Source organism: Pseudovibrio sp. Tun.PSC04-5.I4, assembly GCF_900104145.1.
Taxonomy (GTDB): domain Bacteria; phylum Pseudomonadota; class Alphaproteobacteria; order Rhizobiales; family Stappiaceae; genus Pseudovibrio.
The window spans coordinates 115,343-576,715 of sequence record NZ_FNLB01000001.1; the positions used below are offsets into that span (position 1 = coordinate 115,343).

Annotated in this window: 386 protein-coding genes and 38 pseudogenes (2 of these 424 only partly in view); 212 read left to right on the top strand and 212 right to left on the bottom strand. The window is 50.1% G+C overall.

Annotated elements, in window-relative coordinates; translation table 11 throughout:
• The 3 genes from BLS62_RS00545 to BLS62_RS00555 form a co-directional block, all read right to left on the bottom strand.
• A protein-coding gene (locus tag BLS62_RS00545) for an HlyD family type I secretion periplasmic adaptor subunit (protein ID WP_093175114.1) crosses the window boundary here: on the bottom strand, positions 1-201 show its 5' portion. The gene continues 1,116 nt to the left of window position 1, outside the view; 201 of the gene's 1,317 nt are visible here — the first part of the coding sequence; its start codon is at positions 199-201; the stop codon falls past the left edge of the window.
• Positions 194-1,939, bottom strand: coding sequence for a type I secretion system permease/ATPase (locus tag BLS62_RS00550; protein ID WP_093175119.1), 1,746 nt, complete (start codon positions 1,937-1,939; stop codon positions 194-196). The genes BLS62_RS00545 and BLS62_RS00550 overlap by 8 nt, the downstream gene beginning before the upstream one ends.
• Positions 1,940-2,206: 267 nt before the next feature.
• Positions 2,207-3,799, bottom strand: a complete 1,593-nt coding sequence (locus BLS62_RS00555) for a M10 family metallopeptidase C-terminal domain-containing protein (protein ID WP_093175124.1) — start codon at positions 3,797-3,799, stop codon at positions 2,207-2,209.
• Positions 3,800-4,688: 889 nt separating this feature from the next.
• Between BLS62_RS00555 and BLS62_RS00560 the strand changes: the two genes are divergently transcribed.
• From BLS62_RS00560 to BLS62_RS00570, 3 genes are all read left to right on the top strand, one after another.
• On the top strand, positions 4,689-5,072 hold the full coding sequence (locus BLS62_RS00560; RefSeq protein WP_093175129.1) for a hypothetical protein: 384 nt from the start codon (positions 4,689-4,691) through the stop codon (positions 5,070-5,072).
• Positions 5,050-8,391, top strand: a complete 3,342-nt coding sequence (locus BLS62_RS00565) for a M10 family metallopeptidase C-terminal domain-containing protein (RefSeq protein WP_093175134.1) — start codon at positions 5,050-5,052, stop codon at positions 8,389-8,391. The genes BLS62_RS00560 and BLS62_RS00565 overlap by 23 nt, the downstream gene beginning before the upstream one ends.
• A 100-nt stretch (positions 8,392-8,491) precedes the next feature.
• A complete protein-coding gene (locus BLS62_RS00570) occupies positions 8,492-8,899 on the top strand; it encodes a hypothetical protein (RefSeq protein WP_093175139.1) in 408 nt (135 codons plus the stop codon).
• A 248-nt stretch (positions 8,900-9,147) separates the two neighbouring features.
• On the opposite strand, the pseudogene BLS62_RS00575 reads toward BLS62_RS00570, so the two are convergent.
• Positions 9,148-9,471: pseudogene (locus BLS62_RS00575) on the bottom strand (IS6 family transposase); the annotation flags it as partial.
• A gap of 197 nt (positions 9,472-9,668) precedes the next feature.
• Here BLS62_RS00575 and vapB point away from each other — a divergent pair.
• The 3 genes and pseudogenes from vapB to BLS62_RS31935 form a co-directional block, all read left to right on the top strand.
• Complete coding sequence (gene vapB / locus BLS62_RS00580) at positions 9,669-9,899, top strand: type II toxin-antitoxin system VapB family antitoxin (protein ID WP_093175144.1); 231 nt, start codon at positions 9,669-9,671, stop codon at positions 9,897-9,899.
• A complete protein-coding gene (gene vapC, locus BLS62_RS00585; RefSeq protein WP_093175148.1) occupies positions 9,899-10,306 on the top strand; it encodes a type II toxin-antitoxin system tRNA(fMet)-specific endonuclease VapC in 408 nt (135 codons plus the stop codon). Before vapB ends, vapC begins: the two co-directional genes overlap by 1 nt.
• Before the next feature lie 211 nt (positions 10,307-10,517).
• A pseudogene (locus tag BLS62_RS31935) lies at positions 10,518-11,523 on the top strand (IS3 family transposase); the annotation flags it as partial.
• Between the two features lie 233 nt (positions 11,524-11,756).
• Here the strand turns inward: BLS62_RS31935 and BLS62_RS00605 are convergent.
• Positions 11,757-11,969, bottom strand: coding sequence for a hypothetical protein (locus BLS62_RS00605; protein ID WP_093175167.1), 213 nt, complete (start codon positions 11,967-11,969; stop codon positions 11,757-11,759).
• A 136-nt stretch (positions 11,970-12,105) separates the two neighbouring features.
• Here BLS62_RS00605 and BLS62_RS00610 point away from each other — a divergent pair, with 136 nt between their 5' ends.
• On the top strand, positions 12,106-12,519 hold the full coding sequence (locus BLS62_RS00610) for an IS66 family transposase (RefSeq protein ID WP_208990623.1): 414 nt from the start codon (positions 12,106-12,108) through the stop codon (positions 12,517-12,519).
• Positions 12,520-12,570: 51 nt separating this feature from the next.
• Positions 12,571-13,089, top strand: a pseudogene (locus BLS62_RS00615) (integrase core domain-containing protein); the annotation flags it as partial.
• Positions 13,090-13,645: 556 nt separating this feature from the next.
• Here the strand turns inward: BLS62_RS00615 and BLS62_RS00625 are convergent.
• From BLS62_RS00625 to BLS62_RS00645, 4 genes are all read right to left on the bottom strand, one after another.
• Complete coding sequence (locus BLS62_RS00625; RefSeq protein WP_093175182.1) at positions 13,646-14,338, bottom strand: hypothetical protein; 693 nt, start codon at positions 14,336-14,338, stop codon at positions 13,646-13,648.
• A 362-nt stretch (positions 14,339-14,700) separates the two neighbouring features.
• Complete coding sequence (locus BLS62_RS00630; RefSeq protein ID WP_208990624.1) at positions 14,701-15,147, bottom strand: type II toxin-antitoxin system VapC family toxin; 447 nt, start codon at positions 15,145-15,147, stop codon at positions 14,701-14,703.
• Positions 15,144-15,398, bottom strand: coding sequence for a type II toxin-antitoxin system prevent-host-death family antitoxin (locus BLS62_RS00635; RefSeq protein WP_093176866.1), 255 nt, complete (start codon positions 15,396-15,398; stop codon positions 15,144-15,146). The genes BLS62_RS00630 and BLS62_RS00635 overlap by 4 nt, the downstream gene beginning before the upstream one ends.
• A gap of 373 nt (positions 15,399-15,771) precedes the next feature.
• Positions 15,772-16,413 (bottom strand): flavoprotein, encoded by a 642-nt coding sequence (locus tag BLS62_RS00645; protein WP_208990625.1) that lies wholly within the window; start codon positions 16,411-16,413, stop codon positions 15,772-15,774.
• A 238-nt stretch (positions 16,414-16,651) separates the two neighbouring features.
• On the opposite strand from BLS62_RS00645, the gene BLS62_RS00650 reads away from it, so the two are divergent.
• Complete coding sequence (locus BLS62_RS00650; protein WP_208990626.1) at positions 16,652-17,665, top strand: NAD-dependent epimerase/dehydratase family protein; 1,014 nt, start codon at positions 16,652-16,654, stop codon at positions 17,663-17,665.
• A gap of 415 nt (positions 17,666-18,080) precedes the next feature.
• On the opposite strand, the gene BLS62_RS00655 is transcribed toward BLS62_RS00650, so the two are convergent.
• The 5 genes from BLS62_RS00655 to BLS62_RS00675 all read right to left on the bottom strand — a co-directional run bounded on the left by BLS62_RS00655 (position 18,081) and on the right by BLS62_RS00675 (position 22,991).
• Complete coding sequence (locus tag BLS62_RS00655) at positions 18,081-19,361, bottom strand: L-cysteine desulfidase family protein (RefSeq protein ID WP_093175200.1); 1,281 nt, start codon at positions 19,359-19,361, stop codon at positions 18,081-18,083.
• A 15-nt stretch (positions 19,362-19,376) separates the two neighbouring features.
• Entirely contained in the window at positions 19,377-19,502 is a 126-nt protein-coding gene (locus BLS62_RS00660; RefSeq protein ID WP_093175204.1) for a Rid family hydrolase, read from the bottom strand.
• Between the two features lie 47 nt (positions 19,503-19,549).
• A complete protein-coding gene (locus tag BLS62_RS00665) occupies positions 19,550-20,326 on the bottom strand; it encodes a D-cysteine desulfhydrase family protein (RefSeq protein WP_159436443.1) in 777 nt (258 codons plus the stop codon).
• A gap of 71 nt (positions 20,327-20,397) precedes the next feature.
• A complete protein-coding gene (locus tag BLS62_RS00670; protein WP_093175215.1) occupies positions 20,398-21,831 on the bottom strand; it encodes a Na+/H+ antiporter NhaC family protein in 1,434 nt (477 codons plus the stop codon).
• Between the two features lie 11 nt (positions 21,832-21,842).
• Positions 21,843-22,991 (bottom strand): trans-sulfuration enzyme family protein, encoded by a 1,149-nt coding sequence (locus tag BLS62_RS00675; RefSeq protein ID WP_093175219.1) that lies wholly within the window; start codon positions 22,989-22,991, stop codon positions 21,843-21,845.
• 316 nt (positions 22,992-23,307) lie between these two features.
• Here BLS62_RS00675 and BLS62_RS00680 point away from each other — a divergent pair, with 316 nt between their 5' ends.
• Positions 23,308-23,688 carry a MarR family transcriptional regulator gene (locus BLS62_RS00680; RefSeq protein WP_159436444.1) on the top strand — a complete coding sequence of 127 codons (381 nt, stop codon included), beginning with the start codon at positions 23,308-23,310 and terminating at the stop codon, positions 23,686-23,688.
• A gap of 419 nt (positions 23,689-24,107) precedes the next feature.
• Here the strand turns inward: BLS62_RS00680 and BLS62_RS00685 are convergent, their stop codons facing one another.
• Positions 24,108-25,004, bottom strand: coding sequence for a LysR family transcriptional regulator (locus BLS62_RS00685; RefSeq protein ID WP_200798423.1), 897 nt, complete (start codon positions 25,002-25,004; stop codon positions 24,108-24,110).
• A gap of 126 nt (positions 25,005-25,130) precedes the next feature.
• Between BLS62_RS00685 and BLS62_RS00690 the strand changes: the two genes are divergently transcribed.
• Positions 25,131-25,691 carry an NADP-dependent oxidoreductase gene (locus BLS62_RS00690; RefSeq protein WP_093175228.1) on the top strand — a complete coding sequence of 187 codons (561 nt, stop codon included), beginning with the start codon at positions 25,131-25,133 and terminating at the stop codon, positions 25,689-25,691.
• 664 nt (positions 25,692-26,355) lie between these two features.
• On the opposite strand, the pseudogene BLS62_RS31940 reads toward BLS62_RS00690, so the two are convergent.
• Both BLS62_RS31940 and BLS62_RS00705 read right to left on the bottom strand, forming a co-directional pair.
• Positions 26,356-26,499: pseudogene (locus tag BLS62_RS31940) on the bottom strand (IS6 family transposase); the annotation flags it as partial.
• A 5-nt stretch (positions 26,500-26,504) separates the two neighbouring features.
• The gene (locus BLS62_RS00705) at positions 26,505-27,545 is read right to left on the bottom strand and encodes a LacI family DNA-binding transcriptional regulator (RefSeq protein ID WP_159436445.1); all 1,041 of its coding nucleotides are present in this window, start codon (positions 27,543-27,545) and stop codon (positions 26,505-26,507) included.
• A gap of 161 nt (positions 27,546-27,706) precedes the next feature.
• Between BLS62_RS00705 and BLS62_RS00710 the strand changes: the two genes are divergently transcribed.
• From BLS62_RS00710 to BLS62_RS31185, 6 genes and pseudogenes are all read left to right on the top strand, one after another.
• Positions 27,707-28,702, top strand: a complete 996-nt coding sequence (locus BLS62_RS00710) for a TRAP transporter substrate-binding protein (protein WP_159436446.1) — start codon at positions 27,707-27,709, stop codon at positions 28,700-28,702.
• 126 nt (positions 28,703-28,828) lie between these two features.
• Positions 28,829-29,335, top strand: a complete 507-nt coding sequence (locus BLS62_RS00715; protein WP_159436447.1) for a TRAP transporter small permease — start codon at positions 28,829-28,831, stop codon at positions 29,333-29,335.
• 127 nt (positions 29,336-29,462) lie between these two features.
• Positions 29,463-30,740 carry a TRAP transporter large permease gene (locus BLS62_RS00720; protein WP_093175255.1) on the top strand — a complete coding sequence of 426 codons (1,278 nt, stop codon included), beginning with the start codon at positions 29,463-29,465 and terminating at the stop codon, positions 30,738-30,740.
• Positions 30,741-30,907: 167 nt separating this feature from the next.
• Positions 30,908-31,798 (top strand): NAD(P)-dependent oxidoreductase, encoded by an 891-nt coding sequence (locus tag BLS62_RS00725; RefSeq protein ID WP_093175260.1) that lies wholly within the window; start codon positions 30,908-30,910, stop codon positions 31,796-31,798.
• Between the two features lie 19 nt (positions 31,799-31,817).
• Positions 31,818-32,681, top strand: coding sequence for a sugar phosphate isomerase/epimerase family protein (locus tag BLS62_RS00730; protein ID WP_093175264.1), 864 nt, complete (start codon positions 31,818-31,820; stop codon positions 32,679-32,681).
• Between the two features lie 472 nt (positions 32,682-33,153).
• Positions 33,154-33,411: pseudogene (locus tag BLS62_RS31185) on the top strand (IS6 family transposase); the annotation flags it as partial.
• A gap of 516 nt (positions 33,412-33,927) precedes the next feature.
• Here BLS62_RS31185 and BLS62_RS00740 read toward each other — a convergent pair.
• Together BLS62_RS00740 and BLS62_RS00745 are read right to left on the bottom strand one after the other, a co-directional pair.
• Positions 33,928-34,140 (bottom strand): annotated as a pseudogene (locus tag BLS62_RS00740) (type II toxin-antitoxin system RelE/ParE family toxin); the annotation flags it as partial.
• Positions 34,141-34,179: 39 nt separating this feature from the next.
• Positions 34,180-35,439 carry an IS256 family transposase gene (locus BLS62_RS00745; RefSeq protein ID WP_093175281.1) on the bottom strand — a complete coding sequence of 420 codons (1,260 nt, stop codon included), beginning with the start codon at positions 35,437-35,439 and terminating at the stop codon, positions 34,180-34,182.
• Positions 35,440-35,703: 264 nt separating this feature from the next.
• Between BLS62_RS00745 and BLS62_RS00750 the strand changes: the two genes are divergently transcribed.
• Positions 35,704-37,803: a nuclease-related domain-containing protein gene (locus BLS62_RS00750; RefSeq protein ID WP_208990627.1), complete on the top strand. Its 2,100-nt coding sequence runs from the start codon at positions 35,704-35,706 to the stop codon at positions 37,801-37,803.
• A gap of 8 nt (positions 37,804-37,811) precedes the next feature.
• Here BLS62_RS00750 and BLS62_RS31945 read toward each other — a convergent pair.
• The 10 genes and pseudogenes from BLS62_RS31945 to BLS62_RS32495 all read right to left on the bottom strand — a co-directional run.
• A pseudogene (locus BLS62_RS31945) lies at positions 37,812-38,196 on the bottom strand (transposase); the annotation flags it as partial.
• A gap of 20 nt (positions 38,197-38,216) precedes the next feature.
• Positions 38,217-39,857, bottom strand: coding sequence for an IS66 family transposase (locus tag BLS62_RS00760; RefSeq protein ID WP_093175285.1), 1,641 nt, complete (start codon positions 39,855-39,857; stop codon positions 38,217-38,219).
• Positions 39,858-39,920: 63 nt separating this feature from the next.
• Positions 39,921-40,268: an IS66 family insertion sequence element accessory protein TnpB gene (gene tnpB / locus BLS62_RS00765; RefSeq protein WP_093175290.1), complete on the bottom strand. Its 348-nt coding sequence runs from the start codon at positions 40,266-40,268 to the stop codon at positions 39,921-39,923.
• Positions 40,265-40,609 (bottom strand): transposase, encoded by a 345-nt coding sequence (locus BLS62_RS00770; RefSeq protein ID WP_159436448.1) that lies wholly within the window; start codon positions 40,607-40,609, stop codon positions 40,265-40,267. Before BLS62_RS00770 ends, tnpB (BLS62_RS00765) begins: the two co-directional genes overlap by 4 nt.
• 421 nt (positions 40,610-41,030) lie before the next feature.
• Positions 41,031-41,441 (bottom strand): hypothetical protein, encoded by a 411-nt coding sequence (locus BLS62_RS00775; RefSeq protein WP_093175298.1) that lies wholly within the window; start codon positions 41,439-41,441, stop codon positions 41,031-41,033.
• 104 nt (positions 41,442-41,545) lie between these two features.
• Complete coding sequence (locus tag BLS62_RS00780) at positions 41,546-42,118, bottom strand: recombinase family protein (RefSeq protein WP_280141817.1); 573 nt, start codon at positions 42,116-42,118, stop codon at positions 41,546-41,548.
• A 251-nt stretch (positions 42,119-42,369) separates the two neighbouring features.
• Positions 42,370-48,324 (bottom strand): calcium-binding protein, encoded by a 5,955-nt coding sequence (locus BLS62_RS00785; protein ID WP_093175309.1) that lies wholly within the window; start codon positions 48,322-48,324, stop codon positions 42,370-42,372.
• Positions 48,325-48,370: 46 nt separating this feature from the next.
• Positions 48,371-49,060, bottom strand: a complete 690-nt coding sequence (locus BLS62_RS00790; RefSeq protein WP_093175313.1) for a hypothetical protein — start codon at positions 49,058-49,060, stop codon at positions 48,371-48,373.
• A gap of 8 nt (positions 49,061-49,068) precedes the next feature.
• Positions 49,069-49,440, bottom strand: a complete 372-nt coding sequence (locus BLS62_RS00795) for a toxin-activating lysine-acyltransferase (RefSeq protein ID WP_093175318.1) — start codon at positions 49,438-49,440, stop codon at positions 49,069-49,071.
• A gap of 285 nt (positions 49,441-49,725) precedes the next feature.
• Entirely contained in the window at positions 49,726-49,860 is a 135-nt protein-coding gene (locus BLS62_RS32495; RefSeq protein ID WP_143521466.1) for a helix-turn-helix domain-containing protein, read from the bottom strand.
• A gap of 71 nt (positions 49,861-49,931) precedes the next feature.
• Between BLS62_RS32495 and BLS62_RS31540 the strand changes: the two are divergent.
• The 3 genes and pseudogenes from BLS62_RS31540 to BLS62_RS00810 all read left to right on the top strand — a co-directional run.
• A pseudogene (locus BLS62_RS31540) lies at positions 49,932-50,091 on the top strand (transposase); the annotation flags it as partial.
• A gap of 52 nt (positions 50,092-50,143) precedes the next feature.
• On the top strand, positions 50,144-51,136 hold the full coding sequence (locus tag BLS62_RS00805) for an IS5 family transposase (protein WP_244283438.1): 993 nt from the start codon (positions 50,144-50,146) through the stop codon (positions 51,134-51,136).
• Positions 51,137-51,241: 105 nt separating this feature from the next.
• Entirely contained in the window at positions 51,242-52,216 is a 975-nt protein-coding gene (locus BLS62_RS00810) for an IS5 family transposase (RefSeq protein ID WP_093175328.1), read from the top strand.
• Between the two features lie 273 nt (positions 52,217-52,489).
• On the opposite strand, the gene BLS62_RS00815 is transcribed toward BLS62_RS00810, so the two are convergent.
• From BLS62_RS00815 to BLS62_RS00835, 3 genes are all read right to left on the bottom strand, one after another.
• Positions 52,490-53,206 (bottom strand): hypothetical protein, encoded by a 717-nt coding sequence (locus BLS62_RS00815; RefSeq protein WP_143521467.1) that lies wholly within the window; start codon positions 53,204-53,206, stop codon positions 52,490-52,492.
• Between the two features lie 101 nt (positions 53,207-53,307).
• Positions 53,308-54,300, bottom strand: a complete 993-nt coding sequence (locus BLS62_RS00820) for an IS5 family transposase (protein WP_244283440.1) — start codon at positions 54,298-54,300, stop codon at positions 53,308-53,310.
• A gap of 1,096 nt (positions 54,301-55,396) precedes the next feature.
• Positions 55,397-55,810 carry a hypothetical protein gene (locus tag BLS62_RS00835; RefSeq protein WP_093175351.1) on the bottom strand — a complete coding sequence of 138 codons (414 nt, stop codon included), beginning with the start codon at positions 55,808-55,810 and terminating at the stop codon, positions 55,397-55,399.
• A gap of 29 nt (positions 55,811-55,839) precedes the next feature.
• Here BLS62_RS00835 and BLS62_RS32500 point away from each other — a divergent pair, with 29 nt between their 5' ends.
• On the top strand, positions 55,840-55,968 hold the full coding sequence (locus BLS62_RS32500; RefSeq protein ID WP_280141812.1) for a hypothetical protein: 129 nt from the start codon (positions 55,840-55,842) through the stop codon (positions 55,966-55,968).
• Here BLS62_RS32500 and BLS62_RS00840 read toward each other — a convergent pair.
• Positions 55,959-56,774, bottom strand: coding sequence for an IS5 family transposase (locus BLS62_RS00840; protein WP_244283442.1), 816 nt, complete (start codon positions 56,772-56,774; stop codon positions 55,959-55,961). The genes BLS62_RS32500 and BLS62_RS00840 overlap by 10 nt on opposite strands.
• Positions 56,775-56,968: 194 nt before the next feature.
• On the opposite strand from BLS62_RS00840, the gene BLS62_RS00845 reads away from it, so the two are divergent.
• The 5 genes from BLS62_RS00845 (at position 56,969) to BLS62_RS00865 (ending at position 62,128) form a co-directional block, all read left to right on the top strand.
• Positions 56,969-57,307, top strand: coding sequence for a transposase (locus BLS62_RS00845; RefSeq protein ID WP_093175355.1), 339 nt, complete (start codon positions 56,969-56,971; stop codon positions 57,305-57,307).
• Positions 57,304-57,567, top strand: a complete 264-nt coding sequence (gene tnpB / locus BLS62_RS00850) for an IS66 family insertion sequence element accessory protein TnpB (RefSeq protein WP_093175362.1) — start codon at positions 57,304-57,306, stop codon at positions 57,565-57,567. Before BLS62_RS00845 ends, tnpB (BLS62_RS00850) begins: the two co-directional genes overlap by 4 nt.
• Positions 57,568-58,181: 614 nt before the next feature.
• Positions 58,182-59,699 carry a group II intron reverse transcriptase/maturase gene (gene ltrA, locus BLS62_RS00855; protein WP_348271852.1) on the top strand — a complete coding sequence of 506 codons (1,518 nt, stop codon included), beginning with the start codon at positions 58,182-58,184 and terminating at the stop codon, positions 59,697-59,699.
• A gap of 314 nt (positions 59,700-60,013) precedes the next feature.
• On the top strand, positions 60,014-61,633 hold the full coding sequence (locus BLS62_RS00860; protein ID WP_093175372.1) for an IS66 family transposase: 1,620 nt from the start codon (positions 60,014-60,016) through the stop codon (positions 61,631-61,633).
• Between the two features lie 126 nt (positions 61,634-61,759).
• Complete coding sequence (locus BLS62_RS00865) at positions 61,760-62,128, top strand: hypothetical protein (RefSeq protein WP_093175376.1); 369 nt, start codon at positions 61,760-61,762, stop codon at positions 62,126-62,128.
• Between the two features lie 58 nt (positions 62,129-62,186).
• On the opposite strand, the pseudogene BLS62_RS00870 reads toward BLS62_RS00865, so the two are convergent.
• Positions 62,187-62,327: pseudogene (locus BLS62_RS00870) on the bottom strand (IS6 family transposase); the annotation flags it as partial.
• A 277-nt stretch (positions 62,328-62,604) separates the two neighbouring features.
• On the opposite strand from BLS62_RS00870, the gene BLS62_RS00875 reads away from it, so the two are divergent.
• On the top strand, positions 62,605-63,522 hold the full coding sequence (locus BLS62_RS00875) for a formylglycine-generating enzyme family protein (RefSeq protein WP_159436449.1): 918 nt from the start codon (positions 62,605-62,607) through the stop codon (positions 63,520-63,522).
• A 21-nt stretch (positions 63,523-63,543) separates the two neighbouring features.
• Positions 63,544-64,512, top strand: a complete 969-nt coding sequence (locus BLS62_RS00880) for a Hint domain-containing protein (protein WP_093175384.1) — start codon at positions 63,544-63,546, stop codon at positions 64,510-64,512.
• A 10-nt stretch (positions 64,513-64,522) separates the two neighbouring features.
• Here the strand turns inward: BLS62_RS00880 and BLS62_RS00885 are convergent, their stop codons facing one another.
• Positions 64,523-66,091 (bottom strand): transposase, encoded by a 1,569-nt coding sequence (locus BLS62_RS00885; RefSeq protein WP_143521468.1) that lies wholly within the window; start codon positions 66,089-66,091, stop codon positions 64,523-64,525.
• Positions 66,088-66,735 (bottom strand): IS5 family transposase, encoded by a 648-nt coding sequence (locus BLS62_RS00890; protein ID WP_093175393.1) that lies wholly within the window; start codon positions 66,733-66,735, stop codon positions 66,088-66,090. Before BLS62_RS00890 ends, BLS62_RS00885 begins: the two co-directional genes overlap by 4 nt.
• A 582-nt stretch (positions 66,736-67,317) precedes the next feature.
• Here BLS62_RS00890 and BLS62_RS31950 point away from each other — a divergent pair.
• The 8 genes and pseudogenes from BLS62_RS31950 to BLS62_RS00930 form a co-directional block, all read left to right on the top strand.
• Positions 67,318-67,422 (top strand): annotated as a pseudogene (locus tag BLS62_RS31950) (IS6 family transposase); the annotation flags it as partial.
• Positions 67,423-67,498: 76 nt separating this feature from the next.
• A pseudogene (locus BLS62_RS00900) lies at positions 67,499-67,729 on the top strand (IS6 family transposase); the annotation flags it as partial.
• Between the two features lie 195 nt (positions 67,730-67,924).
• Positions 67,925-68,410 (top strand): transposase, encoded by a 486-nt coding sequence (locus BLS62_RS00905; protein WP_093175402.1) that lies wholly within the window; start codon positions 67,925-67,927, stop codon positions 68,408-68,410.
• Positions 68,411-68,521: 111 nt separating this feature from the next.
• Complete coding sequence (gene istA, locus BLS62_RS00910) at positions 68,522-69,775, top strand: IS21 family transposase (RefSeq protein WP_093176876.1); 1,254 nt, start codon at positions 68,522-68,524, stop codon at positions 69,773-69,775.
• Positions 69,772-70,599 carry an IS21-like element helper ATPase IstB gene (gene istB / locus BLS62_RS00915; protein ID WP_093175407.1) on the top strand — a complete coding sequence of 276 codons (828 nt, stop codon included), beginning with the start codon at positions 69,772-69,774 and terminating at the stop codon, positions 70,597-70,599. Before istA (BLS62_RS00910) ends, istB (BLS62_RS00915) begins: the two co-directional genes overlap by 4 nt.
• Before the next feature lie 135 nt (positions 70,600-70,734).
• Positions 70,735-71,781 carry an IS3 family transposase gene (locus BLS62_RS00920; RefSeq protein WP_093175412.1) on the top strand — a complete coding sequence of 349 codons (1,047 nt, stop codon included), beginning with the start codon at positions 70,735-70,737 and terminating at the stop codon, positions 71,779-71,781.
• A gap of 772 nt (positions 71,782-72,553) precedes the next feature.
• Complete coding sequence (locus BLS62_RS00925) at positions 72,554-75,514, top strand: class I SAM-dependent DNA methyltransferase (RefSeq protein WP_143521469.1); 2,961 nt, start codon at positions 72,554-72,556, stop codon at positions 75,512-75,514.
• Positions 75,504-76,544 (top strand): restriction endonuclease, encoded by a 1,041-nt coding sequence (locus BLS62_RS00930; protein ID WP_093175416.1) that lies wholly within the window; start codon positions 75,504-75,506, stop codon positions 76,542-76,544. Before BLS62_RS00925 ends, BLS62_RS00930 begins: the two co-directional genes overlap by 11 nt.
• Positions 76,545-77,080: 536 nt before the next feature.
• Here the strand turns inward: BLS62_RS00930 and BLS62_RS00935 are convergent.
• From BLS62_RS00935 to BLS62_RS00945, 3 genes are all read right to left on the bottom strand, one after another.
• Entirely contained in the window at positions 77,081-77,554 is a 474-nt protein-coding gene (locus BLS62_RS00935; protein ID WP_093175420.1) for a hypothetical protein, read from the bottom strand.
• A gap of 31 nt (positions 77,555-77,585) precedes the next feature.
• Positions 77,586-78,020, bottom strand: coding sequence for a toll/interleukin-1 receptor domain-containing protein (locus BLS62_RS32725; RefSeq protein ID WP_348271853.1), 435 nt, complete (start codon positions 78,018-78,020; stop codon positions 77,586-77,588).
• Between the two features lie 722 nt (positions 78,021-78,742).
• Positions 78,743-79,192 (bottom strand): hypothetical protein, encoded by a 450-nt coding sequence (locus BLS62_RS00945; RefSeq protein WP_093175431.1) that lies wholly within the window; start codon positions 79,190-79,192, stop codon positions 78,743-78,745.
• A 742-nt stretch (positions 79,193-79,934) separates the two neighbouring features.
• On the opposite strand from BLS62_RS00945, the gene BLS62_RS30925 reads away from it, so the two are divergent.
• Together BLS62_RS30925 and BLS62_RS00955 are read left to right on the top strand one after the other, a co-directional pair.
• Positions 79,935-80,417 carry a hypothetical protein gene (locus BLS62_RS30925; RefSeq protein WP_159436450.1) on the top strand — a complete coding sequence of 161 codons (483 nt, stop codon included), beginning with the start codon at positions 79,935-79,937 and terminating at the stop codon, positions 80,415-80,417.
• Positions 80,418-80,588: 171 nt separating this feature from the next.
• Positions 80,589-81,293: pseudogene (locus BLS62_RS00955) on the top strand (IS6 family transposase).
• Here the strand turns inward: BLS62_RS00955 and BLS62_RS31215 are convergent.
• From BLS62_RS31215 to BLS62_RS00975, 4 genes and pseudogenes are all read right to left on the bottom strand, one after another.
• The gene (locus tag BLS62_RS31215) at positions 81,177-81,431 is read right to left on the bottom strand and encodes a hypothetical protein (protein WP_200798449.1); all 255 of its coding nucleotides are present in this window, start codon (positions 81,429-81,431) and stop codon (positions 81,177-81,179) included. The pseudogene BLS62_RS00955 and the gene BLS62_RS31215 sit on opposite strands and share 117 nt — an antisense overlap.
• A 419-nt stretch (positions 81,432-81,850) precedes the next feature.
• Positions 81,851-82,869, bottom strand: a pseudogene (locus tag BLS62_RS00965) (IS110 family transposase).
• A gap of 197 nt (positions 82,870-83,066) precedes the next feature.
• Positions 83,067-83,477, bottom strand: a complete 411-nt coding sequence (locus BLS62_RS00970) for a hypothetical protein (protein WP_208990628.1) — start codon at positions 83,475-83,477, stop codon at positions 83,067-83,069.
• Positions 83,478-83,581: 104 nt separating this feature from the next.
• Complete coding sequence (locus BLS62_RS00975) at positions 83,582-84,175, bottom strand: recombinase family protein (protein WP_200798426.1); 594 nt, start codon at positions 84,173-84,175, stop codon at positions 83,582-83,584.
• On the opposite strand from BLS62_RS00975, the gene BLS62_RS00980 reads away from it, so the two are divergent.
• Both BLS62_RS00980 and BLS62_RS00985 read left to right on the top strand, forming a co-directional pair.
• Positions 84,153-84,914 (top strand): IS6 family transposase, encoded by a 762-nt coding sequence (locus tag BLS62_RS00980; RefSeq protein WP_102063721.1) that lies wholly within the window; start codon positions 84,153-84,155, stop codon positions 84,912-84,914. The genes BLS62_RS00975 and BLS62_RS00980 overlap by 23 nt on opposite strands.
• A 52-nt stretch (positions 84,915-84,966) precedes the next feature.
• Positions 84,967-85,491 (top strand): annotated as a pseudogene (locus BLS62_RS00985) (DDE-type integrase/transposase/recombinase); the annotation flags it as partial.
• A 153-nt stretch (positions 85,492-85,644) separates the two neighbouring features.
• Here BLS62_RS00985 and BLS62_RS00990 read toward each other — a convergent pair.
• Positions 85,645-85,899, bottom strand: a pseudogene (locus BLS62_RS00990) (DUF4158 domain-containing protein); the annotation flags it as partial.
• A gap of 176 nt (positions 85,900-86,075) precedes the next feature.
• Between BLS62_RS00990 and BLS62_RS00995 the strand changes: the two are divergent.
• Positions 86,076-86,453: pseudogene (locus BLS62_RS00995) on the top strand (DDE-type integrase/transposase/recombinase); the annotation flags it as partial.
• A gap of 197 nt (positions 86,454-86,650) precedes the next feature.
• Here BLS62_RS00995 and BLS62_RS01000 read toward each other — a convergent pair.
• Both BLS62_RS01000 and BLS62_RS31550 read right to left on the bottom strand, forming a co-directional pair.
• Positions 86,651-87,619 (bottom strand): glycosyltransferase family 2 protein, encoded by a 969-nt coding sequence (locus BLS62_RS01000; RefSeq protein WP_093175458.1) that lies wholly within the window; start codon positions 87,617-87,619, stop codon positions 86,651-86,653.
• 291 nt (positions 87,620-87,910) lie between these two features.
• The gene (locus tag BLS62_RS31550) at positions 87,911-88,408 is read right to left on the bottom strand and encodes a glycosyltransferase family 2 protein (protein ID WP_208990629.1); all 498 of its coding nucleotides are present in this window, start codon (positions 88,406-88,408) and stop codon (positions 87,911-87,913) included.
• A gap of 77 nt (positions 88,409-88,485) precedes the next feature.
• Between BLS62_RS31550 and BLS62_RS01010 the strand changes: the two genes are divergently transcribed.
• From BLS62_RS01010 to BLS62_RS01030, 5 genes are all read left to right on the top strand, one after another.
• Positions 88,486-89,247, top strand: coding sequence for a hypothetical protein (locus BLS62_RS01010; protein ID WP_208990630.1), 762 nt, complete (start codon positions 88,486-88,488; stop codon positions 89,245-89,247).
• Positions 89,248-89,349: 102 nt separating this feature from the next.
• Positions 89,350-89,943 (top strand): TetR/AcrR family transcriptional regulator, encoded by a 594-nt coding sequence (locus BLS62_RS01015; RefSeq protein WP_093175467.1) that lies wholly within the window; start codon positions 89,350-89,352, stop codon positions 89,941-89,943.
• A gap of 67 nt (positions 89,944-90,010) precedes the next feature.
• Entirely contained in the window at positions 90,011-90,424 is a 414-nt protein-coding gene (locus tag BLS62_RS01020) for an Ohr family peroxiredoxin (RefSeq protein ID WP_093175472.1), read from the top strand.
• Between the two features lie 38 nt (positions 90,425-90,462).
• A complete protein-coding gene (locus BLS62_RS01025; RefSeq protein WP_093175476.1) occupies positions 90,463-91,494 on the top strand; it encodes an NADP-dependent oxidoreductase in 1,032 nt (343 codons plus the stop codon).
• 90 nt (positions 91,495-91,584) lie between these two features.
• Positions 91,585-92,262, top strand: a complete 678-nt coding sequence (locus BLS62_RS01030) for a type 1 glutamine amidotransferase domain-containing protein (RefSeq protein ID WP_093175481.1) — start codon at positions 91,585-91,587, stop codon at positions 92,260-92,262.
• Between the two features lie 870 nt (positions 92,263-93,132).
• Here BLS62_RS01030 and BLS62_RS01040 read toward each other — a convergent pair.
• The 9 genes and pseudogenes from BLS62_RS01040 to BLS62_RS01080 form a co-directional block, all read right to left on the bottom strand.
• Positions 93,133-94,111, bottom strand: a pseudogene (locus BLS62_RS01040) (IS5 family transposase).
• A gap of 124 nt (positions 94,112-94,235) precedes the next feature.
• Complete coding sequence (uxaC, locus tag BLS62_RS01045; protein ID WP_093175490.1) at positions 94,236-95,648, bottom strand: glucuronate isomerase; 1,413 nt, start codon at positions 95,646-95,648, stop codon at positions 94,236-94,238.
• Between the two features lie 41 nt (positions 95,649-95,689).
• Positions 95,690-97,159 carry a tagaturonate reductase gene (locus BLS62_RS01050; protein ID WP_093175496.1) on the bottom strand — a complete coding sequence of 490 codons (1,470 nt, stop codon included), beginning with the start codon at positions 97,157-97,159 and terminating at the stop codon, positions 95,690-95,692.
• A 35-nt stretch (positions 97,160-97,194) separates the two neighbouring features.
• The gene (locus BLS62_RS01055) at positions 97,195-98,661 is read right to left on the bottom strand and encodes a UxaA family hydrolase (RefSeq protein ID WP_093175501.1); all 1,467 of its coding nucleotides are present in this window, start codon (positions 98,659-98,661) and stop codon (positions 97,195-97,197) included.
• Positions 98,662-98,770: 109 nt separating this feature from the next.
• Entirely contained in the window at positions 98,771-100,072 is a 1,302-nt protein-coding gene (locus BLS62_RS01060; RefSeq protein WP_093175506.1) for a TRAP transporter large permease, read from the bottom strand.
• On the bottom strand, positions 100,072-100,617 hold the full coding sequence (locus tag BLS62_RS01065) for a TRAP transporter small permease (protein WP_093175511.1): 546 nt from the start codon (positions 100,615-100,617) through the stop codon (positions 100,072-100,074). The genes BLS62_RS01060 and BLS62_RS01065 overlap by 1 nt, the downstream gene beginning before the upstream one ends.
• A 97-nt stretch (positions 100,618-100,714) precedes the next feature.
• Positions 100,715-101,707, bottom strand: a complete 993-nt coding sequence (locus BLS62_RS01070) for a TRAP transporter substrate-binding protein (RefSeq protein WP_093175516.1) — start codon at positions 101,705-101,707, stop codon at positions 100,715-100,717.
• Positions 101,708-102,227: 520 nt separating this feature from the next.
• Positions 102,228-102,956, bottom strand: coding sequence for an FCD domain-containing protein (locus tag BLS62_RS01075; RefSeq protein WP_093175521.1), 729 nt, complete (start codon positions 102,954-102,956; stop codon positions 102,228-102,230).
• Between the two features lie 605 nt (positions 102,957-103,561).
• The gene (locus BLS62_RS01080; RefSeq protein WP_093176880.1) at positions 103,562-104,284 is read right to left on the bottom strand and encodes a MurR/RpiR family transcriptional regulator; all 723 of its coding nucleotides are present in this window, start codon (positions 104,282-104,284) and stop codon (positions 103,562-103,564) included.
• 224 nt (positions 104,285-104,508) lie between these two features.
• On the opposite strand from BLS62_RS01080, the gene BLS62_RS01085 reads away from it, so the two are divergent.
• The 6 genes from BLS62_RS01085 (at position 104,509) to BLS62_RS01110 (ending at position 111,369) form a co-directional block, all read left to right on the top strand.
• Positions 104,509-105,999, top strand: coding sequence for an FAD-binding oxidoreductase (locus tag BLS62_RS01085; RefSeq protein ID WP_093175524.1), 1,491 nt, complete (start codon positions 104,509-104,511; stop codon positions 105,997-105,999).
• Between the two features lie 93 nt (positions 106,000-106,092).
• The gene (locus BLS62_RS01090) at positions 106,093-107,391 is read left to right on the top strand and encodes an MFS transporter (RefSeq protein WP_093175529.1); all 1,299 of its coding nucleotides are present in this window, start codon (positions 106,093-106,095) and stop codon (positions 107,389-107,391) included.
• The gene (locus BLS62_RS01095; protein WP_093175533.1) at positions 107,391-108,185 is read left to right on the top strand and encodes an electron transfer flavoprotein subunit beta/FixA family protein; all 795 of its coding nucleotides are present in this window, start codon (positions 107,391-107,393) and stop codon (positions 108,183-108,185) included. The genes BLS62_RS01090 and BLS62_RS01095 overlap by 1 nt, the downstream gene beginning before the upstream one ends.
• A 1-nt stretch (position 108,186) precedes the next feature.
• Positions 108,187-109,143 (top strand): electron transfer flavoprotein subunit alpha/FixB family protein, encoded by a 957-nt coding sequence (locus tag BLS62_RS01100; protein WP_093175538.1) that lies wholly within the window; start codon positions 108,187-108,189, stop codon positions 109,141-109,143.
• Positions 109,130-109,909 carry an SDR family NAD(P)-dependent oxidoreductase gene (locus tag BLS62_RS01105; RefSeq protein ID WP_093175543.1) on the top strand — a complete coding sequence of 260 codons (780 nt, stop codon included), beginning with the start codon at positions 109,130-109,132 and terminating at the stop codon, positions 109,907-109,909. The genes BLS62_RS01100 and BLS62_RS01105 overlap by 14 nt, the downstream gene beginning before the upstream one ends.
• Positions 109,910-109,929: 20 nt before the next feature.
• Positions 109,930-111,369 carry an FGGY-family carbohydrate kinase gene (locus BLS62_RS01110; protein WP_093175547.1) on the top strand — a complete coding sequence of 480 codons (1,440 nt, stop codon included), beginning with the start codon at positions 109,930-109,932 and terminating at the stop codon, positions 111,367-111,369.
• 287 nt (positions 111,370-111,656) lie between these two features.
• Here the strand turns inward: BLS62_RS01110 and BLS62_RS01115 are convergent, their stop codons facing one another.
• Together BLS62_RS01115 and BLS62_RS30640 are read right to left on the bottom strand one after the other, a co-directional pair.
• The gene (locus tag BLS62_RS01115; RefSeq protein WP_143521470.1) at positions 111,657-111,881 is read right to left on the bottom strand and encodes a transposase; all 225 of its coding nucleotides are present in this window, start codon (positions 111,879-111,881) and stop codon (positions 111,657-111,659) included.
• A 24-nt stretch (positions 111,882-111,905) separates the two neighbouring features.
• Positions 111,906-112,160 (bottom strand): hypothetical protein, encoded by a 255-nt coding sequence (locus tag BLS62_RS30640; RefSeq protein WP_143521471.1) that lies wholly within the window; start codon positions 112,158-112,160, stop codon positions 111,906-111,908.
• 352 nt (positions 112,161-112,512) lie between these two features.
• Here BLS62_RS30640 and BLS62_RS01125 point away from each other — a divergent pair, with 352 nt between their 5' ends.
• The 3 genes from BLS62_RS01125 (at position 112,513) to BLS62_RS01135 (ending at position 117,142) form a co-directional block, all read left to right on the top strand.
• Positions 112,513-113,838, top strand: a complete 1,326-nt coding sequence (locus BLS62_RS01125; RefSeq protein ID WP_093175557.1) for an MFS transporter — start codon at positions 112,513-112,515, stop codon at positions 113,836-113,838.
• An 11-nt stretch (positions 113,839-113,849) separates the two neighbouring features.
• A complete protein-coding gene (locus BLS62_RS01130) occupies positions 113,850-116,054 on the top strand; it encodes a TonB-dependent receptor (RefSeq protein WP_208990631.1) in 2,205 nt (734 codons plus the stop codon).
• Positions 116,055-116,122: 68 nt separating this feature from the next.
• The gene (locus BLS62_RS01135; RefSeq protein ID WP_159436452.1) at positions 116,123-117,142 is read left to right on the top strand and encodes a siderophore-interacting protein; all 1,020 of its coding nucleotides are present in this window, start codon (positions 116,123-116,125) and stop codon (positions 117,140-117,142) included.
• A gap of 274 nt (positions 117,143-117,416) precedes the next feature.
• Here BLS62_RS01135 and BLS62_RS31955 read toward each other — a convergent pair.
• A pseudogene (locus BLS62_RS31955) lies at positions 117,417-117,575 on the bottom strand (IS6 family transposase); the annotation flags it as partial.
• A gap of 555 nt (positions 117,576-118,130) precedes the next feature.
• On the opposite strand from BLS62_RS31955, the gene BLS62_RS01145 reads away from it, so the two are divergent.
• The 3 genes from BLS62_RS01145 (at position 118,131) to BLS62_RS01155 (ending at position 128,742) form a co-directional block, all read left to right on the top strand.
• Positions 118,131-119,666, top strand: a complete 1,536-nt coding sequence (locus tag BLS62_RS01145; RefSeq protein ID WP_093175563.1) for a Fic family protein — start codon at positions 118,131-118,133, stop codon at positions 119,664-119,666.
• Between the two features lie 155 nt (positions 119,667-119,821).
• A complete protein-coding gene (locus BLS62_RS01150; RefSeq protein WP_093175566.1) occupies positions 119,822-127,372 on the top strand; it encodes a type I polyketide synthase in 7,551 nt (2,516 codons plus the stop codon).
• Positions 127,372-128,742: an aminotransferase class I/II-fold pyridoxal phosphate-dependent enzyme gene (locus tag BLS62_RS01155; protein ID WP_093175569.1), complete on the top strand. Its 1,371-nt coding sequence runs from the start codon at positions 127,372-127,374 to the stop codon at positions 128,740-128,742. The genes BLS62_RS01150 and BLS62_RS01155 overlap by 1 nt, the downstream gene beginning before the upstream one ends.
• 104 nt (positions 128,743-128,846) lie before the next feature.
• On the opposite strand, the gene BLS62_RS01160 is transcribed toward BLS62_RS01155, so the two are convergent.
• From BLS62_RS01160 to BLS62_RS01175, 4 genes and pseudogenes are all read right to left on the bottom strand, one after another.
• Entirely contained in the window at positions 128,847-129,665 is an 819-nt protein-coding gene (locus BLS62_RS01160; RefSeq protein ID WP_093175573.1) for an IclR family transcriptional regulator, read from the bottom strand.
• 114 nt (positions 129,666-129,779) lie between these two features.
• Positions 129,780-130,747: pseudogene (locus BLS62_RS31555) on the bottom strand (substrate-binding domain-containing protein).
• An 85-nt stretch (positions 130,748-130,832) separates the two neighbouring features.
• Entirely contained in the window at positions 130,833-132,119 is a 1,287-nt protein-coding gene (locus BLS62_RS01170) for an ABC transporter permease (RefSeq protein WP_093175577.1), read from the bottom strand.
• A gap of 26 nt (positions 132,120-132,145) precedes the next feature.
• Complete coding sequence (locus BLS62_RS01175; RefSeq protein WP_200798429.1) at positions 132,146-133,699, bottom strand: sugar ABC transporter ATP-binding protein; 1,554 nt, start codon at positions 133,697-133,699, stop codon at positions 132,146-132,148.
• A 576-nt stretch (positions 133,700-134,275) separates the two neighbouring features.
• On the opposite strand from BLS62_RS01175, the gene BLS62_RS01180 reads away from it, so the two are divergent.
• The gene (locus BLS62_RS01180) at positions 134,276-135,154 is read left to right on the top strand and encodes an FkbM family methyltransferase (protein WP_093175587.1); all 879 of its coding nucleotides are present in this window, start codon (positions 134,276-134,278) and stop codon (positions 135,152-135,154) included.
• 65 nt (positions 135,155-135,219) lie between these two features.
• Here the strand turns inward: BLS62_RS01180 and BLS62_RS01185 are convergent, their stop codons facing one another.
• From BLS62_RS01185 to BLS62_RS01220, 8 genes are all read right to left on the bottom strand, one after another.
• On the bottom strand, positions 135,220-135,993 hold the full coding sequence (locus BLS62_RS01185) for a ThuA domain-containing protein (protein WP_093175591.1): 774 nt from the start codon (positions 135,991-135,993) through the stop codon (positions 135,220-135,222).
• A gap of 2 nt (positions 135,994-135,995) precedes the next feature.
• Positions 135,996-137,015, bottom strand: a complete 1,020-nt coding sequence (locus BLS62_RS01190) for a Gfo/Idh/MocA family protein (protein WP_093175596.1) — start codon at positions 137,013-137,015, stop codon at positions 135,996-135,998.
• Between the two features lie 25 nt (positions 137,016-137,040).
• Positions 137,041-138,270: an HAD family hydrolase gene (locus BLS62_RS01195; protein WP_093175601.1), complete on the bottom strand. Its 1,230-nt coding sequence runs from the start codon at positions 138,268-138,270 to the stop codon at positions 137,041-137,043.
• Between the two features lie 42 nt (positions 138,271-138,312).
• The gene (locus tag BLS62_RS01200) at positions 138,313-139,374 is read right to left on the bottom strand and encodes a LacI family DNA-binding transcriptional regulator (protein WP_093175606.1); all 1,062 of its coding nucleotides are present in this window, start codon (positions 139,372-139,374) and stop codon (positions 138,313-138,315) included.
• Positions 139,375-139,378: 4 nt separating this feature from the next.
• Positions 139,379-141,481, bottom strand: coding sequence for an ABC transporter ATP-binding protein (locus BLS62_RS01205; protein ID WP_093175611.1), 2,103 nt, complete (start codon positions 141,479-141,481; stop codon positions 139,379-139,381).
• Between the two features lie 11 nt (positions 141,482-141,492).
• On the bottom strand, positions 141,493-142,617 hold the full coding sequence (locus BLS62_RS01210) for an ABC transporter permease (RefSeq protein WP_093175616.1): 1,125 nt from the start codon (positions 142,615-142,617) through the stop codon (positions 141,493-141,495).
• Entirely contained in the window at positions 142,617-143,621 is a 1,005-nt protein-coding gene (locus BLS62_RS01215) for an ABC transporter permease (RefSeq protein WP_208990633.1), read from the bottom strand. The genes BLS62_RS01210 and BLS62_RS01215 overlap by 1 nt, the downstream gene beginning before the upstream one ends.
• A 73-nt stretch (positions 143,622-143,694) precedes the next feature.
• Entirely contained in the window at positions 143,695-145,650 is a 1,956-nt protein-coding gene (locus BLS62_RS01220; protein WP_093175620.1) for an ABC transporter substrate-binding protein, read from the bottom strand.
• A 394-nt stretch (positions 145,651-146,044) separates the two neighbouring features.
• Between BLS62_RS01220 and BLS62_RS01225 the strand changes: the two genes are divergently transcribed.
• From BLS62_RS01225 to BLS62_RS01245, 5 genes are all read left to right on the top strand, one after another.
• Complete coding sequence (locus BLS62_RS01225) at positions 146,045-147,073, top strand: LacI family DNA-binding transcriptional regulator (protein ID WP_093175624.1); 1,029 nt, start codon at positions 146,045-146,047, stop codon at positions 147,071-147,073.
• 9 nt (positions 147,074-147,082) lie between these two features.
• Positions 147,083-149,593, top strand: a complete 2,511-nt coding sequence (locus BLS62_RS01230; RefSeq protein WP_093175628.1) for a glycoside hydrolase family 95 protein — start codon at positions 147,083-147,085, stop codon at positions 149,591-149,593.
• Between the two features lie 323 nt (positions 149,594-149,916).
• Entirely contained in the window at positions 149,917-150,699 is a 783-nt protein-coding gene (locus BLS62_RS01235; protein WP_093175631.1) for a ThuA domain-containing protein, read from the top strand.
• Positions 150,699-151,769: a Gfo/Idh/MocA family protein gene (locus tag BLS62_RS01240; protein ID WP_093175634.1), complete on the top strand. Its 1,071-nt coding sequence runs from the start codon at positions 150,699-150,701 to the stop codon at positions 151,767-151,769. The genes BLS62_RS01235 and BLS62_RS01240 overlap by 1 nt, the downstream gene beginning before the upstream one ends.
• A gap of 433 nt (positions 151,770-152,202) precedes the next feature.
• Complete coding sequence (locus BLS62_RS01245) at positions 152,203-153,891, top strand: putative bifunctional diguanylate cyclase/phosphodiesterase (protein WP_093175638.1); 1,689 nt, start codon at positions 152,203-152,205, stop codon at positions 153,889-153,891.
• Here the strand turns inward: BLS62_RS01245 and BLS62_RS01250 are convergent.
• Positions 153,888-154,622, bottom strand: coding sequence for an MBL fold metallo-hydrolase (locus tag BLS62_RS01250; RefSeq protein ID WP_093175642.1), 735 nt, complete (start codon positions 154,620-154,622; stop codon positions 153,888-153,890). The genes BLS62_RS01245 and BLS62_RS01250 overlap by 4 nt on opposite strands.
• Before the next feature lie 265 nt (positions 154,623-154,887).
• Between BLS62_RS01250 and BLS62_RS01255 the strand changes: the two genes are divergently transcribed.
• Both BLS62_RS01255 and BLS62_RS01260 read left to right on the top strand, forming a co-directional pair.
• Positions 154,888-155,226, top strand: a complete 339-nt coding sequence (locus BLS62_RS01255; protein WP_093175647.1) for an ArsR/SmtB family transcription factor — start codon at positions 154,888-154,890, stop codon at positions 155,224-155,226.
• Complete coding sequence (locus BLS62_RS01260; protein ID WP_208990635.1) at positions 155,223-155,684, top strand: SRPBCC family protein; 462 nt, start codon at positions 155,223-155,225, stop codon at positions 155,682-155,684. The genes BLS62_RS01255 and BLS62_RS01260 overlap by 4 nt, the downstream gene beginning before the upstream one ends.
• A 66-nt stretch (positions 155,685-155,750) precedes the next feature.
• Here the strand turns inward: BLS62_RS01260 and BLS62_RS01265 are convergent, their stop codons facing one another.
• Positions 155,751-156,650, bottom strand: coding sequence for an alpha/beta hydrolase family protein (locus tag BLS62_RS01265; RefSeq protein WP_093175652.1), 900 nt, complete (start codon positions 156,648-156,650; stop codon positions 155,751-155,753).
• A 186-nt stretch (positions 156,651-156,836) separates the two neighbouring features.
• On the opposite strand from BLS62_RS01265, the gene BLS62_RS01270 reads away from it, so the two are divergent.
• The 4 genes from BLS62_RS01270 (at position 156,837) to BLS62_RS01285 (ending at position 163,089) form a co-directional block, all read left to right on the top strand.
• Positions 156,837-158,456: an alkaline phosphatase family protein gene (locus BLS62_RS01270; protein WP_093175657.1), complete on the top strand. Its 1,620-nt coding sequence runs from the start codon at positions 156,837-156,839 to the stop codon at positions 158,454-158,456.
• A 1,148-nt stretch (positions 158,457-159,604) separates the two neighbouring features.
• Positions 159,605-159,958, top strand: a complete 354-nt coding sequence (locus BLS62_RS01275; RefSeq protein WP_093175662.1) for a hypothetical protein — start codon at positions 159,605-159,607, stop codon at positions 159,956-159,958.
• 94 nt (positions 159,959-160,052) lie between these two features.
• Positions 160,053-161,771: a type I secretion system permease/ATPase gene (locus BLS62_RS01280; RefSeq protein ID WP_348271854.1), complete on the top strand. Its 1,719-nt coding sequence runs from the start codon at positions 160,053-160,055 to the stop codon at positions 161,769-161,771.
• Between the two features lies 1 nt (position 161,772).
• Positions 161,773-163,089: an HlyD family type I secretion periplasmic adaptor subunit gene (locus BLS62_RS01285; RefSeq protein WP_093175670.1), complete on the top strand. Its 1,317-nt coding sequence runs from the start codon at positions 161,773-161,775 to the stop codon at positions 163,087-163,089.
• A gap of 727 nt (positions 163,090-163,816) precedes the next feature.
• Here BLS62_RS01285 and ppk2 read toward each other — a convergent pair.
• The 3 genes from ppk2 to BLS62_RS01295 all read right to left on the bottom strand — a co-directional run bounded on the left by ppk2 (position 163,817) and on the right by BLS62_RS01295 (position 165,605).
• Positions 163,817-164,827, bottom strand: coding sequence for a polyphosphate kinase 2 (gene ppk2, locus BLS62_RS01290; protein ID WP_093175673.1), 1,011 nt, complete (start codon positions 164,825-164,827; stop codon positions 163,817-163,819).
• A gap of 229 nt (positions 164,828-165,056) precedes the next feature.
• Positions 165,057-165,308, bottom strand: a complete 252-nt coding sequence (locus BLS62_RS30645; protein ID WP_143521472.1) for a hypothetical protein — start codon at positions 165,306-165,308, stop codon at positions 165,057-165,059.
• 30 nt (positions 165,309-165,338) lie between these two features.
• Positions 165,339-165,605 (bottom strand): glycoside hydrolase, encoded by a 267-nt coding sequence (locus BLS62_RS01295; RefSeq protein ID WP_093175677.1) that lies wholly within the window; start codon positions 165,603-165,605, stop codon positions 165,339-165,341.
• On the opposite strand from BLS62_RS01295, the pseudogene BLS62_RS30380 reads away from it, so the two are divergent.
• Positions 165,605-165,757, top strand: a pseudogene (locus BLS62_RS30380) (HlyD family type I secretion periplasmic adaptor subunit); the annotation flags it as partial. The gene BLS62_RS01295 and the pseudogene BLS62_RS30380 overlap by 1 nt on opposite strands.
• 505 nt (positions 165,758-166,262) lie before the next feature.
• On the opposite strand, the gene BLS62_RS01300 reads toward BLS62_RS30380, so the two are convergent.
• Positions 166,263-167,618, bottom strand: a complete 1,356-nt coding sequence (locus BLS62_RS01300; RefSeq protein ID WP_093175680.1) for a CoA transferase — start codon at positions 167,616-167,618, stop codon at positions 166,263-166,265.
• 429 nt (positions 167,619-168,047) lie between these two features.
• On the opposite strand from BLS62_RS01300, the gene BLS62_RS01305 reads away from it, so the two are divergent.
• Positions 168,048-168,245, top strand: coding sequence for a hypothetical protein (locus BLS62_RS01305; protein ID WP_093175684.1), 198 nt, complete (start codon positions 168,048-168,050; stop codon positions 168,243-168,245).
• Positions 168,246-168,761: 516 nt separating this feature from the next.
• Here BLS62_RS01305 and BLS62_RS01310 read toward each other — a convergent pair.
• Both BLS62_RS01310 and BLS62_RS01315 read right to left on the bottom strand, forming a co-directional pair.
• Entirely contained in the window at positions 168,762-169,391 is a 630-nt protein-coding gene (locus tag BLS62_RS01310) for a TetR/AcrR family transcriptional regulator (RefSeq protein ID WP_093175687.1), read from the bottom strand.
• A 278-nt stretch (positions 169,392-169,669) separates the two neighbouring features.
• Positions 169,670-171,976: a glycoside hydrolase gene (locus BLS62_RS01315; protein ID WP_093175695.1), complete on the bottom strand. Its 2,307-nt coding sequence runs from the start codon at positions 171,974-171,976 to the stop codon at positions 169,670-169,672.
• A gap of 352 nt (positions 171,977-172,328) precedes the next feature.
• On the opposite strand from BLS62_RS01315, the gene BLS62_RS01320 reads away from it, so the two are divergent.
• Positions 172,329-173,522: a pyridoxal phosphate-dependent aminotransferase gene (locus tag BLS62_RS01320; RefSeq protein WP_093176891.1), complete on the top strand. Its 1,194-nt coding sequence runs from the start codon at positions 172,329-172,331 to the stop codon at positions 173,520-173,522.
• A gap of 6 nt (positions 173,523-173,528) precedes the next feature.
• On the opposite strand, the gene BLS62_RS01325 is transcribed toward BLS62_RS01320, so the two are convergent.
• From BLS62_RS01325 to BLS62_RS01350, 6 genes are all read right to left on the bottom strand, one after another.
• Positions 173,529-174,581 carry a serine hydrolase domain-containing protein gene (locus tag BLS62_RS01325; RefSeq protein ID WP_208990638.1) on the bottom strand — a complete coding sequence of 351 codons (1,053 nt, stop codon included), beginning with the start codon at positions 174,579-174,581 and terminating at the stop codon, positions 173,529-173,531.
• A gap of 126 nt (positions 174,582-174,707) precedes the next feature.
• Positions 174,708-176,261 carry an MFS transporter gene (locus BLS62_RS01330; protein ID WP_093175698.1) on the bottom strand — a complete coding sequence of 518 codons (1,554 nt, stop codon included), beginning with the start codon at positions 176,259-176,261 and terminating at the stop codon, positions 174,708-174,710.
• Between the two features lie 23 nt (positions 176,262-176,284).
• Entirely contained in the window at positions 176,285-177,184 is a 900-nt protein-coding gene (locus BLS62_RS01335) for an alpha/beta fold hydrolase (protein ID WP_093175701.1), read from the bottom strand.
• The gene (locus BLS62_RS01340; protein WP_093175704.1) at positions 177,181-178,275 is read right to left on the bottom strand and encodes a patatin-like phospholipase family protein; all 1,095 of its coding nucleotides are present in this window, start codon (positions 178,273-178,275) and stop codon (positions 177,181-177,183) included. Before BLS62_RS01340 ends, BLS62_RS01335 begins: the two co-directional genes overlap by 4 nt.
• A 183-nt stretch (positions 178,276-178,458) precedes the next feature.
• Positions 178,459-180,180 (bottom strand): amidohydrolase, encoded by a 1,722-nt coding sequence (locus tag BLS62_RS01345; RefSeq protein WP_093175707.1) that lies wholly within the window; start codon positions 180,178-180,180, stop codon positions 178,459-178,461.
• Positions 180,181-180,254: 74 nt separating this feature from the next.
• Positions 180,255-181,655: a cytochrome P450 gene (locus BLS62_RS01350; protein WP_093175710.1), complete on the bottom strand. Its 1,401-nt coding sequence runs from the start codon at positions 181,653-181,655 to the stop codon at positions 180,255-180,257.
• A gap of 371 nt (positions 181,656-182,026) precedes the next feature.
• On the opposite strand from BLS62_RS01350, the gene BLS62_RS01355 reads away from it, so the two are divergent.
• The 5 genes from BLS62_RS01355 (at position 182,027) to BLS62_RS01375 (ending at position 186,451) form a co-directional block, all read left to right on the top strand.
• Positions 182,027-182,446, top strand: a complete 420-nt coding sequence (locus tag BLS62_RS01355) for a hypothetical protein (protein WP_093175713.1) — start codon at positions 182,027-182,029, stop codon at positions 182,444-182,446.
• Between the two features lie 173 nt (positions 182,447-182,619).
• Positions 182,620-183,546 (top strand): ubiquinol oxidase subunit II, encoded by a 927-nt coding sequence (gene cyoA / locus BLS62_RS01360; protein WP_093175717.1) that lies wholly within the window; start codon positions 182,620-182,622, stop codon positions 183,544-183,546.
• Positions 183,540-185,537, top strand: coding sequence for a cytochrome o ubiquinol oxidase subunit I (cyoB, locus tag BLS62_RS01365; RefSeq protein WP_093175720.1), 1,998 nt, complete (start codon positions 183,540-183,542; stop codon positions 185,535-185,537). The genes cyoA and cyoB overlap by 7 nt, the downstream gene beginning before the upstream one ends.
• The gene (gene cyoC / locus BLS62_RS01370; RefSeq protein WP_093175723.1) at positions 185,534-186,142 is read left to right on the top strand and encodes a cytochrome o ubiquinol oxidase subunit III; all 609 of its coding nucleotides are present in this window, start codon (positions 185,534-185,536) and stop codon (positions 186,140-186,142) included. Before cyoB ends, cyoC begins: the two co-directional genes overlap by 4 nt.
• Before the next feature lie 9 nt (positions 186,143-186,151).
• The gene (locus tag BLS62_RS01375) at positions 186,152-186,451 is read left to right on the top strand and encodes a cytochrome o ubiquinol oxidase subunit IV (RefSeq protein ID WP_093175727.1); all 300 of its coding nucleotides are present in this window, start codon (positions 186,152-186,154) and stop codon (positions 186,449-186,451) included.
• A gap of 184 nt (positions 186,452-186,635) precedes the next feature.
• Here BLS62_RS01375 and BLS62_RS01380 read toward each other — a convergent pair whose 3' ends face one another.
• On the bottom strand, positions 186,636-187,856 hold the full coding sequence (locus tag BLS62_RS01380) for an autotransporter domain-containing protein (protein WP_159436453.1): 1,221 nt from the start codon (positions 187,854-187,856) through the stop codon (positions 186,636-186,638).
• Positions 187,857-188,315: 459 nt separating this feature from the next.
• Positions 188,316-188,483 (bottom strand): hypothetical protein, encoded by a 168-nt coding sequence (locus BLS62_RS32730; RefSeq protein WP_348271855.1) that lies wholly within the window; start codon positions 188,481-188,483, stop codon positions 188,316-188,318.
• Here BLS62_RS32730 and BLS62_RS32735 point away from each other — a divergent pair.
• Positions 188,406-188,696: a hypothetical protein gene (locus tag BLS62_RS32735; protein WP_093175735.1), complete on the top strand. Its 291-nt coding sequence runs from the start codon at positions 188,406-188,408 to the stop codon at positions 188,694-188,696. The genes BLS62_RS32730 and BLS62_RS32735 overlap by 78 nt on opposite strands.
• A gap of 696 nt (positions 188,697-189,392) precedes the next feature.
• On the opposite strand, the gene BLS62_RS01390 is transcribed toward BLS62_RS32735, so the two are convergent.
• Together BLS62_RS01390 and BLS62_RS01395 are read right to left on the bottom strand one after the other, a co-directional pair.
• On the bottom strand, positions 189,393-190,991 hold the full coding sequence (locus BLS62_RS01390) for a methyl-accepting chemotaxis protein (RefSeq protein ID WP_159436454.1): 1,599 nt from the start codon (positions 190,989-190,991) through the stop codon (positions 189,393-189,395).
• 346 nt (positions 190,992-191,337) lie between these two features.
• The gene (locus BLS62_RS01395; protein WP_093175743.1) at positions 191,338-192,585 is read right to left on the bottom strand and encodes an SAM-dependent methyltransferase; all 1,248 of its coding nucleotides are present in this window, start codon (positions 192,583-192,585) and stop codon (positions 191,338-191,340) included.
• 425 nt (positions 192,586-193,010) lie between these two features.
• On the opposite strand from BLS62_RS01395, the gene BLS62_RS01400 reads away from it, so the two are divergent.
• Positions 193,011-194,267, top strand: coding sequence for an Hsp70 family protein (locus BLS62_RS01400; RefSeq protein WP_093175748.1), 1,257 nt, complete (start codon positions 193,011-193,013; stop codon positions 194,265-194,267).
• Positions 194,268-194,652: 385 nt separating this feature from the next.
• Positions 194,653-195,087, top strand: a pseudogene (locus BLS62_RS01410) (transposase); the annotation flags it as partial.
• 473 nt (positions 195,088-195,560) lie between these two features.
• On the opposite strand, the gene BLS62_RS01415 reads toward BLS62_RS01410, so the two are convergent.
• Complete coding sequence (locus BLS62_RS01415) at positions 195,561-196,250, bottom strand: hypothetical protein (RefSeq protein ID WP_093175758.1); 690 nt, start codon at positions 196,248-196,250, stop codon at positions 195,561-195,563.
• 707 nt (positions 196,251-196,957) lie between these two features.
• Between BLS62_RS01415 and BLS62_RS31965 the strand changes: the two are divergent.
• A pseudogene (locus BLS62_RS31965) lies at positions 196,958-197,459 on the top strand (transposase); the annotation flags it as partial.
• Between the two features lie 13 nt (positions 197,460-197,472).
• Positions 197,473-198,683 (top strand): annotated as a pseudogene (locus BLS62_RS01425) (IS1182 family transposase); the annotation flags it as partial.
• Between the two features lie 422 nt (positions 198,684-199,105).
• Here BLS62_RS01425 and BLS62_RS01435 read toward each other — a convergent pair.
• The 4 genes and pseudogenes from BLS62_RS01435 to BLS62_RS31975 form a co-directional block, all read right to left on the bottom strand.
• Positions 199,106-201,985, bottom strand: coding sequence for an autotransporter family protein (locus tag BLS62_RS01435; protein WP_159436455.1), 2,880 nt, complete (start codon positions 201,983-201,985; stop codon positions 199,106-199,108).
• A 1,416-nt stretch (positions 201,986-203,401) separates the two neighbouring features.
• Positions 203,402-203,962: a flavin reductase family protein gene (locus tag BLS62_RS01445; protein WP_093175772.1), complete on the bottom strand. Its 561-nt coding sequence runs from the start codon at positions 203,960-203,962 to the stop codon at positions 203,402-203,404.
• Positions 203,963-204,428: 466 nt separating this feature from the next.
• Positions 204,429-204,524 (bottom strand): annotated as a pseudogene (locus BLS62_RS31970) (helix-turn-helix domain-containing protein); the annotation flags it as partial.
• A 603-nt stretch (positions 204,525-205,127) separates the two neighbouring features.
• Positions 205,128-205,391: pseudogene (locus BLS62_RS31975) on the bottom strand (integrase core domain-containing protein); the annotation flags it as partial.
• A gap of 967 nt (positions 205,392-206,358) precedes the next feature.
• Here BLS62_RS31975 and BLS62_RS01460 point away from each other — a divergent pair.
• The 10 genes and pseudogenes from BLS62_RS01460 to BLS62_RS01510 all read left to right on the top strand — a co-directional run.
• The gene (locus tag BLS62_RS01460; RefSeq protein ID WP_093175780.1) at positions 206,359-207,336 is read left to right on the top strand and encodes a TRAP transporter substrate-binding protein; all 978 of its coding nucleotides are present in this window, start codon (positions 206,359-206,361) and stop codon (positions 207,334-207,336) included.
• Between the two features lie 68 nt (positions 207,337-207,404).
• A complete protein-coding gene (locus tag BLS62_RS01465; protein ID WP_093175784.1) occupies positions 207,405-207,914 on the top strand; it encodes a TRAP transporter small permease in 510 nt (169 codons plus the stop codon).
• Complete coding sequence (locus tag BLS62_RS01470) at positions 207,914-209,197, top strand: TRAP transporter large permease (RefSeq protein ID WP_093175788.1); 1,284 nt, start codon at positions 207,914-207,916, stop codon at positions 209,195-209,197. The genes BLS62_RS01465 and BLS62_RS01470 overlap by 1 nt, the downstream gene beginning before the upstream one ends.
• 187 nt (positions 209,198-209,384) lie before the next feature.
• The gene (locus tag BLS62_RS01480) at positions 209,385-210,425 is read left to right on the top strand and encodes a Gfo/Idh/MocA family protein (protein ID WP_093175796.1); all 1,041 of its coding nucleotides are present in this window, start codon (positions 209,385-209,387) and stop codon (positions 210,423-210,425) included.
• Entirely contained in the window at positions 210,422-211,447 is a 1,026-nt protein-coding gene (locus BLS62_RS01485) for a Gfo/Idh/MocA family protein (RefSeq protein WP_093175800.1), read from the top strand. The genes BLS62_RS01480 and BLS62_RS01485 overlap by 4 nt, the downstream gene beginning before the upstream one ends.
• A gap of 58 nt (positions 211,448-211,505) precedes the next feature.
• Positions 211,506-212,507, top strand: coding sequence for a Bug family tripartite tricarboxylate transporter substrate binding protein (locus BLS62_RS01490; RefSeq protein WP_093175804.1), 1,002 nt, complete (start codon positions 211,506-211,508; stop codon positions 212,505-212,507).
• A 23-nt stretch (positions 212,508-212,530) separates the two neighbouring features.
• Positions 212,531-213,049, top strand: a complete 519-nt coding sequence (locus tag BLS62_RS01495; RefSeq protein ID WP_093175809.1) for a tripartite tricarboxylate transporter TctB family protein — start codon at positions 212,531-212,533, stop codon at positions 213,047-213,049.
• A gap of 9 nt (positions 213,050-213,058) precedes the next feature.
• Positions 213,059-214,564 (top strand): tripartite tricarboxylate transporter permease, encoded by a 1,506-nt coding sequence (locus BLS62_RS01500; RefSeq protein ID WP_093175813.1) that lies wholly within the window; start codon positions 213,059-213,061, stop codon positions 214,562-214,564.
• Between the two features lie 81 nt (positions 214,565-214,645).
• Positions 214,646-215,338 carry a GntR family transcriptional regulator gene (locus tag BLS62_RS01505; protein WP_093175817.1) on the top strand — a complete coding sequence of 231 codons (693 nt, stop codon included), beginning with the start codon at positions 214,646-214,648 and terminating at the stop codon, positions 215,336-215,338.
• Positions 215,339-215,485: 147 nt separating this feature from the next.
• Positions 215,486-215,768, top strand: a pseudogene (locus BLS62_RS01510) (IS3 family transposase); the annotation flags it as partial.
• A gap of 176 nt (positions 215,769-215,944) precedes the next feature.
• Here the strand turns inward: BLS62_RS01510 and BLS62_RS01515 are convergent.
• The 6 genes from BLS62_RS01515 to BLS62_RS01545 all read right to left on the bottom strand — a co-directional run bounded on the left by BLS62_RS01515 (position 215,945) and on the right by BLS62_RS01545 (position 221,161).
• Positions 215,945-216,733, bottom strand: a complete 789-nt coding sequence (locus BLS62_RS01515; protein ID WP_093175824.1) for a DNA adenine methylase — start codon at positions 216,731-216,733, stop codon at positions 215,945-215,947.
• Positions 216,734-217,071: 338 nt separating this feature from the next.
• Positions 217,072-217,578, bottom strand: coding sequence for a hypothetical protein (locus BLS62_RS01525; protein ID WP_093175834.1), 507 nt, complete (start codon positions 217,576-217,578; stop codon positions 217,072-217,074).
• A 32-nt stretch (positions 217,579-217,610) separates the two neighbouring features.
• Positions 217,611-218,894, bottom strand: a complete 1,284-nt coding sequence (locus tag BLS62_RS01530) for a phage tail protein (protein ID WP_159436457.1) — start codon at positions 218,892-218,894, stop codon at positions 217,611-217,613.
• Positions 218,891-219,643: a phage tail protein I gene (locus BLS62_RS01535; protein ID WP_093175843.1), complete on the bottom strand. Its 753-nt coding sequence runs from the start codon at positions 219,641-219,643 to the stop codon at positions 218,891-218,893. Before BLS62_RS01535 ends, BLS62_RS01530 begins: the two co-directional genes overlap by 4 nt.
• A complete protein-coding gene (locus BLS62_RS01540) occupies positions 219,636-220,781 on the bottom strand; it encodes a baseplate J/gp47 family protein (RefSeq protein WP_093175846.1) in 1,146 nt (381 codons plus the stop codon). The genes BLS62_RS01535 and BLS62_RS01540 overlap by 8 nt, the downstream gene beginning before the upstream one ends.
• The gene (locus BLS62_RS01545) at positions 220,778-221,161 is read right to left on the bottom strand and encodes a baseplate (protein WP_208990641.1); all 384 of its coding nucleotides are present in this window, start codon (positions 221,159-221,161) and stop codon (positions 220,778-220,780) included. The genes BLS62_RS01540 and BLS62_RS01545 overlap by 4 nt, the downstream gene beginning before the upstream one ends.
• Positions 221,162-221,292: 131 nt before the next feature.
• On the opposite strand from BLS62_RS01545, the gene BLS62_RS01550 reads away from it, so the two are divergent.
• Both BLS62_RS01550 and BLS62_RS01555 read left to right on the top strand, forming a co-directional pair.
• Positions 221,293-221,706 (top strand): DUF2513 domain-containing protein, encoded by a 414-nt coding sequence (locus tag BLS62_RS01550; RefSeq protein WP_093175849.1) that lies wholly within the window; start codon positions 221,293-221,295, stop codon positions 221,704-221,706.
• Between the two features lie 37 nt (positions 221,707-221,743).
• Positions 221,744-222,610: a hypothetical protein gene (locus tag BLS62_RS01555; protein WP_093175851.1), complete on the top strand. Its 867-nt coding sequence runs from the start codon at positions 221,744-221,746 to the stop codon at positions 222,608-222,610.
• Here the strand turns inward: BLS62_RS01555 and BLS62_RS01560 are convergent.
• The 15 genes from BLS62_RS01560 to BLS62_RS01630 form a co-directional block, all read right to left on the bottom strand.
• The gene (locus BLS62_RS01560) at positions 222,607-223,116 is read right to left on the bottom strand and encodes a hypothetical protein (protein ID WP_093175854.1); all 510 of its coding nucleotides are present in this window, start codon (positions 223,114-223,116) and stop codon (positions 222,607-222,609) included. The genes BLS62_RS01555 and BLS62_RS01560 overlap by 4 nt on opposite strands.
• A 12-nt stretch (positions 223,117-223,128) precedes the next feature.
• Complete coding sequence (locus tag BLS62_RS01565) at positions 223,129-224,247, bottom strand: phage late control D family protein (RefSeq protein WP_093175857.1); 1,119 nt, start codon at positions 224,245-224,247, stop codon at positions 223,129-223,131.
• A 3-nt stretch (positions 224,248-224,250) separates the two neighbouring features.
• A complete protein-coding gene (locus BLS62_RS01570) occupies positions 224,251-224,511 on the bottom strand; it encodes a tail protein X (protein ID WP_093175860.1) in 261 nt (86 codons plus the stop codon).
• Positions 224,511-224,978 (bottom strand): phage tail protein, encoded by a 468-nt coding sequence (locus BLS62_RS01575; protein ID WP_093175863.1) that lies wholly within the window; start codon positions 224,976-224,978, stop codon positions 224,511-224,513. Before BLS62_RS01575 ends, BLS62_RS01570 begins: the two co-directional genes overlap by 1 nt.
• Positions 224,979-227,948, bottom strand: a complete 2,970-nt coding sequence (locus BLS62_RS01580) for a tape measure protein (protein ID WP_093175870.1) — start codon at positions 227,946-227,948, stop codon at positions 224,979-224,981. It lies immediately after the preceding gene.
• 187 nt (positions 227,949-228,135) lie between these two features.
• Positions 228,136-228,531, bottom strand: coding sequence for a hypothetical protein (locus tag BLS62_RS01585; RefSeq protein ID WP_093175875.1), 396 nt, complete (start codon positions 228,529-228,531; stop codon positions 228,136-228,138).
• Positions 228,532-228,644: 113 nt separating this feature from the next.
• Positions 228,645-229,163, bottom strand: a complete 519-nt coding sequence (locus BLS62_RS01590) for a phage major tail tube protein (RefSeq protein WP_093175880.1) — start codon at positions 229,161-229,163, stop codon at positions 228,645-228,647.
• 22 nt (positions 229,164-229,185) lie between these two features.
• A complete protein-coding gene (locus BLS62_RS01595; protein WP_093175883.1) occupies positions 229,186-230,493 on the bottom strand; it encodes a phage tail sheath protein in 1,308 nt (435 codons plus the stop codon).
• Entirely contained in the window at positions 230,486-230,710 is a 225-nt protein-coding gene (locus BLS62_RS01600; protein WP_093175888.1) for a hypothetical protein, read from the bottom strand. The genes BLS62_RS01595 and BLS62_RS01600 overlap by 8 nt, the downstream gene beginning before the upstream one ends.
• A gap of 4 nt (positions 230,711-230,714) precedes the next feature.
• Positions 230,715-231,191, bottom strand: coding sequence for a Gp37 family protein (locus BLS62_RS01605; protein ID WP_093175893.1), 477 nt, complete (start codon positions 231,189-231,191; stop codon positions 230,715-230,717).
• Entirely contained in the window at positions 231,188-231,658 is a 471-nt protein-coding gene (locus BLS62_RS01610) for a DUF1320 domain-containing protein (RefSeq protein WP_093175898.1), read from the bottom strand. Before BLS62_RS01610 ends, BLS62_RS01605 begins: the two co-directional genes overlap by 4 nt.
• A 17-nt stretch (positions 231,659-231,675) precedes the next feature.
• Positions 231,676-232,041, bottom strand: coding sequence for a DUF7210 family protein (locus tag BLS62_RS01615; protein WP_093175901.1), 366 nt, complete (start codon positions 232,039-232,041; stop codon positions 231,676-231,678).
• A 73-nt stretch (positions 232,042-232,114) separates the two neighbouring features.
• Entirely contained in the window at positions 232,115-233,044 is a 930-nt protein-coding gene (locus BLS62_RS01620; RefSeq protein ID WP_093175906.1) for a capsid protein, read from the bottom strand.
• A gap of 51 nt (positions 233,045-233,095) precedes the next feature.
• Positions 233,096-233,470 carry a hypothetical protein gene (locus tag BLS62_RS01625; RefSeq protein ID WP_093175911.1) on the bottom strand — a complete coding sequence of 125 codons (375 nt, stop codon included), beginning with the start codon at positions 233,468-233,470 and terminating at the stop codon, positions 233,096-233,098.
• A gap of 45 nt (positions 233,471-233,515) precedes the next feature.
• Positions 233,516-234,640 (bottom strand): hypothetical protein, encoded by a 1,125-nt coding sequence (locus BLS62_RS01630; RefSeq protein ID WP_093175915.1) that lies wholly within the window; start codon positions 234,638-234,640, stop codon positions 233,516-233,518.
• Between the two features lie 325 nt (positions 234,641-234,965).
• Here BLS62_RS01630 and BLS62_RS01635 point away from each other — a divergent pair, with 325 nt between their 5' ends.
• Complete coding sequence (locus BLS62_RS01635) at positions 234,966-235,232, top strand: hypothetical protein (RefSeq protein ID WP_093175918.1); 267 nt, start codon at positions 234,966-234,968, stop codon at positions 235,230-235,232.
• 538 nt (positions 235,233-235,770) lie between these two features.
• Here the strand turns inward: BLS62_RS01635 and BLS62_RS01645 are convergent.
• A complete protein-coding gene (locus BLS62_RS01645) occupies positions 235,771-236,049 on the bottom strand; it encodes a DUF1488 family protein (protein WP_093175926.1) in 279 nt (92 codons plus the stop codon).
• Positions 236,050-236,493: 444 nt separating this feature from the next.
• Between BLS62_RS01645 and BLS62_RS01650 the strand changes: the two genes are divergently transcribed.
• Entirely contained in the window at positions 236,494-236,766 is a 273-nt protein-coding gene (locus tag BLS62_RS01650) for a hypothetical protein (protein ID WP_143521475.1), read from the top strand.
• Between the two features lie 20 nt (positions 236,767-236,786).
• Here BLS62_RS01650 and BLS62_RS01655 read toward each other — a convergent pair whose 3' ends face one another.
• The 10 genes from BLS62_RS01655 to BLS62_RS01700 all read right to left on the bottom strand — a co-directional run bounded on the left by BLS62_RS01655 (position 236,787) and on the right by BLS62_RS01700 (position 245,124).
• Complete coding sequence (locus BLS62_RS01655; protein ID WP_093175932.1) at positions 236,787-237,275, bottom strand: phage virion morphogenesis protein; 489 nt, start codon at positions 237,273-237,275, stop codon at positions 236,787-236,789.
• A 132-nt stretch (positions 237,276-237,407) separates the two neighbouring features.
• A complete protein-coding gene (locus BLS62_RS01660) occupies positions 237,408-238,670 on the bottom strand; it encodes a PBECR2 nuclease fold domain-containing protein (RefSeq protein ID WP_093175936.1) in 1,263 nt (420 codons plus the stop codon).
• Between the two features lie 104 nt (positions 238,671-238,774).
• Positions 238,775-240,385 (bottom strand): DUF935 domain-containing protein, encoded by a 1,611-nt coding sequence (locus BLS62_RS01665; RefSeq protein WP_093175940.1) that lies wholly within the window; start codon positions 240,383-240,385, stop codon positions 238,775-238,777.
• Positions 240,382-242,022: a phage terminase large subunit gene (gene terL / locus BLS62_RS01670; protein WP_093175945.1), complete on the bottom strand. Its 1,641-nt coding sequence runs from the start codon at positions 242,020-242,022 to the stop codon at positions 240,382-240,384. The genes BLS62_RS01665 and terL overlap by 4 nt, the downstream gene beginning before the upstream one ends.
• Positions 242,019-242,528, bottom strand: coding sequence for a DUF1804 family protein (locus tag BLS62_RS01675; protein WP_093175949.1), 510 nt, complete (start codon positions 242,526-242,528; stop codon positions 242,019-242,021). Before BLS62_RS01675 ends, terL begins: the two co-directional genes overlap by 4 nt.
• Positions 242,529-242,735 (bottom strand): hypothetical protein, encoded by a 207-nt coding sequence (locus BLS62_RS01680; RefSeq protein WP_093175953.1) that lies wholly within the window; start codon positions 242,733-242,735, stop codon positions 242,529-242,531.
• A complete protein-coding gene (locus BLS62_RS01685) occupies positions 242,735-243,154 on the bottom strand; it encodes a 3TM-type holin (RefSeq protein WP_093175958.1) in 420 nt (139 codons plus the stop codon). The genes BLS62_RS01680 and BLS62_RS01685 overlap by 1 nt, the downstream gene beginning before the upstream one ends.
• A complete protein-coding gene (locus BLS62_RS01690; RefSeq protein WP_093175963.1) occupies positions 243,151-244,383 on the bottom strand; it encodes an N-acetylmuramidase domain-containing protein in 1,233 nt (410 codons plus the stop codon). Before BLS62_RS01690 ends, BLS62_RS01685 begins: the two co-directional genes overlap by 4 nt.
• An 86-nt stretch (positions 244,384-244,469) precedes the next feature.
• The gene (locus BLS62_RS01695; RefSeq protein WP_093175967.1) at positions 244,470-244,892 is read right to left on the bottom strand and encodes a helix-turn-helix domain-containing protein; all 423 of its coding nucleotides are present in this window, start codon (positions 244,890-244,892) and stop codon (positions 244,470-244,472) included.
• Entirely contained in the window at positions 244,885-245,124 is a 240-nt protein-coding gene (locus tag BLS62_RS01700) for a hypothetical protein (protein ID WP_093175972.1), read from the bottom strand. The genes BLS62_RS01695 and BLS62_RS01700 overlap by 8 nt, the downstream gene beginning before the upstream one ends.
• Positions 245,125-245,209: 85 nt before the next feature.
• Here BLS62_RS01700 and BLS62_RS01705 point away from each other — a divergent pair, with 85 nt between their 5' ends.
• Positions 245,210-245,533, top strand: a complete 324-nt coding sequence (locus BLS62_RS01705; RefSeq protein WP_093175976.1) for a hypothetical protein — start codon at positions 245,210-245,212, stop codon at positions 245,531-245,533.
• Positions 245,534-245,535: 2 nt separating this feature from the next.
• On the opposite strand, the gene BLS62_RS01710 is transcribed toward BLS62_RS01705, so the two are convergent.
• The 13 genes from BLS62_RS01710 to BLS62_RS01765 are packed head-to-tail and all read right to left on the bottom strand — an operon-like array spanning position 245,536 to position 252,251.
• Positions 245,536-245,940, bottom strand: coding sequence for a gp16 family protein (locus BLS62_RS01710; protein ID WP_093175980.1), 405 nt, complete (start codon positions 245,938-245,940; stop codon positions 245,536-245,538).
• Positions 245,941-245,951: 11 nt separating this feature from the next.
• On the bottom strand, positions 245,952-246,209 hold the full coding sequence (locus BLS62_RS01715; protein WP_093175985.1) for a DUF2312 domain-containing protein: 258 nt from the start codon (positions 246,207-246,209) through the stop codon (positions 245,952-245,954).
• On the bottom strand, positions 246,206-246,418 hold the full coding sequence (locus BLS62_RS30655) for a hypothetical protein (RefSeq protein WP_143521476.1): 213 nt from the start codon (positions 246,416-246,418) through the stop codon (positions 246,206-246,208). Before BLS62_RS30655 ends, BLS62_RS01715 begins: the two co-directional genes overlap by 4 nt.
• 9 nt (positions 246,419-246,427) lie before the next feature.
• Positions 246,428-247,057, bottom strand: a complete 630-nt coding sequence (locus BLS62_RS01720; protein WP_093176901.1) for a DUF3164 family protein — start codon at positions 247,055-247,057, stop codon at positions 246,428-246,430.
• Positions 247,047-247,307 carry a hypothetical protein gene (locus BLS62_RS01725; RefSeq protein ID WP_093175989.1) on the bottom strand — a complete coding sequence of 87 codons (261 nt, stop codon included), beginning with the start codon at positions 247,305-247,307 and terminating at the stop codon, positions 247,047-247,049. Before BLS62_RS01725 ends, BLS62_RS01720 begins: the two co-directional genes overlap by 11 nt.
• On the bottom strand, positions 247,301-247,636 hold the full coding sequence (locus BLS62_RS01730) for a hypothetical protein (protein WP_200798430.1): 336 nt from the start codon (positions 247,634-247,636) through the stop codon (positions 247,301-247,303). Before BLS62_RS01730 ends, BLS62_RS01725 begins: the two co-directional genes overlap by 7 nt.
• 2 nt (positions 247,637-247,638) lie before the next feature.
• Positions 247,639-248,235: a hypothetical protein gene (locus BLS62_RS01735; protein WP_093175994.1), complete on the bottom strand. Its 597-nt coding sequence runs from the start codon at positions 248,233-248,235 to the stop codon at positions 247,639-247,641.
• The gene (locus BLS62_RS01740; RefSeq protein ID WP_093175999.1) at positions 248,235-249,002 is read right to left on the bottom strand and encodes an AAA family ATPase; all 768 of its coding nucleotides are present in this window, start codon (positions 249,000-249,002) and stop codon (positions 248,235-248,237) included. Before BLS62_RS01740 ends, BLS62_RS01735 begins: the two co-directional genes overlap by 1 nt.
• A 31-nt stretch (positions 249,003-249,033) precedes the next feature.
• Entirely contained in the window at positions 249,034-251,301 is a 2,268-nt protein-coding gene (locus tag BLS62_RS01745; protein WP_093176004.1) for a Mu transposase C-terminal domain-containing protein, read from the bottom strand.
• On the bottom strand, positions 251,298-251,480 hold the full coding sequence (locus BLS62_RS01750; protein ID WP_093176009.1) for a hypothetical protein: 183 nt from the start codon (positions 251,478-251,480) through the stop codon (positions 251,298-251,300). Before BLS62_RS01750 ends, BLS62_RS01745 begins: the two co-directional genes overlap by 4 nt.
• Positions 251,480-251,740 (bottom strand): hypothetical protein, encoded by a 261-nt coding sequence (locus tag BLS62_RS01755; RefSeq protein WP_093176014.1) that lies wholly within the window; start codon positions 251,738-251,740, stop codon positions 251,480-251,482. The genes BLS62_RS01750 and BLS62_RS01755 overlap by 1 nt, the downstream gene beginning before the upstream one ends.
• Positions 251,737-251,931, bottom strand: a complete 195-nt coding sequence (locus BLS62_RS01760; RefSeq protein WP_093176019.1) for a hypothetical protein — start codon at positions 251,929-251,931, stop codon at positions 251,737-251,739. Before BLS62_RS01760 ends, BLS62_RS01755 begins: the two co-directional genes overlap by 4 nt.
• Complete coding sequence (locus BLS62_RS01765) at positions 251,928-252,251, bottom strand: helix-turn-helix domain-containing protein (protein ID WP_093176023.1); 324 nt, start codon at positions 252,249-252,251, stop codon at positions 251,928-251,930. The genes BLS62_RS01760 and BLS62_RS01765 overlap by 4 nt, the downstream gene beginning before the upstream one ends.
• 460 nt (positions 252,252-252,711) lie before the next feature.
• Here BLS62_RS01765 and BLS62_RS01770 point away from each other — a divergent pair, with 460 nt between their 5' ends.
• The 3 genes and pseudogenes from BLS62_RS01770 to BLS62_RS31980 form a co-directional block, all read left to right on the top strand.
• Positions 252,712-253,170, top strand: coding sequence for a S24 family peptidase (locus tag BLS62_RS01770; RefSeq protein WP_244283449.1), 459 nt, complete (start codon positions 252,712-252,714; stop codon positions 253,168-253,170).
• Between the two features lie 219 nt (positions 253,171-253,389).
• Positions 253,390-253,503, top strand: a pseudogene (locus tag BLS62_RS31235) (IS3 family transposase); the annotation flags it as partial.
• A 70-nt stretch (positions 253,504-253,573) separates the two neighbouring features.
• A pseudogene (locus BLS62_RS31980) lies at positions 253,574-253,693 on the top strand (IS5/IS1182 family transposase); the annotation flags it as partial.
• A gap of 113 nt (positions 253,694-253,806) precedes the next feature.
• On the opposite strand, the pseudogene BLS62_RS31985 reads toward BLS62_RS31980, so the two are convergent.
• Together BLS62_RS31985 and BLS62_RS32740 are read right to left on the bottom strand one after the other, a co-directional pair.
• A pseudogene (locus BLS62_RS31985) lies at positions 253,807-254,199 on the bottom strand (DDE-type integrase/transposase/recombinase); the annotation flags it as partial.
• 43 nt (positions 254,200-254,242) lie between these two features.
• Positions 254,243-254,781: pseudogene (locus tag BLS62_RS32740) on the bottom strand (cysteine peptidase family C39 domain-containing protein).
• 1,314 nt (positions 254,782-256,095) lie between these two features.
• On the opposite strand from BLS62_RS32740, the gene BLS62_RS01800 reads away from it, so the two are divergent.
• Entirely contained in the window at positions 256,096-257,010 is a 915-nt protein-coding gene (locus BLS62_RS01800) for an alpha/beta hydrolase (protein WP_093176049.1), read from the top strand.
• Between the two features lie 64 nt (positions 257,011-257,074).
• Complete coding sequence (locus BLS62_RS01805; protein ID WP_093176053.1) at positions 257,075-258,088, top strand: glutathione S-transferase family protein; 1,014 nt, start codon at positions 257,075-257,077, stop codon at positions 258,086-258,088.
• A gap of 601 nt (positions 258,089-258,689) precedes the next feature.
• Here the strand turns inward: BLS62_RS01805 and BLS62_RS01815 are convergent.
• Positions 258,690-259,451, bottom strand: coding sequence for an isocitrate lyase/PEP mutase family protein (locus BLS62_RS01815; RefSeq protein ID WP_093176906.1), 762 nt, complete (start codon positions 259,449-259,451; stop codon positions 258,690-258,692).
• Positions 259,451-260,518: a bifunctional transcriptional activator/DNA repair enzyme AdaA gene (locus tag BLS62_RS01820; protein ID WP_093176057.1), complete on the bottom strand. Its 1,068-nt coding sequence runs from the start codon at positions 260,516-260,518 to the stop codon at positions 259,451-259,453. Before BLS62_RS01820 ends, BLS62_RS01815 begins: the two co-directional genes overlap by 1 nt.
• A gap of 281 nt (positions 260,519-260,799) precedes the next feature.
• Here BLS62_RS01820 and BLS62_RS01825 point away from each other — a divergent pair, with 281 nt between their 5' ends.
• Positions 260,800-261,168 (top strand): hypothetical protein, encoded by a 369-nt coding sequence (locus tag BLS62_RS01825; RefSeq protein WP_200798431.1) that lies wholly within the window; start codon positions 260,800-260,802, stop codon positions 261,166-261,168.
• A 53-nt stretch (positions 261,169-261,221) separates the two neighbouring features.
• On the opposite strand, the gene BLS62_RS01830 is transcribed toward BLS62_RS01825, so the two are convergent.
• From BLS62_RS01830 to BLS62_RS31990, 5 genes and pseudogenes are all read right to left on the bottom strand, one after another.
• The gene (locus BLS62_RS01830) at positions 261,222-261,746 is read right to left on the bottom strand and encodes a GNAT family N-acetyltransferase (RefSeq protein ID WP_208990642.1); all 525 of its coding nucleotides are present in this window, start codon (positions 261,744-261,746) and stop codon (positions 261,222-261,224) included.
• Between the two features lie 15 nt (positions 261,747-261,761).
• Complete coding sequence (repC, locus tag BLS62_RS01835) at positions 261,762-263,129, bottom strand: plasmid replication protein RepC (RefSeq protein WP_093176908.1); 1,368 nt, start codon at positions 263,127-263,129, stop codon at positions 261,762-261,764.
• Positions 263,130-263,407: 278 nt separating this feature from the next.
• Positions 263,408-264,454, bottom strand: a complete 1,047-nt coding sequence (repB, locus tag BLS62_RS01840) for a plasmid partitioning protein RepB (RefSeq protein ID WP_093176069.1) — start codon at positions 264,452-264,454, stop codon at positions 263,408-263,410.
• A complete protein-coding gene (gene repA, locus BLS62_RS01845) occupies positions 264,451-265,659 on the bottom strand; it encodes a plasmid partitioning protein RepA (RefSeq protein WP_093176074.1) in 1,209 nt (402 codons plus the stop codon). The genes repB and repA overlap by 4 nt, the downstream gene beginning before the upstream one ends.
• A 462-nt stretch (positions 265,660-266,121) precedes the next feature.
• Positions 266,122-266,316: pseudogene (locus tag BLS62_RS31990) on the bottom strand (hypothetical protein); the annotation flags it as partial.
• A 257-nt stretch (positions 266,317-266,573) separates the two neighbouring features.
• Here BLS62_RS31990 and BLS62_RS01855 point away from each other — a divergent pair.
• From BLS62_RS01855 to ugpC, 6 genes are all read left to right on the top strand, one after another.
• Positions 266,574-267,368, top strand: coding sequence for a FadR/GntR family transcriptional regulator (locus BLS62_RS01855; RefSeq protein WP_093176083.1), 795 nt, complete (start codon positions 266,574-266,576; stop codon positions 267,366-267,368).
• Positions 267,355-268,527 (top strand): aminotransferase class I/II-fold pyridoxal phosphate-dependent enzyme, encoded by a 1,173-nt coding sequence (locus BLS62_RS01860; RefSeq protein WP_093176086.1) that lies wholly within the window; start codon positions 267,355-267,357, stop codon positions 268,525-268,527. Before BLS62_RS01855 ends, BLS62_RS01860 begins: the two co-directional genes overlap by 14 nt.
• A gap of 46 nt (positions 268,528-268,573) precedes the next feature.
• Positions 268,574-269,836 (top strand): ABC transporter substrate-binding protein, encoded by a 1,263-nt coding sequence (locus BLS62_RS01865; RefSeq protein ID WP_093176090.1) that lies wholly within the window; start codon positions 268,574-268,576, stop codon positions 269,834-269,836.
• Between the two features lie 76 nt (positions 269,837-269,912).
• Complete coding sequence (locus BLS62_RS01870; protein ID WP_093176910.1) at positions 269,913-270,863, top strand: carbohydrate ABC transporter permease; 951 nt, start codon at positions 269,913-269,915, stop codon at positions 270,861-270,863.
• Position 270,864: 1 nt separating this feature from the next.
• Complete coding sequence (locus BLS62_RS01875; protein ID WP_093176093.1) at positions 270,865-271,707, top strand: carbohydrate ABC transporter permease; 843 nt, start codon at positions 270,865-270,867, stop codon at positions 271,705-271,707.
• Between the two features lie 9 nt (positions 271,708-271,716).
• Complete coding sequence (gene ugpC, locus BLS62_RS01880; RefSeq protein ID WP_093176098.1) at positions 271,717-272,775, top strand: ABC transporter ATP-binding protein; 1,059 nt, start codon at positions 271,717-271,719, stop codon at positions 272,773-272,775.
• 16 nt (positions 272,776-272,791) lie between these two features.
• Here ugpC and BLS62_RS30935 read toward each other — a convergent pair whose 3' ends face one another.
• Complete coding sequence (locus BLS62_RS30935) at positions 272,792-272,962, bottom strand: hypothetical protein (protein WP_159436460.1); 171 nt, start codon at positions 272,960-272,962, stop codon at positions 272,792-272,794.
• A 452-nt stretch (positions 272,963-273,414) separates the two neighbouring features.
• Here BLS62_RS30935 and BLS62_RS01885 point away from each other — a divergent pair, with 452 nt between their 5' ends.
• The 6 genes from BLS62_RS01885 (at position 273,415) to BLS62_RS01910 (ending at position 278,895) form a co-directional block, all read left to right on the top strand.
• Positions 273,415-274,230 (top strand): hypothetical protein, encoded by an 816-nt coding sequence (locus BLS62_RS01885; RefSeq protein WP_093176102.1) that lies wholly within the window; start codon positions 273,415-273,417, stop codon positions 274,228-274,230.
• 84 nt (positions 274,231-274,314) lie between these two features.
• On the top strand, positions 274,315-275,058 hold the full coding sequence (locus BLS62_RS01890; protein WP_093176106.1) for an amino acid ABC transporter ATP-binding protein: 744 nt from the start codon (positions 274,315-274,317) through the stop codon (positions 275,056-275,058).
• 110 nt (positions 275,059-275,168) lie between these two features.
• Positions 275,169-275,963 (top strand): amino acid ABC transporter permease, encoded by a 795-nt coding sequence (locus tag BLS62_RS01895; RefSeq protein ID WP_093176110.1) that lies wholly within the window; start codon positions 275,169-275,171, stop codon positions 275,961-275,963.
• Between the two features lie 49 nt (positions 275,964-276,012).
• A complete protein-coding gene (locus BLS62_RS01900; protein ID WP_093176114.1) occupies positions 276,013-276,846 on the top strand; it encodes a transporter substrate-binding domain-containing protein in 834 nt (277 codons plus the stop codon).
• A gap of 114 nt (positions 276,847-276,960) precedes the next feature.
• Entirely contained in the window at positions 276,961-277,842 is an 882-nt protein-coding gene (locus tag BLS62_RS01905) for an amino acid ABC transporter permease (protein ID WP_093176119.1), read from the top strand.
• A 135-nt stretch (positions 277,843-277,977) separates the two neighbouring features.
• Entirely contained in the window at positions 277,978-278,895 is a 918-nt protein-coding gene (locus BLS62_RS01910) for a LysR family transcriptional regulator (protein ID WP_280141813.1), read from the top strand.
• Positions 278,896-279,104: 209 nt separating this feature from the next.
• Here the strand turns inward: BLS62_RS01910 and BLS62_RS01915 are convergent.
• A pseudogene (locus BLS62_RS01915) lies at positions 279,105-280,084 on the bottom strand (IS5 family transposase).
• Between the two features lie 163 nt (positions 280,085-280,247).
• Between BLS62_RS01915 and BLS62_RS01920 the strand changes: the two are divergent.
• Positions 280,248-281,699 carry an NAD-dependent succinate-semialdehyde dehydrogenase gene (locus BLS62_RS01920; RefSeq protein WP_093176127.1) on the top strand — a complete coding sequence of 484 codons (1,452 nt, stop codon included), beginning with the start codon at positions 280,248-280,250 and terminating at the stop codon, positions 281,697-281,699.
• Between the two features lie 75 nt (positions 281,700-281,774).
• On the opposite strand, the gene BLS62_RS01925 is transcribed toward BLS62_RS01920, so the two are convergent.
• Positions 281,775-282,425, bottom strand: coding sequence for an L-fuculose-phosphate aldolase (locus tag BLS62_RS01925; protein WP_093176132.1), 651 nt, complete (start codon positions 282,423-282,425; stop codon positions 281,775-281,777).
• Positions 282,426-282,780: 355 nt separating this feature from the next.
• On the opposite strand from BLS62_RS01925, the gene BLS62_RS01930 reads away from it, so the two are divergent.
• The 12 genes from BLS62_RS01930 (at position 282,781) to BLS62_RS01985 (ending at position 297,388) form a co-directional block, all read left to right on the top strand.
• On the top strand, positions 282,781-283,524 hold the full coding sequence (locus BLS62_RS01930) for a DeoR/GlpR family DNA-binding transcription regulator (RefSeq protein WP_093176138.1): 744 nt from the start codon (positions 282,781-282,783) through the stop codon (positions 283,522-283,524).
• Between the two features lie 148 nt (positions 283,525-283,672).
• Positions 283,673-285,439 carry an L-fucose isomerase gene (locus tag BLS62_RS01935; protein WP_093176143.1) on the top strand — a complete coding sequence of 589 codons (1,767 nt, stop codon included), beginning with the start codon at positions 283,673-283,675 and terminating at the stop codon, positions 285,437-285,439.
• A gap of 10 nt (positions 285,440-285,449) precedes the next feature.
• Positions 285,450-286,922, top strand: coding sequence for an L-fuculokinase (gene fucK / locus BLS62_RS01940; RefSeq protein WP_200798432.1), 1,473 nt, complete (start codon positions 285,450-285,452; stop codon positions 286,920-286,922).
• A 134-nt stretch (positions 286,923-287,056) separates the two neighbouring features.
• A complete protein-coding gene (fucO, locus tag BLS62_RS01945) occupies positions 287,057-288,205 on the top strand; it encodes a lactaldehyde reductase (protein ID WP_093176148.1) in 1,149 nt (382 codons plus the stop codon).
• Positions 288,206-288,736: 531 nt separating this feature from the next.
• On the top strand, positions 288,737-289,144 hold the full coding sequence (gene fucU / locus BLS62_RS01950; RefSeq protein WP_280141818.1) for an L-fucose mutarotase: 408 nt from the start codon (positions 288,737-288,739) through the stop codon (positions 289,142-289,144).
• Between the two features lie 182 nt (positions 289,145-289,326).
• Positions 289,327-290,853 (top strand): sugar ABC transporter ATP-binding protein, encoded by a 1,527-nt coding sequence (locus BLS62_RS01955; protein WP_093176154.1) that lies wholly within the window; start codon positions 289,327-289,329, stop codon positions 290,851-290,853.
• On the top strand, positions 290,850-291,854 hold the full coding sequence (locus BLS62_RS01960) for an ABC transporter permease (RefSeq protein ID WP_093176160.1): 1,005 nt from the start codon (positions 290,850-290,852) through the stop codon (positions 291,852-291,854). Before BLS62_RS01955 ends, BLS62_RS01960 begins: the two co-directional genes overlap by 4 nt.
• A gap of 62 nt (positions 291,855-291,916) precedes the next feature.
• Positions 291,917-292,861 carry an ABC transporter substrate-binding protein gene (locus tag BLS62_RS01965; protein ID WP_093176167.1) on the top strand — a complete coding sequence of 315 codons (945 nt, stop codon included), beginning with the start codon at positions 291,917-291,919 and terminating at the stop codon, positions 292,859-292,861.
• A 257-nt stretch (positions 292,862-293,118) separates the two neighbouring features.
• Positions 293,119-294,591 (top strand): type III effector, encoded by a 1,473-nt coding sequence (locus BLS62_RS01970; RefSeq protein ID WP_093176172.1) that lies wholly within the window; start codon positions 293,119-293,121, stop codon positions 294,589-294,591.
• A gap of 115 nt (positions 294,592-294,706) precedes the next feature.
• Complete coding sequence (locus BLS62_RS01975; RefSeq protein WP_093176176.1) at positions 294,707-295,543, top strand: helix-turn-helix domain-containing protein; 837 nt, start codon at positions 294,707-294,709, stop codon at positions 295,541-295,543.
• Between the two features lie 112 nt (positions 295,544-295,655).
• Positions 295,656-296,096: a GNAT family N-acetyltransferase gene (locus BLS62_RS01980; protein ID WP_093176180.1), complete on the top strand. Its 441-nt coding sequence runs from the start codon at positions 295,656-295,658 to the stop codon at positions 296,094-296,096.
• A gap of 524 nt (positions 296,097-296,620) precedes the next feature.
• The gene (locus BLS62_RS01985) at positions 296,621-297,388 is read left to right on the top strand and encodes an SDR family NAD(P)-dependent oxidoreductase (protein ID WP_093176185.1); all 768 of its coding nucleotides are present in this window, start codon (positions 296,621-296,623) and stop codon (positions 297,386-297,388) included.
• A 229-nt stretch (positions 297,389-297,617) separates the two neighbouring features.
• On the opposite strand, the gene BLS62_RS01990 is transcribed toward BLS62_RS01985, so the two are convergent.
• From BLS62_RS01990 to BLS62_RS02010, 5 genes are all read right to left on the bottom strand, one after another.
• On the bottom strand, positions 297,618-298,124 hold the full coding sequence (locus BLS62_RS01990) for an SRPBCC family protein (protein ID WP_093176915.1): 507 nt from the start codon (positions 298,122-298,124) through the stop codon (positions 297,618-297,620).
• A gap of 13 nt (positions 298,125-298,137) precedes the next feature.
• Positions 298,138-298,491, bottom strand: a complete 354-nt coding sequence (locus BLS62_RS01995; RefSeq protein WP_093176189.1) for an ArsR/SmtB family transcription factor — start codon at positions 298,489-298,491, stop codon at positions 298,138-298,140.
• Positions 298,492-298,626: 135 nt separating this feature from the next.
• Positions 298,627-299,457, bottom strand: coding sequence for a pyrroline-5-carboxylate reductase (gene proC, locus BLS62_RS02000; RefSeq protein ID WP_093176193.1), 831 nt, complete (start codon positions 299,455-299,457; stop codon positions 298,627-298,629).
• Complete coding sequence (locus BLS62_RS02005; RefSeq protein WP_093176196.1) at positions 299,457-300,221, bottom strand: aspartate/glutamate racemase family protein; 765 nt, start codon at positions 300,219-300,221, stop codon at positions 299,457-299,459. Before BLS62_RS02005 ends, proC begins: the two co-directional genes overlap by 1 nt.
• A 29-nt stretch (positions 300,222-300,250) precedes the next feature.
• Entirely contained in the window at positions 300,251-300,949 is a 699-nt protein-coding gene (locus BLS62_RS02010) for a GntR family transcriptional regulator (RefSeq protein WP_093176202.1), read from the bottom strand.
• 205 nt (positions 300,950-301,154) lie between these two features.
• Here BLS62_RS02010 and BLS62_RS02015 point away from each other — a divergent pair, with 205 nt between their 5' ends.
• The 6 genes from BLS62_RS02015 to BLS62_RS02040 all read left to right on the top strand — a co-directional run bounded on the left by BLS62_RS02015 (position 301,155) and on the right by BLS62_RS02040 (position 308,158).
• Positions 301,155-302,846 (top strand): thiamine pyrophosphate-binding protein, encoded by a 1,692-nt coding sequence (locus BLS62_RS02015; protein WP_093176206.1) that lies wholly within the window; start codon positions 301,155-301,157, stop codon positions 302,844-302,846.
• A 4-nt stretch (positions 302,847-302,850) separates the two neighbouring features.
• Positions 302,851-303,990 (top strand): enolase C-terminal domain-like protein, encoded by a 1,140-nt coding sequence (locus tag BLS62_RS02020; RefSeq protein ID WP_093176209.1) that lies wholly within the window; start codon positions 302,851-302,853, stop codon positions 303,988-303,990.
• Positions 303,987-305,228, top strand: a complete 1,242-nt coding sequence (locus BLS62_RS02025; protein WP_093176213.1) for an NAD(P)/FAD-dependent oxidoreductase — start codon at positions 303,987-303,989, stop codon at positions 305,226-305,228. Before BLS62_RS02020 ends, BLS62_RS02025 begins: the two co-directional genes overlap by 4 nt.
• Positions 305,229-305,262: 34 nt before the next feature.
• Positions 305,263-306,243: a TRAP transporter substrate-binding protein gene (locus BLS62_RS02030; RefSeq protein WP_200798434.1), complete on the top strand. Its 981-nt coding sequence runs from the start codon at positions 305,263-305,265 to the stop codon at positions 306,241-306,243.
• Positions 306,244-306,305: 62 nt separating this feature from the next.
• Positions 306,306-306,839: a TRAP transporter small permease gene (locus BLS62_RS02035; RefSeq protein ID WP_093176217.1), complete on the top strand. Its 534-nt coding sequence runs from the start codon at positions 306,306-306,308 to the stop codon at positions 306,837-306,839.
• A 5-nt stretch (positions 306,840-306,844) separates the two neighbouring features.
• The gene (locus tag BLS62_RS02040; protein WP_093176221.1) at positions 306,845-308,158 is read left to right on the top strand and encodes a TRAP transporter large permease; all 1,314 of its coding nucleotides are present in this window, start codon (positions 306,845-306,847) and stop codon (positions 308,156-308,158) included.
• A 73-nt stretch (positions 308,159-308,231) separates the two neighbouring features.
• Here BLS62_RS02040 and BLS62_RS02045 read toward each other — a convergent pair whose 3' ends face one another.
• The 4 genes from BLS62_RS02045 to BLS62_RS02060 form a co-directional block, all read right to left on the bottom strand.
• Positions 308,232-308,522, bottom strand: a complete 291-nt coding sequence (locus BLS62_RS02045; RefSeq protein WP_093176226.1) for an SCP2 sterol-binding domain-containing protein — start codon at positions 308,520-308,522, stop codon at positions 308,232-308,234.
• Positions 308,523-308,641: 119 nt separating this feature from the next.
• A complete protein-coding gene (gene fghA, locus BLS62_RS02050; RefSeq protein WP_093176231.1) occupies positions 308,642-309,478 on the bottom strand; it encodes an S-formylglutathione hydrolase in 837 nt (278 codons plus the stop codon).
• Positions 309,479-309,558: 80 nt separating this feature from the next.
• The gene (locus BLS62_RS02055) at positions 309,559-310,668 is read right to left on the bottom strand and encodes an S-(hydroxymethyl)glutathione dehydrogenase/class III alcohol dehydrogenase (RefSeq protein WP_093176236.1); all 1,110 of its coding nucleotides are present in this window, start codon (positions 310,666-310,668) and stop codon (positions 309,559-309,561) included.
• 303 nt (positions 310,669-310,971) lie between these two features.
• Positions 310,972-312,036, bottom strand: a complete 1,065-nt coding sequence (locus tag BLS62_RS02060) for a YeiH family protein (protein ID WP_093176240.1) — start codon at positions 312,034-312,036, stop codon at positions 310,972-310,974.
• Between the two features lie 585 nt (positions 312,037-312,621).
• Here BLS62_RS02060 and BLS62_RS02065 point away from each other — a divergent pair.
• Complete coding sequence (locus BLS62_RS02065; protein ID WP_093176244.1) at positions 312,622-313,986, top strand: Nramp family divalent metal transporter; 1,365 nt, start codon at positions 312,622-312,624, stop codon at positions 313,984-313,986.
• A 63-nt stretch (positions 313,987-314,049) separates the two neighbouring features.
• On the opposite strand, the gene BLS62_RS02070 is transcribed toward BLS62_RS02065, so the two are convergent.
• Positions 314,050-314,841: a cyclase family protein gene (locus BLS62_RS02070; RefSeq protein WP_093176249.1), complete on the bottom strand. Its 792-nt coding sequence runs from the start codon at positions 314,839-314,841 to the stop codon at positions 314,050-314,052.
• A gap of 233 nt (positions 314,842-315,074) precedes the next feature.
• Positions 315,075-315,635 (bottom strand): TetR/AcrR family transcriptional regulator, encoded by a 561-nt coding sequence (locus BLS62_RS02075; RefSeq protein ID WP_093176253.1) that lies wholly within the window; start codon positions 315,633-315,635, stop codon positions 315,075-315,077.
• Between the two features lie 211 nt (positions 315,636-315,846).
• On the opposite strand from BLS62_RS02075, the gene BLS62_RS02080 reads away from it, so the two are divergent.
• A complete protein-coding gene (locus BLS62_RS02080; protein WP_093176256.1) occupies positions 315,847-316,311 on the top strand; it encodes a DUF1348 family protein in 465 nt (154 codons plus the stop codon).
• A gap of 23 nt (positions 316,312-316,334) precedes the next feature.
• On the top strand, positions 316,335-316,964 hold the full coding sequence (locus BLS62_RS02085) for a pyridoxamine 5'-phosphate oxidase family protein (RefSeq protein ID WP_093176260.1): 630 nt from the start codon (positions 316,335-316,337) through the stop codon (positions 316,962-316,964).
• Between the two features lie 565 nt (positions 316,965-317,529).
• Here BLS62_RS02085 and BLS62_RS02095 read toward each other — a convergent pair.
• From BLS62_RS02095 to BLS62_RS02105, 3 genes are all read right to left on the bottom strand, one after another.
• Positions 317,530-318,222 (bottom strand): RraA family protein, encoded by a 693-nt coding sequence (locus BLS62_RS02095; protein WP_093176268.1) that lies wholly within the window; start codon positions 318,220-318,222, stop codon positions 317,530-317,532.
• Between the two features lie 37 nt (positions 318,223-318,259).
• Complete coding sequence (locus BLS62_RS02100) at positions 318,260-319,471, bottom strand: mandelate racemase/muconate lactonizing enzyme family protein (RefSeq protein WP_093176272.1); 1,212 nt, start codon at positions 319,469-319,471, stop codon at positions 318,260-318,262.
• Positions 319,472-319,578: 107 nt separating this feature from the next.
• Positions 319,579-320,379, bottom strand: a complete 801-nt coding sequence (locus BLS62_RS02105) for a FadR/GntR family transcriptional regulator (RefSeq protein ID WP_093176276.1) — start codon at positions 320,377-320,379, stop codon at positions 319,579-319,581.
• A gap of 535 nt (positions 320,380-320,914) precedes the next feature.
• Between BLS62_RS02105 and BLS62_RS02110 the strand changes: the two genes are divergently transcribed.
• From BLS62_RS02110 to BLS62_RS02160, 11 genes are all read left to right on the top strand, one after another.
• On the top strand, positions 320,915-321,976 hold the full coding sequence (locus BLS62_RS02110) for an NAD(P)/FAD-dependent oxidoreductase (protein ID WP_093176280.1): 1,062 nt from the start codon (positions 320,915-320,917) through the stop codon (positions 321,974-321,976).
• Positions 321,977-322,177: 201 nt separating this feature from the next.
• Positions 322,178-322,942, top strand: coding sequence for an enoyl-ACP reductase FabI (gene fabI, locus BLS62_RS02115; RefSeq protein ID WP_093176285.1), 765 nt, complete (start codon positions 322,178-322,180; stop codon positions 322,940-322,942).
• Between the two features lie 19 nt (positions 322,943-322,961).
• Positions 322,962-325,241, top strand: a complete 2,280-nt coding sequence (locus BLS62_RS02120) for a DUF3141 domain-containing protein (protein WP_093176288.1) — start codon at positions 322,962-322,964, stop codon at positions 325,239-325,241.
• Positions 325,242-325,252: 11 nt separating this feature from the next.
• Positions 325,253-326,638, top strand: coding sequence for a bifunctional enoyl-CoA hydratase/phosphate acetyltransferase (locus BLS62_RS02125; protein WP_093176292.1), 1,386 nt, complete (start codon positions 325,253-325,255; stop codon positions 326,636-326,638).
• Positions 326,635-327,795 (top strand): acetate/propionate family kinase, encoded by a 1,161-nt coding sequence (locus BLS62_RS02130; RefSeq protein ID WP_093176296.1) that lies wholly within the window; start codon positions 326,635-326,637, stop codon positions 327,793-327,795. Before BLS62_RS02125 ends, BLS62_RS02130 begins: the two co-directional genes overlap by 4 nt.
• A 69-nt stretch (positions 327,796-327,864) precedes the next feature.
• Positions 327,865-328,362, top strand: a complete 498-nt coding sequence (locus BLS62_RS02135; RefSeq protein ID WP_093176301.1) for a GNAT family N-acetyltransferase — start codon at positions 327,865-327,867, stop codon at positions 328,360-328,362.
• A gap of 381 nt (positions 328,363-328,743) precedes the next feature.
• On the top strand, positions 328,744-331,215 hold the full coding sequence (locus tag BLS62_RS02140; protein WP_093176305.1) for a beta strand repeat-containing protein: 2,472 nt from the start codon (positions 328,744-328,746) through the stop codon (positions 331,213-331,215).
• A gap of 11 nt (positions 331,216-331,226) precedes the next feature.
• Positions 331,227-331,739, top strand: a complete 513-nt coding sequence (locus BLS62_RS02145; RefSeq protein WP_093176309.1) for an invasion associated locus B family protein — start codon at positions 331,227-331,229, stop codon at positions 331,737-331,739.
• Between the two features lie 281 nt (positions 331,740-332,020).
• A complete protein-coding gene (locus tag BLS62_RS02150; RefSeq protein ID WP_093176920.1) occupies positions 332,021-332,974 on the top strand; it encodes a N(4)-(beta-N-acetylglucosaminyl)-L-asparaginase in 954 nt (317 codons plus the stop codon).
• Entirely contained in the window at positions 332,971-333,705 is a 735-nt protein-coding gene (locus tag BLS62_RS02155) for a copper homeostasis protein CutC (RefSeq protein ID WP_093176313.1), read from the top strand. Before BLS62_RS02150 ends, BLS62_RS02155 begins: the two co-directional genes overlap by 4 nt.
• 295 nt (positions 333,706-334,000) lie before the next feature.
• Complete coding sequence (locus BLS62_RS02160) at positions 334,001-334,447, top strand: Lrp/AsnC family transcriptional regulator (protein ID WP_093176922.1); 447 nt, start codon at positions 334,001-334,003, stop codon at positions 334,445-334,447.
• 48 nt (positions 334,448-334,495) lie between these two features.
• Here BLS62_RS02160 and BLS62_RS02165 read toward each other — a convergent pair whose 3' ends face one another.
• Together BLS62_RS02165 and BLS62_RS02170 are read right to left on the bottom strand one after the other, a co-directional pair.
• Positions 334,496-335,758, bottom strand: a complete 1,263-nt coding sequence (locus BLS62_RS02165) for an APC family permease (RefSeq protein ID WP_093176318.1) — start codon at positions 335,756-335,758, stop codon at positions 334,496-334,498.
• Positions 335,755-336,099: a cupin domain-containing protein gene (locus BLS62_RS02170; protein WP_200798435.1), complete on the bottom strand. Its 345-nt coding sequence runs from the start codon at positions 336,097-336,099 to the stop codon at positions 335,755-335,757. Before BLS62_RS02170 ends, BLS62_RS02165 begins: the two co-directional genes overlap by 4 nt.
• Positions 336,100-336,907: 808 nt before the next feature.
• On the opposite strand from BLS62_RS02170, the gene BLS62_RS02180 reads away from it, so the two are divergent.
• Complete coding sequence (locus BLS62_RS02180; protein WP_093176326.1) at positions 336,908-337,594, top strand: protein kinase family protein; 687 nt, start codon at positions 336,908-336,910, stop codon at positions 337,592-337,594.
• 9 nt (positions 337,595-337,603) lie between these two features.
• Here BLS62_RS02180 and BLS62_RS02185 read toward each other — a convergent pair whose 3' ends face one another.
• On the bottom strand, positions 337,604-338,002 hold the full coding sequence (locus BLS62_RS02185) for a DUF2306 domain-containing protein (protein ID WP_093176330.1): 399 nt from the start codon (positions 338,000-338,002) through the stop codon (positions 337,604-337,606).
• Between the two features lie 135 nt (positions 338,003-338,137).
• Between BLS62_RS02185 and BLS62_RS02190 the strand changes: the two genes are divergently transcribed.
• The gene (locus tag BLS62_RS02190; protein ID WP_093176333.1) at positions 338,138-339,427 is read left to right on the top strand and encodes an MFS transporter; all 1,290 of its coding nucleotides are present in this window, start codon (positions 338,138-338,140) and stop codon (positions 339,425-339,427) included.
• A 23-nt stretch (positions 339,428-339,450) separates the two neighbouring features.
• On the opposite strand, the gene BLS62_RS02195 is transcribed toward BLS62_RS02190, so the two are convergent.
• On the bottom strand, positions 339,451-339,879 hold the full coding sequence (locus tag BLS62_RS02195) for a VOC family protein (protein ID WP_159436461.1): 429 nt from the start codon (positions 339,877-339,879) through the stop codon (positions 339,451-339,453).
• A gap of 98 nt (positions 339,880-339,977) precedes the next feature.
• Here BLS62_RS02195 and BLS62_RS02200 point away from each other — a divergent pair, with 98 nt between their 5' ends.
• From BLS62_RS02200 to BLS62_RS02250, 10 genes are all read left to right on the top strand, one after another.
• Complete coding sequence (locus tag BLS62_RS02200; protein ID WP_093176342.1) at positions 339,978-340,889, top strand: LysR family transcriptional regulator; 912 nt, start codon at positions 339,978-339,980, stop codon at positions 340,887-340,889.
• Between the two features lie 102 nt (positions 340,890-340,991).
• Positions 340,992-342,149 carry an iron-containing alcohol dehydrogenase gene (locus BLS62_RS02205; protein WP_093176346.1) on the top strand — a complete coding sequence of 386 codons (1,158 nt, stop codon included), beginning with the start codon at positions 340,992-340,994 and terminating at the stop codon, positions 342,147-342,149.
• Positions 342,150-342,174: 25 nt separating this feature from the next.
• Positions 342,175-342,648 carry an acyl-CoA thioesterase gene (locus BLS62_RS02210; protein WP_093176351.1) on the top strand — a complete coding sequence of 158 codons (474 nt, stop codon included), beginning with the start codon at positions 342,175-342,177 and terminating at the stop codon, positions 342,646-342,648.
• Between the two features lie 173 nt (positions 342,649-342,821).
• Positions 342,822-345,260 carry a methyl-accepting chemotaxis protein gene (locus tag BLS62_RS02215; RefSeq protein ID WP_208990643.1) on the top strand — a complete coding sequence of 813 codons (2,439 nt, stop codon included), beginning with the start codon at positions 342,822-342,824 and terminating at the stop codon, positions 345,258-345,260.
• Between the two features lie 361 nt (positions 345,261-345,621).
• Positions 345,622-346,146, top strand: coding sequence for a PAS domain-containing protein (locus BLS62_RS02220; protein ID WP_093176355.1), 525 nt, complete (start codon positions 345,622-345,624; stop codon positions 346,144-346,146).
• Between the two features lie 135 nt (positions 346,147-346,281).
• On the top strand, positions 346,282-347,457 hold the full coding sequence (locus tag BLS62_RS02225) for a methyl-accepting chemotaxis protein (RefSeq protein ID WP_093176358.1): 1,176 nt from the start codon (positions 346,282-346,284) through the stop codon (positions 347,455-347,457).
• 1,033 nt (positions 347,458-348,490) lie between these two features.
• Positions 348,491-355,969, top strand: a complete 7,479-nt coding sequence (locus BLS62_RS02230) for a DUF7507 domain-containing protein (RefSeq protein WP_093176361.1) — start codon at positions 348,491-348,493, stop codon at positions 355,967-355,969.
• Between the two features lie 11 nt (positions 355,970-355,980).
• Entirely contained in the window at positions 355,981-359,364 is a 3,384-nt protein-coding gene (locus BLS62_RS02235; RefSeq protein WP_143521477.1) for a hypothetical protein, read from the top strand.
• A 276-nt stretch (positions 359,365-359,640) separates the two neighbouring features.
• Positions 359,641-360,684 (top strand): helix-turn-helix domain-containing protein, encoded by a 1,044-nt coding sequence (locus tag BLS62_RS02240; RefSeq protein WP_143521478.1) that lies wholly within the window; start codon positions 359,641-359,643, stop codon positions 360,682-360,684.
• Positions 360,685-361,220: 536 nt separating this feature from the next.
• On the top strand, positions 361,221-363,158 hold the full coding sequence (locus BLS62_RS02250; RefSeq protein ID WP_093176378.1) for a methyl-accepting chemotaxis protein: 1,938 nt from the start codon (positions 361,221-361,223) through the stop codon (positions 363,156-363,158).
• Positions 363,159-363,794: 636 nt separating this feature from the next.
• On the opposite strand, the pseudogene BLS62_RS31995 reads toward BLS62_RS02250, so the two are convergent.
• Positions 363,795-364,054 (bottom strand): annotated as a pseudogene (locus BLS62_RS31995) (transposase); the annotation flags it as partial.
• A gap of 215 nt (positions 364,055-364,269) precedes the next feature.
• Between BLS62_RS31995 and BLS62_RS02260 the strand changes: the two are divergent.
• Genes BLS62_RS02260 through BLS62_RS31565 form a run of 3 tightly spaced genes read left to right on the top strand, consistent with a single transcriptional unit; the run spans position 364,270 to position 368,422 of the window.
• Positions 364,270-364,992 carry a glycosyltransferase gene (locus tag BLS62_RS02260; RefSeq protein ID WP_143521479.1) on the top strand — a complete coding sequence of 241 codons (723 nt, stop codon included), beginning with the start codon at positions 364,270-364,272 and terminating at the stop codon, positions 364,990-364,992.
• A complete protein-coding gene (locus tag BLS62_RS02265; protein WP_200798436.1) occupies positions 364,979-365,791 on the top strand; it encodes a hypothetical protein in 813 nt (270 codons plus the stop codon). Before BLS62_RS02260 ends, BLS62_RS02265 begins: the two co-directional genes overlap by 14 nt.
• Before the next feature lie 48 nt (positions 365,792-365,839).
• A complete protein-coding gene (locus BLS62_RS31565; RefSeq protein WP_093176391.1) occupies positions 365,840-368,422 on the top strand; it encodes a glycosyltransferase family 29 protein in 2,583 nt (860 codons plus the stop codon).
• On the opposite strand, the gene BLS62_RS02275 is transcribed toward BLS62_RS31565, so the two are convergent.
• Positions 368,394-368,576, bottom strand: a complete 183-nt coding sequence (locus tag BLS62_RS02275; protein WP_093176396.1) for a hypothetical protein — start codon at positions 368,574-368,576, stop codon at positions 368,394-368,396. The two genes, BLS62_RS31565 and BLS62_RS02275, sit on opposite strands and share 29 nt — an antisense overlap.
• 291 nt (positions 368,577-368,867) lie before the next feature.
• Between BLS62_RS02275 and BLS62_RS02280 the strand changes: the two genes are divergently transcribed.
• From BLS62_RS02280 to BLS62_RS30945, 9 genes and pseudogenes are all read left to right on the top strand, one after another.
• A complete protein-coding gene (locus BLS62_RS02280; protein ID WP_093176400.1) occupies positions 368,868-369,206 on the top strand; it encodes a transposase in 339 nt (112 codons plus the stop codon).
• Positions 369,203-369,466 carry an IS66 family insertion sequence element accessory protein TnpB gene (gene tnpB / locus BLS62_RS02285; protein WP_093176403.1) on the top strand — a complete coding sequence of 88 codons (264 nt, stop codon included), beginning with the start codon at positions 369,203-369,205 and terminating at the stop codon, positions 369,464-369,466. The genes BLS62_RS02280 and tnpB (BLS62_RS02285) overlap by 4 nt, the downstream gene beginning before the upstream one ends.
• 629 nt (positions 369,467-370,095) lie before the next feature.
• Positions 370,096-370,305 (top strand): hypothetical protein, encoded by a 210-nt coding sequence (locus BLS62_RS30390; RefSeq protein ID WP_200798437.1) that lies wholly within the window; start codon positions 370,096-370,098, stop codon positions 370,303-370,305.
• Positions 370,306-370,416: 111 nt separating this feature from the next.
• On the top strand, positions 370,417-371,670 hold the full coding sequence (gene istA, locus BLS62_RS02290; RefSeq protein WP_093176930.1) for an IS21 family transposase: 1,254 nt from the start codon (positions 370,417-370,419) through the stop codon (positions 371,668-371,670).
• The gene (gene istB / locus BLS62_RS02295) at positions 371,667-372,494 is read left to right on the top strand and encodes an IS21-like element helper ATPase IstB (protein ID WP_093175407.1); all 828 of its coding nucleotides are present in this window, start codon (positions 371,667-371,669) and stop codon (positions 372,492-372,494) included. The genes istA (BLS62_RS02290) and istB (BLS62_RS02295) overlap by 4 nt, the downstream gene beginning before the upstream one ends.
• Positions 372,495-372,595: 101 nt before the next feature.
• Positions 372,596-373,915: pseudogene (ltrA, locus tag BLS62_RS02300) on the top strand (group II intron reverse transcriptase/maturase); the annotation flags it as partial.
• Between the two features lie 67 nt (positions 373,916-373,982).
• Positions 373,983-374,141, top strand: coding sequence for an IS66 family insertion sequence element accessory protein TnpB (gene tnpB, locus BLS62_RS32745; RefSeq protein WP_143521488.1), 159 nt, complete (start codon positions 373,983-373,985; stop codon positions 374,139-374,141).
• Between the two features lie 63 nt (positions 374,142-374,204).
• Positions 374,205-375,845, top strand: coding sequence for an IS66 family transposase (locus tag BLS62_RS02310; RefSeq protein ID WP_093176409.1), 1,641 nt, complete (start codon positions 374,205-374,207; stop codon positions 375,843-375,845).
• 116 nt (positions 375,846-375,961) lie between these two features.
• Positions 375,962-376,228: an integrase core domain-containing protein gene (locus BLS62_RS30945; RefSeq protein WP_159436462.1), complete on the top strand. Its 267-nt coding sequence runs from the start codon at positions 375,962-375,964 to the stop codon at positions 376,226-376,228.
• 30 nt (positions 376,229-376,258) lie between these two features.
• Here BLS62_RS30945 and BLS62_RS02320 read toward each other — a convergent pair whose 3' ends face one another.
• From BLS62_RS02320 to BLS62_RS02360, 9 genes and pseudogenes are all read right to left on the bottom strand, one after another.
• The gene (locus BLS62_RS02320) at positions 376,259-377,899 is read right to left on the bottom strand and encodes an IS66 family transposase (RefSeq protein ID WP_093176417.1); all 1,641 of its coding nucleotides are present in this window, start codon (positions 377,897-377,899) and stop codon (positions 376,259-376,261) included.
• 63 nt (positions 377,900-377,962) lie between these two features.
• The gene (gene tnpB / locus BLS62_RS02325; protein ID WP_143521489.1) at positions 377,963-378,121 is read right to left on the bottom strand and encodes an IS66 family insertion sequence element accessory protein TnpB; all 159 of its coding nucleotides are present in this window, start codon (positions 378,119-378,121) and stop codon (positions 377,963-377,965) included.
• Positions 378,122-378,188: 67 nt separating this feature from the next.
• Entirely contained in the window at positions 378,189-379,706 is a 1,518-nt protein-coding gene (gene ltrA / locus BLS62_RS02330) for a group II intron reverse transcriptase/maturase (RefSeq protein WP_348271852.1), read from the bottom strand.
• A 614-nt stretch (positions 379,707-380,320) separates the two neighbouring features.
• Positions 380,321-380,584, bottom strand: coding sequence for an IS66 family insertion sequence element accessory protein TnpB (gene tnpB / locus BLS62_RS02335; RefSeq protein ID WP_093176422.1), 264 nt, complete (start codon positions 380,582-380,584; stop codon positions 380,321-380,323).
• Positions 380,581-380,919, bottom strand: a complete 339-nt coding sequence (locus BLS62_RS02340; protein WP_093176425.1) for a transposase — start codon at positions 380,917-380,919, stop codon at positions 380,581-380,583. Before BLS62_RS02340 ends, tnpB (BLS62_RS02335) begins: the two co-directional genes overlap by 4 nt.
• Positions 380,920-380,961: 42 nt before the next feature.
• Positions 380,962-381,168 carry a transposase domain-containing protein gene (locus BLS62_RS32750; RefSeq protein ID WP_348271858.1) on the bottom strand — a complete coding sequence of 69 codons (207 nt, stop codon included), beginning with the start codon at positions 381,166-381,168 and terminating at the stop codon, positions 380,962-380,964.
• Positions 381,157-381,621 (bottom strand): annotated as a pseudogene (locus BLS62_RS32505) (transposase); the annotation flags it as partial. The pseudogene BLS62_RS32505 and the gene BLS62_RS32750, both read right to left, overlap by 12 nt.
• Positions 381,622-381,727: 106 nt before the next feature.
• Positions 381,728-381,907: a hypothetical protein gene (locus tag BLS62_RS02355; protein ID WP_093176435.1), complete on the bottom strand. Its 180-nt coding sequence runs from the start codon at positions 381,905-381,907 to the stop codon at positions 381,728-381,730.
• A 268-nt stretch (positions 381,908-382,175) separates the two neighbouring features.
• Positions 382,176-383,336, bottom strand: a complete 1,161-nt coding sequence (locus BLS62_RS02360) for an IS30 family transposase (protein WP_093176439.1) — start codon at positions 383,334-383,336, stop codon at positions 382,176-382,178.
• Positions 383,337-383,708: 372 nt separating this feature from the next.
• On the opposite strand from BLS62_RS02360, the gene BLS62_RS02365 reads away from it, so the two are divergent.
• From BLS62_RS02365 to BLS62_RS02425, 13 genes and pseudogenes are all read left to right on the top strand, one after another.
• Positions 383,709-384,074 carry a hypothetical protein gene (locus BLS62_RS02365; RefSeq protein ID WP_093176443.1) on the top strand — a complete coding sequence of 122 codons (366 nt, stop codon included), beginning with the start codon at positions 383,709-383,711 and terminating at the stop codon, positions 384,072-384,074.
• Positions 384,075-385,249: 1,175 nt separating this feature from the next.
• A complete protein-coding gene (locus BLS62_RS02370; RefSeq protein ID WP_093176448.1) occupies positions 385,250-386,332 on the top strand; it encodes an ABC transporter ATP-binding protein in 1,083 nt (360 codons plus the stop codon).
• 10 nt (positions 386,333-386,342) lie between these two features.
• Entirely contained in the window at positions 386,343-387,422 is a 1,080-nt protein-coding gene (locus BLS62_RS02375) for an ABC transporter ATP-binding protein (protein WP_093176453.1), read from the top strand.
• A gap of 3 nt (positions 387,423-387,425) precedes the next feature.
• A complete protein-coding gene (locus BLS62_RS02380) occupies positions 387,426-388,313 on the top strand; it encodes a carbohydrate ABC transporter permease (protein WP_093176456.1) in 888 nt (295 codons plus the stop codon).
• Positions 388,314-388,318: 5 nt separating this feature from the next.
• Positions 388,319-389,215 carry a carbohydrate ABC transporter permease gene (locus BLS62_RS02385; RefSeq protein ID WP_208990644.1) on the top strand — a complete coding sequence of 299 codons (897 nt, stop codon included), beginning with the start codon at positions 388,319-388,321 and terminating at the stop codon, positions 389,213-389,215.
• A gap of 24 nt (positions 389,216-389,239) precedes the next feature.
• Positions 389,240-389,521 carry a DUF2160 domain-containing protein gene (locus BLS62_RS02390; protein ID WP_208990645.1) on the top strand — a complete coding sequence of 94 codons (282 nt, stop codon included), beginning with the start codon at positions 389,240-389,242 and terminating at the stop codon, positions 389,519-389,521.
• Positions 389,522-389,594: 73 nt separating this feature from the next.
• Positions 389,595-391,313, top strand: coding sequence for an ABC transporter substrate-binding protein (locus BLS62_RS02395; protein ID WP_093176460.1), 1,719 nt, complete (start codon positions 389,595-389,597; stop codon positions 391,311-391,313).
• Between the two features lie 135 nt (positions 391,314-391,448).
• Positions 391,449-391,622: a hypothetical protein gene (locus BLS62_RS30950; protein ID WP_159436463.1), complete on the top strand. Its 174-nt coding sequence runs from the start codon at positions 391,449-391,451 to the stop codon at positions 391,620-391,622.
• 64 nt (positions 391,623-391,686) lie between these two features.
• A complete protein-coding gene (locus BLS62_RS02405) occupies positions 391,687-392,250 on the top strand; it encodes an amidase family protein (RefSeq protein ID WP_208990646.1) in 564 nt (187 codons plus the stop codon).
• Between the two features lie 46 nt (positions 392,251-392,296).
• A complete protein-coding gene (locus BLS62_RS02410) occupies positions 392,297-393,556 on the top strand; it encodes an IS256 family transposase (protein WP_093176470.1) in 1,260 nt (419 codons plus the stop codon).
• Positions 393,557-393,597: 41 nt separating this feature from the next.
• Positions 393,598-394,350 (top strand): annotated as a pseudogene (locus BLS62_RS02415) (amidase family protein); the annotation flags it as partial.
• Positions 394,351-394,574: 224 nt separating this feature from the next.
• Complete coding sequence (locus tag BLS62_RS02420; protein WP_093176476.1) at positions 394,575-395,528, top strand: TAXI family TRAP transporter solute-binding subunit; 954 nt, start codon at positions 394,575-394,577, stop codon at positions 395,526-395,528.
• 71 nt (positions 395,529-395,599) lie between these two features.
• On the top strand, positions 395,600-397,357 hold the full coding sequence (locus tag BLS62_RS02425) for a TRAP transporter permease (protein ID WP_093176478.1): 1,758 nt from the start codon (positions 395,600-395,602) through the stop codon (positions 397,355-397,357).
• A gap of 78 nt (positions 397,358-397,435) precedes the next feature.
• Here BLS62_RS02425 and BLS62_RS02430 read toward each other — a convergent pair whose 3' ends face one another.
• The 4 genes from BLS62_RS02430 to BLS62_RS02445 are packed head-to-tail and all read right to left on the bottom strand — an operon-like array spanning position 397,436 to position 402,609.
• Positions 397,436-398,266, bottom strand: a complete 831-nt coding sequence (locus BLS62_RS02430) for an inositol monophosphatase family protein (protein WP_093176480.1) — start codon at positions 398,264-398,266, stop codon at positions 397,436-397,438.
• Positions 398,263-399,324, bottom strand: a complete 1,062-nt coding sequence (locus BLS62_RS02435; RefSeq protein ID WP_093176482.1) for an ABC transporter ATP-binding protein — start codon at positions 399,322-399,324, stop codon at positions 398,263-398,265. Before BLS62_RS02435 ends, BLS62_RS02430 begins: the two co-directional genes overlap by 4 nt.
• Complete coding sequence (locus BLS62_RS02440; protein WP_200798438.1) at positions 399,321-401,531, bottom strand: ABC transporter permease; 2,211 nt, start codon at positions 401,529-401,531, stop codon at positions 399,321-399,323. Before BLS62_RS02440 ends, BLS62_RS02435 begins: the two co-directional genes overlap by 4 nt.
• A 58-nt stretch (positions 401,532-401,589) precedes the next feature.
• Entirely contained in the window at positions 401,590-402,609 is a 1,020-nt protein-coding gene (locus BLS62_RS02445; RefSeq protein WP_093176485.1) for an ABC transporter substrate-binding protein, read from the bottom strand.
• 155 nt (positions 402,610-402,764) lie between these two features.
• Between BLS62_RS02445 and BLS62_RS02450 the strand changes: the two genes are divergently transcribed.
• Both BLS62_RS02450 and BLS62_RS02455 read left to right on the top strand, forming a co-directional pair.
• Positions 402,765-403,793: a LacI family DNA-binding transcriptional regulator gene (locus BLS62_RS02450; RefSeq protein ID WP_093176488.1), complete on the top strand. Its 1,029-nt coding sequence runs from the start codon at positions 402,765-402,767 to the stop codon at positions 403,791-403,793.
• A 363-nt stretch (positions 403,794-404,156) separates the two neighbouring features.
• The gene (locus BLS62_RS02455; protein WP_093176491.1) at positions 404,157-405,053 is read left to right on the top strand and encodes an alpha/beta fold hydrolase; all 897 of its coding nucleotides are present in this window, start codon (positions 404,157-404,159) and stop codon (positions 405,051-405,053) included.
• Between the two features lie 69 nt (positions 405,054-405,122).
• Here the strand turns inward: BLS62_RS02455 and BLS62_RS02460 are convergent, their stop codons facing one another.
• Genes BLS62_RS02460 through BLS62_RS02470 form a run of 3 tightly spaced genes read right to left on the bottom strand, consistent with a single transcriptional unit; the run spans position 405,123 to position 408,176 of the window.
• Positions 405,123-406,331: an aminotransferase class V-fold PLP-dependent enzyme gene (locus tag BLS62_RS02460; RefSeq protein WP_093176494.1), complete on the bottom strand. Its 1,209-nt coding sequence runs from the start codon at positions 406,329-406,331 to the stop codon at positions 405,123-405,125.
• A 48-nt stretch (positions 406,332-406,379) separates the two neighbouring features.
• Positions 406,380-407,504: a cupin domain-containing protein gene (locus tag BLS62_RS02465; RefSeq protein ID WP_093176497.1), complete on the bottom strand. Its 1,125-nt coding sequence runs from the start codon at positions 407,502-407,504 to the stop codon at positions 406,380-406,382.
• A gap of 54 nt (positions 407,505-407,558) precedes the next feature.
• Positions 407,559-408,176, bottom strand: a complete 618-nt coding sequence (locus BLS62_RS02470) for a helix-turn-helix domain-containing protein (protein ID WP_093176500.1) — start codon at positions 408,174-408,176, stop codon at positions 407,559-407,561.
• 400 nt (positions 408,177-408,576) lie between these two features.
• Between BLS62_RS02470 and BLS62_RS02475 the strand changes: the two genes are divergently transcribed.
• From BLS62_RS02475 to BLS62_RS02495, 5 genes are read left to right on the top strand one after another with little or no spacing between them, the layout of a single operon-like run.
• Positions 408,577-409,782 carry an ABC transporter substrate-binding protein gene (locus tag BLS62_RS02475; RefSeq protein ID WP_200798439.1) on the top strand — a complete coding sequence of 402 codons (1,206 nt, stop codon included), beginning with the start codon at positions 408,577-408,579 and terminating at the stop codon, positions 409,780-409,782.
• A gap of 37 nt (positions 409,783-409,819) precedes the next feature.
• Positions 409,820-410,677, top strand: coding sequence for an ABC transporter ATP-binding protein (locus BLS62_RS02480; RefSeq protein ID WP_348271856.1), 858 nt, complete (start codon positions 409,820-409,822; stop codon positions 410,675-410,677).
• Positions 410,670-411,395 (top strand): ABC transporter ATP-binding protein, encoded by a 726-nt coding sequence (locus BLS62_RS02485; RefSeq protein ID WP_093176506.1) that lies wholly within the window; start codon positions 410,670-410,672, stop codon positions 411,393-411,395. Before BLS62_RS02480 ends, BLS62_RS02485 begins: the two co-directional genes overlap by 8 nt.
• On the top strand, positions 411,392-412,279 hold the full coding sequence (locus BLS62_RS02490; protein ID WP_093176509.1) for a branched-chain amino acid ABC transporter permease: 888 nt from the start codon (positions 411,392-411,394) through the stop codon (positions 412,277-412,279). Before BLS62_RS02485 ends, BLS62_RS02490 begins: the two co-directional genes overlap by 4 nt.
• Positions 412,279-413,223, top strand: coding sequence for a branched-chain amino acid ABC transporter permease (locus BLS62_RS02495; protein WP_200798440.1), 945 nt, complete (start codon positions 412,279-412,281; stop codon positions 413,221-413,223). The genes BLS62_RS02490 and BLS62_RS02495 overlap by 1 nt, the downstream gene beginning before the upstream one ends.
• A 49-nt stretch (positions 413,224-413,272) precedes the next feature.
• Here the strand turns inward: BLS62_RS02495 and pobA are convergent, their stop codons facing one another.
• Positions 413,273-414,490 carry a 4-hydroxybenzoate 3-monooxygenase gene (gene pobA / locus BLS62_RS02500; protein ID WP_093176512.1) on the bottom strand — a complete coding sequence of 406 codons (1,218 nt, stop codon included), beginning with the start codon at positions 414,488-414,490 and terminating at the stop codon, positions 413,273-413,275.
• A gap of 246 nt (positions 414,491-414,736) precedes the next feature.
• The gene (locus BLS62_RS32510; RefSeq protein WP_280141815.1) at positions 414,737-414,862 is read right to left on the bottom strand and encodes a hypothetical protein; all 126 of its coding nucleotides are present in this window, start codon (positions 414,860-414,862) and stop codon (positions 414,737-414,739) included.
• Positions 414,863-415,236: 374 nt separating this feature from the next.
• Between BLS62_RS32510 and BLS62_RS02505 the strand changes: the two genes are divergently transcribed.
• Together BLS62_RS02505 and BLS62_RS02510 are read left to right on the top strand one after the other, a co-directional pair.
• The gene (locus BLS62_RS02505; RefSeq protein WP_093176515.1) at positions 415,237-415,665 is read left to right on the top strand and encodes a Gfo/Idh/MocA family oxidoreductase; all 429 of its coding nucleotides are present in this window, start codon (positions 415,237-415,239) and stop codon (positions 415,663-415,665) included.
• Positions 415,666-415,683: 18 nt separating this feature from the next.
• Positions 415,684-416,376, top strand: a complete 693-nt coding sequence (locus BLS62_RS02510; RefSeq protein ID WP_093176517.1) for a GntR family transcriptional regulator — start codon at positions 415,684-415,686, stop codon at positions 416,374-416,376.
• Positions 416,377-416,463: 87 nt separating this feature from the next.
• Here the strand turns inward: BLS62_RS02510 and BLS62_RS32000 are convergent.
• Positions 416,464-416,622: pseudogene (locus BLS62_RS32000) on the bottom strand (ABC transporter permease); the annotation flags it as partial.
• A gap of 108 nt (positions 416,623-416,730) precedes the next feature.
• A complete protein-coding gene (locus BLS62_RS02515) occupies positions 416,731-417,444 on the bottom strand; it encodes a GntR family transcriptional regulator (protein ID WP_093176520.1) in 714 nt (237 codons plus the stop codon).
• Between the two features lie 108 nt (positions 417,445-417,552).
• Here BLS62_RS02515 and uxuA point away from each other — a divergent pair, with 108 nt between their 5' ends.
• The 6 genes and pseudogenes from uxuA (at position 417,553) to BLS62_RS02545 (ending at position 423,543) form a co-directional block, all read left to right on the top strand.
• Positions 417,553-418,782, top strand: a complete 1,230-nt coding sequence (gene uxuA, locus BLS62_RS02520; RefSeq protein ID WP_093176523.1) for a mannonate dehydratase — start codon at positions 417,553-417,555, stop codon at positions 418,780-418,782.
• Positions 418,783-419,215: 433 nt separating this feature from the next.
• Entirely contained in the window at positions 419,216-420,196 is a 981-nt protein-coding gene (locus BLS62_RS02525) for a TRAP transporter substrate-binding protein (RefSeq protein WP_244283452.1), read from the top strand.
• Between the two features lie 99 nt (positions 420,197-420,295).
• The gene (locus BLS62_RS02530; protein WP_093176526.1) at positions 420,296-420,790 is read left to right on the top strand and encodes a TRAP transporter small permease; all 495 of its coding nucleotides are present in this window, start codon (positions 420,296-420,298) and stop codon (positions 420,788-420,790) included.
• A pseudogene (locus BLS62_RS02535) lies at positions 420,790-422,066 on the top strand (TRAP transporter large permease). The gene BLS62_RS02530 and the pseudogene BLS62_RS02535 overlap by 1 nt, the downstream one beginning before the upstream one ends.
• Positions 422,067-422,131: 65 nt before the next feature.
• Positions 422,132-423,184, top strand: coding sequence for an L-idonate 5-dehydrogenase (locus tag BLS62_RS02540; protein WP_093176529.1), 1,053 nt, complete (start codon positions 422,132-422,134; stop codon positions 423,182-423,184).
• Positions 423,185-423,258: 74 nt separating this feature from the next.
• Positions 423,259-423,543 carry a hypothetical protein gene (locus BLS62_RS02545; RefSeq protein WP_143521481.1) on the top strand — a complete coding sequence of 95 codons (285 nt, stop codon included), beginning with the start codon at positions 423,259-423,261 and terminating at the stop codon, positions 423,541-423,543.
• A 36-nt stretch (positions 423,544-423,579) separates the two neighbouring features.
• Here the strand turns inward: BLS62_RS02545 and BLS62_RS02550 are convergent, their stop codons facing one another.
• The 10 genes from BLS62_RS02550 to BLS62_RS02595 form a co-directional block, all read right to left on the bottom strand.
• Positions 423,580-424,746, bottom strand: a complete 1,167-nt coding sequence (locus tag BLS62_RS02550) for a polysaccharide biosynthesis/export family protein (RefSeq protein ID WP_093176534.1) — start codon at positions 424,744-424,746, stop codon at positions 423,580-423,582.
• Between the two features lie 204 nt (positions 424,747-424,950).
• Positions 424,951-425,334: a RidA family protein gene (locus BLS62_RS02555; RefSeq protein WP_093176537.1), complete on the bottom strand. Its 384-nt coding sequence runs from the start codon at positions 425,332-425,334 to the stop codon at positions 424,951-424,953.
• Positions 425,335-425,344: 10 nt separating this feature from the next.
• Positions 425,345-426,199 (bottom strand): pyridoxal kinase PdxY, encoded by an 855-nt coding sequence (pdxY, locus tag BLS62_RS02560; RefSeq protein ID WP_093176540.1) that lies wholly within the window; start codon positions 426,197-426,199, stop codon positions 425,345-425,347.
• 74 nt (positions 426,200-426,273) lie between these two features.
• The gene (mtr, locus tag BLS62_RS02565; protein ID WP_093176543.1) at positions 426,274-427,551 is read right to left on the bottom strand and encodes a tryptophan permease; all 1,278 of its coding nucleotides are present in this window, start codon (positions 427,549-427,551) and stop codon (positions 426,274-426,276) included.
• A gap of 80 nt (positions 427,552-427,631) precedes the next feature.
• Positions 427,632-429,032, bottom strand: a complete 1,401-nt coding sequence (locus BLS62_RS02570; RefSeq protein WP_093176545.1) for a tryptophanase — start codon at positions 429,030-429,032, stop codon at positions 427,632-427,634.
• Positions 429,033-430,122: 1,090 nt separating this feature from the next.
• On the bottom strand, positions 430,123-432,270 hold the full coding sequence (locus tag BLS62_RS02575) for a 3-hydroxyacyl-CoA dehydrogenase NAD-binding domain-containing protein (protein ID WP_093176548.1): 2,148 nt from the start codon (positions 432,268-432,270) through the stop codon (positions 430,123-430,125).
• Between the two features lie 11 nt (positions 432,271-432,281).
• Positions 432,282-433,490: an acetyl-CoA C-acetyltransferase gene (locus tag BLS62_RS02580; RefSeq protein ID WP_093176550.1), complete on the bottom strand. Its 1,209-nt coding sequence runs from the start codon at positions 433,488-433,490 to the stop codon at positions 432,282-432,284.
• A gap of 68 nt (positions 433,491-433,558) precedes the next feature.
• Complete coding sequence (locus BLS62_RS02585) at positions 433,559-435,142, bottom strand: class I adenylate-forming enzyme family protein (protein WP_093176553.1); 1,584 nt, start codon at positions 435,140-435,142, stop codon at positions 433,559-433,561.
• A 105-nt stretch (positions 435,143-435,247) separates the two neighbouring features.
• Positions 435,248-435,859 carry a TetR/AcrR family transcriptional regulator gene (locus BLS62_RS02590; RefSeq protein WP_208990647.1) on the bottom strand — a complete coding sequence of 204 codons (612 nt, stop codon included), beginning with the start codon at positions 435,857-435,859 and terminating at the stop codon, positions 435,248-435,250.
• Positions 435,860-436,182: 323 nt separating this feature from the next.
• Positions 436,183-436,848 carry a GntR family transcriptional regulator gene (locus BLS62_RS02595; protein WP_093176555.1) on the bottom strand — a complete coding sequence of 222 codons (666 nt, stop codon included), beginning with the start codon at positions 436,846-436,848 and terminating at the stop codon, positions 436,183-436,185.
• A gap of 127 nt (positions 436,849-436,975) precedes the next feature.
• On the opposite strand from BLS62_RS02595, the gene dctP reads away from it, so the two are divergent.
• From dctP to BLS62_RS02620, 5 genes are read left to right on the top strand one after another with little or no spacing between them, the layout of a single operon-like run.
• Positions 436,976-437,962 carry a TRAP transporter substrate-binding protein DctP gene (gene dctP / locus BLS62_RS02600; RefSeq protein ID WP_093176558.1) on the top strand — a complete coding sequence of 329 codons (987 nt, stop codon included), beginning with the start codon at positions 436,976-436,978 and terminating at the stop codon, positions 437,960-437,962.
• 59 nt (positions 437,963-438,021) lie between these two features.
• Entirely contained in the window at positions 438,022-438,570 is a 549-nt protein-coding gene (locus tag BLS62_RS02605; RefSeq protein ID WP_093176561.1) for a TRAP transporter small permease, read from the top strand.
• Complete coding sequence (locus tag BLS62_RS02610) at positions 438,570-439,886, top strand: TRAP transporter large permease (RefSeq protein ID WP_093176564.1); 1,317 nt, start codon at positions 438,570-438,572, stop codon at positions 439,884-439,886. The genes BLS62_RS02605 and BLS62_RS02610 overlap by 1 nt, the downstream gene beginning before the upstream one ends.
• The gene (locus BLS62_RS02615) at positions 439,883-441,151 is read left to right on the top strand and encodes a malonyl-CoA decarboxylase domain-containing protein (RefSeq protein ID WP_093176566.1); all 1,269 of its coding nucleotides are present in this window, start codon (positions 439,883-439,885) and stop codon (positions 441,149-441,151) included. The genes BLS62_RS02610 and BLS62_RS02615 overlap by 4 nt, the downstream gene beginning before the upstream one ends.
• A complete protein-coding gene (locus BLS62_RS02620; protein WP_093176569.1) occupies positions 441,151-442,659 on the top strand; it encodes a malonate--CoA ligase in 1,509 nt (502 codons plus the stop codon). Before BLS62_RS02615 ends, BLS62_RS02620 begins: the two co-directional genes overlap by 1 nt.
• A gap of 69 nt (positions 442,660-442,728) precedes the next feature.
• Here the strand turns inward: BLS62_RS02620 and BLS62_RS02625 are convergent, their stop codons facing one another.
• Both BLS62_RS02625 and BLS62_RS02630 read right to left on the bottom strand, forming a co-directional pair.
• Complete coding sequence (locus BLS62_RS02625; RefSeq protein ID WP_093176572.1) at positions 442,729-443,115, bottom strand: hypothetical protein; 387 nt, start codon at positions 443,113-443,115, stop codon at positions 442,729-442,731.
• Between the two features lie 11 nt (positions 443,116-443,126).
• Complete coding sequence (locus BLS62_RS02630) at positions 443,127-444,719, bottom strand: FAD-dependent oxidoreductase (protein WP_093176574.1); 1,593 nt, start codon at positions 444,717-444,719, stop codon at positions 443,127-443,129.
• 372 nt (positions 444,720-445,091) lie between these two features.
• On the opposite strand from BLS62_RS02630, the gene BLS62_RS32005 reads away from it, so the two are divergent.
• The gene (locus tag BLS62_RS32005) at positions 445,092-445,247 is read left to right on the top strand and encodes a hypothetical protein (protein ID WP_244283454.1); all 156 of its coding nucleotides are present in this window, start codon (positions 445,092-445,094) and stop codon (positions 445,245-445,247) included.
• Positions 445,248-445,539: 292 nt separating this feature from the next.
• Here the strand turns inward: BLS62_RS32005 and BLS62_RS02640 are convergent, their stop codons facing one another.
• The 3 genes from BLS62_RS02640 to BLS62_RS02650 form a co-directional block, all read right to left on the bottom strand.
• Entirely contained in the window at positions 445,540-446,922 is a 1,383-nt protein-coding gene (locus BLS62_RS02640) for a flavin monoamine oxidase family protein (RefSeq protein ID WP_093176953.1), read from the bottom strand.
• Positions 446,923-447,045: 123 nt separating this feature from the next.
• On the bottom strand, positions 447,046-448,005 hold the full coding sequence (locus BLS62_RS02645) for an ADP-ribosylglycohydrolase family protein (protein WP_093176580.1): 960 nt from the start codon (positions 448,003-448,005) through the stop codon (positions 447,046-447,048).
• A 236-nt stretch (positions 448,006-448,241) separates the two neighbouring features.
• The gene (locus tag BLS62_RS02650) at positions 448,242-449,615 is read right to left on the bottom strand and encodes a cytochrome P450 (protein ID WP_093176582.1); all 1,374 of its coding nucleotides are present in this window, start codon (positions 449,613-449,615) and stop codon (positions 448,242-448,244) included.
• Positions 449,616-449,881: 266 nt separating this feature from the next.
• Between BLS62_RS02650 and BLS62_RS02655 the strand changes: the two genes are divergently transcribed.
• Positions 449,882-450,157: a DUF2798 domain-containing protein gene (locus BLS62_RS02655; protein WP_093176584.1), complete on the top strand. Its 276-nt coding sequence runs from the start codon at positions 449,882-449,884 to the stop codon at positions 450,155-450,157.
• Between the two features lie 213 nt (positions 450,158-450,370).
• Complete coding sequence (locus BLS62_RS02660) at positions 450,371-451,309, top strand: DMT family transporter (protein ID WP_093176587.1); 939 nt, start codon at positions 450,371-450,373, stop codon at positions 451,307-451,309.
• Positions 451,310-451,368: 59 nt separating this feature from the next.
• Here BLS62_RS02660 and BLS62_RS02665 read toward each other — a convergent pair whose 3' ends face one another.
• The 7 genes from BLS62_RS02665 to BLS62_RS02695 all read right to left on the bottom strand — a co-directional run bounded on the left by BLS62_RS02665 (position 451,369) and on the right by BLS62_RS02695 (position 459,525).
• Positions 451,369-452,115 carry a formyltransferase family protein gene (locus BLS62_RS02665; RefSeq protein WP_093176956.1) on the bottom strand — a complete coding sequence of 249 codons (747 nt, stop codon included), beginning with the start codon at positions 452,113-452,115 and terminating at the stop codon, positions 451,369-451,371.
• Between the two features lie 14 nt (positions 452,116-452,129).
• On the bottom strand, positions 452,130-453,428 hold the full coding sequence (locus tag BLS62_RS02670) for a capsular biosynthesis protein (protein ID WP_093176590.1): 1,299 nt from the start codon (positions 453,426-453,428) through the stop codon (positions 452,130-452,132).
• Positions 453,425-454,672, bottom strand: a complete 1,248-nt coding sequence (locus BLS62_RS02675) for a capsule biosynthesis protein (RefSeq protein WP_093176959.1) — start codon at positions 454,670-454,672, stop codon at positions 453,425-453,427. The genes BLS62_RS02670 and BLS62_RS02675 overlap by 4 nt, the downstream gene beginning before the upstream one ends.
• Before the next feature lie 75 nt (positions 454,673-454,747).
• Positions 454,748-455,404, bottom strand: coding sequence for an ABC transporter ATP-binding protein (locus BLS62_RS02680; RefSeq protein WP_093176593.1), 657 nt, complete (start codon positions 455,402-455,404; stop codon positions 454,748-454,750).
• The gene (locus BLS62_RS02685; RefSeq protein ID WP_093176596.1) at positions 455,404-456,171 is read right to left on the bottom strand and encodes an ABC transporter permease; all 768 of its coding nucleotides are present in this window, start codon (positions 456,169-456,171) and stop codon (positions 455,404-455,406) included. Before BLS62_RS02685 ends, BLS62_RS02680 begins: the two co-directional genes overlap by 1 nt.
• 10 nt (positions 456,172-456,181) lie before the next feature.
• Positions 456,182-457,564: a KpsE/RkpR family capsule polysaccharide export protein gene (locus BLS62_RS02690; protein ID WP_093176599.1), complete on the bottom strand. Its 1,383-nt coding sequence runs from the start codon at positions 457,562-457,564 to the stop codon at positions 456,182-456,184.
• Between the two features lie 938 nt (positions 457,565-458,502).
• Entirely contained in the window at positions 458,503-459,525 is a 1,023-nt protein-coding gene (locus tag BLS62_RS02695) for a LacI family transcriptional regulator (protein WP_093176602.1), read from the bottom strand.
• 283 nt (positions 459,526-459,808) lie between these two features.
• Between BLS62_RS02695 and BLS62_RS02700 the strand changes: the two genes are divergently transcribed.
• Both BLS62_RS02700 and BLS62_RS02705 read left to right on the top strand, forming a co-directional pair.
• On the top strand, positions 459,809-461,023 hold the full coding sequence (locus BLS62_RS02700; protein ID WP_244283475.1) for an ABC transporter substrate-binding protein: 1,215 nt from the start codon (positions 459,809-459,811) through the stop codon (positions 461,021-461,023).
• Positions 461,024-461,115: 92 nt separating this feature from the next.
• Positions 461,116-461,373: the 5' portion of a carbohydrate ABC transporter permease gene (locus BLS62_RS02705; protein WP_093176605.1), read on the top strand. The gene runs 669 nt beyond the window's last position; the window shows 258 of its 927 coding nt (coding positions 1-258); it begins with the start codon at positions 461,116-461,118; the stop codon falls past the right edge of the window.

A 461,373-nucleotide genomic window follows, 5' to 3' on the forward strand; every position in this document is an offset into this window, starting at 1 on the left:
GATGCCGCCTTCCTGATGCTGAACCTTTTTGGCCTGCCCTTCGACTACGATGGAGCCGGAGGTGATAATCGCGCTGTTAATTTGCGCAACAGAGGCCCAGCCTCCAAGGCCAATCACCAGAATACCGACAAGGGCAAGGCCCCAGCCCATATGTTTACGGCGTGACTTTTGAATGCTGGAAAGTGTTGTTTGCTCAGACATGTGGCACCACGCTTAACGGTCCGGATTTGGCAGTAGCGGCAGCTGGCGCACTGATCTTGGGAAGGACTTCCTCTTTCGGGCCAAAGGCTGCTTGTTGACCATCTTTGACCACAAGCAACAGATCCACCGCAGATATGGCACTTGGACGGTGGGCGACCACAATCACGATACTACCGGTTTCGCGCATCAGTTTGATAGCACTGGTGAGCGCTGCTTCCCCTTCTGAATCCAGATTGGAGTTTGGTTCATCCAGCACGATCAGGAACGGGCTGTTGTAAAGTGCACGGGCCAGTCCAATACGTTGGCGTTGCCCGGCAGAAAGGAGCGTACCGCCTTCACCCACCTGCGTGTCATAGCCATTTGGCAGGCTGGTCACCAGTTGGTGTACATCGGCAAGTTGCGCGGCTTCCAATACCTTGTCGTTACTGCGCTCCGGTGCAAAACGGGAGATGTTTTCCGCAATGGTGCCGTCAAACAGTTCAACATCCTGTGGCAGATAGCCAACAGCAGTGCCGAGGCGATCCTCGGACCACTGGTTAGGCTCTGCGCCATCCAGACGCATAGATCCGCGTAGGATTGGCCAGACGCCAACAAGGGCACGGACCAGACTGGTTTTACCGGATCCGGACGGGCCGATGATACCCAGACCATCCCCAGCGTTGAGCGCAAAGTTTACGCCTGTCAAGGTTACCGCGCGGGCTCCCGGAGGGGCTGTTGCGATCTGTTGCACATTGAGGCTTTTGGTTGGCAGCGGCAGTTCCGTTTCAGGTGCTGTCTCGTTCAGACCTTCGAGTGCTTTTTCAAGACGGGCACGAGATTGGCGAGCTGCGATAAAGATACGCCACTGACCGACAGCCTGCTCCACCGGAGACAGCGCACGCGAGGTGATGATGGACGCTGCAATCATAACGCCCGGAGAGACTTCCTGACGGATCGCCAGCCATGCACCCACAGCCAAAACCGCAGAGCCAAGTATGAAACGGAAGGCTTTGATGGCCGTTGCAAACAAAGAAGCGCGATCGCCAGCCTTGGTTTGCGCGTCATAGAACTTGGCGTTGGTCTCATCCCACTTGGCGGTCATCGTGGAGCTCATGCCAAGGGCGCGCACAACTTCTGCATTACGGCGGGCGCCTGAACGGGTGTTGCTGCGCTGCGCATTTTGCATCGACAGCTCGCGTGCCGGCGCGCGGCTCATAAACTCATTGGCCAGCACAAGAGCGAGGATAATCACAGCCCCGCCCAAAGCCAGCATGCCGAGCCAAAAGTGAAGCACAAACACCAGACCTAGATAGATCGGCATCCACGGAATATCAAAGAGCGCAGCCGGACCTTGGCCACCCCAAAATTGGCGCATGGTCTCCAAATCGCGGATTGGGTCCACGTTCTTACCGGCATTGCCCATGCGCAGCGGCACGCGCATGTTGGCTAAAAATGCGGTGCGTGACAGCCGTGCGTCAATCTCCTGCGAGATACGCGAAAGCCCACGGGCGCGGATGCCTTCAAGCAAAGCAAAGAACAGGTACAGGATACCGGCAAAACTGGCGATGATCACCAGCGTCGGCACACTGTGGCTCGCCAACACCCGATCATAGATCTGCAGCATGAACATTGGCCCAGTCAGCATCAACAGGTTGATGACTAGACTCAAAACCCCGACCCCCGCATACCCGGACCGGGACGCAGCAAAGGCCTCAGCCACCAATGGGCGGTTTGGTTGCCCACTCTTCGATGTACTCATAGATACTCCCGAACCCACTTTGCTTTGGTCTCTAGCGAGCAACCCTTCCTCCCGGAAAATTGGTTGGACCCCAAACGTGTTACAAAATTTGTTATAATGCCCCAACAAAAACTTAGTCCGTATAGTATGTATTTCGCACACTATTGGGAAGAGTAAAGGCGCTGAATATTGCTCTTGCAAATAAATGAGAATACTTGCCGCAAGCTGATGTTTTGATTGCAGAAAAATACAACCTGCCATTAAGGCAGGTTGTATCCATTTCAGCTATCAGGCAAACATGAAGTCATCTGCACCAATAAGGTTAGAATTAACACCTGCTAGAGTGATGACCCCGCCGTCATAAGAAATGACGGTATCCGCTCCCTGATCTACAATTGTGAGGTCCGAGAAGCTATCTGCACCGCTCTCGAACTTCATGAAATCCAGACCATTCGAGAAATCGATGACCTCATCTGCACCGCAGTTGATGTTGAACACGAAGATGTCACTGCCTGAGCCGCCAGAAAGCGTATCGTCGCCCAGTCCACCTTCAAGAACGTCATTACCTGCGTTGGCGTAAAGGCCATTATCAGCATCGTTGCCGATAAGCTGATCGTTTCCGGAGCCGGAATAGGCGTTCTCAATGACGGTACCACGCATGATCGCCATATTGCCAACCAGTCCGTCCACGTCAGAGTAGGTCTCTTCAATAAGAGAGATCTTCTGATCGGCGTTGACAGAGCTGTAGTTGATGCTGTCGTTGCCGCCGTTATCGACAATGGTGAAAGCAGCAGGACTCAAGTTTGCGATGTCGTCATAATACCCGCCTGCTGTGGAGTTCTCGCCGTACACAGTGGAGCCGGTACGCAGGTCTGTTGCAGTACCATAAAGATCCTGCATCGCGAGGATATCTGCGATCATTGGGGTGACGACATAGGCTCTGCTGGCATCGACGCTCGTGTTTTCCACCTGATCGAAGTAGGACATCACAGTGCCCTGCCAGGAATCGTTAGAATAGTGATTGTCTGTGCCGTAATCCGCGCTGCCGTTGTAATTGCCGGCATGACCCAGACCCAACGCATGACCGATCTCGTGAACGTAGGTCTGGAATGAGTACCCATCCAGATTCGTACCGTAATTTGCAATCCAGTTTGTGCCCACGTTAACTGTCGAGGATTGGATTGTGGAGCCGGATACGGATGAGTTTGCATAAGCGCCACTATCATTGTCGTCGAAGGTGAGTTGCGCGCTGGAGTTGACGAACTGGAAATTAATGCCAGTTGTTTTGGTCCATGCTTCTAAGGCCTTGATTGCCAGACTTTGGCCCGCTGCATTCAATCCATTGATGTTCACGCTAATGGATTCGCCTGGGCTCACGTCGAATGCACGACGACCACGGCCTGTGCTGCCCCAATAGCCGTCTGTCAGCTGTGCTGCAATCTGGTCATTGGTGAAAGCGTTTGGATCGACAGGTGGGTCTACCGGACCTCCATCTGAGTCAACGGAGAGCTTATAGTTTCCGGTGAAGCGGTCCTGATAGGACGCAGCGCCAATATAGTAGGTGCCGCTGGATGTCGCTGTGAAGGTGATTTCGGAGTTGCGTCCGCTGCCACCGTCATCATCTGTTGCGATTTCGTTGGTGTTGGAATCGTAGAGATAAAGATAGGTGTCGGATACTCCTCCGCTTCCGACGCCTTCCATAGAAATGGTGTAAGTAACTCCAGCTTCTACCTGTAGTGAAATTGCGTCTTTATCGCCGGAGAAGCTTAAGCTCCCTTCAAAAGTGTCTCCCGCTGAAATGGTATAGGGCGTTGATGTGCTGTAAGGCGCATCTCCCCCTTCAATGATACTAGCCTTATCTGTGTCATTCAACATAAACATAGTGTCTCCCCTAGAGTAATGTTAGTATATTGCATTACAAAGGTATGAATGACGCATATATTAGCAATACAAATATTTCTGTCATTCACAGTATAAAGTATCATTAACACAACTATTGATTGAATTATTGACTCAAAGAAAACATGCAAATAGAATATGAAATATGTTATTTTAAGTATAAACAATTTTTTCGCTGCAAGTTATTAGACTAAATAATTGATATAATTAGATAAATTTAACTCATTGGCGTATGAGAAAATAGAACTCTCCACATAATTTGGTGTTTTCGTCTCAAATTACATCTAACCATATTTAAGTTTATATATATTTATTACTTATTTTTATTTAGTGATTCTAAGCTGTATTTGAGCCAATACTCACTGCTAAGTCGTTTTTCTACACCACCCCTTTTGATTTTATCGCAACTTTTGCCCTTACCGTATAACTCCAGCCTGTATCTGCATAAACTGGCGGCAGGTTGGAGCAATCCTTTACAGATCAATTCACCAACCCCCAACCCAATAATACAGAGTGAGCAAGTTGTATGTGAAAACCTGAGGGTGAAATTCCTTCAGGCTACTCGAACGATTGCTATCTGAAATCAGTAGTGCGCCACTGAAAGTGGTAACTCGAAATAACAAAGGTAATATATAAAAATTGACTCAAGTAATTTTATGTATTTTTGAATTAAAATTTCTAATTTACTCTCAGTAAGTTAAAAATAATCATCATTAAATGCGTTGACTTCAAACCATATTTGAAAAATAATTACACGACTGCATGTGTAATACTTGGAATAAATCCATACAAATCAATGAAGTCCGAAATTGTTCTAAATGTAAGTTCTCCTAAATCCGAATGTGTTTAGCGTGAACTTGGAGCCATCGAAATGCTTGATGACTATGCGGAATCTATTGCTGTATGTACCGATAAGCACTCACTCACTTCGCCCATTGCAATTATTGGGTTGGGTTCCCGGTTTCACAGACAATCCTATAGTGCAGACCGCTTCTGGCAACTTGATGAAGCCAGTAGCTTGCCCAAAGATAGGTGGAACAGCGACCTTCAGTTCTGTCCAAATTTCGTGAGCAAGCCTGACATCACCGGATCGTTTCGGGACGGATTTGTCGGTGGTATTACGACATCAAATACCATCGGGGACGGCCACATATGCACTGCCAGTTTTAACTGGCACGTCAAATCCATGCAGCATCAACCATCCAAGCTTTGTCACAAAGGGAGATCCAAAGATGCCAAATCCAACGCAACCTAGCGACCAATGGTGGGTTAACGATCAGACACCGGACAATCCGTTTGGCAAAAGCGAAGATTACGAAGCTTACCTCGATTACCTTGGCGCATTGCCCCGCAGCCTGACACCTGAGATCGCGGCGGGACCGCTGGTGATCAATGTTACAGGGCTCAATGACCATCCCGAGTATAAAGCAGCTGCTATCGGCGCCTTACGGATGTGGTCCTCCGTCACCCCTTTGGAGTTTGAGATTGTCGACGACGTACCATACGACGCCGAAACGCAGTGGATGGAGATCGTAAGTCCTGAACTGGGCGAGCAGAGCGATGGCAGCGCCTTTTCAAGCGACCGTTTTGTCAGCATAGGTCAACGCTTCCACGACACAGAGCCCAATAAAACCGATATCGGCGGCTATGTGTTTGATAGCTTTATTCATGAATTTGGCCATGAATTCGGCCTAAACCATCCAGGTCTATACAACTACAGCGGTCCGGGCGGTGTTCAGATCAACTATCTGAACAATGCGACGTGGACCTATGACCGTCAGCAATACAGCGTCATGTCCTATTTCGATGGGATCGATGTCGGCGAAACGACCAGTTGGTCAGCGTCAACACCACTGATGGCGGATATCGAAGCTACCATACGCCGCTTTTTCTCAGAGGTCGACGAGAGTGGCCAGCGGACATATGAGAAAATTGACCTCAACACAGGCGACAACACCTACGGCTTTAACAGTACAGAATACGGATACGAGCTCACCTCCTCGGGCATGCAGCACGATATCGGTTTCGTGGTCCATGACACCGGTGGGGTCGACACGGTCGACTTTTCTGGATCGACAGCAGGTGCGATTCTTGATCTGCGCGCAGGGCAGTTCTCCAGCGTCAACGGTCATAGCAACAATGTGTCGATTTTTGCCGGACACAACGAAGATCAGTCCGAGTACTACATCGAGAACGGCATCGGCAGCGAGTATGATGACATCCTGATCGGCAACGACGGGGATAACATTCTGGATGGTCGTGGCGGCGGAGATCGAATGGCAGGTGGCGGTGGTGACGATATCTATTTCGTCGATTCCGCTGACGATATCGTCCGTGAAGAAGCCGATGGCGGTAACGATACCATCATCGTGCTGAACAGCGATCTGGATCTGGGTGACGTCGAAAATGTCGAGAACATCATCTATGTGGGTGGAACTCCTGTTGAATCAGGAAATGAGGGTGACGGCGATGCCTCAAGCGATGGCGGAGCCTCTCTGACCAACCTCATCTTTGGTGATGACGGCAACAACACACTCGACGGCGGCGCAGGTGACGATACAATCTTCGGTCTGGATGGCGATGATCTCATCATCGGCGGCCGAGACTCTTTGGCCAGCCGCGACATCAACAACACCATTGCAGTCGAGGATCTTGAAGACCAGACTGAGAGCGATGACGGCAATGATGTGCTCTATGGCGGTGGCGGGAACGATACTATCTTCGGCGGTGCTGGCGATGACATCTTGGATGGCGGCGATGGCAACGATACGCTGATGGGTCAGGCCGGCGTCGATATCTTCAGAGGCGGTGATGGCGTTGACACAGTTGACTATAGCCATGAAAGCCCCTTCCAGCTCCTTGTCAATCTTGAAACGAATGTGGCCAGTGGTGGTACTGCCTCGGGTGATACCTTCTACAGCATCGAGAACTTGATCGGGTCCGATGATCGTATTGACCGTTTCATTGGCACCTCCGCAGATAACCATTTCTGGGGCCGAGGTGGCGGCGACGTTTTCAATGGCGGCGGCGGCGATGACATATTGGACGGCGGCAACGATGGCGACCTCCTGTATGGTGACGAAGGCGATGACATACTCATCGGTGGTTCCGGTCAAGATTATCTGGATGGTGGCGACGGTATCGACACGGTTGTTTACTCTGGAAGTTCAGAGGGCGTAACGGTTGACCTTGCCAACGGAACGGCCAGCGGTGGCGACGCCGACGGGCCAGTGCAGATCGTGGGACGCGGCACAACTATAAAGCACGACATCATTGTTGATGTTGAGAACGTTGTAGGCTCATTCTTCGATGACCATCTCATTGGCAATGACCAGACAAACGAACTCTCCGGTGGCTCTGGCAACGATACGCTGACAGGCGGCGGCGGTGCCGACCTCTTGAATGGTGGTCGGGGCAGTGATACCGCAGATTATGCCGACGCCACCAGCGGGGTCAGGCTCAATCTGGCTCGCGGTAATTCTGAGGGCGACACCTATATCTCGATTGAAAATCTTGCCGGGTCAGGCTTCAACGATCGAATTAAAGGCGATAGCGCTGCCAATACGCTGACTGGTCAGGGCGGCAACGATACGCTCCGCGGCGGTGGCGGCGATGACATCTTGTTCGGCGATTTCGCTGATCAAGCTGAGGCTATCCCACGCCCTGGTATGGGCACGGGCTACGCCACACTCGGACCGGATGCGACGAACAATTCAATCGCAGCCGCATTCGATATTTCCAGTAATTTTTCTCTGACCGAAGACCCTGACATCTTCGATTCAACAACTGTCCTTCACACAACCGTCAACGCCACCGGAAATGGTCAGGGCGGGTACTATGCCATCGAATTGGCAGCTGGGACGATCCTCACGATCGACATCGACGGTATTGCGGATCCAAGCATCCATGACAGTTGGGTCAGGCTGGTCGACAGCAATGGTAATATCGTTACCCAAAACGATGATGGCGGAGGCGATCCTGGCTCAACAAGCAACCGGGATTCAAGCACAGTTTTCGTCGTCGAGGAAACAGGAACCTATTACATTCTGGAAGGCGCATGGTCGCCGGACGTTCCGGGCGATGGTTGGTCGGAAGCCGTGCCAGAGGGTTCGACCTATAAGCTCAATGTATCGGTTGAATTCCCACCTGAACCGATACAGCCCGGCGAAGCGGGTAATGATAAGCTCTACGGTGGCCGTGGCAGCGACTTACTGGACGGCGGACTTGGTGCAGACGTATTGGTCGGCGGTGCGGGAGAGGATTCTTTCCGCTTCTCAACAGAGCTTGGAAACGACAATGTCGACCGGATCAAAGACTTCAACGTCGGCGAGGATCTGATCCTTCTGGACAACGGCATTTTTGCGGAACTCGGTGGCGCTGGAGCTCTTGATCTTACTGCATTCCACACGAGTGCAGCTGGTGTCAGTCAAGATGCTGCAGACCGCATCATCTACAACCGCGATACTGGCGCTTTGTCTTACGACGCGGATGGCTCTGGAGACATTGCCGCGATTCAATTCGCTCAATTGAATACAGGTCTGTCTCTTTCAGCTGACGACTTCGCCATCATCTGATACGGTCCAGGAGGGGGCTTGCAGGCTCCCCTCCTGTTCCAACGTTGGTCACCCTGTGCATCCGAGCAACGAGGAGCAACGCAACAAAAAGGGGAGCATGATGAAACACTTGACCAATCGCCGTACAGTGCTATTGGCCGCCGGGTTATTGGTCACCGGCACAGCAACGGGTGCAGAGGCAATCGCTGTGCAATCGACAGACATTAGCGGCACAGTCCAGTTCGAGGACAACGCAGTTATTCCAAAAGGTCACATCAAGATTTATCTCAAGGACCCTGCCATTCAAGCTAATGCGCGGGAACTTGCAACCAAAACTCAGATTAAAAGCGCTGGTAAGTCAAAGACGATCGCCTTTTCCTTCTCGCTGCCCGCCAGCGCCATCGCTTCGCCCACGCTGCAGGTAGTTGCGCGCATGGAGCGAGAAGACGGTTGGCTACTTGCGCGAGGCAGCGCAAAAATTGAGGTCGACGCGCCTGTCGAAATTACACTCTACACGGCTATGTATTAAGAGTGCCGTTACGTTAACTATGGCACCAGTCTGGGTTCTGTCGCAAATTTTCGACTTAGCCCGAAAGGTGAGAAATTTATTCCAACGCGATGGCTGTTCACGGTGTTTGTGAGTTCCACACTATCCATTTCGCTTACAAAAGTTTGGCTGAATCGCCAATTGACGGACACCCAACCAACAAGCGTAGAATTGAATTCTATGCTTAAAAACTTTGCGACAGAGCCCCCAAGCTTGTCGGTGATTATTCACTTTGGAGCTCCACCTTGTTTTTTCAAAAGGCAGGTTAGCAAACGCTTGGCGGCCTTGATATTGCGCCGCTTCTGTACAATTTCATCCAGATGCCAGATATCGTTTTTGTTGGGTGTTTTGCGACGCAGTTTTCGTACATAGGCCGGGCCGAACTTGAGGCCTCATCGACGGATAGTTTCATATGAGACCACAATGCCGCGTTCCAACAACATTTCTTCAACATCTCGTAGACACAGGGAGAAACGGTGATAGAGCCAAACGTCGTGAGTAATGATTTGAGGCGGAAACCGGTAGCGCTTATAGCCGATCGGAGTTGAAGTCATGCTACAGAAGTAAACGCGTAGACTGGTGCCAAAGTTAACGTGACAGCACCCTTTTTCAACAGTAACGACTCATGCCTTCCCCTTTTTGTAAAAGGCCAGATAGCTCATGTGAGGCTTCAACCAATTGGATATACACTTGACATATCCATATGCGGACCTATATTGTATATACTTCATGTATATCCTAAGGAGCGCTTATGTTTAAAGGTGCAATATTTACATCCAATAGGAACCAAGCTGTCCGCCTTCCTAAAGCTGCTTCACTGCCAGATAACATCAAACGTGTTGAGATCGTAGCCATCGGGAACACTCGTATCATTTCTCCGGAAGGCGAAAGCTGGTCCAGCTGGTTCGACGGGCCAACTGTAACAGATGACTTTATGAGTGACCGCGAGCAACCAAAAATGCAGGAGCGGGATAGCTTCTGATGCTCAAATACATGCTCGACACAAATATTTGCATCTTCACAATCAAAAACCGACCAGAAGAAGTAAGAAAGCAATTCGAGACTTATTCCAACCAGATGGCAGTTTCCACTGTAACCACTATGGAGTTGATTTACGGGGCGGAAAAATCAGCTAAACCCGCTGAAAACCTCTCTGTTATTGAAGGCTTTCTGGCACGATTGAATGTTCTGAACTATGATCATGACGCAGCCGGGCAAACCGGGCAGCTCCGCGCAGAGCTTGCCAAAAAGGGACAGCCAATTGGTCCGTATGACATGATGATTGCAGGACATGCACGAGCCTTGGGATTGATTCTTGTTACCAATAACACCCGCGAGTTTAACCGGGCCCCCGGATTACGAGTGGAAGATTGGGTTAATCACCACTAGATACCACTAGGACATGGTTTTGTTGCGAACAAATCTTAGATCACAGTGCGAGAATGACGGCCTTTGACCGCACTTATGAAATAGAGCTGGCTCGGGAAATTTAGATAGGTTGTATAAGTGGATTTTGCTCCTAATACTGGCATGATACCAAGAACAGGCTCTTGCAGCCATGCCAGATGTGTTTGGAGCTGATAAACAAGCCAAGCAGGAACCTGAAGTCGACATCAAACGGCTGCACGCCAAAATTGGGGAGCTTGCTTTGGAGAACAATTTTTCGGACTTCGAAGGGACCGTGGCCCCAGTGGGGCCGCGTAAGCTCGTAAGAAGACGCTCACCAAAGCGGGACTACTGAGCGCCAAAAGATGATCGACCGTAACCATGAACTCTCAATCAGTCGTTAGACCAAAGCCCTGAACATATCCAGAAGCGGTGTATGCTATCGGCCCCGCCCGGTCTCGCCGGAAACGCTTGCCCTCATGCGCCGGCTGGATGAGTTGCATCTGGAGTATCCATTCGCGGGCAGCCGCATGCTGCAGCAGCTATTGAAGGCAGAAGGCTATGATATAGGCCGGCGCAGGGTGCGATCTTTGATGAAGAGGATGGGCATTGATGCAATCTATCGCCGACCAAACACTTTCAAACCCGCACGGGGTCACAAGATTTACCCGTATCTGCTGCGTGATGTAGAGGTTTTAAGACCCAATCAGGTCTGGGCCATCGATATTTCCTATATTCCCATGGCGAAGGGCTTTACCTATCTGGTTGCCATCATTGACTGGTACTCGCGTAAAGTTCTGAGCTGGCGATTGTCGATTACCATGGAGGCAACTTTCTGCATCGAAGCTCTGGAAGAGGCGCTCTCAAAACACGGCAAGCCAGAGATTTTCAACTCCGATCAGGGCTCCCAGTTTACCAGCATAGATTTCACCGATGTGCGCAAGCGCGAAGAGATCAAGATTTCCATGGACGGCAAAGGAGCCTAGCGTGACAATGTTTTTATCGAACGGTTCTGGCGCACCATCAAATATGAGGAGGTCTACCTCAAGGCCTACGTCAGTGTGCCAGAGGCCAGAAAATCCATTAGGCAGTACATCACCTTTTATAACCAGAAACGCCCACATTCATCGCTTGACTGGAATACCCCGGATCAGGCCTACTGCAACCACCCGCTGCACATAACTCAAGCTGCTGCGTATTCGGAGCGGGTCCACTTATAAACGACGCTCAACTGTCCAACCAAACGGGACCACCTCTCTGATTGTAAAGAGTAAGGACTATTTGCAAGCTAACTTCGAATTACGCAACAAGGCCCCTCCTACCATAAGAAGTCAAGCTCAGATGAATCTGCCATCAAAATTGCTTCATCATAACTCTCCCCACGCAAATAAGATCTTGCGCACTAGTTCGATTCCGTACTCCAAAAAATTATTCTCTACGTAGTCATCGATGTTCACTGAGTTAATAAACACTCATATCCAGTCTTATCAATAAAATCACTTAGGGACACATTCGTGCCATATGACAGCAATTTCTTCAAAAAGTAGCAATCTCCAATTTTCTCAAACCCAGAATTGGCAATATCGCAAATTTCCGCATTTTTCTTGACGCTATCAGAGGCTTTTTTCTCATATAACGCTAACATTTTTTGGTTTGCTAATAACATTTGCTACTCTCCAAAGTATTTTTTCAGGCCTTTATCGACGGCCTTTCTAAAACCCTCATTTTTCAAAAGCTTATTAACACTTGCTGGTGCGCCAGGGAATGAATTTGCCTTCGAATCATAAAGGTATTCGGAGCGAGTGAACCTCCGGCAGACATGCGCCAAACCTGTCTTCGACGATATGGAGAACTGGCTGCATACTCAGCTTTCCAGAATATCCGGCAAGTCCCCACTGGCAGGAGCAATCCGTTATGCACTCACCCGCCTGCCAAAAGCACGGTCCTATCTTGATAATGGCCATCTGGAGCTGGACAACAACGCAGCCGAGCGCGCGATGAAGCCGATAGCATTGGGAAGAAAAAATTATCTCTTCATGGGATCACAAGGCGGGGGAAAGGCTGCTGCAATCGCCAACACACTCATACAAACTGCCAAGCTCAATAACGTCGACCCACAAGCATGGCTCACCTGGGTGCTGGCTCAAATTGCCGACCACAAGATCAACCGCATCAACGACCTCATGCCTTGGTGTTACGTTGGTAAACCAGCATAACTGAAGCGGCTCAAGTTAAATAGGTCGGGTTCGCCGGACGCTTACGATCTATTGAAACGGCAAAAGCCAGACAAGCTGGCTGTGCCGGCAACGGTCAATCAAGTTTGGTCAATGGATTTTATGTCTGAACAGCTTGAAGATGGAAGACGATTCAGAACACTCAATATTCTTGATGACTTTAACCGGGAGGGGTTGGCTATTGAAGTTGATTTTTCACTTCCGGCACTGCGGGTCGTACGAACTTTGGAACAGGTGATAGAATGGCGCGTAGTGCCTGAGGTTATTCGGGTTGATGACGGACCCGAGAATATCAAGGAAGTGTTGCTGACCTGGGCAAAAAGTCAGGGCATCAGGATATTGCATATTCAGCCCGGCAAACCAGCGCAGAATGCATATATTGAGCGTTACAATCGGACGGTCCGGCAGGAATGGTTGGATCAAAATTGCTTTGAAAGCATCGATCAAGTCCAGACTGAAGCAACCAATTGGCTCTGGACTTACAACAATGAACGGCCCAACATGGCCGTCGGCGGCATCGCGCCTGCCACAAAACTAAAACTGGCGGCATAGCTCTACTGCTAAACTCCTCCATTAATGGGGGGATTACCGTACCTTTATATCTTGCAAGCCCAAGCCATCTACGTCGCATTGACAATATCCGATGCCCTATGGTCCCAGAAACTCGAGGGCACCTTTTCGTTTCGCCAATGTCTCCGCATCAGTAAGGAAATCACGCCCCTTAATCTCAATCACAATTGCGATTTGCTCAGCGGTTTGTATTAATAAATCGGGAAAATAGAATTTTTGATAGTGCTTGAATTGATATGGTATTTTCAGGGGTTGCTCGCAAAATCCTGTAACAAAGGTACATGCATCAAGCTGACAGATCAAAGTGCGTTCGCCCTTACTTTCATATGCAACTTTCCGCTTTAGCATTTTGGAATAGGGACTCTGAAGCCCGTTTACACCTCGCAGGGGCCTGACCGCAGTTAGGTCACTAACTGCCTGAGAAATACTGAAAGGCCAGTCACTTCTTCGCAGAAGCTCCTTGATGTAATCGTCTGCGTCCGATCGTTTTAGTTCTGACCTATCTACACGCTTCTTTCTTTTGCGTAAGCGAGGTAATTTATGCGCTTCCTGAACTCCTTTGGAAACAGCATCCCTTGCGTCCTTCACGCTTGGATACCCCCTCTAGAACACAAGTGGCAGCGCGCACTATAATCTTGAGGTCGATATTCATCGGATAGGCCAACAGCAACCGTTGCATAGCCATGAATGGACATGAATGTTCCGCAATCGGCATCAGTTTAATCTGATGCCTTAGTTCAAACATAAAGAAGCTCGTCTTCTTGCCGAACAGGCGGAGTAGTCGGGCAAGAACCTTTTCCTTCACCTGACGTACACGTTCTCTTGTGACAGTGAAACGCTTACTAATTTGCTCAAGTGAGACAAATTTCGCCTTTCCCCTATTCAGCCCCATAATCCGCTTATCAGGAGAAAAGAGGTGCAAAATTGCATAGTGCTGCATTTCCGCTGAACGCTTATCCATTGTAACTTCAGTGATCTGCCAAAGGTCTGCAACAAACGCCTCCCACAACCTAATGAACCATTCTTCATGCCCTTCAGAAAGATGTTCTTTTGCCTGAGCAAGGGAGCATTGGTTTTGTTCGACCTTTTCAGGATTCAACTGCTCATCATTCGCCATGATGAAAGAAGAGGGAGCATTGAAAAATCTGGGCTCGTAGTCCTGAGCGTCTATGGCTGGCATTCTCACAAGACCCTTTGAAGCTGATTTTGCGCTTGCCACATCTACTTGCATAGCCGTTTCTATCTTCAATCGAAGACCAAGATGAACTTGCCTAAATGCAATACTCCTCACAGATCGGTCCAGAAGGACAGCGATCTGGGTCTCAGTTTTCCCCGCTGCTGTTGCTTCACTGACAACTTGATCCTGCCGTTCATCCCATTTGCTACCATGTCGAGAGGAAAAAATGAGGACTTCCGAGAAAATACACCTATGAGTTCATTAAAAGTATTTCACAACTTATATTATATATATGGAAAAAGGGAACAGAACTTGAAACCAACCCGATAGAGTTAACAATTTCCAAGCTTGCCAAACAACAGGTGGTTGACGATTGCGACAAATTACCCTGGCGGGAGTTCAATTAAAGAACGTTATTACTCTCCAGCGCCCGTACTTGCTGTGATCCTCCACGGATTAACAAGCATCACACCGGTTTGAGCAAAATCAAGGACATTGCGGGTCACAAGCTGCATTCCATGAACCAGAGCCGTTGCTGCAATCAAAGCATCACGCTCGCTTTTGGGATCAGGGACATGGAGCTGAGCACAGCACTGAGCAACCCGAACATCAATGGGCAGAACCCTGTCACAAAATTCCGGCAAAACCTTTTGGCCGAACCAGGAACGCAGGATCTCTCCTTGTACTGTGTCTTTGCGTTCCAGCCGCAAGATCCCCATTTCAAGCTCCATCACCGTGATGGCGGAAATATACAGATCATCTGCCGCGACGGTTTTACACCAAGCCACCAGATTTGCATCCGCTTTGCCAGCCTCAACCTTACGCAATTCACTGACAACATTGGTATCAAGCAACAACATCAAATCAGATCCACAGGCTTACTGGTGATTTCAGATTTTGGTAGATCTAGCTCAATATCAGCGGCTTTCGGCATCGCCAGTGCGGCCGCTATATTTCTGCGTTTATTGGTCAGGCGTTTGTAATCATCAAAAGACAAAAGCACCTGAGAAGGTTTGCCTCTGTCGGTGATTATGACAGGCCCTTTCTGGCTCGCTCTTTTGGCTTTGCTAATTTCTTGATTAAATTCCCGGCTGGATATGTTTGTAATCGGCATCAACTCCTCCATGGATTATGTAGCTACATTACTACATTTCTTCCAAAGGTACAAACGGCAAGCCACTTGATGGTTGCTGGCAAAGGTTTGCCTCTCATCTTTTTTGCTTCTCCTTTGCCGTTCAAATCTGCCTCCCCAAAGTCTGCGCATGAAATCATGAGGAGACACTAGCTCATAAAGAGCTGGCAGCAACTCGCCGGAGGCGAACCAATTTGTCGGAACGACAAACAGGATGAGCAAAGCGTTGAGCACCGCAGGTGCGAATAAGTCTGCTTGAAACGTGGTCTGGACCATTTTCACCATCCTGCCACTCTTCACATTCATGCCAACTCATGCCATCTCGTGCCAGAAAATCACAGTGGCTCGTGCCATCTCAAGCCAATTCACTTTGTGGCATGTGCCGAAATCCCATCATTTCATAGATATTTCCCTTAATTTCCACCCTCCGTTCGCACATAGACAATGCAAAAGACGGCAGAGAGGAGAAAAGTTCTGGAGGATAACTCAGGGCCAAAACAGCTGGGGTGATCCGCTGAACTGCTTTGCTCAAAGGAAATTTTGCTGCGAGAACAACGGTTGTGAGACGGTTAAGAGATGAGCCGTTTGCAACCGCTGACAAAGTATTTGCAGTTGCCGGCATGATGGCAAGAATATCGTGTTCCGCCGCAATCCGCCCGGGTTTATCGGTAGCCCAATCTTTGGGGTCATCGCCGCAAATCAACCGATCCACGAAAAGGGCGATGCTGTCCATATTCACAAACTTTGTCGCGTTTGGTGTGAACATAGCCGTCAGTGAGCAGTCAATGGAATTCTTGATTTCACGAAGATACGTAGGCAACAGTGTGGCATCCAACGAGCCCGTTGCTCCAACTAGAATTCGTGCCTTGACCGAAGGTGCATTGGTGATCATCAAAACCGTCCTTTCTATAACTTCTTTGGAAATTAATTTCGCTTGATGGAGGTACGGCTGTGACAGGAAAAGGCTGTGATTTCCATTGTGCTGCCACTTGGCCATGGCTCACCCCAGTTGCAGTCTGGAATTTTGTTCTAATGGCAAGATGACGCTGAATCGGGCAGGACGTTCCAATCGTTTCTTTGAAAGACCCTCCTCAGAATTACTGAGGTTTATGATCTCAGTAATTCCGAAGTCACTCTTCAGTATTTCCGATGTGTAATTCAGGTGTGCAGCTGGCATTGTCATAACAAAGAACATTGCAAACCTTTGGTTTGCACGAGGCAACCGGGGATGCTCATTGATTAATCCAGAACCCAAAACAATCTGCATTGCCGGTGCCAGTGGGCTGGCGGGCGCGTACATTGTGAAAGCAGCTCTCAATCGGGGTTTCAGAGTTCACGGCACTCTGCGTGATGCCAGTCACAATGAAAAAGCAGGCGTATTACGGAGCTTCGCAAGTGCGTCAGATCGGCTTCGTCTTTTTTCTGCAGATGCGGCTGACAGCGGGTCTTTTGATGAGCCACTTACTGGTGCTGATGCAGTGTTTATCACCTGTTTTCCAGCCGTAAATCACGGTATTGATGGTACTCCTGCAGCACAACTTGACCCTGATCGCGGTTGGAATGAAATCATTCACCCAGCTGAACAGGGCTGCTTAAACATCATGAAAGCTGCCCTCCGGCAGAACGTTAAGACTGTTCTTCTGTGCTCCAGTACAGCTTCAGCAGAACCGGCAGCTCCCTCTGCCATTAAGCACGAGCTAAGGGATATCTCCGTAGCTGAACAGCAAATTGGGCAGAAGAAATACTCCCAAGCCCAAAAAACGGTAATGGAAGCAGCAGCCGAAAAGTTTGCTTCCAAAAATGGGATAAGGCTTTGCACCCTATTGCCAAGTATGATGGTTGGCGAACCTCTGCTCCCCAGCCATTTGACAGGCCATGTCCTTGGTTTTTTGGCAAACCTGCATCAAGGAAAAACCGGGTGGCACAAAACAGTTCCCGCCGGCTCAATGTCTCTTACCTCTCCGGAGGATCTAGCCGCAATGTTTCTTGCCGCTTGGTCCAATCAAGAAGCCTCGGGACGTTACTTTGCTGTAAGTGGAAGCTGGAGCTGGCATGAAATCTATCAAGAGATTTCTGAGTATGTCCCCTTGGAGGCTCTACCAACACCATTAGGACGAGAGCCGGAATCACCCACGCAATTCGATTTTACGCGGCGCGATAGCCTTGGCACAACCTTCAAAGACATGCATGAGATGCTTGCCGCGTTTTACCATAAGTATGAGCAGGTTAGATTGTTGCCGCAACTCTAGTGCAAATCCTAAGACACAATTGTTTCGGATCATCCTTCAGTTGAGGTAAGTGAATTTTAAGGCATTGCCAAATTGCTTGAAGAACGTTTATCGCGAGGTCAAACGAAGAGACTGCACAGGCGGGAGAAGACAGCCACAAACCTTTGCAGCTGTCCCGATGATTTGAATCTCTGCATGGGGTGGGTTGATCCTAGCGTAAAGAGGCAGGCACTGATTAGGAGTGCTTTATAAGACCTAGGAATTTATCGCGCTAACGATCATCTTATGGAGGTTGCCAATGGTTCCACCGTTCTCACAATCCCTTATGAGAACGGCAAAGCTTCTCTGCAGGCAATCTATAAAAACTCAGGTATAGAATGCTATCTTAGGCGGGGAGAGCCGATTCAACACAGTAAATGCGTGGAGTTTACTGTGTTTAGCGATCTGCCATGATGGAAAAAATCGTGTCATCTATTGGGGCCATGCCTGTGGTGACAATGTTTCCCAAGTTACGTATTGTGGTTTCCACTTCATCTGCAACAACGCCCATGTTGATAGAGGTGTTGCTCTTCATTGCGATGTTTGCTGCCTTGTGGGCCGAGGTGGCCGCACTTGCCACCTTTAATGCACACGACGCTTTTGCTCCATCGCATAGCATACCGGAAAGGTCGGCGAGGACCAAATTGATTGCGTAACAAGACTGTTCGAAACTACCACCCATCAAGTACACTAGGGCACTGGCTCCCGCTGCACAGGTGGCCGAGTTTCCGCAGTATGCGGAAAGGAGTGGGTAATGGGATTTGATGTAACCAGCGCCGATGTGGCTTATGCAGAGTGCGCGCGCTAATTGCTCTTCAGTTGCTTGCAGATGTTCTGCCAAGGCAACAACCGGCATGGTGGCTGCAATGCCCTGATTTCCGCTGCCGTAATTGCTCATGGCTGGCAAGGAACTGCCGCCCATTCGAGCGTCAGAGGCAGCAGCGGAACGCATCGGGATTTTGGTGCATAAGGGAAGTGCAGTGATTTCTGAAACACTATGCTCCAGCATGGATTTACCAACTTGCAAGCCGTAATCTGTTCGCAGGCCTTCTTCTGAGAGAGCTTTGTTCAGGTCACGGGCTTCCAGAATGAAGCTCAGTTGGTCGAATTCGCAGGTGGTGCAAAACTCATAGATGCTGGCGATCGAAAATTCGCTTGGGTCAATTTTCTCGCCAGAGGTTGTAACGCTGTCGTCGCTAGGTTTCTCCCAAGTCTCGACGCCATCAAGCTTTTTAGAGGTGACTTGGGTGTACCCGCCTTCAAGCAGAACCTCTGCCACTTGTGTTTCACTGCGCAGTGTTGCGTGACAATAAATCGGCCCGCAGTCCTCTTTGGTTTTAATCGTCACGCGGCCCTGTTTGATGAAATCATGAGCGGCATCAACTTCGCCTTTTCGAATGCCTTGGAGGCATTGCAGTTTGAGCTTTTCCTTGCCGAAAAGCGCACCACAGGCTGCAGCAATGGGCATTCCAACAGCATTCGTGCCAGGGACGAAAACATCAAGTGCATTCTTGAAGAGGTTCTTGGAAGCAATAATCTCCACTTTGGTGGGTTTGTCGTTCAACATAGCCGCTGCTTCGGCAGCAGCATAGGCAGCGCAGATGGGGTCGGTGCAGCCAAGAGCTGGTTTGGCGATAGCCCTCAGGAACCGAAGGTATTTTGAGGTGTCTTGGGTCATCAATTTTGCCTCGGCCTATGCGGTGGTTTCTGGGTCAAGAGCGAATTGGCCGCTGGTAAACACAAGGTCTTTGAAGCTGACGGCCTGAGAATATGGGCCAATAGCTGCTGGCGCCTGATCAGTGTGTACGATAGTTTTCATAGTGTTCTCCACATTTCTTGTTTTTTGGCAAAGTTCGTCCACGCCGCCTATAGTGCGGATAGGCGGTGTGGATTTTCAGGTGTTCCGATTTCTTCGCTGCAGCGTTCTAGAAGTTCCATGACCAGACCCGCCTGCTCATCGCCATCGCGGGAGACGCAATAGCCGTAGACCGGAGTATTAACGCCTGCAATTTCAAGACCGGCAACCAGACCGGCCTGAGTGCCGCAACTGCCCGTGGCGATCACAATTGCGTCAAATGAAATGCCAGCCTGTTGGCTTTGCTCCAGAATTTCCTGGGCGCACCGGATGTAACCCAGTGAGCCGATCGGGTTGGAGCCGCCTATGGGCACTATGTAAACGTTGTCTGCGCCGAGCTCCTGAGCGCGTTCTTCCATGCGCACGTCTACCTGCTTTTCGTCTTCGCAGATCCTGATTTTCGCACCGAAGAGCTCATCCAGCAGCACATTACCGTTGTCCTTGTAATTGCGCTCCGGGGTGCCTGCTACAGGGGTCAGAAACAGTTCGCAGTCCAGATTGCATTTTGCCGCCATCGCTGCGGTTTGACGCGCATGATTGGACTGAATACCGCCGGTGGTGAAAATCGTTGTGTAGCCGCGTTTCATTGCATCAGCAATCAGGTATTCCAGCTTGCGGGTTTTGTTGCCGCCTAGCCCCAGACCGGTGCAATCATCGCGCTTGATGTAAACGTTAGGGCCGCTGGATGCCGGAAATGTTCCGCTCAGCTTCTCGATAGGTGTTGGAAAGTGACCCACCGTAGCGCGCTCGAACTTTTGAAGAAATGCTTCGATCTTTTCCGGGAACATGGTCATTTCCTTGTATCAATTTGTTCAAAATCAGAATGGAAAGGGAGGAGAGGTCTCCTCCCTTTTGTGCGTTAACCGATGGACATGAAGCCCGCGATTGAGAACATAATTGTTACAATAATGCCTGTTGCAATCGCATATGGGAACTGGGTCCGAATATGATCGATGTGATCGTTCTTAGTCGCCATGGAAGCCACAATACCGGTGTCACTGATTGGTGAGGTCATGTCACCAAAGATCGCACCGGAAAGAGCAGCACCGATCATCAGTTGTGGGTCCATGCCAAGGGCAACACCAATTTGTACACCAATCGGGATCATGATTGCGAAGGTACCCCAGGAGGTGCCCGTTGCTAGTGACATGATGCAAGCAATGATGAAGACGAACGCTGCAGAGAACCCGGAAGGCAACGAACCTGCAATTGCATCAGAGATGTATGCGCCGGTGTTCAGGTCACCAGAGATGTTGCCCATCAGGAATGCAAGGGTCATGATCGCGCCAAGCGGGATCATGGTTGCATAGCCCGCAAAGAGTTCGTTGAAGAACTGCTGAACTGTCAGCAAACCGCGGCCAACGAACCAGACAAAGGCAACGGCAGTGCCGAGCATGACGCCCCAGAATACAGAGGTTGAACCAGACCCATTTGCGATATTGCCTTCGCCGGTGATGTAAAGACCAATCGGCACCATTAGGATTGTACAGGCAAGAGGCAGAACAAAGTTCCATACACTACCAGCTGATGGATGATCGATAACCTCTACTTCTTCTTCTGTTGCAATCGGGGATGCACCATCACGCAGTTCTATGCCAGCCTGCACCCGATCTTCTGCTTTCTTCATTGGACCCCAGTGACGGTCAAAGAGGACGGAGAGTAGAATAGCTGCAATGGTGACCCATGCCATGAAGTTGTAAACAATGGAGCCAGCCAGAATGGAGAACGGATCTCCGGTCAGGTAACCGAGGGTGATCTGGGTACCGATAACGCCCATAAGCGCCGCACCCCAACCATTGATCATGACGCTTGAGCAAACAGAAACGCATGTTCCCTGAATGACATAGGCCATCTGTTCACGAGACACTTTAAAGCGTTTCGCCAGTTCATTGGTTGCTGTTCCCGAGGACATCTCGGAGATGGAGGTTTCAATGAAGATGATTGCGGTGATGAACATGGCCAGCAGCTGAACTGCCTTACGGTTCCGGATTAAGTTTGCTTTAATGGTCAGCCAACGCACCAGCCCCTGTGTGCCACCTGTCACCTGAATGAGGCGCAGAATACCGCCAACCATGAAGCAGAACAGAATGGTTCTTGTGCTACCTGCAGATCCGAAAACCCCAATCACGCCGTCCAAAGTGCCCTTAATGCCCAGCAGCGGATTGAAGCCTGCAATAACGGTGGTTCCCACAACCGCACCAGCCAGCAGGGACAGGATCACCTGTCGTGTAAAAATCGCCAGACCAATAGTGACCAATGGTGTAATGACCGTCCAAATGCCATAGTCTTCCATTTTATTATTCCTTAATTCAGAGCATTTTTGAGATCTTCTATAAGATCTTCAACGGCTTCAATCCCAACAGACAGGCGCAAAGTGGTATCGTGGATACCGACGCTTTCCCGTTCTTCTTTCGGCATGGATGAGTGAGACATGGTAGCGGAGTGGTTCAACATACTTTCTACGCCGCCAAGCGACTCTGCGAGTACGAAATACTTGCACTTACTCACGAAAGCTTTCACGGTATCCAAATCACCCTTCAGGCGAAGCGAGACCACCGGCCCGCCACTGCGCATTTGCTTCTTGCACAGCTCGTGTTGCGGGTGGGACTTTAGGCCCGGATAGTAGACCTCAAGCACCTTGGGGTGGGTTTCCAAATATTCCGCAATAATCTGTGCATTTTCACAGTGTCTTTGCATTCGCACATCCAGTGTCTTCATGCCCCGCAGTGCCAGATACGCATCGAATGGAGATGCGATTGCCCCAACTGTGGTTTTGATGAAGTTGATGCACTTTGCCAACTCTGGATCACCGGTAATCAGCGCTCCGCCGATCACGTCGGAATGTCCACCGATATACTTGCTTGTGGAGAGCATGACCATGTCCGCTCCCAACTCAATTGGTCGCTGGTTCCATGCAGACGCAAAGGTGTTGTCCACGCATGTACGGATGCCATACTTTTTCGCTAGCTCACACACCGCTGCAATATCCACCAGCTCCAACAATGGGTTGGTTGGGGTTTCAATCCAGATCAGCGCTGTGTTTTCTTTAACCGCAGCCTCCACGGCCTCCAGTTTGTTGAGGTTCAGATACTCGACCTCGGTGCCAGATGTTCTTTTGCTCAATTGCTCGAACAGCCGGAAGGTTCCCCCATACGCGCCAGTCATAACGATGACGTGTGAATTCTGATCCAGCAGCTCCACTGCCAGTGAAGTCGCTGCCATGCCTGATGCAGTAGCCGTTGCGAAAACGCCCCCTTCCAGCTCCGCCAATGCCGTTTCATAGGCATATCGTGTCGGATTGCTTACTCGGGAATACCTGTGTTCGCCGTACTCTCCTATATTCTCCTGTATAAAAGAGCTTGCTGTCGTGATTGGCGGGATAATTGCTCTGTGTCCTTTATCCACTTGATCTCCGCCATGCACCGCAATCGTTGCAATGCGTTTCTCTCCCATGTTTTTATTCCTTAAACGCGGTTGGCTTTTTCTTCAGCCATAGAGTCGATATGAGATTCTCCCGAGAATTTCGCAATTTTTGCGTCGGGTTCTTGAAATACCTCAGGTGATATTGCATATTGGTATAGCAGCTACACCATATGAAAATTGATGCAAATCAAATAGGAGCTATACAATATGTGGATTTCGAAGAATCCTATATAACCTGTTGAAATATCAATGAATATATAGAATAAGTAACATTACTGACAGGTCGAATATGCGGAACAAAAACTTTATAGAGCTTATGGAAAACATCTACGCAGCGGGCGAAAAAATGAATTCTTATGGTTCAACGCCGCGCAGATATGGCACGGACGATTTGCTTTACATGACCGAAGTTCACCTGCTCGACCGGATTGGAAAAACGATCGGGTCAAGTGTCACGGAACTGGCTAACGCAACCGGAAAAACAAAAGGTGCAATTGCCCAGACAGTCGATAAACTGGTAGCAAAAGGTCTTCTGCGAAAAACGCCTGACCCAGCCGATGTGCGTCGAAAATTTTTGCTACTTACAGAGAGCGGCAAAATCGTCTTCGAAACACACCGCGAAAAAGACCACAAAGCTTTTGGTCGCTATAGAGAGCGCTTGCCGGAATACAGCGAGGACGACTTCGCAAAATGCGCAGATATCATTGGCAATATCTTCAAGCTTTAGTTAAGTGGACTTCAACCAACCGCATATCCTGCAGTTCATACTTTCAACGTTCAACAAAATGCTGGGCTTGGCTATCCAATTAAACATCCTTGAGAATATCCAGTTAGATTATTCATGCGGTAGAAAATGCGTTTTGCTCTCGATCCTGCTGGGGGATTGCCAAGGGTAAGAATGAGCTCAACAAACCTGCAGTGGGAACAGCTCACTAATGGCTTGAGCCTGAGAGGAGCAGTTAATAAAAACTATCGAAGCAAGATTTCCAGGTTATCGCCAGCCTTGCAGAATAGCTGTGTCCAGAGATAAGCCTGTCCTAGCCATCGGAAAGCTTTGCGACACAACCCGTTCGAAAGGAGTTTATGACGCATGAATATTCGGGTTTGGGCAAGTTGCAATCTAAATTCGAGTTATGCAACACGGCCCTATCTGAACAGCCGGGCCGACAAAAGGAAGTCGATTAAGCAGCGTGTCCTTTTGGGAACTTGCTTTTTGGATGGATACATCAAGGTGACGGACAGTTGTTCGCCCGACACCTCTGGCAGAATTGGAACAAGCAAACCGTTAGTGACTTCTTTACGGACCGAACTCCGGAGTAAGAGGCCTATTCCAAGACCATTCAGCAACATCCTATGAATTGTCATCGGAGAGTTGCAAGTATCATAGCTTTGCGGGACTAAGGTCGTTGCCTTTCCATCGAAGTATAGCTTTTGTGAACCATTTGGGCTTGCCTGATAAAGTGATACCCATCGATGCCGCTCTAGTTCTAAGATCGTGTTGGGTGTTCCAGTTCGATCTAGATATTGAGGGCTGGCAAATATTCCCAGGCTCTCCTCGTGTAAGAGCCTAGAGATCATAGAGCTATCTTTGGGAATGCCAGTACGAATAGCCAGATCGATTTCTTCTGAAATTAAATCCGAAGTTTGATCTGTGACTTTCATGTCCAAATAAACATTCGGATATGCTTCCTGAAAGCGATCCAAGATTGGCAAAATGTGTGAATGCGCGATGTTATGGGCTAAAGATAGACAGACCCTGCCCATAGGCTCGTCTTTTGAGATTAAGTCGTTCACACTCTCCAATACAGTTGGAAGTACCTTGACCTCTGCATAGATGCGCTTTCCTTCACCCGTAAGGGAAATTTGGCGGGTGGTTCTATGAAACAGGCTTACGCCGATCTCGGCTTCAAGCTGTGCCACCTGTTCGCTCACCCGGGAGCGGCTGGTATTCAGCTTCCTCGCTGCCGCTGCGAAGCTGCTGCACTCGACAACTTTGGCGAAAATTGCAAGATGCCGTAGTTTTGAAATATCAACTGTACTCAAATCCAGAACTCTTCATTCGAAAAATGACCTCTACAGACGAATAGCGCCTTGCACTAACTTCGACACTAACAGGACAAACCACTGTCTTCAATGATGTTGACCTACACAAAAGTCTGGAGAATTTAGATGAAAGCGGCGCGAATTTACAAGTACGGCAGCATGGAAGAGATTAGAATTGAAACCGTTGAAATGCCCCGGATAACGGCTGATGAGGTTTTGGTCAAAGTAGTAGCGACAGCAGTAAATCCGTTGGATTGGATTTTTCGGTCTGGGCGGTTGCAGTATATTATTCCGGCGAAGCTTCCAATAACCCTCGGCTGGGATTTCTCGGGGATTATTACTGAAGTTGGCGGTGAGATCTCTGATTTCGCTGTAGGCGACGCTGTTTGCTCCCGTCCAGAGGTCTTCAGAGATGGTTCTCATGCGGAATACATCGCTGTTCCTGCCAAGGATATCGCTCTCAAACCGAGAACCTTAACTTTCTCCATGGCGGCCTCCTTGCCTATTGCATCTATTACAGCTTGGCAATCCCTTCTCGACATCGGCGAGCTAAAGGAAGGACAAACAGTGCTCATTCATGGGGGAGCTGGAAGCCTCGGTTGTATCGCTGTGCAGATAGCCAAAAGCGTCGGTGCACGGGTAATTGTCACCGCGGCGGCCAGAGATCATGACTTTGTAAAATCATAGGGAGCTGATGAAATCATTGTCTTCCAAACTCAACACTTTCCCGAAGTTATAGAAGATGTCGACCTTGTCCTCGATACGGTCGGAGGCCAAGTACAACGAGATTCATACAGGGTTCTCAAACCAAACGGCATCTTGGTGACTGTAAACACTTATCCAGATCAGGAAGAAGCAGAACTATATGACGTCCGCGCACAATTCCTCTCCATTAGACCGAATGGACACCACTTGAGAAAGATTGCAGATCTCGTGGACACAGGCAAACTCCGCGCTATCGTTAGGCATGAATTCCCATTTTCCCAAATCAAAGACGCAATGGCACTAAGCGAATGCGGATGTGCACGAGGGAAAATAGTTCTCCAGGTCGGAACCCCGTAACGGACCGTGTTGCACAACTCGAATTTAGATTGCAACTTGTCAAACCCGTAAATTCAAGCGTGATCATGGCGTTGTTGCGGTGTTGTCACGTTAAGTTGGATTTGGTCGCAAAACCCAAACTGGGCACACTTCATGCGTCCATCATGGCAGCCATTTTCCATTGAGCAAATGCGTTCATGCGATGAAGGTGAGTATCGATTGAAGAACGTTGATCGCGAGGTTGATCGAAGAGATTGCGCAGCTTCTGTACAATTTCATCCAGAACATAACCGTCCTGATCAACAGCTCACCACAGATAATACCGCTGTCCTTGGATAGAAATCACCACTTCATCCAGATGCCAGATATCGTTTTTGCTGTGTGTTTTGCGGCGCAGTTTTCGTACATTAGTCGGGCTGAACTTGAGGCCCCATCGCCGGATAGTTTCATAGGAGCCTGTTAACCGAACGTTGCACCCCAGATATTTTCTTTGGTGATGATTTCAACTGGCAGTATGTCTGGCTGGATTGGTTTGTTGTTCAGTGAGGCGATTAATGCATCAACGGATTTTTGAGCAGCCCGGCTCATGTTTTGGTGAATGACAGCATCCATGGACCCATCAAGAAGGTAGCTTTGTGTCTTCGGGGTTAGATTATGTCCGATTAGCATGATGTCGCTTACATGGCCGCTTTCGTTGAGAGCTCGGACAACACCTTCGTTCCCTCCACCTACATTGTAAATGCCGACTATTTCGGGATGGCGTGACAACAGAGCAAGAGTTTCCTCGTAGTTACCGTCAATATCATCGTTGCCACTATAAGTCGCCAAAACATCATTGTGGGGGAACTCTCGCCGTAATATGGCACGGCACCCCATTTCGCGCTCTTCGTGGCTTCTATAGAGCTGCCCTCCCGAGAGGATAGCGATAGGACCAGGGCCACTTGCCATGCGGCCCATAAGGTAGCCTGCTGTTCTACCGGCAGCCCTGTTGTCTATACCGACATACCCAACGACTGATTTGCTCTCAATGCCAGATAAGAGTGCGAGCGTGTGAATCTGATAGTTTTCCAACTCCACAACCGCATCATGAACACGTGGATCATCCAAAGCCTGAAAAGCAACCGCTTCGATACCTTGCCCGATGCAATTGCGTAACTTGCGAGCCAAAACTGCAGGCTCCATCTTGCGGGTAAAGACGCATTCAATTGTTGCATTCCCCATTGCTCCAACTTCTTGAAAACACGAAGCTAGATAAGCTGTTGAAGGCCCTGCGTCCTCCGGCAGGAAAACTTTCATGCGCCAGGGTTTGGAACGAGGTACTGGCGTTTCTCCATTCTCAATAGCTGCTTTGGCTTGCAAAACGCGCTGCCGAGTTGATGCACTTACATTTTTTCTATCATTCAATACACGATCAACAGTTGCAGTGCTCACGCTTGCGAGCTCTGCAATCTCGGGAATTTTTGCAATACGTTTAATGGGTATGTTGAAATAATCTTGCATAATCACATCAAGTAGCATCAACGAGACGTCCTAACAACATCCCAAAGGCATCAAAAGGCATCAATTTGGTTTAGTTGAGGTGTTTGTATTCCCAACTGGTGAAAGGTTGGTTTATGAGAGTTTATACGGATGAGCGAGGGGGTTCATCCTGGGAGGAAACGATGTCACTTAAAAAAAATCTTTTAGCGGGCCTTGCCTGCATAATTGTATCTTCGACTGGCGCAAATGCTGCTGATTTTACTTTCAAATATGCCAATGACCAACCAGAAAGCGCTATTCGATCCAAGTCTATGACCTTCTTTAAAACGGAGTTGGAACAACGTACGAACGGGCGTATTGAAGTCCAAAACTACTTTTCGGGTATGCTAGGAACTGAACGTGAAATGATGGACCAGCTCACAACTGGTTTGCTGCAAGGTACACGTGGTGGAATGTTTGCTGAGGCAAGTGCACACTACAACATCTTCCTTTTGCCATTCCTCGTTGAAAACTGGGACCAGATGGAATGTTTGGTCCGGAGTGACTTCACCAAGAAGGTGCAGGGAGCTGCTGCCGCCAATGGCTACCACATTCCCGCAACCGGCATTTCTCAGGGGTTCCGTGCCCACACAAATAACGTGCGGGCACTTACAAAAGTTGACGACATCAAGGGTTTGAAGATGCGCGTCCCCCAGCAAGAAGTATATATCGAGACCGCAAAAGCTCTGGGTGCAAGCCCGCAGGCAATGCCTTTTTCTGAAGCTTATCAGGCGTTTAAAATGGGCGTAATTGACGGCCAAGATAATCCACCTGCAAACATTTGGGACTTTAAGGTCCAAGAAGTCCAGAAATTTATGTCCATCACCAATTACTCTACAGGCCCAGATCCGTTGATTGTAAACAAGGCTTGGTATGATGGACTGCCGGCAGATTTGCAAAAGACGTTTGATGAAGTTGCGACTGATGCACTCGCACTTTCTGACAAGATGTATCGTCAGTCAGAGGCAGAACTCATTGAGAAAATGACTGAATATCTGGAAGTGAACTACGTTGAAGGCGAAGCGTTGAAGGGGTTTCAGGACGCCGTCCAGCCAGTCTACGACATCTTCGTGGGTAAAGGTGCCTTCACAATAGATGATGTGAAGGCGGCAAAAGCAGCAGCTCGTTCCTGCTCATAATTTGGCAGATATGAACGGATGAATAGAGCGGATCGAACCGATGGTTTTCAGATTGGTTCGGTCCAGACTTCTGCTTCTGTGAGAAGTCTGCGCACTGCTCGTTCTATCTGTTTCCTGGGAGGGAAAATGGGCTTTTTAAAAAAAATAGATAATGGGTTGGCGACCATATTGGAATGGATTCTCGTCGGTTTGTTTATGGTGTTCTTTGCGCTCGTTTGTATTCTAGTTGTGCTCAGATATGGCTTTAACGATACGATTTATGGCGGCAACGAGTTCGTGACCATCGCCTTTTTGTTCACCTCGGCCTTAGGTGCTGCGGTGGGGGTGGCTCGGCGAGAACATATCGCGATTACTGTTTTTGCAGACATGTTGTCTGAGTGGCCAAAACGTCTTGCGTTCAGTTTGCAATTGGCTCTGGTCGCAATCATCAATGGCTACATGGTCTACTACTCATGGAACTGGATTAAGTTGACAGGACACACTCCTTGGCAACCGTTTGACTGGCCACAAGGCATTGTTCAGGCCGCTATTCCTGTTGGATGCGGGTTAGCTGTTTTATTCTGCGTCATCAAAATAATTCTCACTCTTTCCAGACGAGAAAGCGTGGATTTGCTTTGGGTTCCAGACGAATAAGAAACTCCCGGATTAAAGACCCAACCGGCGAAAAACATATTTGCCGAAATCAAAAAGAGCACTGGCGCCGCACCAATAACAGGTTGCTGGCAGCCTTACTGTCATGACGGAATAAAAGGGTTTCCTGATGCTTTTGCTTCTCATCAGCTTGTTTTTATTGCTGACCTTGGGTGTCCCTATTGCGTATGCGCTTGGGTTATCCGCTCTCAGTTACTTTCTTATTGAGCAACCTATGCTCATCGGCATTTTGCCACAGCGGCTCTTTGCTGGCGTCAACAACTATGCTCTGATCTCTTTGCCACTATTCATCCTTATGGGCTTTGTGATGAACACGGGTGGCATCACTGATCGTCTGCTCAACTTGTCCCTGTTCTTCGTAGGACGGTTTAAAGGCGGACTGGGGCTGGTGAACGTGGTTGCCTCAATGATCTTTGGCGGCATTTCCGGTTCATCGGCATCTGACACAGCCTCAATTGGCTCGGTTCTCATTCCGGAGATGAAAAAACGCGGCTACCCGGCAAGCTTTGCAGCTGGCATTACGGTTGCCTCCTCCACGATGGGCATGGTGATCCCTCCAAGTGTGCCGATGGTTATCTATGCCATTGTGGCGCAAGAATCCGTTGGTCAGTTATTCCTTGGCGGCTTGGTTCCCGGGTTATTGATCGGCGTGTTTCAGCTTGCCATTGTTTACGTCATCTCTAAGCGCAAAGATTACCCAACACAGCCGATTGCCTGGACGCTTGAAAATGCAGTAGCTCAAGTAAAAGGCGCAGGACTTGTTATCATCATGCCAATCTTAATCGTGGGATCTGTTGTGTTCGGTATTGCTACACCGACAGAATCTGCGGGTCTTGGTGTGCTTTATGGTCTGATCCTGGGTTTCTTTCTAACTGGTGTTGGTAGCTTGAAGCGGCTTCCTGCTTCCATGCGAGTTGCCATTATCACCTCCGCTAAGATTATGATGATCATTGCTTTTTCTCAGCTCTATATCTGGGTGCTGGCTTTGGAACGCGTGCCCGACATGCTGGCTGCTTATGTTGTGAGTATGGATTTAGGCCCAACAGCTCTCATGCTTGTTATTGCTCTGGTGATCCTGATTGCAGGCACCTTCATTGATGTTAGCCCGGCAATTTTGCTTCTCACTCCCGTTTTATTGCCAGCTGCAACTGCAACGGGCGTGTCAGGAGTTCAGTTTGGGGTGGTGCTGGTGTCTGGCCTTGCTGTTGGCGCTTGCACTCCGCCTGTCGGGAACTGTTTGAACGTGTGTGCGGCAATCGCACGTATGGGCATTGGTTCCATCTTTATGGGTGCAGCTCCTTTCCTGCTTGGAAACGTAGCTGTTCTCATCCTTATTTGTCTGTTCCCACAATTGGTGCTTTGGGTGCCAAGCCTCGCCTTCCCTTAAGGCGAAAAGAACAGAACAAAACAAGGGGCAGTGAGGTGTCTTCCGGACCCGCCCGGCACATAAGTGCTTGAAATCCTCACGCAATTGGCATGCTCTACCTCACTTGCGAATAGGGAGCATGCCTGAATACAACTAGCCGGTGTGGCCGGAAGATTTAGGAAAGTACCATGAAGCGTACAGGTGTTATCGGATTAGGGGACATGGGCAGCGGTCTTGCCAAGAACCTGATCAAAAACGGATTTGAGACAACAGGTCTGGATTTATCTGAAGCCCGTATGGCTGCCTTTGTTGAAATGGGCGGCAAACCAGTAGGCAGTCTGGCAGATGTGGCAAAAGCGGCAGATGCTGTCTATGTCATGGTGATGAACGGGGATCAGGCGAAAGCGGTGATCCTTGGTCCAAATGGCCTTGCTGAAAATATGGCTGAAGGTGGCGCTGTTATTCTCACCGCAACCATCAAGCCAAGCGAAGCACGCGAAATCGGCGAGGCGATGGCAGGCTGTGGTGTACACCTGATCGACAGCCCGGTTTCAGGCGGTTTTCCGGGGGCACAGGGCGGTGCCCTGACCATGATGGCAGCAAGTGCTGATGCTGTTCTGGATGAATATGCGCCGGTTATGGAAGCCGTTTCCAAGACCATTCATCGCGTAGGAACCAGCGCAGGTGAGGGGCAAACTGTAAAGTCCTGCCTGCAATCGCTTATTGGATCCATTTTCTCAGCCACATTCGAAGCCTCTGCTCTTGCTGCAAAAGCGGGTGTTTCCGGTGATGTGCTCTTTAAGGTGTTCTCCACGTCCGGTGCAGGGTGCGGTGTCTCCAACACAGCGCTTGAGAACATCATTGATCGCAAGTTTGAGGGGACTGGCTCCCACATTGCGACAATGCATAAGGACCTGACGATTTGTCTGGATATGGCGAAAGATCTCGGCGTGCCGATGCATACGGCCTCAACGGCCATGCAGATCTTCCATGCTGGCAAATCCAAATATCCTGATGGCGATAACTGGGTTTGTACCCGTGTCATCGAAGAAATCATCGGCGCCGAACTGCATCGCTAAGAACCCAGGAATAACGAAAATGAAATTAGGCGTAATTTGCGACGGCGTTAGCCGCAATCTAAGCCATACCGTAGACGTAATGGACGAGTTTGGCCTTGAATATGCAGAGCTGCAGTTTGTTGGTGACACCGAAGTGGGTGATCACACAGCAGAAGAAATTATTGCAATCGATACGTTGCTGCGTGACCGGGGCAAGCCTGTTTCCTGCCTGTCCCGGCACATTTTTGCGGGCATGACTGGAGCGAATAAACCGGGCGATGACCTGCACACAAAGCATATGGATGCATTGAAGCGCGTTATCGATATGGCGCATGTTGTTGGCAGCCCGCTGGTGCGTATCATGTCTCCCAAAAAAGAGCAAATTCTTTGGGGCCATAATGGCGCTGAGAGATGGAATGTTGCCAACGGGGCGTGGGACGCAATGTTGCCCCTGATCGCTCCTGCAATCGATGTTGCTAAGGATGCCGGTGTTAAACTGGTGGTTGAAACTGGTAACGGCACCATGATCAACTCCAATTACACCGGTCGTAAGCTCATCGACGACCTGGATGCGAAAGGTACACTGCAAATTCTCTGGGATCCGGCAAACAACTGCTGGTGCCATGAGCGCGCATTCCCGGAAGGATATGCTGAGGCAAAAGATGGGTATCTTGGCCATATCCATATCAAGGACGTCCTTGTCGATACTCCGCGTGCGACACTGACCGTGAAGAAAATGGGTGAGGGTCAGCTTGCAGACCAGTTCAAGCCAATGGCGGATGCTCTGCGCGCGGACAATTATGACGGTGTGATCTCCTTTGAGAGCGTTTACCACCCGGGCAATAACAATTTTGAAGATGGCTTCCGCCAGTGCATCGGGTTGTTTAAAGAACTGTTTGCCTAGAAGTTATTAAACTCACAGAAAACCAGAGTAGCCTTCTCTACATCAGAAGGGTTGAGCTAGGTACTTCCTTCGTCATTTAGGTAAATTACCTAACTTAACTCTCTCAATCTAAGTTCATTAAAAAGTGTTTGCCCTCAGCAAAGGTTGCACAGTCCCACATTATTGCAATTCTTTTTGAAGGCAACCACCTCCCAAGAGGCGTCTTAAAAGGATATTCTTTATCACCCGATGCCCTCGTCCGTTGCATCGGGTGATTTTGTTTTGGAACTCACAAACACCGCGAACAGCCAGCGCGTTGGAATGAATTTCTCGCCTTTCGGGCTAAGTGTGATTTCTGAAGAGGTTGTTCATCACGATTAGATGCTTGATGTTGGTTTCACCACAAATCCAATTCAAGGACCTGTGCAATGAACGGCCCTGTTGCAAATAATCTTCGCATGCCTGAATTTTGTGCAAAGCGAGAGGTATTCCAATGAGCGGTGACTTCAAATGGCGGCATTATCGTGGTGAAGTCATCCTGTGGGCTGTTCGGTGGTATTGTCGCTACGGGATTAGCTATCGTGATTTGGAAGCAATGCTTGAGGAGCGCGGTATGGATGTCGCCCACACCACGATCTACCGCTGGGTTCAGCACTATGCGCCCGAGATGGAAAAGCGGCTTCGTTGGCATTGGCGGCGGCCATCTTGGAACGACAGTTGGCAAGTTGATGAAACGTACATCAAGGTTAAGGCTGCTGGTATCAACTTCCTCCTTGATGGAATGCAGATGCAAGCCGCGTGTTTGAAGATCTTCCATCAATGAAATGAGGTCTTGCAAGGATCGTGAAAGACGATCCAAGCGCCAAACGACAATGGTATCTCCCTTTCTGGCTTTATCCAGAAGGCGAGCAAGTTGGGGCTTAACAACAGCATTGCCCCTCACCCCTTTGTCGGCTAGAATCTCTTCGCAGCCAGCATCGACCAAAGCTTGCTCTTAGAATCTGCTCTTCGGTAGAGACACGAACATAGCCAAAAATCATTTTTGCAGCCTGTTTGTCCAAAAACATTATAAACTATAAAATGCGACAATAGAAACTGAAAACTAACCCACTGTATTTGCTAAATATATTGTGGTTTCAGCATGTACAAAAATAGATGTACAAAAATAAAATAAATGAATTATTTTGTACATCCGGAAAAATAAAACCCAAAAACCCAATAGTTTCGAGATACCTTCGCCCGTTATGGACATGTACAAAAACGGTGGTTAATGTTCAGCATCTGCGGGATGCTCAATCCAGTCTTCACGACTATGACGCACTCGAATAATCAAAATACCTCGATCATCCTGAATACGATAGATAATGATATGAGCCTGGAAAGGATGCACTCTCACTGCAGGCACAATTTCAGCTCTCTCTTGAGCAAGCTCAGGATACTGAGAAAGTAGCTCGAAGGTCTGCTCAAGTTTGATGTGATATCGCTCTGCAGAGCTAACCGCAAAAGTTGGTGATGGGTTTCACGCGGCGTGATTTTGGTTTGCATCACTCTCGATGCCATTCGTGAAGATGACACCCTGTATTATCTTAGGCAATTGATTTTTGCCTCTCAATTTCTGCCAGCGCTTCTCCGCTGCCTTGATCAGCATGAAGACCATTGGCATTGCAGTATCCCGGGAGAGGCAATTCTTGGTTTGCCTTGTTCTATGGCGCACAGTTGCAAAGGTTGATTCAATTGGATTGGTGGTTCTGATATGCCCCCAATGCTCAGCAGGAAAGTCATAAAAAGCCAACAGTTCGATCCTATCCTTGGCAAGGCATTGCGTGGCTTTGGGGTATTTAACCTCAAATTTCTCTATGAAAAGATCAAAAGCCGTCTCTGCATCTGCACGATTTTCCGCCATCCAGATATCCTGTAGATCCTTTTTCGCTTTGGCCTGCAAGGATTTAGGCATTTTGCTTAGGACGTTCATTGTCTTGTGGACCCAGCAGCGTTGAGCTTTTGTTGTGCCAAAGACTTCCCGCAATGCCGCCCAGAAACCCAGAGCACCATCTCCCACTGCTAATTTCGGTTCGATCTGCAGGCCACGAGCTTTGAGAGCAAGCAATAGTTCCCGCCAGCTCTGAGTATCTTCCCGGTAGCCATCATCAAAGCCAATCAGCTCTTTCTTGCCTTCCGGTGTTGCCCCGATCAACACCAGAATACAGCGACTTTCCCGTTCTCCCCGGGCTTTCAGATAGATGCCATCTGCCCACATATAAACGTAGTTGCGCGCTGACAGGTCTCGAGTTTTCCACTCTTCCCATAAAGATCGCCAGCTTTTGACAAGGCCGCGGATGACATCCGGCGAAAGGTTGGGAGCATCAACACCCAACAAAGCACTTAAAGCTTGCTGAACATCATTGGTGGAAACCCCACGCAAATAGAGCGCTGGGATCAATTCATCAAGACTGGTTGAACGGCGCAGATAATTAGGTAACAGATTGGAATGGTAATGAATTTTCTCTTCTGCATTCTCATCTCGATCCCGGATCCGAGGTTTGCTGACCGTGACAGGCCCAACCCCAGTTTGGACCTGGCGCTCTGGCAAATGCCCATGCCGGACCACCCGCTGACGGCCATCTGGTAATTTTAAGTCCGAGTAAAGCGAAAGCACGCTCATGACTTCACTCTCAATGGCCGCTCGCAAAAGTTGCTGTGCACCCGAACGCAAAACTTCCGTGAGCGCATCTTGAAATTCCCCTGGCTGCACAAGCGGGATAACACTATCATCTGTCATAGGCGTATCAGCTCCTCTGGAGTCAAAAGCAAGCCTCAATCACTTGCTATGATAAGCCGCAATTCACTCCGTCACCAAGATTCACCGTTAGCTCGCGACCATGTCAGACCTTGCAACTGTTCACGTTGCTTTAAACACAATAGAATCTAGCGCTACAAACGCAAGTTGGTCGAGTGCGGCGCAGTAAGTATGCATGTAAAGAAACTCACTACTTGTCTAGAGCCGATCATATTGTCGGAGTAACCTATGGAGTAATCTGCTTCCATGGTGCACTCTGCAGTTGACCTCCCGAAAAGAGAAATTGGCTGGACGGTAATGATTGATACGAAGAGTTCGATACAACCCAAACCTAGATCAGTTGAAGAGATCTTTGAGGATTTGCGCAGTTTGGCTCATTCAAATAGCGCTCTCCATGAAATATCCAACATAATCTATAGGGATTGGGTAACTACAATAGACGTTAAAGAGGAACGTGTCGCAGATAGTCCAGAGCAGCGGTGGTCAACAGCAAAGCTCAACAATAATGAGCTTCTCTTCCTTATTGGGTTGATGGTTCAATCACCGTCTAAGCAAACTTATTTGGATCAAACGCCTAACGAGAAGTTTGCAGCTTGCGCAGATAAGCTATTTCGAGAATTTCATGACCGGATGCTTACTGACTGCAGTTCTGTTATGGATCCAGCATCTAATGCAGATTTAGGTAATCCAGAAAGCATTGGTCTGCTTGCGCGTGAAGCTATCTATTACGGAGCAGAGGGTTTTTATCTGCACCAATTTCCGAGATTTACCAGGCAACGATATCGGAATGATATGGACTGGCTTCTGTCGCATGTCGGAATATCGATCCGCCCTATGATTGAAATTGCAGAATTCCTCGCAAGCAAAATAAATGAACAGATGACGTTAATAGGACATCGTCGCAAGGAAGGACATCAATTTTCAAATGGAGATCTTACGAACAGCTTACTCATAGCGAAATCGGAAGTCCGAGAGAAATTTGGAAACAAAGCAGACGCATTCTTTGAAAAGTTTGTAACACCGATCACTTCTTCAAATTTGGGATTTACAACCCCTTTTGCAGTAAATGACATTTCTATAGCACCAATTATCGAACTTGAAGACCATCTATATATCACGAGTCAGTACAGACTATTTCAAAGCCTCTATGAAAGCCCATTTTTTTGGATGATGGCCGACAAAACGTACAGAAACACTCACTCGAAGCATAGAGGTGAGTTTCTAGAGGAAACGACAACAGAACTCTTACGAGCCGTTTTCGGGCCAGATAATGTCTTCGAAAATGTCACGATCGAGAGGGACAGCAGAGGCTTTGGTGGCGAAATCGATGTGCTCGTGAACTATGGAGAGTTTGTGCTCGTTATTCAGGCTAAGTCTAAGCGAGTGACGCAGAAAGCCCGATCTGGTGATGCTGAAGCTCTTCGAACTGATTTTAACGGTGCAATCCAAGCACCATACCGACAAGCACTTGAGTGTATTAAGCTAATCAAATCCGGAGCAAAGTGTGTTGCAAAAGACGGTAGGCAGCCAGAAATTCATAACCTCCCCCGTTTTTTCCCGATGGTAGTTTTGAGCGATACATTTCCAGCTTCAACGTTACTTTCCCGATCAATGCTACAGGAGACTGAGGAGAACTGTGTGCCGGTCATCTGGGACATAGGCATGTTAGATTGCATAGTACGGTTATTGCCTAACCCAGTTGAACTTATTTTCTATTTGAAGAGCAGATCAGATGTGTTTTCGAGCGTGTTATCGGATAGCGAGCATAACTACCTCGGATATCACATTGGGTCAAAACTTGCTCTACCACCTGATTATGATCTCATGGTTTTGGAACGCGATTATGCAATGATTGTAGATGATTTTATGATGAGTGCTGACGTAGGCGTCAAAGCTGAACGTCCTATTGGTATTCTTGAGCGATTAAAAATTCCAGTAATTACTGAGCTGCTAAATGAGCTAAAGCATACCGAGCCGGAAGTCTCTTCTCTCGCTATCGATCTTTATGATTTTTCGAGCTCAGCGTTAGAAGAAGTATCCCAAAATATCTTAGATTTACGAGAAGAGATTGCGAAGACAGGGAAAGCTATCAAAGCATTTTCGATATTGACTGGCAGTGGTGGCTTTTCATACGCAGTAGTGCAGACCTTCGATGAAAGATCAGTGATGGCGGCACGCTCAATTGGCCTGAAAAATAAATATGAGACTGAGAGTGACCGGTGGTACGTTTTGGTCGACAGTGTGACAAATAAAAATCCAATCGATGGGCTTCTAGCATTGACTTGGCCATGGAAGGAAAACTTGGAGGATGCGGTGCATTCGGCCAAGGCCGCCGAGATATTGTAAACGTCCGCTCAGGGCGCCAAGATTTTCTCTTGACGTTTCGATTTTGAGAGCGACGTCCAGTTCCAGGGGAGGAGCTCGTGCAAGCGATTGATCTTGTGATCGTTGATGCGCTCGAGGATGTCTGTGAGGTACTCTTGCGGGTTGAGGCCATTGAACTTGGCGGTCTCAATCAGTGTCATGGCATCGGCGAGCGTTTCACCACCTGCCATGGATCCAGCGAACATCCAGTTTTTCCTGCCCATCACCCACTGGCTTGATGGCGCGCTCAGCGGCATTGTTGTCAATGGCGACCCGACCGTCCTCGAGAAACAGGGTGAAGGCGTGCCAGCGTGACAATCCATATCGGATCGCTTTGGCCAGGTTTGATTTTCCGGAGATCCGGGCAAGCTGCGTTTTGCACCGTAAGCGTCCGCTCAGGGCGCCAAGATTTTCTCTTGACGTTTCGATTTTGAGAGCGACGTCCAGTTCCAGGGGAGGAGCTCGTGCAAGCGATTGATCTTGTGATCGTTGATGCGCTCGAGGATGTCTGTGAGGTACTCTTGCGGGTTGAGGCCATTGAACTTGGCGGTCTCAATCAGCGTCATGGCATCGGCGAGCGTTTCACCACCTGCCATGGATCCAGCGAACATCCAGTTTTTCCTGCCCATCACCACTGGCTTGATGGCGCGCTCAGCGGCATTGTTGTCAATGGCGACCCGACCGTCCTCGAGAAACAGGGTGAAGGCGTGCCAGCGTGACAATCCATATCGGATCGCTTTGGCCAGGTTTGATTTTCCGGAGATCCGGGCAAGCTGCGTTTTGCACCAGGCTTTGAAGTGTTCTGCTATGGGCTTACTATATTTCTGCCTTACCTCTCGGCGCAGATCCGGCGGTTTACCATTAATCTGGCGTTCAACGTCGTAAAGCTTGCCAATTTCATGGAGGGCATGCTGTGCCAGTTCCGACTTGGTGGAAGTGAAAATGTCATAGAAGTCGCGCCGCCAATGTGCCCAACATGCCGCTTCTTTTATTCTGCCTGTCTCGAAAAGTTGTTTGTAGCCAGCATAGGCATCGGCCTGCAGTATGCCGGAAAACTCTTTCAGGTGTTCTGCCGGGTTTACGGCCTTGCGATCCGCTGAGAACCAGTAAGCGGCAATGGGTGGGATTTTACCGCCAAAGGAGCGATCATCGCGGACATAGGTCCAGATCCGCCCCTGCTTTTTCGCTTTTCCCGATCTGGAGCTTGCCTTGAAGTGCTGGCCCAGCACATCGACCGGCGTGTCATCGGTGTGCAGTCGATCTGACGTCATGATCTGCCTTTTGATGAGCTCGCATAAAGGATTGAGCGTTTTCATGGAGAGCCCACACCAGTCGGAAAGCGTGGAGCGTGGCACTTCAATACCATGCCTCTCCAGGATCTCGCTCTGCCGGTAGAGCGGAAGCTGATCATCGAATTTGGAGACCAGAATGTGAGAAAGCAGGCTGGCTCCGGCACTGGAACGGGCAATAGGCCGTGTGGGGGCTGGCACTTGCACGATTTTTTCACAAGAGCGGCAGGATTTCTTAGGCCTTGCGGTTTCAATCACCTTCAGTCTGGCAGTGATGAACTCAACAAGTTCAGACACATCTTCCCCAATGAGCCGCAGTTCACCACCACAGTCTGGGCAGTTTCCTTGAGGTTCCAGAGTAGCGCGTTCGCGTTCCACATCGCCGCGCACCCGAGGCTTGCCACGGGTTGGCTTGACGGACGCTTCAGGTGTGTCTGAAACCAAATCAGGAACAGGTAGCTGGTCTTCTTCTGGGCTCTGTGAAGGGTGAGCCATCTGGGCATGTTCCAGCGCCAGTTCCAGTTGCTCGATCTGGCGGTCAATCTTTTCCGAAGACGAGCCAAAGCGCTGTTTTCGAAGTTTAGTAAGTGTCAGGCGCAGGTGGGAAATCAGATCCAGAAAAGCGGTCTCGTTGGCTTCAAGGCTGCTCACTTTGCCGCTCAGAACCTGGTTCTCTCCCTGCAAACTCAGCACTATGGCTTTGAGCAGTTCAGGATCATTAGGAAGGGAGTTAAGCGGCTTTTGCATATACGTATTTTACCGTTATGACACCAGCAACACCACAAATATCCTATTGAAACCAATAGATATTCACCCCATTCTTGCCGGCGGAGATCCCCAACTCGGCCGTCTCCAGTCCATCCCTTCCCACAGCATCGCAAGTTGGGCTGACGTCAGTCTGGCCGTGCCGTCTGCGGGCGATGGCCAGGGAAAACAGCCGGTTTCCAACACCTTGTAATAAAGGCAAAAGCCCTGACCATCCCAATAAAGCAGTTTGACCCGATCTCCGCGCCGACCTCGGAATGCAAACACCGCTCCATTTGCCGGGCGCTGACGCAATTCTGTTTCCGCCAGTGCGGCTAAGCCAGAAATCCCCTTGCGCATGTCGGTCACTCCGCAGGCCAGATACACTCGCACGCCTGTTCCCGGCCCAATCATGCCGTTTCCACCAAGACAATGAAGCGCTGGATCTGTGTATCGCTCAGATCGCTGGAAAGCCTCAAGCTGCGTCCTGTGCTCAAACCAACTTCAATACAAACAGGATGTACTGGAGCAGGATCCGGGGCAGCAACCACAACTGGCACAAAGACTGACTGGCGCTCAATATCGGCACTTTCAGCACTGCTAAAATGCTTGAGCCAACGCTTCAGTAGATAACGATCAATGTTGTGTTGGCGGGAAATATCAAGAACAGAGGCACCATCAACCCCAATCTCAGAGATAATCGACAGCTTCTCTTCACGCGTCCACGTGCGCCGCACCTGCTTAACTTTAGACAAGGCCATCCTCCATAAAACTCAGGAGGTAAATACCCTATCAGAAACAAACCCGTAAGGCGGTCCTGAGCGGACGCTTACGAGATATTTAAGTCAACACGAATAAAAAAGAGGGTTTAAGGACGCTTTCTGACAGATCATTACTTTGGGTCAGGGCCTGAGCGTTCGAAACTCAGAAAATGCTAGAAGTAGGCGACAATTACGCTCATGGCAGTAATTGCGCGAATGGCAAAAACCCAAAGTTGAAACTTCATTCAGTTTGGAGTTGCCTCGGGTTAGGCCGAATGCCCGCAAATGGTCAGTTGAGTAATTCCATATCGCCCATAAGAGCTGCTGTAGAAGCCTCTGGGTGAGCGTGTGTCAACCCTTGATGGAACCACCTGAGTGGCAGCTGTTGGCCCTGTTTGACTTCGTTATCAGAGCCTCACATTTGATGCCGACTGCGCATTAGCGTCAGAGTGATCACGATCCAAACACCTATCCGTAAGGCCAAGGCCCCAACAGTTCGCATCCCATATGCCACACCTTGAGAAACCTGAAATCCGAACCCCAAAGCAACCAGGCCCGTTGCCACTGCGATAAACGCAGACAGACCAAGCGCCCAGTTGCGCTGTAGCCAGATCCCAATGGCAGCACCGATGTAGAGAAAACCTGCAAGAAAGTTGAACCAGAGCACAACTGGCATGTAGTCGCCCGCAGCCACTTGAGCCTCCACCGGCCCAAATAAGACGCTCCCGCCGGAAATCAGAGTCATCGCCCCAAAAATCACAGCGAAGAGCGCGAAGGACCTCCGCCAAAACGTGGAGCCGTACGGTCGGGATTCTGCTGAAGTCATTGTTTAGGAACCTCTGTGAGAACGCCTTGTGCGCCAAATGAAGGATATAGGATTGGTTATAGAAATATAACTCTATAATGTGCCCTTCCCTATTGGAACATGGCTCAGACCTGCTGGGTCTTTGAGGTTCTTGCTAAGGTTCTGTAAATTGTTGGCCGAGAGACGGTAAACATTTCCGCTAGATCGGAAATGGAGTACTCGCCAGTATCGTACATCCGGCGAAGCTCTTTATGTTGCAGCTCGGAGAGTTTGGGTTTCTTGCCGCGCAGTTTACCTAGCGCTCTTGCCCGCTTCATGCCTTCGCGGGTTCGTAGTCTAATAAGGTCGGCTTCAAACTCGGCAAAAGTGGCAAGAATGTTGAAGAACATCTTCCCCATCGGATCAGCCGGATCATAAACGCTGGCGCCCAGCTGCAGCTTCACGCCGCGCTCTGTGAGCTGTTCGGCAATCCATCTGGCGTCCGGTACAGATCTGGCAAGCCGATCCAGTTTAGCAACAACCAAAGTGTCCCCCTCGCGCACAGCGGCCAACGCTTGGTCGAGCCCCGGTCGGGTCCGATTGGTGCCGGTTAATCCGTGATCGCTATAAATTCGGCTGGCATCGACACCAAGATCCACAAGCGATGATTTCTGGATTTCAAGGTCCTGCTTGTCGGTCGAGCAGCGGGCATAGCCAATCCTTAATTCTCTTTCAACGTACGAGCGATTTAATCTCGTAGGGACTTCATGAAGTAAGAGAGGGCGATTCGGTGTCCTGTTTGGATGGCCCTCGCCTAGCATACAAGTGACAAGGGTCTGGCCGACAGTCTTGGGCAATCCGCTTTGTAACAGCTAGAACAATAGCTTTCTAAATTGTACGTTATGGGCAAACCAAAGAAAGCCCTCAGCAGAGATTTGTTGAGGGCTTTCAAGATTTTAATTACGAATAATCAGACAAACTGGAAGTCATCTATATGAAGTTCCGACTTTAGAATACCTGTCAATGTGATTGAATTATCATCATCAATCTTAATAACAGTATCACTACCATTATCGCTTGCTGCAGCAATGATCGTATCAAAATCCATTAAAACCTCTAGATCAAAGCGAATTATGTCATCTGATCCTATACCGGCAGCAAAATCCTTGATCACATCTTTGCCAAAATTACGATTGAAGGCAAAAGTATCTGAGCCATCTCCACCATAGAGCTGATCCTCACCAGCACCGCCAACTAAAGTGTCATCACCACCCTCACCCCAAATCCTGTTGTTTCCAGCATCGCCTGTAAGATGATCGCCATAGACATCACTGCCAACGATGTTTTCAATGGAGATATAAGTGTCTCCTGCAGCGTCTCCAGCGTTCTTTGTCTGGTCGATAAGATTTACTGTAACCGCAGATTGGGACCAGCGATAGCGAACGGCGTCAACACCAGCTCCACCATCGAGATAATCTGCACCATTCCCATATGCATTGAGAGTGTCGTTGCCCCCTCGCCCTTCCAAATGGTCTGTGCCATTTAATGCATAAAGAGCATTATTGCCATCATCCCCAATAATGGTGTCATCAAACTGCGAACCAACAACGTTTTCAACATTTACGAGCTTGTCGCCTTCGGCTGCACCACCCACAAGCACATTTGTGCCCATGTTGATTGAGACTGCCGATGATGAATGAGCATAGTTTGCTGTATCACTGCCTGCACTTCCATCAATATGGTCGGCTCCAGCTCCACCATAGAACTCTTCACCATGAGCTCCACCTTTGATGATATCATCACCATCAGTACCATAGTATTTGATGCGACCATGGCTGAAAAAGTCGATTTTGCTCAACACCGTCCCATCGGCAAACTCAAACCGTTCGATATGCTCGCCAAGATTGGCAACACGGAAGTTCCCTGACTGTCCATCAGAGAACCAGGCAAAATTCAAGGCCTTCCCATTAAGATTATCAGAACCATAATCATGAATGGAAATTGTAAAATCTGAGAGGTTCAAATCTGTAAACCTGACCGTATCACTCCCATCATTCTCACCATCATGATAATTCAGTAAGGTATTGCCACCACCTTTGCCATAAAGGTAAGTATCATCACCTCCATAACCATATAGATGTTGCCAGGAAGGACCGCCTTCTCCTTTGCCAGCACTTAAGATGTCGTTCCCAGAGCTGCCATATACGAAGTCATCCAAAGACGAGCCATAAATTACATTGGGCTGACCATTTGTTAGCCCTTTAAGTTGTAGCCGGCCATCTTCTCGGATTTCAACTTCTCTTAAAACAGTCCCATCAGCAAACTCAAAACGCTCAACATGTGGGTTATCGGCACTCCAATTTTTGATGGTCAGAACGTCTGCGATATCATCCAAGGGCTGATCTGGATTTGCAGGATCGATGAGATAGAACTTTAGATCACCGCTAGCTTCCACAATCTTCAGGTCAGAAAGCGTTATGCCATCTGCAAAGCGAATAGTGTCGGTACCGGACGTCTCAGTGATGTCATCTCGGCCGAAATTACGCTCAAACACGTAGATATCGTCGCCTGAGCCCCCCAATAGTTGATCGTTGCCTTCACCGCCAACAAGGGTGTCGTTTCCTGAGCCTCCCTTAAGCGTGTCATTGCCACCGAAGCCTGTGATCAAGTCCTCTGATGACGTTCCGGTAAAGCTATCATTGCCATCAGTCAGAAGGCTAAGACGGCCTTTTATCGTACCATCAGTAAACTCAAAGCGTTCGATTGAAGATTGCCAGTTTTTAACGCGTATGACGTTGTTCAGTTCCTCAAGAGCTTTACCAGGATCATGAGGGTCAAGTTTGTAGACCAGCAGGTCATTGCCGTCTTTGACAAACTTCAGATCAGAGAGAGTTATTCCCCATTCAAAACGGATGGTATCCAGGCTGCCTGAACTATCGATAATTACATCCTTGCCGAAACTGCCGGCAAAGACATAGGTGTCATTATCAGCGCCGCCTTCAAGCTGGTCATCGCCCGAGCCACCAACGAGTGTATCATCGCCAGTGCCGCCCTTGAGGACATCATCCCCACCATAGGTTTTGATAAGGTCGTCACCGGACTTGCCGTCAATAACATCATCCCCGTCGGCGGTGTAGAACACGTTATCGATCGCATCACCATCAAGAATATAAGGTTCATCCAGACCCAAATCTTTGGCTGCAATGAAGGTTGCCATCCAGCCAGCTGCAAATGCGCTTTCCGGTTCAGCTGCGATCAGCGCATTGATGGTTGCACGGTTTTCTAGATACTTGTGATAATCGTCTGCAATCTGCATCCGGCTCAGAACCATTTGTGTCAGGTCGGGATCTGTTAGCAGTTCCTCTGGTAAATCGTGAATAATTGCGAACTCAGCATAAGTTTCAATAGAATTTCCATCTGTAATTCCTTCGATTTTAAGATATAAGTCCGCGAGATGTTCTCCAACTCTCGGGTCGCCATATCCACTAAAATGATAACCTATGTAACCATGTAACTGCTGTAGTAATACGCCAATGTTTTCTTGAAAATTTTTATTGTTGTTATAGGTAACTCCAAATAATTCTCCATTCATATACTCAAGTATTTGAGTAAATCCTAACTCTGTTTTAAGTTTTACGTATCCAACTACTTTCGCACTTTCTAATGCTCTTACAGCCATGCGTTGACCATCATAAATTTCCGCAGCAGCCAAATCACGCACAAATGCATCCAAATAAGTAGACTGGAAATCATTGAACGTCAGCCCTGATTTGCCTGCATTTTTTAGGGCTTCCTCATAGTGCCCGAAAGACCACTTCCCCAATTCTTCGAAATTGTGGGACTCCGCCTTCACAAGATCAACAAAGCCATTCATGCTGTCCACGTAAGCCTGTGCCAGATCTTTGGAAATCTCCTTGTTGCCACCATCCTTGGACCAAGTATCAAGAATGACATACTGTCCAGTCTCGTCATCAAAACCCACATGGGTGAATGCCTGAGGGTGTTTTTCAAACAGAGTATCAAAAATGGAACCAACAATAAAACCGAGGATTGCACCGATGGGGCCGGTAAATGCAGTTAGGGTCTGAGTAAGTATGGAAAATGCAGTAAAGGCGATAGAAGTCACAGTGGACGCAATCTGCCCCTCTAACGTCTCTAAATCTGGCAAGACCGCATTGATCACCGCCGTCATCACCATGCTGACAGGGTTTATGTCACCAATACCCTGAATCGTCTTAATGGAGTCTGCCGAGAGGCCTACGTCTTGAAACAGGGTCGTAAAGACATCCGTCTCAAAAAGATAACCGGCCCCCTCAGTCAGCAGGATATCGAGGCCAGTCCCAACAACAGCCTCGAAAACTTCTCCGCCAACACCATCACCTGCAACATCTGAAAAGATCTCTGCCATGATCAGCTGATTGATAACAGAGATGGCAGCGTTGGCACCAGCGACAACAAAATCGCCGCCCAGATCCTCAAAAGCATCACCGGCAATCGTCTCAATGTTGTCCATCAAGGCAAGTTCGCCAAGATCCAGCACACCACGGTGAATGGTACCGCCAAGGAATTCACCAAGATTGCCCAGCAGCGTGTTGAGCACGGTGTCAGTGGCCACTCGCTCAAAAAGACTGGCATCATCACCCAGGATGGCATTTGCAAGAAACGGCGTCAGCGACTTGCCAATGCTCTCACCTGCCTGGGCACCTGTCAGTTGTTTGATTTCTTCTTTGACGACCTGGTTGTCTTCATCCAGCTCTCTACGAATATAGATGAGATTGCCATCCTTGTCGGTGGTGGTGATTTCCTCAACCACTCTCCCCGCAACGAGATACTTTTCCTTTTCCAGTGTCGAGCCTGGATATTTAATAACAACAAAGTCTGGAAAATCATCACCGTCAAGATCTTTGTAGCCAGTCACATAAGGACGTTCATGCGGTTTGAGGTAGGCAAAAATAGAGTCGTTGTGAACCCGAATTTTCTCAGCAACATAATTATGGTGGGTGGACACTTCGAAATTGTAAGTCTGCCAGCCACTGGCTGCATGGTTCACAGAAGAACCGGCAGCAACTTGCTGCTCCACTTGCTCAAACAGATGGGCAGTTTCAGAACTGTAAAGAATATTTTTCGTCTGAGCAGTGACGACTGCACCTTGTTCATTGACAATCCGAACCGTTCCGCCTCCCAAGCGGGACATCTGGCCAATTTCAAGATAATCGCCAGTTTCGCTCAGGAAGCGGTGGCCTGGAGTTACATGCAGCGGTGCACGTCCATCTTCAAAACTCAGCTGCAACCATTCCTGAGTTGTATTCCGGAACAGGGTTGTGACTTCGCCCGGCTGTCTGTTGCCATCTTCGTCAAATGCTAGCACTTGGTCCGAGACTGTCATCTCTTCAATTGCCTTCTGCGAGCCATCCCACATGGCAATAAGCGTTCCCTTGGGAAAACACCGATCTGGGAACAGATTGACTTTTTCAAGAACACTCAGATCATCGCTGTTGAACATTGCCGTCTGCAGCTCAGACTGAAGTGATCCACTTCCATTTTCGTCAATAAACTTTTGCAGATGAAACAAAGCCCCTTCGACATCATTGTCTGAAAAAAGCGTCCAGGAACTGTCACCTTTTGCGCGCAGATGTTCTTTAACCGCAAAGCCGATGGTAGCGAGTGTTTGCGGGAAGTCTTTAAACGCAACCGAAATAAGGCCAGCTAGCTCTGCATACTCAGGAACAAAACCAGAATCAGAATGGCCGTCTTGGCCAAACCATTTTTCAATTTCCTTCACGGTCTCATTGAGGTAATCAATCGTTTCATTGTCAGAATGTTGACCGGCAAACTCCAGAGCCCCTTTGAGGCCGTCAAGGCTCTCATAGATTTCGTAGCCCTTCCACAGCAGCCCAACGCCAAGAACAGTTGCAATACCGGTGATAGCGGCTTCTTTTCCAATCTCAACAGCCAAATCATCAAGTAAACCAAGAGCTTTAGGTAGAATATTTGAGTTTGCCAGGGCGCGAGCCATGGAAGCTAGGCTGGTTGAAGAAGAGAAGACCCCCATCTCCACAAGACCGTGGGCAAACAGCCCAAGCGAAACTGCATCAACAACTGCCGACCCATCCCCAAGGTTAAGCAATTTGGCGCTTAAGCCTGCTGCAAACGAAGAGCTGAACAGGATAGACGCTTTTCCATCGGGTCCTACATAGTTAGTAAAATCCCTGTCACCACGTAGGGTTTCCAGTGCATCATCCAGAGAAAGCCCTTTCCCAGCAGCAATACCATCAAGAGCATCCTTGGCAGATTTTCTGGACGTTTCGCTCAAGTCAGGGTCGGCCAGCTCATCTTTCAGTTCATTGTAGATGGCATCATATGCTTTTTTGAGGTCTTTGAGACGTTGTTCTTGGTCCGCAACGTTCACCTTATCAAACTGCCAGGCGTTCAAAGCAGACTGGCCGTGAACGTACTTCCAATCCCCGTTGGCGCCTACAGCAAGTGCACCATCAACAAGTTCCCCAAATTTGAAGAAAGATGTCTCTTTGTATTTGTCAAACGGCAGCCCATTTTCAAGTTCTGTAAGAACTTCACCTTTTGGCCTGCTGTTAAGTTGCTCAAGAAAGCCGGGGGTTGCAAACTTGACTTTGAGAACATTGGTCAAACCAACGACCATGCCTTTTTTTTGCTCGAGTGATGCACCAGAGTCATCAATAATGTCAAGTTGAGCTCTGACCCAAACTGTATACTCGTCATGAGGGCCTTGATGGCGTGTAAAGCTATCATTAAGTTCATTTGGCAGTCCCATTATATTGTATTTTTTGCCGTCTTTTGGAAAAAAGTCGCCAAGATCTTCAAGTAATGGGTGGCCTTTATCAAAAATATCTTGCGGTATAATATGATGGTCTTGGAGAGGGGATAATGCTTTTTTATCGTCAGACATAGACACATTCTCAATATTAAAATCAATAGTATTGGGTGATATTTAGTTAAATCATATCGTCGAAAACTTCGATTTCTCGGGTATCCCATTCGGGCACGCCAATTGCCTCTAATGCATCAAGGACTGGTTGAGTGCACATTACATCCCGGGTATATGCATCACGCCATATCAAACCGTCCCGGACCACACTTGCCTTGACGACTCGCCTTGCCCCACAAGACCGATAAGAGCCCTTGCAGGTTTCCTTAACTCCCGTCGCGACACGGAGATCCGATTTTGCCAAATCATAGCTGGGTCGAGTGGAGAGCACAGTCACAAGAAAAACAGGCCCGTCCCATGGAGGACAGCCGCGTTCACCATCAATGACGTTCTTATGCAGCGTGAACTCAAAAAGAGATGGATCTAATGCGTTCATTGCTGAAACAAACGCCTCATCTACTGCAGTATCGACGCGAGGGGATGTACTTAGATCGCCTATAACATGGCTGTGTTCAAGTGAGGCACGAGCTCCGGCGGCAATGACATATAGTTTTGCAAGCTCGATTTTGCTCTCTTTTGTCAAAATGCCAGCTGCTGCCCATGTATTTGCTCCAGTCTCATAGGAGACATCGTTATATGGGTCCCAACTTACATTGCTGCGACGTGTTACGACAGTTTCCCGATCCGGACCAGTAGCCCAAACCAAACCAGTATGCGTTTTGTAACTGAATTTGGGAGTAAGGATAAAACACTTCATCACAACACCTACTTCTTAATTTCATTAAGGAATTTTTGCTCAAAAACAGACGCGGGATTAAATGGAGAAACGCATTCTAAAATGACGATGTTATTGCCTGAGCGCCAATCTTTGATGTCCAGCTTCTTGTCGCCCGCTTCAATGCGCGCCTTGACCTCATCGTTCACCGAGGCCCAAACCAGAAATGCGACAGGCTGGTTTCCTTTGGAATAAAGCTTGAATTGGTGCAGCAAAAGCGCAGGTGCAATACGCTCTTCAACAACGCGAATTGGTAAGTCTTTATGTGCTTCGGACATGGTCATCAACCACACGGCTTGTCCCATGGTTGACGCAAAGGTCTGCGCGTCAAATTTACTTAAATCAGGTTTTTCAGTAGACATATGACTACCCTAAGTTGCTGCTGGTTTCTTAACGCCCTGCATATTTGAATATTCGCTCATGTTCAATTAGCTTTGGTTTGATAGATAAGTCTGTTTGACTTGCACGAACCTTGTTTTGGCTTGTCACATAGATAGAATTTTGCCTAAATGTATCCGCTTTAGTCAATGAAGAGTTGGATAGAAGGAGCTTTGTCTGACGAGAGGGGTATTCTTCAGTTCTGATTTTCTTACCGTAAAATACCTACTTTCTTGGGGCCTATCTTATCCCATTGCAGTAAACTTTGCTTAGTTCTCACTGCCACGACTATCTCTGAGGCGCATGATTGTCTGCCTGCTGACATGGTATTTTCTGGCAGTCGCAGAGATGCTTACACCGTTGTCCAGATCCACCAAGGCCTCTTGTTTTTGCTGTAATGTCAAACGTTGCGGTCGGCCAAGCGTTTTACCTTCAGACTTGTCAAAGCAATCTCCAAATCCGGAAAAGCTTCAAGACAAGGGCGGATCTGGACATATGTCAGTGATGACCGCCCCTTTGGCGGTAAGGCCCCACCCGTTGCCGCTTACTGGTTCTCAGCAGACCGTAAGGCTGAAAACCCGGTAGGCCATCTCAAAGAGTTTTCCGGCATTTTGCAGGCTGATGCCTATGCCGGGCGCTGTTGCATAAATACACTTCAGGCGTCTATTCCGGCTGATATTTCCTTCAATGAAGATTCACTTCATGCCGTTTAAAGCCAATGCTGATCGCCGACATAAGTTTGCCAAAGCCAAATATAAAGTGACGAACTGGTCGAAGTATAATGAAAGCTTGCGTCGTCGCGGCGATGTCACGGTTTGGATTGAAGAGAGCGCTGCCAAGGCTTGGTTTGCACCCGAGAACCAACGACGTGGACGGCCCGCCAAGTTTTCAGAGCTTGCCATTGAAACCTGTTTGCAGATCCGGGTCGTATTCGGTCTTGCTTTGAGGCAGACTCAAGGGTTTGTGAGGTCTGTGTTCCATTTGATGGAGTTGGTTTTACCGGTTCCTGACTTTTCAACCCTGTCGCGCCGCGCAGATGGCTTGAAACTTTCAAAACCCAAACCGCGAACGAACTCTGAGCCAGTAGCGCTGGTAATCGATAGTACAGGCGTTAAGATCTTTGGTGCCGGAGAATGGCAGGAAACCAAGCATGGAACCAGGATAAAGCGCAGAACTTGGCGCAAAATTCACCTTGGCCTTGATCTAAATACCGGCGAAATCGTATGTTCTGAACTGACTGAGGATACGGTTGCCGATCCAACCGTTGTGCCGGATCTGTTGGATCAGGTTGAGGGTCCGGTGGCAACGTTTTTAGGGGATGGCGCTTATGATGGCTTCACGACACGACAGGAAATAGCAAAGCGCTATGACGGTGTTGAGATCATCATTCCACCTCCCAAAACAGCTATCCCCGGCCCACAGGCTGCCACCGCCCCCACTGCTCGCGACCGGGATATTCTTGCCATTCAAAAGAACGGCAGGATGTCTTGGCAAAAGCAAACCGGATATGGTCGAAGGTCTCGAGGCGAAACCTTGATGGGCCGCTTTAAGCAGGTGATCGGGACCACGCTCAGGTCACGAAAGCTGAACAATCAGAGGACAGAGGCAAAACTTGGCGTCGCCGTCCTCAACACAATGACCGCCCTCGGACGCGCTGCGTTCGAGAAGGTTTCTGCATGATCAGATGCATGGGATTGGGCAAGCTGCAAGCTAATTTCGAATTGTGCAACAGCGCCGCTCAGTGTCTGTAATTAGAAGGCTTGTTCGTCTTCATAAAGCTATCCGATGCCCCACAAGTTCCACGCCAGCCGTCGTCACAAATTTGACAAGAAGAAATATCGTGTCACAAACTGGCGTGACTATAACGAAAGTCTTCGTAATCGTGGTGATTTGACGATCTGGGTCAGCCGTGAGATCGGGAAGGAGTGGTCAGCGCAGCGCCGGACCACTCGTGGAGGGCAACGCAAGTATTCTGATTTAGCCATTGAGGTATGCCTAACACTGCGTAGCGTATACGCTTTGGCGTTACGACAGTCGCAAGGATTTATGCGCTCTGTGGTTCGATTGATGCAAGTTGATTTGTCAGTTCCAGATTTTTCAACGTTGTCCCGGCGAGCCGGTGGCTTGCAGATTACCAAGCCAGCAAAGGCCAGAACAGAGCCGGTGCATCTTGTGGTCGACAGTACTGGTGTCAAGATCTATGGCGAAGGCGAATGGCTTCAAAACAAACACAAAACCAAGGCAATGCGGCAATCCTGGCGCAAGCTCCATCTTGGTATGGACTTGAACACTGGCGAGATTGTATGCTCCGATCTCACCTATGAAAATGTAGGTGACCCGACCGTCCTGCCTGACCTTCTGGATCAGGTTGACGGTCCTGTAAACAAGTTTTTAGGCGATGGAGCCTATGACGGTGAGCCAACACGAAGGGTCCTTGAGACACGGTATGGAGATGACGTTGAGATTATCATTCCCCCACCCAAAACAGCTGTTTTAAGTCCTAAGGCTGACCGGAATCCGTCATCGCGAGATAAACATATTCTTGCGATCAAAGACAAAGGGCGCCTCGGTTGGCAAAAACAAACAGGTTACAATCAGCGCTCGCGAATTGAAACGCAGATGGGACGCTGGAAGCAAGTCATCGGCAACAAACTGAAGGCACGCACCTTTAACAATCAGAGGACCGAAACAAAGATTGGCGTTAGCATTCTCAACACAATAACCAAACTCGGCAGGCCCGCGTTCGAAGCAATCCCATGACCTGAATTTACGGGTTTGGGCGTGCTTTAAGCTATTCACGACCCCTGCAACAAGGCCGTATGAAACATAAACTCTACCCGTATTTATATTTCTGAAGGCATAGGCTCGAAACCCAGTATTCACATCACCATATGAATCCAACAGCTCATAGGAATGCCCGGTGTGCTCAATCTGCCAATTACTTGAGTTTAAATGTTTATACGCTAGATTCGAAAATTGGTAAGCTTCCCACGCTAGCACATCAGAAATTTGACTCATAATTACCCCAGTAAGTTAGTTATTTTGTTTTTGCCAACGCAGTAGCTGATACCAAGTAGTCCCACCCTCAAATGAGTAGTACAAACTCCCGATATACTCGCAACAATAAATAGTTTCACCACGAAGGAGAGCGGACCAGTAAGTAATGTAAAAATTAAAGGAAGTTTCTACGTATTTATAAAAATTCAAACTAAGAAAATTCCCATCAATATAGCATAGCTGGGCAGTATATACGTTATTTTTAAGTGTAAATGTTCTACAGGAAATATAATTGTAATCTTTTATATCTTTGTGTTTGTATTTTTGTTCGAGTAACTTTTGAAGCCTGTCTGATCTTGGCTCAAGATCTTGTATTTCTCTTGCGTAGTATTCGCTTATGGAATGTTTTGTTTCATTTAGGTTTTGTTGATGGTCAAGAAAAGTATCTACATATCCTTGCTGCTGCAGATCTTTACAGACACCATCACATTCGCTCACGCTATTAGATATCAAAGGAATATCCTCTGCACCAACAAGCGGAGATTTCCTAATGCTTGGAAGAAATAGGACACCTATATTCTTCTTTAATTTCAGATCGGCCTCCTTTATATACTTAATTGCAATTATATTTACTTGACTCTGCGTAAAATCATGCTGTTCTTCACCTTCAGGCGCGATCCCCAGTACAGGCAGAAGCAATAATATCACAATCAATAGAGCTAAGGCTTGCAAGGTTCTCTTTAATAACATCACTGAGCCCTCCTAGTTCGCTCATTTTATACGGTGGGGTCTTTAGGTGGCGCTGTTGTACAATTCGAAATTAGCTTGCAGCTTGCCCAATCCCATGCATCTGATCATGCAGAAACCGTCTCGAACGTGGCGCGTCCGAGGGCCGTCATTGTGTTGAGAACGGCGACGCCAAGTTTTGCCTCTGTCCTCTGATTGTTCAACTTTCGTGACCTGAGCGTGGTCCCGATCACCTGCTTAAAGCGGCCCATCAAGGTTTCGCCTCGAGACCTTCGACCATATCCGGTTTGCTTTTGCCAAGACATCCTGCCGTTCTTTTGAATGGCAAGAATATCCCGGTCGCGAGCAGTGGGAGCGGTCGCAGCCTGTGGGCCGGGGATAGCTGTTTTGGGAGGTGGAATGACGACCTCGATACCTTCAAAACGGCCTGCTAATTCTTGTCTCACAGGCGTCCCATCATAAGCGCCATCACCGAGAAATGTAGCAACTATATCTTCGATCTGATCCAACAGATCCGACACAGCGGTTGGATCGGCAACCGTATCCTCAGTCAGTTCAGAACATACGATTTCGCCGGCATTCAGATCAAGGCCAAGGTGAAGTTTGCGCCAAGTTCTGCGCTTTATCCTGGTTCCATGCTTGGTTTCCTGCCATTCTCCGGCACCAAAGATCTTAACGCCTGTACTATCGATTACCAGCTCTACTGGCTCTGAGTTCGTTCGCGGTTTGGGATTTGAAAGTTTCAAGCCATCTGCGCGGCGCGACAGGGTTGAAAAGTCAGGAACCGGTAAAACCAACTCCATCAAATGGAACACAGACCTCACAAACCCTTGAGTCTGCCTCAAAGCAAGACCGAATACGACCCGGATCTGCAAACAGGTTTCAATGGCAAACTCTGAAAACTTGGCGGGCGGTCCACGTCGTTGGTTCTCGGGTGCAAACCAAGCCTTGGCAGCGCTCTCTTCAATCCAAACCGTGACATCGCCGCGACGACGCAAGCTTTCATTATACTTCGACCAGTTCGTCACTTTGTATTTGGCTTTGGCAAACTTATGTTGGCGATCAGCATTGGCTTTAAACGGCATAAAGTGAATCTTCATTGAAGGAAATATCAGCCGGAATAGACGCCTGAAGCGTATTTATGCAACAGCGCCATCAAAATATGACTAGTTCAACTGAACAATGCACCATGCCCCCTTATCGGCTTGAAGAGTACTCGGCTCTCCTGAGAGCTGCCCCTTGAGTATATTTTGCAACAGATCAAATGCCGCAACTGAAACTTTCTGATGCACGCTGATTGTGTGCATATGGTGGTTAATGACTTAGAGACCTGAAATGGCTTTCTTGCAGTTTTATGACATGTAATCCGATTGGTGTCAGAACCCTGAAGGAGCTCACCCTAATGGATTCTTGCGAGCTAGGAAACTTACAGTGAACAGTCAACTCAAATTTGGCCATGAAACAGAGCTTAAATGTCGCACAACAGGATGACGGCAATACGATGAAAATGATATTTACAATTTCTCTTGTGTTAGCGATTATCGTCAGTGCTTATTATTATCTTAATAAAAGCACCGAATTTGTTAATAAGATAACCAATTCGATAGAATACGGAGATTTAAATTACATAGATAATATAGATATCACGGATGATATATTATCATTATATTCAAATGATCAAAAAAAAATATTTGAATATACTATGAGGGAAACGCAATCAGTAATTGCTGATTATAATAATGATTGCGCCTGTTGGGTCGTTATAGCAGACGTCAAGTTGCGCGAGCACTCTATCTTAGGATTCACATATGCTAGTGAAACCGCACGGTTCGTATTTGAGTTTCGATTGGCCTCTATCGTTCTAAATTCAGCCTCAATAAGTAAACTAACACTCTAGGTTATCATGGAAAAAATTGAAGTCGGCTATCACCCTATTGCGGTCAGTGGAAACTACGCATATCACAAGTTTATCTTATACACTCAATCAGATGGAACTACATTTCAAATACATGGTGGGGGCACCAAAGGGGCTGGACTTAGCCCTTTGGACGAGCTTGTCAGTAGCGGAATACCTACTTTTGAGGGGTTTGGGTCTCTTGGTGTCAAGATATTCAAAACAACTAATAAAACACAATATCGCTTGGATTCTATCTTCAGATTTTGAAAGGTATTCTGTCATTCTCTATCTTTCCCTGCTTACCAGCATCTAAAATCAAAACCAGCCGAGTATGGGCCATCTTCAATGGTAATTATCACCCTTAATGGCGTTATTAAAACATAGGAATCGACGTCAGTTTTCATGTTGCTGTTATTCACATGTTGAAATTTTATGTCTCTAATTTTCTTCTCCAAGCCATTAGTATTTTTAGTGAAGTACCTATAGACTCTTGTTGCTCTGTATGTGCATGCTTCGTCATTACCTCCCACATATATTTGGCTTCCTTCTGCAATAACTTCTGCGGGTTTACCTAGTATTCTATCAATTGCATCAAGTTGATTGGAGAAGCTAACTAACTTAATTTCGTTTTTCATAATCGATATTAAAAACGGCGAACATATTGCCAGCGCAATGAAGCTAATTATAGCTATGCATCTAAGTTTATTTGTCATCGAAGACCTTTATTCATGGGTATTGAGGCGTGATCGTGCTGGTAGGTTGGGCTCCATTCCTGGAAGTGACGGTTCAGATGGCGGAGGTGACCGGCGCTGTTGCACAATTCGAAATTAGCTTGCAGCTTGCGCAATCCCATGCATCTGGTCATGCATAAATCTTCTCGAACGTGGCGCGTCCGAGGGTCGTCATTGTGTTGAGAACGGCGACGCCAAGTTTTGCCTCTGTCCTCTGATTGTTCAACTTTCGTGACCTGTGCGTGGTCCCGATCACCTGCTTAAAGCGGCCCATCAAGGTTTCGCCTCGAGACCTTCGGCCATATCCGGTTTGCTTTTGCCAAGACATCCTGCCGTTCTTTTGAATGGCAAGAATATCCCGGTCGCGAGCAGTGGGAGCGGTCGCAGCCTGTGGGCCGGGGATAGCTGTTTTGGGAGGTGGAATGATGACCTCGATACCTTCAAAACGGTCTGCTAATTCTTGTCTCACAGGTGTCCCATCATAAGCGCCATCACCGAGAAATGTGGCAACTGTATCTCCGATCTGATCCAACAGATCCGGCACAACGGTTGGATCGGCAGCCGTATCCTCAGTCAGTCCAGAACATACGATTTCACCGGTATTCAGATCAAGGCCAAGGTGAAGTTTGCGCCAAGTTCTGCGCTTTATCCTGGTTCCATGCTTGGTTTCCTGCCATTCTCCGGTACCAAAGATCTTAACGCCTGTACTATCGATTACCAGCGCTATTCGCTCAGAGTTCGTTCGCAGTTTGGGATTTGAAAGTTTCAAGCCATCTGCGCGGCGCGACAGGGTTGAAAAGTCAGGAACCGGTAAAACCAACTCCATCAAATGGAACACAGACCTCACAAACCCTTGAGTCTGCCTCAAAGCAAGACCGAACACGACCCGGATCTGCAAACAGGTTTCAATGGCAAGCTCTGAAAACTTGGCGGCCGTCCACGCCATTGGTTCTCAGGTGTAAACCAAGCCTTGGCAACGCTCTCTTCAATCCAAACCGTGACATCGCCGCGACGACGCAAGCTTTCATTATACTTCGACCAGTTCGTCACTTTGTATGTAACCGTCCGCTCAGTACCGCCTTACTTGGTTGCGTTTGATTGAGTATTTTCTTCTTCAGTTTTAGTTGAGGAGGCAAGTCATTGTTGGATGAATCGAGGCCACGGCGGTCGTGGACACGGGTAGAAAAGGCGGCAATCACTGCGCAAGTTGGGGTTGATGGAGCAACGCTGTTTGATGTTGCGCAGAGCCATGGTGTCGGCCGGTACTTGCTGAAGCGATGGATGGCTCAGTACTGCGAGAGCAACACAAGTGAAAACACGTTGGCTCCCATTTTTGTGCCTGTTGTTGTTACTGATCCTGAGCCTTCAGGACCCGCCGTTATTGAGGTTGGGCTCGGGAACGGTCGCAGCCTGAGGGTTTCCAGTGACTTAAGTGATGCGCAGGTTCGCCGGTTTATTGGGCTGGTGGAAGCGACATGATCGGGCCGGGAACAGGTGTGCGGGTTTATCTTGCGTGCGGTGTGACGGATATGCGCAAGGGCATTGCGGGTCTGGCCGCTTTGGCGGAGACGGAATTACGCCAGCGCCCTGCAAATGGCGCCGTGTTTGCGTTTCGCGGTCGGCGCGGCGACCGGATCAAGTTGCTTTACTGGGATGGTCAGGGATTTTGCCTTTACTACAAGGTGCTGGGTGCGCCTCGAACCTGGTTTCGACCGGGGCGCTTATGTTTGGAATTCTAGTGAAAGGAGGGGTTTCCTTTAACAGACCGTCCTTTACTGCGAAAGGGCGAGAGCCGAAGCGGCGGTGATTTGTCGTGAACTGGCAAGGTGACGTAGCCCGTGGGATAAAGAGATGTGCGACGAAGCCATTAAGTCAAGACCCATCTTCAGGCTGAGTATTGGAAGGTTGAGGAACACGAACCGGCTAAACCGTATCTGAGGGGCTGAATTGTAGCCTCCGCCTACATGGCTTAACAGGCGGAACATCGGTCGCGCCATGGATTTCATGACCGGAAGCGCGCAAACCGACAGCGTACTCCAGAAACGCTTTCGAGGGTGTCGTCAACTTATGCAGTTTGTTGGCGATGGCCGATGCCGACTTGCGGGACGCAAGGGAAAAGACTACGGCCGGCAGCCTAACCAATACGCTTTAAGTCCAACATAGGAACGAGGGAAGGCGTGTGCCGAATGAGGTTGGTATATTTAATACTCGCAAGGGAGTTCACCCCGATGACGGCCACGCTGGCGGAGTTCCCGTAGTAGTCCGAGATAGGGAAAGCCTGTCACATGGCGAAGGGGAACAGTTCAAGCTGCTTAGGGCTGCACATTAACTGACCACAACGAGGTGAAGACCTTTGATAATCAGCGACATGCAACACAAGCTTGCGAAATGGGCGCAGGACGAGCGAACCAGAAGATTTGATCGCCTCTTACGCTTAATTGCCGATCGGACTTGGCTGACTGAGGCTGCCCGGGTTGCCTTGGCGTCGAGCGGCGCAAAGACCCCGGGCGTAGATGGCGTGGACCGAGATCGTTTCCGACAAAATGAGGAGGAACTCCTTGCGACGTTGGGGCGATCTCTGCTGGATGGGACCTATGCGCCCGCTCCAACACGACGCGTCTACATCCCGAAAGGGAACGGAAAGCTGAGACCGTTGGGAATACCGACACTGACGGATCGCATAGTACAGCGCGCCATGCTGATGGTGATGGAGCCGATTTGGGAAAGCGACTTCAGTCCTTACTCATATGGTTTCAGGCCACAGCGTAGCGTGCACCACGCGATCCGGGCCGTTTTGATGCAGACAACGGATGGCAGGAACACAAAGGGTCGCTGGGTGATCGAAGGTGATCTAGCAAGCTACTTTGATACTGTCCATCACCGCAAGCTGCTCTCGTGTGTGCGCAAGCGCATCCGGGACAAACGGTTTATCGCACTGCTCTGGAGGCTTTTGAAGGCAGGTCACATCGATAAAGGCCTCTTCTGCGCCGCCAGCAAGGGCGTTCCTCAAGGCGGGGTTCTTTCTCCGCTTCTGTCCAACATTATGCTCAATGAGTTTGATCGTTGGATGGATGAGAAATTCCTTGGAAAAGCAGCGCGCAACAAACGTCGTGGTTGGAATGAGAGCGTCAGAAAAGCCAGCCCTGTGGCGGTTCGTGAGAACCGCTGTCGCAGACCGGCAGTGTCCTATTGCCGTTATGCCGATGACTTTGTTGTCATCGTCAAAGGCACGAAGGCACAGGCGCTCGCGGTACGCGAGGAATGCCGAGCATTCCTGGAAGGCGATCTGGCATTGACGTTAAACATGGAGAAAACCCATGTCACTCATGTTAATGATGGGTTTGTCTTTCTCGGTCACCGGATCATTCGCAAACGCGGTCCCCGTGGCGTGATGCGGCCAGTAACGACCATTCCCCGAGAGAAAACCAGCGGTTTCAAACATCGACTGGTTAAGGCTCTTAGCGGCGACCACAATACGCCCCATACCGACATGATTAAGCGGCTAAACCGCCAACTCATGGGTTGGGCAAACTTCTATCAGTTCACCGATTACACATCCAAGGTCTTCCAGCACGTCGATACCGTCGTGTTCTGGAAAATGGCACATTGGCTGGGGCGCAAGTATCGCTCGCGCATCTCTCGTCTGATGCGAAAGTGGTTCGCGCGGCCGTATGGCTTAAAAGCCAAGACATGGATGGTGCACTCGATGACGAAAGAAGGAGTACGCGTTTCAAGCATCTTGTACCGGCTAACCAATCATCAGCGCGGGCAATTCCGCTGGAAGACACCACGTTCAAATCCTTATCTTCGGGAAAAGAACGAGGCTCCTTTCTACGAAACGCACTATCGTGGTCTCGTGCTGGCTTTCTAGCCAAGCTTGAATGGAGAGCCGTATGCGGTGAAAGCCGCACGTACGGTTCGGAGGGGAGAAACGTCAGCTGTGGCTGACGTCTCTTACCCTACAAAAGGGCCGGTTCCCGTGGCCTTCACCAGTCGATGGCTCAGCCCGACTTACCTCAGCACAAAGGACACTTCTTTGAAGTGTCTTTGCTGGCCATGCTGTGGGAAGGGATGGACTGGAGACGCCCCAGTTGGGGAGCTCCGCCCGCTCGAATGGGGTGAATATCTTGGGTTTTGAATGGGGTATTACTTTGATATTGGAGATATATGAGGTAAAATACCCATATGAACCAGTCTCTTAACTCCCTTCCTGATGATCCAGTTTTACTCAAGGCCATGGTGCTGGCGTTGCAGGGAAAGGTTGAGAGTTTACAAGCCAATGAGCAGGCCCATCTGGTTCTGATCACATGGTTCAAACAAGCTTTGGCCAAGTTGCGCAGGCAACGCTTTGGCGCATCTTCAGAAAAGATCGACCGCGAGATTGCCCAGCTTGAACTGGCGCTGGAAAACCTGGAGACTGCCCACCCATGCCAGGAGCCGGAAGATGAGCAGTTGCCCGTGCCGGAACTGGCCACCTCCACACTTGAAGAGCCCCCCAAACCGACCCGCGGCAAACCTCGGGTGCGTAGCGATGTGGAACGCGAGCGGGTCACTCTGCAGTCACCCAAAGCGTGCCCCGAGTGTGGCGGCGAGCTGCGGCTCATCGGGGAGGATGTGTCTGAGCTGGTGGAGTTCATCACCGCAAAGCTAAAGGTGATTGAAACGGCGCGGCCCAAGACGTCCTGCCGGGTGTGCGAGAAAATCGTGCAAGCTCCAGCACCAACCCGGCCCATTGAAAAATCCAGTGCCGGAGCCAGCTTACTGGCGCATATTCTGATCTCCAAGTTCGATGATCATTTGCCGCTATACCGTCAGAACGAAATCCTTGCCCGGCATGGCATTGATATTCCCCGCTCTACTCTGTCGGACTGGTGCGGGCTTGCCATGAAAACGCTGGCTCCGCTGAGCGAACTGCTTAAAGCTGAGGTGATGCTCTCAGATCGCTTGCATACCGATGACACACCCATTGATGTCCTGGGTCGCCAGTTCAAGGCGGCGAGCGGTTCCGGCAAAGCTTCGAGGCAGGGCCGGATCTGGACCTATGTGCGCGATGATCGCCCCTTCGCAGGAGAGGCCCCGCCTATTGCTGCCTATTGGTTCTCCGCAAATCGCAAGGCTGACAACCCGCGATGCCACCTCAAAGAGTTTTCCGGCATTCTGCAGGCCGATGCCTATGCCGGCTACAAGCAGCTTTATGACAGCGGGGACATTAAAGAAGCCGCCTGTTGGGCGCATTGGCGCCGCGACTTCCATGATATCTTCACCGCCACCAAATCAGAACTGGCCAGATACGCACTGGAGCAGATCGGTAAGCTTTATGACATTGAACGTCAGATCAGCGGAAAACCACCAGACCTGCGGCATGAAGTGAGGCAGAAGCACAGTAAACCCATCGCTCAGGCCTTCAAGGCCTGGTGCGAGGCTCAGCTTACCCGCATCTCAGGCAAATCACCGCTGGCCAAAGCCATCCGTTATGGCCTCTCCCGTTGGCACGCCTTCACCTTATTCCTCGACGAGGGCCGCGTCGCGATCGACAACAATGCGGTTGAGCGCGCAGTCAGACCTATCGCACTGGGCCGTAAGAACTTCTTATTTGCCGGATCAATGGCCGGCGGAGAAACTCTGGCAGACGCCATGACGTTGATTGAAACCGCCAAACTCAATGGTCTCAACCCGCAGGAATATCTCACAGATGTCCTTGCCCGCATCAACGATCACATGATCAACCGCCTCCACGAGCTCCTGCCATGGAACTGGAAGCCGGACGCAAAATCACAGCGTCAAGCCCAAATCATGGCGCCTTGAGCGGACGGTTACCTTTGTATTTGGCTTTGGCAAACTTATGTCGGCGATCAGCATTGGCTTTAAACGGCATGAAGTGAATCTTCATTGAAGGAAATATCAGCCGGAATATACGCCTGAAGCGTATTTATGCAACAGCGCCCCTATGACGGTGAGCCAACACGAAGGGTCCTTGAGACACGGTATGGAGATGACGTTGAGATTATCATTCCCCCACCCAAAACAGCTGTTTTAAGTCCTGAGGCTGACCGGAATCCGTCATCGCGAGATAAACATATTCTTTCGATCAAAGACAAAGGGCGCCTCGGTTGGCAAAAACAAACAGGCTACAATCAGCGCTCGCGAATTGAAACGCAGATGGGACGCTGGAAGCAAGTCATCGGCAACAAACTGAAGGCACGCACCTTTAACAATCAGAGGACCGAAACAAAGATTGGCGTTAGCATTTTCAACACAATAACCAAACTCGGCAGGCCCGCGTTCGAAGCAATCCCATGACCTGAATTTACGGGTTTGGGCGTGCTTTAAGCTATTCACGACCCCTGCAACAAGGCCGTGTTGCATGATCAATATCCACGCTACGTTCTGCCATGATCTCTTCAAGATCCCGATAGGATACAGGATACCGTAGATAAAAGGTCACTGCATAAAGCACTACTGATTTGGGATAGTGACAGCCCTTGAAATCGATCGTCATTGAGAAGTCATGCTCCTGCGTTCCGAACCAGTATATGGCAGAATATCAGTCGAGAGAAAAACTTTGCGACACAACCCAATGCCTTTGCACGTTCGGCATTGAATTGATGACCAGCGCTTCCCTCCGATTGAACTTGCTATCCATTTTAGTTGTTTACTCAACTCCTGCATGGTTGCAGACAACTAGATTGACGATAAGTTGCTCACAGCAAACATCTTTTGTACACCTGATTGGGAAGTACCCATACCGGCAATAAGAACCGCTAGGGATGAGAAAAATGAGAAGAATAATCCCCAAACCGGCGGCCTCGTATTTGAGAACGCTCAACACAGTTTCGAGGATCACCAAGCTTTTAGTTGTATCCAGCCCTTTCATATTTCCAACATCCACACTAGCTGACAAGATAGAAGCTATAAAGGATTGTGCAACTTGTCCTGAACTCCGTCTTATCAATGGCGGGGAGTACACGATCGGACTGACAAAGTACGAAAAGTATCACCGTCGCGATGCAAATAAAAAGATACGCGTCCAAAACTACTACATAGGCACATACGAAGTCACACTCGATGAATATTTTGTGTGCGTTGAGGAGGGTATATGTGACGCTCCAGACGTAAAATTTAACTTAAAAAAGCAAGGTAAGCAGCCCGTTATGGCTGTTAGCTGGAAAGATGCCGTCACTTATGCTGCGTTTCTAACCCAAAGAACTGGAAGGAAGTACCGTCTCCCCTCTGAAGTAGAGTGGGAGTTTGCAGCAAGCGCAAGAACAGAAACGCGTTATTGGTGGGGCAATGAAGCTTCACACGATTTTATGAATTATGGCCAGGAGCCATCTGGTGGCCTGCTTAAACCTCCACATACAGACTGGAAAGAGCCTGCGAATGTAGGCTCGTACCCCCCAAACCCGTATGAGCTATATGACATGAACGGAAATGCTGCAGAGTGGGTATCTGACTGTGATGATCGAAAAGAACTAGCAACAACGGGGAAAGCGGCAATCGCTCTTTATCCAGATGACGCATCACCAATACTTCCAATGGTCGGCCAGATTTGCGGAATGCGTGTTGTAAAGGGCGGTTCTTACTTAAATGCGGATTACTATGCACGAAATAGATTTGGCTTCGCGTTTTTTGACGGTGGCGCTGAACTATCAGCAGTGGGCCTTGGATTTCGAGTAGCCTCCGATAAACGTTAAATAATGAGGAATAATTCTCCAGTGTCTGTGTATAATATCGCCGCCGAAATGCGGCTTGATCTAATTGCCAATTTAGAAAAATACAAAGGTGAGTTTGATCAGAAGATCGCTGAGCTTCCAGCAGGCCTAAGTGGCGCGCTAACCTCTACAGACGAAGCAAGAGTTATCGGTGTATACATTGGAGTTTCCCCTGGTGTTCCAAGTCCAATACCTGGGCTTTCATTTGTTGGCGGCGAAGGACAAATTCTTGTCGGCTACGATACTTTAACAAGAGAAACTAAGGTCTTTGCATATGGCGGAGTAACTGTCGGAGGATCTGCGGGTCTCCCTGGTCTCAAGGACCTAGGAAATGTCGCTAGCGGATACTTTATGTTTGATGGGCCTTTGAGTGAAATTCCCGGTCCTTCGTATGGCCTTCAAGCTGCGACAGGAATATCCGTAGGTTATTCGCGATCACCTTCAGGCTTTAGTATGGTTCAAATTGGTGCAGAATGGGGAGCAGCCGCAGAATTAACTTTAGGCTATACGTTTGGCGCTTCAGGAGAACTTACAGTTGACTGGATAGCAACTGAAAAAAATCTCAGGATACTATATTCAGATATACCTAATTTTCTAGAAGAGATGCTCGTTGAGTTGGCGTTAGCAAAAAGTCTGGGTGGAGAGTATCGCGCCGAATTTATTGAAAAATATGACCTATTGATAGCTGGAGGTTGCTTCCTCGCAGGCACCCCAATTTTGCTGTCAGATGGACATAAAAAGCCGATTGAAGAGATCGTGATTGGTGACGTGGTGCAGTCCTATAATGCAGTAGGTAAGCTGGTTTCTAGCCGGGTTACCAAGATCTATCGTAAACAGTCCCAGTTGTCAGTGCTGGATGTATTCTCCCCAAAAGCGCTGGTTGAAAATTCGGCATGGTTCAAAACAGCGGTTTTTAGTGAACACAAGGCACGGGTTTCCCTGCCAAGAAAAGGCATAGAACTCGCAGCGTAAATTAGCTTGATCAGGCGGCCCGTTTGAAACGCTTAAACCCCATCATCTCTAGCCAATTTGGATGTGGTGTTCCGGTCAGCACCTCTGCCGGTGTCTTGCCTTGCATATAGCTGTGTTCACTGCGAAGGAACACTTGGTGGTTCAGATAAAACCGGACCAGCTCCAGACGTTTGGAAGTGATTTGTTTACGGGGATCCAGGTAAGGGCGGAGCCTGCTGTTGAAGTTCTCCACGATCGAGCTGCACCGAGGTGTTGCAGCAATCGCGCTCAGCACTTCCTCTTCGATTTCTTCAAACCGTGACCCCAACTGTGATGCCAGCGCATCTACCTTGTTGTGGTACTTGGGTGTTTGGTTGTCGTATCGGGTCACGTAGCATACATCCCAGACATCTTGAGCCGTGACACGGTAACGGGCCGCAATCTGCTGGAACTCCTGGTTCAGGACATGACTGGCAGCAAGGAGGTTTTCCTTTTGATGTTTCAGGGACGCTACAAAGGCCGCGATGCGAGGCAGGCTATCAGCAACCGTGGACAATTCTTCCATGACGAAGTCGAAAAGCATCTCTCTATCAATAGGATTGTGGCCTGGCAGTTGCAAAATGTCATATTGGAGCCAGGAACTGAGTGTGGAGACATGACGGTAGAGATCCTCAGCCCTTGCCGTTGCCTTACTGGCATGAGCAAGCTTAACTGAGAGGGTATGTCCCTTACGTTTTTGCTTTGCTCGCTCCATTCCTTGAAGTAACTTGTTTTGATGGGTGAGTGCTGATTTCTTCCTATTTTTCAAATACCTGACCAATTCTTTGCAGACTTTAATCAGGTGGAAGTGGTCAAAGCGATGTTCGGTGTCAGGCAGTACTTCTTTGAACGCGCATACCATCCCGGAACCATAATCGCTGATATTCACATCTGGATCAAAGCCTTGCTCGATCAGATCAAGGAGATGTATGGACCAGGTTTCCGCATCGCGACCATCTTCGCGGGCAAGGCTCGCACAGTAACGACTTGTCACATCGACGACCGCCAGATGGGGCTTGTTGCGGTGATAGATTTCATCAGAAGCGCTCTGCTTGACTGAAGCAAGGCAATATGAAGCCTTGTATTTAGCCGCTTTATGGCAAGCGGCGTCATTGATGTTGAAAATTGTTCCGAGGCTCATCTGCGTGTCAAACACGTCGTTAAGCAACGTTTGTATATTCCGGTAGCTCGCCTTGCAAATCAGCGACATTCCCAGGACGACTTGGCGAAGAAACGGTTTAGTGACTGGCAGGTGGAACAAAATCTGTTCTTCAGGGTTGGGTTCCAGAAAGGCATTGTTAACCGCGGCTTGGACTCGAAGCTTTTGAGTATAGACAGTGTTTCTGCAGACCTGATTTTGTTGAGATACTTTGGCTATATTGCCTGCGGTGATGACCTGGAGGCCAATAAATTTCTTACATTCCGGCGATAAACGTGTCTGCATGTACGGGCTCTTTGATTGATAAGCAATGAATAGTCGGCTCTGAGGGGCCAGGATAATGCAATCAACCTGCGCGAAGTGTGTCTTGTTTGGAAATGGCAGCGACACAAAAGTGTTCACTCGATTTGAACCATGCCTAAAAACGTTGCCACCTGACCCTCAACCTGATCCAACAGATCCGGCACAACGGTTGGATCGGCAACCGTATCCTCAGTCAGTTCAGAACATACGATTTCGCCGGTATTTAGATCAAGGCCAAGGTGAATTTTGCGCCAGGTTCTGCGCTTTATCCTGGTTCCATGCTTGGTTTCCTGCCATTCTCCGGCACCAAAGATCTTAACGCCTGTACTATCGATTACCAGCGCTACTGGCTCAGAGTTCGTTCGCGGTTTGGGATTTGAAAGTTTCAAGCCATCTGCGCGGCGCGACAGGGTTGAAAAGTCAGGAACCGGTAAAACCAACTCCATCAAATGGAACACAGACCTCACAAACCCTTGAGTCTGCCTCAAAGCAAGACCGAATACGACCCGGATCTGCAAACAGGTTTCAATGGCAAGCTCTGAACACTTGGCGGGCCGTCCACGTCGTTGGTTCTCGGGTGCAAACCAAGCCTTGGCAGCGCTCTCTTCAATCCAAACCGTGACATCGCCGCGACGACGCAAGCTTTCATTATACTTCGACCAGTTCGTCACTTTGTATTTGGCTTTGGCAAACTTATGTCGGCGATCAGCATTGGCTTTAAACGGCATGAAGTGAATCTTCATTGAAGGAAATATCAGCCGGAATATACGCCTGAAGAGTATTTATGCAACAGCGCCGGTTTTATCAGCCATTTTTACCTCGACCTATTGGTCAGCTCCCTTTTTTTCCCTTCACAGCAGTAATAACTATCCTTGCAGCTGTAAAAGGAGGTATAAATATAATTAGAAACCAGATTATTGATGTATACTTTGAAGGCTCGGCTTCTTTCATGAAAAGGTAATAAAAAATTACTGCAAACATCCAAACTAGAAACTCTTGCCGGTGATACTTCCAAGCACCATTCCAATTGCATTTACTTATGTTTATCATTGAGTCACTCTGCATTCTTTGAGGTATGTGGCGATTATTGCGGCGCCTCGGCAGCTCGCGCGTTTTCTTGCTTGCAGCTCATTCCGTATGCATTCGTTGCGGAGGTTTGTAATACGACTGCGACATTGTCTGTAGCCCACGACGCATTTTATTCCCCCAGTCTTTAGTTGCAATGCGGGATGCGGTGATGCGGTCTGCATACTGGCATGTCCAACCGTTTTTTAGGGTGCTATCAAGTTAACTCTAGGACCAGTCCTGGCTAGTAAGTGTTGAGTATGACTTCTGCACCGATCAGTTACAAACGCCAGTGTTTTCCGCCACAGATTATCTCCCATGTTGTTTGGCTCTATCACCGCGTTTCCCTCAGTCTGCGGAACGTGTCAACGACTTTGAGACAGTGGCTTTTGGAGGCATTGCCAAGTTGTTTGAGGTCGGATTTTGAGTTAGTAAATCCCAATGAAAATACCGAGCTCCTTTGCCCGCCTGAAGGGGTACCGTTTTCCTCGTGAGGTCATTGCATATGCCGTTTGGGCATACCATCGTTTTGCAATGAGCACCGCTGATGTTGAGGACCTCCTGGCAGAGCGCGGTGTTATAGTCAGCCGGGAAACTGTTCGGCTTTGGATTAACCGCTTTGGTCGCCATTTCGCCGATTGCATCCGCAAAGATCGGCCAAAGCCAAATAATTGTTATGACCTGCAATCATAATCGACTCGGCTTGCAATCATCGCGTTTTTCGGCTCGAATTATTTGCATCTATCCGAGGGGGCAAACCCACATTATTTGCGAATGAACTCAGATTGTTTGCAACCCCCTGTGTCAGGGATGTTGTCCGCTATTCTATTTTTCTCTATTTTAAGGTGGGCGGGATAGGAAGATGACGTGGGATATTCACCGGAACGAAAAGCGGCAGTGCTTAAGCGGATGCTGCCACCGGGCAACATAGCCATTCGGCAGTTGTCGCGCGAGGAAGGGATTTGCGAGGCGACGCTCCATAAATGGCGGGCTGAGGCGCGCGGCAAAGGCCAGCTTTTGCCCTGCGCTGACACGAGCCCTGAGGGATGGTCCTCGCGTGATAAGTTTGCCGCTGTGTTGGAAACGGCGGCGTTGAATGAGGCTGATTTGGGCGAATACTGCCGCAAGCGCGGGCTCTATCCGGCGCAGATCGCTGCATGGCGGGTCGCTTGTGAGCAGGCAAATGACTGGGACCGCGCCAGCACTGCGCGTCTTGGTCAAGCGACGAAAGAAGAGAAAAAGAAGGTTAAGGATCTGGAACGGGAACTGGCCCGAAAGGAGAAAGCTCTGGCTGAGGCTGCTGCGTTGCTTATTGTCAGTGCTGGATGTATTCTCCCCAAAAGCGCTGGTTGAAAATTCCCCACTTTTTCAGCTTTGACTTTTGTTTGAAGGGGCATGCCCCTTCAAACAAAAGTTGGCCAAACTCTCCTCTACGTTCCTGTTGGAAAGAAGGGGTGTGGAGGAGTGGTCAATCTAGGGAAGATCGTAATGATCCATAATTTGAAGCAGCAGGGACTGTCTGTAAGTGCCATAGCGCGCAAAGCCGGGCTGGATAGAAAGACGGTCAGCAAATACTTACACCAAGGCCTTGAAGCTCCTGTCTACGGCCCCCGCCAGCGTGACGGGCGTGTACTGGAGGAATACAAAGGCTATTTACTTGAGCGACTGGAGCGGTTTCCCGGTCTATCTGCCCGGCGCTTGCTTCGTGAGCTGAAGACACTGGGGTTTAAGGGCGGTTACTCCACTGTAACGGAATATCTTCGCCTGATCCGTCCAGCTCCTCCGCATGCATTTGAACGGCGCTTTGAGACAGCACCAGGCCAGCAGGCACAGGTAGATTTTGCTGAGTTTCAGGTGGAGTTCACCAGTGAACCAGATGTGGTGCGAAAAGTCTTTTTGTTTTCAATGGTGCTGAGTAATTCACGGTTTTTGTGGGGGCGCTATTGTGCCAATCAAAAACTAGAGACAGTCCTGCGTTGTCATATCGCGGCCTTTGAGGTCTTCGGCGGAGCGACACTGGAAGTCCTGTATGATCGCATGAAGACAGCCGTTCTGGGAGAGGAGCCAGATGGCACTGTTCTTTTTAATCCTGCTCTTGTCGCTCTTCTGGACCATTATGGCGCTCAGCCGGATGCCTGCCAGCCCTACCGGGCCAAAACCAAGGGCAAGGTGGAGCGGCCATTTCGTTACATCCGGCAGGATTTTTTCCTTGGTCGTACGTTCCGCGATCTGGACGATCTTAATGCCCAGTTCACACGCTGGTGCAAGGAAATTGCCAATGTCCGTGTTCATGCCACCACCAACCGTGTGGTGGGCGAGGTCTTTGGAGAGGAACAGCCCGCTCTGATCCCTTTGCCAGCGCACCCTTATGATGCTGTTTTACTGGTGGAGCGGCGGGTCACGCGTGATGGCATGGTCTCCGTTGGAGGTAATCTTTATTCAGTGCCGGACACCGTTAAGAAACGGATGGTCGAAGTCCAGCATCACCCGCAAGAGGTGCGCATCTATGAAAACGGTCAGCTCATCGCCACCCATCCGGTCATGGAGGGAAAGAACCAGCGCCGGGTTGATCCATGCCATCGCAAGGCTCCTCCACGGGCAACACAGCGCCGTCGTCTGGCTGCGGAGCCAACCAAACACAGCGGTGTAAACCAACGCCCACTGGAGTTCTATGAAGCGGTAGGCCAACGACTTGCCAGTACTGGAGGTAAGCCATGAGTTCGCTCAGTAAACGCATTCAGTCTTCACTGGTAGGCTTAAAAATGCCGCGGGCTTTAGAGGTGCTCGACCACACGCTGAGCCAATTGGAACAAGGGGAACTCACGGCACTGGAGGCCCTGGATTCTCTGCTCAATGAAGAATATTCAACACGCGAGGGCCGCCGTATCGGCGTCGCCCTGACGACAGCGCGGCTTACTCCGATAAAAACACTGGAAAGCTTCGACTTTACCTTCCAGCCCTCGCTGGACAGGGATCGCATCATGGCTCTAGCCGAACTGGAGTTCATCACTCGCAATGAAGTGGTACACTTTCTCGGTCCACCTGGTACAGGAAAGAGCCATCTGGCAACTGCTCTTGGGGTTGCAGCCGTTAAAGCGGGTAAACGGGTGTATCGCATTGCTTTAGCTCACCTCATCGAAGCCTTGGCAAAAGCTGAAAAAGAAGGGCGGTTGACTGAGAAACTACGCTTCTTTGCACGAACTTCACTGCTAATCGTCGATGAAATCGGTTATCTGCCAATTACCAATGGGGGAGCAAACTTGTTCTTCCAGCTCGTCAATGCCAAATATGAAAAGGGATCCATGATCCTCACCTCAAACCGTGGCTTTGCGGAATGGGGTGAGATCTTTGGTGATCGCGTTATTGCCACAGCCCTTCTCGATCGGCTTTTGCATCATGCCGTCGTCATCCAGATCGAAGGTGCTAGTTATCGGTTGCGCAGCCATGCGGACCTCATGCCAGAGCACGTACGGGCTAACGCTTCAATAGCTCCACCTCCACCACCAAAACGACGCGGCAGGCCACCCAAAAAGGAGAGTTAGACCCACAGACAAGGCTGGTCACCAAATACTCAAACTGAGGACTTTCCGTCCAGCACATGTGGGGAAATTTGACTCAGCATTGACACTTATTCTCAGAAAAAAGGTCTCAGCGATCTGGGGGGGCGCAGAGGACGCATGATCAGCACCCCAGATCGCACAACCGCAGTCGCTCTGATCAACGAGGCTGTCACCGCTGGCGCACGACGCCTCATGGCCTGCGCAGAGCTGGAGATCAGTGAGCGGACATTCAGGAGATGGACGAAAGACGGCCAAATTCAGCCCGATCAGCGGCCTATTGTGCCGCGCCTGGAGCCAGCTAATAAGCTCAGCGAGTATGAGCGTGCCGCAGTGCTGGAGGTCTGTAATTCAGAGGAATTCGCCAGCTTGCCACCCAGCCAGATTGTACCAAAACTGGCCGATCAAGGCCGATATCTGGCGTCTGAATCCAGCTTTTACCGCATCCTGCGCACAGATGGTCAGCAGCATCACCGTGGCCGTGCCAAGCCTCCTGTACGGCGCAAACCACCCACCAGTTATCAGGCCAGAGGGCCCTGCCAGGTGTGGACATGGGACATAACCTGGATGCCCGGACCGATTGCGGGCATGTTCTTCTACCTTTATCTGATCGTGGACATTTTCAGCCGGAAAATCGTCGGCTGGGAAGTGCATGAGCGAGAGAGCGCAGAACGAGCTGCTAAGCTCATCGAAAAGGCGGTGCTGGCCCAGGGCTGTGTTCTGAAACCTCTGGTCCTCCACGCAGATAACGGCAGCCCAATGAAGGGGGCTACCATGAAAACAACGATGGAAAGGCTGGGCATTACAGCGTCCTACAGCCGACCACGTGTCAGCAACGACAATCCCTTTTCAGAAGCGTTATTCCGAACCTGCAAATACCGCCCTGACTGGCCCTCCAGGGGATTTGCCACAAAGGCCGATGCGCAGGCGTGGGTAAAATCCTTCGTCATCTGGTATAACAGCGAGCACTTGCACAGCGCGATCCGCTTCGTTACGCCAGACGCGCGCCATGCAGGGCAGGACCGAGCAACGCTCGACAAACGTGCCAGGATTTATGCAAATGCACGTGCGCAAAAGCCAGAACGCTGGTCAGGAAAAACACGCAACTGGCTACCTGAAGGACCCGTCTGGCTAAACCCGGAACGCGAAATCAGAGACGCTGCATGAAATTGGCGGACAACTTGTTTGACAAACACCGAGGGCAAAGGAATTTATTGCCCCAAGCACCAAAACAATCCAAGTCGATAACACCTCACTTATTCTAGCAACAGATGGCTTTTGGGCCGAACTGAGTGAAAAAGAGCAAAACGCTTTTGTAGCTGGTCACGAAATCGGGATCACATCTGCTTGTGACGACAAAAGCATCTTATGTATTGAGGCGTCTGGTAAGGTGAGCAAGGAATGTTTGTTGCCTCGAGAAAACTTTTATTTGAGAAAAACATTCTAACGGTGGTTGAAATGAGCGACCAATCGCTTGTGGCACTGATTACAGGCATGTTGCTCTGTGACCATACCTGCCGTTCGACCTGAGACCGGACAGGCCCAGCCAGAGCGAAACCTAAACCTAGGATTGACCTCAATCAGCTTGTAATCAGGGCCATGAGCTGCCATTCGAGCGGTTCTATCAATGGTTGAACTAGGTTTCTGGAAAGGATTTTGCCATTAACGCTAAAAGCGCTCTGTGATCACTTGAGTTGCCCAAAACGGATATAGCCTTGTGACAAGAGGGACGGAGAACCGTCATTAACTGTCGATTGCAGCAGATGTCTGATCGTTAAGCAATAAGGACTATGGAATCTGCCTACTAAGTTATTCCACGAGCATTTGGGTGACAGAGCTTCATGTTTTTCAAACTCATCCCGGCACATTCGCCTAGAAAACATGACTAATCACAGCTAGTGTCTTACAAAATTGATTGTGTAATGCTTATTGGATATCTATGACGCCTGCTGAGTTCATCAAAAAGTGGAACAATGTCGAGCTTAAAGAGCGGACAGCGTCCCAATCCCATTTCAACGACCTTTGTAAACTGCTGGAAATTGAGGACCCAATCACAGCGGACCCTAGAGGGGAGTGGTTTACCTTTGAAAAAGGCGCCTCCAAGACGAGTGGTGGCGAAGGCTGGGCCGACGTTTGGCGCAAAAATAGCTTCGCTTGGGAGTACAAGGGCAAGCGCGCCAATCTGGACAAAGCTTTTGATCAGTTGCTGCAATATGCCATCGCACTGGAAAACCCGCCGCTGTTGATCGTCTCTGATATGGACGTTATCCGGTTGCACACAAACTGGACAAACACTGTTCAGAATGTCCACACGATCCAGCTTGAAGATTTGACCGATGCAGCCAACCGCGACCTGTTGCGAAATGCCTTCTTCGATCCTGACAAACTGAAGCCAACCAAGACCCGGAAGTTAGTCACAGAAGAGGCGGCCCAAAGATTTGCTAATATGGCCCAACGCCTGCGTAGTCGTGGCCATGCGCCGCAAGAGGTGGCGCATTTCATCAACCGGCTGGTGTTCTGCATGTTCGCAGAGGATGTGGATCTGCTTCCAAACAAGATATTTGAGCGGATGATAAAAGCCGCCCTGCCCAAGCCAAAAACTTTCGGTATCCATGCTAAATCCTTGTTTGGGGCAATGAAAACCGGCGGGCTTGTTGGTTTTGAAACTGTTGACTGGTTTAACGGCGGGCTATTTGACAGCGATGACGTCTTGCCTTTGGAACACGATGATCTGGATGATCTGGTTTTGGCGGCCAAGCTGGATTGGTCTGATATTGACCCTTCTATTCTTGGTACTCTGTTTGAGCGCGGGTTGGACCCGGAGAAACGTAGCCAACTTGGGGCGCACTACACCGACCGTGATAAGATTATGCAGATCGTGACGCCGGTGATCGTGGAACCGCTTTTGTCTGAATGGGCAGGAGCAAAAGCCCAGATTGAGAGCTTGATAGAAAAAGCACCAAAAGCAACCAAGGAAAAGTTACTACGTGGTAAGGAGCTCGCAGCCCGTACTCGTGCACTGTCTAAGGCCGAGAAATTGCACGTGCATTTTATTGAGCGCCTCAAAGCGTTTCGCGCGCTCGATCCGGCCTGCGGTTCGGGGAACTTTCTGTACATATCGCTACTGGAGCTGAAGAATATCGAACACCGAGTGAACCTAGAGGCTGAGGCACTTGGCCTGCCACGTGGTTTCCCCCAGCTTGGGCCAGAATGTGTGCTAGGGATTGAGCTGTCCAGTTACGCTGCAGAACTAGCGCGTGTGTCGGTGTGGATCGGAGAGATTCAATGGATGCGTCGCAACGGCTTTGAGGCGGCAAAAAATCCAATTTTGCGGACTCTGAATACGATTGAGAATCGTGATGCGGTGCTGAACGCAGACGGCACGCAGGCTAAGTGGCCCAAGGCAGATGTTGTGATCGGTAATCCGCCGTTCTTGGGTGATAGGAGGATGATTGCTGAGCTCGGCGAAGACTATACCTTTAAATTGCGCAGTGCATTTTCCACAATGGTTCCTGGCGGTAGCGATTTGGTCTGCTACTGGTTTGCAAAGGCTTGGGGGCAAATAGAAAATAGTCTGCTCACCCGTGCAGGGCTGGTAGCAACTAATTCGATACGAGGAGGCGCAAATCGAACAATTATCCAGAAAATTGTCAAGAACGGGTGCGTCACTGCCGCGTGGTCAGATGAAGCTTGGACCGTAGAAGGAGCTGCTGTCAGGGTTTCTCTTGTTTGCTTTAGAAAAGAAGCTGCAAAGAAAGTGGTGTTAAACGGTGAGGTCGTAAAGGTTATCTACTCTGATTTAACAACTAATGCGCTTGACTTCGATTTAACGGATGCAACACGGCTGCGAATTAATGAGGGTGTCTGTTTCATAGGTACGCAAAAAAATGGGCCATTCGATATTTCTGGCGAAATTGCTCGAGTTTATCTTAAGAGCCCACTGAACCCAAATGGCAGGCCCAATTCTGATGTGATTTTTCCTTGGAGTAACGGTTCTGCCATAACGCAAAGAGATCCCGATAAATGGATCATCGACTTTGGACCTGCGATGAAACAGGAAGATGCATCACTATACGAAGATCCCTTCGAAAAGGTGGTTTGCGACGTAAAACCGACACGCGAACACTTAAGGCGTGATTGGCATCGCCTGAAATGGTGGTTGCACGGTGATCCACGGCCAGCTCAAAAAAAGGCCGTTTCAAAGCTGCATAGAATGATCGTTTCCCCGCGTGTTTCAAAATATCGCCTATTTGCTTGGCGAAACGCCAAGTTAGTTCCAGACTCTGCTATTGTTGCCATCGCTCGCTATGACAACACCACATTCGGCATTTTGCATTGTAGCTTTCACGAACTTTGGGCGTTGCGGTTGGGCACCTCACTTGAGGATCGGCCGCGCTACACCCCCTCCACCACGTTTGAGACTTATCCCTTCCCTGAGGGCCTCACCCCCAACATACCAGCCGACGATTACGTTGCCGATCCGCGCGCGGTTAAAATCGCCGCCGCCGCTGCTCGGCTGAATGAGTTACGGGAAAACTGGCTCAACCCTGCCGATCTGGTGGATCGCGTGGCAGAGGTAGTACCGGGTTATCCAGATCGCATCGCGCCCAAAGACGGTGCCGCTGCCAAGGAGCTCAAGAAACGCACCCTTACCAATCTCTATAACGCCCGCCCTGCATGGCTTGATCATGCGCATAAGGTGCTGGATGAGGCAGTGGCAGAGGCTTACGGCTGGGGCGATGATTGGCGTGCTGGACTGTTGACCGAGGATGAGATCTTGGCCCGTCTGTTCGACCTGAACCAAACACGCGCCAAGGCTGAGGCTAAAGTTGAAAAATCTGCGAAGACAAAGGCGGCAAAGGTCAAAGCAAAATCAAAGGGTAAGAAAAATGGTAAGTAACCCAACAGTCTGGGGCGTTCACATGGGTGTGCATGTCTCTGACCGGCCTATTGAGGGCGGCTATGTAGGCATCGGTTGGCTCGCTATGGGCGATTTAACAAAAATAGGCGCTAGCCGTGAAGCCTTCAAAACCGCGTTGGTCGCGGCTTATCCAGACAAGAAAACCGGGGCCATTCCAGTCGATGCAGGTTCAATGTTTAAGTTCCTGCATAAAATCAAAGCGGATGACATTGTAGTATACCCGTCCAAATTTGATCGCATGGTGAATATTGGGCGCTTTACAGGCAAAGCAATTTACGTGCCGGATGATCATGACGAATACCCGACACACCAAAAGGTAGAATGGTTAGGCCATTTTCCACGTGACGAGTTCAGCCAGACTGCCTTGAACGAAATCGGTTCATTCCTGACTATGTTTAGGGTGCGTCGCCACGCCAACGAGTTCCTACGCAAAGTAAACCTCATGGGTGATGGAACCACGCCAGACGCGGCAGCGGCTCAGGCGGATGCACAAGATGATATTGCTGATGACGACACCGCTACTGTTTCCGCTACAATACAGGCCGAGACCAGCACGAGTGATTTTGTAATAAAGCGGCTAATGAAAGAGCTTAGTGGCCATCAGTTCGAAGAGTTAATTGCGCATCTTTTGGAATGCATGGGGTATACTGCCCGCGTAACACCAAAATCAGGTGACGGCGGGGTCGATGTTATTGCTCATATGGACCCGTTGGGCTTTCAGCCACCTATTGTAAAGGTACAATGTAAGCGCACAACCAGCCAGACCTCAAGGCCGGATGTTGACCAACTATTAGGGACGCTTGGGGATGGGGAATATGGCCTGTTCATAAACCTAGGCTCTTTTGCTCGTGGTGCGGTCGAACTTGAGCGCAATCGAGCAAAACTGCGGCTGATCAATGGTGAACAGCTCGTAATGATCCTGTTTGAAAACTACGCAAATCTAGCACCTCGATACCGGGTTCTAGTTCCCCTCAAGCAAATTTTTGTACCTGATCTTACGCAGGAATGACTTCTCAAGAAATCAATAGCGGTTCTGTGTTTTGTGCCGCCAAGAAACATACTGCGCTTCGGCACCAAATTTCGATCTAAACAAAATTGAATGAGGTTTACTTGAGATTGAAATATCGATTTAACTCAAGGTGCCTTTAGTCTTTGACAAATGTCAACTTAGGTCACTCAGCAACAAGCTGCCCAAAATCGACCTATGGTTGAAGTCACTTCCTAGCCGGATGTGCCTAGATTTAGGTCGATGGCAGCTATTGGTCAGTTGAGTAATTCCATATCGCCCACAACAGCTACTGTAGAAGCCTCCGGGTGAGCGTGTCTCAACCCATGATGGAACCACCTGAGTGGCAGCTGTTGGCCCTGACTACAAGCTGATTAAGGTCAATCCAAAGTTGAGTCTCGCTCTGGATGGGGTTGTTCGGTAACTAGGTGAATGGTAGCAATGGTCACGCCGCTAACTAGCGGGAACGGCTGTGAGATCCGGCCAACAGCGGACCATTGAACTTGTGAATTGTTGGCTGAACCCTCAATGGCAACGAATTATGCATTCTCATCGTCATGTAGTTCCAGTTTGGTCCGTGCCGCCTGCAAGACTTCTTTGTCAAATTGATTTGGAAAACGAAGGACAACAGCTTCGGCACTCAAATCCAACATGCCCCTATCACGCAGAAGATTATACCCTTCCGACGGTGTAGTTTTAAGCGTCAAATCGGTGAGTGTTTTGTGAACCCCCACGCGGGATATCTTTTGACGAGTTCGACTAAGGCGAATAGTTTTGTTTCGCTCTCCGGACAATACGAACTCGAGTGCAATTATGCTTTTCCAGAAATCCAAGACCACCGGATCACTTGAACTACTATCGTTAGTTGCAGCTACTATCTTAATCAATCGCCGCCGTGCAGCGTCCGCTACGTCTTCTGCCCCTTCGCGCTCAGCATTGGTAATCCAATTTTCGAGCTTATCAGCGTCAGAACAATGGTTAATGATATTGATTAGTTCACTGTGTTTTGTCATCTTACAATTTCCGGCTTCAACCCTATCGCAACTAAGTGGCAACTAGTTCTGCGATTTTGGTCGCGACTTCGGCCATCGTCTCTTCAGTTGTGCTCAGACCTGCTCGAGAAGCTAGCAAGAGGCTGACCTGCTCAAGCTCTTCGTAGGTCGTTTCATGAATAACAGGAATGAGACGCTCACGTCGAAGGAGCGCTGAAAGCTCCTTATCTGCAACACCTTCAGCTGGGAGGCGCCGCAACATGGCTGGAGAAACCAAAACGATACCGATGCGTGAGTTCACCAAGCCCTTGTCGATTGCACGCATCATCGGCACCCCTAGGCCAAGGTCCTTTTCGCTGAACCAAACGCGGACACCACGCGCTTCAAGCAGATCATGCAGTTCCTTCGCTGAACCTTGCCTGTCGTCCCATGCATGGCAGAGAAACACGTCACGAAGGTCAGGCTGCGAGACAGCTAGGTTCTCCACGCTTTCTCTAACCGGTGTCAGCGCCTGCACTTGTTCAGGCGTGTACGAAGCAGTCGAACTCGCTCCAGACCAGCTCGGCTTTTTGGTACGGTTCCCCGAACCGCCCCCGTTCCGACTGCTACTGCTCCCTGAGGGGAGGTATGAAGGGTACGAGTTTGAACTGTAGCTGCTGTGACCACCGTAACCGCCGAAGCGACCGCGACTTCCACATGCAGGGCAGTTTGCAGCGGCGGCCGCTGATTTATGCCCCCTTACTGGTGCGGTGCATCTAGCCATGTCATTTTCTCTCCGTCACCACTACGCTACTTCGTGGAGTAATTGATGCACTTTGTGCCCCATTCAAGTTCAAGAAAAACTTATTGTACACGTCAAAAATACGCAAGCTTAAGTTGTGTCTTCGCTGTGGCTAAGGATGTTCAGAGACATAGCGAATGGCAGCTAATGGTCAGTCGAGTAATTCCATATCGCCAATAAGAGCTACTGTAGAAGCCTCCAGGTGAGCGTGGCTCAACCCATGATGGAACCACCTGAGTGGCTGCTTGTGGCCCTGATTACAGGCATGTTGCGGAGTGACCATTGCTGCCCTTCGCACTAGTGCGGGGCCGAGATAGCCAAAACATTCTAGCTATCTCTGATTGCTGTCATGTCAAACAGGCCTTGAGGTGAGAAAGACAACCCACTTGGGCCTAAGCAAAACACCACAGTGCGGACGAAGCTGTCCTTCAGTTGGCAGCCTTCAACTTGATGACAATCGATTGTTTATCACGGCGAAGATCAATGATTGCGGCTTCTGCCAGAAGGCATCTTGGCCCATCCTGAACGTCAAGCATGATGTCACTAGGCCAAACTGACACTGTCGAAAGGTCTTGAAGATCGAGGTTCTCATCGACGGAAAAAATCAAACCACGCCCTTCGCTAACCGGCATCAGATACGCGTCTGCGAGTTCTTGCTCAACGGCCCCATAGCCCGCAGGAAGGCTGTTTGCATATGAGCCAGCCACGCATATGGAATAGCTTTCAGGAAACAGTGCTCGGCCTTGTATTCTTACATAGTCCCGGCCCGCCAGATGGTGTTCAATATCGGTTTTGTTCATCCACGGCAACTCGCCCGCGCTCGCTGCCCCGCTTACAAAAAGAACTGCAATCAGTGACCCATAAATTAGCCGTCTCATCGGGAAGCCTATCTGCAAATTCGAGCGATATTTGATAGTACTCAATTGGGGAAAATAAGGCCAGCCTTGGGCTCAATGAAACGGTTTCAGAGCCAGCTCCAATGACCGCAAGGGTCAGAAAGGAGTAATCAAAGAGATCTCTCAAATGCGCCCGCAGTACCTTCCAAGCGTGCTGTCTCAACCCATGATGGAGCTGGCCGAGTGACTGCTTGTGGCCCGCCACATCTCGAAGTAGCCATGCCCATTTCCAATTTTATTCGTCGCAGCGAACGTCAACAACGTCAGCATCTTACCAGTTCAAAATCACCAAACGTGGGTGAATGCGATTCAATGTTCCCTTGTTCTTCGTAACGCCCAAATATGCACACTCAGTCCAGTTGGGCCTAAGAGCTGGGCTAAAACGGGACACTCGCGTGGTTCGCGAAGGATCTTGAGCGGCCCTTTGGGCGGTTGTCATGAAGCTAGCGTCAGTTCAGGGAGAGCTTTGTGCCATCACCACACCGAGCTTTCATCTTAAAATCGGTCCTCAATATGAGACAACAATATCTCTACTTTTAAACTCGATCAATTGCAGGGGGATTACCGGAGGAGTAAAGGGCTTCAGAGAGGACTGCTGGGGCAAATCCGTCAGGGTTACAGCTTAAACCTCCAACACCCCCGCAATTCTAAAGGATTGTATTAGAAGCTCCATAATAATCAACTTCCACCTCTAAAGTTAAATCCAACCTTTATGTGACTTTGCTTGACTATAGAACTTAGAAAGCTGTTTCCCGGAGCCATACCTCTCTTTTGGGGAATGACGTTTCGTGCGTTGATCGCCTGTCTATTTGCTATATTGATCAGCGGATGCACCTCTGATCCAAAAAAGCATGCAGAATCATGTGATTATGAAAATTTATTCGAAAATGCCGTCAACCAATCAGGCTATAGTATTTCCAACCCAAATAAAGATCATCTCAAAGTGATAGTCGATCTGTTTTTCCATGAACTAGAAATAAATAGGTGCAATAAAAGAAGTAGTTTTAATTATTTTGACGACGATAATTTAGACTATTGGCAGAAGTTTTATGGAATGAAAATTATATATTACTTTCGCCTGAAGTTACTTTCAAACAACGACATTTGCTTGTCAGGTTTCAGGTTAAACAACCAAGGAGCTCCTTCATATCCAGTTTACTGCAAATACAAAGGATGGATTTTGTCTAATCGGAAGAGCGCTAAATGAACACGCAGAAACACCGTATTATTCTAAATGAACATATCATCCCATATACTGATATCGTACCCATTGTACCAACTTCATCACACTTGTTCATTGCTGGGGTTAACGAGTTCGGAAAAATTATGGTGTTATCAACTTAATTTTGGCTCCAGTTTCGCTTGGTAATTGCAGAGCATGACTTCAGCTCTGATCAGCTACAAGCGCCACCGTTTTTCGCCTCAAATCATTGCCCACGTGGTTTGGCTCTACCATCGCTTCTCGCTGAGTTTGCGCGAGGTGGAAGAAATGCTGCTGGAGCGCGGGATTGAAGTCTCCTATGAACCCATCCGCCGCTGGAGCATCAAGTTTGGTTCGGCTTATGTTCGCCAGCTACGGCGAAAGAAGGCCAGTGCGACTGATGTCTGGCAGTTGGACGAGGTTGTGATCAAGATCCAAGGCAAACGCTATTATCTCTGGCGTGCCGTCAATTAAGACGACTACATACTCGATGAAATCCTTCAAAAACGACGTAATACCAAGGCTGCCAAGCGATTGCTGACCAGTCTTCTGAAGAAGCAATGCGTGTCTCCCAAACGGATCGTCACCGACAAACTCAGTTCTTATGGTACCGCAAAACGCAAGGTCATGCCGAAAGTTGAATAATGGTCCCATAAGGGCCTCAACAACCGGGCCGAAAAGTCGCATTTGCCCCAGTGAAAACGGGAAAGAACCATGCAAAGGTTCAAGTCGCCGGGCCAGCTGCAACGATTCTTGACCGCATTTTCAGGCCTGCGCGATCTCTTTGTCACACCCCACCATCAACGCTGCGCAAGCAACATCCGCGCGCAGCGTCTTAACGCATTTGCCCAGTGGAAGGAGGCCGCCATGATCGACGCCTGAAATGTGCCTGAAGGCCGCTTTTGCGAGAAATTCCAAGTTAAGTTGATAACACCCACGAGCTGAAGCGAACGCACGTTCCCAAGCAAACTTTGCAGCCATTTTCAGATTTGTTGCGTGCGTGATGTCGCCGATGGCCATGTTGGGTTAACCGTCGTCAAAGTTGAGCTGCGGAACAGCCCCCGCTTTGGGGTCTTCGTTCGGTGTGCAGACTATTAGTGGTGTGAGAAAAGATTGCGCCGCAGTATGCCACGATATTATCGTTCTGATGTTACCTCAACCCTTAATTGATCCGCCCGAACGGCATGTGTGGATGGCTCCTGCTTTGCAAGACATTTTTGAGATGATCGGCACCTTTGTCAGAAACAGTCATGTGTCCGGCCTGTTTGCGCGGTTTTGACCGCTGGCCTTGAAGGGTTCCGCAAACCAAGTCCCTATCAGCTAAGCGGGCTATAATGCCCGAGCCATTCGGCGGGGTGTCTTGGTTTTAGCGGCTGACTTTTGCACCATCATTTCGCAGGTCTTGCAATCTCGTGTTCCTAAATCCGCTTCAAATCCTTTTAGGCTGATCTGGGCATGTAAGGTTCGTTCTTTGTTAAAACCGCCCAGACGATCCGGGCTGTCTTGTTGGCCATAGCAACACTCGCCAACCGAGCAGGCTTGCGCTCCAAAAGAGTGGTGAGCCAATTATTTGCGCGATCTGGGTGATGTTTTGTCAGCCTGATGAGCGATGTCATCCCCACGACAAGCAGTTGGCGCAGGTATTGGTCCCCCATTTTAGTGATCCTGCCTAACCGTTCCTTGCCTCCGCTAGATCGATTAGTCGGCGTCAACCCCAACCATGCAGCAAATTCACGACCACTCTTGAACTGGTGTCCATTGCCGATACTCGCAACTAGCGCAGAGGCGGTCACAGGACCAATGCCGGGGATGGTTTGCAACAATTTAACCCTGGGGTCACGTTTGGCTTCAAATCTCAAACGCGTTTCATACCAACGCACCTTTTCCTGCAGTATGTCCAACTGCCCGCACAAATTATGAACGACGTCCTGCACGATTTCGGGCAGTTCCAACTTATTGCCAGCCAACACGCCTTGAGAAAAACCGATAGCGCTTGCTGGGCCTTTAGCGATATACACACCAAACTCTGCCAACATGCTGCGCAAGGCGTTAATCAGTTGGGTACGCTGACGAACCATGAGGTTGCGCGCCCGGTGGAGAGAAAGAAGCGCTTGCTGTTCAATAGATTTGCTCTCCACAAACCGCATTGTAGGACGCGTGACTGCTTCACAAATTGCTTCAGCATCAATGGCATCAGACTTGCCACGTTTCACATAAGGCTTGACGTACATAGGATGGATCAATCGGACTTCATGGCCCAATTTGGTCAACTCACGCGCCCAGTAATGGCTTGTGGCACAGGCTTCCATACCAATAAGGCAAGGATCTATCCGTGTGAAAAACGGAAGTACCTGAGCGCGCCGCAAAGGCCGATTGAAAGCAACTTCTTCACTTTCGTGATACCATGAACCTGAAATATATTCTTGGCTAGGTCGATGCCGATAGTTGTAACTTGCATGGGGTGGCTCCATTCGTTTGCTGTCCATGACAACTGCAGTATGACGCATCACGGCGTTGGTGGGAGCAGGAACCATCCACCCCATCAGCTTAGGTCCCGTTTGACTTGGTTATCGGCCCTAAAACATCTGAACTGCTCTCCTCATTGCTTGGTCTGGTTCGCACGCACGTCAAATCCCTGAGCTAGTTACCAGAGCCTCACATTTGATGCCGACTGCGCATTAACGACAGAGTGATCACTGTCCAAACACCTATCCGTAAGGCCAAGGCCCCAACAGTTCGCATCTCATATGCCACACCTTGAAAAACCTGAAATCCGAACCCCAAAGCAACCAGGCCCGTTGCCACTATGATAAACGCAGACAGACCAAGCCCCCAGTTGCGCTGCAGCCAAATCCCAATTGCAGCACCGATGTAGAGAAAACCAGCTAGAAAGTTGCACCAGAGCACAACTGGCATGTAGTCGCCCGCAGCCGCTTGAGCCTCCACGGGCCCAAATAGGACGCTCCCGCCGGAAATCAGTGTCATCGCCCCAAAAATCATAGCGAAGAGCGCAAAGGACCTCCGCCAAAACGTAGAGCCGTACGATCGGGATTCTGCTGAAGTCATTGTTTGGGAACCTCTGTGAGAGCGGCTTGTGCGTCAAATGAAGGATATAGGATTGGTTATAGAAATATAACTCTATAATGTACCCTTCCTTATTGGAACATGGCTCAGACCTGCTGGGTCTTTGAGGTTCTTGCTAAGGTTCTATAAATTGTTGGCCGGGAGACGTTAAACATCTCCGCCAAATCACTCACGGAGTAATCGCCTGTATCGTACATCCGGCGAAGCTCTTTATGTTGCAGCTCCGAGAGTTTGGGCTTTTTGCCCCTTAGCTTACCTTGCGCTCTGGCCCGCTTCATGCCTTCGCGGGTTCGCAGTCTAATAAGGTCAGCTTCAAACTCGGCAAAAGTGGCAAGGATGTTGAAGAACATCTTCCCCATCGGATCAATCGGATCATAAACGCTGGCGCCCAGCTGCAGCTTCACGCCGCGCTCTGTGAGCTGTTCGGCAATCCATCTGGCGTCCGGTACTGATCTTGCTAGCCGGTCCAGTTTAGCAACAACCAAAGTGTCCCCCTCGCGCACGGCAGCCAATGCTTGATCGAGCCCCGGTCGGGTCCGATTGGTGCCGGTTAATCCGTGATCGCTATAAATTCGGCTGGCATCGACACCAAGATCCCCGAGCGATGATTTTTGGATTTCAAGGTCCTGCTTGTCGGTCGAGCAGCGGGCATAGCCAATCAAGAGGTGTTGTAACGTCAACTTTGGCACCAGTCTACGCGGTTACTTCTGTAGCATGACTTCAGCTCCGATCAGTTATAAGCGCCACCGGTTTCCGCCGCAGATCATTGCCCATATCGTTTGGCTCTACCATCGCTTCTCGCTGAGCCTGCGCGAAGTTGAAGAAATGCTGCTAGAGCGTGGCATTGCTCTCTCCTATGAAACCATACGCCGGTGGGGGATCAAATATGGGCCAGCTTACGTTCGCCGGCTGCCCCGCAAAGCGCCTGGCAATGACGATATCTGGCATTTGGACGAAGTCGTAGTCACCATTCAAGGAAAAAGACATTATCTTTGGCGAGCCGTTGATCAGAATGGATATATCCTCGATGAAATCCTTCAGAAACGGCGCAATACCAAAGCCGCCAAGCGTTTGCTAACCCGCCTTTTGAAAAAGCAAGGTGGAGCTCCAAAGCGGATGATCACCGCCAAGCTTAGGTCCTATGGTGCCGCCAAACGCAAGGTCATGCCTGATGTTGAGCACCGCTCTCACAAAGGCTTGAACAACCGTGCCGAGAACTCGCATTTGCCCTTGCGAAAACGAGAGCGAGCCATGCAGAGGTTTAAATCGCTGGGACAGCTGCAAAGGTTTGTGGCTGTCTTCTCCGGCCTGCGCAATCTCTTCGTTCGACCCCGCGATAAACGTTCTTCAATCGACACTCACCTTCATCGACTTAACGCTTTGGCTCAATGGAAAATGGCTGCCATGATTGATGCATGAAGTGCGCTCAGTTTGGTTTATGCAACCAAACCCAACTTAACGTGACAACACCGGTTGGTACTATCTCAGCACAATCCTGGACGACTACAGCCGCTATATCATTGCGTGGAAGCTCTGCACCAACATGAGGGTTGAAGATGTGACCGACACATTGGATCTGACGTTGCAGGCATCAGGTTGCGACCAGGTTCACGTTGCCCACAAACACCGGTTACTAAGCGATAATGGCTCCAGCTACGTCTCTGGTGATCTGGCAGAATGGTTACAAGGTAAAGGTATGAAGCACACGCGCGGCACACCCTATCACCCCCAAACCCAGGGAAAGATTGAAAGGTGGCATCAAGCTCTGAAGAACCGGATTCTGCTGGAAACCTACTTCCTGCCGGGTGACCTTGAAGCGCAAATTGAAGCCTTCGCCGATCATTACAACCATCGGCGATACCACGAGAGCATCAACAATGTTACACCCGCCGACGTCTACTTCGAGCACGACAAATCTATTCTAGAACAAAGGGAACAGATCAAACGAAAGACACTCGAAATGCGCCGCTTGCATCACAGGCAACACGCCGCATAATCAAACCAACCAGATGAGCCAAACTCTCACTTAGTGTTCGCAGCTCCTGGACCCAAAAACTCTGCAGACGCACAGCCGTTCAGAGCGAACAATGCGCTCAAACTCGCTCGGTGCAAGCCTGATGATTTTACGATCACGGCACCATAGAAATATTTACTCAACCATTGCCGCCACTGATTTGCCTGCGGGGCAAAGGTCTGTCTTCACCCAGTAAACCAAAGCGGCGCGATCAGAAGTATTCAAACGCTGAAAACCAAGATATTCCAGAAATTCTGCACGATGACGGCGTTTTGATCGGCCACCAAAGCTCAATTCTGTTAAGTCAGGATGTTTCGTACCTAATTGTTTCGCCAAATACGAAATAGCTTCAGAAGGAATATCACTTGCACCATAGGCGAAACATCCGTGAGCGGCGAAGTATTGTGTCGTGCAGTCGGCACATAGAGGCTGACCTTGGGTTTTGTACTTAGAAAATCTAGATCAGCGAAATTCAAACTCCAATCACGCGCAAACTCTTCTGTAGATAATTCTGAATGCACTGTACGACTCTTTCTAAAAGAAAGAATGAGCAGCAATTCTATGCCATGAGTGTCAATCTCTACTTTGTTCCTAGATGTTCCTTAAGTCGGCCGGAAACACACGTTCGGGCCGGTTACCCCTGGAGCCTTGATTTTGTCAGTGATAGCTTTACCGACGGCAGACGATTTAGAGTTCTAGCAATTATTGATGATTTTAGCCGTGGATGCCTAGCCCTTGTCCAGGATATATCTTTGTCTGGAGCTAGATTAGTGAGAGAGTTTGAAGCAGTAATCAAGCATCGCGGGCAAGTAGCTACAATCGTTTCAGACAACGGCACAGAAATGACCAACTCTGCAGTTCTCAAATTCTGTCAGGATACGACGTTGAACTGGCATTACATCGCACCCAGCAAACCGATGCAAAACGCATTCGTTGAAAGTTTCACGCACTCATCCTTGGGAAACATAACACCGGCGGCATTCTTAGCAAACAATGGGTTGGAAAAACTGACCGCATAAGGCCCAAATCCTATCGACGGATCTTCTTTACCGCTGGAAGGAAGTTGGGTCCTAGGTCAGGAGTAGGTCACTATGGTTGAAAGTTTAAAGGCATGAGCTGCCATAATTTGGGAGAACAACGCTCAACTTCCATCGATCTGCTTATAAATATTACCCAATTTCTGATTAAACCCCGCCACTATACCAAAGGCACAAGCAATTTTCTTTGAGGACTTCAAAAGCCATTTTCGGGCAGTAATCTCTAAAAACGGAAATGTAATACTTGCCAAGATGAGGCCAAAAATGCCGGCGAAAAACCGACCTAGCCCTTTAAAGAGGATTTTCCGAGCATAACTCCGCGTTCCTAATCGTTTGCGCGTGATGTATGTCTGGGCCGCTGCGACGGAGTAGGATCTTCTGATTTGATATTGAAATGTCAATCTAGCCAGAGGAATTTTCTCCCTGGCAATTGCTTCTGGTACCCAAATAATTGAGTGACCCAAGTCAGTTACCCTATAGAAAAAATCCAAATCTGAACCGCCACTGAAGCGCATATTTTCATCAAATCGAAGCCCATTACCTGCAGGCATTGTTTGTACCAAAGAAGAACAAAATACGACGTTATCGGTACCAGCACTCCTCATCTTAGTTCCTGCCGCTCTCTTGTTACGCGCAACCTGGAATGCCCAGGGTGCTTCCAGGTCTTCTGGTGTAGACTGGGTCCAGCCATGATAAACGGTGGCAGGCCATTTTTTCATAGCTTCAGCGATTAAAACTAACCAATCATCATCAATGCGTTCGTCATCATCAATGAATGCGATCCAATCAGGACATAAGGTCAAGGCTTTTTCAATCGCAGCATTTCGAGCGAAAGGAATTCCTGCACGGGCTTCGTGCGTATAATGAAAGGTATGTGTTATTGCACTTTTCAGTATCGCCTTATCTGCGGTGTCCATCTCTAACGTGTTATTATCACAGACTAAAACTTCAACCTGCAACGCTTCCGTTGGCAGAATGCGAGATATAGAGCTGATGCAATCTAGCAACATATTAGAACGCCCGCGCGTACAGACTGATATAATCAAACGTGAAGGGTGTTCCTGACGTTGCATTTGAACCAAACCGAAGATGTCAGTGCATACGATGCTCAAGCATCTTTAGTATACGCGTGAACCGAGAAAATGACTGAGTTGCAGCAAATGCAAAGCCCTTCCATCCTGCAAAAACGAACCGGCGGACGAAAAGGTATTTAAACATTTCAACAGGTAGCTCAGTTACCAAACGAACACGTAACAACCATAAAGGCTTTTTCTTTTGCGTTTCTGCAGCCAAATCAGAAGTATAATTCATTTTGGATAGGGTATGACCCCAGCTCCGGAATGAAAAATGAAACTGTCGCGACTTCAACAGGCCATTTCATAGCCACTATCCATGTCCATTCGATCATAGGATGGATCTAACTTAATTCGAGCATGTTTTAGATTATACAGTCGCGGCACTTTACGGAAATCGGCAAATAAGCGTGGCTGATTGTCTCCTGGAAGAACCATAGTATTTCGAACCAGAAAACAAGCTTGTTTTGGTTTACCAGCAGAGAACAAATCCAATATTTCGTCTTTAAGCTCTGGAGTAACAACTTCATCCGCGTCGATATAAAAAACCCAGTCACAGCGGCACTGCTGTTCACCAAAACTGCGTTGAGGGCCAAATCCAGCCCATTTGTTGTACATCACGCGTGCACCATGAGACTCCGCAATCTCAACAGTGTTATCTGTTGAACCAGAGTCAATCACCACTATTTCTTGACCTAATCCTTGTAGACTTTCGAGGGTACGACCAATTCGATCGCCTTCATTGAAAGCGCGAATGAGGATAGAAATCGGTGGTAGAGTTCCAGTCATACCCGTTTCCTTTTTTTGTTATTTCGGGAGAACAGTGATAACCAAGGATTCAAATAGGTAGTAATAAGGTCAGAATAGTGGCGAACTCACGTAGCAGTATTCAAGAAAATGTGACGGTGTGTATCACAAGTTGTGGCCGTTTAGATTTACTCTCTAAAACTATCGATAGTTTTATGCCTGACCATCACTCACACATTTCCAATCTTATAGTTATTGATGATGCGAATACTACAGAAATCAAATTCTGGATGGCGGATCATTATCCGGAAGCCTGTGTTCTGTTAAATGAACATCAGCTTGGTCAAATGAAATCCATCGATAAGATGTATAGCTATGTAGACACTCCGCTTATATTCCATGGTGAAGATGATTGGCTTTTTGAAAAAGGCAGTACAATCACGGCCTGTAAAAAAGTTATGGCAGCAGAGCCTGAAGCTAGTGTTGTTTGCGTACGGAAGATCTCTGATTTGCAGCAGAAGTTTCAGGACAATTGTATTCGTAAAGAGATCGACGGCGTAAAATACGCGATGATGCCATTGGACATTCACCCAGAGTGGCTAAGTTTTTCGTTCAACCCCAGCCTGGTAAAAAAGGGCTTATGGGAGCAATACGGCCCCTATGAACAATATGGAACAGAAGAACGCATCTCAATGGTCATGAAGAAAGATGGTTGGATGGTTGCCTTCCTCGACCCGGGTGCTTGCCATCATATCGGCGGAGAGGCGCATGTTGATGATCCTTTCCAACCCAAACGCGCCAATACAATTCTTTCACGATTGAAGCGTTCAGTTCGCAAACGGTGGTACCGGCTTCTTAGAAAGTTCGGCGTGGACGTTTAAATTCCTAATCAGATATCGATAAGTATCCTGTGTTTTTAAGGTGTTATCGATTATTTGAGAATTTTATAGACGACCGGTCTATTTTGACTTAAAACACCCCACATGAAGATGAAAAAGAGCGAAGCAACACGACTGCACATATTGGAGACCGGCCGCAAGCTCATAGCTGCGCAGGGCTTCTCCAGTATGGGCCTGAGTGAATTGCTAAATACCGCTGGGGTGCCGAAGGGGTCGTTCTACCATTACTTTGGTTCCAAAGAGCACTTTGGTTGCGTATTGGTTCAACAGTACCTAGATGAATACATGGCAGCCATGGATACCCTGTTCGTTCCGGATAATGGAAACATGAGGGAGAGGCTGTTTCAGTATTGGAATCTTTGGGAGAACTACCAACATTCTGAGGACGCTTCCAAACACTGCCTGATTGTAAAGCTGAGCGCGGAAATCGCAGATTTCTCAGATGACATGAGAGAGTTGCTGGCGGAAATGACGGCGAAGGTTGAACGGCGTCTTGGTGATGCCATTGAAGCGGGGATTCACGATGGGTCGATAGCCCGCACAGTGGATGCCCGGCTGACGGCACAGATACTCTACCAGATGTGGCTCGGAGCGAGCCTTATCGGAAAACTTACACGGACAAAGGAGTCTCTTCTAAAGGCTCTTAGCGTAACGGAAATGATGTTACCTGCTGCATAGAAAATCCATCAAACCCCTACAAATACAAAACAAATAGACGACCAGTCTAATAATTTAAGGTGAAGATATGAAAATCTTCTATGAAGCAAAACAAGATGCAGACAACGGACGCTCCGGCATTCCACCATTGAGCGACGAAGCTGCAAAAATCCGAGTAACGCCTCCTGGTGTAGAAGGTCCTGGCATTACGCCTGAAGAATTGTTCGCGGTTGGGTATGCATCCTGCTTTGAACATTCTTTGAAGATGGTTTCCGGCCACAAGGAATTTCCGCTTGATGCTTTAGAAGTTCGAGCTGAAGGCAACGTGATTGAAAAATCTGAAGGTGGTTACGTTTTAGACATCGACCTGCATCTGGAATTTTCTGGTTTGACGCGTGAGCAAGCCGACGACGTCATAAATACGGCTCATAATCTTTGCCCCTATTCAAACGCCATTTGCGGCAACGTTGATGTGCGCGTCTACACCAAACTAAACTCATAGAAAATCAATTATTTATCTCTGACATTAGGAAATTTTACATGCCTCAGAATTCCGAAGTAAATCGCCAAGTTGTTCTAGCAGAACGCCCTGTTGGTGCGCCGACCCAAGCCAATTTCCGTGTGAATGAAGCGGCGATTCCAACGCCTGGTGAAGGCGAGATGCTTTTGCGCACCGTTTACCTGTCTCTGGATCCATACATGCGCGGACGCATGAGCGATGCTAAGTCATACGCTGATCCGGTTGAGATTGGTGACCCGATGGTTGGCGGTACAGTTTCCGTTGTAGTGTCATCAAATCTCAAAGGTTTTTCCGAGGGCGACTGGGTTGTTAGCCAAGGCGGTTGGCAGGATTACTCGATCTCCGATGGCCAAATGGTATTCAACCTTGGCAAAGAGCCTGCGATGCCGTCTTGGGCGCTTGGTATTATGGGTATGCCCGGCTTTACAGCATATGCTGGTCTTCTGGAGATTGGCGAGCCTAAACCGGGTGAAACAATCGCCGTTGCAGCTGCGTCCGGACCTGTTGGCGCAACCGTTGGACAGATCGGCAAGATCAAGGGGTGCCGCGTTGTTGGTATCGCTGGCGGCGAGGAAAAGTGCAAACACGCTGTCGAGCATCTCGGCTTTGATGTCTGCCTTGACCGTAACTCACCAACCTTTGCACAGGACCTGAAAGACGCGTGTCCAGCCGGAATTGACGTTTATTTTGAAAACGTTGGCGGTGCTGTGTTTGATGCAGTTCTACCACTGCTCAATGCCAATGCGCGGGTTCCGCTGTGTGGATTGATTTCCCAGTACAACGCAACATCTTTGCCAGACGGCCCTGACCGTATCGGCCTGCTGATGGGCAATTTGCTGGTTAAGAAAATCCGCATGCAGGGCTTTATCATCTTTGATAGTTTCCCAACTCTTTACCCAAAATTTGCAGCAGATATGCAGCAGTGGATTGCAGAGGGTAAAGTAAAGTATCGCGAACAAATGGTTGAAGGTCTGGAAAATGCTCCAGAAGCATTCATAGGTCTTCTTGAAGGCAAGAACTTCGGCAAACTCGTTGTAAAAATCAGCGACTAACCTCCACGCTAATAACAAGAACATCGCGAACACCAGTGCCCGCCGGCGCTGGTGAATGCTCCCCTTTGCCCTGCTGAAAGGTAGATCACTATGAACGTGCTTATGGTCCTTACATCCCACGACAAGCTGGGTGATACAGGCGAGAAAACCGGCTTCTGGCTGGAAGAATTTGCGGCCCCTTACTACACTTTCAAAGATGCTGGCGCGACAATAACACTGGCCTCTCCTGCTGGTGGCCAGCCTCCGCTGGATCCAAAAAGCGACCTACCGGATTTTCAGACAGCAGCAACTGACCGCTTTAAAGCAGATAGCCCAGCCAATGAGGCACTTGCAAACACTGTGAAGCTGGAGAGTGTTTCCGCTGATGAGTTTGACGCGGTCTTCTACCCTGGCGGCCACGGCCCGCTTTGGGATCTGGTTGATGACACTGCCTCTATCGCTTTGATTGAGAAGCTGTATTCAGCAGGCAAGCCGGTTGGCGTTGTCTGTCATGCATCTGCTGCGCTGGTCAACGCGAAAGCGGCTGATGGCTCTGCTCTGGTAAAAGGTAAAAAGGTCACCGGCTTCTCCAACACGGAAGAAGACGCTGTTCAATTGACCAATATTGTACCTTTGCTGGTGGAAGATGCGCTGCAGGAACAAGGTGCAATCTATGAGAAAGGCCCTGATTGGGGATCCTTCACTCTGGTAGACGGCAATCTGATTTCCGGCCAGAACCCGGCATCTTCAGAAGCTACCGCCAAAGCTATTCTGACATTTTTGGGTTAGGTCTAACTCTATCAAATTATAAAGGAGCCGGTGTGGGGTTATGCCCTGCATCGGTTTTTTTGTGCCCCATCCAACATAAAATTCTGAATAGCCACGGGTAGGACAGCCTCATACACGGTACGCGCATAAAACAGATTGCGTTGCTATGTGCGTTGGTTTGCGTGGAACCTGTCAAAACGTACGTTGAGATGCGTTGATCCGCTCTCAGATATACAAAATCGTGACATATGGCGCTAAACTTATCATATTATGCCATATGCCACAGAGCATCCACGTCAGATTCTGCAGGAGATGTCACGCCGTTCTTCGCAACATTGAGCAGACCAACGCACCAAACGGCCCAAGTTTATAGAGACGAGGTGCAGATCATGCAGCGAGCGGTGCTAAGCTTGTTTGACCGGTGGCAACTGACAGATAAGCAGGCCCAGCAAATTGCTGGGCGACATTGCAAAGCGCACCTACCAACGTTGGAAGACGCAGCACAATAGACCTTGCAGCACGCTTCTCCAATCTGCTTGGCATACACAACGCGCTGCGGCGGCATTGCCAATGGTCATCATGCTGATCAAAGCAGCGGAGAACCGCTAAAAAATTGAGAGGCAAAAATCAGCTGCCCAAATTAATACAGGGTGTCATTTTTACAAATGGCATCGAGAGTGATGCAAACCGAAATCACGCTGCGTGAAACCCACGACCAACTTTTGCAGTTAGCTCTGACCGCCGTGGCTTCGATCCTTCCAACAATGACTTGCTTCCTCTGCTAAAACTGAAGACGAAAATACTCAATCAAATACAACCAAGTAACGCGGTACTGAGCAGCCTTGTTGCAGAAAGAAAGTTCAGCTCACAGCTCGGCCTTACCCGTTTAACTCAGCTCGCAATGACGCGTTCGAACGTCGGCCGTTCAAGGTCTGTCATCCGATTGAGGACAGAGACATTGATTTTGGCCTCCGTCTTCTGGTTCGCAAACTTACGGGACTTCAAACTTGTCCCGATGATTTGTTTATAGCGCCCCATCAAGGTCTCGCCTCTTGAACGCCGCCCATACTCCGTCTGCTTCTGCCACCCTATTCTGCCATGTTTCTCAATGAGAAGAATTTCTCGGTCACGGGCCGTAGGAGCGGTCGCAGCCTCTGGGCTGGGGACTGCTGTTTTGGGCGGCGGTATGATGACCTCAACGCCGTCAAAACGGTCAGCTATTTCCTGGCGTGTCGGAGTGCCATCATAAGCTCCATCACCGAGAACCGTGCCAACCGATCCCTCTATCTGGTCCAGCAAATCCGGCACAACAGTTGGATCGCCAACGGTATCTTCTGTCAGTTCAGAACAGATAATTTTGCCGGTGTCCAGGTCCAAACCAAGGTGAAGTTTGTGCTGTTTTCTGCGTTTCTTCTTGGTTCCGTGTTTGTTTTCCTGCCACTCACCAGCCCCAAACATCTCTATACCCGTGCTATCGATCACAAGAGTTGCCGCGCCAGTATCCTTTTCAGATTTGACTTTGGAAGGGTACAACCCACCAGCTCTACGTGACAGGGTGCTATAGTCAGGAACAGCCAAATCAAGCCCCATCAAAGCGAACACTGACTGAACAATCCTTGTGTCTGCCGCAAAGCTAAACCAAACACGGATTTGACACTCAAACAGGTTTTAATGGCAAGATCTAAATACTTGGCGGTCTCCCGCGGCGGTTGCTCGTTGGTGCGAGCCAGGCACCGACAACGCTGTCTTCAACCCAGACTGTGATGTCTCCACGCCGACGCAGGCTTTCATTACACTCCGACCAGTTCGTCACCTTATATTCGATTTTCGCAACCTTGTGACGACGGTCGGCATTGTGTTCAAACGGCATAAAGGAAGTCTTCAAAAAAGAGATTTTCAGAGAAAATACACTTCATCAGGGGAATATTGCAACAACGCCCTTTTTATCAGCCCATACTTCTCAATTGTAGAAAATCTATCAATTCGGTGTTTGATTACAGATCAAAACCGAAATAGCGGTTCGCGTTGTTGAAGCTGACGTCCTGAACCAACTGGCCTAGCAGTTTTATATCATTAGGAGCTTCACCCTCGACGACCCATGTTCCTATCATATTGCAGAGGATGCGACGGAAGTATTCGTGGCGAGTGTAGGAAAGGAACGAGCGGCTATCTGTCAACATTCCGATAAAACGGGAAAGCAAGCCCAGCTGAGAGAGTTGCTCCATCTGACGCAGCATGCCGTCCTTTTGGTCATTGAACCACCAGCCAGATCCGAACTGAATTTTGCCCACAACGTCGCCACCTTGGAAGTTACCACACATGGCGCTGATAACCTCATTGTCACGGGGGTTCAGACAATACAGAATGGTTCGCGGAAGGGCATCGTCCTCATCGAGCGCATTCAGTAGTTTGCTCAAAGGGTCTGCAATCAAACCATCATTGATACTATCGAACCCAGTATCTGGTCCCAGCAATCCAAACATCCGAGAGCTGTTATTCCGCATAGCGCCAATGTGATACTGCATGGCCCAACCACGGCGCGCGTATTCCTTACCGAGGAAAATCAGTACGGCTGTTTTAATCGCATCAGCCTCTTTCTGACCCACCAGTTTACCAGAAAGGCGGGTTGCCAGAGCTGTGTTCAACTCAACTTTTGTTGCGACTTCGTAAACGACTGTATCCAGAGCATGATCTGAGATCGTGCAACCATGTGCTGCAAAGTAATCCAACCGATTGGAAAGGGCAGAACAAAGATCTTCAAAACTGGAAATCTCGACGCCAGAAACCTCAGCAAGCTTTGACAGGTACTCGACATAGGATGGCGCATTGATGAGGAAGGATTTATCTGGCCGCCAAGATGGGTTCATCTTAATTTTAAAGCTGGCGTCCTCTGCTGCTGCTTTGTGGTAAGCGAGGTCGTCGATAGGGTCGTCGGTGGTGCCCACCATCCGAACATTCATCTTTTCCATTATGGAACGAGCAGAAAACTCGGGGGCCGCCAACATTTCGTTGGTGCGGTTCCAAACGCCCTCAGCTGTGTCTCCATTCAACACGCAGTCATCAATACCAAAAGGACGGCGCAGCTCAAGGTGTGTCCAGTGGTACAGTGGATTGCCTATGGTTGCCGGAACAGTTTCTGCCCATTTCTGGAATTTCTCTCGGTCGGAAACATCAGAACCAGTGCAGTACTTTTCCTCCACCGCATTGGTGCGCATTGCACGCCATTTGTAATGATCACCCTTTAGCCAGATCTCGGTAAGGTTCGCGAACTGATGATCGGTTGCAACCAGCTCCGGTTGCAAATGGCAATGATAATCTATGATGGGCATATCCCTGGCGAAATCATGGTAGAATTCGCGGGCCACATCAGAATGAAGGAGGAAATCTTCCGTCAAAAACTTAGTCATGGTGATGGTCTCTTTTTGAAAAACTATGCAATTGAAATGACTTATACGAGTGTCAAAACCGACCATTGGTCTAGACGTTCAAGGCTAAATGGCTCGGCCTGCAAGAAGGTGAGCGCCTCCCTCACCAACGACACCAATCCATCGCTTTCCAATGATTTACCCCAGAACGCTTCTTCCCCCAGATAGGCACGGATCATTGCGTCTTGTCCTGCGGATTGCTCCAGAGACTTGAGTGCCTCAAACCGAGCAATCGTGTCATCTGAATCGCGTGGCTGCAGATCAGCGGCCTGTGAGAATTTGCCGGCGTAGAACGCTAGCCATGCAGCCAATGACAGAGCCATACGGCGTGGTGGCTTGCCGTTTGCAGCGAGGTATTTTTCAAAACGAGGCAAATTGCGGGTCTGGAATTTGCTGATTCCGTTGAGCGAAATATCGTGCCAGCGATGCTTGATATAGGGGTTCGCAAATCGACGTAGAACTTCAGAACTGAATTCAACAATCTCCGCTTCGGGCAGAGAAAGAAATGGCATAATTTCGTCATCCAGCATGCCCTTTAGAAAGGCACTGCCGGAAGAGTTTTCAATTGCGGTTTGCACGATTTCGGTGCCGGACAACAAGGCCAGCGGGCAGAAGCCAGTATGAGCACCATTCAAAATGGCCACCTTGCGCTCTTTATATCCGTCAGCATTGGCCGTTATCAGTGTACCCTCGTCATGTTCGCCCAATGGCAACAAAAGATCTGGTTGACCCTCACGTTTCTCAATCACTAGAAAGTGGAAGAGTTCTGCTGTCACCATCAATGGGTCGTCATAACCAAGTTCAGCTTTCAACGCTTCAGCTTCTTCCCGCGGATATCCAGGAACAATACGATCAACCAATGTGTTGTAAAACGCAGAGTTTTCGCCAATCCAATTGATGAAGGAAGTCGGCAAACCCCAATCGTGAGCATGCAGCAAAACAGTTTTTTCGAGATTGTCACCGTTCTTGTCGATCAACTCACAGGGAAGAAACTGGAAACCCGGCGCCAGCTCTTCTCCGCAACTTTTAAACCGCTCCAGCAGGAGGCGCGTCACCTTTGCAGGAAAGGAAACTGGCGGCTCGTCCTGCAATTGACATTCTGCAATATACGTGATGCCGGCTTCTGTCGTATTGGAGATGACCGTTGTGAAGTTAGTATTGTGCGCAAGCTCTAGTGTTGCTTGCCAATCAGTCGCTGCAGAGATTTCACGGCGAACACAGGCGATTTGCCTTACATCAGAAGCAGGATGCCCCTTTGCATCCACACCGCGGGTGATCGCGGTGTATACGCCATCGGAGTCATTGAGGGAGAAGGGAATGCCACCATCAATAGGGCGAACAACCACAACCCCGAAATCAGTTCCCGCCATTTCGTTCATGTGGTCAATTTTCCAGTCCATAAAGGCCCGAAGAAAATTGCCTTCACCAAACTGAATCACGCGTTCTGTTGGACGGGGCCGCCCGCCCAGAATCTCAGCTGAAATGCGCTTCATGGTTTTCTCCCTATATTTTATCGTAGCCAGTTTGGTTAAAGCGTAACGCCGGTTTTGAAAATTACGATCTCTTGCATGCGATTGATCTCATTCAATGTTTTTCGGCCACTGGCCACATCCATCAAGTAACTGGCAAAATTATTTGAAACCAAATCCTTGTCCGTATCTTCCTGCACCAACGCACCAGCAGAAAAATCGATCCAATGTTTTTTTCTATCAGCCAACTCGGAGTTAGAAGCCACTTTCACTGTTGGGATGACCGTCCCGAGAGGATTGCCGCGACCTGTTGTAAACAGCACCAAATGACAACCCGTAGCTGCGAGAGAGGTGATTGCTGTTCCGTCATTGCCAGGAGCTTCAAGCAAATTCAGGCCGGACTTGGTCAGACGGCCCTGATAGCGCAGAACGTCCGTCACGATAGCCGTTCCAGCTTTTTGCGTGCAGCCGAGTGACTTCTCTTCCAATGTCGTAATGCCGCCATCCTTGTTCCCAGGAGACGGATTTTCGTAGATTGGTTGATTGTGGTCGATGAAGTACTGCTTGAAATCATTGATCAGAGAAACAATGTCCGCAAACACCGATTGGTTCTCTGCCCGCGCCATGAGGATGCGCTCAGCACCAAACATCTCTGGCACCTCCGTTAATACGGTGGTGCCTCCCCTGCTACAGAGCCAATCTGAGAATGCCCCCAGCAAGGGGTTGGCGGTGATACCTGAAAACCCATCGGAGCCACCACATTTCAAACCCACACGCAGGCGATTGACGCCAACTGGTACACGCTTGTCAGACTTCAGGTTCTTGGCGAGGTCTTGCAGATGACGATAGGCAGTCTCAAACTCATTATCAGTATCCTGCGCTATCATGCAACGCAGCCGGGATGGATCAGGCATATCGAGCCCATCCAAAAACTCTTTGAGTGTGTTGTTCTCACACCCCAACCCCATCACAAGCACACCACCAGCATTTGGGTGCATCACCAGATTTTGCAGGATAGTGCGGGTGTTGATGTGGTCATCTCCCAACTGGGAGCAACCAAAAGGATGAGCCAGCACAGTGACCTGTGTGCCCTCAGGAAGGGTTTCCGTTCCTTCAAACTGACGAGCAACGGAATGAGCTATCCCATTTACGCACCCTACAAGGGGAACGATCCAGAGATCATTGCGGATACCGATATCACCATTGGCCCGCTCATAGGCTTGTATTTGGGGGATTTCCTGCTCAGTTTTAAGGCGCTCTGGTGTGCCGGAATAAGTGTAAATCTCATCGGTGCCCAAACCGGTTTTCAAGTTGTGAGAGTGAATATGCTCCCCGCACCTTATTGCGGTGCGAGCCTTACCAATAGAGGCTCCGTACTTTATTACGTGGTCACCCTGGGCAATGTTATTGAGCGCAATTTTATGACCCGCGGGGATATCCTGAAGCAGTCGAACTCCCTCAACAACCTCATTCTTCTTGAATGGTTTTAGCGCGATAAGAACAGTGTCATCGCGATGAATTTGCATGTGTGATCTCACGGCGACTCCAGACCTTGGCTCTGCGTGCTTTGTGCACGGGCGTTATTGTTTAACTTCTAGGGGGAGACGAAGGGTGTTTGCACACCCCTCGTGCTGGTTAGTGCATACCAAACAAATTTGGTAGGAAGAGCGAGAGCTCAGGGATGTAGATGATCGCCATAAGTGCAACCAACAAGGCGCCAAAGAAAGGTAGCATTGGCCGGATCATCTCGTGCAGTTTGACACCTGAGACAGAGCACCCGACGAAAAGAGCAGCCCCAACAGGTGGAGTGCAGAGGCCAATACAGAGGTTGGCAACCAGCATGATACCGAAGTGGACCGGATCCATGCCGAGACTCTTAGCGATTGGCAAGAAGATTGGCGTGAAGATCAGAACCGCTGGCGTCATATCCATGAACACACCTACAATGAGCAGGATCACGTTGATAATCAGCAGAATAACAAATGGGTTTTCCGAAACTGCGAGCAGCGCGTCAGTGATCATGTAAGGGATGTCTGCGCGGGTCATAACCCAGGACATGCCAATTGAGATCGCAATCAGAACCAAGACAATTGACGTGGTAACAACAGCGTCAAGCAACAGCTTGGGAAGCTGACGTGGTTTGATCTCACGGTACACAATCACAGAAAGGAAAAACGCATAAACAACCGCGATTGCAGACGCTTCAGTTGCTGTAAATACACCACCCAGAATACCGCCCATAACGATGATTACCAGCAGCAAGCTTGGAATCGCATCCCATGTCACCTTCAACGCCTGTTTAAAGGTCGGACTTTCGGCAACCGGATATCCTCTACGCTTGGCAATGATGCTGCCCACCGTCATGAGGCTCAGGCCCATCAATATGCCTGGGAGATAACCAGCCATAAACAACGTAGCAACAGAGACCCCACCGGCGGTCAATGCATAAATGATCAACACGTTAGACGGTGGAATAAGCAGGCCCGTGATGCAAGAGGTCACATTCACAGCGGCTGAGTACGCAGGATGATAGCCAGCTTCTTTCTGCAAGGGCGCCATAGTGCCGCCGACAGCCGCCGCCGCCGCTGTTGCAGAACCAGAGATGGAGCCAAACAGCATGTTCGCCATAATGTTGACGTGCGCCAGAGAACCCGGCATGCGGCCAACAAGGATCTGCGAAAACCTGATCAGGCGGATGGCAATTCCGCCGCTGTTCATCAATACGCCCGCCAAAATGAAGAACGGAATCGCCAATAGAGCGAAACTATCCAATCCGGCAACCATACGCTGACTGATGACAGCAAGAATAACTTCAATAGGCATCATCATTGCACCAGCAACGATGGCGGAAACACCAAGTGAGAATGCGATAGGTACGCCAGTAAACACGAGGAAGAAAAAGGACCCAAAGAGAGCGAATGCTACATACCACTCCATCACGCAGCTCCATCCTGTTTGAGATCATGGGAGAGTTCAGGTGCGCCTGCTTTTTGCGCTGAACTGAATAAGGTGCGAAGAGCTTCTACAGTAAAGTGAAGAGAATAAATCACAATCACCGTCCCACTGAGCGGCAGCACCATATAGATGTATTCCATTGGTAAAAGCATAGCTGGAGAGAGTTGACCAGTGGCTTGAACTTTCAAGAGAAGACGCATTCCACCGAAGATCATCGTCGCTGCCGCAAATCCACCAACGACCAAATTGGTGTAGGCGACACACAGCAGTTTTTTGCGACCTGTCAGCTGACCAGTGAAGAGATCAATCGCCAAATGACGTTGTGCACCTACACAATATGCACCACCCAAGAGGCCGACCCAGATCATAGCAAATCGGGCGATTTCATCAGTAGAGGTGCTTGGCTGTCCAAGGACATAACGGCTTACGACTTGCCAGGTAACGCAAACCACCAGCAACGCCATAACCGACACGCTGAAAGCAGCAATGACTAGGTCTATGAATTTTTTGAGTTTATTTGGAAGCATGACGCCTCTCCAAAACGAAGGCAAACATGAGGCAACTCAAGTGTCGCTGCCAGAAAAAGGAGGGACGCAATGCCTCCCCCCCCATATTTTCGCGAGACTATTTGCCTACAGCTTCGATGCGCTCGATCCATGAGTATTTTTTTGGATCTTTTTTGGCGTCATCGTAAATTGGCTGCAATGCTTCACGGAACGCAGTTTTATCAACTTTGTAGAAGGTTGCGCCAGACTCAGCTGCTTTCTTGCGAGAGTTCGCAACTTCCTTTTCCCAAAGCACCTGCTCGAATTTTTCTGACATCTCAGCGGTTTTCATGAGGATTTCACGCTGTTCTTCAGAAAGAGCTTCCCATGTCTGGGTTGCAATCACGAGGTAATCCGGCACAGAGGTGTGACGATCCTCGGAGTAATGTTTTGCAACTTCAACATGGCGGGTCTGGTAGTAGGATGGCTCATTGTTTTCAGCACCATCAATAACGCCCTGTTGCAGAGCGGTGTAGACTTCACCAAAAGAGATCGGCGCAGGAGAACCGCCAAGAAGCTCAATCATCTTATTGGTTGTTGGCGTGGAAACAACGCGGATTTTCATGCCCTTCATATCGGCAGGAGACTGAATTGGTTTACCAGCGTAGAAACTACGCTCACCAGCAACGTATCCAGCGATCGGAAGGAAGCCCTTTTCCTTAGGCAACTGCATTAATTCGCGACCAATTTCTCCAAAGAGAACCTGATTGAAATGCTCTTGGGAACGGAACAAGTAAGGCATGCTGAAAACCGAGAATGCGCTCTCAAAAGCTTCCATTTCACTGGCAGAACCTTTGGTCATGTCCAGCGCACCCTGCTGAAGCATTTCCAGCGTTTCGCGGGGGCCACCCATCTGTCCACCTGGGTAGATGCGCAGCTTCATTTTGCCGCCGGACAATTCCTTCATGTCAGCAGCCATTTTATCAAGTGTCTGTGCAACAACATGGCTAGGGTCAAGGTTGTGTGCGAGACGCAGTGTGACTGCTTCCAGCGCAAAAGCAGAAACTGATGACAGTGCAGCAGGTAGTGCAACAATCAGGCCGAGAGCGAGCATTGAATATTTTTTGGTCATGTGATCCCAATCTTCAGCAGACCCACTTTCAACCCGAAAAATGCAGTGTCGTATTGATTTGAAGCAGCCCAACACAGTGCATATTCATGATGAAAATTTGTTCTACCAAAACCTCCGATACGAATTAGACAGTTTAGATTTCCCGATGCACTAGTTCCGTCCAAAGAACTTGGCACTAAAAGTTGTTATACCAATTATTTTGAATTAGCAAATCAGAGTTGTATGGATTGAGCGCAGATGAATTGGATAGCGTTAAGTAAGAACTCCTACTAACTTAGTAAAAATTCTACAAAATCAATAAGATAACACGATTAACGCACAATATTGTCGCAGGCACAGCTCAGCGGCGTTGCGTTGTTGTGGAACCGCGTGCAGTCACAATTTTCAGTTATGGAAGTTTTTGTTATACCAATTCTTGAATCATTGAACCGGGTACAATGCTGCAAACGGCAAAGTAGATGACCTTTACGATCCACCCACCCATGTCATTCAACGGCTTAAAGCTTGGAGAGGATTAATTTCATTCATCCAATGCAGACGAAGCATTATAAAGTGCATTTTTCGTGCTCTCAATATGATTCCACATTGCGTTATAAGCCCGCTTGGGGTTACGAGCGCCAATTGCCTCAACGATTTCCTGGTGTTCCTTATACCAGCTGTTCAGATCTTTGACTTCGATGTGCTTGTGCAAATTCATCCAAAGCGGGTTCTTCTTTCGGCCATGCCAGAGAAACTCAACCAATAACGTAAGCACTGGGTTCCCTGATGAACGAGCCAACTGAATATGAAACTCTTTATCCCATTCAGAATCGCGGGCTTGGTCTTCTGAAGCCGCTGATTTCTGGATATCTTTGAGCGCTTCAAGATCCTCAGGCGTTGCATAAACCGCAGCAAGTTCGACAATCAAGCACTCCACCTGCTGACGAGCTTCCAACATTTCGAAAGGTCCAGTTTCCTGAAGGCCCTCGATGAGATGACGAAGAGCCTTCTCCGCCTCACCTGTTACTGGCTTAGCTGAACTGGAGTGATCAGCGATGATATGAATTCCAGAGCCCTTGCGAACGGAAACGATGCCTTCAATTTCCAGCATTATGATGGCTTCACGCACCACAGTACGGCTAATGCCCAACTCCTGCCCAATCACTCGTTCTGGCGGCAACTTCCCGCCAACGGGATATTCTCCACTCGCAATTCTGCTTTTCAACGTTTCGCCAATGGATTGGTAGAGTCTGTTTGAAGGAATGTTCATAAATTGCCGCTGCACTAGGTAGTATGAAATCAATTAGATAACATAGTTAGCTCTGATATTCTTGTCTTCTGAAAGACTACGTGCAAACACAAATTTGCGACACAACCCAGCAAGGATAGGCTTTCTCAACGAAGGCGACAACCTTGTCCGAAAATTGGAGGTGCCTCAAGGTGCTATAACGCTAACTTTGGCACCAATCTGGGCCGTTGCTTCTGTAGCATGACTTCAGCTCCGACTAAATCCAACTTAACGTGGCAACACCCATAATCTGCCCCATGGCGTATGTAATGCGATCCTGCTGCCTCTGGTTGGTGAGTTCAACGCAGAGCAAGTGCCTCAACGATCTAAAGATGTTGCTGTTGCCCTTGGCGGTGATATGACCGACCTTTCAGCGGAGTAAGGCGCAGCGATGTGCTAAACGCTTTTCGTCACCCTAGAGATTTTTTCTTCAAAAAACAGTTCGCAACCGGCTTCGTCCGACCTGGACAACTGACTTTCCAGCGTCTGACCCTTTGTTGAGACGCCCGCGGAACCAATCTTCACGCAACACCCCAATTACGGCTATGTAATGAAGGGGCCAAGGTGGAATTGTGCAACAGCGCCCTTCAAGGCAATGTCTTAGTGGTTCGTTGTCTCATCAGCTCCCGAATAACTTCTTCCATAAAAATGAAAAAGAGGGTCCTGGTCTTTTCATAAGGTCGTAAATCACTTGGTTGGGTGTCATTGGTCAAACAAAAGATCTTATCAAATTGCTTTACGATCGATGGATTGTACTCTTCAACAATGATTGCCACATCTCCGCCCTTCTCTTTTGTGTTCTGGTAGATTTCCTCGAAGGACTTGAAAGTACCGGTCACTGTAAAGATGAGCAGTAGAGTTTTTTCATCGGTCATGGAAAATGCAGATAGCTCGTCCGGGACCGCTATCGTAACTTTGTTAGTGCAGACCTTAAGCTTGTATTCAAAATACTGTGCACACAGATACGACGGCCCATACCCCAGGAGCACAAGCTTGTCGCTTGCATTTATCAGTTCGGCGATCTCGCTTACTTTTGTGCTGTCAAAGCCCTCTATGAAATGCTGAAGCCGGGTCAATTCGGAAGAATGGTTCGTCTCAGGTAATTTTTTCCCATACAGAAAATCAAGATACTGCTTGTAGTTGCTGAAGCCGAGTTTCTTGGCAAACTTGGATATCTTGGAGACTGAACAGTCGCACAAATTTGCAGCTTCAGCGATGCGAATGGTGTCGACTGTCTTGCTGTGCTCTGAGAGAGACGAATGAATCCTCAGTTCCAGCGGGTTCAAAGCATCGAAGTCAATTTTGATCATGAAAAATTCCAAATTGCAATTGGCGATGAGATTAGCAGGAAACCGATCAATAGCACAGAGGAGGTGGAAAATTTTCCAATTCAATAATGGAAAATTTTCCATTAAACAATATTTATGTGCAATAAATAGGAAAATCTTCCATTAATTCTTGATTGAATCGCAATCCTTCAGTACCGTTCTTCACACATTGAAGAAATTTTCCAATTCGTGCGGGAGTAAGAGACTTGGATTCTAAGACTGTTTTGGACCATTTAGCGAAAATCATAGCCCCAGATCAGATCAATACGAATGAGGAGGATCTGTATGAGGCTTCTGCGGACAGGTATAAGAAATATGCCAAGGCAAGGAAGGTCTTGGACGTTCCAGCACCGATAGCTATCGTCTACCCAAAGAGTGCTGAGGAAGTCAGTGAGCTATTAAAGTTCTGCAATGACAACAGCATCAATGTGATCCCCCGCGCTGGCATGACCGCGACAGAGGGCGGACTTGAGAACTGGAAAGAAACCACCCTCGTTGTTGATACGCTGCACCTGGACAAAATCATAAAAATCGATCCATACAACAGCCAGGTTACAGTGCAGGCTGGTGTTCTCTTGCAGGAGCTTGAAGACGAGTTACGCAAGATTGGTTACACCACAGGTCATTCACCTCAGTCCAAGCCTGTTGCCAAATACGGCGGTCTGGTCGCGACCCGGAGCATTGGTCAGTTTTCAACTCTCTACGGTGGGATTGAAGACATGGTTGTTGGTCTGGAATGTGTGTTCCCAGACGGTCATATCTCCCGAATTAAAAATGTTTCACGTCGCGCTGGTGGCCCAGACATCCGGCACATTGTCATTGGTAACGAAGGCGCACTTTGTTACATCACCGAGGTCACCGTCAAGATCTTCAAGTACTATGGCGAAAACAACAAGTTCTACGGTTACCTGACCAAAGACATCGAAACCGGTATCAAGATCCTTCGTGAAGTTATGGTCAATGGATTCCGCCCATCCGTTGCCCGCGCCTATTCCGAGGAAGATGCAGCTCAACATTTCTACCATTTCCATGAGGGCAAGTGCATTGTGCTGTTCATGGCAGAAGGTCCAGAGGGCATCGTTAAGGCCACCGGAGAAGCCATCGAAGAGGCCGTCAAAAAGTTCGAGGACGGTATCGAGAAGCAGGTGGACAGCTCACTGATTGAAGGTTGGTTTAACAACCTGAATTGGTCGCAGCAGGACATCGATGATGAATTTGAGGAAATGCGTCAGGGCAATTCCCACGCAGGGTACACAACTGAGATCTCTGCGGATTGGAAAACCATCCCGATCATCTACAAGAATGTCATAGAACGGGTGCGTTCCGAATTTGAACGGGCTGAGGACATCACTATGTTGGGCGGTCACTCCTCCCATAGTTACCTCAACGGCACCAATATGTACTTCGTGTACAACTACAAGATCCACTGCGAGCCGGAAGATGAGTTGATCACCTACCACCATCCTATCCAGAAGATCATTGTGGAAGAGACCCTTAAGCATGGCGGTTCCATGTGTCACCACCACGGCATCGGCAAATTCCGGAGTGAGTGGACTGGTGCAGAGCACGGTTCCGCTTACTACATGCTCGAAAAACTCAAAGAAGCCTTCGATCCGAAAGGCATCATGAATTACGGAACAATCTACCCGCAGGATGAGATGAAAAAATACATCTACCAGCAGGAGACAGATTCCTAGGAATGAGCACATCACTAAGGGCACTGGCAGGAAACTTGGGAGCGCAGAGCTTCCTGCCAGTCTACTTCAAATCCAATATCTGGGAGGATATCTATGCACAAGGATAACTTGAAACGTTATTTTCAGTTCTTTCTGATCGTGATTGCCGCGGGGGCCATTTACCCGGTCATCTATCTCAGAACGAATTATCAGGAAACTATTCTCGAAGTGTTCAATCTGGCACTTCCTGATTTAAATAATTTCTATTCTGTTTTGGGCCTGGCTTTTGTCTTTGGTTACATTCCCAGCGGCCTGCTTAGCGATAAGTTTTCTGCCAAATGGCTCATCTCCATCTCACTGATAGGTACGGCAATCTGTGGTTTCTGGTTCGGTACGGTGCCTGACCAATCGCAGGTCCGGATAATTTTCTTGCTTTGGGGTTTCTTCGCAGTCTTCACATTCTGGAGCTCTCATATGAAGATTGTGAAGATGCTTGCCAGAACCTCTGAAGAGGGGCGTTTCTTTGGTATTCTCGACGGTGGTCGCGGTGTTGTTGAAGCTCTCATGGGCACGATCGGTCTTGCTGTTTTTGCTGCTGTTCTTGGCTCAAGCGAACTCCTTGTCGATAAGTCTTCTGCGCTTGTTTCTGTTATCAATCTTTATTCCGCTATCGTGCTTGCAGCTGCCGTTCTCATCATCATCTTTGTTGAAAGCGAAGAAAATCTGGCGCGTCACGCTGAAGGTAGCGGTGACCGTTCTGAAGCAGAAAAATTCCAGCTTCGCGATGTCGCCAAACTCCTGAAGAACAAAAACGTGTTCCTCATGGGTAGCATTATCTTCATGGGCTATGCGGTTTTCTGGACTGTTTACTACCTTGGTGGGTTCATGCAGACAAACGCTGGTGTTGACGCTGTTACGGTCGGCATTGTCATGACTGTTGTCTTGTGGATGCGTCCTGTAGGTGGTTTCATTGGTGGTTATCTTGCCGACCGTATTGGGCGCGCAAAAACGATCTGCGGTGCCGTACTCGGGTCTTCCACCTTGCTGGTGATCGTCGCAATCATGCCGCTCGACTCAAAACCGTTGTTGTTCGTTATCATCGTTGCACTTGGTGCTTTCCTTTATGCAATCCGGGGCACTTACTGGTCTTTGCTGGGCAGATGTCAGATTGATGCGGTGATGATGGGTACAGCCATCGGGGTGATCTCCTTCATGGGTTACCTTCCGGATATCATCCTGCCACAGCTGAATTCCTACTTGTGGAACGTCTTTGGTGCGACTGGTGGATACAATGCCTACTTCATCGTGAGTGCCGGGTTTGGTGTGCTCGGTGGCATACTGGCTCTGGTCCATCTCAAGTTGAACAGTGAAGTTGAAGCTGAAGCTGAGCTGAAACCGGTACTAGAAAGCTGATGAAACTAATCTGTGTCGTAAAATTTGTTCCGGATGTGGATGGCTTTGAATATGACCATGAGAAGCATGTCCTCATCCGGGAGAGTAGCCGGTTAAAAATTAACCCGGACGATGAGTGCGCCATTGGGTTTGCGCTTAAGATGAAGAAGAAACATCCTGATATGTTCATCGAAGTGCTCACTATGGGGCCTAAATCGATCACTCCATTGCTCGAAGATATCCTTCGTGTTGGTGTCGACCGAGGAACCATCATCTCCGACAAATTATACGCCGGTAGCGATACCTGGGTTACGAGCAGGATTTTAGGGAGGTACCTCGCCTCAGCCGACTACGATTGTATCTTAACGGGCAGTCATGCCGCTGATGGCGACACATCCCATGTACCACCACAGATCGCGGAGCTTTTGGGGCACAGTCAGCTTTCCTGCATCACCAGAGTTGATGAGGACGCGTTTGGGACGTCCAGCGCACTGGTTGAAGTTGAAGATGATAAATCCCTGACATCCTATGAGCTGGATATGCCAGCTGTCCTGAGCTTTACGCGAAAGAGCGGCTATCGACTTCCTTTTGCCCGTTACAAGAACCGGGATAATGACGTCTCACAGAAACTGATTTGCCTGAGCAATGAAGATTTGGGGTTCAGCAAGACCGAAGTCGGCCTCAAAGGGTCGCAAACCAAAGTCGCCCGAGCCTACACAAGAAAGTTTGAGAGTGGGCCACGGCTTGAGCTCCTCAACGATAAAAACGGCATTGATACGGTCTTTAACTTCCTGAAAGAAAAGCGGTTTATCTGATATGCATCGCGCGCTTATATATGTAGAGCAAGGGCACAAAAAGGATGCTGATGACCTGCTGGAAGTGGCAAGGCAGATCCATGGAGATGCGCCCTGTGAAACTTATGCGCTGGTGATCAACGGTGACGTTGAAGCTCTGATCGGCAAGTTCGACACGATCCTTTTGGTGCAAGATGAGAATATCAGGAATTACGACCAGTTGGCGGTTGCCGATGTCGTTGCAGCCTTACATCAGGAGCACGACTTCAGCAGCATCATAGTTGCAGGCACACAATGGGGACGGATGCTTGCCCCAAGAGTAGCCATGCAGCTTGGAACTGGTTTGGTCGCGGATGTGACGGAAATCGTCCACCACGACGAAAAGTTGCAGCTCGTTCGTCCAGCTTACAGCGGCAGGATGATGGCATGTATTGAGATTACGGGAAATGGACCTGTGATGCTGACGGTGAGACCGGGAGTCTTTCGTTATGCTGGTGGTCCACTCAAAACGACAAAAATCCTTCAGGCCGAAGGGATCACATACAGGACCGGAGGAATCCGGCAGATCCAGTCGCAGAGCAAGAAGGTTGAGTACGATATTTGTGACAGCGATGTCCTGATTTCCGGTGGAGGTGGGGTCGCTAAAGATTTCGAGGCGCTGAAGCCTTTGGCGCGGGCACTAAGAGGAAAAGTTTCCGCAAGCAGGGCGATTGTCGATAGGGGCCTCGTTTCCAGAAATGTACAAGTTGGTCAGTCCGGTAAAACGGTCAGCCCCAGACTGTACATGGCCTTGGGCATCCATGGTGCGATACAGCATGTCGTAGCCCTTCAGGATGTCGACTACATCATCTCCGTCAACACCAATGTGAATGCACCAATCTGCAGTCTTTCAGACATTGTTGTCGAAGGCGATGCCATAACTTTTGTTGAAAATTTGCTAAAAAAAATAAGGGAGGAGCAGGGTAATGGAACTCACTGATTTCAACATGGATTTCTTTTCTCTGAAGGGGAAAAACGCAATTGTAACCGGCGGCAACGGCGGGTTGGGGCAAGCATTTTGTATGGCCCTTGCAAAGGCAGGCGCAAACATTTTGGTGCCAAGCCTTCAAGATGATGACGGGACAACCCAAAAGCTGATCGAAAGCTGCGGCGTTGAATACAAGTTCATGCAAGCTGACATCACTGCGGAGGGTGAATGTAAGCGTGTGGTGGACGAGTGCGTGACGACATGGGGCAGCGTTGATATTCTGGTAAACTGCGCTGGTATCAGCATCAACGAGCAGGATGTAACCAAGTATGGTCGCACACAGTGGGACAAGATGGTTGCCGTGAACCTGACCGCAGCCTTTGAGATGATCCACGAATCCTGCAAATACATGATCAAGCAGGAAAGCGGCAAGATCATCAACATCGCCTCCCTGTTTTCCTTCCTCGGTGGTCAGTGGTCTCCTGCCTACGCAGCCACCAAACACGGCATTGTGGGCCTGACAAAATCCATGTGCGACGAGCTTGCTCAATGGAACATTCAGGTTAACGCTATTGCTCCGGGCTACTACGCTACCCCGCTGACTGCGGAGACCCGTAAGGATGAGAAGCGCAACGCTGAGATCCTGGCTCACATTCCGGCCAACAGATGGGGTTGGACTGCTGACCTTATGGGCGCGACAGTCTTCCTGTCCAGCTCAGCCTCTGACTATGTGAACGGGACTGTTCTTACAGTCGATGGCGGATATTTGATGCGCTGATCCAGCGGTGGAGATCGACTATGAGTAAACAATACATTCTTGCCATTGATGGTGGCACCCAAAGCACCAAAGTCGCGCTGTTTGATACGGTTGGTCGGGAAATTTGCTCGCACACCGTCAAGCTGAGACCCATGGTTCTTTACGGTGACAACCGTGCCGAACACCCGGATGATGACCTCTGGGATAGCCTGAAACTTGCCTGTCACAAGGTGTTTGAGAAATTTGAAGGCGACAAAGCCCACATCATTGGTGTGGGCATGGGGTCTATCCGGTGTTGCCGCGCCTTGCTTAAGGAAGATGGCAGTCTTGTTTCGCCGGTGCAAAGCTGGATGGATCTTCGTCTTTCCAGACCCTATGAGCATGATGATGACACTGTTAAATATGTTACCACCACCACAGGATATCTGACCCACAGATTGACTGGTGAGACCAAAGATACCCGGTCAAACTATGTGGGGCCGTGGCCCATCGATCCGGTAACTTTGGAATGGATTGAGGATCAGGAGCTCTTCGATTCCTTCACCACACCGAGGGAGATGCTCTTTGGTCTGGTAGACCCGGCAAGTGTATTGGGAACCATCAATGAGTTTGCCTTCAATGCGACCGGAATTCCGCAAGGGACGCCCGTTGTCTCGACAGCCAATGACAAAGCCGTTGAGGGTCTGGGAGCTGGACTTGTTAATGACGGCACAGTTCTTGTTTCTCTGGGCACCTACATCACCTCCATGATGATTGGCGATGAAAACAAGACGGGGACTTCAGCGTTCTGGAGCAACCCGGGTGCAGCACCCGGCGAGTTCCTTTATGAAAGCAGTGGTATCCGGCGCGGTATGGCAACTGTCACCTGGATCAAAGAACTCCTTGGCGGCGATATTGTTAAGGTTGCCGAAGAACGGGGAATAACGCCGGAGGCTTATCTCAATAAGCTTGCAGCCGATGATGCTTCTCCGGGCTGTGATGGACTTTACACGGTGCTTCATTGGTTGGCTCGTCCCACGCATCTGCATGAGCGTGGCATGATGATTGGCTTTAATGGAAGCCATAAGGGTCACCACATGTTCCGGTCAGTTCTTGAGGGCATCGCGATGACCATGAAGAACAACGCGCAGGCAATGTGTGATGAACGCGGTGTTGGACCAACCAAGCTGATCGTGAGTGGCGGCGGATCCAATGGCGACCTCTTTATGCAAATCTTCGCCGATGTGTTTGGTGTGCCAGCGCTTCGCAATGAAGTGAACGGTTCTGCCAGCACCGGGGCTGCAATTTGTGTTGCCATGGCATTGGGGATCTATAAGGACCGGCAGGAATCCATAGACAAAATGGTTCGGCAACGGGATTTATTTACTCCGATCCCTGAGAACGTAGCTCTCTACAAAGAAATAAACGAGAGGGTCTACAAGCATTTGGCAACGGAGACTGACGCTATCTTGAAGAAATCACACCAAATCTTTAACAGTTAAATTTCCTGAATTCGGAAATGGACGGAGAAGGCAGACCTTCTCCGTCAGAGCTGGCTCAAGTTTTTAAACTGGCGGTCTAAGTGGATTTAGCTTCCGAAATTGGCATGATGCCAAGAACAGGAAGCCACATAAGTAGACGGGTTCTGTCGCAACTACGCCTTCAATCTAATCCAGCAATCCAAGCAATGCGGTTGAATCTCCAACATTCTCTTCCGCCAACTCGGAGCACAGGATCTCACCGGTATTGAGGTCCAGACCAGGGTGAAGTTTGCGCTAAGTTCTGAGTTTTATGCTGCTTCCATGCTTGGTTTGCTGCCATTCTCCAGCCCCCCCAAGATCTTAATGCCTGTACTATCGATTACCAGGGTTGTTGGCTCGGGTTTGGCTTGCGGTTTGGGACTTGAAAGTTTCAAGCCGCCTGAGTCGCGCGACAGGGTTGAAAAGTCGGGAACCGGTAAAGCCAACTCCATCACATGGAACACAGATCGCACAAATCCCTGTGGTTGCCGCACGCAGCCCTGACCTGTAAACAGATTTCAATGGCAAGCTCCGAAAACTTGACGGGCCGTCCACGACGTTTGTTCTCGGGGCAAACCAAGCCTTGCCACATTCTTTTCAATCCAAACCATTACATCGCTGCGACGGCGCAAGCTTTCGTTATACTCCGGCCAGTTCATCACTTTGTATTTGGCTTTGGTAAACTTATGTTGGCCAGCAGCATTGGCTTTAAACAGTATAAAGAGCATCTTCACTGATGAAAATATCAGCCAAAATCTACGAAAGAAGCGCATTTATGCAACAGCGCCATCAGCCGTGTTCATCGCAAAACGGTGGTATGCCCATACTGCTTAGGCGATGGTATCAGGGAAAAACGCCCCCCTTAAAGCGGGCAAATGAGCTCGGTATCTTTATCGGCATTTAATAACCATAAATCCAACTTCAAACAACTTGGCAATGCCTGACATCACTCCGGGGACGTTCGTCTGTCCCCCAAGTTTGGGCAGTTCGCTTTCTGGTATATTCAACAGTGCCATAAATGCCCCTTGTAAACTTGAGTATTATATTCTAGTTATTGCTTGATTTTACAAGGTCAGCCCGAACCGAGAGTTCCAGCCAGCCAGATCTTACCAATCGGATCGTATTATGGCTGGATTACAGAATAGCGCTTTAGGCGTTGGCGGGAAAAACACATCTGTACCCTTTACGAGCACTTCCAGAACACGTGTCATTACCGTGCTTGCCGGGTTGTATATTGCACAGGCCATTCCGGTTTATTTAGTAGCTGCAGCCATGCCTGCAATCTTGCGTCAACAAGGGATTAGTCTGGTTAGCATCGGCTCCATGGCACTCCTGATGCTGCCATGGGTCATTAAGTTTTTGTGGGCTCCCGTTGTCGACCGCTACTATCTGGAACGGTTCGGCAAGCGTAAGAGCTGGATTGTGCCGATGCAGCTCATTTCTGTTGCTATTATCTTCTACCTCTCCACAATCAACGTCGAAGAGCAACTGCACATCCTATTCCCATTGCTGATGGTTTTGGCACTGTCCTCCTCAACACAGGACATTGCGACAGACGGTTATGCAGTAGAGCACTTACCACCAGAAGATCAGGCATTCGGTAACGCTGTACAGGGCGGCAGCGTGGCTGCGGGGGTCCTGATCGGCGGGTCACTTTCGCTCTTCCTGTATGATTTATGGGGCTGGAGCGTTGCGTTGAAAGTCGCTGGTGGGCTAGCGTTTCTCACCCTGTTGCCACTTCTATTGCAACGAGAGAGTGAGAACCTGCGCGAAGATCAGATTGCGGACAAAGGGCATTTCAAGAAACCTTCAATCTTTCAGTTTTTCAAACGCCATAATGCCCTGATGATCCTTTGTTTTGCGCTCCTATTCCGGCTACCGGAAGGGCTTATCAAGGGCGTTGAACAAGCCTTTCTCGTGGACTTTGGCTTTAGCCTTTCCCAGATCGGCTTGGTAAGCGGTGCATCTGCTGCCTGTGTGGGTCTGGGCGGCTCTGCCATTGCCGTCCTCATCATCAAGCGACTCGGCCTCAAACCGTTTCTTTGGATCATTGGCATTTCCCGAACACTTTGCTTTGCAGGCTATGCTGTCGTTGCGCTCCTGGACCACAAAAGCATAGTGGTTCTTGTGGTTCTCTCAGCAGCCAATACCTTCATTCGTTACATGGAAATTGTTGGCCTTTATAGCGCCTTCATGCGTGTTAGCTCACTCAAACAGGCAGGCACTGACTTTACTATTCTAAGCTGCGCCAACCTTCTCGTTTACATGCTGGGAAGTGTTGCAGCTGGCGCAATTGCGCAGAACCTTGGCTACGGACCTTTGTTCTCGCTGGCCACCTGCCTTTCGCTCATCGGTATTGCGTTGAGCATGGGCTTTTTCACAAAAGCTTCGATTTCCAATGGGCCACTGGATCTCGATCACTCTCAAACAACTAAATCAGTTTCTCAATAAGGAAAAATATCGTGACGACTGTAGCGCGGGGGAGCGCTCGTTCCCTGGCACGTGTGCTGCTCTGCACCACTGCCATTTTCACCCTGTTTCAAACAACACTTAATGCTTCTGCTCAGGATCAGGCAGTTGAATCTGACGATGACCTGCGGGTTGTTGTGACCGCAAGCCGTACGGAAAAGGCCATTTCCTCCATTCCTGGCACAGTTCAGGTCATTGGCGCGGACGAACTAAAGAGCGCGATTGCAGGATCTGGTGATATCAGTACGGCGTTGGCGCGTTTGGTTCCGGGTTTTTCGCTGGATAATCAGACCCTTTCGGGTGGGGGACAAACCTTCCGTGGCCGCTCTGTGCAAATCCTCGTCAACGGCTCGCCACGAACAACGGCACTCCGTAAGCTTTCCAGAGCACTGAGCCTGATTGACCCAGACAGCATTGAGCGCATTGAGATCGTAAACGGCGCGAGCGCTATCTATGGCGATGGCGGCACCGGCGGAATCATCAACATCATCACCAAAACGGCTGAGAATGAGGGATGGTCCGGAGACCTCTCCACGACGATCTCTGCTTCTGAGCGCGATTTTGGCAATAGCCTAAGCGTAACAACAAGTCTTGGCGCTGGTTACCGTCAAGATGGCAACAGCATTCAGCTGAATGGCCAGTTCAAAAATACTGGCGATATGTTTGCGGGTAACGGTGATCGCATCCCAGAAGATCCTATCACCGGACAGGGCGGCGGCTCTGGTATTGAACAGTACAATGTATCCGGTCAAGTTGGGTTTGAAGGCGAAGCTGTTGACCTCACCATCTACGCCAATCTGGTAAAGATGGAACAGGACATTAAGTATCAGACTGATTACACCACTGATCCTGTTTCCATCGACACGAGCAATAGATACCTAGGCCTTCCGCCTATGGAAGACAGCAAGAACATCAACGCAAAGCTCAACTTCTATGAGTTGGGTGCCCTGGGTGATGCGCAAATTGAGTTGTATTACAATGATGCCGAAAAGCGGGCGGCCTATGTGCCTTACAGCATTGCCAATCCCATTGACTACGACACTGTTGCAAACCGATCTCAAACAGTACTGTTCGCAAAACAAGCTGGTATACGCACAACCATTGATACGGACCTAAGCACGATTTACGAAGGCTTGGAGCTCTCATGGGGAGCGGATTACAGCTATAACGACATCTATCAGACCCTGCCGGATGGTCAGAACATTATTTCTCCAATGACTCAGCATGGCTACGCAGGCTTTGCGCAATTAAAAGCCCCGATTGGAGATATGTTTGAAGTACGCGGCGGCATTCGTCACGAACGTTTTAATTTAAGCTTAGATAGTTTTGTGCGGCCTTCTGGACAATTCAAACATCCTACAGCGGGGGTAGATGTCGCATTAGGTGAACACACTTTCACAGCAACTGACAAGACGTACAGCGCAACTGTTTTCAATTTAGGTGGTGTAGCCCATCTTAATGATGACATAGATTTATTCGCAGGCTTTTCACAGGGGTTTTCAGTTCCAGATGTTGGTTCGTTTACTCGTCGTGTTTTACCAACAAACCCTAGAGTTGACGGTGTGTTAGACGTTTCCAAGGTCGCACCCGAAGCTGTCATCGTAAACAATTTCGAGATCGGTACACGTTACAACACTGGTCGCTTTTCCGTCGCAGCATCTGCATTCTACTCCACCTCTGACAAGGGGGTGAACTTTGATGATAAAACACAGACGGTCTCTCAAGCTGAAGAGCGGATCTGGGGTGCAGAGCTTAACTTACGCGGGAAGCTTTCCAAAGCTTGGGGCGCTGGTGCGGTACTCGCCTATAAAGAAGGTGTTTGGGATCAGAACAACGACGGTAAACTCAAAGAAGATTTGCCAAACAACCGCATCCAGTCTCCGTTCAAGGCAACTGTATTTACGGACTACAACTTCGGCAATGGATTTAGCCTGCAAGGTGAAGCTGTGGTCGGCTCTGGTCGATATGGCAAACAAGGCATCAAGTCCTCTGGTGCTGTCGTAAATTTGAGGAAACTCAAGCCAACCTTCACTTTAAATGCAAGTGGTGCTTACGCCTCTGACTACGGCGATATCCAGTTCGGCGTGACCAACATCTTCGACAGTAAGCAGGAGAACGTGACTGCAACGGCACTTCGGGACCGTGTTGTCATAGCTGAAGGCCGCCGACTCTTCGTGAAGTACAGCAAGACTTTCTAATTTTCAGATGATCACACCCGGGAGAGCTCAGTTCTCCCGGTTCTTTCCTCTTCTTTTTCGAGATGAACATGATCAAAACCGGAAATGTTAAACTCTCCGCGCCTCATCAAACCTTCAAAGAATTACAGGCTTTGTGTGAGGGAAATGATGTTGCTGTTGACGTCATACCATCAGGTTTGATCGCCACAACAGCCTTCGGTATCGCCCGTTTTGAAGAGAAAGGTACATCACTCTTTTTCACCATCAATAGCGAGAATGCAAATCAGTGTGCGCAGCTCGTTCCCGCTGTGGTTTCTGCATTGGAGCACTGCTCCGGTGTTGATATCAGCAGTCTGGTCTGGGAGGACACGCAAACTGACCGCAGACCATTACATAATTTTCGCGAATTGATTGTGACAGAAACTGAAATGCTGTCTCCACGCATGAAACGTATCTGGTTTACAGCCCCGAATTTGGCCGTTTATGCAGATGAACTTCATCTACGACTGTTGTTTCCAGAACGGCAACGCGAAAAAATTCAATGGCCTTATTATGACGCAACCGGTGGCATCAAAGATCCTGAGACCGACAACCCCATCAGCAGACGTGCCTATACAGTCAGGTACCTTGAACCTGGTCAGGATCGCATGGCAATTGATTTCTATCTGCACGATTGTGATGGACCGGGCTCACAATTTGCGAAAACGGCCAAGTCAGGTGATGTTGCTGGAGTATCTGGGCCCGGCGGTGGTGCTATCCCAACTGCCAGTAAACTCTTTCTAGCTGGCGATGAGACTGCATTTCCCGCAATCTTCCGCATTATGGAAAACCGTAGATCCTCCCCTCCCCTGAAAGTGCTTCTCTTGCTGGAAAATAAATTCGATGAAATCCTCATCCCCGAGGAATTCAAGGAGCAAGTGACTTGCCTGTACCGATCAGAAGGGCAATCCGATGACTGGGAACGCTTGGCATTGGAACATGCCCGTCAAAACTCAGGAGGTTATTCATGGATAGCGGGAGAAAAGCCACCAGCACGGCGCATCCGCAAAGCGATGCACGAGTATGACGACAATCGTGACAACTACAGAGTATCCGGATATTGGCGCTAGTTGCCCCTCCTCGGTTTTGTTGCAAAGTTTATAAGGTTTTTGGCTACAAACGGTTTGCTCTGAATTGTTGGTTTGATCGGCCCTGTTGCGTAGTTGATTTCAGGGTCTATTTGCGGTGTTGTCACGTTAAGTTGGATTTGGTCGCAAAACCCAGACTGAGCACACTTCATGCGTCCATCATGGCAGCCATTTTCCATTGAGCCAAAGCGTTAATTCGATGAAGGTGAGTGTCGATTGAAGAGCGTTTATGGCGAGGTTAAACGGAAGCTGGCTTATATTTGACCGCCCACCGGCGTATGGTTTCATAGGAGACAGCAATGCCACGCGCTAGCAGCATTTCTTCAACTTCGCGCAGACTCAGCAAGAAGTGATGGTAAAGCCAATCGGCATGGGCAATGATCTGCGACGGAAACCGGTGGCGTTTATAACTGATCGGAGCTGAAGTCTTGCTACAAAAATGACGGCGCCGACTGGTGCCAAAATTAACGTGGCATCACCCAGTAAGCTAATTCGAATTACACCATAAAGCCCGTCAAACATAGCAGCCTGCGTCCACTGAGCAGGAGTGTTAAGGCGACACTTGCGGATGTGGCAGCCAACCAGATCAGAAACAGCGCTCACTTTGAGGGCGTTTATATGATTGTTCCACCAAAACAGCTGTCCTCAACCCTTAGGTTGAGACCAATTCAGCACAGCGTGTTCGGGATATTCTCGCAATTCAAACAAACAGCAGATGGCTTGGCAGAACCCTGAAGGGTCGCTAGAAGCCGGTGATGAGCCCATTCCCAGGTCACGCAGTTATGAATAACAGAGGCCGGAGTAAATTGGCGCTGCTGCTTTCCACAAAATGACTGGCATCAGGCGTCCGGCCTTCGAGTACGCTTCATGAACCCAATTTATGGTTTGCGCAAACTGCAAGAAAAATTCAATTTGCGCAATAACGCTCTACTCATGTATGTTGTGTTATAGTTTTTCACGGAGTATGCGTATGCATAAGCCTTTTTCACAGGCACTAACAATTTTTCATGAAAGTTGGCTACCCGTACCAGCGACTCCGGCTGGGTACTCGGCATTGATTGATGCGTATGATCTCCGCGTCCCAATTCCGCGCAGTTTATGCGCGATTGGCGATCGCCACAAGATGATTGAGAAAGACGGTTGGCGCATATTTACACCGCGCCATGCCCCGGAGCCAACACTACTCGGCCACTTGACCTTTGCGTTGAAAAACGAAGGGTTGGATCTGGCCTTACTTAAACGCCTGTTTCTCGCGTGCGAGCCGGAGACCATTGCGGAAATGGTGCGATCCCGCCCAACAGGCCGTTACACCCGCCGCGTTTGGTTCCTCTATGAGTGGTTGTTAGGTAAAAAGCTTAATCTTCCCGATGTTGAATCCGGTGCTTATGTCGATGCACTGGACACAGCTCGCCAGTTTGGAGGCAGTTCAACTCCCTCGCCGCGTCACCGGGTACGCGATAACCTGCCTGGGACACCGTTGTTTTGCCCCCTGATCTTCCGCAATCCAGACCTTGAGGAATTCCAGCAAGCACAGCTGCAAGACAAAGCCATGCACGCAGCCGCAGCCGTGCCCAAAGATTTACTGGCTCGTACTGCTGCCTTTCTTCTGCTGAAAGACAGTAAATCCAGTTTTGCGATTGAAGGTGAACGACCTGCTCATGACCGCATACAACGCTGGGGCAAGGCGATCGCAGAGGCCGGTAAATCCCCTCTCAACATTGATGAATTTCTCCGTCTTCAGCGTATCGTGATCGGCGATGACCGGTTTGTTCAACTGGGGTTACGTGAAGAAGGCGGCTTCGTTGGCATGCATGATCGGGAAACTCGTATGCCGATCCCGGACCACATCAGCGCGAAGCCTGAAGACCTTGATAGTTTGATGGCCGGCATGATCACCTTTGCTCAGGACCATGCCAAGCATATTGATCCGGTGTTGGCTGCAGCAATACTAGCTTTTGGCTTTGTATATGTTCATCCGTTTGAAGATGGCAACGGCAGGCTGCATCGCTATTTGATCCACCATGTTCTGGCTCAGCGTGGGTTCAACCCTCCAGGTGTCGTGTTCCCAGTTTCCGCCGTTATACTGGAACGCATCGACACCTACCGTCAGGTGTTGGAGGACTATTCAGCAAGGCTGCTAGATAAAATCGATTGGCAACCAACGGATAACGGCAACCTTACAGCGACCAATGAGACAGCTGACTTCTATCGCTTCTTTGATGCAACAGCGCATGCCGAGTTCTTATATTCCTGCGTTAAACGCACGGTTGAACATGATCTGCCAGAGGAAGCATGGTTCTTGCTGAACCATGACCATTTCCAACGGGAGCTAAGCCACGTTGTCGACATGCCCGCCCGCCTGACAGACTTGCTTTTCCGATTTTTAAATCAGAATAACGGAAAACTCTCGCACCGCGCAAAATCAAAAGAATTTGCAGCACTAACGGATGTTGAAATGCTACAAATTGAGAAGATCTATGAGCAATATTTCCCGAGTATTCCATAGGAACGCGAAACAATAAAAGCGCTTATAATTCAACCCCTTATATTTCATATCTATGAAATATGAATTAGTGTCAGGTTGCATTTGAATTTATACTCATTTGGAGGGACGGAATACCGAAGTCAGGTGTTCACGCCAATTCAAATGGATCGAAATGCGTGTTGGAAATTGTAGGTCTATCAGTTCGAGTACCGGGGGCTTCAAACAAAGATGAACTGTGGCACCTCTTAAGATCCGGGCAAAGTAGTGTTACCGAGATCCCGGCAGATCGCTGGTCACATTTTCGCTATATCCACCCACGCATTTCCGAACCGGGAAAGACATACACTTTCAAAGCAGGTGTGCTGGAAAATCTATGGGATTTCGACCCAGCAGTCTTTGGAATATCACCACGCGAAGCTGAGCAGATGGACCCGCAACAACGCATCCTCTTGCAGCTCACATGGGAAGCCATTGAAGACGCTGGCATTTCACCAGATGAAATTGCTGGAGAGAACGTTGGTGTCTATGTGGGGGCATCGGCACTCGATTACGCCAATGAAAGCCTATTCGATCCGAACGTAGCCACTGGTCATTTTATGACTGGCAACACGCTCTCTATTATTTCCAACCGAATTTCCTACATCTACGATTTGAAGGGGCCAAGCTTTACGGTCGATACTGCTTGCTCCTCCTCACTCGTTGCTCTGCACGAAGCTTACCACGCTTTAAGCTCGGGACGAATTGATACGGCAATTGTGGCCGGTGTGAACGTTTTAGCCAGCCCGTTTCCTTTTATCGGGTTTGCACAAGCAACCATGCTCTCACCAGAGGGTCAATGTAAGGCATTCGACGCCTCCGGAAATGGTTACGTGCGATCTGAGGGTGGTGTGGTGATGATCATTCGCAGGAAAAACGCCCCCCGCTGGAAGGGCCAGCGCTCACATGCTGATATTGTAGCTGTTGATGTGAATTCAGATGGCCGTACGGTTGGCATGTCCTTGCCCTCCGATATCGAGCAGGCCACCCTTCTTGAGCGCATCTACCAAGAACATAACATTGATCCTAACCAGCTGGCTTTCATAGAAGCCCACGGTACAGGGACGCGGGTAGGTGACCCGGCAGAGGCCAACTCAATTGGTCGTACACTGGGACAAAAACGCCGTAACCCACTGCCGATTGGCTCCGTTAAAACCAACGTCGGTCATCTGGAACCTGCATCCGGTCTGGTAGGAGTGGTGAAATCTGTTTTGGCCCTGCAAAATGATTATTTCCCGGCCAGCTTACATTTCAATAACCCAAATCCGGACATCGACTTTGAAGCACTAAATATTCAGGTCACGGCTGAAGGTGTTCACCTCCCGCGAGAAAAGACTCCACGGTATGCAGGGGTCAATTCCTTCGGATTTGGCGGAACAAACGCGCATGTCATTCTCAGCGATCCTACTCCGCCGACACCAGAACCAACGGAACAGCCAGAGCGTAAATCAACGAACTATAACCTGCTGCTCTCAGCGCCAAGTATGGAAGCATTAGTGGAGTTAGCTGAAGCATATTCCAATGATCTTCTTCTCTCTGATCACCGTATCCACGATATTTGCGCAGCTAGTTATCATCGGAAACGAAGTTTCGCAGAAAAAGCAATCTTCCAAGGGATAGATGCGTCTTCTTTGAAAGACGCGCTTTCTGATTTCAGCGCGGGTCAAAAAAACGCCAATGTAAGCTATTCCAGTAAAGCGACTGGTTCTGGCAAGTGTGCCTTTGTGTTTTCTGGAAATGGCTCTCAATGGGCAGGAATGGGACAAGACGCATATACGTTCAACTCCACGTTCCGTAAAACTTTTGAGACAGTTGATGGTCTCTTCGAGGCACTTTCTGGATGGTCTATCAAAACAGAACTCTTTAGCGAGACGTTGCAGGAGGACCTTCAAAAAACCAGCATAGCGCAACCAGTGTTGTTTGCTATGCAGGTTTCACTCTGTCAGGCGCTCAAAGATTATTCACTCAAGCCGGACATCGTTCTTGGTCATAGTATTGGGGAAGTTGCAGCCGCCCATATTTCCGGCGCGCTATCGTTAGAGGCTGCCGTAAAACTCGTCTATCATCAATCCGCAGAGCAGGAAATTGTAGCAGGCCATGGCACCATGGCCGCGCTGGTTTTACCAATGGAAGAAGCTCAGCAGGCCATTATAGAAAGTGGCTTTACTTCCATTGAGATTGCAGCAGAAAACAGCCCGAAATCTGTAAGTCTCTCTGGCACTCAAGAGGATTTAGATGGCTTTGCCAAATTTGCACGCACCAACCATATTGCCTTCAGAAAAATAGCGTTAAACTACCCCTTCCACAGCAAATTGATTGAGCCCGTTGAACATCCATTCCGAAATGTTGTTGGAACGGTCACCGCGACGGCAGCGAACGTACCGTTCGTATCAACGGTTACGGGCTCTCTTTGTGAAGGGCAGGAACTCGATGCTGATTACTGGTGGCGAAACCTACGCGAACCCGTGCTATTTTCCAAAGCTGTCACCACAGCTGCGGAGCTTGGTGCTGAAACCATCATTGAGATAGGACCTAAGCCTATTCTGCTGAGCTATCTGCGCCAAGCACTTGCGGAAAAAGGCACTAAGGGTTCTGTACTGCAAAGCCTGTCTGCAGACAATTTTGTTGACACAGATCCGATCCCCAACTTAGTTGCTCGTGCTTTTCTGGCTGGCATCGAGATTGATAGCACTAAATTGTTTGGCAAAAACCCTGATAGGCCGGTAAACCTTCCGGGTCTTCCCTGGCAAAAGAAAAGCTATCGTTTTGAAAATAGCCCAGAAGCGAACATGGGCATATTTCGCGGTGGCGAGCACCCTTTGCTCGGCTGGCGCCCAAATTCAAATTACAATCTTTGGACAACACACCTCGACAGGTTCACGGTTCCATTTTTGGAAGATCACGTCATTAACGGCCAGATGATCTTTCCAGGTGCTGGTTTTGTAGAAATGGCACTTGCTGCCGGTCGTATACTTTTTGAGACTGAGGCCGTAGAGCTGCGATCAATAAACATTATACAGCCGCTTGTTTTGAATGACGAATTCCTAATCGAAGTGCAGACTGAAATCTCTAAGGAAACCGGGACAGTTAAAATTTCCAGTCGTATGCGCCTCAGCAATGATGACTGGACGCTTCATGCAACCGGCGATGTTGGCAAACTGTCAAAACCTGCACCCAATATCCAAATCAATTTTGAAGCCGCGCAACTCATAAATTCGGAGTATAATATTTACGATAGAGCTCAGGAATACGGATTGGAATTTGGACCAAGTTTCCAACGAGCACAGAATATTTCACAAATTGATGAAACCAGTTTCCTTGTCAATCTTACCACGCCTGAAACCAAGACCACAACTTTTCCATTTGGCATCCACCCAGCTGAACTCGATGGATGTTTTCATGGGTTACTTGGCCTATTCCACAAAACAAAAGCACAAAATAGCGGCCCTAAAGCTTACGTCCCAATTTTTTTCGAAAAAGTACGTCAATATCTTACCGGGGTTTCCCCAGCATACGTCCGCATTCAGTTAAGACGCGTTTCAACTCTATCTATTCTAGCTGATTTTCAGATTTTTGACGAAGGAGACAATGTAATCGCCACGATTTCCGGTGGTCGGTTTAAAGCAACCGAACTTGGGCGAAAAGATAGACCTTCTGATTTGATCTACAGAATAGAACCAGAATTGGTCCGGAATCCTGTTGCTCAGAGCAATACGATAAACCATATTTTCCCTTTGATTGAAGACTTTCAAACACTCTCGCATAAACCCGAAAGAGAAGCTTACCTATTGCTCAACGCCGCAGCTCAACGGACAGCATATGACATCCTCTCCCGGTTTATTGATAGTGAACAGACGATTACTGTTGAAAATTTGCCAGTCAGCCAACGCAGTTACTTTGTGAATTTATTGTCAATTTTGGAAGACGCGAGTGCTGTAACCGAATGTGACGATGGTTGCTATGGCCTCAATAGCGACTTTGAAATTCCAGAATTCGACATGCTTATTGAAACCATCTTAGAAGAAAGCCCACAAGATATTGCCGCAGCCACAATGCTTTCCTTCACTCGCAAGCGAGTGTTGGACAGATTGGACCACTGCACACTGGGCGACGAAAATATTGAACATTCCAGCGCCATGCTTGAGCAGTATTGGTATTCATCTCCTGAATCGAAAGCGCGCGGCAAATATCTGTCATTATGGCTGAAAACCACACTCTCAAATTGGGACTCAGAAACACCTTTGCGTGTGCTGGATCTGGGTGGGTCGGGGCTGGATCTGGCACGAGACATACAACAAATCGTTTTCTCCAATCTGGTGCAAATTTGTATTGCTGACAGCAATCACAAAAGCGCGGCACGTCTGACGGCGAGCGCATTCGACGAAGCCAATATCACAGTATTCGATACAAGTAATCTTGATAACAGCCAGTCATGGGAGGCTGTATTAAGAGAAGGGCCATATGATATCATCCTATCTTCCGGCCTACTTCATGCTGCCTATCAAACAGATGAAGACCTCTTTGAGAAGCTTGGAAATGCACTGGTGGACCAAGGCCATTTCGTTGCAGTAGAACCTCCATCAGATGTTTTTCATGATGTTACGTTTGGCCTTACTCAAAACTGGTTTTCTGGGTCAGTTTCGGACCAATATCCAGTAGGTCCACTCAAGTCCTGCAATCAGTGGATGGACAAACTCACCGGTAAATCTCTACAAACACCTATTGCCAAGGAAGCCCTGAATGACGGTGCATCCTTTGTTCTACTTCAGGCAACTGCAAAGTCGCCTTCATTCGACTTACCAGAGGTGTCGGAAGCAGGACTGACCAATAACAGATCCTTTGCTATCGTGGTAGGACACGCAAATCTTGAACAAGATATTGCAAAAGCTCTCCAACAAGACAGCCGCCTCTCAAACTGTGACGTAACAATCGTCGATGCAGACAGCGACAAGTTCGATCTAAACAAGGCTAACGGCTGGAAAACTGCACTTTCAGGTTCTTCCTTTTTGGAAGCTGAAGTGAGAACCATTGTGCATCTTTACGGATTGGCGGAGGCGGGAGACAATCCTGTCGATCAAATCATGAAACGCTGTGCAACATGTGTTGGCTTGATCAAAGCATATCCCAGTCTAACCGGCCAGCTCGCATTCATCGCTCCGGGCGGAAGCGTTTATAATCCCCACGTGGGGTCCCCCGCACAGAGCGCCACCAGGGCCTTTGCACGCGTGCTTACTAATGAAGCGCCCAACTTGAACCCCGTCTCCATTGACCTAGGGGTAGATCAAAATGCCGCTGCAATTTCTTCCGACATTCTTGAGGCATTGCTTCACCAAAACGAAGAAAACGAATTCCAAAGCACCTCAAAAAACAGAGTGGTTTCCCGTGTCAAATCTGGGTTTGGGCAATCCTCCTGGCAACCAACAGAAAACGTGAAGCTGGGTTTTACTGAATCAGGTTCACTAAATTACCTTATCTGGGAAGATCAACAGCGGACTAAGCCCTCCGAAGAAGACGTTGAAATCCAAGTAGCTGCAACCGGCCTCAACTTCCGGGATGTCATGTGGACCTTGGGAATGTTACCGGAGGAGGCTTTGGAAGATGGCTATGGAGGCCCTACCCTTGGCTTAGAAATTTCAGGAACCGTGACGCGCATAGGCTCGGATGTTTCCGGGCTTTCCGTTGGCGATAAGGTTGTCGCTTTCACATCTGGTGGCTATTCCTCCTATGTTACATGTCCACAGTTCGCCGTTGCTAAACTCAACCAAACTCAAGATTTAATCTCTGCCGCGACTTACCCGGTCGCCTTCTTGACAGCCCATTACTCCCTTGTTCATTTAGGAGAGGTCAAGAAAGATCAATGGATTTTGATCCATGGAGGCGCTGGCGGGGTTGGGCTTGCTGCTCTTCAAGTTGCCAAGCATGCCGGGGCGCGGGTCATTGCCACAGCAGGGTCAGAGGAGAAGCGAGAAATGCTGCGCCTGCTCGGCGCTGACCACAGTCTGGACTCACGTAGTCTTAATTTTCCTGATGAAGTTGTGAAACTTACTGAAGGTAAAGGTGTTCATGTTGTACTCAACTCGTTGGCCGGTGAGCCCATGGAGGCCAGCCTTAATATTATTCGGCCATTTGGCCGGTTTCTCGAATTGGGCAAGCGCGATTACTATGCCAACACCAAAATTGGCTTACGCCCATTTCGCCGGAATTTGTCTTACTTCGGTATCGATCTGGATCAGATCCTCCTGCATGATAGTGAGTTGGCGCGCAAGCTGATTGAAGACGTCTTTGCCCTGATCATAGATGGTACATTCACACCATTGCCGCATCGCATATTTGAAGGTCGCAGTGTTCAGGACGCTTTTCGCCTAATGCAACGTTCTGGTCATATCGGCAAGATTTTGGTTACGCCCCCAGAGCCGGCAGAAATTGTAGTTCCTCAGCGACATGAGGCGCTTAACTTTTCATCAGACGGACATCACATCGTTGTTGGAGGTCTGGGTGGTTTTGGGTTAGAGATTTGCCGTTGGTTAGCAGACAACGGTGCACGCCATATTACTCTGACAAGCCGGTCTGCAACTGTATCAGAGCAGCATCAAAAACTCATAGAAACACTGGCGGCAAAAGGCGTTTCAGTAACCACTGTGAGCTGTGATGTAACCGATAGAGCTGCCCTACACAAACTATTAGAGGAGCATCGTAAATCAGCTCCAATCAAAAGCATTATTCATGCTGCGATGGTTCTTGATGACGGTATCATTCAGCAGCTTGATGAAAGGCGTTTCCGCAAGGTTCTTGAACCAAAGGTTCAAGGGGCGGACTTGTTGGACAAGTTGACTGCACACGACGAGTTAGACCAGTTTATCCTATTTTCTTCTGCAACTACTTTAATCGGCAATCCGGGCCAGTCTCACTACGTTGCAGCCAATGGGTACCTAGAGGGACTTGCTAGAGCACGTCGACAAGCCGAAAAACCCGCTATTGCTGTTGGATGGGGCGCGATTGAGGATGTTGGTTTCCTTGCCAGAAATACGGATATTTTCGATAAATTTGCCAGGCATCTGGGTGAGGCAACAATCAAAGCACGTGAAGGCCTGGATACACTCAAATTCTTCATGGAACAGGATGACGGAACTCCTACCAACGCTCTAGTATATATTGGCCGTTTTACTTGGCCAGCTGCGCATCAAACATTACCTCTGCTCAGCAAACCGCTATTCCGTGAAATTGTAGGCCGTGGTGAATCTAACAATGATGGTGACGGGACAACCGACATAACATTACTTATTGAGGGTAAGTCGGAGGAGGAAGCGAAAGAAGTCGTGGCCCACTTACTTGCGAGCGAGATTGCCCACATTCTTCGTTTGCCAGTTGAGGATATTGCCTATCAACGTCCGCTCGCTGAATTTGGTATGGACTCACTAATGGGATTGGAATTACGTTTGGCAATCCAAAAACGCTTCGGTTTAGAAATTCCGTTGGTTTCCATCTCAGGAGGCACAAGCTTAGAGGATTTCGCCGCACAGATTCTACAAAAATTTCGTAAACGTGGAGTCGAGGAATACGTCATAGAGGATGGCACCCATACGGTATTGGCAAGTCAACACCTATCCGATGATCTAAATGAAGAGCAACGATCCGCAGTGAGCCATATCCTTGATACTCAACACAACAAGACTGCAAGGATCTTGAATTAATGGCAAAATCAAATAAAAACAAATTGAGCAAGAACGAACGATTAAACGCATTAAGTTGCGCGCGTCGGGCTAAAAGCTCGGCTCCAAATTCAAAAACCGCAGATAATTCAAAGTCATCTTCCGGCCCCCCCAAATTCGCGGATCTTCCAGGATTTAGAGAAATTCGCCTGCAAAAAGCTGCAGCAGATCTACTGCAGATCACCAACCCATTTTTTAGGGCGCATGATGCACGCGCTGGCGCAACAACTCAGATTAATGGAGAAACATACCTTAACTTCTCTTCCTATGATTATCTGGGTTTAAACGGCCATCCTAGAGTACAGAACGCAGCTAAGACTGCAGTTGACCGCTATGGTATTTCCGCCAGCGCAAGTCGCGTTGTCGCTGGTGAACGGGTTATCCATACCGAGCTGGAGATACTTATCGCTGAGATGCATGGCGTTGACAATTCAGTTGCGTTTGTCAGCGGACACGCAACAAATGTCTCTTGTATCGGTCAAATTATGCAAACGGATGATCTGATCATTCATGACTCTTACATTCACAGCAGTATAATTACCGGAGCTAAGCTATCTGGAGCAGTACGGCAGTCATTTCCACACAATGATTTGGATGCATTGGAGAATATCCTTAAGTTGAGAGCGCATAAGCATCCACGCACTTTGATTGTGGTTGAAGGCGTTTATTCAATGGATGGGGACTATCCCGACCTTCCACGCCTAATTTCTATCAAGAAAAAATATGATGCCTGGCTCATGATCGACGAGGCTCATTCCATTGGGATCCTGGGAAAAACCGGTCGTGGCATCGCAGAACACTTTCAGATTAACCCCAAAGACGTTGATATCTGGATGGGGACTTTTTCCAAAACCCTTGCCGGGTGTGGCGGTTATATTGCTGGGTGTAACAACCTCGTCGACTATCTTAAATTGACCGCATCCGGTTTTGTCTTCAGCGTTGGCATTTCACCTCCAATTGCAGCAGCTGTTTGTGAGGCTATACGCTTGATGAAAAAAGAGCCACACCGAGCTCAAGCTGCACAATCGAACGGACTGTACTTTCTGGAGAAAGCCAAAGCATCCGGCCTAGATACCGGCGGAAGTCAAGGCTGTGCCATAATACCGATTATGATTGGAGATCCCCTGAAGGCGACAGTTCTTTCTGCCCGCTTGCTTGACCGTGGGCTTAATGTTCTGCCAATTATCTATCCAGCAGTTCCAGAGAAATCTGCGCGGCTTCGTTTTTTTATTACATCGGAACATAAGCAGGAACAACTTGATTTTGCAATTAAACTGCTTACCGAGGAAATGATTAAATACGACAGTAATCCGATTTCAATTCAACATCTTATACCAATCAACATTGACTAATACCTACGGTGACCGTCCGCTCATATCGCAAAGATTTGGTCTTGTCGCTCTGACTAGATTGCCGGCTTCCAGTTCCACGGCAGGAGTTTGCAATAGCGCCATGTTTAATCATTTTGCGCATAACGAAAGTTGTTCATCCGGATAGCTGGAATGGTGAGTGCAATTTTTTCTTGCAACTTCCCGACCTCCTCCAGAAGATGCGCAGCTACTTTACTGATGCTATTTGCATTCTCGTCCGTCGAAAAATAGGGAATGGTTACCGCTGCAATAGTAGAGCCTGTCTGAACATGCCTAATTGGAGCCGACATTTCGCGAATGGACATTGCTTCCGGATTAGGAAGCACTGCGTATCCATCCTGTTGGACATTTTTGACGTGCTGGTCATAATCTGAGAATGCGGCAATGCTTAAGGTTGGTTGGTTGCGTGATAGTAAAGCGATGCGGTCCTGAGACCTTTGAAACTCTGAGAGGAAGCAAAGACCAGCAGATGTTCCAAAAAAATCGAACCGATACCCGACTTGAACTGAGAGGCCATAGTTTTGAGAAACAGGTGTACTTGCTATAACAAGAAACTGGTTATCTTCCAAAACAGACATATGGTTGGACATTCCCGTTTCATCAGCGAGGCGCGATAAAAAAGGGCCAGCGATCTCCACCATTTTACTGTTGTTTGATCGCTTAGCAGCAACGGCACTGAGTTTATCTGTGAGTGCAAAATATTCGCCCTCTTCACGCCGAATATATCCACGCTCTTCGAGAACAATAACCATTCGGAAAATTTCGTTTTTTGAACGCCCTATACCTGTTGCCAACTGAGACAAGGTTGGACGAGTATCCGTGAGAGAAAGAAATTCAAGTATGTCCAGCCCCTTCTCCAGAGCGGGCGCTGCGTATTTTTGTAATTTATTCTGTCGTTCTGTCACAAAATGCTCTTTGCATAATTTATCGAAGTGCGAGAGACGTCAGGACATACTCTCGCACTTCTCATATATATATTCAGTCACTTATCAAAAGAAGTGGCGTGGCAGAATATTCTCTTACCTCAAACCATTTTGCTTCAAAATATCCTCAGCTGTTTCTGAAGTAACGGCTTTTGTGCCTAGGATAATTTTCTTTTCAACTTTCTCCCCAGCGAGGTATTTTAGTGCCTGACGAAGACCTTCCGCTCCAGGTGTTGGGTAAAGGAAAGTCGCCGCTAACTCGCCATTAGCTACCCACATGAAACCTTCACCTGGAAGAGCATCTACCCCCACGAAAAGAATATCTTTTTCACGGCCTGCATCCTTCGCAGCAAGATAAGCACCATATGCCATTGGATCATTGTGACCATACACCATGTCTATATCTTCGAAGTTACGCAACGCAGTCGCCATAATGTCATAAGCTTGATCCTGCTTCCAATCACCAGATTGACGGTCCAGAAGGAATTTTACGCCTTCCTCCCCTTCAAGGGCTTTATGGAAAGGCTCAGAGCGATCAAAAGTTGCTTGCACTCCCAAGCCACCATAAATCTCAACAATATTACCCTTAGCTTTGCCTTTCCCCCCAGGATGGCAAGAGCATAATCCCCGGCGGCTGCGCCAATCACGACATTATCGCCGCCAACCCACTGCACATATTTATCTGTGTCAACGTTACGTTCGAGCACAAATACTGGGATCCCTGCATCCGTAGCTTTTTCAACAACACCAGTCAGTCCAGCAGATTCCTTTGGAGAAATAAGAATAGCGTCTACTTCCTGACGAATAAAATTCTCAACATCCGCAACCTGTTTCTCTGTTCTGTCATTTGCATCAGAGATCAACAGTTTTACATTTTCATGCAACTCAGCTTCAACACGTAAATCTCTATTGAATTGAACACGCCATGGCTCAGCCGTTGTTACCTGTGAGAAGCCAATGACATAATTGTCCGCAGCCTGCGCTGCTGGTCTTTGAACCCCAAAACTTGCCAGTGTTATCGCGGCGGTTGCAATTAATAGCTTGCCAAAATTTCTTCTATTCATATTATTACCCTCGTTCATCACATGGTGCATTTACATGCACCATTGTAGAATTCCTCTGCCCCCGGCTCTTTGCACGGATTTGGGGTCAGAGCTCCCTTTTCGGCATTGCACGATGTTTCAACGCTGAAAAGAATTCTCCCATACGCCCTTCCTGTATGAGCACGGCCACCACAATGATCATGCCCTTAAGAATAAGTTGCGTGTTACTGTCGATATTGTTCAGCTGTAAAATGTTACTTAGAAATCCAAAGATGAGCACACCAACAAAAGTTCCCATCAGAGACCCACGCCCTCCCATGAGACTGGTTCCGCCGATCGACACTGCGGCAATTGCATCAAGTTCCAGCCCCACTCCCGCGTCTGGTTTGCCTTGGCGGAACTGTGCCACGTACAAGACACCTGCAAGTGCTGAAAGTCCTCCAGAAATGGCGTAGGTAACTATCTTGTTTCTTGTGACGTTAATTCCTGCAAGCCGCGCGGCTTCTTCGTTGCCCCCAATCGCCAGTAGGTAACTCCCGAAAATCGTAAATCGAGTAACGATAACAAAGATTAAAAGTATACCAACAAAGAATACTCCAGGCACAGGTATGACATCCCATAGCAAAGTTCGGAGTATTTCAAAATCAACTGTAGCATTAGTGCCCGTATAAACCGGATATACAGCAGTATCTTGCCCCGCAACGACACGCGCTAGGCCTAATGCTCCGATCATCATTGCGAGTGTGACGATGAATGGTTGTAAGCGGCCATAAACAATAAGAGAACCACTGATCGAACCAAGTACAGCCCCTATACAAGGCACAACCACCAACACGGCCAAAACGCCAAACTTCTGATCAACCTGGCCTGATAGCCAGAACATTGTTGCGAGCGCAATCACTAAACCTGAAAGCAGGCTTAGCCAGTTAGAACGTGTGCTCTTTTGTTTCTGCTCAGTATGGCCCTTAAAAACATTATTTATCAGGAAAATTAGTGAGGCCGAGATTACAAGCCAGATCATCGCTCCGGTTGCAGGAACTCCAAAAAGGCTCGCCGCAGTCCACCCTTCCTGCGTCAGCAACATGGCACAAATAACTGTACCAATCGCCATAATGGATCCCACAGATAGGTCAATCCCAGCGATAAAGATCACCATTGTCATGCCAATAGCTATAATGCCGGTAACCGATACCTGCCGCAAAACATCAGTCAGATTTCCAAGGGACAGAAAAATATTATTGCCCTTGGAAGAAAGAGGCGATGCAAGCGCTCCAAACAACACCAATCCAAACAACCCCCAATAAAGCTTGGTTCTACCAAGGAGCAGCTGAGATAATGAAATAAATTTTGACCGCGATTGGGTGGCAGCAGATTGCGGCGCCGTAGTTGTCATGTCTCTATTCATTGGTACACCCAACCTTATATAAACTGCATTGCGAGATGTTTTATTGCATCAACTGTCATCTCTTCCTTTGACAGCATTCCTGTTATGCGCCCCTCACACAGCACGATCGTCCGATCACACACAGCGAGAAATTCATTGATTTCCGAGCTTGCAAACAAAACTGCCATCCCGTCATCAGCCAGAGCCCCGATCAATTTATAGATTTCATCTTTTGCGCTAATATCGATACCGCGCGTCGGGTCATCCAGCAAAAGAACACTCGGCTCAGTTGCAAGCCACTTTCCAAGAACAACTTTTTGTTGGTTTCCGCCGCTGAGTTTGCCCACCACATGCTCTGGCCCTTGGGCAGCTATGCGCATGCGGGTAATCGCAGTTTTTGCTTCTCGTTCCCTGCGTTCTTCGGAAAAAATACCGAACCGAGACTGCAGAGGAAACAAAGGCAATGCGATATTTTCAGAGATCGTATCGTCCAGGATTAGACCATTTCCTTTGCGGTCTTCCGTGATTAATGCACACCCATTGCGTACAGCATCAGCTGGAGTACCAGGTTTGTATGGCTGTCCTTTTAAAGTAATTACACCTGAATAATTGCGACCTCGTGCCCCAAATAATGTCTCAAGAAGCTCTGTTCTGCCTGCACCCAAAAGGCCTGCGACCCCCAACACTTCCCCTTTTCGGAGAGAAAAGCTGATGTCTTTCAATAGGTAGCGGTTCTTTTCAACCACTGTTAATTTTTCGACAGAGAGCATTTTCTCATTGGTTGGAGGCTGCTTGCGCTCAACTGACTTCACATCAAGTTCACGTCCAACCATCATTTGAATGAGCTCTTGAGAAGAGGTCAAAGACACCAGTTTTGTGCTAATGTGATTACCATCGCGCAGAACGGTGACACGATCAGAGATCTCAAAGACTTCATCCATCCGGTGGGAGATGTAGATTACAGCAACCCCTTCAAGTGACAGATCTCTGATGACTTCCATCAGAATGTCGGCTTCTGTCTGACTTAGAGCAGATGTGGGTTCATCCATTATGAGAAGGCGGGCATCTTTTAGTAGAGCGCGTGCAATCTCAACAAGTTGCTGCTCGCCCACACGCAAGTTCTTTACCGGGGTATCTATGTCTAGTGTAAATCCGAAGCGGGCAAGCGTTTGCCTAGCTTTTTCGCGTAGGGCTTTCCTATCAATGAATAGCCCGGCTCGCATTGGTTCATGGCCCAGCAGAACATTCTCAGCCACAGTCATTTTCGGGATCAGGCTGAGCTCCTGATGCATGATAGCGATGCCATAACTCTCAGCATCACGCGGACTAGAAAACTCTACAGATTGCCCATCAATTAGCAGTTTTCCTGTTGTGGGTTTCTGTACGCCGCTGATAATCTTCACCAGCGTGCTCTTTCCAGCCCCATTTTCACCCATAAGGGTGTGGACTTCACCGCCAATAAATTCGACGTTTGTATTGCGTAAAACAGAAATGCCGGAAAACGACATTCCGAGATCACTTAGACTGAGTGATATCTTACTTTGCCTAGTTATTTCAGCTCGTGAAACTGAAGCGATTTGAGATGTCATAAGCCCCTCCCGAAAGCTACGATTCTCCCTTGCATTCTTCATTTCATATACAAAACAGTCATTGATTTCAAATGAAATATATCTTGTATACTGACCTTACAATTGAAATAAATCATCTATCTTACTGAAGTTAAACACTATTAGTGGGATAGAAAAATGCCTCAAATATAAAACTAGTATGCGCCATCTGATGTTTTTTGAGAATTTATCTGGCCCCACGAAGGCATTTAATTGCCTTTGATGTTAAACACGAAACGGGCATTTCAAGACGTTTGAAATTGGTTTGTTGGCAATAGGCGCCGATGAAGAGACCGTGCGCATATTGCCATCTGTAGAGTAAATATTAGCTTTGGCGCGAGATTGACTGGGATGATGATGTGCTTGGTTTCTTGTCACTTACCTGTCACATCGGCACGGCAGCACAGGCTCTCCTTTACTGACGTCGAGTAAGTGAGAACTGTTCCCTACTAGGGGTTAGATCATCCAAATTATGAGAGGCTACTTTTCAAGGGAAGATCTGGAGAGTAGATCTGATAAATTCACTATCAGATCTCAGCTTGAAAGTGACCTCCCCTCATGGTGCAGCTTCTTAAGAACTATCTGAAACCAAAAGAGAAACCCGAGAGTAGCGTCTCCTTTGAACAGCTGGACTCCATGGAAAAGCGGGTTCAATCTCTGGAAGCAAAGGCGCGGCTCTTCAAGCCAAATTCCATGAGTAAAGCTGCTCAGGAGATGGTTACAACAATCTTCCGCCTCATCTCACCAATGGATCCAAAAGGACTTGCATTTGAACGAGTTGGCAGAGATTTTGATGGCGGATATGTACAAGTCAAACTTCCGCGGCAAGGGAGTATCGCCTATTCGGTTGGGATTAAACGAGATGTTTCCTGGGATCTCGATATGGCCAATCGTGGATATCAAATCTTTCAGTACGATCATACAATCTCAGTTCTTCCGCAAGATCATCCAAATTTCAACTGGGTCAAATTGGGTATTACCGGCCAGTCTGAGATGACCAAAGAGCTCTCCAGCCTTCCGAAAGAGTTACATAAAAACAATCATTTAGATATTGATGACATTGTTCTGAAAATGGATATTGAAGGGCACGAATGGAGTGTATTCGGAGATATTGAACCGGAAGACTTATGTTGTTTCTCTCAAATTATGTTGGAGATTCACAGCCTTCACCAATTGCATACACTGGCTCAATACCGGCGCGCAAGAAAAGCGCTCAGTAAACTCCACAAAACCCATCAGGTCGTTCATGTGCACGGTAACAACAACACCAGCCTAACAATTATCGGCGGCACTCCCGTACCACCCGTTATGGAGCTGACATTGGTGCGGCGGGATCTTTGCGAATTTGAGACATGCAGCCGAACCTTCCCAACAGAGCTGGACCAGCCCAACAACCCCAATTACGCAGAGCATATACTCGGATCATTCCGCTATTGAGGAAAATGGGGTGTGGGTGCACCACTGGGAGGCGAGTACACCCACAACTCTTGCAGGGGGGATAGTTACGAGACCCTGCGCCCAGCCCAAAATTCTTGACGCGGAGCGCCTTCTTCTAGTGGCACTGGCCGATGAAGGTTTTGCAGGTCATGGCCGTCCTTGTGTGGCTCAGCAACCCAACGGATGCCATTACCAATTACATGCGTGATCTCAGGGTTATGGTAGATCGGGAATGTCTCATGACCTGGGCTAAAGAAGAACACACGACCTCGGCCACGACGCCATGTACACCCACCACGGAACACCTCACCGCCCTCATACCAGTTGATGAAGACAACATCATCCGGCTTTGGAACGTTGAACGGCTCGCCGTACATCTCATCAGCTGGAATATCGATGTGCAGCGGTACGCCCTTTGCGATTGGGTGAGACGGATCGGCACACCACACGCGGACGCGTTCTCCGGTTTCTGCTTCGCGCCATGCCAGATTGCAATTAGTGCCCATCAAGCGACCGAACACACGGCTGTGGTGTGCAGAATGCAGCGCAACAAAGCCCATGCCAGCGTTCACACGCTTGTTGATCAGCTCGACCACACGGTCTTCAACCAAGTGGTGCAGCAAGTGCGCCCACCAGACGAGAACATCAACGCCTTCAAGAGATTCTTCGGTTATCCCTTGATTGGGCATGTCCATGGTAGCAGTGGAGATGTCGAGATCATCCGCATTCAGCGCTTTTGCAAGTGTGCCATGAATTCCGAGCGGATAGATCTTGGCGACTTCCTCATGGATCTTTTCGTGTTCGTTTTCGTTCCAGATCAGAACTTTAAGTTTCGCCATGGTTACGCTCCCACCACTTCTTTCACGTGCACGATTGCTCCCTTTTGAGAAGCCGACGCACGAGTTGCAGCCCAAAGGCGTGCAAATTCCACATTACGTTCCACCGGTGACGGGTTTTCCATTTCGCCGTTACACACCGATATAAACAGATCAATCAGCTGTTTTTCTTCCCCGAATTCAATGATTTGTTCCGGCTCTTCCGCACTGGTTCGCACCATTGCAGGGCGTTTGCCCCATGGGTCGATGCGCACAACAGCTTTTTCGCAGAACAAAGTCAGCTCACCGAGACAAGGCGGCGCTGTATCCCCGCAGGCCGTCAACGAAACCAAAGCCCCGTTCTGCATACGTCCACTCAGAACTGCCGAGATTTCACAACCCTCGTGTTTTTCGCTGAACTGGGCGGAAACGCTCTCAATGCCGCAACCAGCCACATCAATGATCGCGTTCAGCGCATGAGAGCCTGTGTCCAGTAGAAAACCACCACCGGAAATCTCCGGTTTTTGCTTCCAGTGCCCCTCATAGAGCCCAGACCAGTTCTCAGAAACGAGACCCGCAATGGTATGGATCTTGCCAAAATCACCACGTGCCAATGCAGCTGAAGCCGCCCGCATTTTCGGCGAGAGCGACCCGTTGAACGAGACAACCAGCGTCTTGCCGCTCGCTTCAACAGCCGCTTGAATGGCTTCTGCTTCCTCTGCCGTAAACGCCATTGGCTTTTCCAGCAAAACATTCAATCCGAACGTCAACGCGGCTTTTGCCGGCGCTGCATGGAATGCATGAGGTGTTGCAATATAAACAGCATCTAACTCGCTGCCATATGTCTGCAACATCGCTTCGATATTCTTGGCGAATTTCGGATCAGAGTTGGTGAGAGATTGCGAAAACCGCTGAAACTGCTCTTCGTTCGGTTCCACACCACAGACAACTTTTACCTTGCCTGTTTGCTCCCATTGGGCGACCTGCTCGGTAGCAATATGGCCGCAACCAACCACGCCCAGACGAATTACTTCGGCCTGCACCATGTATTTCTCCAATATTTTTAATTAGTTACGCCTTGGCGTCGATATCAGCTAAAACATCCAGCAACTGGTGAGGAAGACCGATTGTGTAGTCCGGCACTTCATCTGCGTTGGCAGGGTTTTTCGGGTAACGCGGGGTCCAGTTGATCCAAACGGATGTCATGCCCAGTCGCTTTGCTCCGGCAATATCACGCTCTAGATTGTTACCAACCATTACGCATCCGCTATGGTCTTCCGGATCCAGACCCAGCAACTCAACAGCCTCCAGGAACATACGCGGATCGGGCTTTTGCACACCGACAGCTTCTGAAACAGAGCGGGCGTCAAACTTGTGCCAGAAATCCATCGCTTTATGGACGTTCTCGAAGCTCTCAACCAAACCATCAGCCACCAGAGCAACCATGTAGCCGCGCTCCTTCAACCAATCTACAAGCTTATCACCACCCGGAATTGGCACTGCGGAAAGAACGAGTTCACCTTCCACAAAGATCTGGGAACTTTCATCAATCAGCGTATCACCACTATCAAGGAAGACCGCCTTCACACCCTTCGCATCCTTGCGCAACTGCGCCAGAACGGAGCGCAGACGAGCCGGAACAGAAGCCTTCAACTCATCCCATGGCATAAGGTCAACGGTGCGCAGGTCAAATGCCTGATCGAAGCAGAAAGCTGGCTTGAATGCTTTGCTTTCCATGTACTTGCGCGCTACGTGATGATCGTAAGACTTCAGATCACCCAGTTCTGCTGCAAACATATCGGGAACCAGAATGGTCCCTTTGCCCGCGTTTTTACCGCAGCACAGAGTTGTTACAGCAAAGTTGGCCCGCAGAGTTTCAGAGGAAGCTGCAAAGGCGTGTTTTCCCGGCTCGGAACAAAGCGTTACACGTCCATCTTCAAGTGGTGTTTTGCGGTCCCATGTGTGCAGCTCACCGGCACAGCCATGTGCACTGCCTTCAACGCGCAACACATCACCAGCTTCACTTAAGTAAACCCAGATGTGCTCCAGCTCATAAAGGTGTTGAATGTCCCAATCCCACCAGATGGCATACTCAATCGCGACAGCCGCACCCTTCAACTTGATCTTGTGTGCGCTGGAAACAGACACACCATCCTGCTGATACAGCGTGTAACCTGCAGCAGTGGGTAGAAACGGCTCGTTGTCATCAAACCGGATGACCGGCGCATTATCGTGGACCAGTTTCGCGATATCTGCCGGTGTTGCCTCGGCAACAGACAAAGGGATTGCGGAAATATTCAATTTAAACTCCTTGTTCTTCTTATCTGGAAGAATGAATTGGCCTCAAGCGGCGGACGTAGATAGGGGCAAAGGCCCTTTGCGGGGATGAGCAACCGAACGCCGCTGTATCAGTTCAACAGGCTTCGTCTCGTGCAGACGTTTGCTCAGTGGGTCTCGGATTTTGTCTATGATGTGCCGTGCTGCCGTGGCTCCCATGTCAGCAATCGGTTGCTGAATGGTCGACAGTTGAGGCGTCATCACACTGCTGATGGGAATGCCGTCGTAGCCAAGAATGGAAATGTCCTCGGGAATGCGCAGACCGCGGTCAAAACAGGCGTGCATAGCACCAATCGCAGCAGTGTCCGTTATGGCAAACAGAGCCGTAATTTCTGGATGTGCATCCAGCAATTGTTTGGCGAGGGCATACCCGAGATCGTAACGGCGCAACTCCGATGGCTCTGGCAAATGCACGTTTCGGTCTATCTGATATTCCCGCGCAACCTCCAACAACCCACGCATACGCAAATTACCAACGCTATCCCGGCGCGGGTCATGGTCAAACTTGGTCGCGATAATCCCAATGTGTTTATGACCTAGTGCAACAAGGTAGCGCATACCGATGCGGCCCCCTTCAGTGTTGTCACAAACAACGAAGGATTCAGAGCGCCGTGCTGGCAGGATATCAACATAGACTGTAGGAATATCGTTTGATTGCAGCCGCTTAACATTCTTAAGCGTTTCAGCAGCAGAGTTTGAGGGCCGCACAATAGCGCCAGCCACTTGCATCTCAATCATGGTTTGGGTGTATTTGCGTTCCCGCTCGGCCTCACCACGCGTACAGCAAGAAAGAACCTTGAACCCCTCCGCCTGCAACGTTTTTTCAATGGACGCGTACAGCATGGTTGTGAATGGAGATCTCTGATTTTCCAGAAACAGGGCGACAAGGTTGGAATCCTGACGACGCAAAGACGTTGCCAGACGGTTGGGGCGATACCCCAACTCATCAATGACAGACTGAACTTTCTCGCGCGTTTCTTCCTTCACCCGCGTGTCGTCGTTCACCACACGAGAGACGGTTGCAGTTGAAACCCCGGCCTTTTCTGCGACGTCACGAATACTTGCCATGCCCTTAACCCGCCATCATCTCAATATTTTCCGTTGCGGTAATTTGAACCACATCCGGATGATGACAAGCAAGCATGTGATCTGTCCCAATCTCACCAAGAGCAGGGTCAGAACTCTCGCAAATGCTTGTGGCATAACGACATCTTGGCGCAAATGAGCACCCTTTTGGCAAGTTGGACGGATCAGGAACGTTGCCCTCCAAACGAATCCGCGTGTCTAGCGCGCCCTCAACTGGAATTGGTTCTAGAATCGCGCTCATCAACGCTTCGGTATAGGGATGCTTTGCCGCTTTGAAGATTGTTTCCGTATCCGCCAGCTCAACAATGCGGCCCGCGTACATAACCGCCACACGGTCACTAATATGGGCAACCACACTCAAGTCATGGCTGATGAAGAGGTACGTCAGGCCAAGCTCTTCCTGCAGATCCTTCAGCAGGTTGAGAATCTGCGCTTGAACAGATACGTCCAAGGCTGAAACTGCTTCATCTGCAATGATTACTTTAGGATACGGCGCAAGAGCACGGGCGATGCCAATACGCTGGCGCTGTCCACCACTGAAGGCATGCGGATAGCGTTTGAGGAATTCCTTGTCGAAGCCAATCTTCTCCATGACATCGAGTACGCGCTTTTCGATGTCTTTCTTGGTCTTCAGTTCCTGCCCGACCCGCAAGACTTCCGCGATAATATCATAGACCGCCATACGTGGGTTAAGGGAGGAATTCGGATCCTGAAACACCATGCGAATGTTGGTCCAGTACGGACGCAGCTGGCTGTCGGTTTTCTGCGTTAGCTCAACCGTTTCATTCTCTGGTCGGAACAAAACTTTGCCCGTGGTTGCTTTGTGAAGGCCGATGATGGTCTGCCCGAGAGTGGACTTGCCACACCCAGATTCACCAACAAGGCCAAGCGTTTCACCGCGCCAGATCTTCAATGACACGTCATTGAGAGACCGAACTGTGCCGCTATGCCGGTTGAAGAAGCCAGACCGGATTGGGAAATGTTTACTAACGCCCTGAAGCTCTAAAATTGGGTCTTCGGAGCGATCAATCTGGTTGGGAACGTGAAGCGCGTCTTCTTCCTGCGTGACTGGTGCTAGCAAGGGAACCAACTCCGCTTTTGCGCCGAAGGCATGACAGCGAACACTTTGCACATCGCTAACGGCAGTCAGCTCTGGCAGGCTCTCATTACACACGCCTGCAACAAAGTGGTCGCAGCGATCTTGAAACTGGCAGCCCTTGGGTCTGTTGTGCAAGCTTGGCACCACACCGGGAATAGCATTCAAGCGCGCGCGCCGTTTCCCATCCGTGTGCGGCAATGATGCCAGAAGGCCTTGGGTATACGGGTGCTGCGGATTGGTGAGGATCTGTTCAACAGGTCCCTGCTCCACCACGTTGCCCAGATACATGATGACGACTTCATCGGCGATATCAGCGACCACACCCAAATCATGGGTGATGAACAACATGGACATGTTGCGGGTCTGTTGCAGCTCGCGCATCAGGTCCAGAATAATCGCCTGCGTGGTTACATCCAGCGCGGTGGTTGGTTCGTCGGCAACCAGCAAACGCGGGTTACAAATGAGCGCCATGGCAATCATAGCCCGTTGGCGCATGCCGCCGGAAAGCTCGAAGGTATAACTGTCAAACCTATCTGCGGCAGAAGGTATACCCACCAGTCGCAGCATCTCGATGGCCTGAAACTTAGCTTCCGCCTTGGTCAGATTCGTATGCCAACTCAGCACTTCAACAATCTGGTTGCCTATCGTGTAGAGCGGCGACAGCGATGTCATCGGCTCCTGATAGATCATCGAAATCTCGTTGCCCTGAATAGCGCGAATGTGCTTGGCATTGGCGGGCCCTTCAGCCAGGTCCAATATCTCGCTAGACATCTGGGTGTACTCAATCTTACCGCTCTCGATCGCAGCGTGATTATCCAAAATACGCAGTAGCGCCTTTGCGGTTACGGATTTACCGCAGCCGGATTCCCCAACAAGACAGACCGTTTTTCCTTCGGGAATGGAAAAACTGATGTTGTCGAGGGCGGTGACCTTGCCATCGTCTCCAGTGAAGGAAACGCTGAGATCCGTAACGTTAATCATCGATTTCATAATGTCCTCCCTCACTTTGAGTAGGGATCGGCAGCATCGCGCAAACCGTCACCAAAGAAGTTAAGTGCAAGCACAGCAATCACCACCATCACACCTGGCCAGAACAGCCATGGAGCGTTGGCGATGGAGTGAATGTTTTGCGCTTCTTGAAGAAGAACACCCCAGCTGACCACGGGTTGGTGCAAACCAATGCCAAGGAAAGACAGAGACGTCTCCGCTACAATCATTCCCGGAATGGCAAGCGTCACAACCGCAATGATATGGCTGATGAAACTTGGCACCATGTGGCGCACCAGAACACGAGGGACTGAACAACCGTCTAAGCGGGCCGCCTTTACAAAGTCCTCCGATTTGAGCGAGATAAATTTGCCGCGCACCACACGAGCCAGACCTGTCCATCCGATGATGGAAAGAATAACTGTGATCAGAAGGTATGTTTGCAGTGGTGGTGTATCTGGCGGAATAGCGGCTGCCAGACCGATCCAGAGCGGAATGCTTGGCAAGGACTGTAAAAACTCCACGACACGTTGTGTCATGGTATCAACCCAACCGCCGAAGTAACCTGAGGCTCCGCCGATCAACACGCCGAGCACAAGGCTGAGTGTCACACCGACAAGACCAATGGTCATAGAAACGCGGGTGCCGTGAATGGTCCGGCTCAACACATCGCGGCCAAGGCGATCAGCTCCCAGCAGAAACATGCGGTCCCGTTTTTTGACAGGTCCGAAGAGGCGACGTTCTCCTGGAATAAAGCCAAACATCTTGTAGGGTTTGCCTTTGACGAAGAAGCCAAGTTTCACCACACGGCGCGGATCTTCAACAAACGTGCGACGACCAGAGTTGTAGTCAATCTTTGAGCGATACCCCAGCACATGCGGTTGGAACACAGTGCCTTCTTTGGTCTCCAACAACCAATGGATGCTCTGTGGCGGCGCATAGGTGTTGCGCACACTAAAATCATTGGGGTCATGAGGGGCGAGGAATTCTACAAACACCGCAATCAGGTAAATCAGCAAGGTGATTATACCACCAAGCATGCCCAGTTTGTGCTTGCGGAACCGGCGCCACATCAAACGCCACTGGCCTTCATAGGCTTTGGAACTGACCGGAGTTCCGGTAATCTCAACAGCGCTCATCATAGGCCTCCACTGTTAAACTGGCGGCGAATGCGTGGGTCAAGCCAAGCCAAAAGAATGTCAGAGAACAAGGTTCCCAGCACCGTAAGGAAGCTGAGGAACATGATAAGTGCAGCAGCTAGATACATATCTTCCTGACGCAAAGCATCCAGCAACAACGGGCCAGTTGTTTGCAGGCCGAGTACGATGGAAACGATGGTGGAGCCAGATACGATCTGTACAAACAGCTCATTCAGGCTCGACACGAACGGGTTCAAGGAGTGACGCACGGGGTACTTGGTCAACACCCAATACTCTGGCATGCCTTTGGCACGGGCGGTCACAACATACGGGCGATGCAACTCATCCAGCAGGTTGGCGCGGATGGTGCGGATCACGCTGGCTGTTCCCGCTGTGCCAAGCACAACCATCGGGATCCAGATATGGCTCATCAGATCGCCAAACCGGGCGAAAGACCATGGAGCATTAACGTAATCTGGTGAGAACAGGCCACCAACGCTCTGCCCAAAGTAGCGGAAAGACATGTACATCAAGACAAGTGCGAGAAGGAAGTTCGGTACGGCGAGGCCGATAAAACCGAAGAAGGTGGCAACATAGTCACCAAGGGAATATTTGCGAACGGCAGAGAAAATGCCAACCGGGATGGCAACAGTCCAGATGAACGCCATGGAAAAGACAGAGAGCAAAGTCGTCATGCCCAGGCGGCCCCAGATAAGCTCCTCCACGGGCAATTCATAGCTGAACGAGCGCCCTAAATCTCCATGGACAACAATCTTCCAGATCCAGTCAAAGTATTGAGCCATAACGGACTTGTCCAAGCCGTATAGCTTCCGCAGACCATCAGCCTCGACAGCTGTGATGTAGTCTCCATCAAGTGAAGCCTCAAGCACCATTCGGTCAATAAAGTCTCCGGGCGGCAGCGTGATCACCAAAAACGCGACGAGAGAAATCGCGAGTAGGGTCGGGATCATCAGCAGGACCCGTTTGACAACAAACATTCCCATTTACAGCAGATATCCTAGTTGAAAGGCTCTGCCCCTTCGCAAGTAGAAGGGGCAGATTGGGTCTGGCTATCGATTACTTCTTGGAAGGATCGATGTAGAAGCTGGAGAAGTTCACCGGAGCAGGCCCCGGGTACAACCAACCTTCCAGCAACGTATCTGGAACGTTACGCAGTTTGTTGCTGATGGAGCGGAAGCCACCACCCGGCAATGCGATGCCCATGCTCAGGAAGTTATCTGCAGAAAGCTGCATAAATTCTTCCATCAACGCAGTCTGTTCATCACCCACCTTGGTTGGCACCAGATCAGTAATCTCAAACATACGCTTGACGCCTGCAGGCGGCTCGGTTGGGACAACGCCTTCGCGAACGACTGCGTCGGCATTTATCTTCAGATCATGCCAAGCATCCCAGCCTTCCCAGTTGCCATGCTCTTTGAAGTTGGTGAGACGCTCAAGGTTCACCAGTGGGAACTGACCACAGCCGTTCTCACCTACCCAGATTGTGATCTCCTTTTCCTGGCTCATCAATGACGCCATGTGGATCTCATCACTGGCCACGCTTACCACCACTTCAAGACCCAGCTCCTGCCAGTCTTTCGCGATGATCTGCATCATATCCACCCAATCAGGACGGAAGCCTTGGTTCACATGAACAATGAATTTGAACGGCTTACCATCTGGACCAAGGCGTTTTCCGTCGGGACCCATAGGCAGGATCTTGTCGAGATGTTCCGCTGCCAGCTCAGGGTCATACTGGGTGTACTGACGCGCCAGCTGTTCATTGTAGTACGGAGATTCCGGACGTGGGCTAACCTGAAACGGCTCGCCTTGCCCCAGATACACAGCATCAATGATCAAGTCACGATCCATGGCGAGAGACAAGCCAATGCGGAAGTCCTTGCTCTGGAACACCTCAGCTTTTGTAGGATTAGGATGGTTCATGGCAAACATGAACTGAGCGCTGTTGTAGTTACAGCTGTTTGCAGTAACCAGACGGTATCCGCCACGTTTTTTGTTATCAAAGAAAACGGAACGGTTTGGCGGTGTCGAAATGTTGCGTGGAGAAATGTCCACTTCGCCCTGAATGGTCTTCAGCAGTGCAACTTCCGGATCTTTCGCCAGTACCCATGTGCGTTTGTCGATGTATGGCAACTGGTTACAAGCGCTATCGACTTTCCAGTAATACGGGTTGCGCTCAAATGTGAAGCGCTCTTTACCCAGAAACGATTCCTTTGGCATCCATGCCAGCATGGTTGGACGGCTCGGGTCGTTATGCTCTGCGTTTTTGCCGTATGTGCCGATGCGGCCAAGCCACCACTTGCCGAAGTTTGCTTCACCCGCATCTGCCATCATTTTGGCAACGCCATCCGGGTTCAGATCCTTCATGAAATCTTTGACGTAATGTTCAGCAAACTGCACGATGCGCTGGCCATATGGGGATGCCATGTCCAACATGAACACGCCGTTTGGCTTGCTCCAGGAGAAGCGGATGGTCGTGTCATCCAGAGCTTCAACTTTGGCTTCTTCCCCGCCAACGATGAACATCTTGCGAGGACCCTTTGGGTTAATCTCGCGGTTGGTTTCGATGTAATCCCACCAGAACTTAATGTCATTGGCAGTAAATGGTTTGCCGTCAGACCACTTCAAACCATCACGTAGTTTGAAGGTGTAAGATTTTGCATCGGCGGAAATATCCCAGCTTTCCGCAATGTTTGGCAATACTTCAGATCCATCCGGGCTCCAACGCACCAAAGGATCGTAACCATACCGGCGGTAATCACCAACTCGAGAACCGGCATAAATGTCGGTCATCTCGCCGCCGTACATGCCGATGCCCTCAATCCCCTCAACAACGAGTGGATTAGCCGGCAAACGGTCGGCAACAGCTGGCAGACCAGACATCTGATCCAGAGCAGGTGCTTGGTTGTAGGCTGTACATTGGTTGGCAGAAGCTGCGCTAGATGCAGCCACAACTGCCAGCGCGCTCACTGTTCCGGTAAAAATGACCTGCCGGCTACGTTTCAAATTCATTGCAAAATCCCTCCGCAAGCTTTGTGTAAAGAGTACGAATGACGGCGCGTCACTGTAATCCTTTTCACTTTTTTGCTCAAATATGTGACACGGCTATGACAAATACCCGTCTCATATTATTGCTTGCCAGCAGGTCTCCTCCCATGCCGACATCCTCATGAAACCTACATAAATCCCAGAATTGCAACAGTTATGACTTCCAATTCTTCTTGTTACACCCCGAAAATTAGTATAAACACATATTTGTTAGCCTAAGAATGCAAAGGTGTAACGTTTACATATTTTTGGCTTCGTTTTTTCATGACCGTTTTATGAAGAATTGATTCATAGAGACCCACATTACCTAATATATGAGCGTTACATAATAAATTGGGCAGGCGAGGATTTTTTTGAGATGACTGATATTCGTCGTGTAGCAGCGGTCGCTGGCGTATCTACGGCCACAGTTTCGCGCGTCGTAAACAACACTGGCCCTGTCAATGCCAAGACGCGCGAAAAGGTCCAGCAGGCCATTTTGGAGTTGGATTACCGCCCTAATAAAATGGCAAGTAGTCTGCGCCAGAAAGAGTCTCGCATCGTCGGTATTTTACAGACCGATCACACAACCCATTTCAGTTCCCTGTTTGCAGATGCAGCGGAAGACACTCTGTTCAACCACGGCTTCACCACCATCATGAGCAACACGTATGGTGAGCGCGCTATAGAAAAAGAGCAGATCGAATTTCTGTTGGATATGCGCGTTGGCGGCGTATTATTGCGCCCCTTTAAAGACACCACACATATTCCCTCTGTTTTTGACCGGCTTGGGAAAGCGAATGTGGCGTGTGTGCTGGTAGAGAGCTATCCGGTTGATCCGCTGCAGTTTCATACCAACCTCAACAATGCGCAGGGCGGACATCTGGCGATCACTCATCTGCTGGAATTGGGGCACCGCTCTATCGGCGTTCTGCTCCCCTTTGAGCCATGGCACACAGAAGGTCCGCATGATCAGCGTCTCACCGCAGTTCATCGCGCCGTTGCCAAATGCCCCACACCCGTTGATTTGCACATCAAACGCCACAACACCAAAGATCAAGTTGCCTTCGGGTATGAGGCTGCTCGTTCACTTTTACAAAACAACCCTCAAATCACAGCTCTCTTTGGAACAACAGATCTTCTTGCTGCAGGGGCACTCCATGCCGCCCAAGAGATGAACCTGTCTGTTCCCTCAGACCTCTCGATCATTGGGTATGACGACAGTTATGTCGCCTCCTCCATGCATCCTCGTCTGACCACGGTTTCTCAACCCATTGACGCGCTGGGAGAAGCCACAGGGAAACTGCTCGTATCCATCATAGAACAACCCACAATCCCACCACGGTCAGTTTCCATTTCCAACATTTTGAAGGTTCGGGACAGCACTGGACCTGCTCGCACGATTTAGGACATCTACATGCCGATTACTGATTTATTTCCTGAAACAGACCCCGCCCTCACTTTGTGGTACGACACGCCTGCCGCCCATTGGAACGAGGCGCTTCCGCTTGGAAATGGCCGCCTTGGCGCGATGGTCTATGGCGAACCGCTTAACACCCGCATTCATTTGAACGAAGACACGCTGTATTCCGGCGAACCAACCCGCATTTACCCTGTTCCCGAGATTGCAGGCCAGATCGGTCACGTGGAGAAGCTACTCAAAGATGGCAAGCTCTTTGAAGCGCAAGAGTTTGTGCGCCAGAACTGGACCGGCAGACAAGGGCAAGCCTATCAGCCCGTTGGCAATCTCTTCCTCACCATGGCAGATCAAAGCCCCGTCAAGACCTATCGCCGTGCGCTGGATATTCGCCGCAGCTTGCACCTTGAGTCTTTTGAGCAAAACGGTACAACCTTTGAACGGACAAGCTTTGCCAGCTTCCCGGACAATGTGATTGTCATTCGCCTCACAGCAAGCCAAGCTGGCGCTTTGTCCTTCAGCCTTCGTTATGACAGCCCGCACCCGACCTGCCGCACAACACAGGAAGCAGAGAACACCCGCTTGCATCTGCGCGGTCAGGCTCCTGCGTTCACCAGCAGCCGCGTGATTGAGCGGATCCAGCACGACGACGAACAAGACCGAAACCCTGAAATCTTCGGCACAGATGGCAAATTGCGCCCGTTCGCTGAAAATGAACAGGACGGGCATCGCGGCGGCATCGTTTACAGCGAAGATGGTCTTGGCGAAGGCACCTATTTTGAGGCTGGCCTTTCCGTCGAACTAGAAGGCGGCACACTGCGCACTGAACTCGGTGAATTGCACATTGAAGGTGCAACCGCAGTCACAATTCGCCTTGCCATGGCAACAAGCTTCAATGGCCCGGACAAAAGCCCAAGCCGAGACGGGAAAGACCCGGCCCCAATCGTCAGAAACGCATTGGAAGCAGCGGGCGCAATTTCCTACGCCGAGATATTCCAAAGGCACACGGACGATGTACTGCAATTGTTTGACCGCGTATCACTCAAGCTAGGCAATGCCCAAGTGCCAGATCTGCCAACCAGCACACGATTGGAGCAGTTTCAGACCAAGGGCGATCCTGCTCTTGCATCGCTGCAATTCCAATATGGCAGATACCTTCTGATTGCGTCTTCCCGTGCTGGCTGCCAACCGCCAAACCTGCAAGGCATCTGGAACAATCTGCGCCGTCCTCAATGGTCCTCCAACTACACCATGAACATCAATCTGGAGATGAACTACTGGCCCGCAGAGACCACCGCACTGTCTGAACTGCATGAGCCTTTGTTCATGCTTATTGAAGAGCTTGCTGTTTCAGGGGCTCGCACTGCAAAGAAGATGTTCAATGCTCCGGGTTGGTGTGCATTCCACAACACCACGATCTGGCGCGACAGCGTACCCTCCCCGTCCGATCCTGCCTCGGCTTTCTGGCCGATGGCTGCGGGTTGGCTGCTCTCTCACATGTGGGAGCATTTCTTACATACGGGCGACAAGGTCTTCCTGAAAGAGCGGGCTTATCCGCTTATGAAATCCGCCGCTGAGTTTTACGAATGGTGGCTCTGCGAAAACAAGGATGGGTATCTGGTGCCAAAAGTCAGCACCAGTCCGGAAAACCGGTATCTGGATGAGGACGGTCACGTCATCACCGTGGATCAGGGCAGTACCATGGATTGCGCCATCATCCGCGAGACCTTCACCAACACAGCAGTTGCTGCGAAATTGCTGGGCCTAGACGACAAGCTGGCAGACAATCTGGAAGCCAAAGCCGCAAAGCTACTGCCTTATCAGATTAGCGCGCAGGGAGGGGTGCAGGAATGGTCTCAGGACTTCAAAGAATTCATGCCAACTCATCGCCACCTCTCTCATCTCTATGGTCTGTTCCCCTGTGATCAGATTGGCAAAGATACCCCTGACCTGCTCAATGCCTCAAAACGTACGTTGGAAACGCGCGGCGATATTGCAACCGGCTGGAGCATGGGTTGGAAAATCTGTTTGTGGGCCCGCGTTGGGGATGGCGACCATGCCTATAAGATCATCCATAACATGTTCAATCGCGTGGAGAACGAAGCGCCGAAGAGCGAAAACGGTGGCCTTTACGGCAACCTTATGATCGCACATCCGCCGTTCCAGATTGACGGTAACTTTGGCTATACGCGCGGCGTTGCCGAAATGCTGATGCACTCGACCAAAACCGGCATTGAACTTTTACCGGCCTTGCCATCCAAATGGGCTGACGGAGAGGTTAAAGGTCTGCGTGCGCGTGGTGGGTTTGAAGTGGACATGAGCTGGCAAGATGGCAAGCCGACGGCTGCGACTATTCTCAGCCATCACGGTGGAGACCTGAAGGTGATCAGCAAACACGCATTTGCAGGCTCAAACTTCGATCAGGATCTGCAGATCCATGTGGCAACGCAAAAAACGGAGGTTGGCGAGACGTTGACGCTTCGTTTTGAAAGTGTTTCTGCTCATGCATAGCCTATAAAACACCCAGGAAAATGGCTTGGCTCGTTAAGAAACTGCAACAAATACCTTGTAGTTACTTGGAGCCATTCCAGGGTTCTTAAGGAATTGGGTGCACCGCAACATATGTTTCGGTGAATTTCTTGATATTTCATTGGCATTTCATACCAAGGTTGAAGCACAGTCAGAGGCAACCGCGTTCTGCGGTCCCAAAACGCGATCACATCGCACCAAAAAACCTTACATTTCCGTAGCCTTCCTCGCAGGGGAGGACTTTTCCTTATGACAGTTTTGTCTGGTCACGGGCAAAACCTTCCAGCTTTTACTGAGAGACGCCAATGATCAAGACCATTGTGTGGGGCGAAAACGTCCACGAGCAAAAAAATAAAATTGTTGCTGATATTTACCCCGGTGGGATGCACAGCCACATTGCAGCTGCCTTGAACAAGGACCCGCAAATTTCGGCGGAAACAGCGGTTCTTCAAGACCCGGAACATGGCCTGAGCGAAGAACGCCTTGCCGACACTGATGTTTTGATCTGGTGGGGACATGCAGCGCATGGTGATGTCTCCGACGAGGTCGTAGAACGTGTATGCAATCGCGTTTGGGGCGGCATGGGCATGATCTTCCTGCATTCTGCCCACTTTGCAAAACCATTCAAGCGTCTGATGGGCGCTCCGTGTAACCTGACTTGGCGCGAAGCTGGCGAGCGTGAGCGTCTTTGGGTCACATCCCGCAATCACCCGATCACAGCAGGTATTCCTGACAGCTTTGAGCTGGAAAACGAAGAGATGTACGGCGAACCGTTTGGTGTGCCGGAACCATTGGAAACAGTCTTCATCAGCTGGTTCCAGGGCGGTGAAGTGTTCCGCTCCGGCCTGACTTATAAACGCGGTGCCGGCAACATCTTCTATTTCCGTCCCGGCCACGAGACCTACCCAACCTATCACAATGAGCTGGTTCAGCGGGTGATCTCCAACGGCGTGAAATGGGCCCACAACCCGTTGCCGAAAATTGCAAATCCAAATGCAGCGCCTAACGTACCGACCGAGCAGGCACCGGAGAAGATTGAAGAGCGCGGTCCGCGTTTGCATCAGGCAGGTGAAGAGGGCTTCCGCTAATGCGTCTTGTAATTGTTGGCACAGGCGGCATGGCAAACAGCCATGCCCGTAAATTTGGCGAACTTGACGGCGTGGACATCGTGGGCGGTGTAGACCGGTCCGAAGACCGCCTCAGCGCCTTTTGCGACGAGCACAACATCCCTAATCGTTTCACCTCTTTGGAAGAAGCCATTGCATGGGGTGAGTTTGATGCCGTCGCAAACGTAACACCGGATGCCGTGCACCATCCAACCACAATGCCGCTTCTGACAGCGGGCAAACACGTGTTTTGCGAAAAACCGCTGGCGAGCAACTATGCGGACGCAAATGAAATGGCCACTGCAGCGGAACAGGGCGGGCTGATCAACATGGTCAATCTGTCTTACCGCGACGTATCTGCTTTACAAAAAGCACATGAGTTGATTGCTGCAGGTGAAATTGGTGAGGTTCGCCACTTCGAAGCCTCCTATCTGCAAAGCTGGCTCACCCAACCGGCCTGGGGTCATTGGGACAAGGAAGACAGGTGGCTCTGGCGCCTTTCAGAAGAGCATGGCTCTCTTGGTGTTCTGGGAGATGTGGGTATTCACATTCTGGACTTTGCCGGCTTTGCCATTGGCGCGTCCTACCAGTCCATCTCCTGTAACCTGAAGACCTTCGACAAAGCTCCCGGCAATCAGATTGGCGACTATAAGCTCGATGCCAATGACAGCTTTACCATGATGGCGGAAACGTCCTCTGGCGCTATTGGTGTGGTTCACGCAAGCCGGTTTGCGTCCGGACATATGAATGATCTTCATCTTCAAGTCCACGGCACCAAGGGCGGCATCAAGGTCACCAACACAGGCGATCTGGGTGAGTTGTTCGTTTGCTCTGGAACAAATCTTGAAAAAGCAGAGTGGCAGCAGGTCGAACTGGCACCAACGCCAAACAACTATCGTAAGTTTGCTGAGGCTGTGATGTCTGCTGTGAATGGGCATCCGACTTTCCGCCATGCGGCGAATCTTCAGCAAGTTCTGGACCTTGCTGTTGAGAGCAACAAGGATAAGGGACGCAGGGATATCCCCAAATCTACGCAGTTGCAGGACGCTTAATCAACAGGGGGAGCCCATGCTTCCCCTTTTTTTTATCCGCAGCGCACGCGTGTAGTGCACTGATAAATCATGGATAAAAACAGAATTTATGGTCTACTTATATAATTTGACGTATATATTATTTTTCATTTAATAGAAAAATTTTCACCCTCTTCACTAAGGCAAGTTCATATAACAATTCAAATATAAGTAAAACTTACGCATCCTACCTGCATCAACCTGTATTACTAATACGCAACCTATATATTCAGTATAATATCTATTAAATACACAAGTTTACATTTATTTACCCATCAAATTACTCATAGATGAAATATTAACGCTAATTATAGCTAAATTTTCATACTTGATATCTGTGGTGAACCATTGCACTTACATTACGCATTAATTATTGAGTGCATGAAAAATTATTTCTAGCCATCCCGAGGGTATTGTGTTCGTTTCCCCTGATCTTCTGTCAGTTGCAGTAGAGCAATGTGCTGAAACCATCATGGTTGCAGACCATGAGGGCACTATTGTTTATGTGAATTCACAGTTTGTGAAAACCACTGGATACACGGCTGATTACGCGCTCGGGCGTCATCTGGGCTTTCTGCGTTCCGGCAAAACACCTCGTAAAATCTTTGTTGAACTTTGGGCCGCTCTGGAAAAAGGGGAAGCCTGGGAAGGCGAATTCATCAGTCGCCGCAAAGACGGTTCAGAATACGTCGAACATTCCAGAATTTCACCTATTGAGTGGGAAGGTGGCGACCCAAGCACCAGTTACTATCTGGCGATCAAAAAAGACATTACCGCAAAAAAGCAAAGCGAAGAGGATCTGTCCAAACTCGCTTACACCGACTCATTAACCGGCCTGCCAAACCGTATTTTGTTCCAACAGGAACTTAATGAGGCCGTTTCTGCAGCCCAAGCTGACAGGAGCCAGTGCGCACTTCTTTATATGGATCTCAATCGCTTTAAAGAGATAAACGACACCCTTGGACATGATGCCGGTGATCAGATTCTTTGTGAGGCTGGCAAACGCTTCCAAAGTGCCCTGGATGGCCGCGGACTGCTGTCACGCCTGAGCGGTGACGAATTCGTCATCCTGCTGCGCGATACGACGAGCACCCAGGCAGAGGCCATGGCTCAACGCCTGCAAGAATCCCTGGAAGCACCCGTTGAACTGGGTGATCAGAAGCCTGCTCTTTCTGTCAGCATCGGCATCGCGCTTTCGCATTTGTCTGGGTCCACCAGCAATACCATGTTCAAACATGCCGATATCGCAATGTACCATGCTAAGTACAACAGCCTTGGCTACAGCTTCTACACCTGCCAGATGGAAGAAGCTGTTGTCCGTAAAGTTTTGATCTCTGATAAGTTGACGACAGCACTTGAAGAGGGCAACCTGCACCTTCATTATCAGCCCATTATTGAGCTGAAATCGGAGAAGCTTTCCGGCGTGGAAGCTCTGCTGCGCTGGTATGATCCTGATCTGGGCCCAATCTCACCGGCTGAGTTTATTCCCATTGCTGAATGCCGGAACATGATTGAAGACATTTCTGATTGGTTGCTGAGAGAGACAGCAGGTCAATATCGCAAATGGCTCTCGGAAGGCTTCGAGTTTACCGGACGTATTTCCATCAACCTGTCAGAGCGGGAACTGGCGAAGGCTAATCGTGTTGATGACATTCTGTCTCTTTTGGCGCAACTGGGCGTACCGCCGGAGATCTACGAGATCGAGTTGACCGAATCCGCCTTCATCAACGACAAGGGCTTCACCCAGCAAAATCTGGATGCTCTGGCTTGTGCGGGCATGATTATCGCTATCGATGATTTTGGAACCGGGCACTCTGCCCTCTGGCAATTGCGCACCCAGAAGGTCGACAAGCTCAAGATTGATCACAGCTTCATCCACAAGATGGAAGCGGATAAAGCAACACGGGATATCGTTGAAGCGATCACCGCCATGGCGAGCTTGCTGGACCTGAAAGTCATCGCTGAAGGCGTCGAAAACCAGCACCAGGTCGAGCTGCTGAAAGATATCAAGTGTTACTATGCGCAGGGCTATCACTTTGCCAAACCACTCTGCGCGCAGATGTTTGCAGAAGGCTGGCTTAGCAAAGCACGGGCCGTGGCTTAAACTTCTGTCAATGTGAGATCAAACGCACGCCCGTCCTCACCCAATGAGAAGTCCGGATAGGGCATGATCGCCTCAGCAACGGCAGTCCGCGATGCAGCGTCGATGTGGTACAAAACCCACCTGCTGCCCGCCTTTCGTTCCAGCGGCTTTATATCGGCCCATGACCCATGACCATTGGCGGCAACCATGTACTCACATTCCAGAAATGCCAGATCAGCCTGAGCTGCAAACTGCTCCCCTTCTGCGGAAAGCAATCCGTCTCCGGAATAGAAAATCTGGCTGCGATCACTCGTGATGAACAGGCTGCGATTGGAGACAGAATGAGTGCTTGGTGTTGTTACAGCTTTCCAAGGCCCAATCTGCGTCAGCTCCTCCGCATCTTGCCAATGCAACTCATAGCCCAGATCTTTCTCTGGCCAGTAAGCAAACTCCATTAGCTGAAACAAGGCCTTGTGCTGCGCGGCTTGGCGGATAATCACCAGTGGTTTCTCGCGCTTCCTGGATTTCATGAAGTTCAGCAGAGTAGTCAAACCAAGGCAATGGTCCGGATGGCAGTGCGAAATGTAGATCGTTGAGATGTCGTCAGGTTTCATGCCATGCGCAAACAAGGCCTGAGGCACAGTTGGACCGCAATCAATCAGCAGCGTAAAATCATCTTCCGTAATGAGCAACGATGAATTGATTTTGACCGGGTCATACGCATCTCCGCAACCCAACATCTTCACGCGCATCACTTAGCCCCCAATATCTCTCTGTGTGATGTATCTTTCATAGTGTAGAGAGCTAAAACAATCAAAGATTAATCAGGCAAATAATTGCGTTTCAATGCTGCGATATACGCCGATAATTATAGGCAGCCCCAATTTTTTTCTCCGCGCCTCATGGAGAATACAGATCAATCCCGTTTGTAATAGGAAGCTCCATTTTGCGGAGATCAGCATGTTGACAGTCTTGCAAAATACATTTAACTATTTTGTTAATTAAACAAACGATGAAATGATTATGCAAACAAACTTACCTGATGTGTTTGGAGCTTTGGCAGACCCAACTCGCTTTGCCATTATCGAGCGCCTCCTTAAGGAGGGAGACTTGCCAGTTGGTGACTTGGCAGAGCCGTTCGCCATGTCCGCTCCGGCCATATCCCGCCACATTAAACTGCTGGAAAACGCAGGTCTCATCGAGCGACGCGTTGAAAAGCAATGGAGGGTTTGTGCTTTGAAGAAAGAACGCTTTGCAGACCTGCATGACTGGATTGAACGCTACCGGGCTTTTTGGAACACCAGCTTTGATCGCCTGGAAGTATTGCTCGACAAACAGCAAGGGGACAACAAATGACGGCAGCCGATACGATAGCAACCGAAGCCACCACACTGCGCATGACCCGCGATTTCAAGGCATCACCCCAAAAGGTATATGACGCCTGGACTGACCCTAAAATGCTCGTGCAATGGTGGGGGCCGGAAAGTGTAACGGTCACAGAATGCAATATGCAGGTGAAAGTCGGTGGTGATTGGGCCACAACAATGACCTCTCAGGAAACCGGAAATACATTCACCCATTCCGGCATCTACAAGGTACTAGATCGTCCCAACCACCTCTGTTTTTCTTGGGGTTGGATCAATGAGGGTGTACGCGGTCATGAAACCGATGTTGACGTAACCTTTGAGGCGATTGAAGACGGCACCCGCATGACCATGGTGCAAAAAACCTTTGCCGATGCAGAACAAACCCAAAACCACAATCAAGGTTGGAGCTCCAGCTTCAACGACCTTCAGCGCTTTTTGGAAGCTTAACGCAACTCAACGCCGCCAAGTCATCCAGCCGCACAGGTCAATGCGGCTGGTACTATATGCTGGCTGTTAAAGTCGTTCTTCAAACCAGCCCAGGATAGCTGGCATCACCTGTTCATCAATCATGGCGGGGCCATCGAACGCACCCCAGGCATGACCCGTTTCTAATGTCACCAGTTTTTCTTCGCCCTGATGGTATTTCAGCCAGGCTTCACCAACAGCTGGTTGCGGTGTGATCAAAGCGTCCTTTAGTCCCATGATCACCAACAGCGGTCCATCATAATTAGCTGCTGCGGCAAGTGGACTGGTGAGCGGCATCTCCTGATAGAACCGCGCCTTCAAAGTGGTATCAACACCCCATGGAAGAGTTCCTGTGATCAGCTCTTCAGGATCAGCTGCCAGAGCTTTCTCCATCAAAGGTGCACCAAAGATCTGGCCATATGTCGAAAGAGGAATTGTAGCCGGCGCCATGAGCACAACAGCATCCAGATCCGGGCGCTCAGCTGCTGCATGACTTGCAACCAACCCGCCCTGACTCCATCCAATCACACCGACTTTGGACCCTGCAAATTCCTCTTGAGATTTCACCCAGTCAATTGCGGTGACCGCATCAGAGATCTGACCAGAGAACGTCGTATCCTCCCATTTACCGTCACTTTCCCCCGAACCACGAAAATCTATACGGAGCGACGCAAAGCCGGCTTCAGCCAATTGACGCGCTATACGCGAAAAAACGCCTTCGTCTGTGCCACTTACGGAAAGTTCGTCTCTATACCCGGTAAAGCCGTGCAACATAACAACGATAGGCGGATTAGCTTTTTCTGGCGTTTCCAAGGTCGCAACGATATTCTGGTTTCCCGCAGGAATGGTAAGAGTGCGCTCCTCAGCAGATGCACCTTGAGTAAGTACAGCCCCCATAAAACAAGAGCCAATTATACCCAATTCAATAGCTTTTTTAAGCAACGTCATTATAATCACAATCTCCCAAAGTCATCAAATTTCTAAACAGAATCAACAGGCGCAGTATAACCAGCAAATTTTACTCAGCAATAATTGAAAGACCCAATGCTATTAGGGCAAAAACATCTGGAGGCCTCTTGCTATATCTATGCCAACTAGGGGATTATACCTCGGCTATTCAGAGAGGTTCGGGAGATGGGCGACAAGCGCAATGTGCTATGGATCATGTGTGATCAGCTACGGTTTGATTATCTGAGCTGCTACGGACATCCGCACTTACAAACGCCAAACATCGACAAGCTGGCAGAACGCGGAGTGCGTTTTAACCGCGCTTATGTTCAATCTCCCATATGTGGCCCCTCCCGTATGAGCTTTTATACGGGTCGGTATGTCCGGTCACACGGCAGCACATGGAATGGTATTCCCCTCCGTGTCGGCGAACCAACGCTTGGTGATCATCTGCACGAAATTGGTGTTCGTACTGTTCTTGTCGGCAAGACACATATGCGCGCCGATACCGAAGGCATGGCCCGCCTTGGAATTGCGGCAGAAAGCTTCATCGGCGCCCGCGTTGCTGAATGCGGATTTGAGGTATTTGAACGCGATGACGGCTTGCATCCCGACGGCCCCTACGGTGCGAACCCAGCATACGATAGCTATTTGAAGGCTGAGGGATATGACGGGCCAAACCAATGGGAAAACTGGGCAAATTCCGCTGAAGGGGAAGATGGTGAAGTCTTATCCGGTTGGTTATTGGGGCACGCAGATAAGCCAGCCCGCGTAAATGCAGAGCACGCAGAAACACCTTATATGATCAAGCGCTTCAAAGACTTCGTTGAAGTCGCAGGCGATCAACCCTGGTGTGTTCATCTTTCGCTCATCAAACCACATTGGCCTTATATCGTCCCTGCGCCTTACCACGATATGTACGGTGCGGATGATGTTATTCCCGCCATACGCTCACAGGCCGAACGGGAGAATCCGCACCCTGTGTTTGGTGCCTTTATGGGCGAGCGCGTTTCCAAAGCTTTCTCCAATGACAAGACCCGCGCCAAAGTCATTCCCGCCTATATGGGCCTGATCAAGCAGATCGACGACGAGATCGGTAAGCTGATGGAGTACCTTGAGGAAAAAGGCCTGCTGGAAAATACCATGGTGGTCTTCACCTCCGATCATGGGGATTATCTGGGAGATCACTGGATGGGTGAGAAGGAACTCTTCCATGAGCCATCCGTCAAGATCCCATTGATTGTGGTCGATCCGCGCGCTGAAGCCGATTGCACACGCGGAACCGTCAATGAAGACCTTGTTGAAGCTATTGATCTCGCTCCAACTTTCGTTGAATTCTGCGGTGGCACACCAAAGTCGAACGTTCTTGAAGGGCGCTCACTGCTCCCTCTTCTGGAAAGCCTAGAGCCAGTCGAGTGGCGCGAATTTGCAATCAGTGAATACGATTATTCAATGCGCAATGCTCGTATGGAGCTTGGTTTGCCAGTCGCGGACTGCCGCCTTGCCATGATCACAGATAAACACTGGAAATTTATTCATGCAGAAGGCATGAGGCCCATGCTGTTTGACCTTCAGCAAGATCCCACTGAACTTCAAGACTTAGGTGCAAACCCAAATTACGCAGCAGAACGCGAACGCATGAGCGAAGCCTTGTTTGCATGGTACCGAAAACACCACACCCGCATCACCATAACCGACAAACAGATTGCTGCAAACGCAGGTAAAGAACTGCAAGCTGGCATTCTAATCGGCTATACGGATGAGGAAGAAGTGGAAGAAACCAAGCACCAACAAGGCCTTAGTTGAACTGTTGAAATGAGGAGGGTTCAAATCGGCCGGCAAACAAAGGCTGATGCATTCCCCTATGAACAGACTACACAGCCGCGATGACGGTCTGAAACTTGCGTGAACAGGGCCTTTGCAACTCACCTCAAATAACTTGGCAACACCTTCTTAACTCAGACGCCCAACCCTGAACCAGGGGTTGAATTCGGCCACGTACCATCCTCTGAGGTAACGAAGAACGCCACAATTGCGGTCGTGATTGTGGCGTTCTTCACATCAAATTCTTTCCATACCCGTGAATTTTGGGGTCTATTCACGACTTCAATTACCCTTGATTTGAGGTCCGCATGCCATGATCTCATCACTTTTAGGGTAGAGATATGACCAATACGGCACCTACAGGAATATTTTTCACCTAAAATGAACAAAATTTTCAATTTATTTTGATTGACACAACAATGTGTGCGGTATGCAAAATAAGCATTCAGGTAAGTTACTCAAACGTAAGGCGAATTTGCTAGCTAAATTTTTAGATAAGATAAATGAAATATGCACATAGTATTTATATAACGACAATTTGCTTATACCTAGAGTTGAAAAACAACTAAACATTGGGATAACATTTATTCTATAACTAAGAGCATGAAATACTACGCCACATTTACACCACAATTAAGGCCAAATATTGAACACAGATCAGATCACCTCCCAAGGAGGGCTTATGTAACTGGTAGTTTTATCAAATCTGAAATATATATTCGGAGTAGAATGATGAAACCAATGCAAGTTATGCATAAGGGATTTGTTCGAAACTCTAGGTCACTGGAGTTCGTTGGGTGGCACTGATACGTTACTCTAAACGTTGATCGCTATGAGGCATGCTCTTAGGAGCATTTAGCGAAGCTGGGAGGCTAGGCTATGACTTATTATCGTAGTGTAGACATGCATACGGAATGCGGCATTAGCAGCGTTCGTGTGTGCCCAAGTATACTTCCATAACGACCAAACCGACTTGGGCTAAGGCCTTTACTAACTACACATCAAGTGTAGCTTGTTAAGTCCCCTTACCCACCAGCGGTATCACACCAACAATTCAACTTTCATTGCCCTGGGCTTTTCCGGGAGCGGTGGAGCACGTTTAACCATATGTGTCTGAAAGGGATATTGACATGGGCTGGTGGAATCCATTCAAAGCAATCGCAAACATTGTAACTAAAGCTGTGAGCACAATTATTGAGGCTGTCTCCGACGCGTTTGGCGAGCATGAGCTGGGCCAGAAGATCGCAGGTGTATTTGAAGCTGTGGTCGACACAATCGTTGATGTTGTTGTTGATATAGCCATGGGGGTTGCCACGTCGACCCCCGTTCAAGCTGTGATTAGCGTCATTACCGACATCGCTGAAGGGGCAAAGGACGTTTACGACGCTCTGAACCCAGCTGAAAGCGCTGTTGAAGTTGCCGCAACCGATGCTGGCGTGCTGGAAAGCACTGCTGACTACGGTTCAGACGACATGCTGATGTAATCAGACCGGTCCGGGCGCTATCAATTAGGTGATAGTGCCCGGACCAACCAGCACCAGAACAAAAGTTTCCAAAAACAATATGCTGGAGGGTAACTTGGCTAAGCGGTCACAAGAGCACACACCATACATCTCCAACGCCTTTCGCAGGCTCTATTCTGCGTTTTGGGGGATCGGTGGCATCAGCATGTTGATCAACCTGCTGATGTTGACGGGTCCCCTGTTCATGTTGCAGGTGTATGATCGCGTTCTGTCCAGCAGTTCTGTGCCGACCCTTGTTGTTTTGAGTGTTTTTGTAGCTGTTCTTTACGTTTTTCTTGGTTTGCTGGAAGGCTTGCGGAACCGCGTTCTGCTACGCATCGGCCAAAGAGTTGACGAGCAACTTTCCGGTTTGGCCTTTGAAGCTTCCACCCGCATTCCGGTAACGCTAGGCGCGGAAGGCGAGCGGACCCGGCCTGTCACCGATTTGGATACCATTCGTCAGTTTCTGTCCGGTTCGGGACCATCTGCCATCTTCGACATGCCATGGATGCCGCTGTATCTCGCCATCATATTCATGTTCCACCCTCTGCTCGGCTTCACTGCCATGGGCGGCGCGTTGGCGATTTGTATTCTGATGGCGCTGAACGAGCTGTCTTCCAGACGCCCTGCGCTGGAGACTGCTATCGAGTCTGGTCGCAGAACCTCGCTTGTTGAGATATGTCGGAGAAACTCTGAAAGCATCGAGGCCATGGGTATGATTGATACCTTGCGCGAGCGGTGGGAAGACGGAAACGACACCTACTTGGGCAAGCAACGGAAAGCCTCTGACCGGTCCAACATCTTCACAACCATGATCAAAACCCTGCGGTTCATGTTGCAGTCCGGCATCTTAGGTTTGGGTGCATGGTTGGTGATCCAGCAGGAAGCCTCTGCTGGCGTGATGATCGCCTCCTCCATTATGACCGCACGTGCCTTGGCTCCGGTTGAGCAAGCCATCGCCAACTGGCGCGGGTTTGCCGCGGCACGGATCGGCATGGCCCGTCTCAACGAAGTGTTTAAAACTCATGCGCCTGCTGAGGAGCGGGTTGAGTTGCCTTTTCCAGAAAAATCCCTCGTGGTTGAGCGTTTGTTTTGCGGACCAATAGCCTCCTCTGATCCCTTCGTGAAGGACATCTCACTGGAGTTGAAGGCGGGCGATGGCCTTGGCATTGTTGGGCATTCAGGCTCTGGCAAATCCACCCTCACACGGGCGATGGTTGGCATCACTCCTTCCCTGAAAGGGTCTGTCCGGTTTGATGGGGCTGAGTTGGACCAGTGGAGCATGGCAGACCGTGGTGACTTCATCGGCTACTTGCCACAGGACATCCAGTTGTTTGACGGCACCATTGCCGAGAACATTCAGCGGTTCAAAGACGAAAAAGAGACTGACAAACTGATTGCTGCGGCACGCATGGCAAACGTCCACGACCTGATTGTGAGTTTGCCGGACGGCTACAACACCGTTATCGGCGCGTCTGGCAACGGCCTTTCCGGTGGCCAGCGCCAGCGGATTGCTCTGGCGCGGGCGCTTTACGGTAACCCGTTCCTGATTGTGCTGGATGAGCCGAACTCCAATCTGGATGCTGAAGGGGAAGCCGCGCTCACCAACGCCATTCACCAAATGCGTGAGGCTGGGTCCATCGTCATTGTCGTGGCGCACAGACCAGCGGCAACGTCCGCCGTGGATCAGATCCTTCACATGCGTGAGGGGCAGCTACGGGATTTTGGCCCAAAAGACAGAATTATGAAGCAGGTGATCGCACCACTTCACAAAAAGCCGCAGGAGGTCGCTTGATATGACGCAGAAAAAAAATGCACAATATGATATCGGCGCGAGCATCTCCCACCACCTGAAATGGGGCGGCATCTTCGCTGCTGTCCTGATTTTCGGGGCTGGCACTTGGACTGTGATGACAGAGATTTCCGGTGCAGTTGTCGCGCCTGCCACCATTGTTGTGGAAACCAGCACCAAGAACGTACAGCATCGCGATGGCGGCATTATCAACGAAATCCTCGTGAAAAACGGAGATACGGTGAAAGCTGGCGATCTTGTTTTACGGCTGGATGATACAGTCACAAGCTCCAATCTCGCTGTGCTAACCAATCAGCTGGACGAACTTTACGCCCAGGAGGCACGGCTGACTGCCGAACTACAAGGCAGTAAGACAATCTCTTTCAAAAAACGAGCCAAGAGCCCCCTTCACCGGGCACATCTCCTGATCATTGAGGAAACCCAGCGCAAGATGCTGGACGCACGGGCTAAAAACCATCAGGGCAAAAAAGAACAGCTTCAAGCCCAGATCGGCCAGTTCCAAAAGCAAATTGGTGGGCTGATCCTGCAACGTGATGCCAAGCAGGACGAGATCGGGTTTGTGAATGAAGAACTGACTGGTCTGATATCCCTGCACAAAAAGAAGCTGGTTACAAAATCCAGAATCTACGCCTTCCAGCGCGAACGCAGTTCTCTGGAAGGAGAGCTTGGCTCTATTATTGCTCAAATTGCTCGCTCCGAAGAGGCAATCAGCGAGCGTAAAGTCATGATTTACCAGTCCGACGAGGAATTGCGATCCAACAATTTAGAGCAATTGCAGCAAACACGGGCGCAAGTCTCCGAGCTGGAAGAACGCCGGATCGCGGCACAAGATGAACTGCGCCGGACGGAAATCCGTGCACCCCAAAACGGCCAAGTTTTTGATCTGGCAGTTCACACTATCGGTGGTGTTATTGCTGGCGGCGAAGTCGTTATGAAGATCGTGCCAGAAGAAGATGAGCTGGTTGTGGAAGCCAAGGTTCAGCCAGTGGACGTTGATCAGATCAGCCCCAATCAGGAAGCCACAATTCGCCTGCCGGCATTTGACAAGCGCACAACACCAGAGTTGAAAGCCAGACTGCGGATGATTTCACCGGATCTGATACAAGACCCGCGAACCGGCAACACCTACTATCTGGCGGAGCTGACAATTCCTGATGAGGAACTGGCGAAGCTGGAAGGCAAAACACTTATTCCCGGAATGCCAGTGGAAGCCTTCATCAAAACAGAAGACCGCTCCGTCCTGTCGTATCTGCTCAAACCAATGATGGACCAGATCGCCCACGCCATGAGAGAAACCTAACCCACGCATGTCCTGAGGCGAAAGATAAGGTGTTAAAGCAACAGCTACCCTGCTGCTTTAACCTCCCCTCCCAAGCGCTCAGGCATCAAGGCCAGAGCAAAAATCCCAAGTAATTCCAGTTCGATCGTGTGGGTTTTGTGGGAGGGAATAGAGGTGCGTGATGGTGTGTGATTTGGTTGGAAACGTGGCAAGGAGATGCAGGAAGCGCTCGCCCAGCACTTTGTAGGTAATGGCGGGTCGAGGCCGTTTAGGGCTTACCGATTACAATCGAGACAACACTCACGGCCTGCAATTCCCATTGGCCTCCTCGACTTGAATATGAGACTCTGTGACCAAAACTGACATTCGCACTGGCTCTGAGCAGCCTCAGTAAAAGCTTGTTCTCAACTTCAAGTCGACCTCATCTAACTTGCTGTTGAAGACAGCAAACACCTTATCGTGGAGATTACAAAACACGTGTTACGGACAAACCGGTCGTTCGCCGCAACATCAACGAACCGCTACCTCGTGCCAAAGCTTGCCGTTGAATGACTTCAACTCCAACTAACATCGCAGTTCCTAGATCGGTGCCACTGCTTCTCGCTAAGCGCTTATGAAACGTGCCCAAACTGTCTAACCAAGCGTGACGATCTTTGCATCAGGTTCATTGTCTGGAAACAAAAGTGATTTCCTACACACCAAGTGCGTATTTGCACAACAGAACCCCAAAGCGCCAGCTCCCTGCAAACTAGTCGACCTTGAGTTGCCTACTGGCGTCAAAGTCCTGTAGCGTTTGGTAAAATGTATCCGCTGGTCCAACAATCTTCGGGTCTGCATTGAGATTAAGTTGCGGGCTGGCAGCCGGATATGACATCGAACGAATGAAGTACCGCATGCAATTCAACCGCGCCCGCTTCTTGTCGTCGGAGCGAACGACAATCCATGGTGCATCGGCGGTATGAGTATAGAAGAACATGTTCTCCTTTGCCTCAGAGTAATCGTCCCACATGTCCAGAGATTGAACATCGACCGGGCTTAATTTCCAATGCTTCAGCGGATCGTTATCACGCGCTTGAAACCTTCGCAGCTGCTCGTCGCGGCTTACCGAAAACCAGAACTTAAACAGGCGAACTCCGCTTCTAACAAGCATACGTTCAAACTCCGGGACTTGACGCATGAACTCCATGTACTCAGCCGGAGAGCAGAAACCCATGACTTTTTCGACACCCGCACGGTTATACCAGGATCGGTCAAATAAGACGATCTCGCCTTTGGTGGGCAGGTGCCTCACATAACGTTGGAAGTACCACTGCCCCTTTTCCTCTTCGGTTGGCTTTTCAAGGGCGACGACGCGCGCGCCACGCGGGTTCAGGTGCTCCATAAACCGCTTGATCGTGCCGCCTTTACCCGCAGCATCACGTCCCTCAAAAATTACTACGATGCGTTGGCCGCTGTCCTTGGCCCAGTTTTGCACCTTTAGGAGTTCAATTTGAAGCTCTTGTTTGAGGGCTTCATATTGCGCTCGGTTCATGCGTCGCTTGTAAGGATAATTCTTGGGCAACTGGCCACTTTTACCCGCAGCAACCGGATGCTTTTGCAACAACAACGAATGGGCCTTATCGGTTATCGGATTTTGAATAGATTGGTCGGCTGCCGTCTTGTGCGTATTCTTCTTGGAGGTTTTGGGAAGAGAGATCTTGGTGCTAGAGGTGGACGTTTCCTGTCCGGATGTAGAGGCCAACTTCACTTTCTGTTCCATAGATATACTCTCCAAAATAAACCAGATTTCTTTGGGAATGCATCCATTCATCCGGAAACATTCATACGCGTAATTGCACGTACGTATATTTTAATACTAAACGCGATTGTTGTGCATTGACTTCAAGCAAATTGAGCCCTCCTTTGTATGCGGTCTGTGCCATCAAATGGCAGCTCTGAGTCGACTGCGATTTGCTGCATCCGTTAAGAACAGGCCTCTGCGAACCAACCTAACGTCCGACCTGATTGATCGCATAGATCCATGCCAGGTTACTTACCATAGTCCGCAGAAAATCCGCTGTGTAGACAGGACAACCTTTGGCTGCAAAGCTCAGATGAACCCACCGCCCACAGTTACCTGTGCGCACCACACCGAAGACCAGCCTCCAAAAAAAACCAACTAAAACGCTATCTCCGGAGAACTTCTCAAAACTCCACGCACAAATCGCCAACTCTCCGGTGACAGTTGGAACATGTCGCAACCACCACCCTCGCCTGTACCTTCCTACGCCCTACGTCCCGCCCATGTCCGGCAAGCTGAAGACCTCTGTTCCTTCACCAATTTTAACCTGATAGCTGCCTGCTGGTAGAGAAGTTTCGCCCTCTCCAACCTTGCGGACAATGCTGCCGAAGTTCGCTGTGATTACGGTGCCATTGCCGAAGGTGGTTTGCTGTAGCATCCGGTCTTTGCTGAGGAAGCGGAAGGCGGTCATGGGTTGGTTGAACAGCTGTTTGTGGAGCGGTGCCCAGAGTTTGTTGTAGGCTTTGATGATTGACAATTCCTGATGAGGAACTGGCGAAATTGGACGGCAAAACACTTATTCCCGGCATGCCAATAGAAGCCTTCATTAAAACAGAAGACCGCTCCGTCCTGTCTTATCTGCTCAAACCAATGATGGACCAAATAGCCCACACCATGAGAGAAACCTAACCCGCGCATGTCCTGAGGCGACACCAAGATAAGAGGCTAAAGCAACAACAACCCCTGCTGCTTTAACACCAACTCCCAAGAGCTTAAGCACCAAGGCCAGAGCAACAAACCCAAGCCCCCCTGTTCGATCGGGGGGCTTGGGAGGGAATAGAGGTGCGCGTTGGTGTGTGATTTGGCTGTAAACGCGGCAAGGAGATGCGGGACGCGCTCGCCCAGCATTTTGTAGGTAATGGCGGGTTGAGGCCGTTTAGGGCTTACCGATTACAATCGAGACAACACTCACGGCCCGCAGTTCCCATTGGCCTCCTCGACTTGAATATGAGACTCTGTGACCATGCCTGCCATTTGCTCCGTTATCAGGTGCCGCCAGCTAAAACGGGTTTGCTACTGCTGATTGTTTTGTCTCACGCGGGCATTGCCATGTTGTTTGAAATTGGGAATGCCTGAAGCTCCCATCCGCTGACGGCAACATTTTTGAGGTCTGTAATCGCGCCTCTGCTACATTCTAGTCCCATGTTGCGGGATGGCGCCGCAGCTCACCAGAGGGGGTATCCCAGATCATCGGTGCATCTCGAACGGTCAAAGGTGGCCGCACCCGTTTCAGGTTACCCCAGTCGCTCGTTTCAATCGATGACGCAAAATCGCCTTTGACCTTGGGGGGAATAGGGTCGTCATCACCATCGGTTTGATCAGCCCTGCGTAGCATCCATGCAATCCGCGCAAGCGATGTTTGAGCTGATATAATTCGACCAGATTTTGCGACGCGGAGCGCTTCGAAAACGCAAGCGGCTAATACATACCCTGCTGCATGGTCCAGAGCTTGTACGGGCAGTTTTCCCGGTACGCCATGGCCATCACTGCACAAATCCGCAATCCCTGTACTGAATTGAACAAGACTGTCAAAGCCACGACGTTCTGACCACGGACCCTGGCGGCCATACGCACTGAGGCTAATGCAGATGTGCGTCGGGTTAATCTGATCGAGACTGGCGACATCAAAGCCAAGCCCTTCCAAAGCGCCGGGACGGTAGCCGTGCACAAGTACGTCTGCCTGACGCAGCAAGTCCACAAAGCGTGCCCGATCCGAAGAACTCGTCAGATCCAACTCTGCACAGCGTTTGCCGATGGTTGTGTCATGCAAAAGGCCCGGATCATCCCAGTCGGCAGGATCAATACGAAGAACTTGTGCACCATACCCAGCCAATGTGCGTGTGGCCACAGGGCCGGCTAGGACCCGTGTCAGATCAAGGACCTTCAGTCCAGACAATGGCCGCTCCGAATTGTAATCCGCCTCTTGCAATTTCCTAGGCGCTCGCGCTGGTTTAGCTTGAGACCATTCCACCAAAGGGCTTTGCGAGATGACGCGCCCCTGTGGGTGTGCTTGCCAGTCATTCCATGTGATCATGCGCGCTGCGGCTCCACCCGCTGCGATAAAATCAGATTCAAGCTTCGCAACTGATCGATTGGCAATCTCCGCCGCTGCGTCCTCTTGCGTGACAGTATTGCCAAGGAGACTCGTGGCAACTGCTTTGTGGTGGGGCGCGTTGGTATGGAGGCGAATCCAGCCATCTCTGCCTTTAAAGATCGAAGATAGCGGGTCCCAAGGTTCTTGCGGGGTCCAATCGATTGGTTCGCAGGATGTCAGCCCCCAGAACGCGGTGAGGCGACCATCCACAAAGACATCCTCCGATGATTGCCCGCGCAAGCGCGCTAAAGCAACACCGGCGAGTCCGACGCTTTCGGCCAGCAACTCCGTAACCGGCAAAGGGCCAGGCAACCGTCCGGTATATTGGATCACAGGAGGGGCCGTATTTGCACCAAACACTGCCAGACTTAACTCATTCCAAAAGATTTCGGTCACACTAGATAGCTCCTTTCAGGATAGTATTGGTCGCCTTCCGAATGGAGTGCATTCTGTTTGGGAGATGTTGTCATCTGTTTACGCCGTGACGCAAGAACGCTTTTCTCAAAGCATCAAAAGTAAAAACGACAACCTGCCTTACAGAGGAAGTCAAAATCTGGTCTAAAAACCGACGATCCATCCGAAAACCTAAACCCTTTTTCAACGGTCTCGGCGGGTTAAGCTCACACAGAGCACTTGTAAGAGCGACAGCAAAAGGCTCCAAACGAACGAGTACAGCCCTTGATGGAACTGAGTGAAGGTTCGGTTATGGCCCTAGACGGTCAAGCAAACGCTGCGGCTTAAGACAGAGTGGCCCTGGAAAATAAGTTTGGCCTACTTCTGGGTTCTAGATATAATTAACTGAGATTGAGCTATGTGGAGGAAGCTATGACAGCAAACCAGATTACGTTGATATTGGTTCCGGTGGCAATTTTGGGGTTCGCAGTTGCAATCTACCTAAAGGCTCAGCGAAAAAAGAAAACAGCACAGCCCAAAGTCCATGGACCGCATACTCCCGGCACGGGTAACGATCCGAAGGAAATGATAGCTAGTAAAGCGCATACGGGCTTCGATGGAGGGTGTTGAAAGCCAAATAAGGAAATGATAGCTCGATCGAGACAACACTCACGGCCCGCAGTTCCCATTGGCCTCCTCGGCTTGAATATGGGACTCTGTGACCATACCCGCCGTTCACACTTGCTCAGCAGCATTCTAGCTGGAATATCGTTGCTACTTCTGATTGAAGTCATGTCAAACTGTGCCTGAGATTGGGAAAGGTATTTCACTTAAGCGCAGGTTGAATACCACACGCAAACAAAGTTTCGTTTAAACAGGACAAGTACTTTCTGCCAGATGTTTCATTGTCGATCTGTCACACGTCCAACCGTGGGATGATGCATGACCAATTAGATATAAACTCCAAGGTGCTTGGATAGCGATGAACTTGATCTTACCAGCTGCCATAAGGGATTTGTAAACAGTGCACCTCTTCCTCAAGCTGCTGCAGGCATTTGAACACATTGCCGTTGACCGTTCATGTGAATAGCAGTCACTTTTGCACGCTCGGCCCCTTGGCCAGCCTGAAGGTAGGATCCCTTCGGGCTACTCCACCACTTCTGGAGGGTATTTCATGCGGGAACGCAATACCTCTAAAGACAGATCAATCATTTTATAGATACTCTTTTCAGAGGTGTTCAGCTTGATCAGCTCATAAAGGCCCACAAAAGTCATCTGGAAATAATCGCTCAGAACTTCGATATCTTCCGGGTTCTTCAGCTCTAGTTGACACTGCAAAAGCTTTTCATGTACCACCTCTTCCCAGACGTGATTATACCTTAAAAATTCTTCCCACAACGTCTCATCCAAATAACACAAGTCAACAACGGTTGGACGAAATAAACCTAACCCCTCACGGCTCCGATCAAAACAAAGCTGCGCAAACTCAATCAGCGTGGTTCGGATGGCCGCGTAGATATCGGAATGCATAGCCATATCAGAGCACATCTGCTGGCCAAACTTAATGTAGTACCAATGCACAATAGCGCGAAGAATTTGCTGTTTTTTGGGAAAGGCCTCTTGCAAAAGTGTAAGATTAACACCGCTTTCAGCGGCAATGTCTTCAACGCTGACAACCTTCAACCCCTTTTGCAGGATCAAGCGAATAGACTTGTCAAATAAATTTTCGAGGACTTTTGCAGGGAACAACTCCTCATATTTTTGAACTTGTCGCATGGTTAATGTTCATCATTTATCGGTTGCTCGGTACGGTTTTAGGGTAGCACAGAAAACACAAAAGAAAATTAACCGAACTACCACAATTGACGACGCCGGAGGTCCGGTAATGGCCCACAGTTACCTGTTTGCGCCACACCGAAGACCAGCCCCCCCCCAAAAAAAACTAAAACGTCATCTCCGGAGAATTTCTCAAAACTCCACGCACAAATCGCCAACTCTCCGGTGACAGTTGGAACATGTCGCAACCACCACCCTCGCCTGTACCTTCCTACACCCTAATTCCCGCCCATGTCCGGCAAGCTGAAGACCTCTGTTCCATCACCAATTTTCACCTGATAGCTACCTGCAGGCAGGGGAATTCCGTCCTCGCCGACCTTTCGAACAATGCTGCCGAAGTTCGCTGTGATTACGGTGCCATTGCCAAAGGTCGTTTGCTGTAGCATCCGGTCTTCGCTGAGGAAACGGAAGGCAGTCATGGGTTGGTTGAACAGCTGTTTGTGGAGCGGTGCCCAGAGTTTGTTGTAGGCTTTGATGATCGGCAGATCTTTTTTCGCGTTGCCTGCGCTGAGATGGTAGAGCGGCGGAATTTGGTAGAGGATTTGTTGCAAAGCTATGATCTGGCGCTCATTGGCTGGCTTCAATGAGCCAAATTCCCAGTGATGCGTGGTGACGATGCTATCATGCAGCGCTACCTGATACAGCGGCAGCTTGTATTGCGGCGCATACATCAGTGTGCTCAACTCAGCTGGAATTGGTGTTGCTTTGAAGAAGATTGGTGGTTGTTCTGGCGGCCAGTAACCCCCACGGAAAAACTTGGAGGATTTGTCTTTGCCAATGCGCTTGTCCATCCATGCATAAGGCGGCGTTGTCATGCCATGAGAAAAGGCGATGTTCTTGGCAAAATACCATGTACCACCTTCTGAACCGGTGACGACCTTAAGCTCCTCACTCACGTAAGCCAGACGGTCATTAAAGGCTTTCAGCACCTTCGCTTTGGATGCTTTTCGACCCTCAGAATAATCGTTGTAGACCAGCCCTGTTGCGTCCACATCCATAAACAAGCTGTTGAGCGCAGCGCCGTCTACCACCGCTTTGCTACGACGTTTGGCATAGCCTTGCAGCGCCAACGGATTGACATAACGGCCCCTGCCCGCAAAACCGGTGACCTTGGAACCATCGTGATTGGTGTATCCGGCACCCTCATAAATCTCGTTGCCCATCTGAGCCGTTTGCCACGTGTTCACCAGTTCTTCAGGATGTGCGCTGGCGTAACTGTCATAAGCACCGAGAAGATAGCCCGATTCCTTGGCAAGAACTGTGGCTTCCGGGCTCCAGCTTGCATCACGCCAGTCGGCCATGCCCAGCCATGCACGATCGATGCCTGCTGATTTCAGTTTGGTCACCAAGCCCTTTGAGAAGCTGTAGCCCCAAGTTTCAGGCGCTTTGAAGTGGCCTTTGAACTCACTTTGCAGCTCTTTCCGTGCCAGCATAATCCATGGTGTTTGCGCTTGTGGGTCATGTCCGCCGTCAAGCGGGGCCACGGCTGCAACATCCACGGCATTTGGCAGCGCTTCATTGATAGCCCGGATAGCCACTTTACGGGTATACTTTGAGACGAAACCGCCCTTACCCTTTGCCTCTTTAAAGGCCGTGGTCATCTCGCCCTTGTCGGCTTTGCTCAGGGCCTGCCATAAACGTGCGGAGAGCGAGCCTTCCTGCTTGCGTTTCTGGTCCAGCTTACGCACAAACCCGCGCCAGCCTTTGATATCCTCGGGCTTGAGCGGCCCACTGCCGTGGAAATAGATATGCGGTGCACCAGCTAACTTGGACACATCCGCATTTGCTGTGATCTTGTCATCCAAACTGCGGAACTGCCCCGTGTTCTGCATAAAGGCGCGAAACTGCTTGGCGCCGATGATCGGGTCAGGTTGATCAAGCGTCAGCCGTATGCGGTAGGGTTGGCGCAGGTTAAGCTCGGTGAAGTCTTGAGTAAACCCGACCTCAAGCTTGTCCTCCACCAGTTTCAGGGTCATGGCCGCGTCTGCTGGCTGCGGTGTCATCCAAGTGGAGGAGAAGCTGCCTCTGAGCTGGGTGATGAACGGCAGGGACGCCTCGGAAAGATCCTTGCGGTCCATCTTGTCGCTGAGTAATTTAGCGAAGGCTATGTCGGAGGCTGGGATATACCGGCCCTCCCCGAAAATCGGCAGTGCATAAGCTTCAATGGTGGTGTTGGCTTTTCCGTTCGGCCATGCAAATTCGCCCGGTTGGTATGCCGTCACAGCAATCTTGAGGGACGCATTTTTGAGCACCATCGCAACCTCATAAACACTGCCGTTTATGTTGAGCTTCCAATGCGCTGCTGCGGTGCTGTATTGCAAATCCGCCAGGACTGCGGGGGTGGAAAGTACTGCGGCAAGTTCCACCTGCGGCGCGCTGGCCAGAGCACCTTTGATCTGCAGTGTTGCCGGATCAATATCGAATGCGGAAAAGTCGTTTTTTAAAACAAACGCCTGCGCAAGGGATGGGCTGACAGACGCACAGATTAAAACACATAGAAAAAAAGCATTGGAGCGGTAACGCAAAGAAGGAACTCCGAATTAAATTGGGCCATGGATTGATGGCCGAGTATTATTGGGGGAAAGGACAGCAGTGAACATGCTTTCCGAATAAGATTCAATTACCTGCAAACTAAGGCAAAATTGTAGGAATATTGGGCCACCACCTGCACGTTTGGCGATACCCCCCGATATATTAGCGCACCCTATCAACCCGCCAGCTCATATGTTTCGCGCAGCCGTGAGATCCATTGATAAAAACTCTATCAAAAGACCTCGTAAAAACTGATATATGATAGCTTGCAGTTTGAGCGGTTCGGTCGTTGAGCTTTGCACAAAACAGCACATTTATGGCAGTTGGCGGACGGGCAACATATTGATGACACTTGCAAATACGAGTTTGGCAAAAAACGGGCTAGACAGCCGCGCTGTTCAGGTCCCTCCATCCATCACACGAGAACTGGCCAACGCTGCCATGAGCGTGGAAGGATTGATCCCTTTGTGGTTTGGTGAGCCGAACCAGCCAACACCCAAGTTCATTTGTGATGAAGCAGCGCGCTCTTTGAGTGCAGGTGAAACGTTTTATGCAGAAGAGTTGGGCCGACCTTACTTGCGTGAGGCGATCTCCAAATACATGTCCAATCTCTACAGCGTTGAGATTGATGTTAACCGTATCGCCGTTACCGTTTCTGGTGGCAACGCCCTCAATCTAGCATTCCAAAGTGTGCTCGAAGAAGGTGATACAGTCGTCACACTCACCCCGGCTTTTCCGAACCTTTTGTCCATCCCCATGCTTCAGGGCGCACAAACTCTCACTCACCCGCTGACCGTTAAAGACGGCAAGTGGTCGCTGGATGTGGAAGCTTTTTTGGAGACAGCCAAGGGCGCAAAGGTTGTTCTGCTCAATTCCCCCTCCAACCCGACGGGCTTCATGCTGACACGCGAGGAGATCGCACGGATCATGGAGGTTCTTAGGGAGCGCGGCACATGGTTGATCTCCGATGAGGTTTACGCCCGCACCGTATATGATGGCAGCGCAGCCCCCTCGTTCCTTGAGGTATCCGAGCCGGAAGATCGCCTAATCGTGGTCAACTCCTTCTCCAAGACATGGGCTATGACGGGTTGGCGTCTGGGGTGGTTGACTTTGCCGCCAAGCCTTACGCCGATCATCGAGAAGATTGCGGAATTCTCCATAGCCAGCGCACCTCCGTTTTCACAACGGGCCGGTGTTGTTGCGCTGGAACAGGGCGAAGGTTTCGTGCGGCAGATGGCTGAGGGTTACCGACATGCGCGAGATCTGATCTGTGGCGGATTGCTGGCGCATAAAGGCATCACCTGCCCCATCCCGGAAAGCGCGTTTTATGCCTTCTTCAAGGTGGAGGGGGTGACGGATTCCATCGGATTTGCCCGCATGTTGATTGAGCAAGCCGGCGTTGGTCTTGCTCCCGGTGACGCGTTCCGCGTTGGTGAGCCGGGCTGGTTCCGTCTGTGCTTTGCGCAAACCGATGAGCAGCTCAATGCAGCGCTGGATCGCCTATCTCCCTTCTTGGAAAAAGCGCATAAATACGCCTGACCAATTCTAAAACCAGTGATAGGAGGGCAATGCCCCTCCTATTGTTTTCAGGATGAGCGGCTCGATATTCGTAAACAACGTCTCGTTGTTGGAAAGCACGACGATGCCGATATCCTCCTGCGGATAACCCACCACATAGGCGCGGTATCCCGGATTGCTGCCCCAATGCCAGATTGACCTGTTCGGTTTGGTGGATTGAATTCCCCAGCCCAAAGACCAGGATATATCCTCGGAGATCTTTTTATCCGCCTGCAACATCCTTTGTTTCAGCGCGCCCTCATTGTCTGTATCCATCATAAACGCTAGGAATCTGGCATAGTCGCTGGCCGTTGTATGTAAGCTCCACGCTGCATTGCCAGTCGAAGGCCTCCGCTTTTCCGCGATTTGTTGTCCGTCCTGATTAAACCCGTCGCGGATGCGGTAGTTATAAGCGCGCTGCCAGATGAAGCTGGAGGAGGACATTCCGAGAGGCTCAAACACATGAATGTGGGCCAGAGTCTCCAGTGGCAAGCCGGTCTTCCGTTCCAGAACCTGCTGAAGCAGAGAATATCCTAATCCCGAATAAGCAAAGCTGGTGCCCGGATCAAACGAGAGTTTCAGCTCTTGATCCTCCTCAAAATTGGAGAGACCCGACGTGTGTGAGAGAACCATACGGGCGGTAATGCTGTTCAGGCGAAGATCTGCCCCGCTAACCAAGTCCGGTTCGTAATGAGCCAATGGACGGTCCAAGCTAAGGATGTCCAGTTCCACCATTTTCATCACCAGATAAGCAAACACAGGTTTGCCAAGAGAGGCCACTTCAAAAATCGGCTCCTGCGCACCAACAACGTTTTGGCCTTTGGCGCCGCGGTCATAAAGCCGGACAAACTCCACCTGCCCCTTTCTCACGACAGCCACAGCCAGAGAGGCGTTCGGAACATTTTCCAGAATTAGGATTGCCTGCTCATCAAGTGCGGAAATGATGTCATTCTGGCTTACCGCTGTTTGAAGCGGTGATGACTGATCACACCCGCTCACGGCAAGCATCAGCAGCAAAACTCCAAGAGCGCGTAAACCCATAAAAAGACCGTTCCCAAAATCACTTAGCCCAAGGTGCTAGTTTAAGAAAACGACGTCAATAGGTTTGGTTGTGTTTGTATTCCACGCACAGCTCCCCTTGTCACCCATTTGGTAGGAGCAGACTCTCTAGTCCTCGGCACTCTTCAAAGGTTCCGGACCAGAAGGTTTAACCGCTTTCCGCTCAGATGTAACTCCGTTGAAAGCCCAAATGGATATAGCAGCTGCGGCGACCAGAACCAACGCTCCGAAATAGTAACCATCTGCCAGAGCTCGGCTGCTGATCGTCTTCAAGACGTAAAGAGATTCCGGCCAGCGTTCATGCAGTTGGGCCGCAGCAGCTGGTTGTTCCTCCATGGATTTATAGAGCAACAACTGCAACAATTCTCTCTTATCCGGATTTGGCTCCAGCAACTCTGAGGCCTGAGAAATCATTGTCTTTTCCCGCCAGTTTATGAGCGATCCGATACAGGCAATCCCAAACACACCGCCCACCTGACGAAACGTTTGCAGCAAAGCTGAGGCGCGCGCACGACTGGCTGGCGCAACATGGGCAAGTGCCTCCGCTGTAACGGTGCTCACCAGCAAACCCAGCCCTGCACCCATCAAAACCATGCCCGGCATGAGCATCCACAACTCGTTCTGTTCCATAACAAAGGCCTGTCCTGCAAAGCCCAAAGCCATCGCCAAGCTGCCGGTGAGCGCCAGCTTGCGGAAGTTGACTTTGCCCACCAATCGCCCGCCAACTTGAGACATAACGATGATGGTCAGGACAACAGGCAACATGGCAAGCCCGGCCTTAACAGGAGAAAGGCCCAGAATATTCTGCACAAAGACAGAGCCAAAGATCACCTGCCCCAGCAAGGCAAACGGAATGCAGAACAGCAATACACAGCAGCCCAGATAGATCTTACTTTCAAACAGAGAGAACTGGATAATAGGGTGGGCAACTCGCTCGCGCCGCGCATAAAGCAGGTAACAGCACAACACCACAAATCCAAAGGAAACACCGCCTTCTGCCAAGGAAAGGCGGTAATCGCCAAACCGTTGCACAGCCACCGTGAACACCAGCAGACCCAGAATGAAGATAAAGGCGCCGAGGAAATCAAAGTTGCCGGCTCCTGCTGAGCTTTTGCTTTTGCCAATCACAAACGCCATGAGGAAAACAACAGTGCCAATGGGCACGTTGATAAGAAACACCATACGCCACGACAAATACTGAACCAGTGCTCCACCAACCAATGGCCCCAGCGCAAGGAACAGAAGGCCCGCCCCCACATAAAGGGCAAGTGCCTTGCCTCTGTCTTCAGATGGAAACGCCGAAAACACGAGCGCTGTCGCTGCTGGCTGCATCAAAGCTGCCCCCGCACCTTGAAAAACGCGGGCGGCAATGAAAACGTCTCCGTTTGGTGCAAACGCACACACCAGTGAAGCAGTGGTGAACAGACCAACTCCAATCCTGAAGGAGGTGAAGAAGCCGAACCGATCTCCCATCCAGCCGCCACACATCAACGTGGACGCCAGCGCCAGCAGATAGGCGTTGACAGCCCATTGCAGATGAACCGGACCAAAACCATAGGCGCGCTGCAGCGAAGGCAGAACAATACCAAGGACCGTCTGGTCAATCATGATCATGGCAATTGCCCCAATCATATTGAGCAGGATCAGATATTTACGGGTCATTCCAACCTCGTCTCCAGTGCCCCCTAAGTGTGATGGGCAAACTGCTCCATAAAGCGGCAAATCGCATCAAGGCTTCTGGGCTCATCTAAAATAGGGCAATGACCACGCTTGGGAACCTCCACAGACTGCATGTTCGGAGCCATCTCTTTCATAGCCTGAATCGTTACAGGTGATGTCACATCCGACAGTTCACCCCGTATAGAAAGGACAGGAAGGTTCAAATCAGCAGCGCATTTATGAGCGATCCATAAATCCCGCGGCGCCTCCACGTTTTCTGCAAGTGCTTTCCCTAGATTGTCATCGTAACGGTGATGCCACTTGCCATTTTTGCGGCCATACATGGACAGCGCCATGCGCTCCCACTTCTCCTCGGGCAAATCTACAAATTGATTGCAAACGTGAGACTTAACGGTTTTGACCACATCGCTGAGCTCCTCTTCATCGGAAAGATGTCCCGCATAGCCAAAGATACGTGACATGCCGGCCATCTCAATCGTCGCGCCCAGATCATTCAATACAGTCCCTGCCAGCATGTCCGGGTGGTCCTCCACCATCAACATTGCAAGCAGTGCCCCTAAGGATGACCCGAGCAGAACCACAGGTTTTTCGCCTGTGTGCTTCCAGAACTCGTAGATATCGCGAATGTAAACCAACGTGTTGTAGTTGCTGTAATTGGGGTCGTAGCCCGAGAGGTCACGTCCCCGCAGATTGATGGCGTAGATCCTGTGCGTTAACCCGAGTAAAGACGCCATGGCGTCAATATCACGGGCACACCGGGTGAGGCCCGGCACCGCAATAATAGCAGGGCTGTCTGCTTTTCCTTTGCCATAAACGCGGTAGTTGAGTTTGATGCCGTCGGAGGTTTCGAACCACTGGTTCTCATAGTTACCGCTGTCGTATTTACTCTCATCAACTTCACTCATGAGGCTTTCCGTCTTTCTTCCGGGTGTGGTCTGTGTTTTGAGTGAATAGCCTCGGTCAAATGACCGGGATTAGGATCTTCAATGATGGTGGAGATCCGTTCCTCGAAAGTGCTAAGCGACGTTTCCGCAGCAATATATCCAGCTTCCATACGGGCTTTGATGCTTGCAGGATCAAAGTCAACAACACCACTAAGCGCATTATGCTGAGCAGAAATGGTCACCACATGAGAGATGGCCCGCATCCTCATAAGCGATTGATAATGTATGCAATCTCTGAGTTCTGCGTTATCTGGGACCATGTGATCCAGATCCCACAACATTTTGGAAAAATGCTGTGCGTTTTCATGACCGTCCATCATTTGCCAGAATTTATCCTCATAGACCAGCTCGGTCATACGGTCGACCGCCTCGTCAACAGTGGTTGGAATAATCCCTTCTTCGCAGAACAGTTCAATCACAAAGATCGGCATATGGGCAATCTGATGTTCGTCCAATGTCCGTAACAACGAGCGAATTGGAGTGTTGTCATAAAGACCCCCATCCCAATAGTATTTACCATCCACTTCCATTGGAGGAAAGCCCGGTGGCAGGCTTCCGCTTGCCATAATATGTTTAGCTGTCAGGACATCATCGCGATTTGAAAATCGTTCGATCTGCCCCGTCGCCACGTTGGTCGCGGTGATGATAACACGCGTTGTATCGGGCTGGTTGAGACGGTCGAAGTCGATGAACTTCTCCATTGTCTCCAACGCAGGTGTAATGTCATAGATGCTGGCGTTTTTCTGACCACTGAATGATGGGGGGTGGAGCTTAAAAAAGCGGGGATGCCCAAGGCTGGCATGGAGGAGTTTATGGCTGGAATGCCACATAAACCCGGGGGAATGACCAAGGTGATCCCAGAGGGCATGAAGCGTTTCTATTGGGTCACCCAGCTTTGGCGCGGCCAGCACTGCGGCGTTCAACGCGCCAATGGACGTGCCGGTAATAACTTCCGGCTCGTAACCCAACTCGTAGATCCGTGTCAGGGCACCTGCTTCATAAGCACCCAAAGCTCCACCACCTTGCATAACAAGGCCAATTTTTTTCGTCATCTTCCGTCCTTCCGAAAGTGGAATCCTAATAAAATCCTCCCCCCCGGAATTCCCAGGACTGTTGCCAGACCGTGAGAAAATGACGCGCAGGTGGCCAGCCCGATATTGGCCATCTGCACTATGAAAACCTAAAGTGCCAACCTCTAAGAAACGCATAAGGTTGACGTGTAAATCGGTGCCTTTCTAACCAGTAGTTTGCGGTGCCTCACTACCAGTGATCAATTTCCAGATGGATTTCAGCGCCAGTTCAATCTTAAACCAACTAACAAAGCGGGTATCAATCGGCTGACCATTGCGGATGGTCAGGGTCGGGTGGATGAGGCGTAACCCCTCTGGTCTCATGACTAGTGGGTTGCCGCTGAGGAGCGTGAAATCCGCGCGTTTGCCAACCGCTACACTGCCCAGAATATCGTCCTGCCCAAGTTGCACAGCCGCGTTGATGGTCATCGCCTTAAGCGCTTCGTTCAAGGTGACAGCATGATCAGCACCCACCACCGTTTTGCCGCTTCTGGAGGTGCGGGACATCGCGGTTTCCAGCGTACCAAGCGGGTCCAGCGGGGTTGCGGGGTGATCTCCGTGGAAGGTTACAACAGCACCAGCATCTTGCGCATGGCGAACGGGCAAATACCGCTCCAATCGCTCTACGCCAAACAGGTTTACCAGTTGGTCTCCATAATGACTGATATGATCCACAAAGAAGCCAAGAGACACACCAAGATCGACCGCTTTGTTGATCTGTTGCTTGGTAATGAGTGCATTGTGTTCCAAGCGGTGTTGAATATCGTCACGCGGATCTTCAGCTTGTACGACTTCAATCGCTGTCAAAGCTTGTTCAATGGCCCGCTCTCCTTGCGCATGGAACGCAACTTGTCCGCTGTTTTTATGAACCATACGCAGTTTCACCAGCAAATCTTCATTGCTCATGTTGAGTGAACCGGTGTGTCCAACAGCAAGACCGAGGCGTTCCTGCACCAATTCGGAGGCCTCATAGGGGTCATTGGTTGCTGCACCTCCAGTAAACGGAGAGCCATCCAACCAGAATTTCGCTCCAAGAATGGAAAATCGGTCATCCCCACCAAACCGCCAATTGGGTAACTGATCCTCCAATAAGTACACATAGGTGCGAATTGGTGGGTTGTCCTCCAGCCCAATCCTTTGCAACAGACCAACCGGATTTGGGTGGCGACCCACAGCCCCCGTCACACCAATGGTGGTGTAGCCTGCTTTGGCGTAATCCGCATATTGCTTGCGTACCAGCAGCTCAACGGCCTCATCAGACGGCGCTGGAATAGCAGAGACAACGCGATTAACCTCCTCCAACTCCCGCAACATTGGCCCTCGGTTTGGATCAATACCGGCCTCTTTCAAAGCAGCCGTGTTGGCGTACCCCTCATGAAGCATCTGGGTGAGGATGAGCAAAGGTTTATCCGGAGAAATTGCGTCCAGCTCTGCCAATGTAGGTGGAGACAGGTCCGGGATTGCGATCGGATCCCAGCCATAAGCCAGCACCCACGGTGTGAGGCTGAAGCTGTTGGCCGAATCTTGTAAAGCCTCCATCACCTGCATACGGTTGTCGTATTTGAAGCTGCTGATATCGATAGCTGCCCCAAGCAGGGCAGAGGCAATGGGGTGGGTGTGCGGTTCAATCAAGCCAGGTATCAACGTGCCTTTGAGTTGCACCACCTCAACATTGGCGAGACTTTCCAGCGAGCGAAGGTCTCCCACAGCCATGATTTCATTGCCATCTACCAGAACCGCCTGCACTTTCGGGTGCTCGGGATCCATGGTCAGCACTCTGTCTGCGGTTAGGATATATTTTTCCGGATAGGTTTGCGGCAGAGCGTACCAATAGTAGCCTGCAGCAACACCTATAACGACGACAACCAACCCAGCAATCCAGCGCATACGACCCCTCCACTTACCTTTAGGGAATGATGCACATTCTCGCGGGAGATACCACCCGAGACTTCCTATGCCGATTATTGGGCTTGGTATTCCGAAACATGGCCACGCTTGATCAGCTTACATTTAATCTCAGATGCAGATCTGAGAGAAATTCCGGTTTCCGGATAAACCTCCTCCGAATTGATGGTTTTAAAGCTGTAATAACGGGTCAGCCGTGCCAACAACAACGTGGCTTCAACGGTCGCAAAACTGGCACCGGCACACACCCGCGGCCCAATGCCAAACGGCATAAAGGCTCTGGTCATAGGGTCATCATTGCGTTCAAACCTGTCTGGGTCAAAATAATCAGGATTATTCCAATAGGTGCGATGCCGATGCGCAACCCACGGAGAGATAATAATAAGGCTCCCCTGCGCCACCTTATGGTCTCCTACTTGCGTTTCCTCTGACGCCATACGGGTGAGAAACGCGATAGGTGGATAAAGCCGCGTGGTTTCGCGGAAAACATTTCGCGTGAACTTCAGCCTTGGCAGGTGCTTGTATTCGATCACCTCACCGCTGGTCACGTTGTCCGTTTCCCGGCGAATGCGTTCCGTATAATCAGGCCGTTCGGAGAGGATAAAGAACGCCCAGTTCAAAACCGCTGAGGTGGTTTCATGTCCCGCGAGAAAAAACGTAGCAATATGGTCAACCAGCTGCTCCTTGCTAAAAGGCATACCGGTTTGCGGATGGCGTGCATCCATCAATCTTTGGCACATATCGTCATGCTGGCCATGGCGATCTGCCGTGTGTTCATCCACCAACTCCCTCAGGGACAGACGGATCTGATCTCGCAAAGCAATGGCTTGCTTCGGCATGGCCCGTTTCGTTTCACCCGGTGCACCGCGCAGGATCATTTTCCGCGCCCATGTGGTGGTGATGGACTGATAATGCATGGCCAGCGAAAACACTTTACGGGCCCTGATGCTATCAATGGGATGAGTAAAAATTGTCCGAAAAAGAATATCGGCCGTTAATCGGCTCATTTCCTCCTGCAGAGAAAACACTTTGTCAAACTTGGCGACCTGATCCAGATGCGCCAGAAACTCCGTACAGGCATCCTGAATATGTTTGTATGAACTTCGCACGCCAATGTGAGAAAACACCGGCGCAATCATCTCGCGCTGTTCCTCCCATTTCGGCCCACTGGCGATAATCGTACTGTCCCCAATCACCGGCCTGAGCGTATCCACCATCACATCTGATTTTGGAAAAAACAGGCGCTTTTCGACCAGCACCTCATTCACCAGTTTCGGACAGTTAACAAGGTAACAAGGTCGCCGCGTAAAGCAGATCCGCTCCATAGGACTGTTAAAGAAATCCTCGGGGATCAGATCAAGAACGTTCCGAGACCAGAAAAGACGGAGCAAGCGCAAGCCTCGCAGCGGCTTGCAAGGCGTTGGTGCAGGCGGTTTATAGAGAGCCGAAACAGGCATGGGCTGCTGCCTCTTTGCTGTTTGTTTTACTTGCATGGCTCGCGCTGATTTTGTGTTTTATGCGCTGACTTTTGAAACGCAAAAGAACTTACGAAAACGCAAAAAAACCGAAAACCTTTCAAAATCCACGCAAACACAATTTTTCCTATTATTTTTCTACCACTTAGCCCTCTAACATCGACATAATGAAACCCCATAAAACCGTTGACCCGCGTTCATCAATCCGCAAGCACCTTGCCAGTTAGTCCCCCAAAATATTTTGCGACCATCGCTTAGTTGACCATTACGTCAATATGAGTTTGACTGGTTAGTGCCCTACAATTTCCGGTTGTCGAGCGGGAATAAAGGGTGAGATGAGGGAGGACAAATATATGAGCACTGAGTATTCGGCTGGCTTGCAACAGTGGCTGGCACTAATGGAAAGCGGCAAAGACCTGCAAAAACTAACGGGCCTGATTGCTAAGGACTGCGTGTTTTACAGCCCTGTGGTGCACACTCCGCAGCGTGGACAACAGATCACCGTCATGTACCTTTACGGCGCTGCGCAGGTGCTTGGCGTCAACAACTCCTTTAAATACACCCGTATTTTAGATTGCGGCGAAAACGCGGTGCTGGAATTTGAGACAGAAGTGGACGGCATTCTCATCAACGGGGTCGATATGATCCATTGGAACGACGAGGGTCTGATTGACGACTTCAAGGTCATGTTGCGGCCCTTGAAAGCGGTGAACATGGTGCACCAAAAAATGGGTGAAATGCTGGAAGCTCTTAAAGCACCAGCAAAAACATAGGACCAGTTTGAGGGGATTGCGGGAACAGATTTAACTGTATCGCGATATCTCCGGGGCTCCCTTCTCCCGAAATATAGGGGGTCTCAGCTCGTCTGAGCCTAGGTTTAAAGCTTCTGTAATCCCCGCGCTCTTGAATGATCCCCGTAAGGTCACCAATCCTGCGCAGGACACCGATGAAACGTTCATTTCTAAACATTTTCAAATGGGGAATAACTCCGCTGATCGTTCTGCTTCTCCTGGCAGGTTGCGGATTGCAGACTTCCCCTGTGGCGGACCCCAAGGGTCCTATCGCACTGATTGAACGCGATCTCCTCTACACTGCATTTTTCATAATGCTGATCGTTGTTATTCCCGTGTACCTGATGGTTTTCTGGTTCATCTGGCGGTATCGCGCCAAAGGGGGAACCGGCGAATACAAGCCAGACTGGAACAAATCCGTCATTATTGAGGTGTTCGTCTGGTCTATTCCAGCTTTGATCATCATCACGCTGGGATACCTGGTCTGGACTTATTCCTACAAACTAGACCCGTATAAGAAGATCGCCACGCCGGAAAACACCATAAATGTGCAGGTCGTTGCGCAGGACTGGAAATGGCTTTTCATCTACCCAGAACTCGGCATTGCCTCCGTTAATGAACTGGCCTTCCCCGTTGATAAGGCCGTCAGCATGAGGCTAACTTCGGATACGGTCATGAACTCGTTCCTCGTGCCCGCACTGGGGGGACAAATCTATGCCATGGCGGGAATGACCAGTCAGCTCAATCTGATGGCAAGTGAGACAGGCTCCTTCCGTGGGCGCAACACCCAGTACAGCGGAGACGGCTTTGCGATGCAATTTTTCCAAGCCGTGGCCATGACGCCAGAAGAATTTGCGGCGTGGGTTGCGAAAGCCAAAATGCATCAAAAGCCGCTCACGACTGCTGCCTATGAACAGTTGGCCAAGCCAACTATTGGGCATGCCGTCGAATACTTCTCGTGGGTCAAACAAGATCTCTTTGACGATATTTTACGCAAATACGCCAAGCGCACGCCTCCCCCGCTTCGGAGGCACACACCCGCGCCTGCTCTACCATCATGCGAGGGGGATAAACCATGCTAGGAAGACTAGGGTTTGACTCCCTGCCGTTTTACAGCGCCATCGCCGCGGGCGGTGCCGCCGTTACCGTTCTGGGCGGACTGGCCATCTTCCTCCTTGTCACCTATTTCGGTAAGTGGCGGTATTTCTGGGAGGAATGGCTGACAAGCCTGGACCATAAGCGCATTGGCATCATGTACATTGCACTGGCACTCGTCATGCTTGTACGCGGGTTTGTGGACGCATTGATGATGCGCTCACAGCAGGCCATCGCCCTTAACAATGATGGATATCTTGCGCCCGAACATTTCGATCAGGTGTTCACCTCCCACGGCACCATCATGATTTTCTTCATGGCCATGCCGTTCCTGACCGGACTCATCAACATCATCGTACCGCAGCAAATTGGCGCGCGGGATGTGGCCTTTCCGTTCATGAACTCCATCAGCCTATGGCTGACAGCTGCAGGCGCTGCACTGGTGATGGCATCCCTCGTGGTTGGCAAATTCTCGACAGCGGGCTGGACAGGGTATCCGCCCTATTCCGGTGCAGAATACAGCCCCGGTGTTGGCGTCGATTATTGGATCTGGGCGCTGCTGGTGAGTGGTGTGGGCAGCACCATGACGGGGGTTAATTTCATCGTTACGATCATAAAGTGCCGTGCCCCTACCATGCGCCTGATGCAGATGCCATTGTTCACCTGGACCACGTTATGCACCAGCATCCTGATGGCATTTGCTTTTCCCGCCCTAACAGTTGTTGCCGCCATGCTTGGTTTGGACCGCGTTCTCGGGTTTCATTTTTTCACCAATGGTTCTGGTGGAAATATGATGAATTACGCCAACCTGATCTGGATCTGGGGTCATCCTGAGGTTTATATCCTCGTGTTGCCCGCTTTTGGCATCTACTCTGAAGTGACTGCAACCTTCTGTCAGAAAAAGCTTTTTGGTTACACCTCACTGGTTTACGCAACTGCAGTTATTACCATTTTGTCCTTCTCGGTCTGGCTGCACCACTTCTTCACCATGGGCTCCAGCGCCAATGTGAATGCGATTTTCGGCATTGCCACCATGATTATCGCCGTCCCAACGGGTGTAAAGATTTTTGACTGGGTGTTCACCATGTACAAGGGGCGGATCATTTTTCACCCCTCCATGTTATTCACCATTGGCTTCATCATTACCTTTGTGATTGGCGGTGTTTCCGGGGTGCTCTTGGCAATCCCTCCCGCAGATTATCTGATGCATAACTCCACCTTCCTTGTGGCACACTTCCACAACGTCATTATTCCCGGAGCCGTGTTTGGGTACTTCGCGGGCTTCCAGTATTGGTTCCCCAAAGCAACCGGTTTTATGCTCAATGAGAAATGGGGTGTGCGCACATTCTGGTTCTGGCTCATCGGCTTTTACCTCGCCTTCATGCCGCTCTATGCCCTTGGTTTCATGGGCATGTCCCGCCGTATGGAACGTTACGACATGCCAGAATGGCAGCCCTACCTCATCGTCGCAGGCATTGGCGCACTCTTCGTTCTGGCCGGGATTTTTTGTCAGGGTATGCAGCTCTATGTGAGTATTCGTGACAGGGCGCAGAACATGGATGTCACTGGCGATCCCTACAACGCACGCACGCTGGAATGGGCAACATCCTCTCCGCCTGCCGAGTATAACTTTGCTAAAGTGCCGGAGGTTCAGGACCTTGACGCCTTCTGGGATATGAAACAGCGCGGCATCGCTTATGCCCCTGCGCGGGACTACGAGGACATTCACCTGCCCCGCAACAGTGGCATCGGCGTGTTCCTTGGCGGGTTCGGTTTCCTCATCGGCTTTGCGGTCACCTGGTACATCTGGTGGCTGGTCGCCCTTTCCTTCGTTGGTGTGCTGGCGTGTTTGATAGTGCGCGCCTCGCAAGATCATACATATTTCCTTATCCCCGCTGCCGAGGTCGCCGCCATAGAAAATACCCGCCTTACAGCACTTAAAGGCCACAAGCCATCAGAGGGGGATTTCTGGTCATGACCACCTACAGTCCCAAGACCACACGATCCCCCGGACCAACGGAAGACACGTTAGATATCAGAGACTTCGGCTTCTGGCTCTATCTGATGACGGATGCGATCATCTTCTCGCTTCTGTTTGCAACTTATGTTGTGATGTTCCAGAACACCGCCGCAGGGCCAGTACCCATCGACATATTCGACATCAAACATGTCTTTGCAGAAACCATGCTTCTCCTCCTTTCAAGCGTCACGTTTGGTTTTGCGTCCCTCGCCTCTATCACCGAGCATAAAGGCCGGGTGATTTTCTGGCTGATCGTGACACTTGTGTTCGGCTCTGGCTTTATCGCGCTGGAACTGGCTGAATTCATTGGCATGATCAACTCCGGTGCGAGCCCGCAGACCAGTGGCTTCCTGACCTCGTTCTTCACGCTGGTGGGGACACATGGGGCTCACGTGAGCCTTGGTATGATCGGCATCATGGCCATGATCGGCCAGATTATCCTCAAAGGGCTTACTTCACCGGTAAAATCCCGGCTCCACCGCCTCGGCCTGTTCTGGCACTTTCTGGATATCGTCTGGATCGGCATCTTCTCAATCGTCTACATGCCCGGCTGGCTTATTTAGGAGAAAAAGATGCACCCCCAAACTCACAGTGCAAAGAGGCTCATCACCGGGTTTATCCTCGCTTTACTGCTGACGTTTATAGCGTTTGCAGCCGTGTGGACCATGGCCCTTCCGGTAGAACTGACCTTCGGCATCATCGCAGCCACAGCGCTTATTCAGGTCGGCGTTCACCTGCATTACTTTCTGGGCATCGACAGCAGAACACCCATCGAGAACATTCTCGCCATGAGTTTTGCAGGTGTTCTGATTTTCCTGATGGTCGGCGGAACACTCTGGATTATGTTCGATCTTTACGAGCGGATGATGTGAGTAAGTCGCGTTGCTCAGTTTCTTAGGGCGTGGAGATCATTATACCGTCGCCCAAACAGTTGCCCCCAGCCCGCAGCCTGAGACCAATCCAACACGGACTGATAGGGATACTCTTTCCATTCAAACAAACTGGTCGCCTAGCTTAGCAGCAGCGAACAGGGCATAGCTACAGATCCCGAGGGGATTAAAACAACATGGACAGCTTTGCGCTTAGGATTCCTGCCAGGTTTTGGCCGTAGGTTGCCCGTGACACTGTGCCTCCAACACGTACCACCGGCCCTGCCTTAAACTGATAGGTGAGCTCTGCACCAGCAGATGGGCGAAACGCATTGCGCTTTGCAAATGCAGCTGTAACATTAGCCGATGACCCGCCGGAATACAAGATCTCAGAGGCATCCGCGTAAAGGTCAGCCTCCGCTGAAACGGTACCGGAAACACTCAGCTTACTTGTAACCGCGAAAGCGCTGCTTAAACCAAACTCAGCTACAAATTCTTTTTGTGTAACACCTGCAAATGCTGCAGGTGCATCCAGTGCGGCACTCTCAACATAGCTGCCGCGTTCGCTGCGGATGAAGTAACCACCTGCAAACGGAGAGACTGTCAGGTCTGAACCCAGCTGATAATCATAACGCGCCTGGACGCCTGCACTGATAGAGCTTACATCTGCATCGCCCTGATCCTGTTGCACATTATCCAGTCCGTTACCACGAATGAGCGTATAAGTTGCCCTGGTAAAAGCTGCATCTGCCCGCAAGCTGAGGCCATTCATCCGGCCTTCAGCAAAGCTGTATTGAGCAAACACACCAGTGCCGCCACCAACACCAAATTTGCTGGCCTGCTTTACAGTATCGATACGTTGCACACTCGCGTTGCCACCAAACTGGAGGTTATCGCTCAGGCGCAGTGCGCCGCTGGCCAGAAGTGCATAGCCGTTGCCGCTCTGGGCATCTGGACCTTGCAAACTGGCAAGCCCCTGCACACCAAGGCTGTAGGTTTTGCCAGCAGCAACAGGGGTATACTGTGCGCGCAAAGCTTTTGTCTGTGTGCCAGATTGCTGAACGAGACTAGCAAGATCAACGGCTATTTGCTGTTTGGAGACCTGCACATTTAGCAGATCCTGCATCTGAGTAGCGTATATGAAGGGACGGTCTGTTCCGGCATTATTTGAGGCAGTACCAATGATGACAGAGCTATCGCCGCTCACAGCATTTGCATAGGGTTTTCCAGCATTATTCGTAGCTAGGGTTCCAAGGTCAATCATACCAGCGGCATCGGTGTATTTGAATGCCTGAGAATTGCCTGTCTCCGCTTCTGCCTCACCGGCAATAATCACCCCATCCGGGCTAATAGCACGCGCACAGGAACGACCGGAATTATCTGCTTTATATGTCCCAATGTTTACCAACCCGTGGCAACGGAGTAAAAATATACACGTTTCACATAACAATCGAATGCAGCGGCTCCCCGGCACTCAGCGCTGCGGAGGCGAAGATCAGAGAAGCGAGAGACACACTGGCGGATAATCTAAGCGACAGGTATCTTGAAGTGGCGTAATATTAAATGTTCAAATAGAATATGAAGTTAAGTAATATTATAAGAAATCCGCGGCGCAATAGAAACGACTGTAAATAGTTACTATTTATAGAGTAAACACAATCAATTGAACTTAGGGATGCCATGAATTTTTGGCTAATAATAATTCAGGCAGTACCGCTCTTCGTGATGATCCTAATAGTGTTCATCGTAATTTCGGAGCGAAAACCGTTTAACAGACACGATCTCGCGTCAATACTTCCGCTTGGTCGAGAGCACCATGTACTCAACCCCGCTCGATTAAAACTGGTCAGAAACCTTTGCTATTGGCCTATAGATTTGAACCTTTACAGCCTTCGCTCCCGTTTTTGTAAGGCAAATGCGAGTTCGCGGCCCGGTTGTTTAAACCTTTGTGTGACCAGTGTTCAACATCTGGCATGACCGCGCATTTCGCAGCACCGTAAGATCTCAGTTTGTCAGTGACCATCCGTTTGGGCACGGCGCCTTGCTTCCTCAAAAGATCGATAAGCAAACGCTTCGCGGCCTTGGTATTGCGTTATTTTTGAAAAATTTCACCGAGCACATGGCCGTCCTGATCAATGGTGCGCCCCAAATTATAGTCCTCGCTTTGGATCATGATCACCATTTCATCCAAAAGCCAGACATCGGTAGCGCTGGCTTTCTTTCGCCGCAGCTACCGGATATAAGCTAACACAAGCTTGATGCACCAGCGGCGAATGGCTTCATAAAAGACTTCAATACCGCGTTCAAGAAGCATTTCCCCCACTTCTCGCCGGCTGATGTGAAACGATGGAAAAGGCAAACAACGTGGGCGATAATTTGAGAGGGAAACGGTGACGCTTATAGCTAGTCGGAGCTGAGGTCGCGTGCTAAGCTTAACGATCATTGCTAATGTGAAAGTTAAGTTAAATCACCGTGCCTAGACCTCAGGCTGAAACCATTCCCACCGAGTGTGGCCTGGATAGACTTACTATTCAAGAAGGTGGCAGAATGGCTTGGCAACAGCAGACCGAATACAGTCCGCGGGTGCGGGGTGAAACCATAGTGAGGCGCTTTAAACAAGTGGCCGACCTACCCTCAGTTCCCGAAAAATTGGCATTCAGAGGATAGATGCGAAAGTTGGTGTCTTCGTTCTTAATAGGATGACAGTCATGAGACGTCCGGCATTCGAGCGCATTTATATGTCTTAATTTTACGGTTAAAGGCTACCTGTAAGCTAATTTCGAATTACACAACAACATCAAGGCCAAATACCCGTCAAAGACGAATTGGGCAACACGGCCTGGCAGCACCCATCTCTGGCATCGCATATCATTAAAATAAGTTGGCACAACACCTGCTGCATTATGCCAACTCCAAGTTTACCATATCAAGCAGTTAGTTGATGCTATGTGTTTCGGACACCTTCCAGAAGAGTATCAACAATTTGCACTTGCTCCTGTGCATTCTTGTTTAACTGATTACAGGCGTGGTGTACGTGTTGAGCCGAATTGTTGGTTTCATCAGCCGTTGCGTTGATTTTACTCATATTCTCTGCAACTCCTTGTGTGCCGCAGGCCGCTTGCTGAACATTGCCGCTGATTTCATTTGTGGCAGCGCCTTGCTGCTCCATCGCCGCCGCAATTGACTGAGAAAACTCGTTGATCTCGTTAATTGTACCCGTGATTTCTGCAATGGCCTGAACAGCGTCCTTGGAAGAACCCTGGATACTCAAGATCTGCTGAGAAATTTCCTCTGTCGCCTTTGACGTCTGACTTGCGAGCTCTTTCACTTCTGAGGCCACAACAGCAAAGCCTTTACCGGATTCACCAGCTCTGGCAGCCTCAATCGTGGCATTCAATGCAAGCAGATTTGTCTGCTCAGCGATGTCCTTGATGAGAGTAACAACGTTTCCAATTTTTTGTGCGGCGACATCCAGACTAGCCACCTTATCGTTTGTCGCGATAGCAGCTTCAGAGGCATTGGAGATCGCCTGTGTTGTTTTGCTAACTTGTCGGGTTATCTCTTCGATGGAAGCGGAAAGCTCTTCAGAAGCTGATGCAACAGTTTGAACATTCGTTGAGGCTTCTTCAGCCGCTGCTGCTGCTGACGTTGTTTGAGCTGACGAATGCTCTGCTATTTCTGTCAGGCCATCAGCTGTTGAAATCAGTATTTCAAAATTCTTCCCAATATCGACGTTAAGCGCGGCCATACTTTCAGAGAAAGCGGCGATTAATTGGACTGTCTTTTGTTCGCGCCCTGCACGTTCTTCTGCGGTGACGTTGGCTTGTTCCTGAAGCTGCTCACGCTCGATAGAAAACTGTTTGAACTGGTTCAGGGAGCGGCTCAACTCGCCAAGCTCATCCTTTCGCTCAAGGCCAGTGATTTCTGCACTGAGATCACCCTGCGCCAAAGCTTTGGTTTGAGAATTAAGCGCCAGGAGCGGTTTGACAACCGAACGGATTACGACGACTGCAAGGGCGATTGCAAACAGAGCGAGTATGCTGGAGCTGGTCAAAGCTTTCCAAGCTGCGGAATAGAAAGCAGCATCAATATCTTCCAACAGAACACCAGAGCTAATCACCCAGCCCCAAGACGCAAACATTTGGGAATACGCGAGTTTTGGCTTAATCTCCCCATTGTTGGTTGCGATTGTATAGCTGGTGAAGCCACCGCCATTCGTGCCCTTAATTATCAAGTCACGTACGTAGTAGTCGCCGTTTGTGTCCTGAGTGTTATAGGAACTTTGACCCTCTTTTTCCGGGTTAAGCATCGACAAAACTCTGTTGTGGTTTTTGTCGGTTATGAAGAAGTAATTATTCCCCTGATATCGAACTTTCCGCAGTTGCTCGATGGAAAGCTTCTTTGCCTCCTCCACGGAAATAAGACCTGCTTTAGCATCTTTATATTTTTGGTTTATTTGCGCAATAGCAATTTCAACGACGCTGTTTAACTCCACGCGTTTTGTTACTTCAAGATTATCTTGAAGGTTTATTAGAGAAAGCAATACAATCCCAAATAAACTAAGTGTAAACACGGTAATAACTGCAGATAGTTTCTTAGATATTGACATATACTTAATGTTCATTTCATTTTTATATTGCTTGTTAGATGTATTTATTCTCGCGCTCAGTACTACTTATTGTTAATTTGCGCTAGCGACAAATATTCCAAAAATAATAACAACTTTTTATTGCAGTATGAGCAGCAGAATCTTTCGGAAAAAATGAAATAATTTTAACGTAAAAATACGCATTAAATGGGTCGTGTGGCATAAAATGGCCGCGCTTGTCCGTCCCGTGTTCGAGTGCGTAATCACGACATGAGTTTAATGAGTAAGGGCGAGCTGTAAGTTAATTTTGAATTGTGGAACACTGTCCCTCTGCTACACCATTCATGGTCCGTTCGTTGTCGACGATAAAGTCACGAAGGATCGACACTGCATCGCGTTCCTTCGACAACAGCAGCTGAAATACCATGTTGGAACCGTGAAGGAAGCCCAGTTCCACCGCGCAAAGATAAAACTCCCACATCCGGCAAAATGCCTCTTCGTATAGGTCCTTAGCTTCCTCACGGCGTGCTTCGAACCGCGCTCGCCAATCGCGGATGGTGTAATAATAATGCAACCGTAAAATCTCGGTGTCACACACCCAAAGGCCAAGCCGTTCCGTTGAGGCAAAGACCTCTGACAAGGCCGGAACATATCCACCCGGGAAAATATACTTGCGAATAAAGGGCCCTGTGGTGCCAGGAGGGGTCATCCGCCCAACCGAATGGATCACCGCAAACCCCTCATCGGTCAAACACTCACGAATCTTGCCAAAGTATGCATCCAGATGACCAATCCCGACGTGCTCCATCATACCAACGGAAATCACCCGGTCGAATCTGCCTTCAAATTCGCGGTAATCCTTCAGCACGAACTCAACACTGTCTTCAACACCAGCCTCGGCAACCCTCTGCTTGGCGATCGTCACCTGCTCCGGTGAGACATTAAGCGAGGTTACTTTGGCACCGGCCTGCGCCATGCGAATCGCGAGTGAACCCCAGCCGCCCCCAATCTCGAGAACTCTCATACCCGCCTTCAAGTCGAGTTTCGCCACCAGATGCGTGAGTTTGGCATCCTGAGCCTGTTCCAGACTGTCATCAGGCATGCGATAGTATCCGCAGCTGTAATTCAGCCCATCATCCAGAAACATCCGGTAGAGGTCCGTAGACAGGTCATAGTGATGGCGCGCCTGTGCTTTGGCGCGTTCCACGTTGTTCTTCTGTTGATGACGCCGGATTGCCTTCCACCCCTTGCGCAGCAGGCTTTGGACCGGGTGCGCGCCAAGCGGTGCGCGGTTGATCGAGAACAGGAACATGAAATCATAGCAGGATGATCCCTCTTCCATGGTCAGTGTGCCGTCCATATACGCCTCACCGGCGGCAAGTTCAGGATTCAGGAACAAGGATCGATACAACTTCTTGTCGTGCAACCGGATTGTCACCGTAGGACCGTCGTCACCTGATCCAAACGTATGCAACATCCCGGCTACATCAAATACACGCATCTGACCACGTTTGACAAAAGATCGCAGCAAACTCGACAACAAACGCATCAATCATGCCCCCCAGCACAAACAGCTATTTCCAAAACAGAAAATCAAAAATAGTTCGTTGGCATTCCCGGAATATTCCAGCAGATTCTAGCCAATACATGGAAATAGTGGCTCTGAAATTAATGAACAACAGAACAAGAACCTAGTGTCCTATTGGTTCTTGTCGCAATCCTCAGAATTTCCCCATTATATTTAATGGTCACTCTCCACTAGTTTGCTTTTAAGCCAGTTTTCTCCCACCACCCACAGGGATATCCAAATCCTCAAAATTTTCACTGGTAATCCCATAGAACAGCGTGTATCTAGCTCGGCCCTCCTTAAAAACTTGGAGGTGTACCCCTGATATTTACCTATCCGTATAGTCAGAAATTCTGATTTACAGCGGGTTCGTTTTGCTTGCCGGATGACACTTGGAGAGACCGAGAATGAGCATTGCATATGCTGGTATTGATTTTGGAACCTCCAACTCAACTGTGGGCGTCTTCTCTGGGGCCCTGCCAGAACTGATAAATTTAGATCAGGGTAACCCCGAAATGCCATCCGCTATTTTCTTCAATTTCGAAGATGAACAGATCGTGTATGGTCGACAAGCGAAGCAAGAATACATCAGAGGCGACGAGGGGCGCCTTATGCAAGCGCTGAAGAGCATACTGGGTACTTCGCTCATTCAAGAGAAGACGGCTGTTATGGGCGGTCGTATGGCATTTAGAGACATCATTGCCTTGTATCTGCGCCAGTTGAAGCACAAGCTTGACGCTCACTTGAACGAAGACGTGACAAAGGTCGTTCTAGGCCGCCCGGTTCACTTTATTGACGGCAATGAAACCGCTGATAAAGCAGCGCAGGATACGCTAGAAAGCATTGCCCGCCAGGAAGGCTTCAAAGATATTGCCTTCCAATATGAGCCAATTGCTGCGGCACTTGCATATGAACAAACGGTCGCTCAAGAGGAACTTATTCTCGTGCTTGATATCGGCGGCGGTACTGCCGATTTCTCCATTATCCGCGTATCACCAGATCGGAGAAACGCACCTGACCGTAGCAATGATATCCTAGCCAATACCGGCGTACATATTGGCGGTACAGATTTCGACAGGCTTTTGTCGATGGCACAGGTTATGCCTCAGCTTGGTTATAAGACTCTGACTAAATGCGGGAAGCGCGCCCTGCCATCGAAGTACTATTTTGATCTGGCAACCTGGCAATTTATCAACCAGCTCTACGCTCCTAACATCCTGCGGGAATTGAGTGAAGTTCGCCGGGAAGCCGCGCAGCCCCATCTGGTGGAGCGCCTTCGTGAGGTTATTCGCGCCAAAGACGGCCATGCTCTCGCAACACGGGTAGAGCAAGCCAAAATTGACCTATCCTCCGCTGACATCGCCACAGTAAAAATTGAGCTGGAAGAGGAAGATGTACTGCTGGAAATGTCAACCACTGAGTTCCGTGCAGCAATAGATGCATCAATTTGCAAGATCGAGCAAACCATCAACGAAGCATTGAGCAACGCAGGTGTAACGGGCGACCAGATCAACAGCATGTTCCTAACCGGTGGAACAACACGCATCCCCTTATTGCGTCGCCATTTTCAAGAATTATTGCCAAATGCAACCATCGTAGAAGGTGACGTTTTTGGTGCCGTCGGCCTAGGCTTAGCTGCGGACGCCCGGCGTAAATTTGCCTAGGAATGGACGGAATATAACGAAAGCCTGCGCCGGCACGGTGACATAGAAATCTGGATCGATGTCAGCGTCACAACGAGCTGGTTTGCTTCGCCTGCCAAACATCGTGGTCGCCCTCAGAAGTTCTCAGATATTGCCATCGAAACCTGCTTGCAGTTGAGGGTCGTGTTTAGCCTTGCGCTGCGGCAGACACAAGGATCCGTGCGCTCCTAGCTTGGATTGATGGGACTTAATCTGCCGGCCAGACTTTTCAATCCTTTCCTGTCGCGCCAGTGGCTTTAAGCTTTCGAGCCGCTAGCAAAAAGCCCAACCAGGGCCAAGCCAACTGGCGGTCGACAGCACGCGGGCGGAGGTTTTCGGGGCCGGAGAATGACAGAAAACTAAGCGCCGAACCTGGCGAAAATTGCATCTTGGCCTGTATCTGGAAAGTCGCGAGATCCAGTGTGCGGAGCTGACTGACGAGCACATTGGCGATCTGACAGCCCTACCGGATTTACTGGATCAGGTTGAGGATCCGGTTGCCCAGTTTCTTGGTGATGGGGCCTATGATGGCGAACAATGCCGAATATCCCTAGCAAGCCGCTTTGAGGACGTGGAAATCATTATTCCGCCGCCCAAAGCAGCTACCCCCAGCACGCAGACTGAGACCAATCCGACACGAACTGACAAGAATATTCTTTCCATTCAAGCAAATGATCGCATGGCTTGGCAGCAGCGAACAGGCTATGACCACCGGTCCCGAGAGGAAACCTTGATAGGTTGCGGCAAGAAGGTGATCGGGCCACAATCAAATCTCGAAAGTTTAACAAACGGTTTTACATAAATTGGTGGCATCAACCGCACCTAGTATCCCAGCTTAGTAATTTCACGGCCCCAATAATGCGATGTAGCACACCTCTCCATCGCAACCAGACAAGTTGGGTGCTTGTTTAATGTGGAAAGAATTTTGGACCGAGAAATTTTTCACGAAAATATAACGGTTCCATCGCTACTTGCGCCATAAATTTGAAAACCGTTCCTCGCCAAATCAACTTTAACTATTGCTAGTTTAGTCGTAGATGCTCTCCTGAGATTCAAATTAACGCCTACCAGTATGGCAGGTATTTGAAGCACCGGCGTGGGGCATCCATTCCATCAGGACAGCTTCAAGAGGTATGCACGATAAAACAGATTAGAGTGCGCGTATGATCCTGATAAAAGGCGGCGCACTCTAACCCTCGTCATGCTGCAAAAACTGCCGATTGGTACCCGTCATGCACTTAGGATTCTATTCCCTAAGAGTAATAAAGGCTTCTCTTAGGCAGACGCCTTCTCCGATAGCCTCTCCGGGGCAGCCCATGTCCCATTATCTTTCATGGTGATGTTGATGACATCATATCCACCAGTAAAGTCACAGAGGGCGGCATTTTCTCCTTTTTCAGTGAAGTCCATCACCGTTCCCGGTGTGTAGTCGCCTGTTGCTACGTAGAATTGCAATATTGGTTCACAATCTACCGCAACACTCGCTTCTGCTGGGATAAAATTGGAGAGCACATTAGAGCCATCTCCAGTCTCAACCGCAGACCCAACATTATAATGTTTGTTCGGAGCAAAAGGAGGAACGTAAATCCGGAATGCTCCTTTTTGAACATCCTTATCAAAAACGGCATTGGATAGCCCTAATGGATCTAAGGTTGCTTTTGTACTATCGGCGGCGGTCCCCTTTATTGGGGCAATATCAATCTTTACAGAGGATGTTTCATACCCAGAAGATTCGCCAACAACAGGGGTACTATGTGCTTGCTGAAGACCAGCGTGAAATTGCATATTAACCTGAAATGTTAATAGCTTTTCATTATCAGGGGTGCTGGGCGCTAATTCCTGAGAGTACGCACTGTTCGTATATACTTTTTGTCCCCCGACATAAATCGCAGGTTTTTGAAAAATAAAGAATTTTCGGGGAGTTGGTGTTAGATTTTTGACATGTATAGTCAGTAATGTTGGCATAGAACTTCCTCCGACTATTTTAATTGCTAGATAAATTTTGCTTCTAGCTATTGAGATAATAGGGTTTATTAATATACGATATTTACTGGATAGGTTTTAGGATATATTAGTATTTTAGCTAAATTTATTGTGACTACTTTTAAGAAAAAATCTATTTATTGTGAGTTTACATATCATTATTTTGTATTTTACTTAACTAACCGCAGTCGGCCGATGAGATCACATCCGTACCCTTATTAACTACAATGACGGAGGCCCTGCGGATTAGACAATCTAGCAACCGGGCAACAAAGCAGGAAAGACTGGCTTCACAATCCGTCATCCGGTCTCATGAGACCTGATATCAGGCCATTTCCTCAGCTATGCTGAACGCCACAACACCCTCTGGTTTGGTTCCAAGAACGGTGACGCGTTCCCCGAAACGGGAATAAGAGCAGCAGTCCCAAACTGCTCTGTACTACGTGCAACAGTTATCCCAAAAAACAAGGGTTCCGGGTTCCCAGCGGATACGGCAATTAAGCGCCTGTTCACGTTCTACAAACCTAAACAACATATTCAGTATTGCGTTACTTTCATCATCAGAAAGCGATGGAATATGTGTGGTAAAACCAGAATTGACAAAGATAGCTGGCTCAGGGATTTTCGACAGGTTGTATAAGTGGATTTTGCTCCTGAAACTGGCGTGACGCCTAAAGCAGGAGACCTGTATAAGCAGAGGTCCCCACTGGTCCCATAGCCCGGCTTTTAAAGCGAAAGTGGCGCTTACTGCTATTCGCGGAGAGAAGACCTTAAGTGAACTAGCTCAGGACTTTGACGTGCACGCAACCAGATCAAACAGTGGAAAGAGCAGGCCCTTGCGGCGATGCCAGATGTGTTTGGGGCTGATAAACAGGCTATGCAGAAACCTGAAGTCGACATCAAACGGCTGCACGCCAAAATTGGGGAGCTGGCTTTGGAAACCGATTTTTTCGGACTTCGAAGGGACCATGGCCCCAATGGGGCCGCGTAAGTTCGTAAGAAGGCGCTCACAAAAGCAAGCTTGCTGAGCACCAAAAGATGATCGACCATAAGCACAAACTCTCGGTTTGCCGTCAGGCCAAAGCCCTAAGCCTATCCAGAAGCGGTGTTTACTACCGGCCCCGTCCGGCCTCACTGGAAACGCTTGCCTTCATGCGCCGGCTGGATGAACTTCATCTGGAATATCGGTTTCAGCGCCGCAACTGCGACAGGAAGGCCCGGTTATCATCCGGCGGTTTTACGGAAGATTTATGTTTACGGTTATCTCAATCGCATTCATTCGAGCCGTCGGTTAGAACTGGAGGCAGGTCGCAACGTTGAGATGATGTGGCTGTCCGGTCGCCTTGCACCAGATTTCAAAACAATTGCGGATTTCCGGCGCGATAATAGCAAAACGATCCGCAAGGTATGCAGCCAGTTTGTGAGGCTCTGCCGTCAGGTCGGTCTTTTGAACGGTGACACTGTTGCGATTGATGGCAGCAAGTTCAAAGCGGTGAACAACCGGGATAAGAACTTCACGTATGCCAAGGTGAAGCGACGAGTGGCAGACGTTGAAACCAGCATTGAGCGCTATCTTTCTAAACTGGATGCGGCTGACCGCAATGAGCCTGCTTTGCCTGCAGCCAAAGTTGTTCGTTTGCAGGACCGTATCATTAAACTCAAAGAACAGATGGAGGAATTGAAAGTCATCAATGCCCAAGTGCAAAAAGCACCGGATGCCCAAATATCGTTGAGCCACCCTGACGCACGCTCTATGAGGCATCCAGGTGGCGGCATTGTCGGTTATAACGTACAGACAGCCGTTGATGTTGAGCATCACTTGATTGTGGCGCACGAAGTGACCTCATCGGGCAGTGATCGAGGGCAATTGGTGGCGAAGAGATCACGGTTGTCGCAGATCGAGGATACTATAGCGGCGAACAACTGCTTGAGTGCGCCAACAATGGCATTACCACCCATGTGCCTAAGCCGCTTACATCAAGCGGTATCAAACGCGGGTTTTTCATCAAGCAAGATTTTATCAACGACACCAGGAACGATGTTTATATCTGCCCGGCAGGTCAGAGCCTGACCAAGGGTGCCCATCGGTCAGATCGTCAAGGCTACATCAACTTCTACCGGCATCTGCCAGCCTGTTCAAACTGCCACCTTAAGCCACGCTGCACGAGCGAGAAATTGCGCCGCATCCCACGTTGGGATCAAGAAGGTGTGCTGGATGAAATCGAGCGCAGGTTGGAAGGAAAACCTGACGCCATGCGGATCCGCAGAACAACGGTTGAACATCCCTTTGGAACATTGAAAGCTTGGATGGGATACACCCACTTCCTGACCCGAACACGAGAAAAGGTCGCCGCTGAGATGAGCCTCCATGTCCTGGCCTATAACTTCAGATGGGTCCTCAACATCATCGGGATCGCCCTTTTTGATGGTCGCGTTGAAGGCATAATTGGACCGGATAACGTTATTCATCACCTGGAACCCGCTATCAAAGCTCCTGCTCGATCAAACAGAGGCCAGATGACACAAATTACGCTCTTGGAATAGAAAAACGCCAAAGTAGAGCCTCTAAGCACTCAGACAAATGCGTTTCCACACAGCCTCGGCTCTTCACGTTAGAAGCGACTAGTTACGCAAATTGATTTTCACATCACAGTGAAGGGCTGATTCTTCCGCACCTTGTAAATGGTCCACGCTGAAGAGAATTTCCGTTTCCCATCCCGGTGTCAGTTTAACACGAGAACAATCAGCAATTGAAAAAAACTTCGGCTGAGGTGCTCTTATTCCAGAGTAAATGGTAGCGTTGATCATAGAGAGCATTTTGGCGGAAAATATCGAAATTAGAACCCCCAAGTTAAGCTGGCCTGACCTGCGGAGACATGAGTATTCTGGGCAAGCTCTCCGAAATAGGAGAGGCCCACCGTCACGTTGGGGCTGATTTCCAAGTTGGTGCCCACATCAATCAGGGCTGCATTTCTGGCAAGCGGCGCCCCTGAGGCGGTAAATTCTGCACCTGTTGTCCCGGCAAAGGCCAGCGCTGCTTCTGGTCTGAGATCGCCAAAAGCATATTGCCAAGCGAGCGAAACATGCAGTTTCAATGTCTTGTTAGTCATAACCTTACGGCTGGTTGCTATCCTGAAACCAAGCGACGAATATCCCACGTCCGAATTGCTTGACGACCCCATGAGCGCTGCGTCCCCGCCGCTTTCGTTGAAATCCTGTGTGTTGAGATGGACCCAAGCGAGACCTGCGAAAGGCTCCAGAGCAACGCCTTGGTACGCTGCGCCGTATGCAACCTCACCAAATAGCTGACCAGTACCAGCCCGGTAGTCAGCTTCGACAGTATCAACGTAGCCGGGAAAGCTTGCCGAACGGTCGGTATCGACATAATTCAAGCTATAAAGACCACCTGCACGCAATATTACGGCTCCAATGTCCTTGCTGGCATAACCGCCAATCAGTCCTGTTTGGACCTGTGCCGAACTTGATAGGCCGTTACTGTCGGTGTCGGAGTAGGTATACCCGAAGGCCAAGCCAAAATTCCAGTCCTCTGCGGTCGCAATGTCAGTGCCAACGATAAGTCCGCCCAAGCCTCCACTCACATCTGACGAATTGCCATTGCCATCAATACTGCCCCAAGAGGCAATCCCTTTTGCCCAGATAGTTAGTCCCGGCGCAGATGACGCGGAGGCGACCACCGGCGCATCACCGTAGTTGAGCGTGAGGTCTACATCAGAAACGTTGAAACTGGAGTAGGATATCTGTCGTAAGCGCTCAAGCAGTGCCTCGCGTCCTAGCAAGGCCTCCTTGATCAGAACTGATTGCTCGCTTGCGTAAAGTTCACCCGAAAGCGCGTTTAAAGACGCCGGAAGTTGATTTTCTGACAATGCAAACAGCGCGGCGTTGAGGCTGTCTGGAATACCACCGCCGGTATTGAACGCCATGTCGAGTGCATTGCCAACCGCACCTTGATCGCCAGTAAGGCCAGAAACACTGCCCATATCTGCCTCAAGCTCAAGTGCAGCACTGGTATCGGTGTAGGCGAGTGATGCTGTAACATAACTCGGCATGTCGATGGGGGCGAGTGTGAACGTGCCCGTCAGTTCGGTGGCGGTCAACAGCGTATAGGTTCTGGCCAAGCTGCCCTGTTGGAAAATTGGGCTGAGCGTTCCAGCGAGCCGCGCAGCATCGCCGATGTGTAATTCATCGTTGCCGCCGCCAATGCGCAAAGCCAGTGTTCCAATCGCAGTTTGGGCGAATAACCCGCTGATCTCATGGTCGGTCTTCGCCCCGCTGCCAGTGACGCCAAACCAACCACTGTTCTCGAAACGAGCTTCTGCATCATTCAAGACCACAACACGCCCGTCGATACGACCGGTATTAACAACGGTGGTGCCACTTGTCCCATCCGCAAGAATGGCAAAAGCGCTGGACGCTGCGTTCAGTACGCCATCATTGAGAAGTGTCCCTACGGTTCCGAGCGTGCCGTATGTTCCAACACGAGAACTCCCAACAAACTTCACGGCAGCACTGCCGTCACCGTTGGCTGAGACCATCCCCTCGTTGGTAATCACGCTAGAGATGTTCGCGCTGATGGCGATGCTGTTTTCGCCGCTCACAACAATGCTGCCGTCGGCGGTGTTTAATACATCGTCGCCCTGCATGGCCTCTATCGCCACGCCAGAGTCCGTGCCAATTACAAGAGATGTAACGTTGGTATAGAACGGCGTGTAGATTGCCGGGATCTCGAAGCTATAGCCATGTGTTCCATCTGCATCCGTGTAGACGCCAATGATCTGACCTTGGTAAGCGGAGTTGGAAGATGTCACGTCAGAGCCGGGGATATCAAAATCATACCAAGTCAAATCGCCATTCGCAGCAATATGTAGGACGGTTGAGTGGGGTGTTCCATCCGCTTCAAACCAGTCCGCAACAAGGTTGTATTCGCCTGCTTTTCCGGCACCGGTGATACCCTCAAAATGCGTAAATGCTGCGCTTGGGTGATTGTAGGTTTCATAGGTGCCGATGCTCATATCGTAGATATAACCGTGTTCGAAACCAGAATCTTCACCTGGCCCCAGGTCAACATCGGCGTACCCGCCAGCGATTTTATCGCCATAAACGCCATAGGCAGTCGTGCTTATTGGCGAAGCATTGCCGCTGCCGTTGATATTCAGCGTATCGTAATTACCGGTACTCATGTTGTATATGAAAGCGCTGCCCGTGGAGAGGTGCTCATCATAGTTCCCAACGGCGTAGCTGCCGAAATTGCTGTGAGCGATAGTGAACTTTGTATCATCGGTCGGATCGCTCAGCGTGGTCAGTTCCTCGCCCGGTGTTGCTGCTCCGTCATAAAGATACCCAAGATCAACGGGCGATGACGCCGTAGTTTTATAGCTGCCAACCACGCGCAAAATGCCTAATTGAGAGCCAAAACTGGGACCGTACGGCGAGGAACTGAGAGCGCCCGGATAATTGCCCTCGGAGGACGCATCAATTGGAAATTGCGTCCACACCATCGTGTCCTGACTGTACAAAAGCCCCGCTGTACCACCTGAGATGACGTAATTGCCAACAATATTATCTCCGCGAATACCAGTGAGAAACGTACCTGTGGTCCCAAAGTCCAACGTAGTCCAAGGGTTGGAATTCAAGTCCCAGTTCACAACGTCTTCAGCTGCCTGAGATGCAACCGACCAAACACCAAGTGTGCCAGCCAATAAAGTGCTCACGAAACATGTGCGCACATGCATGAAGCGATGGTGAAATGTTGGTTGCCACACATGCATTTCCTCCGCAGTCGCTGTATTACCAACCCTTTCAGAAATTAGTTCAAGCCTGCATTAAACCCCTTGTAATTATTGATTAGGGCTAGAAGTCAGATGCTTATCCTTTAATACCGGCAACCTGAATGAGATCGCCCTGAAGTTAAAACTTCGCTCTGGTTAGGCTTGTTCTGAGCCAAGACAAACGGTAGATATGATCACCAAACGACATATGAATATGCATTTTGGTGAAAACGGTCCCTCAAAAAGTTCAGCGTAGGGTTTCGGCCGCTACCGAAATCGACCCCATCTCCCTTATTCCCATAGCTAAGGGATTTATCCATATGGCTGTGATCATCGACTAGCATTCGCGAAAAGTGTTGCGGCGGAAACTGTCCAATTCCACGGAGGTGGCTTTTTGTATCAACTTTGCGACACAATCAAGTAACATTGCCAACTTGATGGAACCATTAAAGCATCAAACAACTTGAAGTGGCAGGTGTGGAGATCTAGGCAAATTGCACATAAAATTATCACCAGTGGAGACAACTCCGGCTGACAGTATGACTGACATCGCACCTGCTTTGCGGATCATTTTGTCACCTTCCCAATCAATACATTCTTTTGTCAGTCCGTCTTGATACCAGTCAATTGAATGCATGGGTTTCTCACGCAGGTGATCTCAATTGGGGGCCCGTTTGGGAAGCTTATCTGAGTTCCTCGAGGCAAGGCCAGTAGGTCGACACCACGTGGTGTGATGTTTTCTCCTAAGATTCCTGGACTTACATCGGACCCTCAAGAGTGCAGCAGTTCATGAAACTCTGAGTGTATCAGATGCACCTGTTTGAGATTGGGCTGTTTTGCATCCTGGCGTGCAAGAAACCGGTGTTTCACTCGCTTACCAGCATAAGCATCACCGGTAACACCAAGCCCCTTTACGAGATTGATGGTTTCCACAATCAGCTTTGTGAAGGTGTGTTTTGCACTTCTGCAAACGGATAATATCTATCCAGTTAGAATTTCAGTTATTTTTTTGTGCCCCCGCTATTTAACAGGCTGTTTCATCAGAATTGAAAAGCCCTCTAGATATTTATAAGAATGAGCAAAGTTGGAGTTCTTTTGCATTTCGCCGTCCACGTTTGACAATGCCGTTTTTCCAACAAGATCCATCAAAAAGACCGAATTTGTATATGCAGTATTGCTCGCATGAACTGGACTATTACAATGAACGCATTTAGTTTAAGGCTTTTTGTAATCAGCAATCTGAAAATTCGGAGATGGTAAATTTCACTACAAGAAGTGAACTGTATACTGTTGGTGCGCGCAACTAATCTGTATTCCCGTAAATTTTCTCTTACCCTAATCGATTTCTTAGAGATCCAGGACAATTCTTCCTTTGCTGCGAGCGACGCATGCCATTAGACACTTTTCTCTTTGATCTAAATTAAGGACGTAATCTCTGTGATCAACATCGCCGGCGATATAACCGGTCCGACATGTGCCGCATATGCCGGATTCTGATGAAATTTGAATATCAGCATCCTGAAGCGCCTGCAATATGGTCTTATTCGCAGCAATTGGAATAACTTTTCCAGATGAGTTAAGCTGAACCTCAAAAGCAGTTTCGTTGCTGTCCTTAGTGCTCCCAAAGCATTCAAAATGAAGCACCTCAGAAGGTAATTCTGCACCTGTACCCCTTACTGCCCGCATCATTGGAGTGGGGCCGCAGGTGTAAATATGAGCGTCATGTTCCAACTGAGACATGAAGCACGGAATATTTAACCTTCTGTTTTCCTCTCCGTTTGCAAAGTAGGCACAAACATTATTCGGGTGAGATGCAAGAAGCTGCGCTACAAAAGGAGCATCTTTGTTAGTCATGAAGCAAGTATGGAGATGCCATCCATCTCCGCGTTCTTCAGCCTCTTCAATCATGGATAGAAAAGGCGCAATTCCGATCCATCCTGCAATAGAAATTGTGGTTCTTCGCTTCCCTAGCAAGACCAAAGTAATTGCGAGGTGGAGAAATTTTTACAGTATCATCCACTTTGACTATCTCGTGGATCCAGGCAGACCCACCTTTACTTTGTGGCGATAGCTTAAATGCAATTTTTGCTCTCAGTCTATTCGTTGAGGGGATAAGTGAATAGTGCCGGATGCCAGTGTCTCCTGCTGATATCTGGATGTGAGATCCGCCAGAGAATTCCGGAAAACAGAGGTGGTTCGGTTTGTTTGGACAGGTTAGCGTCGTTTATAAGTGAAACCGCTCCGATTAGGCCGCAGCTTGAGTTATGTGCTGGAAATGGTTGCAGCACAGCTTCACTGATACTGCGTGGCTTAAATGAGGATGGCAAGCCAGTTTGCATATCTTGGGCCGCAGAGCGCGATCCCATGCGACCTAATCAGATGCCGACGCTCGATAAGCAATACGTCCCCCATTTCGTCGGACCTCGCGACTGATTGTGGAGGGAGCACGGCCCAATTGGCGTGCAATGGATGTAAAGATGTGTTGATGCTGAGGCCCCGCGATATCTCCTCGCGTTCTTTCAAGTTCCGCACTTGCTTGCCACGGCGTCGATCCGAAGGACGGATGCCTCCAGTGGGAGAAATGACGGAAAGCACAGATGAGGACTGGAGGTCAAACACCCGGCCAATCGTACTCATGAACTCTCCCAGCTGCCATCAACCCCAAATTTCGGCTCGTTGCTTTGCGGAATAATAGATACGACGGCGGTACTTCATGTTGAACACTCCATCTTTATTCAAAGATTAAAGTGTTGCTCTCACCTGTTGAACCCACCTCACAGAATACCCTCACAGGATGGTAGTCCAAAAGCTAAACGATCGGCTTCTTGTGATTGATGTGCCATCGAAGGTTTCATCCAAACCGGCGAATGCACAATGCTCTCCTATTTCATCAAGCTCATCCAAGACCAGATCACGTGTGCGCTGGAAGCGAAGTAATCCCCAAAGCTGCATCACAATCAATGATATCAATGAAAACCATATAAATTCAATCAGTTACTCCTTAAGTTAGCGCCTATGGGGTCATGCCGCCGATGGCCATGTTGGGTCGCTCATTATTGTATGTCCAGAGTCATTTTGTAACCTCAGCCTGGACTCGGATGATTGTCTCAAAGTTATTCTGAACCAGCCACTCCTGCCGAACGGTCCTGTGTAACGCTCAATATATGCATTCTGCGCTGGCTTTCCGAGCCAGCTCTACACGTATCATCTCTGGTTTCCCGCGCAATTCTATGACCTGTTTTAAGGTGCATACCACCCGTAAAGCTGGGAGTGAAAAATCCACTTCAATAGCCAACCCTTCCCGGTTGAAGTCATCCAGAACATTAAGCATTCGAAACGGTTCTGACGGAACCAGACGTCCAGTCCTCCGGTTTCAGCTTCAGCGGAAGCATACCGGCGCGATTCTGTTCCTTTATCTTCAGATTCACGCCCTCAACACCATTCTCTCAGATCGCAATGACGCGTATCGCCAAGCTGCTGATCTTCCCGCTAGGCTCTATGATCAAGTTCTGGAGACCAGACAAAGTGCAATTGCGGTGTCGCGGAACATCCGGCAAGTCTTCTTGGGCCGCGCGGTTTCAATGGCTCAGTCACAAATTTTTACTTGAGCTCAAAACTTAGAAAACCATTTCAGATCGTCAATAATTACACGGCTCAGTAACTCCAAATCGTTCACATCTAGGCGGCATCTGGCTCATTAAGGCCTCAATTTACGACCTTTGTGTAATGAAATCTGGAACCCAATTAACGTAGAATGTCTTTACCATAGGACCCTCTGAAATCTTCGCGACAGAACCATGCTCGTCGAGCGATATCAATTAGCTCGCTTTAAACAACCATCCTCACTAACCTGTATACCAGTATACAAATATATTTACAAAGGTGGCTTTCAACGATAACCTCACGATTCTAGATAGTAAATAATTTCTCTGATTACCTCTTGTGAATCGGAAGGTAATTTTGAAACCTTAACTACAAAATGATTATAAACTTACAATTTTGTATTCTGGCTGGTTGTGTGAATATTTTCATTAATAACCATAATACTATCAATGATTATTACTATGATAACACGTTCAATATGAGGATATTGAGTCGATTAAAGCACACTACTTGAGGAATATCCATAATTTTACTTGAAATATACTGTAGATATACCTTTGGGCGGAGCGCAAGAATGCATACTCACAAGTAGATATCGATCAAAACCACTGTTCAATTTTCAGATTTATACCGAGACACATCTACTAGGAATTTAAATACGGGAGTGCTGGAGACACCAGCATACATGGGAGGACGTCAATATGTTAAATAATTCATCACTAAAATCTGTTGTTCTGGGCTTGGCCCTTACAGGTGTCGCAACCGTCGCGGTTGCCGAAAATTACCGTGGCTGGAACACACATTCACCAGAATATCCTGTCTCCGTTGCAATGGATCATTTTGGCGACTTAGTCGCAGAACGCACCAATGACCGCATCATACTAAAAACCTATCATTCGGCTCAATTAGGTGAAGGTGAGTTCGCAACGGAACAGTTGCAATTTGGTGCTTTAGATTTTGGGATTTTCAGCCTGGCGCCGATGAACAATACGGTTAAAGAAACTGCGGTAACCTCCCTGCCCTATGCTTTCAAATCAGTAGAGCACAGCTTCCGTGTTCTCGAAGGTGAGATCGGTGCAGAAATCGGCAAAGCCATGGAAGAGTTTAACATGGTTCCGCTTTCCTGGTTCTCAGGTGGTTCCCGTTCCTTTTATGCAAATACCCCTCTCAACTCTCTTGAAGATGTTAAGGGCTTGAAATTCCGCGTCCAGAACTCGGAAATCAACGTTGCGATGGTTGAAGCACTCGGTGCAAATGCGACGCCGCTTCCATTTGGTGAAGTATATACTGCATTGCAGTCAGGTGTCGTGGACGGGGCTGAAAACAACTGGCCTTCTTATGAGTCAACAAACCATTTTGAGGTTGCCAAATACTACATCCTTGATCAGCATACCATCGTTCCAGAGGGCATTATCTTCTCAAAATCCACATGGGATGCTTTCTCCGCAGAAGACCAGGCGATCATCAAAACAGCTGCCCAAGAAGCCGCAATTTACCAGCGTGAACTGTGGGCCGTTCGTGAGAAAAAATCAGAACAGATCGTACGTGATGCAGGCAGCATAATCGTCGAACTTGACGATAAAACTCCATTCATCAAGGCCATGGCTCCAGTCTACGAAAAATTTGCGTCTGATCCTGTGATCAAGGATCTTCTGATGCGCATTCAAGCGGTCGACTAACAGCACATCTCACTTTTCCTGTCGCACCTTTTGGTGCGGCAGAACTCTCTGAAAAATAAGGTCGAGCAATGCGCTGGAAGCTCTTTGATTACCTCTCTCAAGCAGTTGTGTTTCTAGGTTCAATTGCATTGATTTTGCTTGTCGTCTTCACCGGATGGCAGGTTTACGGGCGTTATATCCTTAACGACACGCCAACATGGACCGAGAAAATGGCTCTCCTGCTCATTCTCATTGTGTCCCTGCCAATGGCCGCCGTTGGGCTGCGTGAAAATTTCCACCTAGGGATAACCTTCATCTCGGAATTACTTCCCATGCGCTACCAGCGCTGGGTTGAAATAATCAATGCATTCATTCTAGCTCTGTTTGGCGGCAGCATGATTGTCTTTTCCTGGACGCTGGTTAAAGGAACCTGGGGCCGCAATATTCCTCTCCTGGGCATTCCGCAGGGCATTCAATATTTACCGCTGATAATATGCGGTGGTCTCATCATCGCATTCATGGTTGAGCGCCTCTATTTTCTAATAGTAGTGCCGCAAACCGAACTCTTAGAAGCTGCCTCTGAAACGGAGACCGTATAATGGGCGTCGCTATTCTGGTTCTCGCCTTTTTCCTATTCACGGCTATGGGTATTCCAATTGCTTTTGCACTCGGCATATCTGCGCTTCTGACTGCTGTGTATGAAGGCATCCCGGCACTTATTGTTTTCCAACGGATGGTCGCTGGGATTAACGTATTCTCCCTCCTGGCCATTCCATTTTTCATTTTTGCTGGCGAGTTGATGATGCACGGCGGCATTGCTGTCCGGCTGGTCCGCTTCGCTGAATCAATGGTTGGTCAGGTTCGCGGTGGACTGGGTGTGGTTAACGTCCTTACCTCTATGCTCTTTGGAGGGATCTCCGGTTCTGCTGTCGCCGACACATCTGCCTTGGGTTCAGTCATGATCCCGATGATGCGTGAACGAGGCTATGACGATGACTATACCGTTAACGTAACTGTTACCTCATCCATTGCCGGGGTAATGATCCCCCCAAGCCACAATATGATCCTGTACGCCCTTGCAGCAGGTGGTGGCATATCAATCACTTCGCTGTTCATGGCAGGCGTTATACCCGGTGTCATTATGTGCTTGTGCCTGTCCGTTGCAGCTTACGCCATTGCAGTCCAGCGCGATTATCCGGTGGGCAGGTTTCCAGGCTGGTATGCCGTAGCCGTTGCTGCCGCCGCAGCACTACCCGGATTTCTGACAGCTGTTGTGATTATCGGTGGTGTTCTGACTGGCATATTCACCGTCACAGAGTCCGCGGCGATTGGTGCGATCTATGCGCTAGTAGTTACAATTCTGTATTACAGAACTCTGACTTTCGAGCTGTTCTGGATTAGTGTAACCCAAGCCATCCGCACGACTGCTATGGTCATGATTCTTGTTGGAACCGCACAAGCGTTCTCCTACTTCATCGCTCTTTATGAAGTCCCAGCCAGGATCCTAGAGCTAATGCAGGGAGTGTCTGACAGTAAGATTGTTATCCTGCTTCTGATCAATTTGTCGTTGCTCGTGCTCGGAATGTTCATGGATATGGGTGCATTGATACTAATTGCAACGCCGATATTCCTGCCCATGGCTCTGTCGCTTGGCATGAGCCCTATCCAATTCGGCATGATTTTGATGATGAATCTTGGGCTGGGTTTAACGACACCTCCAGTCGGTGGTTGTCTTTTCGTGGGTTGCTCCATTGCAAAGGTTCGAATCGAGCACGTCGTCAAAACAATATGGCCGTTTTACCTAGCTATCCTCGTTGCTTTACTACTGACAACTTATATACCGGCGATTTCGTTGTTTTTGCCCAATTTGATGGGGCTTTAGTGGCGTTTAAATTAGTCGACTTTGCCCTGTCTGGTGGCAAAGTCGACGTCGTAACTGATCAAACTAAGCGATGTTTTGGCCTCATCGGTGTTGCCAAGTTGTTTGCGAGCCACCGCTATCTACGAGTTCTCACTAGTTGCTTTTATTTTGGTATACCAGTATCCATGGATCTCAATGAGGACAAATTATGAATACTGTTCGAATCGCTGTCGTTGGGCTTGGAATGGCGGCAAAGCCGCATCTGGAAGCTCTGTCTCAACTACAGGAAGTTGTGAAGGTTGCGGGTGTATTCAACCGGAGCCGTGAAAAGGCTGAGCAGGTTCACGAACTTTATGGTTGGCCCATTTATGAGAATGCGCAGGACATCGCGGCAGATCCCAACGTGGATGGCGTCATCCTGATTACGCCTGCTGATCAACGCAAACAGTTCGTGAAACTGTTCAGCACAGCTGGAAAGCACATTCTCAGCGAAAAACCCATTGAGCGGAATACGGAAGCGGCAACTGAACTGGTGGAGATCTGCGAAGCGGCTAAAGTTAAATTTGGTGTGGTGTTTCAGCATCGTTTCCGCGCAGGCGCCCGGCGTCTGCGGGAACTAGTGGAGGCAAGTGAACTTGGAGACCTCTCACTGGTACGGGCTGAAGTCCCTTGGTGGAGAGAGCAATCATACTACGACGCACCGGGTCGTGGAACATATGCCCGTGACGGCGGCGGCGTGCTAATCAGTCAGGCAATCCATGTCTTGGATTTGATGCTCAGTCTGACTGAGCCGGTTGAAACTGTTCAGGCCTTTTGCGCAGCAACAAAAGCGCATGAGCTTGAAGCTGAAGATTTTGCAGCCGCAGGGCTCCGGTTCGCATCAGGAACGGTAGGGTCTGTGGTTGCGACAACAGCGACTTTCCCAGGTACCGCTGAGAGCCTCGTGATTGATGGAACTCTTGGAACGGCCTCTCTCATCGCCGGACAATTAAACGTTTTCTGGCGCGATGGGCGCACTGAAGAAGTTGGTGAGCTTTCCGCGACAGGCGGCGGCGCAGATCCCATGGCTTTCCCGTGTGATTGGCACCGTGATTTGATCGCGGATTTTGCCGCTTCAATCAGTGAAGACCGGCAGCCTCGTGTTTCGGGACGAGAAGGATTGAAGGTCCACCGGTTGATTGATGCTCTGGTGCGCTCTTCCCGCGAAGGTGCGACCGTATCCCTTGAACAAGAAGGTGCAGAGCTATGACAGGTTCCCTCTCCTTTGCCGTGATCGGAGTAGACCACCGCCATATCTACGGAATGGCTGAAGGCATGATTGCGCAAGGCTGCACGTTCAAATCCTTCTGGACCGAAGGCGATCCGCAGCCCATGGAAGGCTTTACCAAGCGCTTTCCTGATGTGCCGCGCGTACAAGACCACCAGGAAATTCTGGAGGATGATAGTGTTGCTCTCATTCTCATCGCAGCCCCGCCAGACCAACGTGCCGCTCTTGCGATTGAAGCCATGCAACACGGCAAGGACGTTATGCTGGATAAGCCCGGCTGCGTCACTCTTGAAGAATTTAGCCAGATCCGCGCTGCGGTTGAGCAAACGGGCCGGATCTGGTCCATTGATTTTTCGGAGCGCTTTGAAGTGCGCGCCGTCACCAAAGCAGCAGAGCTGGTTCATTCTGGCCGGATTGGTGAGGTGTTGCAAACAGTGGGCATGGGACCGCACCGGCTTAACAAACAGATGCGCCCGGACTGGTTCTTTGAGGAAAAGCGCTACGGCGGCATTCTGAGCGATATTGCGACGCATCAGATTGACCAGTTCCTCTATCTGACAGGTGCTGAGAGTGCCCGTGTCGTTCATTCCGCTGTCGGCAACTTTGGCAACCCGGATCATCCTGAGTTCCAAGATTTTGGCGAGTTGAACCTAGTGAGTGGCAGAACGCAGGCTTACATCCGGTTGGATTGGTTCACACCAGATGGATTGCCAAACTGGGGCGACGGACGTCTCTTTATTCTGGGCACCGAGGGTTACATCGAGCTGCGCAAATACGTCGATGTTTGCGGCAGGCCCGGTCAGGACCACCTGTTCCTCGTCAATGGTCAGACCTGTGAGTATATCGAGTGCAGCGATGCGGAGCTGCCGTATTTCAAAAACCTTGCAGAGGACGTGCGCAATCGAACTTACACTGCATGCCCCCAACAACACACTTTCACGGTTACAGAACTTGCGCTCACTGCCCAGCTAATAGCGGAACGGCGCGGATACTTGGAGAAATAACCCTTAGTTTGGCTTTCTGGGAGGAGAGCCAACATGCATTCACCTCGGGAGAATACAAATGTCTATCGTAAAAAAAGCAATCGTCTTTTCGCTGGCAGCCCTTGCAACCACAAGTATGGCAGGTGCAGCTGAGTGGAAACCTGAAAAACCAATCAACCTGATTGTGCCATGGGGTGCAGGTGGTGCGACAGATCTGGTTACGCGTATTGTTGCAGGCGCTCTTGAAGGACCTTTAGGTCAGAAAGTTGTTGTCATCAATCAGCCGGGTGCGTCCGGCGCGATTGGGTCTAAGGCAGCAATGGATGCTGAGCCGGATGGATATACATGGACCGCTGGTGCTGCGAAGGACCTTGGCACCTATGCTATTACGGGCCGTCTTGATACCAAAATTCAGGATTGGAACCTGTTCCTGAGCGTTGCAAATGTGAACATGATCAGCGTGAACCCTAATTCCGGATTTGAGGATATGGGCCAGTTTCTGGAAGCATTGAAGGGCGAAAAACGTATTGCTGTTGGAACATCCGGCGTGAATTCAGCCGGCCATTCTGCAATGGAAGGCATCATTGGAGCAGCTGGTGGTGCGTATAAACATGTGAGCTATGAAGGCGGCGCAAAAGCAGTGCTCTCCACAGTCTCCGGTGAAACGCAGGTCAGCAGTCAGCTCATTTCCGAGCAGCTTGAAATGGTTCGCGGTAAGCGCCTTGTGCCACTTGCAGCTCTGACAACCGAACCTGTTGAGCTTCCCGGTGTTGGCGTGGTTCCGCCAATCACCAACTGGTTGCCAAATTTCAAACCGTCTCCAATTCACTTCGGTATCTTCGTTCCAAAAGGCGTGCCTGCGGACGTGATTGAAACCCTTGAGAAAATTTGGGCGAGCGACATTGCAAACTCAGAAGCCCTGAAATCCTACGCGGACTCAAAGGGTGCTGCACTCACAGTCATGTCCGGTGAAGAAGCACAGGCAGCTGTTGCACCGTCCATCCAGATCAATGCTTGGCAGCTTTTCGACAGCGGTCAAGGCAACGTAAGCCCTGAAACCATTGGTATTACGCGTCCGTAACGGCTTGAGACAGGTGTAACGAAATGAAAAAAACGGCATCACTGAATACCAAGGCCGATCGAATTTCTGGCTATGTATTTGTTGCATTGGGATTATTGGTGGTCATTGGCAGTGCAGCGATGCCGGACTTTTCAAATCTGGGGGCCTCGTGGTACGAGGCCCCCGGCCTAACGCCCGGAATTTTGGGCTTGGCGTTGACTGTTTCTGGCATTTTGCTGGCAACACGAACGCAGAGCCCTCAGCCTGAGAACGGTGCGAACGACGATATGCTGGACCTGATAAAGGATCCCATTTCAAGGCGTCGTATTTTTGCCACCGCAGGTTTATGCGTCTTTTATGCGAGCATATTAATTGGGTTAATCCCATTCTGGCTTGCGACCGCCCTGTTTATTTTTGTGTTCACCTTCAGCTTTGAATACTTCGCTGACCCGGACCGCAGCCGCGTTCTTCGGAAACTGGTGATTGCGTTGCTTCTGGGCCTCACCGCCTCCGCAGCAGTAACGCTTCTGTTTCAAGAATTGTTTTTAGTCAGATTGCCGTGAGGAATTGAGATGGATGGTTTGAACAGCCTCATGGAGGCATTGGTTGCTGGTTTTACACTGACCCAGATATTCCATGTTTCCTGGGCAACCTTGCTGGGAATCTTTGTTGGAATGTTGCCCGGCCTCACCGCCACAATGGGCGTCGCGCTGCTCACAACGCTAACCTTCCATATGGATGCGCAAACCGCGATTGTGGTGCTGTTGAGCATGTATGTTGGAACGATTTTTGGTGGCAGTCGCAGCGCCATTCTTCTCAACATGCCCGGCACACCCGCTAGTGCAGCCTCCACGCTGGATGGCTTCCCTCTCGCCAAAGCTGGTCAGGCACGGGAAGCACTGGGGATGGCGACGGTCGGCTCCTTCCTTGGAACCTTGATTAGCGTCATAATCCTTGCAGTCCTTGCCCCAATCCTTGCAGATTATGCGTTGCAATTCGGCGCTTTTGAGTTCTTCTGGTTAGCCGTTTTTGGGATTGTTATTTCCGGACGTCTGACTGCGTTTGACGATCCGTTGAAGGGGTGGATCGCAGGTATTTTGGGACTGTTGTTCGCCATGGTTGGGCAAGAAACACTCCACGCCTATCCGCGTTTCTCGTTTGGAAGCACTGAGTTAAGTGGCGGGATCAACCTCATTCCGGCCATGGTCGGGACATTTGGATTTGCTGAAATTCTCACGGTTATGGCCTCGCGGAACAAAGAGAAAGTAAGCTCAGTTTCGGGCAAAATGCTGCCACCGCTTTCCACCTTCAAAAAATACTGGGCCACAATCCCAAGATCAGGACTCGCCGGAACCCTCGTAGGGATCGTTCCCGGAGTGGGTGAAGACATCGGCGCATGGGTTTCTTATGCATTGGCGAAGCGTTCAAGTAAGGAAAAAGAGAAATACGGCAAAGGCTCCCAAGAGGGACTTTTGTCAGCGGAAACTGGAAATTCCGCCGCAGTTCCTGGCGCAATTATCCCGGTTCTCACCCTCGGTGTGCCCGGTTCAGCTCCAGCAGCGGTGCTGATGGCGGCTATGATCATCCACGGTATCCGCCCCGGACCGATGATCATGATCGAAAGCCCTATGGTGATCTATGAAGTTGGTGTTGCCCTGCTATTTGCAGCTATTGCCATTCTGGTATTCGGCCTCCTCCTGACAAAGCCGATGCTTAAAGTGTTACAAGTGCCTGCAACCCGGCTGCATCCGGTTATTTTCGTGCTGTGTACGGTTGGCTCCTTTGCGCTGGCAAGTCGTCCTTTTGATATTCTGATCATGGTTGTGTTTGGCTTGCTGGGATTTGTGCTTCGGCAGATGAAGTATCCCATGGCACCAATCGTTCTGGGTCTGGTGTTGGGAAGCTTGTTGGATCAGAATATGCGTCGTGGGCTGGTTCTTTCTGATGGGTCTTTAGAGCCGTTTATGACCCGCCCAATCAGTGCTGTGCTCATGGTGATCACACTCCTGACGGTTCTCATGGGAATTCCGGCGGTGTGTCGTCTATTCGCACTTGCGTGGCGGCCCAAGACCAACTAGGAAAACTGAAGGCAAACTGGTGGAAAACCCTAAGCAAAACAAATGTTTGCTTCTCAAGAATTAGAATAAAGGGATCTTTGAATGCCCCGAACGAGAAGTGAAGAAGTAAGCAAAGTGCTTCTGGATACGTTTGATGAGACTATGATCGACAGGTCTATTCCCATTGGACCACAAATCTATGAATTGCTGCGGCTGAAAATTGTACTTATGGAGTTGCCACCGGAATCGCAAATCAACGAGCATGAACTTGCCCGAGTTCTTGGAGTAAGCCGCACGCCTCTTCGTCAGGCCTATCAAAAACTTGCAGGAGAAGGGCTGATTATCAGTCGCCCACAAGTGGGGTCTATCGTTGCGCCCATTGACCAGGCCTTAATCAAAGAAGGTATTGTTATTCGCCGTGCATTGGAGAGGGAGGTGGTTCAGGTTTTATGCAGCAATAAAACTGACCTGAGTATGCTTGAGCCTATTCTCGCGATGCAAGAAATTGCTGTGCGCAAGCGCGATTACATCAGCTATTTTAAGTTCGATGAAGAGTTTCACAAAACGCTGGCCTATGCCTCGGGAATTCCAGCCGCCTGGAGACTGGCCCTTTCAGTAAAGGGGCATGCGGACCGTGCCCGTTTGTCCTTGATGAGCAAGAACAAAAGCAGGTTGGAGCGCGCGTACAATGAACATATTGCGCTAATCGCTGCAATTGATTCCGGCGCCAATAAAAAAGCAGAAACAATCATGAACCAGCACGTGAATGCGGTTCTGGAAGCTATTGAAAAATAAAAACTTATGATCGTCGTCGGATCAGCCATATTGGCGTCATTGCAATATTCAAGGTTCTGTCGCAAAGATTTTTGGCGTAGAATATAGAGCTGGCTCAAGTTTCTTGGACAGGTGGTCTAAGTGGATTTAGTTCCTGAAACTGGCATGATGCCAAGAACAGGAGACCAGCATGAGCAGACGTCCCCATTGGTCCCATAGTCCGGCCTCTAAAGCGAAAGTGGCGCTTGCTGCTATTCGCGAAGAGAAAACCTTGAATGAATTAGCTCAGGACTTTGATGTGCACGCGAACCAGATCAAGCAATGGAAAGAGCAGGCCTTTGCGGCGATACCAGATGTGTTTGGTGCTGATAAACAGGCTAAGCAGGAACCTGAAGTCGACATCAAACGGCTGCACGCCAAAATTGGGGAGCTAGCTTTGGAAAATAATTTTTCCGGACTTCGAAGGGACTGCGGCCCCAGTGGGGCCGCGTAAGTGTGGCGCGGCTCGATTTTCTGCATAGGTGGGCGTTTTGATGTGCAGCCCGCTCTTTTGCATTCCTTACCGAATTCCAAGCGTTAGAAGAGCTTCAAACCACGCCTTTCTAACGCCCATATTGGGTTCTTATTTTAGTTGCTAATCACCAACTCCTGAGCTTTCTTCTGGCTCTTGGTGTTTACGGTATAATTGAGGCTCACCTCTTCCAGATCAAAGTCCGCGAAGATCTCTCTAATCTGCGGGGTGTCATTGATGGACAGAAGGAAGCGCCCCTTTAGGCTTTTGAGTTGGTCTGCCAGCTTCTGAAAATCATCAGCTGTGAAAACGCCCTTCCCATAATAATCCTCGCAAGCCCAATATGGCGGGTCCAGATAGAAGAGTGTCTCAGTGCGGTCATATCGTTGGATGCAATCAGCGTATGATAGACGCTCTATGATAACGCCTGATAACCGCTCGTGAACATCCTCCAACAAAGGCACGATCTTACTCAGATCAAATCGTGCCCCGCGTAAGGAGACGCCAAAGGTGCGGCCGTCAACCTTGCCTCCAAAGGCTGTGCGCTGCAGGTAGATAAAGCGGGCAGCCCGCTCCAGATCAGTCAGCGTGTCAGGATCTACTTTTGCCAAACGCTCAAACTCAGAGCGGCTTGTCAGCTGGAACTTGAGCACCTCAAGGAACTGCGGGTAGTGACGTTGCAGGATGCGAAATAAGGTCACCACGTCCCCGGAGATGTCATTGATGACTTCACACCTGGGTTGATCAGCTCGGCGGAAAAAGATCCCGCCCATGCCGACAAATGGCTCCACATAGGTTTGGTGAGTGACCGCGCTAATTCGGGCGGAGACGTGCTTGGCAAGTTGCATTTTCCCTCCGATATATGCGGCTACAGGTTTCACAGGCTTAATGGGAGTAAGTTTCATTTCTTATTGTTGTTTTCTAAGGGCTCATCTGGCCTCAGATCATTATATGTGCCACAGCGACGGCACTTGATTTCTACACGCCCCTGAAGGGCATTCTGTTCTTTTTTGAGGAGGAGAGCTGCACATTTGCAGCACTTGATAGACTCCACTTTATATCTCGCATAAGACAGTCCCGCAGCTCATTATTTGGTGAGTTAATGCAGCGGGAGCAGTGATATGTTTAGTCTCACTGGCTGGGCTTCTGGGTGGTACTTGATGCCCGGTGCCCGGAGATTTCTCCGGGCCTTCCGCTTCATATTATGTCAGGAGGCTCGAACCTTCGCCGGATGTGTTCCGGCTTATGGCGCTGGTTTTTCCCAAAGGTCACCATCTGTTGGATCTGGGATCGGTTCCATGTTCTGGATCTGAGCAGAGCGTTCCAAAATCCAGTCACGGTGATCATCTGCAGCATCAAGAACGGCCTGGACGTGTTCTTGCGTGGTGAACGTCAAATCCACCCCAGCGGAGGTTTTGTAGGCTTTGCCTTCAGGCCCAATTATGCCGCGCTCAAACCCACGCAACAAACCTTCCAGACGGCTGATACTGTCCGTATCGCACTTAAACTGGATGCCGTTGATCTTCGTACCTAAAACGATGCGTTGCTCCGCTTCCTCAGAAACTTGAGCCGGAAGATGTTTTTTTCCTTCAAGCACCCAATCAGTACCGTCCCAGGAACAATCACTGATTGGTTTGACAGGCACTTCAACAGTGCCATCAGGGTAAGAATTTAAAATATCCTCACCCGGTTCCCCAGTGGTTTGCCAGTACCCTTCGTCAGGATGGAAATAACCCTTTTCAGAACTCATTGCGTATGACCCTTAATCTATATTGAACGTTGTTAGCGGAATTCAGAGCAGTGCCTATACCCCTCCGTATTTCTGTAAAAATGCCCATGCGCTACAACCACTACTACACAGACGTAATGGCCACTTGGGGGTCTTGATACAGTCACCCAAGTGATCCCATCCTTGGACCATTGAACCGAACAGTTGGACGTTAATATTTGTACAAGCATCAGCCTCCCTGAGGTGTTTTGGTATTTTACATTTCGGGATCGCGAAGAAGAAACGTCGTACCAGGCTTGTCCTTCGCCCAACCCTTGACCAACCCCAGCAGCTGCAGATAGCGCCGCTATGTTACCCGCATGGGCAAAGTAGTCGGTTGATTTGGTAGCTGCAGACCCCAGCCCCAGCTTTTCACGCCAAGCACTTGACGTGGTCAGAGCCAACACCGTTAGCGAAAACGCGCTGATCTTGGACGCATCCAGCTTGCTACCAACCGCATTGAGGATCTCAGTCGCAAAGTTGGGATTGTCACCCAGAGCTGAAGCCAGCTCATCCAGTGTATTAAGTGCGCCCGGAGCAGATGCCACAAGGTTGGCAATGCGCTGATCTACCTCCACCTTGGTGTAAGCATCCACAAGACCCAACTCGGCCATGGTCGTAGGCTTATCTTCCAGCTCGCCATAAGCGTGAGTATGCTCACCGCCAGACTTGGTAGCCAGTGCTGTTGTCAGCCCATTCACATCCTCAATCTGATGATTGTGCACCTTGGGAGCCGCTACTTCTGCAAGCGTTTCATGCAGGCGTTTCGGGTCAATGACCTTCTTTTCAACACTGGCGTCTTTCGCCTCCACTCCACTGGCCCACGGATAGGCAGAGACCACCCAGCCTTGTGTTGCGTATCCGTCCAGTGGATTGACGACCAGCTGAATGGCATCAGAGTTGGTGATCTGTAAAACGATCTGAATGGTCAGCGTAGAGGCTGTTCCATCGGAAAGCTGCGCTTTGTAAGTCTCGGGATATTTGGCGATAGCAAACATATTGCCATCTTCATCAAACACCCCGGCCTCGCGGATCCACCACCCACCCACGTCTGGCGGGACTATCGCTTCAATGACCAACCAGGCCGGGTTCTGTACGTCCTGTGTTATCGACGTAATGGCAATGCGGTGCATCTCATTTCGCAAGGCATTCTCAGAACCGTCTGGATCATAAGCAGCCCCATTGGCATCTCCAAGTGCAAGCTCACTTATTTTGATTCCGCCTCCACCAGTAATAGCATCATTGAGAGCAGCAGAGCCTTGGTCTGTTAGGCGTGTATAATAGGTTGGATTGGTCATGCAGGCCTCGGATAGATTGTAGTGGAAACGTAACGGGGCCGCAGATGAGCTACCGCTCCTGCTAAGCCTTGACTTTGGATGGCTTCCGGCCGCCATGGGCGTATCCGCATCACTTCGCCGGTGGATGCAGCCGCACCAAATCCCAGAGCCATGGTGTTGTTCAACTCGGTGATAATCGGCGGGAAGATGCGGTTCTTGTGCAGATCAGAAACAAACCCACGGAAACGAACTGGAGCGCGGACAACTGAAAGCCAGCGGGTTGAGGTGTCTTGCGAATAGCGTTTGGTAGCCGCAATAGCCTTCAACGCGGTTTTTTGCACTTCAAGGCTCAAGGGCTCGTCTGGCGGGTCATCTAGATCACCAAGGCGCAGTGTAATCTGGTAGGTATCATGCGGGCCTTCAGGCTCTTGTTGCCACCAGTGTTCAATATCGGCGGCAATGCCGAGCAGGCTCTGGGCCAGTTTCACACCTTCATCGCGGCCTTTCTTCTCGTGAAGATCCCACGCCTGATCTATCAGCTTGCGCACAAGCGTATCCGGCAGGCCATCTTCTCCGATGAACTCATCCAGCGACCGGTCATGTACCGCTAACGGTAAAGCCGCTGTTGAGGTTTCCTCGGCATAGCGCTGCATTAGCGTGGCGAAATCAAACTCAGCTGCCATGGCCTCAAAAGCATCCAGCAAAGCCCGTGTGCGTGGCTCGTTGATACTGGGCGGAATAAGCGTATAGGGAAAGCGCCGGTCAGCCATTGCCAGCCACCGCTTCCAGAACCACAGTGCCAATCACGGCAAACTGGGTCTTCTCGAGCTGGCGGGAGGCAAGACCGGACACATCCAGCTCTACATCCACCACACCTTCCACGCGGTGCACCGCAGGCGTTAAGGCGGACAGAGCCAGATACTCACCCAGACGCCGCGACCAGATGGTTCCGGCCTCCCTAATTGCTTGCTCTGCAGCCGTACGTGCCGCCTCAAAATCACCGGTGGCTTTCAATTTACCGGTGATCTCCAGCACCAGACGCTCACCGGGATGAACGCTCAAATCATCGCCTTGCGGGCGCTTGCTGTCTGGGTCCAGATAGGTTTTCAGATCCTCGCAGAACTGAGCGCTTGGCACACCGGAGTTCAGCAGCACATAAAGTGCAATGCGGCCCGGTTCAGGCCGGATCACTTCCACATCGGCAATATCAGGAGAAAAGGCACGGGCTTGCTGGCGGTAGCTTTCTTTTGGTCCGGCTTTGGAGATGCGATCATGAGCTTTAGCGGCACGGTAGAGCAGCGAGCTATCATCTTCCGCAGTTGTTCCGCCTTCACTGGCCGTGATGTTGGTGACATTCACATCGGGGTAGCCCGCAGGCATTTGCGTGAGTTGACCGGCCAACAATCCATTGGCACCCAGCCCTGATTTTGTGGAGGTAGCGCGAGCAGTCAATGACAGCTCGCCTGCCTTCAAAATCTGCTGTTCATCGAGTGCAAATGAAACCGCCCCGGCGCTGACCTCAAGGCCGCGTGGCAAAACAAGATCGGTGCTGCGTGCGTCATCCAACGTGAAGGTCAGCTGTACAATAGCGGCCTTGGCCTTAAGCCGGAACGTGCCGTTGTTGGCGGCTGCAACATCCAAAGAAGGCCCTTTGGCAAACAGCAGCCAGCGCTTGTCGGCAGCGTCCTGACCTTCCTTGCCAAGCAATGACAAACAATAGGCCAGCAGGTTGATAAATAACATCTCATAGTGCGCCGGGTAGAGCTTGCGCTGTGGTCCGTCCGGGTGGGCTTCCCACCACGCCACCAACTTTTCTTTCCATGCCTTTGAGGAGGTCGTAAAGTGTTGCGGCGGGCCACGACGGATCAATTCATCCACGCTCAGGGCTTTGATCAGGTTCACCATCATTCAACCCTCATCAAATCAACATCGGTGCGCTGAATATCGGAAAGCACATCAGAGCGTGGTCGCCAATGAATAGCGGCGGTGAAGTATGCAAAGCCTGCTTGCTCCACATCAACGCGGTCAAGCAGAATGCGCGGCTCCCAACGCTCTAACCCCTCCCAGATCTCCTTGGAGATACCGGGAATGGCCTCAACGGGTACGCGGTCGATATAGGAAAGCGCATCGCAAAACTGCTCAGGTTCAGTGGGAACAGACAGCTTGGGCGTCAGGCAGATAATGCGGATGGATTGGGCCAGATCATCAAGACCAATGACCGCCTCATTCCAAGGCGCATCGCTCTCGTGTGCCAGCTTAATCTGCCAATGGAGGGGGTCTAAAACCATCGCCTGCAAACGTCCTTGCTAAAACTACCAGTTGTAGGCAAGGTATCGCGCGGGCGGGCAATCAGGTTACGGAAGTGTTCCGGTAAGGTGAGCTTTAATTCCCCTCAGGCACTCAACAGGAAAGATATTTCATGCAGAAATTAGCTAACAAGCGCGACATGGATTTGGTACGTGATCTGCTTCTAAAAATTGAGAGCGGTGAAAAAGTTTTTGAAATAACTTCAGACGAAGAGAGCGCAATTCTTGGGTGTGATCCCATCGGTATGAGTCAGGAAGAGGCTCATAAGTTGGAATACCATCTGAGGCTTCTTGATGATGCGGGCCTAATAGTTGGTCTAAGCATAGCTGGTGGCGGACATGTATACATAGAACGTATTTCGTGGGCTGGTCATGATTTTCTTGATAGCGTTAGAGATGAAGAAATATGGAAGAAGACAAAGGAAGGTGCAACGAAAATCGGTGGGTTTACGGTTGAAATGCTCACTGGTATCGCGAAAGCCTTCTTGAAGATAAAAGCTAAAGAATTACTTGGGGTGGAGCTTTGATTGGCGGGCATCAAAACATCATAAAGGGATTTCAGTAATGACGAAGGAAATTAAAATCGGCCTAAAAAACATTAAGCTGCTCTGCAATATGTCATATGATGATCGTATAAAGTTCATTGCGGAAGGGCTGCCAATTATGTTGAAGAGCGCCCAATCGTTGTGGCACGCATCTCAACGTTTAAACGATGCCCCCAGAGAGGCTGATATCCTCATCGGCCTCGCCAAAGAAGAAGCAGCCAAAATTCTGATATTGATGGATGTCGTACGCTGCCCAAAGAAGCTAGTTGCGACAAAAACCAAAGATTTATCTGGTTGGTTCCTCTCGCACCAGAAAAGATTGCTATATGTAGAGGCCGTTGCAGGTCGAAATGTATCTGCAATTGAACGACAGGAAAATCTGAATTTTTATCGGCAAGATTATTATGTCGAAGGAAACTTTGGCGAGTATATCATGCCGAATGCGGCTCTCTACCAAAGAGAACGCATTTTATATGCTGATGTAGTTGATTACGATGAGGGAAAACCATTTTGGAATGACCCCACCGATCACGAAAATCTCTTTATTAGCTCTAAACCTCGAATATTAATTCTTATAGATGCCTTGTCGAAGCTCGGCATTTTCTCTCACTCAGGCCTAAAACGGGTAGCCGAAGTATGGAGTAAGGTAGAGTTTTCGAGCAAAGATACTGATAACAAATCTGAATTACTCGCGAGGGAGTTGTTCCAGCATTTGCAAACAGATAATCTAATTTCAGAAGATGCTGAACAAGATGACGCGAACACTATGTGTTGGGATTGGCCTCAACCGCTTTATGGATTTGATCTAAAACCTATCAAGCGGGCTATGGCAGATCTGCAAGAAGAGCAGGATCGTATGCTTTACTCAGAAATAGGTGATTATTAAACCACCACACCTGTCTGTGCAGGCCCCGGTGTAACATCCTTATGCGCATGTGTTTCACCCACTTCTTTACCGTTGTGGGTGACGCTATCACCCTCCATCTTTATCTTGCCTTTCAGCTCAATCACGTCCGCCTCAAAGGTGATCTTGGGTGCGCCTTTGACCTTCATCTCCCCCGTGGTTTTGTTATAGAAAATCTCCAGCGGCCCGAACACTTCATGGACGATATTGGGATCATTGGAAGGCGGCGCGTCCTCATCTGACCAGACCGCCCCGCCGATTACCCCATCCTCACCATAAGCATCCAGCAGGCACCACACTTGTGTACCCACTGCGGGCATATCGTAGCTTTTCTGGCCTTTGGTGTTGCGTTGGCTGACAGAGAGCCACGCAGAGGCGTTGCCGTCCTCATCCAAAAACTCAACCTGTGCCCGTCCGCCATTGCTGTGCTTGGTTATAGTACCGCGTTTGAATGGACTGGAGCTTTCACCATCTGTAATTCGGCTCATGTATGTGTCTCCCTAAAACGTCTCGCCCCTGGGCTTGGAAAGATCCTGCACCGGCCCATCAAACAGGCCGTCCGTTCCACCCGCTTTGCTGGTCGCCTTGCTGCCTTTGGCTGATGCTTTGCGAACCTTTCCGTCCTGGCGGATCGCCTTCAGTTCCAGTTGTGTGGTGTAGGTACCGCGTGCGATTTTGTGCAGGGCTTTGTGTACCAGATAGCTTGTTGAATATTTGCCAAATGTCGCGCCCAGAGCCACCACCTGTCCGGCAATCAACAACGGGTCACCCACCAATGTCAGAGAGGCGGTCAGTCCGTCTTCATTGGCTTTGGCAAGGCGGGATTTGGCGATGGTTTTGGCTTCCGCCTCATCTTCAACCCGCTCATCAATGGTCAGCGTATCGCCGGATTTTATGGAAAGGTCTTGTACTTCGCCGGTGATCAGCTTCTTTGATTGACCGTGGGCATAGGCAACCTTGGCTTTGCCATAGGTCTGGTGAGTTTTGTCTGTGGCCTTCCAATTGAGAATGGTCGTGCCATCCACCAGATCGAAGGTGAGTGTGGGATCGCGTTTATCCAGATCCTCACGTTTATAAAACACCAGTTGCTTGTCTTTGATGGCAAAGAAATAGCCATAGTCTTCAGCAAGGCGTTTGAGGAACTGGAGGTCCCGTTCCCGGCGCTGGCGTTTGAACTTAAACGGTATCTCTTCAATCTTGCCGGAGACGGTATACCCCAGAGCCTTGGCAACCTCATCAATCACCTTTTTCAGATTTGTCTCTTCAAACGACTTGGATTTCTTTGTCCGTTGCTCGGTAGAGTTGGCCGCAGAAACCGCCTTGAAGCTGAGCCGGTCGTTCAGCCGTGAGCCTTGCGCTTCAGGAATATCCACCTCGAACTCACCGCATGGCATAGGCGCAAAGCCGCGATAGCCAATGCTGGCTATAACCTTATCGCCTTTTTCCGGTCGCCATGGGCCGCGCCACAACCCGCTATCATCGCGAAGGGTAACGGAAACCTCATCGGCTGTGCCATGCAGATTATCCGTCCAGGCAAAATCAATCAGATGCGGGGCAAGGCTGTCTGCCACTTCCTTGCCGTTGATCTTGAGGGAAAGGAATGGCTCGCGCAGGTCCATGGACTAACCCTCCACCGTGCCGCGTTTCCATGGCGGCAGCAGGTTCGTGTCCAGCGGATCCTGCTCAACAACCGGGATGCGAAGAAGAAGGCGCGGCGGGAGAAGAGCGGGTATACGGGCAATCTCTTGCGGGAACAGATGCCGGTTCTCTTCAATGAGCAGATCCATCATCTGAGCATCACGGTAATAGGCCCATGCAATGGTGTCCCAGCGTTCACCGGGCTGGCTCTCATGTTCCAGATAATCACCGGTCTTAACGCCCATCACTTAAGCCTTTTCAGGAGCGGATTGAGGAGAGCAACAGCGGCCCCGGCAATGCCAAGTCCACCAACACTCAAAGCACTGCCCGGCACTTCCACCAGCTCTATGCTGACGGAAATACGCACGATGCGCCCACCTTCAGTGGTTTTGTGGGTGGTGCCTTTGAGCTGCTTAATAAGATAGTGTTTGCCGAAAAACCCGCCACCACCGGGAATAAACGGCATGACTGCCCCGGAGATCTTGGCGGCAACAAGACGGGCATATTCGCCCTCTGGGCTGCAAAAGCTTTCATCAAAGAAGAACGAGAAAGAGCGCCGGTCTAACGCTTCACCGCCGCGCTGGGGCACGGGCTTACCGCGCACCACCTTGTGTTCGTGAAAATCATTAGCAAGGGTTTCATCAGCAGCTGTGGGACCGGTCATGACGCTGGTGGTGCCGAGCTGGAAGCTCCCGAGGCTGGCAAATGTCATTTAAAACTCCAGCCTCTTTTTCTCATCCATTTTGCGAAGCAGCAGAGCCACCAAATCCTCTGCCTGGTCTTCAAGCAAATCGGCAAGCTCGTCTTTCGTAATTGATGCTCCCGAACCTACAGTGATGGTGGGGCTGAAGGTGACGGATATAGTTCCGCCCTGAGCTGAACCATCCGAGCCACCCGCCGTCTGAAGAGCTTGCGCGGGCGGGGCAATAGCAAGTGGAGCGGATGCGGCCAGAGACGGCGATACAACTGCCGTGCTCAGCGTGGCAGCGGCAATAGTTGCCGCCGCCGCTTTGCGCATGGCTCTGACCATCGGCGCGGGTTTTATCGACTGGGCGATGGTCTCGCCAAACTTAAGACGGTGAATATCAGAGAGTGGGCCAAGCTTGGCTGGTGAGGACGGCAAATGATCACGCAAGATCTGTGTTACCCGGCGCATTTCCTCCACCAGCAGATGAGCACGCGAGCGCATGCCAGCTGCAATGGTCTCCATCATGCGCTGGCCGTGATAGGCAAAGTCTACACCACCGAGCAAATTATCCACGCCTGCAATCGCCGCTTTGCTTGAGATCTGAAGCGCTTCCACCGCAGCATTGGCCCTTTCAACCTGCGCAAGGCTGACAGGCGCTTGCTCGGGCTGGCTAAAACCAGCGTGACCTACAAGCTGGTGGGACAGGTCCATCATCTTTTGGGCATGAGAGGCGAACTCGCCGCCGCCAGAGACAATGGCACTAAGCTTTTGCTGGTAGGCGTCAAGGTTCATTTGCCCCGCTTGCAAAGCCTCGGTGAGTGCCAGCCCCTCTACAAAATCAGAGGACCAACCGTTTTCAGCAACTTCAGTGAGTTGATCAATAAAGCGGTCAGCCCCTTCCGGGCCAGTCACAGCAGACCATACTTTACCCGCCATATCAGCAAGTGATTTAAGAGTTTCTCCAACGGTGGTTGCAAGGGTTTCCCCGGCGCTGCCAATGGCCTCAAATATCCCGGAGAGCTTCTGCCAGGCAGCATCAGCAAAGCTCGTGAGCTCGTCCCAAAAGCTGGAGAACGTGTCCATCGTCGGCAACCACGAACCACTGAAAAAGTTCGTAAAGCCCTGTTTAATGTCTTCAAAGCTTGGCAGTTTAAGGTCTGGAAGATCTGGCCATTCCCAGTTTGAGAAGATGGCCTTGATCTCAGTCCACTGCAGGGAGGCATTGGTTTTAAGGTCGGTCCAGAACATATCAAGCCAGGTTGTAATCTCGCTCCAGTTGTTGACGATCATGCCGAGCGGCATCCAGCCAAACAGAGTTTTAATCCCCTCCCATGCAGCGCTCGCCGTCGACTTAATGTCTTCCCAAAAGTTCGAGAGCCAAGCTGTAATCTCACCCCAGCTGTTGATGATCATGCCAAGCGGCGTCCAGCCAAACAGAACCTTCAGCTTCTCCCAGGCAACACTGGCCATATCGGAGATCCACTCCCAGGCACCTACAAGCCAGACGCTGACCACATCCCAGTTGTCATAGATAAGCCATGCCGCGACAGCTAGGGCTGCAATCACTGCAATGGCGATTAAAATGGGCGGACTTAGCGCAGCAAGACCTCCAGCAAGCGTGGCAAGGCCCGCGCCAAGTTGCACCACTCCGGTGACAATGCTGATCAGGGCCGCCAAAAGCGGAAGCTTGATCATCAAGCGGACGAGAACATTCCAACCGCCCACCGTCTCGGCAACCTCGGACAGCGCCCTGCCGGTGGCTCTCAGTGCAACGATCACCTCTTGAGCGAAGAGCCAGAAGTCCTTAAGACCGGTGATGATGCTCGCGCTGATTTCTTCGGCCCACTCCTGCAACGAGCCATCAGCTTTCATGGTATTGAGCTTATCTAAGAACCCTTGCAGCTTCTCCTTGGCCCAATCAAACACCCCGGCATCGGCAATCATGAGCTGGAACTGGAACCAGTGATCCAACATATTGGAGACCATGCCATCCCATGTTTTAGAAAGCTTCTCAGAAGCGCCAATCGCACGAGTACCCATCAGTTCCACAAGTTTGGATATGACTTCACGGCCCAGCTCGCCCTTTGAACCCATCTCTATAAGGGCGGCAGCGCTTTTGCCCGTGGCTTTAGCCAGCATATCCCAGACCGGAATGCCGCGCTCCAGAAGCTGCATGGCCTCTTCGCCTTGTAGCTTCCCTTTTTGCCATGCCTGGCCGACAGCTAAGATAATGCCGTGCAATTGTTCTGCCCCACCACCACTCATGGCCATTGCATCGGTCATAGCTTCGAGTGATCCATTTGTGGGGTCAATCCCAGCGTTCTTAAGCTGATTGTAGGCAACAACGACATCAGGCAATTCTAGCGGCGTTCTGGTTGCAAAATCTGTAATCCAGCTCATAGCCTGCTCTGCTTTGGCCTTGGAGCCTTCTAGCGCCTCCAGCTGGACCATGTAGTTTTCCATTTGCGCGGCCGGGCCAATGATCGTATTGGCAGCAATCCCTGCAATAGCTGATGCTCCGGCAACCACGCCTGTGCCAATCGCAACCCCACGCGCAATCTTTCCGCCACCACCTTTGATCAGCGCGCCGCCCTTTTGAAGGCCCGCGGTTGCTCCTTTGACTTTGTTAAGCGCGCGCTTCAAAAGACCGGCTTTGCGCACTGCCGCGTCAGTTCTACCAATGAACTGCGCCATGGAACTGCGAGCCCTATCAATCTGACTGGCAACTTTCCCGGTGTGGCCTGCAAGGCTTGCAGCCCCGCTTGCTGCGTTCTTGTTGGCCCTTGCCACGCTCGTCGCCGCTTTGGCTGCTTTACCCGTAGCCTTGGCGGTTTTCTCAGTGGCTTTAACTTGTTTGAGCGTGGCTTTACTCTGCCCTTTAGCCAGCTTTTCCTGTGTTTTGAGCTGCTTTTCCATGCGCTCGTTGAACTTAAGGAGTTTCTTCAGTCCCTTAGATGCGCGGTCCTTAAATTCTGCGGTAATACCAAGACGCATGGAAAGCTCCGTTATGACCGCTTGTTAGCTCGCTCAGAAGCCTTGCGTTCTGCCTCTGCTTTGGCTTCATCAAAGGCGATCTGCTGATCAAGCGTGGTCAGGAATTCAGGCTCAGACAGATCATCCAGATAACCGGGGTTCCAGCCCCGGTTGACCAGGTAGGTGTGACACTCAAGCGACGACAGCGTTACGCGGTCGTCGTCTTCCCGTTTCCCTCATCGTCCTCATCCAGATCATCGCCGCCGCCAAAAACCTCGCCAAGCAGCTCGTTGGCATCGTTCATCGGGATATAAGCTGCAAAGTCGGCCTCGGTGAGCTTCTCACCGTCAAACGTTGCGATCTTACAAAGGTAAAGGATCTGGGCTTTGCCAATTTTGTTCTTGGCTATACGCAAGGACCGCGTCCAATCCCCATGACGGCGGAACTCTGGATAGACCACAAACACACCGGTTTCTGGCAGGGTGAAGTGTGCGGAGCCCTGTTTAGCGGCGCGGTGCGCTTTCAGTTTGGCAATGACACCGGCCTCAACCGGCGTGTTCAGGTCACCTTCTGGCATATTCGTATTCTCATCCGGGCGGGTCATGGCATCCCTTTCAGCTTGGGTTGGAAACGTGTCACTTGGATCCGCGCAATAAAAAAGCCCCCACGCCGGAAAGCATGGGAGCCAATTCGCGGTCTGATAGGACCGTTATGCGCTTATCCGCGCCACATCTCGCCGGAAGAGTTCCGCACCGAGCTTGCAAATACATCCACCTCAAACAGTGGTTTGTTGCTGTCATGAACCCGCTGCACCAAACGAGAGATCGTCATCTCATGGGTTATCTCTTCTGGATCTCCATTTTTGCTTTCGCCAAAATCATGACCAAAGAAACGAGCCTGCAAAACCGTGATCAAGGTATATGAGCGCTCCAGGTCCAGACCGTCAGGACCGTTCACATCCACATACTTATGCAGCTGGAGTGTGTGGGTCTTGGTGGGGTTGAGGAAATCCTCCTGGATCTGCGGGTCCACACTGCTCATGGTGATTTCGCCAGTGAGCGCTTCCAGCGTCCGGGTGGGTGCTTTGTAAACAGCAACCTGACCCAGTGTTTCAATGTCGACGGTCTTCCACTCAATTTTGGGCATCTTGAAAGATTTGGCGAGCCCCACAAGCGTGTTGTCGCCCAGATAGATATCAGAATTGGTGATCTGACCAAAGCGGCGGAAATCAGTCATAGATTATCCCTGCGTTGTTTACTTAAGCCGCTTCAGACTGGGACAGTCCCAGAGCATCGGCCAGAAGGTTGATGTTAAGGGAGCGGCGCACACTAATGGTTTCCATGATGCCAACCGGTGCAAATTCCAACGTGTAGTGATACCAGCCATCAGCGGCAAAGGCGGCGCTCATCATTTCCCGATCAAAGGCAAAGCGGAAACCGGAGAGTTCTGGATCATTGCCTTTGGTCTTGCCGATTCCCCATGCATTAATGGCATCTTCGATCTGCTCAATGCGGGCCAGCGAGTCATTGCGATCCTTCTTCTCATCGAGAAAGTGCAAGATTGCTTCATCCAGCACATCCTGCGTGTATTGAGCGTGGAAGAAGGTCAGCATAGTGGTTTTGGTGGGATAGCCCGCATTGCGGTTGCCCGAGGTATGCGGCCCTTTGCCAAAGCGTTCCTCGCACGAGATAATCCCGTTGGATCGGGTCACTTGCGTATCACTGGACCCATCGCCCGGCACATAAAGCACATCTTGAGCTGCACCCTCAATGCCCTTGATAGGCCGATTGGAGGGGCTGTGATGATAGCCGTATTCCATCACGCTCATAAGCACGACACCCACCAGATAAGCTGAATAGTGATCTGCAACTACCTCACCAGCAGTATCCGACATCTCATCCAGATTAACCGTTTCCATCATAGGCCAGCACAGATTAACCCGTGTGTCATTGGTCTGGAAATCAAACGATCCTTCCGGCCCGCGTGCCTCCTGAAGCTGCTGCAGGGTGACACCAAACGGGGCATCCCAATAGCAGCGAGCGCGAATGCGGCCACAAATGGCTTCCATTTCTGAGCGAACCCCGGCCAACCCATCATAGCCTGGAGCCAGAATGTTCTTTGGAAACCAGCCAAAGCGCTGATAACAGGAATAAGCCAGCTTCAAGCCACTGGGGCGGCCCATAGCGTCAAACGCTCCGATGATATCAAGCCCGGTGACTTTGCTTGGATCCGGTTTGTCAGCGTCATCTTTGTGCGTTGCCGGATCAAACACATTGACCACGCAAATGGTCCCAAGGCCGCGTGTTTTGGCCTGCTTAAACATCGCCCGCAGTTTTTGCGGCAAGGTATAGCCATCGCGTGCGGGGCCGAAGTGTTTTGTGATATCCGCTTCGCGGCGAATAAGAATGGGTTTGTTGATGTATTTGACTTGCTCCTGTGAGGTCTTATGAACCTCATGAATTGGAGCTGTGCCAATTAAAAACGCTGTCGCAGCTTTTAGCTCACGAACCAGCACACCATCTTCATTGGCATCAACGATCTCAGGCCCGAAAATGCGCTCAGCCATGGGTTGCTTCCTTCTGAGTTAGGATTTGACCGCACACCCACGCCTGCACTGTTGGGTGATTGCAGGGCAATGTGTAGGTCTTACCGGGATGAAACGTGCCTTCAAAGAACACGGTGAGCTTGCCTTCCGTATCCTTGGCTTTGAGCGCGACCGACTGCACCGGACCGGTGTAGTTATAATCGCAGAACTCAGTGGGAGCCGTGCTTGGTGCACTCATGGCTCTAGTCCTCCTGTTTTAAAGGTGGGTGACGTAAAATTGGGGGAACTGGTCGTCGCGGTCCCTGGTGGTCGGAAATACTGCGCGCCTGGCAACTGACTTCCATTTGCCAGCGCCATTGACCCGGTGACTGGTCAGCAAGGTCTTCACGTTCCATCATCAGCGGACTTGCCCCGGCAAGCGGGAAGTTTTGCAAGGCGGACCGGCAGCGCTCTAAAACCGCATAGGCCCCATGTTCACCTTCAAGCGTGGTTAAGTTCAAGGCGATCACAAAACGCATAGAGCGCGATTGGGAGGCATGGTTGAGCGCATTATCACTGGCGTAACGTGCCCCGCCGTAGTGTACCAGCGCCGCCATTTGAAAGTTCGCCAGATCAAATTCTTCTGGCTTGGAGGGGAACCCGCCCACATAAGCAATGGAGGGCAGATTGAGCTTGAGCCGCTCCACAATCTGTTCCTGAAGGCGTTCAATCTGGTTCATTGGTAGCCCTCCAGAACGCTATTTGCGCGGCCTTGATCAAATGAGCCAGAAACCCCACCAGTCGCCGGCTCAACATCACCGGTAACTTCAAGCCCAAGATCGACACGGCCCACTTGGGCATCCTTTAACCAGGACAGACAATCGCGGTAGCGGTTGCGGGTCTCTTCTTCCACCGCATTGGTGTGATGGATGCGCTCGCGCAGGTAATAAATGGCAAGGTCAGAAACAACGCCCTTCAAAGATTCAGGTGCTTTTGAAGGTTCAATGGTTTTCAGAGCTGGAAATCGGCCATAAAGATAACCCGCCGCCATAGCCTCAGCGCGGGCAAGCTGCGCTTCCACACGGGAGCGGTCGATGGTTCGCCCGCCCACTGAATTGGGTCCGCCAATCCCGACAAGGGCAAGCAGATTGCTCTCCTCATGCCTTAAGATGAATTCATCAACCGTTAGGAAGCGCAGGTCTTTCATAATCTCTAACGCTCCGCTTAGGCCTGTTCGCCGGTTTTGGTGTCGGCTTCAGCCTTCAGCTCAGCATGAAGCGCTTTGACTTCATCGGCGGAGACATCAAAGCGGGTCAGTAGCTCGACAGTCTTTACTTTGGGTGTGCCGTCCTTGTTAAAATCAGTATCCGGCACCAATCTGCTAATAGCCTCTATGATGGCCGCCTTACGGTCTTCAGCGGAGTGCTCAACGGCTGTTGACTCTGACGCATTAACCTCGCCAAGAATGCCAAGAGCCTGCAAGGTCTCCGCCTGGGCTTCTGTCATTTCCACGCTGTCGCCGGGCTCATGCCGGGTGCCGTTGTGGCGCAGTGCTGCCAGCACCGGATAGGTTTTTGTCTCAAGGTCCATTTTCGTTATTCCCGGTTGTTGCAGTTGAAATGGGAAGTGGTGGGACTACACAGCAGCCCCGCGCACTGCCGTGTTAAGCCGCGTTCTGGATTAAGAACCCAGCCCGTTTGGCAATAATGATCTCTTTGACTTCCTCGCCAGAGCGCACCAGCTTGCCACCTCGTAGCCCCATGTTTGCAGCCAGAGTGCCCGCAACCTTTTTGCCAAATTGCGCCGTAAAGCCGAAGGTGAGCCCGCCGCTACTATCTGCTGTCCGGTTGATGAATTGCCCGGCCACAATGTTGTCCCATACGCGGGCAAGGACGGGGTTCTCGCCTGGCCGCTTGATGTTGACGCGGCTTTCGCCCACCAAAATGCGTTTGACTTCCAACAACTCAGCCACTTGTGCCTTGGTCGCGCGGCCTTGATCTCCAGAATTACCTTGGACAGCCTTCACGATTTTGGGGTGTTTGCGAAACGCCCGCCAAGCCACATGACCAAACGCCAACTGGTTTGGCTTTTGCCAGCAGGTGGACATCAAGTCTTCAATGAGAGTGATCGGGTCACTGTCGGGGTCGGTGAACAGGTCTGAACCTGACAGGGCTTCCACATGATCCGGGTGATAGTTCGCCGGGTTCTTGACCAGATTGGCACAGCGCACCTCCCGGTCGAGCATGACGATATCAGTGGCTCGTTCGGTTGCCCGATTTTCCGGGTTCCATTTGTTGCGCTTGGCTTCTTCAATGGTCACATTGTCGAGCGGCACATCAATGCCATAGGCTTCAACCGAGGCATCTTTTTCCGTGCCGCCAATTTCAACCTGATTGGGAGAAGAGCGACGCCCCACGCGGGTATCAGGGACAGAAAAATCCTCGCCCTCATCATATGCTTGGTATTTGAACGAGCGGGAGGTTGTGACGCGTGGCAACACCTCATCACCAATCAAAGTGTAATCGGGGTTTTTGTAGGCGATGGCGATGGCCATCATCACCGCGTTTTCTGTAAACTGTTCCGTTGCAGACATGAGCAAGTACCTTGGGGTTGGAAGGATTTTGAAAATTGAGAAAGGTGCGGCTTAGCCGGTGAGGTATCCCGGCACGACGTGCAGTGACCCCAGCACGCCTGCAATGCCGGAACTCATGGCGTAACCGGCAACAGGCACAGGCACGCCTGCAGCTGGGTCAGCTTTGACAGCTCGCCCTTGTGCGTCTGAGGTTAGCGGATCGCCAAAGGCAACCGGGCCGCCATAGGTCACGTCGCGAATATTATTCAAGCACCCGTCAACCCGCTCGTCGGCTTTAGATGCCCCGCGAATACCAGTGGTGCCGATCAGCGTATCGCCCACGCCAGCGCGTTTGATGTGACCATCTTTTGCGCCGGGGGCAATCAAGCGGTTTTTTTCAATCACGCCGTCCGACGTGAAGTTTTTAATAAGGCCGAAATCCTGCATTGCTCAAAGCTCCAAGTTCAGTCAAAGGAAAGGATCTGTGCTGGCTTAATCAGCAAGACCGCGCTTTTTGCGCACATGCATCACAGCCTCACTGGTGGAGACCTCAATCCCGGTGTCCCGTTGACTGGCCTGGAAGGAGACAGCCTCGCGGGCTATGTCCTCGGTATCTTCAGAGGATGGGGCTGGATCGTCTCCCAGATTGGCCTCGCCAAACTCAACAATCTTGGGCTGGTTGTTCAAAAGAGATTTGGTGACTTCAAGCAGGCTGGAGGTTTTGGTAGCAGCGCCATCGGCAAAGCTAACGGTTTGCTCGGTGTTGCTTGCAAGGCCATCCAGAAGCGCAACCACCTGAGGTTTGTTGCCGGTCGGCAGTTTGCCAGCTGTTATCAGGCTATCGGCAAAGTCTTCGTTTTCTTTGCTTGTGGCGTCGGCTTCGCGTTTTTTGATGTTGGCTTCACGGGTTTGCAGATCAGCTTCACGAGCAGCAAAGTCTGCGTTACCCTTAGGTTTACCCGGCATGGGATCATCCTTTTGTTTGGTTGAAAAATCACTTGAGACGGTCGCGGGCTCTCTGCCTGCATCATCAATCCAGCTGATCTCCCAGTCCGAGATCACCTTGTCGGCGGTTTCCAAGCCGTGCTCTTCAATGAAAAACTCGCGGATACGGCGAAACACACTGGCCACGTCCTTAAAAGCACGCTCGCCAAACTCGATGGTGAGCGTGTCCTCATCACCTCCCGCAAACTCAACAGGCTTTAAGCCGCTGACAGCAGGAGCTGTTGCACCCAGAAATCCGATATGGCGCGGGTAAAGATCATCACCAGCAGGGTTGGAGGACGCGCCCGGCTGGAAGAAGCTCATGGAGACCTTCTTGAATTTGCCTTGCTCAACCGCCTCGGCAAAGGCTGGATCAAGCTCGCCAACTTCCGCAATCAAGCGCTCGCCGTCACTGTCGTAGGAAAAGCTTTGCACCCAGCCATAGGCGGGATCATTGGTTTTGGGATGGCCCACCACAACCGGCACCGGGTTGCTTGCCGCATCATACCGGGCTGCCAGTGCGCTCAGATCCTCAGCGGTGGCGCTGAAGGACGTGCCCGCCATGCTGGTAAACGTACCAGGACGAAAAACCTCAATGCTTTTGGTGGTGCTGGCGGTTTGCTTGTTTGGCACGGGCCTTGTCTCCAACGAGTAATCTCAAGTTGGATGCAGACTGCCAGTTAAAGATAACCCACGCGCCGGAACACTTCCGACGCGGGGAACGTCAAGTACGATTACGGTCAAGGTCAGTGAAGAGAAAACCACGCCAGATTTTAACTTCAACTCCCATAGGCGGATATGGAACCTGATGTGACGGTCAAAACTAACCCTTGATGCGTTTCTAACGGGCATCTAACGGGCCATGCGGTCAAAACATGTGTGATTGTAGCCCCGCGTACGTCTCACACGTCTGTGGGCTTTATTTTTGAGCGGCGAACCTGCGCGTTTGAGAGGGAAAATGGGCGAGATAAGTGACCGGGTTGAAGAGCGATATCATGATCGGCTTCACCACAGCAACGAAAGCGCTCGTATCAGCACGGCAGTCGATGCCTTCAGCCATAAGATGAAAGCCCGCATGCGAGCGAACATTGACAAGAAGCACTGCTGGGATGATCTGCATCAACTCACAGGCGGCGAGCTGAAGAAGAAACTACTGGCAGCGGTTATCGACGAGGACTGGGTGAGTGTTGGCAACTACGCCATGATAGCGAGCGGGCGGAGGTGAAATTAACTGCACAATTCTAAAGAGGTGTCCAAACCTTTGAAGGGTTCATGGGATCTTCAAGATAACCAAGGGCAATATTTTCCCGTGTATAAACGCAGCCGCAGTACGTGCATTTAAACTCGGCAGATTCTGCGATATTTTTTGGTAGCTTCTGAGCTTCAGCAGGAACTAGATGGCGCTGTCGATCAGATCGATGGCCACTGCATTTTTGAGGGCATTCCATTTAAGCAATCCTCCTTTTGTCTAGAGCTATTTCTTATACAGCGTCCCAACAACTATGAAGCAGCTGGAGTAGTAAACCAATCACCAAAATAATGGCACCCCCACGACCAAGAAAATGCCTTGCTAGCAAGCTTAGCGAAATCTTCTTGCTTGCATACCAAATTTTCCAACTCCAACTTGAGGAACTACCAAATGTTCCTCTAATTGTCTGAATACCGTCTGGATTAAATTCCTAATCTAACCACAGGAAGAGCACACCGGTAATGTTAAGTGCCAATCCGAATTGTGCAAGATTCATGTACACCTCCTATCACGGCTATTCCAGCATACCGTCCCCTTGAAATATGGTGAGGGTTAAAATGCCGTCTTCATCTTGAACGCCATCTAGAATTTTTATTCCAGTGCGGCGGAGTATGTCCTCAGTATATTTATCGAAGACAGATAACCGATCAGCTTCGCCAGGTTGGCGATAATCGTCAACAAGTGCCCGATCAGAGATTTTACAGGATATTCTTTGCCCGTTGTAATCGACCCAGAATTTTACTGCTGGGGGGTTAATCTGCTTTTCTGGCGTTTCAATTAGCTCTAATTTCACGGCACTCTCCTCTTAGGGTTGAGTCATTACCCCCAAGGGACTACTTCGATACTATAGGTAGTCTTGTTCAGAGTGCGTGCTAGATCGTTTGCATGCTCGATTGTTGTACCTTCTGGGAATTTCACGGATATCCTTTTGTCATCAGGCAACCCGGTATCTTCATAAGGTTCAACGATCAAGTATGGATGCCCACTTCCAGTCTCTTTTACTTCAACACAAATTTTTCTTGGCACCGCGCTCTCCATATTTTAAAGGGAAACCAATCGACGAGGCATTGTATTCGATTATAGTGAGAAGGTAGCCACTGATTTTTTGGGATCTCTTCTTACAAAAAACCTCTCCATAGTGAGATTGGGCTTTATCGAGATTTTTGCTAATGTTGATAAAGAACTAGGTCTCAAATTGAGAAATACTCCCTAACTCTGACTGATGGAAAGTACGGGAATGAGACAAGTATTCATTTTTAGCGTATATGTGTTTCTGCTAACTATTGTGGGTACAATTACTGGAGTTTTGGTTGGATCGTTTATCTACTTGGCTGAATACACTCAGACATTGATTTTTGATGGTAGGTTTCATGCGGATTTCTACTACCAGCAAAACGCAGCGCTCGTTATGAAAAATCCATGGAACCGCGGGTTCCTTTGGGCCTTTATGTTTTCGGTTATTGTCCTGATTATCCGAATAAAAGACGGCGTTTGGCCACATGAAAGCTAGGCACTTAAGTATCTAGAAGTCTACTCCTCCAAATACCTCTCCAGCGTCTCCCTGATCAACTCAGCATCATCGCGACCAATGCCGATATATGGACGTGCCGGAATGGTGACTTGCTTGGCTGCAATCCTTCCGCCACCAAACGGGATAAGCAGAAACGGGACCCGGCGCGGCTTGATGGTTGTACCGTATTGGTTCACCCAGACCTTGGGGTGATTGAGGTTGGTGCCCACTTCTGCTTTCGCAGCTGAGCTGTTCTTGTGAATTGAGCGGAACAGTTCCCCGCTATCGCGCAGCATGCCGGTTTTAGAGCGCCTGTTATCCAGCGTAACGGGGTGAAGCGCAGGCCAGTTTGAGCCATCCGGTCCAACTTCCTTGGTGATGCGCTCACGGGTTTCATCAAGCAACACTTCCCCGATGATGTCATGTACAGTCGTGCTATCTTCCAACCGGCCTGCAACATCAGCAATTTCGCGATTCATGTCGCTGCTATCAAAAGTCAGAGTGATCATTGAATTCCCCCTGATTTGAGTTTATATTTGTATGGAGTGATGACAACGCTTGCTGATGTATGACCCCCGGCGCTTTGGATGGGATCTTAAAGATCAGCAAAAGCGTGGTTGCGGATCGCCTTAAACAACCCATCACTCTTCTCCATCTGTTCTTCTGTAAAGCAGAGCACCACTTCGGTGGTTTTCCAGATACTTGTCATCTGACTTGTTTCGTCGCCCGCGTGTTGGATTAAACGCCGTTTGGCCTTCCCAGCCCTTACGGGTGAAGGTGAAGGTGAAGGAGGCAAAGCCTGCTGCACCCACAAAGTAACGTAAGTAACGGCGCACAAGAATGGCTTGCCCCAGTTCATTGACGCTCCAGTCTACCCAAATCTCATCAGGGTCAGCCAGAGTTGCCGCCAGATAAGTCATGTAGATCTCACGGCCAAACTTCTTCACCTTCCACGCACCAGCCCCGCTCTTAAACAGATCATCGGAAACGGTCAGGAGATGTCCGGCCTTATCACGGACCGCTTTTGGCTTGCCGATTTGTGCGCCAAACGGTTCTAAAAACGCCTCCACATAGGTTTCCTCTGGTAGATCTGGAGCCAATGGTTTGACCGGTGCTGGCACACTGATTTCAGCAAGTGGCGTGAGGTCTGGTTGAGGCTTGGGCTTTTGTGGCTTTAGCGTTGGTGCAGGCCTGCCTTGTTTGGGTGGACCTTGTGGTGGATCGATAAGCGCGGGCTTGGGCCGCAATGGCTTTTGCAGCTCTTTGGGCACCAGCCCTTCAGACCATGTTTGTCCTGGCGCATAACCCCAGCCCATGCCCACATCTTTGGGATAGGAAATCATTTCACCTGTAGCAGGATCCTTGGTGAATATATGGGTGATAGAAGGCGCTTCATCGGGGACTTGTTTGCCAAGGCGCTTTAACTTGGCCTTTGAGACAGGCCGCACCCCGCAACCACACAACCAGTCATTGGGCGGGTAATAGGTGTTCCACCACGGATCATCAGCCCGCAGGGTCAGCCCATCCCAAGCCTTATGAGCAGCCCGTGCTGTTACTGGAATACGCTCCAACGCATGCACGTATTGCCAATAAGGGAAAGCTTTGCGCACTGCTGGATCGTTCATCTGCTTGTAACGACCCGCTGCATAGGCGGTTTTTAAATTGGTCTCATAGATCACCCGTGCCCGCCACAACCGCTTGCCGTTATGGTCCCAGCCGTGGCGTTTGACGATTGCATCAAACTCATCCAGAAACCCCGAATGATAGGTGTCATCCTTGTCCAGCCAGCTCTTAAACGGCGTGCCCTTGGCGATGGCTCCATCAATGGATTTGTGGAAGTCTTCCAACAGCGCATCTTTTGTTACGCCAGCCACCACAAAAGAACGGTCGTGGGCATGATGCATGGCATCACTCCAACGCTTTGTGGGCAGCTTTACCTTCTGGCGGTGGAACTCCAGCGCTTCGGTAAAAGGTTCAGCAAACTCAGCGCTGACCTCACTCTTGGTTTTTAGTTTTTTTTTGAGCCTGTCGGCGAGAAGCCGGTCTCATCAATGATATCAGAGCGGCCCTGAAGCTCGGCAAGCATAACCGCATCACTTAACAGGTTGCCAAGCGGATCAACCTCAAGTCCCGGATAGACATCCAGCAAGGCTTGCGAGGCATCAGCATAATCCTCAGCAGCCCCCAGCTTCTCTTTGATTTCATCAATCCAGCTATGAACCTTTGGCCCGGCAAGCTGCTCCAGTTGAGACACCAGATGATCAACCGGACCAGGCTCGCTCGTCGCAAATTCCGTGCTGTCCTGTTTACCGCCGCTTTTTGTAGCTGCTCCCTCTGGAGTGAACGGGAGCTTGTATTTGATAACTTCCGTGCCCAGAACATTTCCAAGCCACTGATCAACATCCTTCGGCTCATATCCTTGCAGGCGGGTGGCTTCTAATATCCGCAGTGCAGATTGTTGCACCCAGCGCACCTTGCGCTCAACATCAGCTTCATCGCTTTGGTTGCGAGGCCGCGGCCTCCAGACCTTGGGAGGAGTGGCAGCAGGCCAGTTGAGTTCACTAATCCACGTAATGAGTGTGGAATTCAGGGTTTCACAAATCTGGTCGCTGTCATCATCAACAATACCATCGGTTTCATCGGCATGAGTTTGGGAGGCGGCACGCGAGCCTTGACCTTTGACACCTGTTGCAAGGGTTGATCCCAGAACAACTTCTGCAGTCTGCTCATCCCAGTAACGGCACCAGGCTTCATATCCTGCCTCTCCAGAGCGGGTGGCTTCCAGAAAATCAACCTCAGTGCCAATGGGGGCAACCAACGCACCCTGGCTAACCATTTGGCGCAGCACGCCAAGCAGTTTGTCCTGCTCTTCCTTAGATGTTCCATGAGCGTATTTGCCAAAAGGGATTGGACTTGCGAACTTGTCCATGAACTTCATCCAGAAGGCCACGCCCTCGCGCTTGAACAAGACATGCCAGAACAACACAGAACCAAGCCCATGACCAAACGGATTGTTGGCGTTCGCATCAAAGCGATGCACTATGAACTTGCGTTCTGGCAGTTCCTCGCCTTCTTCGCGGTTATCGAGTGTCAGCAATCTGATGCGCCAGTCCGCATCAAACGTAAACCGCATAGGGTTTTGATCCTTTATTTTGAGCGGTGCAATCAGGCCATCTGTATTACGGAACCAGACGATCTCGGCAACGGAAAACCCTTTTAAGATTGCTTTGAGAAGCGATTTGCAGATTGCATCAAATGGCAATGCCTTCAGGATCACCTCAACCCCTTCAGAAGCCGTGATATCTATCGCCTCATCACTTGCAGGCTCAACCTGCCATTCACGCCGTGTGACCTTGGAAATGCGCTTGGAGAGCGCGGTGCGCGCCCGTGCGTCCTGCAGAACCTCATCATATAGCTTCAGGCCTTTTTTCTCGCCCTTAGCTTCAAGTGTTGGGTCCTGAGGTTTTAAGATATCGGAGTAGTTTTCAATCGTGATGTCGTTTCGTGCGGTCGCAATCAGCTGTCCGCCCTTAATCGGAACACTGGCCGGGGCGGCCTGCTTAGCCAGATTGCTATCAGCCTTAGCCGTTCCGTTTGTTTTTTTGGTTTTCTTACTCATAACCGATAGCCTCCAAGGAGTGAGCCGTGTGCTGATGGTGCGGTGGTAAAGCTGGTTGAACTCAGCGTGGTAAAGGCCATCTCCAACGTGTGTTTCCAAAGCATCTCAAGGCAATCAGGGCCATCATCATGGTCCGCATTGGGCCATTGCTGGAGTTGATCAATGAGAACTTTCTGTGAATTATGCAGCCGGATGAGGCCGTCCTTGATGGGGATCTGAAGTCGCTCAATCCTCAGGTTCTTATCTGTAATGGGCATTACCGGATAAGCAGGCAGCGCCAGACCAGACAGGGCGGCCTGCTTCATCAGTTCAGTGCGCAGCATCTCCTGAAACTGTACCGCTTCCACAAACCACATCTGACAGCCGTATTCGCGGTGGAACGTCAACGCATCAGCAATAATCAGGTCAGGCGTGCGTTTGCGGATGGAGGCTTCCACCAGATCTATGCGACCGGTTTCCTTGTCATACCCGCCCACCAGAATTGCCGATGGATCCCGGTTCTTGTTGAACTTGCCAAGAGAGGGATCAATCGCGCCGAAGAACATAAGTTGCGGCTCAACGCGAACAAAATAAGTAATGTTCTGGAACGGGTTATCATCAGAGACAGGACGGTTCTGATATTCGCTTTCAAAGGCTGAGTGTGATCCTGCCCGTTCTTTCATCAGATAAAGCAAAGTGTGGTTGTCGGGCCAATTGAGAACCGCACCTCGGTCTAATTCTGTTTGGTGTGCACAATAAAACGCATCTGCGGCAGGCTCGCCTTCGTTTAAGTACACTTCTTCCCATGTATCCCACAGGTCTATGCGGTCGGGCCATTCCAATACCGCCCGAAACTCAGTCTTCTGCCAGCCCGGCTTCTTGGTAAAGCGCACAATCACCGCATCAAAGTGCAGCACAGTGCCTGCATAAAGCACGTCCATGGAGCCATCTGTGGGGCCAAGCTTCAGTACAGCTTTTAAAACCCAGCTTTCCAGCTTGTCGCGCTGTTTGGGGCTGGTCACATTCTCATCGTTTTCAATATCATCTAAAATAGCAAGGTCAGGCCGGTACGGACCATGGCGGCGACCACGGATCTTCTTGCCCGTACCAAAGCCTTCCACCTTGATGTTGTTAGCCGTGATGATGTCACCTTCGCGCCAGACCCGGCCCGGCCCCATAGCCTTTGCAAAATCATAGGCAAGGCGCGGGTTGCTCTCCAACTCAGCCTTGAGTGCTTCGAGCATGACGGCGGCCTGTTCAAAGGCATCCATAATAAGCACGATGTAATGCTTCAGGCCCATGACAATGCAATAGAGCGGGAAAATTAGACTGATATGAGTGGACTTGGCAGACCCACGCGGGGCAATCACCAGTTTACGTTCGCCCTTGTTTGAGTAAACAATCAGCGGCAGCTCTTCATAAAGATGCTCGTGCAATCGGCTCGGGGCTTTAGCCAGATAATGAGGAAAGTAAGTTTCGGCAAAAAAGCGATAGCCGGTCGCAGGATCTGCCACGCATGCGAGGCGGCTTTTGCGGGCTTTAACATCAACCGGGAATGCCTCAACTTCCAGCTCAATCTTCTGGCGGAAATCCTCCGCCATCTCAGCAAGCGATGTTTTGAAATCCTTAGCGCTGAGCTTTTTTGTTTTCGCGCTCATCCATAGGCCTCCGCCAGATAGTCACCGAAGGGTTCAAGCACTTCCAAAAAGATCTGGGCATGGCTTGGATGATGCTTCTGGATGAACTCTGCAAGGCGCTGCAACACATCCTGCGCAATACCGAGTTCAGATAATTTAGGGGCAACCCGTCCAGCAGAAGAAACCATCTTGTTAAAAGCGTCTGAGAGCGAGGCCATGAGTTTTACTTTCTCAGGAGGCTCAATTTCCCCAGAGGCCTTGATCTGCTCAATGGTCATTTGGAACATGGTGACAAAGTCCTCAACCACAGTCGCAACCACCGCTTCCAGACCTTCGCCAGCAAGTGCGTTTGCAGAGCGGGCCACGTCCCAGTTATCACCGTTCGTTGCTGCCTCTTTCTTCCACCGGCGTAAGGTGCTCTCACTGACACCGATGGTAAACGCAACAGTCGGGATTGCCTGCCGTTCAAGTATGAACAAGCGCCGGGCCTTGCGCTTCTGGTCTGCCTTAGATGGTTTCTTGCTCATTCAGGCACCAATTTTATCTTTGATGAATGCAATGCCAATAGAGACCACTGAGGCGGCAATCACACTATTGACAACCGATTTGGTCTCCACTGCACGCAGGCGTGTATCATGTTTATCAAGACGATCATCCACGCTATCGATTTTCTTATCGATGCCCTGCAGGAGCCCTTTAATCTCTCCAAGTTCTCGCGCCAGATGTTCCGACATTAGCGAGCCCTCCGGGTGTTTGTACCACGTATGGCTTTTTCAAACGGGCGGGTGAGGAAATAAGCGCCGACAATCCATCCGGCCCACTCATTGAGTGGTTCTGGCAGCGCGGCTACATTCCAGTCAAAGTGAAACAAGCTGTCGGCAACAATGGCCCCGGACCAGATTACAATCGGCCAGGCGAAGGCTGGACGGATCATGGCCGTCACCCACCAGCCTTGCTCTGCCAGCACGATGTCGCGGGCTGCACGGCGGCTATCCAACTCGGCGCGGATCTCTTCACTTGTAACAGTTGCACGAATACGAAGCGCTTCGTTTTCGCTCTTGGCTTGTGTTTCAAAGAAACCCAGCACCCGGTCGAGTACGCCGCCGCCAAGCTTATTCAAAGCCCAGACCGCTCCTTTAAACAATAAGCTCATCCTGCGTGCCTCCAGTTCTGTGCATCTTCAAGGCGGCGTTGTTTGATGCCCCGTGCCAGATACCAGATCCCAAACCCTGCACCGGCAATCAGCACCCATTTATTGCCGGAGACAAACTCCATCAGGGGGGCAAGTTGATACCGAAGCTGGCTGAGCTGCGCGGCACCGGAGCCAAATCCTTCCAATAGTCCTTGAGTGGTCTCGCCCAAGGCGCTGGCTCCAAGGCCTGTGCCCATCACCACTTGCCCGATCCGTGTCAGACCATCTGCTTTTTTGATTGTCTGGGAACCACCCACGCGCAGGTCTTTCACCGTGAGGGTGCTGCGGTCCTGTCCGGCTTGCTGGTTCAGGGGGACGGCGACTTCCAGTGCGGTCTCAGTTGCAGGGCCAACCACGCCGTCCGGTTTCAAGCTGTGATCCACCTGAAACGCCACAACAGCGCGGCGGGTACCTGGACCAAAATCGCCATCATTCCGGCAGGCATAACCAAGTCCTGCCAAGCGCTTTTGCAGAGCCTCAATCCGGTAGCCAGAAGAACCCAGACGCATGAAACCCGTTCCAAGGCCTTCAGCGTTAGGCGATGACTGACCTTTATCGGCAAACTCATAGGTCTGGGCGGCAAACTTTGCATAGGCTCGGCTGAGCAGACCAGCGTAATAGTCAACCTGACCCCTGCCATTATAGATCCGGGCAATAGCGCGAAAATCTTTAGCTCGCAGAGCATCGCGCAGGCCGGAGTTTTCAAGGAAAGCAATAAACGCTCTAACCTGAGTCTCACTGTTTGCTGCCAGTCCTTGAACGAATTCCTGAGGACTACGATAGCCGCACTGGGCAAAATTAAAGCCCATGATCTGAGCAAGGCCATAAGAACAGGATTTAAACGCTGCTGCCTCATCCAGTTTAGCCATCGCCTGCAGGCGGTCCCAGCGGGCATCTGATCCGGATTTACCAAGTCCTTTGTAGTTGGCCTTTTTCCAGCGTTTTGCCGCAAGCCGCAGTACGACAGCTTTGACGCGTTTGGATTTGGGGAGTTCGCGATGGAAAACGTGTTTTTCGGGAAGGAGGATCAGGCGGCCTTCGTCATCATAGGCCGCGCCTTTACTCTCAACTTCCAGAACCGCTTGCAAGACAGCCATCTCGCAACCCAGCCGGTCAGCCTCACGGCGCAAGAGAGTATTTGTATGTGTTACCGCACCGTGTGTGCTGCGTAATTGTCGAACAATGGACATGAGGCCCGCCTCAGTTTGAAAAGTACTGGGGCGAGCCTCTTATTTTCTTGCAATTTTTGCGACGGAACAGTTCCGCAAGTCCTGACCTAATCATGAGTAGAATTCAAAAAATCCTCCAGATCAATCTGGCGGTCATCATGGACTTTCCGCCTTGGCAACGGCTTGCCAGAAAGCAGATTGCGGACATGGCGTTCTGAGACCTTCAATTCCAGAGCGATCTCGATTGTGCTTTGGCCTTCACCGCGAAGCTGAAGGGCTGCCCGGCGCGTATCTGTTCGGCCAACATGGGTTGGGACATAAAACTTGTTGCCTGCAAGGTCCTTGATGAGCCGTTCCGCTTTGTCCCGGTCGATGCGGGCAAGTGGATTGTTTGCACTCCAACGGGCTGGCACCTTAACCTCAACGCCGGGTAGTTTGTTCAAAAGCTCCTGCGCAACATCATCACCGCATATGGCTTGAACATCCTCCATGTCTTCTGTCAGGTGTAGCGGAGCAAGCTGGTCAGACATGACGTGCTTCCTTGTTAGAGGCAAGCTGAGCCTCAGACACCATCACGGTCACCACAGCGCCGCCTTCCAGAACATAACGCACACCATCGCGGCGCAGTCCCTTAGCACCAACCTGCAGGGCGTTCTCAGTTTCGCGGTAGATGTGGCGGCGCACCATCTGAACGTCAATGTCCAATACCCGTTCCAGATAGCGCAGCACCGCATGGTCGGTCACAGGGACAAAATCAGTCATATGCGCCTCCCGCTATTGCGAATACATCTGCAATCTGAGAGGGTGCCAGGCAATGATTACCCCCTGTATTTGGAAAATTATGTTTATGCGTTTTATGCTCGCCCTTGCCGCGCTGTTGATTACTTCCAGCGTTCAGGCAGAAACAAAACTTGCGCCGTGGCAGGAAAAGTCCGCGGAGGCCCTTAGTTCTTTTGGTAAGTTCAAAGAAGTTGACTGGAACCAGAACATCAGCCTTTGGGTGTTCGTGGACAATGACGGCTCCGACTGGAATTCCGTCGGCAATTATGTTTGCAAAATCATCGTGGGTAACGGCAAACCGGACGATGTTTATGTTGGGATCACCTTTTGGGATCATCAGTCCGCTCTTGCTGGTAATGGTGTTAAGTATGGTCGGAATGACTGCCGTTAAAATCATCCTGACGATCTCCCTTCAATCTCTTTGAGAGCTTCAATCAGCGGGCTGGCCTGCGCATAGGTCAGCCATTCCGGGTTATCGACACCGCAACGATTTTTTACAAAGGCTCGTAACGCTTCCTGGTAAGGGCTTTCCCAGTAGCCAAGATCATCAAGGCTTTTTGCCAGTGCGTACAGTTTGCGTACATACCCTTTGTTGGAGGCAGGGCGGAATGAACCGCCCTGATTACCAGACTGCCAGCCAAGCCGCTTGAACTCGGTAACAACGCGCAAATATTGCCCCTCACTCAAGCCCTTTGCACTGCGCTTACCCGTTACCCGCTCCAACACATCCCGGTAGCTGTCCTCGTCAAGCGCCAGATCCTTCTTCGCAATATGAATTTGTGCAATATACCGGTTCATTGAAATTCTCCTTAAGAAACCGGCTCGGCCATGCCAAGAGCGTGAAGGTAAAGGTCGAGGATGCTTTCTTCTTCCTCGCGCTCATGCGGTTTGCGTTTGCGCAGGGAAACAATCTTGCGCATGATTTTTACGTCAAACCCGTTGCCTTTGGCCTCGGCGTAAACGTCCTTGATATCGTCAGAGAGGACCTTCTTCTCTTCTTCCAACCGTTCAACGCGTTCAATAAATGCGCGAAGTTGATCAGCTGCGACGCCGTCTGCATTGCTCATGATGCGGTTCCTGCCTGGTTAGCCGGATGCCCAACAGGGCACCCGTTTTTCATATCAGTTGCGGTGGTGTAAAGCGGGGTTGGACTGTCTTGGGGGTTCACTGAAACAGCTCCGCAGACCTGATGTCCGCGACGGCTCCAATACCCCCTGATGAGTTCGAGACGTTCCTGTTCACGTCTCTGGTCATATCCCATTTGCTGATAACTCATGATGACCTCCTAGACCGCAGCCAGATCGAGAGAAATCGGCGCTCGCTGGCCTGTTGCTGGATTGCGCTCATAAAGCCTTAGGTAGGTTTTTGAACCCGTCACCCGCACGGCGTCAGAGATTGCATCCATGGCCTTGAGCCACTCATCGTCTTCAATGGCATGGCGGCGCAAACCCAGCACACGGCCAGTGGAGATTTTGCCCTCCTTATCGACCTGAAAAGCATCATCCACGAGGACCTGAAGGTTCGCATTCGCGCCTTGGCTCCATTTATGGATGCAACTGTCAATCAGGGCCTTGGCAGCTTCCAGCTCCGGGCCGAAGCTGATGCTTTCAGAGATGGCAATTTGCAACTCCAACTTGCCGTCAAAACTGCGCAAGGTCATATTGCCTTTCTTGCCACCTTTTTGAGCGCCGTATTTCTCGGCAATCAAATCGCGAAACGCCTGAACCTCACCCATGCTGTGGCTTTTAAACGTCCCCAGCAGGACGTTCAGTTCTCGTGCTTTGGCAACAACGCCTTTGACCAGCGCATCTTCTTCCTGATGCTCAGGTTTGATGGCGGAAACCGGGATCATACCGCCCTTTGGATCTTCCCAGTATTGGTTAGGATCAAGGCGAGCAGTCGGTTCATGTGTCATGGTCATTTCCTTTTTGAATACATTTGGGATCCCGGCTGATCGTCGGGAACACAGCAATCTTGGGATCGTTGAAATGGCGCGTTTCCAGGGGCATCATTTTGCTTTTTGCCAAGCGCTCCAACTGCTCAGCCAGTTCAGTCCCGGTCAGGAGAGTTTGCGCAAAAAGGTCATGTGCCTCCGGTTCCATGACCTCATTGCAACGTGAGGTCAGAAACAAAATGCGCAGTTCTTTCAAGAGACCGCTCAGCATGCTTGCTCCTGTTCCATCAAGGCAGAATTGAACGGGCAGCGCTTGCACGCGCTCCAATGACGGAGGGCTGCAGGGTCACTGGTTGGAATTGCGCGTTCACAGTTGCTCTGGCAGTTTGCCTGGCTGATATCGGACCCCAGAAAGGGGCACATAATCCGGTCGCAGAACCGCTCGATAGCCCGGCGTTCAAAGCGGTCTATGCGCCCGCCATTGGCCTCAAGCTTTCCTGCCAGATAAAGACTGACAGCAGTGCGCGATACACCCAACTCATCTGCAACCGCTTGCCTGCTACCAAGCATTGAAAGCTGTTCTTCAATGAGGCCGTGCACGTTTATTTGCAGGGCGTGACCTCCCCATCATGAGTGAGGTTAAAATCAAGCATTAAGGATTTTTGTTGACTCCAGACTGGAGCAAGCGGGCCGGTATCGCGTATTAATCTGAAACGCCTGAAGCCATTTGAATGAGGCTTGGTACTCCTTGCCTTAACTGGCAAGATGGTCAGATACCCAGCCTGAAACAGGACACGAAGATAACGCTGGAGGTTGCTTTCTGGCTGCTTATCCGTGGGCTGGGCTGCCGCCAGAACAATATCCGACAGAGTAAACGCGCCGGAAATCTTCATGGCGTTCCATGCCCGCTGCCGCAAGGAGTTACGGCGAGGGCTACGGCGGTGCTTTTGTACTCTTGTGCCGCCACCTATCGGAATGACCAAGCCCTCATCAGCAGCTTTTCGCCCCGATTGTGTAAGCTGGTAACAACCCCGTTCAACGCGCTCCAGATATCCTTTCATGGTTAGAAAGCCAGCAGCCTCAATGAACTGCCTGCGACTGAGAGAAAGCCTGACATCGCTATCCAGCATATCAAGTGTCTGGCATTCCCCGCCTTTTAAATGATGCAGAAGTTGTGTGGAGATCAGGGATTTAGTCATCACAGTCCTCCCGGAACCATGATGGGCCGGTTTGACGAGCGATCGTTGATGATGGACACACCGGCCATCTCCCTCATGGTCAAACCCTCTTCACCGGGAGGATTGAGGAACCCGTGGCGTTCAATATTGGCAATGGCTTCCAGGATTTCTCGGTTGTAACCGCCAGACACTTTGTGAACGAATTTCAAAAGATCATCAGCGACTGGAATTTCACAGCGACCCTCCATCAGAGACCGCACATCAGCCTCTGTACACTTTTCAAAACGCACCTTTTGAGAGACGCGGGAGGCGACCTGCGGGAAACGGGTCAGGTTATCGTTGACCTTGCCCATGCCCACTAAAATGACCGGCAGTTCAATCATGTCGGAGATATCGCGGATGGTCTCCAAAATAGCTGATTTGCTGGAGACATGATCGGCCTCATCAATCACCAGACCAAACGTTTTACTCTCAATGCCTGCAGAGGCTTGACGTCCAGCCAGTTCTTCAAGCGCCTTGCGGTACTTTTTCTGAAAGGCATGCGGTGGATGCACCCGCAAGGCTTCAAGAAGCTCGTTCATGAACCAGCTCGGCGTCCATTCTTTCTTGGCCCGCAGATATATGCTGCCCGTTTGGGCAACCCATTTTCGTAAGGTGGTTGTTTTGCCAAGCCCCGGCAGTCCGTCCACGACCACCAGACAAGCCTCTTGTGCACCCCGTTCATTCAAGGCAGTCAACGCGTTCAAAAAGCGCTGCACGTTGGAGGTCTTTACAAAGTCATTCCGCATCTGATATTTCCTTGAGTGTTGATTGGTTGCGTTAAGCAGCGGCACGGAGGAGAGTTCGAAGGCTCTCCGTGTCGACGCCAAGCGCTTCAAAAAGATCCAGATAAGTCCTGTCGGTGAGACATCCCGACAGGATTTTTTTGTCCAGATCGGTCATCTTTTCAGGGTTATCCAGAACCCAAACAGCAAGCTCTTCCTTGGACTTAAAGCGTGGCCTGCCGGAATTGGTCGTGGGTTGAGGTTGAGACTTGGGAGCCTCAATAGGTTCTGCCAATTGAACGACGTTCCCCGCGCTCCTGACCGGTTCCATCACCACTGAAACGAGATCCTCCTCAGCGCTGTCTTCAAAGCCGGGAGCTGAGGCAAACACCTCCATGGGCTGTTCGCCAGAATGTTCCACGAGATAGCCGGGGCGCTGCTCCTGCTCAACACGGCGCAGCTTGTCTTCCAGCCGTTTTGTAGCCGTTTTTGCTTTCTTCTCGCGGGCGTTCTCAATAACTGGTTTGGGGAAGTAGGCTTGGCTGTTGCCTTCAAACTTGGCCGTGCAGATCAATGCACCCGGTGTCTCAACACCGTCCACATAATCAAGCTCACGCACCCACACTTGGCTCGCATCCAGCATGTCGTAACAAACCATGACCTCACGGCGGTCATAACGCTCCAACTCCAGTGCGAAGTAGCGGTTCGTCTCAATGGTAACGAGACCGCGAGTAACCTTACGCCGAACTGCGGGGCGGGACAGATCATCACTGTCATCTTTAGCAAGCGTAACCGCTTTGAACCCATGAGATTCAAATTGAGCCCAGTATTCATTGGGCGACATATGGCGGGTGTTGCCGGTGACGTCCCCGCGCACCTGAGGCAGACCTGAATGGGGCCGGTTGTTGTAGTATTGCAGCGCTCCGTCAAAAATCTTGAGGAACTCGTTCCAGCCGATCAGAATATCTGACGCGCCTGTCTCCTTGAGATCACTTTTGATCTGTTTGTGCAGTTTTAAAGCTGCTTCCCGGTCCAGATCACGGCCCGTATAGCTGGGCAGTGTTTTGGCAAGGCGGGTGTAAACCGACCCGTTGAAACGCTCGATAATACCGCGAGCCTGTGAGTTGTAGGCGATGCTGTGTTCTTTATGAGTACCAAGGCGAGCAAGCATACCCACCGCCGCTTCATCCAGCAGCTGGTTCTTATAGCCCTTACCGTTATCAACGTAGAAGATCGCTGCAACGCCGTTTGCCATGCTGGCATTGCGCAGGGCTTCAGAAACGTCATAGGCTTTCTCATTCAGTCCAATTGAGTAACCAACACACTTGCGGGTCACCACATCCAAAATACTGGTGATTTCCGGGCGCATCGGACTGCCGGAAAATGGATGAGCCACAAAGGCATCAAACGTTTTGCCATCACCGGTATAGATATCGGTTGGTTCCAGCCCTTCAGTAGACCGGCTCACATAGACCTTACGGGCCTTGAGTGCCAACACACCTTCACGACCTTTGTAGGCGGCAATTGGGTCGGCTTTCTTCAGCTTCGTCAGATATCGTTTTACCTGATCGTAACTTGGTGCCCGTGCTGGTTCATCAAGACTGGCCCGGTATTGGTCCAGCGCTAATGCGAGCGTTGGCTTGCGCGGGTCCGCATAAAACTTCAGGAAGCCGGGAGCCCAGTCATAACGGGTCGCATTCAGCGCATCCTGTTTGCGCTTACCGGGAATAAGCCCGGCGAAACCGCTTTCCTTAAACGCCTTGCGCCAGTTGTAAATGGCACGGCGGGAGATCCCGGTACCCTTGTCCTTGGCAGTGCGCACCAGCTCTAGCAAGTGCTTTTCATCGGGGGTTAGCACATCTTGGTTCAGCAGCACCTTAACCTTGGCGGTCAGGCCACACACCGCCTTGTCATAGGCCATGCCGCGCATGACCAGCTGCTCCACCATCTGCAAGATCTGTTTACGAGCTTCCGCTGCACAGCGCTGAGCAGCATCAGCATCCGCCAGAGTTACTTTTGTTTTCGCGGGCGTTTTAACCTGCACAACAGGCACGGTCGCGTTAAGGCGCTCTATGTTAAAGCGGGCTTCTAACGCTTTTCGGGCCACGTCAGGTAGCAGACCAATATGGTATTCCCAACCACCACCACGGCCCTTACGCTTGCGAGCAAGGGTAGTGGATTGCCAATCTGCGCGTTTTGCAAAACGGATAACAGCACTTTCTGTTTCCGGAATTATCGGCACGTTTAGGCTTGCTAGTTCTTTCGCAGTAAACCACTCGCGCTTTGCGTCATTGTCAAAAAGGGTTGGACCTGTTCCGCTCATTTCATTCTCCGCAAGTCTGCGTCACAGCTTTTCAGCATCTTCTTCAAGCGCTCCTGCTGGTCTTCAATCAACTGACGTTTAATCAACGGCAAGTATTTACGGTCCACCACAATCATGTCGGTGCCATCCAGCAGTTCATTCAAAAGCTCTTTGGAATTGAGAACCGCAACCAGCACCATCAGACGATACCCGGCAATGTTGCTTGCCTCCCGTGCCTCACTCGCCCATGCGTCCAGACTGTCGCGGCTAATTGCTTTGACAAGACTGTGGCAATTTCCTCTCGCGATCTTTGGTCAACTTTGAAAGCTTCAGAAAGAGCGCGGCAAACTTTGGCCTGTGCTGTGGCCGCACGAACTCGTGTCGGATCAAAGCGGGCTTCCACTTGCGGCGGCTGCCAGCTCAGTAAATCATCGGTTTGTTGGCAGCGGTGGGTTCTCATAGTGGGTATCCCGCACGGTAGGAGGCCACCGCGATACTCAGCGCACAAACCCAAAGAACGAAGGCGGCAGTGAAGGCACCAATGGCAAGCGCACTTGCAATATCTTTGAGGTGATTGTCGTGCCCCGCGTCATAATCAAAGCGCCGATAAAACCGCAGAGCGACACATCGTGTCACGCGAGCCGTTCTCATGCCGCCACCTCGGCTTCAGAAATTGGGGTGTCAGCAAGCAACTGCTTTTTCTGACTGGCGCTCGGGCCGTGTTTGTCGCTATTGTAAATGACATGAGGGGAACGCAGACGCCGGTTAGGCCACAGCTCCTCCAATGGAATACTGAGATATCTGGAGATTAGCTCCGCACCACGTCCGGTTCCGGTTTCCAGAGCCTTGGTCAACGTGGTACGGTGCATACCTTCTCTGGCCGCTATTTCGGTCAGGGTCCACCCTTTGCGGTGTAGCTCGGCTTTGATTGAATGCTTGTCCCACTTCATCTGGGGTGCGCGTTTTGTCATTGCATCTCCTTAAAAAGCGGACTGTTGCAGCAGCCGCTTTTTTATTCACCGTGCGTCTCACCTTGGTGATTTGCACTTGTTGGTAACGAATGAAAACAACATGCGTAATTTATCAACGCACATCAAGTGATAAATTACGCGTCAGAGTTATTTATGTTACGCAATTTGCGTATCAGTAGCTATCCTTTTGAATTTAAAGGGTAATAGCGTGCTCTAACTGTTGTGGGGAACTCTGACTTTGTGGTCAGTGTTTAGTGAAATGAACTCTGACGGCTTTATTCAAAGACTAGAACAGATCCAATCAGATAGCAGTGCGCGATTATTTGCGCAAAAAGCTGGCGTAAGCGAAGGAACGTTACGCAGTATACGCAAAGGATCGAGTCCGACACTTGAGACACTGCTGGCGATATGTCGCGGAGCGGGTGTTAATATAGGATGGCTCACCACCGGTGAGGGACCAATGCGGATTGGAGAGGAAATCAAGACACTAGAAGCGGCATTCATCACCATCCCACGCGTGGATATTCGGCTCGCTGCAGGCAGTGGTGCTCTGAATGGCGACAGCATCACGAAGGTCGAAGAGATCCCTTTCACAAAAGGGTTTTTAGGCGGAAAACTGGGAAAAGCCTCAGCAGACGGCCTCATCATCTTGACGGCTGGTGGCGATAGCATGGACCCGCTCATTGCTGACGGCGACTTGGTCATGGTCGATAAAAAGCGTAACATCCTGCAAGATGGCGTCTACGCCTTTGTTTTAGCTGGAATGGCTCGCGTAAAGCGCTTACGCCCAACAGCACTTGGCGATCTGGAATTGATCAGCCAAAATCCAGAATACGAAAATGAGCTTCTAAAGCGTACAGATCTGGAAGACTTCCACATTATCGGCAAAGTGGTCTGGTGCGGTCACCGCTTCGGGTGATACGATTTGGACATAGGCAGTGTTGCTAGACTTTACCCGCTGCACATTTTTGACCGCTTTATGCACACCTACACGCCCGTTTTGAATAGTTTCCGCGCAACACTGTGCAAAATGATTTTTCCCCGCCCAAACGATATTATTTAAACTTTTCAACGGGTTCATACAACTTTACCCGCCTTCACCTCTGTGCAGAATAACAGTCCCCCCCACATCACCGATGTGCTCAAGCACGAAAAGATCAAGATCTCAATGGATGGTAAGGGAGCTTGGCGCGACAATGTATTCATCGAACGGTTCTGGCGGACCGTCAAATACGAGGAGGTCTACCTCAAGGGGCGCTGTTGCATAAAACCGCTTCAGTCGTATATCTTGGCTGATATTTTCCTCAGTGAAGATGCTCTTAATGCCGTTTAAAACCAATGTTGCTCGCCATCACAAGTTTGCCAAAGTCAAATACAAAGTGACGAACTGGCCGGAGTATAATGAAAGCTTGCGTCGTCGCAGCGATGTAACGGTTTGGATTGAAAAGAGCGTTTCCAAGGCCTGGTTTTCACCTAAACCAAATGCGCGCTCGAAAAGACGAATTTCGCCCTTGATACCAGGTTGGATCAAGAACGCTTTGGCCTGGCTCTTTTTGAGGGCGCGCATCACCTCAAATCCTTTGATCGGAGCATAAGCAGTCTTGCGTGATTTGAACCCGAGGGTTGGCTTTGTCTGGCGTTTCAGCTTGACATAATCGGCCTCAATCACGTTGTTCAGACACCTAACTTGGCAATGTTCTGTGTCTGCCGGACATTTGCCCCCGGCCTTTAATACAGCAATTTCCGGGCCCGTATATGGGGGCTTTGTCGGTGTTGATCACGCGTGGTTTTTCATAATAATTCAAACCCTTCTGCGCTTTACCAGAAAGGTATCTGCGGCCTTTGTGCTGCGCGTCGGCGAGAAGTAGAAGTCGATGGTGTCGCCCTGCTTCGTGACCGCCCGATAAAGATACATCCAGCAGTCCTTGACCTTGATATACGTTTCATCAACCTGCCAGGTGTCGTCCCTAGATGGCGGCCACTATTTGAAGTCACAGCTCATTGGAATACCACTCGCTTTGTCCAAAAATCAAGCAGCCGAAGACTCTTTGCAACAGGGTTTCCTTTTTTACGCCGCCGATAAGATCACCGCCCCACAACAAACGTTTGTTCTCATTTTCAGGCTCAACGTTTTTCCGGAAGCTGTCATTCGAACTAAGAAGAAGAACAGCGCCTAGCATCTCATCAACCTCTACATCACACTTGAGAGATCCGCATTCCCTGTAACCGAGCCAATGCAGAAGAAAGTCCTTCCTAGAATAATATAGGCGTCCTACTTCTGGGTCCGCTATTGAAATACGTCGTTTGCTGACATGCGTCACCACGACGAAATGATCCTGAAGCCAATGAACAATGAAAGGGCATGGCAAATTTCCAACGCAGAAGCGTTAACATGAGTTGCTAATGCCTCAAATCCCAACGGAAGAGCGGCACGTTCCATCGCAGCCATGGAAACACCGTTAAGATCCAGATCACATGTTTGCCGGATTCTAGTTATAGCTGCATCGCCGCCGTGATATCGCAGACCCATCTGAATGCAATTAGGGCCACAATCTTTTGAGTCATACCGGTAGACCAGAGGAAATTTCTTCAATATCCAGCCCCCATTAAACCATCATCGATAGATCTGGTCTGCGAGATAATCCACAGTGAACAACCTAGCGATAAACCCACATTCTTTGGTGAGTAGTTTTATCGCCAGAACGGCAAGCGGTCTTCTCCCTATTATAGGAGAGTGTTTTGAGGCAAGGCGGTATGATGTTTCTTGTTAAGGGTGGTCAAGACAGCACAATGTGGGTCCCTCCTTTGTACTGCACGCCAAAAATGTTCTCCTTAAGCCAACAGTAAACAAAGAGGTTTTAACTGTACGCAGCAATACGCCTAGCAGGCTTATCAAGAGGCATATAGCGCTAGTAACATCTTATAAGAGCGCCGCTAAGTGACCCTGTTACTACACCTTACTCGACCTTGGAATGAGCAGATAGACAAGTGTCACGCAGCCTGCCTCTTCGTGGAAAACCGTCAGTACTTCCGTTTAAGTGGCATTGCCACGTCGACTTGGCAATTGCCAAGTATGTGAATATCGCGAAAAATAAGAAACAGAACTCGGATTCAACACACCAAATCTGTGTTTCACAAGAGGACAACAACCGTAATTCTCGGAAAGGTCCGACAAACACCTCGCTGACAACTGTCGCCCGGCATATTGGGCCTAGCCCCTTCCAAGGCATGTATGCTGGCTTCCATAGCAATACAGAACCGGCTATAGCACGACTAAAGGATCGCGGGTGATGGGTAGTCAACTGGAGGACATGGCATCTACCACATTACCCGAGTATTGGAGACAGATGCATTCAAACCCGTAACATGAGACCATGTCGCGAAACATCCCACCACTTTTCACTAAGCCAAGCGAACGGCGACGAACCCAATGTCGGACAGATAGTAGCAATATCAGAACTGAGCCAAGGCCTATCATTTCCGCGCTTCTGTTTTCTGGAACAGAACTATGTTTAATGCATTCCACACGAAAATAAGGACTCCGAAACTTATAGCATATTTACAAGCCTAGTATAATGACCAGATAAGGCGAACAGCGTTCGCAGGCAGTCCGTCCAATATATTTCAATAGTGGAACCAACTATCAGTTATCCAATCACCCACTATGTAGTTGGCCAAAACCATAATCTACGACCGCCTCGGCCTAGCTTGCAAACATGGCAGCTGCCGAATAGCAGCTTAAAGCGATCGTGCTTCCCGCCGTTTTCAAAGCTCTGCTATGGTAGCGCTTGTTCTCCACCATGTATTGGTTAGACTTCTCGCACACCGTAATTGGAGACCCTTCATGCGTTCGGAAAAACCCATTCAAAGGTACGTAGACGCGGGAGATCATCGTATCTGCCTCCATGAATGGACGGGTAAAGGCCCGGCCTTTTTGTTGCTTCATGCTACTGGATTTCACGGGCGACTATGGGATTATATCATCAATCGATTCCCGAACCGCCATGTCATTGCATGGGATATGCGGAGCCATGGTCTTAGTGAAAAGGCAGCACTCCCGGAATTTTGGAGTGAATTAGCAGACGACCTTTTTGCAGTCATAGACGACCTGCAATTAAAACAGATTTATGGTGTTGGGCATTCTTGTGGCGGGCACCTCGCAATCATGGCAGCTGCCAAGTATCCAGATCTTTTCAAAAGTTTATTACTTCTCGACCCTGTCGTTTTTCCAAAACAGCTTTTGCCCATTTTCAAAAAACTAACCCAACAAGACCATCCAGTCGCCAGACGTCGAAACGACTGGGATGATGCAGATGAGATGTTTAACAGATTTAAAGATCGTACACCCTATAGCAGATGGATACCTGAGGTTCTCCGCGACTATTGCAAATACGGTTTGGCTCCATCGGATAGAGGTGAAGGTTATCAGCTGGCTTGCCCACCGACGGCGGAGGCTGCAGTCTACCAAAACTGCTATGGCGACCAAATTTATTCGCTCTTGGAAACGGTGCAAACGCCCACCACTGTAGTTCGAGCCAAACGACGAACTGCTGACCAGTCCCTATTTGACTTCTCTTCGTCTCCCACCTGGGAATTGTTGGCGGAAAATATGGGAAATGCAAAGGACATCTACCTACCAAATCAAACTCATTTCCTGCCTATGGAAAATCCACAGGCTGTTTTGAACATGATGGTTCAGATGGAGAGAGGCGCAGAAATTTGCTGGCACGGCAACGGAGCAATAATAGAAGACGCATAAGAGGACTTGGCAGATTTTCATGTTCATATTTACTTCTGCCAACTATTAGACCTGGGAGGGGATAATGACAAACTATGAAATCCACGGAGCATTAGGCTCCCCGTATTCCATGAAGATACGTGCGGCCTTTCGCGCTAAACGCCTTCACCACACTTGGCGGCTATGTGCGCCAATGGGTCCCAACAGCCCAACCAAGCATGTGAAGATTCCAGTCATCCCGGTTGTTAAGTACCCGGATGGATCCTGGATTAACGATTCAACCCCACTTCTGCTTGATTTGGAAAAGAGAGGGGAGGGGAGGTCGATAGTCCCTTCAGACCCACTTCTGCGATTTGCGTGTTATCTCATCGAAGATATGGCAGACGAGTGGCTTGTGAAAGCAATGTTCCATTACCGCTGGTATTATGAGGAAGACAAGAAGATAGTTCCAAGCTGGCTTTTATATGATGCATGCCTAGGGTTAGACAAGGCCACCATTGACGCAATGGGTCAACAGTTTGCAGCGCGTCAAATCGGGCGGATGCCGAAGGTTGGATGTACGCCGGAAACAGCTCCCTTAATCGAAGCGTCGACAAACCGTATGCTCCAAATTTTGGAGGAGGCCGTTCTTTCCAAACAGCACTTCCTTTTTGGAGATATGGCATCTATGGCGGATGCGGCAATTTTTGGTCAGCTCTATCAATTGAAGGGCGACCCAACACCCTCTGCCATGTTGCGGAAAAACTTCCCGTTCGTCTTCCGCTGGCTGGACCACATTGATGATGCATCCGGTTTTGAAGGTGAGTGGATTGAAAATTTGACCCCCGTTGTTATTCAACTTTTGAAGTTAGCAGGCGACACCTATCTGCCTTTCCTTGCTGCAAATGCAACCGCGATAGACAAAGGCCAAGCCACTTTTACCGCAGATCTACCCGAGGGCTTCTTTACGCAGGATATCTTCAAATATCATAAGAAGTGCCTGGAGCGCCTACGTAAGGAATGGTCCGAACTAAGCCCGGAACATCGCGAAACACTCAGCGAGCATCTTCTCGGCGGGACAGAAGTTCTTGATTGTGCACTGGTTCAGCCAACAAGCTGATTTACCGGACTTGGCAGGTATTGTTGGCAGCTGCCAAGTCAATAATCTCTAAGCTCAACACCCCCAAAGCCAACAAATTTCTTATCATCGGTTTGACCTACCGTTAAATTTGGTGGCGGAGGATGAAGCACAGGGTTGGTATTTGAACCCATGAGCACGGCATATCCTCCCAATTTAAATTCGGCGATCGCACTGTTTCTTTTCTTTTTCTTTGCATAATCTGTTGTTGCAGAGGATCAACCAGCCAAAGGGCAGCAACTTCGAATGATGGCAGACAAGTTGCATCTGACTGATGAGCAGATGGAAAAATACGGCCAATCAAGAAAGAACCCATGGACAAGCGCCGCGTGATCCTCAATACCGCTGGAATTGAACGCGGTAAGAAGCCCACTTTTACTCAACTGCGTGAGGTGAGGGGACCCATGTAGGAAACTCGAGAAACTTTGGATCAGAAATTGTCCGCTATTCCAAATTCAGAGCAGATGGAGACATTCCGCGAGATGCAAAAGGAAATGCGTGACAAATTCAAACAGAAGAAAAGCGGATGAATCACCAGAGAATACATAACGCTAGGGGAGGACTAGTTCCTCCCCATTGACGCCTAGGACAGGTTTTCGAACCTACGCTTCAGGTCAATCATTGTATCGCGGTATGGACCGGGACCATAACTAATACGCGAGACCCCGAGCTTCGCGAGCTCTGCAATACTCGGCATCCCTTGTTTCATGTAGGCGTTCACAGGCAAATCCACTGCTTCACAAATTTTGCTAATCTGTTCCGGCTCTGCGAGTCCAGGAATAAAGAATCCGCTGGCACCAGATTTTTTATAAAGTGCAGCTCGCTCGATGGCTTCATTCACCAGATCAGAATGCTTAGCCACGTCTGGTTCTTGCAAAAATAAATCAGTACGAGCATTGATGAAGAGGGGAATGTCAGCTTCATCCGCAGCTTCCCTAAAAGCGATAAGACGTGCGCCCTGTTCCGCAGCCGAATACAAGCCTGCGCCTTTCACTTTCCGGTCCTCGAAATTCACACCCACCAGCCCAGTTTTGATGATCCGGGCCGCGTTTGTTTTAACTCCACTTAGTGTGTCCGCATAAGCCCCTTCAAAATCCAGAGAAAAGGGTAGGTCTACACTAGCGGCAATTCGCGTTGCTAAAATTTCGACAAGCTCGAGCGGAATCTCTTCTCCATCCGCATATCCATGTGCCGCGGCAACTGGCGCACTTCCCGTTGCAACGGCTTTAGCACCGGCCTTAGCAACAGCCTGCGCAGTACCCGCATCCCAAATGTTAAAGAGCACAACGGGATCACCCTTTACGTGCAGAGATGCAAAGTACTTTGCCTTATCAGCATGAGACATCATTCCGTCCTTTTCAATTTCGCAATTTTCATTTCAAGATCAATGAGTTTTTGTTTACGCCATAGGCCACCGCCATATCCGGTGAGTGATCCATCTAGACCCAGAACACGGTGGCAGGGAATAACAACGGCAATCTGGTTGGCCCCGTTCGCTCTGGCAACTGCGCGGCTGGAACTGGGCCGGCCCAGCAATTTTGCAAGCTCGCTATAACTCCGCGTTGTTCCAACTGGAATACGGCGCAACTCGCGCCAGACATCCTTGGTAAACTCTGTCCCATGCATGGCCAGCGGTACATGGAAATCGAGCCTAGAACCGTTGAAGAACTCGCGCAGTTCTGCCTCCACCTGATCCGTAGGAGCCGTTCTACCCAATCCAAGTTCACCCTTCACCTGTTTGCGAAGTCGGTTCAGCTCGGTTGGCAAAGCTTTACGGTCAGCAAATTCCAATAAATGCAAGGATGATTTATCGCTAACCGCAATCATCGCGCCAAGTGGAGTATCAAACCAATCAGCCTTGAGGAACGCATCTTCTTTCAGTTTGCCGGGGGTACATCCCAATAATTTGGTAAATGCGTCCCTAAATGCTCCAGAAGATGAAAATCCAGATGCCAACTGTGCGTCGATGACTTTGCCGCCATCCGTTAGGATTTCAAAGCCCTCTCGCAACCGGGATTGCCGCGCCATTTCCAGAAACGTAACCCCAAATTGGCGTTTGAAACTACGACGAACCGTGGAGGGGTCGAACCCCAGCTCAACAATGTCACCTTCAGTCAATTTATGGTGTGGCCTTGCCTCAAACAGTGTGAGGAGTTTTAGGAGGGTGTCATCATTTTCTGCTGACGTGCCAACCGGATGACATCGCTTACAGGGGCGAAAACCAGCCTCAAAACATTCGGCAGTGGTTTCAAAAAAACAACAATTTTCCTGCTTGGGTTTTCGAGCCGGGCAGGTGAGGCGGCAAAATACACCAGTGGAGCGTACACCGACATAAGCGCGGCCTTCAAAAGCAGGATCTCTGTTCAGCAACGCTTCATAAAGCACGCTGTTATTTGGAAGGGTAAAAAGCATAGTTACTTATAGGGCTTTGCAAGTTCCCGCGCACTCGGATTTAGGGCAGTTATTAAGGAAAATTTGGCGTTTGAGCCAAACCGAGTAAACAACACGCGCTATACCAAAAAGAACTGCAGCGAAGATCCGGTTGACAAAATTGAGGAGGTCGGTTGCCGACCAAAGATCAGCATGTAAATTAGGTTGCCAGCTGAAAGACCGTGAAAACTGTCACGAATAATATTGAGGGATCACCGAATTAACTGTATCTACCAGTTGTAATATGAATACGGAATACAACTTTGAAAAAATTGTCTACTGGCCTACTGGCCCTCACAATGGCATTTGCAGTTTCTGCGTGTGCCAAAAAACCTGAGAGCATTGCTCCCGCATATACATCCACTAGCCAATATAACGGCTGGAGTTGTAAAACGCTTTCAAATGAATTGCAGAACATCGACCGTGCTTATGCAAGCGCGGCAGACCAGCAAAACAACGCGCGCTCCAACGATATCATCGGGGTAATTTTGATTGGACTGCCTGTTTCGAGCCTATCTGGCGATAATATTGCGCCACAAATAGCTACTTTGAAGGGGCAAAGGGAGGCGATCCGCAGCACTATGATCACAAAAAGATGTGCCGGGTCTGGTGATAAACGGCCCATCAGCTAATTCATAAAATGCGGTAAACATTGTTTACCGCATTTTCTCATAACAGCTACAATTTAACCCAAGACCAAATTTCCAATACGCGCCTGCATGATGCGGGCAGGGGTATAGGTGCCCGGCACCACTTCAAACTGGACCTCTCCGCAGTCGATAAATCCAAGCCTTGTGTAAAACGCTTGCGCCGACGTGCTTTGTTTTAAAACATACAGGCCGGCGACAAACTCAGATGAATACTCCGCCATCGCAATTTTGAGCATACGCCGACCAAGCCCCTTGCGTTGATAGTGCCGCGCGAGATAACACGCCCAGATATGAACCACTTCACCGCGATGCGCGCAAACAAGTGAACCAACTATTCCGCTGATGCTCCGCGCCAGGTAAACACACCCATTATCAGAGGGAATAACGCCGCCCAAGTCCGGTGCATCTAATCTTGAAACCAAGAGGCTCGACAGTTCTTCGCCCAACTCGTCGGTATGAGCCTCAAGCCAAGCCGCCGCTAAAAACTCTCGCAGGTTTTGTCGATCCTCATCGCAAAACAGCGAAATCTCAATTTCATTTTGAATGACTAAGCCCGGCACCAATCGTATCCCTCGTTAGTTTTCAGTTCGGAGCGAACTTGATGAGCTTAAGCCGAATAACGTGCGGTGCAATGCCAGTTTTCCGTCAACCGCCCGGTCAATACAGGCCCTGAAATATCCGGCAGGCCGTGCAATACTCTCCGGATTCCGCAAGGCTTTTTCAACCGTTGTGATGAGAACCGCAGCGGCAACATAATCTCCGACCCGGGCTTGGGCATCAAACCAACCCTTGGGAGATAACCCGATAAGCAATCGTAAATCATCGGCGGCATCAATTAATGTGGCCCAACTGTTCAGCTCCAGCCCCAAGGCACCTTGGGTTTCCGGCGTTGCCCCGGTTAGTAACCCCAGAGAAACCTCAGAAAAGAGAGGGGAGAACTGATCTTTCTCATGGGGACCCTCATGCTCTATCCAGTCGGAAGGATCAAGTTGCGTAGAGTCTGTTGGTCTGGCACTAATTTCGCTTTTTCTGTTTTGTTCTAGAGCGTCTTTAAATCGAGCGGAGTTCGATTTTCTGGTTTTTGAGTATGGGTCGTGAGACACATTCAGTGGTTGTTTACTTTTAATCCAAGAGTCTTGATTGGTTGTATTATTATAAGGGATGACATCTATGTCCTGTGCGCATGACATTTCTTCATTTTGTTTAGAAAAAACAACATATTCAGGCTGAACCTCTGATCCCCCTTCATGCTCCATATCAGGGCTATCGAATTTGCTAACCAGCAGCTCGTGAAGCATCGTCATAGCTTCAGCACGGTCGGCAATTCCCATGGCTTGATCATTCAGCAAGCCAACAGCATCAGTGATCTCTTCCACGTCCACCTGCTCATAAGCAGCAAGGCGCAACAGGTCTTCAATTGCTCTAGAAAGGCGGCTTACGGTGCGTTTGGCTTCTTTTTCCTTGGCAAGGCGAGCTGCAAATTCAGCTCCGAGTTTTTTCAACTCAACAACACGTTGACGCGCAGGAGAAAAATCGAGCCCATAGCCGCGTTGAATCTGTCGATCCTCGCCCGCACGGTAGATGAAACGCCGTCCGGTTGGGCTATCTTTATAGGCAAGGACGCCTGCCTCAACCAGTTTGCGCAGGGACCGCACAACTGTGCGGGTTGACCGGCACACATACTCAGCCAGTTTTTCATTGGAAATTGCCACGAGCGGACGCCGATTCTGGCTCCAATCTTCAGCAGCTGTCAGGCCAATCAGAATATCCAAAATATGGTAGGTCGTGCCATCAACACCCAAAGCAGGTGCGGCCTTTTTCAAAGCCATGGCAACTTCCGATTTTGTGGTCTTAACAATGTCATTGGCCATTGCCAGTTTTTGGCTGGCGACCATCGCCGGCGTCAGTTTTCTAAAGGACGCGACGGAACCAACTGGTTGCATAGCTTCACCGTTCACCCACTAATTCTTGTAGGTGTTCTCCTGGGTCAGGGCGCAAGATGCCCTCCCCAAACTGAGGATAAACGGTACAAATCGACGAATAGCACGCAGAAAGACGCTTCAACTCCTTGGTAAGGGTTGATTCGCGTTGCGTCTCGAAGTAATTTGGGATTGCAAAATCTGGTTACATCGAGCGCTATTGTTTGTTTGTACCCTAGAGATTTCGGTCTTGCTGATTGCCGTCAGCAGGGCCGTTTTTCTTTGGGAGGAACGTTATACCGTCATACATCCTCCTTCAGGACTTCAGAGCGAAATTCATCCATCAGATCGGGAAGGCGTTTTTTCAAAAAAGCTGCCAGCTCCGGATCCTTACGTGCATCAATCTGAATACTCAGCGCATTAGGGCCATCTTTGATCAGGATTTGCCGGTTGCCGAGCCAGCTTTTTGCAGCTGTCGCAACAGAACCAGTGGTCACAGTGTTGCTTTCAGCAGATTTGCAGGCCGTCAGAATCGCAGAGAACCGCTCATCACTTGCAGACAGCTCAAAGTCCGCGCTAATCGTCACGGCATCCACACGCGCTTTAAACTTATCGGGTAGATGGCCATTAGTGAAATGTCCGGCCAACTCTTCCCAACGTGGACGGCCAATCTTCGGGGCCGGGCCAATCTCACGAACAAACTCTTCTGGCAGTGCGTTCATCAGTTTCAACAGTTTGGAAACTGTGGTCGCATCCTTGCCGATCGCTTTGGAAATTACGGTTTGCGGAAAGCTTCTCGCCAACCGAGAGGCAAACAACGCCGTCTCAATAAAGGACAGGTTTTTCCGCTCATGGTTTTCCTGACCTTGGGCAATCAGTAAAGCCTCATCAGACAGCTCTTTGATAAACCCGCGCACGGGAATACCCAGATCTTTACAAGCGCGCCACCTGCGGTGACCAAAAGCAATCTGATAACGCCCATCGGCTTCCAGATGTGGGCGGACCAAAATAGGGACTTGCTGGCCACTTGAGGAAATTGAGGCTTTGAGGGTCTCAAAATCTTGATCGTTGGCCACAATCATACGGTCAGCAACAAAGGATGGATCCAGATCAGCCGTGTCCAGCTCATGCGCGACACTGCCCTCCTCCATCATCTGGCGCAGCTTTTCATTTTCCTTCTCAACGTTGGAAAACGTATTGCGCATAGACTTAATGGCCCCGGAAGACACACGTTGCTTTGTAGCAGTTGTCATTGAGGGGGCAGGGGAGCTGGTTTTGGACAGTTCTGCAGGATCTACCCCACCAAACATGGCGCGCATCTTCTTGGAACGATCAGTTGCCTTGTTCATGGACGACCCCATACCTGTTTGATCAGTTGGAACACTTCCGCATTAGCAGCATCGACAGATTCCAGAGCACGATTGAGGGTATCGCGGGTCATATTTCCGCGCTCAACCTCATAAAGGCTCTTCTTCTCAAGTCCTGCATTGGCAATTGCTGTGGTCTCCACAATCGAGGCTGCCAAGACATCCTCACCAAAAAGGCCACGTAAAAGCGCTGCAACGTTCACCTGAGGCACATCGTGCGGTGTATGGCGTGTCAGCAGGTAACGCACAAAATCATGGCTCAGGGTGCCGCCAGCTTCTTCAATCACCGCGAGCAGCTCAGATGTCATGGAAAGGAACTGGTTCATTGAGGATACATCCAGCATGGCCGGATGAACGGTAATGACAATACCTGTCGCGGCATACAGCGCGCCAAGGGTAAGATATCCAAGCTGCGGCGGTGCATCCACCAGAACCACGTCGTAATCATCTTCGACCTCTTTAAGCACGGTTGCCATGCGGCGGAAGAACATTCCATCACCGCGAGACAGCCCCTGAGCAATCGCCTGGGGTGTTTCGTGCTCATACTCCATCAGTTCCAGGTTACCGGGAACAAGATCAAGCCCATCGAAGTAGGTTTTGCGGATAACATGGCTCAGCGGCACGCGCTCATCGTCGTCATAACGGATAGCTGCGTAAAGGGTCTGGTTCTCAGCCACATCGAACTCAGGCTGATAGCCGAACATAGCAGAAAGAGAGGCCTGCGGATCAAGGTCAATTGCCAGTACGCGAAGGCCCTGAAGCGCCAAATAGTGCGCCAAATGCACTGTTGTCGTGGTCTTTGCAGACCCGCCCTTAAAGTTTGCTACAGCCAAAACCTGCATCTTCTCGCCATGGCGGCGGCGCGGATTTAACCGAAGCGAATCTGTAGGGCGTTTTTCTGCTAAATAGCGGCGTAATTCGTTGATCTGGGGGAGGGTATAAATGCGTCTGCCATTATCCAGCCTTTCGGGGATAACTGCCTCACCATTGAGCGAGAGCTGTCGCAAACTGGATTCGGCAATGCCCAAAAGGCCAGCCACTTCGCGCGAAGAGAACGTCTTAAGCCGTTTCATAGCTTCAGGCGGATACATCTTCACCCTTAAGGATTGCAGTTGCCGAGACAACAAGTCAGAATGGCGTGCAATCTTCTCAGAAGAAGTCTCATCTTGTTCAGCAGTGAGCAGCATATTGCCTCTAACCTCTTGTGACGGTTTTGAAGTGCAGACCGTGAATAATCCGTCACAGCGCATCCTTCTCCGTTTCACCTAACCCGTCAATACCTTTATAGTTAACGTAAATTAACTAATATTAAGAGTTTGTTAAGGAACGTTCTAGCTGCAACCTCAAAAACAAACACCAAATTGCCAGATGTTGCGTAACGGACCGTATTTAAAGCAACATTTCCACAATACGGCAAAATTATCTTATTCAGATACAGCTCAAGCTTCCCAAAACTTATATGTCATCGCCATGACGGTTTTTGTGTAAAAATCAACCAAATACCGATTTGACAGATCAACGCTCCAGCAAAACGATTAGGGGCTACATGAATCACTCATAGATTCTCACTGAGTCGCAACGTTTTACAATCCGGAGCCCGGACCACTTATAATTCTGCAGCTAGGACTTCAAGACGTATTAGGGTGATCTCACGTCAATGGAGGAGTTCTGGCGTAAAGATATGCTGCCAGGTTCAGTTTTGTGGCGGGCGTGATGCCACCGATGGCAATGTTTACCCGTTCATTGTTGCAAGCCCACAGCCAATTGACTGCTTCAGCCTGGACTTGGTCAATGTTTTCAAAGCAATTCTGATCCAGCCATTCTTGCCGAACAATCCGATTATAAGGCGTTGACACGCCAACTTCAGGTTGCCGGTTCATTTCGCCTTCAGTGGCCCATAACTGCACCTTACTTATTCCCTGTAATTTGCTCGTTTTCCACCAGAAGAGTCCTCCTCAGGAATACCCAATTATTGCCGGATCTTACTGCTAATTTATGGTGAATTGAGATTTCGAAATACTGACCAGAACAAATTTTCAACAATGTCCGACATTAAAACTTTACATTGTCGGACATTGTTTGCATGGTGTAGGAGACTTAAATGTTAACGAACAAACCAAGTGACCAGATGCCCGACGCAAATGATAAAAAACGCCAGGATGCATCACGCGAAGCGGTGATGAAGGAAGCAGCAAAGCGCTGCATCTCTCATCGTACAGGGAACCGTGGACAAGAAGTATTGAACGCGCTTGTCGAAATTATCGAAGCGGCAAACCTGAAAGTTGGTGATCGTCTGCCATCCGAAAAGGAACTTGCGAGTTCGCTTCATGTTGGGCGTTCAAGCATTCGCGAAGCTCTTACCGCATGGCAGCGCATGGGCATTATTGTACGCAACAAAGGGGCGGGCACACGACTATCAGCGGACGTAAACGGCAATGGCAGCCACAAACCGGTAACGATCCAGGTGGAAGCTCAGGGCTTGATGCGCACCTTGGCTGTGCGGTGGCCATTGGAGCTTGAAGCAGCCCGGCTGGCCGTTCTTAACGGTACCGAAAAAGACATGCGTATCATCGACGCGCGTTGCGAAGAATTATTGGCAATTTATGAGGCCGGCGAAAACTGGTTTGAAGCCGACAATAGGTTCCATGCTGCCATTCATGATGCTTCTGGGAATCCACTGTTTAACCAACTGATAAAGCAACTACACGCGGCTTTTCACGACACTTACGAAGCTCCATTTGACCAACCGCAAATGGCTGACCATAGCATTCCAATCCATCGGGAGCTAGCAGATGCCATCATCGCAAGAGATTGGGAGAGGACTAATGCTGTGATGACCGAGATTTTCTCGATTGTCGAAGCTGAAGTCATCAAAGTATTGCATGACGAAGAATAAGAATACGACAGAAGACCAGCTATCACTGGCAACTCAACTTGCTACTGCTTATGACGATCCGTCAGGTAGTATCACGCCGCCGCTCTACCAAAGCTCTCTGTTTAGTTTTGAGAACTTTCAGACATTTAAAGATACGATGGCTGGACAGCACCAGCAGTACCTTTATACGCGCGTGGCCAATCCAACCGTTAATGCTTTCGAGACTATGATGGCAAAGGCTGAAGGAGCGGAGGCCGGAGTCGCTTTTTCCTCAGGTATGGCCGCCATCAGCTCCACCCTCATGGCATTTGTTAAGTCAGGTGATCATGTTGCGTGTGTTGAGCATGTCTACCCAGATGCCTATCGCTTCTTCGAAAAGATTTTGCGTCCCTTCGGTGTCGACATCACCTATCATTCTGTTCAAGATTTTGAAAACGACCCTGAGCTGTTGGCGGGATGTCGTGTCGCATATCTGGAAAGCCCTAATAGTGTTTTGCTGCAGGCGATGGACCTTCCCAAAGTCGCAGCTCATGCCAAACGTCATGGGGCAATGACAATAATTGACAACAGCTGGGCAACTCCAATTTTTCAACGTCCGTTGGAACTGGGCATAGATGTTGTTGTGCATTCAGCTTCAAAATACATCTCAGGTCACTCAGACGTGGTGGCTGGTGTCACGGTATCAAGCCAAGAGAATATTCAAGCAATTCGTGAGCTCACTTTGCCGCTGCTGGGAGGCAAGCTGGCACCGTTCGAGGCATGGTTGTTGGTGCGTGGCTTACGCACACTCAATGCACGTATGAAAAATCATGAAGCCACGGCAAATCTATTTATCGACCGGCTGACATCGCACAAAGCTGTCAACGCAGTTCATTCACCCGTTCCAAATTCGGTTCCCGGCCTCAGTGGTCGCTCTGGTCTTCTATCAATTGAGTTCGATCGCTCCGTCAACATCGAAAAGCTAGTTGATCAACTGGAGCATTTCCAACTTGGCGTGAGCTGGGGCGGATTTGAGAGTCTTGTACTGCCATCCAAAGTGAGTCTTGCGCAAAAGGGAGAGCAGAATTCACTTCAGCGCTTCGGAGTGCCTGACACAATCATTCGCGTCAGTCTTGGCTTGGAAGATGCGGAAGATCTTTGGAAAGATTTCGAGGGCGCTTTGGAGGAAAGCGTCAACTAACCATCCGAAAATACACAACCTATGTTTCCATAATTGGGAGGAAAACATGAAAAAACTTGCTCTGGGCCTATCTACTGTAGCCTGTCTTATGGCTGGGACCGCATTGGCGGAAACCAACCTCAAACTCGTGGAAGTAATCACCAGCCCGGCACGTACCGAAGTGCTGAAGGGAATGGTTGCTGAATACGAAAAAGCCCATCCGGGTGTAAGTGTTGAAATCGTATCTCTGCCTTGGGGACAAGCTTTTGAGAAGCTTGCAACAATGGTTGGTGGCGGTGATGCGCCTGACCTGGTGGAAATGCCAGACAAATGGCAGGCCCTATATGCCAACGCTGATCTCCTGACCGATCTCGAAGATAACATCAAGAATTGGGAGTACGGCGCGACTCTTACAGACAAAACCATGGCGATGGCTCGTCAGTCCGGGGGGGCTGCCTATTCCATTCCCTATGGTTTCTATCTGCGCGCTATGTTTTACAACAAAAAGCTTCTGAAAGAGGCTGGCGTTGAAACACCACCTGTCACAATGGCAGAGTTTAAAGATGCTTCTGAAAAAGTATCTAAGCTCGATGGCAAATACGGTTACTGCTTGCGCGGCGGCGCTGGTGGCCTTGGTGCATGGTTTATGTATGCAGCTGCAATGAATGGCACAGCTGACTTTTTCGATGAAAATGGCAAGAGCACCATCAACCAACCGGGCTCTGTTGAAGGATTGCAGTATCTGATCGACCTCTACAAAGACGGTTCGGCGCCGAAAGATTCTGTAAACTGGGGCTTCAACGAAATCGTCGCTGGTTTCTATTCTGGTACCTGTGCGTTCTTGGATCAGGACCCTGATGCATTGCCAGCCGTTGCTAAACGTATGCCTGCTGAAGACTTTGCTGTTATGCCGATGCCTGTTGGCCCATCAGGAAAAGCCTACCCAACCATTGGTTTTGCAGGATGGTCCATCTTCAAAAACTCCGAGCATCAGAAAGAAAGCTGGGATCTTCTTGGCCATATTTCATCACCGGAGAACAACAAGACTTGGGCTCGGCATGTTGGCGTAATTCCAATCCATGCGGGTGCGGAGCAAGACGACTACTACAAAACTGAGCAGTTTAAAGGCTGGTTCACTGAACTTAACAGCGCTCAGTTTGAACCAATCGTTTTGCCAACCTATCTGGAACAATATGGTTACTTCGTAAGCACGTTGGCTCTGGAAACCAGCCAACAGGCGTTGCTTGGCGATTTATCTGCACAGGAACTTGCAGATAACTGGGCTGAATTCTTGAATGAAGAATATGCCAACTGGAAAGCGAAACAGTAACGCTTATCACAGTCAAAAAACGATCCCTGAGTTTCTCAGGGATCCCCTTTCCAGAGCAATAAACGGCTGTTCCGATATGACTGAAACACTCTCGGGCTTAAGTACAGAAAGACCTCCAGAGAAGGCAGTGAAGCAAGGCCGTATAGGCCTCACGCTTTCCTACCTTCTCGAGCCTTATCTCTATCTCTCGCCCGCGCTCATCCTGATTTCCTTGGTCATTCTCGTCCCACTGGTCATCGGCATATCCTATTCCTTCCAATCGATCTCTCTCTTGCAACCATTTAAAACGGGATGGGTTGGACTGGATAATTATCGTGACCTTTTCAGTGACACGAAATTTCTGGTTGCCGCAAAGAACACATTCTGGTGGACGTTTTACTGCGTGGCCATGCAGTTTCTGCTAGGTCTAGGGCTGGCAATGCTGCTCAACACACGCTTTCATGGAAAGAAGATTGTTCAGGCCTTGGTGTTTCTACCTTGGGCAGTCCCAACCTTGCTTTCAGCACTGACTTGGGCTTGGTTGTTTAACCCTATCATCGGCCCAATACCACATTGGTTGACTGCACTTGGTATTCTGCCTGAGCCGTTCAATATCCTCGGTGATAGATCGCTGGCCTTGTGGGGTCCGATTATTGCAAACATCTGGTTTGGAATTCCCTTTTTCGCGATCACCTTGCTGGCCGCATTGCAATCTATTCCTTCAGATATGTATGAGGCCGCAGATATTGATGGGGCGACAGCGTGGCAACGTTTCTCCAAAATCACGCTACCGTTTCTGGCCCCGATGATCGCCATTACAGTTATGCTGCGCACCATCTGGATCGCAAACTTTGCAGATCTGATCTACGTGATGACCGGCGGCGGTCCAGCGAACTCCACGCAGATCCTGTCTTCCTATGTATTTACAACAGCCTTTCGAAAACTGGATTTTGGGTACGCCTCGACAGTGGCCGTCGTTCTACTGCTCCTGATGATGCTTTATGCAATCATCCTTTTGAAACTGCGCCAGAAATTCGTGAAGGTATAATATGTACCGAAACCGTTCTTTCAAGTTTTTAGCCACCACTGGCAAGTATACTGCCTTGGCACTCTATGTCATATTTGCAATGTTTCCGCTCTATTGGCTTCTGAAAATAAGCCTCACGCCTGATCAACTTATCTTCACTGACGGTACTGCACTCTGGCCAAGCACGTTGACTATTGAAAATTTCAAGTCAGTTATTTTTTACACTGACTTCATGTCTTATTTCAAAAACAGTGTGTTTGTGTCCCTGGGAACGGCACTAATAACAACATTGATTGCAGCTGCTGCTGGCTACGCCTTTTCCAGGTTTCACTTCAAGGGAAAGAAGTACATCATCGTGGCGATGTTGTTGACGCAAATGTTCCCTCTGCTGATGATCATCTCCCCTATCTATAAGACTTTCGCATCCTTGGGATTGCTCAACACGCTGACCAGTCTTGTCATCGTCTACACTGCATTCAACGTACCATTCGCAACCTTCCTGATGCAGTCGTTCTTCGATGGCATCCCGCAGGATTTGGAAGAGGCCGCGATGACAGATGGAGCTACTCGCTTTCAGGCATTGCGAAAAGTGATCTTCCCGCTCACGTTGCCTGGCCTTGCTGCAACATTGGGCTTTGTCTTCACGGCTGCATGGAGCGAGTTACTGTTTGCTCTCATGTTGACCAACTCAAACGATAAGATGACGTTCCCTGTCGGTTTGCTAACCTTTGTCTCCAAGTTCTCCGTGGACTGGGGGCAGATGATGGCGGCCGGAACGTTGGCGCTGATCCCAAGTTGCCTCTTCTTTTTCTTCATTCAACGATATCTCGTCCAGGGTCTTACCTCTGGCGCTGTGAAAGGGTAGGGGGTTCCCATGGCTTCCATTCAACTCAAAGATATTTCCAAGGCGTATGATTCAGTCGAGGTCCTGCACAACATCAATTTGAACATTGCCGAAGGTGAGTTCATCGTTCTCGTGGGACCATCAGGCTGCGGTAAATCCACTTTATTGCGGATGATTGCCGGGCTGGAGCCGATCACCAGCGGTGACATGTACATTGACAATGAGCGTGTGAACGAGATGCGCCCCCGTGATCGCGACATTGCAATGGTGTTCCAATCCTACGCACTTTACCCGCATATGACGGTCGAGCGGAATATGGGTTTTAGTCTGGAGTTGCTCGGTGCTGATAAAGAGTTGCGTAAGGAACGTGTACTCGACGCGGCCAAAATTCTGGGTCTGGAGCCTTATCTGCAACGCTTACCACGCGCTCTGTCTGGCGGCCAACGCCAACGCGTTGCAATGGGGCGTGCGATTATTCGTGATCCGAAGGCGTTTTTGTTTGATGAGCCGCTCTCAAATCTTGACGCAGCGCTGCGTGTGGAAATGCGTCTGGAAATTGCCAAACTGCATAAGCGCCTTTCCTCAACCATGGTGTATGTGACCCATGATCAGGTGGAGGCCCTTACTCTTGCGGACCGCATTGTGGTGCTAAATGGTGGACACATTCAGCAGATCGGCACCCCGATGGATCTGTATGAAACTCCAGCGAACCTCTTCGTTGCCCAATTTATTGGCTCTCCGAACATGAATATCTTGGAAGCAGACCGGTTCGCAGAAGAGACGGCAAACATCGTCATCCCAACAGCGCTTCAGGGAAGTGCCACAAAGTTTGGCATTCGTCCTGAGCATGTAAAGATTGTTGAGATCGATGGCTCTGATACTGATGGGATATGGCATATCAAAGGCGAAGTTGTGGTCGTTGAGCGCCTTGGTTCCGATGCCAATATTTATCTCGATGCAGGGAAACTAGGACTGTTTCTCGCTCGTCATCATGGGGATGTTGATTTCAAAAGCGGCACTGAAGTGTCGCTTTGCTTTGACTTGGAAAAAGCCCACTACTTCGACGAGGATGGGCAAGCCATTCGCTAAAATAAATTGGCGATCATTACTGGTCGCCAATTTCATCGATTTTGTTGCGTGAATGCGCTTCTGGCGAATCTTCACTTTGGCCTGAACCTCGATTTCGGCAATATGCTCCAAGTTGACCCGTGAAGATGTTGGTGATGGAGCCTATGATCACATAGGCAGTCGCAAAGATCTGGAGCGTCGTGAGCACTATTCCGCCGCCCCAAAATGGCTGAATCCTGTGCTTAGGTTGAGATCAATCCGCGCGTGCGATTAGGATATTCTTGCAAGTTAAACTCAGTTAAAGATGAATTGGCAGAAGCAACCCGGCTAGGTCAATGTGCTCGTGTGGAAACCATGATGACCCGCCATAAGTAGGTCGCCTTTAACAAGCTCAAATTATGAGAGTTCAGTTCGCAAAGATCGGAAGCGAAAATTGGCACCCTCGTTTCTATCCAATATGCAAAAGCTAAAAACCAACTCCTCCCTGCGATAAGACACCATTAGAATATCTAATATGCAAATTAGGAGATGTAGATTTTAATTATTCAATTTCCAGAATACATTCAAGCTACTAAGCAGAACCGGGCAAGTGATATCCAGGGTTTCTACTAGGAGTTATGCCATCTGGATCAACAGCCGGACGGCTTGTTGGGAGTCCATATGATTAAACACTCAGAACATACCCACTTTGATGCCCTCGAGCTAACTCGCAATTTACCGGCTGATTTAATCAGTCAAATTCCTGTACTCATGGTCAATCGGCAAGGTAATACCGACAGGTCTTTCATGCGCACAGAAAATTTCCTCGGGTACGCAGAGCCTGGAAAAACATACCGCCTTAGCTTCAACGGTATGATGCGCACTGATTTTCACGATAATTTTGTGCTTTCGGCGGCGGCTGAGCCAGATCATTTAGAACTCAAAGGCGAGTGGAACGAAAAAATAGATCTCATCAGAGATGAAGCTAACATTCTGGGCGGGAATGGAAAGTATACTTTGCCGGAGGGGGCGGACGCTCTTCGTGTACCTGTTGCCGAAGCCACTCCGGAGCATCTGGCTTACTACGATAGCCGTCTGGTGCGTGTTGGTGATCTTCTGTCTTTCAATTCCACAGGTAATCTGCCTGTGACGGTTACGTCTGTTGGACCTGACTATAGCAGTGGGTATCTTCTGGACGAAAGTAAGGGCGGAGGAGCCTACCTTGAGGTTCATGACCGTCCTCATTTTCACATGCCATTGGATGAAGAGGCAGGTGGGCACCTGATCCTGGGCAAAAAAGGCCCTGATGGAATCAACAGGATTACAGCGTTTAAAGTGCCATTTGGTTATGGTATTCTGATGTCTCCTTGGGCAATTCATAGTGATGCCTATCTGGTTGGCAGGTATATGGTGATTTATTCCGCGACTCCGAAGTTCTCGACAGTTATTATCCGGAACATAGACGGTTCCTTGGCTCCGATTATTATTGAGGCGTAACGCTCAGTCCCGTAACCTAAAGCGACGTCAAAGATTTGCTCTTCGTTCCGGTCCGGAGTTTCGCGAGCATTAAGGGATGAAAGAATGCAAAAAGATCCGATAATCAGCCTCCGTAATGTGCAAAAATATTATGGCTCCTTTCAAGCGCTGAAGGACATCAACCTTGAAGTGCTCCCGGGTGAGAAAATGGTTGTTTGCGGGCCGTCCGGCTCCGGTAAATCTACAATGATCCGTTGTATCAACCGTCTGGAAGAGCACGACGGCGGACAGATCATCGTTGATGGCGTGGAACTAAATGAGGACACTGCGAACATTAATAGCGTACGGCGCGAAGTTGGTATGGTGTTCCAGCAGTTTAATCTCTTTCCGCATTTAACAGTCCTGCAAAACTTGACGCTTGGTCCCATGCGTGTGCGGAAGGTTTCAGCCGAACAGGCGCGTGAAACCGCAATGAAATACCTAGAACGGGTTTACATTCCCGAACAGGCGAATAAATTCCCCGATCAATTGTCGGGCGGCCAGCAACAACGCGTGGCTATTGCACGATCTTTGTGTATGGAACCTGACATCTTGCTATTCGATGAGCCGACTTCTGCTCTTGATCCAGAGATGATAAATGAAGTTCTTGATGTGATGTCAGAGCTAGCTGAAACAGGTATGACCATGGTTTGTGTAACACACGAAATGGGATTTGCCCGCCGCGTTGCAGATAAGATGGTCTTCATGGAGAACGGGCAGATTATTGAGATGTCGAAGCCGGAACAGTTCTTTACCAACCCTTCCAGTGAGCGCTGTCGCACTTTTCTCGATCAGATCCTTACGCACTAATTCAGGAACGTTAGAGCATGAGGAATTCGTTAGCGAAGGACGCCCACCAGAGGTTAACGTGTTCCAAATTAAATCTGCCCTGTTTTGAGTGAACATTGAGCACCGCCAATATGAATTTCAAAAGAATACTTACATCAGATACCGCTTCGTGGCTTCAATACCTGTTTATTGTCGGAATTATAGGCTGGCTTGCCTACGATGGCGCGCAATCTATGGGGTATAATTGGCAATGGTATCGTGTGCCGCAATTCTTCTACAAATTCACTGAGGACGGCTTCCAATGGGGTGAGATCCCCAAAGGTGTAATTGCAACCATCGTTTTGTCTAGCCTTGCGTTTTTGCTGGCAAGTGCGCTGGGGTTGTTAATTGCGGTTACTCGTCTCTCCGACCTGCCGATTGGGTCTGCACTCTCCATTGGCTTTTTGGAGCTTATCCGCAACACACCACTTCTTGTTTTGCTCTATGTGTTTTATTACGTTATGGGACCGATATTCGGATTATCGCGTTATGTCGCGGCAGTTCTTTGTCTTGGGGTCTTTCACGGAGCACTGATTTCTGAGATTTTTCGTGCAGGTATTAACGCAGTGCCAAGAGGCCAGTGGGAGGCAGCCCGCTCCATTGGCCTGACCACGTTGCAGGTCTACAGATATATTGTTCTGCCACAAGCGCTTCGACTGGTGTTGCCGCCGCTAACCGGAGAGATTATCCATGTCATCAAATCCTCAGCCATTGTCAGCGTAATTGCTGTTCTGGAGCTCACGACCATCGGCCGCAATATCATTTCCGACACTTACATGAGCTTCGAAATTTGGTTCACCATTGCATTAGTTTACCTAGCCCTCACCCTAACTCTTTCGATTTTTGTCGGACGTTTGGAACTCAAGATTTCGAGCTCGACAAGATAACCAACAATAAGAAGAAGAAAACTTCCTATCGCATTTTTCCGGAGGTACTATGACTTATAAATTCAACTTATCTGGTTTGGTTCTGGGAGTGCTGGCCGCAGTTTCTCTTGCCGGCCCGGCACAAGCACAACAGGCCCGCAAAGCCCTGTCTCAGGACAGTGTAATCGAAGAAATCAAAGAACGTGGCGCGATCAAAATCGGCCTGTCCTTGTTCAAGCCCTGGTCAATGCGCGACAAAAACGGAGAGTTGATCGGCTTTGAACCGGATGTAGGGCGCGAGCTTGCGAAAGACATGGGGGTCGACGCTGAGTTCATTCCAGTCTCCTGGGACGGAATTATCCCTGCTCTCGTCTCTGGCAAGTTTGATGTCATTATTTCAGGCATGACGGTTACCACGCAGCGCAACCTAACAGTCAACTTCACAACACCCTATGCCTATTCTGGAAATACGATTTATTCCAATATTTCTATGACAAAGGACTTCACTGAAGAAGACTACAACAAATCAACAACAATATTCGCCGCACGCCGGGGCGGGACACCTGCTGCAGCAATCGCAAGAGCATTTCCGAATGCACAGCTGCTGCAGTTTGATGAAGACGGTGCAGCCACCCAGGAAGTCCTTAATGGAAATGCGCACGCCACAATGGGTGCAGAGCCAACACCAACTTATGACGTGACCAAGTACCCAGAAGTCCTGCATATCCCGTTTGATAAGATTTATTCCCAATCAGGTGAAGCCTTTGCTCTTCGAAAGGGAGACCCTGATGGATTGAGTTTCTTCAACAACTGGATCGCTGCAAAACGGCGTGAAGGCTTCCTGAAGGAGCGTCAGGATTTCTGGTTCCGTTCTGTAAGCTGGGAAGAGCAAGTCAATCAGTGAGGGTGATTAGTCCTGATTGAATAGGGCAAATATATCTTCGGGGCGTGGGGAAACCAGAGGGCACGTTCCGAAGAATTTTATTTCAGAACTGACTGTGTTCTGACGAGGGAATTGATGGCAAAATTATTCAAAAAACTGCATTGGGCGGATGCACTCATCATTGTAGCGCTGACAGTTTTTGTCGCGACCATATGGCTGCGCATTGATGGAACGCTAAATTACAAGTGGAACTGGTCCATCATTCCCCGTTACATCATTCGCTGGGACGAGCACGAAGGTGTGTGGGTCGCCAATATTCTCCTCCAGGGGCTAATTTCAACGATACGTGTCAGCATTTATGCAGGCATACTGGCCGTGATTATCGGGGTTCTTCTGGGCATAGCGCGTTGCGCACAGAACCTGACCCTCAGATTACTCGCACGGACCTATGTTGAGTGCCTGCGAAATATCCCACCCATCGTTGTTATTTTCATCTTCTACTTTTTTCTCTCGGAGCAAGTTGTAAGTGCATTCGGCATCGAAAAATGGGCTCGCGGTATCGCACGTTCGGAAAACCCCGAGGTCTGGAGTTTCTTTTTTGGAGACATGCGTCATTTTCCTTCTCTCATTTCGGGTGTTGTCGTCCTGGCAATGTTCGAAAGCGCTTTCGTGGGCGAGATTGTGCGCTCGGGCATCCAGTCTGTCGGCATTGGGCAGCGAGAGGCAGCGCGTGCACTTGGCTTAGGCTGGGTCGATGAGATGCGGTTTGTTGTTTTGCCGCAAGCAATCAAACGGGTATTACCTCCGCTCGCCAATCAGTTTATCACTCTGGTGAAGGACAGCTCAATAATTTCTCTGATCGCGATTCAGGAACTAACCTACAAAACATCTGAGCTTGTTGTATCCACACGCGCCATATTTGAGGCATGGCTCACAACGGCTGCATTTTACTTCATAATATGCTTTAGTCTTTCAATGCTATTCAGAAAATTTGAAAAGAAACGATCTGCGACTTAGTGTGGCTGGGCAAAGGCATTCCTGTTTCAGTCAGCAACTTCAGCATGGTTAAAATGCCTGGAGCTCGTAAACTCCTTTGTATTTCGTATTTTGACTTGAACTATCCAACAATGAAAGTGCAGTCAGGGAAGTCCGGTGGGTTTATTACCTTCAGAAAAAGTATTCCGAATATTTGAAATCTGCTCCATGTATCAAAATTTTACTGCAGCAGCGGAACATCTTGGCATTTCGCAGGGCGCAGTAAGTCAGCAAATCAAGGCGCTGGAATACGCTTTGGGTGTCGAACTGTTTATCCGGAAAGGCCGTCACGTCATTTTGTCACCCGTGGGAAGTAGGGTCCTAGAAGCTCAAAAAAGAGCCTTTGAAGGCATTCGTCAGGCCACACAGATCGGCCAGGAGGAGCAGAGAAAGTCAAACCTTTCCATATTGGTGCATCCAGGTTTTTCCGTGCGCTGGCTATTGCCGCGTTTGAGTGAGTTTCAATTGGAAAACCCTGATGTCAATCTGACGATTATGACCGCGACGGACCTTGCAGATTTTCGCGACTTCACCGCTGATGCAGCTATTTTGTACACTCCTCTTCAACAGCAAGACTGGTTGTCTCAGGACTTCCTCATTCCCGTCGCATCACCGGAATTCATGGCTACGCATGAACTCAACGAATTGTCACAGGAAGCCGCGGTTCAGAAAATGGTGTCCCTCCCTATGCTTGGGGAAGCTCCAACCCATACGAATGACACATGGGAAACATGGGCCAATGAAGGCAAGTTACAAATTCCGTTGGACCAGATTCAACGGTTCCCCCATTCAAACATGAGTTTGCTCCTTTCTGAACTTGGGCAAGGAATTGCAATGGGCCGCTGGTGCCTGATTGCAGATGCGTTAAATTCGGGAATCCTTGTCCCAGTTGTAAAGAAAAGGGTGAAGGCAAATGCCGGATACCTTCTGTATGCCAATCCCAATAGAGGGCAGAATTGCGGTTTAAGCAGGTTCGAAGATTGGCTGAAACAAGCTATGCAAAGCTTGAAAAATGAGAGCTCCCTCAACTGCTAGGGATAATTTTTTGAAAGCTGAAATTTTGGCCGGGATGCAGATTGACAGTAACCGTCTGCTCATGCCCGAAGAATTGGCCTCACCGCTCCGATTAGAGGTGATCCCGCATGTTTGGACAGTTGAACGCCGTTTATGAGTGGATTCGCTCCAATTAGGGGCCTTGTTGCAGAAAGAAAGTTCAGCTTACAGCTCGGCCTTACCCGCTCAACTCAGGTCGCATTGACGCGTTCGAACGTCGGCCGTTCAAGGTCTGTCATCCGATTGAGGACAGAGACATTGATTTTGGCCTCCGTCTTCTGGTTCGCAAACTTACGGGACTTCAAACTTGTCCCGATGATTTGTTTATAGCGCGCCATCAAGGTCTCGCCTCTTGAACGCCGCCCATACTCTTTCTGCTTCTGCCACCCTATTCTACCATGTTTCTCAATGAGAAGAATTTCTCGGTCACGGGCCGTAGGAGCGGTCGCAGCCTCTGGGCTGGGGATTGCTGTTTTGGGCGGCGGTATGATGACCTCAACGCCGTCAAAACGGTCAGCTATTTCCTGGCGTGTCGGAGTGCCATCATAAGCTCCATCACCGAGAACCGTGCCAACCGATCCCTCTATCTGGTCCAGAAAATCCGGCACAACAGTTGGATCGCCAACGGTATCTTCCGTCAGTTCAGAACAGATAATTTTGCCGGTATCCAGGTCCAAACCAAGGTGAAGTTTGCGCTGTTTTCTGCGTTTCTTCTTGGTTCCGTGTTTGTTTTCCTGCCACTCACCAGCCCCAAACATCTTTATACCCGTGCTATCGATCACAAGAGTTGTCGGGCCAGTATCCTTTTCAGATTTGACTTTGGAAGGGTACAACCCACCAGCTCTACGTGACAGGGTGCTATAGTCAGGAACAGCCAAATCAAGCCCCATCAAAGCGAACATTGACTGAACAAATCATTGTGTCTGCCGCAAAGCTAAACCAAACACGGATTTGACACTCAAACAGGTTTCAATGGCAAGATCTAAATACTTGGCGGGTCTCCCGCTACGGTTGCTCACTGGTGCGAGCCAGGCACGGCAACGCTGTCTTTAACCCAGACTGTGATGTCTCCACGCCGACGCAGGCTTTCATTACACTCCGACCAGTTCGTCACCTTATATTCGATTTTCGCGACCTTGTGACGACGGTCGGCATTGTGTTCAAACGGCATAAAGGAAGTCTTCAAAAAAGAGATTTTCAGAGAAGGTACACTTCATCCGGGGAATATTGCAACAACGCCATCGAGCTTAACGGAACATGAACTGAATGGGGGTCTATCTGGTTCCCATTCTTTTCCAGCACTGATGAATTATAAAAGATAAGGGGGCGTCACCATGGACCTGAAGTTAAACAACCCAAGCCTGTTGCAATCTGGGGCGTATATTGATGGCAGTTTTGTATCTAAAGACAAAACATTTCCAGTCACCAACCCAGCAACGGGTGAGGTAATTGCTACTGTTTCTGATTGCGCACACAGTGATGTTGCAGATGCGGTCACCGCAGCCAAAACCGCGCAAAAAGCATGGGGCAAACGGACAGGCAAGGATCGCTCGCAGGTTCTGCGCCGCTGGTATGAACTGCTGGTAGAAAATGCAGATGATCTCGCCACTCTTTTGACAGCGGAAATGGGGAAGCCGCTTGCAGAGGCAAAAGGAGAAGTCCTTTACGGCGCCAACTTTATTGAGTGGTTTGCTGAGGAAGCAAAGCGCGTTTACGGCGACACCATTCCCGGCCATCAGGAAGACAAACGCATTATGGTCATCAAACAGCCTGTTGGGGTTGTTGGGGCTATCACACCGTGGAATTTTCCCAATGCGATGATCACCCGCAAAGCCGCGCCTGCCCTGGCTGCAGGCTGTGCGATGATTGTTAAACCGGCAGCAGAAACACCACTTTCAGCGCTTGCACTGGCGTATCTGGCAGAGCAGGCAGGCCTCCCGAAAGGTGTGCTGAGCATCCTGCCATCCACCAGCGCAGCGGAGATTGGCGAAGAGTTGTGCAGCAACGATACTGTGCGGAAGATCAGCTTCACCGGGTCTACCAATGTGGGCCGCATTTTAATGCGCCAGAGCGCGGATCAAATCAAAAAGCTGTCCTTAGAGCTGGGCGGCAATGCGCCCTTTATCGTCTTTGATGATGCGGATCTGGATAAGGCGGTTGAAGGGGCTTTGATTTCCAAGTTCCGGAATGCTGGACAGACCTGTGTTTGTTCCAACCGCATTTACGTGCAGGACGGCGTTTATGATGCCTTTGCCGAGAAGCTCTCCATTGCCGTTGCCGGGCTGAAAGTTGGCGACGGGTTTGAGGCTGGTGTCACCATTGGCCCGCTGATCACCGAGGCTGCGGTTCAAAAAGTGGAATCGCACATCAAAAACGCAGTCGAAAACGGGGCTCGGATCGTTTGCGGCGGACAGCGCAGTGTTGAAGGCGGAACCTTCTTCCAGCCGACCATTCTTGCAGATGTCACCAGTAAGATGGATGTGGCAAAGCAGGAAACGTTTGGCCCGCTCGCACCCCTGTTCCGCTTCAAGGACGTGGATGAAGCGATTGAAGCGGCCAACGACACCGAGTTTGGCCTTGCCTCCTACTTTTACAGCAATGACCTCTCCACCGTTTTCAAAGTCGCGGAAGAGTTGGAATACGGCATGGTTGGCGTCAATACAGGCCTGATCTCCACGGAAGTTGCGCCATTTGGCGGCATCAAGCAATCCGGTCTGGGTCGCGAAGGCTCAAAGTACGGCATCGAAGACTATGTCGAGATGAAGTACATCTGCCTCAGCGTTTAAGAGCAAGCTGTAAGGCTTAGAACAATCCCCTCCCACTTTTAAGGCGGGAGGGGAAACAGGACCTATGAGTCCGGCTTAGCTTTTTTCTCTAAGGCCGTAGCTGTCGAATTTCTTAAGAACAACTTCAATTTCTTCATCTGGCAACACTGGAATTTCCAAGCCTGTTTGCAGCAGCAGCATGTACATCTTTGCCAGTGTCTCAACTTCTTCCGTCAACCACATGGCTTTTGCCAGACTTGCGCCGGTTGCAATCAGGCCGTGGTGCTGAAGAAGGATCGCGTTGCGGTCTTTCAGCCCTTCAGCCACAAACTCGGACAATTCCGGGGTTCCGTATGTCGCATATGGAACGCAAGGGATGTCTTTACCGCCACCTGCAGCAATCATGTAATGGATCGCTGGGATTTTTTTATTCAGAATGGAAAGAGTACTGCTGTGCATGGCATGGGTGTGGACCACCGCGTTTACATCTGGGCGGGTGAGGTAGGAAATCAGATGAAAGCGCCATTCGCTTGAGGGCACTTTACCCTCCTCGTATTTTCCTTCATTGCTGACGAAGACCAGATCACTCTCTTCCAGCTGTTCATAAGGAATACCAGAGGCGGAAATGAGCATGCCGTCCTCATAGCGGCAACTGATGTTGCCCGCTGTTCCTTGGTTCAAACCCAACCGGTTCATTTCTCTACAGGCTTTGATGATGCCGGCGGACAGCTCGCTTTTCAGGGACATCTCTTCTCTTTCCTCGTTGTGGTTTTCATAGGGTAGGGACGCCGTTTGGAATTGAAGATCGAGCTTTATGATGGCGGATGCCCGCTTGCGACCGAAACGACCGAATATGCCCGAAACATAACAGTCACTGAAAACTATACAAGGCCTTCTTTTGGAAAATTTCACCGACTATTACCTGACGAACGGTCAAAAACGGGCGTATTCATAGCTATATTCCGCTATATTTGTGTATAAAATGGATATTTGGAGAGTGTTATGCGTTCAATTCGGTCATTTAAAATATTTTTGCTGGTATATTGATATATGTCATGAATGACCGATATTGACCGTTTATGATGATTGAAATTGAGGACACATGATGTTGAATAGCCGCCTTCAGAGCATTGTAAACAGAGTTGACCATCTGGGTTTTGTAAGCGTGAAAGACCTTGCTGCACAGTTTGGTGTGGCTGTTGAAACTATTCGGCGTGATCTGAGATCTTTAGAGGAGGCGGGGTACATCAAGCGCAGTCATGGCGGCGTAATGTCCCTGATGGATGATGATGCGGGTCTGGCTTTTGGCAATCGCCAATCCGAAAACACGAGTGCAAAGCAAGCTATCGCGACTAAGGCGTTGGAGCACGTCAAATCAGGTGATGTAATTATGCTTGATGCCAGTAGTAGTAGCTGGTTCCTTGCAGAAGCACTGCCGCATGAAGACTTGACCGTTATTACCAATTCTGTCCGCATTGTTTTTGAATTGGTGAAGAAGCCAGCCATCAAAACACTGGCAATTGGCGGGCGTTACTCAGAAAAATATGGCGCCTTCCTGGGGGCTCTGGCTGTTTCTCAAGTGGCTGATTTCCGCGCTGATACGTTCTTCTTCTCCTGCACAGGATTTGATGAGGAGCAAGGCGCGTGGGAAAGCAATGAGTTGAACGCCGCCATCAAACAGATGATGCGCCGATCTTCCCAGAAATCCATTCTGCTTTGCGATGAGAGCAAACTCGGCAAATCCGGGTTGATCAAGCTTTGTGATGCAAACCAGATCGACACCGTCATTACAGAAGACAACAGTTTCAACTTCGGGGGAGAGGCACCTTTGCACGCCGAGGAATAGAGACCGCTCTGATCGCCTCGAAATGTTTGCCCGTTTCTGCCCAGTTTCAAAATCGCAACCAGCCACAAAAAACAAAAGACTTAGGCACGGACTAAACGCACTCGTGCCGTGAGTTGAACCAGTTTCAAGTTAGTTAGGAAGTAACAAAATGGCATCGCTACCAAAAATCGGCATTCGCCCTACCATTGATGGTCGTAGGGAAGGCGTTCGGGAGTCTTTAGAAGAGCAAACCATGAATATGGCGCTCAGAACAGCACGGTTTTTGAGCGAGACTTTACGCCATCCAAGCGGCGAACCTGTTGAGTGCGTTATTTCTGACAGTTGCATTGCAGGTATGGCTGAATCTGCAGCTTGTGAAGAAAAGTTCCTGCGCGAAAACGTTGGCGTCTCCATCACGGTCACACCTTGCTGGTGCTACGGCAGCGAAACCATTGATATGAACCCGCATCGTCCAAAAGCGATTTGGGGTTTTAACGGAACAGAACGCCCGGGCGCTGTTTACCTTGCAGCCGCTCTTGCTGGTCACAACCAAAAAGGTCTACCAGCCTTCTCTATCTACGGTCATGACGTTCAGGACGAAGATGACGAGAGCATTCCGGCTGATGTTCAGGAGAAGCTGCTGCGGTTTGCGCGCGCTGGTCTTGTAACAGCACTCATTCGCGGCAAAAGCTACATGTCTCTGGGTGGTGTCAGCATGGGCATTGCCGGCTCTATCCTTGATCACGGCTTCTTTGAATCCTACCTCGGCATGAAAGTTCAGGCCGTTGATATGACTGAGCTGCGCCGCCGTATGGATAAAGGCATCTATGATGCGGATGAGCTGAAACTGGCCGTCGAGTGGGCAGACAAGTACTTTGAAGAAGGGTTTGATCCAAATCCTGAAGATAAGCGCCGCTCCGCCACTGAGAAAAAAGAAATCCAGCGCGAAAGCCTGCTGATGGCGATCTGTATGCGCGACATGATGCAGGGCAATAAACGACTGGCAGAGCTTGGCTTTGGCGAAGAAGCCCTAGGTTACAACGCGATTGCAGGTGGTTTCCAAGGTCAGCGTCACTGGACTGACCAATACCCGAATGGCGATACTGCAGAAGCCGTGCTCAACAGCTCGTTCGATTGGAATGGCACGCGTCCTCCTGTTGTTGTGGCAACTGAAAACGACAGCCTCAACGGTGTGTGTCAGTTGTTCGGCTATGGCCTGACAGGAACAGCGCAGATCTTTGCTGATGTACGCACTTACTGGTCACCTGAAGCAGTCAAACGTGTCACCGGACATGATCTTGCTGGCAAAGCGGCTGACGGCATCATTCACATGATCAACTCCGGCTCGGCTGCATTGGATGGCACTTGTAAGCAACGGGATGCTGAAGGCAAGCCAACCATCAAACCGCATTGGGATGTGACCGACGAAGATGTCACTGAGTGCCTGAAGGCAACCAAGTGGTGCGCAGCGGTTGATGAATACTTCCGCGGTGGCGGGTTCTCCAGCAGCTTCCTCAGCGAAGGCGGTGTTCCGTTCACTATGACCCGCCTCAACCTGATTGATGGCATCGGCCCTGTTCTGCAAATTGCTGAAGGTTGGTCTGTTGAGCTGCCGGAAGAAACCCATGCCGTTCTCAATGACCGGACCAACGCCACTTGGCCAACCACATGGTTTGCACCACGCCTGACTGGCAAAGGCCCGTTCCGCGATGTGTATTCCGTTATGGCAAACTGGGGCGCCAACCATGGTGTGCTGACAGTTGGGCATGTGGGCGCCGAGTTTATGACACTGGCTTCCATGCTGCGCATTCCGGTGTGCATGCACAACGTGGCTGAAGATGAAATCTTCCGCCCATCCGCATGGGGTGCTCATGGCATGGACGTAGAAGGTCAGGACTTCCGCGCCTGCCAGAACTACGGCCCGCTCTACAAATAAGAATAGAAACATGGAGAGCGGATTTCCTGCTCTCCATCCCTACCACCAGCTTGCAGGAACCGTCATGTCTCAGGATTTGGTCATCGTATTGGACTGTGGAGCCACCAACATCAGAGCGATTGCTGTTGATGTGGAAGGCCAGATTGTTGCGCGTGCCTCGCAAGCCAACATCACAGTTCCTGATGCTGAAAACAGTGAGTGGCATGTATGGCCGCATGAAAGTATTTTTGAACAATTCAGCAACTGTTGCCGTGATCTCATGGATCAGGTTAAGCCGGAGCAAGTAAAGGCCGTTACCGTCACAACGTTTGGTGTTGATGGTGCATTGGTGGATAAAACGGGTACGCCGATCTACCCGGTTATCAGTTGGAAATGCCCGCGTACTGCAGACGCGCAACAGCATATGAGCACCTACTTCGACCCTGCTGAAGTCGCTCGCCTCAGCGGTGTTGGGCATTTTTCCTTCAACACAATCAACAAGATGATTTGGTTCCGTGAGAATAAGCCGGAGCTTTTAGAAGACGCTCATGCCTGGTTGTTCATCTCCTCGTTGTTCACGCATATGCTGACGGGCAATCTGACAACGGATGCGACCATGGCTGGAACCTCTCAGCTGACAGATTTGCAGGGGCAAACATTCAACGCAGACATCCTCTCTGCGTTGGGGCTTGATGAGAGTCTGTTTCCTCCTGTTGTTCAGGCGGGCGATATTGTTGGCGAACTCCTGCCAACACCCGCTGCCAGGTTCGGACTGCCAGCTGGTATCCCAGTGGTGTCCGCAGGACATGACACTCAGTTTGCTGTGTTCGGGTCTGGCGCTGAGAAGAACCAGCCGGTGCTGTCTTCTGGCACATGGGAAATCCTCATGGCGCGGTGTGAGAGCATGACATCTCCAGAAACCGATGTGTTCGACCGTGGGTTTACGTGTGAATGGGATGCACAGCCGAACCATTACAACCCTGGCATCCAGTGGCTGGCCTCTGGTGTGCTGGAATGGGTGAACGCTCAATTTTACAGAGACCTCAGCTCAGCTGAGAAATACGAGGTCATGATCAATGAGGCCTCACAAGCGCCCGTTGACTGCAAAGGTGTGTCCTTTGATCCGGCATTTTTGGAGGGTGGAGCAATCCGCGGTCTAACCCTGCATTGTGATCGTGGAGACATCTACCGCGCTGCTCTGACAGCCTTGTCCGTGCGCCTCAAAGACAGTTTGAAACTGCTGGAAACCGTTGGCAACTTCACCGCGACGGAGCTGATCCTCGTGGGTGGCGGGTCACGCAACGCCTTATGGAACCAGATTAAAGCCGACACGTTACAGCTGCCGATCAAGATCCTTGATGAAGCAGAAACAACTGTTTTAGGAGCAGCTATGTTTGCCATGGCAGGTGCAAAACTGCACGCCAGCGCAGATGCAGCACGTGAAGCTTTCAACATTCACTACGAGATCGTTCGTCCTGCAACGACACCAAGGGAGCAGGGTTAAGCCATTACGATTCTGATGAAAAACTGTCGGGAGACCGGTCATCAGGTTGCACAGTTAGGGCAAGGGACCAAGCCGCAGCTTTAAAGACCGGAAGACGTTTAGAAACAAGAAAAACATAAGCTAGGGAGTAAACTATGAGTTTCGCACTAAACCTACCAAAGCTGAGTCTTGCGGGCCCGGGAGCTGTTGCAGATGCAGTTGCACAACTGACATTGCAGCCGGTCAAAAAAGTTATGGTGATCACGGATGGAGCTCTCGTAAAGCTTGGTATTCTGGATGGTCTTTTTTCCGAGCTTGATAAAGCGGGCATTGCGTATCACCTGTTTGATGACGTAACGCCAAACCCGACAGCGACACTCGTGCGCAACGGCGCTAAAGTGTACAAAGCTGAAGCTTGTGATTGTTTCATCGCTGTTGGCGGTGGCAGCCCGATTGATACAGCAAAAGCTGTCCGCATCATGTCCTGTAATCCCGGTGATATCTGCGATTACAACGGTGTTGGCAAAGTTCAGGTGCCCGGCGCGTTCTTCATTGCCATCAACACCACTGCGGGCACTGCGGCTGAGATGACATCTAACTCCGTGGTGACCGATGAAGACAACAAAGTCAAAATGGTCATCATCGACGGCAAGCAAATTCCAGATATCGCAGTCAACGATCCAGAACTAATGGTTGGACTTCCACCTTCTGTGACGGCTGCAACCGGCATGGATGCTCTGACACATGCGATCGAGGCTTACGTTACACCGGGCGCACACACGCTCACAGACCACAGTGCATTGGAAGCAATCCGCCTGATCACTGCATGGCTTCCAGTCGCTGTCGTTGACGGCAAGAACATTGAAGCTCGTGACAAGATGGCTTGTGGCCAGTTCCTTGCTGGTATGGCGTTTAACAGCGCGGGTCTTGGTTTGGTTCATTCCATGGCGCATCAGCCGGGCGCTACGCATAATCTGCCACACGGCGTTTGCAATGCGATCCTGTTGCCTATCGTGTGTGAGTTTAACGGTGAAACAGGACCTGAACGGTTCCGCGCAATCGCAGAAGCAATGGGCGGCGACACGTCCAAGCTCAACGATAAAGAAGCTGCGGCTCTGGCGAACCGCTTGATCCGAAAACTCTCTGAAACTGTTGGCATTCCAGTTGGTTTTAGCACGCTGGGAATCGACGAAAGCGTCATTGAAGGCTGGCTGGATAAAGCACTTGCTGACCCTTGTTTGCCGGGCAATCCACGGGTGCCGACCCGCGAGGAGATTAGAGAGCTCTATATGAAAGCCATGTAGGGGATAAATGCAGACTCGAACAGGTGAAAAAATCTAATCATTAATGGTGCAAACCTGAAGTGTACTCAGAGATTTACCTGTTCGTTTTCCCTATATTTTCCTAGGGTTTTGAGTTTTGAACACAAAAGATTCTCAGGAATACACCGGGAAATTGGCTGACTATTTCGATTTTCCAAAAATTGGAAAAATTCTTTGACCCAACCGATTTCTCAAATATCGACGAAATACAAAATTGCTCTTGATTAAATAGATAGCTTTGGTAGCATGCTAACACGAATTAGCAATAGCAAAACAGCTGTATATCCGAGCGCTGTGAGGGTCGACCTCAAAGAGTTTCGGTCAGGAGGAAGACACATTCATTAAAGAAGTTGGTATCTCAGGTTGGGAAGCCTGTCCATCTTCTGAAGTTACAACTGATTGGCCTGAGAGGGTGAGCTTTCTTTGAGCCTATCAGTGAAAACTGAAGTGAATGCATCATTTGAATTGCGTCAGAGAACGCAAACATGAGTGGGGGCTCAAGTGTTTTGAGGAATTAATCCTTTAGTTTTTCCAGAACTTCTGAAGATTTTGCATGAGATGGGGCATGGTGATGAGATTGTGCTGAGCGACGCACATTTCCCCGCCTACACGTTCAACTCTACAGTGCTGCGCTCTGATGGATGTGAAGCCACAGACCTGCTTAAAGCACTTATGCCGCTTTGGGTTTTGGACCAATACGACCCCGAGAATGTTGTCATGATGGCCGCAGTCGAAGGCGATCACCTTCCAAATGGTTTGGTCAATGACTACCAGAAAGCTCTGCCAGCCTCCGCTGAAATTACCTTCATCGACCGGTTTGCGTTCTATGAGCGCGCAAAAAAAGCGCGCTGTGTTGTGGTGACCGGGACGACACGCAAATATGGCAATGTGATCATAAAAAAGGGCGTTATTGAAGGCTGAAGGAGATCATTTGCGATGGGGCAAAGCTGGTCGGCGACGGGAAAAATAATCGCCGGGCAAGGGTAAATACCCATCCGCAATCAGTAAATTCAGTTTGTTTTCTGGCATTGGAAGTTCTGTTGAATGGTTAGGTTGAACTTCTTTAAGCTATTGAAAACGAACATGTTTGGGAGAGACATCTGATGAATACCATCGTCAAGATGACTGGTATCGAAAAAAAATTTCCGGGAGTGCACGCCCTTAAAAATGTGCGGTTTGATCTGTGCGCGGGCGAAGTTCATGCCTTGATGGGCGAGAATGGAGCGGGAAAATCCACCCTCATGAAAGTCCTTTCCGGGGTTTACAGGAGGGATGGCGGCGAAATTGAGATCAATGGCGCTCCGGCGGATCCACAAGGACCGCGTGACGCGCAGGCTCTCGGTGTCGGCATTATCCATCAGGAACTCAGCCTGATGAACGACCTGACAGCAGCACAGAACATCTTTATTGGCCGCGAACCTCGTTTGAGATTTGGCCGTCTTGATGAAGCTGCGTTGAACGAGAAGACACGCGAAATCTTCAAGAGCATGGCGCTGGACCTGAAGCCGGACGTGCAGGTGGGTGATCTGACCATCGCCAAACAACAGATGGTTGAAATTGCCAAGGCGCTGTCGCACCGCTCGCAAGTTCTGATCATGGATGAGCCGACTGCAGCTCTCAATGATGCAGAGATTGCGGAGCTGTTCGCAATCATCCGCCGCCTGAAGGCCGAGGGTGTCGGCATTATTTACATCAGCCATAAAATGGATGAGCTCAAGCAGATCTCCGACCGCGTAACAGTCATGCGGGATGGGGAATATGTGGGCACAGTACCAGCCGCAGAGACGCCAGTCAGCGAAATCATCTCCATGATGGTTGGCCGCGAAGTGAAAGACGAGTCAGTCATTGTGCCTGATCTCTCTGGTGCGGACGTTGCGCTGGAAGTGAAGGGCTTGAACCGCGGCAAAGAAATTCGCGATGTCAGCTTCTCCATCAAGAAGGGTGAAATTCTTGGTTTCGCTGGTTTGATGGGAGCAGGGCGGACTGAAGTTGCACGTGCAATCTTCGGCGCTGATCCCCTCGACTCCGGTGAAATCTGGGTTGATGGGCAGCATTGCAAGATCGACAGCCCTTCAGATGCTGTGCAGCTCGGGATTGGATATCTCTCCGAGGACCGCAAACACTTTGGTCTGGCAACCGGCATGGATGTGCGCGCCAATGTTGCGATGGCCAGCCTGGACCGGTTCAGCAGCAAGCTTGGTATCCTGCATGAGCCTGGCATGGCAGAAGCCGCTGCCAAATACATCAAGCAGTTGGAAATCAGAACGCCATCGGACCGGCAGGAACTGCAGTACCTATCAGGCGGCAACCAGCAAAAGGTTGTTATTGCCAAGTGGCTGCTGCGTGATTGCGATATCCTGATTTTTGATGAGCCAACCCGCGGCATTGATGTTGGTGCAAAATCCGAAATCTATAAATTGTTGAACACGCTGGCACAGCAGGGATGCGCAATCATCGTCATCTCATCCGAGCTGCCTGAAGTTATGCGGCTTAGCCACCGGATAGCGGTGATGTGTGAAGGCCGTTTGACAGGCATTTTGCCCGGCGGCAGCTCAACAACGCAAGAAGACATTATGCGTCTCGCAACCCAACGTGACACAAGCGCACAAACTGTGAGTGAAGTTCAATGACTGATACAACACTAGCCCCCGAAAAGAATTTTATTGGACGCCTTATTAGTTCTGGTGCGCACCAGAAACTGCTGGCTTTTGCAAGTTTGATCGCCCTACTGCTCGGGTTTACACTGGCATCGCCAAACTTTATGCAGATGTCCAACATGATCGCCATCTTGCAGGCAACCTCTGTGAACGGCGTTCTGGCTATTGCGGCAACACTCATCATCATCACCGGTGGTATTGATCTGTCCATCGGCACCATGATGACCTTTTGTGCTGTGATCGCAGGTGTTGTGCTCACGTACTGGGGAATGCCTTTACCGCTTGGCGTGGCTGCAGCGATCGGCGCAGGCGCATTGTGTGGTCTGGCATCGGGTACATTCGTTGCAAAAATGAAGGTTCCGCCGTTCATCGCAACGCTTGGTATGATGCTGATCTTGAAAGGCCTATCTCTGGTTATTTCAGGCACTCGCCCAATTTACTTTAATGACACTGCCGGGTTTGATCTGATCTCCCGCGGCTCCGTTATCGGCGCTGTGTTTCCGAGCCTTCAGATCCCCAATGGTGTGCTTATACTGTTCCTCGTTGCAATTGCTGCCTCCTACGTTCTTGGGAAGACTGTACTTGGCCGCTACACCTTTGCACTTGGATCAAACGAAGAATCCGTACGCCTTTCCGGCGTAAACACGGACGCCTGGAAAATGGCAATTTATGCTCTCGCAGGTGGGATCTGCGGCATCGCGGGCATTTTGATCGCTTCCCGTTTGAACTCTGCACAACCTGCGCTCGGTCTTGGTTATGAGCTTGAAGCTATTGCCGCTGTGGTGATTGGCGGAACGTCTCTGGCCGGTGGACGCGGTACAATCATGGGCACCCTTATCGGGGCTTTGATTATGGCCGTGTTGACCAACGGACTGCGCGTGCTTTCTGTTGCTCAGGAATGGCAGACGGTTGTTACGGGTGCGATTATTATCTTGGCTGTTTACGCAGACATGGTTCGCAAGAAAAAAGCATAATTACACAAAGTGGAAGGGGTATAAATGCCCCAACCACTCGGTTTTACTGAGAGGATACCATCATGTTTACAAGACGTACCGTAATCGGCACAATCGCAACTGCAGCCCTGCTTGCAACGAGCTCACTTGCTCTGGCACAGGACAAGATCTACATTCCGTTGATCTCCAAAGGCTTCCAGCACCAGTTCTGGCAAGCTGTTAAAGCTGGTGCCGATAAAGCAGCGGCTGAGTTTAACGTAGAAATCACTTTTGAAGGCCCGGACAGCGAAACCATGGTTGATCGTCAGATCGACATGCTGGCCGCAGCTTTGGCTAAAAAGCCAGCAGCGATTGGTTTTGCAGCGCTCGACAGTCAGGCAGCTATTCCGCTTCTGCGTCAGGCACATGCTGCTGGCATTCCAATCATTGCGTTTGATAGTGGCGTAGAAAGCGAAATCCCGCTCTCCATCGCTGCAACAGATAATGCTGCTGCTGCCGGTCTTGCTGCTGAAGAAATGGCAGAGTTGATTGGCTCAACTGGTAAGGTTGCAATTGTTGCACACGATCAGACAAGCCGGACTGGCATTGACCGTCGTGATGGCTTCCTCAACCAGATGAAAGATTACCCGAACATCGAAGTTGTGACTGTTCAGTACGGCGGCGGCGATCAGCTGAAATCTACTGAACTGACCAAAGCGATCCTGACTGCAAACCCAGACCTTAAAGGCATCTTCGGTACTAACGAAGGTTCTGCGATTGGTGTTGCAAACGGCGTTCGTGAAATGGGCGCAAAAGACATCGTAATCATCGGTTACGATTCTGGCCGTGCACAGACAGATGCTGTTCGCAGTGGCCTGATGGCTGGCGCGATCACTCAGAACCCGGTTGGTATCGGTTATGAAACTGTGAAAGCTGCTTACATGGCGTCACAGGGTAAAGAAGTTCCTACCAATATCGACACAGGCTTCTACTACTACGATGCATCTAACATTGATGATCCAGAAATCGCTGCAGTTCTTTACGACTAAGACTTGCTTCAAGTTAAAGAAAGGCCTCCCGTTTTGGGGGGCCTTTTTGCTTTAGGCGCGCTTAGAATATGGCCTCCGATTTTAAGAATAAAGTCGGCAAATTTGTCTCAATTCGCATACCACGGAGTAACCTTGTCCTAACTCTCAGGCCAGAATGAATACCGTTCACGTTACTTTACAGATTATATTACTCTCAGATAAATGCGCCTTCTACATGATTGGAAGTGACGAGTTGACTGTATTTGAGGAGTTTTCGGATGCCGCTTGGAAAGCCAGAGAATGACGGAAAGCCTGAAGGCGAAGACCTAACTTGGGCAAAGCGTATTTACCAAGAGCTGAATATGAAATTTCCGGATTCGAAGCAGCAAGCCGAACAATTCGTCGCCAGCGCTACGGCAAATCCCATAAGTGTTGCAGACAATAAAGCAATTGAATCCAGCCTGGCTCAGGTTGTAGCCGAAAGTAAAGCCGCTCATAAAACGGCAGATAGCCTACTGAAAAGCATGGTTACGTTGTTTACGCGTTTGGAGGAGGGTAACGAGCTACAGGGTACACTTACCGCATTAAAAGCGTACACAGGCGACACGCCAAAATACGGAATTGTCGGTCAGCTTGGGGCTGGTGGATTTACCAAAATCCTTGACGGTGCCATGCATGATAAGGAAACCGATGTAACTATTCGTGAAAAGGGCACGGCGTATTTCGACTTGTCCGTCTCTCCGGCATTCCGCCAAGCTTTGGAAAAAATCTATGACTCTCCAGAGCTTCAGGAAAAAGTGAAAGACATCATTGATATTGAATACTTGCACTCCTTTAAGTTTGGAGCCCCGAGAAATGCTCAGCCTGGTAGCGATGCACCGAAGGAGCTGAAACTTTATACCTACCGAAATGAGAATACCGAAAACGCCTCGGAAAACCCGGAGCTTTATGGGCCAGTTCCAACCGATACAGATCAGGTAGATGCTCCTCCTTTAAAAAACGATGCTTTGGCGGGTGGCAGCCTGACAGCGAACCAAAGAAACTATCGCAAAAAAAAGGAGGGTGGAGACGGGTCCTGGGCATCGGCTGCGGATCTGGAAGCCAACAAACGCCTTACAGAACGAGAGATTGCGTTTGCAAGAACAAACCCGCGCAACAGACCAGATAGAGAAGACTATCAGTTCAAAGAGGGTGGCCCAGTCAAACAAGGGGAAATGCCCAAGGACAAGGTCATTGTTGAGCACCAACCCGGATTCTCGGTTTGGGATGTGAAAGAAGATACCGGATTTGCGAAGGATGCAGAATTGCACAACCGCCCGACTGTGGCAGCGCCTTCTGGCACAACGGATCGCTTCCTGACGGGTATTCGCCTGTTGGGTGCGGGTATTAAGAAGGATCTGGGTCTTGATGGCGAGAACGCAGATACCCAAGTGAAGGAATTAGGCAGATGGCTGGCAACAGGATACCTAGTCGGGGATGAGCACCACTCCGCGGTTGAGGTCAATCTTGGAGCTGCAAACCATGGGCTCAAACCTCAGTGGGGAAATGACCTTTATACGGAACCGTTCTCCGAGCCGATCAAAGGCAAAGGCTTTGAGATTTCCAGTGAAGACGTTCTTGAAACACTCGAGGAGAAACTGGAAACAGTGGAGACAGATTCTCTTGACCGCGACGCCTACCACTTTGATCTGCAAGGCGGTTCCAAAGGGACGGTTACCCCGGATGGCCGCGTCAAACCGAGTAGTCGATAGTCGACTGGCTGTACTCCATGATTGTTTCGTTCGCTGAGGCAACTGAATGCAGACTAACGCGCTGAATTCCGCTAATAGTGCAGGGATATGACCATATCAGGCGCGTTAAACAAAAATGATTATCTGGAAGTTGGAGCCAAAGTCCGAGAGCCTTTCGCACTCCATTGAGTGCTATTGGTTTTTGGAAAAGCAGCAGGGCGGCCAAGCGAACAGCTTCCCGAAACTTTACCCTGACCCCAACGCACACATGATCGTAGCTTCCCCGCATGAGGCGTACCATTACGAGGCTGCGGGACACACGTTTCGCGGGCAGGGGACACACTGGTTGTTGCCACACAGCCAAACCTACAAAATGGACCATACGCACACCAGCGCTTTGCTCGGCATTAAATTTCGGGTGGGCGCTTTATATGCGTTGCAGCCACTGCAAAACCAACCAATGCTGGATAACATTGTTGATATTAATTTTGCCTCACTGTTTCAAACGAGCGAGCAAAGCGAACTTGAATTACTGAAAAGCGCCCAACTCAACCCCGAGCAATGCCGCGATCATCTTGATGAGCTGCTACAGCCATGGACTGCGCTTGCCAAGCAAGACAAACACAGCGCTCTTATCAAGCGGGCCCTCACTCTGCTGCCTGATCATCCCATCTCGGAATTGGGAGACAGGTTGAGTTGTACGCAGCGCACCTTGGAGCGTAATTTTCTCCGTGTCACCGGTCTCACCTTGAAGCAGTGCCAGTCCATGAACAAATTGGAGGCCTTGCTTGAGCACCTTTACCAGCAGGGGCAAGGAGAAATTGATTGGGCAGATGTTGCTTTTGAATTTGGCTTTAGTGATCAACCCCATCTCATCCGGTATCTCAAGGCAGCAATTGGAGAAACGCCCGGTGATTATGCAAGACTAAGAGACCTAACCATTGATGTTTATGGTGGTATCGATCCACTTTAAAATTGTCGGATTTGTTCAATCCAGATTGCTTGAAACTTCTTAGTATCTGTTTCCAGAGATGAGGTGTCGCCACAAGGCTGCACCCGACAGATCAAGAAAAAGAAGCAAAGCATTGAACACTGAAATTCGACATTACGAAGAACAAGACCTGCACGATTTGCTCACCGCATGGGAGAAGGCATCAAGGATCGCCCATCCCTTTATGAGTGAGGCGTTTTTTGAAAAAGAACGCGAGAACATCCCAAACCTTTACCTTCCCAACGCCGACACTTGGGTTGCGGTTGTTGACGGTAAAGTGGTTGGCTTTATTGCTCTGCTTGGCAATGAAGTTGGCGGTTTATTTCTGGACCCGGATTTCCATGGACGGCGCATCGGCAAAGCCCTGATGGATAAGGCACAGGAGCTGCATGGAGACCTTGAGGTCGATGTTCTAAAAGACAACGTGATCGGGCGGAAATTCTACGATCTCTATGGCTTTCAGTTTGTAAAAGAATTTCTGTTTGAAGGAACTGGAGACCACCTGCTGCTGAAACTGGCCTTCAAAGCCTCATAGCGATTGTGGTTCTGTGACCCTTCCACCCAAACGGGATTGGTCGCAGAACTCTCCTCTTATGAAGCCAGCTATAATCCCTCCAATCTTGCTCCCCTTTGACAGCGGCAAATTACTCCCACGAGTATGTGAACACTCTCAAGCAATTCGCAACCGGAGCACTAGAATGTCGATGGCTGAACCCTTGGCTAAGCTTTGGGAAAAACTTGATAACCCAGCGGTTGAGGATCACGTGTTCAACTCACCAAACCTTAAACCGTGACTTCAGAGCGTGCCGGTTGCAAACGAAACGATCAGAGTTGGAAACCACCTAAACTTTGTGGCACAACCCACGTCTGATCATGGTGGTCTCCTGTTGTTGGCATCAGGCTAGTTTCATGAGCTAAATCAAGTTAGACAACCAAACCTGAGCCAGCTCTCCCTGACTATTGATATTGAAGGGAAGAACACCGGTATGAATAGGTTGCGTTCTTCAATTCTTTTAGACTTAATGAAAGTGAACCCTCTTGGTTGGAGGCGTAACACTAATGTACTCACCAAAAGCAATTCTCATCACTGGTGCTAGTTCGGGTTTGGGCAGGGCAATTGCCTTGGTTTATGCGCGTGACGGCGTAACGCTTTGCCTGACAGGCCGCAATAAAAGGCGGTTGCTGAAAACGGTAAGTGAAGTCGAACAACAAGGCGCTCATGTGCTTTGGAGAACGTTGGATATTGCTGATCAGGCCCAGGTCCATGGTTGGGTTGCGGAAATTGAAAAATCGATTTCGTTAGATCTGGTAATCTCCAATGCAGGCATCACTGGGTCCCACAGCATGGATGGCACTCTTGAATCGGCAGAAACAGCGCATGGTCAGATTTCCACTAATCTAGGTGGCACCATCAATTTGCTGACAGCTGTCGCACCGTATATGCAAAAGCGGAAAAGAGGACGAATTGCCCTAATTAGTTCGCTTGCCGGGATGCAACCTTTATCAGATGGCCCTGCATATGGTGCCTCCAAAGCCGGTATCATAGCTTATGGAGAAGCAATGCGGGATTATCTGCACGAGTGGGGTGTATTCGTTTCTGTCATATGTCCCGGTTACATCCGCACGCCTATGGCGGATCAGTTCAAAAGTTGGCGCCCATTTGAGTTTTCTGCAGAAAAGGCGGCAAAAACTATTCAAAGATCCATCGATCGGAAAACCGCATTCTTTCCTTTCCCATGGCAACTGGCTTTGAGTATTCGTATTGGCCGAATGCTGCCGTGGAAATTACGTCGACAAGCAAATCAACGTTTTAATTATGACCGATAGGATGCTTACACTGCTGGTTGTTAGGTAGACCTAACTCCAATCGTTATGCTTTCGACTTCTTGCATGATTTTCAACGAATAAAGCCTCTAAATTTATAGGTTGAATGGATCTGTAGGTGGTTTGAGGTTCCACGCTCTAACCGAAACTGAAATCGCATTGCACGAACCGCAAGCGAATTCCAATTTCGGTTTACTCAATTCACCTCAAGAAATTACCGTTTGACTAGATGCTATGCCTGCGTTGTGGCCTGAAGGTCTGCCAGCAGTTCTTCCAGCAAGCCCATGCCAGCGTTCCAGCCTTTGTTCATGCCGCCTATGGCAGCTTCAAAGCAGGCAATTTCTGCTTCTGTGGCTTCGTGTGGCACCCAGGTCAGGCGCATTTTTGTCTGGTCGGCTTCTTGTTCAAAGGTGACGGTGGTCAGCAGAACACGTGGCCAGTCTGTCATCATTGGACTGGCGATAATTTTCCAATCCGCATCGGATGTTGCGTGTAGCCACACCAGCTTTGAAGGTTTGGAAACTTCGGTGTATTCCACGCGCTGGTAGTTGGAATTATCGCCCCATTTCATTTCGTGGAGCCAGAGACCACCTTGCTTCACATCCAGCTTATGAACGATGCTTTCCACGTTGGGCCCATACCAGCGCGAGACCAGATCTGCCTCAGTCCATGTGCGCCAAACCAGCTCACGTGGGGCATTAAATGTCCGTTCCAGTACATAGGTTGGTAGTTCACTCATTCCCATTCCCTCCTCAACGTTCAGATCGCTTCAAGTCTTCCAAAAGGTCATCCAGTTGGTCAAAACTCGATGACCAGAATTTGCTGAACTCCTCCAGCCATTGAACAGCAGCCTGCAGGGGCGCGGCTTTGAGCCGTGCCGGACGACGCTGCTTGTCGACATTCCTCTCAACCAACCCAGCCCGTTCCAACACCTTCAAATGTTTTGAAACGGCTGGTTGGCTCATCTGAAATGGCTCTGCCAGCTCATTCACGGATGCCTCCCCATTCGCCAAACGCGTGAGAATTGCGCGGCGCGTTGGATCCGCCAGTGCAGCAAACACGGCATCAAGATTTTCAGGTTGGGCGGTGTGGTTGATCTCTTGCATAACCACATGGTTATATATATTCATGAATGGGTCAAGCAGAAAGTGACGTAACGGACTTTTACAGTGCACTCAGCAAAAAGCCCTGCCTCCAATCAAGGAAACAGGGCTCTCGAATTCATGTAGAGAATAGATGGCTTAGCCGAGTTCTTCACTGCGTTTGCGGGCAGCTGCAACGGTACGTGAAAGCAACGGACGCAAGCCGTCTTCTTCACTCATCAACACATCCAGCGCTGCGGCTGTGGTGCCATTGGGTGAGGTGACGTTAATGCGCAGCTGTGATGGGCTGTCATGGGAATCCTCAGCAAGTTGGCCTGCTCCGCCAACGGTGGCCTTTGCCAATTGCATGGCAAGCTCTTCCGGCAACCCCTGCGCTGCACCCGCTTGTGCCAGAGCCTCAATCAGATGGAAGACATAGGCCGGACCAGACCCGGAAACCGCCGTCACCGCATCCATCTGGGCTTCTTCTTCCAAAATAACGGTTTGTCCAACGGCCTGAAGCAGCTCCTGCGCCATGCCAAGATTACCAGCAGAACAATGGCTATTGGGGATGAGGGCTGTGATGCCCCGGCCAATAGCCGCCGGAGTATTTGGCATCGCGCGGACAACGCGGGACCCTGCACCCACAAAACTTTCCAAAGCGGCCAGTGTCGTGCCGGCAGCAATTGAAACGAAAACAGTCTCACCGCCGCCAAGCGCAACAACTTGAGGTGTGGCATCGCCCATCATTTGCGGTTTGACCGCAAGAATGCAAACCGCCGGATTTGATGGAAGCTTTTTGTTGAGGGATAATCCGTGATCCACCAAGCCATTAAGCCATTTGGATGGGTAAGGATCAATCACAGAAACGGAGGCAGGCAGAACACCAGCATCCAGCCAGCCCTGCAACATGGCGGAGCCCATCTTTCCGCACCCCAGCAAAACAAGGCCGGATGCATTGATCTGTTTGATTTGTGGCGACTTATCCATCAGGTCTTCCTGTAGGTGGCAAGGTTCAATCGTGGGTCATCCAGTTCCAGCGGAAACTTTTGCGGAACAAGACCGGATTGGAACCAGTTAACAAACGTATAGATGGAATAAACCGGCAATCCAGTCAATTTACGAATGTCATTTGCATAAGGCACCATATTGGTACATTCGAGCACGATTGCGCCAATGCCTTCGTTTTTGGTTACCAACTCAGCGGCGGCATCCAACAGGTCCAGACGCGCGCTTTCAAAATCGATGCAGTCGTAATCATCCAGCACTTCGCGGGTGAAGTTGCGCAGGCCATCTGTGCCCACAACCACCGTATCTTCCGGTGCGCCTGCCGCTTTCAAGTGCTCTTTGCTCAAGGTCTCCTTGGAAATGGTGATAACACCCACACGTTTTCCGTCCGGCAATAACTGCTGAACCATGGGAATTTGCATCAAGGAGGATGTCGCAACCGGAACGCCCAGTGCGTTCTTTACCTGATCCTGAATCAGCGCCAGAAATCCGCAGTTGGTGGTGATGCCATCGCAGCCTGTGCGAACCAGCTCCCGTCCTGCGTCAATAAACAGGTCCACCAGCTCACGCGGGTCATTGCGGACAACTTTGTTGGGCGTCGCGCCGCGGACCACGCGGTAGTGAACGGGAAACCTCCAAGTTTGCGCATTGCCGATATCACCATAAATACGCGGAAATTTGGTTTCCAGCATGAGAATACCAACTGAGGCACCAAATACAATCTTGCCTCCATACTCAACGGACATATTTCAAAACCTCATTTAAAATCAGGATATTATTCAGAAGGAACGTAGAGCTGCGAATAGGCGATGCGCACGGCTTCCGTGGCTTCATCGCGGCGACGTTCAATATGGTGGCGCATGGTGGAAACCGCAGTCTCTTCATCCCGACTGATCAGGGCTGTGAGCACAATACGGTGTGCGGATAACTGCGCCTCTTCCTGTTTGGAAACCGGAGTTTTGCCGCGCAGGTACTTCAAATCCACAAGCCGGATGTAGCGAACGCGGTCATTCAGGTTTTCCAAAATGCGCTGCAATTCATGGCTCTGCGACAGGACCGCAATGCGCATATGGTAGGCTTCATCCATACGCAGCAGCTCAATCGGGTCCTCACAAATATCGTAGGCCGGTTCAGTTTCGGTGAGGAACCCCATCAGCTCCTCAAGCTCTTCATCACTGGCACGGCGACAGACCAGACGCACAATCTCGGTTTCAATGGCAACGCGAGCCTCATAAAGATCGAGAATTCGTTTGGGGCTTAGGGGACGGCAGAAGAAACCGCGACCACTTTGGAACGTCAAAAATCCTTCTGCAACGAGACGGTTAAGCGCTTCGCGAAGCGGCGTCCGACTCGCACCTAACTCTGTGGACAGAACACTCTCGTTGATCCGCGCATCCGGCTTAAACTCAAAATCAGCCGCCATTTGCCGCAGTTTCTCATAGATGCGGTCCACATTGCTATCTGCTTTTTTCATTCCAAAATCGCTTTCAATCCTGCCGATGCAGGCCTTCAAAATATGCAGGTGATCTAGCACGCAATAGGGGAACTGTACATTCCATTTGACTTGCACTCAATACTGAATATGTTGCTGTATACAATTTTGAGTGCACGTGATTCTACTGCTCTCCAGCTTAAAATAATGCCACTGTTTTGGTGGGTCGGGTCTGATAGGTGATAGTTTGACGAATAAGATGAATGGTGCTGAAGCCATGGTAAGAATGCTGGAAGCGCAAGGCGTCCAGCATATTTTCGGTCTGTGCGGAGATACAACGCTGCCGTTCTACGACGCGATGTACAAGCTCGATCACAACATGACCCACATTCTCACCCGTGACGAGCGGTGCGCCACATACATGGCAGATGCGTATTCGCGTGTAACTGGCCGCGTTGGTGTGTGCGAAGGACCATCGGGCGGCGGTGCAACTTACATTTTGCCGGGCTTGATTGAGGCTAACGAGAGCTCCTATGCAGTACTTGGCATTACCACGGATATCTCCGTTGGCTCCTACGGCAAATACCCGCTGACGGAAGTGGATCAGGAAGCGCTGATGCGCCCGTTGACCAAATGGAACACCGTCATCAAACGCGCAGATCACATCCCCCGGATGGTGCGTAAAGCATTCCGCGCCATGACAACCGGTCGCTCCGGTGCAGCTCACCTCGGTCTGCCCTACGACATTCAGTATGATGCGGTTGAGAGTTCCGATATCTGGGCCGATCCAGAGCTTGGATCTTACCCGGCTTACCGACAGGCCCCGGCACCGGGTGCGGCAGAAGCTGCTGTTGATGCGATCCTATCTGCAAAGAACCCGCTTATCGTGTGTGGCGGCGGTGTTGTAATCGCTGGTGCCATGGAAGAGCTGGACCGTTTGGCAACCCGCCTAGATATTCCGGTTGCCACCTCCATTTCCGGTCAGGGCTCGCTGGCTGAAACCCATCCAAACTGTGTGGGTGTTGTTGGGTCAAACGGCGGAACGGATGAGACTTGGGAAGCCATGACTGCGGCGGATCTTGTCGTGTTCATGGGCGCCCGTGCAGGCTCCACAACCACCTCCCGCTGGGAAGCTCCTTCCTCCACAACACGGGTGGTTCACTTTGATAATGACCCGATGGTGATTGGCGCGAACTACCAGAGTGAAGTGGGTGTTGTTGGCGATCTTCTGCTGGCCTTGCAGCAGGTCAACGCGGTTCTGGATAAACGGGATCAGGGCGCGGATACCTTTGGCGGTGCAGCTGCTGTGGCGGACATCAAAAAACGTAAATTTGAGATCTTCAACAAGCTGGCACAAAGCGGCGAGGCTCCAATCCGTCCCGAGCGCGTGATTGATGCTATGATGAAGGTCTTGCCAGTAGATGCGACCATCATCTCAGATCCGGGCACCAGCTGCCCTTACTTCTCCGCCTATTATCAGCTGCCACAATCAGGGCGTCACTTCATCACCAACCGGGCACATGGGGCGTTGGGCTATGCCCTCTCCGCCGCACTCGGTGCATGGTATGGCCGTCCAACCAGCAAAGTCGTTGCCATGATGGGCGATGGATCTTTCGGCTTCACCTGTGGTGAGCTGGAAACCGTATGCCGTTCGCGTGCACCCATCACGTACATTGTGTTCTCCAACTCCACGTTTGGCTGGATCAAAGCCAGCCAGTTCGCAGACACAGACAAGCGTTACTACAACGTAGACTTCAACCGTACAGATCAGGCCGCTGTTGCCGCCGCTTATGGTGTGAAGAGCTGGCGCGTTGAAAACCCGGATGATCTGGAACGCATCCTCAAAGAAGCAATCGAGCATGATGGCCCGACCCTGATTGATGTCGTGTGTCAGGCTCTTGAAGAGAGCAACGCTCCTGTGCGTCGCTGGATGGGGTAGGTTCATGCATACTGATGAAAAGATTACAGGCATGGATCTCTGGCACGTTCAACTGCCAGTCAATGCCCGCCGTGACCATGGCATCGGCTCTGTTGAGCATGCCGTTGACATCATCGTCCTCCGCTTAACCGCGGAGGGAGGTGAATGCGGCTTTGGGGAAGCCTCACCATGGTCAGTATTTACCGGCTCCGCAGAAGCAAGCTTTGCTGCGCTGGATCGTTACATCCGCCCACTTGTTGTTGGCCGCACCATTGGTGAGCGGGCCGCCATCATGAAGGATGCTGCAAAAGCGGTTGCTCATTGTACCGAGGCAAAAGCTGCACTGGAAACGGCGCTGCTGGACCTTCAAGGTCGCATCTGTGGGTTGCCTGTCTGGGCGCTTTTAGGCGGTAAATGCCGCGATACGATTCCCTTATCCTGCTCGATAGCTGACCCGGACTTTGACCGCGACTTGGCATTGATGGATCGTTTAAAAGACGATGGAGTGCGCATCATTAAGCTCAAAACAGGCTTCAAAGGGCACGCCTACGACATGATGCGTATGGAACGCCTGCGCAAGGACTACCCCGAGTTCGCCATCCGCGTGGACTACAATCAAGGTCTGCACCACGATTCTGCCCTTGCGTGCGTTCGCGACATCGCAACTTATCAACCAGATTTTATCGAGCAGCCCGTTGCCCATAATCTGCGCTCTCTCATGGCAACTATCAGAAACTCAATCGATGTTCCGCTTTTGGCAGATGAAAGCATCTTTGGGCCTGAGGACATGCAGATCGCAATTCAAATGGGGATAGCTGACGGTGTTTCAGTCAAAATCATGAAGGCTGGCGGCTTGACGCGAGCACAAACCGTGGCCCGTATGGCTGCAACCGCAGGTATGAGCGCCTATGGGGGAGACATGTTCGAATCCGGCCTCGCGCACCTTGCCGGAACACATATGATCGCTGCAACACCAGAAATCACTTTAGCTTGTGAGTTTTATCAGGCAAAATACTTCCTAGTAGAAGACCTTATGGAAACAGAGTTTGAAACCAGAAGCGGCCACGTTGTGGTTCCGCAGACGGCAGGCTTGGGAGGCCGACCGGATCTGGAGAAAGTCAAACGCTATGCAATTTCCAAGAGTGCGGAAATGGGGGCTGCATGAAAAAAAATAGTGTCGTTGTAATCGGCGCAGGGATCGTGGGTGTATCAGCTGCTATCTGGCTCAAGCGTGAGGGACATGATGTAACCCTCATCGATAAAGGCGAGCCCGGCATGGGTGCCTCTTTCGGCAACGCCTGTGTGCTGGCCAGCTGTTCGGTGGCGCCTGTCACCGCACCAGGTCTCATCCTGAAAGGGCCCAAGCTACTTTTAGATCCGAACTTCCCGCTGTTCTTGCGGTGGGGCTACCTGCCCAAACTTGCAGGGTGGCTTGCCCGCTATCTCTCCCATGCCAGTGACAAAGACACACGCCGGATTGCAACCGGACTGACCACTATTGTAGGCGACTCCGTTCAACAGCACCACTCACTGGCAGACGGAACAGGCGCACAGAAGTGGTTGAAGGAGAGCACTTACAGCTTTGCCTACAATGACAGAGCAGCCTTTAAAGCCGATGCCTATACATGGGATTTACGCCGCAATGCGGGCTTTGTGCCTGAATTGATTGAAGGCGGGGATGTCCACGATATGGAGCCGATCCTCAGCAAGCATATTAATCTGCTTGCGTTGATGCGGGACCACGGCTTTGTGCTCGACCCCGGCGCCTATGTGGTTGATCTGGTCAAAACCTTTACCGAAATGGGCGGCACATTTGTGCAGGCCGAGGTGAAAGACTTTGATTTGTCGGGCGGTTCTATTTCAGCCGTGATGACAGATCAGGGACGATTTGAATGTGACAGTGCCGTGCTGGCCACCGGCGTCTGGTCCAAGCCATTAATGAAAAAACTTGGCATCAACGTGCCGCTGGAAGCCGAGCGCGGCTACCATATTTTGTATAAGAACCCGAGCGAACAACCCAACCAGCCCATCATGGTGGCCTCCGGCAAATTTGTTGCCACGCCAATGGCGCAGGGTCTGCGGTGCGCTGGTGTTGTGGAATTTGGCGGGCTGGAAGCTGGTGCCTCAAAAGCACCTCTGGCTCTGCTGAGGAAAAAGGTTCGTGAAAGCTTCCCCGCTATGGAAGCTGCCAGCGAAGAGGAATGGTTGGGCTTTCGCCCTGCGCCATCGGACAGTCTCCCCCTCATTGGTGAAGTGGGCAAAAGCGGTGTGTATGCCGCGTTTGGTCACCATCACATCGGCCTGACGGGCGGTCCAAAAACTGGGCGAATGGTCTCTGATCTGATCAGCGGCAAACGCTCCAATAACGATATAAGCCCTTACGATCCGCAAAGGTTCACATAAGAGGGCACTACATGTTTTTTAGAGGAGAGTATCTATGAAAAAGTCTAGTTTATTGGTGAGCCTGAGTGTTTCCGTCATGGCGCTTGGTGCAACGGCTGCTTCTGCTGAGAAGTGGGACCTGCCAATGGCATATTCCGGTTCTAACTTCCACTCCGTAACTGGCGCTGAATTTGCGGCTTGTATTACATCCGGCACAGCTGGTGATATCGAAGTAACCACTCACCCGGGCGGTTCCCTGTTTAAAGGCGGCGACATCAAGCGTGCTGTTCAGACTGGTCAGGTGCCAATCGGTGAACGCCTGCTTTCTGGCCACCAGAATGAAAACGCCCTGTTCGGTGTGGATTCCGTTCCTTTCCTTGCAACGTCCTTTGATGCTGCAGGCAAACTCTGGACAGCAGCGAAACCAGCGCTTGAAAAAGTTCTGGCAGACCAGAGCCTGACACTGCTGTACTCTGTGCCATGGCCTCCGCAGGGCCTTTACTTCAAAAACGAAGTGACCTCCGTTGCAGAGATGGAAGGCATCAAGTTCCGTTCCTACAACACTGCAACTGCACGTCTTGCAGAGCTGACAGGCATGCTGCCAGTTTCCATTGAAGCGGCTGAGATCTCCCAGGCGTTCGCAACTGGTGTTGCAGACTCCATGGTGTCTTCCGGCTCAACTGGCTACGACCGTAAAGTTTGGGAAAGCCTCAACTACTTCTATGAGGTAGATGCATGGCTGCCACGTAACTACATGCTCGTGAACTCCGATGTCTGGTCTGGTGTTTCAGACAAGAACAAAGGCATCATCACAGCTTGTGCGGCGACTGCAGAGGCGGCTGGTCTTAAGCGGTCTATCGACTACACAAACTTCACCCTTGATGGCCTACGTGAAGGCGGCATGAAGGTTGAAAAGGGGAGCGATCAGATGAGAGCTGACCTTCAGAAAATCGGCGCAACAATGACTGCTGAGTGGCTTGAAGCTGCAGGCGACGACGGCAAAGCTGTGGTCGAATCCTTCAAGGCAATGAAATAAATAAGTCTGAAGCCGGAGCTGCAATTGGAGCTCCGGCTTTTGTTTTTTGAGGGGGGAGAACAATGAAGCTGACACGCGCACTGCGCTTCGGGCTGGATGGGATCTACAAGGGCGCTGGTGTTCTTTCCGCGCTTTGCCTGATCGCCATTCTGAGTTTGATTGTGATACAAATGACGGCCCGCTGGACGGGCGAGGTTTTTCCGGGCGCCGCAGAATATGCAGGCTATGCCATGGCCTCCGCCAGCTTCCTTGCATTTGCCAATGCCTTGAACAAAGGCATTCACATCCGCGTATCAATCCTGCATCAAATGCTTGGTAAAACGGCTCAGCGGCTGTTGGAAATCTGGTGTTTTACCATCGGTTCCGCCACCATTTGGTACTTTGTGTACTACGCCTACCGTTTCGTTTACTGGTCCCACAAGTTCAATGACGTCAGTCAGGGACAGGACCGTACCCCGCTTTGGATTCCGCAGAGCTTTATGTTGATCGGTGCGCTTATTCTCGCCATCGCTCTTACAGACCATCTCCTTCAACTCATTTTCACTGGCAAGCACAGCATTGCCTCTGAACTTGAAGAAGCAGTTGCCGGAGAATAAGAGCAATGGAAAACATTAGTATTATCATTCTGTTCCTGTTTGTCATGTTCACCTTGCTTGGGTCCGGCGTTTGGGTCGGTATGGCCCTTATGGGTGTGGCATGGGTTGGCATGGAACTGTTCACCACCCGCCCTGTTGGCGATGTGATGTTGACGACCATCTGGTCCTCCGCCTCCTCCTGGACACTGACGGCCCTGCCGCTGTTCATCTGGATGGGGGAGATCCTCTACAGAACCCGCCTGTCGGAAGATATGTTCCGCGGCCTTGCCCCTTGGATGGCCCGTCTACCCGGCGGTCTGGTCCACACCAACATTGTGGGTTGCACGATATTTGCCGCGGTCTCCGGTTCTTCAGCGGCAACGCTGACCACTGTTGGCAAAATGTCGATACCGGAACTGCGCAAGCGCGATTATCCTGAAAAGATGATCATTGGTACGCTCGCCGGGGCAGCAACACTGGGTCTTATGATCCCGCCCTCGTTGACGCTGATCGTTTATGGAGTGACCATTAACGAGAGCATCTCCAAGCTGTTCTTTGCAGGCATCATGCCCGGCATCTTGTTGGCGTCGATGTTCATGGCGTATGTGGCAATCACTTCCCAGGTGTCTTCCAATTGGAACCCGAAACCAGAGCCTGAAATGAGCTTTGTGGAGAAGGTAAAGAACACCAGATTCCTGTTGCCGGTTATCCTGCTCATCCTTGTGGTCATTGGTTCTATGTACCTTGGCTATGCAACAGCAACGGAAGCCGCCGCCTTTGGTGTGATTGGCAGTTTGATCCTTGCCGCGTCACAAGGGTCATTGAACTGGACGAGCTTTTCTCGCAGCCTCATGGGCGCAACCTACACATCCTCAATGATCGCGCTGATCCTTGCCGGCGCTGCGTTCCTGTCCCTCTCCATGGGCTTTACCGGATTGCCGCGCGGTCTGGCAGATCTCATCGCAACGCTGCAGCTGAGCAAGTTTGAGCTGCTGATGGTCCTGCTGGTGTTTTACGTGATCCTCGGCATGTTCCTTGATGGCATTTCATCTGTGGTGCTGACCATGGCTGTTGTGGAACCAATGGTGCGTCAGGCAGGCATTGACCTTATCTGGTTCGGCATCTTCATCGTGGTCGTGGTTGAAATGGCGCAAATCACCCCGCCTATCGGCTTCAACCTGTTTGTGTTGCAAGGCATGACGAATTATCAGATGGGCTTTATCGCCCGTGCTGCGTTCCCCATGTTCTTGATTATGGTGCTGATGGTGTTCGTGCTGATCGCATTTCCAGAGATCGCCACATGGCTGCCTGAGAATATCCGCAGCCGACCCGGAGGCTAGGAAGAGATACCCAACAAAAAACCCCGCCTCATATTCTGAGGCGGGGTTTGAATTTCATAAGCTCAGGCAGAGCCTAGCCGAGGATTTTGCCGAGGCCCATGGCGACCATTTTGTCGCCGGCAATTTTGATTTTACCCATCATCACCGCTGTCATCGGATTCACGGAGCCATCCACCAAACCGCTGAAGGTTTTAGCTGAGCAACTCACTGTGCAATCTGCCTCTGCTTCTTCTGCCCGGGCGCCGTTTTCATCAATAATGATGAAGCCTTCATCCTTGATGTTCAGCGCGATTGACTTTGACATATCAACGCCATCAATTTTTTTATTGATACCGGTTACGATCTTCTGGATGAGCTCGGACATATGTTCCCCTGGGCTTTGATCAGTTAGGGGAGGGGTTTCATCCTCCCAATTGGTGCCGTCTACCTAACGCTAACGCTTAGAAACTACAAGCACCGCGAAGGTCTGGTAAAGGGTAGCAGTTAGACCAGTTCGTCATAGTGCCAAGCAATGTGGTCTGGCAGGAAGCTGGCAACGAAGTAGTATAGGTGATCGTAACCGCCTTGCATGCGCAGAGTCAGATCAACACCTTCCTCGCGGCAGGCTTTTTCAAAAGCCCATGGCTTCAGCTGCTCTTCAAGGAAATTATCGCAGGTGCCTTGATCAATCAGGATACGACCTTTCCAGCCACGTGATTTCACCAGCTCACAGGCATCATAATTTGCCCATGTGGAACGGTCAGACCCCAGATAACCGGAGAACGCCTTTTCACCCCATGGGCAATCCATCGGGTTCACAATCGGCGCAAATGCGGAAACGCTTTTGAACAGACCGGGATTTTTCATCGCAAGGGTCAACGCGCCATGGCCACCCATGGAGTGACCCGTCAGGCCAAGCGCGGAGAGGTCAACGGGGAAGTGCTCCTCCAAAATCTCTGGCAGTTCCTGCGTGATGTACTCTTCCATGCGGTAGTGTGTTGCCCATGGTTCCTGCGTGGCATTGAGGTAAAAGCCAGCGCTCTTGCCCATATCCCAGCCCTCATCATCAGCCACATCATCGCCGCGTGGAGACGTATCAGGCGAGACGATAATCATGCCAAGTTCAGCGGCGGCGCGTTGTGACCCGCCTTTGGAAACCATGTTCTCCCATGTGCAAGTCAAACCAGACAAGTACATCAGGGTTGGGCAGTCTTCGCCATTCAAGGCGCGGCGCGGCAAAAACACCGCAAATTCCATTGGTGTGCCGGTGGCTTTGCTGTCATGTTTGTAAACGCGTTGCTCGCCATCAAAACAACGCCAGCTGGATACCAATTCAATCATAATGGGGTCTCTTAAAACAGAGGGCCCGAGGGAAATAACTTCCACTCAGACCCCTCTTGAATTTTACGTGTTAGCGCCGATTAAAAAGTAATAACCGAGCGGATGGACTTGCCTTCGTGCATCAGTTCAAACGCAGTGTTGATCTCATCCAGCGGCATGGTGTGGGTGATCATGCTATCGATGTCGATCTTGCCATCCATGTACCAGTCCACGATCTTGGGAACATCAGTCCGGCCACGCGCGCCGCCAAAGGCTGAGCCTTTCCATGTGCGGCCAGTGACCAGCTGGAACGGACGGGTGGAGATTTCCTTGCCCGCACCGGCAACGCCGATGATGATGCTCTCACCCCAGCCTTTATGCGCACACTCAAGCGCCTGACGCATGGTGGTAGGGTGGCCGATACACTCGAATGTGTAATCAGCACCGCCGCCTGTCAGGTCCACTAGGTAAGGAACAAGATCGCCCTCAACTTCCTTCGGATTGACGAAGTCGGTCATGCCGTACTGTTCCGCAAGCGCCTTTTTGGCCGGGTTGATATCGACGCCAATAATCTGGTCAGCACCGATGAGGCGAAGGCCCTGCACAACGTTAAGGCCAATGCCGCCAAGGCCAAACACAACAGCCTTACAGCCCGGTTCCGCTTTTGCTGTATTGATCACTGCACCAACGCCTGTGGTAACCCCACACCCGATGTAGCAAACCTTGTCAAACGGCGCGTCCTTGCGGATTTTTGCAAGCGAGATTTCCGGCGCAATCGTGAAGTTCGCGAACGTGCTGGTGCCCATGTAGTGGTGGATTTTCTCACCATTGATGGAGAAGCGGCTGGAGCCATCCGGCATCACACCCGCACCTTGCGTGGTGCGGATCGACTGACACAGGTTGGTTTTCGGGTTGAGGCAGTACTCACATTCGCGGCACTCAGGGGTGTAAAGCGGGATCACGTGATCGCCCACCTTCAACGAGGTGACGCCCTTGCCAATTTCGCGCACGATACCAGCGCCCTCATGGCCCAAAATGGCCGGGAACAGACCTTCTGGATCATCACCGGACAGGGTGAATGCATCGGTGTGACACACACCGGTTGCCATGATCTCAACCAGAACTTCAAAAGGCTTGGGGCCTCCCAGCTGAACGGTTTCAATTGAAAGCGGACTTCCTGCTTTAAAAGCAACGGCGGCACGAATATCCATGGTCTACCTATTATTTGTATATGACAGGGGCCGCGGGTTGGCGGCAACACATCCGAAAAACTCTAGCTGATGAAGTCGCATCTCACGCGCGCGCACTCACCAGAATACACCCCTCGCTTATACAGCGGTGTTTTACCAATTGCATCAGCAGATTTAGGAGTTGTGCGTAGAGGCAGTTTTTTCTTGATTGCGACACAATTGGAAGCGAGTAATGCAATTTCGCGACAATCCTGAATTGCATGCGTGTAAACTTAAGGAGAGACTTTGGAAACTGGGAAATGCATTAGTTCTCCAGAAAATCCTCTACAACAAGTACTTTATCGCCAAAATAATGCCTGCCAGCAGAATGATGGTTTCTGCAAGGATGACCAGAAGATGCTGATGTCCCAGACTGACGAGGGTTTTCAACGTTGTCATAACACCAAGTGCGGAAATGGCGATGACAAGGCACCATGTGGAGGCATCGACTAAGATTAGTCGCGGGGTCTGCGGTATCCAATCCAGTGAATTCACAAGAACCAGTGCAGCAAAGCCAAACGCAAAGTAGGGTACAGGCGGGTTGGCTTCCTGCGTGGTGAGGGAGGTATCGCCTTTGTTATGCAGCCACTTTGCCGACCAGAACGAGATGATGAAGATGACCGGCAGCAACATCATCACTCGCATGAGCTTCACCACAGTGGCGATCTCTCCAGCACCGTCAGACACAGCAAAGCCTGCGCCAATCACCTGAGCCACATCATGAATGGTTGCGCCGAAGAATATACCCAACTGCACATCGTCAAGGCCGAACATCCGACCAATGCTTGGGTAAAAAATCATGGCGAGTGTGGAAAATGCAGTTACAGCAATGACCGTAAACAGCGTGTTTTGCTCGTTTTCTTTTGAGTTTGGCAACACTGAGGAAATCGCCAGTGCAGCAGATGCACCGCAAATGCCCACAGCGCCCCCCGTTAAAAGACCAAAGCTGGCGGACCGACCTAAAAGCCGTGCGACTATCAACCCAATGAGCAACATGGCTAGAACACTGAGAATAACCAAGGCCAGCGTTTGCCAACCTAATGCCAGAATTTGGGAAAAAGAAACACGCAGGCCGAGCAACACGACCCCCAGTCGCAACACCTTCTTTGCTGCAAAGCTGAGACCCGCCTGACAGGTCCCGTCCTCGTAAATGGAATGCACGGCCATACCAATGAGCAGAGCATAGAGCATGACCGGGCCACCCTGATGCTCGGAGATGTAACGGGCAGCGATTGCAATCACCACGGCAATTATCAGACCGGGAACAATCTCTCGCCCCTCCTTTAACCAATTGGAAAAGCGGGTGCCGGACGTCTCGGGCTGATCTGGCGTGCTGGATTGTGGCTGCATAAAACCTCACTCTGGTCAGGTGGTGCTTCTCGTCGCCCAAACACCCTTGCGGAAAGGTGCTGTCTACCTTGATTATAAGAGTAAGACTCTTGCGTAATAAATTGGTTTTAGTTGCAAAAGAAAAAGATCACGCCCCACAAATATGCGAGGCGTAGCGAGCTATATTGCCTAAGTCAGGTTTGCTTTTGCTTGCTGCGCCTGACCGGAGCTAAAACTCATTGCCAGCCCTGCAACTGCGATAAAGGCGGTGAGGGCAAGAACGAGCCAACCGGGATGTGAAGGGGTAAACCGGTCAGGGCACTCATTGTCAAAAATATTGTGTTTATGTGTCGCAGTTCGCAATCATGGTTTGGCGCGATAGTGTCTTGCCTGTGTGTCTGACGCACAAAATGAGGAATTTTACTGTGCTTCGACAGCTTTCAAATATTGTCACAAGCTATATGTGGATTTGACGGTGGTAGGACGGAGCTTTCGGTTTTCACGAAATTTCAGTTGCAAATAATTTGGGCGAATTTACTTTTCTACATTGCAATTAAGAATGAGTTGCAATAGCAATTAGAGATAGCAATATATTTGAGCGGTGCAATGACGAATACTGAAGCCAAAACGAGACCCTCACCGCTGGAATTTTCCTCCAGCTGGGGCAGAAAAAGCAAACATGCATCCTTGGAAGAAGTTTTCCGCTCCATCCCGGTAGGAACAGCGAACAGCTCTCAATTCCGTCGGTTCCTCGCCTTTGCAGGGCCGGGGTATCTGGTAGCTGTTGGTTACATGGATCCGGGCAACTGGGCGACGTCCATCGCGGGTGGCTCCACGTTTGGGTACACACTGCTGTCAATTGCGTTGCTCTCCAACATCATGGCGATTGTTTTGCAGTCCTTGTGCGTGCGACTTGCTATTGGGAGTGGTCGTGATTTGGCTCAAGCCTGCCGTGATGCATTTCCCAACTGGGTCTCAGCGCCTCTTTGGCTTTTGGCGGAGCTGGCCATTATTGCGACGGATCTGGCCGAGGTTATCGGAACAGCTATCGGCCTCAACCTTGTGTTCGGCATACCGTTGGAGATTGGCGTCATTATCACGGCGCTGGATGTGTTTCTGGTTCTCTATCTGCAAAACAAGGGATTCCGCTGGATTGAAGCGTTCATCATCGCCCTGTTGGGAGTGATCTCCTTCTGTTTTGTGATGCAGCTTGCGTTAGCAGATCCAGACTGGAGCGGTGTTATTCTCGGGTTTGCGCCAACGGTGGAGATCGTGACCAACCCGAATATGCTCTATCTTGCGCTTGGCATTATCGGCGCAACAGTGATGCCGCATAATTTATATCTGCATTCCGGTATCGTCCAGACGCGCGCCTATGGTTCCAGCTCGGAAGACCGCCATCAGGCCATCAAGTTTGCAACCTATGATTCTGCCATTGCTCTCACACTTGCTTTGTTCATCAACGCGGCCATCCTCATCCTCGCTGCGGCCGTTTTTTATCGCACCGGCAATTACGGCGTGGAGGATTTAGAAGTCGCCTACGAAATGCTTACTCCGTTGTTGGGGAGTGACCTTGCACCTATTTTCTTCGGGGTTGCCTTGCTGGCCAGTGGGTTAAGCTCCACCGTCACAGCGACGATGGCCGGCCAGATTGTGATGGAAGGCTTTATTGATCTCAGAATTCCCGCATGGCTGCGCAGGTTGATAACCCGAGGCTTCGCAATACTACCCGCTGTCGGTGTGATCTTCTTGCTGGGGTCAGATCAGATCGGAAAGCTGCTTATTCTTTCGCAGGTGGTGCTGAGTTTGCAATTGCCGTTCGCTGTTGTCCCGCTGGTGATGTTTACCGCCGACAAGCGGAAGATGGGCGAGTTTGTCAGCCCGCGTTGGCTCACGGTTTTAGCGGCGATCATCGCAGTTGTTGTCATCGTGTTGAATGTCAAACTGCTCTACGATTTATCAGGGCTTTAATGGAAAACAGGCTCCGGGGCGTTCAATACGCACCGGAGCCTGTTTTTATTTGCTAGGCCTGATTTATACAGTCGGCACCAAGGCAAGCGCGCGGATCGGGCTGCCTGTGCCATTGGCAATTTTGAGGGGCGCTGCAATCATAATCGCGCCCTTTGGAGGCAGCTTATCTAGATTGGCAAGGCTCGCAAGGCCGTATCGGTTGGCAGCATGTAGCAGGTTATGCGCCGGATAAGGCGGTTCCATGCCACCGGCACAGCCTGCATCAGTCCCGATGCACTCATTGCCCCAGCCAATAGCGCCTTTAGAAAGCACATACTCGATGCAATCGACAGTCGGTCCAGGAGAATGTGGCCCGGTTTCATCCACGTTGAGGAATTTGGCCTCATCCATGTTGCGATGATACCAGTCACTACGCATCACAACCCATTCACCGGCTATAATTTCACCATGCTGGGCTTCCCACGCCTTCACGTGATCTGCCGTAAGTAGAAAATCCGGGTTTTCTGCAACTTCAGCAGAACAGTCAATCACGTTGACGGGCGCCACAAAATTCTGCGGAGAGATGGTGTCCGTGTATCCATCCGCAAAATCTTTTCCGGTCACCCAGTGATGCGGCGCATCAAAGTGGGTGCCAGAATGCTCGCCCAGCTTCATCCAGTTCCACGCGAAAAACGGGCCATCTGCATCGTATTCGGAGATCTTGTGGATCTCAACTTTCGGTGTGTTCTTGGCAAAATCCGGTGGCAATTGAAGAATTGGCGTCTCCGGGCCCAATGATCCCGATAAGTCGATAACTTCGACATCACCTGAAATCAGCTTCATTCCAAGATCGTCTAAAATAGATTTCGTAATCATCCCTCTGTCTCCCTCCCAATGATAATAAAATGGTCCGTCCGGGGGTGAGAACCTCACCCTCCCCGGTGATGTCTCACTGGCTAGGCTAAACGCTAATATATGTATTTGCAATTATATTAGCGCATAAAATCCAAGGTTAGACGAAGGAGAGAGTGCAGAGGCATATAGGTGCAGGTGAAATTGCACTGCGCACATGTTAGAAGAAAGACAGCCAACCAGCGCAGCACCCAAACTTAGGAGGCGGCCTCAATAAGCGCATTTGCTGCATGTTTTGCATCAGCTGCTGGATTTGCGCAATTGCCAAAATGGGCAGTCACAATAGCGCCCTCCTGCAGCATAACGATTTGGCGCGCCAATTGCTCTGGTTCTTTCAGGTGAGCGAGCCTTACCAGATGCAGAATGTTGCTCAACAATATGGTTCTTTGTTCTACTGTTTGGCGATGAATAGGATGGTCAGATTCAGGGTATTCGGAACTGGCTTTGATGAACATGCAACTTTTAAAACTGTCCTGCTGAAACCACTCTTCCAGCACATCAAAAAATGCCAAAAGTTTATTCCTTGGGTCACTCGCAAGTTCGTCAATTCGTTGGAAAGCCCAATCATTGAACTGTTCTTCGCGCAATTTTAAAGCTGCAACGATCAGATCGTCCTTGGTCCTAAAATGTTTGTACATGGAGGTTTTGGAAATGCCCGATTCCGCCACCAGCATGTCCATTCCGGTGGCATGGAATCCATTTCGGTAGAACGTCTCCATGGCTTTTTGAACGATTTCATCGCGCTTGCTAGGGGGCATATGAACCTCATGGTTTACTGATCAGTACATATAACTAAATATATTTAGCACTACAAGTAATTTAATTTTTTCATTAATTTCAGTAGGTTAAATTGACATGTGTGATGAACATCACTTGCTTCTCAATTTGGTGAATTGACTAAGTGAACAGATCAGTACACCTTGCCTACTAACAACTGTACCGATCGGTAAATGATTTGGGAGACCTACGATGCTCAAAATATCGATGCACGCCATCTCCGACGACGCAGCGATTGCGAAAGTAAGAGCCGCTGAGGATGTATGGAACACGCGATGTCCTAGGATTGTAAGCCAGTACTTTTCACAGGACGGCCAGTGGCAAGATAGAAACCAGTTCATCGAAGGCCGGTCACAAATCCTCTCATTCCTCTCTGCAAAGTGGAAGCGAGAACTTCATTATCGCCATATCAAGGAGCTTTGGAGTTTCCAGAAAAACCGGTTTTCCATCCGGGTCGTCAGCGAGTGGCGGACAGCGCACAACAAGTGGTTCCGATCTAGCGGCAGCGAAAACTGCGAGTTTGATGATGATGGACTGCTGAAAAAACGGGTCACGTGCATTTCGGATAATGAAATCGATGAGAATGACAGACTATTTTGGTGGCCTTTTGGCAGACGTCCGGATGCGCACCCCAGCTTATCTGAAATGAACCTTTAATCTGTTGCTTGGGAGGGCAGTCGATGGCGCTTGCATATGCTGAAATTGCATTTACCCCTGATGTTCGCCGTGTGCAAGAAGAGCAAGGCTCGGCTCCTATGTATAAATGGATGTTGGAGGAAGAGGTTGCAGCGGCTGATAAGGTTGGACCCAAAGAGGCTGATTTTATTGCCAGCATGAATGGGTTTTATCAGGCCACTGTGAATGCTGATAACTGGCCCTATGTGCAGTTTCGTGGTGGGCCCAAAGGGTTCCTCAAGGTGCTGGATGAAAAGCGGATTGCCTACGCGGATTTTCGCGGCAATCGCCAGTATTTGAGCGTGGGAAACTGGGCCAGCAATGACCGCGTTTCGCTTATTTTGATGGATTACGCACGTCGCAGACGACTGAAGATTATGGGACGCGTAGAACTGATCAGTACGAAGGAAGATCCGGATCTGGTTAAGAAACTTACCGTTCCTAAATACCAGGCAATGCCGGAACGAGCCGTGGTTATTAACGTAGAGGCTTTGGACTGGAATTGTCCGGCCCATATTCCGGTCCGGCTAACCTTGGAAGATCTTGAACCTCAACTTTACAAAATGCGCGAAGAGCTGGTTGAACTCAGAGCGGAAAACGCTGAACTCAAATCCATGCTTAAGCGGAGTTTATAACACTGGCCCCATCCAGATCGGCCCCATCTATCACACCTATAACGAAGGAATTCGGGAGAAAATTGCGATGTTTTCGACCACCTCAGGCAAGCTAGCTGTCGTGATCTTCCTGACCAGTATCGGTCTGGCGGTTCTCTCTCAGTTTTCATAGCTCTCCCAGTGTGCGCGGCGGTTACTACCTGCCCGGGGTAACCGTCGCAATCACTGGGCGCATTGTTATTTCTCTGCGTATCCGACTTGTGCGTTTTGGATGATTTGTGCCCCAAGCCTTTGCCAAAAGTACTTTCACGCCTTCAGTGCAAGCTCTTCAGGAGCAACGCGGAACCAAAGAGGCTTGCAGTAAATATCTGGAAGGCAATCTGGAGCGAGCGATACATGTTGAAGAACATTCCTACGATAATATTGCTGACGGATGCTTTTCCCGAAATCGCGGAGAAAGAAAATGCGTTTCAGGAAACCTGCAAATAATTCAGATGAATTGAAAATCACCCACCGCTGCAGTTTTTCCCCGTAGCGATGGGCGGTGTCTGGCGGTTGTTATGGACACACACCCGCCAGCAAGGGATTACATGACGCCGTATTTCTCAAAGGCGTCTTTGGTGGTCATGCCGTTTTGCAGGGCGATTAGAACCTCCTGCTCACCGCGCGCTTTCTCAACAGCACCTTCAAACGCTGCCACTTCGATCTCTTTTGGAATAACCAGCACACCATCCAGATCACCATAGATCAGATCGCCCGGATTGATGCGCACACCGTCCATCTCAATCGGCACACGCCAATCCACCACCTTGCCGCGCGGGGCTTGGTCCTGCGCATAGGAGCCAAAGGAGGCGAGCGGGAATTTGAGGTCGCGGATTTCCCGTGTGTCACGATGGAAGCCATGCACTACAGCACCGTTGGCACCACACACAAGAGCGCGGGTTGACATCAAGCCACCCCAGAGCGCGTAGCGGTGGGAAGAACCGGCGCAACAGTAAACTTCACCTTCCTTCAAATCATCCAGCGCTTCAAACAACATGCCGAATGGTTTTTCAGAGAGTTCGCTGCGTCCCGCATAGCTTTGTGCGAAAACATCTGCTTCCAGCACTGGCATCGCCCGGCCAATGATAACCAAGTCATCATCAATTGGCTTGAGGGAGGGGGAGAGAAACTGTTTCTGATAGTCCAGCTTATCAAGAACATCGCCCACCAACGCAACAAACAGCTCATCGCGTGCCAGAGCAAATAGCTCTTTGTCTGAATTCCAATAGTTCGGCATGTTGTTTTTCTTATGTGCCCCAGTTGACCTTTGCAGTTCAGGTGCAGCGGGAGCCGGTGATCCGAATGGTTGCGTCGCTACGCTCAAACACTTTTGGTGAGAGAGAAATGCCAAGCCCCGGTGCCGTTGGTGCGAGCAGGTAGCCATTTTCAAACACAGGAAGACCTTCCATCAGGTCGCTGTACCACCCGAAGTAAAAGGCCCGTACCATCTCCTGAACCAACGCGTTTGGCAGGTTGATGGAAAGGTGAACGGCAGCTGTCAAAAGGCCCGGTCCGGTGCAATCATGTGGGGCGACAGGCAGCTCATAAGTCTCTGCCATGGTGGCGATTTTTTTGGCTTCTGTCAGGCCACCGCACCACCCAATATCAAGCATACAAACGTCCGTTGCACGCTTTTCAAACAGCTCGCGGAAGGACCAGCGGGTGGCAAGGTTTTCACTTGCCGTCACCCAAGTATCGGCACGTCTTGCGTATTCGGCAAGTGCATCCACATTGGTCATTTTGATGGGGTCTTCGAGCCAGTACACGTTGTAGGGCTTTAAGGCACGGGCAATCTTTTCTGCCATTGGCAGGTTCCACACACTGTGCAATTCCACATGAATGTCCATGGCATCGCCAACAGCTTCCCGAATCTGCTTGAACGGCCGCAAGCCTGCTTCCAGATCTTCCGGCGAAATGTCGGTGCCGTTGGTCTTGACGGCGAACTGGTCAAACGGCCAAATTTTCATGCCGCGAATGCCCATGTCCAGCAAGCTTTGCGCCAGCGGTCCGGCATCCGTCAGGAAGGCCTCCAAGTCTTCATAGGGGCCATCGGAAACGGATTCCGTGCTCCAGTCTTCCGTGGTGTTGACCTGTTTGTCTTTCACATACTGGTAGCCAGCGCAGGTGTTGTAAGCGCGGATTTTCTCGCGGCTTTTACCGCCAAGCAGCTGGTGAACCGGCACGCCGAGCGTTTTACCTGCAAGATCCCACAGGGCAATATCAATGGCAGAAGCAGCCCGCATTTCTGCGCCGGTGGAGTTGAAACCGCAAATCGGGTTCAGCAACAGGCGAGAGATTGCGTCGATCTGGGTTGGGTCACGGCCAATTAACTCATGAGCCAGCGTTTCATGAATGAAGCCGCAAACAGCTTCGGTTCCGTAAAACGTTTCCCCAAGGCCAAAGCTGCCGGCATCTGTGTGCACGCGAACCCAGGTTACATTGCGGAATTCTTTGAGATTGATTGTTTCAATGCCCGTGATTTTCATGGCAGGTCCCGGTTTATTATTGTTTTTGAAAGGGAGTATTATGAAGGCGCACACCATGTACCGCCTCCGTTCCTATTTGTAGTGCCTACTGAAACTTGCTGCTGAACTTACTCAGCAACGAAATCGTCATTGGCCAGACCGCTTCCCATTGCGACATGAGCCAGTGAGTTTTGTTTTATTTCCTCGTTCAGATCACTCAGCTCGAGGTCAAATGCCGCACGATCGATGATGCTCTCACATGCCTTGCGCGCCGCCTCTGCATCCCGCAAACGAATAGCTTCCAGAAGGCGGCGATGACGCTCTAATGAGTCACTGAGCTCCGTTGCTGCTTCGGTTGTTTTTTTGATGAGGAAGAACACCGCAGGCTTTGTGCTGCGCCCGATTTGGACCCAGACCAGATTGTGACTTGCTTGATAAATGGCTTCATGAAACTCGGCGTCAAATTCTTGGAAGTGCTTACCGCGGTAGATCAACTCGTCATTTTCAATGGCAGCTTTCATGCCGTACCACGCTGTCTCAATCTGCATCAGATCCTTGGCGGTGGCGCGGCGGGCCGCTTCCATGGAGATGTAGGGCTCAACGGCTTTACGAAACCGGAAAATCTCCTTGGCAAAAATTAGAGTATCGCGGCCATATTGCGTGATCCATGTGGTCACCTGAGGGGAGAGGATGTTCCAGTCCTGATAGTCCTGAACACGGGTTCCGAGGCCCGATATTCGCACAATAATGCCGTGGCTGGTGAATGTGGCCAATGCGCTGCGAACAGTTGCTCTACTCACACCAAACTGTTCTGTGAGGTCCAGTTCTTTTGGCAGAAAATCACCCAGCTTCAGATCAGCAGAAAACAACTGCCGCGCCAGTTCCTCGGTGATCTGATCTCGGAGGTCTGGTGTCGTTGATAAGGCCATTGTTCCGCAAGTCCCATCATTATCATCAGTATGACGGCGTTAATTTAGGCCATGTCTGACATACGAATATATATGTTGAATTACCTATTTTGTAAGTTATCATTCAAATAGTCCATTGCATTACCATGGGGTAAACTATGTTAGCCACAGTAGAACACACATGATATACTTAATTTCATTCTATGTATGTTGTATTGATTGGACTGACTGGGCACGTAAAAGCGGCGCACCTACCTCGGATATGTCAGGTAAGCTGCCCCAAACTGCGACACTTATCTGAATGGCATTGAGTGTTTAATGCATTCCTCCGGGATTTCTATAAAGTTAGGCTTGGCAATACTCAGTTGGGTGCAGAGCAATCTTGGTATGAGGTGCAAATATACCAGTGCGTCCGGATAATTCTGTTTGCTTCTGTTTCTAGGCACCATGAATTCTGGTAGGCTCAGTTTCTATAGTTATTGTTTGTGATTTTCCATAAAACCACTCTGGTGTCGCCACGTATTTCAGGCCAGAGCCACCTTTGGATGGGGCACATATGCCAAATTTGACCGTCAGCGTTGTCGGAGCCGGAATTACGGGCGCTATGATTGCCTACAAGCTGGCTTGTCAGGGATACACGGTGACGCTGTTTGAGGCAGCAGGCAGTGTGGGAGGCGATGTTTCCCGCATGTCATTTGGGTGGATCAGCCACATCTGCCGCGATCCGGCAGAAGATCCAGAAACATTCGCTCTTCTCGTAGACGGAATGGAGCGGTACAGAACCCTGAATACAGAGCTGAATGGCTCCCTGTTTGGCCCGCAAACTGGTTCGATTGTCTGGCGCAAGACGCCGGAGCAGACAGATGCGCTCATCAAGTGCCACAAACACGCGGGGACACAAACCCGTCCAATCGGGTTATCGGAGTTGCAGACCTACCTGCCAGCACTGGCAAACCCCCCCGAAGTCGCGGCCCACACGCCCAACGATTTTGCGTGGTATCCCCCGCGCGTCATTGCCCAGCTGGTCCATGCCTTCAAGGCGCTTGGCGGGGAAGTGGTGCTAAACAAACGCATTTCGGCACTAAAAGCCGCTCAAAGTCGTTGCAAGGGGATCATAGTTGATGATCGTGTCCATGCCAGTGATTTCACTGTATTGGCAGCAGGTGGGACAAATGGTGTCCTTATCGAACGGTTTGAACCGCAGCACGAACTGTACACGTCCCCATCAACCTATATCGAGTTAAGCGCGGATTTGCCGGAATTCAGTTCGGTTTTACAAACACCGAGTGTGGAGCTTCGGTCATTGGGGTCCGGGCGCTTTGCTATGGCAGAATACCCGCCAACTTCTGATGATCCTGCTGAATTGAAGCGGATAGGAGAGATCACAGCACAGGCGGTGAGAGATACCTTCCTCAAAGCTGGTCCTGTGGAGGTTTTATCCATTCAGGTTGGGCAGCGTCCTGCTCATACATCCAGCTCGCCGCTTGCCCGCCCAATTGAGGGCATGGACAACGCGTTTGTGGCTGGCAGCCATCCCGGTGTCATTCTTGCTCCCCTGATTGCGGAGCGCATCTGCCAGCAAATTTCAGAGAGACTGCCTGTTTCTGCAGTTTTCTAGTTTTTATAGGATGCATAAAAGTATCCAATTGTTAGATTCAATTAATCATAGAATAGTATTTAGTTACCTAGAATAAACCCCTATTAGTTGTTCGATTAGGCAATTTATTTACTAGGTTTCATTCCTTAGTTTTCCTTATTTCTCCTGTATGTCTATTCCTAGTAAGCTTGCTTTCCTCGCAGGACACAGGGTTATGACCATATGTTTTCATTAGTGGGCAAAAAAGCTCTTATTGTTGGGGTGGCAAACAACCAGTCCATTGCATGGGGATGCGCCAAAGCTATGAGGGCTCAGGGCGCGGACTTGGCACTCACGTACCTGAATGACAAAGCCAAAAAGTATGTGGAGCCACTCGCGCAAGAGGCTGGCGCGGCAATCTTCGCGCCGCTTGATGTGACTGACCCAACACAGATTACCGCGCTGTTCGATCAGATCCGGCAAGTCTGGGGATCGCTGGACATTCTGGTCCACTCCATCGCGTTTTGTCCGCAGGATGATCTGCATGGCCGTGTTGTTGACTGTTCCGCTGAAGGGTTTGGCCTCGCGATGGACATCTCCGTCCATTCATTCCTGCGGCTGATCAAACAGTCAGAGCCGCTCATGGGCCCCGGTTCCAGCGTGATGACAGTGACGTTCCATGGATCTGAAAAAGTCATCAGCCATTATAATATCATGGGCCCTGTCAAAGCGGCACTGGAAAGCACCACCCGCTACGTTGCCGCCGAGCTTGGGCAAAAGGGCATTTCCGTCAATGCGCTCTCGCCCGGCCCATTGGCAACAAGAGCGGCCAGCGGCATCGCAAGTTTTGATGAAATGCTGGCGGATGCCACCCAAAGAGCACCCACCAGAACACTCGCAACGATTGAGGATATAGGCGCTTATGCGGCCTTCCTCGCCAGTGATGAAGCCAGGAACATCACCGGAGCGGTACACCCCATTGACGGGGGCTATCGCATCATAGGCTAGGCACGGACCGAGGTGAATTATGCAAGTTGAACTCTTTACCAAGCGAACAGCCGAGTACTTTGCAGCGCTCGCGGAACAGAACCAGTTTTTGCAGGTGGCGAACTCTCGGCGGTCCACACGGCTGGTCAATGACTTCCAGAAAAAGCAAAAGAAGACCATCGCAAAAGATCAGGTCTTCCAGCAGTCCTGGTTGCACTATCAAACCCCACAGAAAATCTATGAGGCATGGACAGATTATCTCAAAGATTCCAGTGAACGAACAATCCTGACTTTTGAAGCCCTGCGCGAAAGCAGCGATAACTATTATGAACATCAGGCCAAGGGATGCCCTCCGGTCCTCATTTACGATTATGAGGTGATCGTAGAAGGCCGCAATTTGCCCCGCCCGTGTAACTACATGCTGCTGAAGGTCCTTCCGCCGGAAGGGGTGGAGGTGCTGGATTGGAAACGCCCTTATGTGATCATTGACCCACGTGCCGGCCACGGGGCGGGCATTGGCGGGTTTAAAGATGACAGTCAGGTTGGTGTGGCCCTGCGAGACGGACACCCGGTTTACTTTGTGGCCTTCCATCCAGAGCCGGAACCAGATCAGGAACTGGCAGATATCACCCACGCAGAAGCCGCGTTTTTGCGAGAGGTTATTTCTCGCCATCCGAAAAGCCCAAAACCAGCTGTGGTCGGGAACTGTCAGGGCGGATGGGCCACGGCCATTCTTGCCGCCGTCTATCCAGACCTTGTTGGGCCAATTGTGCTCAACGGCGCGCCCATGTCCTACTGGAGTGGCAAGATGGGGCAGGACCCCATGCGGTATTCCGCCGGTCTGTCAGGCGGTATTGTTCCGGTGCTTTTATCTGCTGATATGGGCAGCGGCATTTTTGATGGCGCCAATCTGGTGCAGAATTTCGAGATGCTCAACCCGGGCCGGAACTGGTATCGCAAGTACTATAACCTTTACAGCAACATCGACAGCGCAGAAGAGCGGTATCTGGACTTCCAGAAATGGTGGGGCGGCTTCTATTACATGACGGAGTCGGAGTTCCGCTGGATTCTGGACAATCTGTTTATCGGCAATAAACTGGCGAAAAACGAGGCGTTTCTTGAACCGGGTCGGCCCATTGACCTAAAAACCATCAAGTCACCGATCATCGTGTTTTCCTCCTATGGAGATAACATCACCCCGCCCGATCAAGCCCTCAACTGGATCGCGGATACGTACACAGATGAAGCGGAGATCGAGATCCTCGGTCAGCGTATTCTCTATATGATCCATGATGTGGTCGGGCATCTGGGTATTTTTGTCTCCTCCAGTGTTGCCAAGCGGGAGCACACGCAAGTGGCCTCCACGCTAAAGACCATCGAGGCCATGCCTCCCGGTCTTTATAAAATGCAGATTGAGGAGCAGAAGGGCGAAGGGAGTGATGCGAAATTCAAGGTCAGCTTTGTCCGAAAAACCATTGATGAGATGTTGAAGGAAACCGGTGAACGTGATGAGGAAAAGGCATTCGCTGGCGTCGCCCGTTTTTCCGAGAGCTGTGAAGAGATGTACGACAGCTCCATTGGCCCTATTTTAAAGACCATGAACAGCAAACAAGTAGCAGATAGCGTGCGCGACATGCACCCGATGCGGGTCGCCAATGGTGCATTTGCGTCCACCAATCCGTTTATGTTCTTGCCGTCCTTGGCCGCAGCCACGGTAAAACAAACACATGAGGTGAGCCGGGAGAAGACGCCGTTTCACTATTTTGAGGAGCTGCTTGCAGACAACATAGAATATGGCTGGGATTCCCTGAAGGATATGCGTGAGGCGTATATTGAAAACTCGTTCCTCGCGGTATGGGCCTCGCCGCCCGCTGTTGAATACGGCAAAGCACTATCGTTCCGACGTCCAAAAGTACCGATGCAGGATCTGCATGCCCTGACCTCCATTCAAAATGCGCTCAAGAAGATTGAAACGGGCGGTGCCGTTGCTGCCATCGTACGCATCGTACTGATGATTGCAGATACCCGCACAGAGGTGCGCGGCGAAAAGCTGGAGCGGTTCAACGAGGTTCTGACCACGTGGGAACCTTTCAAATCCATGGACCCAAAGGAACGGAACTTCCTTATCCACGATCAAACGCTCATTTCCCGGTTTGAGATGCAGGCGGGTTACAACGCGCTGCCAACCCTACTGAAAAGTGAGAAGGATAAGACCTTTGCCTTTAAAACCGTGTCCTACATTATTGGACCAGAAGAGAACATGGCGCCGACGTCTCTTGAGCTGTGGCAGTGCTTAAAAACCACGCTTAAATGGGGTTAGGAAGGGTTGGTATGACGACCTTCAAAAATACGCCTTATGACCAGATTGAAGTGGGTATGGAAGCCAAGCACGAACGTATCTGCGCGGTTGATGATTTCTACATCTCCGCCCATGCCTCTGGCAATCTGAACCCGCTCCACCTGCCTAAGGAGGACCGGGATGGGGAGGACAGTGGCAATTATGAAGGCGTTGCACCGTCACTTTGGGTCGCCAGCCTGATTTCTGCCGTGTTGGGTAATCAATTACCCGGCCCGGGCACGCTTTACAAAAGCCAGAACCTGCGGTTTCTGGGGCGGGCTTATGAGGGAGATCGTTTGATCTCAACGGTGACGGTAACTGAGAAACTACCCGATTACGTGGTAAAGCTCGCTACCACAGTCCAGTGTGCCAACGGCCAGATGATTGTGGAGGGTGAGGCAGAGGTTATAGCTCCGCGCACCAGTAAAGTCTCCAAGGGCGTCAAGCTGCCCGGCCTGACTGTGCGCAGCCATGAACACTTTGACAGACTGCTGGATCTGGCACGGCCTTTGCCGCCGCTAATAACTGCAGTTGTGGTGCCTGAAGATCGCAAATCCCTTGGCGGGGCTTTGCTTGCAGCAGAAAATACGCTGATCGAACCGATCCTGATTGGTTCCAAGGCCAATATTCTGGATGCGGCCGACCGTCTTGGTAAAGACCTGGCCCATTGCGAAATTATTGATGTGGCAGGCCATAAGCAAGCGGCAGCCAAGGCTGTTGCCATGGTCCGAGAAGGCAAAGCCCAAGCGATTATGAAGGGTCAGCTTCACACCGATATTCTGCTCTCGCAGATCGTTAAACGCGATAAGGGGTTGCGTACGGATAGCCGGCTCAGCCATGTGTTTGTCATGGATGTTCCGGGCCTGGATAATCTGCTGTTCATCACAGACGCTGCTATTAATATTGCACCTGATCTGGAAGCGAAGGTCGATATTGTTCAAAACGCGATCTATCTGGCGCAGGCCCTTGGTTTGCAGCAACCAAAAGTTGGTATCCTCTCTGCTGTGGAGACAGTCAACACCAAGATCCCGTCCACCATGGATGCAGCTATCCTTTCTAAGATGGCAGAGCGCGGCCAGATCAAGGGCGGTATTGTTGATGGGCCGCTGGCCATGGACAATGCCATAGACGTTGACGCAGCAGTGACCAAAGGCATTACCTCACTGGTTGCCGGCAGGGCAGAAGTACTGGTTGTGCCCAATATGGAATCTGGCAATATGCTTGCAAAGGAATTGGCCTTTGTTGCCCATGCTGAGGTGTGTGGTGTGGTTATGGGCGCGCAATGCCCGGTGATCCTCACCAGCCGTGCAGATGACGACAAAGCCCGGTTAATGTCTTGCGCTGTTGCGCTGTTATACGCTGCGAGCCAGAAAGCATGAGCTTTTACTTCACCCTCAATACCGGATCCTCCTCCGTTAAATTCGCGCTTTACAAAGCGCAGGAGGAACCAGACCTTTTCCTCACCGGTAGGATTGAGCGGCTTGGCCCTTCAGCACGGCTGATCATGGATGTGCCGCATGAAAGAGTGGTGCGAGAGCTTGGCGCAATTGACCATGCCAGTGCAGTGGTTTCCATCCTCTCCAAAATTGAGCCTTATCTGGAAGATAAGCAGATCATCGGCATCGGCCACCGCATTGTCCACGGGGGACGGGCCTTCTTTAAACCTGAGATCCTGACTTCCCAAGTGATACAGGAACTGGAACAGCTCATTCCGCTTGCGCCATTACACCAGCCCTACAGTCTGGCAACAATCCGCGCGGCGATACAAGCGTTTCCAGGTGTCGTGCAGGTGGGCTGCTTTGATACGGCCTTTCATGTTGGCCACACGTTCGTCAACGACGCCTTTGCCATCCCGCGTCATTTTTATGAGGAAGGCGTGCGCCGCTATGGGTTCCACGGGCTGTCGTTCGATTACATCTGCGGCGAGATGCGCAAAAGATATCCAGAGGTGGCCGATGGTCGCCTCGTGATCGCACATTTAGGCAATGGTGCTTCCATGTGTGGGGTGGAAGGCGGGCGCAGCATCAACGCCAGTACCAGTTTTTCTGCCGTGGACGGCCTGCCCATGGGCACCCGCTGCGGGCGGTTGGACCCGGGTGTGATGCTTTATTTGATGCAGGAAAAAGGGCTGTCTGCTGAAGAGATCACAAGCCTCATCTATCTCAGAAGTGGCTTGTTGGGGCTTTCCGAGGAATCCTCCGATATGCGCGTGCTGGAAAATTCCGAGGAGCTGTTCGCTAAGCAGGCAATCAACTACTACACCTATCAGGTCCGCCGCGAAGTGGGTGCCATGGCTGCAAGTCTGGAAGGGATTGATGCGTTGATATTCAGCGCTGGCATCGGTGAGAATTCAGCCCGTGTACGCTCCAGTGTTTGTGAGCCTCTGGAGTTCCTCGGCATCACCATTGATCAGGAAAAAAACAAGGCCAATGCGATCGAGATTGGCACCGGCTCGGTTCGCGTCTTCGTACTCCCAACAAACGAGGAACAGGTGATCGCTCGTGCCGTGGCAGAGGTTTCTCCGAAAACTCAATAATCATCCTCTGTGCAGGGGGATAGCTTCGCGCTAGTTTAGGGCATATTTTCATTTATTGAGTTTGATGTCATGTCCTCGCTTGCGCCCTTTATTACACTTCGCCAACTCATCCCTGATGACTTCATGGATGTGGCTGTTCTCCTCAACGAGCTGACAGAGGGCGTTCCCGTTGCCGATAGGGACGAGGACCGCTCGCATTTTAGCAAACTCCTCAGCCATGAAGGGACCAGCATTTTCGGGTTGGAACTGGAGGGTACAATCGTCTCCTGCGCCACGCTGCACATCCTACCCAACATGACCTACGGCGGACGCCCTTATTGCCTCGCGGAAAATGTTGTCACCTTGCGCGCACATCAGGGCAGGGGCTACGGCAAATTGGTGATGAACACCCTCAAGGAGGCCGCGTGGTCAGCTAATGCCTACAAGATCATGCTGCTGACAGGGCAGGACAGAGGCGTGAAGGGGTTTTATGAGAGCCTTGGCTATACGGCAGACCAGAAGTTCGGCATGGTCCTGCGCCGTGTCCCAACCTACAAACCACCACAGGCGGAACACACCGGTAGATAAGAAATTCTAATGGGTGTGGTTGCAAGGGCAGAGCAATAAGAGCTCGCCGCTTGTGGTGCCTTCGCCAATCATCTCTCAATATCCGATACCTCACCAGGTAAATGAAATGGCTATCTGGTGGTTGGTATTTTGTAAGAATTCTATTATTTTGATCTGATGAAATGTCTCGAAACGATTTTTTGATACATGCATAGTTAATATTACCGTATAGTCATGAAATACTTGGCAAGCCTAAGTTTAAGTTGCATGCGGCATATTTAAGTTCACAAATTCTACCTCTTATACTTAAATATTAGTATCAATATCTACCTAAATTTACTCTATATAAATTTAACGCTGGTATTTATCTCGATATTACAAAAAACATATTCGGGATATCAGATGAGCTTGAACCGTATATTCCTAACAATAGCAATATTAATTGCAACGAGTTCGGCTCAGGCTGGAAATTTATCTGTTCCGTATTTAACGGATGGGGGCGGTCACGCCGAAAAAGATGAACTCAATCCCGTTCTCGAAGATATTGTCGATGAAATCAACGACAATGACAGTCGCATAGATGGCTTTCAGGCTGGGATAGATGCAAACACCGTGACCAGTGCTGCCAACAAAACCAAAATCGGCAATGCCAGTAGCGGTCTGACAAAATCCGTCAATGATACAGCAGCCGCTGCCACAACAAATACGGGCAATATAAATAGCAATAGTAACAGCATCAGCACAAACACGACAGCTATCGGCAACACCACCAGCGGTTTGACAAAATCGGTCAATGACAATACGGGCGATATAACCAACAATTTCAATAAGATCAGTACAAATACGACAGCTATCGGCAACGCCTCCTACGGTCTGACGAAATCGGTCAACGACAATACGGGCGGTGTAACCAACAACGCCGGTAACATCACCACAAATGCGGGTACGATCGGCGAAAATGCCTCTGCTATTAGCGCTATCGGCGCAAAGATTGGTGATCTCTCTCTTCTGCGAACAACAAACAGAACGGATATTGTTTCTGCGGTCAATGAGATTGACACAAATACAGATGCGAACACCACTGCGATTGCTGCTCAAGCCTCCGCTATAAATACGAATACAGCGGCCATTGGCAACGCCTCCAGTGGTTTAACAAAGCAGGTGAATGACAACACCGCAGCAGCGACAGCCAACGCAACGACCATCGGCACCCTGTCATCCCTCACCACCGCCGACAAAACCAGCGCTGTTGCTGCAATCAATGAAGTTGATGACAAGACGACAACAAACGCGGCGGACATCGGAACCAATACGAGCTCTATCGGTACTCTAACATCCCTAACCACAGCGGATAAAACCAGTACTGTAGCCGCTATCAATGAGGTTGATGCACAAGGTACGGTGAACGCGTCAACGATCCTCACGAACACCGGTGCTATCACGACCATAAGTGGTAGCGTTGATGTAAACACAGCCTCCATTGGGGATCTGACAACGCTCACCACGACGAATAAAACCAGCGCTGTTGCCGCGATCAACGAGGTTGATGCACAGGGCAAAACGAACGCATCCGCGATCGTTGCAAACACCGGTGTTATCAGTGCCAACACTGGCAATATAACAGCCAATGCAGCAACTATTGGTACTTTGTCATCACTGACCACCATTGATAAAACGAGCTCCGTTGCCGCCATCAATGAAGTAAACGCTAAGACAACCACAAATGCAGCAGGCATTGGAGCCAACACAGCCGCCATTGGCGATCTGACAGCGCTCACCACGACTGATAAAACCAGTGCTACTGCCGCGATCAATGAAGTTGATGCACAGGGCAAAACAAACGCATCCGCGATCCTTGCAAACACAGGTGCTATCAGCGTCAACACCGGCAATATTGCAGCCAATTCAGCAGCTATTGGCACTTTGTCATCACTGACCACCATTGATAAAACGAGCTCCGTTGCTGCTATCAACGAAGTAAATGCTAAGACGACCACGAATGCGGCAGGCATCGGAGCCAACACGGCCTCCATTGGAGATCTGACAACGCTCACCACTACTGCTAAAACGAGCGCTGTTGCCGCGATCAATGAAGTTGATGCACAGGGCAAAACAAACGCATCCGCGATCCTAGCAAACACCGGTGTTATCAGTGCCAACACTGGCAATATTACAACCAATGCAGCAGCTATTGGTACTTTGTCATCACTGACTACGATTGATAAATCGAGCTCCGTTGCTGCCGTCAACGAAGTAAACGCTAAGACGATCACGAATGCAGCAGGCATCGGAGCCAACACGAGCGCTATTACGGTCAACACCACGGCCATTGGGGATCTGTCCACCCTTGGCACGGCGGACCAGACCAGCGCTGTTGCAGCCATCAACGAGATCAAAACCCAGATTGGGGATCTCAGTACACTCCCGACAACCAGCCAGACCTCGATTGTTGCAGCATTGAATGAAATGCATGGAATGATCACGGCCAGTGGCGGAGGTATTGGCGACCTGACACAGCTCACGACCATTCACAAAACGGATGCGGTGAGCGCCATCAATGAGGTGCATACAATTGCCCGGCAAAACACCCGTGATATTGCCAGTAACACCAGCCGGATTGAAATCCTAGAGGATGATGTGAAGGATGTTGAGGGCGGCGTTGCTATGGCGATTGCAATGGCCAATGCAATTGTCTTGCCCGGCGGTAAAAACGGGTTTTCTCTTTCCGGCAGTTATGGCTATTTCAAAGGCAACTCGGCGTTTTCCATGAAGGCGGCGTACATGCCTACAGATAATGTGGGTGTTGTCGCCTCCATTGCGACTGATCTGGGGAATGAAGTTGCCGTGGGTGCCAGCGTCGGGATTTCCTTTTAGGAGGCTGAATCATGAAGCCAGCTCAATTATTGTTCCTCCTTACAACACTGCTGACCTTTTTAGTCTGCCCAATTGCCTCTGCTCAAAACCCTAAATCGCAGTGGAACGTGCAGTGCAGTGAAACACTGTGCCAGCTTTATGCCGAGATCCGACATGAAGACCAAACGCTGTTTCACTCCATTATGTTTCGCAAATTCAGCGGGGATGTTTTTGCAGGTGTTATGACCTTTCCGTTTGGGACCTACATACCGGACGGTATTGTTGTGAAGGTTGACAAACACCCAGCTATCTCTGCAAAAATAATTACCTGTACTGCGATAGGATGTGAGGCTGCCTTCAAAGCCAGCAAAGAAGTTGTTCGTCTATTCCAGCGTGGCAAACGTATGTCTGTCATTTTGACTCGAGCGACAGACAGAAAACGACTAGCTCTGCATTACTCGTTAGATGGTTTTACCAAAAACTGGAGGCAGTTTGCCTCTCATATGGCAGTCCAAACATCCCAACTCAAACGTGGGAAGCATTAAGGTTAGGGGCGGGCCTCTATTTTTGCGTAGCAACGCAGGAAACTCCTTAACCTTACAAAGCAACGCACACAACAACGCAAACGCCCACAGGTTCTCTCACTACCAATTTCAAATCAAAATACCTATGTGAATTCAATAGCTTGACTCTACTCAAGTGTAAACTTTGGTTGCAAGTGGCCGTTCTCCTGCCAGATTGGTAGCATTGACAAGAGCGGGGTCTCATCAAACAGTTGCGCTCCTTTATTCTCTCATATGTTTTTGAGCGCACGCGGATAGATCTGATGATTGTACTTGGTAATTCTGAAAGCTGGCCCGGTATCGGCACAACAGCGGAACACCTGCAAAAGGGAGCTCATGGGCTGGATGCGTTGGTTCCCGGCTTGTCTTTGGTAGAAGCAGAAACCAAAGTACGCAGTGTTGGCTATGGTGGCTGGCCAAACCTGTTGGGCAATATGGAATTTGATGCCAGTGTGATGGATGGAACCACCCGCGATTACGGCGCGGTGGCGGGTGTACCAAGCACGCTGGAGGTCACACGTCTTGCCAAAGCTGTGCTGGATAATTTACCCCATACAATGCTGGTGGGCGAGGGTGCGCGCCGCTATGCGGATGAGCTTGGTTTTGCCAAAGACCCGGTGTTGCTTGAACACAGCAAAGAGGTGTGGTGGCGCAAGCTTGAAACGGTTATGACCGAGCAGCAGCGAGCGGCCTTTCCCAATACAGATCTTGCGCCTTTAACAAAGGCAATTACCGACCCGGAAAAGGTGCGCGATACAACCGTATTCCTTTGTAAAGACAGTCAAAAAAACATCTGCACGGCGACCTCAACCTCAGGATGGGCTTGGAAATATCCGGGCCGTGTAGGGGATTCTCCAATACCCGGAGCTGGCTTTTATGCTGATAGCCGATACGGCGCCGCCGCCTGCACTCACACCGGTGAAATGACTATGCGGTGTAGCACTGCACGCACCGTGGTGCTGGCCATGAAACTGGGGATGTCGCTGGATGATGCCTTGCGGTTGGCTGTGTCCGAGCTTCAGGAACTTGAGACGGGTTACATTGGCGCAGTGGTGATCCACGCCATTGATGCGGCCAGACATCACCGTGTGATTAATGTGGGGTGCGACGAAGATATCTCCTATTGGGTGTGGACCCCTGAGCTGGGGAAGCCAGAAAAACGACGGGCCATTTTTGCGCAAGATCTACTCGCAGGAACGGTTGGAGCAGGGTCATGAAACTAGAAATTTGCGTTGATGATATTGCAGGTTTGACTGCAGCTGTCGCTGGTGGAGCGGACCGGATTGAGCTGTGTTCCTGTCTCGCACTCGGTGGTTTGACACCCTCTATCGGGCTTATGGAACTGGCAGCGCAAGTACCTGTTCCCGTCTATGCGATGATCCGCCCGCGCGGGGGTAACTTCATCTTTTCCCCGCAAGAGGTGGACCAGATGAAGCGTGAAATCGATGCCGTGCGTAATACCAATTTGGCTGGTGTTGTATTGGGCGCAAACTCACATAACCACGAATTAGATGATAAGCTATTGAATACGCTGATAAATCATGCATCCGGACTAGGAGCAACCTTGCACCGGGTGATAGACCTGACGCCTGATATGGAAGCTGCGACGGAAACCGCGATAGATTTGGGCTTTGAACGCATCCTCAGCTCCGGTGGCGCGTTAAAAGCGATTGATGGATTAGCGAATTTAAGGCTCATGCACACTATTGCGGGCGGTCGACTGTCAGTTATGCCCGGTTCTGGAATTAATGCACAAACAGCACCTACTATCCTGGAAGCCGCTGATTTTACCGAGCTTCATGCTGGATGTGGTACGGCAATTCCCGCGGATCAGACATTGTTGGAGTTTGGATTTTCTCATGTGGGAGATAAAACCACCGATGTTAATATCCTAAGTAATATCAAAGAGATAATTAACAGAGGCGAGCATTCCCAAGCGCATTCCTGATAGAGTTCGCAGGTCAATCTCTATTCCTAATTGCGAGAACTTGGGAAAGCCTATAGGACCTGCGCCTGAAAGTTACCCTAACGAGAGTTACGCATAAGTTGTTCCCACACTCTCTGTTCACCCTCAGGTTTTCCAACGCTGAAAACAATTAAGTTGAACAGAGGCCTTGGCAAATTCACCGATATTATGCAGTGTGTACGCGTTAACCTTTATGTCAATGCATCTACACTCCTTGGCACCGTCGCAATTATAAATCGTAAGTCTTTGGAATACGGTGGTTTTTCAGTTCGGTAAAATGCAAAAACTCAGTACCATAGAACGGAAGATCCTCGCACTCTTGCAGGAAAATTCCCGTCAGTCCGTCACCGAGATTGCTCATAAGCTTGGTACGTCGCGTACCAACATCAAAAGCAAGATAGATCGGCTATATGAATCTGGAATCATTAAGAGATTCACGATTGATGTCGGTGATTTAGACATTCAGAATGAAGTGAGATTGCAAGGGTTCTTCCATGTTCACCTGACTGAACCCTGCTGCCCTAAGCTCTTCGAACATATAAAGAATTGGGAATCCATCAAAGGATCATGGTCGGTTTCATCGCAGGAAGTTGACATGATCATTCTGGTTGAAGCCATCTCTCAGGACGCATTGGAAGCTGTCCGCGATCGCATTTCCAAACTGCCCTTCGTAAAAACCATGCATACGACCTTTATTTTGCGGGAGTGGCTGCACAAGCTCTGAGTTGTGCAACCACAGTTCTAACTGGCCTTAAAGAAATATTTGGGGGGATTAGTCCTTCAAAACCAGTTTGCCGTGTCCAAGTTCATCTCGCATTCGCACAAAGATGATCCCAAGCACGATGAGGAAGACCGGGTACAGGAGAGAGGCGCCCTGATACGCAAGAATTCCGCCAACGATAAAAATGCTTGTGAGTGCCAGAAGCTTCTCTGGGAGTGCCTTGGACAGACGTAAAAGTGAAAGACTTGCAAGGCCGTAGAGGATCAGGAAGTTCTGACCGGCAACAGCAAGCATAGTTTCAATCGCTATGAGATTTGCCCAATCCAGTGACAGCACCAAAAGCAGGGCACCAGAGGTGAGCAGCAAGACAGTCACTGACGGACCACTGCCGCTGTACCCAATGCCCAAAGGCAGCAATCCTTCACGACTGAGAGAGAGTAACATACGTGAGACAGCCCAGATCGCACCGACCAGGTTGGCGAAGATGATTAAACTTGCAATTGCAGATATCACCACCTCTCCCGAGCGACCAAATGCATTTTCGGCAATCGCAGCGAAGATGGAAGCACCAGCACTTTCAGTCACTACGTTTTGGGCAACAAAGGCCATCGCAAAGTATAAAAGGCACGCCAAAACAAAGGACAAGGCCATCGCTCGAGGAAAATCTCGCCTCGGATTTTTGAACTCCTCCGAGATGCCAGCAGCAACTTCCCAACCAGTGAAGGCGAAGAAGATCATCATAAACGGAGCAACCAGTGCCGCTGGTTGGACCTGTGAAAAAGGCCGCGTTGTTTGCGCTACACTGGACCAGTCAATCGCAGTAAAGCCTATGGAAATCAAAAGGATAAGGGCCAACAGTACGAAGGACGCAATCGCACTGGAAATCCGGCCTACGATTTCTGTTGAGACCAGATGGCAGGTCGTTGCTGCGATTATAATGCCCGCCGCAAGCACAGTTGGATTCGCTGGAATCAAGTGTTGGAGGTAATAACCACCCGTTAATGCAATCGCTGGCAGGCCAAAGATTACCGCACCCAGAAAGAGCAAGGAAGCCGCTCCATAACCGTTCCTCCCAAATGCCACCTCTGCAAAATGCGCAATTCCTCCCGCATTTGGAAAGCGTCGCCCCATAACGATAAAGACCAGTAAAAGGGGCAGAGCAGCCAAAGCACACACCCCCCACGCCCAAAGAGCTTGATCACCCGCTTGCTTCACAACAAGGCCAGGAAGAGCCAGAAGACCCGCTCCAATAACGATGTTGAGCATTAGTCCTGCACCGCGAAGGGTGCCAACGGTCTGTTTAAGCTCACTCATTGAGGAAACTCCACCTCTGCAAAAGTGATTATGTATTTGGCACCAGCCTGAAGGGCCAGTGATGCGTGTAGGGTGAGTTTAGGAAATTGTATGACGTCGCCTGCTGTGCAGATCGTGTGTCTGCCGGCCCAATAGAAGCAGAGGGCACCTTCGAGTACGACGATTGTTTTGTCGGTTTCATTGGTATGCCAAGCATGTTCTTTTCCATCTTGATCATTTTGCACCTCAATGCACCCTTGTTTCGGTAAACACATTTTGATTAGCTTTGGCAGGTCGTCAATTTTTGCCGCGCGCGATAAGATAGTTACTTCATTTAAAGGGGTGGTAGTTTTCCTAGTCACGCTGCTTATCCTTCGGCTTTGTTGTGGTGTTGGGTCGATAGGGAACCAAGTTGATGAATTGGGTAGGTACCTTTCTCGAGGTCACCATAACGTCCACGAAGTTGGCCAAGTTCCACCAGATCAAACGCGTTAAGACGCTCACGAACCTCGGAATTTGAGTGTTCCAGCTCTTGCTTTTGCCGTCTCTGACGTCAAACACTCTGCGTGACTGGAGCAATATCATCATGGAACCGGCGCATAACGCGTGCCGGTGTATTGCAGACAACAAAGGTGGGCTTAACTAGCAAAACTGAACTCCCAACCTGGATTTCCGAGTTCTACTGGTCAACGTACTTTCAAATTCTTGAAAAACGACTTTTTGCCAGGGGAGACTTCAGCATTGCGCTGAAATTCTTCACCTGTGAAATACAGTAGGTTCAAAGAACTCAATCCTTGTGCAGTAGTGAACACACATATCTATCCGTAAAATTTGGGGGAACACTAGATTACAAAGTGGCTAAAAATTTCGTTTTGTAAAGTTGGGTCAACTTTTTTGGGGGCGAGGATTTGAGTAGACGCGCTTCCAAAGATTGGATCTGGAGGATCTATGCCCGTTTTCATTTGAGGAGTGAAATGGATGAGCACCGAAAGGAAAGTAACTTTTTGGAACGTCCGTAATGAGGAAGCAATAAGCCTGATTTCTGTTGGCTCACTGGTGATTACGCTTTGTTTTGCAGGATATTAGGGCCTGCGGCATCCTTGGTGGTTTTAAAAACATAAAAATTTGTTATGTATACGTTTCTAAGTTGATGCAAAGATTGGTTCAGGTTTGATTCAAGATCCCTCAAAACAGATCTACAAAGTCGGTGAATTTGTTCGCGGCGGCGGTTTTCGTGATACCTACGAATGCGCTTCGGAGCCCGGCAAATTGCTGAAGTTTGATCGGTACATTGATGGTCAGCGCAAAGTCAAAAGCCGAGGGTTTGTGAAGGATCTCTTCCGATCTCTCCGTTCAAAGCTGGGTTACAAAAAACAACGTTTGACGGGCAACCAAGACGAGTTGCTCGGGTGGTTGCAAATTGAAGAACGCGGACTGGCCGATCATCGCTTTTTTGCGAAAGTATACGGCATGGTGGAAACGGACCGTGGGCCAGCGTTGATGACTGAAAAGATTGATAACTTCTGGAATTCGGAAATCCGCAGCATCAGCAATTACATCCGTGAGCACGGCAGAATTGATCAAGCGGATCTAATCAAAGCTCTCCTCGATTATTTCAAGTTGCTCGGTACGCACAATATTTCTAGTTTTGCAGATCGGCCCGAGAATATGGGTATTGTGGTGGATGAAAACGGGAACCGGTATCTCAAGTGCTTTGATGTAAAACCCTATATGGACCACCAGATTATTCCAGTTCACAAAATTGGTTTTATGCACAAACGGCGTGTTTCTCGTCGTCTGAACCGTCATCTCAGCGCCCTACGTGGCAAAACCTCGAGAAAAGATGCCGGAATTTAGGCCAAGCTGTTACCCACCAAAGAACAGCTGGTGCATTATACGGCCCGGCAAAAACGTGAAAGCACCTGCCACAAGTAATGCGTAAATGTAGAGCGACTTCATCGCGCGTCGGTGAGACGTTACTGCACCCGTTCGCGCAGCTGTAACAGCGCCCACCAATCCAAGTAGTGTGATAGCGGAAAGTATGTGAATAGGGCTAAAAGGTCCTATCAGATTCATTTCATTGATGAAAAAGCTTGAACCCGCCGTAATGGCCATAAGCCCGACCCAAGTATACCCAAGGATGCGGTGAAGATTTTTTCCTTTTGGCAGAACAAACTGAACGATGCCGAGGAAGAACGCACTTATTGCAGTAAATGCGTGCAAAGGTATAGGTGCAGCTGTGTCTAATAGAATAGCAATATTCATCAACCTATCACTTGTAAATATGCGTGCATGTCATAATCTGCGGTGGCGCTTTATTACTTTAATGCGTTGTAACCACAAGACTACATTATTCCGATTTATTTATTTTTGTAAGTTTCCGTTGCCGGGGCAATTTCAATGCAGGAAGAACAGATAAACACATCCATATTACCGCTGTTTAAGATCAGTGCTTTTCGACGGTTTTTTGGCGTTTTAGTTCCTGCAGCCTTTGCTGACTGGATCGATCTGATCGCAATACTTGTTCTCGTCAGTTACACATGGGAGATGGGGCCAACTGAGGTTGCAATCGTCACTCTGGCAGCGACTTTACCACGTGTTATCTTTGGCATCCCCGCTGGTGTCCTGGTGGATAGAATTGGCGCCGGACCAGTGTTGATGGCTGGTTTGCTCTTACGCACGGCCTTTATGGTTGCAATGTTCTTTTTCGCCGTTGGCATCCTACCTCTCGTTGTGTTGGTGTTCTTGAAGGCAAGTGTCGCATCAGCATTTATGCCTGCTCAGCAATTGGCACTTAAAAAGATCGTTCCGCAAAACATGCTAACTCAGGCAGTAAGCGCCGATCATTTTGTAATTCAGACAACCAAGATTTTTGCTCCTGTTTTAGGCGGTGCTCTGCTAACGATCTGGAGCCCTCATCAGGTGTTTTTGTTAGGTGCTCTGTGTTTTGCAGTGGCCTCTCTTGCATGCATGAGCCTTTTGAGCGCGTTGAAAACTGAGAAAACCGATGCGGTTGATGAACAGGAACCCACGCAAAGCAGTGCGCTGGCGGACGCAAAAGAAGGCTTGCTGCATGTATGGCAAACGCCCCGATTATTGTTGGGTGTCGGGCTGATCTGTCTGTTTATTTTTAGCGTATTTTTGTATGAGGCGGTGCTTCTTCTACTTGTAAAAGAAACAGGACAACCAGAAGCTTCAGCAGGCCCAATTATGGGATCTATCGGGGTTGGTGGTCTGATTGGTGCTTATCTCACGGCAAAGATTGGAGACAGGGTAAACTTGCAACTGCTTATGATCTTGGGCCTTTTCTTTTCAGGATTTGGAGCAACAGCAGCAGGTTGGCTTCCCTTTACCGCAGAGCCTGTTGGCCTCAATATGCAAATGGTGTTGTGGTTTGCAGCTGGCATAGCCGGTAGTTTTATAACAGTCCCCTATGGCGCGATTATAGTGAAACAAACGCCGGAGAAGCTTCTGGGTCGCGTTTCCTCAGTGGGTGAAATGCTACAATCCGGACTTACCTTGGTCGCTATACCGGTTGGAGCACTCCTTGCCGAACAGTGGTTTGTTTCTATGCCGTTTTTTGTCGGTGGCGTGGTCATGAGTGGTGGCGCACTTGTAGGGTTCGCGGTTTACCTCAATCTTTCACAAACACCAGTAGAAGAGCCAGAGGTCTCTGAGGAGGCTATCTGACTCTCAAACTTGCCCCTCCGTTGCTAGCCGTTAACGCTGACTTGGTCGGCGACAGAAGGTCCGGGGCCGACCAATTCCAAAACATTCCGGTCCGGGTCGCGAATGAAGATGGTTTCCATCCCACGAAACGAATGTTTGCCTGTAATTTCTATTTGCTCTCTCTCCATCAGTTCAACAGCGTCTTCATGAGACTCCAGCTTGAAGGCGACATGAGTGTAGCCCGGGTATTTCTCCGTTTTATCATCCATCAAGATGTTTTCGCCTGCCTTGTGAGTTGCCGGTCCCAGCAGATTGAATACAAGTCCAGATGGATGCAGCAGTATGACGGGATGGCCATTTTCAAACCCTTTGTCACTGATGAATGTGAAGCCCAGCTTCCTATAGAAAGCTATAGAGCGCACTTTATCGCTTATGCGTATGCCGACATGGTCAACGTGTTTTAGGCCAAGCATGGTTGTTTCCTTATTTCCGGTTGCCTTGGTGGGTTTCTCCATCCTATTATTGTTGCTGTGAGCATTTAATACCTGATTTGGAAAGCCAGTTTTTCTCTATGACTATTAATCGAGATATCTTTGATGGCATGCTCATCTTTTTTGAAGTGGCTGAACAAGCGAGCTTTTCCAGTGCGGCTAAACGCATGGGGCATTCTGCATCACATGTGAGCAAAGAGGTTTCGCGACTTGAGGAACGGTTGGGGGCACGGCTGCTCAACCGAACAACCCGGTCTGTGCAGCTGACGGAAACGGGTGAGATCTACTTCAACGCCTGTCAGCAAATCATTGAGAATGCGCGGGAGGCGGAAACGCGGGTCATTAACTCCAGCGGAACGCCCAGTGGTCATTTGCGCGTCAGTGTGCCAGTGAGTTTTGCCCAATCCTGGCTTGGGCCTCGTTTACCAGGCTTTCTTGATAGGTATCCGGAAATCACAGTGGAGGTACAGGGGGATGAGCGTCGGGTTGATCTGATCGCTGATCGCTTTGATGTGGTCGTACGTGGTGGAGACCTTGTTGATACGGATATGATCGCCAAGAAAATCATGATGTCCCGTTTGTTGACGGTAGCGACGCCTCAATATCTTGCGAGGTGTGGCGAACCAAAAGCTCCGGAGGATTTAAAGGCACATAGCACCATTGGGTTCGCCTTGCGACAAGCGCCTGCCATATGGAAGTTTCAGGCCAAGAGTAAACCCCAGTCAGAAAAACTGGTGGAAGTACGCGTGAAAAACCGCGTGTTGTGTAACAGTTCCGAGATGGAAATGACCATGGCGAAAGAGCACTTCGGTATCACCCAGCTTCCCGAATTTGCCTGCCGAAGGGAGCTGGATGACGGGATTTTGGTCCCCATACTGGAAGATTGGGAATTAGCACCTATTGGGCTGTACGCTCTGTATCCAAGCCGCCTGCATCTTGCTGCCAAACTTCGTGTCTTCATAGACTTCCTTGCTGAGGAGTTTGGCGAATAAGGTGTTCGACTTTGTTTCCGCTCGACCTTCGTAAATGACTAGGGCATTCTTTCGGCATTGCTAAAGGTCGCGTTCAGCGAACATAGCTTTATGGGGGAATGAATGACTGGGTTTGTATTCAACACATCTGCGAGTGTAATTTGTGTGCCGGGCGCGGTTCAAAAGCTGGCTGAGCTGACAGCGAAGACCATTGGTAAGCGTGTATTGCTGGTGAGTGATAAAGGGCTGGTCAACGCAGGTCTTGTTGCTCCGGTCATCAAGCAGCTGGAAGCCGCTGGTATCAGCGTTACGCTGTTTGATGATGTTGTGGCAGACCCTCCTGAGGCGATCGTACTGCAGGCCAAAGAAGTTGCCATCACTGCAAATGTAGAGGGTGTAATTGGCCTTGGCGGTGGCTCCTCCTTGGACGTTGCAAAGCTTGTCGCCTTGCTTGTTGGGGGAGGGGAGAACCTTGCCGACATTTACGGTGTGGGCCTTGCCAAGGGCAAACGCCTCCCACTGATCCTTATTCCCACAACAGCCGGGACTGGATCTGAAGTCACACCTATTTCCATCATCACAACTGGTGAGGCGGAGAAAAAAGGTGTTGTTACGCCCCAACTGCTTCCTGATGTGGCTGTTTTGGATGCTGATCTGACTGTCGGGCTTCCCGCACACGTCACTGCAGCCACTGGCATAGACGCTATGGTGCATGCCATTGAAGCCTATACCTCCACCTCGGCAAACAACAATCCCGTTTCTAAAGTTTTGGCGAAAGAAGCCTTGCGCTTGCTTGGTGCTAATATTGAGCAGGCCGTGAACACGCCGAAGGATAGACAGGCACGGTCTAACATGTTGCTGGGGTCCATGCTTGCTGGTCAGGCCTTTGCAAACTCACCGGTCGCGGCAGTTCATGCACTAGCCTATCCAATTGGCGGTATCTTTCATGTTCCCCATGGCGTGTCCAATGCATTGGTCTTGCCACATGTGATGCGGTTTAATTTGCAGGCATGCGGAGAAGCCTACTCAGAACTGGCCCCGCTTGTGTTTCCGGAATTGAGTGACGTGACCAATGACAGACGTGCTGCCGCATTTGTGGATCGTCTTGCAGAACTATCAAAGATACTGGGTGTCGAAACCACTCTTGGTGAGGTCGGGATCAGAGAAGAAGATATAGACAGACTTGCGAGTGAAGCCATGAAGCAAACCCGCTTGTTGGTGAACAATCCTCGAGAGGTGGATGAAGAAAGCGCATTGCAAATCTACAAAAGCGCACTTTGACCCCCGCAATCTTCAGGACAGTATTATGAGCAGCAAAGCGAAACCAATGCCCAATTCACGGGTAAATTATGTCTTCTTCAGCGATGTGCAGACCCGTTGGGAAGACAACGACATTTATGGTCACATCAACAATGCCGTTTACTACAGTTACTTTGACAGCGCGGTGAATGCCTATCTAATTGAACGGGATGCGCTTAATATTCATGAGGGCGATGAAATCGGACTGGTTGTGGAATCTGGTTGTCAGTATTTTTCAGAATTGGCCTATCCTCAGAAGATTGATGTTGGGCTGCGTGTTGGCTATTTGGGCAATAGTTCTGTGCGCTATGAACTTGCGTTGTTTCCGTTGGGGAGTGACGTGGCGACGGCACAAGGCTTTTTTACGCATGTTTATGTCGATCGGAAGGGGCGCCGCCCGCAAAAGATTTCTGGCAATTTGCGCCGTGCATTGACCGATTTACTCCCGGTAACGACTCAGCAAAAATCGTTAAAACTGTAATTAACAAAATTACTTAGGTTGCATTCATGCCAAATGCACACCTTTGAGCAACTTGTTCACAAGGAACCCGAGCGATCCGTCTAATTACCCAATAATTAACTAGTGGTTGAGATTTGTAGAACTAGGATGCCGCCAAGTCATGGGCAAAGACTTTATTCGGGAGAAAAAAGGTCATGGGGCGCCTCCTTCAGCTATTTACTAATTTGCGACTGTCGGTGAAGATCGGTGGTGGGTTCATCATCGTGTTATTGTTGTCTGCGGCAACAGGTGGGATCGGTATCTTATCGCTTTCTCAGCTTACCAAGCAGACTGAGATGACAAATGCGACTATGGGTTTGATGCAGGATTTGTATGATACAACATCAGCTCGTGAAATTTATCTCAGAAGTTTGAGTAAGTCCGATGCGAGTGCTGCTGCCGATGAGTTGAACTTGTTGAGCACTGATCTTGAAACTGTCCACGAGCAGGTGGTGGCTGACGGCAAAGATGGCACATTGCTGGAAGAGACGCATGTCAGTGTGAATGACCTTAAAGGGCAATTTGGCCGTGTTCGCATGGCAGTCGACATTCAGGAATCGCAAGTCGCCAAAATGCTATCTGCAGTGAGCAATCTACAGGGCATTGGCACAAAGGTTCAAACAGACATAACCAAGGTTTCAGCAGCTGCAGACAAGCAAGAAGAGCTGGCTAAGGCGCAGATGAAGCAAGCCGATAAAGCAGGTCGTATTGTTGCATCTATTCAAAGCCAGGCGTTGAATATGCGCTACTTCTTCCTGAAAGCTGCAACCTCCTCAGAAGAGGGAGCGTTGAGAAAGACCTTAATCAGCGCTGCTAAAGCCCGTCGTGAGATTAAGAAGCTTCAGAAGATAGAGCTCTCCCATTTGGAACCGAAAGTCCTGGATAGCCTTGAAGCTGTTTCCGACACTCTCGTCGATAAGCTCAAGAAGCTTCGTGACTCAGATGATTTCTCTGAGATGTATTCTCTGCGCTTGGATATTGCCAGTAGCATCGCTGTTTTGGGTGATACCGCTAGGCTGGTTATCGGATTTACGTACCGGTCTATTGACGATGCGAACAAACAGCAAGCCGAAGCTGCAACCCGCAAACAACAGGTTGATGCAGCGCTGGCATCTGTCTCGAATATTATGCGACAGACGCTTGCTGTGAGTTCTTCTTCCTTGGAATTCTTGCGTGCTGGCAGTGCTGTTAGTGCTGAAGATGTGACTGTACAGATTGATAAGCTTGGCGCAGTTGGCCGGGAATTCAAAACTGGTGTGAAAGACATCAAAGGCGGCGAAGCAACGGCCAAAAATGCATTCCTGCAGATTGGTGCCATTCGTGCCGGCTTTGGCTCTATGAACAACGGTAAGAAAGAACTGGCCAAATTACTTGGTACCCTCAATGAGCGATCTGAAACAGTTCAAACTCAGATTGGAAACATTGCAACAACTGAAGCCGAAAACGCGAGCGCAGCCGGCGGCTTGGCAACCAATCTGATAGCGACAACGGTCGCAATATGTCTGGCGTTGGGTGCGTTGATTGCACTTGGCTTGGCACTGGCGATTACACGTCCAACCAAACGCCTTACTGGTATCATGGCGCGGCTTGCTGACGGTGATACAGATGTTGAGATTGAGGGTGTAAACCGGAAAGATGAGATCGGTGAGATGAGCCGTACGGTTCAGGTCTTCCGTGATAACGCGCTGGAACGAGCTCGCTTGCGAACTGAGCAAGCTGAGATCGTCGAGAAAGATGCGCAAAAACAGCGCGAAGTTGAAACTTTGATCTCCGATTTTCGCTCCACTGCTTCCAACCTGCTGACCTCTGTAAACAACAGCATGGGCGAGATGGGTGATACTGCAAATACAATGGTGGAGCTTGCAAAGGGTACGTCTAACCAGACTGAAAGAGCTGCAGCCTCTTCCAGTGATGCCGCCAACAACGTGCAAATGGTGTCCGCCGCAGCCGAAGAGTTGAGCAGTTCGATTGAGGAAATCGCCCGTCAGGTGAGTGCTACAGCCTCCGTTGTTGCAAAAGCAACCGAGGGCGCGCATTTGTCCAACGACCGCATCAACGATCTGGCTGGAGCCACAATGAAGATTGGTGAGGTTGTCGGCCTCATTCAGGCGATTGCAGAACAAACCAACTTGCTGGCGTTGAACGCAACCATTGAAGCTGCACGAGCTGGTGAAGCAGGTAAAGGCTTTGCTGTTGTTGCAGCTGAAGTTAAGGAACTGGCGAACCAGACGTCCAAAGCGACTGAAGAAATCAGTTCCCAGATTTCCGCAATTCAGTCCTCAACGTCTGATGCTGTAACCTCCATTGAGGGGATCTCGCAGACTATGGATGAGGTGACAGAGTACACCTCTGCAATCGCGACTGCGGTTGAACAGCAGGGTGCAGCGACAACAGAAATCAGCCGCAATGTGCAGGAAGCTGCCATGGGCACATCCAGCGCAAACGAGAACATGGCTCTGGTATCTGAAGCCGTGAGCGAAACCAACACCGCATCGTCTCGCGTGTTAACGGCATCCTCCGAAGTAACCGAAAACACACGTGCTCTTGGTCGTGAGGTTGATGATTTCCTGACTGCTGTTGCCAAAGCCGGCTAACAGCTCTCCTTCGAAAAAAGGGCAGCCTAGGAAAAACCTAGGCTGCCCTTTTTTGTTTTGTAGTATTCATTAAGAGTATATTAGAATTTGCTAATGATGTAATCAAATATACGTATAGTACATCCTGTAGGTCGGATATCTGAGGATAGAATAATGTCCTTGCGATAGAACAATGAATACTACAATTTGTGATGATTAGACTTATTCTAACTAAATGTGCCCCGCATGTATATTTATACATTTAGGTATATTCATTAAAATCGTTTTTAATATTAACTGCTCTTCAATTTTTACATAACATATTCTGCTGACCTTAATAACGTTTGTGAATTGTAACAAATAGAAAAACATAGAGGCAGTTATGTCGGCGGGAGCACAACCGTCCAATGTTGAAAGAACATTCAGCGAAACGGACATTATCGTAAGTAAAACCGACTTAAAGGGCAAAATCACATACTGTAATGAGATCTTTTGCGAGATCGCTGGTTACCCTTACAAGGACTTAATTGGTAAGCCACACAGCATCATCCGGCATCCTGATATGCCGCGGTCGGTGTTTGAGTTGCTATGGAAGCAGATTGAAGCTGGAAATGAGATATTTGCGTACGTAAAGAACTTATGCCGCGGAGGTGAGTTCTATTGGGTGTTCGCGCATGTTACGCCCACATACAATGATAGTGGAAATATTATCGGTTACCACTCTACGCGGCGCGTCCCCGACGGCAAAGTTTTACGGGATACGATCATTCCCTTTTATGAAAAGCTTCTGGAGATAGAACGCGCTCCAAAAAGCAGAAAAGATGGGCAGCTCAAAGGCTCTGAGTTCCTCATTAATTTCCTTTCGGAAAACCGAGTTACCTATGATGAATTTATCCTCACTCTCTAAGAGTGCCGCGCTTGCTGGCCTTGCTATATTTGCTTGTCTTACCTGTTTTCTATTGACCCTCAATGAGGGTAGCTCTGCTTTGCAAATTGCGTCTTCTGGCGCACTGGTATCAGTTCTGCTTTGCTTTGCTTTGTAATGTTGCTGAAGGTTCGCCGCGTTATTTTGCACGTAACGGAAACTGCAAAGAAGCAGGCTGATGGGGATTTGGAAGCCCGGACGCTGGTTGGGATGGATGGTGGTGAGCTAAAAGAGCTGCTCTCCAGTGTCAACTACTCTGTCGACAAAACTGACTCGTTCATTCGTGAGATGGTAGCCTCTACTTATGCGCTCTCAGTAAATAGATACTATCGCCGCGTGGTGACGCGGGGTTTGCAGGGCTCGTTCCTTGTCTACGCAAATCAGGTGAACAGCGCCATCTCAAAAGTGCAGAATCGTATTAGCGAATTCTCTGGCCAAACAGATGCGTTTGAAGCGGTGACAATGCGGGTCACCAAGAACCTGTCCAATGCGGGGCAGAGTATGAGCAACAATGCTCATCAAATGGAACAGACCGCTGATTTAACTTTGCAACGGGCATCTGCAGTAACCGTCGCTTCAGAGGAAACCTCAGCAAACGTGCAAACTGTTTCTGCTGCTGTTGAAGAACTCTCTGCATCCTCCCATGAGATTGGAAATCAGGTTCGCATGTCTGCGCAAGTGACAAGCGCAGCAGTTCATGAGGTCGAAGCAGGTGAAACCAAGATCAGTAGCTTGAGTGCCGCCGCTGAAACGATTGGAGAGGTTGTTGCCCTGATCAGCTCCATCGCGGAACAGACGCATTTGTTGGCATTGAATGCCACCATTGAGGCTGCTCGCGCTGGGGATTCGGGCAAAGGCTTTGCTGTTGTTGCTGGAGAAGTCAAATTGCTTGCAGCCCAAACTTCTGACGCTATTGGGCAAATTTCCGGCCAGATCGATGCGATCCAGTCCGCCACAGCGGAAACCGTGACGTCCTTCCAGCAAGTTGCACAGTCCATTTCCAAAATTGAGAGTGTTACCGAAGCAATCTCAATTTCGGCAGAACAACAAGCTGCTGCGACTTCGGAGATTGCGCATAATATCTCAGAAGCTTATTCTGGTACGCGGCTTGTGGCGAGTAATGTATCGGATGTATCAACGTTTGCGAATGAAACTGAGACCGCAGCCGAGAATGTTATGGGGTCCGCGCATAGCATGAATGAGCAGATTGCCTCGCTTTCATCCGCGGTGAATGAATACATTAGTGAGCTCCGTAATGGGCCCCTTAGTAACAGCGTCGTGGAAGTCTCTTAAAGCTCAACCGCCTTGATCACGATGTGAAAGACTTAATTCTTGATCAAGGCACGGTCGAACCTGTTTGATCTAGTAAGGTGTAACAGAGCAGTCAGATTGCCTTGGGATCACTAAAGGCTTTTGCTTGCTATGCAGTGGTCTATAGCGCGAACGACCGCTGCTTTCATCGTTAGTGAGGGCGCTTCTCCTCCTTCTATGGAGGGGAAACACAGGCGTCTGTTCTCATTTTGCAAATTTCAAATACATAGGTTGCTGAGAATTTGTCGTAAGTGCAGTACTCTTGCATGTTTTCCGCGACACCAGCAGCAGAAAGAACTTCGCGGCAATTTTGGCCCCCAAACCTTCAGCTGCGCATTTATTGCTCCCTCAGAACTGCATTTATACGGGGAAGTGGAACGCCATTTTCATCGGAGGCTGCCGGGTCAAGACCTATGAAGCTGTCATAACACCCGTGCCGTCTGTCCCTACGGCGACAGAACCGAACTAGCTATATACATTAGCAGGATCCTCTGAGCTGTATGGGCTGCTAGTATCATAGGTTGCAATCTGGCCATCCATAATGGTCAGCAGTAACGTGACAATTCCTCCAAATATTGCCGCGGGGGAGCCAGTCCTGCGCAGATAAACGCTGTCGAGATCATCAATTTCTTGAGTGATCTATTTATCACAATCGCATGGTTCAAAATGAAGTTGATATAGGTAAAAATACCATGCCTATTTTGACATAAATCTGCGGCGTTACTTTCGTGGCGCACCATCGATATCTCCTATGAGATCAATCGCTGATTGGCAAATTGCGCCCAAAGTTCTCATGAGCTCCCAATTTCCACACAGAGATAGTCTGTATGTCTCATAGTTAATGCCAAAATCTATTCATACATAACGCCTTATCTCATCTTTATAACTAATCTAAACCTTTGGTTTTTATTAATATTTTCAATCCAATCTTTCTCTCATATTTTATAGTTAATAAAGAGAGAACGTCACTGTGAGACTGCGTAATCAGGGCTTAACAAAATACTCGGCATTACAAATGCATCGAGTTCTGGCCTCCGTATTTGCCGGATTGTTTCTTGTTCTCAGTTTATTAACGACGGCAGCTCACGCGGCGGATACCTATGACTGGTCGTTGGACGTTACCGATGTGATTGAGAGTACTTCATCGGCAAGTATTCCGGCTGGTAGTTTTTTTCCCTATCAGATCAAGGTTGGTAACAATCCAACCGATGGCGAAAACCGAACCACACCTGAGACATCGCTCATTGTTAATGTCCCAGAGACCATCCAGCTTGTTGAAGCCGGGCCGTTAACATGTAACCAAACGCTTCCCGTGCTGGGGCCAATTACCGTAGCGTGTGTTGTTCCTACTCTTACGCCTCTTGATGCGCTTGAATTTGAAATGGTGTTTCGCTCTGCGGTTAAACTAACTTCCAGCTTGACCGTCAATACAAGCTTTTCCATTCCGACTGGTGATGATCCAGAGCCACTCAACAACACTCATACAGAGCCGACGACAATCGCCATTGGTCCCGGTATTCCTCCTCCTACTGAGCCAGATGATACTGATCTGGAGCTTACTGTGACTGGACCTGCGACTGCACCGACAACGAGCTCTGTCACCTACGAGTTTACTGTCACCAATAACGGGCCGGATGTGATCAGGAACTGGGCTCTTGAACTGCCGGATATAAGTGGCCTTCAGGTAACCAGCACTCCGTCTGGCTGTACTCAGAAAACTGGCAAGTATTACTGCAACTCTTATAGTTCAATCGCAAATGGCGGTACGGCAACACTCAATTTTACCGGTAAAATTACCGAGCCTTTGAGCGCTGGTGATAGTTTCACAGTAATTGGAAAAGTCATTGCCATCAGTGGTGACGATAGTGACTTAGACAATAATACGGCGTCTACTGCAACAGAGGTAACTGCAGGCACTGATGTGTCAATTAGTTTGACAAGTTCTACTGGTTCCCTCGCCGTTTCCGGCGAACCAAATACCATGACTATCAAAGCGAAATACACAGGAGACGTCCCGGGCAATCTTGTAATACACGCTACTATTCCTGCAATCTATGGCATTTCCGCATCAAGCTGGACCAGCCTTTCCGGAGGGTGGACCTGCACTCTGTCTGCGCGCGAATTCACCTGCTTACGTGCAAATACCGGCCTGTCCAGCGGTGCAAGTGTTGAGCTTGGTTCCATTGTTATCGAGATTCCAGTCCCGGCACATTCTGGTCAGACACCGGTTTCAATAGCAGATGATGTAGAAACCGAAGCCCGGATTTCTCCTATTGATGAAGCTGATCCTGCTGTGCCGGATCTTGATCTTTCAAACAACATAGCCACACTCACTCAAGATGTTGAAAGACCCAATGTCACTTTAACTCTCAGTAAATCCGCTTCTGAGCAGTTGGTTATTGTTGGGCAACCATATACTTATGATCTGAGTGTTGGAAATACAGGAAATACAAAATTTTCCGGGCGCATAACCATAACCGATACATTGCCAGTAGGAGTCAAATATACGGGTTATTCGGATTCAGATCCGGTTTTGGATTGGGTCTGCCCCAACGGACCACTTGATGGCTCCACCATTATAACTTGCTATATTGACTATGATGCCGGGGTGGATCAGTACTTAGCTAAATCTGGTTCGACGCCAACGCTGACCTTCGATGTTAAATTTACCAGTGATGGGTATATCACGAATTCGGCAGACGTAACGACAGCTGATTGGCCAACAACAGATACAGCCGAAGCGACAGTTCGCAGCTTTTTTGAGGAGCAGACGGCTGATCTTACAGTCTACAAAAGCGCGACAAGAGGCATTACTGGTGATCCCTCTGGCCCGCTTCCAACTGGAGGCATACAGACTTTCACGCTGGAAGTCGTCAACCAGGGGTTTGGTGCCGATAAAGGTGGACCCTCTGAGAAAGTAATACTCACAGATCTGCTGTCTGACCTACTCAATGATGAGGTTAGCCCAACCGACCTTAATGCCGGATTTATCGATATTTCGGTCGCTGAGGGAAGTGCGACCCGACTGTCAGGATCAGAATTTTGTTCTTTGAACCGGGCAAGTGCAACCAGCCAAAATCTGCGTTGTGAATTTGAGACTTTGCCAGTCTGCACAAAAGGTGTTGATTGTCCTGTTGTGACGGTGAGGGTCCGCCCAGGTGCTGGTACCAACAACGCAACGACATTGAGCAATACAGCAAAGGTAAGCTCTGCTGAAGTTCCTGATCTTGTGGGAGGCAATTTTGAGGCAACTGTATCTTACGAGACGGCTCCGCGCACAGATATCGATGTTGCAATTACATCTGATCAAACCAACCTTATCGCTGGTGAGCAATATTATTTTTATACAAAAATCAGTAATCCCAACTCCGGCCGCCATCTGAATACTGCTGAGAACGTCGTGGTTACACAGATCTTGCCACACGGAATTATCTTTAAGTCCGTATCAGGTGGCGATTGTAGTGCAACAACACTTGTTGCAAACGAGCCTACAGAGAGTGGTAAAGATACGCTCATCTGTAACGTGGGAGCTATTCCATCAGGAAGTTATGAGCGCCTTAGCATTTACTTTGAGACTGTTGAGGCGCTGGTTGATCAAACGTTGACCACGAGTGCTACTGTTGCAACTGATACACCCAATATCGCAACTGGAGTGCCAACTCCTCCTGTCAATGACTACAAAGCTGCCTTAACCGTCACCCAGATTGGCAAACCAGACTACGACATTTACGTTGACGTTTCTGATGAGGGGACTGTCGATATCGGCAGTGAGACGACGTATTCGATCAAAATCAAGAACTCAGGTCCATCCTTTGCCGAGCAGGTGACCATTACATTTGATTTGCCGGATGAGCATCTTTCTTATCAATCGCATGAGCTGAATAACCTCGATGCAGATTGTAGCACTATTCCAGCTGTAGATTCAGTGGCACAGCAGCTTGTCTGCAAATACCCGCGGGTGGATGACAACAGTACTGAACTTATGGAAGTTACTGTTAAAGCGATAAAAAAAGGCACCGCCAGCACCAGCGGTACACTTACATCCACTGGTATAACCAGTAATGTTGACACGAACTCAGCCAACAACACAGAAGCAGAAACCACCACGGTTGTTACGCGTGTTGACGGCAAAGTGGTAAGTAAAATCCCAAGCTTGAGTGTGGTCGATCAGGAAGAGGATTTTGACTACACCGTTCAAGTGCAATTTGACACTGCGGTTGAGTTTCAGGAGGCGGACGATGTTGTCGTCAAAGATACTCTTCCCTCCAATATGTATTTTAAGGATGGTGCAGCAACCGTACCTGTCGTGACGATCACACCTTCCGGAGCTGCGAGCCAGAACATTTGTACAATTGCAGCTAATGCGCGCTCGTTTGAATGTGCATTTGGAACTGTACAAAAAGGCCCGGATGGTGGCACCAGCACCAAGATTGAAATCCAGTTTCCGGTCTATGCAGATAACATCACGTCATTCCCACGGACATTAAGCAACACAGCCCGTTTCGAGACTACCTCCCGTGATGTGAATTCAGCAAACAACGCGGCCACAGGCGATGTGAAAGTTGTCAGCTCCTCCATTGCTGGCGCTGTGTTCATGGACTTCAATAAATCTGGTGAATACGATGGAGATGATAAAGCGGCTTCGGGTATTGTCGTTCGCTTGACAGGAAAGAACTTCAAGAATGAAGTCATCACTGCGCAGCAAACCACAACCACCTCAAGTGGAGCTTATTCTTTCACAGACCTGCAACGCGGAACTTACTCTGTCACCTACGATGATATTGCTGCCAATCGTTACCTACTGAAAAGCCTGGTCTCCTTAGGGACCGTCCAAAAGAACGAAGACAGCACGCAAGTAAACACCAGTGGAACGCCTGCATACACCCTCAACGATAACAGTGTGTCAGGGAGTTTCCCGACAAACATGCTGGACATCAAGCACGTTGGCATCACCGATATCAATCTGACACAGGACGCCAAGGCGGTTGAGTACAACTTCGCTTTAATTTCTCAGGCTCGTGTTGGTCTTGCACTCGACGAAAAATCATCCTCCATCCTTAAGGAGCGAGCTGACGGTTCCTTCACAACGCAACTGATCATGCGTATCGAAAACTTTAGTGAAGAGCCGGTGGAAAGTGTAAGTGTCGCACTGCCGCTTGCGGGGCCTTCTGCGCTTTTGGGGAATTTCGAAAGCCCGAGCGATAAATTGAATGGTGTGTTGACCAATGGGTCCTACACAATCACACAGGCTCCGGCGAATTACGGCACGAGTTGCGGTCGCACAGACGTAAGCATAGATCCCCTCCAAAGCGTTTATAATGGTGACGATCAGTCAATCATCCTGAATGGTGCCAGTATTCCGGCCAAATCAACCTGTGCAGTTGCGGTGCACGTGCGTGTGCAGCCAGAGCGTCCGGTTACACCGGCGTATCCGTCCCCTTATTCGTTGCAGGGTAAAGTGGTTGCTGAAGGACACTATTCGGATCAGATCGGCGGTACATTCAATTTACTGGAAGATTTGAGTTATCATGGTTCTAACCCAGATCCGGACGGTGACCATAATCCAACCAATGAGGATCTACCAACACCGATTGCGCCCCAATACATCTCAGGTATTGCCCTCAAAATGTCCGCAGTTACGAGTTGGGGTTCCCTAGGCCGTGCGGCTGTTCAAGGTGATACCATCACTTATGGCTTTGATGGTTATGTGCGAAATAATGCCAACAAAAACAAAGTGGGCAACATCATTCAAAACAACGCTACGATTACAGAAGTAACCGTAGCCAATGTAGATGATCTTAGCGCTAAAACATCGCTTGTCTTAGTAGGTACACCGGAAGCAGAGCTTCTACCAAAAGGTGCTGCAACACCGCTCAATTATACCGCTATTTATACCGTTACTCAGGATGATATTGAATCTGGCAGGGTTGTTGCCTCATCAAAAATGACAGCTCAGGATGTGTTTGGATTCTCCTTTGAAGATATTTCCGGTACGGCTCCTACCAACGACACTCCGTTGGAAACTCCACTGACACCAGAACCGAAAATTGCACTGAAAGCAGTTGTTACGGTGGCTCCCCCGGGCGATAGAGCAACGACAACAGAGGATAAGGTCACTTACTCCTACAGCATCAAGAACACCGGTAATGTGATCCTGAAGGACGTGCTTGTCACTGATCCGCGCGCTAATGTGGAGGGGCTCAGTTCCATCGCCATTGCGCAGATTTTGCCGGATCAAGTGATCGAGAATGCCTTTACTGCAAGCTACCCTGTCATTCAGACAGATCTGGACGCTCTACAGATCACAAACAGTGCAAAGGTTGGGGCAAAGACAGTAGGAAATGCCACTGTTAATGACCTGGCGGGCACTGACTATGACAATGACGGCCCTATTGTTACACCGTTGCAAATTGCGGCAGATATTGAGCTGGTTCTTACTTCCGATACTTCAGGTTTATCTCAAAGCAGAGCTGTTGCTGGTGAGACGCTGATTTATAACTACGCCGTGACCAACACAGGGAACGTAACGCTCACCAATGTGACTATTCAAAATAGCCTTGGTGTTGTTTTAACAGGCGGCCCGATCATTCTTGCGCCCAATGCGACTGATACTGGTTCTTTTGTGAGCAGTTATGTGCTGCTCCCTGCTGATATCACCGCGGAATCCGTTAGTAATACGGCCACAACAACCGGGGAATATGGGTCTACGCCTGTGAAATTCGTTCAGGACCCTGACAGCCTGACCACGAGCATTGTGTTTATTGAGGCGAAGTCTGAAGCTCCATTCCTCATCACAACAGATGGCGGAACGACTACAGATATTCTGGCCTCTGATTTAATTGGAACAAGCCCGGCCACTTTGGCGAACGGCATCCTGACCTATGTTAGCGGCGCGCCGGAACTGACCTTAGATACACTCAATGCAGCGATTGTTCTGACAGAGGGTAATCCTGCCGGGAGTTATCAGCTCACCTACCAGATCTGTCGCAAAGATAGCCCAACTGTTTGTGCGCAGGCGACCGAAACCGTTATTCAAGAAGCGATCAACCGTATTGAGGCCACTGTCACACAGGTACTTTCCGACAACGGAGATGGCATTGACGGGCTGGGTGACACCAACACCTATCGGATCGCCGTTGAAAACAAAGGGAATACCTCGGTTGAGACCCTCTCTTTGTCAGACACATTTGAAACACTTGAGCTCAAGAATGGCCTTGTATTGGATCGGGGACCAGATTTTGATGAGGCTTCTGAAAACTCGCCAGAAGGCACTCTGAAACAGGGTGAATTTGCCTACTATGATGCCCACTTTGCCTTAACTGTTCCGGCAGTTGATGGTGGGGGCCTCTCCTATCATGTTCTTGCCCGCGCTCATCCAAAGTACCCTGCTGCCGTTTCAGGAACACCAGCTGACATTACTGATCTGTCTGATGATGGAGATGACCTTGACCTGAACAAAGTAGACGATCCCACACAGCTCAAAATTAGTGCTGTGGTTGAAGAGGCAAGTCTTCGCATTAGCAAGGTAACACCGCGCACAGTGGTGACACGAGGCGCGGTGGTGCCTTACACCCTCAAGATCGTGAATACGCTGCCAGTTCCGGCGGGTCCAATCGACCTGATAGACATACTTCCCGCAGATTTTGTTTTCGTAGAGGGAACGGCAAAGCTGGACGGAATTAAGGTCACGCCAGATGTAGAAAACCGCATGGTGACCTTCCCTGATCTCAAAGTGTCCCCCTATGCGACTGTTGTTGTAACACTCTCTGCACGCATTCTGATTACGGCAGATGTGGGCGAACATACAAATGTGGGCCGCTTAAGAAACTCTGAGACCGGGGAATTGCTGGGCCGTCAGGCAACAGCCAGTGTTTCTATCTTGCCAGAACACGTATTCGATTGTGGCGATGTCTACGGCAAGGTTTTCAATGACCGAAACAGAGACGGTTACCAAAACCCACCACAGGGGAAGGTCGTTGAAACTGGCATATCATCCGTGAGGTTAACCGGGGTGGATGGCACGATCATTACCAGTGATGAATATGGCCGTTTCCATGTGGCCTGCGCCATGTTGCCGAAAGATCGGGGATCCAACTTCATTTTGAAACTGGATACCAGAACCTTGCCAACAGGCTTCCGCGTAACAACGGAAAACCCGCGTGTGGTGCGCCTTACGCCCGGCAAGATGACGGAGTTGAATTTTGGTGCAGCACAAGCGCCGGTCACGCGCATTGGTCTGAACCGCAGCGGTTTTACAACAAACGGCTTGTCTCCCGCTTTGCAACAGGCGCTCCAGCAAATGGCGAAGCAAGTCACCTATAGTGCAGTGCATTTTGAGCTCAAATATCATTACAAAACCTCCTTAAAAATGGAGGGGCCATCCCTTGCTCTGCGCCGTATGGAGCTGGTGGAAACCTATCTGGAAATGCTTTGGAAAGAGAACTCAGGCGACATCCTGACCTTTGAAAAAACAATTTCAAAAACAAAATCATAGTGGCGGCAGATATGAAAAATTATAGACAAGACAAGCGTATGGCCAACCTGTTTTATTCTGTGTCTGCAGCTGCTGTGGTTACAATCTGGGGCAGTACCGCATCTGCTCAGGATACGGTGAAAACTGACCTTTCTGAGCAAGGGTTTTCCATTGTCATGGAAGACGTGACCCAGACCTCTGAAAAAGAGTTATCCAAGGCTGTTGCTGAGCCGGAGGCCGTTGGCGTTCCTGCACGCATTGATGTCCGCTTTGAGGGCATTAGTCCCGTTCGCAGCCTGAAAGCCACGGCGCAAACAAACAGGCCAACCTACAAAGTCGGCGATACTGTAAGTTTTTCAATCTCCGCCAATTATCCAGCCTTTCTGGAGAAAGCTGAACTTCGCATCTATGAAGGCACCCAACGTGGGGAGCGCCCTCTTGAGGTGGTATCTGCGCCCGTGAATGGTGATATTGAGTGGTTGCTGCCCGAAGTCGGTAACAAGGAGCTTACGTATGTGCTTCGAGTTTACGATGAAAAGGGGCGTTATGATGAAACCTTTGCACGCTCTCTTTTTGTGAAAGAAATTGCGTTTAAAACAAGTAATGATTTAGGTGCCACGAGCGACCAGGCCGCTTCTCCGGATCAAAACACCATTCGCCAACGGTTTATCCCTCTTCAGGGTGGCATTATAACAGTGTCCGGATCGGCGGATGCGGACAAACCTGTCGTCGTGATGGGAGAAGGCGTTTCCACCAGTCCTTCCGGTGAGTTTTCAATCACACGTAACGTGCCTGCTGGAACTCAGATGGTTGAGGTTGAGTACAGCTCCCAAGGTGAGGAAAAATCCCTTATCCGTCCGGTCGAAATTCCAACTTCGCAGTGGCATTATGTGGGTATTCTGGACATCACCGCTGGTCGCCGCTTAAAGGATGAACAGTCGGAAAATACACTCGGGTACGAGCGTGATTACGTTGATGGCCGCGTTGCATTTTATGCCTCTGGCAAAACTCAAAGCGGATGGGCAATCACGACCTCAGCTGATACGGGGGAAGGGGATATTGAAGATATCTTCCGCCGGTTAGATGAGAAAGACCCCAACGCCGTGCTTGATCGCCTCTCCGGGGATGATCTTTATCCCACCTATGGGGATGACAGCAAAAGCTATGATGATACGCCAACCTCTGGCCGGATATATGTGCGCGCTGAAAAGGGTGATACGCGTGCAATGTGGGGTGATTTTAACGCAGACCTTTCCAGTGGTGGATTGCTCTCCAACACACGCAGCCTTTATGGTGCCGAGGTACGCAGTGCCTTGCCGTATAGAACCGAAACCGGAAAAGCGCGCCTGAGCGGTGTTGTGTATGCTGCCCAGCCAGACACCTTGCCGCAAACAGACATTTTACGCGGAACCGGCGGGTCTATCTACTTCCTTTCCCGGCGAGACGTAAACGGGAGTTCGGAAACAGTTTCCGTTGAAGTGATTGATCCTGATACTGGTCGGGTAATTTCCACCCGAGCATTAAGTGCCGGAGAAGATTACGAGCTGAATTACCTGCAAGGGGTCATTACACTTTCAGAGCCTTTAGGTTTTGGCCAATCCGCGAGCGGGTTGATCTCGTCAGCAGGCGGAGATTATGACGTAAATCTGGTGGTCCAATATGAATTTACGCCAACCACTAGTGATATTGACGGGTTCTCGTTGGGTGGTCGTGCTGAAGCGTGGCTGACAGACAATCTGCGTTTTGGCGTCACCGGCATGAAGGAAAGTACTGCGACAGCTGACCAGAAAATGGTGAGCTCGGATGTACGTTTTGTGTTTGGCAGCCGCAGTTTTGTAGAGGCTGAAGTCGCCCAAACCGAGGGGCCGGGGTTTGGGCGTACCGTTTCTTCTGATGGTGGCTTGACCTTAACTGATGAAGCTGCTGCCAATGGAGACCGGGCTCGAGCATACCGGGTGAACAGCACCGTAGATTTTGCAGACCTGAACACGGACCAGAACGGCTCAATAGACCTTTATTTTGAAAGGATTGAAGCTGGCTTCACCACACTCAACAAGAGCATCACCAAGGATCAGATTTTAGTTGGCGGAAAGGTCACAGCAACACTCAGCACTCAAACGATGCTGAGTGTTGCTGCCGAGAATTTCCAGCAGGACGGTGGAGATCACAAACGCAGTGCTGAAGTGATTGTATCTCAAAATCTTTCCAAGGGTTGGACTTTGGATGCTGGTGTTGAACATCAGGACAAGAAAACCGTTAGCGATGCAGAAAAAACGGGCAGCCGTACAGATGTCAGCGCACGTTTGAACTATGCCCCCTCAGAACGGGTCAAGGTGTGGCTATTGGGCCAAACCACCGGACTGGGCGCAACGTCTCGTGTGACCTACAAGCCGACCAAAGACCGCGAAGTCTATGTTGGGTATTCACTTGATCCAACACGAACTTTCAGTGGTTACGACCTGATCGGGCAGGACAAAGGCAAGATCGTTGTTGGCAGCAAAGTAAAGCACTCAGAGCAGTTGAATACATTTGCCGAAACCTCCCATGACCTTTTTGGAGAACGGTATGCGTCAACCAAAACTCTTGGCGTTACCTATAACCCAAGTGATGCGTGGAACATAACAGGTGCTGTTGAGAGTGGTCTGGTTCGCGATAGCCATAATGGAGATATAGATCGTGATGCCTTCTCTCTCGGCGGCTCTTACACGTTGGAGAAGAAACTCAGCTCCAACGCGCGTTTGGAATACCGCAGAGATCGTGGTGATGGCGACTCGCAAGATGCAGATACATTTGCGGCCCGTGCTGGCTTTGGTTTTACCGGAAACGTGGATGCACGATTGATGGGCAGTGTCGATGCACTGTTTTCCAACAACCTTGATGACAGCTTCCGGGATGGCAAATATGTAAAAAGCTCCCTTGGTTACGCCTTACGACCGACGCAAGACGAGCAGCTCAATATGCTGTTTAAGTACACCTACCTCTATGATTTACCTGGGGCTGATCAGGTTAACGCATCCGATGAGAAAAACGGAGATGCCCAGAAAAGCCATGTCCTGTCAGTTGATGTTGATTATGACCTGACGCAGAGCCTCACATTGGGTGGCAAGTACGGTTACCGAACCTCTGAAGTTGCGACACGCGGAACATCTGATTTTGAGGCGTCCTCCGCTCATCTGGGCATCGCCCGCTTAAGCTGGCATTTGGTGAAAAACTGGGATGCCATGGTTGAAGGCCGAATAATGTATGACGTGGAAAATGAAACTCTCTCAAAAGGTGCCTCATTCGGTGCTTACCGACATATCGGCGATAATCTGAAGCTTGGGGTTGGGTACGAGTGGGGGCAGGTTTCTGAAGATCTAACAGACCTAAATTACCTTAGCTCCGGTATCTTCATCAATTTGATTGCCAAAATATAATGCAATGGCGCGAAGTCAGAGGGCAACTCCATTTGTTGTTCTCTGATTGCATTAATCGTTTCAAGATGATCATACCGCCCAATTGCCTGAGTGAACGATAATTCAGGAATAAGCCAGACAAAGGCGATACTCATATTTTTATATAGGGATAATTCGATTAAAATTTGCGCTTTACTGGATATATCAACCTGTAATAGTACATAGTGTTTATGCATGCAGATTGATACATCCATTGATTTGTTGTGATTTTAACCTTCTGACCCAGGTTCTTTCAGAGTGACACAGTTTGCCAGTATATCAGCCAATGTGGTTTCGCACAGCGCGCAGAAGTCCATTGGTTGGCAAGAGTGGCAGGAATTTAACGACAAAATTTCCGGTGAAGTCACATGCAGTTTCACACAAAGTGACGAGAACACCTTTAGTGCAGATGCCTCTCTCATCGTTTTTGATAATGTTGTGTTGGCGGATATTCATGCGTCCGGCCATCAGTTTAAACGTGACTCTATTCGAGTAAACCGGGACGACATCGACCACTTTTATCTGCAACATTATAGAAGGGCCGGTGGCAGCCATATCCAGTCCTTCCGGCCAATTGAAAATATCAGCACTGGCGAGATGATTTTTCTTGATTTCAGCGTCCCTTTTGAAACCCACCATACAGATTTTGAAGTGACAACGCTTGTTCTCAAGCGAGAGCTGTTTTCTGATCATATAGATATCGGCAGTAGCTATCCAAGTTTTCGTGTTTCGCGAACTAGACCGGAATATAGGGTTATTTCAACCCTGATCGAAGAGCTACGCCTCAATGCATTGGTCTTTGATCAGAAATCGGTTTCGGGACTATTTGGTTGTATCGTTGATCTTGTGGGCAATATTTTGAAGTCTACTCGGTCAAAAGATCCCGAATTTTCACAGCACAACAAGCAGTATTTACAGTTCCGCCAGGCACAGCAGGTTATGATGTCTCAACTCGCGAATACTGCAGCCAACAGCAGCAGTCTGGTAGACGCTATGGGGCTCTCGCGCGCGACTGTTTACCGGCTTTTTGAGGAACATGGCGGCATAATGCAAAGCCTCAAACAGCTTCGCCTTTCCAAAGCAAAGCAGCTCATCTCCGCCAATCCGCAGGTAAAAATCCAACAAGTGGCCATGAACTGCGGTTTTAAGAGCTCGAACCATTTCTCCCGTGCATTTAAGGAGGAATATTCTGTTTCTCCTCGTCTCTTCCAAAATTCGCAGAAGTTGGACAGCATCAGGCCCATGTCTCAATATGTTTCCTGGGCGCTAGCTGGTTCTACGGCGAAGTTTTCAGAGGATTGAGCCAACCCCAGAAATCGATCTTTATCGAGAAGTTCTGCTAGGGTGTTTTAACTCGGCGTGTTGTTGATTGTCAGTTGATAGGGTTGCTATCCGGTAGAACCGCGAGAGCACTTAGGTCTGTTTCCAGATTTACCCCCAGTTTCTAGATGAGTAACTCAAACTCGCTGGTGCGTGAATGTGTATTCAACTGAAGGTTTAATTCGTGCATTTTACATGCAATAATTTAATGAATTACATGAGATGAACGTTCGAATTTCCGATGTCATCAGCTGCTCGAAATCATGGATTACCTTGCGTTCCATCTGCCCCCCTTCAAAATAATAATCGGCATTCGCATGGTGTGCGTATGCGGCAAAAAACATTCTAAATAATCGATTATTATATTTTGGTTCGCTAGAGCCAAGAATTAGCATGAATGCTTTTCTATAAAATTTGAATAAATTAATTATTTGTTTAGCGTTTAAAGCCGAAAACCTAAGTAACATCACGATATATATTCCAATTTTTTATAATAAATCATTTGTGGGAGGTTAATTTTGACGCTGACGCATCGTATCTGGCTTTTACTCGGTCTGGGCCTTCTCTCACTTACTGTTGTTACCTCAACTTATTTTTGGGGTCAGTCAAAAATTGAACCGGCTGGATACAAATCTGCTCGCGCAAGTGAGATGTATACCGCATTAAAAAAATCAGATTCATACCTCCGAATGCTCGTCGGGTTTTCTGATCGTTTCCTGCTTCTCAGAGATCCAGACCTTCTCACTAAAGCTGAAAACGTTGCATCCAAAAGCCTCCAAGGTCTTGATGTGCTTGGAGACAAAACAGATGAAATTCGTGGTTATATTGATGAAACTCTTCGAAATTTCATTCAACTTGAAATCTCCATGAAAAAAGCAGGCCTAGATGAGACCTCCGGGCTGAAAGGCGAGTTGCGCAACGCTGTCAAAACAGCAGAGGCAAAGCTCGATGTCATCGCGAAAGGCCCAAAATCCTCAGTGGATCCTATTCTGGTGAAGATGTTGATGCTGCGCCGGCATGAGAAAGATTTCATGCTCCGTAAAGAAGAAAAGTACATCACCAAATTTAGTAAGCGCCGTACTGAGTTTGATCAGGTACTGGCAGCCTCTTCTCTAGACATGACTGATAAGAAAGAGATTTTAGATCTTCTAGATATCTACCAGGCAAAGTTCAACACATGGGCTCAAACAGATCTGCTGATTACCAAGCAAGTGACTGGCTTCAGAGAAGCCACCGCAACAGCATTGATGCATCTAGAAGAGCTGGAAGAAGCGGCTGAAGCCGAACGCCTCCAGGCAACCAATGATATGTTTGCTGTAGAACATAGTGTTGAGCGTGCCGTAACTGTCATGATGATTGTCTCTATTATCCTGCTGATTGGAGCTGGATATATGGTTCAACGCTCCATCACCACTCCGGTGCGACGCATCACCCGCGCAATGGAAGCAATAACAGATGGTGATTTCTCCAACCCGATCCCAGATGTGAAAACAAAAGACGAAGTCGGTGCATTGAGTAAGATTGCAGTTGTCTTGCGCGATAACGTCAAAGCACAAAGCGAAGCTCAGCAACGCGAAGATGACCTGCGTGCTGAACAAGAAAGTCAGCGTAAACGCGTACTGCAGACACTTGTGCATGAACTGGAGGCTTCAGTCGGGACTGCCGTGGGCCGGCTAGAACAGAGCATGGGAACTCTTTCCAACTCTTCTACCCGTTTGATTGATCTTTCATCTTCTTCTGCAACCAACCTGCACGCCACCGTGCAATCCTCTTTGTCAGCCAGCAGCAACGTGCAAACCGTCGCAGCGGCATCAGAAGAACTAGCAGCCTCCATTGGGGAAATTCAGCGGCAGGCAAACACCAGTAGCATCGTCGTAAAGGAGGCCGCGGATAACGCGAACCATGCACGCAATCAGGTTGGCAATCTGGCTCAATCAGCGGAACGTATTGGCGATGTTGTCGCTCTCATTCGTGATATCGCGGAGCAAACAAATCTGCTTGCCCTCAATGCTACGATTGAGGCTGCTCGAGCAGGGGAGTTAGGCAAAGGTTTTGCGGTGGTTGCTGCGGAGGTCAAAGGCCTTGCTAGCCAAACGGCGAGAGCAACGGAAGAGATTAGCGGGCAAGTATCTGCTATTCAAACAGAAACTCGCGATGCTGCGACACGGATTGAAGAGATCGCCGGAATCACAGACAAAGTGCTTGATTACACGAACGCCATTGCTACCGCCGTTGAAGAACAAGGTATGGCGACACAAGAAATCAGCCATAATGTTGCTTTGGCTGCACAAGACACTGAGGAGGTCTCGTCAAACATGGGCACTGTCTCTGAAAATGTAAATGAAACCTCCCAGCACGCGACTGATCTTGGCATTGTCACAGAAGACATCTCACAGCAAAGCAGTGAGCTCTCTCAAGCGGTTGAAGCATTTTCCAAACGTGTGTTGAGCATGTAAAGCTCGTGACAACAAACATAACCGGCCTGAGTGATCTAGCCGGTTATGTTTGTCATATTTAAAAACCGGCAGATAACGGGTGCAGGCGGAGGTAAGTCACGCGATAAAATGACGGAAGAGACGCGCGGTTCTGTTACCTCTGGTCCAGACTTCAACTAGTTGTTTGCGCAGTTGTATCACTGAGATAAACCCACACCAAGCGGAGCTGTTGATAGTGGCGGAAAGAATTATTCTCCAGGCCCTCTCAAGACGGCCCATTGTTGGGCACAACCCCGCCGCCATTTACCGGAATGTTAAACAAACCTGGAGGCAGTATGCCGTTAATGCTCTGGCAGATTGCCCGGTCGGGCAGCATACTCTGCTCGTGCAAGGCAGTTACGCACCCGTCCTCAATCAGCATTGTAAAACCTGAAAACAACGAGCGTTGGTGGAATATGGCCACGTTGAGCCGTTCATTGTTGTAAGACCAGAGCAAATTGGTTGCTTGCGTTGGGGCTTCATCAATCGTTTACGCGATCTGATCCGCAGCTTCCGCACTAACTCTCTGTAAGTGCGATAAACCCGCTTATGGCTCTAACCAAAGCCTTTGATACCTGTTTATGCAGGTCACATCTTTACATTCAGACGGCTTTAGTCCTTTTTTCCAAGAGCTTCTTTCAAAAGTTTGTTTTGTGAGCTGAGCTCTGCGTACATATTCTTGAACGGTGCAGCTCATCTTCCACCTGCATCATCGACTAGATCATAGGCGCTTCAAGGCCACCATACTTCGAGCACCATTTATAATAGGAAGCCGCGCTCATGCCATGTTCACGGTACAGTTGAGCAACTGGAATGCCGCTTTCGCCCTACTTCAATATTGCGATAATCTGCGCATCGCTGAAACGATATTTCACCAAAAAATCAGTCCTCCATTTGAACTCAATCAAATACAGGGGGATTACACTCTAGCTGCAATTAACAGAAAAATCCTAGCTAATTTGTGTGCTAATTACGCTGCTATCCTTTATAATTCAGCTACTTAAATGGATACTGCAATTATTCAATATACATATTCTTGGATTTACATCATCACCTAGAGACGGAAGATGGTTTTAACAACTAGGGATTTGTAATGCCAGCTTCTACTATTCAAATTTATATTGGCTATGACAGTGGCGAAATCGTTGCCTTTCACACACTGTGCCAAAGTATTATTGAGCATGCCAGTCAACCGGTTTCCATAACACCAATAGCACTCAGCGGCTTGTCTGGCGTTTTTGCCCGTGAGCGCCATACCTTGCAGTCTACCGAGTTCTCCTTCAGCCGTTTTTTAACGCCTTATCTTTCTGGATATAAGGGCTGGAGCATATTCTTGGACTGCGACATGATTGTCCAACGTGACATTGCCGAGCTATGGAATTTACGGGATCAAGATTATTCTTTGATGTGCTGTAAACATGATTATCAGCCCAAAGAAGACTTAAAATTCCTGGGCAACACGCAGACCAAATATGAAAAGAAGAATTGGTCTAGCGTTATGTTGTTCAATAACGCCAAATGTCTAACACTCACTCCGGATTATGTAAATAACTGCAGTGGGTTAGAGCTGCACCAATTCAAATGGCTGGAAAACGATGACTTGATTGGCTCTTTGCCGCTAAGTTGGAACCATCTTGTTGGAGTGTACGTATATGACCCAGCAGCTGCATTGGTTCATTATACCGAGGGCGGACCCTATTTCAAAGATTATGCTGCTTGCGATTACTCAGTAGAATGGCATAAATATTTTAATACACTCATTTCTGCAAAGAATGGCATTTTTGTAAAAGAGGATACCGATCTTGTTCTGGTCTAAAGCATTGCAACATCTAGTTGTGACTTCATTTCATCAGCAAGGTTATGAAACATACGGAAAAAACTGCATCCTAAGTTTTTTGAAAAATTGGCCTGAGCATGTGAGGATGTTGATTTATGCAGAGAACGTGCAAGTTGAGGAGATTGACCCACGGCTAATTGTCCTCGATCAAAACGAGGCACTCCCGGAACTGGAGATATTTAAGAAAACTTACTCTGACCATCCATTTGCAAACGGAGCATGTCCCACTAACCCCGATCGTACAAACCACTTTCGTTGGGATGCCGTTCGGTTTTCAAACAAGGTTTTTGCAATCTCCGATGCAATCCGAAACAATAAACATAAACTCGATCAACTAATATGGCTGGATGCGGATACAATTACCCATCAGCCTATCCCTGCCAAATTCCTAGATAAACTTGCGCCACGTGGCAAAGAACTTGCAGCATATCTTAATCGGAGAGGCTGCCCTGAATGCGGCTGGGTCGGGTACAACTTAAGACATCCCAATATTGATGACTTTGCTGAACATTTCGAGAATATATACACTTCCGGCGACTTTCTTGAGCTCGAAGAAAATCACGATAGTTATGTATTCTGGCATCTTGTTAAGAAATACCAAAATGAAAATATAGCAACATTCAAACTGTTGGGATCAAGATATGCTAGTGGGCATATTTTTATAAATAGTTCTTTGGGAAAATACATGGATCATCTCAAAGGTCCTCGAAAGGATGCGGGAAAAAGCTCACCCAAAGATCTACATATATCGAGAAAAGAACCCTGGTGGACAAATTAAACTTAACAATTACCAATGTGAACTACTTGTTTATCTGAGGACTTATCCATGTCTCATTATCTTCAAAGAATAAATAGTGAACTACAAGATAATCATTTCTGGCAAATACTTGTAACTTGTTCTCATGATGAATTGTTCACACATGGAGAAAGCTTTCTAGCGCACATGGAAGAGTTTTCTCCTGGAATGCGGATTATATTTAATTTTACTTGTAAACCCCAGAAAGCAGTTGAATTCCTCAGAGAGAAACTAATATACAATTCGGTAATTTACACAATTAGATCGAAAAGAAATTCAGAACCCATTTTGAATTCAGCCGCAGCCTCTAAATGGTTACTTAGATCAACCCTACAGCCTGTTTTAGTTATGAATATCCGCACTTCCTGCAAACAAGATCTAAATTTTCTCCCAGTTGATTTACATAATGCCGACATCTCCACCTGGACTGGAAAGGATGGTAAAGGGCCATACGTGACATGGTTACATTCAAATTGGCAAACCAAACGCTTTGTTGGAAAACATTCAAGATCTCTAGAAACGATCTTGACTGACGGATGGTCCGAAAACTCGACATCACATGGAAAGAATAATAAAAACAACAATTTAGCTAAGTTTAGTCAATTTCCTGATTATTATGAGTTTGACGTGGAAGCCCCATCGAAAAAACTAGTCAGACCGGACATAATAATTTTGGCGCAAAAGCAGGATGTGGGAACAAAGCATCTACTCAAAAGGAATGAATTCTTAATGAGGGCTGAAAGATTATCAAGGCCCAACAGAGTTGCGTGGAGACTGTTTCCAAATATCATTGCACAGTACGAACAATCTCAAAAACAAACATGCAAAATCATACCTATCCCTCATTGGGAGATTACTGAACTGTTCGTTGAAAAATTTATAGATTACAAAAAAGTCTACGCGCCTCATCTAAGAAGATCTCAAATCGATTTACCAAATGTTATATTTTACATGCAGGAATATCTATCTCAAATTTTTACGACCGGGAAAAATGGTTGGGGACCAGAAGGAGATGCATATCAGTCAACTGAATATTTGAGGCACAATATTGACCCCAAATATAGGGAGTTCAAATCAAATTTCGCGATAAGTAGGCAAACGCGTGCAGACCAAGGGCACAAGAACATAAAGCATTTATCGCTTTTTGATCTTCTAATACCGCTTCAAGTACCAGATGACGAAGCTCTTTCTAACTTTGGGAATTGCGGACAGGAAAATCTCGTAGATCTGATCTCAAAATTTGCGCAGTCATCACAGCTAACAGTTTTGTTTAGAAAACACCCACACGATCATTCCAAGTTCTTTATGAGGATGAGCGCGCGATATTCAGGTACATTTGTCAAATTTTCGATTCACGGGCACATTCATGACGTAATCAGGAAATCAAAAGCTGTTGTTGTCATAAATAGTGGTGTTGGTTTCGAGGCGATGTTGCTAAATAAGCCCGTGATAGCATTTGGGAAAGCAATCTATGATGCGGTTGTAACAACCGCAACTGCCGAGACTATAGGTGCATCGATCCATCAGGCTTTGGATGAAAACCCACAAACCCGTCTAAACCGATACGACCTATTTTTATCTTGGTTTCTGTTTGAGTTTGCTTGTAAGATCGATAATAGCAGGCTGAATTTCCGAGATTCAGAAACAAGTGTACTTACCAAACTGAATAATCCACACCTAGATAGATGGGAACATGAAGCATGTGCGAGTATATCTTCTTTTGAGGGGGAAAATCATACGAATAGCCGTAAAGCAGACCTATCAAGGCACAAGAAACTACATGCATTGAATAAATCGACTTTCGGTTTAATTTCTAAGATTTGGAAGTACAAAAACTATGGCCTCACTCTTGCTAACAAACGGCTGAAGAACCATTTCCTGCCCAAGTTTGATCCCTCGTTCTTGGATGGCAAACGTATAGCTTTGGTAGGCAACGCTTCCAGCCTGTTGGACAGCTGTCACGGCGAAGAAATTGACCGGCACGACATCGTCATAAGATTAAATTTGGGCTATCCTCTTATTGTGCGCGATGGTATTGGAGCACACCAAATTCCTAAAGAGTTTCTGTATGGGATCTTTCACGACAGCCGGTCGGTAGGGCAAGACCCGTATCCCATATTACGGAAAAATGCTCCAGAAGAGCTAATTGACGCGCATACTCATGTCTGTGCTACTGGAAGAAGAACAGACATATGGTCATGTTCTACCGTCGACAAAAGCCGCCAGACATTCTTTGCACCACTCTTCAATTGCAGGATGATAGCTTGCCATCCCAACACGCAACACATCTCCTTCGGATTGCTGATGAAAAGACGGATTGAGAAACTTCCTCCTCATATTACATCTGAGTTGAAGCGAAAATTAGCAACCGATCCTACTTCAGGTTTGATTTGGATCGACTTCCTAATGCAAACCAACTTAAGGGAATTAGACCTTTACGGTTTTGATTTCTCCGCGACCGGTCATGTAGTTAGGCAGTCTCAGAATATATTGGTTGCGCGAAATAAATTCACTCATCTGCCCGGCGTTGAGCGCGATTATGTTTTGAATTCTGTGCTTCCCAAGGACACACGTATTTCACTGATTAAATCGGCAAGAGCATGTTGCGTTTAATCGGGTTCATATCCTGCAGCTTTAAAGAAGTTGTGACCATCCGTGCTTCAATGCAGCTCCTAAGGCTGGCGAGTTTGCCATGGCCTCCGCCATTGCTCTGCGCCCGCAGCTCCACACCACCTGTTTCACGCTTCAGGATCACCAAGTCGTTCATAAAACTCACCAAACCCTGAACTACGTTGCTGCTTGCCGATGTGAATGCCCTACTACAAGCGCTATAACGCGTTCACGAAGTGTCTGAGGATGAGCTCTGCCCATCTCGTACCCCAAATCTGCAATGCGGATAGGCAATCACAGATCAGCCCGTCTAGGCTGGGACTATTTGCTTGTCGCGTTGATGATGCCACTCGCCTTGTTTATGTGTAACCGTCCGCTCAAGACCGCCTTACTTGATTGCGTTTGATTGAGTATTTTCTTCTTCAGTTTTTGCTGAGGAGGCAAGTCATTGTTGGATGGATCGAAGCCACGGCGGTCGTGGACACGGGTAGAAAAGGCGGCAATCACCGCGCAAGTTGGGGTTGATGGAGCAACGCTGTTCGATGTTGCGCAGAGCCATGATGTCAGCCGGTGCTTGCTGAAGCGATGGATGGCTAAGTACGGCAACAGCAACACAAGTGAAAACACGAAGGCTCCCCTTTTTGTGCCTGTTGTTGTTACTGATCCAGAACCGTCAGGACCCGCCGTTATTGAGGTTGGGCTCGGGAATGGTCGGAGCCTGCGACTTTCCAGTGACTTAAGTGATGCGCAGGTTCGCCGGTTTATTGCGCTGGTGGAAGCGACATGATCGGACCGGGAACAGGTGTGCGGGTTTATCTTGCGTGCGGTGTGACGGATATGCGCAAGGGCATTGCCGGTTTGACCGCTTTGGCGGAGACGGAATTACGCCAGCGCCCTGCAAGTGGCGCCGTGTTTGCTTTTCGCGGACGGCGCGGGGACCGGATCAAGTTGCTTTACTGGGATGGTCAGGGGTTCTGCCTTTACTACAAGGTGCTGGGTGCGCCTCGAACCTGGTTTCGACCGGGGCGCTTATGTTTGGAATTCTAGTGAAAGGAGGGGTTTCCTTTAACAGACCGTCCTTTACTGCGAAAGGGCGAGAGCCGAAGCGGCGGTGATTTGTCGTGAACTGGCAAGGTGACGTAGCCCGTGGGATAAAGAGATGTGCGACGAAGCCATTAAGTCAAGACCCATCTTCAGGCTGAGTATTGGAAGGTTGAGGAACACGAACCGGCTAAACCGTATCTGAGGGGCTGAATTGTAGCCTCCGCCTACATGGCTTAACAGGCGGAACATCGGTCGCGCCATGGATTTCATGACCGGAAGCGCGCAAACCGACAGCGTACTCCAGAAACGCTTTCGAGGGTGTCGTCAACTTATGCAGTTTGTTGGCGATGGCCGATGCCGACTTGCGGGACGCAAGGGAAAAGACTACGGCCGGCAGCCTAACCAATACGCTTTAAGTCCAACATAGGAACGAGGGAAGGCGTGTGCCGAATGAGGTTGGTATATTTAATACTCGCAAGGGAGTTCACCCCGATGACGGCCACGCTGGCGGAGTTCCCGTAGTAGTCCGAGATAGGGAAAGCCTGTCACATGGCGAAGGGGAACAGTTCAAGCTGCTTAGGGCTGCACATTAACTGACCACAACGAGGTGAAGACCTTTGATAATCAGCGACATGCAACACAAGCTTGCGAAATGGGCGCAGGACGAGCGAACCAGAAGATTTGATCGCCTCTTACGCTTAATTGCCGATCGGACTTGGCTGACTGAGGCTGCCCGGGGTCTTGGCGTCGAGCGGCGCAAAGACCCCGGGCGTAGATGGCGTGGACCGAGATCGTTTCCGACTGTCAGTGCTGGATGTATTCTCCCCAAAAGCGCTGGTTGAAAATTCCCCACTTTTTCAGCTTTGACTTTTGTTTGAAGGGGCATGCCCCTTCAAACAAAAGTTGGCCAAACTCTCCTCTACGTTCCTGTTGGAAAGAAGGGGTGTGGAGGAGTGGTCAATCTAGGGAAGATCGTAATGATCCATAATTTGAAGCAGCAGGGACTGTCTGTAAGTGCCATAGCGCGCAAAGCCGGGCTGGATAGAAAGACGGTCAGCAAATACTTACACCAAGGCCTTGAAGCTCCTGTCTACGGCCCCCGCCAGCGTGACGGGCGTGTACTGGAGGAATACAAAGGCTATTTACTTGAGCGACTGGAGCGGTTTCCCGGTCTATCTGCCCGGCGCTTGCTTCGTGAGCTGAAGACACTGGGGTTTAAGGGCGGTTACTCCACTGTAACGGAATATCTTCGCCTGATCCGTCCAGCTCCTCCGCATGCATTTGAACGGCGCTTTGAGACAGCACCAGGCCAGCAGGCACAGGTAGATTTTGCTGAGTTTCAGGTGGAGTTCACCAGTGAACCAGATGTGGTGCGAAAAGTCTTTTTGTTTTCAATGGTGCTGAGTAATTCACGGTTTTTGTGGGGGCGCTATTGTGCCAATCAAAAACTAGAGACAGTCCTGCGTTGTCATATCGCGGCCTTTGAGGTCTTCGGCGGAGCGACACTGGAAGTCCTGTATGATCGCATGAAGACAGCCGTTCTGGGAGAGGAGCCAGATGGCACTGTTCTTTTTAATCCTGCTCTTGTCGCTCTTCTGGACCATTATGGCGCTCAGCCGGATGCCTGCCAGCCCTACCGGGCCAAAACCAAGGGCAAGGTGGAGCGGCCATTTCGTTACATCCGGCAGGATTTCTTCCTTGGTCGTACGTTCCGCGATCTGGACGATCTTAATGCCCAGTTCACACGCTGGTGCAAGGAAATTGCCAATGCCCGTGTTCATGCCACCACCAACCGTGTGGTGGGCGAGGTCTTTGGAGAGGAACAGCCCGCTCTGATCCCTTTGCCAGCGCACCCTTATGATGCTGTTTTACTGGTGGAGCGGCGGGTCACGCGTGATGGCATGGTCTCCGTTGGAGGTAATCTTTATTCAGTGCCGGACACCGTTAAGAAACGGATGGTCGAAGTCCAGCATCACCCGCAAGAGGTGCGCATCTATGAAAACGGTCAGCTCATCGCCACCCATCCGGTCATGGAGGGAAAGAACCAGCGCCGGGTTGATCCATGCCATCGCAAGGCTCCTCCACGGGCAACACAGCGCCGTCGTCTGGCTGCGGAGCCAACCAAACACAGCGGTGTAAACCAACGCCCACTGGAGTTCTATGAAGCGGTAGGCCAACGACTTGCCAGTACTGGAGGTAAGCCATGAGTTCGCTCAGTAAACGCATTCAGTCTTCACTGGTAGGCTTAAAAATGCCGCGGGCTTTAGAGGTGCTCGACCACACGCTGAGCCAATTGGAACAAGGGGAACTCACGGCACTGGAGGCCCTGGATTCTCTGCTCAATGAAGAATATTCAACACGCGAGGGCCGCCGTATCGGCGTCGCCCTGACGACAGCGCGGCTTACTCCGATAAAAACACTGGAAAGCTTCGACTTTACCTTCCAGCCCTCGCTGGACAGGGATCGCATCATGGCTCTAGCCGAACTGGAGTTCATCACTCGCAATGAAGTGGTACACTTTCTCGGTCCACCTGGTACAGGAAAGAGCCATCTGGCAACTGCTCTTGGGGTTGCAGCCGTTAAAGCGGGTAAACGGGTGTATCGCATTGCTTTAGCTCACCTCATCGAAGCCTTGGCAAAAGCTGAAAAAGAAGGGCGGTTGACTGAGAAACTACGCTTCTTTGCACGAACTTCACTGCTAATCGTCGATGAAATCGGTTATCTGCCAATTACCAATGGGGGAGCAAACTTGTTCTTCCAGCTCGTCAATGCCAAATATGAAAAGGGATCCATGATCCTCACCTCAAACCGTGGCTTTGCGGAATGGGGGGAGATCTTTGGTGATCGCGTTATTGCCACAGCCCTTCTCGATCGGCTTTTGCATCATGCCGTCGTCATCCAGATCGAAGGTGCTAGTTATCGGTTGCGCAGCCATGCGGACCTCATGCCAGAGCACGTACGGGCTAACGCTTCAATAGCTCCACCTCCACCACCAAAACGACGCGGCAGGCCACCCAAAAAGGAGAGTTAGACCCACAGACAAGGCTGGTCACCAAATACTCAAACTGAGGACTTTCCGTCCAGCACATGTGGGGAAATTTGACTCAGCATTGACACCGACAAAATGAGGAGGAACTCCTTGCGACGTTGGGGCGATCTCTGCTGGATGGGACCTATGCGCCCGCTCCAACACGACGCGTCTACATCCCGAAAGGGAACGGAAAGCTGAGACCGTTGGGAATACCGACACTGACGGATCGCATAGTACAGCGCGCCATGCTGATGGTGATGGAGCCGATTTGGGAAAGCGACTTCAGTCCTTACTCATATGGTTTCAGGCCACAGCGTAGCGTGCACCACGCGATCCGGGCCGTTTTGATGCAGACAACGGATGGCAGGAACACAAAGGGTCGCTGGGTGATCGAAGGTGATCTAGCAAGCTACTTTGATACTGTCCATCACCGCAAGCTGCTCTCGTGTGTGCGCAAGCGCATCCGGGACAAACGGTTTATCGCACTGCTCTGGAGGCTTTTGAAGGCAGGTCACATCGATAAAGGCCTCTTCTGCGCCGCCAGCAAGGGCGTTCCTCAAGGCGGGGTTCTTTCTCCGCTTCTGTCCAACATTATGCTCAATGAGTTTGATCGTTGGATGGATGAGAAATTCCTTGGAAAAGCAGCGCGCAACAAACGTCGTGGTTGGAATGAGAGCGTCAGAAAAGCCAGCCCTGTGGCGGTTCGTGAGAACCGCTGTCGCAGACCGGCAGTGTCCTATTGCCGTTATGCCGATGACTTTGTTGTCATCGTCAAAGGCACGAAGGCACAGGCGCTCGCGGTACGCGAGGAATGCCGAGCATTCCTGGAAGGCGATCTGGCATTGACGTTAAACATGGAGAAAACCCATGTCACTCATGTTAATGATGGGTTTGTCTTTCTCGGTCACCGGATCATTCGCAAACGCGGTCCCCGTGGCGTGATGCGGCCAGTAACGACCATTCCCCGAGAGAAAACCAGCGGTTTCAAACATCGACTGGTTAAGGCTCTTAGCGGCGACCACAATACGCCCCATACCGACATGATTAAGCGGCTAAACCGCCAACTCATGGGTTGGGCAAACTTCTATCAGTTCACCGATTACACATCCAAGGTCTTCCAGCACGTCGATACCGTCGTGTTCTGGAAAATGGCACATTGGCTGGGGCGCAAGTATCGCTCGCGCATCTCTCGTCTGATGCGAAAGTGGTTCGCGCGGCCGTATGGCTTAAAAGCCAAGACATGGATGGTGCACTCGATGACGAAAGAAGGAGTACGCGTTTCAAGCATCTTGTACCGGCTAACCAATCATCAGCGCGGGCAATTCCGCTGGAAGACACCACGTTCAAATCCTTATCTTCGGGAAAAGAACGAGGCTCCTTTCTACGAAACGCACTATCGTGGTCTCGTGCTGGCTTTCTAGCCAAGCTTGAATGGAGAGCCGTATGCGGTGAAAGCCGCACGTACGGTTCGGAGGGGAGAAACGTCAGCTGTGGCTGACGTCTCTTACCCTACAAACAGGCCGGTTCCCGTGGCCTTCGCCAGTCGATGGCTCAGCCCGACTTACTTCAGCACAGCTGGCCATGCTGTGGGAAGGGATGGACTGGAGACGCCCAAGCTGGGGAGCTCCGCCCGCTCGAATGGGGTGAATATCTTTGGTTTTGAATAGGACATTGCTTTGAGATTGGAGTTACACGAGGTAAAATACCCATATGAACCAGTCTCTTAACTCCCTTCCTAATGACCCTGCTTTGCTCAAGGCATTGCTGTTGTCCGCCCAAAGTGAGATTGAAGCTTTAAGCGGTAAGGTTGAGAGTTTACAAGCTAATGAGCAAGCCCATCTGGTTCTGATCACATCGTTCAAACAGGCTTTGGCCAAGTTGCGCAGGCAGCGCTTTGGCGCATCTTCAGAAAAGATCGACCGCGAGATTGCCCAGCTTGAACTGGCGTTGGAAAACCTGGAGGTTGCCCACCCATGCCAGGAGCCGGAAGGTGAACGGTTGCCCGTGCCCGAACTGGCCACCTCCGCACTTGAAAAGCCACCCAAACCGGCCCGCGGCAAACCTCGGGTGAGCAGCGATGTGGACCGCGAGCGCGTTACTCTGCAATCACCAGTAGCGTGCCCCGATTGTGGTGGCAAGCTGCGGCTCATCGGGGAGGATGTGTCTGAACTGGTGGAGTTCATCACCGCAAAACTGAAGGTGATTGAAACAGCAAGGCCCAAGACGTCCTGCCGGGTGTGCGAGAAAATCGTGCAAGCTCCAGCACCAACCCGGCCCATTGAAAAATCCAGTGCCGGAGCCAGCTTACTGGCGCATATTCTGATCTCCAAGTTCGATGATCATTTGCCGCTATACCGTCAAAACGAGATCTTTGCCCGGCACGGCATTGATATTCCCCGCTCTACTTTGTCGGACTGGTGCGGGCTTGCCATGAAAACACTGGCTCCGCTGACCGAACTGCTTAAAGTTGAGGTGATGCTCTCAGATCGCCTGCACACCGATGACACGCCCATTGATGTACTGGGTCGTCAGTTCAAGACGGTGAGCGGTTCCGGCAAAGCTTCGAGGCAGGGCCGGATCTGGACCTATGTGCGCGATGATCGCCCCTTCGCAGGAGAGGCCCCGCCTATTGCTGCCTATTGGTTCTCCGCAAATCGCAAGGCTGACAATCCACGATCCCACCTCAAAGAGTTTTCCGGCATTCTGCAGGCCGATGCCTATGCTGGCTACAAGCAACTTTATGACAGCGGGGACATTAAAGAAGCCGCCTGCTGGGCGCATTGGCGCCGCGACTTCCATGATATCTTCACCGCCACCAAATCAGAACTGGCCAGATACGCACTGGAGCAGATCGGCAAACTTTATGACATCGAACGCCAGATCAGCGGAAAACCACCAGACCAGCGGCATGAGGTACGGCAGAAGCACAGTAAACCCATCGCTCAGGCCTTCAAGGCCTGGTGTGAAGCTCAGCTTGCCCGCATCTCAGGCAAATCACCGCTGGCCAAAGCCATCCGCTATGGCCTCTCCCGCTGGCACGCCTTCACCTTGTTTCTCGACGAGGGCCGTGTCGCGATCGATAACAATGCAGCTGAGCGCGCAGTCAGACCCATCGCACTGGGCCGTAAGAACTTCTTATTTGCTGGATCAATGGCGGGCGGAGAAACTCTAGCCGACGCCATGACGCTGATTGAAACTGCAAAGATGAATGGCCTTAACCCGCAAATGTATCTGACCGACATCCTAGCCTGCATCAACGATCACAAAATCAACCGCCTCCACGAGCTCCTACCATGGAACTGGAAGCTGGACGCAAAATCACAGCCGCAAGCCCAAATCCTGGCGCCTTGAGCGGACGGTTACGTTTATGTGGTGATGCAGCCCAACGAAACTCGCCGCTCAACCGCAGCGTTTCTCATAAATGCTCTTCGTTGTTTCAAGCAACAAGCGTAACTGTGGAGAGATTAATGACAGACGACGGGCCCAGCTACACTGTTCACGAAAGCCTTGCCTCTATTGAACATTATGTACATCCGCACACACCAACAACAAATGGTAAGGCTGAACGTTTCATCCAGATTATACTTCGCGAATGGGCACGAGCCATACCCTTCAAATCATCAAAAGCAAGGAAGGCTGCCCCACCAAGATGGCTGGACCCGTACATTACCCAGCGCCCCCAACTCAGGCTCTCAACGGAACAACGTGATCAGAATCCACACATAGTGTATTGAAGAACCGACCTATTTAACGTAACCGTCCGCTCAAGGCGCCAAGGTTTGGGCTTGCCGCTGTGATTTTGCGTCCAGCTTCCAGTTCCATGGCAGGAGCTCGTGGAGGCGGTTGATCATGTGATCGTTGATGCGGGCTAGGATGTCGGTCAGATAGATTTGTGGGTTAAGGCCATTCATCTTTGCAGTTTCAATCAGCGTCATGGCGTCGGCTAGAGTTTCTCCGCCCGCCATTGATCCAGCAAATAAGAAGTTCTTACGGCCCAGAGCAATAGGTCTGACTGCGCGCTCAGCAGCGTTGTTATCGATCGCGACACGGCCCTCGTCGAGGAACAGGGTGAAGGCGTGCCAGCGGGAAAGGCCATAGCGGATAGCTCTGGCAAGGTTGGATTTGCCTGAGACGCGAGTAAGTTGAGCTTCACACCAGGCCTTGAAGGCCTGAGCGATGGGTTTACTGTGCTTCTGCCGTACCTCATGCCGCTGGTCTGGTGGTTTTCCGCTGATCTGGCGCTCGATGTCATAAAGCTTACCAATCTGTTCTAACGCGTATCTGGCCAGTTCTGATTTGGTGGCGGTGAAGATATCATGGAAGTCGCGACGCCAATGTGCCCAGCAGGCGGCTTCCTTTATCTTGCCCACCTCGTAAAGCTGCCTGTAGCCGGCATAGGCATCGGCCTGCAGGATTCCGGAGAACTCTTTAAGGTGATCCACCGGGTTTACGGCCTTGCGATCGGCTGAGAACCAATAGGCCGCGATAGGCGGGGCTTCTCCTGCGAAGGGACGATCATCGCGTACATAGGTCCAGATCCGGCCCTGCCTTGAAGCTTTGCCGGGACCGCTCGCCGCCTTGAACTGACGCCCCAGTACATCAATGGGTGTGTCATCGGTGTGTAGGCGATCTGAGAGCATCACCTCAGCTTTAAGCAGTTCGGTTAGCGGGGCCAGCGTTTTCATGGCAAGCCCGCACCAGTCCGACAAAGTAGAGCGGGGAATATCAATGCCGTGCCGGGCAAGGATCTCGTTTTGACGGTATAGCGGCAAATGATCATCGAACTTGGAGACCAGAATATGCGCCAGTAAGCTGGCTCCGGCACTGGATTTTTCAATAGGCCGGGTTGGCGCTGGAGCTTGCACGATTTTCTCGCACACCCGACAGGATTTCTTGGGCCTTGCTGTTTCAATCACCTTCAGTTTTGCGGTGATGAACTCCACCAGCTCAGATACATCCTCCCCGATGAGCCGCAGCTTGCCACCACACTCGGGGCACGCTTCTGGTGATTGCAGAGTAACGCGCTCGCGGTCCACATCGCTGCTCACCCGAGGTTTGCCGCGGGTTGGTTTGGGTGGTTTTTCAAGTGCGGAGGTGGCCAGTTCGGGCACGGGTAACCGCTCACCTTCCGGCTCCTGGCATGGGTGGGCAACCTCCAGGTTTTCCAACGCCAGTTCAAGCTGCGCAATCTCGCGGTCGATCTTTTCTGAAGATGCGCCAAAGCGTTGCCTGCGCAACTTAGCCAAAGCTTGTTTGAGTGATGCAATCAGAACCAGATGGGCTTGCTCATTAGCTTGTAAACTCTCAACCTTACCGCTTAAAGCTTCAATCTCACTTTGGGCGGACAACAGCAATGCCTTGAGCAAAGCAGGGTCATTAGGAAGGGGGTTAAGAGATTGGTTCATATGGGTATTTTACCTCATATATCTCCGATATCAAAGCAATGCCTTATTCAAAACCAAAGATATTCACCCCATTCGAGCGGGCGGAGCTCCCCAGCTTGGGCGTCTCCAGTCCATCCCTTCCCACAGCATGGCCAGCTGTGCTGAGGTCAATCTGGCTGAGCCATCGACTGGTGAAGGCCACGGGAACCGGCCCTTTTGTAGGGTAAGAGACGTCAGCCACAGCTGACGTTTCTCCCCTCCGAACCGTACGTGCGGCTTTCACCGCATACGGCTCTCCATTCAAGCTTGGCTAGAAAGCCAGCACGAGACCACGATAGTGCGTTTCGTAGAAAGGAGCCTCGTTCTTTTCCCGAAGATAAGGATTTGAACGTGGTGTCTTCCAGCGGAATTGCCCGCGCTGATGATTGGTTAGCCGGTACAAGATGCTTGAAACGCGTACTCCTTCTTTCGTCATCGAGTGCACCATCCATGTCTTGGCTTTTAAGCCATACGGCCGCGCGAACCACTTTCGCATCAGACGAGAGATGCGCGAGCGATACTTGCGCCCCAGCCAATGTGCCATTTTCCAGAACACGACGGTATCGACGTGCTGGAAGACCTTGGATGTGTAATCGGTGAACTGATAGAAGTTTGCCCAACCCATGAGTTGGCGGTTTAGCCGCTTAATCATGTCGGTATGGGGCGTATTGTGGTCGCCGCTAAGAGCCTTAACCAGTCGATGTTTGAAACCGCTGGTTTTCTCTCGGGGAATGGTCGTTACTGGCCGCATCACGCCACGGGGACCGCGTTTGCGAATGATCCGGTGACCGAGAAAGACAAACCCATCATTAACATGAGTGACATGGGTTTTCTCCATGTTTAACGTCAATGCCAGATCGCCTTCCAGGAATGCTCGGCATTCCTCGCGTACCGCGAGCGCCTGTGCCTTCGTGCCTTTGACGATGACAACAAAGTCATCGGCATAACGGCAATAGGACACTGCCGGTCTGCGACAGCGGTTCTCACGAACCGCCACAGGGCTGGCTTTTCTGACGCTCTCATTCCAACCACGACGTTTGTTGCGCGCTGCTTTTCCAAGGAATTTCTCATCCATCCAACGATCAAACTCATTGAGCATAATGTTGGACAGAAGCGGAGAAAGAACCCCGCCTTGAGGAACGCCCTTGCTGGCGGCGCAGAAGAGGCCTTTATCGATGTGACCTGCCTTCAAAAGCCTCCAGAGCAGTGCGATAAACCGTTTGTCCCGGATGCGCTTGCGCACACACGAGAGCAGCTTGCGGTGATGGACAGTATCAAAGTAGCTTGCTAGATCACCTTCGATCACCCAGCGACCCTTTGTGTTCCTGCCATCCGTTGTCTGCATCAAAACGGCCCGGATCGCGTGGTGCACGCTACGCTGTGGCCTGAAACCATATGAGTAAGGACTGAAGTCGCTTTCCCAAATCGGCTCCATCACCATCAGCATGGCGCGCTGTACTATGCGATCCGTCAGTGTCGGTATTCCCAACGGTCTCAGCTTTCCGTTCCCTTTCGGGATGTAGACGCGTCGTGTTGGAGCGGGCGCATAGGTCCCATCCAGCAGAGATCGCCCCAACGTCGCAAGGAGTTCCTCCTCATTTTGTCGGAAACGATCTCGGTCCACGCCATCTACGCCCGGGGTCTTTGCGCCGCTCGACGCCAAGGCAACCCGGGCAGCCTCAGTCAGCCAAGTCCGATCGGCAATTAAGCGTAAGAGGCGATCAAATCTTCTGGTTCGCTCGTCCTGCGCCCATTTCGCAAGCTTGTGTTGCATGTCGCTGATTATCAAAGGTCTTCACCTCGTTGTGGTCAGTTAATGTGCAGCCCTAAGCAGCTTGAACTGTTCCCCTTCGCCATGTGACAGGCTTTCCCTATCTCGGACTACTACGGGAACTCCGCCAGCGTGGCCGTCATCGGGGTGAACTCCCTTGCGAGTATTAAATATACCAACCTCATTCGGCACACGCCTTCCCTCGTTCCTATGTTGGACTTAAAGCGTATTGGTTAGGCTGCCGGCCGTAGTCTTTTCCCTTGCGTCCCGCAAGTCGGCATCGGCCATCGCCAACAAACTGCATAAGTTGACGACACCCTCGAAAGCGTTTCTGGAGTACGCTGTCGGTTTGCGCGCTTCCGGTCATGAAATCCATGGCGCGACCGATGTTCCGCCTGTTAAGCCATGTAGGCGGAGGCTACAATTCAGCCCCTCAGATACGGTTTAGCCGGTTCGTGTTCCTCAACCTTCCAATACTCAGCCTGAAGATGGGTCTTGACTTAATGGCTTCGTCGCACATCTCTTTATCCCACGGGCTACGTCACCTTGCCAGTTCACGACAAATCACCGCCGCTTCGGCTCTCGCCCTTTCGCAGTAAAGGACGGTCTGTTAAAGGAAACCCCTCCTTTCACTAGAATTCCAAACATAAGCGCCCCGGTCGAAACCAGGTTCGAGGCGCACCCAGTACCTTGTAGTAAAGGCAAAAACCCTGACCATCCCAATAGAGCAGTTTGATCCGGTCGCCGCGCCGCCCGCGAAACGCAAACACGGCGCCATTTGCAGGGCGCTGGCGTAATTCCGTCTCCGCCAAAGCGGTCAGACCCGCAATGCCCTTGCGCATATCCGTCACACCGCACGCAAGATAAACCCGCACACCTGTTCCCGGGCCGATCATGTCGCTTCCACCAGCGCAATAAACCGGCGAACCTGCGCATCACTTAAGTCACTGGAAACCCTCAGGCTGCGACCGTTCCCGAGCCCAACCTCAATAACAACTGGTCCTGATGGTTCAGGATCAGTAACAACAACAGGCACAAGAAGGGGACCCTGCGGGTCTTCGCTTGTGTTGCTGTCGCCGTACTTAGCCATCCATCGCTTCAGCAAGCACCGGCTGACACCATGGCTCTGCGCAACACCGAACAGCGTTGCTCCATCAACCCCAACTTGCGCGGTGATTGCCGCCTTTTCTACCCGTGTCCACGACCGCCGTGGCTTCGATCCTTCCAACAATGACTTACCTCCTCAGCTAGAACTGAAGAAGAAAATACTCAATCAAATGCAATCAAGTAAGACGGTCATGAGCGGACGGTTACTATTTAACTTGGGTCGCTTCAGTTGCGTTGTTTTTGCAGCGTAACACCATGGCGTGAGATCGTTGATGCAATTGATCTTGTGGTCGACAATTTGAGCCAGCACCCAAGTGAGCTCGGCTTGCGGGCCGACGTTGTTGAGCTTGGCCGCATTGTTGTCCAGCTCCAGATGACCGTTATTAAGATAAGGTCGCGCCTTTGGCATGCGAGTGAGCGCATAGCGGATTGCTCTGGCTAAAGGGGACTTACCGGATATTCTGGAAAGCAGAGCGTGCTACCATTCTTCCAGATCCTCGAATACGGGTTTGGCATGGACTTGCCTGAGGTTCACACGCTCTGACGGCGGCTTCCCACGGACCTGTTTCTCGATTACATAAAGCATTGCAATCTGCTGGATGGCCTCACCGACAATACGTGAGCTTTGTGAGGCATGAACATCAACGAACTTGCGTCTGATACGCGCCATACAAGCAATTTTTCTGACCTTGTCTTCCCCGAATGGCCCCTTGAAGCAAGCATGGCCACCAACGTAGATCCAGCCTTTTGCCAGTTCAAGGTGCTTGCAGGATAATTGTGCCCCGCGGAAGTAGTGCTGCGTGAAAATGAAAAACTTGCGACACAACCCGGATAGGAGGCGTTTGCATTAAGAACATTGAGGTCGGCGTTAAGTACCAACCAAGCGCACACCGGCATAAAAGCATCTTTTGTGATGAACTGAGTATAAGGAATCAGCGCATTTTTTGAATCTTTAGTTTGTCTAGCTTTGCTCTATTCTTAGTTGATTCTTCAGAACGTGTGAGAGATTTGGCTATGGCCTTTAAACTCATCCCCTTTGTCACCAGCATATGCAGCTTCTGAATTTCTTCATGTGTCCACGCTTGGCGGTGGCGTTCAAAACGGTCTGTCATTGATTTCGTCTACCTTATCATTGTATCGAAGCCAACATAAAGCATTGTCGCGCTGATAACGCCAGTACAATGGAAAAACGATCAACGGGGGTGTCTGGCGTCAGCGCTTAAAAGCTACAAAAGTGACCAAAATTGAGAACAATTATAGAACATGCCGAGCAGCTGTCGTTGGTTACGCGGAGTATGAACTGGTAAGACGCGGACCTATGCAACAAGTGCGAAGAGTAGAGCGCGCAAAAGCCTACGCTCAGCGCGAAGGGCGGTGGATTCAACTGGTCGCGGCAACACACTGTGAGAACTTCTCAGCTGGGGTTTGATATTGCAAGGCCTTGCGTGGCCGCTCGTTGAGCTGTCTTGCGATTGCATCAAGTTCAGACTGCGTGTGTATAGATAAGTCAGTGCCACGGGGCAAATATTGCCGCAGCAAGCGGTTCGTATTTTCGTTTGATCCGCGTTGCCACGGTGAATGTGGGTCGCAGAAGTATACAGCAACATCCGTTACTAATGTCAGGCTTAGATGATCTGCCATTTCCTTGCCACGATCCCAAGTCAAGGATTTGTACAGCTCTTTTGGCAATTTGTGGGTGTGTTTGATCAACCCGGAGATAACACTGCTCGTGTCTTTGTTGGCAACCTTGATCAACATGACATAGCGTGTTTGCCGCTCAACAAGAGTGGCAATATAGCTATTCTTGGATCCTCCGATCAGATCGCCTTCCCAATGCCCCGGTATTGCACGGTCTTCGACGCAAGCGGGCCTTTTGCTGATCGAAACGGCATCCTTAATTTGGCCTAGGCTATTTCGTTTGAGGCTTGCATATCTGGACCGGCGTATCGTGCGTTTAGCACGCAGATGGTCCAGCAGTTCTTTCTTCAATACGCCGCGGGCCTGTATGTAAAGGCTTCGATATATCGTCTCGTGGGACACCTGCTTTTTTACGTCTCCTGGAAAGCTACGTTTGAGCCAGCCGGCAATCTGTTCTGGAGACCACTTGCTGCGCAGCTTCACCGATACTGCCTGGCTCAAAGATGGATAGCAAGCCAGTTTGCATGTCTTGGGCCGTAGAGCGCGGTCCCAGGCAGCCTGATCAGCCGCTGCTGCGCGATAAGCGACCCGACCACCATTTCGCTGCACCTCGCGACTGATCGTAGACGGGGTACGGCTCAACTGGCGAGCTATAGATCGTAAAGATGCGTTGATGCTGAGGCCTCGCGATATCTCCTCACGTTCTTTCAAGCTCAGCGCCAGCTTACCACGATGCCGATCAGAAGGGCGGATGCCTCCGGTCGGAGAAATGACAGAAAACACCGAGGAGGAGTGCCGGTCAAACACACGGCCAATCGAACTCATCGATTCTCCCCGCTGCCATCGATCCCAAATCTCGGCTCGCTGTGCGGCAGAATAGTAAATACGGCAGCGATACGTCATGTCGAACACTCCATCTCTATTCAAAGATTAAAGTGTTGCCGCGACCAGTTGAACCCACCGCCAACAACGGACGTTCGGCCCGTTCCATCATGGGTTTCGTCAACTCGCTTAGAAAGCATTACGGGCACATTTTGTGGTGTTCATCATGGGTTATGTAAACACAGCTGCAGGACGTGACGAATGCTTATTGGACCCAGATTTATAGATGCTGCAATACCGCGAGGATGCTGACGTTAGTCGCTTTACTACTCGTGAGAGCTTTGGCTGACTTCCATGTCAATATAGCGATGGTGCCCGTTGATCTATATGAGCACCAAGGAGAACATGCTGGATAGTTGTTTTGAAGATTAGAAGTTGGTTAAGCGATTGAAGATGAAGAAAAAATACTTGGTAGCGATTGCTCTTGTCCTGTTTGTTGGGTTCTTTATTCGCCTGCCGGAAGAGCCAAAAGAATGCAAACCAAACCTGACTGACCTGGAATTGAGGCAGGTGTTGTTGGCTGAAATGAAAGCCCGAAGCATGGATGTAGCAAAGTTGTTTCCGCCTGATGGTTCCAGTTTAAATGTTGGGGAAATGACTGTTCGGCCAGCAGATCATGATCCCAGTGATTACTCGAACTCCGAATGCAATTTGGCAAGGCATGAGGTCCAGTTCGCCTACTCAAACTTTGAGTTTTGGGCGCTAATTGATGGGTGTGGAAACGCGCTCATGGCCGGAAGAGGCCGATATAGATATTAAAGAAAGTTTCAGCCGTGGGATTTTTCCGTCTGAGGCTGAGTGCATCATTTCGTCTTAAAAGTGCACGGGACACTATTTGGTCCAGGAAACTAACTGACTTTAACACTTTATCGCAGATGCAGGCTCTGAAGACATCATCCACTTTGATGGCCGTGTTGCACAACTCGAATTTAGATTGCAGCTTTCCCAAACCCATAAATTCAGGCGTCCTGAAACCCTTTCGAACGGGGGCTGCCCGAGGGACGTTATTTCGCTTAGAACAGCAACGCCAATTTGCGCTTCTATCCTCTGATCTTAAACTTTCTTGAACTCAGCTTGCTCTCAATCACCCGCTTTAAACGATCCATCAGGGTTTCACGTGATGTCGGGACAGTCTCAGTGTCTGTCTGTCTGTCTGTCTGTCTGTCTGTCTGTCTGTCTGTCTGTCTGAGGACTGCCGATTTAGGCGGTGGAATGACAGGTATATTCTGCGTTCCTGCGAAGTTTGTGACAGAACCGTGCGGGATGGCGAGGGATACATAAGAATATACGTGGTTTTATCTAGAATCGTCTCGCAACGACATTCAATTCGTGAAAACAGTTCAAGCAACTAAATATTGCTGAAAATGTTGTGTTTTAGTTCGAATTGTTTCGTCGCGAAAACATTAGCTAGCTTAGAAAAACAAATGTGAGTGAACTAGTCAGTTTTTTCAATGGGTTACTCAGGGGAGGTGAAATGCTTCCCATGTGAGGATAATCCCCAATAATGACCGCACTGGGTGCGTTCTTATCCTAATGGCTAGCGGGTGAGAGCTCAATTTGTTAAATTTCGAATTGACCCTTAAGTGGTTTCGCTTATATTTCGAAATAACGCGATTATGCGCATTAATGACTACAAACGAAAATTGACGTGAGGGATAAGACGTAGTTTAATTTTGGGCTCAATATGAGTTTAGCAGGAAGGTCCATATTTGTGATGCATATTTCACAATGATCACCAGATCATTGCGGGCAAAAGGCAAGGGCAAGCGGTCCAAGACGAACGGGAACACTCTGGAAGTGTTCATACTCAATCGGGCGGTCTCATTAAGAAGATCCGTATGTCGACTTACAATCAGAATTGAATAGGTGCCGCAGTGCAAGCGGTGTGCATCTGCAGAAAGCTGATGGGATGCTTTTTGTTCCGGGAGGACAATATGCTTGAATTAAAAAACGTCAGCAAACAGGTTGACGGCGTGGACCACATTCGTGATGTATCATTGCGATTGGAAAGTGGCTCTTTGAATGTTTTGTTGGGGCCTACACTCTCAGGCAAAACAACTCTGATGCGTTTGATGGCTGGCCTTGATAAGTCCACATCCGGTCAGGTGTTGGTCAACGGTCAGGATATGACTGGCGTTTCCGTGCGCAAGCGCGATGTCGCTATGGTGTACCAGCAGTTCATCAACTACCCAGCTCTCAGCGTTTACGAAAACATTGCTTCTCCGCTTCGTGTTGCAGGGCTTAAACGCGCTGATATTGAAAGCCAAGTACGCAAAGCTGCGGACCTGATGAAGCTTTCTCCATACCTTGACCGGCTGCCGCTGAATCTTTCCGGTGGGCAGCAGCAGCGAACCGCGATTGCGCGTGCGCTGGTTAAAGGGGCGCACCTTGTGTTGATGGATGAGCCACTGGCAAACCTTGACTACAAACTGCGTGAAGAACTGCGCGACGAGCTACCGAAGATCTTCTCTGAAAGCGGGGCCGTGTTTGTTTACGCAACAACTGAACCGACGGAAGCGCTTCTGCTTGGTGGCCGCACTGCGACCTTGAGTGAAGGATGCATCTCTCAGTTTGGTGAAACTATTGATGTTTACCGCAATCCGCAGGACATCATTACTGCGCAAACCTTCTCCGATCCGCCATTGAACATTCTTGGTCTGACCAAGACTGGCAGTGAATTCCGCACGTCAAACGGCACTCTCATTCCTGCTTCGGAAGAAGAGAAGCGTTTGCCAGACGGTCACTACAAAGCTGGCTTCCGGCCGCACCATCTCTACCTGCATCGCCAAAGTGCCGAGGCTGTGAGCCTTCCGGCTAAGGTTGATGTTTCCGAGATCACCGGTTCTGAGAGCTTTGTTCATGTGACATGTCTCAACCACCGGTGGGTTGCGCTGGAACATGGCATTCACAACGTGGAAGTCGACGCCGAGATTGAAGTGTTCGTGGATGCGAAACACTTCATGATTTTTGATGATGAAGGCCGCTCTGTTGCCTCTCTCATGGCTGTAAACGCGTAAGGAGGCGAGCATGGCACGTATTGATCTCGACCACATTCGCCATTCCTATCTGCCGAAGCCCAAAAGTCCGAGTGATTATGCTCTGAAGGAAGTCAATCTGACGTTTGAAGATGGGGGAGCCTATGCGCTTCTCGGCTCTTCCGGCTGTGGTAAGACGACACTTTTGAACATCATCTCCGGTTTGCTTCACCCCTCTGAAGGTGAGTTGCTGTTTGACGGAAAGCGGGTGACGGACCTGTCCACCGAAGCGCGCAACATCGCGCAGGTGTTCCAGTTCCCGGTGGTGTACGACACCATGTCGGTTTACGACAACCTTGCTTTCCCGCTGCGCAACCGCGGTGTTGCTGAGAAAGAGGTTGATGCGAAAGTTACTGAAATCCTTCGCCTCATAGACCTTGAGAGCAAAGCCAAGCGCAAGGCGCAAGGCCTGACTGCGGATGAGAAGCAGAAGATTTCTCTGGGCCGTGGTCTGGTGCGTTCTGATACCAGCGCGATCCTGTTTGATGAGCCACTGACCGTTATCGATCCGCACATGAAGTGGGTTCTGCGCTCTCAGCTCAAACACCTGCACAAGCAGTTTGGCTTTACCATGGTTTACGTGACCCACGACCAGACAGAAGCTCTGACCTTTGCTGATAAGGTTGTGGTCATGTATGGCGGTGAAGTTGTGCAGATCGGAACGCCGGATGAGCTGTTCCGCAAACCACAGCATACGTTTGTTGGGTATTTCATCGGGTCTCCGGGCATGAACATCTTGCCGTGTGAAGTGGATGGTACAATGGCACGCATTGGTGGCCATAGTGTTCCTTTGCCGTGTGGTCTGGACCCTAGAAAGACCGCGCAGAAAACTGAAGTTGGCATTCGCCCGGAATTCGTCAAGCTTGGCGGTGCTGGAGAAGGTCTTCCAATTGAAGTTACTGGTGTTGAAGACATTGGTCGCTACCGCATTTTACGGGGCAAGATGGACGGCGTTGCACTGAATGCAATTGTTGCCGAAGGAATGAGCATTCCGGAAAGTCCAACCGCCATTTTCGATCCAACCCAAACAAACCTTTATGCCGACAGCTGGCTTGTAGGCGAGGAGGCTTGATCCATGGAAAAAACAGTCAACAATAAAGCGTGGTTCATGGTTCTGCCGGTTCTTTTGCTGGTGTCCTTTACCGCTGTTATTCCGCTGATGACCGTGGTGAACTACGCGTTTCAGGATAGCTTTGGGAACAACCAGTTCTTCTGGGTTGGAACTGAATGGTTTACGGACCTTTTGTCCTCTGAACGGTTTCACAATGCGCTTATTCGCAACCTGATCTTCTCCTTCTCAATTCTGGCAATTGAAATTCCACTGGGCATTGGTATTGCGCTTTGCATGCCGAAAAAAGGCTGGGGCGTTCCGGTTTGTCTGGTGTTGATGGCGCTGCCGCTGCTTGTGCCGTGGAACGTTGTGGGGACCATCTGGCAGGTGTTTGGCCGTGCTGATATTGGCCTGCTGGGTTATTTCCTGAACTCCATCGGCATCAACTACAACTATACGCAGGATCCGGTCGCTGCATGGGCAACCGTTATTGTGATGGATGTCTGGCACTGGACAAGCCTTGTTGTGCTGCTGTGTTATGCGGGTCTGGTTTCCATTCCTGAGGCTTACTATCAGGCGGCTCGCATTGATGGCGCATCCCGTTGGGCTGTGTTCCGCTTCATTCAGCTGCCGAAGATGCACAGCGTGCTGCTGATTGCCGTTTTGCTGCGCTTCATGGACAGCTTCATGATCTACACCGAGCCATTCGTGGTCACGGGTGGTGGGCCGGGTAACTCCACGACCTTCCTGAGTATTGACCTTGTGAAGATGGCGATTGGTCAGTTTGATCTTGGACCAGCTGCTGCAATGTCTCTCGTCTACTTCCTCATCATCCTTCTGTTCTCATGGGCGTTCTACACCGTGATGAACAATGCAGGTGGCGAGAAACAACACTACCCAGGTGAGGAGTAAGGTCTATGTCTACAACAACCGGAACTACCGCGATTGACAGTGGTCTTGTTGCAGGTGGACAGGCTCCACGCAGCAAGGCTCGCGCAAAGGCTCGAAGAACAGGAAGCCGTTATTCCTTCCTCGTGCCAACTGTCTACATTACGTTTTTGTTGCTGCCGATCTACTGGCTCTTCAACATGAGTTTGAAGACCAACCAGGAAATCCTCAGCAAGTTCACTCTGTGGCCGGATGAGCCGACCTTTGCGAACTACATGGTGATCTTCACCGATCCAAGCTGGTACAACGGCTACATCAACTCCATCACGTATGTGGCGTTGAATACGGTGATCTCCGTTGCTGTGGCGCTGCCTGCGGCCTATGCGTTCTCTCGCTATAAGTTCGTGGGTGACAAGCACCTGTTCTTCTGGCTGCTGACCAACCGCATGGCGCCTCCAGCAGTGTTCGCGCTGCCGTTCTTCCAGCTTTATTCTGCATTTAACCTGATTGATACGCACATTGCTGTTGCTCTGGCACACTGTCTGTTCAACGTGCCGCTGGCTGTTTGGATCCTTGAAGGCTTCATGTCTGGCGTCCCGAAGGAAATTGACGAGACCGCTTACATTGACGGTTACTCATTCCCGAAATTCTTCCTCAAAATCTTCACTCCACTGATTGCAAGCGGCATCGGTGTGGCTGCGTTCTTCTGCTTCATGTTCTCATGGGTTGAGCTGTTGATTGCTCGGACGCTGACAACAACTGCGGCAAAGCCAATTGCAGCGACGATGACACGGACAATATCAGCCTCTGGCATGGACTGGGGTGTGCTTGCAGCGGCAGGGATCTTAACAATTATTCCAGGTGCCTTGGTTATCTGGTTCGTACGTAACTACATCGCTAAGGGCTTTGCTTTGGGCCGGGTGTAAGAAGGCTGATTAGGAAAAGATCTCATGGAACTTTCTTGGATGGCTTGGACGCAGCCTACGGCGATCTTCTTCATAACGATCGGCCTGCTGATCTCTGGCATGGCAGTTTGGGAATGGCTTGTGCCGGGCGGCGCTCCGCGCAATGGAATTTTGCAGTTTGAAACAACACGCGGCGACCGTTTGTTCGTGACGCTGCTGGGCAGTGCTTTTATCTGCCTGTTTTGGCTTGGGTTTGTTGGCGCAAACCTTTGGTGGGCTCTCTTGGTCTGTGTGGCATACGCGTTTTGCGTTTTCCGCTGGGTTTGAGTTTCGAGCCTTTATCTACGCCAGCCAGTTTGGGAGCTGGCAGCGCAATAATTTATAGTCGGGAGGAATATGCATGAGACGTAATTTGCTAACGTCCGTTGCTTTCGCAACTTTGGTAATGGGTTCCAGTTCTGCATTTGCAGATATGGAAGCTGCGAAAAAGTGGGTGAGCGACGAGTTCCAGCCTTCAACTCTTTCTCAGGAAGAGCAAATGAAGGAAATGGACTGGTTCGTTAAAGCCGCTGAGCCTTTCAAAGGTATGGAAATCAAAGTGGTTTCTGAAACCATTGCGACCCATGAATATGAATCTAAGGTTCTGGCTAAAGCTTTCTTCGAAATCACAGGCATCAAGGTTACTCATGACCTGATTGGTGAAGGTGATGTTGTTGAGAAGCTTCAAACACAGATGCAGTCCGGCGAAAACATCTACGATGCTTACGTCAACGATTCTGATCTGATCGGTACTCACGCTCGCTACAAGCAGGTTCGTAACCTGACTGACTGGATGGCTGGCGATGGTAAAGACGTAACTCTGCCAACCTTGGACGTTGAAGACTTTATCGGTCGCTCGTTCACCACTGGTCCTGATGGCAAGCTGTACCAGCTTCCTACTCAGCAGTTCGCAAACCTTTACTGGTTCCGCTATGACTGGTTCACAAACCCAGAAATCAAAGCTCAGTTTAAAGCTAAGTTCGGCTACGATCTGGGTGTTCCGGTAAACTGGTCCGCTTATGAGGACATCGCTGAGTTCTTCACGAATGATGTGAAAGAAATTGACGGCAAAAAAGTCTACGGTCACATGGATTACGGTAAGAAAGATCCATCACTGGGTTGGCGCTTTACCGATGCATGGCTGTCCATGGCTGGTGCTGGCGATAAGGGTATTCCAAACGGTCTGCCAGTTGACGAATGGGGCATTCGCGTAAACGGTTGTTCCCCAGCTGGTTCTGCTGTTGAACGCGGCGGCGCAACCGATGGTCCTGCTGCTGTTTACTCCATCACCAAATACATTGAATGGCTGAAGAAGTACGCTCCGGCTGAAGCTCCTGGCATGGTGTTTTCTGAGGCTGGTCCAGTTCCAGCGCAGGGTTCCGTTGCTCAGCAGATCTTCTGGTACACTGCCTTCACCGCAGACATGGTGAAAGACGGTATTCCAGTTGTGAATGCAGACGGCACTCCTAAGTGGCGTATGGCTCCTTCTCCCAAGGGTGCTTACTGGGAAGAAGGCATGAAGCTGGGTTACCAGGATGCTGGTTCCTGGACACTCATGAAGTCTACTCCAACTGAAAAAGCAAAGGCAGCTTGGCTCTACGCTCAGTTCACCGTTGCGAAGACAACTTCTTTGAAGAAGTCTCACGTTGGTCTGACTTTTATTCGTGACAGTGACGTTCGTGATGTATCCTTCACAGAACGTGCACCTAAGCTCGGCGGTCTGGTAGAATTTTACCGTTCCCCAGCGCGCGTACAGTGGACACCAACAGGTACCAACGTTCCTGATTATCCAAAGCTGGCTCAGCTGTGGTGGCAGAACATTGGTGATGCGTCTTCAGGTGCAAAAACACCTCAGGAAGCTATGACTGCTCTTGCAGCTGCTCAGGATAAAGTTCTGAGCCGTCTAGAGCGTGCTGGTGTTCAGGGCGAATGTGGTCCTAAACTCAATGAAGTTAAGGATCGCGATTACTGGCTGAACCAGCCGGGCGCGCCTAAAGCGAAACTGGCAAACGAAAAACCAACTCCAATCACCGTTGATTACGACGAGCTGATCAAGAGCTGGGCAGATGCTTCCAAGTAAGCGTCATTTTTCGGGGATACACTTCCAAGACTAAGCGAAAAGCCGGGGCATCTGCTCCGGCTTTTTTGTTTGGGCGATAGAGCATGTCGTGGTGCGCGCACTCATGTGCGAAGCTTGGTTCATAAAGCGGTGATCTTGATCAATAATATTGTTGAGGTACTTGACCTGAAAAATGTCGACAAAGAACCACCTGTAACCAGTGAGGAGCAAGTAAAAGTTGATGTTGGTGACCCTTCCACCCTAATGGGATTGGTCGTAGAACTCTTGTTTTTAAGCCCGCTTTTATCCACCCAACTGCACCACCTTTGACAGCAGCAAATTACTCCCATTAGTATGCGAGCTCTATCAAGCAATTCGCAACCGGAGCACTAGAATGTCGATGACTGAACACTTGGCTGAGCTCTGGGAAAAGCTTGATACTCCTGACTTCAAAAACATCTTCATTGGGCTCAATAAGGAGCAGGTAGAGGCGCTGACTAAGGCAGCTTTAGAGCGCCATAAATTGGGTCAGCGGTTAAGCCCGATTGATGGTGAGTTGGTTGCGATAAAAGGCAATATTGCGCTCAGAGGCCTTCCAACATCTGCTGGGTCTATTGTTTACTCCACCGGAGTTGAGAGTGAGAACGCCCCCGTCGTGCAACGTGTTATAGAGGCTGGCGGAATCCCCATCGGCCCCGCGAACATGACGGAGTTCGCGTTTTCCGGCATAGGCCTGAACCCGCACTACGGCAATGCACCCAATGGAGCGGATCAGTCCAGAGTGCCCGGCGGGTCATCCGCGGGTTGTGCTGCGGCGATCTCCAACGGAATTTGCAATCTGGCAATTGGCAGCGACACCTCCGGGTCCACGCGCGTTCCGGCCGCGTTTCAGGGCACATGCGGATATCGCGAGCTAACGGTGAATCTTGGTGACGGAGTGAATTGCGGCGTATCATAGCAAGTGATTGAGGCTTGCTTTTGACTCCAGAGGAGCTGATACGCCTATGACAGATGATAGTGTTATCCCGCTTGTGCAGCCAGGGGAATTTCAAGATGCACTTACGGAAGTTTTGCGTTCGGGTGCACAGCAACTTTTGCGAGCGGCCATTGAGAGTGAAGTCATGAGCGTGCTTTCGCTTTACTCGGACTTAAAATTACCAGATGGCCGTCAGCGGGTGGTTCGGCATGGGCATTTGCCAGAGCGACAGGTCCAGACTGGCGTTGGGCCAGTCACGGTCAGCAAACCTCGGATCCGGGATCGAGATGAGAATGCAGAAGAGAAAATTCATTACCATTCCAATCTGTTACCTAATTATCTGCGCCGTTCAACCAGTCTTGATGAATTGATCCCAGCGCTCTATTTGCGTGGGGTTTCTACCAATAATGTTCAGCAAGCTTTGAGTGCTTTGTTGGGTGTTGATGCCCCCAACCTTTCACCGGATGTCATCCGCGGCCTTGTCAAAAGCTGGCGATCTTTATGGGAAGAGTGGAAAACCAGAGACCTGTCAGCGCGCAACTACGTTTATATGTGGGCAGATGGCATCTATCTGAAAGCCCGGGGAGAACGGGAAAGTCGCTGTATTCTGGTGTTGATCGGGGCAACACCGGAAGGCAAGAAAGAGCTGATTGGCTTTGATGATGGCTACCGGGAAGATACTCAGAGCTGGCGGGAGCTACTGCTTGCTCTCAAAGCTCGCGGCTTGCAGATCGAACCGAAGTTGGCTGTCGGTGATGGTGCTCTGGGTTTCTGGGCGGCATTGCGGGAAGTCTTTAGCACAACAAAAGCTCAACGCTGCTGGGTCCACAAGACAATGAATGTCTTAAGCAAAATGCCTAAATCCTTGCAGGCCAAAGCAAAGAAAGATCTACAGGATATCTGGATGGCAGAGAACCGCGTAGATGCTGAGACGGCTTTTGATCTTTTCATAGAGAAATTTGAGGCCAAATACCCCAAAGCCACGCAATGCCTTGCCAAGGATAGGATCGAACTGTTGGCTTTTTATGACTTTCCTGCTGAGCATTGGGGGCATATCAGAACCACCAATCCAATTGAATCAACCTTTGCGACTGTGCGCCACAGAACAAGGCAGACCAAGAACTGCCTCTCCCGGGATACTGCAATGCCAATGGTCTTCATGCTGATCAAGGCAGCGGAGAAGCGCTGGCAGAAATTGAGAGGCAAAAATCAATTGCCTAAGATAATACAGGGTGTCATCTTCAAAAATGGCATCGAGAGTGATGCAAACCAAAATCACGCCGCCTGAAACCCATCACCAACTTTTGCGGTTAGCTCGGATATCGCGCAACAATGGGCCGTTACCCTATGGAGGGCGTGGTTCCACTGGCAGCGAGCCTTGATGTGCTTGGCCCTATGGCGCGAGATGTGGATGGCATTCGTGCACTGGACGCGATTATGCACGGTGGTATTACCGAGAATGCTGAACTGGAAAACGCTCAGGTTCGACTTGTTCTGCCAAAGCTTGATGGGTTTGGTGTTTCACCGGAAGTCATGGAGATGTTCGAGCGTTGTGCAGACGGGCTGTCGGCCTCTGGCATTCATGTAGATCGAAGAGACATCAGCGCATTGATGAATACTCATCAGCTTTTTAGTGAGCATGGTACCCTTGTCAGCACAGAAGCAAGAGAACAGATTTGCAAACTTGCAGACCTGAGCAATCCGGAAATTGACCCGCAAATTCGAGCCCGTCTCGAATACGCAATGCCAATGACACTTGGAGAAGTTGCTTACTTGCGAAAGCTCCGTTCTGTCCTACAGGCAGAGATGGCTGCACAGTTGAAGGGAGAGCTTTTGCTCATGCCGACTGTTCCAGATCTTCCGCCGCTGGTTGAAACCGTTGCACATGATACAGCTGCCTTTCAAAAGGCAAACGCTGTGTCCTTGAGATTGACGATGATGACTGCTTTTTTGAACATGCCATCTCTGGCCCTGCCGGTTGATCGCGCCAAGCCATCCCACAGCGTTTCTGTTTGCGGTGTTGCACTTCAGGATGAGGCAGTGCTGGCGGCAGGCAAGAGGATTGAAAGCGCGCTGCGATGATTTGCGGTTTTCAACAGAGGAACGCAAATTTGGCAATTACAACGCAGTTATAACGCAAAAAACGCAAATCCGTTCGTGTGGGGCATATCTGTCATGCATTCATGAGAAAATTTCTGTCTTGTTTTGCCAATAAGCTCATACACCTACTTGAAACGCCTCATTTTCGATATAAAATCTCTCAGCAATTTAAAGGGCATAGTGCGCTTATAATCCGGGGATGATCTATGAGAATGTTAAAGTCATGCGTGACGGCGGCTGCCGTTGTCGCGTTTTCGTTCGCAGCGCAAGCTGAAACACGCGTAACCTACAAATCCGCGAAAACTTCCTCCTCTTACTACCAGATGGCAGTACAGATTGCAGAAGCGATGAAGCAAGCCTCTAACGGCGATATCATTGTAACTGTTGAGGAAAGTCAGGGTTCCGTGCAGAACGTGATGGAATCTGCCGTTCGTCCGGGCAACTACGTTTTCACCACCCCTCCAGTGCTGGTTAAGTTGGCCAAGGGCGGTAAAGCGATGTTTGAAAAGCGCGCTAATCCTAAGTTTGGTGAAATCCGCGCTCTGTTCCCAATTCCATCCCTGACCATGCATTTTGTTGTTGGCGAAGACAGCGGCATCAACAGCTTTGAAGACCTCAAAGGCAAAAAAATCCTGATCGGCAAAGGCTCATTTGGCGCGAAAGAGGGTGCTAAGTACCTGAAAATGTTCGGTCTTGAAGGTCAGGTTGAGCTGGCGGATGTGGAACTTTCCAACGCTGTTCCAGCGCTGAAAAACGGCCAGATTGATGGGTTTGTGACTGCTGGGTCTTACCCTGCGCCAAACGTGATTGAAGCTGCTGCTGGTACCGGCGTAAATGTTCTTTCGCTTTCTGATGATCAGATCGCACAGACCAAACGCACCAAACTAGTGATCCCGGCTGGAACTTATGCTGATCAAGACGCTGATATCACAACAACATCTCTTCCAGTTGTGGCCTACACAACAACGCAGATGGATGAGGCTACCGCCTACGCGATGACCAAAAATTTCTGGGCTCAAAAAGCCAAAATGGGCAAGGGCGCAGCTTGGTGGGATGGCGTAAGCAAAGAGCTTCTCGGCAACATCACCGGCAAAATTCATCCGGGTGCACAGAAGTTTTATGATGAAGCTGGCTTTACAATCACCGACAACCAGCGCTAATCGATAAAACTGTTTTACAGGTAATCAGGCCCGGAGCATCCTTCGGGCCTTTCTCTTCTTAGGCCGTCATCTTGAATATTATACCCCGTTCCATCTGGCTCATTCTCGGCACCACAACTGTTGTGTTCCATCTGGGTTTGATTTTCTCTGGTCTGGTTCCCAATCTGGTGAGCCGGCCTTTGCACATGGCGCTTGCTTTGCCGTGGGCACTCATCTTCATGGCACGTAATCCCCTTGAGAAAGTGACAGGGTATCTGCTCACTGGCTTTGGTGTGTTTGCAGCTGGCTGGATTGCGTGGAACCATTCAGACTTGTCTGATCAGTACGGCTATCTGATTGATGACTTTCAGCTTTATCTGGCGATTGGGTTGCTGGTAACCGTGCTGGAAATGGCACGCCGCGCTATCGGCTGGCCCTTGCCACTGGTTGCGCTGATTGCACTCGCCTACGGTCTTTATGGCCAATATGTCCCCGGCGAGTTTGGCTACGCAGGCGTACCGGTAGAAAGTTTCCTCGGCACCATGACCATTGCGGAAGGTGGGCTCTGGGGCAAATTGACCGGCGTTTCCGTCGGTGTCGTTGCGATTTTCGTCATCTTCGGCGCGTTCCTCAATGCCGGTGAAGCAGGCGCAGGCTTCATGAATGTTGCCGCCGCCGCCGCCGGAAAACTGACAGGCGGAACGGCAAAAGTCTCTGTGATTTCATCCGCTTTGTTCGGGTCCATATCCGGTTCAGCCTCCGCAAATGTTGCCTCAACCGGCGCAATTACGTTGCCTGCGATGACCAAGCTGGGCTACCCGCGCGCGCTTGCCGGTGCTGTTGAAGCGGTTGCGTCGTCTGGTGGTCAGATCATGCCGCCGCTGATGGGCGCAGGCGCGTTTGTTATGGTGGAGTTGACGGGTGTTCCCTACACCGGGATCATGGCAGCGGCCATTTTACCAGCGTTTCTGTACTTTTTTGCCGTCTGGATGGGCATCAACGCCTTTGCATGCCGTTATGAACTGAAAGGCCTTGCGCCGGAAGATCAGCCAAGTACGCGGTCCGTGATCATCACATCGCTGTTCTTCCTCGTGCCGTTCACGGTTCTGCTCTGGTCGATGTTCGTGCTGGGGTACACGCCGCAATATGCAGCTTGTCTTTCCATCATGGTTGCGATGGCGCTGCTGCTGATAGATAAGAATTTTGCAGTGAACTGGCAAAAGATCGGCGAACGCTACGAGCAGGCATTGATGAACTCCGGTAAGCAAGTGGCGATGATTGCTTCTATCATCCTATGTGCCTCCATCATTATCGGAACTTTGGGCGTCACCGGTCTCGGCGTTAAAATCACCTCCCTGATCCTCTCGGGGTCCGGCGGAATGTTATGGCCAGCCCTATTGCTCACCGCGCTTGCCTGCATGGTGCTTGGTATGGAAGTGCCAACGACTGCGGCCTATGTGATCTGCGTTTCCGTTGCTGGTCCAGCCTTGATAAATATAGGGTTGGAGCCACTTCAGGCGCACCTGTTTGTGTTTTGGTTTGCGCTTCTTTCCACCATCACGCCACCAGTCTGCGGAGCCGTATTTATTGCGGCTGGTATGGTCGGGGAAAACTGGTTAAAGGTCGCCGCGTTTGCCATGGCGCTCGGCATAGGACTCTACCTTATCCCACTGGGAATGATAGCAAATCCGGCTTTGATCACGCTCATCAGCTCACCGGTCTGGTCTTTGCTCGCCGCCGTAAAAGTAGGTCTAGCACTAACCGCAATCTCCTACGGTGTCATTGCACCCTTCAAGCTTTTAACAAGGGTTGGGTTGATTATAGGCGGCGGAATTATACTGTTCATCTAAGGCGATGACATGAATAAAAACAGGCGCTTATCAGATCTGATGAGTGCCTGTTTTTGTATTTAGTCAGCTAGATCGAATTCAAGCTTGTTCTGCGAACTGGGTTATCTGAGTAATCTTCATAACTTCGTCGTAGACCTGCGGTGCCGCGCCTAAAACTGGATACGGGGCACTTGGGTTTTCCGTGGTAGGAAAGGGGAGTACTTTCCCGCCAGCTTCTTCAATCAGGCAATACGCCGCCATGCAGTCCCAAGCGGACATGAGCGGTTCGACGTAACCCACCAAGCGACCTGCGGCGACCCACGCCAACATCAGAGCACCAGAGCCATAACGCGTGTAGCTCACGCCTGCTGACATCAGGTCTTCAAACATCTTGCCGATTTGTTTTGGTGTAACACGGTCATTTGCGCCAACACCCAACATGCCGGTTTGCAGATTAAACCGATCGGTCACGCGAACCGGTAACCCGTTGAGTGTTGTGCCTTTTCCGCGCATTGCGGCAAAGCGTTCACCCAGTACTGGCACGTCGATAATGCCAATTGCAGGGCCGTCTTTATCTGTAACCGCGATACAAACACACCAACCGGGAAGGCCGTTCAAGAACGGCGCGGTTCCGTCAATTGGGTCAATCACCCACGTGTAACCGGTTAAGCCTTCAACATATCCGAATTCTTCCCCGAGTTGTGCATCCTCAGGAAAACTCTCGGAAATCAGGCTGCAGATTTTCTGCTCAACGGCCTTATCCGCTTCAGAAACAACATCCTGAGGATGCCGCTTTGTATCGATATCTAACGCATTGCGATTGGCGAAATGTTGGAGTGCAAGCTCAGCCGCTTGATCGGCAATTTTTTGCGCCGCGTTGAAGCGTTTTTCCAACTCTACTGCTTGGTCTAGACAAGTATCGGCAATCATTTTTTGCCGCCGATCAGTGCCAGACCGCGTATATCGAAATCGATACCGACATTCGTTCCGTTTTCAAGCTTATGATTGGTGTTGTTATCAATTACAAAAAGGTCACCAAGGTCACTCATGACTTCATACTGGAAATGATCTCCAAGGTAGGCCGCACTTTTGATTTTACCCGTTAGACCCGTTTTATTTTCTCTGCTCAGCTTGATTGAATTTGCCCGCGCAGCAAGCTTAGCTTTGCCAACACTGTGGTTTCTGTTGCGCAGAGAGTACTTCGCATCGCCAATAGCAATGTGAGCAGCGTCATCCATAATGCTACTGATTTCACAATCAAGGATATTGGCCTCACCAATAAAGTCGGCGATGAACTCGGACGCAGGGCTTTCGTAAAGCTCGAAAGGTGTTCCGTCCTGCTCAATCTTGCCGTCACGCATAACCACGATACGGTCAGACACTGCGAGTGCTTCTTCCTGATCGTGAGTGACGTAAACAGCTGTGAAATCAAGTCGTTGCTGAATTTCGCGGATTTCAGTTCGGACAAGACGACGAAGCCGTGCATCAAGGTTGGAGAGCGGCTCATCCAGCAACAAGACTTGCGGTTCCAGAACAAGGGCCCGAGCAACGGCTACGCGTTGTTGCTGTCCGCCGGATAGCTCGGAAGGTAGGCGTTGCGCTTTTTCACGTAGGCCCACCAGATCGAGGCCGTTGAAAGCAAGCTCTTCGGCGTCTTTGAAACCGCTGGACTCCAGTCCGTACTTCACGTTTTCCAACACAGTCATATGCGGAAACAACGCGTAGGACTGGAACACCATGGATACATCACGTTCATTTGGCGGCAGGCGTGTTACGTCCTCGCCGCCAATCATAATGCGGCCAGAGGTCGGCGTTTCCAGCCCTGCAATCATGCGCAGGGTTGTGGTTTTGCCACATCCTGATGGGCCGAGAAGCGTCACCAGCTGACCTGCCTCAATCTCGAGATTTAGGTCTGAAATTGCTGTAAAGTCGCCGTAGTTTTTGCCGACATTTTCGAAGTGGACTTGACCAAATTTGGAATGTGTCATGCTGCGACTTCCTTAAGTTTGCCCCGAGCAGGTGATTTTTGAGTGGCTTCTGTGCGGCGGAGTTTTCGTTCGCCTACAATCAGTTGGAACCCGACAATGACGCTGAGCATCACAAAGATCAGTACGGAGCTGTAGGCAATTGCCACGCCGTACTCGCCGTTTTCAACCAGACCAACAACGTAGGCTGTCGCCATATTGTACTTTGCGCTTACGAGGAAAATAACCGCAGAGATGGACGTGATGGCCCGCACGAAACTGTACACCAGCGCGGCCTGAATGGCAGGACGCAGAAGCGGTAGGATCACTTTTCGAAGTGTCCGTGCACTGTTAGCGCCAAGCGTCAGAGATGCCTCATCCAGGTTCTTATCAAGCTGAGACATAGCGGCGACACCGCCGCGTACACCCACTGGCATGTTACGGAAAACAAAGCAGAAAATTAGGATGAGAGCCGTGCCGGTCATCTGCAGCGGTGGCAGATTGAAGGCCAGAATATAGCTGATACCGATAACAGTGCCCGGAATTGCGAAGCTCATCATCAGGCCAAATTCAAAGGCTGATTTACCCGGGAAGTCCTGACGAACAATGAGCCATGCGGAGAGAATACCGACGGCAGCTGTCAATGGTGCAGCGGCAAGGGCAATCCACATGGTGGTCCAGAAGCTGTTCCACGCAACGCCTGTGAAGGCGAAACCATTTTCAAACGAGATCGCAAAAGCAGTGATGTAATGGTCGAATGTAACGCTGTGATCCAAACCCCAGACTTTCACAAAACCACCAAACAAGATTAGGCCGTAAACAGAGATCGTAAACAAGCTCCAGAACGCAACCACTGTACCAACTGGGATGGCGATGCGTCGTGGCAGTTTGGCATGGCGTCCACCATCGCCTTTGCCAGTCACAGTTGCGAAGTTCCGTTTTCCAAGCCAGACACGTTGTGCGTAGAATGCTGAAAGGGTGAAGAATAACAGGACGGTTGCAAGCACGGCTGCGCGGGATGGATCGCTTTGTGCGCCAACAACAGCGAAGAAAATCTCAGTTGAAAGCACGCCGCCGTTTCCACCCAAGACCATCGGGTTCCCGAAATCAGCCATGGACTCGATGAAGCCGATCAAAAAGGCATTTGCCAGACCCGGTGCCATCAACGGCAATGAGATTTTGCGGAAGGTTCTCCAACGACCAGATCGCATTGTCTGGCTTGCTTCTTCCAGAGACGGGCTGATGCCTTCAACAACACCCACCAACACGAGGAAGGAGATTGGCGTAAAGCTGAGCATCTGTGCAATCCAGATACCCGGAAGACCATAAATCCAGCGCCCGAGTTCCAAACCTGTTGCAGCTTCAATGGATTCAGTCACAAACCCAGTCCGGCCCATCATCAACGTCAGCGCTAAACCAATCACAAAGGGCGGGGTAATGATTGGCAGAATGCTAAGAAGACGAAGGCTCTTGCGGAACGGCATTTGGGTCCGCGTTACCATCAATGCAAAGGCGAGGCCGAGTGCCGTGGAGCCCGCTGCGGTGCAAATTGCGAGGAACAGTGTGCGCCATGCAATGCCACACTTACCGCCCGCCAGACAGGAGAGCTTCCAGATTTGTGGGTCGGTTATATTTCGGGCCACACCTTCTGTTGTGAAGTTGCCGCGAAAATCCTGAAACGCGCCAGCGAACATAGACAGGATTGGATAGAAAACGAATGTAACGACCAGCAATATCAGCAGGGTCACTGCGGAAAGCACAATCGCGTCGCCCTTTAAGGCGCCTTTTTCGGCAAGGCCGAATGAGATAAACCCTGCGAATGACAGAATGAGGAAGATAGCACCCGCACCGAAGGCAGGCTGACCGTCGACAGCGCCAAAGGTTGTTGCTAGCAAATTCCAGTTCCAGCCGCGCAGGCCAATAGACATGCCCTCAACGACCATCCAGACCAAACCGATGGCCCCGATTAGCGCAAGCCGATTTCCTCGGCCACCCGGCTTTCTCTTAAGGCGCAGAAAAGCCGCAGATATCAGCAACAGCAGCACGGGTAGCAATTGCCATTTGCCTGAAAGCAGCTGGACAAAACCGGGCCAGTGGCGATCATTAGTCAAGAAATCGGCAACCCATTCAAACGCAAAAAAGCCGCTGCGAATGTGGTACCAAGGCAATATAAACAACCCAAGGACGCCGCCAATTATGGCGAGGTCCAGCCGACGATTTTCATTTGTCATTTGGAGAAACCAGAATTTGAGGGAGACCGGGGCAGAACAAAGCCTGCCCCGATTTTAATCAGTTAGCGGCTGCGCCTACTTCCATGTCCCAACGAGCAAGCAGGTTTCTGCGACGGTCACTGCTTCCGTACTCAGCAAAGTCATAGTCGATGAGTTTGATATCGCCGAGCTTTGGAGCTGCTTCCGGTTGGGTAGACCCTTTGTTGGAAGGGATCTGGTAGGATCCTGTTTCCGCCATCAGGTTCTGTGCTTCCGGGGTCAAAACCCAGTCGTAGAACACTTTGGCAGGTTCTGGGTTCGGGCTGCCGTCGATCAAAGACATTGAACCAATTTCGTAGCCAGTCCCTTCACAAGGAGCAACAACTTCAATCGGGAAGCCTGCTTCTGCCTGCTTTACAGCATCGTGCATGAAGACGATGCCAACACCAGATTCGCCGCGTGCTGCCGCTTTCACAGGCGCACTGCCGGATTTGGTGTACTGTGTCACGTTTTTGCCAAGCGCTAACAGGTATTCAAATGCTTCGTCTTCGCCCATAAGCTGAACAAGCGTTGCCAGAGCGGTGTAAGCGGTGCCCGATGAGTTCGGATCAGCGATAGAAATTTCGCCGACTAACGAGTCATCTAGCAGGTCTGCCCAACATTTAGGGCCCGCAATGCCTTTTTTGGCGAGGATTTCTGTGTTGTAACCCCAACCCAAAGCACCGGAGTAAACGCCAACTGTGCGGAAGCCAGAGGTCTCTGCCTGAGCAACAGCCCATGGCAACAACTCTGCCAGCATAGGTGATTTGTACTCTGCGGTGAGCAGATCATTCGCAGCCTGCAGATGCGGATCGCCCGTGCCACCCCACCATACGTCTGTCTGAGGATTGCGCGCTTCTGCACGGATTTTTGCGTATGCTTCGCCAGAAGAAAGGCGGATCATGCTGACATCAACACCATGGCCTTCTTCAAACTTCATCGCCAGCTTTTCACAAAGAGCGTTGTCTGCGGAACAAATGATACTGAGTTCATCAGCTGAAGCTGCACCGCCGGCCGCAATCAGAGTCGCACCTAATAATGCTGTTTTGATCGTTCTCATGTTTATTCTCCTCCCAGAGCACGTTGTGTACACGTGTACATAATATACTTACAAAAAAAAGTGCAATGTCAACTTTATTCCAATAAAGGCCCATTCAGTTTAATGTTATTAGCTGGTAGAAATGTGCAACCGTGTTCAAATTTCGGCGTAAATTGATGTCAGACAGACAGCCTCAGAAAAAGCCACAGGTAACAGCAGAAGACGTTGCTCGTCACGCTGGAGTATCCAGAGTATCAGTCTCCAGGACGTTTACTCCTGGGGCGAGTGTTTCGGCTTCAACCCGCGGAAAAATCTTGGAATCCGCAGAAATACTAGGGTACCGGGTTAACCGGCTTGCGAGCAGTCTCAACCGCTCTGAGAGTGGGATCGTGGCTCTTATTGCTGCTGAGATCGAGACACCTTATCGATCTGCTATGATTGCAGCGCTGACTGAAAAACTACAGGCTGCTGGTAAGGTCACCATGTTGATCAATACCAGTGGATATGAGGAGCGGGTGAAGGATGCATTGCTGCAGGCGATTAGTTTTCGCACAGAAGCAGCGATTATTTTGTCTGGTACACCGGATCTATCTTTGGCGGATACATGCTTCAGCAATGGCATGAGGCTCGCTCTCATCAACCGCGAAGATGATTTTCCCGGTGCGCTCCTGATTGGGCCGGATAATGAGGCCGCGGGTAGAACTGCTCTCAACGCACTTTTGCGTGCAGGCTGCAAGACGATCGCACTTGCAAACTCAGCCAATGCGACCTCCAGTATTTTGGAACGAGAACATGGCTTCCTCGATGCCGCAAAAGAAGCGGGTGTTCCAGTTATTCGCGAGATTTCCGGTGTGACCTCTTATAAAGCCGGGCTGGAGATTGGTACTTCTTTGATGGACAGAGAGGACCGGCCTGACGGTGTGTTCTGTACGACAGACCTGATTGCGTGCGGAGTAATTGATGCCGCGCGTCAACGGTTCGGGCTTCTGACACCGGACGACCTCTCTGTGATTGGGTTTGACAATATCCCTCAAGCAGAATGGGAAGGGTATGCCCTAACGACCTTCGCACAGTCCACAGATCTGATTGCTGAGAAGTGTCTTGAATGGTGCACGACCCAACAAACAACCACTCAAACGGTTAAGCTGCCCGCAAAGTTTGTGTGGCGCAACAGCGTGAAGAAATGCAACGTGCCTCCAAAGTGAACGCCTGCGTAAGCGGAGTTAGTGTGCGCCAGAGGATATGATGATGGCTGATTACAGGCCACTTCGGCTGTATTGAAGGCATGGGGGCAGCTCCCAAACGATCCTTAATGCGAGAAGGATTACACTGATCTCGCAAGCAAAACAGAACGTTCCTCCCATTTTTGCGGTTGCAGAAGCGCTCTCTGCTTCAAACTGAGAACATGACTAGATTTTATTACTGTGAGAACTAGTCGCGTCCGGGTGAGAAAATATTAGTGAGGTTGATTGTCTTAAGTCTGATTTGGAAGGATGGCTTTCTTCCTACACCTCTGGGTTATACTCTGTAATCCTGAGACTGAAAATTGAAGCGCGTGGGAGACACTGATGAAGTTTATTGAAGCAGGTATGCTCAACGTGGCGTATAAGGATGTTGGTCCAAAAGCCGGTGTTCCTGTCTTCCTGCTTCATGGTTTTCCATATGATGTGCATTGTTATGATGAGGTTTGCGTCATTCTGGCAAACCGTGGTTTCAGGTGCATCATTCCTTATCTGCGTGGCTTTGGACCAACGCAATATCTCTCCTCGCAAATGCCGCGTTCCGGTCAACAGGCCGCTCTGGCGTTTGACTTGCGCTCTCTTATGATTGCACTGGAAATTCCCGAAGCGATAATGGCCGGTTACGATTGGGGCGGACGGGCCGCGTGTATTGCAGCAGCTCTTTGGCCGGAAAAGGTGAGGGGGTTGGTGAGCGGCGGTGTCGCCTACAACATCCAGAACATCCCCGCGGCTTACCGACCAGCTGACCCGAGGGATGAGCACCTTTTATGGTACCAGTATTACTTCCATAATGAGCGCGGCAAAAATGGTTTGGAGGAGAACCGGGAAGACCTCACCAAACTGTTGTGGCAGCAGTGGTCTCCCAACTGGGATTTCTCACGGCGCACCTTCCGGGAAACTGCGGAGAGTTTTGATAATCCCGACTTTGTTGAGACGGTTATTCATTCCTACCGGCACAGGTTTGGTTTGGTCGCGGGCGATCCTGCGGTTGAAAAGCTGGAAGTGTTGTTAACCGCTCAACCCAAGATCAATGTGCCAACGATTGCACTGCTTGGCGCAGGCGATGGCGTCTCCCCGCCGCGGCAAAGCAAGGAACATCATCACAACTTTACCAGCTTTTACGAAGTGCGTGTTGTTGACGGAGTTGGTCACAATCTGCCTCAGGAAAACCCTGACGCCTTCGCAAATGCCGTCATTGAGATTGCAGATCGTACAGATACATAAAAAAACGCGGCCAACCGAATAGGGGTGATTGACCGCGCTGAAGCTATTGTTTTTGCTTGTGAATTACGCCTAAGCTGGCACGGCCTGCTCTTGCACAACCGTGCGAAGTCGTTGGGCGGCCTCCCACATATCTGCATGAGAATGATAGAGCGGTGACAGGCCAAACCTCATCGCGTCTGGATAGCGGAAGGAGGAAGTTATGTTCTTCTCCATCAACGCTTCAACCACTTTGTTTCCCTCGCCCGGAACACGGATGCAGACATGTCCGCCGCGCTCATCGTAATTTTCAGGGGAGGCAAGCTGCACGCCCAGATCACCACATTGCTCTTTGATGAGCGTAACCAGTGTTTCGCTTAGAGAGCGATGCTTCGCCCAAACCTGCTCTGGCTCAACGGTATTCCAGATCTCTGCCGCACACCAGAATATCTCGTTGGCAATCACCTGCGGAGTGCCCGTCATATGGCGCAGAACGCCTTCTGCCGGTTCAAACTGCTCGGAAAACGAGAATATATCTGCGTGACTCATCCAGCCTGAAATTTCCGGCCAGATCTTGTTCTGATGCTTTTTGTTGACGTAAAGCCATGCGGGTCCACCGGGGCCGCCACACAGGTATTTATAGCCGCACCCAACCGCAAAATCTGTTTGCGTGCCTTCCATGTCCAGCGGGATAGCACCAGCAGAATGAGAGAGATCCCAAAGCGTAAGTGCGCCAACAGACCGAGCCTTGGCGTTGATTTCCGCTATGTTGAAACGGCGGCCAGAGCGGTAATCCACCTGAGATAGATAGACCACTGCAACGTCTTCTGTGATGGCGTCCAGAATGTCCTTTTCAGGGTCCGCGTAGACAACTATCAGCTGGTCACTATGAGCGTTTTCAAGCCCTTGTGCCACATGCAGGTTGGTGGGAAATGTGGTTTTTTCGCTCAAAACCACATTGCGACCGGGGTTGAGCTTAAGGGCATCTGTCAGCAACTTAAACAGGTTCAGCGTGGTGTTGTCATAAGCAAGTGTGTCTTCCGGTGCGGCTCCGATCAAACGACTGATCGCAGCGCCAATCTGCATTGGGCGGGCCATCCAATTGGCGGCGGCCCAACTCGCACTGCGTTCGTCAGCCCATTCATGCTGAAGCACTTGTGCAAGATGTGCGGGGACTGATTTCGGCATGGAGCCGAGAGAATTCGCGTCTAAGTGCACAAAACCGGGGCGTTCTTGAAACAAATCTTTGCAGTGCTTGAGCGGGTCTTTTTCGTCCAGCGCTAGAATATCATCATAATTCATCGTGTTTCCAATCTTCACATGGGGTTTGCATAGGGGCAAAGAGGCTGGCTAAGGTGCAACCTCGTGAACATTGGTCTCAAAGCTTCCCGGTAGAGAAACTTCCAGAATTTCAAGATCCTCAGAACCATTCAACAGGGATGTTTTCATCTCTGGTGGTATGACAAACGCATCACCTGCCTTCAACTCGTGGGCTTTGCCCTCTTCGTTGACAAGGGTCACGCTGCCTTCCATCACAAAGGAGAACAGAATGTCGGATGTGTGGCTGGTGACAGCACCAGTCGGACCAGTCGTAACGCGGGCCACCTGCACATTAGCAACCTGTTTTGTTGCTGTACCGATGCCGGTATCGCGGCACTCAAATCCCTCAAGACGGAAGGGCTGCCATGTAGCACTATCTAATTGATGGCGAACGAACTTTTGTCCCTGAAACTCGCGTTCTGGATTAACACTGGTGTTTGGCAGGTCCATCTCGTGGTCGATACTGGTGACGTGTTCAGCAGGGACACCAATCTCAATCACTTCCAACTCACCGGAGCTTTCCAGCACACGGTGGCGAATCTCGGGAGGTTGAATAACGCAATCACCCGCTTTGAGGATAAATGGCTCACCCTGGTCTTCATAAACAAGGCGCACCCAGCCGTGATAGCAGAAAATAAGCTGAAAACCGACGGTGTGGTAATGCACCATATCCGGAACTGGACCGGCATCTGGAATGCGGATGTGAGAGGCGATGATGCTGCCGCCCAACCGATCCGGGATCAGGTCGCGATATTGCATACCGGCGCGGCCAATGACCCATGGATCATTATCGATCATGTGCCTGACGATAAAGGAATGCTGGGTTTTGGGCATTTCCAGAACCGGAGAGGCATCAACAATCTCGATTCTAGTGCCATTGGGTGCCGTTAGCTCGGTTTGCCCACCCGCAAAACTTGCCGGTTCTTTACACAGTAACCGCAGAGTTCCGGGCTTTTCAGGAGCCCCTTTTTCCAGCCGAACGCGTAATCCGTGACCGGACATCACGGCAATAGCTGGATTATCAGCTGGGAAAATCATATCGAGCTTCATGCCGAGGACCTTGCTGAAAAACGGCAGGTCCTCCTTTAGATCGTTGGTTGGCAATCGGACTTCAGCAGATGCAATGTGATCTACCTTGGTTTCTAACTGTGCCATTTGATGTCCCTCCCAGAATTTCAAATGTGATTATCGGAATTGTGTAGCGGGTGTTTATTCACCCTCATCTTTAAGATGTGTGGCATCAATCGTCGCGATCACGAGAATGCGCGCCGGAGTATCGCCAGCACAAACGTAGGCGTGTTTCATAGAGCTGTCGAAATAGATGGAATCTTCCGCCTCAAGCAGCAGTGGGGCGTAGTGTTCTGAATGCAAATGCAAGCATCCATCCAACACCATCAAAAATTCTTCACCCGGATGCGCGTGTAATCCATCTACATCTTCCAGTGTGCGGCCAGCTACAATATCAATGGCAGGGTTCATCTTTTTATTGGTGATGTCGTTGCATAAAACCTGTGCGCTGTAGCGTTCTGTTTCCAAAGAAACACCCTGCCCCTTGCGCGTGATGCTGCGAATACCGCTGCGGGCAGGACAGCCTGTGCTGTCAAAAAACGCGGACATATCTACGTTGAGCGCTTGCGATAAGACATATAGGTTTGCCGCACTCATCAGCGTCTGGTCATTCTCCACACGGGATAATGTTGCCTCTGAGATCCCGGTGCGCGCGGAAAGCTCGCTGAGCGATAGTTGCTGGGCCTTGCGGAAGGCTTTGACGCGTTCGCCAATATGAAGTTTCTCCGGCATTTTCATGCTGGTAGATTTTCGAGGCATTGCTGCTGTGTTTCTTGTTTCACCCTGCAAAATTTACCGCGCCTCGCTCAATTAACTTGCTTACTTGCTCGTATCCAAACGTGTTGAAGCACACAATAGAATGACTAATTTCATAAATGCAAGAGAATTTCATATTTGAAATATTGAGGCGCGTGTATTGCGGAGAATATGTCCATTGATGCGTCGTGACTATCAAACTCAATCGCTGCAAATGCAGAAAACAGCAGTTTATGCGGTTACTTGCACGTTTGGAGAGGTGATTGACAGCATCTTGCGTATGTGCAAGTGTTTCTACGTATTGCTCCGTTTGTAGCGGTGAAAATCTCTAGATTTAGAGAGAATTGCTGAAAACAATGAGGCCAAAGCTTCCCAACCGGTGCAATACAAATGGGAGGGATTTATGAATAAGACACTTTTGATGCTAACGACGGCAGCATGTATATCATTTGCTGGGGCAGCCGGCGCTGCGGACATTAAAGTTGGGGCACTGATGGGCGTGACAGGGCCTCTCGCCAACTTTATTCCACCGATTCTCAACGGGGCAAAACTCGCTGAAGCTGACGTGAACAATGGCGGTGGTTTGTTGGACGGACACACCATGAAGCTTGTTGTTGCGGACAGTCAGGGATCGGCACAGCCATCCGTTGATGCAGCCGGTAAACTGGTCAACATCGAGAACGTTGTTGCTATCATGGGGGCGTTGTCCTCAGGTGCGACCATTGCTGCGGCGAACGCAGTCGCGATACCGAATGGCGTGCTGCAGGTTTCACCAACAGCGACCGCGCCTAGCATGACCAATCTGGAAGACAATGATTACGTCTACCGCATTGTTCCAAGCGATAACTATCAGGGCAAAGTGCTTGCACAAGCTGTGATGGAAGATGGTTTGAAAAAGGTTGCAATTACATACGTTAACAACGACTACGGCGTTGGTATTGCCAACACATTCAAGACTGAATATGAGAAATTGGGCGGGATCGTCACCAAATTCTCCAAGCATGAAGACAAGAAAAACTCCTACCGCGGCGAGCTTGCAACGATGGCATCCAGCGGTGCAGAAGCACTCGTTGTTATCGCTTATGCTGCCGGTAGTGGCGCCAAGATCGTCAAGCAATCCTTGGAAAATGGCTTCTTCGATAAGTTCATTGGCACTGATGGATTGCGTGATGACATCCTGATTCAGCAGGTCGGCGCTGAAGCTCTTGCGAGTTCCTTCTTCACCTCACCAAGTTCTCCGGGATCAAATGCAGCTGCAGAAGCGTTCCATGCTCGGTTTGATAAGGAGTTTGGCGGCGGGTCTGACAAGCCATTCGTGGATCAGTCCTATGATGCTACCATGCTGATTGCATTGGCTATTCAGCAAGCAGGGTCAACAGATCGCGCAGCGGTTAAGGATGCACTTCGCTCAGTTGCAAATGCTCCGGGTGAAGTTGTTGGCCCAGGTGAATGGGCGAAAGCGCGTGAGCTGATCGCAGCGGGTAAAGACATCAACTATGAGGGTGTTTCTGGCACGCACGAGTTTGATAAAAATGGTGACGTAGCTGGTTACATTGGCAAGTATGTTGTCGAGGGTGACAGCTACAAGCAAACCAAAATCTTCAAATAATTCAGTTCTTTGCTGCAAGAAAACTGATGACAGTTGAATGAGTTGGCTGGGCTTTCAGGAGCCCGGTCATGCTCGGCTATGCCGTGATGGTACGGCCTATGAGATTTTGGGAATACGTATGATCCAGCTTGAGAATGTTTCAAAGCGATTTGGTGGATTGACTGCGGTTCACAACTGCACATTTTCAATTCCAACCGGTCAAATTACCGGGCTTATCGGGCCCAATGGTGCGGGAAAGACCACTGTTTTCAATATGATAGCGGGCCTTTTGCAACCAACCAGCGGGCTGGTTCTGCTTGATGGTGAGGACATTACTGCGTTGCCTGCGCATAAACGGCAGGGGAAAGGGCTTTACCGGACTTTCCAATTGGCGCACGAGTTCTCACGCATGACTGTGCTGGAGAACCTGATGGTGGCGGCGGATAGCTCCACCGGGGAAAACGTGCTGAACGCCATCTTTCGGCCCTCTCGTTTCAGGAAACAGGAGCAGGCCGCCTACGGTAAGGCCAAGGAAACATTACGGTTTTTGGAAATCGAGAAACTTCAGGATGAGCTGGCGGGCAACCTTTCCGGCGGGCAAAAGAAGCTGCTGGAGTTGGGCCGCACGCTGATGCAGACGCCTAAAGTCATCCTGTTGGACGAAATTGGCGCGGGCGTGAACCGCAGCCTGCTTGGCAAGATCGCCGACAAGATTCAGCAGTTGAATGATGATTTCGGCTACACCTTTTGCCTGATTGAGCATGATCTGGATTACGTTTCCCGGTTGTGTGACGAGGTTGTCGTTCTGGCGCAAGCTACTGTTTTAACAACAGGAACCGTTGACAAAATCAAACGTGACGAGCGTGTGATCGAGGCCTATTTCGGCGGCGGCAAGTATGAGGGCGTCCATGCCTGAACCAATTTTGAACATCCAGAACCTGACCGCAGGCTATGGCGCAACACCCATCATTAGCGACGTTAATTTATGCGTTGAATTGAAAGGTATTGTCGTAATCGTGGGACCAAACGGGGCTGGCAAGTCCACCTTGCTGAAATCCGTCTTCGCGCTCAATAAATATTTTTCCGGCGCCATAGAATTTATGGGTAGCTCGATTGTCGGGGTCAAAACCGCTGAGCTCGTACCGATGGGTATTTCGGCTGTTCCGCAAACCAGCAATGTGTTTGCCAATTTGACCGTGCGTGAAAACTTGCAGGTGGGAACGTATGCAGCTCCCCCCAAAAATCCCGCTGCGACATTGGACATGATCCTGACGCTGTTTCCTGACCTGCGTGAAAAGCTCAACCAACCAGCGGGCCAGCTCTCGGGTGGTCAACGGCAGATGGTGGCCATCGGACGGGCGATGATGAGCGATCCTAAGCTGTTGTTGCTGGACGAGCCAACCGCCGGTTTGTCGCCTGCTTATCTGGAGCGGATCTTTGATTTGATCCTGCAAATTCGGGATGCGGGCATCTCTGTGTTGCTGGTGGAACAGAACGCAAAACAAGCGTTGCGCATTGCAGACATGGGATACGTGCTGGTCAACGGCAAAAACGGATATACGGATACGGGCAAAAACCTTCTGGCGAATGATGAAGTGCGACACGCATTTCTTGGGGGAGGGTTGCCAGCATGATTGATTTCATCAACTACTATCTCATACCGGGCATAACCCTCGGCAGTATCTATGCGTTGGGCGCGGTCGGGATCTCGATGATCTTCGGCATCCTACGGTTTGCGCACTTTGCACATGGTGATTTGATGACCACCGGCGCTTACATCGCGCTGACGGCAGTCTGGACGCTCGGTATTCCGGCACTGGCCGCTATTCCAATTGCAGTCGTTGGCACGGCTCTGGTGGCGCTGCTTCTGGATAAGGCGTTTTACAAACCCCTGCGAGATCTACCCACCATTTACACAGTGATCGCGTCCTTTGGTGTGGCTTTGATTTTGCGTTCAACCATTCAGCTGGTGTGGGGCACAGATTCTCAGGTCTATGTCACAGGGTTTCAAAAACCTCTGATCTGGTTTGACACATTCCGCATCGCTCTGCGGCATATGCAAATCATCGCGTTTACGGTGGTTATAGCCATCGTGCTGCACTTCTTCCTTACTTACTCCAAAACCGGCAAGTCCATGCGGGCGGTGTCCGATGATCCAGAATTGGCGCGAATTGCCGGGCTGGATACCGAGAAGATCGTTCGCTGGACATGGATTATCGGCGGTGGCCTTGCAGCCATCGGCGGCGTGTTTGTGGGTTTGGATACGGACATCCACACCAACTTAGGCTGGAACCTGTTGCTGCCTATGTTTGCGGCCGCTTTGCTTGGCGGAATCGGGCGACCATTGGGGGCTATGTTGGGCGGGCTGATCATCGGCATTGCGGAGGAGATCTGCACGTTCCCAATTATGGATATAGAGATCATTTCGCCGAGTTATAAAAGTGCGATTGCCTTTGTTCTCATGATCGCGCTGCTGCTCTTCCGCCCACAAGGCTTGCTGAAAGGGAGGGTGCTCTGATGGAACTCGCAGGACTGTTTTTCTACTTCGTTTCCTTCCTCACCATGGCTGGTATTTATGCAGTCATCTGTCTGGCGCTCAACATCCAATGGGGCTTTGGCGGTCTGTTTAATGCTGGCATTGCAGGCTTTTATGCCATTGGCGCGTATTCTGCGGCGATTGTCACCTCAACAGCCACATCAAATCATGTTGGTGGGTTTCAACAGCCGATCTTTGTGGGCATGGCAGTTGCGGCTGTCATTGCTGGTCTTGTTGGCTGGGGCATTGCGCGGCTTTGTGTTTCCCTCAAAAGCGATTATCTCGCCATGGCAACCATTGGCATTGCGGAGATTATCCGGCTGGTGATTGTCAATGAGGAGTGGCTGACAAACGGGAGCTTGGGCGTTTCCAACATTCCACGCCCGTTTGAAGGCATGTTCAAAGGGCAAACAGCGGCAATTGTCTTCGTTTTGTTCGTCTGGATGATTGTGTTGCTGACCTATTTTGTGTCCCACCGGCTGCACCAAAGCCCATGGGGCAGGGTGCTGCGGGCGATCCGCGACAATGAGGATGCAGCTGCATCCATTGGCAAGGATGTGCAGTCCTTCCGCACACAAACGTTTGTTATTGGCGCGATCTTTATGGCACTGGCTGGGGCGTTGAGTGCGCACTACTTCAAGTACTTCAGCCCGGATGCAACAGAGCCGATCCTGATCACGTTTCTTGCATGGGTTATGTTGATTGCCGGGGGAAGTGGCAACAACAAAGGCGCCATTGCAGGGGCGCTGATCGTTTGGGCGATCTGGTCAATGACGGAAATCCTCACCGGCTTCCTCCCCTCAGAGTGGGCGACCCGGTCCTCCTACATGCGTATGTTGATGATTGGCTTGTTTTTACAATTCGTCCTGCAACGCTATCGCTCTGGACTGATACCGGAAAAAGCACCTAAGTTGGATTTGGGGTAATTTGATCACATGGAGGGGCGATAGGGATCGCCCCTCCATGTGATGTAACCTATGCCGCCGTCAACGTAAGCGCGTCCAGCTCTTCGAACGGCAGGCCAACATATTCCTCTGCAAGGGCGCGTTGATGGGCTTCGTTTTGCAACAGCAGCTCGTAGCTGTTGTGTTGGATTTTGGAATCGAAGCCGTTCATATCGGGGAAGACGTGCATCATCTGCGTCATTCTCCAGGAGAAGTTCTCGGAACTCCAGACACGGCGTAGCGCAAGCTCAGAATAACGTTGAAGATGCGTTGGCCTATCGCTTTTGATCTGCTCCACCAATCCTCGGGAGAGGTAATGAACGTCTGATGCTGCCAGATTAAGCCCCTTGGCGCCTGTTGGCGGAACGATGTGGGCCGCATCACCAGCAAGGAACAGGCGACCATATTGCATAGGCTCCGCCACAAAACTGCGCAGCGGGGCAATAGATTTTTCAATGGAAGGCCCGGTTTCAATCTCAGCTGCAACATCGGCAGGGAACCGCGCCAGCAACTCCTCCCAGAACCGGTCATCAGACCAATCCAGAACACTGTCAGAAAGCGGGCACTGAATGTAATAGCGGCTCAGCAGCCTGTTGCGCTGAGAGGCCAAGGCAAACCCACGTTCGTGATAGGCATAAACAAGGTCCGGCAACGGTGGGACTTCCGCCATAATGCCCAGCCAACCGAACGGATAAGCGCGCTCGTAGCAGCGTAGAATATCGGCAGGGATGGTTTTGCGGCTCACACCGTGGAACCCGTCACACCCGGCGATGTAATCACACTCCAGACGGTAACTCTGTCCATCCTTGGTGTAGGTGACATGTGGTTTGTCTGAGGTCACCTCATGCAGGGCAACATCGGCCACTTCATTGAGGATATTGCCGCCAGCACGTTCGCGGGCGTCATAAAGGTCCTCGGTAATTTCGGTCTGGCCGTACACCATCATCCTTTTGCCAGTCCATTTGTGCGTATCAATGAAATGGCTATCCAGCCCTTGGCGGGTGATCCATGACCCGTCTTTACTCTTGCCGTTTTCATCCATACGCTCAGCAAGACCGTAATCCCGCAGAAGTTGCACAGTGCCTGCTTCTAACAGACCCGCGCGAATGCGAGACAGGACATAGGCTTTGGATTGCCGTTCTAAAACAACGCTATCAATGCCGTTTTCGCTGAGGATGTGAGAAAGTAACAGACCTGAAGGACCGCCGCCGATAATCGCAACCTGAGTACGATCACTTTGCTGGGTCATAGAATATTCCTTACTATCAAAGACATCTGACAGGTCGCGGCAAGTGGGGTCGGCGCAAACTCAGAGGTAAAATGAACTATAAATACACATGTAGAATTTACGTCAGTGTTGCCGTTTATGATTGATATGTAAAATTGATTTATAGGCAAAACACATAGCAAAATTGCTATCATACGGGTGTATGAGTGCATAATTGCCCGGTTGCAAACTTGATTTCGGGGCTTGTTTTCCCGGACGTCTTTTTATCTAAGCTGCAGTCAAATCTGGGTGTTCTTCGATATACTCAGCAGCATCGGCAATCACATCATTACCCACGCCAAAGGCGCGCTTAACCAGACGCACTCCGCCCTGAACGCCGACATGTAACCTCATCTGATTGCCCTGGCCCTTATGATGGACGTGCATCACTTCAATGCACTTGAGTGTGGCGTAGGTCGTTTGTTTTACTCGTGGGTCTTGTCAATTAGGTTCCATAAGGTCGATTATACGCATCACAAATTCGCTATACTTAGGTTTTATCGCAAAGCTCGTTGCTTTGTTCAGTTTCAAATGCACCCAGAACCCAAAAAGAAGTGATCCTGCAGCAGCCGGCATTGATGTTGTTACGCTCAATTGGTGGGTCTGCATTCTCATCGCGAATGGGTTTAGAGGCTGCTCACTCGATAGGCACCTGAGCGAGCAGAGAGTTCCAATCAAACAACAGTTTATGGCGCTCGCAGGATGAATCTATTTGGTCAACAACTGTAATGCACACCATGGAAGCAGAGGATTTTGCGACCGCAGGCATCAAGTTCGCTTCAGGTGCTGCCGGATCCATCATGGCGACGACAGCAACAATTGCCGGTGGATCAGAGAGCATCACCTTGGATGGAACGCGTGCTTCCGCTACACTTGAAGATGGGCAGCTGACACTCACCTACCAAAACGGATCTACTGAAACGTTTGGAGAGCTGGCAAGCGCGGGCGGCGGCGCTGACCCAATGGCGTTTTCGTGTGAGGCCCACCGGGATCTCATCCGCGATTTCGCACTGAGTATTCTGGAAGCCCGTGCGCCTCGAATAACAGCGCGCGAAGGCTTGCGGGTTCATGCATTAATTGAAGCTATTGTGGCTTCGTCGCGCGAGGGAAGACGCCTTCCCGTTCAAAGCGCGGAACCAACCAAGGCCTTTTTATAAGGCACAGAGGCACTCAAAATGCCAAGGCCTAGAAAAAACGCAGAGAACTTTGACTTTGTTGACTTCTTTAAAGCCGTCACATTTGACCGGACCAAACCACTTGGTCCGCAGGTCTATAGCGAAGTGCGCCTGCAGATTGTACTCTCCAACATTCCGCCCGAGACGCAAGTCAATGAACCGGTCCTTTCCCACGCGTTGAATGTCAGTCGTACCCCTATGCGATACGCTTATCAAAAGCTCATCAGCGAACAGCTTATTGTCAGCCGCCCCCGCAGCGGCTCCATGGTCGCAGGGCACAGTGAGAAACTCATTCGCGATGGCATCATTATTCGCAGGGCACTGGAGCGGGAGATTGTCCGCATTCTGTGCATTTCTCAGGTGGACCTCACCCCGCTCGATCCCATTTTGAAAGAGCAGCGGGATGCCGTGCAAGAGCAGGATCACGTTGCCTATTTTAAGGCCGATGAGCGGTTCCACAAGATGCTGGCCAAACTGGCCGATCTCTCGGTTGCTTGGAAACTAGCACTGGCAGCAAAAGGCCACACGGACCGCGCCCGTCTATCGCTGATGTCAAAAGATAGCTCTCGCCTCAACCGAGCGTTCACCGAACATATTGAGCTCATCGTGGCTTTGGAAACCGGTAACAACACGCAAGCGGAAACTCTCATATCCCGGCATGTGGACGCTATCTTGCAGTACTTCCCGGAATAAAAAAGCAGGAGGCCGGACGAGGGCTCTCCTGCTTATGTTTAGGCATCATCTTTGGGAGGTTTTGCCTAAATTTATTTGTGGCCTCGCTCACGCTTTACTGCGCTTGCGCTGACGGAATTGATCCGCAACCACTCCTGTTATTATGATAACACCCTTCATAATGTCTTGGATGTAAGCACCAATACCAAGAAACGTAAAACCACTCCTCATTGTACCCAGAAGAATGGTGCCAATGAGGGTTCAACTGCTGCTCGTATAATAAGTGTCTCCGCCGATGTGAATTTCCGGGTCGAAATCGGCTTAGCTCGGCTCTCCGAATTTTCTGGGTCAACTTTATTTCTGATAGTTTTATTTTTAAGCGCAGAAGAGCTCTTCGTTGTCACGCTCGATTGCTGGCAGCGATTTTAGGATCTCCCGCAGGTGCACTTCCATTGTTTCCTGCGCGATCTGCATATCTCCTGATGCAATAGCGCTCACAATCGCCCGGTGTTGAGCAACCAGAGCGGAAACCGGCGTCGCATCGTTAAGACTCAAAAAGCGCACCCGGTCCAATTGGATTTTCATATCAGAGACCAGACGCCATCCCAGGGCGCAATCCACACCAGCAGCTATGGCGCTATGAAAAGCTTCATCCAGTCGCAGAAATTCCTTGTTGTCTTTCTGCTTTGACGCCAATTCCTGACGCTCAATAATCCGATCCAACTCTGCAACAAGTGTATCCTTGTCGTCAGCAGTGGCGGCTTTGCGCACCATTGCCACTTCCAGTGCTTCGCGCATGAACTGGGCGTTTTTAACATCGCGCCGTGAAATCATAACCACGAACGTTCCGCGTTGCGGACGGATCTCAACCAGTCCAACATCCGCCAGTTTTATGAAGGCCTCGCGTACGGGTTGCCGTGAAACTCCAAGCGTCTTGGATACGTCGGCTTCAGAAATAGAACTGCCGGGCATCAACATCAACTGAATGATGCATTTCTTCATGGTGTTATAAACGCGCACGGCAATAGTTCCGTCTTCCTGTGCGGCGAATGTACTTTCCAGTTGTCCAAGCTTCGGTTTTGTACTCATGTTGACAAGGTACTACCATACTAGTTGATTAACAACCTGAGAACTTATCAATTTTTTGGGTTTCTAACATCTGATTATGCCGAGACCCACCTTGAAGAAAGAAGAGTAATGAGAGCATCCTGGAGATGGTTCGGTCCCCGCGACCTCTGCACTATGGGCGACATTTTGCATGTAGATGCCAAAGGAATTGTCAGTGCATTGCACCATATTCCAGACGGTGTTCTGGTTAGCCCAGAAGAAATTGCCAAACGCCAGAATGAGGTTCGCTTCCTACCTGATGGCACGCCGACCGGAATGGAATGGGAGATTATTGAAAGCCTGCCAATTTCTGAGGATATCAAACAACAATCAGGAAACTGGCGGGAGCATATTACCAACTACAAGCAGAGCCTTGAGAACCTAGCAGCCGCAGGCATCAAGACGGTTTGCTACAACTTTATGCCGATTCTGGATTGGACCCGCACCGATCTGCATTACCGCTTGCCTAACGGCGCAACGTGCATGCGTTTTGATATCCATGATTTTGCGGCCTATGACCTGCACCTTCTTAACCGCAATGGCGCAAAGCAAGACTACACCGCTGACGTGCGCGAAGAAGCTGCAAAGCGTTTTGCTGGCATGGATGACCTGATGAAGGAGAAGCTCGCGTCCAGCATCATGTGCGGCCTGCCCGGTGCCAAAAAACAGGAAATATCCCACGTTCTGGATGCTCTGGCGCTTTACAAAGATATTGACGAAGACAAGCTGCGTTCCAACTTCGTCGACTTCCTCAGTGAGATTATCCCGGTTGCTGAACGTCTTGGCATCAAAATGGGCTGTCATCCAGACGATCCACCCTTCCCGTTGCTAGGATTGCCGCGCATTTCTTCAACCGAGGCACAGTTCAAAATTCTGCTGGACGCGGTTGATAGCCCTTCAAATGGCATTTCCTTGTGCACCGGGTCTTTGGGTGTTCGCCTGGATAATGACTTGCCCGGCATGATGGACCGCCTGGGCCACAAGGTGCACTTCCTGCACATCCGCAATGTGGTGAGTGAGCAGCCACAGTCCACTGACGGAATAGTTCGGCTGGGTAATTTCTACGAATCCGAGCACCTCATAGGCAACACGGATCTGGTTGCGCTCATCGCATCTGTTCTTCGTGAGGAAAACCGTCGCCGGGATGCTGGTCAGTCAGATTGGGAGCTTCCATTCCGCCCGGATCACGGCCTTGATATTCTCGATGATATCGGACGCGCCACCCAGCCGGGATATCCAACAATTGGCCGTATGAAGGGCCTTGCTGAGATGAATGGCATCATCGCGGCACTCAAGCACGAGCAGTTTGGCGTCCATTAAAAATGGACCGGTGGGTTGTGGTGCCGTAGCGCATTTATGGCCTTCCACCAGCCGGGAGTGGGTTTGGGGATATTTACTATGTCGACTAGAATGGTAGTTATAAACATAGGTGAATCTCCCAATTTCTCAGGACTAAAACCCTGCTAGATATATTAACGAAATACCACTGTACTCTCAAAGTAATCTTGCGTTTAAAATGGGAAATAACAGCCAAGTTTGATTGCTGCTGAGTATTAATAGCATGTAAGGACAGCAACATTTACGCCCTTACATATAACTACTTAATCGACGGGCATTGGTACTATTTGGATATCCGAAACACTTCTTTGTATATCTGTAATAGTTACAATATTTTCTGAGAAAACCACGTTTAACGGTCTTGTCATCTTGCTAAATCACACAGCAAGATCATAGAAAAACGTTGGGAGCTTCTATGTTTTCTGTCAAATCTCTACTCATGTCAGCCGCTGTTGGCCTTACCGCTATCGGACTTGCAGCAGGCAGCGCTAGCGCAGCTGATGTGACGCTGAAGCTTGGTCACCTGGCAAACGAAGCCAACCTCTGGCACAAAACTTCCATCAAATTTGCTGAAGAAGTTGCAGCACGCACCGATGGTCGCATTGAAGTTCAGATCTTCCCAAATGAATCATTGGGTAAAGAAATCGATCTCATCAATGGCATGCAGCTCGGCACCGTAGATTTTGCGATTACCGGCGAATCCTTGCAGAACTGGGCACCAAAAGCTGCTCTGCTTGCAGTTCCATACGCATACAAATCTCTGGATCACATGACAGAGGTTGCTAACAGCGAAATTGGTAAGGCAATCGAAGCACAGATTATTGAACGTGCTCGTGTCCGTCCACTGGCAATCATGGTTCGTGGTCCACGTAACCTGACAACAAACCGTCCAATCAAATCACCTGATGATCTGAACGGCCTGAAAATGCGCGTTCCTAACGTTCCTCTGTTCGTGGACGTATGGAAATCCTTGGGCGCACAGCCAACCCCAATGGCGTTCTCAGAAGTATTCACGTCTTTGCAGAACGGCACTATTGATGCGCAGGAAAACCCACTTGCACTCATCAAATCCGCGTCTTTTAATGAAGTTCAGAAATACGTAAACAAGACAGAGCATGTAAACAGCTGGATCTACATTGCAATGTCCGAGCTGACATACAGCGACCTGTCTGCTGCTGACCAAGAAGCAATCGTTGCAGCCGGCAAGTTTGCTGAAAAATGGTACCGCTCCAACTTTGACGCAATGCAGAGCGAGCTGGAAGCTGAGCTTAAAGAAAAAGGCATGACCTTTGTTGAAGTAGATAAAGCCGCCTTCTCTAAGAAAGCAAAAACCGCTGTTCTTGCTAACGTTTCTGAAGAAATTCGCCCAATTGTTGAAGCTCTCTTCAGCAAATAAGCCAAACGGAGCGCCGACTTTACAGTCGGCGCTCTCATTGTATTCACTCACGACATCATCCGGCCTTCACCCATCCGGTCCAGTGAGAAGGATGTCACCATGTTTTCCTCCACCCTTGTCAGGTTCTTTCGGATAGCGACGGGACTGGCCTTTGCAGTTTTGATATATGCGGTTCTCGTTCAGGTTCTGGGCAGAAACGTATTCAACGACTCCCCAGTCTGGACTGAAGAACTGACCCGCTTTGCCCTGCTTTATCTGGCAGCATGTGGAGTTGGACTTTCCTTGCGAACAGGCGATCTCGTAAATGTTGACATCCTCATCAACTACTTCCCTACGAAGATCCGTCGCGCGTTTTTGATTTTTGCCTCAGTCGCCACCGCAGCTTTGTGCGCAACGCTTATGATCCCGGCATGGCGCTTTACAGCCATCGGTAAATGGCAAACATCCCCTGCCCTGAGTTGGCGTATGGACTTCATTCATGCCAGCACAATCATCTTCCTTGGATCAATCCTCCTATTTGCCCTGCTTAAAATATTTGAGGGAATCCGGGACTTTAATGGTCCCGAAGACCAAATTGGCGAGGAATCGGAATAATGGAACTTGCTATTCTTCTCGGGGTCTTCCTCATCGGCCTTGCCATTGGCATCCCAGTCGCAATAACGCTGGGGCTGTCCTCCCTCTCCTATCTCATGTTCATGGGAATCCCGCTGGTTTCCATGCCGCAGAAGATGTATGCGGGCATGGATGTCTTCACACTGCTGTGTATTCCCGGGTTTATCCTTGCCGGTAACCTGATGAACAATGGCGGCATCACCGAGCGCATTATCCGCTTTGCAAATGCTGGCGTTGGTTGGATGCGTGGCGGACTGGGCCTAACCAACATTGCCGGGTCCATGCTGTTTGGCGGCATCTCCGGAACCGCTGTCGCCGATGCGGCCTCAATTGGCGGCATGATGATCCCGGGCATGAAAAAAGCCGGGTATCCAGGTGACTTTTCTGCCGCTGTAACCGCTGCCTCTTCCACCGTTGGACCAATGATCCCCCGAGCCTGCCCATGATCATTGTTGGGTCTCTCACCGGTATTTCCGTTGGCAAGATGTTCCTTGCGGGCGCTGTTCCCGGTGTCCTTCTGGGCATTGGTATGATGATCACCTGTTACATCATCGCGATCAAAAAGGGCTTCCCGAAACAGAAATGGGAAGGCTTCCGCGAACTGTTCAGGTCCTTCCTCAGCGCGTCCTGGGCACTGGCCATGACAGCCCTGATCGTTGGTGGCTTGCTCTCCGGGCTGGTAACGCCAACGGAGACCGCCGTAATCGCCAGTGTCTATGCTCTGTTGGTTGGTGCCTTTGTCTACCGCAAATTGCGGTTGCGGGATGTGCCGCGCATCGTCATTGACAGCGCCATCTCATCCGCCGCCATTCTGGCCCTTGTTGGCTTTGCAAACGTGTTTGGCTGGATCCTGGTTTCAGAACGCATTCCACAAATGATCGCGGATGCTGTGCTCGGGTTTACGACCAACAAATATGCCGTGATCCTGCTCATCAACTTGCTGCTGCTGTTTGTTGGCATGTTCATGGAAACAATCGCCGCGCTGATCATTCTGTTCGTTCCGCTGTTGCAGTTGGCGACCAGTGTTGGCGTCGAACCTTTGCACTTTGCGACATTCGCGGTTCTCAATCTGATGCTCGGACTGACAACACCACCTGTTGGTGTATGCCTGTTCGTTTGTGGTGGCATTGCCAAGTTGCCGCTCTCTAAAATTGTTAGGGCGATCTTGCCCTTCCTATTCTCCAACCTGCTGGTTCTGCTGATGGTTAGTTATATTCCTTCCCTGGCAACCTGGTTGCCTAACTACCTGATGCCATAACAGAAAGAGGCAAGGCTCTCCCCCTTGCCTCTCCCCTATTTACGTTTGGACGGAGCATACTCCCCATGACTGACGCCAGAACAATGCTGAGTTTTTCGATTGAAACCGAGACCAAAAAAGGTGTGATCGAACAGCCAGTTCCCGTGCCGGGCCCGGGCGAAGTGCTCATCAAAATGTCAGTGGTTGGGATCTGCGGTTCAGATATTCACTATTACAGATCTGCCGCTTGTGGTGCCTTCCAGATCCGTGAGGCATTTACTCCCGGTCACGAAGCTTGCGGCGTTGTCGAAGCGCTTGGAGACGGTGTTACCGGGCTTGAAGTTGGCCAGCTGAGCGCCATCAACCCTTCCAGAACCTGCGGTGAGTGTAGCCATTGTTTGGACGGCGATAATCACCTTTGCACCAACAACGGCTTTATGGGGTCCGCGTCTCGCTTCCCGCACAGCCAGGGCATGATGAAAGAGTATTTCCTCGTAAAGCAGGGCCAATGTTACCCTGTTCCTGACGAAACGCCAGTAGAGCAACTCGCTTGTGCCGAGCCCTTCTCCGTTGCCCTTCATGCTTTACAGCGCGCCGGTAATTTGTTCGGCAAACGCGTATTGATTGTTGGCGGCGGGACCATTGGTCAGCTTGCAGCCATCGGGGCCAAGTTGGCTGGAGCAAGCTTTGTTGCGTTGTCCGACCCGACCGAACATGCCCGCACAGTTGCCCAGCAGGTTGGCGTGGATGTATCCGTGGATTCATTGTTGCCGCTGGATCAGAAGCTGGACACGCTCGGCCTGTTTGACGTGTGCCTTGAAGCGGCTGGTGCAGAGCCAGCCTTGGCTGACTGCATTGAGCTGCTAAAACGCAAGGGCGTTATTGTTCAAATCGGGACTTTGCCGATCATGCAAGGCCGCGCAAACTTCAACGCTATCATGGCGAAGGAACTGGATTACCGCGGCTCATTCAGGTTCCATCAGGAATTCCGCCATGCGGTTGAATTGATTGTGAGCGGCAAGGTTGACCTGTCCCCGATCTTGTCCGGGTCCTACCCCCTGTCTCAAGCATCAAAAGCCTTTGACAGAGCCGTAGAAGGCGGCACAGCAACCAAATTGACGGTGCTGGCAGAACGATAAGTTTCTGGGTGATGTGAGCAATGACGGCGAGCCAACTAACGCATGAGTGAAGCTTATGGAAAGGTAAAAGGGTGGTGATTGAGAAGAACGGTCTCACCCTCGTGATAAAGTATATCAAACCCATCCTTGAGGTATTCAAAGAACTGACCTGCCGTCAGGCAGCTCAAGATTCAACAGGCACCCCGGAGCGTTTCGTCGGCATGCAATTACAGCGGCGCTCACCGGATTCATCGACTGCAATTCCACCCGCCTTCGCCATACCTTCCAGCGTTTTCTCCAAAACTGCGGTTTCAAACGGACCAGGCAAAAATGTTGTTGATTGTCACATTGCTATGGGCAGCCTGCCGCGCCAAACCTAACTAGTTTATTTCCCAATCACTCAATTTGAGATTGCTTTATGGAAATGCTGCTAAGGCAACTCCGGTGCGTAATGTGCCGGTTACGGGTGATACAAGTATGCTGATGAATTTATTGATCTCTGAGACGGATGCATTGGCAACGTAAATCACATCCTTGTCTTTAATCTCAAAGGCTTGTGTTAAGAACAGTCCGCTAGGTTCTTGGAGGTTGATCCGATACACAATCGGCACTGTCTTAAACTCGTTATGCTGCTCTTGTGGTGGTAGCAATGGCATCATTTTTTGCCGGTCTTCAAAGCGGAACAGAAATACGCCGGAGGCATCTGCTGTTCCATCGTGTAGGCCGCCTGACATTCCAATAGCTTCTGACAGGCTGACACGTGAAGCTGGAAAATTTTGCTTTTTACGTTGAACCACAGCACCGAATACGGTGAACGACTTTGGCTGATGAGAGACGCTCACAATGTCACGAGGCTGTAACCAGATGTTATTTGCAGTTTGCTCGGCAAGGTCGTCTAGGCCAAATCTAAATTTGCTTTTGTCTCGAACGACAGTGATCTTAGTCTCATAATCTGGGTGTCGCGTGCCTCCAGCTTCTGAAATCACTTCCACAAGGCTTAAGCCATCCTCGTGGACACGATACTGCCCTGACCTTGCAACATCTCCGATAACAACAACCTGATGAGATCCATTTGCCTGCAGGTTTACAACAACTTGCGGGTCGACCGCTTTGCCTTTAAGTCCCGCCATGATTTGTTTTCGGACTTGTGAGATCGTCTTATTCTCAACATCAAGTTCACCCACGTAGGGAACAAAGATCTGGCCTTCATCATCGACAACCAAGGCTAACTCGGTTCGTTTCTGGCCTTGGGTTGAAAAAAGTCCGTCCGTAATGGATTCCCAAATGCCGACAGAGAGTTGGTCTCCTACTCCAACTCGGATCGCACTTCGCTTTCCTTTGGCGACGCGAAACTCTTTGGGAGGGAGATTGTCAGCATATTTGGAAAGGTGTTGAACTGTCGGGACATCCACGTCCAGCATCACGTAATCGAGGACACGTTTGTCCTGCTGTGACATTGCTGTCTCAACTTGATAAGCACTTGGGCCATATCCGGGAACCTCCGAGCAACCAACCAAAGTCAGAAGTGCGATGGCCGCCACAAAAGACCCAAATCGGCATGATGTATGCGAGCGTTTTTTCACAAATGAATCCTGCAGTATTCGCGGGATTCGGAGTAGCTATTGTATTTGAGTGTTGCGCAAATCGCGCAGCTCTATTTCGGGAGTAGTTAGTGCTACAGGTGAGCTTGCTTCGACAGATATAAGGTAACCTGAATCTCGTTTTTCGTGTTCAAATGAGGGCAATGCCTGCGTTGGACTGCAGGCATTGCGGGGTAACTCCTGTCCTTATTTAGGGCAGGCGATCATTTCGATTTCTACAAGTGCGTCTTTTGGCAAGCGTGCAACTTCAACACAGGAACGAGCTGGGAATGGTGCATTGTTGTCTTCAAAGAATTTGCCGTAAACTTCGTTCACACGGCCAAAATCATTCAAATCTTTCACGAAAACGGTTGTTTTCATGATGTTAGCAGCCGCAAGACCAGCAGCTTCTACAATCGCCAAACCGTTCTTCAAGGACTGAAGGGTCTGGTCAGCTACGTCCGCTGGCATTTCACCTGTTTCCGGATTGATTGGCAGCTGGCCTGATGTGATGATCATGGAACCAAGGTTTACGCCCTGTACATATGGACCAATCGCTGCAGGAGCTTTGGAGGTATCAATCGCAGTCATTTTCTTTCCTCTATAGAGTTTTGAGTTTGAACACATCTGATGGGGAGATGAATTCATTTTGAGCGGCAATCGTTTGCAGCTCCCACTCAGCTTTATCGTGTGTGGCTTTTAGAATGCCGTAGACCGCATTGTTGCAGTGCTCAAACGCTTCTACGGCAGTCGCGCCGTTCAGATAACCAGCGGCAAATACGGATGTTATCAAGTCGCCAACGCCAACAGGCTGACGATCAAACGATAAATGCGGGCGCTGCGCCAAATAATTGCCGTCCGGCGTTGCCAACATCATCGTAAATGCTTCATCGGAAACGCTGTGCAAATGTTTGGCAAGGACCATCTTGGGGCCTTTTTCGCGGGCAATTGTGCAAGCGCGCTCAGCTTCCTCTAGGGAGGAGATCGGCTCACCGATAAACTGAGACAGCTCAAACTGGTTCGGTACGATCACATCTGCCATTGGCAACAGTTTGCTGACCAACAGTTCCGCAACACCTTCGCTGACGATGCAGCCTTTGTCAGGCGCTCCCATCACGGGGTCACAAAAATAGAGGCAATCCGGGTTGTGGCGACGAACTTCGCTCACAATATCGGCAATGACATCGCAGTGAGACGCGCCGCCGAGGTAGCCCGTTACAATTCCTTTGATCTGGGAAAGAACGTTAAGTTTGGAGAGGCCTTCAAACATTTCAGCAATTTGTTTTGCGTCATGAGCCTGCCCAGTCCAGCCTTGAGGATGCTGGGTGTGGTTTGAAAACTGGACCGTATTGATCGCCCAGACTTCGTGCCCCATCCGTTGCATCGGAAATACGGCGCAGCCATTGCCAGCATGGCCGTAAGTAACGTGAGACTGAATCGAGAGTATGCCTCTCATGGTTCTATTCCCCTTTGATACTGAGGTTCACACCAGTGAACCTCAGTTGTGTTTGTTGAGTTCAGATCTACTTGTTATGGGTAAACAGGTAGAAGGTTGAACATTCCTAGAATGTGGCTGGTACCAACGACCACACCGAAGCCGAAGATGATCCAGACCAATGTCTCACCACCCCATACACGGAACTGGGGATTGCCAAATTTCTTACGGCTGACACGAACCATTAGCGATGGAACAATTGCTGTCCAGATGGTTGCAGCAAGACCGGCGTAACCAATTGCAATGATGAACCCATTTGGAAAGAAGATGCCGCCAATGAGCGGTGGCACGAAGGTGACTGCTGCCGTTTTTAAACGACCTTCTTTACTGTCGTCGAAATTCAACAAGTCAGCAAGGAAATCGAACAGACCAAGCGCCACGCCAAGGAAAGAACTGGCGACTGCCATGTTACCGAAAGCTGACAGCATGTTGGAAGCTGAAGTGCTTTCAACTGCACGGCCAAGTGCATCAACAAGAACTCCGATGTTACCGCCCTGTTCAATCACAGGTGCAAAGTCTGCACGGGAGATATTACCCAATGTTGCAAACAGCCAGATGATGTAAAGAAGCAGTGCAAGAACAGTCCCTGTGCCCAGACACATGACGATCTTTTTCGGATCTTTGCCGTAATACTTCATCAGGCTTGGTACGTTGTGGTGGTAGCCAAATGATGCAAGGCAGAACGGAAGAGCTGCAAATAGGAACGGGAAGTAACTGCCCGTACTCATGCCGCTTTCGGTATCAAAGAAGATCGCAGCCTTCATGTTGAAAGTGTAACCAGTCACGGACATGAAGAACGTGACGATCATACCGCCAAGCAAAATAGTGGTAATGCGATCAACAGCTTTGGTAGACCACCAGACGAAGAATGCGAGACCTACCGCAAACATCAGTCCGGCCAGAATCTGCGGTGGTGCAAAACCGACAGTTGCTTCCAAAGTATGTACGACAATGGAACCGCCGCCAGAGATGTATGCATAACAAAGGATATAACCAACGAAGGCTACTGCTATGTTATTAATGGTGTTCCACCTTTTCCCAAGGGTGTCTTTTACCATTGTGTCGAAGCTTGAGCCGACTGGGTAATTCAGGTTTGTTTCAAGGATCATCAAACCGGAATGCAACATGCAGAACCATGTGAATACCAGTGCGGCAATTGCCCAGATGCTCCACATACCGGCGCTAACCGTCGGTACAGAAAACATACCAGCGCCGACTGCGGTGCCGGCAATAATCATCGCTCCTCCCAAGAACGATGGACTGACTTTTGTAGCGGTGCCAGTTAATCCGCTTAGTTGTGTGCCCTCAGACATTTACTTCTCTCCCGTGAAGTAGTGTGTGTATATCCGTGAGGAATAGGAAGGCGCCGAGCAGCGCCTCCCTTGCAATCAAATTACTTGATTGGTTTTAGGCGTGCAGTGAAGTGACGCAGCACAGGTGGCTCGTAATCAAACTCGAAACCTTTGATATTAGCTGCGTTTTTCGTAACTTCAATCAAAGCATCTGCGATGTAGTCCATATGATCGTTGGTGTAAACACGACGTGGAATGGCCAAACGCATCAGTTCAAGTGGAGCATCTTTCTGTTTGCCCGTTGCAGGGTCACGGCCCAGCAGGAAGGAACCAATTTCTACCGGACGAACGCCAGCTTCAAGGTACAGCGCGTTACACAGAGCCTGTGCAGGGAACTGATCACCTGGAATATGTGGCAAGATCTTGCGAGCATCTACAAATACTGCGTGACCACCCGTTGGGTACTGAATAGGAACACCGCCCTCAAGAAGACGTTCGCCCAAGTATTTAACCTGAGAAATACGGTAATGAAGGAAATCTTCGTCCGCACCCTCATGCAAACCTTGCGCCATTGCTTCCATGTCGCGACCAGCAAGGCCGCCGTATGTTACGAAACCTTCAAGCGGAACACAAAGGGTCTGTGCAGCCTGGAAAAGCTCGGTTTTGTCACGGATTGCGATCATGCCACCGATGTTGACGATTGCATCTTTTTTAGCGGACATGGTGAGCATGTCGCCGTAGGAGTACATTTCGCGGATGATGTCGGTGATGGATTTGTCTGCGTAACCTTCTTCACGTTGCTTGATGAAGTAAGCATTCTCACAGTAACGTGCGGAATCGATCACAACAGGAATGTCGTTTTTCTGTGCGATCTCATAGACTGCGCGCATGTTAGCCATAGAAACTGGCTGACCGCCCGAGCTGTTGCAGGTTACGGTGGTGATGATTGCAGCTACGTTTTTGGAGCCAGCTTTTTCAATCTCAGCTTCCAGCTTGACGAGATCGAAATCACCTTTCCAGTCGTAGTAAGTTACTGTATCGAAAGCTTTTTCAGTAACAACGTTAACGGCCTTGCCGCCATTCAATTCAACGTGTGCAGCTGTTGTGTCGAAGTGGAAGTTGGAGATGAAAACTGGATTTTCACCACCGCGAACGGTTTCCATGCGCTTGATGAGACAAGGGAACAGGATCTGCTCTGCGCCGCGGCCCTGGTGGGTTGGGATCAAGTATTCGTAGTTGAAGAAATGCTGCATTGCATCCTTCAGATGGAAGAAGTTACGGGAGCCAGCGTAGGACTCGTCGCCCATCATCATGCCGGCCCACTGCTTGTCGGACATTGCACCGGTGCCAGAGTCAGTCAGAAGGTCGATGTAAACATCATCGCTGCGCAGCAGGAATGGGTTGTAACCAGCTTCAGCAAGCGCGGCTTCGCGTTGTGCCTTATTGGTCATTTTGATAGGCTCAACCATTTTGATGCGGAACGGTTCTGGTATACGTTTCATGGTCTTAGTCCTTAAGTAACGAGACGCGCAGGGTCGGTCGCTCTCCGACCTCATAAACGCGAAGGGGATCATCTGCCTGAGATTGCAGGCGGTCTGATTTGGAATTTGAAACACATAGGCGGACAGCTTTTGGAATTGAATGAGACGGACGCACCTGTCCTACTTACGACCCCGCAAGGAGGTCGAATTTTGCCCGAGAAGACACAAGGGTGGATGTAGATCTACCGTGGCTCCAAGTAAAATGGGCGTTCTTCATTCAATTGTTAAAGGGGCTGTGTGGCCTTTAGGCTTATGCGCAGGCGCTGGGGAAGTCATAAGCAAGACGAACATCTTGCGTATACCATGCCAGGCACTCTTTATTGCGATACTGAAGAACCAGTTCTGACCGGCTCATGACATAACCCTCATTTTTACTGCTTATCGTCTGATAGCAAAGGCATATGAATACGGAACGGCCTTTGTTGTCAAGAAGCTATTGCGCGGCGACGCTACGTGATATGCCCTAGAGCAAGTATTAATTGTAGTATATCTATGTTTTTATTCTCTACTCGGCAATTTGTAATCAGAACTATAAATAAACTTGGCAGATTATGTTGTGAAGTCATCTCAGTGAAACTATAGATACTCCACAGGAATGCAGATTATCTGTTCCTATCTAGTAAGTTATAGAGATAACAGCTGAATATGCGGGACTGCGATCTTCAGACATATTGGGGGCCTTCCTTGCATTACTGGGATGAGTTTAGTGCTGGTCAATCCTTCCAATATATTTGCCTAGATATATCAAAAATCGACCATTTCGTGCGTCTAACATCTGTGAGATGTAAGAATATTACGGATCTCAGCGTTTGCTCTGCGTTTTTTGCAATGCTGCTATGCGCTGAGGCGGTTGATAACTTTTTCGTGAGGTGCGGGGTGCCGTGGTTTGAGCGCATCGAAAATGAACGCTACGTCGTTTAATCTATCTCATCTATCAATAGAAATATGCCCACATAGGAACGCGTTGTTTTGAAAGGTTTTGCGTTGCTATGTAATTTCGCGCAGACCGCCCCGCAGATGTAACCCTCCGCGGGGCGTCTTAAGTCCTGACTTAAGCGGCAGCCAATTTTTCGCTGCGCAGTTTGTTGAGGGCTGCTTCAGTCACTTTAAATCGAGGACCGTAAGCCGCGGCGAGTTCATCGGCCCGCGTCTTGAACGCTTCAAGGCCTACTCCGTGGATGAATTGCAATGCTCCGCCCGTATGAGCCGGGAAGCCGATGGCGAAGATGGAACCGATGTTGGCTTCAACCTCGGTCCGCAATACGTCTTCATCCAAACAGCGCAGTGTCTCGATGGCTTGACGGTACATCATGCGATCTTCTGCATCCTGCATGGAGACGTTCAGGTCGCGCTCCTTGAACTGGGTCAAGCCGTCCCAAAGCTTTTTGGTGCCGTCCGCTGCATACTCATAGAAGCCACCGCCATAATGACGACCTCCGCGATTCAGACCAACCATGGCTTGGCCGACTTTCACATTGGAACTGTCATCTGCCGGAAAGCCGTTCTCAACACCGAGGCGTTTGTCGAGTGCGATGTGGGTCTCGTGGATCTTTTTGGTCAGAACCATGGAAACTTCATCATGAACCGCGAGTGGTCCAACCGGCATACCAATTTTCCAAGCGGCACGCTCAATGGCAACAGGGCTCATGCCGTCACGCATCAACGCCAAGCCTTCATCAAGGTAGGTGCCAAAGACGCGGCTGGTGAAGAACCCGCGCTTGTCATTCACCACGATTGGCAGGTAGCCGATCTGCTGAACATAATCATAGGCCTTGCGAAGGGTCTCATTGCTGGTCATCTCACCCACGATAATCTCGACGACCTCCATTTTATCAACGGGCGAGAAGAAATGCAGACCAATGAAACGGGTTGGATCCGGGCAACTCTCTGCCAAAATGGAAATCGGCAGGGTTGAGGTGTTGGAGCCGTAAATGCCGGTGTCAGACAGCTGTTTGTAGGTTTCTGGAATAACCTTCTCTTTGAGGGAAATATCCTCGAACACAGCTTCAATAATGATATCTGTGCCTGCAAAGGTCTCATCGCTGTCCGTTGCGGTGATGCATCCCAGAAGAGCGGCCTTCTTCGCGTCATCCATCCGGCCACGTGTGATGGCTTTGTCCACCAGCTTTTCAGAATAGCCTTTGCCCTTCTCGGCATTCTCAAGGCTCATGTCCTTGAGCACAGTCGGCAGGCCACGGCTTGCATGCGCCCACGCAATGCCGGAGCCCATCATACCAGCGCCAAGAATGGCCGAACTGCTTGCTTTCCACGCCTCGCCTTGCGGGCGAACCTTGCCGGATTTGATGGCCTGCATACCGAAGAAGAACGTGGAGATTGCAGCACGTGCCTCTGTTGAGCGTAGAAGCGCCGTAAAGCCACGGCTTTCAGTGCGCAGAGCGCTGTCAAAACCCATGCGCATGGAATTGACAGCAATGTCTATGACCTTTTCAGGTGCAGGCATCAGGCCGCGCGTTTTGTTGACCAGCATGGTTGGGGCCATTGCAGCCACCATGCGCACCTTGGCACTGTCTGCACCGCCGCCCGGGTAACGGAAACCCTTCTGGTCCCATGACTGAACAACAGCCTCCGGATTGGCTTTGATCCACGCTTTTGCCGCGGGAATAAGCTCCTCTTGCGTTTCCACCAGTGCTTCCACCAGTCCAACTTTGAGCGCAGCAGCAGGTTTAAGCTGCTTGCCTTCCACCAGCAATGGCAAGGCAGTTTCCAGACCCAGCTTTGCGGTGAGACGAATAACGCCGCCCGCACCGGGTAAAAGTCCCAGTGTTGCTTCCGGCAGACCAACGACCGCCTTTGGCGTGTTGAGCAGAATGCGATGGTTGCAGGCGAGGCAGATCTCAAACCCGCCACCCAGTGCTGCGCCATTGATGGCAGCCACCACGGGAACCGGGAGTTTTTCCAGAGCCCGCAGCGGGGCTTTCATCTCTTCCACGTAGGCAAAGATGTCTTGCGGATCCATACTGCCGTGGAGCATTTCTTCCAGATCGCCGCCCGCGAAGAAGGTCTTCTTGGCGGAGGCAATCACAATGCCGGTCAGATCCTCTTCTGTGGAGAGTTTGGCAACCAGCTCCTTCATGCCTTCAGACCATGCACGGGTCATGGTGTTGGCAGATTTACCTTGAGAGTCGAAGGTAATTGTGACGATGCCGTCGACGTCTTTTTCGTACTTGTACTCTGACATGATCTAGCCTCCTACACTCGCTCAATGATGGATGCGATGCCCATGCCGCCGCCAACACACATGGTAATCAGCGCGCGTTTCAGGTTGCGGCGTTCCAGCTCGTCCATCATGGTGGAAACCAGCATGCCGCCGGTTGCGCCCAGTGGGTGCCCCATGGCAATCGCACCGCCAACCACGTTGAGCTTTTCGTCCGGTACTTCCAGATCGCGCTGCAAACGCAGCATGACGGAGGCAAACGCTTCGTTGATCTCTACAAGGTCGATATCGTCAATGGTCAAGCCAGCTTTCGCCAATGCCTTCTTGGAGGCTGGTCCCGGTCCGGTCAGCATGATGGTTGGATCAGAGGCTGTCACGGCAACGGAAAGGACGCGGGCGCGTGGTGTCAGGCCCATGTCTTTACCGGACTGCTCACTGCCAAGCAGGATCAGCGAGGCGCCATCCACGATACCAGAGGAGTTGCCCGGTGTGTGGACGTGGTTGATCCTCTCAACTTCCGGGTAGCGCGCCAGTGCAACCGCATCAAAGCCCATTGCGCCGTGCTTTTCAAAGCTGGCACGCAGTGAACCCAGTGTTTGCATGTCTGTGTTTGGTTTGATGAAGTCATCGCGTTGCAAAACGATGAGGCCGTTTTCATCCCTCACAGGCACAACGGATTTGTCGAACCAGCCATTGTCGCGGGCATGGGCTGCACGTTGCTGGCTGGCAACGGCAGCGGCGTCCACATCATCGCGAGACCAGCCGCCAAGGGTGGCGATCAAATCCGCGCCAATGCCTTGAGGCACGAAGCCGGTTGCGAGTACGGTTTCCGGATCTTCGCTGAACGGGCCACCATCGGTGCCCATCGGGACGCGGCTCATGCTTTCATAACCGCCAGCGCAGATCATATCTTCCCAGCCTGATGCAATACGGGCCGCAGCGGTGTTGAAGGTATCCAGACCAGAGGCGCAGAAGCGGTTGACCTGCGCGCCAGCAACGCTCTCGTCCCAGCCCGCCTTTTGCAACGCGATCTTGGGCAGAACAGCACCCTGCTCGCGAATTGGAGTTACACATCCCATCACCACGTCATCAACGCGGGAAGTATCCAGATCATGACGACCCTGCATTTCTCCCAGCAAGGTTGTGACCAGATTGATGGGCTTGACTTCATTGAGAGAACCATCCGCTTTGCCTTTGGAGCGCGGCGTGCGGATTGCATCATAAACATAAGCTGTCTGAGCCATGTATCTTCACCAAATTCTGTCTGTCTTCACTCAAAAAGGGCAGGAGCTGGCAGGCACCTGCCAAGCACCTAAGCAATATCGCGGCCCTGTTCTTCCCAGTAAGGCGCGCGCAGCTTGTTCTTCAAAATCTTGTTCATGGCAGATAGCGGCAGCGCTTCCACCAGTGATATGGACCGTGGACATTTGTATCCAGCGATGCGCTCTTTGGTGTGGGCGCGAATGTCTTCAAACGTTGGTGCCGTACCCTCCCGCGGTACAATCACCGCATGTACAGCCTCTCCGTAGGTGTCGTCAGGAATGCCGATTACGGCTACCATGGCAACATCGGGATGCATGGAAATCGCGCTTTCCACCTCTGCGGTGTACACGTTCTCGCCCCCGGTAATGATCATGTCCTTCATGCGGTCTTTGAGGAACAGAACCCCGAAATCATCCTTCATACCAACATCGCCCGTGCAGTATCCGCCGTTGCGAATAGCCGCTGCGGTCTGCTTTGGCGCGTTGTAGTACCGGCTCATTATGGAGGGTGTGTAAAACACCACTTCGCCAATAGTGTTGACAGGCAATTCGTTGCCGTCCTCATCCTCGATGCGAACTTCAAGCGTCGGCGAACTGGCCTGACCTGCTGCGCTGATCCGCGCCTCGTCCCCAGAATGGAATTGCGGCCACAGGAACACGCCTGCGCCAGCCTCGGTCATGCCGTAGGCCTGAGTAAGGTCGGTCTCCGGGAAGCTTTTCTGCACCAGTGTCAAAAGGGCTTCTGAGATCGGAGAGGCGCCATAGACGATTTGCGAGACGCGCAGAAAATCTTCTGTTTTAAACTCCGGTGCATTGATCAACATCTGGAACATGGCCGGAGCCATCAGGAAGGAAGAAATATCAAACCTTTTGACAGCAGTCACCACAATGTCCGGCCGGAACATGGGCACGACCACAAATGGTCTGTTTTGGATCAGGCGAGCCAGCATCAGGCCGTAGCCGGACAGGTGGAACAGCGGCATCACCATCATGGCAGGGCGCTGTAAATGTGGAACGCCGTTTGTTGCCAGAACCTGAGCGCAGGACAGCATGGAAAGGTGGGTGTGAACCACGCCCTTGGGAAAACCAGTTGTGCCGCCGGTGTAACTCATAAAGCATTCGACGTTTACATCCCGGTCCAGCTTTAGCTCGCACGGGGTATCAAGGAGGCTATCATAGGCAAGAACCCCCTCTGGAGCGTCCTTTTTGCCAATGTAAATGAACTGTTTAAGCGAGCCAGCCCGTTGTTTGATTTTCTCAACCAGCGGAGCATAGGCATCATCATAAACAATGGTGTTTATCTGCGAATGGTCAATGGCGTAGAGCAGCTCTTCGCCAGACCAACGGATGTTCAGCGGCACGGCAATCATACCGGCGAGCACGGCACCGACCATCACTTCCACATATTCTAAGGAATTGAGGCTCAGCAATGCAACACGGCTGCCTTCTTCCACGCCAAGCGTATGCAGGCCGTTGGCAAACTGGCGTGCGCGCGTGGCAAACTGTCGGCTGGTGAGGGTGCGCCCATCCAGATCCTGTATCAACGGAATACCCGTTTCAACACTGCCCAGATAGTTCACGAGCTTGTCAAAATTCATAGTTCCGGATTGTGCCGGCGATGGAGATCCAACCATATTGCCCTCCCAGGTCATAGGCTGTACAGCGCCGTGGGATTGCGCTGCATCTGTGATAATGTGGTGCCTGCTTTGCCATTGGTGCGAGGTGTCCCGCATTTGTGATTAGTCAGGCGCTGAAGGTATCAAAGAGTACGCTGCTGGCTTCAGCAGGTTGATATCGAGGCTTGGGTGCAGCTTTTGTTGAAGCGCAACACCAAGCAAATAACTTCCGATGGAAACGGCCTGAATGGCGGAATCCAGATCCTGAGGAAACTCGCCAGCGGCTTTGCCACGGTCCAGATAACTCATCAGCATATGCTTGATGAAATCGTGGGCCTGCTTCAACGCATCTCCCAGCAGGGCAACATTAGCAACGCTGCCAGCAACAAGAGCAAAGTAGGCTTGATAAATCGGCTTGTTTTGCAAATCGTCGAAGTGAATGTTGATATAACGGTGCAAGGCGATATGGCCTTTGGTGTCCTGCGGAATTTCTTCAGCAAGGTGCAGTTTGTTTTCCATCATCATGCGGTCAATCAGCTTGATGAACATCTCATCTTTTTTGCCAAGACGCTGAATGGTGAGGCCGCGGCTGTACCCGGCCTTAAGACCAATGCTTTCGCAGGTTGCCGATTGAATGCCATCTTCATTGATGATTGTTACCAATGCATCCAGAAGTTTGCGTTCTGACTCTTCCCGTCGTTCTGCCTGCGTCTTCTTCTTTTCCAAGCTGACCAACTTTTCTCAAAAGATAATTGTTGGATGCTTAGCAACTATACGTAAAAATATCCATAACGTATACGTCAGACTTTAGGTAAATACCCCAGCGGCGGCAGCTGGTTTTACGGCCTAAAAGAGTTCTAGAGCTGAGAATTTCATGCGGATTAAGGGATGGAGAAGATCAATCGAATCGCACCGACACCTTACTCAAACCCGTAATCTGGACTGGTCAGCCTCAACCGTATTTGTTCCGGCGTCCTACGAAGTGGTCGTGATTCTGGGTTCGTTTTCGCTATAAGAGACGTGCTGTCTTTGCTGGCCGCTGGTTTGGCTAAGTCTCTTTAAGCTGCATTCGAGGTATTTTTCTTCAGGCTCGCCATGAGGAAATGAAACTTTTCACCCTGAACCGCAACATGATCTCGTAGAGAGTTTGCAGCTTTGTCCGGGTTACCCTTTGTAAGGGCAGCAACGATTGCCTCGTGTTCCGTCATTGATTGAGCCATTCGCCCCCTCAAACGGAGCTGCAATCGTCTAAATGGTTTGAGCCGTTTATGAAGACGCGCCGCTTCTTTCTCCAAAAAGCCATTCCCTGACTCGCGATAGATGATCATGTGGAATTTTTCATTTTCGAGATAATAGCCATCACAATCTTGCGCATCGACTGCTGCCTGACAATTGACGTTGGCTTGTCGAAGTTCATCTAACGCACTTTCTTCAATACGTTTTGCAGCCAGACGCCCACAAACGGCCTCCAGCTCTGCCATCACCTCAAACATCTCCATTAATTCTAATGGCCCCGGTTGGCAGACAAATGCCCCCCTGCGCGGGATAAGTTCCACAAGCCCTGACAATGCAAGCCTTTGAAAAGCTTCTCTTAACGGCGTCCTTGAGACCTCAAAACGCTCCGCAAGACGCACCTCATCCAATCGAACTCCATCTCTGAATGTTCCATTTAAAATGAGCTCTTCCAGCTCTTGAGCGATGTTATCAGCACGACATTTTTCCATTTTGACATATTAGATATTCGCTTGACAGAACGCAACATACCAGCTCTTGTATACAAAAAAATACGTATAAAATACAAATGTTCATCATTGTCCGTTTTTGACAACGGTCAGTCTAAGGGAGGAATTGATGAAAGCTTTGTTGAAAGCGGCTGTGGGAGTGGCTGCGATTATCGCCAGTACAGCACTCGTGAATGCTACGGATCTACGTTTGTCACATCAGTGGTCAAATAAGGATATCCGGCACAAGGTTGCGCAGATAGTTGCTGATGAGGTAGCTGGCGCAAATGTTGATCTCAACATCAAGATTTTTGGGTCAAAATCACTTTTTAAACCAAGAGAGCAATACCGCCCGTTAAGTCGCGGCTTGCTTGAGATGACCGTTCTGCCGCTGAGTTATGCGGGAGGGCATAGACCCGAATACAACCTGACACTGATGCCAGGTTTGGTTAAAAACCATGATCATGCTGCACGCTTAAGCCAATCACCATTTATGGGTGAGTTGGAAAAGATCATGGCAAAAGATGATGTAATGGTACTCGTTCATGGGTATTTGGCCGGTGGTTTCGCTGGCAAGGATAAATGCATTACAAAGCCGGATGATATCGTAGGCCTGCAAACACGTGCCGCAGGCAAGTCGTTCGAGCAGATGTTAGCAGGCGCTGGGGCATCTATTGCGTCCATGGCATCATCCGAAATCTATAATGCCATGCAAACCGGTGTCTTGAACGCTGCAAATACGTCGTCTTCCTCGTTTGTGTCCTACCGCATTTACGAGCAGGTCAAGTGCTACACTCCGGCCTCTGACATTGCACTGTGGTTCATGTACCAACCGCTTTTGATGAATAAATCCACATTTGAGGGATTAAACGCCGACCAACAAGCAGCACTCTTGGCGGCCTCTGAAAAAGCTCAGGCATTTTACCTTGAGGAAGCAAAAAAGCAGGACCTTGCATCCGAAAATGTATTCCGTGAAGCAGGCGTAGAAATTGCAAAAATGAGCCCGGCTGACTTTGATGCCTGGCGCAGTCTTGCAAAAGAAACCTCTTACAAAGCTTTTGTGAATGATGTGCCAAATGGCCAGAAGCTCTTGGATATGGCTCTTTCTGTAGAGTAAGCCACTGGGGCGGCGACTGGTCGCCCCTCCTTCTTCACTCGTTTTAAAAGGAGGCATATATGGCAGGTCATAGCTTTGCAGTTGCAGCGCGTTCCAGCAATAACCCCTTTCTTCAAACCGTTGCGAGCCTGTCAACTTTGGCGGGGTGGCTTTCTGCTGCAATGATCGTGCTCGCCGTAATGATTACCTGTCAGATGATCTTTGTACGGTTTGCTCTCAATGGTTCAACTGTCTGGCAAACAGAAGCTGTCATCTACCTTGTTATCGCGTCAACCCTTGTCGGCTTGCCCTATGTCCAGCGTCTGCGAGGGCACGTCAATGTCGATCTCATTCCAATCTCGTTACCGCGCAGACCTCGTTTCCTGCTTGCGGTCTTCACACTGTCATTATCCATCCTGATTGTATTTGTGATGGTTTGGTATGGTTGGGAGTTTTGGTATCTGACATGGGAGCGAGGCTGGAAGTCCGATACAGTATGGGGCGTGAGATTATGGATCCCCTACCTGTCCGTCCCGGCAGGTTTCACTCTTTTACTGCTTCAGTTGATAGCTGACCTCACCGCACTTCTCCTGTTCATTGACAGGCCGTTTGGTCTGGAGGAATTCTGATGGATCCACTCGCCCTTGGAGGGCTGGTCGCATTAGCCACCATCCTTGTTCTATTTTCCGGTATTTCAGTTGCCTTGGGACTTCTCATTGTTTCCGCTGGCTTTCTCCTCGCCTTTGATGGGATGCGCTCATTGGAGCTCATGCCAGAAATCTTATTCGGAAAGCTTGATAATTTTGCTCTGCTTTCAATCCCCATGTTCATCATAATGGGATCTTCCATTGCCTCCACACGAGCAGGCGCAGACCTTTATGAGGCGTTGGAGCGCTGGCTGACACGGTTGCCAGGAGGCCTCGTTATTTCCAACCTCGGTGCCTGCGCTCTGTTTGCAGCAATGTCAGGGTCTTCACCGGCAACGTGTGCGGCCATCGGCAAGATGGGCATTCCTGAGATGCGCAAGCGCGGGTATCCAGACGGTGTTGCTGCTGGATCAATCGCTGCAGGTGGCACGCTCGGAATTCTCATTCCCCCCTCCGTGACTATGATCGTTTATGGCATCGCAACTGAAACATCTATTGGCCGTCTCTTCCTTGCCGGGGTCATTCCGGGTCTGTTGCTTGTTGGCCTGTTTATGGCGTGGTCGCTGTATTCCACATGGCGTTCTGGCGATGCATCCAGACTGAGCTCAGGCAGTTACAGTTGGGCCGAACGCTTTGAAATTCTGCCCCGTGTTGTTCCCTTTCTCCTCATAATACTGGGTGTTCTGTATGCAATGTATGGAGGTATCGCCACGCCTTCGGAAACGGCTGCGGTAGGTGCGTTGCTGTGTTTGTTGATTGCCATGATTATCTACAAACTCTGGCATCCCTCACAAATCTGGGTGGTTTTGCGTGATAGCACTCGTGAAAGCGTAATGATCCTTTTCATTATTGCAGCAGCTGGTGTGTTTTCTTACATGCTTTCATCATTGTTCATCACTCAGTCCATCGCGGAATGGATAGGCACGCTGGATGTGAACCGCTGGGTTTTGATGGGTACAGTAAATCTTTTCCTGCTGATTGCTGGCTTCTTCCTTCCACCGGTTGCCGTAATTTTGATGGCTGCTCCAATCCTTTTGCCAATCATCACAGTTGCGGGATTTGATCCAATTTGGTTTGCCGTTGTGCTGACTATCAATATGGAGATTGGTCTGATCTCCCCGCCTGTGGGTCTCAATCTTTACGTCATCAACGGTATAGCTCCGGACATCTCGCTCAAGACTATTTTGACCGGCTCACTTCCATTTGTTGGATGTATGATATTGGCCATTGTCCTGTTGTGCTTGTTCCCGCAACTCGCGACCTGGTTGCCTGACGTCGTTATGGGGAGGGCAATATGAGCATATTCGCAGATCTCCTTTCGTCCGTTTTCGAGCGCCGGTTCAAATTCATACTGTCCAAAGAAAAGGATGACCGTTCTCTTGAGGAACTCTGCACTGAGCTGGTGAGCTCCTCAGGAGAAATCTCGGGTCAAGCTTATGGCCAAAGAATTCTGGCCGGTTTCAAGCAACTCAGCGATGAGGAGAAGCTAAATTTCTTCCATCATCTTGCAGGCGCAATGAACATTGACCCGAGTGAAGTGCGAAAAACATTGAGCGCTTATGAGGAGGCTCCCTCCAAGGTGTCGTATGGAGCCTTCATGAGGGCAGCCGAACCAAACCGGCAAGAGTTGATACGCAGGCTCAACTGGTTGCCCGGTGCGACAGAAGAACTGGTGCGCATGCGCGCTGATCTTCTCAGGTTAGGTCCCAAGGATCCTCAGCTTCAAGCGCTTGATCTGGACTTTCAGCACCTGTTCCAGTCTTGGTTTAACCGTGGTTTTCTTGTTCTCAGACCAATCAACTGGGAAAGTCCCGCACATATTTTGGAAAAGATCACCGAGTATGAAGCTGTTCACGCGATCGACAGTTGGGACGCTTTACGTCAAAGGTTAGAACCAGAAGACCGGAGATGTTTTGCATTTTTCCATCCTTCAATGCCGGATGAGCCGCTGATTTTTGTCGAGGTTGCCTTAACCAACGGTACGCCCGACTCGATCCAATCCTTGCTGGCGGAAGATAGAATTTCCATTAGCGCCGATGAAGCAAATACCGCGGTTTTCTATTCCATCTCCAACTGCCAACCCGGACTTGCCAGTGTTTCTTTTGGCAATTCCCTGATCAAACAGGTTGTTGCAGATTTGTCAGCTGAACTCGCTTCACTGAAAACATTCGTAACCCTGTCTCCTATTCCGAGGTTGGCAAGTTGGATAAAGGAAACAGCCTCTTCGGCCACGGTGGATTATCAAGAGACATCAAACATTAATGCGTTAGCTGCTCACTATCTTTTGCAGGTAAAGCGACCAGATGGCACGCCTCACGATCCCGTGGCTCGCTTCCATTTGGGAAATGGCGCCCTTGTCCATATGGTTCACGCCGAGGCTGATACGTCGCCGAAAGGGCAGTCTCAATCTCTCAGTGCAATGGTGAACTATCTATATGATCTTGATCGCGTTGCTCAAAACCACGAAGCCTTCGCAACAAAAGGTCAGGTTATTGCCTCCCCCGAGGTAGTGACTCTCGCAAAAAATGCAGAAAAGCAGCAATATTCAGGAAAGGCAGCTTAATGACTAACCCGCTTTATGACCGTTTGTTTGGGATACATGCATCCAAAACAACGCCTTTCCTTCATCTGCAAAATGGCGAAGTCATTACGCATGATGACTTTCTTTCAACCACGGCCCAGCTGGCAAACGTTCTGGTTCAAATCGGATTAAAGCCGGGAGACCGGTTGGCTGCACAGGTTCATAAATCACCACAAGCGCTCGCTCTATATGCCGCATGTGTTCAAGCCGGGCTCATCTTCTTGCCACTGAACATTGCCTATACTGTTGATGAACTTTCTTATTTCATTGAAAACAGCGGAGCATCGCTGGTTGTCTGCGATAAGGCCAATGAAGAAAAATTACGGCCTGTCGCCGGACAGTTCGGCGCCAAACTCCAAACACTGAATGCAGATGGCGGCGGGAGCCTGACAACTCAAGCAAAGACTATGCCGGCGACCTTTGCAACAGTGGACAGAGACCGGAATGATTTAGCAGCATTCCTCTACACATCAGGCACGACAGGGCGCTCTAAAGGAGCGATGCTGACACAAGACAATCTCCTTTCCAATGCTGAAACCCTGGTGGATTACTGGAAGTTTACAGCCGATGACGTGCTTTTGCATGCCCTACCGATCTTCCATACGCATGGCCTGTTTGTGGCAACCAATGTGACGCTGGCAACCGGTGGAAGCATGATCTTTTTGCCAAAGTTTGATCTGGAGGCCATGTTGGAGATGATGCCAAAAGCAACCTCTATGATGGGCGTACCGACTTTCTACACCCGCCTTCTTGGAGATGATCGTTTCACCCATGACTTGGCAGCACACATGCGTCTCTTTATCTCTGGCAGTGCGCCATTGCTTGCTGAAACGCATGTACAGTTCGAAAACCGGACCGGTCATCGCATTTTGGAACGCTATGGCATGACAGAAACCAATATGAATACGTCTAATCCATACGATGGCGAGCGGCGAGCGGGGACGGTTGGTTTTCCTCTTCCCGGAGTTGAACTCAAGATAACCGAGGCAAGTACCGGAGCGGAGTTACCGCCAAATACCGTTGGTCAGATAGAGGTGCGCGGGCCAAACGTTTTTAAAGGTTATTGGCAAATGCCGGAAAAGACTGCAACCGAGTTGAGGGAAGACGGTTTTTTCATTACCGGTGACTTAGGCAAAGTCGATGAAGATGGCTATGTCCACATTGTTGGTCGGAACAAAGATCTTATAATTTCAGGCGGTTACAACATCTACCCGAAGGAAATAGAGCTGGTTCTTGACGATCAACCCGGAGTTTTAGAAAGCGCTGTCATTGGAGTACCGCATTCAGATTTCGGTGAGACCGTGATCGGGATTATCGTTCCTGAACTCGGGAAAACTCCAGATCTGGATGCGATTATGGCGTCCCTGAAAACGTCACTTGCCCGTTTCAAACATCCACAAAAGTTGCTCCTCATCGACGAGCTTCCGCGCAATACCATGGGCAAGGTCCAAAAGAACATTCTCAGAGAGAAATTCAACGAAGTTGTTTAATTTGGTCGTATCAGTGAGAGGGCCACTGCCTATCTCACTGATCTTAGGACAGATCCCAGAATAAGACGATCACGATACCAGACTTGCACAAATAAGCGCCTCTGTACGGCTAACAACCATGTTATCAATCACCAGACAGTCACCCTCAGCAAAATCAAGGCGGCACTGCTCACCAACGAGCTGGGCTTGTGTAGTAGGGCAATCTACTTGCAATGCACGAACCAACAATGGCTTCGCGTTCAGCTCATCTTCAATATACGAAAAGCTTGCATAGCGTTTTGCGTAGCGAACCACTGCTTCCCCAAAGAGCTTCAGCGGTGCCTTGCTGTTATTGGCAAAGAATGCTGGTGTGTTACGCGGCACAGATCGGCACGCCAATAATGCCCCGCCATAACCTAGGGCTGGTGCTGTAATCAGAGCACCTGAGAACATAAGCAAAGAGCGACGATTAATCATATACGTTCTCCTCAAGCCACTGGTGTTTGTGAGAGGTGATCTGAAAGACGAATTGCGAGAGCGACAATTGTTAGGGTTGGGTTCGCCGCCCCGCAAGTTGGAAACACGGAACTACCCGCCACATACAAGTTAGCTAATGAATGCAAGCGGCAGTCCTCATCCACAACACCTTGTTTAGCCTCGGTATGCATCCGGGTTGTTCCCATGTGATGGTATCCAGTGAAGACCTCAGACAAATCCGTGGGATCAGTGATGCCCAACTGAAGCCGGCCTAGACCGGCCGCTCCGAATGCTCGTCCGACGATCTTATGGGTCTCGTTTAAGCTTTCCAAATCACTTGTAGCCACACGCCAGTCCAGTGCCGCGCGCCGCATACCTAATGCATCACGATCATTGGTAAGTGTGACGCGGCTGTCCCGGTTAGGTGCTTGTTCTGCATCCTGACGCAGCAACACATGGCTGATCTGGTCTCCCTGAAACAACCGGCGTTTAATATTACGAGTGATCCCAACAAATACTGAACTTGGGGATTCCAAAACATTACATGCCCGCTCAGAAAGACGTTCAGGAACTTCTCCTTGAGCGAAGGTCTTGGCAAGTGTAGAAAACGATAACCAAGCATGATCACGAAAATCATCATTGCGGGCATTGTCTTTCCAAACCACCGATAAGAAAGCGGTGTTGTTCAAAAGCCCACGCTCACGCACCAAAGCCGGGTTTACCTTTAACCCAATACGCAGATCTGTCGAATCTGTTGCTTGACTATAATAATCGAGGTTTTGACGGTCATCAGACAACATTAAACTGCTGGTTTCGATATTCAGGTGGTCCATAAAATAACGACCTACAAGGTCGTTTTCATTTCCCAAACCAGCTGATCGCTGTTTATTTGTGGCTAACAATATGCGGGCGTTTTCGATACCCCCACACGCAAGCACGAAACGGGACGCAGCGATCTTTGCCTGTTTGCCACCAAGTGTTTTAACCGTCAGTTTCTCAACCACATTGTTGCCGTCAGCAAGCTGAATGTCGGTCACATTGGCGTGCAAGATACAGCGTATGTTCTTTGATGCAGCGATATCATCTTGATAAGTAGTTGCAAAACGTGTGGGAGGGCTTTGCTGATAAACAGAATGGTGTACCAACTCTCCAGGTAAATTGAGTGCTGCACCCTCTAAGCGCCCGTCCCATTCCTGTTTGCTGTATTTGTATTCTCCCAACTCTAGGTAGAACTGACTGCGTTCGTAAAACGGATCCAGATCTGCACGAGCTATGGGCCAACCCGTGTTGCCCGTGCAATCACGCGCTTCAAAATCAATGGGATCGAGCGGTGCGCATTGTCCGGTCCAATGTCCGGTCGTGCCGCCAAACTGGCGTAACCGTGAATACGAAAGGTCTGTATTAGTGTGCCCCTTCAACGGACCATCATAGAGCTCTTGAGTTTCATCTTCATAACTCAAGCCACCAGCCTCAATAAGGATCACTTCTCGATATTTTTTCGAAAGCTCCAGTGCCATCACAATACCGGCTGCTCCAGCGCCGATAATACAAATATCAGTTTCAAACGAAGCATTATCTTCAAGATCTTGGAGGTCAAATATCATTATAAATGTCTTTCATGGCTTTAATGAAAGCAAAATAAACGTGCAACAACCATATAATTATCTGGAACTTGGAGTGTTCAACTTACCCAAAAACACCCTGTCAATATTAACATATCATAAATAAAAACAGAGGCCACCGAAATCACATGACACTCGTGTATTTGTTAGAGCACCGTTTGGTGGCATGTTGCCATAAGTCTGACTTTGCATCCAACTCGTCCTCACCAAAATTTTAGGTCATAAAAACGGTTCTGTCGCAAAGTTTTTAGGGGAATGAGACTTGCCTCTTCCTGAACTTAGTTACTCTGGTAGCCTCGCAATAACTGGGAAAACTGACTGTTCCCTTGCGCTGATTTGTCCTTTGCGGATCATATGAGACACTTCGACACCTCCCAGTCTTGCACTGGCGGAGCGGGAAGTTTTAAACCCGAGCGTCGGCCGAATAATGTTCATGATGAAGCGATGATCCCGTTCAACGACATCACTGAGAAGTCCTGCTGCAACGTTCCGACCCAGCATATGGCATAATAACACTCGACCGGGACATTCTTACCATTCAAACCTATGCCGTATGGCGTGGTACAAGCAAACCGGCAAATGATTGGCGCAGGGTGAAACCTAGACGCGCCGACTTAAGCAGGTCATCGGAAATAAACTCAAATAACGCTGCATAGAATTCAGAGAACAGAGGCAAAAATTGGCATCACAGTTCTCAAGAGAATGACAACACTCGGACGCCCTGCGCTCGGGGCTGTTTCATCGCTTAAATTAGCGAATTTGCGTAGCTCCGAGTTGAAATTGTTTTCTGCAACAACCCTACCTACATGATTGTTTTTCTTGTTGTTTCTGCGGCTTGTTTGCCGCTGAGGTAAGCGCCGTGAACCGTACCGTGGTATTGGAAGTTTGTGTGCTCTCCCGCAAAGGTGAGGCATTTCCCGATTGGTGTGGCCAATAGATTGAAGTCGTTGGGGGTACAGCCGATTTTTGCGTAGGAATAAGCGCCTTTGGTGTAGGGATCTTTCGACCACTGCGTTGCAATGTAGTGACGTGGATCGGCCATGTTGTCACCAAACATTGTACGCACCGCTTTCATCGCATCTTCAAGCATATAGTCGTGATCCATCCTCTCGATCATACGGGAATAATTGCCAAAACTCATCGCGGTCAAAACATTCGCATCAATGAAAGGTTTGTGATTGAGGAAATAGTTCCACTGACCCGGGTTCTCGGTCATCAATCCAAAATACTGTGTTTTTTCAGGCCAGTGCAGATCGTCAAACTTCAGGGCAACCTTTGTGATGTCTCCCATTCCGATGCGTTCAAATGCGTTCCTATGTGTTTCCGGCAGTGGCGGGATGAACTCGATATCCTGCGCTTTCAAAACCCCAAGAGGAACGGTGACAACAACAAAGTCCGCTTGGAAGACCTCTCTGTTGGTTTCCACAAATACCCCGGCGCGCTCATGATAGGCAATTCGGCGAACGGGCTTTCGTTTGAGGACATGAACGCCCTGTGACAGCGGCTCCATTAGCCGATCATAGCCGTCTACCAAAACCACATCATCGCCTTCAAAAGCGTCATCCTGATTGAAGTACATGGCAGAGAGTTCACTGACTGGACTTCCGGTATCAAACTCCGTGTAGGCGGAGGTCATCCATTTGAACACGGGATCTCGTGTCATCTGGGGCGCCATATGTTCCAGCGCTTCAGAGAGCGGCATGTCTTTGCTGAGACCGGACCCGATCAGATCCAGCATCTCTTCGTGTTCCTCTCCCATCTGGGAGATCATTTTATTCGGGAGCCCTTTGCCTTTGACATCATAAACGGTGAAGTTATCGTCTTTTGTCACAAAGGTTTTCTGGTTAGTTTGCAGTGCCAGATCCATAATCGGATTTCCGTCCGGTCCATGGATCCAGCCAGCCCCTTCCTCAACGGGCACACCCAGTGCGCGGTTGGTGCGTATGCGCCCGCCCACTTTGTTGCTGGCTTCCAGAACCAGCACCGTATATCCGCTGTCTGTCAGATCACGCGCCGCTGTCAGGCCTGCAATTCCTGCACCAATAACGATAACGCTTTTGCCGCTCGACATTGCCTGTGGCTTGTTCAAGTTCATCTCAAACAAGCTGGCAAGCAGAACGGAGGCGCCTGACGTTTTTAGGAAATTTCTACGGTTGAGAGTACTGGAATAAGGGCGGCGGGTCATGAGGAACACTTTGGTTAGAAAGAGAACACGCCTACAACCTTGAGGTGATTTATCGCTATCGACAAGTAAAACCAAGGCGCAGCACTAGTAAACAGTAAAAGCGCCTTGGGGATTTGTGGAAGCTTAGTAGTGAGCTGTTAAGGCCCGACATTCCTGCCAGATTTGCTCGCAGTTCTGCACTTTCAAAATCCATGAAAGCGGAATACCAGGTTCTGCATCCAAGCCATGAATTGCCCCTAAAACAGAGCCGATGAGAATGGCACGCCCTGCGCTGTCGCCGCCCGCAAGAATGTTGGCTTCAATCCCTTCCCGATAAGAATGACTGTTTTTGAGGATATGGAAGCTCAACGGCATTGCCATTTCCAACTTACAGGCGCGGCCCGTTTTTTCGCCATAGGCAACGGCATCCCCATCGCGCTCAGTTAAGGCTGCTTTCAAGCTTTCCTTGATATCCGGGTGAGCTCCATCTGCTGCAGCTTCCAAGGCGCTTTGTAGCTCTTCTCCGCTCACAACACGGTCCAGAAGGTCTGCAAACACAAAACCACAGGCGACAGACAATGCATTGTCGTTGGTTGAGCGGATGATCGCTTCCACCTGTTCTTGCATGTCATCGCTCTGCTCATAGGCAAAGAGAACCGGCGGGATTTTAGAAAGGGCGGGGAGTTGATCATCATCAATGCCGGATGGGGTCAATTCTTCCTTGGCGATGTTTTCCAGTGTTCCTCTGGTCGGGCGGTCAATGTAGCCGTTGTACGTGCCGCCGGCACCAAAATGAGTGGTGAACTCTTTCTGAAACTCTGCCATGTCCAGCTGCTTGTCATGGGCAAGCAGGCTTTTAAGCGCAAGGTGGAGGTTTTCACCGTATTGGGTGAATTGGCCATTCTGGCGGTTAGCATGGGCAAAATACGCCGGAACCCCCTCAAAATAAGCAGGATTAATCGGCACAAAGGCTGCTGAACCGTCATGCTCTTGCGTAACATGGTGAATGCGGTCCACATCATAGAGCCAGTGAAGGCCAAGAGCGGCAGCATCTGCAACAAACGCTCCGAGAAGACTATGGGCTTTTAGGGCTTGCTTGGTCATGCAGCACTCCAATCTCTTAAAGCGTATTCCCGAAACGTACTTTCGGGTTTTAAAAACACGCGCAAAATAGGTTAGAGCAGTTTTCGTTGTTTCACATCACAACCAAACTGCTCCAAAATCATCCGGAGATAATAGGGCGGTTCCCAGCCCTCTGAAACCCACTTCAACTTATTTTGATTGTACTGGATTGATGAATTCCCACGGTGAGGTCATTGCCGACACTATTTCCAATTCAATTAGATGTGCTTTATTCGGGTGACCTTGCAGACGACAGGCCTTAGCGGTTCCAGAAACAAGACACCTTCTGGCTCAACCTTGTCGGGATTGAGAACTTCAATGTCGAATTGAGACACCAGCCTTGCCAGAATAAGCGTGCCTTGCAGGATAGCTGAACTTGCCCCCGTACACATTCTGAGACCACGCCCAAAAGGAAGAAAGCTCTTCATAATAATGTGGTGATCTTTTTTAATAAAGCGCTCGGGATCGAACCTGTCCGGATTAAACCAGTATTGTTGATGCCGATGAATGATCCATGGAGAAATGGTGATCTGCGCACCTTCCGGCAGATCCAGCCTTCCTAGTTTGATCGCCCTGTTCGTTTTGCGGGTGAGGTGAGGAATGGGCGGATACAACCGCAAAACTTCACGGAATACATTACGCGTATATCTCAGGCGAGACAGGTGCTCGAACTGAATGTCGCCGTGTCCAGCAACTCTGCAAACTTCCTCGCGGATTTTTTGTCGGCAGTCAGGACACTGAGATAGAACAAAAAGTGCCCACATTAGAACCGCAGCTGCCAGTTCCTGGCTGTTTAATATGGTTGTGACGTGGTCGACAAGTTGTTTGCGCGTAAATGGAATGTTGGTTTCCGGAGACCGAGCGACGAGGAATTTATGCAAGAAACTATTATGTGAGAAGTGATTGCTTTGAATGTTTCCGTCGATCAGCATACTCACGAGATATCGAAGTTGTTGCGCTGAATACACCGCTTGCTGAGGTACTTTTGGCAGCTGCCACGCTACACCTTTTTCTGCTGTTTCCCGGATTAATTGGGAAATTCGGGTTTCAAAATCTCGCGCATGCGTATTGATGTCATCAAACACACTCTTCGGTAATTCTATCGAGAAGAGCATTCTGTAAGCAATATCAGCATTCAAACGTCTGAGAAGATGGGAGAGGTCGATAACGCGATTTTCATTCTGAATTTCTTCGCAGAAACTTTCAAAGTGGTTGATAGAGCTTTGTATGTGCCCAAAATTGACCTGCTGGGTATGGGTGGAGCCAATGGGTTTGATCATGGCGCGCTGATCTACACACCGGTTATTACTCGTGACTAACGGGTGATCGCCAAGCAGTGGACGAAGCAGCTCAATCATTCCATCTGATTTAACAAATATTTCGGGTTTGTCTTCGAAAATTACAGAGAGAAGTTCTGGGTCATTAATGAGGAAATTTGGTTTGTCGGGTGTTGAGATGTCGACGATATCGCTTTTATAAAGTTCTTCTGGAAGATGCCTAAGGAGGTTTGTTTCGACTCCATCAAAATCACCAGCTCCCTCCCTGCTTGGATAGGGCGCTGGTGGACGATATAAGCTGGTGTTTGTATCCATAAAGCCTGTCTCGATAAAGCAAACACGGGAAAATGGAGGGATCTGTGAGTTTTGCTCCGTTGCGATACTGTAGCCGCACTCACTTTAATATTTTGCTGAAATTCATCTCTGATCATACTGAAAATGCAATGCAATTACTGGTGGTTCTCGACGACGAATAAAACCAACAAGGCCCCTTTTTCTACCTGCTTTATCGAAATTCTTGACATCTTGTCTTGATGTCATGTATTTCGAGTTCAAAATAATAAATTGATAAAGAAGATAGAATGACTGTTTCTCACCGGGCTCATGGACATATTTTACGCATAAGCATCTCGTTTTTCATGAGCTTGTTGATGTCGTTTGCTATGCTGGTTCTAAACTTGGGGTTCGTTGAAGGTTTTCTGTCTCTGTGGGTCAAATCATTTCTAGTGGCTTTTGCACTGGCAGTGATCATCAGTGCATTTGTGTTTCCGATCATCACGACCCTCGTATTCCGGTTGGTTAAGGTGTGTGATGAAACCGTAAAACACGAAGAAAACGCGCAAGCTTTACCTGAGTGAAGTCTGACGGCTGAACAGAATTAAACTAACTGTGATGCTAAAATCGTAATGCATATGAGTTTTGGGTTTGCGCTACGGCAGGTCTGCGTATACGTGCATACGTAAAGCCCACGGGCTTCCTAAGAAGAAATTTTTTCGGCACACTACCTCTCCTACCTCCAGTTTTCTGATTATCATCAGCAAGCGGAAATGTGCTGCCAGCTAGGACAACGCATGGCTCTGTTCACCAACAAGCGAAACATTGGGATCGCGCTCACAATTCTGTCTACGCTCATTTTTGCTATGCAGGATGCAATTACCAAACAGCTTGTGTCAGATCACCCTGTCTGGTTCATCATGATGGTGCGCTTCTGGGTGCTATTGGTTATTGCTGTTGGCTGGGCTCTCGTCAGCAAGCAGGGCTTTTATTCCGTTCTTCGCACCAAAAGACCCGGCGTGCAGTTGCTGCGCGGCTTGTTTTTATTTGGTGAAATAGCCCTCATCAGCTTTGCGTTCAGCATGCTTGGTCTTGCCGATGTAACCGCAATATTCCAGGCACACCCATTGATCGTGACGGGCCTTGCTGCTGTTTTTCTGGGTGAGACTGTGGGTTGGCGTCGCATACTGGCCATGCTTGTGGGCATGGGCGGGCTGATGGTTATGCTCCAGCCGGAAGGCAATATTGTCGGGCCGGGAGCCTTCGTTGCTCTAGGCGCTTCTCTCAGCTTTGCACTGTACCAATTGTTTACACGCCTCGCGAGCCGAGACGACAGCGCGCTGACATCGTTTCTTTATGTCGGGATTGTTGGAACCGTGCTCTCCACCATCATTGGCTCTCAATATATGATGGCCATGGATGAGGTTGAGTGGGGTTTGCTGCTTGGCATTTGCGCAACCGGGACCTCAGCGCACTTCCTGCTCATGAAGGCCCTCTCACTGGCGCAGGCGAGCGACATTCAGCCGTTCAACTATCTTCAGCTGGTTTGGGCTATTCCAATCGGCTTCCTCGTGTTCTCCGATCTGCCCGTATGGAGCACTCTTTTCGGTGCGATGATTGTTGTTGGTGCGGGTCTGTTCTCCCTCTCCCGTCAACGCATTCGTGCCATCGAAAAAGCAGATGGCTCTTCTGATCCCGTGATTGACGCAGGTATTGCAAAAACGCAGGCCGATTAAGATATAGTACGAAAAATACCTAGCAGTTTTCTGACTGCTAGGTGCGTGTAAGCAGGATCCTAAAGCCTATTGCCCCGGGCCAGAAATTTGAGAACCTCACCATTGGTAGGCCAGCTGTGATAGGCGGCAGGTCGTTCGTCAGCGAACGGCTGGCAATCGTTTTTGCCAAGAAAATGTGAGGCCATTAGCTCGCCTGCGCTCCGGAAGAGCTCAAGGTTCGTTCGAAACAAACTACGCCTTTTGAGGGAGATGGTCTTTTCCGCCAGAACCTTCCCCGCATCTATTTCCAAAATGCTCTCGTGCAGGCTGACCGAGAAGGATTTCTCCTTCTCCAGCAATCCGTGAAAGACGGGGTCCGGCCCTTTAAACACCGGCAGCTTTCCCGGATGAATGTTGACGGTCTTCCCCGCAAAACGCTCATAAAATGCAGGTCTTAAGATTTGCCCCAGATGTGCCGTGAGGATTATATCAGGCTGGCTGTGCTCGATGAAATTCAATGTGTCTGGAGCGCTGACATCGGTGGTCGGCAAAACCGGACGGCTGAGACTATGAGACCAAACCCGCATGCTCCGCCAATTGGGAAGGTGAGGCAGACGGTATCTTGGTTTTGTTACCGCACCCAGATACCCAGCATAAAGAATCCCGGAGCGGGCAAGCAAACGCCGATAGGCAGGCCAATCATTAGCCGTGCCTGTTACAGCTGTGCACTTCACCAGCGCTGCAATCTCAAACTCCGGATAAGCAAGGAGCGAGTGTAAAACAGCATCCGTGTAGACGCTGGCATTGGAGACGAGACAGATCCGCACGATTTCTCCCAAAATCACATAAAATAGTCGTAAGTCACACCCATTTTCCGCGCCTTTTCCATGCGCGGAGGCTCTAATCGGTTTTGGCGCTGCACATCATAGGCGCTGGAGAGGATCTTCTCCGCTGTACCTTTGGCAGCAGCCTCCAGCCCCTCCGTATTGTAAAGCGTCCCACGCACCTGAATGGTTGCCTTCAGCGCCTTAATAAATTTGCGGAAGACAATCGGGTCAGGAGTTATCGCTGTTTTCCAAAAATCCTCCCAATCGCCTTGATGTGTCAATCCTTCGATATCGTAAATAGTTGGCAGGACGCAGCAGGTCGGAACGCCGTGCTCCAGTGCTTCAATCCCGGCAGAACTGTTGATGGTCAGCATACCCAGAGATGGTTCTGCCAGCTCTTTGATAGACTGGCCATGGATGAGTTTGGTGCACTCTTCGACACCGTGTTTGCGGCTTGCCTGACTAATGGCACGCATCAGATCCTTAAATCGGTACTCGAGCGGATGGCTTTTGAACAGCAGCAGCGTACCTGCCGGTGCATTCGTCGCAAAGGAGGCAATGACCTTCTCGATAGCCTCATAAATGCTGGCGAAGGGAGAGTGATCGCGGATCTGGAAGTCGCCGTTCAACTGCAAAGCAAACAGGTAGTAGGATGCTCCGCTGTGTTTCAACTGCTCCCAAATCTTTGCAGCCTCACGCTTCCGACGTTTGGCAAGCAAGCGGGCGGTCAGCCACCCTGCATAAACCTGAGTGCGAGGCTCCGTCCGGTGGTTTTTGTAATGCGGGAATGAATGTGCATGGACCTTGTTGAACACCGTAAAGCCTAGTTCTTGCAGAACAATCTGGGCGTAACTTCCGTGATAGAGGACTGAAGCTTCATCGCTCGCTGTTGGGATTTCCAACGCCATCAACTCTTGCCTGCTCTGCGGAAAATGCGAGAGCGCGGAGCATCCACCATACTCCACCGTCATCCAATCAGGCCGCAGATACCCAAGTTCAGTGGCGATGATAGTCACGTCAAACGCTTTTGCTACGCCGATCGCTACCTTGTGGTACTCCCTGCGATCGCCGTGCAGCAAAATATCCGTCACACCATGAGAAACAATCAGCGTTTCAAGAAAGAGCGCCCAGTTCTCAGGCTTTTCGGAGAAGTAAATGGCACTCCCATGTTCCCAGTCATGAACATCACTCCCACAAAAATGCACCTTGAGCGTCCGAGCCCCCAATCGTTCAAGATGATGGGCAGTCCGCGAATAGTATTTGGAAAGAGGCCCTTGCAGCAGCAGAATGCAGCGATTGTTTGCTGAAGTCATTTATCGCTCCAGTAACAATCGGAGGGAATAGGAACGCCTGCCGCTTTTGCCTGAGCCAAACGGGGCGGAGTCCCAACAAATGCGCCATGCCCATTGACTGTGCCTTGTGTCATACGGTTCACGAACTCCTGAGCGGCCAGCTCGCGGCCTTCAGGATTGAAAAAGCTACCTTGCACCTGAATAGTATGCCCCATGAGCTTTTCCAGATCCTGGAAGAGATCAGCGTCCGGCTGCAGAGGCTCTTGCCAAAAGTCGTCTAAAGGACGCTGGTCAGTCAACCCGGCAATATCATAGATAGCACAGCCCAGAGCCTTCACTGGAATACCATTTTTCAGAGCTTCCATGCCCACAGTGCTGTTGACCAGAACACATCCGCGCGAATGTTTCAGCAAGCTCGACAGGTCCCCGCCATCAATCACGATGGTTCTATCAGCACACTTAAACTCAGCGGCTATCGTTCCTATGATTTGTGGCCAGTTTTCGACATTGTTGTCAAACGGGTGCCTTTTGAAAACCAACTTGTCACCCGTTGGTGCATTGGCGACAAAGGAACCAATAACCTCGCGCACGAAGGTGGAAAGGTTGCCGTAATGTGAGTGATGCCGGATCTGGTAATCACCCTGCATTTGCAAGGGAACAACGAAATATCCCACCCAGCCCTTTGCAAGAGTTTCCACGATCTTTTCCGCTTCACGTCCCAGACGTTTCTGCCGCATCAAACGGGGGATGTAGCTGAAGTAATCGCGAAACGGGTGATAATACCGATCCCGCTGATATAACGGAAAGAGGTAGGGGAAGAACACAGGGATGAGATTGCAAATAATCTCATTAGTTGCTTCTTGCAAAAACGCATGGGGAAAGTGTTGTGAGGGTTCAAGCTGCGGTAGGTTTAAAGCAGCAGATTTAATAATTTTCAGATCATTCGGGAAATGTGAGAATACGCCCATCCCGCCGCGTTCCAGTGTGATCCAGTCTGGGCGCATATATCCAAATTCACAGGCATAGGCGTTGATGTTTCGCTCCATCGCAACGCTGTGCGCAATACGATGATACGGACGGCGGTCAGCATAATAGAGGATGTCTGTTATGCCATTTTCATCAATCAGTTGCTCCAGTTTGCGGCGCCAGTTTTTCAATGACGCCCAGTAATTCTGGGCACCAGTCCCGACGCGAAAATACCAGTCGCTCAGCGAAAAATTGATGATGGTGCAGGCAACGCCATGGCTTTCAAATGCTTTTACCAAGACTTTGCAAAACCCAGAGGGATGAGATTGCAAGATTAAGATCGATTGACCTGCCATTGTGCCCAAAGCTGAATACTACTTAAGTTGGTTTTCCCGATGCTGAGCAAGAGCTTCATCGATAGAGTCAAATCTGATCAGGTCGCCATGGTTGAGAAGGTATGCAGTATCGCAAAACTTTTTGATGGTGCCTTCGGAATGCGAAATCATAATGATATTCGCGGATTTGAGTTTCGTTTCAAAAACTTCGTCACATTTGCGCTTGAAGCGAGCATCGCCAACAGCTGTGATCTCATCGATAAGATAGCATTTGAAGTTGATCGCCATGCTCACGCCAAAAGCAAGTCGCGCTTTCATACCACTTGAGTACGTTTGAATAGGCAGGGCCATAGAAGGGCCAAGTTCTGAAAACTCCTCAACAAACTCGATCATCTGCTCTGTATCCTCGCCGTACATTCGAGCCACAAAACGGACGTTCTCGATACCGGTCATCTGACCGGCAAAGCCGCCTCCGAACCCCAAAGGCCATGAGACTTTCACCTTCCGTTTTATGCGGCCACTATCAGGTAGTTCTGCTCCAGCAATAAGGCGCATGAGAGTAGACTTCCCTGATCCGTTATGGCCGAGAATTCCAATGTTTTTTCCTTTCGGAAATTTTACAGTAAGCCCATTCAGAATTGTTTTCGTCACGCCTTTTAAGCGGTAGGTTTTTCGTACATTCTGAAACTCAATCATCAGAAGGACTTCTTTCGATAGAGGCGTTCTCCAAAAAAACCGACCAACAACAAGGTAATTGTGCAGGTAAAGAAGTAGGGCTTATCAAGGAGGATGCTATGATAATTCCCATAATACCCCTCCCTGAACCATTCAATTCCATGAATAACCGGATTCCAGGAAAGTATTTTCACAATATGCGTCGGGAAATCACTTGGTACATAAAAAATTCCGGAGAGAAAAAAGAGGGGGCGGCTCACGATCGATTCAACTTGTCTCCAGGTTGGCCACAATCGAAAGAGGACTGCATTTGTTGTCCCTGCACCGAGGCCCAACAAGGAGAGTGTTAGAAAAGCCGCCGTACTTTGTTCTATTCTTACCGGAAGTGATGCGTCATCACCCACGATAATAAGGGTGAAGAACACAAATATGATCATGACGTAAGTTAAGGTGATTAGAATGTATTTTGACAAAAGTATGTCAGTCTCTTTGACCAACGGATAGCTTAATAGCCCTCTGCTTGAATTAATCGCGGTCATTAACCCACTTGAGAGCTTTGAGTAGGTTTGAAATGGCAATATTCCGGTGGCGAAAAACAAAGCAAAGCTCGTCCCAAAAGCCGGAACCCTGCCAATTGCTGAGAATATTAAAACCAGCACAAGCGTGCTCAAGGCCGGATTGACGACCGCCCATAAGTAACCGAGTTGGGCGCTACCAAACGCTGTTCTGGTCTCTCTCAAAACCAGAGCGCCGATAACGCGTGTTTGAGTTGTAAATGCTCCGTCCATGGCAATCCATCTATTTGAGGTGGTCGCGAATGGAATATGTCATCACAGTACCAAGAGCCCACAAGGCAAGTAATCCCAGAAATAGAAGGATAGAATTAATCAGACGGCGCGGATAAATTGCCTCCTGGGGCTTGGATGGGGGCTTGAATACAGCGAGATATCGCTGCTGGCGATCTGCTTCCGCTCTGGAGCGTTCAAGTCCTGCAAGAGCGGTTGTGTAGGCTTGTTGAGCAAAGTCTTGCTCTACAACCAGCTCTTCGTAATTGGCTAATAGGCTTGAGAGAGAGGACAGTCTGTCACTCCCACGGGCAGTTTGCGAGAGTTCTCGGCGGGCGCTTGTCTTGCCACTTATCTCATTGCGTTTGTAGATAATCTGATCAATGAGAACCGCCTCTCGCTTACGTAATTGGCGAATAGTTGGTGAGCTTTCATTGATAATACCCACCAATGTTGCAAGGCGGGACCTGGTTTCCAGGAGTTGCTTTTCCAGACCACCTATCAATTCAATTTGAACTTCTGCATTTTTTGTAGGATCGATTGAACTTTCAGCACTCCTGAAATCACTCATTCGTCTTCGCACCATCTTCAAACGTAATTCTGCACGGAGGACTTCTTCCTCCGCAAATTTGACTGCATCTTTTCGTGCGTTCTGAGAAAGTGTATTCACAAGTTCAGCACCATATGACAGGACTTGAGTTGCGATGTGCTCTGTCATTTCGGGAGTAAAGGCTTGTACCTCAACTTCTATTATACTGGACGTATTGTCGAAACTTGTGGTGATCATAGTTTGCCAATAATCTACAAATTCTTCGATCGAGATTGTCGGATCCAGACGATAGATAAAATCGATCGAACCCTCGCTAAAATGTTTTACTATTCCCACATCATTAGACAGCCGCTCAACGACTTCTCTGCCTTCCAGATAGTTCATCAGAATGAAGGAATCTGTTGTCGTTGTGCCAACGCTCGCGAGGCCTGTTAAGGCACCTAAAAAATCACCGCCCGCAGAGCTGCCATCCATTCCCCGGACGGAAAATCCAATTGTGGATGAATAACGATCTGACGCTATAAAAAGGAAATAGGTTGACCCTAAGAGCCCTGGAATAACAACTAGGAGTGCGAAGGACAGTGCTAATATTCGCCGCCTTAGTTGTTGTGGTCTTAATCCATGAAGCCTGAAGAAACCAATGCGAACAGGTTTGACCACCTGTTCGGTGTTATCAACTGGTAGGGTAAAAATGGCTGCAGCTTTTTTGGAGGCTTTGCCCTTTGAGTTGGCAGATCGCGGCGTGACTCTCGCTTCCCCCTGTTGTTGACCAACTGTGCTAATTTTGGGAGCAAGTGCTGTTGCACTAGGAATTTCGGCAAGTTTTGCTGTTGTCCCTTTTTCCATAATAAAGCTTCGCCTTTTTAGAAGTGCAAAGTAATAGCTGTCAAAATATTGGCTCAATTACTCAAATACTAAAAACACGAACTTATTTTTGACCATATCACATTGGAATTTCGAGAACAATCTCTTCAAACTCTGTATTGTTACTTGAGTTAATTACGATGTTGCATTAGTCATATTACGAATACAAACATGTTATTTATCCTATCGTAATTTTTAACTGATCTATTGAAACGCACATTGAATAAACTCTCTGGATTGAGGAGAGGAGAGTGTTGTTCTACCTTACGAACGGAACAGTTTACTGTAACTTAACCGTCTGCATTTTGTTTCAATCCTTTGATAATTTGAGTCCAGTTACATATCTCTGGAGATAGTTCGGGTTGGTGGACAACTCGAATTTAAATTGCAACTTGCCCAAATCCCTAAATTCAGGTGTCCACCAACCCTTTCGAACGGGGGCTGTCCGAGGGAGGTTATTTTGTTTGGAACAGCAACGCCACTTTGCGCTTATATCCTCTGGTTTTAAACTTTCTTGAGTTCAGCTTGTTCTCGATCACTCGCTTTAAACGACCCATCAGGGTTTCACCTCGCGCCCGCTGCCCGTAACCGGTGTGTTTCTGCTAGGCCATTCTGCCGTACTTTTGAATTGCAGAGATATGCGCGTCACGTGATGTCGGGTCAGTCTCAGCGTCCCGGCGGAGGACCGCCGATTTGGACGGCCACATCTCCGCGCTGGCGAAGACTTTCGTTATACTCTGGTCGGTTGGGGAGACGATACTCGGCTTTTGTAAATATCTCCCGCCGAGCAGGATTATGTTTGTAGGGCATGAAAAAGCAACTTATCTAAAAAATAAGCAGCCTACATACACGCCAGAAACGGATTTATGCAGCAAGGTTTTCTGACATCAAGTTTGCAACATAGCCTCTGACAGTGTTGTTCACTGGCCGTCATCTTCAGGGACTTCCAGCCCCTGTTTGGGTGGTAAGTCCGGGGAATCTATGGCTTGCAAAACGGCATCGGACAAAAAGGTGCCGGCCCGGGCTATATCTTCAGAAAGAATAATAATCTCCTTTCTGAACAGAGACAGGAAGTCCATAGCGTCCTTTGTCGCTAGCTGAATATCCTGTCCCAATGTACGCCCCAGACTCTCAACTGCAGCAACGGTTGACATGGCTGTCAGGGCATTTGCTCCAATATAACCGTCAATGTCAGGGTTCATCTTCAGTCGCTCGACCACGGCCTGTCGGATATGCTGGCTACTCATATCGGCGTTGACCAGGTCTTCTACCAGTAAATCGATACCGAGCGCCTTCGCCTCATTCAAAGCGCCCTCACACATATCCTGAGAATAGGCCTGCCTATGTTCCGGGGCGATAAGTACGATACTACGGCAGCCTTTCCGGGCCAGTTTGCGCACAGCAATGCGAGCAAACGCATTATTATCGTAATCGAAATAAGGATGTTTCAACCCCTCATGTGTCCGCCCGTGCGTGGCAAAAGGGAATTTCCTCTCTAGTAGATATTTCACGCGGGGATCGTTGATCTGCGTCTGGTGGAATATGACCGCATCAGCGGAACCGGTCTCCACGATGTCGCGGATCGGTACAATCGGATCCTGATCGGGGAAAAAGGGAGTGATGGTGAGATGATAAGGTGTGCCACGCAGTCCTCCCGCAATGGAAGATATGAGCCGGCTGGTATGCATTATAATATCATTTTCGGATGACAGGGCCAGACTGACAACATTCGTCTTGCCTGTCCTCAAACCAAGACCTGCCCGGTTGGGGACATAACCGATTTCATCCGCTATGCGACGCACCATCAGTTTGGTGTCCTTGCGCAAATCCGGCGCATCCTTCAGTGCCCTTGATACGGTCGCAACCGCCAGCCCGCTGATTTGAGAAATGGTCCTCAACGTCGGCTTTTTTGATTCTGCACTGGTTGTTTTTTTCAAATTCATTTATCAGCCGAGACCTAGTTATAAGCTTCCTCTCTTTTGCCAAAACACTGAATTATGCGGCGTGAGAGTTCAGTTTCCAAGCACATTCCGTCGCGAAATAGTCAAGCTTCACCGGTTACAGAAACACGCCCTCTAAAAGCAATATTCCAACAATTTTGTCAACTTATACGCATTGCATCTAAAAAACTATAACGTTACAGTTTTGTGACTATAACGTTATAGTTTTTCAAAATGACCTATTCAATGGGAGGATAGTACATTGGCATCCATCGCAACCAAGCTCCTGAGCGTTACCGCGCTTGTGGCTGTAAGCTGCACATTCGCTCAGGCCGGTGACCTGGAAGTTACACATTGGTGGACCTCTGCTGGGGAAGCCGCTGCTGTTGCTGAACTTGCAAATTCATTTGATGCAACCGGCAACAAATGGGTCGACGGCGCGATTGCCGGATCCGGCAAAACAGCGCTGCCCATCATTGTTAGTCGTATCTTGGGCGGTGATCCGATGGGGGCCACTATGCTTAATCATGGTCGCCAGGCCGAGGAACTAATTCAGGCCGGGTTGATGATGGATTTGTCAGATATCGCTGACGCGGAAGGCTGGAAAGAAGCTGTCTATCCTCCCTCACTGCTGGACGCCTGTACTTATGAGGGCAAGATCTATTGTGCGCCCGTGAATATCCATTCTTGGCAGTGGATGTGGCTTAGCAACAAAGCCTTTAAAGATGCTGGCGTTGCGGTGCCAAAAGATTGGAACGAGTTTGTTGCTGCTTCCCCAGAATTGATTGCCGCAGGCAAAATCCCTCTCGCCATGGGCCAGCAAGCGTGGCAACAAAATGGTGCTTTTAATGTTCTGACTATTGGGATTGGTGGCATCGATCTTTGGAAAAAGATCAATATTGAGAAGGATGCCGAGGCTGCTGCCGGCCCTGAAATGACAAAGGTTTTTGAGGCTGCCGCAGTTGCTCGTGACCTGTCCAAGGACTCTAAGGTCCAAGACTGGAACTCTGCAACTAATTTAGTCATTACCGGTAAAGCCGGTGCGCAGATCCTTGGTGACTGGGTGCAAGGTGAGTTCCAGATTGCCGGACAAACCGCTGGTGAAGACTATACCTGTCTGCCAGGCCTTGGGCTAAATGAAATCCTTGATACCAATGGCGATGCTTTTTACTTCCCGGTCAACAAAGATCCAGAAGTCACTAAGGTCCAGAAAGAACTGGCCAAGTTGCTCCTCAGCAAAGAGACTCAGGTATCCTTCAACTTGAAAAAAGGCTCCCTCCCCGTGCGCGGTGATGTTGACCTTGGTACAGTCAATGACTGCATGAAGAAGGGCCTTGAAATTCTGGCTGCAGGCAAAACCCTGCCATCGGGTGACATGGTCTTGTCTACCGACACCAGTCAGGAATTGCAGGATCTGTTGACCGAGTTCTGGTCCGATCCGTCCTACACGGCTAAAGAAGCACAAAAAGGCTATGCGGATATCATCGCCCGCGCAGACTGATTGTTGCTGCAAATGAATCCGGGGTCCGGCCACTAGGCCGGGTTCCCTTTCCTGGGAACATCACCTTCGTCGCCTATCTGCTGGAGACTTCCATGTCTATCCCTCAAGCTCAGTCTGCCGCGTCGGCAGAGTCAGCTCGTGCACCCAATCGCCTGTTCAAAAATATGAGCGCCAAGATAGCCTCGATCCCTATGATCCTGACGGCCCTTGTTATTTTCGTTGGCTGCACCATCTGGACCATTGTCTACTCCTTCACCGACACCCGTCTGTTACCGCGACTGAATTTCGTTGGTTTTGACCAATATGAACGCCTGTGGAGTACCAGACGCTGGCTGGTTTCCATCGAGAAT

What these genes read in the sequence shown, in the direction of transcription:
- BLS62_RS00550 (WP_093175119.1), bottom strand. Translation starts at nt 1,939, where the DNA reads ATGAGTACATCGAAGAGTGGGCAACCAAACCGCCCATTGGTGGCTGAG.
- BLS62_RS00555 (WP_093175124.1), bottom strand. Translation starts at nt 3,799, where the DNA reads ATGTTTATGTTGAATGACACAGATAAGGCTAGTATCATTGAAGGGGGA.
- BLS62_RS00560 (WP_093175129.1), top strand. Translation starts at nt 4,689, where the DNA reads ATGCTTGATGACTATGCGGAATCTATTGCTGTATGTACCGATAAGCAC.
- BLS62_RS00565 (WP_093175134.1), top strand. Translation starts at nt 5,050, where the DNA reads ATGCCAAATCCAACGCAACCTAGCGACCAATGGTGGGTTAACGATCAG.
- BLS62_RS00570 (WP_093175139.1), top strand. Translation starts at nt 8,492, where the DNA reads ATGAAACACTTGACCAATCGCCGTACAGTGCTATTGGCCGCCGGGTTA.
- vapB (WP_093175144.1), top strand. Translation starts at nt 9,669, where the DNA reads ATGTTTAAAGGTGCAATATTTACATCCAATAGGAACCAAGCTGTCCGC.
- vapC (WP_093175148.1), top strand. Translation starts at nt 9,899, where the DNA reads ATGCTCAAATACATGCTCGACACAAATATTTGCATCTTCACAATCAAA.
- BLS62_RS00605 (WP_093175167.1), bottom strand. Translation starts at nt 11,969, where the DNA reads ATGTTATTAGCAAACCAAAAAATGTTAGCGTTATATGAGAAAAAAGCC.
- BLS62_RS00625 (WP_093175182.1), bottom strand. Translation starts at nt 14,338, where the DNA reads ATGCAAGTAGATGTGGCAAGCGCAAAATCAGCTTCAAAGGGTCTTGTG.
- BLS62_RS00635 (WP_093176866.1), bottom strand. Translation starts at nt 15,398, where the DNA reads ATGCCGATTACAAACATATCCAGCCGGGAATTTAATCAAGAAATTAGC.
- BLS62_RS00645 (WP_208990625.1), bottom strand. Translation starts at nt 16,413, where the DNA reads ATGGCCAAGTGGCAGCACAATGGAAATCACAGCCTTTTCCTGTCACAG.
- BLS62_RS00655 (WP_093175200.1), bottom strand. Translation starts at nt 19,361, where the DNA reads ATGACCCAAGACACCTCAAAATACCTTCGGTTCCTGAGGGCTATCGCC.
- BLS62_RS00660 (WP_093175204.1), bottom strand. Translation starts at nt 19,502, where the DNA reads ATGAAAACTATCGTACACACTGATCAGGCGCCAGCAGCTATTGGCCCA.
- BLS62_RS00665 (WP_159436443.1), bottom strand. Translation starts at nt 20,326, where the DNA reads ATGTTCCCGGAAAAGATCGAAGCATTTCTTCAAAAGTTCGAGCGCGCT.
- BLS62_RS00670 (WP_093175215.1), bottom strand. Translation starts at nt 21,831, where the DNA reads ATGGAAGACTATGGCATTTGGACGGTCATTACACCATTGGTCACTATT.
- BLS62_RS00675 (WP_093175219.1), bottom strand. Translation starts at nt 22,991, where the DNA reads ATGGGAGAGAAACGCATTGCAACGATTGCGGTGCATGGCGGAGATCAA.
- BLS62_RS00680 (WP_159436444.1), top strand. Translation starts at nt 23,308, where the DNA reads ATGAATTCTTATGGTTCAACGCCGCGCAGATATGGCACGGACGATTTG.
- BLS62_RS00690 (WP_093175228.1), top strand. Translation starts at nt 25,131, where the DNA reads ATGAAAGCGGCGCGAATTTACAAGTACGGCAGCATGGAAGAGATTAGA.
- BLS62_RS00705 (WP_159436445.1), bottom strand. Translation starts at nt 27,545, where the DNA reads ATGCAAGATTATTTCAACATACCCATTAAACGTATTGCAAAAATTCCC.
- BLS62_RS00710 (WP_159436446.1), top strand. Translation starts at nt 27,707, where the DNA reads ATGTCACTTAAAAAAAATCTTTTAGCGGGCCTTGCCTGCATAATTGTA.
- BLS62_RS00715 (WP_159436447.1), top strand. Translation starts at nt 28,829, where the DNA reads ATGGGCTTTTTAAAAAAAATAGATAATGGGTTGGCGACCATATTGGAA.
- BLS62_RS00720 (WP_093175255.1), top strand. Translation starts at nt 29,463, where the DNA reads ATGCTTTTGCTTCTCATCAGCTTGTTTTTATTGCTGACCTTGGGTGTC.
- BLS62_RS00725 (WP_093175260.1), top strand. Translation starts at nt 30,908, where the DNA reads ATGAAGCGTACAGGTGTTATCGGATTAGGGGACATGGGCAGCGGTCTT.
- BLS62_RS00730 (WP_093175264.1), top strand. Translation starts at nt 31,818, where the DNA reads ATGAAATTAGGCGTAATTTGCGACGGCGTTAGCCGCAATCTAAGCCAT.
- BLS62_RS00745 (WP_093175281.1), bottom strand. Translation starts at nt 35,439, where the DNA reads ATGACAGATGATAGTGTTATCCCGCTTGTGCAGCCAGGGGAATTTCAA.
- BLS62_RS00750 (WP_208990627.1), top strand. Translation starts at nt 35,704, where the DNA reads ATGGTGCACTCTGCAGTTGACCTCCCGAAAAGAGAAATTGGCTGGACG.
- BLS62_RS00760 (WP_093175285.1), bottom strand. Translation starts at nt 39,857, where the DNA reads ATGCAAAAGCCGCTTAACTCCCTTCCTAATGATCCTGAACTGCTCAAA.
- tnpB (WP_093175290.1), bottom strand. Translation starts at nt 40,268, where the DNA reads ATGATTGGGCCGGGAACAGGCGTGCGAGTGTATCTGGCCTGCGGAGTG.
- BLS62_RS00775 (WP_093175298.1), bottom strand. Translation starts at nt 41,441, where the DNA reads ATGACTTCAGCAGAATCCCGACCGTACGGCTCCACGTTTTGGCGGAGG.
- BLS62_RS00785 (WP_093175309.1), bottom strand. Translation starts at nt 48,324, where the DNA reads ATGTCTGACGATAAAAAAGCATTATCCCCTCTCCAAGACCATCATATT.
- BLS62_RS00790 (WP_093175313.1), bottom strand. Translation starts at nt 49,060, where the DNA reads ATGAAGTGTTTTATCCTTACTCCCAAATTCAGTTACAAAACGCATACT.
- BLS62_RS00795 (WP_093175318.1), bottom strand. Translation starts at nt 49,440, where the DNA reads ATGTCTACTGAAAAACCTGATTTAAGTAAATTTGACGCGCAGACCTTT.
- BLS62_RS00805 (WP_244283438.1), top strand. Translation starts at nt 50,144, where the DNA reads ATGAAGATTCACTTCATGCCGTTTAAAGCCAATGCTGATCGCCGACAT.
- BLS62_RS00810 (WP_093175328.1), top strand. Translation starts at nt 51,242, where the DNA reads ATGCCCCACAAGTTCCACGCCAGCCGTCGTCACAAATTTGACAAGAAG.
- BLS62_RS00820 (WP_244283440.1), bottom strand. Translation starts at nt 54,300, where the DNA reads ATGAAGATTCACTTTATGCCGTTTAAAGCCAATGCTGATCGCCAACAT.
- BLS62_RS00835 (WP_093175351.1), bottom strand. Translation starts at nt 55,810, where the DNA reads ATGACAAATAAACTTAGATGCATAGCTATAATTAGCTTCATTGCGCTG.
- BLS62_RS00840 (WP_244283442.1), bottom strand. Translation starts at nt 56,774, where the DNA reads ATGGCGTGGACGGCCGCCAAGTTTTCAGAGCTTGCCATTGAAACCTGT.
- tnpB (WP_093175362.1), top strand. Translation starts at nt 57,304, where the DNA reads ATGATCGGGCCGGGAACAGGTGTGCGGGTTTATCTTGCGTGCGGTGTG.
- BLS62_RS00860 (WP_093175372.1), top strand. Translation starts at nt 60,014, where the DNA reads ATGAACCAGTCTCTTAACTCCCTTCCTGATGATCCAGTTTTACTCAAG.
- BLS62_RS00865 (WP_093175376.1), top strand. Translation starts at nt 61,760, where the DNA reads ATGCAACAGCGCCCCTATGACGGTGAGCCAACACGAAGGGTCCTTGAG.
- BLS62_RS00875 (WP_159436449.1), top strand. Translation starts at nt 62,605, where the DNA reads ATGAGAAGAATAATCCCCAAACCGGCGGCCTCGTATTTGAGAACGCTC.
- BLS62_RS00890 (WP_093175393.1), bottom strand. Translation starts at nt 66,735, where the DNA reads ATGAAGATTCACTTCATGCCGTTTAAAGCCAATGCTGATCGCCGACAT.
- istB (WP_093175407.1), top strand. Translation starts at nt 69,772, where the DNA reads ATGAGTTCGCTCAGTAAACGCATTCAGTCTTCACTGGTAGGCTTAAAA.
- BLS62_RS00920 (WP_093175412.1), top strand. Translation starts at nt 70,735, where the DNA reads ATGATCAGCACCCCAGATCGCACAACCGCAGTCGCTCTGATCAACGAG.
- BLS62_RS00925 (WP_143521469.1), top strand. Translation starts at nt 72,554, where the DNA reads ATGACGCCTGCTGAGTTCATCAAAAAGTGGAACAATGTCGAGCTTAAA.
- BLS62_RS00930 (WP_093175416.1), top strand. Translation starts at nt 75,504, where the DNA reads ATGGTAAGTAACCCAACAGTCTGGGGCGTTCACATGGGTGTGCATGTC.
- BLS62_RS00935 (WP_093175420.1), bottom strand. Translation starts at nt 77,554, where the DNA reads ATGACAAAACACAGTGAACTAATCAATATCATTAACCATTGTTCTGAC.
- BLS62_RS00945 (WP_093175431.1), bottom strand. Translation starts at nt 79,192, where the DNA reads ATGAGACGGCTAATTTATGGGTCACTGATTGCAGTTCTTTTTGTAAGC.
- BLS62_RS31215 (WP_200798449.1), bottom strand. Translation starts at nt 81,431, where the DNA reads ATGGCCATCGGCGACATCACGCACGCAACAAATCTGAAAATGGCTGCA.
- BLS62_RS00970 (WP_208990628.1), bottom strand. Translation starts at nt 83,477, where the DNA reads ATGACTTCAGCAGAATCCCGATCGTACGGCTCTACGTTTTGGCGGAGG.
- BLS62_RS01000 (WP_093175458.1), bottom strand. Translation starts at nt 87,619, where the DNA reads ATGCAACGTCAGGAACACCCTTCACGTTTGATTATATCAGTCTGTACG.
- BLS62_RS31550 (WP_208990629.1), bottom strand. Translation starts at nt 88,408, where the DNA reads ATGACTGGAACTCTACCACCGATTTCTATCCTCATTCGCGCTTTCAAT.
- BLS62_RS01015 (WP_093175467.1), top strand. Translation starts at nt 89,350, where the DNA reads ATGAAGATGAAAAAGAGCGAAGCAACACGACTGCACATATTGGAGACC.
- BLS62_RS01020 (WP_093175472.1), top strand. Translation starts at nt 90,011, where the DNA reads ATGAAAATCTTCTATGAAGCAAAACAAGATGCAGACAACGGACGCTCC.
- BLS62_RS01025 (WP_093175476.1), top strand. Translation starts at nt 90,463, where the DNA reads ATGCCTCAGAATTCCGAAGTAAATCGCCAAGTTGTTCTAGCAGAACGC.
- BLS62_RS01030 (WP_093175481.1), top strand. Translation starts at nt 91,585, where the DNA reads ATGAACGTGCTTATGGTCCTTACATCCCACGACAAGCTGGGTGATACA.
- uxaC (WP_093175490.1), bottom strand. Translation starts at nt 95,648, where the DNA reads ATGACTAAGTTTTTGACGGAAGATTTCCTCCTTCATTCTGATGTGGCC.
- BLS62_RS01050 (WP_093175496.1), bottom strand. Translation starts at nt 97,159, where the DNA reads ATGAAGCGCATTTCAGCTGAGATTCTGGGCGGGCGGCCCCGTCCAACA.
- BLS62_RS01055 (WP_093175501.1), bottom strand. Translation starts at nt 98,661, where the DNA reads ATGCAAATTCATCGCGATGACACTGTTCTTATCGCGCTAAAACCATTC.
- BLS62_RS01060 (WP_093175506.1), bottom strand. Translation starts at nt 100,072, where the DNA reads ATGGAGTGGTATGTAGCATTCGCTCTCTTTGGGTCCTTTTTCTTCCTC.
- BLS62_RS01065 (WP_093175511.1), bottom strand. Translation starts at nt 100,617, where the DNA reads ATGCTTCCAAATAAACTCAAAAAATTCATAGACCTAGTCATTGCTGCT.
- BLS62_RS01070 (WP_093175516.1), bottom strand. Translation starts at nt 101,707, where the DNA reads ATGACCAAAAAATATTCAATGCTCGCTCTCGGCCTGATTGTTGCACTA.
- BLS62_RS01075 (WP_093175521.1), bottom strand. Translation starts at nt 102,956, where the DNA reads ATGAACATTCCTTCAAACAGACTCTACCAATCCATTGGCGAAACGTTG.
- BLS62_RS01080 (WP_093176880.1), bottom strand. Translation starts at nt 104,284, where the DNA reads ATGATCAAAATTGACTTCGATGCTTTGAACCCGCTGGAACTGAGGATT.
- BLS62_RS01090 (WP_093175529.1), top strand. Translation starts at nt 106,093, where the DNA reads ATGCACAAGGATAACTTGAAACGTTATTTTCAGTTCTTTCTGATCGTG.
- BLS62_RS01095 (WP_093175533.1), top strand. Translation starts at nt 107,391, where the DNA reads ATGAAACTAATCTGTGTCGTAAAATTTGTTCCGGATGTGGATGGCTTT.
- BLS62_RS01100 (WP_093175538.1), top strand. Translation starts at nt 108,187, where the DNA reads ATGCATCGCGCGCTTATATATGTAGAGCAAGGGCACAAAAAGGATGCT.
- BLS62_RS01105 (WP_093175543.1), top strand. Translation starts at nt 109,130, where the DNA reads ATGGAACTCACTGATTTCAACATGGATTTCTTTTCTCTGAAGGGGAAA.
- BLS62_RS01110 (WP_093175547.1), top strand. Translation starts at nt 109,930, where the DNA reads ATGAGTAAACAATACATTCTTGCCATTGATGGTGGCACCCAAAGCACC.
- BLS62_RS30640 (WP_143521471.1), bottom strand. Translation starts at nt 112,160, where the DNA reads ATGCGCTTCTTTCGTAGATTTTGGCTGATATTTTCATCAGTGAAGATG.
- BLS62_RS01125 (WP_093175557.1), top strand. Translation starts at nt 112,513, where the DNA reads ATGGCTGGATTACAGAATAGCGCTTTAGGCGTTGGCGGGAAAAACACA.
- BLS62_RS01135 (WP_159436452.1), top strand. Translation starts at nt 116,123, where the DNA reads ATGATCAAAACCGGAAATGTTAAACTCTCCGCGCCTCATCAAACCTTC.
- BLS62_RS01145 (WP_093175563.1), top strand. Translation starts at nt 118,131, where the DNA reads ATGCATAAGCCTTTTTCACAGGCACTAACAATTTTTCATGAAAGTTGG.
- BLS62_RS01155 (WP_093175569.1), top strand. Translation starts at nt 127,372, where the DNA reads ATGGCAAAATCAAATAAAAACAAATTGAGCAAGAACGAACGATTAAAC.
- BLS62_RS01170 (WP_093175577.1), bottom strand. Translation starts at nt 132,119, where the DNA reads ATGACAACTACGGCGCCGCAATCTGCTGCCACCCAATCGCGGTCAAAA.
- BLS62_RS01175 (WP_200798429.1), bottom strand. Translation starts at nt 133,699, where the DNA reads ATGACATCTCAAATCGCTTCAGTTTCACGAGCTGAAATAACTAGGCAA.
- BLS62_RS01180 (WP_093175587.1), top strand. Translation starts at nt 134,276, where the DNA reads ATGGTGCAGCTTCTTAAGAACTATCTGAAACCAAAAGAGAAACCCGAG.
- BLS62_RS01185 (WP_093175591.1), bottom strand. Translation starts at nt 135,993, where the DNA reads ATGGCGAAACTTAAAGTTCTGATCTGGAACGAAAACGAACACGAAAAG.
- BLS62_RS01190 (WP_093175596.1), bottom strand. Translation starts at nt 137,015, where the DNA reads ATGGTGCAGGCCGAAGTAATTCGTCTGGGCGTGGTTGGTTGCGGCCAT.
- BLS62_RS01200 (WP_093175606.1), bottom strand. Translation starts at nt 139,374, where the DNA reads ATGGCAAGTATTCGTGACGTCGCAGAAAAGGCCGGGGTTTCAACTGCA.
- BLS62_RS01205 (WP_093175611.1), bottom strand. Translation starts at nt 141,481, where the DNA reads ATGAAATCGATGATTAACGTTACGGATCTCAGCGTTTCCTTCACTGGA.
- BLS62_RS01210 (WP_093175616.1), bottom strand. Translation starts at nt 142,617, where the DNA reads ATGAGCGCTGTTGAGATTACCGGAACTCCGGTCAGTTCCAAAGCCTAT.
- BLS62_RS01215 (WP_208990633.1), bottom strand. Translation starts at nt 143,621, where the DNA reads ATGGGAATGTTTGTTGTCAAACGGGTCCTGCTGATGATCCCGACCCTA.
- BLS62_RS01220 (WP_093175620.1), bottom strand. Translation starts at nt 145,650, where the DNA reads ATGAATTTGAAACGTAGCCGGCAGGTCATTTTTACCGGAACAGTGAGC.
- BLS62_RS01225 (WP_093175624.1), top strand. Translation starts at nt 146,045, where the DNA reads ATGACTGATATTCGTCGTGTAGCAGCGGTCGCTGGCGTATCTACGGCC.
- BLS62_RS01230 (WP_093175628.1), top strand. Translation starts at nt 147,083, where the DNA reads ATGCCGATTACTGATTTATTTCCTGAAACAGACCCCGCCCTCACTTTG.
- BLS62_RS01235 (WP_093175631.1), top strand. Translation starts at nt 149,917, where the DNA reads ATGATCAAGACCATTGTGTGGGGCGAAAACGTCCACGAGCAAAAAAAT.
- BLS62_RS01240 (WP_093175634.1), top strand. Translation starts at nt 150,699, where the DNA reads ATGCGTCTTGTAATTGTTGGCACAGGCGGCATGGCAAACAGCCATGCC.
- BLS62_RS01250 (WP_093175642.1), bottom strand. Translation starts at nt 154,622, where the DNA reads ATGCGCGTGAAGATGTTGGGTTGCGGAGATGCGTATGACCCGGTCAAA.
- BLS62_RS01255 (WP_093175647.1), top strand. Translation starts at nt 154,888, where the DNA reads ATGATTATGCAAACAAACTTACCTGATGTGTTTGGAGCTTTGGCAGAC.
- BLS62_RS01260 (WP_208990635.1), top strand. Translation starts at nt 155,223, where the DNA reads ATGACGGCAGCCGATACGATAGCAACCGAAGCCACCACACTGCGCATG.
- BLS62_RS01265 (WP_093175652.1), bottom strand. Translation starts at nt 156,650, where the DNA reads ATGACGTTGCTTAAAAAAGCTATTGAATTGGGTATAATTGGCTCTTGT.
- BLS62_RS01270 (WP_093175657.1), top strand. Translation starts at nt 156,837, where the DNA reads ATGGGCGACAAGCGCAATGTGCTATGGATCATGTGTGATCAGCTACGG.
- BLS62_RS01275 (WP_093175662.1), top strand. Translation starts at nt 159,605, where the DNA reads ATGGGCTGGTGGAATCCATTCAAAGCAATCGCAAACATTGTAACTAAA.
- BLS62_RS01285 (WP_093175670.1), top strand. Translation starts at nt 161,773, where the DNA reads ATGACGCAGAAAAAAAATGCACAATATGATATCGGCGCGAGCATCTCC.
- ppk2 (WP_093175673.1), bottom strand. Translation starts at nt 164,827, where the DNA reads ATGGAACAGAAAGTGAAGTTGGCCTCTACATCCGGACAGGAAACGTCC.
- BLS62_RS01305 (WP_093175684.1), top strand. Translation starts at nt 168,048, where the DNA reads ATGACAGCAAACCAGATTACGTTGATATTGGTTCCGGTGGCAATTTTG.
- BLS62_RS01310 (WP_093175687.1), bottom strand. Translation starts at nt 169,391, where the DNA reads ATGCGACAAGTTCAAAAATATGAGGAGTTGTTCCCTGCAAAAGTCCTC.
- BLS62_RS01320 (WP_093176891.1), top strand. Translation starts at nt 172,329, where the DNA reads ATGACACTTGCAAATACGAGTTTGGCAAAAAACGGGCTAGACAGCCGC.
- BLS62_RS01325 (WP_208990638.1), bottom strand. Translation starts at nt 174,581, where the DNA reads ATGGGTTTACGCGCTCTTGGAGTTTTGCTGCTGATGCTTGCCGTGAGC.
- BLS62_RS01330 (WP_093175698.1), bottom strand. Translation starts at nt 176,261, where the DNA reads ATGACCCGTAAATATCTGATCCTGCTCAATATGATTGGGGCAATTGCC.
- BLS62_RS01335 (WP_093175701.1), bottom strand. Translation starts at nt 177,184, where the DNA reads ATGAGTGAAGTTGATGAGAGTAAATACGACAGCGGTAACTATGAGAAC.
- BLS62_RS01340 (WP_093175704.1), bottom strand. Translation starts at nt 178,275, where the DNA reads ATGACGAAAAAAATTGGCCTTGTTATGCAAGGTGGTGGAGCTTTGGGT.
- BLS62_RS01345 (WP_093175707.1), bottom strand. Translation starts at nt 180,180, where the DNA reads ATGCGCTGGATTGCTGGGTTGGTTGTCGTCGTTATAGGTGTTGCTGCA.
- BLS62_RS01350 (WP_093175710.1), bottom strand. Translation starts at nt 181,655, where the DNA reads ATGCCTGTTTCGGCTCTCTATAAACCGCCTGCACCAACGCCTTGCAAG.
- BLS62_RS01355 (WP_093175713.1), top strand. Translation starts at nt 182,027, where the DNA reads ATGAGCACTGAGTATTCGGCTGGCTTGCAACAGTGGCTGGCACTAATG.
- cyoA (WP_093175717.1), top strand. Translation starts at nt 182,620, where the DNA reads ATGAAACGTTCATTTCTAAACATTTTCAAATGGGGAATAACTCCGCTG.
- cyoB (WP_093175720.1), top strand. Translation starts at nt 183,540, where the DNA reads ATGCTAGGAAGACTAGGGTTTGACTCCCTGCCGTTTTACAGCGCCATC.
- cyoC (WP_093175723.1), top strand. Translation starts at nt 185,534, where the DNA reads ATGACCACCTACAGTCCCAAGACCACACGATCCCCCGGACCAACGGAA.
- BLS62_RS01375 (WP_093175727.1), top strand. Translation starts at nt 186,152, where the DNA reads ATGCACCCCCAAACTCACAGTGCAAAGAGGCTCATCACCGGGTTTATC.
- BLS62_RS01395 (WP_093175743.1), bottom strand. Translation starts at nt 192,585, where the DNA reads ATGCGTTTGTTGTCGAGTTTGCTGCGATCTTTTGTCAAACGTGGTCAG.
- BLS62_RS01400 (WP_093175748.1), top strand. Translation starts at nt 193,011, where the DNA reads ATGAGCATTGCATATGCTGGTATTGATTTTGGAACCTCCAACTCAACT.
- BLS62_RS01415 (WP_093175758.1), bottom strand. Translation starts at nt 196,250, where the DNA reads ATGCCAACATTACTGACTATACATGTCAAAAATCTAACACCAACTCCC.
- BLS62_RS01445 (WP_093175772.1), bottom strand. Translation starts at nt 203,962, where the DNA reads ATGATTGAAGAGGCTGAAGAACGCGGAGATGGATGGCATCTCCATACT.
- BLS62_RS01460 (WP_093175780.1), top strand. Translation starts at nt 206,359, where the DNA reads ATGTTAAATAATTCATCACTAAAATCTGTTGTTCTGGGCTTGGCCCTT.
- BLS62_RS01465 (WP_093175784.1), top strand. Translation starts at nt 207,405, where the DNA reads ATGCGCTGGAAGCTCTTTGATTACCTCTCTCAAGCAGTTGTGTTTCTA.
- BLS62_RS01470 (WP_093175788.1), top strand. Translation starts at nt 207,914, where the DNA reads ATGGGCGTCGCTATTCTGGTTCTCGCCTTTTTCCTATTCACGGCTATG.
- BLS62_RS01480 (WP_093175796.1), top strand. Translation starts at nt 209,385, where the DNA reads ATGAATACTGTTCGAATCGCTGTCGTTGGGCTTGGAATGGCGGCAAAG.
- BLS62_RS01485 (WP_093175800.1), top strand. Translation starts at nt 210,422, where the DNA reads ATGACAGGTTCCCTCTCCTTTGCCGTGATCGGAGTAGACCACCGCCAT.
- BLS62_RS01490 (WP_093175804.1), top strand. Translation starts at nt 211,506, where the DNA reads ATGTCTATCGTAAAAAAAGCAATCGTCTTTTCGCTGGCAGCCCTTGCA.
- BLS62_RS01495 (WP_093175809.1), top strand. Translation starts at nt 212,531, where the DNA reads ATGAAAAAAACGGCATCACTGAATACCAAGGCCGATCGAATTTCTGGC.
- BLS62_RS01500 (WP_093175813.1), top strand. Translation starts at nt 213,059, where the DNA reads ATGGATGGTTTGAACAGCCTCATGGAGGCATTGGTTGCTGGTTTTACA.
- BLS62_RS01505 (WP_093175817.1), top strand. Translation starts at nt 214,646, where the DNA reads ATGCCCCGAACGAGAAGTGAAGAAGTAAGCAAAGTGCTTCTGGATACG.
- BLS62_RS01515 (WP_093175824.1), bottom strand. Translation starts at nt 216,733, where the DNA reads ATGAAACTTACTCCCATTAAGCCTGTGAAACCTGTAGCCGCATATATC.
- BLS62_RS01525 (WP_093175834.1), bottom strand. Translation starts at nt 217,578, where the DNA reads ATGAGTTCTGAAAAGGGTTATTTCCATCCTGACGAAGGGTACTGGCAA.
- BLS62_RS01530 (WP_159436457.1), bottom strand. Translation starts at nt 218,894, where the DNA reads ATGACCAATCCAACCTATTATACACGCCTAACAGACCAAGGCTCTGCT.
- BLS62_RS01535 (WP_093175843.1), bottom strand. Translation starts at nt 219,643, where the DNA reads ATGGCTGACCGGCGCTTTCCCTATACGCTTATTCCGCCCAGTATCAAC.
- BLS62_RS01540 (WP_093175846.1), bottom strand. Translation starts at nt 220,781, where the DNA reads ATGATGGTGAACCTGATCAAAGCCCTGAGCGTGGATGAATTGATCCGT.
- BLS62_RS01545 (WP_208990641.1), bottom strand. Translation starts at nt 221,161, where the DNA reads ATGGTTTTAGACCCCCTCCATTGGCAGATTAAGCTGGCACACGAGAGC.
- BLS62_RS01550 (WP_093175849.1), top strand. Translation starts at nt 221,293, where the DNA reads ATGCAGAAATTAGCTAACAAGCGCGACATGGATTTGGTACGTGATCTG.
- BLS62_RS01555 (WP_093175851.1), top strand. Translation starts at nt 221,744, where the DNA reads ATGACGAAGGAAATTAAAATCGGCCTAAAAAACATTAAGCTGCTCTGC.
- BLS62_RS01560 (WP_093175854.1), bottom strand. Translation starts at nt 223,116, where the DNA reads ATGAGCCGAATTACAGATGGTGAAAGCTCCAGTCCATTCAAACGCGGT.
- BLS62_RS01565 (WP_093175857.1), bottom strand. Translation starts at nt 224,247, where the DNA reads ATGGACCTGCGCGAGCCATTCCTTTCCCTCAAGATCAACGGCAAGGAA.
- BLS62_RS01570 (WP_093175860.1), bottom strand. Translation starts at nt 224,511, where the DNA reads ATGGGCGTTAAGACCGGTGATTATCTGGAACATGAGAGCCAGCCCGGT.
- BLS62_RS01575 (WP_093175863.1), bottom strand. Translation starts at nt 224,978, where the DNA reads ATGACATTTGCCAGCCTCGGGAGCTTCCAGCTCGGCACCACCAGCGTC.
- BLS62_RS01580 (WP_093175870.1), bottom strand. Translation starts at nt 227,948, where the DNA reads ATGCGTCTTGGTATTACCGCAGAATTTAAGGACCGCGCATCTAAGGGA.
- BLS62_RS01585 (WP_093175875.1), bottom strand. Translation starts at nt 228,531, where the DNA reads ATGACCCGCCCGGATGAGAATACGAATATGCCAGAAGGTGACCTGAAC.
- BLS62_RS01590 (WP_093175880.1), bottom strand. Translation starts at nt 229,163, where the DNA reads ATGACTGATTTCCGCCGCTTTGGTCAGATCACCAATTCTGATATCTAT.
- BLS62_RS01595 (WP_093175883.1), bottom strand. Translation starts at nt 230,493, where the DNA reads ATGGCTGAGCGCATTTTCGGGCCTGAGATCGTTGATGCCAATGAAGAT.
- BLS62_RS01600 (WP_093175888.1), bottom strand. Translation starts at nt 230,710, where the DNA reads ATGAGTGCACCAAGCACGGCTCCCACTGAGTTCTGCGATTATAACTAC.
- BLS62_RS01605 (WP_093175893.1), bottom strand. Translation starts at nt 231,191, where the DNA reads ATGAACCAGATTGAACGCCTTCAGGAACAGATTGTGGAGCGGCTCAAG.
- BLS62_RS01610 (WP_093175898.1), bottom strand. Translation starts at nt 231,658, where the DNA reads ATGAAAGACCTGCGCTTCCTAACGGTTGATGAATTCATCTTAAGGCAT.
- BLS62_RS01615 (WP_093175901.1), bottom strand. Translation starts at nt 232,041, where the DNA reads ATGGACCTTGAGACAAAAACCTATCCGGTGCTGGCAGCACTGCGCCAC.
- BLS62_RS01620 (WP_093175906.1), bottom strand. Translation starts at nt 233,044, where the DNA reads ATGTCTGCAACGGAACAGTTTACAGAAAACGCGGTGATGATGGCCATC.
- BLS62_RS01625 (WP_093175911.1), bottom strand. Translation starts at nt 233,470, where the DNA reads ATGCAGGATTTCGGCCTTATTAAAAACTTCACGTCGGACGGCGTGATT.
- BLS62_RS01635 (WP_093175918.1), top strand. Translation starts at nt 234,966, where the DNA reads ATGGGCGAGATAAGTGACCGGGTTGAAGAGCGATATCATGATCGGCTT.
- BLS62_RS01650 (WP_143521475.1), top strand. Translation starts at nt 236,494, where the DNA reads ATGAGACAAGTATTCATTTTTAGCGTATATGTGTTTCTGCTAACTATT.
- BLS62_RS01655 (WP_093175932.1), bottom strand. Translation starts at nt 237,275, where the DNA reads ATGATCACTCTGACTTTTGATAGCAGCGACATGAATCGCGAAATTGCT.
- BLS62_RS01660 (WP_093175936.1), bottom strand. Translation starts at nt 238,670, where the DNA reads ATGCATCATGCCCACGACCGTTCTTTTGTGGTGGCTGGCGTAACAAAA.
- BLS62_RS01665 (WP_093175940.1), bottom strand. Translation starts at nt 240,385, where the DNA reads ATGAGTAAGAAAACCAAAAAAACAAACGGAACGGCTAAGGCTGATAGC.
- terL (WP_093175945.1), bottom strand. Translation starts at nt 242,022, where the DNA reads ATGAGCGCGAAAACAAAAAAGCTCAGCGCTAAGGATTTCAAAACATCG.
- BLS62_RS01675 (WP_093175949.1), bottom strand. Translation starts at nt 242,528, where the DNA reads ATGAGCAAGAAACCATCTAAGGCAGACCAGAAGCGCAAGGCCCGGCGC.
- BLS62_RS01680 (WP_093175953.1), bottom strand. Translation starts at nt 242,735, where the DNA reads ATGTCGGAACATCTGGCGCGAGAACTTGGAGAGATTAAAGGGCTCCTG.
- BLS62_RS01685 (WP_093175958.1), bottom strand. Translation starts at nt 243,154, where the DNA reads ATGAGCTTATTGTTTAAAGGAGCGGTCTGGGCTTTGAATAAGCTTGGC.
- BLS62_RS01690 (WP_093175963.1), bottom strand. Translation starts at nt 244,383, where the DNA reads ATGTCCATTGTTCGACAATTACGCAGCACACACGGTGCGGTAACACAT.
- BLS62_RS01695 (WP_093175967.1), bottom strand. Translation starts at nt 244,892, where the DNA reads ATGTCTGACCAGCTTGCTCCGCTACACCTGACAGAAGACATGGAGGAT.
- BLS62_RS01700 (WP_093175972.1), bottom strand. Translation starts at nt 245,124, where the DNA reads ATGACTGATTTTGTCCCTGTGACCGACCATGCGGTGCTGCGCTATCTG.
- BLS62_RS01705 (WP_093175976.1), top strand. Translation starts at nt 245,210, where the DNA reads ATGCGTTTTATGCTCGCCCTTGCCGCGCTGTTGATTACTTCCAGCGTT.
- BLS62_RS01710 (WP_093175980.1), bottom strand. Translation starts at nt 245,940, where the DNA reads ATGAACCGGTATATTGCACAAATTCATATTGCGAAGAAGGATCTGGCG.
- BLS62_RS01715 (WP_093175985.1), bottom strand. Translation starts at nt 246,209, where the DNA reads ATGAGCAATGCAGACGGCGTCGCAGCTGATCAACTTCGCGCATTTATT.
- BLS62_RS30655 (WP_143521476.1), bottom strand. Translation starts at nt 246,418, where the DNA reads ATGAGTTATCAGCAAATGGGATATGACCAGAGACGTGAACAGGAACGT.
- BLS62_RS01720 (WP_093176901.1), bottom strand. Translation starts at nt 247,057, where the DNA reads ATGACACATGAACCGACTGCTCGCCTTGATCCTAACCAATACTGGGAA.
- BLS62_RS01725 (WP_093175989.1), bottom strand. Translation starts at nt 247,307, where the DNA reads ATGCTGAGCGGTCTCTTGAAAGAACTGCGCATTTTGTTTCTGACCTCA.
- BLS62_RS01735 (WP_093175994.1), bottom strand. Translation starts at nt 248,235, where the DNA reads ATGACTAAATCCCTGATCTCCACACAACTTCTGCATCATTTAAAAGGC.
- BLS62_RS01740 (WP_093175999.1), bottom strand. Translation starts at nt 249,002, where the DNA reads ATGCGGAATGACTTTGTAAAGACCTCCAACGTGCAGCGCTTTTTGAAC.
- BLS62_RS01745 (WP_093176004.1), bottom strand. Translation starts at nt 251,301, where the DNA reads ATGAGCGGAACAGGTCCAACCCTTTTTGACAATGACGCAAAGCGCGAG.
- BLS62_RS01750 (WP_093176009.1), bottom strand. Translation starts at nt 251,480, where the DNA reads ATGGTGCTGGTTGCGGTTCTCAATTCCAAAGAGCTTTTGAATGAACTG.
- BLS62_RS01755 (WP_093176014.1), bottom strand. Translation starts at nt 251,740, where the DNA reads ATGAGAACCCACCGCTGCCAACAAACCGATGATTTACTGAGCTGGCAG.
- BLS62_RS01760 (WP_093176019.1), bottom strand. Translation starts at nt 251,931, where the DNA reads ATGAGAACGGCTCGCGTGACACGATGTGTCGCTCTGCGGTTTTATCGG.
- BLS62_RS01765 (WP_093176023.1), bottom strand. Translation starts at nt 252,251, where the DNA reads ATGACAAAACGCGCACCCCAGATGAAGTGGGACAAGCATTCAATCAAA.
- BLS62_RS01770 (WP_244283449.1), top strand. Translation starts at nt 252,712, where the DNA reads ATGCGGATTGGAGAGGAAATCAAGACACTAGAAGCGGCATTCATCACC.
- BLS62_RS01800 (WP_093176049.1), top strand. Translation starts at nt 256,096, where the DNA reads ATGCGTTCGGAAAAACCCATTCAAAGGTACGTAGACGCGGGAGATCAT.
- BLS62_RS01805 (WP_093176053.1), top strand. Translation starts at nt 257,075, where the DNA reads ATGACAAACTATGAAATCCACGGAGCATTAGGCTCCCCGTATTCCATG.
- BLS62_RS01815 (WP_093176906.1), bottom strand. Translation starts at nt 259,451, where the DNA reads ATGTCTCATGCTGATAAGGCAAAGTACTTTGCATCTCTGCACGTAAAG.
- BLS62_RS01820 (WP_093176057.1), bottom strand. Translation starts at nt 260,518, where the DNA reads ATGCTTTTTACCCTTCCAAATAACAGCGTGCTTTATGAAGCGTTGCTG.
- repC (WP_093176908.1), bottom strand. Translation starts at nt 263,129, where the DNA reads ATGCAACCAGTTGGTTCCGTCGCGTCCTTTAGAAAACTGACGCCGGCG.
- repB (WP_093176069.1), bottom strand. Translation starts at nt 264,454, where the DNA reads ATGAACAAGGCAACTGATCGTTCCAAGAAGATGCGCGCCATGTTTGGT.
- repA (WP_093176074.1), bottom strand. Translation starts at nt 265,659, where the DNA reads ATGCTGCTCACTGCTGAACAAGATGAGACTTCTTCTGAGAAGATTGCA.
- BLS62_RS01855 (WP_093176083.1), top strand. Translation starts at nt 266,574, where the DNA reads ATGTTAACGAACAAACCAAGTGACCAGATGCCCGACGCAAATGATAAA.
- BLS62_RS01860 (WP_093176086.1), top strand. Translation starts at nt 267,355, where the DNA reads ATGACGAAGAATAAGAATACGACAGAAGACCAGCTATCACTGGCAACT.
- BLS62_RS01865 (WP_093176090.1), top strand. Translation starts at nt 268,574, where the DNA reads ATGAAAAAACTTGCTCTGGGCCTATCTACTGTAGCCTGTCTTATGGCT.
- BLS62_RS01870 (WP_093176910.1), top strand. Translation starts at nt 269,913, where the DNA reads ATGACTGAAACACTCTCGGGCTTAAGTACAGAAAGACCTCCAGAGAAG.
- BLS62_RS01875 (WP_093176093.1), top strand. Translation starts at nt 270,865, where the DNA reads ATGTACCGAAACCGTTCTTTCAAGTTTTTAGCCACCACTGGCAAGTAT.
- ugpC (WP_093176098.1), top strand. Translation starts at nt 271,717, where the DNA reads ATGGCTTCCATTCAACTCAAAGATATTTCCAAGGCGTATGATTCAGTC.
- BLS62_RS01885 (WP_093176102.1), top strand. Translation starts at nt 273,415, where the DNA reads ATGATTAAACACTCAGAACATACCCACTTTGATGCCCTCGAGCTAACT.
- BLS62_RS01890 (WP_093176106.1), top strand. Translation starts at nt 274,315, where the DNA reads ATGCAAAAAGATCCGATAATCAGCCTCCGTAATGTGCAAAAATATTAT.
- BLS62_RS01895 (WP_093176110.1), top strand. Translation starts at nt 275,169, where the DNA reads ATGAATTTCAAAAGAATACTTACATCAGATACCGCTTCGTGGCTTCAA.
- BLS62_RS01900 (WP_093176114.1), top strand. Translation starts at nt 276,013, where the DNA reads ATGACTTATAAATTCAACTTATCTGGTTTGGTTCTGGGAGTGCTGGCC.
- BLS62_RS01905 (WP_093176119.1), top strand. Translation starts at nt 276,961, where the DNA reads ATGGCAAAATTATTCAAAAAACTGCATTGGGCGGATGCACTCATCATT.
- BLS62_RS01920 (WP_093176127.1), top strand. Translation starts at nt 280,248, where the DNA reads ATGGACCTGAAGTTAAACAACCCAAGCCTGTTGCAATCTGGGGCGTAT.
- BLS62_RS01925 (WP_093176132.1), bottom strand. Translation starts at nt 282,425, where the DNA reads ATGTCCCTGAAAAGCGAGCTGTCCGCCGGCATCATCAAAGCCTGTAGA.
- BLS62_RS01930 (WP_093176138.1), top strand. Translation starts at nt 282,781, where the DNA reads ATGATGTTGAATAGCCGCCTTCAGAGCATTGTAAACAGAGTTGACCAT.
- BLS62_RS01935 (WP_093176143.1), top strand. Translation starts at nt 283,673, where the DNA reads ATGGCATCGCTACCAAAAATCGGCATTCGCCCTACCATTGATGGTCGT.
- fucK (WP_200798432.1), top strand. Translation starts at nt 285,450, where the DNA reads ATGGAGAGCGGATTTCCTGCTCTCCATCCCTACCACCAGCTTGCAGGA.
- fucO (WP_093176148.1), top strand. Translation starts at nt 287,057, where the DNA reads ATGAGTTTCGCACTAAACCTACCAAAGCTGAGTCTTGCGGGCCCGGGA.
- BLS62_RS01955 (WP_093176154.1), top strand. Translation starts at nt 289,327, where the DNA reads ATGAATACCATCGTCAAGATGACTGGTATCGAAAAAAAATTTCCGGGA.
- BLS62_RS01960 (WP_093176160.1), top strand. Translation starts at nt 290,850, where the DNA reads ATGACTGATACAACACTAGCCCCCGAAAAGAATTTTATTGGACGCCTT.
- BLS62_RS01965 (WP_093176167.1), top strand. Translation starts at nt 291,917, where the DNA reads ATGTTTACAAGACGTACCGTAATCGGCACAATCGCAACTGCAGCCCTG.
- BLS62_RS01970 (WP_093176172.1), top strand. Translation starts at nt 293,119, where the DNA reads ATGCCGCTTGGAAAGCCAGAGAATGACGGAAAGCCTGAAGGCGAAGAC.
- BLS62_RS01975 (WP_093176176.1), top strand. Translation starts at nt 294,707, where the DNA reads ATGATTATCTGGAAGTTGGAGCCAAAGTCCGAGAGCCTTTCGCACTCC.
- BLS62_RS01985 (WP_093176185.1), top strand. Translation starts at nt 296,621, where the DNA reads ATGTACTCACCAAAAGCAATTCTCATCACTGGTGCTAGTTCGGGTTTG.
- BLS62_RS01990 (WP_093176915.1), bottom strand. Translation starts at nt 298,124, where the DNA reads ATGAGTGAACTACCAACCTATGTACTGGAACGGACATTTAATGCCCCA.
- BLS62_RS01995 (WP_093176189.1), bottom strand. Translation starts at nt 298,491, where the DNA reads ATGCAAGAGATCAACCACACCGCCCAACCTGAAAATCTTGATGCCGTG.
- proC (WP_093176193.1), bottom strand. Translation starts at nt 299,457, where the DNA reads ATGGATAAGTCGCCACAAATCAAACAGATCAATGCATCCGGCCTTGTT.
- BLS62_RS02005 (WP_093176196.1), bottom strand. Translation starts at nt 300,221, where the DNA reads ATGTCCGTTGAGTATGGAGGCAAGATTGTATTTGGTGCCTCAGTTGGT.
- BLS62_RS02010 (WP_093176202.1), bottom strand. Translation starts at nt 300,949, where the DNA reads ATGAAAAAAGCAGATAGCAATGTGGACCGCATCTATGAGAAACTGCGG.
- BLS62_RS02020 (WP_093176209.1), top strand. Translation starts at nt 302,851, where the DNA reads ATGCATACTGATGAAAAGATTACAGGCATGGATCTCTGGCACGTTCAA.
- BLS62_RS02025 (WP_093176213.1), top strand. Translation starts at nt 303,987, where the DNA reads ATGAAAAAAAATAGTGTCGTTGTAATCGGCGCAGGGATCGTGGGTGTA.
- BLS62_RS02030 (WP_200798434.1), top strand. Translation starts at nt 305,263, where the DNA reads ATGAAAAAGTCTAGTTTATTGGTGAGCCTGAGTGTTTCCGTCATGGCG.
- BLS62_RS02035 (WP_093176217.1), top strand. Translation starts at nt 306,306, where the DNA reads ATGAAGCTGACACGCGCACTGCGCTTCGGGCTGGATGGGATCTACAAG.
- BLS62_RS02040 (WP_093176221.1), top strand. Translation starts at nt 306,845, where the DNA reads ATGGAAAACATTAGTATTATCATTCTGTTCCTGTTTGTCATGTTCACC.
- BLS62_RS02045 (WP_093176226.1), bottom strand. Translation starts at nt 308,522, where the DNA reads ATGTCCGAGCTCATCCAGAAGATCGTAACCGGTATCAATAAAAAAATT.
- fghA (WP_093176231.1), bottom strand. Translation starts at nt 309,478, where the DNA reads ATGATTGAATTGGTATCCAGCTGGCGTTGTTTTGATGGCGAGCAACGC.
- BLS62_RS02055 (WP_093176236.1), bottom strand. Translation starts at nt 310,668, where the DNA reads ATGGATATTCGTGCCGCCGTTGCTTTTAAAGCAGGAAGTCCGCTTTCA.
- BLS62_RS02060 (WP_093176240.1), bottom strand. Translation starts at nt 312,036, where the DNA reads ATGCAGCCACAATCCAGCACGCCAGATCAGCCCGAGACGTCCGGCACC.
- BLS62_RS02065 (WP_093176244.1), top strand. Translation starts at nt 312,622, where the DNA reads ATGACGAATACTGAAGCCAAAACGAGACCCTCACCGCTGGAATTTTCC.
- BLS62_RS02070 (WP_093176249.1), bottom strand. Translation starts at nt 314,841, where the DNA reads ATGATTACGAAATCTATTTTAGACGATCTTGGAATGAAGCTGATTTCA.
- BLS62_RS02075 (WP_093176253.1), bottom strand. Translation starts at nt 315,635, where the DNA reads ATGCCCCCTAGCAAGCGCGATGAAATCGTTCAAAAAGCCATGGAGACG.
- BLS62_RS02080 (WP_093176256.1), top strand. Translation starts at nt 315,847, where the DNA reads ATGCTCAAAATATCGATGCACGCCATCTCCGACGACGCAGCGATTGCG.
- BLS62_RS02085 (WP_093176260.1), top strand. Translation starts at nt 316,335, where the DNA reads ATGGCGCTTGCATATGCTGAAATTGCATTTACCCCTGATGTTCGCCGT.
- BLS62_RS02095 (WP_093176268.1), bottom strand. Translation starts at nt 318,222, where the DNA reads ATGCCGAACTATTGGAATTCAGACAAAGAGCTATTTGCTCTGGCACGC.
- BLS62_RS02100 (WP_093176272.1), bottom strand. Translation starts at nt 319,471, where the DNA reads ATGAAAATCACGGGCATTGAAACAATCAATCTCAAAGAATTCCGCAAT.
- BLS62_RS02105 (WP_093176276.1), bottom strand. Translation starts at nt 320,379, where the DNA reads ATGGCCTTATCAACGACACCAGACCTCCGAGATCAGATCACCGAGGAA.
- BLS62_RS02110 (WP_093176280.1), top strand. Translation starts at nt 320,915, where the DNA reads ATGCCAAATTTGACCGTCAGCGTTGTCGGAGCCGGAATTACGGGCGCT.
- fabI (WP_093176285.1), top strand. Translation starts at nt 322,178, where the DNA reads ATGTTTTCATTAGTGGGCAAAAAAGCTCTTATTGTTGGGGTGGCAAAC.
- BLS62_RS02120 (WP_093176288.1), top strand. Translation starts at nt 322,962, where the DNA reads ATGCAAGTTGAACTCTTTACCAAGCGAACAGCCGAGTACTTTGCAGCG.
- BLS62_RS02125 (WP_093176292.1), top strand. Translation starts at nt 325,253, where the DNA reads ATGACGACCTTCAAAAATACGCCTTATGACCAGATTGAAGTGGGTATG.
- BLS62_RS02130 (WP_093176296.1), top strand. Translation starts at nt 326,635, where the DNA reads ATGAGCTTTTACTTCACCCTCAATACCGGATCCTCCTCCGTTAAATTC.
- BLS62_RS02135 (WP_093176301.1), top strand. Translation starts at nt 327,865, where the DNA reads ATGTCCTCGCTTGCGCCCTTTATTACACTTCGCCAACTCATCCCTGAT.
- BLS62_RS02140 (WP_093176305.1), top strand. Translation starts at nt 328,744, where the DNA reads ATGAGCTTGAACCGTATATTCCTAACAATAGCAATATTAATTGCAACG.
- BLS62_RS02145 (WP_093176309.1), top strand. Translation starts at nt 331,227, where the DNA reads ATGAAGCCAGCTCAATTATTGTTCCTCCTTACAACACTGCTGACCTTT.
- BLS62_RS02150 (WP_093176920.1), top strand. Translation starts at nt 332,021, where the DNA reads ATGATTGTACTTGGTAATTCTGAAAGCTGGCCCGGTATCGGCACAACA.
- BLS62_RS02155 (WP_093176313.1), top strand. Translation starts at nt 332,971, where the DNA reads ATGAAACTAGAAATTTGCGTTGATGATATTGCAGGTTTGACTGCAGCT.
- BLS62_RS02160 (WP_093176922.1), top strand. Translation starts at nt 334,001, where the DNA reads ATGCAAAAACTCAGTACCATAGAACGGAAGATCCTCGCACTCTTGCAG.
- BLS62_RS02165 (WP_093176318.1), bottom strand. Translation starts at nt 335,758, where the DNA reads ATGAGTGAGCTTAAACAGACCGTTGGCACCCTTCGCGGTGCAGGACTA.
- BLS62_RS02185 (WP_093176330.1), bottom strand. Translation starts at nt 338,002, where the DNA reads ATGAATATTGCTATTCTATTAGACACAGCTGCACCTATACCTTTGCAC.
- BLS62_RS02190 (WP_093176333.1), top strand. Translation starts at nt 338,138, where the DNA reads ATGCAGGAAGAACAGATAAACACATCCATATTACCGCTGTTTAAGATC.
- BLS62_RS02195 (WP_159436461.1), bottom strand. Translation starts at nt 339,879, where the DNA reads ATGCTTGGCCTAAAACACGTTGACCATGTCGGCATACGCATAAGCGAT.
- BLS62_RS02200 (WP_093176342.1), top strand. Translation starts at nt 339,978, where the DNA reads ATGACTATTAATCGAGATATCTTTGATGGCATGCTCATCTTTTTTGAA.
- BLS62_RS02205 (WP_093176346.1), top strand. Translation starts at nt 340,992, where the DNA reads ATGACTGGGTTTGTATTCAACACATCTGCGAGTGTAATTTGTGTGCCG.
- BLS62_RS02210 (WP_093176351.1), top strand. Translation starts at nt 342,175, where the DNA reads ATGAGCAGCAAAGCGAAACCAATGCCCAATTCACGGGTAAATTATGTC.
- BLS62_RS02215 (WP_208990643.1), top strand. Translation starts at nt 342,822, where the DNA reads ATGGGGCGCCTCCTTCAGCTATTTACTAATTTGCGACTGTCGGTGAAG.
- BLS62_RS02220 (WP_093176355.1), top strand. Translation starts at nt 345,622, where the DNA reads ATGTCGGCGGGAGCACAACCGTCCAATGTTGAAAGAACATTCAGCGAA.
- BLS62_RS02225 (WP_093176358.1), top strand. Translation starts at nt 346,282, where the DNA reads ATGTTGCTGAAGGTTCGCCGCGTTATTTTGCACGTAACGGAAACTGCA.
- BLS62_RS02230 (WP_093176361.1), top strand. Translation starts at nt 348,491, where the DNA reads ATGCATCGAGTTCTGGCCTCCGTATTTGCCGGATTGTTTCTTGTTCTC.
- BLS62_RS02235 (WP_143521477.1), top strand. Translation starts at nt 355,981, where the DNA reads ATGAAAAATTATAGACAAGACAAGCGTATGGCCAACCTGTTTTATTCT.
- BLS62_RS02260 (WP_143521479.1), top strand. Translation starts at nt 364,270, where the DNA reads ATGCCAGCTTCTACTATTCAAATTTATATTGGCTATGACAGTGGCGAA.
- BLS62_RS31565 (WP_093176391.1), top strand. Translation starts at nt 365,840, where the DNA reads ATGTCTCATTATCTTCAAAGAATAAATAGTGAACTACAAGATAATCAT.
- BLS62_RS02275 (WP_093176396.1), bottom strand. Translation starts at nt 368,576, where the DNA reads ATGAACGACTTGGTGATCCTGAAGCGTGAAACAGGTGGTGTGGAGCTG.
- tnpB (WP_093176403.1), top strand. Translation starts at nt 369,203, where the DNA reads ATGATCGGACCGGGAACAGGTGTGCGGGTTTATCTTGCGTGCGGTGTG.
- BLS62_RS30390 (WP_200798437.1), top strand. Translation starts at nt 370,096, where the DNA reads ATGCAACACAAGCTTGCGAAATGGGCGCAGGACGAGCGAACCAGAAGA.
- istB (WP_093175407.1), top strand. Translation starts at nt 371,667, where the DNA reads ATGAGTTCGCTCAGTAAACGCATTCAGTCTTCACTGGTAGGCTTAAAA.
- BLS62_RS02310 (WP_093176409.1), top strand. Translation starts at nt 374,205, where the DNA reads ATGAACCAGTCTCTTAACTCCCTTCCTAATGACCCTGCTTTGCTCAAG.
- BLS62_RS30945 (WP_159436462.1), top strand. Translation starts at nt 375,962, where the DNA reads ATGACAGACGACGGGCCCAGCTACACTGTTCACGAAAGCCTTGCCTCT.
- BLS62_RS02320 (WP_093176417.1), bottom strand. Translation starts at nt 377,899, where the DNA reads ATGAACCAATCTCTTAACCCCCTTCCTAATGACCCTGCTTTGCTCAAG.
- tnpB (WP_093176422.1), bottom strand. Translation starts at nt 380,584, where the DNA reads ATGATCGGCCCGGGAACAGGTGTGCGGGTTTATCTTGCGTGCGGTGTG.
- BLS62_RS02355 (WP_093176435.1), bottom strand. Translation starts at nt 381,907, where the DNA reads ATGACAGACCGTTTTGAACGCCACCGCCAAGCGTGGACACATGAAGAA.
- BLS62_RS02360 (WP_093176439.1), bottom strand. Translation starts at nt 383,336, where the DNA reads ATGACGTATCGCTGCCGTATTTACTATTCTGCCGCACAGCGAGCCGAG.
- BLS62_RS02365 (WP_093176443.1), top strand. Translation starts at nt 383,709, where the DNA reads ATGAAGAAAAAATACTTGGTAGCGATTGCTCTTGTCCTGTTTGTTGGG.
- BLS62_RS02370 (WP_093176448.1), top strand. Translation starts at nt 385,250, where the DNA reads ATGCTTGAATTAAAAAACGTCAGCAAACAGGTTGACGGCGTGGACCAC.
- BLS62_RS02375 (WP_093176453.1), top strand. Translation starts at nt 386,343, where the DNA reads ATGGCACGTATTGATCTCGACCACATTCGCCATTCCTATCTGCCGAAG.
- BLS62_RS02380 (WP_093176456.1), top strand. Translation starts at nt 387,426, where the DNA reads ATGGAAAAAACAGTCAACAATAAAGCGTGGTTCATGGTTCTGCCGGTT.
- BLS62_RS02385 (WP_208990644.1), top strand. Translation starts at nt 388,319, where the DNA reads ATGTCTACAACAACCGGAACTACCGCGATTGACAGTGGTCTTGTTGCA.
- BLS62_RS02390 (WP_208990645.1), top strand. Translation starts at nt 389,240, where the DNA reads ATGGAACTTTCTTGGATGGCTTGGACGCAGCCTACGGCGATCTTCTTC.
- BLS62_RS02395 (WP_093176460.1), top strand. Translation starts at nt 389,595, where the DNA reads ATGAGACGTAATTTGCTAACGTCCGTTGCTTTCGCAACTTTGGTAATG.
- BLS62_RS02405 (WP_208990646.1), top strand. Translation starts at nt 391,687, where the DNA reads ATGTCGATGACTGAACACTTGGCTGAGCTCTGGGAAAAGCTTGATACT.
- BLS62_RS02410 (WP_093176470.1), top strand. Translation starts at nt 392,297, where the DNA reads ATGACAGATGATAGTGTTATCCCGCTTGTGCAGCCAGGGGAATTTCAA.
- BLS62_RS02420 (WP_093176476.1), top strand. Translation starts at nt 394,575, where the DNA reads ATGAGAATGTTAAAGTCATGCGTGACGGCGGCTGCCGTTGTCGCGTTT.
- BLS62_RS02430 (WP_093176480.1), bottom strand. Translation starts at nt 398,266, where the DNA reads ATGATTGCCGATACTTGTCTAGACCAAGCAGTAGAGTTGGAAAAACGC.
- BLS62_RS02435 (WP_093176482.1), bottom strand. Translation starts at nt 399,324, where the DNA reads ATGACACATTCCAAATTTGGTCAAGTCCACTTCGAAAATGTCGGCAAA.
- BLS62_RS02440 (WP_200798438.1), bottom strand. Translation starts at nt 401,531, where the DNA reads ATGACAAATGAAAATCGTCGGCTGGACCTCGCCATAATTGGCGGCGTC.
- BLS62_RS02445 (WP_093176485.1), bottom strand. Translation starts at nt 402,609, where the DNA reads ATGAGAACGATCAAAACAGCATTATTAGGTGCGACTCTGATTGCGGCC.
- BLS62_RS02450 (WP_093176488.1), top strand. Translation starts at nt 402,765, where the DNA reads ATGTCAGACAGACAGCCTCAGAAAAAGCCACAGGTAACAGCAGAAGAC.
- BLS62_RS02455 (WP_093176491.1), top strand. Translation starts at nt 404,157, where the DNA reads ATGAAGTTTATTGAAGCAGGTATGCTCAACGTGGCGTATAAGGATGTT.
- BLS62_RS02460 (WP_093176494.1), bottom strand. Translation starts at nt 406,331, where the DNA reads ATGAATTATGATGATATTCTAGCGCTGGACGAAAAAGACCCGCTCAAG.
- BLS62_RS02465 (WP_093176497.1), bottom strand. Translation starts at nt 407,504, where the DNA reads ATGGCACAGTTAGAAACCAAGGTAGATCACATTGCATCTGCTGAAGTC.
- BLS62_RS02470 (WP_093176500.1), bottom strand. Translation starts at nt 408,176, where the DNA reads ATGCCTCGAAAATCTACCAGCATGAAAATGCCGGAGAAACTTCATATT.
- BLS62_RS02475 (WP_200798439.1), top strand. Translation starts at nt 408,577, where the DNA reads ATGAATAAGACACTTTTGATGCTAACGACGGCAGCATGTATATCATTT.
- BLS62_RS02480 (WP_348271856.1), top strand. Translation starts at nt 409,820, where the DNA reads ATGAGTTGGCTGGGCTTTCAGGAGCCCGGTCATGCTCGGCTATGCCGT.
- BLS62_RS02485 (WP_093176506.1), top strand. Translation starts at nt 410,670, where the DNA reads ATGCCTGAACCAATTTTGAACATCCAGAACCTGACCGCAGGCTATGGC.
- BLS62_RS02490 (WP_093176509.1), top strand. Translation starts at nt 411,392, where the DNA reads ATGATTGATTTCATCAACTACTATCTCATACCGGGCATAACCCTCGGC.
- BLS62_RS02495 (WP_200798440.1), top strand. Translation starts at nt 412,279, where the DNA reads ATGGAACTCGCAGGACTGTTTTTCTACTTCGTTTCCTTCCTCACCATG.
- pobA (WP_093176512.1), bottom strand. Translation starts at nt 414,490, where the DNA reads ATGACCCAGCAAAGTGATCGTACTCAGGTTGCGATTATCGGCGGCGGT.
- BLS62_RS32510 (WP_280141815.1), bottom strand. Translation starts at nt 414,862, where the DNA reads ATGAGGTTACATGTCGGCGTTCAGGGCGGAGTGCGTCTGGTTAAGCGC.
- BLS62_RS02505 (WP_093176515.1), top strand. Translation starts at nt 415,237, where the DNA reads ATGCACACCATGGAAGCAGAGGATTTTGCGACCGCAGGCATCAAGTTC.
- BLS62_RS02510 (WP_093176517.1), top strand. Translation starts at nt 415,684, where the DNA reads ATGCCAAGGCCTAGAAAAAACGCAGAGAACTTTGACTTTGTTGACTTC.
- BLS62_RS02515 (WP_093176520.1), bottom strand. Translation starts at nt 417,444, where the DNA reads ATGAGTACAAAACCGAAGCTTGGACAACTGGAAAGTACATTCGCCGCA.
- uxuA (WP_093176523.1), top strand. Translation starts at nt 417,553, where the DNA reads ATGAGAGCATCCTGGAGATGGTTCGGTCCCCGCGACCTCTGCACTATG.
- BLS62_RS02525 (WP_244283452.1), top strand. Translation starts at nt 419,216, where the DNA reads ATGTTTTCTGTCAAATCTCTACTCATGTCAGCCGCTGTTGGCCTTACC.
- BLS62_RS02530 (WP_093176526.1), top strand. Translation starts at nt 420,296, where the DNA reads ATGTTTTCCTCCACCCTTGTCAGGTTCTTTCGGATAGCGACGGGACTG.
- BLS62_RS02540 (WP_093176529.1), top strand. Translation starts at nt 422,132, where the DNA reads ATGACTGACGCCAGAACAATGCTGAGTTTTTCGATTGAAACCGAGACC.
- BLS62_RS02555 (WP_093176537.1), bottom strand. Translation starts at nt 425,334, where the DNA reads ATGACTGCGATTGATACCTCCAAAGCTCCTGCAGCGATTGGTCCATAT.
- pdxY (WP_093176540.1), bottom strand. Translation starts at nt 426,199, where the DNA reads ATGAGAGGCATACTCTCGATTCAGTCTCACGTTACTTACGGCCATGCT.
- mtr (WP_093176543.1), bottom strand. Translation starts at nt 427,551, where the DNA reads ATGTCTGAGGGCACACAACTAAGCGGATTAACTGGCACCGCTACAAAA.
- BLS62_RS02570 (WP_093176545.1), bottom strand. Translation starts at nt 429,032, where the DNA reads ATGAAACGTATACCAGAACCGTTCCGCATCAAAATGGTTGAGCCTATC.
- BLS62_RS02575 (WP_093176548.1), bottom strand. Translation starts at nt 432,270, where the DNA reads ATGTCAGAGTACAAGTACGAAAAAGACGTCGACGGCATCGTCACAATT.
- BLS62_RS02580 (WP_093176550.1), bottom strand. Translation starts at nt 433,490, where the DNA reads ATGGCTCAGACAGCTTATGTTTATGATGCAATCCGCACGCCGCGCTCC.
- BLS62_RS02585 (WP_093176553.1), bottom strand. Translation starts at nt 435,142, where the DNA reads ATGGTTGGATCTCCATCGCCGGCACAATCCGGAACTATGAATTTTGAC.
- BLS62_RS02595 (WP_093176555.1), bottom strand. Translation starts at nt 436,848, where the DNA reads ATGGAAAAATGTCGTGCTGATAACATCGCTCAAGAGCTGGAAGAGCTC.
- dctP (WP_093176558.1), top strand. Translation starts at nt 436,976, where the DNA reads ATGAAAGCTTTGTTGAAAGCGGCTGTGGGAGTGGCTGCGATTATCGCC.
- BLS62_RS02605 (WP_093176561.1), top strand. Translation starts at nt 438,022, where the DNA reads ATGGCAGGTCATAGCTTTGCAGTTGCAGCGCGTTCCAGCAATAACCCC.
- BLS62_RS02610 (WP_093176564.1), top strand. Translation starts at nt 438,570, where the DNA reads ATGGATCCACTCGCCCTTGGAGGGCTGGTCGCATTAGCCACCATCCTT.
- BLS62_RS02615 (WP_093176566.1), top strand. Translation starts at nt 439,883, where the DNA reads ATGAGCATATTCGCAGATCTCCTTTCGTCCGTTTTCGAGCGCCGGTTC.
- BLS62_RS02620 (WP_093176569.1), top strand. Translation starts at nt 441,151, where the DNA reads ATGACTAACCCGCTTTATGACCGTTTGTTTGGGATACATGCATCCAAA.
- BLS62_RS02625 (WP_093176572.1), bottom strand. Translation starts at nt 443,115, where the DNA reads ATGATTAATCGTCGCTCTTTGCTTATGTTCTCAGGTGCTCTGATTACA.
- BLS62_RS02630 (WP_093176574.1), bottom strand. Translation starts at nt 444,719, where the DNA reads ATGATATTTGACCTCCAAGATCTTGAAGATAATGCTTCGTTTGAAACT.
- BLS62_RS32005 (WP_244283454.1), top strand. Translation starts at nt 445,092, where the DNA reads ATGAGACACTTCGACACCTCCCAGTCTTGCACTGGCGGAGCGGGAAGT.
- BLS62_RS02640 (WP_093176953.1), bottom strand. Translation starts at nt 446,922, where the DNA reads ATGACCCGCCGCCCTTATTCCAGTACTCTCAACCGTAGAAATTTCCTA.
- BLS62_RS02645 (WP_093176580.1), bottom strand. Translation starts at nt 448,005, where the DNA reads ATGACCAAGCAAGCCCTAAAAGCCCATAGTCTTCTCGGAGCGTTTGTT.
- BLS62_RS02650 (WP_093176582.1), bottom strand. Translation starts at nt 449,615, where the DNA reads ATGGATACAAACACCAGCTTATATCGTCCACCAGCGCCCTATCCAAGC.
- BLS62_RS02655 (WP_093176584.1), top strand. Translation starts at nt 449,882, where the DNA reads ATGACTGTTTCTCACCGGGCTCATGGACATATTTTACGCATAAGCATC.
- BLS62_RS02660 (WP_093176587.1), top strand. Translation starts at nt 450,371, where the DNA reads ATGGCTCTGTTCACCAACAAGCGAAACATTGGGATCGCGCTCACAATT.
- BLS62_RS02670 (WP_093176590.1), bottom strand. Translation starts at nt 453,428, where the DNA reads ATGACTTCAGCAAACAATCGCTGCATTCTGCTGCTGCAAGGGCCTCTT.
- BLS62_RS02680 (WP_093176593.1), bottom strand. Translation starts at nt 455,404, where the DNA reads ATGATTGAGTTTCAGAATGTACGAAAAACCTACCGCTTAAAAGGCGTG.
- BLS62_RS02685 (WP_093176596.1), bottom strand. Translation starts at nt 456,171, where the DNA reads ATGGACGGAGCATTTACAACTCAAACACGCGTTATCGGCGCTCTGGTT.
- BLS62_RS02690 (WP_093176599.1), bottom strand. Translation starts at nt 457,564, where the DNA reads ATGGAAAAAGGGACAACAGCAAAACTTGCCGAAATTCCTAGTGCAACA.
- BLS62_RS02695 (WP_093176602.1), bottom strand. Translation starts at nt 459,525, where the DNA reads ATGAATTTGAAAAAAACAACCAGTGCAGAATCAAAAAAGCCGACGTTG.